Raw genomic sequence first — 346,486 nt, forward strand, 5'->3', positions numbered from 1 at the left:
GACCGGGTCACCGGTTCCGAACTGGGGGCCGTGGCCGACACCGCCGTACCGGACCCGGTGTTCACCGTGGTGGACGACCTGCGGATACGCGCCCTGGCCGGGGTCGACGACGCGGATGAGCAGCGCCGGATCACCGAGGAGTGGAACACCGTCGCCCAGGAGGTCGTCACCGACGGCGACCCCGGCCGGTGGCAGCAGATCCTCGCCGACAGCGGCTATCCGCAGCTCGCCGAGGTGGCGCCCACCCCCGACGACGCGCGTCGGCTCGGCGGGCGGGGCCTGCTCGCCGCCGCCGCGGAACGCCCCGGGCTGTGGGCGTCCCCCTTCTCCGACCTGCTCCCGGACGCGCTGGCGCACACCCTCGACCTCGATCTGCGCCTCGTGCGGCCCGACCCGCTGGGGACGGGCGAGCTCCTCGTCACCGAGCTGAATCCGGGCGGCATCGGCGGCCCCCTGCACCTGGCGTACAACGGGACCGACCACTACGACGCCCTGGCGCCCACCCCGGAGCCGGAGCCGGATCCGGTCCCGCCCACCGTGACGCCGGGCTCCCAGGAGCCGGACGGTTCGGACCCGTTCGGGGAGTGGCTGCGCGGCATGGCGGGGATCAACGATCTCGACCAGGCGGAGACCCCCGACCGTGGCGACGTGGTTCCGCTGGAGACCCAGCTCGAACGGCACCGTCCGGCCCGCCTGCTGACCGGCGAGGACGCCCGCCCGCCCGGGCCCGCGCCGCGCACGGTCACCTTCGAGGACGGCAGCAGACTGCCCGCCGTCCTGATCAGACCGGGCGCCGATCCGCGCGACACCGCCCCGGACGGGGCGCCGCAGGGCGCTCCCACCGGGCTGCTCGCCGGGCCGGGCGCGCTCACCCTGCGCTCGCCCGAGCTGGCGGCCCGGGAGATCCTCGACAAGGTACCGGCGTCGGTGCGGGCGAGGTTCGACGAGGCGGAGCTGCTGCGTCTGCTGACCGACCAGCCTTCGGCGTTCACCGCCCCGCACGGCGCACGCATCGTGGGTCGGGAGAAGTCCGGGGTCGGCCTGGAGATGACGGTCGAGGCCATCCCGTACCACCGCTGGGAACGCTTCTCCGACGTGGGGGGCGCCACGGTCCGGGTGGACACGATGTGGCGCGGGCAGGCCGGTACGGGCGGTGGGCGCAGCGTGGGCTTCGGGCGCCGGATCGCCGGCGGTCTCGGCATGGGACCGCCGCTCAACTGGTTGCTGAAGATCGGTACATCGCTGGGCTGGAGCCGCAAGACGGACTACACCCAGGGCACCTCGGCGTACAGCCAGGCCGATTACCGCGCCTTCGAGGGCTCGCACCTGCACCTGGACGACGTCCACTACCGGGTGCGGGTGGAGCGGGTCACGGAGGCCCCGAAGACCACCGGAACGGACACCCGGACGACTGCCCCGACCACCCAGCCCGCGCAGGGGCCGCGTTGGCAGCGCGTCCAGGTGCACAGCGCGGAGTTCGGCATGCGGGACGGGCTGAGCTGGCGGCTGCCGGACGACCTCACCGTGCCGTTCACGGGGCCGAGCAGGGCGCCGCAGACGCTGACCTTCCCGGACGGGGTGGAGCCCCGGCTCACCGACACCACCGGCCTGTATCTGACGACCTCGCCGGAGGACATCGCGCTGGCCGTCTCCGGTGCGCGTCCCGGAAGTTCGGCGCACCGCACCATGATTTCGTACGTCCGCCCCGGGAGGATGCTCGGGCTGTTCGGCCGGCTCACCGGGCCGGTCAGCGGGCCCGAGCTGTCCCGGGGCAGCAGCCAGCGCCCGTTGGGCCATCTGGTCGTGGAGCGGTCGCAGCCGCACAGCGCCGTGCTGGTCACCGAGTCGGTCAAGGCGGAGATCCGCGAACTCGCCCAGACCACCTACCAGAACCAGCGCGCTCACGTACGGGACACCCGGTTCGGGTTCCAGATCACGGCCGGGCCGAATTACACCCTTGTCGGGCCGGACACCGACGTGCGTCTCCAGGGCGGTCCGCTGGTCCGCACGGACCTCGCCGTCGGGCAGGGTCACTACCTGGGCACCGACGCGGCCCGCAAGGTCACCGGCCGGGTCCGCAACCATCCGACGGCGCTCTACCAGGTTGAGCGCACCCTGATGGTCCGTAAGGCCGGTGAGCCGTCGTCCGCGGCCCGGCCGGTGCGGGTGGTCAGCCTGGACTGGATCTCCACCCAGGACGCCCGTCGGCTCGCGGGCTGGGACAGCCGTACGCCCGGCCGGACGGGACCGAACCCGGACGCCGAGCCGCCGGTGCCGTGGTACCTCACCCGTGAGGATCCGGTGCACCTGGGCGGTCAGGTCCGGGCGGAGGGCTTCCAGCCGCAGGCCCGCACCCAGACGCAGCCGCCGGCCACTCAGCAGCAGACGCAGCCGCCGGCCACTCAGCAGCAGACGCAACCGCCGGCCACTCAGCAGCAGACGCCGCCTCCTGCCGCCCAGCAGCAGGCGCCGACGACGGCTCAGCAGCAGACGCCGGCCTCGACCCAGCAGGAGACACTCCCGCCGACCCAGCAGCCGCCCGCTCCCCAGGACAGCACCGCCCCGCAGGACGGCGCCGCTCCCCAGGACCCGATGCGGGTCTTCACGGACGCAGTCCTGGACACCCTGCACCGCTCGTACCCGTCGATGTTCGTGCCGCCGCTGATGCTGCGGCACCCCCGGCTGGGCCGTTTCTGGTACGGCGACGGGCGGTTGCGGACCGCGTCGCACAACGACCGGCAGGTGCGCGAGGCGCTGAACCGGCCCACCCTGACGCAGAGCCTGGACGAGCTGACCACCACCGGGGTCCCGGTCACGCTCACCGAGGACGGCAAGGTGCGCCGCGGCCACCACACGCTGATCCTGCGGGCGCGGATGACCGACCGCCGGTTCGAGACCACCATGAGCGAGCGGTCACTGCGCAGCGGGGTGATCGGCAACGAGGTCTCCGGGCAGGGGGAGCAGGAGTCCAGCACCCACTCCGCCGGTGTCGAGATAGGCGTCTCGCCCCGCGACCACGACAAGGTGCCCGGGGCGGGTCTGCCGCGGCAGACCGGCAACGTCTCGGTCGGCGCCCGCTACGCCCGTACCCGCCAGAGGGGCACCCGGAGCACGGTCACGGTCACCCACGACCACCTGGCGTTCCAGAACAACTCCGATCTCTACAGCTACCAGGTGGAACTCGGCGCCACCTTCGAGGGCCACCGCCGCCCGCGTGGCTGGGCCCGACTGCTGTCGGTCGGTCTGCTCGGTGCGGGCGTCTTCGTCAGCAAGATCGAGGAACGCCCGCTGTTCAGCCGGGGCACCGAGACCGTGGGGCGGGTGGAGCTGGCCGTTTCGGCGGCCCACGGCTCCGACCGCTACGCCCCCACCGACCCGCCCGCCGGCGGTACGACGCCCACTCCCACGCCCGTGCCGCAGCGCCTCTCCGCAGCCGAGGCGGACCAGCTCCTCGACGGCACCCGCCCGCTGCCCAGGTCGGACTCGGACGCCCAGAAGCTCGTCCGGCGGCTGCTGAGGGCCCCGCACGTGGTGCTCAGCGCCGAGGGCGGCCCGCAGCGTCAGCAGCTGATGCAGGACACCGCCGACCGTGCCTCGGGCACCTCCTGGCACGTCAGCGCGCCCGGCGCACCGGTGCGCACCGCGCTGCGCCGGGCGATGGCCAACCTCGGTGTGGCCGGTCAACTCGGCCAGTACCTCGGTCCGTTCGGCTCCCGCATCACCGGGCTCAACGGCGCCGGACCGTTCCGGACGCACTACCTGAAGGGCGCGATCCGCGGCGAGCTGGACAACATACGGGTCAAGAGCGATCCGAAGCCGTCCAACCTGGAGAGCACCGTCGCCAGCGAGCACCGGGTCGTCGGCAGCGAGAACACCGGCTCCCGCACCACGCTCGGTGTCCAGGGCGGCCTCATGCCGTTGCAGCAGATGCCCGGCGAGCAGCCGGTGGTCGGCTCGTACACGACCGCGCTCCAGTACGCCTGGGGCAAGGGCCGCGGCGTCTCACAGGCCCTCAGCCGAGGACGCAGCACCACACTGGCCTTCTCCGGGCGGGTGTATCTGGTGGTCGCCGACGCCGCCGAGACCGTGGCGGTGCGCGACCGCTGGACGGCCGCGATGGGTACGATCGGCACCCGTTCCGGGGCCCGTGTCAGCTCCGCCGCCGGGCGGCTGTCCGAGCGCCTGGGGCGCGGTCTGTCCCCGCGCCGGGCCGCAGCCGCGCTCCAGCGGATCCGTGACGCGGTGATGTTCCACCTGCCGATGCGGGACGCCATCGAGAACGGGCTCGCCCCGGACGGGCTGGGCACCACCACCCCGAGCAACCTCGGCGGCGGCTACCGGGTGCCGGGCTTCCTGCGCGGCCGGCGCTTCCCGACCCATCCCAGCGGCCAGCTCGACGCGAGCAGGGCGGCACAGCAGCTGCTGCCGCGCCTGGAGAAGATCGGTGTTCGCTCGCACGACCGGGAGCAGGTCCTGCAGCGGCTCTCCCCGGACTTTCTGCGCGCCCATCTGCACGAGCTGACCACCGGCGGGATGACCCTGCCGGTCCACTACCGCACCTGGACCAGGCCGCATCACCTGCCGGTCGGGGGCAGCCCCGGGCAGATGCGGTTCAAGCTGACTCCGGTCACCACCACGGTGCAGCGGCTGCGCACGGGGTACGAGATGGAGGACTACCGGAGCACCACGCGCGACGACGCGGTCAACGTCTCCCAGGACCTCGGCGCCGACCTCACCCTGAGTGGCGGTCAGCGTGCGGCGGACAACGGCATCCTGGTCGCCAACCCCTCGCTCCAGGGCACGGCGGCCAAGCAGCGGGCGAGCAACCGCACCGAGACCGACGGCCGTACCGCCATGCCGAACATCGCCACCACCCAGGCGCACGCGGAGATCGTCACCAGTTACATCCTGACCGTCACCATGACGGACGCGGCCGGTGAGACGCTCGCACCACGCTCCGTCGCGCAGGTCGGCACCCTCAACGAGATGGCACCGGCGGGTCTGCTCACCCCGGTGGGCGACGGTGACGACGGCGCGATCACCGAGCAGGACGTGCCCGAACCGGAGCGTGCCGTACGCATACTGACGGCCAATCAGACCCGGCTGGAGAGCATCGCCGCCTGGCGTGCCTCCGGTGACGGCACGACCGACTCCGACGTCCTGCCCGTCGACGACCGGCTCGGCTCCGGCATCCTCGCCGTGGACATCCGCGGCGCGGCGGGAGTACAGGACGCGCTGACCCTCGCCACCGCCCGAGCCGACGGTCTCGGCGACGGCGACCTCGGCAGGCGGCACACCGGCGCGGCCCTCACCGCACAGGTGCGCATGGCGCGTCGTACTCCGCTCACCGGCCTGGGCACGGCTCCCGGGCAGGCACAGCAGGAGGCCACCTCGCAAGGCGGTCTGACCGCCGGATTCCGTGAGGCGCTCGGCGCGGACGGCTCCCAGCTGCCCACCCAGTCCTCCGCGCGTCTGTTCGGCCAGTCCCACACCGCCGACTCCCGCCTCTACGCCAAGATGCACCGTCGCGGCGCCCGGCTGCTCGCCGTGGAGAGCAAGCCCCGCATGGAGGCCATGCAGCGGCGCAGGACCTCCGACGCGATGGAGTCCGGCATCACCGACAACGTCGAGGGAGCGGTGGGCACCGCGCCGCTGGCCGGAAACAGCAACGCGGGTATGACCAACCCCGGAGGCACGGTCCCGCTCGCCGGCGCGAACGACGGCGTCGCGCTCAAGGGCGCCGTGGACACCACCCTCGGCTCCCATGTCAAGGTCGCCACCGACCGCAGCATGCTGTTCGCGGTGCCGGTGACCTGGCTGGCGGTGGCCGAGGCGCACCACCGGGTCGCCGACAGCCGCCCGCTCCGCACGCTCGGCGCGGCCCGGCGCGGACCGCGCGCCGCCGAGGCCGAGACCACCGCGCTGGTCTGGCTGCGTGAGGACATCGCCCGCGACTTCGGCCTCCTGGACGACAACACGTTCCCCGACGAGGTCGGAACCGCCTGGGACGACATGGCCAAGGCCACCGCCGACCTCGCCAAGGCCGAGACGGAGTACTTCGACGCCCGAGCGCGGGCCCGGGAGGCATGGCTCTCTCTGAGCCCCGCGGAGCGGACCGCGCTCGGCGACGACGACCCCCGACTGGCGACCGCACTGCCGCGGGACCTCGCGCAGGCCCCGGCGGTCGTGGCCTGGCAGGCCGCCCGCGACGAGGCACGGCTGTGGGAGGGACGCACCGACGCCGCCGCCGCGGACCACCACCGGCTGCACCTCGCGGCGTCCCGGCTCACCGCCCATCACCAGGGTTCGGTCTCGGTCCCGGTGCGCGACGTGCCGCAGGAGTACACCGAGCCGGGCTGGCGCTCCGAGGCGCCGGAGCCGTACGGAATCACCGACGGCAGTGATTCCACCCCGCGCACCCTCACCTCGCCGGACGGCGCCACGGTGCGCGAGGTGCACGACATGCCGCACGACGGTGCCTCGTTCTTCCACGCGCTGCTCGCCGCCGCCGAGGCCCGGGGCCGCTTGTCCCACCTGCTCGGCAACGACCTCGCCGACCGGTTCGCGGGCGCGCCGGGCGACCCGGAGATCACCGCCGAGGCCGTCGGCGCCGCCCGCGACCGCCTCGCCTGGGCCCTGGGCGAGGACGGCAACGAGGATCTGCTCGACGCCCTCGCCCTGGACGTCGCCGACACCTTCACGCAGGACGAACTGGACGCCGCGGGTGTGGTGCTGACCCCGGCCCAGCAGGCGGAGTTCGACGCCTTGGGCAGTCTTCCGCTGACGTTCTGGCCGACGCCGGACCAGCGGGTCGCGCTGGCGACCGCCGCCCTGTCCCGCCCGTTCGCGAGCGAGCCGAAGCCGGACGACGCCGGGCAGCCGGACGGCGTACCGGCCGCGCCCGAGCGCCGCGCCGGTGACAACGGCGGGGCCGACCTGCTGCCCGCCCTCGCCGCGCGAGTTCTCGGCACCCCGCTGACCGTGGTGACCGGTGAGGGCCGCGATCAGCTGTTCCTCCCGCACGGCGTCGATCCGGCCGCCGTCGATCCGGCCGCCGACCCCGTGCTGTTCTCCGCCGACGGCTTCTTCCACGCGGCGCTCCCGTCGGGCACCGCGGCTCCGGCCGCCGCCGCGCTGCCGGCTCCGCCGACGGCCGGGACCTCCGGCACGGACACCGGGAACTCCACGACCGAGCAGCCGGCGAAGCCGCCCGCGCACCGCAGTCACACCACCGCGCCCTGGCTGCCGCCCGCCGACAGCAGCGAGCCGCGCTACCGCCTCGCCCGCGACGGAGTCCTCACCGCGCCCGACGGCGCCACCTACACCCAGGGCACGCACACCGGACGCGGCAACGGCTTCTTCGGCGCGCTCTCCACGGCCCTGAAGCAGGCCGCGGGACAGCCCGGACTCGCCCGCCGTGAGGCGGCACGGCTGCGCACGCGCGCCGGAGCGTCGCCCGCCCAGCTGATGCGTCTGAACGGCCTGCCCGGTGACCCCGCCGAACGCGACACCCTCTTCACACCACCGCCCATGAAGGTGTGGCCCGGCGCGCCCGCGCCGAGCCGTGACGCCCTCGACGGCCACCTGCGCCGGCACCTCGCCGAGGCACCCTGGGGCCCCGATGCCGACCGTGCAGCCGCCGAGTGGGCGGCCGCCGCCACCGGCACCACCGTCACCCTGATCGAGGAGAACGGCACCACCCACACCTATCCCGGTCCGTCCGCCGACGGGACCCACCTCCGACTCCGGCGGCGCGGCGGCGACTTCGTACCCCTGCTCCAGCGCACCCCCGCGCCGCCCGCCCCGCAAGCGGCACCGCCGGCCCCGCCCGTCCCGCAGCAGGACCCGGCCGCCGTTCCCCTGCCCCCGTCCCCGAGCGGCAGCGACCTCCCGGGGCTCCCGGGGCTCCCGGGCGAGGAAGAGGCGTACGAGCTGAGCACGCTGTCCGGTTCCGGAGCCGTCAAGGCGCCGGGGACGGCAGGTACCGAGGACGGATCGTTCCCCAGCAGCGACGCCGAAGACAGCAGTGACGCCGACGACGGCAGTGACACGGACAGCGAGGACGGTGCCCCGGAGGTCGATCTGGCGCAGTTCCGCTTCGTCGATGACAGCAGCGACACCGACGACAGCAGTGACGCCGATGACAGCAGTGACACGGACAGCGAGGACGGTGCCCCGGACGCCGACGCGCTGGCGCAGTTCCGTTTCGCCGACGACAGCAGTGACGCCGACAGCGAGGACGGTTCCCCGGACGGCGCCCAGGAGGCGTGGCTCGACCTCCTCTTCGGAGCCGCGGCCAGGCACGACTACTCGCCCGAGACGCTTGCCGACACGGTGGCGTCGCTGCGCGGACTCGCCCTGAGGGAGGAGTCGTCGTCCGTGGCGACCGGCGAGCTGGACGCCTTGCACGACCTGACCAGGCGGGTGCTGGACCTCGGCCCGGACGTCCAGGTGCACGGACAGCACCTGCTGCTCCTTGGATCCCTGGCCCTGAGCGCCTCCCCTGAGGAACTGTCCGACGCCGATGCCCTCGCCGACTACCTGACCCAGCACGACGCCGTCCTGGGCCAGGACACCCAGGTGGAGTCGGAGGCCGGGACCGGGCGGAACTGGACCGGCACCGGGGGCCAGGCGCCGCCCCTGAACTCGTACGCGGTGGAGAGCGAGGACGGCAGCCTGGTCACGTGGACCGCTCCCTGGACGGACTCGGACTCGTACGTGGTCCTCGCCCAGGAGGGTGCGGACGCCGTTCACCTGATGACGCCGCGCGGCCGGCTCACCCTGGACGACCCCGGCGAGTTCGCCCGGCTCGTCGCGCGGGACCCGGCACGGCCCGCGGGAGCCGACGTCGTCCTCGCGTTCCCCCACGGCGACATCGCGGTCCTGGCACAGCACGTCGCCGACCTGACGGGCTCCAGGGTCTGGTACTCGGAGCACGGCCCCCGGCCGTCGACGGACTGGCGGTCCGGCACCGACCACATCACGCTGGGGCCGCTCCCCGACGGCGTCGGCACGGCATGGGCTTCCACCGGACCGGACACGGACGGCACCAGCGAGGCGGACGTCGCGGACATCGTCGACCTGTACGAGAACGGGTCCGAGCCCGCTGACGGGATCGAGGCGCGCCGGCCGAAGCCGCTGACCACGAGGGACTACGGGGTCGTGGACCACCGTGGTGACGGCGTGCTCTTCCGCAAGCCGGGCGACCTCCAGGGCACCTGGCAGACGCCGCAGGCGCTGGTCGGTACGGAGGGCGCTCCCGAACTGGTCATGTCCGTGCAGGGCTACTACGAGACACTCGCCACCCAGCGGCCCGTCCTGCGGATCGCCTCGGACCGTACGCTCGCGGTCGAGAACGGCGCGTACGGACAGCAGGTCTTCGCGACGGCGGAAGCCGTCGCCCGCTCGTCGGTCGGTCTGACGCGCGCGGGCCTCGCGATGGGTCTGCGGACCGACGAGGACCTGAGCATCCTGCTGCCCACCCCCGACGGGGGCACGAAGCGGCTGTTCCGCGTGACGCCCGACTTCCTCACCCGGTCCGGGCAGTCGTCGGAGGAGATCTGCCGGGACTTCGCCGACATGCTGGCCGACAACGCCCGCACGTCGCACATGGTCTTCCGCGATCCCCGCACCGGCCGGGTGGTCACCGCGCCGGTCAACGCCTCCGACGGGGCCGAGGTCACCGGCTCGCACCACCTCGCCGACGCCCTGGGCCACGTCGCGGACGGCGACGTGGCGCCCGACAGGGTGAATCCCGCGTGGGCGTCCTCGTACGTCCGCCGGGACGACCGGCCCACCGGCGGCGACGGCGGCCCGCTGCCCGGCCACGCCTACGGCAGCGCGCTCGCTCTCGATCAGCCGGACAACCCGCGCCGCGACGCGCTGTCGGACGCCGCGAGACGGATCGGGGTCAACGAGCACGCGTGGGCCGGCGTCGGCGAGGGCTACGTCGTCCAGTCCGTCGCGTCGGCCGGCGACCAGGGCCAGCCGAGCCTGGAACGCAACTACGCCAAGCCGCAATCAGGCATCAGCCGCTCGCACTTCGGCTACCACTTCGCCACCGTGGTCCTGGCCAGCGAGGACGGCAGTCACCAGATCTCCCTGGAGAACCACGCGCGGTCCTCGCAGCGGAACGCGCGGCACCGCGGGGAGGCGAGGGCGAGTCTGCGGGTGCACAACCTGAAGGCTCTGCGGGAGGCCGCGGCGCGACTGCGTGGGGAGATCGAGCAACGACAGGAGGCCGGCGTCGACGAACACCTCACCGAGCTGCGCGGCCATCTCGACCTGACGCTGGCACTGGCACGGGCGAAGCAGGCCCAGGCGGACATGCGCGCGGCGCCCGCCGGCTCTCCGGAGCGCGCTGACGCCGAGCGGACACTGGAGGGCGCCACCCGCGCCGCGGCGCAGCGCATCGGCCAGCTCGAACAGGTCATCGCCGGCAAGAACCAGTGGTACATGCGGATGTACTCCCAGCGGCCGGGCGAGTCGGCCCACGACACCAACGCGGAACTGCTGGAGGAGAGGCCCGCCGCCGAGGCCAACCCGCTGACCGCCGTCGTGCTCCGCGGCCAGCAGGCACTGCCGGTGACCATCTCCTTCGAGAAGGGCGCCCAGCAGACGCCCGACGGTGCGAAGCACCCCTTGCGGTACCTGGCCGGGATCGTGGCCAGGACCGCGATGTGGAACTCCGCCAACGGGCTGCCGCTCCCGGACGTCAAGGTCACCGGAATGCGCAGCGGGCTCCTGACGGGCCGGGACCTCGCGAAGGCCCGTGCCGAGGCGGTGACGGCCTCGTTCCGGCAGGAGCTGGCCGAGGCGTTCGCGGCGTTGCAGGACGGGACACCGCGACCGCACCTCACCGCCGGCGCGATCACGGTCGATCCCGACTCGGAGCGCGGACGCGGGTCGGCCACCGCCGACCCCGGCGCCGGTCCCGTGCACATCACGGTCGACGACCACCGCGGCGGACTGCGGGAGGTCGCCACCCGTGGCGGCCCCCGCGGCTCCCGGTCCGGAGGCCTGCTGGGCGGCTCGCCCGACGACGGCCTCGACCCCGTGGCCGAGCAGTGGCCGATCGGCCGCCAGGTCACCCTCATGCGGCCCCGCTTCGGCGGCGTCGACCCGTCCTCCGTCGTGCCCGCCGCCGACGTACCGGCCACTGACGCACCCGCGACGGACCTGCCTGCCGACACCGAAACCGGGAAGGGCAAGGACCCGGCCGTCGCGACCGAGGACGACGTGACGGCCACCACGAAACCTCAGCCGAACCGGTGGTTCACGTACACGCGTCCCGCCGAGTCCCGCTCGGAGCCCTTCCGTTACGAGGTCGCCGACACCGGGCACATCAGGCTCCCGGACGGGACGGAGATCCCGCCGGCCGGGTGGACGCGGTTCGGCCACGACTTCGTCCACGAGACGACGGGCGCGATCCTGCGGGGCGACAGCGGCTGGATCGGCCGCGTCGCCAACATGGACACCCTCTCGGTCGTCATGGCCGACCTGGACCACGACTCGACGCCCCACCGGATCGTGGCGGACCCCTCGGCCCTGTACCTGGTGCCGGAGGACGTCGACGGCACGGCCCTGCGCATCCCGCTCCGCGATTCCACCGCGCCGCCTCGCGCCCGCCTCGACGACCGGCCGCGCGTCGTCGTGCGCTCGGCCTTCGACGTCCGGCGCTTCACCTACGGCGGCGAGACCGTCACCGACCTCACGGTGCGGCTCGCCCTCCGACCGGGGGACGGGCAGGCCGACACCGACGCCGCGATGGCGCGCGTGCTCGAAGGCGTGGAGGAGTTCTACAACCGGCCGGGGCACAGGCTGCCCAACGGTGACCGGCTGCACGTCACCGTCGAGTCGCCCGGGCCGGACGAGGACCCCCATCTGACGGTCGATCTCGTCGGCCGGGACCAGCAGATGAACCAGCGGGCGTGGTGGGCCGACGCCGACCCGGTCGAGTTCGCACACGAGCTCGCCCACCAGCTGTTCCTGCGGGACGAGACGCGCGACGCGAGCAACCCCGACCGGCTCCACGCGCCCGGCAGTCTGCTCGGCCCGTTCGACGAGCAGGCCCCCGACGGCCTCGCGCAGAGCGGTCTGCGCCCGCGCCACCTCCAGCTGTGGGCGGCGGTGGCCGGAGACATCGAGCCGCACACCTCTCCGGAGGGGACGACCTGGGCGGACGCACGGAAGAACACGCCGGCGGAGCTCCGGGAGCCGGCCTGGGTCGACCCGGTGTCGCTCCCGGCGGCGTCCCCGCAGACAGGTCCGGACGGCGCGGTGCCGCCACCGCTGCCCCCCGGGAGGGCCCTGCCCACGCTGGCGGAGGCGTCCGACGAATCGGAATCCGAATCGGACTCCGACGACGACCAGCCGTTCTGGGCCGAACCGGCATGGCTGGACACGGTGTTCGGCCCCGAGCGCGGCACCGTTCCGCGTGCCCGACTCCGGGAGACCTCCGAGGCGCTGTACGAGCTCGTCCGCGAGGAGGCGGAGACACACCCGACGGCGCGGACGCTGCGCGACGGCCTGGAGCGCGCCACCCGGCAGGTCCTGCACATGGGGCGCGGGACCCGGCCGGGCCCCGCGGACTTCCTGCAGCTCGGCTCGCTGGCGCTCGACGCCTCCTCGGACGACCTGGCGGGCGTCGGCGACCTCGCCCTCTTCTTCGTCGACCAGCAGATCCTGACCGGGCAAGGCGCCCTGGGCGAGGGCACGCTGCTGCGCGACGACGAGGGCGACGCCACCGGCCGCGACTACACCGGACCGGGGCAACCCACTCCGGAGCTGGCGTCCTACGCCGTGCGCGGCAGGGGCAGGGTCATCCCACGGCCCGCTCCCTGGCAGAACCCGTACCTGGTCGCGGCCGACGCGGACGGCCGCGGCGTCGGGATCACCGCGCCGGGTCGGAGCTTCCGGATCAGCACCGCCGAGGAACTGGCCACGCTCATCTCGTACGACTCCCGGAGGCCCAGCGGCGCGGACATCGTCCTGGCGCTCCCCCTGGAGTACGCCGCGACCGTCGCCTCCCTCGTCGCAGGGACGACGGGCCGCCGCGTCTGGTACCCCGAAGCGCCGGTCGGCCTGGCCACGCATCCGACGGCCGGTACCCGCCACCTCATGCTCGAACTGAGCGAGGGCAACACCGGCGCGGGCTGGGTCTCGGCCGCGCCGCCCGCCGACGGCGGGCTGCCCGGAGCCCGCGACCCCGGCGGCGAGGGCGACGTCGACAGCGTGTCCGGCCTCGACGACGACGACCGGTCCAGCACCGAGGGGGACGCGGAGTTCGACCGCATCGTCGACCAGGCCGTACTCGAACGGCAGATCGAGGCGCGCCGTCCCCGGCCGCTGACGACCCGCGACTACGGAGTCATCGACAAGCGAGGCACCGGGGTCCTGTTCACCCATCCGCTCCCGCGGTCCGTGGGAGAGGTCCGGGGCGGCACCGGCCCCGATGCGCTGGTCCTCCCGCGCCAGGACCACGGGACCGTCCTCATGGCCGACCGACCGCCCCTGCACATCTCCGAGGACCGGTCGCTGGCGACGCTCGCGGCCGAGGACGGCACGACCGGCCGCGGGCAGCAGGTGTACGCCACCCGCGCGGCGATCGAGCGTTCGTCGGCGCGGCTGGCCGGGGCAGGGATCCGGCTGAAGGCCGACGAGTCGACCGGTGTCCTGCTGCCGAAGGAGGACGGTTCGTACGGCGAACCGCTGTTCCTGGTGGAGCCGGAGTTCCTGACGGCTTCCGGCGGTTCGGAGCACGCCTTCACGCGGGACTTCGCCCAGATGGTGGCCGGCGCGGAGAGCGCCCCCCTGTCCCACATCGCCTTCCGGGGCCCCACCGGCGACATCGTCTCGACGGCCCCGGTGAGCGGGCTGCACGGCCGGGAGGTCACCGGAACCCATCACCTGGCCCAGGCACTGACGGAGGTCGCCGAGGGAGCCCGCCCCGCCACCGACGTCACCCCACGCTGGGCCGCCCGCCAGGCGGGCCGGGACAAGCGCTTCGCCGGCGGCGTGGTGGGCGCCCCCACACCGGGCGAGAGTTACGGGCGTGCGCTGAGTTACGAGCCGCAGGACAACCCGCTGCGTGCCCCGCTGGCCTCGGCCGCGCGGCGCATCGGCGTCAACGAGTACGCCTGGGCGGGGGTCGGCGAGGGCTACCTGATCCAGTCCGTCAGCACCACGAACGACGGCGGGGCGCAGCTGTTCACGCACAACCACGCCGAACCCGGCGACCGAGTCGGCCCGCACGCCCCCTATCACTTCGCGCAGGTGGTACTGGCCAGCGAGGACGGCACCCACCAGATCACGCTGGAGAACGAGACCCACTCCGAAAGCGGGCTCCCGGCCGAGCTTCTCGACGACGTCATCGACGAGAACCTCGACCGCTACAGCGAGGACGAACTGGCGCGGCTGGCCGGCGACGCCGAGCGGCGGGTCGCCGAGGCGAGGCGAGGCGGTGCGGACCAGGCGGAGACCGACCGTCTGGAGGGCTTCGCGCGCGTGGCGAGGGCCCTGGCCGACCTCCGTCAGGCGGAGCGCGTTCCCTGGTACTTCGACGAGGACCGGCCCGAGCACGCGTTGGCGTTGCGCGAGGTCGCTCAGGCGCGCTCGCGTGCCAGGGACCTGATCCGGGACGCCGCGCCGGTGATGGACGGCAAGGACCTGTGGTCCTTCCGGGCGTACAGCAAGCGGCCGGGCGAGTCCGCGCACGAGGTCAACGCGGCCCTGCTGTCCGGCTCCTCGCCCGCGGTGGCCAACCCGCTGACGACGGTGGTGCTGCACGGCCACACGCCGCGTTGGCACCAGCAGGCCATTCGCTTCGAGGAGGGGGAGCACGGCTTCCCCGCCGACGCGGACGGCACGATCGACGGTCTGGCCCTCTCGCTCGCCCGCGCGGGGCTCTGGAACCGGGCCCACGGCCTGCCGGTGCCGACGATCACCCTCACCGGGCACGGCAACCGCTCGCAGTCCAGCGGCCAACAGCGGGCGGACGTCGTCGCCAGGAAGCTCGCGGCCAAGCTGGCCCAGGTCCTGGACACCTTCCAGGCCGGCCTGAGCGGCCCGCGCCTCGGCGTACGGGACTTCGGTCTCACCAAGGCGGCCAAGCGGGTGCGCAGCGCCACCGACCCGGCCCAGGGGCGCGTGGTGACGATCGAGATCGACGACCACCGCCTGGTCCCGCCGGGGGCGTCGGAACCCGTCACGCCCGCAGGGGAACCGGCCCGCTCCGAGGAGACCGCCCCCGCACGGCCCTCCCGGCCCGCGACCGCCGAGCCCTCGCCCGTCCCCGAGCGCGCCGTTTCCCGGCAGCCGGACCGCTCCGCACAGCCGGGCCCGGAGCGCAGGAACAGCGAGGCACCCCCGTGGGTCCTGGCGCGCATCCGGTACGCCGAGGAGTCCGTCGCCTTCGACAAGCGGCTGGGCGAGTACCTGGCCGAACACGAGGCGGTGACCGCCGAGTTCCGCAAGATGGCGACCGCCGCGTGGGCGAAGGCGCGCCAGCAGTATCCGCGCGCGCTCGCGACGTTCGGCGACACCAGCAAGTTCAAGGCGGGCGCCGTCGGCACATCCCGCGAGGCACTCCAGCGGGTGCTGAGGAACGGGAACCTGCGGGAGCTGGTGGCGTTCCTGTACGAAGGGATCTCCAACGACCTCGTGCCGGAGATGCTCGGCGGCGCCGAGGAGCAGCATCCGGAGATCGCCGCGGAGCGGCCGAGCCGACGGCAGCGGGAGGCCTACGCCGCGTACATGCGGCGCGCCACGGAGATCCAGGCATCGGACATGTCCCCTGCCGAGAAGGCGGCGGCGGTCAGGGAACTGCCGCACCCCGTGGAGAATCCGGCACGTCCGGACGACGCGCGTCCGCCGCTGAGCGAGGCGGAGCGCCGGATCGCGGTCGACGAGGCCGGGCTGACCTGGATGCCGGCGACGACGGTGTACGACCTCGCGATGAGTTCCGACTTCCAGGGGCGTTCCGAGGACTCCGGCGGCCTGGTGGCGACCGGCACCGCCGGGTCCACGTACCGCTTCATGCTGCACGCCGCCCGCATGCGGGACCAGTGGGGCCTCGACCTGGACCTCGGGCTGATCCGGGCCGGGATGCTGGCCATCTCGCTGACGGTGGGCCATCACACCGCCCACGAGGTGATGCGCGGAGCCCAACTGGCACTGGACGACGTGCCCGGCCACGACCCGGCCCTCGACTACACGGACAACTGGGGCCGGTACTGGAACATCTACCCGCTCGGCGAACAGGAGCTGCGGGAGAACGTCGCGCGGGACGGGCTCTTCCCCGACGAGCACGCCCAGGCGCTGCTGGACGAGCTGGAGCCGGAGCGCGCCAGGGGCACCGTGACCCGCCTGGACGCCGGCAGCACCACGCTCCCGCACCGCCCGATCCCCACGCGGCCCGTCGCCACCGAACCGAACCGCCCGGCCCCGCAGATGCCGAACGCGTCCGGCGCTCCCGCCACCGGTCAGGGCACCTCCGTCACGCCTCAGGACGTCCTGCCCGACGACGCGGAGCGGCACCGCGAAGCGGTCCTCGACGCGCTGTACGGCCTGGGCGCCCTCAACGCCGTCGACCGGGAACAGGCCGCAGAGGCGCTGGAGCGGCTGGACCGGCTGCGGTCCGCCGACCCGCAGCTGCGCGGCGGCTTCCTGGACCTGGACGCCCTGGTCCGCCAGGTGCTGCTGCTCGACCCCACCGACACGGTGAACGCGTCGGCGCGCGGCGCCCTCGTACGGCTGGTGACGGCCCCGTTCGCCGCCGGCGCCGACACACTTCCCGCCCTGTCCGCCGCCTACCTCGCGCAACGCGGCGCGTTCCACGCCGACTTCAGGATCAATGACGCCCAGGGCCGCCCGCGCGGCTGGAACTGGCTCGGACAGCCCCTGCCGGCCGACTTCGATCCCGGCACCACCGGCCGGATCTCGCGCACCCCCGACGGTGCGACCGGCCACAGCGGACCCGAGACCGCGCCCTGGCTCCCCGCACAGGGCGACCCCGACCCGTACCTCGTGATGCTCGGCGGCCGGTCCGACGCGGTCGTGGTCCGTGGGCTCGGAGGTTTCGCGCGCCCCGTGACGCCCGAGGTCTTCCACGAACTGATGGCCCTCGACCGGAACCTGGCGGGCCGGCCGGGGCCCCTGCTGCTGCATGTCGCCCGCCCCGCCGCCGCGTCCCTGGACCTGCCGCGCGGGCTCGCCGACCGGCTCGGCCGCGAGGTGTGGGCCACCACCGGCCGGTCGGGGATCGGGCGCCTTCCCGGCGTCCCGGACCGCTCGATGATGCTGCTGCTGGACGAGGAGCGGAAGGCGCCCCGGGGCCAGTGGTTCGCCAACACCCCCGCCACGGTGTCCACGCCGCCCGCCGACGGCGAGGTCAGCGCCCTGTCCATCGCCCATCACGGCAACCGGTCCACGGGCTACATCTCGATGGACCTCGCCGGCTCGGACGACGGCGGCTGGTCGCGGACCATGACGCACAGCCGGCTGGGGACGGTCACGACCTACACGAACCAGCGCACCTCCTACGACCCCAAGGGCCCCACCGCCCTCACGCCGTGGACCGCGCTCGGCCTGCCGGCACCGTACTTCCCCAACAACCACGGCCTGCCGGGCACCGTCGACTGGCACACCCCCGAGGGCGAACGGACCGACGACGGACCGCAGTTCGCCCGCAGGCTGGCCCGCCGCCGCAGCCTCGCCTCGCTCGCCCCCGAGCACCCCGTGGCGATGCTCGTCTGCTACGCGGCGGCGCCCCCCGGCATCGGCGAGACACCCGGGATGCACATCGTCGGAGCCCCGCCGTTCGTGCCCGACCCGCTCGCGGCCGTCGCGGTGGGCCAGCACACGGCCAACGAGACGGGCCGCACGGTGTTCGCCACCACCCTGATGAACGCCGCGGTCCAGCCGAAGGACGGCGCACAGGACGCCTACATCGCCCTCCAGACCGACGCGCGGGGCCGTGCCTACCCGTGGGTCATGTTCACGCCCGAACCGGCCGGGGACGCGCTGGACCGGAGGGCCCGCGACGCCGGGCTGCACCACGGCCCCGCACCCGCCCCCGAGGCCGTGCGGGAGCGGACCCTGCGGCTGGTCCGGGCGCTGCGCCAGATCTTCGGCTCCACGGTGGACGACAGCCCGGAGTACCCGGTGCTGCTGCGCGGTATCGGCGCGCTGGACCTGATGCACCAGGCCGATCCGGGCCTGAACCGCGACGGCGCGCGCGCGTTCACCCTGGACCTGTACGGGCAGCTCCTGACCCGGTACCTCGCGGGCGGGCTCCCGCAGGGGCAGGCCCCGCAGTTCACGCCGGACGGCCACCGGAGCCTGCTGGCCGAGGCGGCCCGCCGCTGGGAGACGGGGGCGCGCGGACCCCTGACCGACTGGATCGCCCTGCCGCACCTGGTCCACATGCTGACGGACCTCGCCGCCGCACCCCGCCGCGAGGAGGTCGCCCGCAGCGTCCTGGGACTCGACGCCTCGGCGCCGGTGGGTGAGACCGAGTGGTCGCGGCTGCTGTGGGCCTCGTTCAAGGTCGCCCTGACGACCGGCCAGGCCGATCAGGGCGCGTACGCCGCCGCGGTGCTGCACCTGCCCGCCCCCGACCCGGCACGCTTCGGCGAAGCGGTCCTCGTGGCACGGCAGGCGACCGCCGCGGGCCGCGACCCGTGGCAGCTGAGTGAGGTGGCCGCCTACCGCCTGGAACAGCAGGGCGCGCTGGCGTCCGACCGGCTCCTGGCGGACGAGGACGGCGACGCCTGGGGCAGGTTCCTGGACGGTACGCCCCGGCCCCAGGGCACCTTCGACCACAGCGTCGTCACCCTGCTGGGGTATGCCCCCGACGGCTCGCTCGTCCCCGTCGGCACCGAACCCGCGCCCTGGACGGCCGACCCGCACCGTCCGAGGCCCTTCGTGTACGTCGCCGACGGTGACGCCGACGGTCTGCGGATGCAGGGGCCGGTGCCCCCCGGCGAGTTCGGCGAACTGGTCTTCAGGGACGCCGAACTGCTGGACGAGGACGGGTACGCCGAGGTCATCGCGGTGGTGCCACACGGCAGGCCGTCCGGTGACCGGCCGACGGAGGGCAGCATCCCGGGCGAGGGCGCCCGGAACTCGGCCCGGAACTGGTGGGCGACCGGCGGCGCCACCACGCTCCATCACGACCCGGCGACCGGTACGTACACCGTCGCGATGCTGCCGGGCCCGGACGGGCAGCCGGCCACGGCGGGGAGCTGGGGGCGGATCACGACCTCCGAGGGCGACGGCTCAGGCCCCACGGCCACGGCGACCAACTCGGCGTCACCCCGTACGGCCGTGGTGGCCGATGTCACCACGGAACACGACGCGGCGTGGGAGGCGCACGCGCAGACACTGAGCGCGCTCGGCACGGCCGCCGCCGAAGCGGCGACGACGGAGCGGATCAGCGGCGACGAGACGGCCGTGGCGGACGCCTGGGCCGGGGTCGACGAGGCGCGCCACCGGCTGGAGGACGCCGAGGCCCGGCTGTGGACCCTGGGGGTCACTCCGGACGCGCTGGGAGCGGCGCGGAACACCATCTCCGACACGGACGACGCGGCCCCGGCCGTCCCGAGGGACGCCGCCGAACGCCGGTGGGTCGCCGACCAGGTGACCGAGGCGGACCTGTCGCAGGCACCGCCGCGGCCCGCCGAGGGCGAGACCGTCAGCCTGCAGGAGATGAACGGCGCGGGCATCACGCCCTCCGTCGGCCAGCGCACCGAGATGATGCTGCGCGGCGACGACCGGCTGCCCGCGGGTGAACTGACGCCGCTGGACCTGGTCCGGGTGCGGATGGCGCGGCCCGACGCCTGGACGGACACGATGGACGCGGTGGCCGCGACCGCGTCGCGCCGGCTGTGGGCGCAGGCTTACGCCCGCTTCGCGGACGCGGCGCCCGAGGGCACGGACGCGGCCGACGCCACCCGCGCCTGGGACGCCGCCGTCTCCCTGGTGCTGCCGGCGGAACCGCACGACGTCCTCGCCGACTCCCGGTACGCCGGGGACGGCTTCCGCGACGCGGTGCGCCGGGTCGCCGGCCACCTGCTGGACACGGGGACCGGCTCCGGGGCCGCACCGGCCTCCGCCACGGAGCTGGCCGACAACCTCCGCTCCGGCCTGGGCCTGCGGCAGCGCTGGACCGCGCCCGCCACGGAACCGAGCCCGGCTTCCGCACCCGTCACGGATCCGGGGCCGGCGGCCCAGTCGGGTGCCGACGCCGACATGACCGACTTCGACATCTCGATGCTGGACGACTTCGACCTGGGCACGGTCGACTTCGGTGACTTCGACCCGTCCGCCTGGAACGACCTCGGCGATTTCGACTTCGACTTCGGTCCTACCGGAACGGACCTCGCCGACCTGGGCCTGACGGGTCCGGACGTCGACATGACCGATCTTGAGCCGGCCAACCTGGACATGACCGCGTTCGACACGGCCGACGGTCAGTCGGTGTTCGCCGCGCCGGTGACCGCCGCATCTGCCCGGCCGCTCGCCCCCCTGCCCCGGCTGAGCCTCGTGACGTACGCCCAGGGGGAGACACGTCCCTCGGCCGACGCGCAGGAGAACGTCGAACGGCTGGCGTTCCAGGTGGCTAAGGCCGGTCTGCGCAACCAGCGTGCGCGGGTGCCGCTGCCGAAGATCGACATCGCCGGGTACGGCGCCGACGCCCGCCAGGCCGGTACCGCGCAGCAGCGGGAACAGGCCGCGCGGCGGAGGGGCGACCAGCGCGCGCGGACCGCGCACGACCTGTTCGTCGGGAAGCTCGACGACGCGCTGCGCGCCCTCCAGGGGAACCTGCCGGAAGGACGGACGCCACTGTCCGCGAGTGACTTCAAGATCACTTCGCGCGGCCGTGCGCGCCTGCCCGGCCAGAGCGGCACCGCGGCCATGTCCGAGACGGTGAGCCGCGCGGACCTGGGCCGGCAGTCCACCATCGCCCTCACCTCGCCGGGGCACGCGACGGCGGTCGAGACCCTGGACGCGCTGCGCCGCGACGACCGCACGCTGCGCGCCGGGGAGTTCGACCCGGATGCGGTCACCCGGCGCGTCCGCCGCCTCGGCCCGTCCGCGCTCGTCGACCCGGAGATGCACAGGGACCTGTACGCGACGGTCCAGCGGGCGCTCACCGCCGGGCGGGCGGGCAGCCTGGCCTCCCTCACGGCGTTCGCCCTGGAGGAGGAGGGCGTACTCGCCCCGGACCGCGCCCGGTACGTCACCAGCGGAGGTGGCCGGGTGGCGGGCCTGAACTGGGCCGGGTCCGAGGTCGTCGCAATGGAAGGCCTCTTCGTGGATGACCTCGAGGAGGACCAGGCGGGCGGACTCGCTCCGAGTGGAATAATGGATTTCGCCCCCTGGGCGTGGGACATGACCCCGTACACCGTCCTCGCGGAGGGCAGCCACGACACGGTGACGGCGCTGCTGCCCGACGGAACCACGCGGGATCTCGAGGTCGACGAGTTCATCGAACTGGTCGCGGCCGACCCGGCGTTGCAGGGCATGCCGGCCGTGGCCCCGATCGTGCTGGCCGTCCCGTTCGCGGGCGACCGGTATCTGGAACTGCCGCGCAAGCTCGCGGAGCGCACCGGCCGCACGGTGTGGGCGCACAGCGGCCTGGCGCGGCGCAACCCCGATCCGGCGGCGTCGAGCACCGTCGCCGTGGTCCAGCGGGACGGGATGCCCCACGGTTCGTGGGTCCCGGTCCGGCCCGGCCTGGCGCCCGACGCGGACGACAGCGCCCCGGACTGGCATCGCGACGTGGTGTCCCAGCCCATCGTGAGCGCGCTGACGGGACAGCAGATCGGCCGCAGTCTGCACCAGCCCGGCGAGCTCACCGAGTCCTCGCGCGAGCACAACTTCAACCGCCTCGACCAGATGACGCTGTACGTCCACTTCAACCGTGCCACCGGTACGTATTCCGCCAAGCTTCCGCTGGCCGACCCCGGACCGAAGGACAAGGCGTACCACCTGGCGGGCCACGGGCTGCCCGGCAGCCTGATGCTGCCCATGGCCGAAGGCGGGTCGAGGACGGCCGACCGGCACGAGGCGGGGGAGTGGCTGCGGCGCCGCAAGAGCCTGTCGAGCCTGCCCGCCGACCACTGGATCGACATGGTGGTCTGCTACTCCTCGGCCCCGCAGGACAGCGCCGTGCAGGACCTCTCGCAGGTCGGTGACTCGTTCCCCGTACCGTTCGCCGCCGATCCGCTCTCGGACGACGCCCTGTCCCTGGGACAGCACCTGGCGAACGTCACCAGGCGCACGGTCCGGCTGTCCCACGCCCTGCAGGGGGTCTTCACCTACCAGGACGACCCCGTGCGGGTGCTGTTCACCGACGCGAGCGGACAGCAGTGGTGGTGGGACACCAGCCGTCCGGAGCCCGACGAGGCCGAGCTGGACCGGCTGGCGGCGACGGCCGGGTTCACGGGTGAACCGTCGCCGGGGAGCCGGGCCGAACTGCTGCGCCTGGTACGGGCCCTGAAGCTGGTCCTCGGGCACGACGTGGAGGACGCGGACGACATCGCCACCCTCGTCCGTGGAGCCGGGGCGATCGCCAACATGTGGGACGTCGATCCGGACCTCGCCGGGACCGGCCCGTTCTCCCCGGACCTGCTGCGCCGGGTGGTCGCCGCCCACGCGGAGGCCGCTTCCGGTGTGGACCGTCAGGCCACCCGCCGCGTACTGGCCGCGGCCGCACAGACCTGGCAGGACGGGCCCTCCCTGCCGGTCAGCGGGTTCGTCGCCCTACCGGTGCTGCACTCCGCCGCCGGGTGGCTGCAGGACACTGTGGTGGTGGACGAGGCGGCCGTCGCCGCCCTGGGGCTCTCCGGTCCCGACGACGTGGGCGACGCCGAGCGGGCGCGGATGTTCTGGGCGCGCGTCAAGGCCGAGGAGACGCTGGCCGGCCCAGACGCCGACGCCCTCACCGCGAGGATCCGGCACCTCGACCCCGGCACCGAGGTGAACGGCACACTGCGCGAGGAGGCACTGACGGTGCTGACCCGCGGGTTCGCCGCGGGCCGGAACATGACCGACCCGGACGTGGCCGCCGCGTACGACCTGGAGGCGCGCGGCGCCTTCGGCCGGCCCACGGCGTACACGACCATGGGGCCCGCCGCGGGCATCGTCCGGGACTGGGCGGACGGGCAGGCGTACCAGCCCGAACTGGGTAAGTTCCGGACACCGGGCGGACTCACCGACGCCCCGTGGGCCGGGCAGGACGTGTACGGCAAGGACAAGCCCGTCCCGTACCTGGTCCTGGCGGACGTGGGCCTCCAGGACGACGGCCGCGTCCAGGTGAGCTTCGACGGAGCCACCTACGAGGTGACTGCCGCGGAGTTCGCCGAACTGCTCGCCGCCGACGCGGAGTTGAGTCGTAAGGGGCTGACCGTTCCCGTCCTCCTGACGCTGACCGGACTCGGCGGTCCGGCGCCCGGCGTCGCGGAGGTGATCGCCCAGCGGCTGGGCCGCGGCGTGTGGTGGAGCCCGTTCCCGGCGGACCTGTCCGGCAGGGACGACGCAGGCGTCGCGGTACCCACGCTCGTCGACTCGCTGATGACCCTGACCAGCCCGACGGTCGCCGACTGGCGGGAGGCGCGGCCCGTCGACCTGGCCGGGACCCAGGAGGGCCCGCGTCCCGTCGAGCCGCCGCTGCCCGCGGCGCCGTCGTCCGGGAAGAGCCCCACGGCGGCGACCTCCTCCACCGTGAAGGCCCGCTCCTCGGCCGGGGACCCCATGCAGGGCGTGGAGATGACCTCGGTGCCGACGCCCAGCACCCCGGTGTACGCAGCCCCGGCCGCTCCGCAGGCGGCCCGGCCGCTGCCCGTCCTGCCGACGCGCGCCCTGGTGGCGTACGGGCCCGGGGAGACGGCCCCGTCTGCGCAGGGAGCGGACACCCTGCGCCGGCTGGCGGCCCAGGTGGCCGCCGCAGGGCTGCGCAACCAGCGGGCCGGCGCGTCGCTGCCGCGCGTCACCGTCACCGGCTACGGCGCCGACGCGCGCCGGACGGACGGCTCGTCGCACGTCAACGAGCAGGCCTCGGCGGGCAGACGGCGCGCGCAGGCCGCCCGCACCCTGTTCGAGCGGCTGCTGGCCCGTGCGCTGGACGACCTCCAGAAGGACGGCCCCGCCGGCGAACCGCGTCTGACCGCCGGGGACTTCTCGGTCGGGGCGAAGAGCCTGACCCGGGTCCCCGGTGACTGGGTGGGCACGGGGGCGCTCGACGGTGTGACCCGGGCCGCACTCGGCCGGCAGGCCACGATCGGCGTCTCCCAGTCACCGGACGCCGCAGCGGTGCAGACGCTGGACACCCTGCGCCGTCGGGAGCCCGCGCTGCGCGACCGCCCGCTGGACGTGGACGCGCTCGCCCGCCGGGTACTGCACCTGGAGTCCGACGCGAGCGCCGGACCGGACCTTCGCGCGGAACTGTTCGCGCTGGTGGAACGGGCCACGGCGGCCGGTGCGGCGACGAGCCTCGCCGCGCTGGGGGCCTTCCACCTCACCCAGCTGGGCGTGCTGGCGCCGGGCCGCGCCCGCCACTTCACCGTCCAGGGCCGCCGCGTACCGGGCCTCAACTGGGAGGACGACGTCGTCGCGGAGCTGGACACCGCCCAGGGCGACGTACTGAAGGCCACCCCGTCCGGCTCGTACGACGTACTCGACACGGCGCGGGTCCCCTGGCCGCAGGGCGTGACCCCGTACGTCGTGGCCGCCGACGGAGGGCACGACCGGGTGGACGCACGGCTGCCGGACGACTCGACGGTCGAACTGGACGTCGACGAGTTCGTGGAACTGGTCGCGGCCGACGTGGCACGGGAAGGACTCACGCAGGGCACCCCGGTCGTGCTGGCGGTCCCCTTCGCCGGTGACGGCTACCTCGACCTGCCGCGCAAGCTCGCGGACCGTACCGGTCTGACGGTGTGGGCGCACAGCGGCGAGGCGATGCTCAGCACGGCCCCCGGCGCGGCGAGCACCATCGACACCGTCCGCCGCTCCGGCGTCCCGCAGGGCGACTGGATCGCGAGCGAGCCCGGGCTGGCGCCCGACCCCGACGACGAGGTACCGGACTGGTACCGCGACGTGGTCACCCGGCCCATCGTCAGCTCGCTGAGCGGGAAGCAGATCGGGCGTGCCTCGCACCACCCCGCCGAGTACGCGAAGCACTTCGAGGACGAGGGCCGCCAGCTCGACCGGATGACGACGTTCGTGCACCACTACCCGGCCACGGACGGAATGTCCCAGGAGTACGACCTGCCGCGTCCGGGCCCCGAGGACACCGCCTACCGCCTGGACATGCACGGCGAACCCGGCGTCCTCCAGCTGGCGCTGCGGGACGGCACCGTCCGGCTGGTCGACGAGCGGGAGGCCGGGCCGTGGCTCAAGCGCCGCAAGAGCCTGGCGAACCTGCCCGAGGACCACTGGGTCGACCTCGTGGTCTGCTGGAGCGGAGCGCCCAAGAACAGTGCCGTGCCGGCCCCGAACACCGCGGGCGACGCCTTCCCCGGCCCGTTCGTTCCCGACCCGCTGCGCGACGTGTCCATGGGACAGCACGTGGCGAACTCCACGGGACGCACCGTTCGCCTGGCCTACAGTTCGCAGGGGACGAAGTCGGACAACGGCCGTTACACGCGCACGTTGTTCGCCGACGCGCAGGGGCGCCACCGGGCCTGGGACCTGTTCCGTCCGGAGCCCGCAGGACCCGGACTGGACCGCCTCGCCGAGGCCGCCGGATTCGGTCCGGCCGACGGACCCGTCACGGAGGAGACGCGCGAGAGGACGCTGCGCCTGGTGCGGGCACTGCGGCTCACCTTCGGGCACGACGTGGACGACGCGCCCGACTACGACGGCCTGCTGCGCGGCGCGGCTGCGGTCGACCACATGTGGCGCGCGGACTCCGACTTCGACATCGCCGGCCCGTTCACGCTGGACCTCCTGCGCCGGGTGGTCGAGGCGCACCCCGACGCCGCGTCCGGTGTGAACCAGGACGTCACCCGACGTGTCCTGGCCGCCGCCGCAGAGCAGTGGAGGATGTGGCCCGGCGACCAGCTGGTGAGCTTCGTGGACCTCCCCGCCGTGGAGGAGGCCGCCCGGTGGATGCACGACGCAGACCCCGAGGAGGAGGCGGCCACCGCCCTGGACATCGACGAGGACGCGGTCGGAGAGCCCGAGCGGTCGCGCATCTTCTGGGCCCGGGTCAAGGCCGAGGAGACGCTGGACACCCCGGGCCCGGACCGGGACGCGTTCGTCGCGCAGGTCCTCCACCTGACACCCGGCGCACGGCCGGGCCCCGACGAACTCGGGGAAGCACTCGACCTGCTCACGCGCGCCTTCGCGGTGGGCCGCCAGGCGTCCGACCCCGACGTGGCGGCGGTGCACGACCTGGACGAGGCCAGGGTGTACGCCACGTCCGGTCTGCGCACCGTGCAGGGCGCCGCCCGCGGCCTCGGCCGCGACTTCACCGGCGGACAGCCGCAGTCGTACGTGGACCTGGCACAGTTCCGCACGTTCGCCGTGGTGGAGGACGCGCCGTGGACGCAGGGCGGGCGCACGCGGGTCCCGTTCCTGGTGCGGGTCGCCCCCGACGCGTCCGACCCGGAGCTCCTCCGGCTGACCTACGACGGCGAGTCGGCCGCCGTGCCCACCCGCGAGTTCGTGGAGCTGCTCGCGCACGACCCCATGCTGACGCGCAGGGAACTGACCACCCCCGTCGTCCTGGCGTTCACCGGACAGCCCGCCGACGCGGGCGACGTGGCCGAGCGGCTCGCCCAGCGGCTGGGCCGCACCGTGTGGTGGACCGACTTCCCGGCGGACCTGTCCGGCACCGGCGACTCCGGGCAGCCGGTGCTGACCATGCACTACGCGGCCGTCATGGGGGGTGCGCCGGGGGGCGGTGTCTGGCACGAGGCGCGCCCGGTCCAGCACGCCGCGCCCAAGGACGCGCCCCGCCCGCTGCCCGCGCCGGTGCCCCGGTCCACGGGACGGGTCGCCACGGACCCGGCCACGGACGGCGGGCCCCGGGGCTCCCTGACGCCACTCACGTCGCCGTCCGACCCCGACTGGGCCTTCGCCCCGGGGACGGACACGGCTTCGGCCCCGGCCTCACCCGTCTCCTTCTCGGACACGTCCGGGTCGCGGTCCACGGACTCGCTTCCGTCCCCGGGCTCCACCGACGTGTCCTCCGACCCGCTGCTGTCCGGCGACACGCTGATGAGCGACGCCCAGGGCGCTCCGCGCGGGCGCGACTGGACCGGCTCCGGCATCAGCGGCGTCGACGCCACGCGGATCCAGCTTCACGAACAGCGGGGCGGCGAGCTGCGCAAGGTCTCCGAGGAGGCCGCCCCTTGGGGAGAAGGGGCCTACGTGGTGGCGGCCGAGGGAGGCTACGACGAGGCGCTGTTCGCCGAGGGCCGGGAGCTGGACCCGCAGGCGGTGGCCGGCCTGCTGGCAGCCGATCCCGTACTCGCGTCGCTGCCGCTCGACGTCCCGGTCGTGCTGGCGAGCCCGTACGCGGGCGCCCAGTACGGCCAGTTGGCACGGGCCGTGGCGGAGCGGCTGGGCCGCAGGGTCTGGGCGCCCAGCGGCGACGGACGCCTCATGGAAACCGGGACCGAGGCCACGGACGCCGGGCCGGCCGTCCACGTCCTGTCGCTCGTCGACTCCGACCCCGGCGACGCGTACGGCGACTGGGTGCCCTTCGACCCGCCGTCGCACGGAACGGGTCCGGCCCCGGACCGCGAGTGGGTCACGGTGGACGGCGTCCGGTTCCGGGACAGCGACGTGGATACCCGCCCGCTGGTCGGGGCGGACCACCGCTTCGAGGGCCGGGAGTCGATGCCCGACGACGGCCGCAGGCGGCTGCGGGAGCGGCGGCTGAGGCTGTACCGGGGCATGCGGGAGCGCGCGCACGTCCTGCGCCTGGGCGACACGTTCCACACGGTCGGTGCCGAGGAGACCGCCCCGGACCCGGAGGCGTCGGTCTACACCTTCCACGCCCACGGAGTACCCGGCGGGCTGAAGCTGGTCGGCAAGGACGGCCGGGTGCTGCTGCTCGGCGCCGAGGACGGCGGACGCTACATCGGCGGGCTGCCCGAGGTGGTCGAGCGGGCGGCCGGCGACGACCTGCACGTCGCGAGCTGCTTCGGCGGAGTGGCGGGCGACCCGCTGCGCGAGCAGTCCCTCATCAGGCCCGCGCCGCTCGTCGAGGACCCGCTGGAGGAGGTCGCACTCGCGCAGCACGCCGCCAACCACAGCGGGCGCATCACCACCGCCGCCACCGGCAGGACCGGCTACAACGACACCGTGCGGCTGCTCGCGGCGACGCCCGACGGCACCCTGGCACGCATGGAGACCTTCCTGCCCGAACCGGTCGACGGGACCGCGGAGTTGGCCGAGGCGGCCGGCCTGCGCCCCCTCCCGCGTCCCACGGGCCTTCCCGCCTGGGACGACGAGGGGCCGCGCGCCCTGCGCCTGGTACGGGCGCTGAGGCAGGTCTTCGGCAACGAGGTCGAGGCCGACCGGGGTGTGCCGGGCGGCCGATACGAGCGGCTGCTGCGCGGGATCGGCGCACTGGAGACGCTGCGGGCGAACGACCCGGAGCTGAGCGCGCTCACCCCGCTGCGCATGGAGCTGTGGCAGCTCCTCGCGCCGACGCCCGACGGGTCCGTCCCGGGACCGGCCGACTTCGAGGCCGTGCTCGACCGCGCCCTGGCCACGCCGGGGGACGTGGCGCTCACCGACGCATGGGACGCGCCCGCGCTGCGGGACGCGCTGGACAGAATCGCCACCGGCGGCGACGCCGTGGTGCGGGCGGTGCTGCGGATGCCCGCCGGTCCGCTCACGCCGCGCGAGTACGCCCGCGCACTGTGGGCGATGACCGGCGCCTCACAGCTGTTGGACGCCAGGACCCCCGTGCGACGGGAGGAGTTGGGGCGTGCGGCGCTCCACCTGCCCGCCGAGGCCGGGTGGGACGAGTCCACGGAGGCCCGGCTGAGGGAGCTGACCGAACAGGCCTTCGCCGCCGGACGGGACTCCGGCCACCCGGACGAACTGGCCGTCTTCCACCTGGAGACGCTGGGCGCGTTCGCCGACGAGGGCCGGATCCGCACGCCCGGCGGGCCCCTCCAGGGCCGCAACTGGGGCCCCACGCCGACCCCCGGCGGGCTGGAGCCCGCACGCCTGTACGCCGACAGGACCGGCACCACCGGTAACACCAGCTCGCTGGAGTTCGCCCCGTGGACCCAGCAGGGCGCCGCCGCTCCGTACTTCGTGCACGCGGACACGGACGACGCCGGCGCGGTGGTCCTGCGGCTGCCGGGCGGCACCGTGCGGGTCACCCCGGGGGAGTTCTTCGCACTGCTGGAGTCCGACCCGGAGCTGCCGCTGACCGACCACCACCGCCCCCTGGCCCTGCTGGTGCCCGGTATCGGAACAGGGCAGCTGCGCGTGCAGCAGCACTTCTCCCTCACGAACGACCGGACCGTGTGGAGCTACGACGGCGCGTTCACGGTGTCGGAGGGCGGCCCGACGAGGCCGGGCGTCGTGACGGCCCTCGCCGCGGACGCGGGGCGGCCCGGTGTCTGGCATCGGACCGTGCCGCGCATGCCGTCCGCCGAACCGTCCGTCGCTCCGGGCACGGAGGACACCGCGCGGACCGCCGAGTGGAACGCGACCACCGCGCCCGCCGCCGGCACGGCCCCGACGGGGCAGCAGGCCCTGCCCTATTCCGCGGACGGGCAGTTCGACGGTCGGTACGAGGAGACGCTGGAGGCGTTCCCCGTGGCCGCCGCCACCGACCGGCACACCGTGTGGGGCTACGGCCAGGACGATGCGGACTTCCACGTGTTCGTGGCCGAGATCCCGTCGCTCGGACTGCGCGGCGAGTACAACTCCGAGGGCCCGTCCGCCGGTGGTGTCACGGACATGGCCGGGCGGGTGTACCGCGACGGCCCGGCCTGGGACTGGTACCTGCCCGGCCGTGGACTCGTCGCCTCCTCCCGCCTGTTGACGGACAAGGGCGCAGAGCCCGTACCCGTCGGCTGGCCCGCCACCGGACCGGTGAGCCCGACCCCGCCCGTCGACCCGGCCGTCGTCGCGGCCGACCCGGCCGCGCTGGCAGGCAGCACGCTCCCCGACGCGCTGTGGCGTGACCACGACGGCCCGCTGTTCCGCTTCAGTCCTGACGGGCCCGAGCAGGTCTTCCGCGAGGGGCTCAAGCCGTACGGGCCCGAGATGGTGCACCTCATCGACCACGTCTACGGCGGCAGCGCCCTGGTTCCGAACACCGTCTTCGCGAGCGCGACCGCGAACCGTGACTACGTGCGCGACAGCGCCCGCGCCAACCCGATGGGTGCGGACGCGCTGCACCGCCGTTACCGCTGGCGCTACGACATGGAGGTCCCCGGCGGCATCGACGTGAACGCCACTCTGGGGCTGGCCTCGCCCTTCCCCGACCAGGAGGAGGTTCTCTTCCCCGGGGGCATCGACCGCCGGTACATCCGTGGCGTGCAACCGATGGCGTACGGCATGCCGGTCGGGCCGTACGTCCCCAACCCGTACTTCGCGCCGCACACCGGAAGCGGCGGAGCGTCCGTCGTGGACGCGGACTTCGCCGGCCCGGCGCTCGAATCGTTCCCGGCCCTGTCCCCGGATCCAGATTCGGATTCAGATTCGGATTACGATCCGCGACCGCTGTTGTCGAGGGACGACGACTCGGACGACGACCCGGCCCCGCTGCCGCAGAGGCGGGAACCCTCCACGGACCGCGAGGGCACCCCGGTGCCCGGGAACTCCCGACGGGGCACCGGACCGGCTGACTCCTCGGAGCCCGACGAGCAGGCCGGGCAACTCGACGCGCCCCCCTGGGCCCTGGCGCGCGTCCGTTACGCGCAGGAGGCCCTGTACTTCGAGCAGAGGCTCGCCGCGTACCTGAGCGCCAACCAGCAGATCAACGACGAGTTCGGCAAGGTCGCGCGGGCGTTCTGGGCGATCGCCCTGAACAACCGCACGGACTACCGGATGTTCGGCAGCAGGAACGGCCTGAACGCAGGAGCCGTCGGCACCTCGTACGAGGAGCTCGCGCGGGTCGTGGAGTCCGGCAACCTGCGTGAGCGGGTGACGTTCCTGTTCAACGGCGTGGCGAAGGACCTCGTCCCGTACCTGATGGGGGGTGTCGAGCCGCAGCATCCGGTGATCGGGGTGGAGCGACGTGACCGGCACCGGACCGAGCAGCTCAAACGGTACGAGCGCGAGCGTGCCGAACTCCTCGCGGCGGGCCTGGACCCCGAGGACGAGGAGGAGGAGATGGCGGAGCTGGAGGCGCTACTGCAGACACCGCTGCTGCCCCACGAGGTCTGGCCCGCGCTGAGCCCGGCCGAACGGCGCCTGGCGGTCCGGGACGGGGTCCTGCTCTGGTCGCCCGCCGGGATGACGCACACCCTGCCGATGGCCGCGGACTTCCAGGCGCGTTCCGAGGACTCCGGTGGCCTGGTGCTGACCGGCACCTCGGGCAGCGCCTACCGGATCATCACGCACGTGGCCCGGCTCACCCGGCTCGCGGGCGTGCCCGTGGACCTCGGCCTCATCAGGTCCGGGCTGGTGAGCATCATGGTCGGGGTGCGCCACCACAGCTTCCACGAGGTGATGACCGGAGCCCAGCACGCCCTGGACGAAGCCGACCGCTCGGCGGCCTCGGTCTACGTGAACAACTGGGGCCGGTACTGGGACGTCCACCCGCTGACCGAGGAGGACCTGCGGGCCTTCGTCGCGCGCGAAGGGCTGTTCCCGGACGAGCACGCCCGGGCGCTGCTCGCCAGGCTGGAGGCCGCGAAGGCCACCGGAGCGGGGGCGGGGAACGACGGCGGCACACGTGGGTGATGAGATGTCCTCGTGTCTTCCTCCGCGAGCCGGGCATCCGCGCGGCATGACTGTCTGGAGTGACCCCCATGCCGACCTCTAGCGGACAGCCGGACGGCGCCCGCGGGCCGATACCCGCCTCCGGCGTGGCGCCCGCTCCCGTTTCCGCGCGTCCGCCCGTGACCGTCGCGCGAGGCGGGCCGGACTTCCCGGTTCCGCCCGGGGACATCGTCGCGGCGGCCCGTACCGCCCCCGACCACTGGCTGTCGGTGACCGACCGGCACTGGCTCGGCGAGACGGACGACGAGCCCGCGCCCCCGTGGGCCGTGCTCGGCCGCTGGCGCAGCGACGCACACGGCGACATCGTCGAGTGGGAGGCCAACCCGGACTACCGGCCCTCGCCCGCCGCACTCGGCTGGGCCCCGCCGGTCACCGACGCCGACGCCGCCGTGCACCTGGCCGCCACCGGTTACGGTCCGGACGCGGACGTCGCCGAGGCCCTCGCCGAGGCCGGCGAGGTGGCCGTGTGCGTGGCCGAGGACGGGGAGCCGGCGTGGACGCGGGCACCCGGCGGCGGGCTCGCGGTGCCGGTTTTCCCGGTGTCTCCGCGGACGTCGGCGGACCGCCTGCCCGCGCATGTGGTGATGCCGCTCCCCGACCTCCTCGACCGGCTGCCGCCCGGCCGGAACGTGATGTTCGTCAGCTCCTCCGCCCCGGCCGCCCTGCTCGTCCCGGCGGACGATGTGCGGGAACGGTGGGCGGAGATGACCGGCGAAGCCGAATCCGGCGCCCCGGCCCGGAGCGCCGGTCACCCCCGAACCGACGCAGTTACCCCCAGCAAGCGAGGACAAGATGAGTGAGTCCGGCGCCGAATCCACCGCCGCCCCCAAGGACCCCGCGCCACCCGAGGAGTTCGTCGAGGCCGCCAGGCTCGCACCCGATCACTGGCTCTACCTGGCCGATCCCGCCTGGCAGGGGGAGGGCCCCCCGCCGGAGTGGGCCGTGGTCGGCCAGTGGCGCTCCGACTCCGAGGGCGAGATCGTCGAGTGGGAGGACAACGAGGACTACAGGCCGTCACCCGAGGCGATGGGGTGGCCCGAGCCCGCCGACGACGTGGACCGGGCGATCCAGCTCGCCACCACCGGGTACGGCAGGGCGGAGGACGTCACCTCGGCCCTGGCCAGGACCGACGTAGCGGTGCTGGTCACCGCCGGCGGCGAGCCGGTGAGCGCGTCGGCGCCCGACGGCACGGCGGTGGTTCCGGTCTACACCTCCCCTCGCTATCTCCAGGCCGCCGGGCAGCTGGGGTTCGAGCGGCTGCCGGTCGCGGACCTGCTCGCCCGCATCCCTCCGGGCCACAGCCTGTGCCTCAACAGCTCGGCCCAGGTCAGCATGGTGCTGACCACGGACGGGCTCGCGGAAGTGCTGCGGGAGGCGGCGGAAGGGGCCCCGGCTCCGGTGGGGGCGCTCCCGGAGACCACGGATCCCGACGCCACCGTCCCCCGGACCGGAGGAACGGAGCGGACGGAGCCCGTGGAGGGGCGGGACGAAACGGCCGGTCAGCGGTCCGGGACGTCGGAGAGCCGGCTGTCGGCCACGTCGACGCAGACGTCGGAGACATAGCCGCCGGTCCACGGCGAGCAGCGAACCCGGCGCGTCACCGATGCACCTCGTCGAAGGGCTCCTGGTGCCGTCGCCGGCCGGCGGTGCCGTCGTCGTGGATGTGCAGCATGAACGCGGCGACCGGGCTGCCGTCGGTGAACGTCGTGGTGAGCGCATCGCGGGGGCGTAGCAGGCGTCGACCCGCTCCCGGTCCTCCTCGTCGGCAGCCCCTTCCTCTCGGTGGAGACGGACCGGATGGTCGAGTGCACAGCGTCGGTCACGACCATTGCCGACGGTGGCGCGCCTCGCTATGTTAATCGAGAATCACATTGCTCAGCAAGATCAGAAACATGGTTGTCATCCAACTGGCAAGCAGGAAAGGCGCACAGTCGGCATCTGATCGAGCAGGGAAGTGGGTAAGTTAATGCATAATCCCGATAGGCGAAGGGTCCTGTCCCTCGGTGTCGCCCTCGGCCTCGTGGGCGTGGCGGACCCCGCCAAGGCGTGGGCGTGGGCGTCGGCGGACTCGGTGGCCGGAACCGGCACGGGTGCCGATCCGGAGTACGTCTGGGACAGCGCGACGGATCCTCTGATGGTTTCGCTCCTCGAGAACGGCCAGATCCCGTCGGTCAACACCGCGATGGCCGGGTGGGTGAACAACGGTGACGCGCTGCCCAGCGGCCTGCCGGCCGAACTGGCCGCGCACCTGCGGACGGTCAACAAGCTGCCCTCCTGGGCCGACCCCGCCCAACTGGCCCGCGCCGCCGACTTCAACCGGCGCAAGGACACCTACCTGTTCATGCTGTACGGCCTCGGCAGCGGGATCATGAGCACCGTGATCCCACGGGAGGCCAGAAGCGTCTACTGGTCCTTCGGCGGCGCCGACATGAAGGACCGCGCGGCCAAGACGTTCACGTTCGGCTACGACCTGTCCCAGCTGGACGCCTTCAAGCCGACGGGGCAGTTCGTCGTCACCGCCAACAAGACGCGATTGGTGCACGGCGCGGTACGTCACCTGCTGCCGCAGTCGCCGCACTGGAAGGCGGGCGCCGATCAGGCCATCCCGATCAGTGTCGCCGACATCCTGGTCACCTTCCACAGCCTGGGTACCTATGTGCACAGGAAGATGCTCGACTGGAAGATCCCGATGTCGGCCGCGGACCAGGAAGCGTTCCTGCATTCCTGGCAGGTCGCCGTCTACTTGCTCGGAGTGCCGGAAGAGTACATTCCGAAGACCTGGGCGGCCGCGGAAGCCCAGTCGGCCCAGGTGCTCACCCCGATCCTCGCCCCGACGCCCGAGGGCCTCGACCTGGCCGAGGTGCTGCTCGGTCTGACCGCGGAGATCGATCTCGGGGTCACGCGCGGGTTCCTGAACGAGTTCGTGCGCTACGCCCTCAGCAACGAGGTCGGCGACTGGCTGAAGCTGCCACGTGACTACGCGGCGGCGGCCCTGGTCCGCACCGTTTGGCCGGCCTTCATCCTGTTCCGCGAAGGGCTGTCGCCCGTCATGCCCGGCGCCTTCTACATGTTCGACCAGTTCGTGCGCGGCCTGGCCATGCTGTTCCTCAACAAGGGCTCCTCCTCGACGACCACCCCGATCACGATCCCGACCGGGAACAGGCCGGCCGGCTGAGCCACCGATCCGGTGCCGAAGATGTCCGCCCCTCGGCAGTCGTGCCGAGGGGCGGACACCCGCGTGACTTCCACATGAGGCGCTCCACGACGCGACGCCCCGGCGCGTGCCTGGGTGCGATGACCGTTCAGAGGCCCAGGGCACCCACGACCAGAGCGGTCACGGCGTCGCGGTGGTCATGACTGTCCTTCCACCGCAGTCCGCGTCCGGCCTCGACCGCCACGCCGAACCCCGCGTGCACCAACACCCGGGCCTGGCGCGGGTCCAGCTCCGGACGGGCCAGCCGCAGCTGCTGCTCCCAGACGGCGATGTGTTCACGCTGTGCGAGGACCAAGGACCGCCGCAGGTCGGCCGGCAGGCCGGCGAGCTCGGCCTCGGCGACGCTGTTGAGCGCGGTGTACTCGAAGCTGTAGGCCACGTACGTCGCCGCCAGCGCGACGATGGCGTCGTGCGGGCCGGTCACCTCGTGAAGACTCTGCTCCACCCCCTGGGCCAGAAGTCCCGCAGCCTGAAGGCACGCCGCCGCCAGGATGTCGACCTTGCCGGGGTAGTGGCGGTAGAGCGCCGACGGGGCCAGTCCCACCGCCTCCGCGATCTGTCCGTTCGTGACGCTGGCGAACCCGTCCCGCGCGAACAGCGGGATGGCGGCCGCGAGGATCTCGGCACGTCGCGTGCGCGGTACCGGCTGGGCGGGCAGCTCGACGGCGCGGGCGCTGCTCCGGGCCGCCGCGGGATCGGTCGCGGCCACTCGCAAGGCGGACGCCGCCAGCAGTTCCTCGGCACGGCGTTGAGCGATCGAGGTGTGATGCATCGCGATGGACCCGATGGCACCGAGGGCTGCCGCGGCCCGCAGGCGCTCGTCGGGCAGCGAGTACGCGCGCTGCACGGCCTCGTCGACCCGCCCGACGACGTACGCGAACTTCGCTCTGAGATGCCGGCGGTCCTCGCGGTTGAGGTACCGGGCCTCCCATCGGTACACGCCGCCCGATGCGCGATGCGTGACGGTGACCTGGGTGACGGCGGTGAGTACATCCGCCAGGGCCGCCCCGGACGGCACCTCGTCGAGCGCGGCGACGAGTCGGTCCGCCATGAGGTCGGCGCACTCGGCGAACAGCGCGTACTTGTTCGGGAAGTGCCGGTACAGGGCCGCCGCGGTGATACCCACGTCGGAGGCGATCTTCTCCATCGACGCGAGGTGATAGCCGCGCTCGCTGAAGACCCGGCCGGCCGCCTCGACGATGAGCTGCTTGCGGTTACGGGGCCGAGTGGCCGCGGTCGGCTCGGCGGTCACGGCCGAACGGGCGGATGCGGAGACGGGGCCATGCGGATCAGTCAACCACACGTCCCCCGAGGGTCTCGGGCTCCCTCGGAGCGGACCGCGCGGAACGCGCATCCCGCATCGGTTCCCAGGTGACCGGGTCCGCCCCTGCCCGGCCGGTTCCGTCCCATCACCCTCGCCCCGGCCGCCCCACGCCTGCCGACACGATTCCGGTGACGGGCGGTTCGGGTAGGACCGGACCGTGCTCCAGGTTCTCGGGTCGGCGTGCTGGGGTGAGCAGACGGCGCAGCGCCGCCGGCGTGCGGCCGAGGTACTGGCGCATCGTGCGGGTGAGATGGGCCTGGTCGGCGTAGCCGAGGTCGGCGGCGAGGGCGCTGAGGCTGCTCTCCCCGGCCTCCAGGCGGTCGAGGGCCCTGCCGACGCGGACGCGCTGGCGGTAGTGGGTCACCGTCACGCCGAGTTCGCGTGGGAAGGCCCGGCTCAGGCGGTAGGGGGAGACCCCGAGCAGCTCGGCGAGCGACGACAGGGTGTCCGACGCGGGGTGGGATGCGGTGATCGCCTCGCGAGCGGCTGCGACGAGGGGCCGGTCGCGCCCGGAGGGCGTGGAGTCCAGCGGGGTCGGTCCGGTCGCGGTGCGGCCGATGGCGGTCGACAGGAGGGCCAGCAGTTCCTCGGTGAGCGCGTAGTCGACGTCTCCGGAGCGTGCGGCGGCGAGCAGGCTGCGGTGGGCGAGATCGAGGGGCGGATCGACATAGACGGCCTGGACGGTCAGTGCCTCGGTGTCTCCGGCGAGGGAGCGCCACAGTCCGGGTGTCACGCTGATCGATGTGCACACGTCGCCGCCGGCGGGGTGGGCGAAGCTCTCCTCCTCGCCCGGTGCGCCGACGTAGGCCAGGGTCGCGTCGATGTCGGCCGGGGCGCCCGCGGCCTTCCGGCGGAACCGTCCGTGGCGCACGAGCACCACGCGGTAGTCGGTGCGCACTTCCGGCGCCGACCAGCGGGCGTGGTCGGAACGGCAGTTCACCGAGCTGATGCTGAAGTCGGGGCGGCTGGTGACAGGAATGGCAGTGAGCACCCTTCGCACGTTACGCGCGAGGTCTGACACCGGGCTCCGCAGCAAGGACACCGGGCCCGCTGCAAGGATCTTCAAGACCGGGGACCGCCGCCGGGAGGACGCTTGCGGCGTACGAGGGTCTCTCCGCTCCTCCCTCGTACGCCGTTGCGTCCGTTCCCGTACCGATTCCCAGGAGTCATCGTCATGTCTGCTCTGAAGCAGCTCAGCACGGTCGGCGTGAACTGCGCCGACCCGGCCGCGCTCGCCGCGTTCTACCACAAGGCCACCGGGTGGGAGATCACCCACAGCGACCAGGACCTCGTCTCCCTGGGCAGTGCTCCCGCGGTCCAGCTCGCCTTCGTCCGCGTCGACGGCTACGAGCCGCCGGGCTGGCCCGACGGCGCGACGTACCTCCACCTCGACTTCACTGTCTCCGACCTGGACGCCGCGGTCGAGGAACTGCTCGGCCTGGGTGCGTCCCGGCCCGATTTCCAGCCGGGCGAGGGCCGGTGGATCGTCCTCACCGACCCCGAGGGCCACCCGTTCTGCCTCTCCGCCGCCCCGGCCGGCCACTGACCGCTCCACCCGAGAAGGGACAGACCCATGGCATCCATCCACCGCGAAGTGCTGATCGACGACACCCCTGACCACGTGTGGGAGGTGGTCCGCGACTTCGGTGAGGTCCACCACCGACTCGCACCCGGGTATGTCACCGACACCCGCGTCGACGGAGACGTCAGGACGGTCACTTTCGCCAACGGCGCTGTGGTGCGGGAACTCATCGTCGACATCGACGATGAGGCCCGGCGCATCGCCTACGCGGTAGTCGGCGGCTCCCTCGAGCCCACGCACCACCATGCGTCCATGCAGGTGCTCGCCGGGGAGGGGAACGGCAGCCGCTTCGTCTGGATCGTCGATGTGACGCCGGAAAGCCTCGGGGCGCCCATCGCCGAGATGGTCGATCAGGGACTCCGCGTCATCAAGAGCACTCTGGACCGCGAAATCACCGCGACCGGTTGACCTGCGCCGCCAGGCAGGACAGGCGTGCAGCCCGGACCGTGGGCCGGTCCGGGCTGCACGCTGCCGCACGTACCTGTGCGGAGGTCATGCGGGCACCGCCTTCCGGCCTGCCTGGACGTTGCTCAGCGGTCAGCGTGCGGTCGGCCGTCGTGGGCCTCGGCGGTGGCCTTCAGTTCGCGCAGCCACTGGTCAAGTCCTGCGCCGAGGACCGCTGTCGCGGTGGGGACGTCGGCCTCGACCTGGGCACCGGTCCACGTCTCCTCGGTCTGTACGCGCACTCCGCCCGTGACCTCGGCGAACGTCCACACGTGGACGCCCTCGTCGATGCGCAGCCCGTCACCGACCGCGGGCCCGCTCCAGCGAATGCAGGAGTCGCGGTCGAGCTGCCGGACGGTGGAGGTGATGTTCAGGGTGGTGTCGGGGGTGGTGGGAGTCGCGGGTGCCGGGGTCGTCCACAGGAACTGTGAGCCCTTCCGGAGCGGACCGGGGTCGAGGCGCTTCGCGGAGAGGACCGGTGCCTGCCACGACGGCCACCGTTCGACGTGGGTCTGGAGCTTGAAGACGGTGCTCAGCGACGCCTTGATCACGGTGTCGGACCGGTAGCGGATGAGCGCGGTGGGGTCGACGCCCTGCCGCTGGCACCGGAGCGTGCCGGTGCGGTCGGCGGTTCCCGCCCGAGCGGGGGCGGCTTGGGCCGGGGCGGTGCTCGCGAGGATGCCGACGACGGCGAGTGCGGCCGTCGCCGCAGTGGCGCGTACGCGCATGCGGGGCCGGCGGCGGGACGGCTGAACGGTGAGGTGCGCGGGGCTGATTCTGGGCATGGTGTTCCTCTGGTGAGTCGCGGAAGCGGGGTGTTACCGAGCGGCGGTGCGGTATCAGCCCCGGGTGAGCCGGGTGCGCCCTGACGAGAAGCCGAGGCGGCGGTGCTCGAGGACCGCGGCGACGGCGTACGCGCCTCCGCCGGCGAGGGTGAGGACCCAGTACAGGCCGGGACTGCCCATGAGGAGTGCCGCGGTGGAGGTCAGGGCGAGCCAGCTGCCGAGGCCGTAGTGGAGCAGGTTGCGTCGGGCGGCGCCTTCGGCGATGTAGAGCAGGCCGACGACGAACCCGGAGCCGGTGGGCCAGAGCAGGGACTGCACGTCGGGCATGTCGAGGGCGGATGTCAGGCCCGTGACGGCGAGGAACAAGGCGGCGAAGGCGGTGACCCAGGCGGCGCCGAGGAGCTTTCCGGAGAGAACGTCGTCCGGCTCGGTCGCGGCACGCCGGGCGTGCATGGCGGCGGCGGTGGCCTGGACGGTGCCGACGGCGAGCCCCGCACCGAGGAGGGTCATGGGCAGCCAGCCGGGCAGGTCGAGCAGCGGGGTGTCGCCCCCGGAGGCCGCGGCGGAACCGTGGCCGAGCACGTAGGCGAGCCCGAAGCTGATGTAGGTCGCACGGTTGTCGACGTCGTCCAGGGGGCGTGTCGCGGCCGGCCGGCGGGGAGCGGTGGTGGCCGGGGTGAGTGTGGCGGTGACGGACATGACGGGGTACCTCCGGAGTTGTGGGGCGGGGCGTCGGAAGGCGCGGGAGTTCGCGAGGGGTGCACCAGGCAGACGCCTGAGCGTGCGGTGCGGAGGGCCGGACCTGGTGGCGGCGGCCAGGACGCCGGCGCCCATGTGACGCTCTCACTACGGCAGTTGCGCGGGCCGCTGATCCGGCGTGGTGCTCGTGGTGTCACGCGTCGGGGACGATGACGACCTTGCCTGCGACGGTGTGGGACTCGGCGAGCGTCAGCGCCGAGGCGGCGTCCGACAGCGGGATCCTCGCGGCGATCTGCGGGGCGAGAGCGCCGTCGGCCACCAGACGCAGTACCTGGGTGAGGTCCTCGGTCATCCGCCGCTGCCAGGATGCCTGGCAACGGCGCTTACCGGCCCAGAAGTTGTAGAAGTGTGCGCTCTTGCCGTTGGGCAGGGAGTTCCATGCGGCGAGCCGCGCGAACAGCTTCAGCACCGGCAGCTGTGAGTTGCCCTCGTCGTCCTTGGTGGCCGCGGTGCCGTACGAGACCAGCGTCCCGCCCCGGCGCAGCAACTGCCATGACTGCTCCACCCCGGCCCCGCCCACGTGGTCGAAGACCGCGTCCACGCCGTCCGGCGCGAGCTCCCGGATCCGGCCGTACATGTCCGGGTCGCGGTAGTCGACCGGGGTCGCTCCCAGGTCGCGTACCGCCGTGTGGTGGCGTGCCGACGCCGTGCCGATCACGGTGATCCCGGCGTGGCGGGCCAGTTGCACCAGCGTGGAGCCGACGCCGCCGTTGGCGCCCAGCACCACGACCGTCCCGCCGGCGCGGACCTTGGCGATGCGGTGCAGCATCTGCCAGGCGGTGAGGCCGTTGACCACCACGGTCTCCGCGGCACACGCGTCCACCTCGTCCGGTACGGGCATCAGACCCGCGGTGTCGACGAGCAGATGGCTGGCCCACGCGCCGGCCTTGGTGACTGCGGCGAACCGGCGTCCGACGAGTGTGGCGTCCGCCTCCGGGCCGACCGCCGTCACGGTGCCGACCACGTCGTATCCGGGCACGAAGGGGAACGGTGGCTGGTCGTAGTACTTGCCGCGACGCATCTGCTGCTCGGCGAACGACACGCCGGTCGCGTCCATCCGCAGGACGACCTGGCCCTTGGCCGGGGCCGGGAGCTCACGGGTCCGCGTCTCCAGACCGTTCGGCTCGACCGTACCCGGCAGCACGATCTCGGTGGCGAAGGTGGTGACAGTGCTGTTCATGGCACCCTTTGAAGTGTCGACTGTTTGCTTACGGATGTAAGGCTATACGTGTTAGTTCAGGGTCGACAAGAGGGTGCGTCGATAAACTTCACGGTGTGAGGTGAGGGGCTGGAGTGCGCTGCGCGCGTGCGGAGGTGAGTGGCGCACGCAAGGGGAACGTCCGTAAGTTTCGCACTGTAAGGTGATGGCATGGGAGACGACACATCAGCGCCACACGTACGCGTCCGCAACCGCCGTGGGGAGGGTGCTCGACTGCGTCACGAGATCGTGGCGGCGGCGGTCGAACTGCTCGACGAGACCGGTGACGAGAGCGCCGTCACCCTGCGCTCCGTCGCCCGCCGCGTCGGGATCGCCGCCCCTTCGATCTACCGCCACTTCCCCGACCAGCCCGCCGTCATGCTGGCCGTGGTGCGCAGTGCCTTCGACGAGTTGGACGAGCAGTTGCGCGGCGCCATGGAGGCGGCGGGTGACGCACCCCGGGAGCGGCTCATGGCCCTGTGCGGGAGTTATCTGCGGTTCGCGCAAGCCCACCCCGGCCGCTACCGCACGATGTTCGGAGGGCTGTGGGTGCCCGACCTGAGCGAGGGATCCGTGACCGAGGACGACATGGTCGCGCTGGGTCAGGAGAGCTTGCGGCTGCTCGCCGAGGCGCTCGAAGGCTGTGTCGCCGCCGGGCGTGCGGTCAGTGACGACGTGCCCGCCGACGCGGTCGCCTTGTGGCTCGGCCTGCACGGACTCGCCCATCAGCGCGCGGTGGCCCCCTCCTTCCCCTGGCCGCCGGACATCGCCGAACGTGTCATCGCCACGCTCGCGCACTTCACGGACGAGTGAGGCGAAGGCCTTCGGTGGGGCGTACCGGATGGGGAGGGGTGCTCGCCCGGGACCTCCGGCCGGTGGTGCCGGCTTTTTCGGCGGCGCGGGCCGCGGCGCAGGCGTCGTCGCCGACCTGCCGCAGCCCGCGCCGCCGTGCGGTGAATCCCGCGGTCAGCCTCCGTGCACGGTGAGGCGGTAGCCCTCGGGGCCGGTGAAGGAGAACATCGGCCCGAACGGGCTGTCCTGCAGAGGGCTGACGTCCTGCGCGCCCGCTGCCACGAGTTGCCCGCGCAGGGCCTCGGCGTCCGTGGTGCGCAGCCATAGCGCCACGCCCAGCCCAGGGCGCGCGTCACCGTCCAGGTCGACGCCCGGGAGCGGCTCGCGGACGGCGAACGGGACCGGGCTGGTGGTGAAGACGACCGCGCCGGGGGGTGAGGCGGGCGCCCGGCGCAGTCCGAGGTGCTCCTCGAAGAACGCGGCCGCGGCAGGTACGTCGTTCATCTGCAGGGCGATGAAATCAGGTCCTTCGACGGTGGCGGGCATGGTTCCTCCAGAGCTCTGATGTCAGGACTTTGACATAGTGACTGTAGGCACCAGCGCTTACGCATGTCAAAATGCTGACATGGAAGACCGTGCGCCTGTGCCCTCGCCCCATCCAGCCAAGGACGTCACCGAACATGTGGGTTACCGCCTCAAACGCGCCTCGGCCGCCCTGCGGGGTGCCATGGACAAGGCCCTGCGTGACCATGACCTCACCGTCCCGCAGTACTCCTGCCTCGAGCTGCTCGACGAGCGGCCGGGCTTGTCCAACGCCGACCTGGCCCGCGGCACCTTCGTCACCCGGCAGTCGGCCAACGTCGTCCTCCGCGGCCTCAAGGAGGCCGGGCTCATCACCCGGCCGGCCACCACCGACCACGGCCGCGCTCTGCCCGTCCACCTCACCCCCGCCGGACGGCAACGGCTGCGGGCGGCGCGCGGTGTCGTCTACGCCATCGAGGAGCGCATGGTCAAGGCCATCCCTGCGCGGCGGCTCGCCGTACTCCTCGCCGAACTCGACTCCATGACCGAGGCTCTTGAGGCGTGACCGAAGCGGCGCCGGGCCTGGAACGAACTGCACCCAAGAGCTCTCCGGCCGCACGCCACGGAGCAGGATCTGGTCGATCCGCGCCACCGGGAGCATCGCCGGCCAGCTGAAGCCGAAGCCTTCCCCGGCCGCCTCCTGAGTCGAGTCCAACTGCGAGGTGAGGCCGTCGAACGCGCGGTCCTCCAGGGAGCCGTTCAGGTCGCCGAGCAGCGCCATCCGCTCGTTCCGCTCGGCGGCGACGGCCTCGGCGAGCGCCTGCGCTCCGGCGTCCCGTCGGTCCGTCCAGAAGCCGTTCCTGGGGAATACGCGTACGGACCCCAGGTGCGCCACGTACACCGCGAGCGGCCCGTCGTCGTGGTCACCGTGGTGCGCAGTGCCCGGGGCGTGGCCTTCCCCTCTTCACCGGCAGGTGACGCATCAGGAAGGCGACGCATCAGGAAGGCGACGCATCAGGAAGGCGACGCATCAGGAAGGCGACGCGCCGCCACTCCGGCAGAGCCGTGAGAACCGGGACTCCGTCAGGGTGGAGCAGTCAGGCCCGGCGAGTGGGCCTCGACGCGCTTGACACTGTTTGGATTACCAACCAATATGAAGTTGTTGGCATTACAAACAAATGGCCGCCGGGAGTGATTCCGCGGCGATGACGATCATCTGCGGCTTTGCCGGTCGGCACCGACGGGTGAGCGGCGGGCTCGTCCGCCCCCGATGCAAGGAGTGATCCTCATGCCCGCAATCCGGACCAAGCGCCGAGCGGCAGCCCTGGTCGCCGCCGCAGCGGCTTTGACGGTCGGTACGTTCGCCGGTTTTTCGGCCCAGGCGACCGCCCCGTCCGCAACACCGACCGCCCGCAACGCCACGTCAGGGATCCCGGCCGTGGTCGATCCCACGGCCGACCTGGGCCGGCACGCCGCCGGGCCGGAGCAGACCTGGTTCGACTCGATCTACTTCACCGGCTCGGTGAAGGCTGACGGCCAGGAGTTCGGTCTCCAGGTCCACACACGCATCCTCCCGAACAGGGGCGAGGCCGCGTACCGTTGGACTTTCTCGGTGATCAACAAGACCACCGGGTGGTACAAGGACTACGACGCGATGGTCGAGCCGGAGGACTATCGGTGGAATGAGGGCAAGCTCGACATCAAGGCCCCAGGGCTGAGCTGGACGGGTGACTCCGTCCGTCAGTCGGTGCAGGTCGAAACGCCGTGGGGAGCTCTCGATATCCAGCTGGCGCCCACCGGCCCCGCCATGAACTACGCGTCGACCGGCGTTTTCAACCTCGTCGACGGCGTGCCGAACCACGAGTTCGCGCTCCCGGAGATGCGGACCTCCGGAACGCTCGTCGTCGACGGCGAGAAGCACAGGGTCAGGGGCACCTCCTGGCTGGACAGGCAGTGGGGTGAGATGCCGACGTCGCTGACCCGGTGGACGTGGATGAACCTCAGCATGCCCCATGGTGACAAGGTCGCCATCTGGGACACGGTCGGCAGCGAGACCGAGCACAGCTGGGCGACAGTCCTCCATCCGGACGGCTCCTACGACGTGGTCGACGTCGAACCGCTCGCGCAGGGCGTCTCCCGGCAGTGGACCAGTCCGGCCACCGGCCAGACGTACCCCACCCGTTGGCGCATCAGCATTCCCGCGCTGCGCTCCGAGCTCGTCGTACGAGTCACCGGAAACCCGGACCAGGAGATCGGGACTCCCGACGGGAGCGGCTACCTCGAGGCCACAGCGGCTTTCGCCGGCACGTACAACGGCAAGGAGGTCCGTGGTGAGAACTACGTCGAGATGACCGGCGAGTGGGGCTCCTGATCACCGGACGAGCGGTCCTCGCCTGACGCAATCCGACATCACCCCGGGAGCAGACACTGGTCCCGGGGTGAGCCTTTGGGCGCAGGCGGCCTCAGCCGTGCGAGTGCAGGTCGCTCTTCGGCCCGACGTCTTCGATCCTGGTCGGAGTTCCCTCCGGGGTGAACGAGTGGTGGAAGGTGAAGGCGTGCGGCGCGGAGCCGTGGCCGTGGAGGTGTTCCAGCCTGGAAACCCCGTCCTGCCAGGTGGGTATCACGCCGTCGGAGACCCACCAGAACACGTAAGCCGGGTGTCCTGTCCTCTCGAACCAGTCGTAACGCCTGTTCAGCGCCTCACGGTGCAGACCGGTGTAGATGGCGTCGAAGGCGGGGCGCAGGTCGGTCCAGAGTGAGAGGGTCGCGGCCAGGGCGGTGGTTTCCATCGTATGGCCCTTGCCGTACCAGGTCGGTGCGGCGAACTCTCCCCATGCACCCCAGTCCGCGTCGAAGTGTGTGCTCCGGTCGCCGTCCGCCGCTTCGGCATGAGCGAGGTACCCGGGGTGCTGGCTGATCCTCCGGTAGATGGCCTCGCCGCTGTCGTGGAATTCGCGCGTGAGAGGTGCGGGATCGGCGAGCGGTGACTTCAGGACGCCGAATGTGTACAGCGCGAGATGGGGCATGTCTCTCCCTGGTCGGGGGTGCCTGGTGTGGACCCGGTTCGGTGGCTTACGCATGGGGGCGAGGATGCGCGGGGCTGGCCGACGCATCCCGTCGCGGGTGGGTCAACCTGAAGGAACTCCTGTGCGACCGTGGGCGATCGCTGAGGACCAGGTGAAGGTAGCTGCCGCTGCGGGCCCTGTCGAAGTTGCGTTTTTCCTGTCCAAGTGGCCTCCGGCACCGGTCATTTCGGGGTCTGGGGGCGGTGACAGGCGGTGCTGGGCGGGGCGGGCTTCGGGGTGCCAGTTGATCCAGCTCACCGACCTCACCGAGGCCAGGGGCCGGCTCCGAGCCTTCGAAGACCGCTGCAACGCCACGACGCAACCGTTCCAGTGGAGGTTCACCACCTCCGACCGGACGACCTGCCGGCCAGGCTCGACCGGAACACCGCCGGTAACCACGAAGAAACCTCTGTCGCACCGGCAGCGTGAACAACCCCCGAAGAATTCACGGCGCAGACCACTTGGCCGCGCAGGTGCGGCATCACGTGGACCCTCCGCTGCGCCGCAGCGTCCGACCGTCAACTTCCCTACGCGTAAAGGGAATTCACAGACGCGGTCACGGGTGTCGAGTAGTCGCTGCAAACGGCCCAGCCAGTCATTCCTCGCCGGATCACAGACCGTCCGCAGGATCTGTGGCAACGTCAACTCCCGGTCCGCACAACGCTGAAAGTCATGCACACATCGACTGTGTGTCTCCACGGGGCTTCTCCATCCACCGTCACGCGTATCCGACTTCGAGTTTCCCACCCATGACAGGGACAACGAACACAACGGCGTGCCTCATGCGGAACACGGTGCAGAACCTGCCGCAGTGCTCAGCCGAAAGCATGGGTGACGCCCCGTCATTTCTCTGAAGTCCCTTTGGTAGAAGTCGAGTTGCTGAGCGAAATCGTTGCTGCGACAGGCCATGAGGGCTGCGGTGAATGCGGGTGTCACGGGGGGAACGTGCGGCGCATCGCATGGTCAGGACGGTTCGCCCCTGTGGTCTGGCCGGTAGTGGAACCCGGCTCCGACCCGCGACCTCGTCGTTGCCCGGCTGTACGCCCTCCCACCCGGTGCGAAGCGGCGCCGACGGATGCTGACGCTCACACGGGGGAGGGGCCCCACCCGCGAGCCGTCGGTGCACGTGCCAACTCCCTGCGGACGTGCATGTGTTTATCCGGATGGGTGGCCGGCGAGAAGATAATGGCGAAGATCCACCCCGTCCGGGGCAACATGAATGAACGCACCTTAATGACTCAAAGTGACACGATCAGGATCACGAGTCGTCAGGCCGTGGGAAGACCTCGAATTCCTTCAGTCCCTGGACGTCCACAAACCGTGCAATGCGCGTGCAGGAACAGTGAACAGTTCAACCATCTGGAACGTTCCAGTAACCCGATGTGACTCAACTCCCCCTAGAGTGGAAGCAGTCGTTCCGCTCCGTGCGGAGAGAAAGGACATTGCCATGACTGCCATGTACGACCGCTTGACCGAGCTGCTGACGAATAAACTCGGTGTCGACGCGGCGGAGTTGAATCCCGCCGCCACGTTCGAGGAACTCGACATCGATTCGCTCGCCCTCGTCGAACTCACCGACATCATCGAAGGGCATCTCGGAATCGTCGTGGGGGAGGGTGAGATCAGGAAGGGGGCAACGCTGGCCGAAGCGGCGCAAGCCCTTGAGATACACGCGGCCGCCGGCCAGTGAGCCATGAAGTGGCCGTGACGGGGCTGGGGCTGGTATCGCCCGCCGGTGCGGGAACCGAGCAGAGTTGGCAAGGGGTCTGCGCCGGCGTCGGCACCGCCACCGAAGACCCCACGCTGGCCTCCGCCGCGGTGGGAATCTCCTGCCGTGTCCCTCCGTACGACGCGGACGCCGAGTTCGGCGCGTCCGAGGCCTGGCGCCTGGACCGATTCGTCCAACTGGCGCTCCTGGCCGCCCGGGAGGCGGTGTCCGACTCAGGTCTGGAGCCCGCCCGCTGGGACGGGACCCGGGTAGGCGTCGTGATCGGCTCGGCAGCAGGCGGCGTGGCCACCTTGGAAAGCCAGCACGCCGGCTTCCTGGAGAGGGGGCCCAAGGGAGTATCCGCTCTCTTTCACCCCATGGCGCTGGTCAACATGGTCTCCGGCCGACTCGCCATCGAATTCGGCGCCACCGGCCCCAATCTCGTGACCGCCACCGCCTGCGCGTCGGGTGCCACCGCGATCGGTGTCGCCCGCGACCTGCTGGTCTCGGGTGCCTGTGACGTGGTGATCGCCGGTGGCACGGAAGCCGCGATCTCACCCACATTCGTCACCGGGTTCGCCCGGATGGGAGCACTGTCCCGCCGGTCCGGGCGACCTTCCGGCGTATCCCGGCCCTTCGACGTGAACCGCGACGGCTTCGTCATCGGTGAAGGAGCGGGCGTACTGGTCCTGGAGAGCGTCGACCACGCCCGACGGCGCGGTGCGGACGTACGGGCCAGACTCGTCGGGTACGGGGCGTCAGCAGATGCCAGCCACGTCACCGCCCCGCACCCGCAGGGCCGAGGTATCGAACAGGCGATGCGCCGTGCCTGCGCGGACGCCGGGTTGCCACTGGAGCGGGTCGGGCACATCAACGCCCACGGCACCTCGACCCAGCTGAACGATGCCGTGGAAGCGGATGCGATCCACCGCCTCTTCGGGGCAGGCGTCCCTGTGACGTCCACCAAAGGGGTCACCGGTCACACCCTGGGTGCGGCCGGTGCGATCGAGGCAGCGCTGACGGTTCTGTCACTTTCCCGGCAGACCCTCCCGCCGACCGCGAACCTGGAACAGCTGGATCCCGCCATCGCGCTGGATGTCGTCGCCGGCGGTCCGCGTCCCGTCGCCGCCTCGTACGCACTCACCAACTCGGCCGGTTTCGGCGGGCACAACGTCAGTCTCGCCTTCGCCGTCTGACGCTCAGGGCCCGCAGCAGAGACACAGAGGAAGGAAACACACCCTCACCATGCCTTCCAGCACCCCGACAGAGGACCACGACGAGCTGATCCGGCTGGTCTTCGACGGCACCTTCGACAGCGTCCACGCGGATCTCCGCGACACGGTCTCGGATCCGCTTTTCGCACCGCGCAGCGGGCTCGACGCAACCGAGCAGGGAAGGCTCGCCTACGACCGGAGCCGCCTCGTCCACGCCCGTACCGGGCCTGCGCAGAAGGTCCTCGACGACCCCCTCCGCCTCTTCGCGCTCAGCGAATGGCCATCGCTGATGGACACGACCACGCTGCCCTTGCTCATGAGCCACTACAACCTCTGCCTGGGCACCCTCCTGCACCACAGCGCAGGGCGCGAGGACCTCGACGACATCATCGAAGAGCTCGCCACCATGCGGTCGGTCGGCATGCTGATGGTCACCGAGCTGGGCTTCGGGAACAACGCGGCGGCGATGCGCACCAAGGCCGTGTACGACCCGCTGGCAGATGAGTTCGTCCTGAGCACGCCGGACGCTCAGGCGCAGAAGTTCATGCCGTACACCGGCATCCAGGACATTCCGAAGATCGCGGTCGTGATGGCCAGGCTGATCGTCCAGGACGTCGACCGAGGTATCTTCCCCTTCATCGTCAGGATCTGCGACGCCGACGGTCTTCGCCCGGGTGTGCGGGCCACAGCCCTGCCGGACAAGCCCGGTCTCGCTCTGGACAATGGTGTCACCTGGTTCGACGGCGTACGCCTGCCCCGTCGCAATCTGCTGGGCGGAGCCATGGGGCGGCTCACGCCCGACGGTACCTTCGAGAGCGCGATCCCCAGCCGGCGACGGCGGTTCCTCACCTCCCTCGAGCGGGTGCAGCCCGGCAGGCTCTGTCTGGCCTCCGCCCTCGTCTCGGCCGGGCGCGCCAGCCTGTACATCGCCCTGAGGTACGCGCAACAGCGCAAGACCTTCGCACCGGGCGAGAGCGAGGTGCCCGTCATCGCCTACCGGAGCCAGCAGACGGCACTCTTCCGGGCGCTCGCCGACGTCTACGCCATGACGTTTCTCGTCAATCGCACGAAGCGCGCGTTCGTACGCACCGGAGTCAGCGACGAGACCAACCACCTGATCTCCCTCACCAAGGTCGTCAGCAGTTGGTCGATGACCGACGTGCTCACCACCTGCCGTGAACGCACCGGGGCACAGGGCATGTTCTCCGCCAACCGCATCGCGGACTACATCGCCATGGCTCAGGGCGTGGTCACCGCCGAGGGCGACAACCTGCCTCTCCTGGCGAAAGCGGGCAACGAACTCCTTGCCCACCCGCCCGCCACGAACACCGGCACGCCTGAGCCGCGGGGAAGGAGCCTGACCGACCCCTCCTTCCACCGTGAGCTGACACGGTTCCGCCAGTCGCGCCTGACCGAGACCACGGCGTACTCCATGCGCCGTGAGATCCGGGGCGGCAGTTCCCTGTTCGACGCCTGGAACCATCACATCAACGCAGGGCTCACCCTCGCTGAGTCCCGAGGGCGCGAACTGGCCCTCGAAGAACTGCATACGGCCGTCGCCCAAGCCACCACCCCACGCACCCGTGAGGCACTCGGCCTGCTCGCGGCGCTCTACGGGCTGGGCCTCACGGAGCGGGACGCCGCGTGGCACCTGGCCCAAGGAACGCTCACCCCCCAGCAGGTCACCCGCATCCCGGCCCTGCTGGAAGCGCTCAGTACCCGTGTACTGCCCTACGCGGACCTGCTCGTCGACGGGTTCGGTCTCACGGACGAGCTTCTGCGTGCCCCCGCACTCCGCCCGGGGCTCACCGACTTCCACGCCTGACAGTTACCAGTGAAGAGGTACTTCCTGCCGTGAATGTGACTCTCGCATCCGCGTCCCCTGTCACCCGCATCGAGCAGACCGGCCCGGCGGACGTCCGCAGGCTGGTGACCGTACAACCAGGGATGTGTGGGCCCACCGCACTGTTCGCCGCCCGGGTCGGGGACTGGACCTGGGAAAGCGTCAGCACCGTCTGCGGTCTCGATGTCTTCAACGCCCGGGACACCCAAGGGCGTTCCGCGTACCTGGCGTTCCACTACTTCCGTATACGCTCCGGAGGCCATCTCACCCCCGAGCGGATCACCTTCGGGGACCGGCTGGAAGTCATCACCCGGGTGTTCTCCCAGGGCCGCCGCTCGGTGCTGACTCTCCACCGCATCCGAAGACTTCCCCAGGGCACCACCGATCTCGACGCCTCGTTCGATCTCGAGGAGTTCCACGAACAGCCACGGCCCGACTGCCTGTACGTGGAGAACCTCAACCACTGGCTCACCCGCGGGGCCGGCCACACCAATGTCGGACTGGTGCATACCCCGCCCGTCGGGTTCGACCACACGAGTCTCCCGGAACTGCCCGACGCCTACTCACCGAAGGCACTGTGCAGGCAGGCCAGGATCGACCACCGTTTTCACGATCCGGCCACGGCCCATTACACCCCGTCGGGCGACGAGGTGATCGTCAACCATCGCGTAGATGTGACGCGCGACATCAACGGTGTCGGGCTCATGTACTTCGCCTCGTTCCTCAGCATCGCGGAGGGGGCGCTGCTGGAACTCTGGCGCGGCCTCGGCCGGACCGACCGGGCGTTCCTCGACCGTTCGCTCCAGGACATACGGATCTGCTACCTCGGCAACGCTGATCTCGACGCGACCCTGCGCCTTCATCTGCGCCTCGCGCGCGATCCCGAGAACCAGCACCACGAGCGGGTCGACATCTTCATTCAGGACACGACGGGCAACCGCGCCCTGGCCGTCGCGTCCTTCCGCATCCACACCGCATGACGGCGGCGAGGAAGCGGCCCGGCCGCCCCTGACCTGTCCGACGAGGCAGTCGCCCGTGGTGATCTGCGCCTGGGCGCGCTCGCGGTGGGATGAACGGACACGGCCGGTGCCTCGCGCAGGGGTACCGGCCGTGACCGGTCGGCGGACCAGCCGGGGGGAACTCCACGAGGAAAGCGCGGCGGTGGAGCGCCTGCAACGTGCGTACCATGCCACGCGTGACCTGGCGCTTTCCCAGTTGTTGTCCCCGTACGGGACAGCACGAACCCGCACGGCCCCGTGCTTGCTTTCACGGAAGATGACTGGTCGTCCGCCGTGAAAGACGGCTGCCTACGCGCCTGAGATCCGGGCTGGACGAGACGGCCCACGCCGACCAGGGATTGGTCAGCGTGGGCCGTAGGGTCTCAGCGCGGGGACCGACCCTCAGCTCTCGCGCCCAGCCTCCGGCGTGTCCGCACCGCCTGGCCGCTCTCCCGCTTCGTCGACCACGCCGCTCCCGATCTCGGCCGAGCTGGACAGCAGAGTGCCCGACGCGGGTGGCGGAGCTCGTCCAGGAGGAGGGCGATCTGCGTGCCCTGCAGACCTTCCTGAACCAGCCGGCGCAGCGGGGCCGCACCTCCCAGCAGCAGCTGCGTCGCTTCCTCGGCACGAAGAAGGGCCGCAAGATCCATTACGGCCGTGTGCTCGTCGAGGCCCTCGGCCCCGACCACGTACCCGCACCGCTCGACGGGCTGCTGGCCGGGGTGTGAGCCGGGCGCGGTACGGGAGGGCGTCGACGCCGATCCCGGCCGGTGGGCGCACCTGGCAGGGATGCCGTGGGCCAGGTGCTCCGCATCAGGCCCGCCACGCCCCAGCGGCCGCGGCGTCCTTCACCCACTGGGCGACATCGCGGGCGGGCCGGCCGAGTGCGCGGTGCACCCCGTCGGACAGGTGACCGTCCATGCCCCGCCGGATCGGGCCCACCGCATCGGCGTAGTCCTCGGCCTCGGCCGTGGGCCAGCCCTCGGAGACCAGTTCCGCGACGAACTCTCCGTGCGCGAGGGACACATAGCGCACCGTACGCCCCGTGGCCTCCGAGATGAGGGACGTCACTTCGCGGACGGTCAACGCGCGGGGACCGGAGAGCTCGTAGGTCTCGCCCACGTGCGTGTCCTCGGTGAGCGCCGCGGCGGCCACCGCGGCGATGTCCTCCGCGTCGACGAAGGCGGCCGCGCCGTCACCGGCGGGCAGGCGCAGCTCGCCGGCGAGCACCGCGTCACGGAAGAAGCCCTCGCTGAAGTTCTGCGCGAACCACGCGGGGCGCACGATCGTCCACTCCAGGCCGCAGTTGCGCACCGCGTCCTCGCCGTCGATGTGGGTCCTGCCCGCCGCGCTGTCCTCGCTCGCGTAACCGGGTACGTCCGCTCCGCGCCCGGACAGCAGCACGACGCGTTCGACGCCCAGCTCCTCCGCACGCCGGACGAACGGCCTCGTCAGCAGCTCGCCGTCGTACGGCACGATGAAGGCCCGCTGCACGCCCTCCAGTGCGGTGTCCCAGGTCGCCGGGTCCCTCCAGTCGAAGCAGGGTGTCCGGGAGCGGGAGCCCACGCGTACCGGGACACCCTTCGGCGCGAGGTGCGACACGGTGCGTCCGCCTACTTTTCCGGTACCGCCGGTGATCAGGATCGGGTGATCAGTCATGTGCCCACTCAAGCGTTCACCGCGAGGCAGGACCATGGTTGAGGCACCCACTTCGATGTCCGGGTGTCTACATTGGAGCGGTGGACACGCTGGCGAATCTGCTGAACGGGGTGCAGGCCCGCGGAGCTGTCTTCACCCGGACGGTCATGAGCCCGCGGTGGGGCCTGCGGTTCGCCAGTGGTGCCCCACTGACCTTGGTGGCCGTGCTGGACGGGAGCCTCTGGATCACTCCGGCCGGCGGCGAGCCCACGGCGGTCGGTCCCGGTGACATCGCCGTCCTCCGTGGCCCCGCTCCCTACACCGTGGCCGACGACCCCGCCTTCCCGCCCCAGCGGGTCATCACCGGGGCGGACTACTGCGCACGCACCGCACGGGCCGTCAGGGACGGCGAGCTGACCCCTGACGCACGTACCTGCGGCGTCGCCGAAACCGGTTCGGCCCTCATGGTCAGCGGAGCGTACGCGGGCCCGGCCGGGATCAGTGACCGCCTGTTGGACGCCCTGCCGGACCTGCTCATCGTCCCGGACGGCGCGTGCGACCGCACTCTGCTGACCTTGGTGGCGACAGAGGTCCAGCGCGACGGGTCCGGTCAACAAGCGGTGCTGGACCGCTTGTTGGACCTCGTACTCGTCGCCACCCTCCGCGTCTGGTTCGACCGCCCGCAGAGCCGTGCCCCGGCCTGGTACCGGCCTGGCGACGACTCCGTCGTCGTGAGTGCTCTCCGTCTGCTGCATGACCACCCCGCCCGCCCGTGGACCGTGGCGGCCCTGGCTGCCGAGGTCGGTTCCTCCCGGTCCGGCCTGGCCCGGAGGTTCACCCGTCATGTCGGTGAACCTCCCATGACCTACCTGGCCGCACAGCGCGTCGCCCTGGCCGCCGACCTCCTGCGTGACACCGACGCCACGGTGGGATCCATCGCCAGGAGGGTCGGGTACGCGAACACCTTCGCGCTGAGCGTGGCCTTCAAGCGGTGCCGTGGCCTGACTCCCACCGAACACCGCGCCGCGACTGTGCGTACCCGTGGGACGAGTGCCTGACCTCGGATGCCGCGCATCCCGTGCAGGTGCTGTGTTCGCGGCGAAGTCGCCCGCCGGTAACCCTTGACGCTGAGCTCCGGCGAAAACTACGTTTTGGTTTGCGGAAATCAACTTCCACCTTGTGGAAACCTCTGAAACCTCTGTCGGTCGCGAGGGCCCGTCGTGCGCAGCCTTCTTCGAAGTCGGCCATCGCCAGGCCCCGTTGCGACCCCTAGCGAATACTCGAGGGCCGATCGATGACTGCAGTGGAGGACCGGCCGCCCGAGCCGGCCACCGGGGACACCCGCGCCGACGGGGTCACCGGAGACACCGGAGGCACCAGCTCCGTCCTGTACACGTATGACCTCGCCCCGACGAAGAAGCAGGGGCGCCGCTGGGGCGCGTACAACGTCTTCACGCTCTGGGCCAACGACGTCCACAGCCTCGGCAACTACGCCTTCGCCCTCGGCCTCTTCGCACTCGGGCTGAACGTGTGGGGCATCCTGGCGGCCTTCGCGCTGGCGTCGGTGCTGCTCTTCCTGCTGCTGACACTCTCCGGGTTCATGGGACACAAGACGGGCGTCCCGTTCCCGGTCATGAGCCGCATCGCGTTCGGTATCAGGGGTGCGAAGATTCCGGCCGCCGTCCGTGGCGTCGTCGCCATCGCCTGGTTCGGCATCCAGACCTACCTCGCGTCCGCCGTCCTGAGCACCCTCCTCACCGCGATGTTCCCCGGACTTCGCACCTTGGACTCGAACTCCCTGCTCGGTCAGTCGACCCTCGGCTGGATCTCCTTCATGTCCCTGTGGGCCCTCCAGCTCCTCATCGTGAGTTACGGGATGCAGATGATCCGGAGGTACATGGCCTTCGCGGCGCCCACCACCCTCATCACCATGCTCGCCCTCGCGGTCTGGATGTTCGTCCGCGCGGACGCCTCCCTCTCCCTCTCCGTCGACGCGCCGCTCGTCGGCGGGGCCATGTGGCTGCAGATCCTCCAGGCCGCCGCGCTGTGGGTGGTCATCTACGGGACGTTCGTGCTGAACTTCTGCGACTTCACCCGGTCCGCGAAGAGCCGCGGCTCCATCGTCCGCGGCAACGTCACCGGCATTCCGCTGAACATGCTCTTCTTCGCCGTCATCGTGGTGGTCCTCAGCGGGGCACAGTTCAAGCTCGACGGGCACGTCATCACCAGCCCCACGGACATCGTCCGGACCGTTCCGAACATGTTCCTGCTGGCGACGGCCTCGCTCGCCCTCATCGCCCTGACCGTCGCGGTGAACCTGCTGGCCAACTTCGTCGCGCCCATCTACGCGCTCATCGACCTCTTCCCGCGCCAGCTGAACTTCCGCAGGGCGGGCGTGGTGAGCGCGGTCATCGGGCTCGTGATCCTGCCGTGGAACCTCTACAACAGCCCGGTCGTCGTGAACTACTTCCTCGGCGGGCTCGGTGCCCTCCTCGGACCGCTCTTCGGCGTGATCATGGCGGACTACTGGCTGCTGCGGAAGTCCAGGATCAACGTTCCCGACCTCTACAGCGAGGACCCGCGGGGCGAGTACCACTACAGCCGGGGCTTCAACCCCCGCGCCGTCGCGGCCTTCGTCCCCAGCGCGGCTGTCGCCGTCGTCGTCGCCCTCGTGCCCTTCTTCCACGCCGCGGCCGGCTTCTCCTGGTTCGTGGGCGCCTTCCTCGCCGCCGTGCTGTACGCGATCGTCGCGGACCGCACCGCGCAGATCCGGGACGTGGACGGCGAGGACATCGCCGTCGCCGCCGAATGAACCACCCAACCGGAGGCCGTACCTTGCGCATCCTCGTCGTCAACGTCAACACCACGCAGTCGATCACCGACTCGATCGGCGAGCAGGCGGCCGGTGCCGCGTCGCCCGGCACCGAGATCGTCCCACTCACGCCCTCCTTCGGCGCGGAGTCCGTCGAGGGTAACTACGAGAGCTACCTCGCCGCCATCGCCGTGATGGAAACCGTCCGCGCCTATCCGGAGCCGTTCGACGCCGTGATCCAGGCCGGCTACGGCGAGCACGGAAGGGAAGGGCTGCAGGAACTCCTCGACGTCCCGGTCGTCGACATCACCGAGGCCGCCGCCAGCACCGCCCAGTTCCTCGGCCGCAGTTACTCCGTGGTCACGAGCCTCGACCGTACGGTCCCGCTGATCGAGGAGCGACTGCACGCCGCCGGTCTGAGTGCGCGCTGCGCCTCCGTACGGGCCAGCGGGCTCGCCGTGCTGGATCTGGAACGGGACGAGAAGGCGGCCGTCGACGCCATCGTCGAACAGGCCGCCCAGGCCGTGGAGGTCGACCGCGCGGAGGTGATCTGCCTGGGCTGCGGCGGCATGTCCGGCCTCACCGAACGCGTCGTCGAACGCACCGGGGTCCCCGTCGTCGACGGCGTGAGCGCCGCGGTGACGATCGCCGAGTCCCTCGTCCGGCTCGGGCTGACCACATCGAAGGTGCGCACCTACGCGCCGCCGCGTCCCAAGAGGTTCCTCAACTGGCCGCCTCCACAGGCGCGTTGACTAGCCCCGTGCAGAAGGTGCGGGCCGGCCGTCGGTCCCGCGCGAAGAGCAGGCTCAGAAGAGGAGGGGCATCCGGATCACGGTCGAGTCCTGCCCGCACTTCCTCACCCTGACCGCCGAGGAAGTCCCGGGCGGGGCGACCGAGTTCAAGCGCTGCCCCCGATCCGCGAGGCGACCAACCAGGACGCCCTGTGGGAAGGCTCGCCGACGGGACGATCGACTGCGTCGTCTCCGATCACTCGCCCTCCACCGCCGACCCCGAGTCCCCCGACTTCGCCTCCGCCTGGGGCGGCGTCTCCTCCCTCGGTGAGGCAGTCCGGCCGGCGATGCGCCACCTCGATGGTCTGGAGGCAGGGGAGGGGGGTGCCGGTGAGCGCGGCGAGCAGTTCCTCCCGCCGGATCTCGGCGGGATCGTGGTCCAGGGGCACCAACACCCCGTCGACCGCCACCGCGCAGCAGTTCCAGGCCGGGCAGCACCGGCCTGGGCATGTGCCACCGCAGCAGGTTCGGCGCCAGTCGGCGCAGGTCCGCCCGGAGGCGGGCGGGAATCCTCGAACGCGGTCTCGGTGAGCATCAGCACTCACCTTGCGCGGTCGGGACCCCCAAATCTGCGTACACATGGAGTAGTCATCGGCGGGAGCGTAGCCCGAACCGGCCGAGGGATCCACACCTTTTCCGAGAGCGGTCCGCCGTGCGCCGTGGCCACCGCCCCGAGGTCCCGGACCGCGGTCGTGACGCCGTCCACCGGCGGGCTGATGCCCGCTGCCGCCGAGGCCAGGACGAGCGGGAGCGGGCGTGGGCCAGGGCGGGCGTGTCGTCGTGGGCGACGCCGATCCGGGCGGCGGGGTCCACGTTGCCGAAGGCGGCGCGTACGACTGACGCAGGGGCAGGGGCAATGTCGCCCGGCACACGTGCCGAAAGGCGGGTGGTGCGCTCCTTCGGCTCCGAACTCCCGGTCTTTTCACGGACGTTGCTGCCGTACGTCGCATGGCGGAGCCTGATTCCGCAAGTGTCATGAACCTTGTCAGTTCGGTGAGGGGCGCTCTACTGTCGTGGGCAGAAAGCGCTTTCCCCTCCTGGTTCCGTCCGGTGGAAGCGTCCGTCGCGACGGCCATCGCGACGGTCGCGCACGAGCCGCCACCGGCCTGGCCCAGGGCTTCGACCAGGACGTCGACCTCGGTGGAACGACGGGTGCGCAGCACCGGTTCGCCGCTGTGGCCGACAACCTCGCACATCCGGGCCGGGTGGGTACCGCCGGCTCGATCGCATCGAGATGTACACGCACAACCGGCCTGCGGGAGCCGCCCGATGACAGACCGGCGGCCCCGGTGGCTTCGCCGTTGCGACCGCGGCATGGAGCAGCAACACAGCATGTGAAGATGAATGGGGACACGAAGATGAAACGACCAGTCGCACTGCGACTCAGCGCCGCGCTGGCCACGATGGCCGTGGCGGCCACGACCGGTGTGGTGATGTCGATGCCCGAGGCGTCCGCGGCGGTGACCGGCAGTGCCACCGGCTACGCGACCCAGAACGGCGGGACCACCGGTGGTGCCGGCGGGGAGACGGTGCGGGCCGCCACGGGCACCGCGATCCACGCGGCGCTCTGCGGGCGGGCCAGCAGCAGTACCCCGATCACCATCGAGGTCGAGGGCACGATCAACCACGGCAACACCACGAAGGTGTCGGGCGAGAGCTGCAACACGGCCGCCGGTGTCATCGAGCTCAAGCAGATCAGCAACGTCACGCTCGTCGGCGTAGGCAGCGGAGCGGTCTTCGATCAGCTGGGCATCCACATCCGTCAGTCCAGCAACATCATCATCCAGAACGTGACCGTCAAGAACGTGAAGAAGTCCGGCTCGCCCACCTCCAACGGCGGTGACGCCATCAGCATGGAGAGCGATGTCCGCAACGTCTGGGTCGACCACACGAGCCTGGAGGCGTCGGGCGGTGAGTCGGAGGGATACGACGGCCTCTTCGACATGAAGGACAACACCCAGTACGTCACGCTGTCCTACAGCACCCTGCGCAACTCCGGCCGCGGTGGCCTCATCGGGTCCAGCGAGTCCGACGTCTCGAACGGCTACGTCACCTTCCACCACAACCTGTACGAGAACCTCGACTCACGCGCACCTCTGCTGCGTGGCGGCATCGCGCACATCTACAACAACTACTACGTGAAGCTCAACGAGTCCGGTATCAACTCCCGGGCAGGCGCCAAGGCCAAGGTGGACAACAACTACTTCAAGGACTCCAAGGACGTCCTGGGCACGTTCTACACCGACGCGGCCGGATACTGGCAGGTCAGCGGGAACACCTTCGACAACGTGACCTGGTCGGCCCGGAGCGGCGACAACCAGCCCGCCGGGCCGAACCTGACGTCCAACACCACCGTCAGCATTCCCTATGCCTACAGCCTCGACGGCGCGAGCTGTGTGCCGGCGATCGTGGGCGCCACCGCCGGTGCCGGCAAGGGCCTGAAGGTGTCCGACGGCAACTGCTCGCCGCAGACGCCGGACCCGACCGACCCGACGCCGGACCCGACGGACCCCACGCCGGACCCGACCGACCCCACGCCGGACCCGACGGACCCGCCCGGCGGGACCAACCTCAGCATCGGCGCGGGCGCGGACGGTTCCAGCAAGGCCAGCGGGTCGAGCTACGGCAACGTGCGGGACGGTGACCTGGGCACCTCCTGGTCGCCGGCCGGCTCGACCGGTTCGATCTCGGTCAAGTGGGGAACCGCCACCTCCGTCTCCAAGATCAACATCCGTGAGGCGTCCGGCTCGACCGGCGGCATCGGATCCTGGAGGGTCCTCAACGGTGACACCGGCGCCGTCCTGACCTCGGGCAGCGGGGCGGGCGTCATCACGGTGCCGCAGACCTCGCTGAAGAAGATCACCTTCGACATCACCGGCTCGACCGGGACGCCGAAGATCGCCGAGTTCGAGACGTACGCCGGATAACGGCGCGCACGAGGCAGCGACGCCGGGACCGCGGCGTCGCTGCCGCACTCCCGGAACGGGGCCGTCGAACGTGATGGTCCCGTTCCGTTCCGGCAGGGGGCCGGGCGCGGCCGCCCGTTCATACACGGTGGGCCGGCGGTCAGCGCCAGTCGGGAGCGCCCGAGGCGGGGGGCAGGACGTTCTCGATCTTCGTCCGGATCTCCCGCATGACCGCCACGACCCGGGCCTCGTGCCCCTCGCTGAGCCGCGCCACCGGAACCGAGCAGCTGATGGCGTCGACGGCCGGTGAGTCGTACCGCAGGGCGAAGCCGAAGCCCGCGATGCCCGTCACCGTCTCCTCGCGGTCGATGGAGTAGCCGCGCTCGCGCACCCCGGCGAGGTCGGCGAGCAGTGTGGCGCGCTCGGTATGAGTGTTCTTCGTGCGGGACGTCAAAGGGCCCTCGGGGAGCGGGAGTTCGTCGTCCCGGCGCTCGGCGAGCAGTGCTTTGCCGAGCGCTCCGGCGTGGGCGGGGATCCGGCGGCCGACCCGGCTGATGGTGCGCGGGTATTCGTGGGACTCGCGTGTCGCGAGGTAGACGACGCTGGGGCCGTCGAGCCGGGCCAGGTGGATCGTCTCGCCGAGTGCGTCCGACGCCTCGTCGAGATAGGGGCGGGCCGCGCGCACATGCGGGTCGCTGTCCAGGTAGCTCGTCCCCGTGTGCAGGGCGCGGATGCCGATGCCGTAGAGGGCGCCCGTCGTGTCCGTGCGCACCCAGCCGCAGTCGATGAGGGTCCGCAGCAGCTGGTACATGCTGCTGCGCGGCACACTCAGTTCCTCGGCGAGTTCGTCCAGGCGGGCCGGCCGGTCGCCCCGGGCGGCGAGGAGTTCGAGCAGCGCGACGGTGCGGGACGCCGACTTCACCCCACGGACCCCGCTGTTCTCCGGCATGCGCCTCATCTTAAATCCGCGCTGTCACACCCATTGACCGCGCCGCGTTCACCCGCCTAGCCTCCGTTCTCATACATGTACGCCATCTGCATATGAGGATGAGATTTGTGGAGCGGTTCAGTGCGGACACCGATGACGTCACTCAGCGACTGCGGGACGGAATGGCGGGCGGGGTGCTGGCCTTCCCCCTCACCAGCTTCCGGGACGACGGCAGCCTCGACCTGGAGTCGTACCGGGCCTATCTGACCGCGCAGGTGGCCACCGCCCCCGGTGCGTTGTTCCCGGCCTGCGGAACGGGCGAGTTCGGCGCGCTGGACGAGGACGAGTACCGGGCGGTCGTCCGGGCCGCCGTCGAGGCCGCCGACGGCCGGCTTCCCGTGGTGGCGGGCACCGGCTACGGCTGGGCTCAGGCACTGCGCTTCGCCCGTATCGCGGAGGAGGCCGGAGCCGACGCCCTGCTGGTCATGCCCCACTACCTCGTCGCGGCCCCGCAGGACGGTCTGGTCGAGCAGCTGCGCCGGATCGCGGCCGGCACGCGGCTGCCGCTGATCGCGTACCAGCGCGGCCAGGTCACCTTCACCGCCGAGGGGGTGCGCCGGATCGCCGAGATCCCCACCGTCATCGGCCTCAAGGACGGGCACAGCGACCTCGACCGGCTCCAGCGCCTCACCCTCGCCGCACCTGACGGGTTCCTCTTCTTCAACGGCGCGGCGACCGCCGAGATCCAGGCGCGCGCGTACGCGACCGTCGGCGTCCCCGCCTACTCCTCGGCCGTCCACGCGTTCGCGCCCGAGATCGCCGACGCCTTCTTCACCGCTCTGCGGGCCGGCGACGACGCGGTGACCCAGAAGCTGCTGCGCGACTTCTACGTCCCACTGGTCGAGCTGCGCGACCGGGTCCCGGGCTACGCCGTGTCCCTGGTGAAGGCCGCGGCCCGGCTGCGGGGCCTGCCGGTGGGCCCCGTACGCGCCCCGCTCACCGATCCCGGCCCGGCCGACCTCGCCGACCTGGAGAAGATCCTCGACGCCGGGCTGGAACTGGTCGGCGCCACACGCCGCCGTACCGCCTGAACCGTGCCCCCACCGCCCCGGCCGGCGGCTCCCGCCCAGGGGCCGACGCGGGCCGGCGGTTCGACCGCCCGACAGACCGACAGTTCAAAGGGGAACTGACATGCCGCTCGTCGTGGTCGGGATCAGCGTTCTCGTGCTGCTGCTCCTGATGACCCGTATGAAACTCAACGGATTCGCCGCACTCCTGCTCGTGGCCGTGGGCGTAGCCCTGGTCCAGGGGATCCCCGCGATCGAGATCCCGGACGTCCTCTCGGCGGGCATCGGGGACCAGATCGGCGACACCATGCTCACCATCGGCCTCGGCGCCATGGTCGGCCGGGTCATGGGGGACTCCGGAGCGGCCCAGCGGATCGCGGGCAGGCTCCTCGAGGCCTTCGGGCCGCGCGGGGTCCAGCTGGCCATGGTGGTCACGTCCATGCTCATCGGCGTGACCATGTTCTACGAGGTCGCCTTCATCATCATCGTGCCGATCGCGTTCACGCTCGTCAGGGTCACCGGGGTGAACCTGCTCTGGGTGGGTCTGCCGATGTCGATCTCCCTGTCCACGATGCACAGCTTCCTGCCGCCGCACCCCGGTCCCACCGCCGTGGCCGCGACCTTCCACGCCTCCGTCGGCCACACCCTCTTCTACGGCCTCTTCATCGCCGTACCGGCCGGTGCGCTGATCGCGCTGCTCTGGCCGCGCCTGCCGTTCGTCAAGGCGATGAACCCCTCCATGCCCACGGGCCTGGTCAGTGAGCGTGAGTTCACCGACGAGGAGATGCCCGGCATGGGCTGGTCGCTGTTCGTGGCCCTGTTCCCGGTGGTGCTGATCGCCGGCGCGGCCGTGACCGACATGCTCACGACCGGCGAGAGCCCCTTCCTGCACGGGATCGCCTTCATCGGCTCGGCACCGATCGCACTCCTGCTGGCCCTCCTCCTGGCGGCCTGGGCGTTCGGACCGAGGATCGGCCGCAGTCTGGCCGACGTCAGCGCCTCCTGTACGTCGGCGGCCAAGGCGATGGCGATGATCCTCCTCGTCATCGGCGCGGGCGGCGCCTTCAAGAACGTCCTCGTCGAAGGCGGGATATCCGACTACATCAAGGACATCACCGAGCACTGGTCGATCTCGCCGATCATCCTGGCCTGGCTCATCGCCGCCATCCTGCGCATCGCGCTCGGCTCCGCGACCGTCGCCGTGGTCACCGCCTCCGGTGTGGTGCTGCCGCTCCTGGCGGGCAGCGGCGTCCACCCCGAGATGATGGTGCTCGCCGTCTCCTGCGGATCGATCGCCTTCTCCCACGTCAACGACCCGGGATTCTGGCTGTTCAAGGAGTACTTCAACCTCTCGGTCATCCAGGCGATCAAGGTCCGCACCGGCTACACGACGGTGCTCGCCGTCCTCGGCCTCGGCGGCGTCCTGGCGGTCGAGTGGGCCCTCGACGTCCTGAGCCTCTGAAACCCTCCGCTCCCGGCCCGCCGCCCTCTCCTCCGCACCCAAGGAACCCGACAAGCATGAACCAGCCGACCATCACCCACTTCGCCGTCTATCCCGTCGCCGGACGCGACTGCATGGAGCTGAACCTCTCCGGCGCCCACGGCCCCTTCTTCACCCGCAACATCGTCGTCCTCAAGGACTCCGAGGGCCGTACGGGACTGGGGGAGGTGCCCGGCGGCGAGAAGATCACCCGGACCCTGCGGGATTCCGAGTCACTGGTCCTCGGCGCGAAGGTGGGCGACTACAAGCGCGTCCTGGGCGAGATCGGGAGCCGGTTCGCGGACCGCGACTCGGGCGGACGAGGTGCCCAGACCTTCGACCTGCGGACCACCGTGCACGCCGTCACCGCCGTCGAGTCGGCCCTGCTCGACCTGCTGGGCCAGCACCTCGACGTGCCGGTCGCGGCGCTGCTGGGTGACGGCCTGCAACGGGACTCCGTACGGGTGCTGGGCTATCTCTTCTACGTCGGCGACCCCGGCCGCACCGACCTGGAGTACGTCCGCGAACCCGGCTCCGACGTCGACTGGTACCGCATCCGGCACGAGGAGGCCCTCACCCCCGAGGCGATCGTCCGCCAGGCCGAGGCCGCCTACGACCTCTACGGTTTCCGGGACTTCAAGCTCAAGGGCGGAGTCCTCGCGGGCGCGGAGGAGGTCCGGGCCGTACGCGCGCTCAAGGACCGCTTCCCCGCCGCGCGGATCACCCTGGACCCCAACGGTGCCTGGTCACTGCGGGAGGCGGTCGAGCTGTGCTCCCCACTCGTGGGCACGCTCGCCTACGCCGAGGACCCCTGCGGGGCGGAGGACGGCTACTCGGGGCGCGAGGTCCTCGCCGAGTTCCGCCGCGCGACGGGACTGCCGACCGCGACCAACATGATCGCCACCGACTGGCGGCAGCTGACCCACGCCCTCGCCCTGCAGTCCGTGTCCATCCCACTGGCCGACCCGCACTTCTGGACCATGCAGGGCTCGGTGCGGGTGGCCCAGTTGTGCAACGCGATGGGCCTGACCTGGGGATGCCACTCCAACAACCACTTCGACATCTCACTCGCCATGATCACGCACTGCGGTGCCGCCGCCCCGGGTGAGTACAACGCCCTGGACACGCACTGGATCTGGCAGGAGGGCCTGGAGCGGCTCACCGTCAGCCCGCCGCGCATCGCCGACGGAGAGATCGCCGTCCCCGACGCCCCCGGCCTGGGCGTCGAACTCGACATGGACCGCCTCCTCGCGGCCCACGAGCTCTACCTGGACAAGGCGCTGGGCGCCCGGGACGACGCGGACGCCATGCAGTACCTCGTCCCCGGCTGGACGTTCGACGCCAAGCGGCCCTGCCTGGTGCGGTAGGTGCTGTCCGGCTGCGAGGCCGGCGTCGGGGCAGACGTCACGGCCACCGACGGCGAGTCCGGCAGGAGCCGGAGCTCGCCGTCCTGGCGGTACGGCCCGTCAGGACGCCAGGGCCGCCGTTGCCATGAGCTCCTTCGTCCACCGGCGCACGGCCTCGGTGAGCTCGCGCGCCTCGCGCCGACCGGCGAGGCCCAGCAGGCCGGTGAGGCTGTCGGCCAGGTCCAGTTGCTGCGCCGTGGGCCTCCAGCGGGGCACGGGCTCGACGCTGTTGGTCAGGCCCGTCAGGACGACGTCCCGGACCTTCAGCGGTGAGCGCGGTGCGTGGCGTGGGTCGACGTGGCCGACGTACGTACGCAACTGGCGCAGGTCGACCCGCCCCAGCTCGTGTCCCAGGACCTCGACCGTGCCACGGGTGGGGTGGGTGAGGGCTCCGAGGAGGCTGAGCAGCGTGCTCTTGCCCGCGCCGTTGGCGCCGAGGAGGGCCCAGTGCTCGCCGGCCCGCACGGTCAGTGACACCGCGCTCAGAATCGGGTTCCCGTCGCGCACGAGGTCCACGTCGCGCACACGGAGCACCGGGGGTGTGTCCGTCGGCGTCATCGGGGCTGCGCTCCGGACCGGTTGACGGCGGCCAGCACCGCGTGGACGGAGGCGGCCAGGACCGAGGTGTCCCAGCCGGCCCCCCAGCAGGTGACCCCGTCCACGCGGCACGTCGGCGCACGGACGACGACCTCGCCGGCCTCACCACTGCCCTGGCCGGACGCCGTGCCGCCGTGGTCGCGGGCGACGCCGCGTTCGTCGACGCGGACATCGCCCTGCACGCCGCCGTGGTCGCGGCAGCCCACAACCCCGTGCTCGGCGCTGTTCACCGCATTCGTCCCCGCGCTGCGCAGGGGGCTGATCGACATGCTCGAGCTGCTCGACCTGCGCTCCGAGGACCCGAACCACGGCGACGACGGCCACGCCGCGCTGGTGGACGCCGTGGCACGGGGGGACGGCGACGCGGCGGGCCGTACGCTGCGCGAGGAACTGGAGCAGACGCTGGCCGGGCTCGCGTCGACGGAGTGAGGATGTGCCGGTGGTGGGAACGACGTCGCCCAGGATCCGTGTCGCCGCCTATGTGATCCGTCGTCGCGCGGTCGCGGAGCTTCTCGTGTTCGACCACGTCGGCATGCCCGGGGCCGGAACCCAGGTGCCCGCAGGGGGAGTCGAGCCGGGCGAGGAACTGCCGGCCGCTGTTCTGCGGGAGGTCGCCGAGGAGACCGGCCTGCTGACCGCCACCGTGGTCCGGCGGATCGCTGTGGAGGACAGGCCGCACCCGGAGACACGGCAGCCGCGCCGGACCACCTTCTTCCTGCTGCGGGCGCCGGTGGACACCCCTGACGCGTGGCGTCACCGGGTCGGGGGCGACGATGCCGACGCGGGCCTCGTCTTCGCCTGCCGCTTCGTGCCCCTGCCACCGCGACAGCCCTTGGCCGACGGGCAGGACGCGTGGCTGGGACACGTCGAGGACTGAGGCGCGTCAGTGCCCGTGGCCCCCGGTTCCGGGGTCGCTCGAGGAGCCGTCCTCGTGCCCGTCCGAGGGAGTGGCCGGAGAGGGCGTCCCCGTCGCCGCTCCGGACGGCACGGTGAACGCCGCGGTCCGGACGGTGCCGTTGTGCTTGAAGTCCAGGAACAGCCGGTAGGTGGCGGAGCTGGGCGCCGTCGCCGTGAAGGAGATGTCCGGCCCGGGCTCGGTCGAGCCGTCGCCGGGTTCGCCGTCGGGGTGGACATGCAGATAGGCGAGGTCACCGGCGCGCAGGGCGACGAGATGGCCGTACGCGCCCAGATAGGGCTGCAGGTCGGAGACGGGGCGGCCGTCCTTCCGCACGGTGAAGGTGACGTGCCCCGGCGCGCCGGGGCGCAGGGTGCCGTTCAGGGAGACCGTGTACCCGTCGACCGTCGTCGTCAGGGCGGGCTTCGGGAGTTCCGCCGCCTTGTACGGCCCGGAGACGGCCAGATCCGCACCCAGGGTCAGGTTGCCCGCGTTCCTGCCGGCGGGCGTGAAGTCCGCGAAGACCCGGTAGTCGCCCGCTGCGGGCAGCTCGACGGGGGTGCTCCAGGTGCCGTCGGCCGCCCGGGTGGGATGCAGGTGGCGGTAGGTGGCCAGGTCGCGTGAGGCGAGGATCAGATGGAGTTCCTTGTCGTGCTCGCGCTGGAACGCCGTGACCTGTCGGCCGGCCCGGTCGCGGATGGCGAAGCGCAGCTCGCTCCGCTGCTCCGCCTTCACGCGCGGGGTCCTGAGGTCGAGCGTGTAACCGCCCTCGGAGATCTGGAGCCCCCCGGCGGGCGGGTCTGCGCGGTCTTCGTCCGCAGGGGGCGCCGCGCTCTCCGTACGCCCGGAGCGCTCGGAGGCGCTGGTGGTCCCGGTCTCGGGGCCGACGGTGAGGCCGATGCCGTAGGCGGCGCCGAACGACGCCGCGAGTGCGGCGGTGAACGCAGTGATCTTCGCGGCGGGGTTCATGGCTGCTCCTGTGCTCTCTGTGCGGAGGGCCCGTGCGGGTCCGACACCCCGACCGTATACCCGCTGGGGGTATGCGCAAGCCGACCCGGCGGGACTTGTCATGCATACGGGTAGGGGGTATACCTGAGCCGAAGACGGATACCCATGAGGGGTATACTGGGTCCCGTTCGGACGAGGAGCAGGCAATGACTTCCACGACTTCTGGCGCCACCCGGGTGGAGCTCGCCATCGGCGGCATGACCTGTGCCTCGTGCGCGGCACGGATCGAGAAGAAGCTCAACCGCATGGAAGGCGTCGAGGCCACCGTCAACTACGCCACGGAGAAGGCCAGGGTCGAGTTCGCCGAGGACATCTCGGTCGACGACCTGATCGCCACCGTCGAGGCTACGGGCTACACCGCCCAGCCGCCGGCCCCGCCCCGCCCCGAGCCCGGCGAAGCCGGTGCGCCCACCGGGGGGCAGGGCGAGGACGAGCACGCCGACGTCGAGCTACGGACCTTGCGCCAGCGGCTCCTCACCGCGGTCCTGCTCGCCGCACCGGTCATCGCGATGGCGATGATCCCGGCCCTCCAGTTCGCGTACTGGCAGTGGCTCTCCCTCACGCTCGCCGCCCCGGTCGTCACCTACGCGGCCTGGCCCTTCCACCGTGCCGCCTGGACCAACGCCAGACACGGTGCGGCCACGATGGACACCCTGATCTCGGTCGGCACGTCGGCCGCGTTCCTGTGGTCGCTGTGGGCGCTCTTCTTCGGAACGGCCGGGATGCCGGGCATGACGCATCCCTTCGAGTTCACGATCTCCCGCAGTGACGGCGCGGGGAACATCTACCTGGAGGCCGCCGCCGGTGTCACGGCCTTCATCCTGGCCGGCCGGTACTTCGAGGCCCGCTCGAAGCGCAAGGCCGGCGCCGCGCTCAAGGCGCTGCTGGAGCTGGGGGCCAAGGAAGTCACCGTGCTGCGCGAGGGCCGTGAGATCACGCTGCCCACCGCGGGTCTGAGCGTCGGGGACCGCTTCCTGGTCCGCCCCGGCGAGAAGATCGCCACGGACGGGACCGTGGTCGAGGGTTCCTCCGCCGTCGACGTCTCGATGCTCACCGGAGAGTCGGTGCCCGTCGAGGTCGCCGCCGGTGACTCCGTCACCGGTGCGACGCTCAACGCAGGCGGCCGCCTGGTCGTCGAGGCCACCAGGGTCGGTGCCGACACCCAGCTGGCCCGGATGGCCGCACTCGTGGAGGAGGCCCAGAACGGCAAGGCCGCCGCCCAGCGCCTGGCCGACCGGATCTCCGCGGTGTTCGTGCCGGTCGTCATCGGGCTGGCGCTCGCGACACTCGGCTTCTGGCTCGGCTCGGGCGCCGGACTCACCGCGGCCTTCACGGCGGCCGTCGCCGTACTGATCATCGCCTGCCCCTGCGCACTGGGCCTGGCCACGCCCACCGCCCTGCTGGTCGGCACCGGACGCGGGGCCCAGCTCGGCATCCTGATCAAGGGGCCGGAGGTCCTGGAGACCACCCGCCGGGTCGACACGATCCTCCTCGACAAGACGGGCACCGTCACCACCGGCCGTATGACGCTGCTGAAGGTCCACACCACGGGGTCCACGGACGAGGCCGACGTGCTGCGCCTCGCGGGCGCACTGGAGCACTCCTCCGAACACCCGATCGCCCGGGCCGTCGCCGAGGGCGCCGCCGGGACGGTGGGCGTGCTGCCCGCTCCCGAGGACTTCGCCAACATCCCGGGCCTCGGAGTCCAGGGCGTCGTCGAGGGCCACGCCGTGCTCGTCGGCCGCGAGAAGCTGCTGGCCGAATGGGCGATCGAGCTTCCCGAAGAGCTCAGGACCGCGAAGGACACGGCCGAGAAGGACGGGAGGACCGTGATCGCGGTGGCCTGGGACGGCGAGGCGCGCGCGGTCCTGGAGGTCGCCGACGCGGTCAAGGAGACCAGTGCCGAAGCGGTCCGGCGGCTGCGCGCCCTCGGGCTGACGCCCGTCCTGCTGACCGGCGACAACAAGGCGGTCGCGGCGTCCGTCGCGGCCGAGGTGGGCATCGACGAGGTCATCGCCGAGGTCATGCCGCAGGACAAGGCCGAGGTCGTCAGGAAGCTCCAGGCGGAAGGACGCAGCGTCGCCATGGTCGGCGACGGCGTCAACGACGCCGCCGCGCTCGCCCAGGCGGACCTGGGCCTGTCCATGGGGACCGGCACGGACGCCGCCATCGAGGCCGGCGACCTGACCCTCGTACGCGGTGACCTGCGGGTGGCCGCCGACGCGATCCGGCTCTCCCGCAGGACGCTGGGCACGATCCGCTCGAATCTCTTCTGGGCCTTCGCCTACAACGTGGCAGCCCTGCCGCTCGCCGCGGCCGGCCTGCTCAACCCCATGATCGCCGGAGCGGCCATGGCCTTCTCCTCGGTCTTCGTCGTCGGCAACAGCCTGCGCCTGCGCGGCTTCCGCGCCGCCTGAGGCCGGTCCGGGCGCCCCGTGCCCCGCCGCCGCAGCACGCGGGAGCGGGGCACGGGGCGTTGCGGTTTGCGTCCGACGGGCCAGGGCGGCAGGGTTCGGGCGTGGCCACTCTGCTGATCGTGCATCACACGCCCTCGCCCAACTGCCAGGCGCTGTTCGAAGCGGTGGTCTCCGGCGCGACGACGGAGGACATCGAAGGCGTACGCGTCGTGCGGCGAGCGGCGCTCTCCGCCACGGCGTCCGACGTACTCGCCGCCGACGGCTATCTGCTCGGCACCCCGGCGAACCTCGGGTACATGTCCGGTGCCCTGAAGCACTTCTTCGACCAGGTCTACTACCCGTGCCTGGACGGGACGAAGGGCCGGCCGTTCGGCTACTACGTGCACGGCGGGAACGACGTCACCGGCGCCGTGCGCGGCATCGAGACGATCACCACGGGCCTCGGATGGCGCCGTACGGCCGACGCCGTGACCGTCACCGGTGAGCCGGGCAAGGCCGACACCGAGGCCTGCTGGGAACTCGGTGCGACGCTCGCCGCCGGACTGATGGACTGACGGAGCTATCGCGGGACGAGGGTCGCCTCGGTCGCCTTCACCCCGGTCCAGACCGGTACCCCTTCGGCCAGGCGGAGTTCGGCGGCGGCCTGCGGGGTGATCTCCGCGACGAGATCGGGTGCCTCGGCGGAGGAGATCAGGACGCGCAGCCGGCTGCCGGCGGCGGTGATCTCGCGGACCGTACCCGGCCAGACGTTACGCGGGCTGCCGCTCGGCCTGTCGCGGTGGACGGAGACGGCTTCGGGGCCGATGACCGCGAGGGCGGGGGTGCCCGGGGGCAGCGGTTCCGCGGCGACGAGACGGCCTCCGCCGGACAGCCGGAGGCCCTCGGCCGTGGCCGTGCCCGGCCAGGCGTTGCGGCCGAGCATCCGGGCGACCCAGGGGGAGCGCGGGTGGCGGGTGACCTCGCCGGGCGGTGCGTCCTGCAGGGCCCGGCCCTCGTCGAGCACGAGGACGCGGTCGGCCAGCGAGACGGCCTCGACGGGATCGTGCGTGACGATCAGGCAGACGCCCCCGAAGCCGTCGAGGTGGGTGCGCAGGGTGTGGCGTACCTGGGCACGGGTGGTCTGGTCGAGGGCGGCGAGCGGCTCGTCCAGGAGCAGCAGCCGGGGACGCGCGGCCAGCGCGCGGGCGAGCGCGACGCGCTGTGCCTGGCCGCCGGAGAGCTGGGCGGGCTCACGGGCGGCGAGGTGCCCGACACCGAGACGGTCGAGCCACTGCCGGGCGCTCCGCCGGGCCTCGGTGCGCGGTACACCCTGGGCACGGAGCCCGTAGGCGGTGTTGGCCAGCGCGGAGAGGTGCGGGAAGAGGGCGCCGTCCTGGGGGACCCACGCCACGCCCCGCCGGTGCGGCGGCAGGCCGCCGGTGTCGGTGTTCCCGAGGCGCAGAGCGGCGTGGGCGCGGGGCGTCAGGCCGAGGAGCGCGCGCAGCAGGGTCGTCTTGCCAGCGCCGTTCGGGCCGACGACGGCGATCGTCGTGCCCGGTTCCGCGTCGAGGGTGAGCTGGGTGAAGCCGGTGACCTCGGCGTGCAGCGGCCAGCTCTCGCGGGGAGCGGGGACCACGGAGGAGGCCGGCGGACCGTCCGTGGGTGGCTCCGCGCCGGGCTCCTCGACGGGGCGGTGCGAGGGCGCGGTGGAGCGGGGCGCGCCGGCCCAGCGTCCGCGCAGGGCGACCAGCACGGCCATGGCGACGGCGAGCAGGAGCAGAGAGACGGAGGTGGCCGCCTCGGGGGAGTCCTGGAGCAGCAGGTACACCTGCAGGGGCAGGGTCTGGGTGGTGCCCGGCAGATTGCCGGCGAAGGTGATGGTCGCGCCGAACTCACCCAGCGCCCGGGCCCAGGTCAGTGCCGCGCCCGCGGCCAGGCCGGGGGCGACCATGGGCAGGGTCACGGTGAAGAACACCCGCACCGGGGAGGCGCCCAGGGACGCGGCCGTCTCCTCGTACCGTGGATGCAGACCGCCCAGGGCGCCTTCGAGGCTGATGACGAGGAACGGCATCGCGACGAAGGTCGCGGCGAGGACCGCGCCCGAGGTGTGGAACGGCAGGGTGATCCCGAACGTGCCCTCCAGCCAGGGCCCGAGGAGCCCCCGCCGGCCGAACGCCAGCAGCAGCGCCACGCCGCCCACGGTCGGCGGCAGGACCATCGGCAGCAGGACGAGCGAGCGTACGAGGGCCTTGCCGCGGAAGTCGACGCGGGCCAGCAGCCAGGCCAGGGGCACGCCCAGCACGAGCGAGAGCCCGAGAGCCCAGGCGGAGACGAGCAGCGACAGCTTCAGGGCCTGTGTGGTGCCGGGACTCGTCAGGTGCGCGCCGAGCTCGCCCCAGGACGTCCGTGCCAGGACGCCGGCCAGCGGCAGCACCAGGAACACGACGGCGAGCAGTGCGGGAATCGCCAGAGCGAGCGGGGCGCGGGGCCCCGACGGTCGGCTGCGGAGCTGTTTCAACGCGTTCCCCTACGGGTCCGGCCTGGCCGGGTCACGGCTTCTGGAAGCCCGCGGCCTGGAGGATCTTCTGCGCCTCGGGTGTGGACAGCCAGGACACGAACGTGGCTGCGGCCTCGGTGTTCCCGGACGACTTCAGTGTCGCGGCCGGATAGGACGCGATGGCGTTCTGCGCGTCCGGGATGTCGATCGCGTCGACCTTGCCGGTGGCGGTGGCGGCATCCGTCCGGTAGACGAGGCCGGCGTCGGCCTCCCCGAGCTCGACCTTGCTGAGGACGGCACGGACGTTGGGCTCCTGGGAGACCGGCTTCACGTCGATCCTCCGGGCGTCCAGGATCTCCTTGCCGTAGCGGCCGACGGGCACCTCGGGGGCGGCCAGGACCACCTTGAGCGCGGGATCGGCGAGATCCGTGAGGCTCCGCACCTTCTCGGGGTTCCCTTCGCCGGTGGCGATGACCAGGCGGTTCTTCGCGATGACCGTCGGCTTGCCGGTGTCCGCCGTCAGCCCGTCCGTGGTCCTGGTGTCGGCGGTGACCAGCGCGTCCGCGGGAGCGCCCTGCCTGACCTGGGCGGCGAGCTCCTGCGACCCGGCGAAGGAGAACGTCACCGTGGTGCCGGGGTGCCCCTTCTCGTACGCGGCACCGGCGGTCGCGAAGACGTCGGTCAGCGAGGAGGCGGCCAGCACGGTCAGCTCGGTCTCCGGCGCGGCGGAGTCCTTGCCGTCGTCGCCGCACGCGGCCAGGGTGGCGAGCAGGGCCGCCGAAAGGACCGCGGCGCCGGCCCGGCGGCCGGTGAGGGGGAAGGGCATCAGGGGAACTCCTCGGTAGGAGCCGCCGTCGTCGGCGGCGGCTGCCGCGTCAGGCGCGGTCGATGTGCACGCTGGTCGACTTCACACGAGCCGTGGCCTGCACGCCGACCTCGAGTCCCAGCTCCTCCACGGCTTCCCGGGTGAGGAGCGAGACGAGGCGGTGCGGGCCGGCCTGGATCTCGACCTGGGCCGCGACGTCACCGAGCTTCACCGCGGTGACGATGCCCGGGAAGGCGTTGCGCGCGGAGGTGTAGGGGACCTCGTCCTCGCCGGGGCCGGCCTGGGCGACCTCGATCGAGAAGGCGGCCAGGTCACGGCCGTCGATGAGACGGCGCCCGCCCTCGTCGCGATGGGTCGCGACCCTGCCGGCGTCGGCCCAGCGGCGGGCGGTGTCCGGGCTCACGCCGAGGAGACGTGCCGCCTGGCCGATGGTGTAGGACTGCATATGCGACACGATAGGGGGATCACACTCGTATTTACAACGTTCTCACGTTCTTCTTCCTCGCAGATGCGATGCCGGATGTGCCGCGCGGGACGTTTCCCGGGCAGGTGCGCGCCGCAGCGGCTTTGCGCCAATTCCGGGGTCTCGCGGAGCCGTGCGCCCAGGTTCCCGGAGCCGACAGGCCATGCGGGGGCAACAGGCGCCGGAAGCCGGACCGCTGCCGACCGCAGGCTGATCGCCGCAGGTGGCACGGGTGCCGGGGCTCCGGCGACCTCCTGTGGTGGACGTGTGAGCATCTCGGCCATTCTTAAATCAGTTGCTTGACTGATGAGTTGGCAGCGGCTTGCCTGGACGCTCCGAGACCCCCTCGACCGAGGAGACGGTGAATGGAACGTACGGCGCGGGCCGAGCAGGTCAGCGAGACCAGGGAGCGGATCCTGCACGCCGCGGAGCGGCTGTTCGCCGAGCGCGGCGTCTACGCGGTGTCCAACCGCCGGGTCAGCGAGGCCGCGCAACAGGGCAACAACGCCGCCGTCGGCTATCACTTCGGGACGAAGGCCGACCTGGTGCGGGCGATCACCCGGAAGCACAGCCGGCAGATCGAGGAGGCCCGTGCCCGTCTGCTGGACCGCATCGAGGACCCCACGGACATAGGGGAGTGGGTGGCCTGCCTGGTGCGACCCACCACCGAGCACCTGGCCACGCTGGGCAGCCCCACCTGGTTCGCACGGTTCTGCGCCCAGGTCATGACCGACCCGGCGCTGCGGGACATCATGGCCGAGGAGTCGCTCGCCTGCCCGCCGACGCTGCAGACCCTCGAAGGGCTGAACCGGTGCCTGCCCGACCTGCCGGCCGACGTCCACGTCGAGCGGGCCGACATGTCGCGCAACCTGATCCTCCACACCTGCGCGGAGCGCGAACGTGCCCTCGCCGGGAACACCTCCACGCCCCGCGCGACCTGGCACGACACCGCCACCGGTCTGATCGACGCCGTCGTCGGGCTCTGGATGGCACCGGTCACACCCTGCCGCTGACGGCCCTCCGGACGCCCCACCCGCCACCCCCTCCACCTGCGCTCCGGCGCCCGCGTCCGGGCTGCCGGGGCCGAGAACAGAGGTACGCACCATGACCCCCTCCCGCGTACTCGTGGTCGGCGCGTCCGCCGCCGGGCTGACCACAGCGGAGGCACTGCGCCGCAAGGGCTACCAGGGCGAGCTGACGCTGCTGGGCGCCGAGCGGCACCCGCCGTACGACCGTCCGCCCCTGTCCAAGCACGTGCTGTCCGGCAGCAGAACCCCTGACACCGCTCATCTGCGGACGCCCGGAACGCTGGCGGCCCTGGACGCCGCATTCCTCCTCGGCGACCCGGCGGCCGGCCTCGATCCGGGCAGCCGTACGGTACGCACCGAGTCGGGCCGCGAACTGAGCGCCGACGCCGTCGTCGTCGCCACCGGACTGCGGCCCAGGACCCTGCCCGGGCAGCCGGACGCCGAAGGCGTCCACGTACTGCGGACGCTCGACGACGCTCTCGCCCTGAGGGAAGGGCTTCTGACGGCGCGGCGGCTCGTCGTGGTCGGGGAAGGTGTGCTGGGCTCCGAGATCGCCGCCACCGCACGTTCCATGGGGCTGGACGTCAACCTGGCAGGGCCTCGGCCGGCGCCCATGCTGGACCAGTTCGGTCCCGTGGTGTCGGACCTGCTCGCCGCACTGCACACCGGGCACGGGGTGACCCTGCGGCTGGGCCACGCGGTCACCGGGCTGACCGCCGCCCGGGGACGGGTGACCGGAGTGCGTCTGGACACGGAAGAGGTGCTCCCCGCCGATGTGGTCGTCGTCGCGATAGGGGGCGAGCCCGCCACGGGATGGCTGACGGGCAGTGGGCTGCGCATCGACAACGGCCTCGTCTGCGACTCCCGGTGCCGGGCGGCGGAGGGAATCTACGCCGTCGGGGACGTGGCGGCCTGGCACCACGAACTGTTCGACGTCCCCATGCGGCTGGAGAACCGCACGAACGCCACCGAGCAGGCGCTCGCCGTCGCGGACAACATCCTCGGCGCCGACCGGCCCTACACCCCCGTGCCCTATTTCTGGACCGACCAGTTCGACGCCCGGATCCAGGCCCACGGCCGGCTCGGCCCGGACGCCGGGGTGACCGTCGTGGACGGCCACCCCACGAGCGGACGTTTCGTCGTCCGCTACGAGCGCGACGGCATGGTCACCGGAGTCCTCGGCTGGAACATGCCCAAGCAGGCGCGGCTGCGCCGCCAGGAGATCGGCGGTCCGGTCCCGCCCCTCGAACCGTCCGCGCCATGACAGCGGCCGACGGCACGTCACCCCCACCGCACGACGAAGTGAGGAAGCGATGACCAGCACGACAGGCACGGAACAAGCACACACGGCCACGGCCCCGGAATGGCCCATGTCCCGCGCGACGGGCTGCCCGTTCGACCCGCCGCCCACCCTGAGGGCCGAGCAGGAACAGGGGTCGCTCGGGAAAGTCACCCTGTGGGACGGGACCACGCCCTGGCTGGTGACTCATTACGCCGATCAGCGCGCGATCCTCGCCGACCCGAGGATCAGCGCCGATGTCACCCGGCCCGGCTATCCCAGTTCGGCACCGGTGAAGGGGGCGAGCTTCAGCTTCATCCTGATGGACGACCCCGAACACGCCCGCCAGCGGCGGATGGTGACGGCACCCTTCACGATCAAGCGGGTCGAGGCGATGCGCCCCGCCGTCCAGAAGATCGTGGACGGCCTGATAGACGACATGCTGGCGGGGCCCCCGCAGGCCGACCTCGTCCAGGCATTCGCCCTTCCGGTTCCGTCGCTCGTCATCTGCGAACTGCTCGGAGTGCCGTACGCCGACCACGACTTCTTCCAGGAGAACAGCAAGACCCTCATCAGCCGCAGCGCGGCTCCAGAGGTACGGGCCGAGGCCCACGGCAATCTGATCGGATATCTGGACGAGCTGATGGGCCACAAGATCGCCCGGCCCGCGGACGACCTCCTGTCAGGACTCGGTACCCGGGTCGAGGGGGGCGAACTCTCCCGCCGCGAGGCGGCCGAGATGGGCGTCCTGCTGCTGCTCGCCGGACATGAGACCACCGCGAACATGATCGCTCTGGGTACCCTCGCCCTACTCGAACACCCCGGCCAGCTCGCCCTGCTGCGTGACACCGAGGACCCCAAGGTGGTCGCCGGTGCCGTCGAGGAGCTGCTGCGCTATCTCAACATCACCCACGGGGGCCGCCGTCGCGTGGCTCTGGAGGACATCGAGATGGGCGGCGAGGTCATCCGGGCGGGCGACGGGATCATCGTGCCCAACGACATCGGCAACCGTGACCCGGAGGTCTTCGCCGACCCCGACCGGCTCGATCTCCGGCGCGACGCCCGGCGCCATGTGGCCTTCGGTTTCGGAGTGCACCAGTGCCTCGGTCAGCCGTTGGCGCGCATGGAACTGCAGGTCGTCTACAGCACCCTCTACCGGCGCATCCCCACACTGCGCCTGGACGCCCCACTGGAGGAGCTGTCGTTCAAACACGACGGGGCCGTCTACGGCGTCTACGAACTGCCCGTGGCCTGGTGACCTCTCACCTCCCCACCTGTCTCACCACGGCACCGACGACGAAGGAGTCTTCATGAAAGTGATCCTCGACCAGGACAAGTGCGTGGCGTCCGGACAATGTGTGGTCGCCGCCGCCGACGTGTTCGACCAGGATGACGACGGCATCGCCGTACTGCTCGACCCCGAGCCGTCCTCGGACCGGGCCGACGACGTCCAGCAGGCCGCGGCCGTGTGCCCGGCACTCGCCATCATGATCCAGGACTGACGCGAGGCGGACGACCGGGATCCACGGAGGGACGGGCCCCTCGGCCCGCAGTGGCCCGCAGCAGACCCTTACGGGCTGCTGCGGGCCACTGCTCCGTCGTGGTGCGTCCTCCCTGTGTCGTGGTGCGTCCGGACGGCCGCTCAGCGGGGCTTCCAGCTGAGCTTCCCGCCCCCCACCCACCGGACGGCCGCCGGGTCGTCGAGGTCATGGACCGGAATCCCGGCGGCCGCGGCAGCGATCAGTACGTCCGTCATGGCGGTCGCGCTGCCGACCACCTCGCCGTCGATCTCCACGATGCGGAAGGGCGGGTCCCCGGGCTGAACGGGCAGGACGGTGATCCGTGGGGTCGAGGCGTACGGGCTGTCGGTCATGGCCGGATCGGTTCCACGCGGACGCTCTCGGCATGCCCGGCGCCTTCACCCATGAGCCGTATGCCCGATTTGATCTCATTTTTTAAATTAATCCCGTAATCCATAAAAGGCCATTTCGTGCGACCTGACCCCTTCGCTCGGGAGCAAATCGCCCGAATCGGACTCCGTGACCAGGGTCACCTCATGCGCCCCGGACGCGAGGGCTCGGCAGTCGGTTCCCTTCTGTGCCAACGGGAAGGGTGGGCGCGATGTGGGGTGGATTACATGAATTCCCGTGAATTGATCTTGCCAATGAATTGTGATCACCGCGCCAGGCTTGTTCCTTTCCCTATTTCTCGCCTACGGTCGCCATCACTCCGGACGGAACGCCGAATCCTGCCGCCGCCCGGTGACCCGACCACTTCTTCGTACGGCAGGAGCGGGGGACCCAAGTAAGCGCCGATCCGGTTTCCGGAGCGGCTCGGGGTGAAGTCGCATTCGCGTGCGGCCGGGCATCTCCAGCTCGAACCCGACAGCTCACTTCGCAGGCGACGGAGAGGAATTCAGCATGCCCGAAAATGGTAAGCACCGTCGTTTCAGGACCAGTTCGCTGACCCGCGGCATCATCGCCGTGAGCACGGGTGGAGCCGCCCTGGCCCTCCCCGTGATCGGTGCGACCGGCGCCTTCGCCGCCCCGGCCCAGCCGGTCGCCGTCGAAAAGGCGGCGACGTCGACTGCCGTATCCGGAAAGGGAATTACTGCGCAGAAGTCCGAGACCGCCACCTATTCCGTGGTCGTGGGCGACACCCTTGCCAAGATCGCCCGCGAGCATTCCGTGAGCGGCGGCTGGAAGGCCCTGTACGAGGACAATCAGAAGGTCGTCGGTGGAAACCCCGACCTGATTCACCCCGGTCTTCAGCTGACCCTCGACGCCAAGGCCGAGAACAAGTCGGCGGACAAGGCCGACAAGGCCGAATCCAAGGCCTCCGCCTCGTCCGACCGGGCCGAGGAGAGCGCTGACCGCGCCGACCGCTCGGAGCGTACGAGCACCCCCGCCGCCGAAGCCGTTCCCGCCGCCGAAGCCGTTCCCGCCGCCGAGCCGGCGACGTACACGAACGACCTCGACGGCTGGATCAAGGAGTCGCTGGCCATCATGGCCGAGCAGGGCATCCCCGGCAGCTACGACGGCATCCACCGCAACATCATCCGCGAGTCCGCCGGCGACCCGATGGCCATCAACAACTGGGACTCCAACGCCGCCGCGGGCATCCCGTCCAAGGGCCTGCTGCAGGTCATCGACCCGACGTTCCAGGCCTACCACGTGCCCGGTACGTCGACGGACAGCTACGACCCGGTCGCCAACATCACGGCGGCGTGCAACTACGCCGCGGACAAGTACGGCTCGATCGACAACGTCTTCGGGGCCTACTGAGTCCTCGCCGAGGCGGGACCGCCGGCGCACGGGCGTGTGACGGAGGGACAGGGCTGACGGGTGGTACGGGTTCGGCGGAACCCGTACCACCCGTCAGTCGTTCCCGAAGGGAGGCCGCGTCGTCGAGTCACGGAGGCCGGCGCACCGGCGACAGGCCGGTTCGAACCCGGGTGACTGGTCTCGTACAGGTTCGTCGTCCATACTGCCCGCCGTGGAGCAGCGCATAGATTCGAAGACCAAGCCCGAGTTCGCCGCGGGGACAGACCCGGCGTACATCCCCGGCCTGACGGCCCCTGCCCCCGCGCGGACGGAGGCGGAAGCGGAGAGGGCGGAGCCCGAAGGCGACCGGGATCCCGAGGGCGTGGACGTGCCCGCCGAGGGGGCGGCCGAGGAGGCCGTGGACGATTCCACGGCCGCCGACGACGCGGTCGCGGACGGCGGCGCGGCCCCCGACGACAGCGTGACACCGGATGCCGAGGCCGTGCGCGGGGGCGCCGACGACGGGGACGGCCCCGTCTTCGAGGTCAGCGACCGGCGCGGATCGATCAGGGCGGACGCCGAGGGCGTCCGCTTCCGGCTCGACGACCAGGAGGCGGAGTTCGACTGGTCCGAGATCGGCGCGGTCGAGGTCAGGACCGGCCGCTTCGGGCGCCGGTTCACCGTGACCGTCCACCTGTCGAGCCGTCGGTGGTTCAACGCCGAGGTCGAGGCGGGCGCCCGCAGCGACCTGAAGACGTGGACGGCGGAGCTCGACGAGGCGCTGGACGCCTACTTCGAGGAGGCCTGACCCGCACCACGGTCACGGCCGCGTACCGGGCTGCTCGCCGGCCCGGTACGCGGCACGCCCTGACGGTTTCAGGCCCCCGTTGCCGCGTCGAGCACCACGGAGCGGGTCAGATGGCGCGGCAGGTCGGGATCGAGGCCACGGGCCGCCGCACGGGCGATCGCCAGCCGCTGGACCCGGACCAGGTCGGCCAGCGGGTCCAGGCCGCTCTCCACCCAACGGGCTCCGGTCGCCAGCACCTGCTCCCGTAGTCCCTCCGGAGCGGTGCCGAACATCCAGGTCGCGGTACCGGCCGTGGCGATGCTGATGGGGCCGTGGCGGTATTCCATCGCCGGGTACGACTCGGTCCAGGACAGGGACGCCTCCTTCATCTTGAGCGCCGCCTCGTTGGCGAGCCCGACCGTCCAGCCGCGCCCCAGGAAGCTGAACTGGGAGCAGTCCAGGAGCCCTTCGGGCAGCGGCTCCGCCAGGGCGGTCTCGGCGTCGCGTACGACGTCTTCGGTGTGCATCCCGAGATGGGCGCGGAACAGGGTCAGCGCGGTGGTCGCGAACCTCGTCTGGACCACGGACCGTTCGTCGGCGAAGTCGAGAACGACCACGTCGTCGGCGGCGGCCGTCACGGGGGTGTGCGGGTCGGCGGTCACGGCGACGGTCCGGACGGCCCCCCGCAGCCGGGTCAGCAGACCGAGCACCTCGGTCGTGGTGCCCGAACGCGTCAGCGCGACGACCCGGTCGTACGCCCGCCCGAAGGGGAACTCCGAGGCCGCGTACGCGTCCGACTCGCCCTGTCCGGAGGCCTCACGGAGCGAGGCGTACGCCTGCGCCATGTAGTACGACGTCCCGCAGCCGACGACGGCGATGCGCTCACCGGTGGCGGGCAGCGCGCCCTTCCGGTCGACGGCGACCTCCGCGGCGCGGCGCCAGCACTCCGGCTGGCCGGCTGTCTCGGTCTCGACATGCGACATGTCCGCACTCCGCTTCCGCTGCTGTTCGCCTCTGGTGGGGTGGGGCTGGGTGAAATCGATGCCCACGTGTTCAATTTTGCATGTTAGTCGGGGTAATCGAGCAGGAACAAGCAAACTGGTTCCGCCTCTCCGCTGTGTGCAGCGGCGGTTTTCGGCCAAGCTCGGCGAGTAGTCGGCGCAATCCGGTTCTGTCATCGCCGTGTGGGTATCCGGCGTACGGCGCGAAGCCGGCGGACGATATCCCCGTACATCAGGCAGGAAATCCCCTGTCGGGTGGATCTGCGGCAACCCCGGGCGGTCACCCACGGGTGGTGGGTGGCCCGGGCGAGGGTCTGTTTCACGCCAGAGGGTGTGCGGAGTGGCCGAGTTCGAACGCGCGGTCGGCATAATCGGCCCATGCCGATCAGGGGTGGGGACGTCGTGGACCTCGGCGAGGGGCCGTGCGCCTGGTCGCCGGCGAAGTGGGCCTGTGGCCTGGCCGGCCGAGGGCTCCCCGTGCCGCCGCGCGGCACGCTGCGGAACGGCACCCAGGCCCCGACCACAGGGACGTGGTGACACCGTGGTGGCATGGATCGTGGCCCTGATCGCCGTCGCCGGGGCGCTGTGGTCGGTCGCCCGCATGCAGCAGGCCACGCGGGACGCGTACGCGGCCTCCGCGCGCGTGGAGCTGATCGAGCGTCAGGCCAAGGCGGCCGAGGCCCGCACTCTCGCCCTCACCGAGGAGATCCGCCAGCTCGCCCAGAAGCGGATACCCGCCGCGGCGATCGCTCTCTCCCACCGGACCGCACCCGTTCCCGGGCTGCGGGAGGCCGCGGAGATCGAGGGTGACGCCGCACGTCTGCTGACCGAGGCCGTGCAGGCCGCGCGCACGGCGGTTCTCGAGGAACGCCGGCGCGTGGACGCGGCAGCGCGCGCGGCCATGCGCGGCACCTCGGCCAAGATCCAGTCGCTGCTCAACCAGTCGCAGCACCTGCTGCAGGAACTCCAGCACGAGTACGACGACCCGCGGATCCTGCAGCTCGACTTCCGTAACGAACTGGCGCTGCGCCGCACCCAGGCCACGGCCGTGCTCTGCGATGCCTGGCCGGGACTCGCCCGGCAGAACTCCTCGCTCGTCGAGGTCGTGCTCGGCGCCCAGTCCCGGGTCGCGGGATACGAGCGGATCAAGGTCGCCAACCATCTGCGCCAGGAGCGGCTCGCCCTGGTCGCCCGGGCCGCCGAACCCCTCGCGATCGCGCTCGCCGAGCTGCTGGCCAACGCGACGGCGTACTCGCACCCGGACACCGAGGTGCCGGTGACGGTCCAGCAGACCGCCGGGCGCGGGGCCCTGATCCTGGTCGACGACGCCGGGATCGGCATGGACGACGACGCGCTGAAGCGGGCCCGGGCCCTGCTGGCCGGTCCCTCCGAGGTACTGCTCACCGAGCTGGGGGACCCGCCGCAGACCGGCTTCGCCGTGGTGGGGCGGCTCATCGCGCGGTACGGCTTCAGCTGCCACATCGAGCCGTCGCCGTACGGGGGGATGCGCACGATGCTGCGTATCCCAACCCATCTGCTGACCGTGATGGACGACGACCGGACGCTGTCCGTGCTCGCGCCGAAGCCGGTGCACGCACGGGGGGCCGGGGCCGAAAGCCCCTCGCCCGCACCCGCCGTGACTGCCGCACCCGCCGTGACTGCCGAACCCGCCGTGCCCGCCGCACCTGACGTGCCCCCGGCCCTCGGCGTCCCCGCAGTCCGAGGAGGGACGGGCCCGGTGGAACTGCCCACCCGGCGGCGCAGATCCCCCCGGACGGCCGCCCCGCAGACGTCGACGGATCCGCAGCAGGAGGCGGAGGAGCCCGCGCTCCGTACACCCGAGCAGGCCGGAGCTGCCTGGGCCGCCCTCCAGGAGGGCACCCTCAGCGGCAGGAAGGCGCCCGGGCCCCCGGCACCCTCAGCATCCCCATCGGACGACCAAGGAGACGACGAGACGTGAGCACCACCCCCACCGCCGGTGACCTCGCCTGGGTGCTGACCCCCTTGCTGGAGCTGCCCGGCGTACAGCACGCCGTGGTCGCCACCGGCGACGGGCTCGTCGAAGGCGCGTCGCCCGGCCTGGACCGTGCGTCCGCCGAGCGTGTCGCCGCGATGACCGCGACCCTGCACGCGGCCGCCCGCGCCTTCACCACCGCCTTCACCGAGGCCGAGTCGCCGCGCCTGGCCCAGACGGTCGTGGAGTCCGATCTGGGTTTCGCCGTCGTCGTACCGGCCGGCAAGAACACCACGCTGGCCCTGTTCGCGGCCCCCGACGCCCATCTGGGGAACATCGCCTACCAGATGCAGGTGCAGGTCACCGCGCTGACCAGGGCCATGCACGCCCCCACCCGCCAACCGGACGCTGCCACCCGGCCATGACCCCAGGCCCAGGCCGCCGCCTGATCCCCGCCTACCTGGTCACCGGTGGCCGTTCCACGCCCACGGGTCCCGCGCTCGACCGGCTCGCCGTGCTCATCCGCGCGGACGCGGCCCTGCCGCCGGACAGCGGTTCGGAGCAGCGCAGGCTGTGTGAGCTCCTGGAACCGGGGGCCCTCACCGTCGTCGAATGCGCTGCCCATCTGGACCTCCCGGTCAGCGCCACGGTCTTCCTGGCCACGGACCTCGTGGCCGCAGGACATCTGCACGCTCGACCACCGATCCCCAGCGCCGGTGAGATCGACCGGTCGCTCGTCGAGAGGCTGCTCGTTGGACTCCGTTCCCTCCACTGACCGGGGCGTCATCGGCTATCTGCCGAGTGCCGCCGAGACCCTGATGAAACTCGTCGTCACGGGTCCCTTCGGCGTGGGCAAGACGACCCTGATCCGTACTCTGTCGGAGATCCCGACCCTGCACACGGAAGAGGCGATGACGCAGTCCAGTACGGGACTCGACGACACCGCCGGTCTTCCGGAGAAGACCACGACCACGGTCGCCGTCGACTTCGGGCGGCTGACCGTCCAGGACGACCTGGTGCTCTACATGTTCGGCACCCCGGGCCAGGAGCGCTTCTTCCCGCTCTGGGCGGACATCGCGCGCGGTGCGCTCGGTGCCCTCGTCATGGTCGACACCCGCCGGCTCGAGGACTCCTTCGCCGTCATGGACATGGTGGAGGAACAGGGACTGCCGTACGCCGTCGCCGTGAACCGGTTCCCCGACGCCCCCGCCCACGCCGACGAGGTCCTGCGCAAGCACCTCGATCTCGATCCCCGCACCCCGCTGGTGCAGTGCGACGCCCGCGAACGCCGGGGCAGCATCGACGCCCTGATAGCCCTCGCCGAGCACGCGCTGACCCGTCTGCCCCCGTCCCAGGAAACCTCATGACCCCTCCCGTGCCCGGCACGTCACCCGGCGCCGCCCCCTCGGTGCTCGAGCCGCTCGCGCTGTACGGCGCCGGCTTCGCCGCCGACCCGCACGACCACTACCGGAGGCTGCGGGCCCAGGGGCCGCTGGCCAGGGTGCGCATCGCCCCGGACGTCGACGCGCTGCTGGTCACCGACTACCACGCGGCCGTCGACCTGCTGCGGGACACCGAGACCTTCACCAAGGACCCACGCGCCTGGCAGGCGGGCGTACCGGCCGACTCGCCGGTCCTGCCGGTGCTCGGCCACCGGCCCACCGCGGCCTTCACCGACGGCGCCGTCCACGCCCGCTACCGCGACGCCATCAACGACACCCTCGCCCTGATCGAACCCCACCTGTTGCGGGCGGAGGTCGCCCGGGTCGCGCAGCGGCTCATCGCCGCGTTCTCGGCCACCGGCACGGTTGACCTCATATCCCAGTACGCCCGCAGGCTCCCCCTGCACGTCTTCACCGCCTCCCTCGGCGTGGCGCCGGAGGACGCCGACCGGGTGGTCCGGGGCGTCGGCGGGATGATGAACTCCGAGGGGGACGCGGCGGCCGCGTACGACGACCTCGTCGGCGTCGTCACCGACCTGGTCGCGGCACGGCGGGTCCGGCCCGGCCGCGACCTCACCACCTACCTGCTCGAGCATCCGGCGGGTCTCGACGACGACGAGGCCGTGCGCCAGATCACACTCATCATGAGCGCGGGCCACGACCCCACGACCAATCTGATCGGCAACGCCCTGCTGCGCATGCTGAGCGACACCGGCTACGGAAGATCCCTGCACGGTGGCGCGATGACCGCGCACGAGGCCATCGACGACGTGCTCTGGCGCGATCCTCCCCTGGCCAACATGGGGGCGCACTTCCCACGCCACGACACCGAGTTCCACGGAGTTCCGCTGCGCGCCGGACAGTTGCTGCTGGTCTCCTTCGCCGCCGCCAACACGCAGTCGCCTCCCTCCACTTCGGATCCCGCGGTGCGCTCCGGCGACGGTGCCCATCTGGCGTGGTCGACGGGGCCGCACCGCTGCCCGGCCAAGCAGCCCGCCCTGCTGATGGCGATGACCGCGATCGAACAGCTCACCAGTCAGCTCTGCGACCTGGAACTGGCCGTCGAGCCAGGCGCGCTGGTCTGGCGGCCGGGCCCCTTCCACCGTGCCCCGGCGCATCTCCCGGTGCGTTTCACACCGCTCGACACGCTCCCCTGACCCGGCGGCGCGGGCGCACCGGACGACGTCGATCACGTTCCGATCCGTGTCGGTGGTACGCCGAACGGGTGAGGGGCGAGAGAATTGCCCGATGAACAGCGAGCGCAGCCGGCGCACAGCCAACCGGCATACGGACGGGGTGGTTCTGTGAGCAGGTACGACAGGTACGACAGGTACGACAGGTACGACGCCACCGACGAACAATGGGAAGGGCTCGCCCAGGTCGTACCCCTGAGGGGCCGTAACGAATGGCCCTCCCGGGTCGACCACAGGACGGTCCCGGAGCAGCGGGAGTCGGCAGAGCAGCGGCGCCTGGTCGTTCTGCGGGTCCAGGTGTTCGCGGACGCGCGCGAGGTGGCCGAGTACCTGGTGGCGCAGATCCCGGTCCTGCTGGACCTGACCGGCGCCGAGAACGATGTGGCCAAGCGGATCCTGGACTTCAGCAGCGGCGTGGTCTTCGGGCTCGGCAGCGGGATGCACCGGGTGGACCGCAACGTCTTCCTGCTCGCGCCGGTCGGCATGGAGGTCGAGGGGGTCACAGCGGCGGGCGTACCTCAATCGTAGGAAGGTCGTGCGGGCGGAACGGTTCGCCGCTCACGGGCGTGCGTACGGTCCGTTCATGACTGTGATCTCCTCGGGGCGGCCGTCCTGCGCGGCCCGCCCCGCCCGGCCTTTCGTCGGTGAACTCCGGCTCGACGCCTTCGCCTCCCACCGCCGCGCCGTCATCCCGCTCGGGCCGCTCACGCTGCTCTCCGGAGGCAGCGGCAGCGGGAAGTCGACAGCCCTGCGCGGGTACGAGGCGCTGGCGCGGCTGGCCGCCGGTGACGTTCTGGAGGACGTCTTCCCCGACCCGGCGGCCTGGGTGCCCGAAGGGGCCGGGGCCGACGCGCAGGGGCGGCGCGGATTCAGGCTCGGCTGCACGGTGGAGGGCCCGGCCGGCCCGGTGAGACTGGATCTCGCCGTGCAGGCCGAGCCCTCGCTCCGTATCGTCGGCGAGCGGTTGACGGACTGCGGTGAGACCTTGCTGAGCACCGCGCTGCGGGATCCGCGCCGTGCCTCCGTCCAGGCTGCCTGGCACACGGCCGGGGCGGTGCCGGTGACGCGGGCCCCGCTCCCCGACGACCGGCTCGGCACGGCGCTGCTGCCGTTGCGGGTCGCGGGGACGACCGAGGGACAGTTGAGGGTGCTGGCCGCCGCGGAGCAGGTGGTCGTGGCGCTGCGCTCGGCCTTCGTCTGCGATCCGCAGCCGGGGCGGATGCGTGCGGCGGTGCCGGTCGGGGAAGGGCGGCTGACCTCGTGCTGCGACAACCTCGCGGAGGTCCTGTACCGCACCCTCAGTCAATGCGCGCAGCGGCACGCCCGGTTGGTCGCGGGCGCGGACGCCGGGTGCGCGGGACGGGTGACGGGGCTGACCGTCGAGCGCCTGGAGGACGGGACCGTGCGCGCCCTGGCAGGCCGGGGCCCGGGCCGCAGCACACCCATCGGGCGTCTCGGTGACGGCGAACTCCGCTATCTCGCCTTCGCGCTCGTGCTGCTGACCGGCCCCCATGTCCTGGTGGTGGACCCAGCGGCGGAGGTGCTGTCGGCCATGCAGGCCCTCACCGTGCTGGCCGACGGGCTCGACCGGTGCCTGGACGCGCGGCAGGCCGGAGAGCTGCTGGCGCTGGCGGCGTCGATCTGCGCGGGCGGGCACATGCGCCTGCTGGGGACGGTCGGTGAGACGACCGCGGCGGCGGCCCGCGGGACGGCCGGTGTGACAGTGGTAGACCTGGCACCGTGACGGAACTGGATGTAGCACAACTGCAGCGGCGGCTCGCCGACTTCGCGGCGTCCCGGGCCTGGGAGCCGTACCACACGCCGAAGAACCTCTGCGCGGCACTGAGCGTGGAGGCCTCCGAACTCCAGGAGATCTTCCAGTGGCTGACGCCGGAGCAGTCGGCGCGGGTGATGGAGGACCCCGACACGGCGTTCCGTGTGACGGACGAGGTCGCGGACGTCCTGGCGTATCTGCTGCAGTTCTGCGAGGTCCTGGGCATCGACGCGTTGGCGGCGCTGGCGGCCAAGATCGACCGGAATGAGGCACGCTTCCCGGCGCCGGGGAGCATTGAGTCGCCGGGCCGTCACTCTTCGGAGTGATCAACTTATACACAATCGACTTCCTGTCCACAGATTTCCGATTTCCTCTGGCTTTCGTGTGCCATCACCCTCACTGTGGGTAATGAAGAGGTGAGCGGGTTTTCACATGGATGGTCTCGGCGACGGGGGAATCGCATGGAAGCGGAGCGACTGATCGCGGCGGGACGGAGCGCGCTGGCGGAGAGCCGGGGAGCGCCGGCCGTGATGGCGGAGGCATGGCAGGCCCAGGCACTCGCCCGGGCGGTCGGCGGGCAGTTGGCGAGAGGAGGACCGGCGGAGTTACGGACGGAGGCCTGCGAGCTCAGCGAGACCTCCGCCCTGGGCAGCGCCGTGCTCGACCACCCGATGGTTCCGGCCGGAGGTGTGCGGGCGTCGCAGCTCACCGAAGTGGTGGACGTGCCACGGGCGTTGGCTGCCCTCGCGCTGCTTCTCGGTGAGGCGGGCATCGCGCTGGTGGGCGTCGCGTGCGGCACGGAGGAGGAAGCGCTCTACTGGCAGTGCATCGAGGCGATAGACGCCGTCGACGAATCGGTGGACCGGATCCACGGCATGCTGAGACGCCTCGCCGAGCAGGAGCGGGAACACGAGCGCGAGCACGTGGCGCACCTGGAGCACGACGGTCCGTTCGGAGTGATCCACGGGCCGGCGGGTTTCGTCGCCGGCCAGCCGTGAGCCGGTCACCCGGGGAGTGCCGGGCCGCCCGGCGTGGGGAAGAGGGCAGGGGGTCGGGGCGCGGCGGTTTTCGAAGGTGCAGGATGGAGGCATGGATCTTCGAATCTTCACCGAGCCCCAGCAAGGGGCCAGCTACGACACTCTGCTCACCGTCGCCAAGGCCACCGAGGACCTGGGCTTCGACGCCTTCTACCGGTCGGACCACTATCTGCGCATGGGCTCCGGGGACGGGCTGCCCGGCCCGACCGACGCCTGGATCACCCTGGCCGGCCTGGCCCGCGAGACCAAGCGGATCCGCCTCGGCACGCTGATGACCGCGGGCACGTTCCGTCTGCCCGGGGTGCTGGCCATCCAGGTCGCCCAGGTCGACCAGATGTCCGGTGGCCGGGTCGAGCTGGGCCTGGGGGCCGGGTGGTTCGAGGAGGAGCACAAGGCGTACGGCATCCCGTTCCCCAAGGAGAAGTTCGGCCGGCTGGAGGAGCAGCTGGCGATCGTCACCGGCCTGTGGGAGACCGAGACGGGTAAGACGTTCAGCTACGACGGGACGTACTACCAGCTCACCGACTCGCCGGCGTTGCCGAAGCCCGCCCAGGCGAAGGTGCCGGTCCTGATCGGCGGCCACGGCGCCGTCCGTACCCCGCGGCTGGCCGCGCGGTACGCGGACGAGTTCAACATCCCCTTCGCGTCCATCGAGGACAGCGAGAAGCAGTTCGGCCGGGTCAGGGACGCGGCCGTGACGGCCGGCCGGGCCCCTGACGATCTGGTCTATTCCAACGCTCTGGTGGTCTGCGTCGGGAAGAACGACGCGGAGGTGGCCCGGCGCGCGGGGGTGATCGGGCGGGAGGTCGAGGAGATCAAGGCGAACGGGCTGGCGGGCACACCCGACGAGGTGGTCGAGAAGATCGGCCGCTTCGCAGCCATCGGCTCGTCCCGCATCTACCTCCAGGTGCTGGACCTGGACGACCTGGACCATCTGGAACTGATCTCGTCGCGGGTCCAGTCGCAACTGGGCTGACGGGAACCGCGTGACCCTCGGGACCGCTTGAGCGCGGGACCGACATGATTCGGCCTACTTCGAAGGAGCACCTGTGCACTCCGCCCGGACACCGGACATCCCGCCCCGCCGTACGCTCGGAGACGCGCTCGCCGAGGGCACCGTACTGCTGGACGGAGGGCTCTCCAACCAACTGGAGGCGCAGGGCTGCGATCTGTCCGACGCCCTGTGGTCGGCCCGGCTGCTGAGCGACGCGCCCCAGCAGATCGAGGCCGCCCACACCGCCTACGCGCGGGCGGGCGCGCAGGTGCTCATCACCGCCAGCTATCAGGCGACCTTCGAAGGGTTCGCGCGGCGCGGGATCGGACGGGCCCGGGCGGCGGAGTTGATGGCCGGCAGCGTGGAGGCGGCGCGCCGCGCCGGAGCGGTGGCGGGGCGGGAGCTCTGGGTCGCCGCCTCGGTCGGACCGTACGGGGCGATGCTCGCGGACGGCAGCGAGTACCGCGGCCGGTACGGGCTGACCGTCCGCGAGCTGGCGCGCTTCCACCGGCCCCGGGCGGAGGCGCTGGCCGCGGCGGACCCCGACGTGCTGGCCCTGGAGACGGTGCCGGACATCGACGAGGCCGAGGCACTGCTGCGCGTGGTTCAGGACCTCGGGGTGCCGGTCTGGCTCTCGTACAGCGTGGCGGGAGACCGGACCAGGGCCGGGCAGCCCCTGGCGGAGGCGTTCGGCCTCGTCGCCGGCATCGACCAGGTGGTCGCCGTCGGGGTCAACTGCTGTGATCCCGCCGACGCGGACCGTGCGGTGGAGGTGGCGGCCGCGGCGGCCGGCAAGCCCGTCGTCGTCTATCCGAACAGCGGGGAGGAATGGGACGCCGAGGGCCGGGGCTGGGCCGGGAGAGGCACGTTCGAACCGGGCAGGGTGCGGGACTGGCAGCGGGCGGGCGCCCGGCTGGTCGGTGGCTGCTGCCGGGTCGGCCCGTCCGAGATCGCGGCGCTGGCAGCGCGTCTTGAGGCGACGGAAGCGTGAAAATGCCTGGTAGGAGACCGACCACCGGACCATACTCGGACATGTGTTCCTGACCATCAGCACGACCGGCACCCCTGAGCGTCCCGCCACCGATCTCGGTTACCTGCTGCACAAGCATCCCGAGAAGGCGCAGACGTTCTCGACCTCGCACGGCACCGCCCATGTCTTCTACCCCGAGGCATCCGCGGAGCGCTGTACGGCAGCGTTGCTGCTGGAGGTGGATCCGGTGGCACTGGTGAGGCGCGGCAAGGGCCGGGGCGGAGCCCCCGACGCGGCGCTCGCGCAGTACGTCAACGACCGGCCGTACGCGGCGTCGTCGCTGCTCTCGGTCGCGATGACGACGGTGTTCAAGTCCGCGCTGAACGGGGCGTGCCGGGCGATGCCCGAGCGGGTGGGGGAGCCGCTTCCTCTGCGGATCGAGGTGCCCGCGCTGCCCGCACGCGGTGGTGCGGAGCTGGTGCACAAGCTCTTCGCGCCGCTCGGCTGGACACGGGTGGAGGCCGTGGCCGTCCCGCTGGACGAGCAGTTCCCAGAGTGGGGAGACTCGCGCTACGTACGGCTGCTGCTGGAGGGGGAGTTGCGGCTCGCGGACGCACTGCGCCAGCTGTATGTGCTGCTGCCGGTGCTCGACGACGCCAAGCACTACTGGGTCGCACCCGATGAGGTGGACAAGCTGCTCCGGGCCGGCGAGGGCTGGCTGGCCGGCCACCCCGAGCAGAAGCTGATCACCAGCCGTTACCTCTCGCGTCGCTGGGGGCTCACGCGGCAGGCGATGGAGCGGCTCGAGCTGGTTCGGCTGGCGGAGTCGGACGACCTCGAGGTGGAGAGCGTCGACAACGCGGTGGACGAGACCACGGACACGGAGGAGAAGCCGGTCCCGCTCGCCGAGCAGCGCCGCGCGGCGGTCCTGGAGGCACTGCGCGCCGCCGGGGCGGCCCGGGTGCTCGACCTGGGCTGCGGACAGGGCCAGTTGGTGCAGGCCCTGCTCAAGGACGTGCGCTTCACGGAGATCGTCGGGGTCGATGTGTCGATGCGGGCCCTGACGGTCGCGGCACGCCGGCTGAAGCTGGACCGGATGGGCGAGCGGCAGGCCGGGCGGGTCACCCTCCGCCAGGGCGCGCTCACCTATACCGACAAGCAGCTGAAGGGATACGACGCCGCCGTGCTGAGCGAGGTGATCGAGCACCTCGACCTGCCGCGGCTCCCCGCCCTGGAGTACGCCGTGTTCGGCTCCGCGCGACCGAGGACCGTGCTGGTGACGACGCCCAACGTCGAGTACAACGTCCGCTGGGAGACGCTCCCCGCCGGGCACGTACGCCACGGCGACCACCGCTTCGAGTGGACCAGGGAGGAATTCCGGGACTGGGCGGGGCAGGTGGCCGGACGCCACGGATACACGGTGGCGTTCGTGCCCGTGGGACCTGAGGACCCCGAGGTGGGGCCGCCCACACAGATGGCCGTGTTCACGATGACCACCGCCCAGGAGACGACGAAGGAGGCGAAAGCCGCATGACCAGCACCTCTCGCACGCTGCCGGTGACCGACCTGTCCCTCGTCGTGCTCATCGGCGCCAGCGGATCGGGCAAGTCCACCTTCGCGCGCAAGCACTTCAAGCCGACCGAGATCGTCTCCTCGGACTTCTGCCGGGGCCTCGTCGCCGACGACGAGAACGACCAGAGCGCCAGCCGGGACGCCTTCGACGTCCTGCACTACATCGTGGGCAAGCGCCTCGCCGCCGGCCGGCTCACCGTCGTCGACGCCACCAACGTGCAGGCGGAGAGCCGTAAACAGCTCGTCCAGCTGGCCCGGCAGCACGACGTGCTGCCCATCGCCATCGTGCTGGACCTTCCGGAAGAGCTCTGCCAGGCACGCAACGCCACCCGCCCCGACCGTGCCGGCATGCCCCGCCACGTCGTCCAGCGACACCGCCGTGAGCTGCGCCGTTCACTGCGCGGTCTGGAGCGTGAGGGCTTCCGCAAGGTGCACGTCCTGCACACCGAGGAGGAGGCCGACACCGCCGAAGTCGTCCTGGAGCGCCGCTACAACGACCTGCGGCACCTCACCGGCCCCTTCGACATCATCGGCGACATCCACGGCTGCAGCTCCGAGCTGGACACCCTGCTCGGCACGCTGGGCTACAAGGACGGAGCCCACCCCGAGGGGCGTACCGCCGTGTTCGTGGGCGACCTCGTGGACCGTGGCCCCGACAGTCCCGGTGTGCTGCGCCGCGTCATGTCCATGGTGGCGTCCGGCGACGCGTTGTGCGTCCCCGGCAACCACGAGAACAAACTCGGCCGTTACCTCAAGGGGCGCAAGGTCCAGCACAGTCACGGTCTCGCCGAGACCGTCGAGCAGCTGGAGCGGGAGGACGCCGAGCACCCGGAGTTCCGCAAGCAGGTCGCGGAGTTCATCGACGGACTGGTCAGCCACTACGTCCTGGACGAGGGCAAGCTGGTCGTCTGCCACGCGGGGCTGCCCGAGAAGTACCACGGGCGCACGTCCGGGCGGGTCCGGTCGCACGCGCTGTACGGGGACACGACCGGGGAGACCGACGAGTTCGGTCTGCCCGTGCGCTACCCGTGGGCCGAGGAGTACCGGGGCAGCGCCGCGGTGGTCTACGGCCACACACCGGTGCCCACCGCCTCCTGGGTGAACAACACCCTCTGCCTGGACACCGGGGCGGTCTTCGGCGGGAAGATGACCGCACTGCGCTGGCCGGAGCGTGAGATCGTCGACGTACCGGCCGAGCGCGTCTGGTACGAGCCGGTGAAGCCGCTGACCACCGAGGCTCCCGGAGGCCGGGAGGGCCGGCCGCTCGACCTCGCCGATGTGCAGGGCCGCCGCATCGTGGAGACCCGGCACATGGGCCGTGTCGCGGTGCGCGAGGAGAACGCGGCGGCGGCGCTCGAGGTCATGAGCCGCTTCGCCGTCGACCCCAGGCTGCTGACCTACCTCCCGCCGACCATGGCCCCCACCGCGACCTCCCACGAGGAGGGCTTCCTGGAGCATCCGGCCGAGGCGTTCGCGCAGTACCGCGCGGACGGCGTCACCAAGGTCGTCTGCGAGGAGAAGCACATGGGCTCGCGCGCGGTGGCGCTGGTCTGCCGCGACGCGGACACGGCCCGCGAGCGCTTCGGCACCGACGGCCCCACCGGCGCCCTGCACACCCGCACCGGGCGGCCGTTCCTGGACGACACGGCACTCACCGAGGTGATCCTCGGCCGGCTGCGCACGGCCGTCACCGCCGCCGGACTCTGGGAGGAGTGGGACACCGACTGGGTGGTGCTCGACGCCGAGCTGATGCCCTGGTCCCTCAAGGCCGCCGGGCTGCTGCGCTCGCAGTACGCGGCGGTGGGTGCGGCCGCCGGCGCGGTCCTGCCCGTGGCGGAGGAGGCCCTGGCCGTGGCCGCCGCCCGCGGTGTCGACGTCGGGGCGCTGGCCGGCCGCCAGCAGGGGCGCGCCGCGGATGCCGCCGCCTTCACCGAGGCCTACCGTCGCTACTGCTGGAGCACCGAAGGGCTCGACGGTGTCCGGCTCGCGCCGTTCCAGATCCTCGCGGTGCAGGGCCGTTCGCTCGCCTCCGTACCGCACGACGAGCAGCTGGCGTGGCTGGACCGGCTCGTCGAGCACGACCCGACCGGTCTGCTCCAGGTCACCCGGCGCCTCGTCGTCGACACGGGTGACGAGGCCTCCGTGCGCTCCGGCATCGCCTGGTGGCTGGAGATGACCGGCCGTGGCGGCGAGGGCATGGTCGTCAAGCCGCTCGGCGCCCTCGTCCGGGACGCGAAGGACAGGCTCGTCCAGCCGGGCATCAAGGTGCGCGGCCGGGAGTACCTGCGGATCATCTACGGTCCCGAGTACACGCGGCCGGAGAACCTGGAGCGGCTGCGTTCCCGCTTCCTCGGCCACAAACGGTCGCTGGCCCTCCGGGAGTACGCCCTCGGCCTCGAGGCGCTCGACCGGCTGGCCGGCGGGGAGCCGCTGTGGCGGATCCACGAGGCGGTCTTCGCGGTGCTCGCCCTCGAGTCGGAGCCCGTCGACCCCCGGCTGTAGCGACTGACCGGAATCGGCTGGCGGTTCGCAGGGTGAACGGCGTCCCGCGCGGTGAGGATGAAGGCATGGGATTCCATGTCGATTCCGAGGCCGGGCGGCTGCGCCGCGTCATCCTGCACCGCCCCGATCTGGAGCTGAAGCGGCTCACCCCCAGCAACAAGGACGCGCTCCTGTTCGACGACGTCCTGTGGGTGCGCCGCGCCAGGGAGGAGCACGACGGTTTCGCCGACGTGCTGCGTGACCGGGGTGTGGAGGTGCATCTCTTCGGCGAGCTGCTCCGGGAGGCACTCGGCATCCCGGTGGCGCGGCGGCTCGTCCTCGACCGGGTCTTCGCGGAGAAGGAGTACGGCCCGCTCGCCACCGAGCATCTGCGCGCCGCCTTCGAGGAACTGCCCGCCGCGGAGCTGGCCGAGGCCCTGGTCGGCGGGATGACGAAGCGGGAGTTCCTGGAACGGCACGCCGAACCGACCTCCGTCCGCTTCCACGTCATGGACCTGGACGATTTCCTGCTCAACCCCCTGCCCAACCACATCTTCACCCGCGACACCTCCGCATGGATCTACGACGGTGTGTCCATCAACGCGATGCGCTGGCCGGCCCGACAGCGCGAGACCGTGCACTTCGAGGCGATCTACCGGTACCACCCCCTCTTCACCGGTCCCGAGGCGGGCGTCTTCCACCACTGGTCGGAGGGCCAGGACGACTATCCGTCCACCATCGAGGGAGGCGACGTCCTCGTCATCGGCCGTGGCGCCGTCCTCATCGGGATGAGCGAACGCACGACTCCCCAGGCCGTGGAGATGCTGGCCAGAGGACTCTTCGACGCAGGGTCGGCCCGGACGATCGTGGCGCTCGACATGCCCAAGCGCCGGGCGTTCATGCACCTCGACACGGTCATGACGATGATCGACGGGGACACCTTCACCCAGTACGCCGGACTCGGCATGCTCCGTTCCTACACGATCGAGCCCGGCGCCGGCCCACGTGAACTGAAGGTCACCGATCACCCTCCGGAGCACATGCACCGGGCCATCGCCGCCGCGCTCGGCCTGGACACGATCCGGGTGCTCACCGCCACCCAGGACGTGCACGCCGCCGAGCGGGAGCAGTGGGACGACGGCTGCAACGTGCTGGCCGTGGAGCCCGGCGTCGTCGTCGCGTACGAGCGCAACGCCACCACCAACACCTATCTGCGCAAGGAAGGCATCGAGGTCATCGAGATCCGGGGCAGCGAGCTGGGCCGGGGGCGGGGCGGCCCGCGCTGCATGAGCTGCCCCGTGGTGCGCGATCCCGTGTGAGGGGATACGAGTCGCTGTATAGTGATGCGGTACCTCGTATAGACTTCCAGGAATATCGCAGCACGCCCTCAGCCTGACCCAGGAGCAGTCACCATGGCCATAGACCTCACAGGCCGCCATTTCCTCAAGGAGTTGGACTTCACGGCCGAGGAGTTCCGCGGCCTGATCGCCCTGTCCGCCGAGCTGAAGGCCGCCAAGAAGGCGGGCGAGGAGGTGCAGCGGCTGCGCGGCAAGAACATCGCGCTGATCTTCGAGAAGACCTCGACGCGGACCCGTTGCGCGTTCGAGGTGGCCGCCGCCGACCAGGGGGCGTCCACGACGTACCTGGACCCTTCCGGCTCCCAGATGGGACACAAGGAGTCGGTGAAGGACACCGCCCGGGTGCTCGGCCGGATGTTCGACGCCATCGAGTACCGGGGCGACAGTCAGCAGGCCGTCGAGGAGCTGGCGGCGTACGGCGGTGTGCCGGTCTTCAACGGACTCACCGATGACTGGCACCCCACGCAGATGCTCGCCGACGTCCTCACGATGACCGAGCACAGCGCGAAGCCCCTGAACGAGATCACCTTCGCCTACCTGGGCGACGCCCGCTTCAACATGGGCAACTCCTACCTCGTCACCGGAGCCCTGCTCGGCATGGACGTCCGGATCGTCGCGCCCGCCGCCTACTGGCCGGTGCAGGAGGTCGTGGACCGGGCCCGCGCGCTCGCGGAGTCCAGTGGCGCGCGCATCACCCTCACCGAGGACGTCACCGAGGGCGTCCGGGGCGCGGACTTCGTCGTCACCGACGTCTGGGTCTCCATGGGTGAGCCCAAGGAGGTCTGGGACGAACGCATCGCTTCCCTCGCGCCCTACTCCGTGACCATGGACGTCCTGCGGGCCACGGGCAACGACGACGTGAAGTTCCTGCACTGCCTCCCGGCCTTCCACGACCTCGGCACGAAGGTGGGCAGGGAGATCCACGAGCGGCACGGCCTGTCGGAGCTGGAGGTCACCGACGAGGTCTTCGAGTCTCCCCACTCGGTCGTCTTCGACGAGGCCGAGAACCGGATGCACACGATCAAGGCGGTGCTCGTCGCCACACTGGCAGGCGACGCCCAGGCTGTATGAGCAGTCCGCAGGAGGCGGCAGTCCGCATGAAAATGCGCCCGATTGGGTGAACATGCGTACAAGTGGCTACGATGGTGCTACTTGGTGGGGTTCGGGCTCGCACGTCCGGACCCCTTTTCATGTGCCCGGTCCGGAGCGCATGCCAGGTGCGAGCCCCCCACGGCTCATTCCCCCGCCCCACCGGAGAAGAGACCACGTCCCCCATGAGACCCGCGTCCCGCATCCCGCAAATCCCCTCACGCACCACGGGTGCGCGGATCAAGAGCCCTGATCTGCTGCTCGCCGAATCCGGAGCCGACCTGGAAGGGCACGGCCTGCGGCGCACCATGGGGCTGTTCCAGCTCGTGTGCTTCGGAGTAGGGGCGATCGTCGGCACCGGGATCTTCGTGGGGCTGTCCGACAGCGTCGCCGAAGCGGGCCCCGCCGTGGTGGTGTCGTTCGTCCTCGCCGCCGTCACCTGCATCTTCACCGCCTTCTCCTTCGCCGAGCTGGGCGGCGCCATCCCCGTCTCCGGCAGTTCCTACTCCTTCGCGTACGCCACGCTCGGGGAGCGGGTCGCGTTCCTCGTCGGCTGGTGCCTGCTGCTGGAGTACGGCGTCTCGGTCTCCGCCGTCGCGGTCGGGTGGAGCCAGTACGTCAACGAACTGCTGGACAGCCTCATCGGCTGGAACCTGCCGGCGGCGCTGTCCTCCGGACCCGGCGACGGTGGTGTGATCAACCTGCCGGCGGTCGTCGTGGTCATGATGGCGGCCGCCCTGCTGGTGCGTGGCATCAGGGAGAGCGCGGGGGCCACGGCGGCGATGGCGGTGCTGAAGATCGGCATCCTCATCGCGTTCTGCGCGATCGCCTTCACCGCGTTCCAGGACGGTCACCTCTCGCCCTTCGCGCCGCACGGGATGGCCGGGGTCACGGCCGGCGCGTCGGTGGCGTTCTTCTCGTACATCGGCTTCGACGCCATCACCACCGCCGGTGAGGAGGTCAGGAACCCGCGGCGCGACATCCCGGTCGCGATCATGATATGCATCGGTCTGGTGACGCTGCTCTACTGCGCGGTCGCCCTCGGTGCCATCGGCGCGCTGGGCGCGGACGCCGTGTCCGACAAGCCCGCCGCGCTCTCACTGGTCGTGGACAGGGTCACCGAGTCGAGCGTCGGCGGCGGGATCGTCGCCTTCGGCGCGGTCGTCGCCATCGCGTCCGTCGTCCTCGCGGTGATGTACGGCCAGACCCGGATCCTGATGTCCATGTCCCGCGACGGGCTGATCCCCCGGGTCTTCGAGCGGGTGTCGCCGAAGACCCGCACCCCGGTCGCCAACACCTGGATCGTCGCCGCCGTCTTCGCGGTCCCGGCCGCGTTCTCGTCCCTCGACGTCGTCGTGAACCTGACGACCATCGGCACGCTCGCCACCATGGCCGTGGTCAATGTCGCCGTCATCGCGCTGCGTCGCCGCAACCCGGAGCTGAAGCGCTCGTTCCGGGTGCCGCTCTACCCGCTCAGCCCGATCCTGGGCGTCGGTTTCTGTCTGTACCTGATGTACGGGACGGGCTGGACGACCTGGGTGCAGTTCGTGGTCTTCCTGGCGGTGGGCGCCCTGGTCTACGCGGGATACGGCCGCAGCCGCTCCCGGCTCGTCAGCCCCGGGGAGCCGCAGGGTCGGGCGGCTTCAGGACCGAGCGCAGGGTGAACCAGACCGCCTTGCCGTGTTCCGTGGGGCGGTGACCACAGGCGGAGCTCAGGGCGCGTATGAGGAGCAGCCCGCGGCCGTGCTCCTGCCACGGGTCCGCCGTGCGGCCGGGCAGCAGGCGGGACAGGTCGCCTGGCGGCCCCGGATCGTGGTCGTGGACCTCCACCTGGCAGCCGGACGCCAGGAGCTCGACCACCAGCTCGATCGGTCCCGAGCCGTCGGTGTGCTCCACGGCGTTGGCGACCAGCTCGGCGGTCAGCAGTTCGGCGGTGTCGCTGTCCGCGGGCACGTCGAGGTCCGCCAGCGCCGCACGGACGAGAGCGCGGGCGATGGGCACCGCGGCCGTGGAGTGCGGCAGGGCGATGCGCCAGGAGGGCGGAGGGTGCGCGGGGACGTCGGGCGGCAAGGCGGAGGTTTCCGTTCGGGAGCGAGGCATCCGGCGGGGGACGTGCGTTCCAGGGCGGCTGCGCCCGGGACCGCGTCCTCCGTTACCGGAGGGTACGGGTCTGTACCAGGACTTCCTGCGCTCAACCATACGAAGCCCGACGCCTCAGACATAGGGGCGGTCGACAGGTGCAAAAGGGACCTTCGCCACAGTGGGGGGCGTCATGTTATCGCGCACTCATGACGGACGTCACAGATGAGTGATAGCCCCGAAGGCATCAGCAGCAGCCCGACGGCTGGAGGGCCTTCCATGAGCGCGTTCACCGGCTCCGCCGCGCGCACCGAGCGCCGGCAGTACCTGCGCCTGACGACCGGCGACGGCGTGGCAACCGTCACGCTCGCCCGTCCCGAGAAGGTCAACGCACTCACCTTCGGCGCCTACGCCGATCTGCGCGATCTCCTCGCCGAGCTCTCCCGTGAACGCTCCGTGCGTGCTCTCGTGCTCTCGTGCTCGCCGGTGAGGGCGCGGGTTCTGTTCCGGCGGTGATGTCGACGAGATCATCGGCGCCACCTTCGCGATGGACACCGCGCAACTCCTGGACTTCAACCGGATGACCGGGCAGGTCGTACGGGCCCTGCGGGAGTGCCCCTTCCCCGTCATCGCCGCCGTCCACGGTGTGGCAGCCGGGGCCGGGGCGGTCCTCGCCCTCGCCGCCGGCTTCCGGGTCGCCGCCGTCTGCCTGTCCGGCCGCGACATGGGCGCCGCCTGCCTCCTGCCCCGCGTCGTCGGTCTCGGCCACGCCACCCGGATCCGGCTCGCCGACGGGCCCGCTCCGGCCCTCGCCCGGACGAAGGCGCTGCTCACCGCCGAGCTCGACATGCCGCTCGCCGCATCAGTGGAGATGGACGCCGCCACCCAGGAACCAGCCCCTGGGCGAGGGCGACCGGCCGGTCAGCGCGGCCTCGCCGCTCCCGTACGCGCACGGGGTCAGCCAGATCCCGCAGGAGCTGGACCGGACCGGGATGGACGCGGTCCGGGAGCGGTTCACCGAGGCCGCCCTGCGGGCCGCCCGCTGCGGATCCTGGAGGTCTTCGACGCGGTCCGCGCCGTATGGCCCGAGGACCGGCCCATGACCGTACGGATCTCGGCCACGGACCGGGCGCGGGGCGGCATGAGCGACGAGGACGCCCTGACGACCGCCCGCGCCTTCGCCGCCCACGGCGCGGACGCCATCGACGTCTCCACCGGCCGACGTCCATTCGCTGCTGCTCGCAGGCCGCGCCGACCTCTGCGCCCTGGCCCGCCCTCATCTGTACGACCCGCACCGGACGCTGCACGCGGCGGCCGAGCAGGGCTACGCCGGGCCGGGCGTCTCCTGGCCGCTCCCGTACCGCGCGGGCAGCCGTACCCCGCCGACCGGCCGCACCGACGGTCCGAGGCCCCGGCTCACACTGAACTGAGTGTCAGGCACTCGTGGCAGCGGCACGGCACGGGATGCGGGGCGGCCCACCAGGTGGTGCGGTACTCGACGGACAGCCGGCCGAGGAAGGCGGCGAACTCCTCGGTGTCCTGACGGTTCGTCCGGCATCCGCCCAGGCCCGCCTCCTCGTACAGCCGCAGTACGGCCGGGCTGTGGACCGGCACGGCCCGGAAGGTGTGCAGATTGCGCAACGACATGTCGATCGTGATGTACGTGCCGGTATGGCGCCCGCGTCCGATCGTGGTCAGCTGTTCGTGAGCCACCCCCGGGTAGGTCCCGATCACGTACACCTTGGAGCCGCCCCGACAGGACTTGGTGCCGGGCCGCAGTTCCTGGCCGCCCTCCCCGTAGCGCCGCCACCGCACGACGTTCGCGGCTATCAGCCACGTCTGCTCGGCCGGTGCGGCCCCGGCCCCCGCCGTCACTCCGGCTCCGCGGTGATCAGCAGCCGGTCGCCGACCGCTTCGTAACCGATGCGCCGGTACACGCCGTTACTCGTCGGATGAGCGAGGTCCGTGAAGAGCAGCACCTCCCTGGCGCCCTCCTCCCGCGCCACGCGGCTGACCTCCGCCGTCACCGCTGCCGCGTAGCCCCTGCCCCGGTGCTCCGGCGGTGTGTAGACGGTCGCCACCCGCACCGTGCCCGCGATCCTGCGCGAGACGCCCGCCATCGACACCGGCTCCCCATCCGTCTCCCAGAGCGTCAGCCCGCCGTGCGCCGTGCGCTCGTCCACGATCCGCTCGGCCCGGTCGCCCGACTGGCCGGTCTCCGCACCGAAGGCGCGGATCCAGCCGACCAGCAGCGGCCGGTCGGCGGGGGTGGCGGTCCGGGGCCGGCCCGGGGGTGCGGGGGAGGGCGGCACCAAGGTGCCCAGCCGGTACAGCCGGTGTTCCTCGTCGACCCGGTGGCGTGGCCACCGGGAGGCCAGGGCCCGGGCGGTGTCGCGGTCCGCGTTGACGCCCGGCAGCGGCAGCGCGTCGGCCAGGGCACCGACCGCCTCGGCGGACGCCGTTCCCAGGAGCGGCAGGAACGGCGGAGTGCGCACCAGCGCACCGGCCACCTCACCGTCCGCCCCGCGCCACCAGCCCAGCACCGGCGGCTCCACGCCGTACGCCTGCGGCCCGCTGTCCCGCAGCGTGGCGGTGACGGTCAGCAGCAGGGTGTTCTCGGCGGGCCGGGCGGCCAGGGACGCCCCGGCCGCGTCCAGGAAGTGGTCGACGTCATCGGTGAAGGTCCAGGTCATGCTTCATCCTGTCGCCCGCACGGCCTCGGGTCACCCCGATTTCGGCGGGAGGATCAGGGGCTTTCGCGGACGAACCGGGCTCCTGTGTCCCGCAGTCGGTCGTGCAGCTGCCCGAACACCTCTGCCGAGCGCCCGCCCGGCCGGTCTCCCGGCAGCAGGTCCCCGGGCAGCCCCGGGTCCGCGTACGGCAGCTGCCGCCAGGCGTCCAGCGCGCGGAGGTAGTCCCGGTAGGCCTCCTCCGGTTCGGGCGCGGCCCCCTCGGGCCGCGCCTCCCAGGACCGCAGCACCGGCTCCTGCTGCTCCAGGAAGTCGAGGTGGAGCCGGGCGATCGCGTCCAGGTCCCACCAGCGCGCCACGGACTCGTCCGTCGCGGCGAAGCCGACGTGTTCCCCTCGGAACAGGTCGACGTACGGGGCGAGTTCGAGGCGTTCCAGAGGGTGCTGTGTCTCCTCGTACAGTCCGGCGGGAGCGATCCACACCCCGGGCGCCGCCGACGGTCCTCCCGTACGGCGAGGGCGGCCGCGACGTCGTCCTCCGCGTCCGGAAGAGAAAGCGGCCCTCATAGGGACAGCACGGCCCGTGCACGCGGTGCGCATGCCTGCCTGTCGAAAAGTCGGTGATGCCCGCCGTGCCCAGGTCGCGGCGTGCACGCTCCGGAGCGAGAGTGAAGACGCAGGACGCACACATACGTTCCGCGGCGTGCGGGGAGGCGACGGCGATGACCGGACAGCCTCCAGGTGCCGTGAACAGGTCTCCCGACGGTGACGGCTTCACCGTGTGTGACGATGCGCGCGGACACCCGCGCCGCGCCGAGGACGGTCGCGGAATGCCCGACGAGGTCCCCGACGAACCCCTGCACCTGCCCCTGAACGCCGACCGGGTGCTCCGGGCGGGGAAGCGGCCGGGGGCTGCCGTGCGGGAAGGGTCCCACGTCATGCCGTGTGACCACGGGCGAAGCGGGCAGACGCGGTTCTGTGACCACAGCGGGACGAGCACCGACGACGAACGGCGCGGACCGGAACCAGCGGGCCGGTCGCCTCGCGGCGCGCCGGACGGGTGAACCGCGCCAGGGGATATATCTGTATTCGGTGCCCTTTGTTCCGGATCCCCCGTCGTGATCGCCCTCGTCCTCTGCCACTTCGTCCTGGCGGCATGCGCGGCACCGCTGGTGCGGCGGCTCGGCCGGTACGCCTTCGTCGTGCTCGCGTTGCCTCCCGCGGCCACCACGGTGTGGGCGGTCACCGAGTGGACAGGCACCGAGACCGGCCGGGCGGCGACCTGGTCCTGGGAGTGGATCGGTACGTACGACGTGTCGGTCGCCCTGCGCCTGGACGCGCTCGCCGAGTTGATGGTGCTGCTCGCGGCCGGGGTGGGTGCGCTCGTCCTGCTGTACTGCGCGTCCTACTTCACGGACGACGCGCCCCGACTGGCCTCCTTCGCCGGGAACCTGCTGGCCTTCGCCGGCGCCATGCTCGCGCTCGTCCTCGCGGACGACCTGATCTCCCTCTACGTCTTCTGGGAACTGACCACCGTCTTCTCGTACCTGCTGATCGGGCACGGCAGCGAACGCAAGAAGAACCGCCGCTCCGCCCTCCAGGCGCTCACCGTCACCACGCTGGGCGGACTCGCCATGCTGGTCGGCTTCCTGATCCTCGGTGAGGCGGCGGGCACCTACCGGATCTCCGCGATCGTCGCCGACCCGCCGGAGCCGACCCTCGCCGTGTCCGTGGCCGTCGTCCTCGTGCTGTGCGGGGCCCTGTCGAAGTCGGCGATCTGGCCGTTCAGCCTATGGCTGCCGAACGCCATGGCCGCGCCCACCCCCGTCAGCGCCTACCTGCACGCCGCGGCCATGGTCAAGGCCGGTGTCTACCTGGTGGCGCGGCTCGCCCCCGCCTTCGCCGACGTCCCCGTCTGGCGGCCGGTCGTCCTGGTGCTGGGGGGAGCGACCATGCTCCTCGGAGGCTGGCGCGCCCTGCGCCTGAACGACCTGAAGCTCGTCCTCGCCTACGGCACCGTCAGCCAGCTCGGCTTTCTCACCGTGCTCGCCGGGGCGGGGAACCGGGACGCCGCGCTCGCCGCCGGCGTGATGATCCTGGGGCACGGCCTGTTCAAGGCCGCGCTGTTCCTCGTCACCGGCATCGTGGACCACGCGGCCGGCACCCGGGACCTGCGGCAGCTCTCCGGCCTGGGCCGCACCATGCCGTACGTCTGCGCGGTCGCGGTGCTCGCCGCCGCGTCCATGGCAGCCCTGCCGCCGTTCCTCGGGTTCGCCGCGAAGGAGGCCGCCTTCGACGCGCTGCTGCACGGCGACACCGCGGACCGCTGGGTCCTGACCGTCACCGTCGTCGGCTCCGTGCTGACCGTCGCCTACACCCTCCGCTTCGTATGGGGGGCGTTCGCACGCAAGCCCGGCGTCGCCGACACCCCCGTCCACCGCGTCGGCGCCGCCCTCCTGGCCCCGCCCGCCGTACTCGCCTTCGCCGGGCTGGTGCTCGGCCCCGGCGTCGGCTGGACGGACCGTCTGTTCGCCGCGTACGCCGACGCGTTCGCCGCCCCCGCCCACCCCTACCACCTCGCGCTCTGGCACGGCTTCGGCATGGTGCTGCTGCTGTCCGCCCTGACCTGGGCGGGCGGCGCCGTGCTCTTCGGGGGGCGCGCGACGGTCACCCGGATCTCCCGGCGCGTCGCCTGGCCCACCGCGGACAGCGTCTTCGGGCACCTCCTGCTCGGCCTGGAACGGGTCGCCCTCCAGATCACCGGCTTCGTCCAGCGCGGCTCCCTGTCGGGCTACCTGGCCATCACCCTGATGGTGATGCTGGCCGGTCAGCTGGCGGTCCTGGTCACGGACCGCCCCTGGGAAGGAGCGGTCGCCCCCCGGGTGTGGGATGTCCCGCTCCAGGGCGCGGTGGCCCTGCTGACCTGTGCGGCCGCCCTGTCCTGCCTGACCGTCAGCCGCCGGATGAAGGCCGTCGTCCTGGCGGGACTGACCGGTTACGGGGCGGCGCTGCTCTTCGTCGTCCAGGGCGCGCCCGACCTGGCGCTCACCCAGTTCTGCGTGGAGACCGTGTCGATGATCGTGTTCGTGCTGGTCCTGCGCCGGATGCCGGTGCGTTTCGAGGAGTCGATCGGTACCTGGCGGCGGGCGCTGCGGATCCCGGCGGCGCTGGCCGCCGCGGCGACGGTCGGTGTGGCCCTCTGGGTGGCGGGCGCCGCACGTGTCGCGGAGCCGGCGGGCGCGGCGATGATCGAGGAGGTCGCCCATCACGGACTCAAGGACGTGGTGGCCACCATCCTGGTCGATCTGCGGGCCTGGGACACGATGGGGGAGTCCGCGGTCCTCGCGGCGGCGGCGATCGGGGTGACCAGCCTCATCTATCTGCACCGCCGCAGCGAGACGTCCATGAACAGGCAGGAGCTCCGGGGGGAGACCGCCTGGACGCTCTCGACCGGACGGCTGACCGGCCTGCCGCAGGGCGACGACAACGCGCCCGAACGCAGCTGGCTGGCCGCCGGATCCACCCTGGCGCCCGAGCACCGGTCCGTCGTCTTCGAGGTGGTCGCCCGGCTGCTCTTCCACCCCATCCTGGTGCTCTCCCTGTATCTGCTGTTCTGCGCGGAGAACATGCCGGGCGGCGGCTTCGTCGCCGGACTCGTGGCGGGGCTCGCCCTCATCACCCGCTACCTGGCGGGCGGCCGGTTCGAGCTCGCGGAGGCCGCGCCGCTGCAGCCCGGACTCTTCACCGGACTCGGACTGTTCGTGTCCACCGCGGTCGCCCTGGGCGGCCTCGTGGAAGGAACGGTGCTGCACGCCTGGACCTATCACGGGCACCTGCCCGTGTTCGGTGACTACCACCTGAGCACCTCGGTCCTCTTCGACTTCGGCGTCTACCTGCTGGTCCTCGGCGTGGTCCTGGACATCGTGCGGGCCCTGGGCGCCAAGGTCGACCGGCAGATCGAACGGGCGGCCGGCGCACTGGCCCCCGCGCCCGGCACCGGGACGGGGGAGTCCAACCGATGATCATGAGCGCCTCGCTCCTCGGCACGGCCGTCGTCCTCTGCGCGGTCGGCGGCATGCTCATGCTGACCCGGCCCCTGACCCGCATCCTGCTCGGCGCGGTGATCGCGGGGAACGGCATCAACCTGCTGGTCCTCTCGGCCACCGGTGCGGCAGGTGCCGCGCCCCTCCTCTACGGCGTGCCGCACCGCCGGATCACCGACCCGCTGCCTCAGGCCATCGCCCTCACCGCCATCGTCATCACCCTTGCCACCACGGCCTTCCTGCTGGCCATGGCCTACCGCAGCCACCAGCTGACCGGCACGGACGAGGTCCACGACGACCTGGAGGACCGGCGCGTATTCCTGCGCGCCGAGGTGATGGGGCAGCGGGCCGAACTCCGTGAGGAGTACCGGGCGGAGCCCGCCCGTACCCGGCAGGACCGCGCTCGCTACCGCCAGGAACACCGCCGGCTGCGCGCCCGGCTGCGCGCCGACCGCGCCCTGCAGGCCCGGGGCCGGGACGCCGGCGGGGACCTCTGGCACGACGTGCTGGGCGCCGACCCGGAGGACTACGTGAACGACAGGAACGACGACCGAGGAGCCGCCGGATGAACGCGCTCGTTCCGCTGCCGGTGCTGCTGCCGCTCTGTGCCACCGGACTGAGCCTCGCCTTCGGTACCCGGCTCGCGCGCTTCCAGCGCTTCATCAGCGTCGCCGTACTCAGCGTGGTCCTCTGCCTCTCGGTGGCCCTGATGATCGCCGCCGACCGGCAAGGACCCCTCTCCGTCCATCTCGGCGACTTCGCCCCGCCGCTCGGCATCACGCTGGTCGCCGACCGGCTGGCCGGGCTGATGCTGACGGTCTCCTCGGCGGTCACCCTCGCCGTCCTGGTCTACTCACTCGGCCAGGGCATGGCGGACCGGGACAAGGAGACGCCCGTCGCCGTCTTCCACCCCGCCTATCTCATCCTGGTCGCCGGGGTCTCCCTCACCTTCATCGCGGGCGATCTCGTCAACCTCTACGTCGGCTTCGAGATCATGCTGGTCGCCAGCTTCGTCCTGCTCACGCTCGGCGGGACCGGCCCCCGGATCCGGGCCGGCTCGACCTACGTGATCATTTCGCTGTTCTCCTCGATGCTCTTCCTGACGGCGATCGCCATGACCTATGCCGCCGCCGGCACGGCCAACCTCGCCCAGCTGGCCGTCCGGCTGCCCGATCTCCCCCTCGGTGTGCAGACCCTGGTGCAGGCCATGCTGCTCACCGTCTTCGCCATCAAGGCCGCCGTCTTCCCACTCGCCGCCTGGCTCCCCGACTCCTACCCGACCGCGCCCGCGCCCGTCACCGCCGTCTTCGCGGGCCTGCTGACGAAGGTCGGCGTCTACTGCATGCTGCGGGTGGAGACCCTGCTCTTCCCCGGGAACCGGCTCGGCGATCTGCTCATGATCGTCGCCCTCGCCTCGATGATCGTGGGCATCCTCGGGGCGGTCGCCCAGACCGACCTGAAGCGGCTGTTCTCCTTCACCCTCATCAGCCACATCGGTTACATGGTCTTCGGGATCGGCCTCGCCACCCGTGACGCGTACGGCGGCGCGATCTTCTACGTCGCCCACCACATCACCGTCCAGACCACGCTCTTCCTCGTCGCGGGGCTCATCGAACGCCGGGGCGGCACCAACGAGCTCACCCGGCTCGGCGGACTGGCCCGGGCGGCTCCGCTGCTCGCGGTCCTCTTCTTCGTCCCCGCGATGAACTTCGCCGGGATCCCCCCGCTCTCCGGCTTCATCGGCAAGCTCGGGCTCATGCGGGCAGGTGTCGCCGACGGCGGTGTCCTGGCCTGGATCCTCGTCGCGGGCGCGACCGTGACGAGTCTGCTCACCCTGTACGTGATGGCCAAGATCTGGAACCTGGCCTTCTGGCGTACGGAGCCTCCGGGCCAGGCCGCCTACGGCACCGTCCTGGAGACCGCCGACGACAGCGACGACGGCGATGCCGACACCGGACCCGACCGCATCCCGGGTACGGGCGACGAAGGCGTGGGGCCGCCCCGTGCCCCGGCCGGCCGGCAGCCGGCCGCCACCTTGCAGGGGCAGGCCGTCACCACCACGATCCGGCCGCCCGCAGCCATGACCGCCGCCACCGCGGGCGCCGTCGTGCTCGGCCTCGCCTTCACCGTCCTGGCCGGTCCGCTGACGGCCTTCACCGACCGTTCGGCAGCCGAACTCATCGCGCGCCGCCCCTATGTGGAGGAGGTGCTCGGCCGGTGAGGCGCCTGATCACCCTGTCGTACCGCAACCCCGACCTGCCCCCGTACAGCGTCGAGTTCGCCGGCCGTCGGCGCCGCGTGCTCGACCTTCCACTGATCGCCTGGCTCACCCTGATCTGGGTCCTGCTGTGGTCCACCCTGACCTGGGCCAACGTCGTCACCGGCGTGGTCGTGGCGGTGGTCGTCTGCCTGGCGTTCCCGCTGCCGCAGGTCGATCTGGGGCTGCGGCTTCACCCCTGGGGCATCCTCCGGCTCGCCGGCTATCTGCTCTACGACATGTACACCTCGGGGGTGCAGGTCACCCGGCAGATCTTCGCCGACCGACCGCACCGGCCCGCCGTCATCGGCGTACCGCTGCGCTGCCGCAGCGATCTGATGCTCGCCGCGACCGCCGTCACCGTGTCGAACGTGCCGGGTGGCTCCGTCGTCGAGGTCCGCAGGGCCACGGCCACGCTCTTCCTGCACGTGCTGGACGCGGACCGGCCGGAGCAGCTGGAGGCGGCCCGGCGTTCCGTCTGGAAGCTGGAGGGCCTGACGGTACGGGCCTTCGGCACCCGGGACGAGATCCGCCGGGTGTCCGGGCCGCCCCCGCCGGTCCCCGGATCCGACATCGGAGGGGAGAGGTCATGAGTGGTCCCGAGACGGTCGACCGGGTGCTCATGACCGCCGCGGTGGTTCTCGTCGTGGTCGCGGGCGCACTGCTGCTCGTCCGGATCAGCCGTGGGCCCTCCATGCTGGACCGGGCCCTCTCCCTCGATGTGCTCGCTGCGGTGATCATCGCGGGCCTCGGCGCCAAGTCCGCTTTCGCCCGGGACCCGTTCTACTTCCCGATCATGCTGGTGCTCGCGTTTCTCGGCTTCACCGGATCGGTGGGCATCGCCCGCTTCATCGCCGTACGCGACAAGCCGCTGTCGCGCCGGAAACCCGCGGCGAAGGAGTCACAGGAGTGAACGTCTGGCTGCAGATCACGGACACGGCCGGGGCGGTGCTCGTGTTCATCGGTGCCGCGATCTGTCTCCTCGGGGTCGTCGGCATGCTGAAGCTGCCCGACGTCCTCTCGCGCAGCCACGCGGCGACCAAACCGCAGTCCCTCGGACTGCTGCTGGTGCTGGCCGGGGTCGCACTGAGACTGCGCAGCGGCATGGACCTGGCGACGCTGGCTCTCATCGGCTTCTTCCAGCTGATGACCGGCCCGGTGGCCGCGCACCTGGTGGCGCGGTCGGCGTACCGCACGGGGCAGATCGAGCGCGGCGAGCTGCTCTTCGACGACCTGGACGCGCAGCTCACCGAGCCGGGGCCGGAACCAGGTGCGGAACACGAGCCGGACGCGGGGCCCGAGCGGAGTTGAGAAGGTCAGCGGGGAGCCGCCGGTCTCCCGTGCTCCTGCCTGCCCCGCCTGGTTCGCTCCCTCTCCTTCGTGGTCCGCGGCCCCGTCGGCGCAACCTCCGTTCCGGAGCAACACGGTGGCCGAGACGGCCAGTGCGAGCATGACCGGGACGGTTTTGAGGACGAAACGGGCATCAGGCCGGCGAACAGCAATGTTCCGGCCGGTCCGCTGAACTTGCGGTGCGGTGGCGTTACGACGCGTCCGCCGGTCTGTATCCGAGTTCCTCGTAGCCGGCATCGGCAAGGAACTCGATCGCCGGACCGACGTATCACCGCTAACCGCGCGCTGTCCCGTAAATGATCTCCGAGCCACCGTGGGACGGGACATCGTGCGGCCCTCGGCGGGCGTCCGCCCGACGGGCGCGGACGTGACAGGGGAAGCCCGGTTCGCGATCATTGCGGCGCCCTGAACAAGGGACCGGACACCCCGAGCACGGACAGCCTCACCTCCGCCCGTGCGCTACTGCGTCCACTCGTACGTGTGATCAGCGACGAATTCGGCAAAGGCGCGCGGCGGACGGCCGGTCAGTTCGAGCACTGCCGTGCTTACCTGGTCTTCGCGTCCCTCCTTGATGCCGCGTTCGACGGCGGCAAGGGCGGTGGCGAACGCGGTCGGCATCCCGGCGACACGGTATGCAGCAGCCTGCTCCTCCTCCGTAATACGCTCCACTCGAACCCGCCGGCCGGTCTGCGCGGTGATGATCCGCGCGGCCTGTGGGTAGCTCATCCCGTGCGGCCCGGTGATCAGGTAGTCGCTTCGCGCGTCCACCCCCAGGTCGGCCAGAAGCGCGGCGGCACTGGCCGCGATGTCCCGCACATCGACCCACCCCAGCTTGCCGTCACCGGCTGCGCTGCGGATCTCACCGAGTCGGTGAATGCGCTCGGCCAGGGGGTGCGGGCGCAGGAAGTTCTGCATGAAGCCCGATGCGCGGAGTACGACACCTCCGGGCTGAGCCTGGACCTGAGCGGCCAGCTCCACAGCGCTGGGTGCGTTGGGCAGCACAATGGCGGAGCCGAGCATCACGAGGCGCTGAATGCCGGCCCGCTGCGCTTGACGCAGGAAGGGCTCGACCAGCGGCAGCGGGTCCACACTCTCCACCGGCGGAAGCAGGAAGGCCCGGTCCATCCCGTCGAGCGCAGGTCCATAGGTGGTCGGGTCGCTCCAGTCGAAGCGGATCGCATCAGGGTCGGCTGCGGTCGGGGTCCGGCTGGCCACCCGAGCCGGCACACCCGCGTTGCGGAGCTCTCGCACCAGGGCCTTGCCGGTCTTGCCGGTGCCTCCGGTCACCAGTACTCCGGACATCAGGCGTCCTTCCTCTCCAGCGAGTCGATCAGCCCGGCGAGCCCCCCGGCAGCGGCGGCCGCCGACAGTGGGCTCCAGTAATCCCGGAACAGAGCGATCAGCCCGTCGCGGGCGGTGAGAACCACGATGTAGTCCAGGCGGTAGGGCCGGGAGGTGGCCACGGTGCGGCCGGTGGCCGTCCACTCCACCACGACGGTGTCCGTTTGGTCAGTGGGCCGCACAGAAAGCGCGGTCACCTCCTGCATGTCCATCAGCTCCGGGTAGCGGGCGAGGTAGGCGCGTACTTCTTCACGTCCGCGGAGAATGCGAGGGAAGCTCCCGGCCGCGAAAGGGAATTCCGCAATTCCGTCAGGCGCCCACAGATCTGCCACGGCGTTCATGTCTTTGACCAGCATCAGGCCGATCATGCGGCGGAATATTTCCTCAGGGGTCCTGGACACCATTTCTCCTCGTGGTCGACGAACCGACCAGGCCACCGTGCACCCCGGACGTGTGGGCGCGGAACGGACAGCTGAGCCCCGGACCGGCAGTGCGAGGCTCAGCTGTCCCTCCTGTGTGAGGATGCAGGGGTGAGCAGCCAGGAACTCGCAGACTTTCTCCGCCGCCGCCGCGAGGAACTGCGACCGGAGGACGTGCCGGCCGAAGCGACGCATCCACCAGGCCGGCGTGCCCGTCGGACACCCGGACTGCGCCGCGAAGAGGTAGCCGCCCTGGCGCAGGTGTCGGTGAGCTACTACGAGCGACTGGAGCGGGCACGGGCACCCAGGCCCTCACCGCAGGTGCTGGTTGCGCTGGCGGCGGCTCTCCAGCTCACTGAAGCAGAGCGTGATCATCTGGCCCGCCTGGCCGGACAAGTGCTGCCGGCGGAGAACGACGGCGCGTCGGACCACGTACCCGAGGATGCTCGACAACTGCTCGACAGACTTGATGGCATCCCTGCCTACATCGTCAACGACCGGCAGGACATCGTCGCTTGGAACGCGGCGGCCGCAACTCTGATCACTGACTTCTCCCGTCTCACACCTGACGAGCGCAACGTCACGCGCATGTCGACGAGATTCCGTGACACCCTCTGCACCGGCGCGCCCGGATCGGAGACCGATTTCTCCCGACAGGCAGCCGCTCAATTGCGCGCCGCCAGCGTTCGGCATCCCACAGACAACGTACTCGCAGAGCTGATCAACGAGTTCGCGACCAACGATCCAGAATTTTCGAGGAGCTGGCTCAATCACGCTGTGCGCCCCATGCCCAGCGTGCGAAAAAATCTGCATCATCCCACATTGGGCGAGCTGGAAATCGACCGTCACACCCTCGGCCTGCCCGGCTCGGGCTTCTCCTTGGCGATGTACACGGCAGAAGTCGGCAGTCCCAGCGCCGCTGCGCTGAAGAGCCTCTGACCGCTGCCACTGCCGAAACCGGACCTCGACCACTGCGATGAGAGGTACGGCGCAGGAGCATTCCGCGGAAGCTGCGCCTCGGCGGAGCCGGGGGGCCACGCTGCCGGTCAGGGTCCGACGGCCTGGCTCCGCGCACCCGGCGACACGAGAATCCCCACCCCTGCCGCCCCGCTTCTGCGATGATGCGGCGGGGAACCACCGGGCGCTGGGGGGCGTATGGCAGACACGGGTACGGTGCTGCGCGAACTGCGTGGCGCGCAGAAGTCGTCCAAGGGCGTCTCGCTCTACTCGCGGTACGTGAACCGGCCGGCCGGGCGGCTGCTCGCGGCGGGGGCGTATCGCGTCGGCATGACGCCCAATCAGGTGACGCTGGTCAGCGCGGCGTTCACCTTCGTCTCGATCGCGGCCGTGGCGCTCGCGGAGCCGTCCTGGTGGCTCGGCGCGCTCGTCTGGGCCGGGCTGGCCGTGGGCTTCGCCTTCGACTCCGCCGACGGACAGCTCGCGCGGCTGACCGGGCGGGGCGGACCGGACGGCGAGTGGCTCGACCATGTCGTGGACTGCGCCAAGATGATCCTCGTCCACAGCGCCGTCCTGATCTCGTTCCACCGCTACGACGGTCTGCCCGACGAGGGCTGGCTCCTGGTGCCGCTCGGCTTTCTGTTCGTCGCCGTGCTCACCTTCTGCGCGGGGCTGCTGCGGGAGCAGCTCGGCAAGGCGGCGGCCCGCACCGCACCGGCCGCGGCGGGACCTGCCGCTCCGGTGTCCAGGGTCCGGGCCGTGGCGCTGCTGCCGGCGGACTACGGGATCTTCTGCCTGGTCTTCCCGCTGCTCGGCGCACCCGGGGCCTTCCGGGCCGGGTACGCCGTGCTCGCGGCGGTGCACGCCCTGTTCCTCGTGGCGTTCCTGGGTAAGTGGTTCAGGGAGCTGAAAGCGCTCCGGGCCGGTTGACGAGCACGTCCAGTGCCCGGCGCAGCTGGGTGCTGGACGTGTGCACCGTGTACGGGAAGTAGACGACCTCCACCCCGACCTCGGCGAAGTCCCGCTCCAGGCGCTCACCCTTCTCCGTACCCCGCCAGTCGTCGCCCTTGAAGAGGACGTCGAAGCGGACCTGCTGCCAGGTCTCGACCTTGTCCGGAACGGTCTCGACGAACGCCGCGTCCACGTAGCGCACGCTGCGGACGATCTCCAGCCGCTCGGGCAGCGGGATCACCGGCTTGTGGCCCTTGGCCCGTGCGGCCATCTCGTCGGAGACGACCCCGGCCACCAGGTAGTCGCACTGACTGCGGGCGTGCCGCAGGATGTTCACGTGGCCGACGTGGAACAGGTCGTACACCCCTGGCGCGTAACCGACTCTGTGCTGCACCATCCGTTCTCTCCCCCCACGGTGGAACTGGTTCAACGACCTTACTGTGAAGAACACTTGTGCATCCCGTGAACGGATAAGCTCAAAGGAGAGGCTGTTCCGGGGGGAAGGCGATCATCCGTTGTCCGCTGCTGAGCATCACCGACCGTTCGCAGATCGCAGACTTCTCGTGGTCTCCACCAACTACGCCCCCGAGCTGACGGGCATCGGCCCGTACGCGACGCAGCTCGCCGAGCACTGGGCGGCGTCGGGGGCCAGGACCGAGGTCCTGACCGGTATGCCGCACTATCCCGCCTGGCGTGTGGACGAGCGCTACCGGGGAGTGTGGCGGAGGGAGGAGAGCCGTGAAGGGGTGCGTGTGCACCGACGACGGCATTACGTGCCGCCCCGTCAGAGTGCGCTACGGCGCGCCGCGTTCGAGGCGTCCGTGCTCGCCCATGGGACCCTCGCCCCGCCGTCCGGCCGTTTCGACGCGGTGATCTCCCAGGTGCCGAGCCTCGCGGGCGGCGTGATCGGCGCCCGGCTGGCGCGCCGCCACCGTGTCCCGCACATACCCGTCGTCCAGGACCTGATGGGCGCCGCCGCCGCGCAGAGCGGCATCCGAGGGGGAGACAGGGCGGCGGCCGTCGCCGCGAAGGCCGAGCGTTACGCACTGCGCGGCGCGGCACTCGTCGGCGTCATCCACGAGAGTTTCGTGGAGGGGGTCACCTCCCTCGGCGTGGACCCCGGACGCATCCGCGTGGTCCCCAACTGGACGCATGTGCGGAGCCCTTCGGCCGACCGTGCCGCCACCCGCGCCCGTCTCGGCTGGCCCGGGGACACCCCCGTACTGCTGCACTCCGGGAACATGGGCCTCAAGCAGGGCCTCGACGTCCTGGTCGGCCTGGCGCGGCTGGCCCCGGACATCCGGGTCGTCCTGATGGGCGACGGCAACCAGCGGGACGGACTGCGGGAGCGGGCCGCGGGCCTGCCCAATCTCGACTTCCTCCCGCCGGCCGGCGCGGACGACTTCACCGACGTGCTCGCCGCCGCCGATGTGCTCGCGGTGACCCAGCGGGCCTCCGTGCTCGACATGAGCGTGCCGTCCAAGCTCACCTCGTACTTCGTCTCGGGACGCCCCGTCGTCGCCTCCGTGGCCGACGAGGGCGGTACCGCGGACGAGGTGCGCCGTTCGGGCGCGGGGGTCCTCGTGGCCCCCGAAAACCCGGCCGCGCTCCTCGCCGCCGTACGCCGGCTGGCCGCCGATCCGGCAGCGGCGGACGCGCTGGGCGAGCACGGTCCGCGGTACGTCGCACAGCACCTGAGCCGGGAGGCGGGCCTCGCCCGCTTCGACGCCCTGCTCGCCGAGGCGCTCGAGGCCGCGCGAGGCGGGCACACACAAGGGGGAGCACGCCGATGACGCATCAGATCCGTCCCCTGGAGGAGCAGGACGAACCGGCGCTGCTGCGCGACCAGTTCCGCCAGCTCCTGCGCTACCGCCTGCTGCTCGCCGGCGGCGTCGTCGTGGGTCTCCTCGGCGGGGGCTTCCTCGCCCTGAGCGGCGACGACACGTACACGGCCACCGGCGAGGTACAGGTGCGCTCCGCGACCGCCGACCCCTTCGCCACCGGAGCGTCCGCCGACAAGGGCATCAACATCGGCTCCGAACGGCAGACCGCGGTCAGCGACACGGTGGGTGACCTGGCCGCCGGAACCCTGTTGAAGAAGGGGGACGACGTCACCTCCCGGAAGCTGCTCGTCGGCCTCCAGGTCACCAACCCGCCCAACACCCTCACCCTCCGCTTCGCCTACACCGGGGCCACCCCCGAGGAGGCCCGGTCCCGCGCCGAAGCCCTGGCCGGTGCCTACCTCGCGCACCGCAAGGCGCGCACCGAGGAAAGCATCGGCACCATGGCGAACGGCTACCGCGCCCAGCTCGAACCGCTGGAGGAGAAGCGCGACCTGCTGGAGGAGCGCACGGGGGTCGACGCCGCGGACGACGTCGGCAGCGCCCGCGCCAACATCATCGTCTCCATCTCCGAGCTGAGCCGGAAGATCTCCGAGCTCCAGGCACTCGACACCACCCCCGGCTACCTCAACAAGAAGCCCGTCGCCCCCACCGAGCCCGCCGGTGCCGGCCTGCCGCTGCTCCTCGGGCTCGGAGGGGTCGTCGGCCTCGCCCTCGGACTGCTGCTGTCCTGGGTGCGCCTCGTCTTCGACCCCGCCGTACGCTCCCCCCGCGAGCTCGTCCGCTCCCTGGGGGCCCCGCTGCTCGGTACGCTGCCCCGGGAACGTGCGGCCGCGGACAGCCTGCTCGCGATCGGGCGCAGCGGTTCCCGGCTCGCCGAGGAATACCGCGCGGTCGCCTTCCGGCTCGCCTACGACCCGTCGTTCGCGGAGCGGCGCCGGCTCCTCGTCACCGCCCCGCGCGGGGACAACGCGGAGGCGGCCGCCGCGGCGGTCAACCTGGCCGCCGCCTTCGCCGAGATGGGCCGCGACGTCCTGCTCGTGGAAGCGAATCTGCGTACCCCGTCCCTGGCCCGTGACCTGGGACCGGCCGCCCACGAGGTCCGGCCACCCCGCTGGGCCGCCGGGGACAGCGAACGCGGCTGGCCGGCCGGTGGCCGTTCCAACGTCGACGTGCCGGGCTCCGGGGCCTTCGCCCTGGTGGCCGGGACCACCGCGGACAACGTGCCGCGCGCCCTGACCTCCGCGTCCGTCGCGCGCATCGTCGCCGAGGCCGACCGCCCCGGCACCGTGGTCATCGTCCTCGCCCCGCCGGTCCTGTCGTACGCCGACGCGGTCGCCCTCGTCGACCGGGTCGAGGGCGTCATGATCGTCTGCGACCCGCGCGAGGTGCACCGCAGCGACCTGGAACGCATCCGCGAGATCATCGGCGCCTCCGGCGGCTCGGTGCTCGGCGCCCTGCTCCACCCCGGCCGGGGCCGGCTGCGCCGCGCGGACCGCCGGCCCAGGTCCGGCCGGCGCCGCACCGGCCGCGGGCCGGGCGGGCCGCCCCTCGGAGCGGACGCCCCGGAGATCACCGGGAATCCCGACGAGACCATGGGGCTGCGCTCGTTCACCCTCCCGGGGGCGCGCCGGTGAGAGCCCGCACCGCGATCCTCTGCTCGGTCGCGGACCAGGGCGTGGCGGCGCTCACCAACATCCTGGTGCTCGTGGCCGCCGCCCGGCTCTCCACCGTGGCCGACTTCGCCCGCTTCTCCGCGGTCTACCTCGTCTTCACGGTGCTGCTGGGCGTCTCCGGCGCGTACACCGGGCAGCCCCTGGTCCTCCGACGCGGTGGCGGCGAGGACACCCGGGGGGCCTGCCGCTCGGCTGCCGTGTTCACCGTCGGCGCCTCGGCGGCCCTCGGCGCTCTGCTGACCGCCGTCTGCCCGCTGATCCCTGGGGACACCGCCCGCGCCCTGACGGCGCTCGGCCTCGTCCTGCCGGTGGTGCTGGGGCAGGACGCCCTGCGCTACGCCTTCTCGACCCTTCAGCGGCCCCATCTCGCCCTGGCCTCCGACCTGTTGCGACTGGTGTGCGTGCTCGGCGCCCTGTCCGCCCAGGAATACGGGGCCACCCCCGCCCGGCTGATCGCGGTGTGGGGGCTGTCCGCCCTGCCCGCCCTCCTGCTGTCCGCCGCGCTGCTGCACCGCTCGACCGCCGGCGCCCCGCTGCTGCTGCGCCCGTTGCTGAGGCGCGGCCACCTCGGGCAGCGCTTCGTCGTCGAGTTCGGCGTCGGCAACGCGACCAGCCAGCTCTCCGTCCTCGGCCTCGGAGCCGTCGGCAGCCCGCTCCTGGTAGGCGCCCTGCGCGGGGCGACCACACTGTTCGGGCCGCTCAACGTGCTGTTCACCTCCGCCACGTCCTTCGGCCCGCCGCTGCTCGGCCGCATCGGCGACGAGCGGCGCCGGGTCCGGGCCGTCGCGGGACTCGCCGCCGCTCTCGCCGCGACCGCCGCCCTCTGGGCCACCGCCCTGGCCCTGCTGCCCGAGCGGGCCGGACGTGAGCTGCTCGGCGACACCTGGCCCACGGCCGCCGCCCTGCTCCCGGCGACCGGCAGCCAGTACGCGGCGATGGCCGTCGGCACCTGCGGACTGCTCGCCCTGCGCATGCTCGACCCCCGTACGACGCTGAGCATCCAGGTGGTCTTCTCCCTCACCGCCGTGGCGCTCATGGCCGGGGGATACGCCCTCGGCGGTGTCCCCGGGGCCGCCTGGGGACTCTGCCTCGGCTCGCTCTGCAAGGCCGTCGCCACCTGGACCCGGGTGGCCAGGCTGCGCCGCCGGAGCCCGGCGGGGGAGACCGTCAGCGCCGACGCGCCGCCCTCTGCTCCCTGAACGTGGTGATCAGCACCAGGCACAGGGCGCCGATCGCCAGTTTCCCCGCCGCCTGGAGCAGCGGGCCGCGCAACAGGATGAAGGTGTACCCGGCGATCAGCGGCGCCGCGACCGCCAGCACACTGCCCGCGCCGGGACCCGCCCGGGTGACGGCCAGGGCGTACCTGCGGTCCGTACGGGCCGCCGCGTAGCCGATCAGTGCCAGGCCGCCGATCACGCCGGACGCTCCGAAGTCCACCCAGAACTCGGTCCACAGCGGAGCGGACAGATTGGTCATGTTCATCCCCATCCACTCGCCGACCCGGACCCCGGTGTCCTCCGGCTTCCCGCTCCACACCGCCCGGGGGACGAAGAAGAGGGCGGATCCCGCGAGTTGACGGCCGTAGGTGTGGCCCCGGGTGTCCACCCAGGAGATGGTGTTGGCGAACATCACCGTCTGGTCGTAGTCCTTGGTGGCCAGCGGCTCGAAGACGGAGGCCGACTGCACGGGCCGGTACCCCTCGTCGTCGTAACGGAAGCGGTCGGCGTACGGGAACAGCACCAGGGCGCCCACCACGCCCATGGCCAGCACCGAGCGGTACATCGCCGCACTGCTCGGGAACGCGGTGAACAGCAGGGACACCAGAACCGTCAGGAACCAGTAACGCGCGTTGGATACGGGGTTGTTCACGACCAGATTGACCGCCGCGAGCGCCACCCACACCAGCACCGTCGAAGGGGAGCGCCGCGCCCGGCGCGAGGTCACCAGGCGCCGGGTGAAGAAGAGGAACGCCAGCAGCGCCGGGACGGTGCCGAAACCCTTCAGGAACGCGGAGCCGACGTTCGACTCCGCCGAGGCCACCCCGCTCTGCGCCACGGTGTCGCTGATCTCCTGGCGGCTGGAGAAGAAGACGGCCGGCCCGCCGAGCTTGATCACGTAGTACCCGCTCGCCAGCAGCGCGAACAGCACCAGCAGCCGCAGCCTGACCGGGTGCGCCACGGCCGGCCCACCCGTGGAACGGGAGGAGGCACGACGCCGCAGCGGCCGGCGTGAGGCCAGCAGCGCCCCCAGGTCGAAGGCCGTACACCCCACCAGGATCATCGCGATCGCCGTCACCAGGTCCGAACGCGGTCCCACCATCGGCGTCGGTGTCTGCCCGATCACCACCTGGGCGAACGGCGCGACACCCATGGCGATGTACACGAACATCCAGAAGACGCCCTGGAGCAGCCGCCGCCGGGTGGACAGGATCATCGTGGCGAGCCGGGTGCCCGCGTAACACGTGAGGACGAGCTGCAGCCAGTAGGCGGTGTCCCGGACCCCCGAGCCGGGCTGGGCGGCGACGACCGCGGGCAGGAAGCAGACCAGGCCCAGGACGAGCGGCACGGACACCGCCCGGGAGAGCATCGCCCACGTCAGGGGTCTCTCCGACGGCTCGGCCGGCGGGCGCGGAGCGGCCTCCCGGGCGGCAGCGGCCCCCACCGACTCGTCGACGGACGTCATGACCCCCCGATCACCGGCCCACCAGGGCCCCGTTCACCGGCCTCATGGCCCACGAACACTCTAACGAACACGCCCACCTGAGGGGATCCGATGGCTAGTCTGTGAACATCCGGCCGAGGGCGAGGGGAACCCTGGTGAAGATCCTGCACATCGTCACGCTGCACACTCCGGACCACGCGTTCGGCGGTCCGACGCGGGTCGCGCTCAACCTGTCGAAGGTCCAGCGGGCGGACGGCGACGACGCCCGCGTCATGGCGTTGGGCGACGGCTTCGAGGGGGCGCTGCCGGGCGAGGTCGAAGGCGTGCCCGTCCACCTCTTCCAGGCCCGCCACCTGCTCCCGATGTTCGAGGTCAGCGGCATCACCTCCGGAGCCCTGCTGCGCACCGCGCGCCGCATGATGCGCGGCGCCGACCTCGTGCACGTCCACCTGATGCGCGACCTGGTGACCCTGCCCGCCGCGCTGCTCGCCCTGGCCACCCGCACCCCGCTCGTCGTCCAGACGCACGGCATGGTCGACCCGACCGAGAAGCGCGTCGCCCAGCTCACCGACCTGCTGGGCGTCCGCACGGTGCTGCGTCGCGCCGACGCCGTACTCCACCTCACCGAGGCCGAGCGCCTCGATGTGAACGCGGTCGCCGCGCCGGTCGCCCTCACCAACACCGTCCGGCTCGTCAACGGCGTACGCCCGCAGGAGCGCAAGCCCGCCCGCGAACCTGGCCGGCCGCCTACCGTGCTCTTCCTGGCCCGCGTCCAGGAGCGCAAGCGCCCCGAGGACTTCGTCGCCGCGATGCCCGCCGTCCTGGCCAGGTACCCCGACGCCCGTTTCGTCCTCGCGGGACCGGACACCGGCGCCCTGCCCGGCACGCTCGCGCTCGCCCGCAGGCTCGGCGTCATGGACTCGCTGGACCACGTGGGCCCCCTCGGCCACGAAGCGGTGCTCGACGCGGGGCGGGACGCCGATGTGTACGTCCTGCCGTCGATCGAGGAGCCGCTCGGCGTCTCGGTCCTGGAGGCCATGTCCGTCGGTACGCCCGCCGTCATCACCCGGACCTGCGGACTCGGCCCCGATGTGGCGGCCGCGGGAGCGGGCCGGGTGATCGACAGCAGGGTCGGCGAGGACGACGGGAACGCCCGCAAGATCGCCGACGCCGTCCTGGAGCTGCTCGATCCGGCAGCCAACGACCGCGCGGGGAAGGCCGCATGGGATCTGGTCCGTGAGCACTTCACCATCGAGGTCGTCACCCGGACCCTCCGGCAGACCTACGAGGACGTGGTCCGCCGGAGGGCGTGAGTTCTCAACCGCTCGTACCCTCACGTGACTTGAGTGCGATCTGCCAGCGGTAGAAGCTCATCGCGAGAGCGAAGTCCAGGCCCGCCCGCCCGTCGAGGAAACCCCGCCGGTAGACGTACATGTAGGCGAAGGACACCAGCGGCTTGAACGGCGCCTTGTGGAAGAGCTGCCCCTGACGGGACTTCACCTTCCGTACCTGCTCCTTGACATCCGGGTGGTGCTCCAGCCACGCCTCCCAGTCCGAGTAACGGTTGTGCCGCTCGAACCAGGCGGTGACCGGGTCCAGGTCCTGGTGCTCGATGGGGCTGCTCAGTGCCTCGGCCGTCGGCGCGACCGGCTGGTAGTGCCCCTCGACCTCCCCGATCCCCGGCGCCGCGAGGTCTCCGACCTCGGGGTAGTAGCACGCGGTCCGGTCGGTCAGGGACCGCTTGCGGATCGTGTAGCCGTGCCGCAGCCGCTTCCCCGAGAACCAGTAGCCCAGCGGAATGTCGTACGCCGCCGGCTTCGGGCTCGCCGGGTCGGAGAAGATCCGCCGCAGCTCCGCCAGCAGTCCGGGACTGAGCCGCTCGTCGCCGTCGAGCAGCAGGATCCAGTCCAGATCCGTGCGGACGTTCTCCAGACACCACTGTTTCTTGCGCGGATGCCCTCCGTCCCAGGTGTACGTGACCACTTCGGCCCCGCACTCCTCGGCGATCCTCGCCGTGTCGTCGGTGCTGTGGGAGTCCACCACGACGACCGCCTCGAAGTGGCCCAGGACCGACTTCACCGCCTCGGCGATGTTCAGGCCCTCGTTCTTCGTGGGGATCGCCACGGCGATGGGCAGCTTGCTCATCATGTGTCTCCTTGCGGCAGCCAGGCGTAGCAGCCTGTGGAGGTGAAGGTGCGGGCGGACCCGGGGACGGTGATCCCCACCGCCTTGCCGGTGTCGGAGGAGCCCGACGTCAGCTTCTCGCCGTTCGCCCCGGTCAGCTGCCAGCTGCAGGCCTTCGTGGGGGAGGGGGCCAGGTAGTCGCCCGGCCTGAGCCTCTGGTCGGTGTGCGTGCCGTCGGCGTAACCGAGCGCGGCCTCGTCGACGAGGGCCTGGTGCCGCGGGCACAGATGGGCCACGGCCGGCTCCGCGTCCGCGATCTCGCCGGAGACGATCGCGCCGACGGCGATGCCCCGGTCGGCCTTGACCAGATAGCGGAGCCTGTCACAGGTCTCCTGGCCGCTCTGGAGCACCGCGGCCGGGTCCATCCCCTTGGGTACGCGGTCGGTCAGATACTCCTTCTGCTTCTTCGTGAAGGACCCCGTGGCCGGGGTGATGTCCCCGGCGGGAGCCTTCGGCGTGGCACCGGACTTCGTGGCCTGCGTGCCGGACGGGGAGACCGCCGGCCCGGCGACGGAGGGCGCGGGGGCGGATGCGGCGGACGTCGTGCCGCTCGCCGCGGCGGCCTTCTCGGCTCCGCCGCCGGACCCGCCGGACCCGCCGGACGAGCCGCAGGCGGCCAGCACCGCCGTCGCGAGGGCGACGGCGGCGCCGGCCAGGAACGGATATCTCATTCACCCGTCCTCAGGGCGTAGTGCGCGCTGACCTGGGAAGCGCTCAGCGCGGTCGGGTACACGGCGGTCTCGTCGATCTGGCCGGCGAAGAAGTTGCTGGTCGGACGGTTGGCCCAGTTGTTCAGGTTGTCCCCGCCGACCCGCCAGTAGCCCGGGTAGTCCTCGTTGCCGGTGTAGAGGATGCTCGACGCGCGCAGCTGCCCGTCGACGTACAGCCTCATGCCGCCGGCGCCCTGGGTGGCGACGACATGGTGCCAGTCGCCGTCGTTGAAGGCCCCGGTCGTGGTCACCGTGCGGCGGCCGCCGTTGTGGACGCCGAAGACCAGCCGCCCGTCGTTGGTCATGTACACATGCTTGTCGAAGCGGGTGCTGTTCTGCATGCTCAGATTGCCGAAGCCGATGATCTTGCCGCCCCGTCCGGTGGTGGTCCTGATCCAGGTCTCCACCGAGAACCGGGTGGGCTGCGGGTGGCGCTTGTTGCTGTACGCGTACTCGCTCGCCCCGTCGAAGCCGATGGCGGTCGAGTCGCCCCCGATCGCGGCCGGTGTCTGCCGGTAGGCGGGCGCGTTGCGCAGGAAGCCGTTGTTCAGGCCTCCCGTGGTGTCTGCCGCGAAGGTGGAGGTGCCCTCGTCGTACCGCCAGTACAGCGAGGCGCCGTCCGACAGCACCCGCGCCGGATAGCTCTGGGCCGACGCCGCGACCGTCGCGGACTGAGCCGGGGACTTGGCACTGGTGTTGGTGCCGTCGCTCGCGGTGACGCGGTACGAGTGCGTCTCACCCACCGCCACATCGGTGTCCGTCCACCTCAGCTGCGGGCGGTCCCAGGAGAGCGAGTAGCCGGTGACGGTGTGCACGGGTGTGGCGGCGCCGTCCTTGTAGATCCGGTAGGTCAGCTCCCCGTCGTCGGTGTCGAAGCTGGTCTGCCAGTTGACGCCGATCCGCCCCGGGGTGACCGTGGAGAGACTGACGTTGGGCACCCAGGGCGCCCCGGTGTCCGGCCCGTCGGCGAACCGGGTCAGCCCCTGCTGCCCGCCGCCGTTGACGGTGGTGAACTCCCCGCCGACCCACAGGTAGTGGTGGCCGCCCTTGTCGGTCTGCGCCATCACCCGGGGCCCGACCGGCTCACCGATCCCGTCGTTCGTGTCCGGGAACCACGGCAGCAGCGTCGGGTCGTCGACGGACTGGGCCAGCAGGTGCTTGCGCGGCTGGTCGGAGAACCCGCCCATGCTGGCGCAGTCATGGGCGTGGCTGCCGCTGTACAGCACGCCCGAGTGGACCAGCACGGCTTGGGTGGCGCCCAGGCAGGTGTCCCGCCACCGCTGCTGGTAGTCGTCGAGGTCGATGGCGATCCGGCCGTCGAACACCCCGCCGCCCGTGCCCTCGTTGGCGGTGTACAGCCCGGTCGCGTCCGTCGTGAGGTCCTGCACCGTCGAGGTGTTGGGGATGAAGCCCGGGAAGCTCTTGGTGAGCGCGCCCGTGGTGGCGTCGACCACGGCCAGGGCGTGCGAGGTGGTGCCGTTGACCGTGAAGAAGTCACCGCCGAGCGCCACGCGCCGCCCGTCGGGGGTCACCTGGACGGCCCGCGCCACCTCGTCGGCGTTGGCCCTCCACGGCAGCAGATCGGCGCCCGTGGTGACCGCGGCGAACTTGTTCCTCGTCTGACCGCCCACGCTGTTGAAGTCACCGGCCAGATAGACGGTGTCCGGGGTGACGTCCAGTGCCCGAACCGTCGCGGAGACGGAGATCTTGAAGTCCTGACGCGGGGTGCAGGTCGCGGTGTCGACGGCCGCGATGTTGCTGACCCCGACTCCGTTGACCGCCCCGAACTGCCCGCCCGCGTACAGGGTTTCCCCGTCGGGCGACAGCGCGAGGGATCGTACGGTCGCCGTCCCGGAGGACAGTGTGAACGAGAGGCTGCAGCCCGTCGGCGCGCCCGTCGCCGCGTCGAACGCCGCGAAGTTGACCGCGGGTTCCTCCGAGGTGCCCGCCGCCGCGTCCGGCGGCCGGATGGTGGAGAAGGTGCCGCCCGCGTAGACGACCCCGTCCTTCGCGGCCATCGACCAGACGATGCCGTTGGTCTGCCAGGTGGTGAGGTCGTCCGCGGTGAGGGACACCGGCGGTGTCAGCGCCGCCGCCGGGGAGGCCCCGGCCGTGGTCGCGGTCAGGGCTCCGGCGAACAGACAGAGCGCGGCGGACGCGGCCCGCACACGGCCGTTCCGCCCGGGTCTCCGCCCCGTGCTTGCGTTCATCATTCATCTCCGAAGGTGAGGACGAGCTGCGGCCGGTGGGCCGCGGTTGCCTCGCTCGACCAGATGCGGAGACGGTCCGTCCCGCTGCTGGTCGAGGCGAGTGAGGTGGTGGAGCCGAGGGCTCCGCCCAGTGCGGACGCCTCCAGTTCCGCCGAGTGGCCGGTGGAGACCGGGGCCGCGCCGGTGATGGTCCCCAGCGCGGACGGGGCGGACGGCGGAGTGAAGCGCAGATGGCTCAGACAGGCCGTGGTGCCCCGTGAGGCGAGCTGACGGTCGTCGTAGGCCGTGTTCGCCGCCACGCTGTCGATGTACGCGTCCTCGTCAGGGGTGAGGGTGACGGTGCTGCCGCCGGGACCGGGCGGGGTGCCCGCCGGCGCGTGGTGCGCGGTGACCTGCGCGGCGGTCAGGGCCGACGGGTGGACCGCGGTCTCGTCGACCTGCCCGGTGCGGCGTCCGGCCCCTCTCATCGGTCCACCCGGACCACGGACCCGGCCAGCTGGTCGCTCAGCAGCCGGATGTCCGCGTCCACCATGATCCGGGCCAGCTCGCGCGACTTCACCTCCGGCTTCCAGCCGAGGAGTTCCTCCGCCTTGGACGCGTCACCGATCAGCGCGTCGACCTCACTGGGGCGCTCGTACTTCGGGTCGTAGCGCACGTGCTCCGCCCAGTCGAGGCCCGCGTGCGCGAAGGCGTACTCCAGGAACTGCCGGACGCTGACCCCCTCGCCGGTGGCCACCACGTAGTCGTCGGGGGTGTCGCACTGGAGCATCCGCCACATCGCCTCCACGTACTCGGGGGCGTATCCCCAGTCGCGTACGGCGTCGAGATTGCCCAGATGCAGCCGGTCCTGCAGGCCCGCCTTGATCCTGGCCACCCCACGGGTGATCTTGCGGGTCACGAAGGTCTCGCCACGGCGCGGGGACTCGTGGTTGAACAGGATGCCGTTGGTGGCGAACATGCCGTACGCCTCGCGGTAGTTGACCGTCGCCCAGTACGAGTAGACCTTGGCCACGCTGTACGGGCTGCGGGGGTGGAAGGCGGTCTTCTCGTTCTGCGGGGGCGGGCTCGCGCCGAACATCTCGGACGACGACGCCTGGTAGACCCGGGTGTCGATGCCGCTGGCCCGGACCGCCTCCAGCAGCCGCACGGTGCCGAGCCCGGTGACGTCACCGGTGTAGAGCGGGGCGTCGAAGGACACCCGGACATGGGACTGGGCGCCCAGGTTGTAGACCTCGTCGGGCCGTATGTCCCGCATCAGGTTCACCAGCGCGACGCCGTCGGAGAGATCCGCGTGATGGAGCACGAAGGAGCGGTTCGCTTCCTCCGGCCCCTGGTAGATGTGATCGATCCGCTCGGTGTTGAAGCTCGACGAACGGCGTATCAGGCCGTGAACCGTGTAGCCCTTCTCGAGCAGCAGCTCCGACAGATACGAACCGTCCTGTCCGGTCACACCCGTGATGAGTGCGGTCTTCGCCATGACTCCCCCTCTGTGTGTCGCCCTACGGGCGATGTGGTTCACCGACATATGTGGATCTGAGCGGAATATGGCAAAGAGTCACCGGGGCGCCGCGCTGCTGGCACAATCCGTGCCATGACGACTGATGTCCCCGGCTCGCCCCAGGAATCCGTCCGCCCCCTGCTGCGCCCCGGCGCGCGCATATTCGTCGCGGGACACCGCGGCCTCGTCGGCTCGGCGGTGGTGCGCCGCCTCACCGCCGACGGTCACGAAGTCATCACCCGCGGCCGTGACGAGCTCGATCTGCGCGAGGCCGCGCCGACCGAGGCGTTCCTGCGTGCCACCCGCCCGGACGCGGTCGTACTGGCCGCCGCCAAGGTGGGCGGGATCATGGCCAACAGCACCAGTCCGGTGCAGTTCCTGGAGGACAACCTCCGGATCCAGCTCGCCGTGATCGCGGGCGCGCACGCCGCCGGGATCCAGCGACTGCTCTTCCTCGGCTCCTCGTGCATCTACCCCAAGCACGCCCCGCAGCCGATCCCCGAGAACGCGCTGCTCACGGGCCCGCTCGAACCCACCAACGAGGCGTACGCGCTGGCCAAGATCGCCGGGATCGTGCAGATCCAGTCCTACCGCCGGCAGTACGGCGCCTCGTACATCAGCGCCATGCCCACCAATCTCTACGGCCCCGGCGACAACTTCGACCTGGAGACCTCGCATGTGCTGCCCGCCCTGATCCGCCGGTTCCACGAGGCGAAGCGGGACGGCGCGGGGGAGGTCACCCTCTGGGGATCCGGCGGCCCCCGCCGCGAGTTCCTCCACGTCGACGACCTCGCCGCCGCCTGTGTGAGGCTCCTGGAGGCGTACGACGGCGCCGAGCCCGTCAACGTCGGCTGCGGAGAGGACCTCACCATCCGCGAACTCGCCGAAATTGTCACGGATGTGACTGGCTATCAGGGGCACGTCGTCTGGGACACGTCGAAACCCGACGGCACCCCGCGCAAGCTCCTCGATGTGTCCCGGCTCACCTCCCTCGGCTTCGAGCCGCAGATTCCCCTGCGGGACGGCATCGCCCGCACCTACGCCTGGTGGCTCGGCCGGCAGACCCCTCGGGGCTGACCGCTCGGCCGGGCGGCCGCGGTACGTTCTGAAACCGTGTGCGCGGCCTCCCTCGCAACCCTTCACGAGTCCCCCCACCACGTCTCAGTACGCCCCGCGGCCGTCGGTGACGGCGCGCACCGTACGGGCGAGGAGCCCCATGTCCGTGGTCACCGACCAGTTGTCGACGTACCAGAGGTCCAGCGAGACCGTCTCCTGCCAGGAGAGGTCCGACCGGCCGCTGACCTGCCACAGGCCGGTCAGTCCCGGGCGGACCGCCAGGCGTCGCAGCTCCCGCTCGTCGTAGCGCGACACCTCCTCCGGCAGCGGCGGGCGCGGGCCTACCAGGGACATGTCACCCCGCAGTACGTTGAGGAGCTGCGGCAGTTCGTCCACGGAGGTCCGGCGCAGGGTGTGGCCGATCCGGGTCACCCGTGGATCGCGGCGCATCTTGAACATCGGACCCTCGCTCTCGTTCGCTGCCGAGAGTCGCTCCCTGTGGGACTCCGCGTCCGCCACCATCGTGCGGAACTTCCACATGGTGAACGGCCTGTTGTGCAGGCCGTGGCGGGTCTGGCGGTGGAAGACGGGGCCGGGCGACGAGAGCCGCACCGTCAGGGCCACCCCGACGAGCAGGGGCGCGAGCACCAGCAGGCCGAGCGCGGCGCCGGTCCGGTCCACGACGGTCTTGAGCACGGCCTGCGGTCCCTGGCGCAGCGGCGGTGCGACGTGCAGCAGCGTCAGTCCGGCCGCGGAGGCCGGCCGTACCCGGTTCGCGGCGACCCCCGTCAGGTCCGAGAGCACGCAGAGGGCCAGCCCGCCGTCGTGCAGGCCCCACGCCAGCCGGCGCAGCCGGTCGTCGTCGAGCTGTGGACCGGGCGCGACGAGCACCAGGTCCGCGTCATGGGCGAAGGCCCCGCCGAGGACGGTGGACACGTCGTCGTCGGCCGGTTCGGGCGCCAGCCGCCCCGGCGTCGGTGTCCCGCAGTCCGGAGCCGCCGGGCCGACCGGGACCACGGCCACCGCCGTGTACGGGTGATCCTCACGGGAGTTGAGCAGACGCACCGCCCGGTCCAGGCCCGCCGCCTCGCCGACCACCAGGACCCGGCGTACTTCCGGCTGCCCCGTCGACCGCCGCAGCCGGCCGACGGCCCTGGCGAGGACGGCCAGGGCCAGGCCGGGCACCAGCGCGGCGACGGCGGTAGCCGGGTCGAGGCCCCCGCCCGTCACGGCCAGCAGCACGGCCAGCACCCCGATGAGCGCCAGCCAGTCACCGAGGGGGGCGTAGGCCGCCCCGGTGGCTTCCCCCGGCAGCCGCTTCGCGTACCGGCCGCGCACCGCGCGCACACCGGCCCATACGAGCGCGGCCGACGCCGCGGCCGTCGGTGGCCCCGGCTGTTCGCCGGCCCGCAGTACGAGCCAGGCGGGGATTCCCAGCCCCAGGAGATCGGTCAGGACGAGGCAGGGTACACGCGGACCGGGCCTCTTCTTCGCCCGCGGTCTCTCCGCGTGATCGCGCTCGACAGTCGTCGGGGCTCTCCACAATCGCTCCGGAGCCACCGTGCGGTCCCGAGGTCCGGCGGTACGGGGTCGTGGTGTCCCCGCGAGCCCGACAGGGCCCGATATATCTGATTCGGGTATTTCGACATGCCCCATGAACCCCCCAGTCACAGTTGCATCCCCATAAACGGGGCGCATCCGTCGATCTCATGGACTGACGGATGCGCCCTCGCTCGGTGCACGATATCCACACACGTGCTATTTCGCTGGAGTTCTGGTGAAGTTCAGACAGGCCGGACGCTGTGATCCCCGTCGCGCTGCCCGGTCCGTCCAGGGGGCGCCCCTTAAAGTGAGGGCATGGAACCGCTTTCCGAGGAACAGACCGGCCAACTCGTCGCGATCGTCATGGATCTGGCCCGCGAGGGCCGCGCGGAGGAGCTCCTGGAGTTCTTCGACCACGGGCTGCCGGTCGACGTCCAGGACCAGGAGGGCAACACGGCCCTCATGCTCGCCGCGTACCACGGGCGGACGGAGACGGTGCGGGCGCTCATCGGACGCGGCGCCGATGTCGACCGGCGTAACGGCCGGGACCAGTCACCCGTCGCGGGGGCCCTGTTCAAGGGCGAGGACGCGATCGTCGCGGCCCTCGTCGCCGCGGGCGCCGACCTCGACGCGGGAACCCCCAGCGCCCGTGCCACGGCGGAGATGTTCGGCAGGACGGCGCTGCTGCGGTAGCCGTGCCGGGGGAGTGCCCGGCACGGCACGAGGGGCCCCGGGCGACGATGCGCCCGAGGCCCCTCGCGTGCGGCTGTCGCTCAGGCCTGCTTGCCGGCCTGCAGGGCCTCGATGGCCTTGCGGACACCCTCGCCGTAGGCCGGGTCGGCCTGCGTGCAGTGGTGGATGTGACGCTCCACGGTGGCCTGCGAGGCACCGTCGATGGCCCGTGCGGTGTTGCCGAACAGGGCGTCCTGCTCGTCCGGGGTCATCTGCCGGAACAGGTTCCCCGGCTGCTCGAAGTAGTTGTCGTCGTCCTCGCGGTAGTCGAACCGGTCGGCCGCGGCGCCGTCGAGCGCCAGGCCCGGCTCGGCGAACTGCGGCTGCTCCGCCCAGCGGCCGTAGCTGTTCGGCGTGTAGCCGGGCACGGCGCCCTGGTTGCCGTCCACCCGCAGCTGGCCGTCACGGTGGTAGGTGTTGACGTTCTTCGCGCCGCGCGGCTGGTTCACCGGGATCTGGTGGTGGTTGACGCCGACACGGTAGCGGGCCGCGTCACCGTACGAGAACAGCCGGCCCTGCAGCATGCGGTCGGGCGAGGCGCCCACGCCGGGCACGAGGTTGGCCGGGGTGAACGCGGCCTGCTCGACGTCGGCGAAGTAGTTCTCCGGGTTGCGGTTGAGCTCGAACTCGCCGACCTCGATGAGCGGGTAGTCCTTCTTGGACCAGACCTTGGTGAGGTCGAACGGGTGGTAGCGGTACGTCGCGGCGTCCGCCTCCGGCATGACCTGGATGGAGAAGGTCCACTTCGGGTTGTCGCCGCGCTCGATGGCGTCGAACAGGTCCGCCTGCGAGGACTCGCGGTCGTCGGCGACGACCGCGGCAGCCTCCGCGTCGGTGAGGTTCTTGATGCCCTGCTGCGTACGGAAGTGGAACTTCACCCAGAAGCGCTCGTTGCTCTCGTTGATGAACGAGTAGGTGTGTGAGCCGAAGCCGTGCATGTGGCGGTAGCCGTCGGGGATGCCGCGGTCCGACATCACGATGGTGATCTGGTGCAGGGCCTCGGGGAGGTTGGTCCAGAAGTCCCAGTTGTTCTCCGCCGACCGCAGGTTGGTGCGCGGGTCGCGCTTCACCGCGCGGTTCAGGTCGGGGAAGTGGTGGGGGTCGCGGTGGAAGAAGACCGGCGTGTTGTTGCCGACGACGTCCCAGTTGCCCTCTTCGGTGTAGAAGCGGAGGGCGAATCCGCGGATGTCGCGCTCCGCGTCGGCCGCGCCGCGCTCACCGGCGACGGTCGAGAAGCGGGCGAAGAGCTCCGTCTGCTTGCCGACCTCGGAGAAGAGCGCCGCCCTGGAGTACCGGGTGATGTCCTGCGTCACCGTGAAGGTGCCGAAGGCGCCGGATCCCTTGGCGTGCATACGACGCTCCGGGATGACCTCACGGCTGAAGTGGGCCAGCTTCTCCAGGAACCAGACGTCCTGGAGCAGCATCGGGCCGCGCGGTCCCGCGGTGACGGCGTTCTCGTTGTTCGCGACCGGTGCGCCGGCGGCAGTGGTCAGCGGCTTCGTGTTGTCAGAAATTTTCCTGCTCCTCCGTGTGAAAACTTCAGTGCACCGACTCCGGATCCTGCTGACCACGCGCGGTACGGCAGCCGGGGCACAGGCCCCAGTACGTCACCTCTACGTGGTCGATGGTGAACCCGTGATCCTGGGGCGCCTCGAGACGCGGAGAGCCCCGCGGGCCATCGACGTCCGCGATCGTGCCGCACGAGCGGCAGACCACGTGCTGATGGTTGTCCCAGGACTGTCCTTCGTACCGTGCCGGGGAATTCGGCAGGTCGATCCGCCGCGCCAGTCCGGCGTCGACGAGCGTCTTGAGTACGTCGTAGACGGCTTGGGTCGAGACCGCGCCGATGCGTGTACGTACCAAGGTGAGGAGGGTACTGACATCGGCGTGCGGGGCCTCATGGACCGCCGAGAGCACGGCGACCCTGGGACGGGTCACTCGCAATGACGCTCCGCGCAGGAGGGTCCTGGCCTCGGTTTCGATCACCTACGCAGTGAACCACTTTTCTGGAATGATTCCAATGAAAGAATGGCACCAGTCCTGAGGCACGGGCCCTGCGGCGGCGCGGTGTCCGATTTCCGCCAGCGTCCGGGGTGCGCGATGCCGCACCCTTGGGGCATGACCAGTGACGACAGCAGGTACGAGGCGGTGACCAGCCGCGACGCCCGGTTCGACGGCGAGTTCTTCTTCGCCGTGTCCACGACCGGGATCTACTGCCGCCCGAGCTGTCCGGCCACCACGCCCAAGCGCCGGAACGTGGCGTTCTTCCCCACCGCGGCCGCCGCGCAGGGCGGCGGATTCCGCGCCTGCCGGCGCTGCCGCCCGGACGCGGTGCCCGGGTCCCCGGACTGGAACGCGCGCGCCGACCTGGTGGGCCGGGCCATGCGCCTGATCGGCGACGGGGTCGTCGACCGCGAAGGCGTGGCCGGGCTGGCCGCGCGCCTCGGCTACAGCGCCCGCCAGGTGCAGCGCCAGCTGAACGCCGAGGTCGGCGCGGGCCCCATCGCGCTGGCCCGCGCCCAGCGGGCCCACACCGCGCGGGTCCTGCTGCAGACCACGACCCTGCAGGCCGCCGACGTGGCGTTCGCCGCCGGTTTCAGCAGCATCAGGCAGTTCAACGACACGGTCCGGGAGATCTACGCCCTCACCCCGGGCGAACTGCGCACCACCCGCCCGGGACCCTCCTCCCGCTTCGGGTCCGTCGGCACCGCCGACGGGGCCGGGGGAGTGCCGCTGCGGCTCGCCCACCGGGAGCCGTACGCCGCGGCCGAGATCTTCGACCACCTCGCGGCCCGTGCCCTCGACGGCATCGAGGAGATGGCCGGTGAGCGCGGCGACCGCACCTACTGGCGTACCCTGCGCCTGCCGCACGGCACCGGCATCGCCGAGGTCCGCGAGAGGACCGGCGACGGCTGGCTGGACTGCCGGCTGCACCTGGGCGATCTGCGCGACCTGACGACCGCCACCCAGCGGATGCGCCGCCTCTTCGACCTGGACGCCGACCCCCACGCGGTCACCGAGCGCCTCGGCGCGGATCCCGTCCTGGCCCCGCTCGTCGCCCGTACGCCCGGACTGCGGGCCCCCGGTACCGCCGACGTCCACGAACTGGCCGTCCGGGCTGTCCTCGGCCAGCAGGTCTCCGTAGCGGCCGGGCGCAGGCTCGGCAGCGCTCTGGTGACGGCTTACGGCGCGCCCCTCCAGGTGCCGAGCGGCGCCCTCACCCATACGTTCCCCGGCCCCGGCGACCTGGCCGAAGCGGGCCTGGAGGAGCTGGGTACGCCCGGCTCGCGGCGCGCCACCCTGCGCACCGTCGCCGCAGCCCTGGCCACCGGGCGGATCGGGCTCGACCCGGGCGCCGACCGCGACCAGGCCGAGAGGGAGCTCCTGGGCCTGCGGGGCGTCGGACCCTGGACCGCCGGCTACATCCGCATGCGGGCGCTCGGCGACCCCGATGTGCTGCTGACCGGCGACGTGGCCGTCCGGGCGGGCATGCGGCACGCGGGTGCCGGCCCGGTGGACGCCGAGGCGTGGCGCCCCTGGCGTACGTACGCCATGCACCACTTCTGGAACGCGGCCTCGGACCGGCCCCGTGCCGCGGCGGCGTGATGTCCGAAACCCGCAGGCCGCATCGACGCGGACCCCGCACAGTTGACGTGTACGACGAAGAACCCGGAAGGACCGCGACCATGACGCTCTACACCACGATCGACAGCCCGCTCGGCGAACTGCTGCTGGTGGGCGAGGAGTCGGCCACCGCACAGGACGGCACCGCACTCGCCTCGCTCTCCGTGCCCGGCCAGAAGGGCGGCGCGACGGTCCAGGACGGCTGGACGGAGAACGCGGAGGCCTTCGCCGTGATCACGGCCGAACTGCGGGCCTACTTCGAGGGGAGCCGGACCGGTTTCGGCATCGAGTACGCCGTCGGCCGTGGCACCGACTTCCAGCGGCGCGTGTGGCAGGCCCTGGACGCCATCCCGTACGGCACCACGCTCAGCTACGGCGAGATCGCCGCGCGGATCGGCGCCTCACGTGCGGCGGTGCGCTCGGTCGGCACGGCGATCGGCGCCAACCCGCTGCTCGTCGTGCGCCCCTGCCACCGTGTGATCGGCGCGAGCGGCGCCCTGACCGGCTACGCGGGCGGCCTCGACCGCAAACGGCAGCTCCTGGACCTGGAGAACCACCACCAGGCGGCCTGACCGGCCGCGTCCCCGGGCCCACGAGAGTGTCCCGGGAAATCGAGGAAGACACGCTCGGCCTGGTCTTCCACGACGCGGCCCGACCGCCCGGTCGCCGGACGCACACCTCAGGAGAACCACGCCGAGAACACTCCCACGGACGGACCACGCGTCCCCGCTGATCAGCGCTCACGGCCTGGTGCCGCTGCCGGAACCCGCCCCGCACACCGAGGCGGAACCCGACGCGCTGGTGGCCCTGTTGCGTCCACGAGGGCACCGGCGGCCCGGCCACCGGGCTGCGTTCGGGGCGGCTGAACATCACGATGCGGGTCACCGGGCTCAGGTAGAGGACGCTCCGAGCTCCGTTGTCAGTGACCCCCAGTAGGTTCAGTTGTGTTCCGCCGATCCGGCGGGAACAACCCCTCAGCTGTGCATTGGAGATGGCGCGTTGTCGGATTGGGAGAGGTCGAGCACGGCACGGGTGATACCACCCGCGCGGCCGCGCAAGCTCGCCAAGGTTCCGTTCGTCGAGCTGGCCGACGGACGCCTGCAGGGCGTGGTGTCCAGCGGCTCGGACATCGGGCGTGTCTACGTCTCGTCCGTCGCCGCCGGGACCTACGCGTTCGCCTGCAGCACCAACAACAACCGGCCCTGCGGCGGTGCGCACGGATCGTTCTGCAAGCACATAGGCGCTCTGATCAACGAAGCGGTCCTGCAGTACGGGGCCCGGCGCGTCGTCCGGTACCTGAAGATCGAGGTCCCGGAAGAGGACGTCGACGGGGCCACGCTCGCCTCGGCCATGCGGACCACCCGTCCGTCGACGGACGCGACGAAGGCCGCCGCATCCGTCTTCAGCCGGTTCCTGCGTCACCTCGCCTATCTCGAACACGCCCCGGCCACCACGCCGTTGCCCGAGATGCAGTTCTTCCCGCCGACCAGGGCGGTGGCGTGATGCGCGCCGACCTGCTGGCCGGACCGGTGGACGGACTGGACGAAGCACTGGATGCCGTCGACACCTTCGACCGCGCTCTCGTCGGAGGCCTGCTCCGTCCCCAGGCCGCCGCCGATGCCGACGGCCTGACGCGGCTCGCCGGCGCCGTGGTGGGGACACCGCTGGCCACCAGGGTCGCCGAGGCGGCCGCGAAGGCGTCGGCCGGAACAGCGGACGAGGACCACTTCGTGGCCCTGGCCGCCGCGCGGACCGCGCTGCTCGGCTCCGTCCACGACGCGCTGCTGACCCTCGTCGAGGCGGCCGCCGGCCGTCCGCGCGGTGCGTCGGCCGCACCGGCGGCCGACGGGCAGCCGACGGTGAATCTGCTGAACGCCGCCCGCGCCTGGCTCTCCGATCTGGCGCGCTGCGGATGGCAGGGCCTCGACCACGAGGTGGTGTCCGGGGCGGCGGAGGTCGTCTCCGCGATGCTTCCCGACCCGTCCCTGCGCCGGCTCGCGACCCTCCTCGACGGCTTCGCCGCCGAACTCGCCGCGTCCTGCCCCGGTGCGTCGACGGAGCGGTTCCCGGTACGCCGCTGGGCCGACCTCTGGTCGCGCGGGATGCTGCTGACCGTGCCCGGCGCGGCCGGTACGCCCGTGACCGGGACCGCCGACGGGCGCCTGCTGCCCCTCGGTATCGACGTACAGGAGCACGCGACCGCCGCACAGGCGCAGGTGCACGCGGTGTTCGAGCCCGCTGACGGCTCGGCGTCCCGCCTGGTGCGCGCCAGTGTGTCGGTGCCGAAGCCCGACACGGTCCTCGGAGCCGGGATCTGGCAGTTGCTGCGCCCGCACATGTCGCTCCTCGCGGCCGCCGGAGAGGGCCGCTCGATGGTCCTCACCGGTATGCCGGTCACCGCCGAGGGCGACCTCGTCTGGAGTGACGAGCACGCCCGCCCCGGTGAGCCGGCGGAGGCGTTCGCCACCGCCCGCGTGGCGCTGCCCACCGCGACCGCCCCGGTGACCGCGCCTCTGGACCGGCATCCGGCACGCATCGCCGTACCCGTCTTCCTGGAGGGCTACACGGCTCGGACGGACGACGACGGCGTACTGACCTTCACCGTCGCCGGGCTCGACCTGGTCGTCGACACCGACCGCATCCCGGTCGCCGGGCCGCTCACCCCCGAGACCGCCGCCAAGTCCGGAGCCTGTATCGCGCTGATCCGCTGGGACGCCGGGACGTTCGCCGTGCAGCCGCTCGCCGTCGAGACCACGGTGCGGAAGAAGGTGACCTCGGTGCACGCGGGGGCGTGGGCCGGAGGCACGACCGACAAGGCCGGGGCCAGGGCGGAGAAGGCCGCCACCGACGCCGCGACGGTGCTGAGCGAGCGAGCGGGAAGGCTGCTGCGGAAATGACCGGACAGCGGAGTGCACCCACCGAGGTGCCCGGAGAGGCATCGAACGACAACCGCCGCCAGGTCATGTACTGGCGCCTCCTCGCCCGGCTCTTCGACCCGGAGGAGCAGGCAACCCTGGAGTCGGCGAGCCTCGCCGTGGTGGAGGACATCGGGCTGCCGGCCACGCTGCTGGATCCGCAGGCATCGGTCGACTCGGTGGTGCAGCGCCATCCCGAACTGGCGGCGGAGTTCGACGGCCTGATGGTGCCGGATGAGGACGCCGACGGAGAAGGCGAGACCGACGACGCCCGCGACCGCGCCGCGGAGGTGCGACGCGCCGCGCTCGTGTCGAAGGTGCTGCTGAACGTCTTCCAGAACCCTCCCGGAACCGTCACCGCCGGACAGCTGTCCCGGTGGCAGTCCGACGCGGGCTGGCTGGAGCGCGCGCTCGGCTGCACGCCGGGCGAGCTGCGCGGCGGACGCGCCGGAGGCGCGGGTGTCAGCCCGACCGGCACGGGCGGCGGCGGCAGGTCCCCCGACCTCAGCCGTCTCATCCCGGAGATCGGCCCGGAGCTCGGTTCCATCGAGGCCGGCCTCGTCAAGCGGATGAGGCTGCGCGAGGTGCTCGCCGATCCCCAGCTCGCCGGCCGGCTGACACCGAGCATGTCGCTGATCGAACAGCTGCTGCGCGACAAGGACAACCTGTCCGGTGTGGCCCTGGCCAACGCCAAGTCACTGATCCGCCGCTTCGTCGACGAAGTCGCCGAGGTACTGCGTACGCAGGTGGAGAAGTCGACCGTCGGCGCTCTGGACCGCTCGGTCCCGCCCAAGCGGGTGTTCCGCAACCTGGACCTCGACCGCACCATCTGGAAGAACCTCACCAACTGGAGCCCCGAAGAGGAACGGCTCTACGTCGACCGGCTCTTCTACCGCCACACCGCGCGCAAGACGACGCCCCAGCGGCTCATCGTGGTCGTCGACCAGTCGGGCTCGATGGTGGACTCGATGGTCAACTGCACCATCCTGGCCTCGATCTTCGCGGGCCTGCCCAAGGTGGACGTCCACCTCATCGCGTACGACACCCAGGCGCTGGACCTGACCCCGTGGGTGCACGACCCGTTCGAGACCCTGCTGCGCACCAACCTCGGCGGTGGCACCGACGGCACGGTCGCCATGGCACTGGCCCAGCCGAAGATCGCCGAGCCCCGTAACACGGTCGTGGTGTGGATCTCGGACTTCTACGAATGGCAGACCGAGCCGCTGTTCGAGAGCATGGCCGCCATCCACCGCTCCGGGGCCAAGTTCATCCCGGTCGGCTCCGTGACCAGCTCCGGCCGCGCCAGCGTCAACCCGTGGTTCCGCGAGCGCTTCAAGGACCAGGGGACGCCGGTGCTCTCCGGCCACATCCGCAAGCTCGTCCACGAGCTCAAGACCTTCCTCACGTAGGGCCTTTCCGCCCGGTGCAGTCGAACCCGATATCTCAGAAAGGCCTCCACACATGTCCGACCTGTTGCGCGCCCCTGCCGAGACCAAGTACGCCGAAGAGCTCGACTGGCTGGAGTCGGTCGACGACGGCCCCAAGCCGTTCTCCTGGCGGCTGTCGCCGAAGATGGTCCGCCTGTTCATCCTGGGATCCGAGCGCTCCGACGGCCTCGACCGGGAGATCTCCCAGAAGTGGTACGGCGACCGCAGCTTCGTCGAGCGCTCCATCGTCACCCTGGCCTCCGACCGGGGCCTCCTGCTCATCGGCGACCCGGGCACGGGCAAGAGCTGGCTGGCCGAGCTGCTGTCCGCCGCCATCTCCCGTAACTCCACCCTGGTGGTCCAGGGCACGGCCGGCACGACCGAGGACCACATCAAGTACTCCTGGAACGTGTCCATGGTGATCTCCAAGGGCCAGTCACGGGAGTCGATGATCCCCTCGCCGATCATGACCGCCATGGAGACGGGCGCGATCGGCCGCTTCGAGGAGCTCACGCGGTCCACCAGCGACGTCCAGGACGCGTTGATCTCGATCCTGTCGGAGAAGTACATCTCGGTCCCCGAGATGGACAGCGACAACATCGTCTTCGCCAAGCCGGGCTTCTCCGTCATCGCCACGGCCAACAGCCGTGACCGGGGCGTCAACGACCTGTCCTCCGCGCTCAAGCGCCGCTTCAACTTCGTCCGCATCCCGGTGGTGACGAACAAGAAGAGCGAGGCGGAGATCGTCCGCTTCCGCACCGAGGAACTGCTGCGCCGTCACCAGATCGAGCTGGACGTGCCGCCGACCCTGCTCGACGTACTCCTGCAGAGCTTCGCGGACCTGCGGGCCTCCGCCGCCGCGGCGGGCAGCGACGACGAGAAGCTGGAGTCCGCGCTGTCGAGCGCCGAGCAGATCGGCGTACTGGAGGACGCGATCCTGCACAGCAACTTCTTCGGCGAACGCGCGCTGACGGCCCGCACCCTCGCCTCCTCGCTCGTCGGCTCGCTGGCGCGACGCGAACCCGAGGACCTGGCCATCCTCAACAAGTACCTGCACGGCGTCATCGAGCCGCGCAGCAAGGAAGAGGGCGGCTCCTGGCCGGAGTTCCTGGAGGGCGGCCGCGAAGCGATCGCCACCCTGTCATGAGCGCCCTTGAGCAGGGGACGCCCTTCGACGCACTGCGGGGACAACTCCAGGACGCCGCATCGGAGTTCGCGGACGGTCCGGACGCGCTGCAGGGCATCCTCCTCGGCATCGTCGACGACGTCGACCGCGCCGTGCGTGAGCCGCTGGAGATCTTCCCCGTCTGTCACCACTCGCCCGCCTCGGCGGTCGCGATGGCGCGGCGGCTGCGGGAGAAGCAGCCGAAGGTGGTGTATCTGGAGCTGTGCGAGGACATGGCGCCCCTCCTGGCGGAGCTGAAGAACTGCAGGCTCCCGGTGGCCGTCCAGGCGTTCGCGAGTGAGGTCAAGGGCTTCCCCGCGGAATGGGCACCGCTGTCGGTCGTCGCTCCGATCACCGAGGCGTCGGCCGAATACCAGGCCATCGCCTACGCACTGGACACCCCGGGCGTCGAGCTGGTCCTCGTCGACCGGTCCTCGGACCACGTGTTCCAGTGGCAGGCCGGCGTGACGGAGCCCACGGACCCCGACGCGCCGCACGCAGAGGAGGAGGCGGCGCTGCACGGCGACGCCGTCGGGGTGGAGATCGGTGACCTGCGGCCCCGCTTCGCGGAGCTGGAGGAGCATCTCCTGCACCACGGCCGTGTGCGGCACTGGTCGGAATGGTGGCACCAGTACGTCGAACTGCCGCTCGGCGACAGCGACCACGACACCTACCGCCAGGTCATGCTCCTGATCGGCAGCCTGTTCCGCAGGCTGGCACCCGGGGACACGGACCGGGTCCGCGTCGACGAGGACCGCGAGCGTCACATGTGGACCCGGATGCGCGAGCACCTCGCCGCGACCGGCACGGACCCCGAGGACTGCCTCTACGTCTGCGGCGCGTTCCACGCGTCCAGCCGCGTCGAGGAGTTCGGTGTTCACGGCAGCGGCACCTTCGAGATCAGTCCGCCGAGCGAGAGCACCTGGCAGTACGGCCTGATCCCGTCCAGCCACGCGGCGATCGAGGCACAGTTCGGTCTGGCCGCCGGGTCCGTGTCGATCGCCGCCACCCAGTGGGCGAAGAACCTCAAGCGCACCCGGGTGCAACCGTTCCGGCTCGCGGGCCAGGCGGGCGGGAAGAAGGCGGCGAAGCCGAGGAAGACAGCAGCTCCGGCTGTCCCCGTGGCCCCGGAGGCCTCCTCCGACAAGCTCTCCGGCTTCCTGCAGAGCCCGCCCGCACTCGACCGGCTGGACGAGGCCGAACTCCTCGGCTGGTCGGTGGAGATCGTGCGCTCCGCCCGACGCAACGGCTACCTCGCCTCCACGGCCGACGCCATCGCCGTGTTCGAGACGTCGATCCTGCTCGCCGGCATGCGGGACCGGGCGAGGCCCACCCCGTACGACTTCCAGGACGCGGCGGTCACCTGCATCGAGAAGGAGACCGTGCCGGGCAGGCGCGATGTCCGCCGCCTCGTCGAGATCCTGATGGGCGGCGACCGGATCGGCCAGGTCGGCTACGACGCGCTGCCACCACTGGCCCGGGACGTGCACGACCGTCTCGCCCCGCTGAACCTCACGCTTCAGCAGCGCGGGGTGCAGCGGGCTCTGCTGGACATGACCTCCCAGCCGGAGCTACGGCAGTGCTCCGATGTGCTGTGGATGCTGCGCCACCTGATGCCCCACGGCGCAGCACGCCCGATCATGGGCGAGCGGGAGCTCGGCAAGCAGTCGGTCCAGGAGTCCTGGGACCTGGCACTGGGCACCCACCAGCGAGCCCTCATCGAGCTCGGTTACGAGGGCGTCAGCATCGAGCAGGTCCTGGAACAGCGCCTGCGCCGCGCCGCGTACGCCCCGAACGCCACCACGGCGCAGGTCCTCGCGGCCGTCGAGGACGCCGAGTTGCATCTGCGCGGCGGCCGCCTCGCCGACGAGCTGGGCACCCGCGCCCTCGAGGTGCTGGCGACCGAGCGCAGCGTCGACGGTGCGCCGGAGGTGCTGCGCAGGGTGCGCAGGCTCCTGGCGTACTACCGGATCAGCCGGCCGGTGCTGCCGTCGTGGATCGAGTCCTTCGCCAAGACGGGATACGCGCACTACTGCACGCTCCTGCCGACGGCGTTCACCGACGAGGACGCGACCGTGCGCCAGGTCGCCGCGATGCTGGGGTTCCTCTTCAGCATGGAGAGCCTGGCCCTGTCGCTCGGCTGCGACCGGGCCCAGCTGGATCTGGCCTTCGCGCAGTCCCACCCGCGGGAGCCCTCCAGGGTGGCGCTGCTGTGGGCGGCCCGGGTACAGCTCGGTCAGCTCTCCCGCGCCGAGCTGAGGGAGCGGTGCGACGAACTGCTGGCCGACCCGCTGGTGCTGTCTTCCTATCCGCGCTACCTCAGCGGATTCCTGCACGCCCTGGAGCCGGTGCCCCAGCTGGCCGACTTCGTCGTGGAGGCGGTCTCGAACGCCTTCGCACGGCTGCCGGACCCGGTGCTGCTGCCCTGGCTGCCGACGCTGATCACCACCCTGCGGTCCGAGGGTGCCGACCTGGCCCCGCTGTTGATCCGCGAGGCCGGTCGCGTCTTCCCCGGCCGCCTCGCCGCCCTCGACGCCTGGGTGCCGCCGTGGCAGTCCGCCCCGGCGGAAGCGGCCACCACCCCGGCGGCCATCGGCGGCGGTACGGCACGCCGTGCCGTGCTGCTCGCCGCCCACCCGGAGACGTGCGACAGCGTGGCGGAGCTGCTGGGCTACGAGGGCACCTGGGAGGCGGAGGCACCGGCGCCCTCCGGCGCGGTCCTCGTCGGCCGCCACCCGGAGACGGCTGCGGCGCTGGAGGCGCTGCTGGCGGGAGTCTGACGGGCGGGGGAGCGTCAGCCCGCGTGTGCCCCGAGGGTGGCGCACGCGGGCTGACACTTCGGCGAGGGCCGAACCACCGGGTGGATAGCGTGCTGAGCGCGTCGCGGGAGAGACCTGCGCGGGCGACAGCGAAGGACGGACATGGCGGAGAACGACCTGGAACAGCAGATCGCCGAGCGGTTCCGTGAGGTCAACGGCGACCATCCGATGACCGAGGCGGATGACGCCTACGTCAGCGGGCAGTTCGTCGTCCTGGAGGAACTGTGCGCGGCCCGTGGCCTCGATGTCCGTGAGGCCCGTCGGCTGATGCTGGAGCGGCTGCTGCCCCTCCCGGGATACCTGCGCTCCGACGGTCGGGAGATGGTTCCGGCCGGTCTCTTCGCCCTGGCGGACGAAGCAGGCGGCGCGGAGAAGCTCGGAGCCTGGTTCGTCTCCCACTGGGCTGATCCGGCCGTGGGCGAGGAGGAATGGAACGCCTACCTCTCCGGACAGTACGTGTGTCTGCACTCGGTGACCCCTGCCACGATCCAGCGCAAGGACCACCTGACGGCCGCTGTCACCGCCGCGCCGGACGAACCGGATGCCGGGTCGGCACGGTGGTCGGCGCGTCTGCACCTCCTGATCGACGAACTCGACGCGCTGATGCCCGCGTTCAGCCCCTACGACCGACTGCGCTTCGGCGGCCCCACATCGCGCGACACGTGTGTCGTCGCGACGCGTGCCCGCTTCCCGCGCCGCTGAACCCGGCACCGGGCTTCGACGACGGTGGCGTCGACCGGTCAGCGCGGCCCTCGGATGCCGTCGATGATGCGGGTCCAGTTGTCGCTGCCGTGCCCGTCCTCGATCGCTCGCCGGTAGTGGGCCTGCACGGCCAGCGGGAGCGCGAGGTCCAGGCCGAGTGACGAGCTGGTCTCGACGATGTGGTCGGCCGTCGCACCCATCATGGTGACCGTGCTGAGGTCACCGGGATGCTCTCCGGCATCCAGTGCGGTGCCCGGGTTCTCTTCGCCGGCCTTGAAGACGGTGCTGATCGAATCAGCGGCGGAGAGCAGTTCCGGCAGTGATTCCCCGGCCTTCATTCCTGCGGTGCCCAGCATCGCGGTGGCGTGCATCAGCGCGGACAGGGTGGTGAGGAACAGCGTGAGCTGGGCTTGGTACATCAGCTGGGCGAGACCTGGGTCCTGGCCCAGATACTTCGGTGTGCCGAGCAGTGCCAGCACCGACCGGTGGTTCTCCATCACCTCCTCGGGGCCGCTGTAGTAGACATAGGCCGCCTCCGTGCCGACCAGCGGCGCCGGGACCATCACACCGCCGGTGAGGAAGACGGCGTCGTGGCCCGCTGCCCAGGCCGCCGCCTCGCGTGTCCGGTCGGGGGTGTCGGAGCTCAGGTTGACCAGCGTCCGGCCGGCGAGCGATGCGGTGGCGCCGTCGAGGACGTCGTACATCGCCCGGTAGTCGGTGAGGCTGAGGATCACGAGGTCACTCGCTTCGACCGCCTCGCCGGGTGTCGCCGCGAGCGTCGCCCCGTCCGCGACGACGCCGTCGGCCCGGCCGGCGGTGCGGTTCCAGACGGTGACCGGGTGCCCGGCGGTGCGGAGGGTGCGGGTCATCGCCTGGCCCATCGGGCCGAGTCCGATCACGGTGACAGGGCTGTCCTGCCTGGTGGGGAGGTTCTGTTGTTCGTTCACCCCTCCATGTTCGGAGAGCGCCACTACTCTCGGAAGTACCCACTATTTTCTGCGGTACTTACCTTTTCGTAAGGGGACCAGTGATGACCAGGGCGCCGAGACGCGGGCCTTACATCTGTGGCATCGACTCCGCGCTCGACGTGGTGAGCGGCAAGTGGAAGGGCCTGATCCTCTGGGAACTCGACGCCCATCGCGTACGCCGCTTCGCCGAGCTCCGCCGCGGTCTGACGGGAGTCAGCGAGAAGATGCTGACACAGCACCTGCGGGAGATGGAGGAGGACGGTCTCGTGCACCGCGAGGTGTATGCCGAGGTGCCGCCGCGGGTGGAGTACTCCCTGACCGAGCACGGGCGCACGCTCAACCAAGCGCTCGGGCCGCTCGGCGCCTGGGGGCTCGAGCGGATACGTCGTGAACGCTTCGACGCGGTCGATGCGGCCGGGACCGCACACGGCTGAGTTCCCCAGGCGTGGCTGTACGGGACGACTCTGCTTCACGGGCGGCGCGGGACGGCTCACCACGCAGCGCCGGACCCATGAGCTCGCTGCCGGGACTCAGGCCGCCGAGGCCCTGCCCGCCGCGCCTGCCTCACGCGACGGGGCCTCGGTAGGATCCGTGCGAGCCCCGCCCCCAGGGGGCACGGCCGACAACCGCCGATACAGGGCGATTTACGGCCGGATGCGCCGTTGCGGCACCAGCACCCGGAACGGCGTCCGCAACACCGAGTGAGTGGAGTGCCAGTCATGCGTGGAGGCAACATAGCCGTGGTCGGCGGCAGCATCGCGGGGTGTGCCGCGGCCCTGGCCGCGTCGCGCGGCGGAGCCGACAAGGTCACCGTCTTCGAGCGCGCTGACGCCCGGCTCCGTGACAGGGGCGTGGGAATCGCCCTGCACAGTGACCGGTACGACGAGCTGAGGGACGCCGGGTACGTGGCTCCCGAGATGCCCTGGGCGCCCCTGACCCGGCGGGTGTGGAGCGCGCGCGACGGCGAGGCGGACCACGGCCGGGTCATCGGCGAGCAGCCGTTCCCCTTCCGGGCCTACAGCTGGGGTTCCCTGTGGAGTGAGCTGCGCCGCCGGGTTCCCGAGGAGGTCTCCTACCGCTCCGGGTCGGTGGTCACCGGCGTGGAGCCGGACGACGACGGTGTGACGCTGCGGCTCGCGGACGGATACCAGGAGCACTTCGACGTCGTGATCGGGGCGGACGGCTACCGTTCCGTCGTCCGCGAGGCCATGTTCCCCGGCACCGACGCGACGTACGCCGGATACGTGGGCTGGCGCGGTACGTCGTCGGACGTCGCGGACCTCCCCTCGGACGGCTACGACGCGCACAACATCGCCTTCCCCGGCGGACACTGCATGATCTACCGCATTCCGGACGGCGCCGGCGGGCACGTGCTCAACTGGGTCCTCTACACCGCGCCCCCGCAGACCGACGGCCTCCACCCCGACCTGCGGACCCCCACCTCCCTGCCGCCGGGCCGGCTCAACTCGGAGCTCACCGCGCACCTGCGCGCCCTGGTCGCCGACAACTTCCCGCCGTACTGGGCGGCCAGGGTGCTCCGTACCCCCGCCGAGACCACCTTCATCCAGCCCATCTACGACCTGGAGGTGCCGCACTACACCTCGGGCCGGATGGTGCTCGTAGGCGACGCCGCCAGTGTCGCCCGGCCGCACATCGGCGGCGGCAGTGTGAAGGCGCTCCAGGACGCCACCGCCCTGGAAGCCGCCTGGGTGGCAGGGGACAGCTGGAAGGAGGTCCTGGAGAGCTACGACGCCGGTCGCGGCCCCGTCGGGGCGGCCATGGTCGCGCTCGCCCGCCGGATGGGAAGTGCGCAGGTGGAGAACACCCCCGACTGGTCCGCCATGGGCCAGCCGGAGTTCGACGCGTGGTGGCAGGACCAGAACAGCGGCTCCGACCGGCGCAGCGGCTTCGGCGGCCACAGCATCAAGGCCGGGTAGGCCCGGAGCACGGAAAGGGCGGTGACCGTGTGCCGGTCACCGCCCTGGTGGCGGGGTGCCGCTCGCGTCTCAGACCGCCGTCGGCGCGAGTTCGAGCGCGGCGTGCAGCGCGGTGCCGTCGGCGCGGGCGTCCTCGCCGTCCATGCGCAGCGTCATCCGTCCCGAGGTGAGGACCGTGAGGGTACGGGCGCACTCGGCGGCCTGGACGGGGCTGGGGGACACCAGCAGTACGGCGATGCCTTCGTCCGCCAGCGTGGTCACCAGCTCGTAGACCTGCCGGACGAGTACGGGTGCGAGGCCCTCGGTCGGCTCGTCGAGCAGCAGGACACGCGGCGAGCCCAGCAGCGCGCGGGCCAGTGCCAGCATCTGCTGTTCGCCGCCGGACAGATCCGTACCCCGGTTGCCCCGGCGCTCGCCCAGCCGGGGCAGCAGTTCCAGGACGCGCGCGGGTGTCCACACGCTGGGCCGCGTGGTGTCGGCACGGCGTGGCGGACGGTAGGACAGCCGCAGGTGTTCGGCGACCGTGAGCCCCGCGAACACACGGCGGCCCTGCGGGACGAGGCCGATCCCGGCGCGGGCGATCCGGTGCGCCGACTGCCCCGTCACGTCCCGGCCGTCCAGGCGCACGGTTCCGGCGCTCGGACGCATCAGTCCCGCGACGGTGTGGACGAGGGTGGTCTTGCCGGCGCCGTTGTGGCCGACGACGGCGTGCACCGTGCCGGCGGGCACCGACAGGTCCAGGCCGTGCAGGACGGTGCCGCCGTGGTAGCCCGCGGTCAGGCCGGTGAGTTCGAGCATCGGGGGTCGGTCATCCCTTCGCTTCGGCGATGGAGGTGGCGGCGGAAGGCGCCGTACCGGTGTTGTGGTACGCGTCGCGGACCTCGGGGTGCGCGAGTGCTTCCTGGGTCGGGCCGGTGACGAGCACCTTCCCCGCAGCCAGCACGGTCACGGTCGTGGCGAGTTGGGCGACCACCTCGACATGGTGCTCGACCAGAATGATCGCGACGCTCTCCGGCAGACCGCCGAGGATGCCGAGGAGCCGGCCGATGTCGCCGTCGGTCAGCCCGGCCGCCGGCTCGTCCAGCAGCAGCAGACGCGGTTCGCCCGCCAGCGCGGCGGCGAGGTCGAGCATGCGGCGCTGTCCGTGGGAGAGCGTGGAGGCCGGCCGGTGGGCGATGTCCGCGAGGCCGACGGCCTCCAGATGACGGCCTGCGGACTCGGTGTGCTGCCGGTAGCGGGACGGGCTGCGCCACGCGCCGCGGCGCTTCGGGTGGTGCGGCCAGCCGGCCAGTACGACGTTGTCCAGCACCGTCAACTCGCCTATCACCGACGGCTGCTGGAAGCTCCGGGCGATACCGAGGCGACTGCGCCTGGCCGTGGACGTACGGGTGATGTCCGCGCCGTCCAGAGCGATCGTGCCGTGGTCGGGCCGGTCGGTGCCCGCGATGAGGTTGAGCAAAGTGGTCTTGCCGGCGCCGTTGGGGCCGATGACCGCGTGCCGGGCGCCTGCGGGGAGCCGCAGGCTGACGTCGTCGACGGCGGTGAGACTGCCGTATCTGCGGGTGAGACGGGTGAGGTCCAGTACCGGGGGCGCCGATGCGGCGTTCGGTGCGGGCGTCATGGCGAGGCCTTCCCGGTGGGGGTCGGGGTGGGGGCGGCCGGGGGCTGCTCGTGGGACGGGGAGCCCTCGGCCGCCGGCCCGCTCCGGCCGGATCCGCCGCGCAGACCGGCCAGGCCACGGGGCAGCAGGTACACGGCGGCGACGAACAGCGTGCCGAGCAGCAGTGGGCCGTGGCCGGGCCACGCACCAGCGACCCAGTCGCGGGTGATGACGATGAGCCCGGCTCCCATCAGGGCGCCGATCACGGACGTCGTGCCGCCGATGACGGCCGCCAGCAGGGCGAAGGCGGCGATCTCGAAGCCGACGTCGGCGGGGGAGAGGTACTGCTGGACGGTGACCATCAGCGAGCCGCCCACGCCGGCCAGCGCACCGGCGCAGATGTGTGCCACCAGCAGGTAGCGGCCCACCGGGTGTCCCGAGGCACGCATGCGGGCCTCGGCGCCCCGGGTGCCGGTCAGCAGCTTCCCGGCCGGGGAGCGCAGCACGAGCAGGGTGACGGCGACCGCGACGACGGCGACGACGAGGGCGTAGGTGTAGAGCTCACGCTCGTCGGTCATCCCCTCCCCGCCCCACAGCGCCTGCGTGGCGGGGAAGCCGACGAGACCGTCGGCGCCCCCGGTCACGGACTTGAGCTGGTTGATGACGGCGCCGGTCAGTTCACCGACGGCGAGCGTGATCATCAGCACGGTGGTGCCGCGGGCCCGGATCACGGCGGGCCCCACCACCGCGGAGAACACCGCGGCCGCGAGCGCCGACAGGACGATCTGGACGGGGCCCGCGGTCCACCCGGCGTCCGCGAGGTTGGCGGTGGCGTACGCGCCCACCGCGAACGGCGCGGTCTGCCCGAGCGTGGGCAGTCCGGCGTAGCCGGTGAGGATGGTGACACTGACCGCGAGCAGCCCCAGAGCCAGGGCCGAACCGGCCAGCGAGATGCTGTACGAGTCGAGCAGTCCCGGCAGCGCGATCAGCACCACGAGCAGGACGAGCAGCGGAGCGGCCTGCCGCCACGCCGCTCCGCGCGGAAGCCACCCGACCCTGGCGAGCGCGCCCGCCGGAGCCCATGAGTGATCCGAACGCGTCTGCTGTGTACCGGACTTCGCGGCGTTCGTACGGTCCACCGGGACCGTCTCCACTGCCCCGCGCGGGCGGGGCCGCAGCCGTGCGGCGAGCCGGCGGCGGAGCCGGTCCACCGGGTCCGGGGACGGGCCGTGGGAGTCGTGCGCGGCCGCCGGTTCCGCGAAGCGGGTGCGCAGCACCAGCACCGCCGCCATCGCGGCGAAGAGCAGGTACGGCGCCAGGTCCGGCGCCAGGGAGACGCCGAGCGTCTGCACCTCGCCGACGGCGATCGCCGCGAAGAACGTCGCCCACAGCGAGCGCAGTCCGCCGAGGACGACCACCACGAGGGACAGCATCAGCACCGTCTCGGACGTGCCCGGCCCGGGCCCGATGATCGGTGCCCCGAGCACACCCGCAGCCCCGGCCAGCGCACCTGCCGCCGCGAGCACACCGATGTGTACCGCCCGGGGGTTGTGACCGGTGGTCGCGAGCATCTGCGGATCGTCGGCGGCGGCGCGTACCGCCGCGCCCATGCGGGTCCGGGTCAGCACCCAGGTGCCGAAGGCCGCGAGCAGCACGGCCATCACGATGAATCCGAGACGGTACGCGGGATAGCGGTGGCCCAGCAGCGTCACCGAGGAGTCGAGCGCCGCGGGTACGCGTACGGGAAGCTCGTCCGCCCCGAAGAACTGGATGAGCAGATCACCGCCGACCAGGGCCAGCCCGAACGTCAGCAGAGCCTGTGCGAGATGCCCACGGCGGGCGAGCGGAGCCGTCGCGGCGGAGAGGCCCGCCCCGGCGACGCACGCCGCGGCGGTCCCGGCGGCCAGCCCCAGGGCGAGACCGCCCCATGTTCCGTCACTCAGTTCGGCTCCCGTGTAGGCGCCGATCGCGTACAGCGTGCCGTGCGACAGATTCAGTACGCCCGCGGTGCCGAAGGCGAGGCTCAGGCCGGCGGCGACCACGAACAGCAGCAGCCCGTAGGCCACCCCGTCCACCGCCGGGATGAGGTGGGCGTCGAGGAGGTCCATGTCAGCTGCCGAGCGTCGCCAGGTCCTGGACCATGACGTTGGCCAGCTGGGCTCCGTCCGGCCGCACCTGGCGCAGGTACCAGGTCTGCACCGGCGAGTGCGCCTTGTCGCCGAACTCCCAGGCGCCGCGCGGGCTGTCGATCTGGCCCAGGTCCGCGATGGCCTCGTTGATGGTCTGCGGCGTCACCTCGCCGTCCTTCGCCGCATCGGCGATGGCCTTGTCCAGCACGGAAGCCGCGTCGTACGACGACATCGCGTACGTGGTGGGCTGCGTGTCGTGCTCGGCGGTCCAGTCGGCGGCGAACGTGCGGTTGGCCTCGTTGTCGAGGTCGGCCGCGTAGTTCAGGACGGAGTAGATGCCCTTGGCCGCGGGGCCCTGGGCCTGGAGCACGCTGCCCTCGGTGACGAAGGCCGTGTACAGCGGCAGATCGGCGATGTCGGACTGGGCGTACTGCTTGGCGAAGTCGATGGCTGCCTTGCCGGCGTAGAAGCAGTACACCGCCTTGGCGTCCGTCTTGGCGATCTCGGCGAAGTACGGCATGAAGTTGGTGGTCTTCGGGAACGGCGTCCAGGTGGTCTTGCCGTCAGGGTTGGCCAGCTCTCCCTTGACCCGCTTGAACTCGTCCGTGAAGCCACGCAGTTCGTCGTAGCCGCCCTGGTAGTCGGGGCCGATCGCGTAGACCGGGCCGTCGACCTTCTCCTTGACGTACGGGGCGATGGCCTTACCCGGTTCGTCGGACAGGAAGCTCGTCGTCCACACGTATTCGAGGTCCTTGACGGGCGGCCGGGCGTTCGACCCCAGGAACGGGATCTTCGCCTGGTTGACCAGCGGCAGTACCGCGTTGACCGAGCCGCCGCTGACGAAGCCCGTCAGCACGTCGACCTTGTCCTTCTTGACCAGCTTGGTGGCCGCGGGGACGGCGGTCGGCGGACCGTCGCCCTCGTCCGCCACGATGAGCTCGACCTTGCGGCCACCCAGCTTGTTGTCGTGGGTGTCCAGGTACAGCTCGAATCCGGCGCGCAGCTCGGTGCCGACCGGCTCGTAGGTGCCGGACAGGGAGGCCACCAGGCCCACCTTCACGGTGTCGTCGTCGGAGCCGCTGCCGCTGCTGCACCCGGTGACGGCTGCCAGGCCGAGAGCGAGGGCGGCGGCGCCGGCCGGCCGCATTCTGCGGCGGCGGGAACTGGATATGGCGAAGAACATGAGGGCTCTCATCAGGTGTGTCGAGACATGACGGACAGGATGGGCGGTGGAGCGGGGGGACGGCCGGACGGGGCCGGCCCGGCGGTCAGCGGAACTGTCCCAGGCCCGTGTCGCGGACCTGGGGGGACAGCGCGTCACCGACCTGGTTGATGAGCTCGGACATCATGTAGCTGACCTCACCGATGTCCGCGTCCCTGGTCGTGGTCACCAGCAGCGAGGCGCCGCTGGAGACGGCCATGGAGAACATGTAGCCGCCGTCCATCGCGGTGAGGCTGTGCTCGACGGGATCGGTGTTCGTCAACTGGGCGGCGGCGGACAGCAGGTTGACGACGCCGGACGCGATGGCGGCCAGCCGCTCGGCGTCGTCACGCTCCACGCCCGCGTAAGCCAGCGCGAGTCCGTCCACGGACACGGCTATCGCCTGGGTGACTTCCGGGATGCGTCCGGCGAAATCGCTCAGGATCCAGCTCAGGTCGGTGGAAGAGGTCATTTCTTCGTCCGTTCGATGTCGTCGTCGGTGGCGGAGCGCCCACGGGGCTTCGTGCTCCTGTTGATCCCCTGGGCGTAGGCCGCCAGGACGTCGGAGACCTGCCGGGAGTCCCGGCGACGGGGCGACGGCCTCGGCGCGGCGGTGCCGGAACGCGGTTCGGTGCCGTCGCGTTTGCCCGAGGTGGGCCACTGCTGCGGCGCCTTGCGCTGGCGCAGGGGCAGTCCTGAGGAGCTGACTCCGGCGATGCGGGAAGCCGGCTCGTCGTGGCCGGGCGGCGGGCGGTGGTCGCGGCCACCCTGGCTCGCGCCCGAGGCCACGTCGGCCCGGCCCGGTGTGTGCTCGCCGCCGGCCGGCGTGCTGCCCCTGCCGCCGCCCGCACCGGCGCCCGCACCAGCGCCCGCACCGGCGAAGGCGCCGTTACGGTCGGGCCGCGCGTCCGCTGCGGTCGGCTGCCTGCGACCGGTCTGTCCAGGCGCTGTGATCGGACGAGGCGCCTCGTAGCTGACATCGTTGCCGTGATGCGTGCCGTGATGCGTGCCGAGCATGCTCTGCTGCGGCGGCTCGGCTTCCTGCGGGGCCAGGGCCAGCACCTTCGCGGGCAGTGTGACCTCGGCGATGGTGCCGGGGCCGGACGAGTCGCGCAGTTCGACGACGATGCCATGGCGCGCGGCGAGCCGTGCCACCACGTGCAGCCCCATGGACCGTACGTCGCCGATGCCGGTCTGCGGCTCCAGCAGTGCGGCGTTGTGGGCCGCGCGGCGTTCCGCCGTCATGCCCACTCCCTCGTCGACGATCTGCACGACGGCCCGGTCCCACAGCCGCCATACGGCGACCCCGACCTGTTTGTCGGGAGGCGAGAACCGGGTCGCGTTGTCGAGGAGTTCCGCCAGGATGTGCGCCACGTCGTGCACGGCGCGGGCGGTGACGCCGATCCCTGATTCGATGGCGCCGAGGGACACACGGTCGAATCGCTCGATCTGCTGAGCGGCGGCCACGATGACGGTGGAGCAGCCGACATCGGCCGCACGGACCCGGGCGTTTCCGTAACCGCCCAGCACCAGAAGGTTGTTGGTGTTGCGCTCCATGCGGATGGCGAGGTGGTCCAGGGCGAAGAGGGTCTTCATCCGCACGGGGTCGGCCTCGTCGCGCTGCACCGTGTCCAGCTCGGACACCATCACGGCGGTCAACTGCGCACCCCTGCGGGCGACACCGACCAGCGTCTCGGCGAACTGTTCGTGGATGTGCGCCTGTTGGGCCGCCAGGCGGACGGCCTCGTGGTGGACGGCGTTGAACGCCTCACCGACCTCGCCGATCTCGTCCTCGCCCGTGGTCGTGACCGGGTCACTCGTCCGCGAGGCCACCTGCTCGGGCGTCGCGCCGCTCAGCGCGCCCGGCTGGGACAACTCGTGCATCACGGCGGGCAGCCCGGTATGGGCGACCTCGTGTGCGGCGTTACGCAGATCGCGCAGCCGCCGGATCATGACGCGGCCCAGGCGGATCGCGACGACGACGGCGCCGACCAGGGTCAGCACCACCAGGGCGACCTCGGCCCCCGCGATCCACAGGAGCTCGGTGCGCGTGTCGGAAACCAGGGCGAAGACGGACTCGTCGATCCGCTTCTCCACCGAACGCAGCAGCGTCTGACGGTCGTTGGAGGCCTTCTGCCACTCCTGCGGAGTGACCGGGATGACCGTGCCCGTGCCCGTACGCCCGATCTCGTCCTCGAGCCGTCGGGCCTCCAGTGCCTTCGCTCCGGAGAGGGTGCGCTCCAGCCAGGTCCGCCACTGGCCGGGGCCGAGGTCGAACAGGACACCGGTCGACTCGGTGTAGCCCAGCCGGCTGGCGTCGAACGTCCGCTGGGAGGCGGTGGTGAAGCCGCCCGCGGCCTGGGCCCGCATCACGGTGACCTGCTGCTGGGCCGTGTGCTCGGCCGCCTCGGACAGTGCGGCGGCAGCACGGATCCGGTCCGCGATGTCGGCGTCGACACCGTCCGCCTGCGCGATGCCGTCGCGGTAGCCGTTGAGATCGGCGATCACGATCCGGTAGCCGAAGGCGAGCGCGGAGATGGTGCTGCTGCCCGAGCGCACCTGGGCGCGGAGTGCGGGCATCTCGTCGATGAACCGGTCGATGCGGTCCAGGGCGTCCTGTGCGTTGCCGGGTACCCCGGAGAGGTGCTCGGTCCGGCTGCGGAATCTGGCGATGCTTTCATCGGTCGCGTCGGAACGGAGTCGGAACACGTCCGAGTCCACCTGTTGGGAGACCAGGGCGGTGGCTGCCGCCCGCTCCTGCTGAAGCTGGTGGGTCAACTCCCCCGCGCTGGTGGCGGCATCGGCCATGGCGGTCAGCCGGTCGGCCTGGAGTGCTTGGTCGGTCGCGGGCGCGAGGGCCAGAACCGAGAAGGTGATGGCCACGGTGAGGGGCGCGGCGACGAGGAGCGCGAGGCGACGATTGATTTTCACCGCGCGGCTCCGTCGCCGGCACCGGTGCTGAGTATCGGGGGCACGCAGATACCTGTTAACGGGTTGTGGGGGGTGTCGGTGGGGGAACGACGGCACCTCGCCCGCCCGTTGGGCACGGGCAGGCAGTGCGAGTGGGGGGTGGGCCGTGCATGGGAGTGGGAGGAACGGTGCAGTTGGGGCAGGTGGGACCCTGTGGCGCGGCATGATCCTATGCGGTTGTTCGCAATTCCGGACAGGTATAGCTGCGAAAAATATGAGCACCGATCGCACAGGGGGCGCACGGCTCGGTCACATGTGTGTGATTTCCGGACAGTTTTGAGCCAGGGGGGAGAGGCCGGAATTGGCCCGTCGAACCCTTCCTGACCAGCGGTCCGGTGCTGAGTGAGAGGGCCGGACCGGTTCGCGGGACTGCTCACGGAGTGTTGCGGCGAGCCGGCTTGACCATCTGCTCGACGCTCGATGTCGTTGCGGAAAGGTTAGATCTTTCCGGCCGGTTCCAGCCGTGGGAGCGCGGCCACCCGGCCCGACGCCGACGCGGCGGCTCGGCCGGACGTTCCCGGCCGAGCCGCCGTTCGTTTTGCGTTCCGTACACTCCATGACCACGTCGTGCCGCGTTCTCCCGGTAGTGCGGCGACCTCCACCGCGCGGTCAGCGCGCCTCCACCGGCCTCGCGTGGGCGAAGCCCCTGTGGTGCCAGACCAGGCCGCCTGCCGGGCGGCCCAGGCAGTCGGAGACCGCCACCCGTCCCACCAGGATCGTGTGGTCCCCCGCCTCGATCACGTCGTGCCGTGCGCAGGTCAACCGCAGTGCGCTGTCGGCCAGCTGTGGCGCGTGGCGGGCGGTCGGACCGTCGGCCAGCGGCACGTCCTCGAAGCGCTGCCCGGTGGGGCCCGCGAACTTTCGCGCCAGGGCCTCGTTCTCCGGGCCGAGCAGATGGACGGTGAAGGCGGCCGCACCGGTCAGTACGTCGTGGGTGCGCGAGCCCCGGTCCAGGCAGACCAGGATCAGCGGGGGGTCCAGAGACAGCGAGGACACGGCGCTGGCCGTCAGGCCCCGTGGACTTCCCGTGTCGTCGTAGCACGTCACGACGGTGACGGGGGCGGCCAGGGAGGCCATCGCGGCACGGAACTCGTCGGCCGGGATGTCGCGGGCCATGACCGCGCCCGGAGGCTCGGATACCAGGGCGGAGGTGATGGCCGTACGCGGCTCGGATTCCAGGGCGGTGGCCGTGTCCGTACGCGGCGCGGCGGACTCGGTCAGCAGACTCGTGGCGTTCATCGGACGGCCCCTTCCAGCTCCCGGTCCCGCACTGTCGGCAAGGACGCCTCGGACAGATCCGTCTCGGGCCGGGCCGGTCCCGGCAGCCAGCGGCCACGTGGCTCGCCCACCGTTCCACGGGCAAGATCCCAGGCGACCCGGCCGCCCGTCACCACCGTCGTGAACCGTCCGGTGAACATCCAGCCCTCGTACGCGGACCAGCCGCACAGCGAATGCACGTGCTCCGCCGACAGCTGCCAGCGTGCGGACGGGTCGAGGAGCGCGAGGTCGGCGTCCGCGCCGACCGTCAGCCGGCCCTTGCCAGGCAGCCCGAACAGGTCCGCGGGCCCCGTCCCCATCAGCCGTGCGAGGTGGACGGCCGCCGCGTCGGCCTCGATTCCGCGCGCGAGCAGGCCCGTCCACACGGAGACGGCGAGTTCCTGGACGCCGGGCAGACCGGGCGGAGCCTCGGCCGGCGGGCGGTTCTTCTCCTCGACGGTGTGCGGGGCGTGGTCGCTGCCGACGGTGCTGGCCTCGCCGCTGAGCACCGCCTGCCAGAGCCGTTCCCGGTCGCGCGGGGCGCGGATCGCCGGGGACAGCCGGGTGCGCGGCCCCCGCCGGGCGGTGTCGTGGTCGGTGAACGACAGGTGGTGGCCGGTGACCTCGAACGTGATCGGCAGTCCCTCGGCCGCCGCCGCGGCCAGCAGATCGGTCTCCTCCGCCGACGACACGTGCAGCACGTGCACCTTGGTGCCGTGGGTGCGGGCCAGATGGACGACCTTGGCGACGGCGACGATCGCCCCGGAGCGCGGACGGTGCGGTTCATAGGCGTCGTACGACTCGGGATCGCCGCTCCGGGAGTCCAGCAGGTCGAAGACGTGCTGGTCCTCGGCGTGCAGCACGAGCCGCACGTTGCCGCGCGCGGCGGCGGCGAAGGCCGCCTCCAGCTGGTGCGCCTCCCGGAAGACCACGGGCGCGGTGTGGTGCCCGGCCATGAACGCCTTCGCCGAGGTCGCCACCGCCGGGTCCAGGTCGGCGAGGACCTCCGGGTGGTCGGGATCGGCCCCCATGTGGAAGCGGTGATCCACGTAGGAACGGCCGGCGATCAGAGCCGCCTTGGCCCGCAGGGAGGCCGTGTCGAGGGACGGCGGGCGGGTGTTGGGCATGTCCAGGACGGTGGTGACTCCGCCCGCGAGGGCGGCGCGGCTGCCGTGCTCCCAGGTCTCCTTGTGCTCCAGGCCGGGGGTGCGGAAGTGCACGTGCGAGTCGATGAGGCCCGGCAGGACGTACCGGCCACGGGCGTCCAGGCGCGGCCCGGAGGGGAGCGGGTCGCCGGGGTCGACGAGGGCGGCGACCCGGCCGTCGCGGACGACGACGGAACCGGCGCGGACTCCGTCGGGGGTGACGAGCCGGCCCCCTGCCACCACCAGGTCGGCCTCGGCGGCGTGTGCGGGACGGAAGGTGGGAGATATGCGGGACGAGAGGGCGGTGTTCAACGGTTCCACGACAGACTCACCAATTCCTTGCAGAGGTCGTTGGTCGGTCCCATCAGGGCGACGGCACGGGCGTCGCGCCCGAACCGGTTGATCGGGTGCGTCTCGACGTATCCCGCCGAGCCGAGGAACTGGGCCACGTCCGCCACCACCCGCTCGGCCGCCGCGGAGGCGGCCAGCTTGGAGTGCAGGGTGGTCAGTCCCGGGTCGGCGGAGGTGCGGCGGCCGGCGCGTTCCACCACCGCGCGGGCGGACTCGACCTGGGTGGCCAGGTCCACCAGACGGTGGCGCACCGCCTGGTGGACGTAGAGCCCGCGGCGCGCGGCATGCTCGTGCGCGGCGTCGAGCGCCGCCTGGGCGATCCCCACGGCGACCGCCCCGAGCGTGGCCCCGCTGTCCCGGACCCGGGCGATGATGGACGCGGCGACGCCCGGTGGGCCGAGCCGCGCGGTGTCGGGGACGCGGCACTCCCGCACCGACACGAAGCCCGTGGCGGAGCCGCGCATCCCGGTCAGCCGGAGCGAGGTGTCGGGCAGCAGGCCGGGATGCTCGCCGGGGACCAGGAAGAACGTCTGCCCGGCGGCCCCGTACCCGGTGTCCTGCGAGGAGGAGTCCGACGCGGCGGGCTCCTCCTGCGACTGCGCCAGGACGAGATAGACGTCCGCCAGCCCGGCACTGGTGGTGAAGGACTTCGCGCCGTCGAGCAGCCAGCCCCCCTCGGGGGTGCGGTGGGCCAGGGTCGACAGCTTCTTCTTGTCGGCCCCCGCCCCGCTCTCCGACCACGCGGAAGCCGCCAGCCACTGGCCGCCGGCCAGCTTGGGCAGCACCTCGCGGTGCTGGGCGGGGGTGCCGTTCTCGACGATCCGGCTGGTGACGGCGCAGTGCTGGAAGAGCATGATCGCGGCGGAGGCGTTCACCGCGGCGACCTGCTCGACACAGGAGTTGAGCGCCACCGCGTCGGCTCCCGCCCCGCCGTGGGACCTGGGGACGACGAGCGCCAGCAACCCGCTGTCGCGCAGCACGGCGACGGCCTCGCGGTCCGGCTCCCGGCTGCGGTCGGCCGCCTCGGCGCAGGCCGACAGACGGCTCAGCACCTCGGGGGAGGGGACGAGGGGGGCGGGACGGACGGGATCGACGGGGCCGTGGGAGCCGGCCGGCGGGTACGGACCGACGGCGTACGAGTCGGGCAGTGCCCGCGGCGGTGTGCTCCCGCGCACGGCGGTCAGGCTGTCAGCGGAAGCCACGGGGTCTCCTCGGATATGCGGTCGGACAGGGCGAGTACGGAGGTACGGGGGCCGGCGGCGGAACCGACTCGCGGGGGCGCGGTCCGGGGGCGTGGCAGCAGGCCCCGGTAGTCGACCTGTTTCTCGGCGACCGACACCCAGGCGAGCCTGCGCTCCCCGTCGGGGCCGAGCGTCGAGTGGGCGGCGACCCGTACGCACCCGCCGGGGGTGCGCACGGGCAGCAGCGCGTCGGGGTCCTGAGCCGCCCGCCCGGCCAGCGACCAGGGCACGGTGCCCGCGATCCCGGCTGCGGCGCCCAGGCAGATCGCGCCGGTCAGCGCGACCGTGGGGTGCCAGGACGGCACGGACACGGCCCGGACGAACAGTCCCCCGCCCTCCTGCGGCAGCAGGGCGGCGATCTTCGGGAAGGCACCGAAGGTGTCCCAGCCCTGCGACTCGCAGACCGCGACCCGCAGCCGGGTCATGGCGGTGAACAGCCGCGGATCGTCCGCGAAGAGCGCGTCGGGGCTGCTCACCCCGAGGTCGGAGGCGTCGACGAAGGCGTACGCGTTGCCCATCGACACCAGCGAGACGGGCACGGCCCGGCCTTCGAAGGGGACGTGGGTCACCGGCTCACCCGTCATGAGCAGCTCGGGCAGCTTCAGCGGTGGCGAGCACAGGAAGTGGGCCGTGAACCGGGTGCCTCCGTCGGAGGTCTCCTCCGTCTCGCAGACCACGTTGTCGCCGTTGTTCAGTACGTTGACCCGGACCCGGCAGCCCGGAACGAGGGGCTGGATCATGCCGGTGCGGGCGGCGGCCTCGACGGCGGCCAGGATCGAGTGACCGCAGGAGCCGCGCAGGTCGAAGCTGTCGTAGCTCTGGGGAAGGGACTGCACGAACCGGTAGTCGAGGTCGAAGAGCGGATGCCGGGACGGCCGGACGATGGCGTTCTTCAGGACGTCGCCGGCCCCCTGCCCGCTGAGCTCGGCCCGTAAGCCGGTCAGCGCGCCCAGGAGTTCGGGCTCGGACTCGGGGAAGTCGCGTCCGTCGAGGACGACGGTGGGGCAGGGGGCGCCGTGCGCCCTGGCGAGGGAGACGCTCATCAGAGTGCCACCGCCAGTTCGGGCGTGCGCACTGTGGCCGCGGCGGAGGATCCGAAGAACTCCGTGCGCCACATCTGGTGCGACATCAGCGCCCAGATGGCCAACGACGCCTGGTCGGACGGCCGGGCAGCCTGCTCGGCGAACAGGGCGTCCACCGCCTCGTACCGCAGTCGTCCGTCGGCGCGCAGCGTCTGCGGCGACAGTATGTCGCGGGCCATCGCCCACATCCGCTGGCCCGGGGACAGCATCGCCGTGATCGGCAGGGTGAACGGCTGCTTGGGGCGGTTCAGGACACTGTGCGGCAGCAGTCCTTCGGCCGCCCGGTACAGGGCGCGCTTGACGCCCGTGCCGGGGATGGTGCGGTGCCGGTCGGGCAGCGTCGCCGCATAGCGCACGATGCTGGGCTGGCAGAACGGGAGCCTGGCCTCCACCGAGCTCGCCATCGACAGGTGGTCGACCCGGCGCAGGTGGTAGGCGGGGAGCCGGTAGCGCTGCTCGACGCGGCAGATCCGCTGGAGACGGCTGCCCGTGCCGTGCGTGAGGGTCTCGGTGAGGCCGGGCGGCATGGCGGCCGGCCCGTGGGAGTGGACGGAGGCGGCGTAGTCGCCGGTGTAGAGGTGCTCGCGCAGGGACCGTGGCACGGCGGCCAGGTGGTCGAGGTACGCGCCGGCCCAGTCGGCGCCCTCGGGGGCGGCGAGGGCCTGTGTCATGCGGGCGTATCCGCCGAAGAGCTCGTCGGCGGCGTCGCCGGTGAGGGCGACCTTGAATCCGGCGTCACGGACGGCCCGGAAGAGCGAGAAGGTGCTGAGGGTGATCGGATCGGCGTTGGGCTGACCGAGGTGCCGTACGACGTCGCCCATCAGGTCGGGGAAGGTCGCCGGGTCGATCTCCACCTGGTGGTGGACGGTGCCGGTGTGCCGGGAGACCTCGGTGGCGAAGGCACGCTCGTCGCCGGGCCAGTTGCCCGTGTAGGCGATGTTGAACGTGTGCAGGGAACCGGACGCACCGCGGTCCCGGAGGGCGCGGGCGGCGAGCGCCGTGACCAGGCTGGAGTCGAGACCACCGGAGGTGATGGCGGCGACCGGGGCATCGGCGACGAGCAGCCGGGACACCTCGCGGGCCAGGAGGTCGCGCAGTTCGTCGCCCGTCTGCGAGAGACTGCGCCCCTCGGGGACCGGAGGCGCGCTCTCGTACCCCATGCGCCGCGTGGTGAGGTGCAGGCCCTCCTCGCGGGTGACGACCGCGGTGGCGGCCGGCGGCAGTACGTCGATGCCCTGGAACATGGTGCGCTGGCCGAAGGGGGTCTTGGCCGACAGGTAGGTGTGCAGGCCCAGTTCGTCCTCGTAGGGGCGCACGTCGCTGAAGCCGAGCAGCGCGGGTAGCTCCGAGGCGAAGTGGAAGCGGCCGCTGCGCTCGTCCCAGTGGTAGTACAGGGGCTTCATACCGGAGGCGTCGGTCGCGACCACCAGACGCGGGGCGCGCCGCAGGTCCATGACGGCGACGGAGAACATGCCGTCGAGCTGCTCGGCGAACTGGTCGCCGTACGTCAGGTACAGCGCGGGCAGGATCGAGCCGTCGCAGCGGTCCTCGAAGTGGAAGCCCTGCCGGATGAGTTCGGTGCGCAGGCGGTCGTGGTTGTAGAGCTCGCCGTTGAAGACGACGGTGATGTCGCCGAGGCGGTACGGCTGTGCGCCGCCCTCGGGGTCCATGATCGACAGCCGGTTGTTGCCGAGGGCCCAGCCGGAGTGCTGGGCGAAGGACTGGGCGTCGGGCCCGCCGTGGTGCTGGAGGGCGGCGACGTCGCGCATTTCCTGGGCGGTGGTGCGGGCGTTGAAGGATCCGTGGATACGGCACATGGCTCAGGTCACCTGACGTCGGAGGAGAGACCGGCGGCGGAGTAGAGCGCCGGGTCGTACGGGCTGGGGCCGCCGCAGGTCACGAAGCGCCGGGCCTCGGGACCGGTGTGCGGGTTGCGGGCGCCGTGCAGGACGCCGGGCGCGGCGTACAGGACGTCCCCGGCGGAGACGTCGATCCAGCGGTCGCGCAGATACATCTGGCCGATGCCTTCGAAGGCGATGAAGGCCTCGTCGCTGTCGGGGTGCAGATGGACGTTGAAGGTCTGACCGGGCTGCTGGATGCCGCAGTGCAGGCAGAGCTGGCTGCTGCCGTTGCCGGGCCAGAAGACGAAGTTCATGGTGGCGCGGTCGGTGTCGGGGGCGATCTGGCCGGTGCCGCCGAAGCCACGCAGCTGGGTCGTCTCGTCCCAGAGGCTGGAGAAGGGTTCGGGGTCCGTGCCGGGCCGGCGTCCGGCGGCCAGCGGGGTGCGCCAGACGTAGACGGTCAGGTCCTCCGCGCCGGCGGCGAGGGCCAGGGCCTGCCCGGTGGGCGCGTACACGGCGTCGGCACGGCTCACCGGGCGGGTACGGGATCCGACCGTCGCGGTGCCCAGGCCGTCGAAGACGACTGCGGTGTTCTCCTCCTCGGCACTCGCCTCGGGACTGAAGGATTCGCCCGCAGCGATGCGCACGACGTGCAGGGTGACGTGAGTGGCGCCCGCGGCGGGACTCACCGGGGTGGCGAGTGTGGTCCGCCGGCCGGGCAGTGAGACGAACTCGAAGTCGTCGGCGGCGATGATGCGGGCGTCCCCCAGAGGGGTCGCGGTGAGGGGTCCCGAGGTGGATGTGCGCATGATGCGGTGGGCTCCTTCAGGTGGGGAGGGGACGGAGGGGGTTCTGGTGCTTCCCGTCGTCCTGTGAGCTCAGGTTGGCCCCCGTCGATCCCGCTGCCCTCCTGCTCCGCTACCGGTGCGGGGGACATGATCGGGAAGAGTCCCGGATCGCCCGGGGTGACAGCACAACGCCCGTCGCCGGAAGGGAAGTCGAGGTGCGCACAGCAGAACGAGCCGGGGCCGGCGCAGGCACCCGGAAGGGTGTCCGCGCCGGCCCCGGCTCGGTGTGGTGCGCTGTGCGGCTCCTGGTGCGGGCAGCCGGTTACGGGCAGGCCTTCTCCGGTACGCGGGCGGGCGCGACCGGAGTCGGCGGTGTGGCTTCCGCACGCTTGGAGAGGGCGGAGATGCGGCCCTCCGCGAGGGCGAGCGCGGCGATGACCACGACGCCTCCCACGGGAACGTTCCAGGTCAGCGGCTCTCCGAGGGCCAGCACACCGACGACCACGGAGAACACCGGCACGAGGTAGTTCACGCCGGACGCCGTCGTCGGCCCGGCGTCCGCGATCAGCCGGTTGAGCAGGGCGAACGCGATGCCGGTGGAGGCGGCGCCGAGCACCAGCAGCGCGAGCAGCGGCTTGGCCGTGAGGTCGCCGTGCAGCGTCCAGCCGGTCATGAAGGTGGTGACCACCACGGTGATGACGGCGGCGGAACCGAGCTGGGCGGCGGTCACGGAGAGCGCCGGCAGCTTGTGGGGACCGATGAAGCGGCGTACGTACACGAAGCTGACGGCGTAGCTGGCCGCGGCGCCGACGCAGGCGAGCTGACCGCCCAGCGTGCCGAACCCGTCGGTGTTCCACGGCCCGACGACCACGATCAGTCCGATGAACCCGCCGACCAGACCGGCCACCTTGCGGGCCGTCGGCTTCTCCTCGGAGAGAGCGAGGGCGGCGACACCCATCGTGATGAGGGGGGTAGCGCCCTGGATGACTCCGGCGGTGGTCGCGGTGGTGTGCTGCTCGCCGATGGCGAAGAGAGTGAAGGGGATGACGTTGCCGAAGACGGAGGCTACGGCGATGTGACCCCAGAGCTTGCGGGAGGGAAGGGCCAGCCGCTTCAGGGCGAGGATGGCGAGGACGACGAGGGCGCCGACGATCAGGCGGCCGGAGGCGAGCTGGAGGGGCGCGAAGGCTTCCAGCGACATCTTGATGAAGGCGAAGCTGCAGCCCCACAGGGCGGCCAGCAGACCGAAGCGGCCCCAGTTGGTGAGGTTCATGGCGTGTTCTCCTCGATCGGAAGTGAGGTGGGGACGGGGGGGATGTGAGTGAGGTCAGTGGTGGACGTGAGGGGTCCGGTGCGCGGGGGTGTCGCCGGGACCGTGGTGGGGTCCGTGCCCGTCTCCGTGGGAGTGCGGGTGGTCGAGGTCCGTGTCGGGGGCGTCGACCTCGTACTGGTCGTACTTCTCCATCAGGGCGACCATCTCCTCGCGGGACGGGCGGTTGCCGTCGGCGAGGAGGGCGGACAAGCCCTCGAAGTAGCCCTCGCGGTGTTCCGCCGGGGTGAAGATGATCAGCATCTCGACGAGCGAGTCGCTCTCGTTGCGGAAGCCGTGCACGGCGTTCTCCGGCACGTGCAGGAAGTCCCCGGCCCTGGCGGTGCGCCAACCGGTGCCGTCGTGCAGGCGCACCTCGCCCGTCAGCACGTAGAAGGACTCGGAGATCCGGGAGTGGTAGTGCGGGTCGGCGCCACCGGCGCCCGGCAGCATCGAGTGGTGGAAGAGCCCGAAGCGGCCGTCCGTGGTCTCGGCGAGAGCGATGAAACGGGTGGTCGTGGCGACTCCGATCTCGGCCTTCACCGCGTCGGCGTACGCCCGGAACATGGCGTGACTCATGCTCAGGCCTCCCACATGCTCAGGTAGCGCTCCCCGGTGTCGGGCAGCAGCGTCACCACGAGACCGTCGGAGAACTCGGGCCTGCGGGCGACCAGTTCGCTGACATGGGCAGCCGCGCCGGACGAGACGCCGGTGAACAGGCCCTGGCTGCGTGCGAGTCGACGCGCCGTCTGCAGGGCGTCGTCGTCGGAGACGGTGACCACCTCGTCGATGAGGGTGACGTCGGTGGTGTCGGCGACGAAACCGCCGTTGAGGCCCGGGATGCGGTGCTGGCCCGCGTACCCCTGCGAGAGGATCGGCGACTTCTCCGGCTCGACGGCTATCACCCGCACGCCCGGGTCCTGCTCCTTGAGGTGGCGTGCGACGCCGGTGAGGGTGCCGCCGGTGCCGACCGTGCACACGAACGCGGAGATGCGGCGGCCGGTGGCCGTTACGGCCGAGTGGATCTCGGGGCCCGTGGTCTCGTAGTGGGCCCGGACGTTGTCCTGGTTCTCGTGCTGGCACGGGAACCAGGAGCCGGCGGTGGCGGCGTGCAGCCGCTCCGCCTCGGCGATCGCCCCCGGGTAGCCGAGCGCGCTCGGCGTCTGGACGATCTCCGCACCGAAGGCGCGCAGCAGTTTGACCCGTTCGGTGGTGGCGTTGTCCGGGAGCACGATCACACAGCGATAGCCGCGGGAGGCGGCGAAGGCGGCCAGCGAGATGCCGGTGTTGCCTGAGGTGGCCTCGATGACGGTGCCGCCGGGGCGGAGGTCGCCACGGTCCTCGGCCGCGCGCAGCATGTAGAGGGCGGCGCGGTCCTTGCTGGAGGACATGGGGTTGGCGGACTCCAGCTTCGCCAGCACACGGGCGCCGGGAGCGAGGTCACGCAGGCGCAGTTCCAGCAGCGGGGTGGAACCCACGAGGTCCTCGATGCGGGAGGCGACTGCGGGGCGTACGGGGGCGATGTGGGCCAGGGGGGCCTGTGCGATGGTCGTCACGGTTCTCATCTCTCGCAATCGGGGGGAGTCGGGGAGCCAGGGAGTACGGAGGTCCGGGCGGTCACCAGGAGCCCGCGGAGGCGATGACGGTGAAGACGTCCTCCATCAACTCGGGCCGGCGCCCCGGCTCCTTGATGACGGCGGTGGGCGCGAGCACCCGGGCACCACGGGGGACGTCCTTGTTGACCAGGGCCTGCGCACCGATGACCGCGCGGTCGCCGACGGTCACAGGACCGAGGACGGTGGAGTTGGCGCCGAGGATGACGCCGCTGCCGACGACGGGGTGGCGGCGGTCGCCCTCCGGCCGTTTGTTGTCACTCCACCAGCCGACCGCGCCGAGGGTGACCTGGTGGTACATCGTCACGTCGTCGCCGACGACGGCGGTCTCACCGATCACCACCCCGGCGCCGTGGTCGATGAAGACCCGGCGGCCCAGCACCGCCCCCGGATGTATCTCGACGGCCGTCACCCGGCGCGCCCACCGGGCGAGCAGCCGGGCGGGTATCCGCAGACCACGGCCGTGCATGCGGTGGGCGACCCGGTGTGCCCACAGTGCGGTGAGCGCGGGGTGGAGCACCGCCTCCTTCGCGCCCCGTACGGACGGGTCGCGTGCGACGACGACGTGGAGGTCCTCGCGGAGGGCGGACAGGAGACGGGGGGTGGGGGAGGCGGGCGTGGCGGCGGGGGCGCCCGGCGTCGCGGTGCCACCTGTGGGGGCGGTGCCGGACGCGGGGTCGGAGGCCGGGTTCGGCTCCGGATTCGACTCCGTCTTCGTCGGACTGAGCAGGCTCATCGTGGCTCCAGTGGCGGGGCGGCCTCTTGACTGGAACAGAGCGTGCCGGGCGGCCTTCCCGCTGGAGTCCCGGCACGTTCCCGCTCGATGGGGCCTTGGACGGTGTCGTGGGAAGGAGGCGGGAACGTGGCGGGAAACAGACGGGAACGGCCGACCTCACACTCGCCGGAGGACCACCCCGCCACACACCGGATCTCCGGTGCGCGGCCCCGCCGGTGCAACGCCCGCACCGCACACGACTTCCCACAGAGGAGCTTCCCGTGCCCGTGATTTCTGTCGACTGGTGGAAAGGGAACGACCGTGCACAACGCCAGGAGCTGGTCAGTGAACTGACCGCCTGCGTGTCCCGCATAGCGGGGTGCCCGGAGGAGGCCGTCACCGTCATCGTGCGGGACGTGGACCCCGGTCACTGGGGGAAGGGCGGCGTGCTCGCCGACGCGCTCCAGGCCGCTGCCGCGCCGCCCGCCCCGAATGACACCGGGGGACAGCAATGACGTCGTCCGACTGCCCCACCCACTCCGATCCGCGGCATCTGCTTCTGGTCTCTCCGTCACCCCGGCTGGTGACGGAGGCCACGGAGGCCGGCTTCCACGTCCTCACCGTCACCGACACGATCGGCTTCCCGGATGACGACGCGCTCCGGGAGGACCTTGCGCGGACCGCCCGGACCCACCGGGCGAGCAGGCTGATCGCCTGCGGTGAGGCGAGCAGCCTGCCCGCCGTACTGGAGACCGCCGAACACCTCGGACTGTCCCCGAACCCCGCCGCCGCGGCCCGCCTGCTGGCCGACCCGTCACAGATCCGGGGCCTGCTGACGCGCAGCGGCCCCCAGTGGGAGGCGGTCGCGCTGCCCATCGGGACGCGGGACGGGGCGTCGTACGCCATCGAGTACGGCGTGGAGACGCTGACGGCGGAAGGGATGCACCGGGTCACGGGCATCGTCGAACTGCGCTTCACAGGATCGGTCGGTACGTCTGCCGGTCCGGCGCCCGGGTCCGGGTCCGCGCCCGGGCCCGGCCCCGGTTCCGACGATGTCGGCACGGTGCGCGAGGGGCACCCCGTCCACACCTTTCCCGCGCCGCTCACGCGGCTGGAAGAGGCGGAGATCCGGGCGCTGGCCACCGGGCTGCTCGACCTCGCCGGCTACGAGTTCGGATATGCGTTCACCCGCATCGCGCTCACCGAGCAGGGTCCTCGCATCATCAACTCCCTCACCCAACACGCGAGCTGGCCCGCTTCCCGGCTGATCGAGCTGACCACGGGACGTGTGCCGGAGCGGGAACTGGTGCGCGCGCTGTCGGGGAAGCCGATGGAGTCGCCGGTACCGGTCGGATGCGCCACAGCCGTCCCGCTGCCGGATCCGCAGGATGTGCCGGAAAGCATCACGGCGCTCCCGGGCGTGAGAGAGGTGCGGGACGGGCACGCCGTGCTCACCGCCCTCACGCCCGCAGAGCTCGCCGTCCGCACGGCTGCCGTTGCGGACCTCCTGGCCTGACCCCGCGCCTTCACCCCGCGAGGGGCCCGCCGAGCGACGTGGTGGGCCCCTCGCGCACCTGTGCTCCAGGCACGTTCCTGACGCCTGTCCCGCGTCCGGGGTCAGGGTTTCCCGCTCCGTTCCCGTCGGGCGGGAACGGGCGGTAGCGGAAGCGGAACGCGCCGGGAGCGGGTACCGCGAAAGTCGTTCCTGTCAGCAGGAAAGACCAGGCAGGACCACTCCAGAAGGCGGGAAATCAGATGCGGAACACGGTGTTCACGATGGCGGGAATCGTTACGGCGGCCGTTCTCACGCTGGGTGCCGGCAGTGCCGCCGCAGCGGTCACGACGGACCGAACCGCACACGTCTTCGTGGCCACCGCGCACCTGGCGACGGACGATGGTGAGGGTCCGAACGTCGCTCCCACCTCTGGTGAGGGTCCCAATTACGCGCCGACGTCTGGTGAGGGTCCGAACTACGCGCCGACCTCCGGTGAGGGCCCCAACGTGGTTCCTACCTCTGGTGAGGGTCCCAATTACGCGCCGACGTCTGGTGAGGGTCCGAACTACGCGCCGACCTCCGGTGAGGGCCCCAACGTGGTTCCCACCTCTGGTGAGGGCCCGAACTACGCTCCCACCTCCGGTGAGGGCCCCAACCTCGCGGCCTGACCCAGGTCCCTGCGCATCAGCGCCTCCCCGTTCCCGGTACCCCTGTCATGCGGATGCCCCGCTTCCCACCACGGGAGCGGGGCATCCGCGTACCTGCGTCGATGACGGACCTCTCGGAAATCCGGTGCGTGTGAACCACCGGTGGAGCGGGCCGTTCAGGTCGTCCGCCCGGCCGGTACCCCCATTGCGTCGAACGTCCTGTCCGCTGTTGCCCGGTGGACCCGGGCGGACTCGAGTTCGCCGAGGTGTTCCAGGGCGTGGGCCATGCCGGCCAGGGCCCGCGCCTCCTCGATGCGGTAGCCCATACCGGAGGCCGCGCGATGGGCCCGCTGGTGGAGTTCGAGGGAGAGGGCGTATCGGCCCCTGCGGGCGTGCAGCCGGCCGACGATGTTGCCGACGGCCGCTTCCCGCATCGGCGCGCCGCTCAGGTCGCCGAGCTGGAGCGCCGACTCCGCCCACTCGGTGGCCTGGGCGTTCTCGCCGAGCCGGTCGGCGGCCTCGGCTGACAGGGCGAGCAGCAGGGACATGTCGGCGGGCGACATGACGTCCACGGCCAGCTTGCGGGCCCGGCCCAGCAGATCGGCGGCTTCGTCGACCGCGCCCAGGCCGAGCTGGGCGACCGCCAGATCCGTGAGGCTCTCGACCTCCTTGTCGACCGCTCCGATGCTGCGGGCCAGTGTGACGGCGCGGGCGGCCGCCTCCACTGCTTCGGGGTAGCGCCCCCATTCGGCGTACAGATTGCTGAGGCTGGTGAGGGACTCGGCCTCGGCACGCTCCGCACCGAGCTCCCGTTTGATCGCGATGGACTGTTCCAGGCGGGGCAGCGCCTCGTCGTACCGTCCCAGCGCGCTGAGCAGGAGACCGAGGACGCCGGTGTCCTTGGCCTCACCGCGCCGGTCGGCGAGCTCGACGGCCAGACCGAACGCCTCCTCGGACATCTCTATCCCCTCCTCGAAGCGGCCCAGTTTCCAGCAGGCGACGGCGAGGTTCGACAGGCTCAACCGCAACAGCGCCGGATCGCCGAGCCGGCGGGAAGCGGTGACGGCGGTGCGGCACAACTCCCGGAATTCCTCAAGTCGTCCGCGCAGATCGAGGGGGAAGACAACGTTGGCGGCGAGGAGTCCCACATGGCTGTCCAGTTCCCAGCGGTACGCGAGGGAGACGGCGGCCAGCAGCGAGTCCTGCTCGCGCTCCAGCCAGTTCCGGGCCTGGTCCGGGGTGTCCAGCGGCGGGAGCTCGGCGGATGACCGGTGCGCCGGGCGGTGGACCCGGACCCGTCCGGGGAAGAGCAGGTCACAAGCGGTGTCGGTGGCGTTCAGCGCGAAGTCGAGGAGACGCCGCACGGCGCGAGCAGCCTCCTCGTTGTCGGCGCCCACGTCCCCGTCCTCGGTTCCCGGCGCGGGGCGGCCGCTGACGCGTGAGAGGTTCTGGGCGAAGCTGCGGACCAGGTCGTGGAAGGCGTACCGGCCGGTCTCGTGCTGCTGCAGCAGGTGCATGTCGAGGAGGTACTCCAGGACGTCCTCCGCGTCCCGCGCCCGTTTGTCGAGCAGCGCCCCTGCCGCGTACACCTCAATCTCGGATCCGGGGTGCTGGCCCAGCAGCCGGAACGCCTCCCGGGTCTCGGCCGACAGTCCTTCGTACGACAGCCGCAGGGTCACCTCGACACTGCGCTCACCGGAGTTGAGCTCGGCCAGCCGGTGGGCGTCGTCGCGGAGCCGTTCGACGAGGTAGCGGACGGTCCAGCGGGGACGCTTGCGCAGCCGGGCTGCGGCGATGCGCAGGGCGAGCGGCAGATGACCGCAGAGCTCGGCGAGCTGCGCGACGGCCTCGGGTTCGGCGCGCGCGCGGGCGCTGCCGAGGACGCCCTCGACGAGGGCGACGCTGTCATGGGGAGGCATGACACCGAGGGAGACGGTGTGTGCGGCGTCCAGGTCCACGAGCAGGGAACGGCTGGTGACCAGGACGAGGGTCTGGGTGGGGGAGGCGAGGAGCGGCCTGATCTGGGACTCGTCCACGGCGTTGTCGAGAAGCAGGATCATCCGCCGGGAACTCATGGTGCGCCGCCACAGGGCGATGCGGCCCTCCGCGTCGTCGGGGATGCGTTCGCCCGGTGCGCCGAGCATGCGCAGCAGCGCCTCGGCGGCCGCCCCGGCACCGAGCGGCGGTTCGCTCGGTGTGAAACCGCGTAGATCGATGTGGAGTTGGGCGTCCGGGTAGCGATCGGTGAGCTGGTGGGCCGCGCGCACGGCGAGGGAGGTCTTGCCGCTGCCGCCCATGCCGTCGATGGCGACGATGAGCGGTCCGGTGCCGGGGGCGTCCTCCACGAACCCGAGCAGCTGGCGGACCTCCTCCTCGCGACCGGTGAAGTCGCCCAGGTCGTAGGGGAGGGTGGAGGGCGAGCCCTCCGGGGTGAACGGAGCGGGGCCGGCGGGCTGGACCGGAGCGGCGAGCTCGGGGCTGTTGCGCAGGATGGCGTGGTGCAGGTCGGTGAGGGCGTCGCCGGGGCCGATACCGAGTTCGTCGACCAGGAACTCGCGGACCTTGGCGAACTCCTCCAGTGCCTCGGCCTGCCGACCGGACCGGAAGAGAGCGAGCATGAGCTGACCGCGCAGAGTTTCACGGAGTGGGTTCTCCTCGATGAACTCCCGTAACTCTCCGATCAGTTCACCGTTCTCGCCTGCGGCGAGCCGTAAATCGAAGAGCTGCTCGACAGCGGTCAGCCGACGCTCCTCCAGGGCCGCTGAGGCAGCGGAGAGCACGGAGCCGCCGCTGCCGGACAGGAGCGGGCCCCGCCACAGGTCGAGCGCTTCGCGCAGTGCCGTGGCGGCGTACGCGGTCTGACCGGAAGCGGTCGCCTCCCTGGCTTGTTTCAGACCCTCGGTGAACCTGCTCAGGTCCACCTGCTCGGGTGTGGTCAGTGCGCGATAGCCCGGACCCTCGGTGACGATCAGGTTCCGTCCGTCGGGGATGCGCTGGCGCAACTCGGCGACCGCCTTGCGCACTTGGTGGGCCGCGGTGGCGGGCGCGTTCTCGTCCCAGGCGGCTTCCACCAGCCGGAAGACGGGGAGTACGCGCTGAGGCTCCAACAGCAGGGTGACCAGTACCTTCTCGTGCACGGGACCACCGACCCGGACACGTTCCGGCCCGTCCCAGCATTCGAACGAGCCCAGAATCCGGAACCGGACCGCGTGCTCCCCTATGTCCTCGCCCATGAAACGTGTCCCTTCAGCGGGCCCCTGAGCGGCTGCTGCCGCCACCCCATGAACACCGGCGTCCCCCAGCCAGCCGGGTCCGAAAACGTCATCACATCAGGGCTCTCCCGTGGGCGGCAAGACGGCACTCTGTGCTGTGGCTGCAAATGAGGCCCATTTAACGGAACTGACAGGCTATCCACACATGGTCGCCATGCTGCGCGAGCCGAGCCGACTCGCACGTCACTTCGGCACCTCCCGCGTCACACTCCTGGCCTCGGCCGCGGCCTGGGTGCGGAAGACATGGGGCGACTCCCCTGTGACCTTGCGGAACACCCGGCTGAAGTAGGCGCGGTCGTGGAAGCCGACCGACCGGGCGACCGCGTGGATGCCGTCCCCGCTCTGCCGCAGCCGCTCACCCGCCCGCTGAATCCGCAACCGGGTGAGGTAGTCCCACACGGTCAGCCCGTACTGCTGGTGGAAGAGCCGGCTCAGATGGTCGGCGCTGATCCCGGCGGCCTCGGCGATCTGCCAGCGGGAGACGCGGTGCCGGTAGTGCTCGTAGAGGAAGACCAGCGCCGCGTTGACCGGGGCGCGCGAGCGCGTGGCGAAGGGCGGACGATCCGTCATCATCCGCAGCAGCGCGGCTGCCCCCTCGGGTCCGAGGACGGCGTGGTCGAGCAGCAGCAGAGCGGGGTGCGGACTGGCGCGGCGGGCGTCGGCCGTACCGAAGCCGCGCTCGCTCAGCACGACCACGGGACAGGGGGCGGGTCCCGCGCCGTGGTGCATGTGGTCGACGACGTCGAACGCGTACATGTCGGGCAGGGACCGCTCCAGGATGATCAGCACCGGCGGCTCCTCCGCGACGAGTGCCAGTGCGGTCGTGCCGTCGGGCGCGATCCGCAGGGGATGATCGGGGAGCGCGGCCGACACGAGCCGAACACAGTCCTTGCGGGACCGTTCGGACGAGGCGGCGGCGATGACGGGCCCCCGCAGAGTGCCGGGGCGCAGGGAGCGCAGCGTACGGGACAGGTCCTGTCCTTCGGCGCCGTAGAGGAGGAACGGGGTGTGACGCAGCCGGGGATGGTCGTGCAGGTGCTGTACGGCGGGCCATTCGTCGGGACCGGCGTCGGACGGGTCCCAGGCGACAGCGGCCGGGGCCAGTTCCTCGACCAGGGAGTCGATGTCGGCGCCCGCCGTCAGCCGGCGCAACCGCAGACCGTGGCGTTCGGCGAGGCCACTCAGCTCGGGGACGGAGCCCCGGGGCGTGACCACCACAAGGGTCTCCCCCCGTCCGGAGGCGGGCGGCGGGCCCCCACCGGGCGTCGGCAGGGGCAGGTCCAGGACGAGCCGCAGCCGGCCGGGGCCGCGTTCGGTGGTGAGGGAACCCCCGTGCAGCATCGCCAGCCGGTGCGCCGTCGCCAGGCCGATCTCCGCGGCCCGCAAGCCGACGGTGGACGGTTCCGCCGGATCGGCAGGGCCGAGGGCTGTGTCCGCGCCGACCGGACCGGGACCGTCGGGGGAAGCGGCCGGCGCGGCCTCCTGAACGGCCCCACCGGCGGCGGGCCCGGGCGGCCGGGCCGGTTCCTGGACGGTACGGGCCGAGGTGACGGTGGTACGGACCGACGTGGGACCGGCCTCGGCGTCGAGTGTCACCCGGCCGTCGGCGCCCGCGTGGGAGGCAGCGGCGGACAGGAGGTTGGCGATGATCCGGCTGAGCCGGGCGCCGTCGACCGGGACGACGGGCAGCCGGTCGGGCAGGGTGATCTCCCAGCTCGGGCCCGCGTGCCGGGCGGCGCTCGCGGCCAGGAACGCCCGGGTGAGCAGCGGCGCCGGGTCCTGGAGGCGGCGGGTCAGGTCCAGATCGTCCGCCTCGGACCGGGAGAGGTCGAGCAGGTTGTCGATCAGGGTGAGCAGTTGCGTGGCGTCGCGGCGCACGAGCGCGAGCGCGTCGCGCGACCGGACGCCGGTGTGCCGCAGGAGGGATTCGACGGGGGTGCGCAGTTCGTGGGTGACATGGTCGAGCAGCCGGGTCTTGAAGCGGCTGGCCTGCTCGGCCGCGTCCCGCGCGCGCCGTACCTCGTCGAACAGGCGAATCCCCTTGAGGGTCGCGCTGATCTGGTCGCCGAGTGCGCGGAACAGCGCGCCCGCGTGCTCGGCCTCCCGGACGGTCCCGGCGTCGAAGACGGCGAAGCCGAGGTGGTCCTCACCGATGTGCAGGGGTTCCAGGACGAGGGTGAAACGGCGGGCGTCCGGCATGAGCGGGTCGGGCAGGAGCAGCGCCGCGGGGTAGGCCACGTCGGTGCCGGCGGTCCGTCCCCGGGCGAGGCGCTCGTCCTGGGCGAGCTGCACGCGGGCCAGAGCGGCCACGGTGCGGTCCGTGCTCCGGCCCGTCCCGTCGTACAGCACGAGGCGGCATCGGGGCATCCGCGCGGTGACCGTATGGCGCTCCAGTACGTCGGTGAGCCCTTCCACGTCCACGACGGTCGTCAGCGCCGTCCCCAGCTCCCGTAATCGCTGGGACTGCCGGACCTGCTCCCAGCGCTCGTACTCCAGCAGCCGGTGGGCCTTCTCGGCCACCATCAACCGGGCCTGCCCGAGCAGCAGTTCACCGCGCTCGCCGCGCGGGGGCGGCAGGGAGGCGAGGACGGGGCCGCGAATCCGCACGAGCGCCGCGTCCCACGAGGCCACATCACGCGAGGTATGGACGTGGGAGCCCAACAGACGTTCCAGCAGGGGAAGGAATTCCCCGACCGGGGCCTGCGCGGGGCCGGGGCCGGCGGGCACCGTGGGGATGAGCACGGTGTCGGCGCGGAAGGCGGCGGCGAGCTGCGGCGCCGCGTGCGGCAGCGGTGCGAAGAGTTCCGACGCGGCGGGCCTGAGGCCCGGCGTGGCGGACGCACCGGTGGTGGCGTACCCACCGGAGACCAGGGGTGAGTGGCAGCCGCAGGACCGTCGTACGACCAGGGTCCCCGGCACCGCCGTACGGGCCGGCGGGTGCGAGCCGCACAGCCGGGCCACGAGGGTGTCCACCGCGAGGGCGCCCAGCTCCGCGAACGGCAGCGCGACCGAGGTCAGCGGAGGGTCGGACAGCAGCGCTTCCGGGGAGTCGTTGAAGCCGATGACCGCGACCTCCTCCGGGACCCGCACTCCGCGCGCGGTCAGGAAACGCAGGGCGTCCGCCGCCAGCACGTCGCTGCAGGCGATCACCGCGTCGAAGTCGACGCCCGGTACGAAGCCTCTGGCCTCGATCAGGACGCGCATCGCGGACGCTCCTGCGCCCGCCGTGAAATCGACCGCCGCGCAGGTGAGGGAGCGGTCGTGTGCGACGCGGTGCCGTCCCAGTGCCGTGGTGAAGGCGCGGTGCCGCTCCTGGGAGACCGGGTTGGCCAACGGGCCCCGGATACAGGCCAGTCGGCGGCGGCCGTGCAGCCCCACCAGATGCCCGACAGCCTCCCGCATCCCCGCGTAGGAGTCGACGGTGAGGGTGTCCTCCAGGCCGCTCAGAGGCTGGTTGAGGCTCACTGCGGGCAGGCAGGCGAGCTGTCGCATCAGCCGTTCCGCGCGCTCGCCGGAGGCCGGGAGACCGAGCGTCGAACTCCAGCACACGACGCCGTCCAGCCGTGCGGGACCGACGAGTTCGTACAGGGCGCTGCGCGGGACGTCGCCGTGGCGCAGCGGTCCGCCCGGGTAACAGACGAGATTCACGTCGTTGCGTTCCGCCGCGCCGAGGGCGCCGGACCAGAGGGTGGCGCCGACCCCCAGATGAATGTTCGCCGTGACGAGCCCGATCGTCGGACGCGCCCCGGTCGGGCGCCGCCCGTCCGGCTCTCCGGACGCGGGTGGCCCGCCCTGGCCGGACCCGTCCGTGGCGCCGTCCGTCACGCGCCTGTCCAGCTCGTCCATGCAGGTGCCTCCCTCACCGGGAAGAGCCGTCCGCCGCCGGTCACGCGTCCGTGGCCGGTCCGGGAAACGTAGACGAGGCAAGGGGCCGGCGCAAGACCGGTGACGAGCCTCTTCACCGGTTCTGCCCCGGCCCGGTCCCGGGCCCGGTGGATGGCCGGGCGCCGGGAGGGGTGCGGCGTGCGTCAGATCTTGCCGACGCCCGCGCCGGAGGTCACACTCCCCTTCACCGCCGAGGCGCTCTCGGCGGAGTAGCCATAGGGGATGGCGGCCACGCTGCCACCGGTCTCGCCGGCGGTGGAGTTGACGAAGTGGTTGTTCTTCGCGGCCAGTCCGCCGGGGCCCGAGTCGGCCTCGCCCCGGTGGAAGGTGTCGTCGACGTTCTCGAAGTAGTTGCCCTCGACCAGGACACCGGCGTCCTCCGTGGAGGCGACGCCGTACGAGCTCACGTTGCTGAAGTAGTTGTTCAGCACGTGCACCGGGTTCCCGAAGCGCACCCTGGGGTTGCGCTGCTTCGTGCCGTCGAACCAGTTGTGGTCGTAGGTGACCTTGAGCTTGCCGATGTCCTCGGAGCCGTTGCCGTCGTCGTGGCCGAGGAGCATGTTCTTGTCCTGGCTGTGCGAGCGGTTCCACGACACCGTGATGTTCGTGGACGCCCGCTTGATGTCGAGGGCGCCGTCCTTGGCGCCCGAGATGGTGTTGTGATCGATCCAGACCTTCGTGGAGTACTCGACGTTGATGGCGTCGTCGTTGGAGCCGCTGAAGGTCAGGTTCTGGATGATCACGTTGTCGGCCTTGCTGACGTTCAGCCCGCTGCCCGTGATCCGGCCGGCGGTGCCGACCCCGACCACGGTCTTGTTGGACGTCACCTTGGTCATGCTGCTGAGCTGGATGGTGCCGTTCACACGGATCACCAGGGCTTCGGTGCGCTTCAGGGCGTCCGTCAGCTGGGTCGCGTTCGTGACGGTGACGGTGCTGCCGCCCGCGCCGCCGGTGGTGCCGGCGCCGAAGCCGACCGGTCCCGCGGCAGCGACGGCCCGGGGGCTGTCCTGCTGTGCCGGGGCGCCGTTGGCGGCGGTGGCCCCGGTCAGTGCCAGCGCGACAGCGGTCGTCGTCGCGGCGATCGTGAGGGTGTGCCGTGCGCTCGTCCTGCGCATGGGGATTCTCCGTCCGTGGGGTTACTGGAGAGAGCATGTGTACGGGTGTCACCGGTGCCGCGCGGCCGGCAGTAGAGCGAGGCTAGAGCGCTCGGTGTGGAGGATGACGCGACCTCTGTGGACTATTCCGCTCGGTTCCGTGGTCCCCGCCCCCGCGCGCTCCCAGGGCATGTCGGCCGTGAGGCTGCAGGCGCCAACTCCCTTGTGCGGACGCCGGGTTGCCGTGCGGTGTGGGTGGAAGTCGTGAGAGTTCGTGCAAGACTCTCGCGGATTCGGTGACGGGAGCGGAAAGCTCGAAGGGCTCACTCGGCGCTTTCGAACAGGTCGGGCGCCGATCCATGCGAGGGGAGACCGATCAACGATGTTCACTCCGGTACGGAGCAGAGTACGGACGGCCGCGCTCGCGCTCTCGGCCGTCGCGGCCCTCGCCTTCGGCACGACCGCCATGACCGCCACGACCGGCGCGGCAGCGGCCCCCGCCCCCGCCCCCGCGAAACAGGGGCCGACCTCGGTGGCATACGTCGAGGTGAACAACAACAGCATGCGCAACGTCGGCAAGTACACCCTCGCCGACGGAGGCAACGTCTTCGACGTCGCCGTGATCTTCGCGGCGAACATCAACTACGACACGGGTACGAAGGCGGCGTATCTGCACTTCAACGAGAACGTGCAGCGCGTCCTCGACGACGCCGCCACGGAGATACGGCCGTTGCAGCAGAAGGGCATCAAGGTCGTCCTCTCGGTGCTCGGCAACCACCAAGGCGCGGGCTTCGCCAACTTCCCGACCCAGCAAGCGGCTGCGACGTTCGCGACACAACTGTCGGACACCGTGGCCGAGTACGGCCTCGACGGCATCGACTTCGACGACGAGTACGCCGGGTACGGCACCAACGGCACCGGGCAGCCCAACGACAGCTCGTTCGTGCACCTGGTGACAGCGCTGCGCGCGAACATGCCGGACAAGATCATCAGCCTCTACAACATCGGCCCGGCCGCCTCGCGGCTCTCCTACGGCGGCGTGGACGTCTCGTCCACGTTCGACTACGCCTGGAACCCGTACTACGGAACCTGGCAGGTCCCCGGCATGGCACTGCCCAAGTCGAAGCTGTCGCCGGCCGCCGTCGAGATCGGCCGGACCTCGCAGAGCACGGCCGCCGACTTTGCCCGCCGCACCGTCAGCGAGGGGTACGGCGTCTATATGACGTACAACCTCGACGGCGCCGATCGCAGCGCCGATGTCTCCGCGTTCACCAGGCAGCTGTACGGCAGTGACGCCTTCTACACGCCGTAGGGGACCGCACGCTCCGTCGCGCGGTGCTCCCTGACGCTCCCCGCATTCGCGGGGGGCGTCATCACGCTGAAACGGGCCGTCCCGGGGCCGGCTTCACCGCGGCGCCGATCTGCACTGCCTGGAGGAGTCCGGCTGTCTCGACCCGGACAAAGCCGGTGCGAAGTTCCTGTTCCTGATCTTCACTGAACGCGAGTAAGGAGGCGCCGTCGCGTCGCTTCCAGCGCACCGTTCTCGGAGTGGAAGCAGACGTTCGCCGGCCCCGTCTCTGCACGGCAACCGTGGACCCCGGGTCACGTGCAACGCGCATCCGCGGTCAGCCTGCTTGGGGAGCGACACGCAGAGAGGCGGCGCGGTGTCCTGCGGCGCGCTACGGGCGGCCGACCCGACCGCGTTCCGCTGCCCCTGTACAAGTCGGCGGTTCAATCACGCGTCGAGGACAATCCGCTGCCACACCGGGCATCGATCACCCGCTGGATCCCCGCTCGCCAGATGTCACCGGTGGTGGTGACCCGATCCGCGAGTTGGCGGTACGTCTCCAGGGCGCTCTCCTGCCCGGCGGGTGCCCAGCGGCGGCGTGGTACGACCTGCGGATACCGGTCCCGCCAGCCGCGGAGGCTCGTGATCGCGGCGGCCGACGTGTGCCAGCAAGCGGCCCGAACCTGGTGTTCCAGATCCGCCGGAAGCCGCAGCGACAGCTTTTCAGGGAAGCCGCCGTCCCGTGAACCGGGCCACTTTCCCGGGCCGCGGGCCTCCTCCGGGTAATCCGGCCAGGGACAGGCCCACCCCCGCGCCGCCAATTCGAGTCGGACACCGAGAGCCGCCAACCGGTCGAGGGAATCGAGGATTTCTCCGCGTTCACGGACCTTGGAGAGCTCAAGACGACGGGTGGCACGTACGGCTGCGGCCTCAAAACGACTGAGCCCGGCCAGAGTCCACCGTTCGTCCTCCATCAGTGCCTTGCATCGGAATTTTTCGGCAGGCAGCAGTTGATGGAGCTTCACCCGAGTGCCGTACGGCAAGCGCGCAGTCGCAGGAACAGTTCCCTTCGTATTCACGATGTTCACCATTGCAGACTTGGCTTGCAATGTATTGACGTTGGAAAGCGCATGAAATGAAGGATCGTTTCGGCATGCGCCGTCCAGTGCGGGTGATGGACGATGCAGAGGTGGCCGGCCGTCGTGGCCGCCATTCGATCCACAGAGAAAGGGAGATGGAGATGCCGGAAAAGCCATTGACCGCGCAGGAGAGCGTGACCCTTCTGAGTGCTGAGGCCGCGCTGGAACGCTGGCGTTCGTTCGCGACCGACCCGGGGCTGCGGATGTCCGAACTGCAGCAGGCGGCTGCCGAGCAGGCGGGACTCTCCGCCTTCAACGCGTCCGAATCGAGCGCCGCGGGATCGGAATTCCGCACCGTTCTTCAGCAGCCGGTGACGGACCGGGACACCGGCTCGAGCGTGGGGGAGTACACCACCGGCCTCCTGTTCCTCGACGTGGGAGGGGCCGACGGGGAGCGGGTGGGGCTCATAGGCTCCAGCGTCGCCACCTCCGCTGCGGCAGGAGCTGCTGCGGATCCCCCTCGTCGGGCGGTGAGAGTCCTCATGCAGCAGGGTGGCGGCTGGGATACAGCCATGGAGTTCACCCTCGAAGAAGGGAGCAACACGCTCGTACCGGCGGACGGCCTCTGGGACGCGTTCAAGGCGTGCATCGGTCGCTGCAGTGGCCCCTGTCTGGCGGCGCTTCCAGGCTGCCTGGCTGTGAGTGCGGCGCTGCCCGCGGCTGTCGCCTGCCTCGCGATTGCGTGTGGTGCCTGCGCAGCCAGGTGCGCCGCCTGCGCGGTGTGCGATTGCAGTTGGCTCTGCAGCTTCGCCGTCGGATGCTGCCACCAGTGACATGGGAGACCGCAACGTGAATGCCATCGTCCATTGGCTGGCTGTGCCGGTCGAGCAGAAGGCGGAAACACACGCACCGCCGACGGTGAAGTACGAGGTTCCCAACGCGGTCATCGTCCGCGGCCTCCGGACCGCGTATGTCGGGATCGCCGACAACAAGGTCGCCGAACAACTCCTTGCGTACCCGGACGTCGAAACTCTGGGCGCTGAGGAAAGGATGCGCACAGAGCCCCTTCCAGGCACGCCGATGACCTGGGAGATGCTCGAAAGCCAGATTCCCTTGCTCGGCGCCGGCCACAGGCATCAAGCGGCAGTCGGTCTGGGCGACGTGATCTCCGCTCTCACGCGCAAGGCGCGCATCCCCGAGTGCGGAAGCTGTGCCCGGCGACGCACAGGCCTGAACCGCATCACCGTCTGGGGCTGGTGGCGAACCCGGAAGCTGCAACTGCAGCCCGAAGGGTGACCCACCGCGGCCGGCGCCTCGCCCGCCAGGGCGGGGCGCCGGTGCCGCGTAGGACTGACTTGCTCGAGATCGCTGGCCAACGCTCCAGCCTGGTCCACAGAATTTCCGGCGCAGGACACTAGACCTCCGCACCGGCGAGGTCCTCACTGAGGTGATACACCACAACAACGCGGTGACCTTCACCGCCTTCCTGGATCAGCTCGACCGGACGATCGCCCGGGCAAGGAGATCCAGGTCATGCTCGACAACGGCTCCTCACACACCGCCAGACACCAAGGCCGCACCCTCGCCGGCACGTCCGCTGGACCCCGCCACACGCTTCCTGGCGGACATCAGTGCCGCAAGGAGGGCGGTCACCGCGGAGAGTATTGCTGTCCGCCTGCCGCGCCTCCATTATCGAAGGGGCCTGCCATGTGCATGTCACTCCTCTCTGTGGCTATCCCTCTCTGAGTGCTGTGTGAGTGAGCGGGGGTCAGGCCTGGTGCGCGGAGCTCCCCATTGATGCCGAAAGCCGTGAGGTGAACCGTCCGGGGCAGGGTGATCGGGGCCCGGTGGTGAGGCTGGGATGAAACCGGGCCGGGAAAGTCCTGTTCAGTAGCCGTAGATCATCTTGTAGGCGGCCTCGGGGAGGAACTGGCCGGCCGAGGAGCCCGCACCGACGCCGCAGTTGCCGTCGGATTCGCCCGGCGTCTTTATCCAGAGCAGCATCTCGGCACCTCCGCCGGTCCGGGTGGGGGTTCCGATGCGTCGGCCTGAGGGGTTGCACCACTGGCCGTTGGAGCCGTTGCCGTTACGACTGGTGTCCACGACGAACGGCTTGGTGTAGCCGTAGCGGGTTCCCAGTTCACTGCTGACGGCATTTCCGTAGGCGGTGTTCTCGGCCGTGGTGAAGTAGTTGGACACGTTGAGGGAGAAGCCATGGGCCTGTGGAAGTCCGGCTTCATGGAGGCGCTGGGCCATGGTCGCCGGGCTCTCCCAGCCTGGGTTGCCTGCATCGAGGTACACCCATGTGTGGGGGGACTGACGGCCGAATTCGGCCAGAGCACCGGTGAGCATTCCCTCGCGCTGATCGATCTGAGCCTGGGTCATGCAACCGTAGTCCCCGAGGGAATCCGGTTCGAGGATGACGACGGCCGGGCGGTTGGCGATCCCGCCGGCGAACTGCGCGATCCAGCTCGCGTAGGCGGACGGTGAGGCGGCTCCGCCCGCGGAGTGCCCGCCGCAGTAGTCGCGGTTGTAGATGTTGTACGCGACAAGGACGGGCAGCTTGTCCGACTGGTCCGCCGCGCCCGCGTACGCACCTGCGGCGGTGCCGATGGCGCCGCTCCAGGAGCCGAACCAGCGGGCCATCGGGGTGTTGGCGAGGGAAGCGTCGACGGCCGGTGCCCGGCCGTCGGTGCGGTTGGCGGCGACCCACCTCTTCGCGCTCGAATCGGGGTCCACGTAGAACCCGTTGGTCATGGTGGTCGGGTCGGCCGCGTGTGCGGCCGGTGCCACCGCGAGCGTCAGCGGCAGAGCGACGAGCGAGGCCAGCAGGGTGCGGAGTCGGTGACGCATGGAGCTACCTCGATTTCCTGGCAGGGATGCGTCGTGCGCTCTTGTCCCGAGCGTGCGGCGCGCTGAGGAAGTGCGGTGTGCGTACGGGGGAGCGCTCCCACAGGAAGCACCGGTGTCGCGAACTCCTTGCCGCTCGACCGTCATGGCCGGCGCTCCCGAAGAGGCCCGAAGGTTCGGTAGGTCGAACATGGATCGAGCTATCGAGCAACCTGGATGATAGAGGGCTGGTGTGCCGCGTCAATACCCCCTGCAAGATTCGCTGGTTACGGCGAAAGTGTCGAAGCCGGAGTCCGAGGTGGAGCGACCAGGAGATCCTTGGCGTGTCCGGCGTGTCCGGCGTGTCCGGCTCTATGACGCTCGTTCGCCGTGCCTCATCCGCCTGGCGAACAACGGAATGCCGGATCACATCCTTGCGTGGGGCCGGCCAGAAGGACGTGAGCACAGCCAGGAGGTGGTCCCTGCAACCGGGCGTGGAGGATCTTCGTCGAGCTTCGCCGCCTCACGCATCGCCCTGGGGAACCAAGTCTCGACGCGGCGTACAGCTGGATATCCGACTTGACCGGCAGTCGGGCGACGGCATGTCCTACGGTCTTCCGGAAGAGGTCCGAAGAGGTTTCGGATGAACATGTCGACGGAGGTGGATGCGTGGCCCGGGAAGGCGTCCAGCGCAAGGTGACCACGCAGGGCCCGGGCCGGCCGGCCAAGGTGACGATCACCGAGATCGCGCGAGAGGCAGGGGTGTCCGTACCCACCGTCTCGCGGGTCGTCAACGGGCGCTCCGACGTCTCGCCTGCCACCCGGGCCCGCGTCGAGGATCTGCTGCGCCGGCACGGGTATCAACGCCGTCCGACCTCGCCCGGCGACCGCGCGGTGCTGGTGGACCTGGTCTTCAACGACCTGGACAGCCCCTGGGCCGTCGAGATCATCCGTGGCGTCGAGGAGGTCGCGCACGAGGCGGGGGTGGGGACCGTGGTCTCCGCGATTCACGACCGGGCGGGCGCGGCGCAGCAGTGGATGACCAACCTGCGGGCCCGCGCCTCCGACGGCGTGATCCTGGTGACCTCGGTTCTCGAACCGGGGCTCCACGACGAACTCCGTCTCCTGGGCGTGCCGTTGGTGGTGATCGACCCGGCCGGCTCACCCGCCATGGACGTCCCCACCGTGGGCGCCACCAACTGGACCGGCGGGATGTCCGCGACGGAGCACCTGCTGGGCCTCGGCCACCGCAGGATCGGGTTCATCGAGGGTCCGCCGAGGCTGCTGTGCTCGCGGGCCCGCCTCGACGGTTACCGGGCCGCCCTGGACGCCGCGGGCGTGCCGGTCGACGACTCTTTGATCGTGCCGGGAGATTTCTACCAGGAGACCGGATTCTCCAGCTGCAACCGGCTCCTGGACCTGGTGGCCCCACCCACCGCGGTGTTCGCCGCCAGCGACCAGATGGCGCTCGGTGCGATCGAGGCGTTGCGCCGGCGCGGCCTGCGTGTACCGCAGGACATGAGTGTCGTCGGCTTCGACGATCTTCCGGAGGTGCGCTGGTCAGCACCGCCGCTCACGACGGTCCGTCAGCCCCTCTCCGACATGGGCAGGTTGGCGGCCCGGGCCGTCCTCGACCTCGCCCGATCGGTCGCTCCTGCCTTGCCGCGGGTGGAGCTGGCGACGGAACTGGTGGTCAGGGCGAGCACGGCGAGTCCGCGGCGCACGTGAGGGCGCGGCACCGGCCACGCTGATCCCCGGGGTGTCAACGGCCTTTTTGGTCCTGGCCGTTGACACCCCCTACATGTGTCCGTAACTTGCGTGGTCGTCCGCCCGATAATTCTCGGACCACTTCCGGAAGGTGCGTCGATGTCAGCCTTCGAGCGAGCCACTGTGTCCGCGGTCAAGCCGGGTTACTTCGCCATCCGCGACGCGCTCGCGGTGATCCGGCCCGAGTAGGCCTTGCCGCCATGGGGATCCCACGCGCCGGGCCGGGACCGTGACAGCGCGACCGGTCAGGGTCTGAGCACCACGGGCCCGTGATCCTGGAGCGGCCCACTGGTCACTCCTCAGTCCGATGCCGAGCACCCCGTCGTCTCGGTCACGAGCCGGTCGATCGCCCGGCACAGGACCCACCTGGCACGTCTGCGCCCTCATCGCCGGCACCTTCGGCCCGAAGCGTGGTGCGGACGAGCTGCCGCTCCCGGGCCGATGCGGGCAACGCGCGGCGGTGCCCGCTGGGCAGGCCCGATCGGCGGCTCCTGAGGAAAGGGCCGCCGTAAACAATTAGTTCCTTCAGCGCGTATCTCGGGGACGCCGATATTCTTCGCCCTGGATCGGTCACCCCTTCGAAGCCGGGAGCGTGACTTCACATGCGATCCGTAAGCGGCCTTTCCATGAACGGCCCAGCTCGAGTGATTCCCGTCAAAATCTCTTCGATCGCCTTTTGTGCGTCCGAAAGCCGATGCCGGGATAGGGCGAAGGAGCAGCCTCGAAACTCCTTCGAAAGTCTTGACATGTTCCTGCGGGGTTTCCACACTGAGTGCCGAGGTGGTGTCGCCCGTCTGTCCGGGTGTCGGGAGCTGAATTCCGGCCTCGGATCGTTACGCCCTGGTGGTGAGCGTCCTTGATTGATGGGCGTGGGCGTCGTTGACGCGGATTGATTCTGCCGCGCTTCAATCCTTCCGTAATTCTGACCTGGAGGCTCAGCCATGGGCTTAAATGCCATTCGCCCACTCACCGTCCGTCGGAAGATCGGCGGTCTGTGTTCGGCGCTGATCGTCGGCGTCTTCGGTTCGACCATCGTGCTGGTGGCGCCGCAGACCACACACGCCGCCGAGAGCACGCTGGGCGGCGCGGCGGCGCAGAGCGGCCGTTACTTCGGTACCGCCATCGCCTCTGGCAGGCTCAACGACTCGGCGTACACGACGATCGCGGGTCGCGAGTTCAACTCGGTGACGGCCGAGAACGAGATGAAGATCGACGCCACCGAACCCCAGCAGGGCCAGTTCAACTTCACGGCCGGTGACCGTGTCTACAACTGGGCGGTGCAGAACGGCAAGCAGGTGCGCGGTCATACCCTGGCCTGGCACTCCCAGCAGCCCGGCTGGATGCAGAGCCTCAGCGGCAGCACGCTGCGCCAGGCGATGACCAACCACATCAACGGCGTGATGGCCCACTACAAGGGCAAGATCACCCAGTGGGACGTCGTGAACGAGGCATTCGCCGACGGCAGCTCGGGAGCCCGGCGCGACTCCAATCTGCAGCGCACCGGCAACGACTGGATCGAGGTCGCCTTCCGCGCCGCGCGCGCCGCCGACCCGGCCGCCAAGCTCTGTTACAACGACTACAACGTCGAGAACTGGACCTGGGCCAAAACTCAGGCCATGTACGCCATGGTCCGAGACTTCAAGCAGCGCGGCGTGCCGATCGACTGCGTCGGCTTCCAGTCGCACTTCAACAACGACAGCCCCTACAACAGCAACTTCCGCACCACCCTGCAGAGCTTCGCCGCCCTCGGGGTCGATGTGGCCATCACCGAGCTCGACATCCAGGGTGCCTCGGCCACGACCTACGCCAACGTGACCAACGACTGCCTGGCGGTCCCGCGCTGCCTCGGCATCACCGTCTGGGGTGTGCGCGACACCGACTCCTGGCGACCGGAGCACTCGCCGCTTCTGTTCAACGGCGACGGCAGCAAAAAGCCCGCCTACACCTCCGTCCTCAACGCACTCAACGCGACCTCCACCACACCCCCGGCCGGTTCCGGACAGATCAAGGGCGTCGGTTCAGGCCGGTGCCTGGACGTGACCGGCGGCACCACCACCGACGGCACCCAGGTCAACCTGTGGGACTGCAACGACCGCACCAACCAGCAGTGGACCTACACCGACGCAGGCGAGCTCAGGGTCTACGGCGACAAGTGCCTGGATGCCGGCGGGACCGGTAACGGCGCCAAGGCCCAGATCTACAGCTGCTGGGGTGGCGACAACCAGAAATGGCGCCTCAACTCCGACGGATCCATCGTCGGTGTCCAATCCGGCCTCTGCCTTGACGCCGCCGCAAACGCCACCGTCAACGGCACCCTGATCCAGCTCTACTCCTGCTCGAACGGCAGCAACCAACGCTGGACCCGCACCTGACCTGCCGGCGAAAAGATGAATCAGTGAAAACGGCATGAATTGCATGAGATGCAACGATCCTCGCGGCGGCGAGATAGCCTTTTTCACTGGTCGTGGGCCCGAGTACGCGTCAGCGGCCGGAGTTGCACCGGCCGCTGACCTGCGCCCTGGCAGGCAGACTCAACAATGTTGCGTCTGATACAGCAGGTGTGGTGACCGCCCAGGCCCTCGGATCAGCGTGTCTCATCCTCGCGCGCAACGTCGTACCTCGACCCAGCTCCGGCTGTCTTCGACGCGATGAAGGACGGATGGGTGGGCCTGGCAGTAGCCGGCGTGGTTTCTGAAGTCGTCGACGATCGACCCGCGGCTGCGGTTGATCGGGCGGACTCACCAGCGTGGCTCCTGATGATCGACAGCGACTCCGCGGCCGCCGACGGCGGTGAGCCGGCGGAGCCTGCCGAGCCTCGGTCGCCCTGTAGCGAGCGGCCCATCGCGCGGGCCCGGCGGGCGAAGTGCAGGAGCTGATCGGGCGGCTCGTCGCCGAAGGGTGCGTCCTGGGCGGATCCAATGGGTGATCGAAGTACCGGGTTTCTGGGCCGGGTGCAGATGGTCGTTGAGTGCCTCGGCCGGGGTTTTCCATCCGAGTGTTTTGCGGTGCCGAATGTTGAGGGTGTGCGCTACGGCCTGGAGTTCGTCGGGCGGTCCCCTCGCCGAGGCGGCTGCCGCGCGGCCGGAGTTCCTGGCACGAGACACCATCTGACGCTCGAGGAAGGTCTGCGGGACGGTTGGCCTCTTGGTCGGCCCTCTGATCCCGGACCGACAGTTCACCGGTGCGCGCGTCCGTCAGGAACCCGGCTGGCGACCCGCACACCAGGACGTCTTCGCCGAGCCGGCGCAGGGCTTACCTCCCGCGATCCAGGGAGCCGCGCCTCCCTCACCCGGTCAGTCCGGCTGCTTCTCCATGTGGTCCAGGACACGTTTGGAGATCCGGGCGAGTGTACTGAGCTGGTTCGGGGTCAGGGCATCGATGAACAGGCGGCGGACGTGCTCGACGTGCTGGGGTGCGGCCTCTTCGATCGCCTCGTAGCCGGCCGGGGTGGCGACGATGAATGCTCCGCGTCCGTCGTCGGGGCATTCCTCCCTCTCCACGAGCCCGCGTTTCGCCATCCGCGTGACCTGGTGGGACATTCGGCTCTTCTCCCACTCCACGAGTTTGGCCAGATCCAGGAAGCGCATCCGTCCGCCGCCCCGTTCGGTGAGGCTGGCGAGCACGATGTAGTCGGAGGCGGACATTCCGGAGTCGGCCTGGATACGGCGGGACAGCCGTCCGATGAGTGTCTCCTGCATACGGATGAAGCTGTCCCAGGCGGCTTTCTCTTCCGGGTCGAGCCAGCGGGGCGGTGCGTCCATAGCGGCAGTCTAACGAAATCGTTGACAGCTCATCTACTCGCAGTGGCGATGACGCGACCCTCGACGAAGCCACGTCCGCCGTGCCCATGATGCCTCGGTTTCAGGCCCCGCCTTGGTGCGCGAGCCGGAAGGCGCCGGGATCGGTGCCCGTCGGACGGTCGAGAATCCGCCGAAGTCCTCCGGTCCGGAGTCAAGGGCGAGTGGTGCGAGCCGCGTCTCCTGCGGGCCGACTTCCAGGGAATTGCCGGCCATGAGCTCTCGCTGCGGAATGAGGGGGCCAACCATGGCCATGTCGGCACGTGGCGCCGAATTCTCCGGCACCGCGTGCCCGCTCTGCGGGTGCGGGCGCCCTCGTGGAGGGTTAAGTTGATGCATCAACTTGATGGAGTTAAGGTGATGTCCTGACTGACGCGATTCCGCCGAGTCGAGCGGGATCAGGCACACGAGGAGGACACATGACGGTCGAAGTGAGTGACGTGCCCGAGGCGAAGCGCTACGAGGCCCGCGTCGATGGAGAGTCCAAGGTGGCGGGGGTCGTGGAGTACATCCGTACGACGGAACTCGTCGCGTTCGTGCACACCGAGGTCGAGACGGAGTACGAGGGCAGGGGAGTCGGGTCCGCGCTGGCCCGCACCGCCCTTGACGAGGCCCGCGCCGCGAACCTGCGGGTGCTGGCCACCTGCCCCTTCTTCGCGGGCTGGATCAGCCGGCACCCCGAGTACCAGGACCTGCTGTACCAGTCCCGCAGCAAGGTCAGTGACTGAAGAGTCGAGCACGTCAGTGATGGAAGCGGGCATGGGCGGCGAACCCCGAGCAGAGGGCATACCGGACGGAGCCGATCGCGGAGACCTTCGAGGCCAGGCGCTGCCCGCTCAACATTATGAACAGCTCGCATGTCTCAGACCCCCATCTGTCGCAGCAGCACCCAGGTGGGACCCAAGAGTGATCCACTACGAAGCGCGCGAGTGAGTGTCTCAACGACAGCTCCGAACCGTTGCGCGTTCGTTACCCTTGAGGCCGACATCTGGGTTCTTGCATTAGCCGCATCAATTTGGCCTCGCAGAGTCGTTGACTGCTGTTCTTGTCGACAAAAGCCACTGGTCTCGTGCGCTGTCGTCCTTGGCTGCATGTTCGTCTCCTAAAAACGCGCCTACATGGTCACGGCGGGGCTATGGATCAACCTAGGAGCACGGTCCTGTGGATAACGGCCGCAGAAGAGCACGCCCCGTGGCCGCCAACAGTCACGCGGCTGAACGGACGACTCGGGCCGCTTGTGACCTGAGCGTTCTGCGGTGAGGACGGACCTCTCCGTGTAGCGTCAGGTTCAGCTGTCGTGGTTCCGAAGTACCGGTCGCCCGTGCGCACGCTGACGGGCGATTCTGCTGTTCAGAGTCTCTGAGGACCAGGGCGATCACCTCCGATTCCCGCACGATGCGGGAACCGACTTCGAGTCCCCTTGGAGGGCACAATGACTGGCGGAACCGTCAAGTGGTTCAACTCGGAAAAGGGCTTCGGCTTCATCGAGCAGGATGGCGGCGGCCCCGACGTCTTCGCCCACTACTCCAACATCGCCAGCTCCGGCTTCCGCGAGCTTCAGGAAGGCCAGAAGGTGAACTTCGACGTCACCCAGGGCCAGAAGGGCCCCCAAGCGGAGAACATCACCCCCGCCTGAGCCCGCACCACCGCACCCGCCCGGCGGTGCTCGCTGGGCGGGTGCCGCGCGTTCGGCAGCGGACACCCTGCGGTGAACGCGCTCGAGCCCAGCTCCTCCCGCCGTCGGACGGGGTCTACGGTGCGGCCCCCGAGGTCCCCAGCTTCAGGCCGTCGTCTCTGCGCCTCGTGCCCGGACCTAACAAGCCGCAATGGAGCGAATCCTCAGGGGGGTGACCTGCCGCTGGCCCCTGCTGCGAGTTGTGGACACTGGCTGCGGAAGCCGAGTGTTCCGAACTACGTTCTACGCAAGTTCGATACCGTGGAGGCGGTCGGTGTCGGTCACGCCGCGTCGACGGGCTGTGGCGTACTCGGCGGATCCGGCCCTTACGCTCGGGGCATGACTAATCAGCGCCGGGACTCCGGCGAGGTGCGGGCGAGTGCCCTCGCATCGGGTGTTCGGTTGCGTATCATCCGGCTCACGCGCAGGCAGGCTATGACGAACAAGGAGCTCGCCGAGCGGTTGGGTAGGGATCCCGCGACCACACTGCACCATGTACGCAAGCTGGTGAGTGCGGGGCTCCTGGAGCCGCAGTCACCTCGCCGGGGGAACCGGGGTGCCAAGGAGATTCCTTATCGGTCCAAGGGTCTTCCCTGGGCTCGGGGTCCCCGGAACGAAGGTCCTATCGCCGAGGCGATGTTGGAGGCGTTCCTGTCCGAGGTGGATGAGCTCGACACGAAAGACGTCGACCAGGTCCGCTTCGTTCTGGACCTGACACCGAAGCGGCGGGAGGAGTACGAGCGTCGACTAGATGAGCTCTTTGAGGAGTTCGATCACGATCCCGTAGCGCCGGATACCGAGCGGACAGCGGTGTATATCGCCCTCTACCAAAGCTTGTGATAGCCCTCCGAGCGCGTCTGTGAGTGGCCACTGCTCAGATTCGGGAGGGGGCCTCCTGGTCCTGAACCGCAGGAAACTCCCGCAGGGTGCGCAGTGGGGACAGGAGGAGCGGCAGTGGCGTCATAGCGAGCGCGAAGCACGAAACCCAAAGGGTGGCCCGTACGCCGATCCAGCCCCCCAGAATACCGCCGAGCAGGCCGCCAACGGGCATTGCACCCCAGGTGATGAAACGTACCGTGGCGTTGACCCGTCCCAGCAGTCGGCCGGGGCAGATCGCCTGCCGGTAGCTGACGTTGACGACGTTGAAGACCGTGGTGCCGTACGCCCGCAGGGCAAGGCCGAGTACGCATAGGGCGGTCAGCCAGCCGGCCTCGGCGAGGGGTACGACCAACGCCACTGGCGAGATAACGAGTGGGATCAGCCAGATGGCGCGGGCGGGACCGATCCATGTGGCACACCGACCCGCGGTGATTGCTCCCAGTAACCCGCCCACACTGCTCATAGCCAGTACAGCACCGACTGCGCCTGGCGTCAGACCGAGGTCCCGGGTAAGGAAGAGGATCTGCATCGACAGGAGAACCGTGATCGCCAGGTTGGAGAGGGCAGTGGAGACAGTAATAGCTCTCAAGGACTTCTCTTCGAGTACAAACTCCAGGCCCTCCTTCATTTGTGCGCGCACTGGTAGGCCGTCGTGGCCAGCGGGTCGGGGCTCGGGGGTCCGGATACGAAGCAGCAGGAGGCCGGAGATCAGATAGCTGACAGAGGTCGTCAGGGCGGCGGTGGCTGCGCCGACCAGTTGCGCGAGTCCGCCGCCGACGCCGGGACCGGTGACCTCAGCAGCCGAAAGGCTGGACTGGAGCCTGGTGTTGCCGTCCATGAGCTGGGCACGCCCCACCAGGGACGGAAGATAGGACTGGTAGGCGACATCGAAGAGGACGGTGGCCACGCTGGTGAGCAAGGCCACGGCGACCAACTGAGTGAGCGTCAAGGCATCCACCCAGGCGGCTATTGGGACGGTGAGTAACAGGCCGGCTCGCGTGAAGTCCGCTGTCAACATCACGGGTTTGCGGCGTACGCGATCCACCAACACCCCGGTTGGCAGACCGATCAGGAGGAAGGCGGCTGTCCCGGCCGCAGTCAAAACCCCCATCTGGAAAGGCGACGCCTCCAACGTCGTCGCCGCGAGCAGGGGCAGCACGGTCTGTCCCACGTACGTGCCGAACTGACTGACCGTCTGCCCCGCCCATAGCTGACGGAACTCTCGATGGAACCAGAGGGAGTCTCGGTGCATGGCTGCTAGCATGGCGTAAGTGATTGGTGATTGCCAATCACTCATCCGACAAGAGCCCTCATACGGCAGTTCCGGGCCCCGCTCGTCACCGCGAAGACGGCGGGAGCACCTGAGCGGCGCCATTTAGCCATTTCGGCTCCTCCGTGCACTACCCCCCGAAGACAGGCACGCTGGCTGCCTCGACCTGCAGTGATGCCAACCGGGGGCGTTCGAGGCCCTCCGTTGGAGCGTGCGTCACTCACCGCAGAGAGTCGGTAGCTGCACGCGCACACGTCGCAGGTCAGTGGCATATTCGCCCGGCTCGACGCTACCGAAATCGAGAAACGCAGCAGCGGCCTGAACGGGCCAATTTGTCACCGATCTAAACTTTTGCGCCGCAGGCGCCCTTGCCGCCCGGGGGCGGATGAACGAAGGTAAAACTCCGTCGTTCTTTCCCATTGTTGTCGTCGTTTTGCCAACCGGCAGTCACGGCTTAGATGGTTTCTGCGAAGTCCTGCGACTGGATCGAGGTAGTAGGAGTGTCAGAAGTTCGGAGTTCCGAGCGTATCCGAATAGATATTCTGGGATCACTCCGTCTAACGACGGTCCCGGAATCCAACCAGACCGCTCGACTCACCGCACCGAAACAACGCCAAATGATCGCCCTGCTCGCTTTGCAGTCGAACCAAGCAGTCCCCCTTACCATTATTGCTCAGGAACTTTGGGGCGATCGACCACCAGTGAGCATGCGGACTGCCCTCCAAACGTACATCGTACAGCTCCGAAAGTGTCTGGCCCGAGTCCTTAGATGGACAACAAAAGCCGTCGCTGAAAAAGTCCTGGTGACCAAACAGAATGGATATCAGTTAAATCTGCGGCACGGAGATGTGGACATTCATGAGTTCGAACGCCTTGCTTCGGCCGGCAGCAAGGCCCTTGGTCAGAAAGACGACAGGCTGGCAGAACGGCTGCTGACCGAATCTTTGGATATTTGGCGAGGGAAGCCACTGGCCGACATACAGGCAGGCCCGCTGCTCGAGCCGACGGTGACGTTTCTAGAGGAGAGCCGACTGTCGGTGCTGCAGCAACGCGTAGAGGTCAAATTCAGGCTCAACCTCCACCATCAACTTCCCGCGGAACTCTCAGTCCTGGTGTCGGAGTACCCGACCAACGAGACGTTTCACGCCCAGTACATGCTCGCACTTTACCGTTGCGGTCGCTGCGCAGAAGCCCTAGCCGCCTATCAGCAACTGCGCAACTATCTGGCGAAGGAACTCGGCATCGACCCTTCGATAAAGGTACAGAATTTACATCGATCGATGCTCGAAGTCGACCCTGCGCTGGACGGCATAGCTGGCTTTATGGCTGAACATGCCGACCGGGCAAAATGATTGAACTTTCGTTTTAGGCGTTTTTTTAGCGCTCTTTTACCGGCGACTGCGAGTATCAGTGAGCGCTTGAAGAACGGTCCGCAAGCGTGATGAGACGTCCGACGAAAGGAGCTCATCATGCGTTACGCATACTGATGTCTCCGACGGGGGCGCCGCTGCGAGCGGCGCCCCCGTCCACCTTCTACCAACGAAGCAGACCTTGTCGGAGGGGTACGCATGGATTACGACCCGCTGAGTCCTGCCGCAATTGAAGATCCGTACCCCATGTACTCAAAAATGCGGGAGTCTTCTCCGATTTTCTGGAGCAGCCGCATGAATTCCTGGGTGCTGACTCGATATCGCGATTGTCTGCTACTTCTCACTGACTCGGACACCTTTGCCAGCGACTGGACCAGGGCCGGGCACGAGGAAACGGGGGCGGCCTCCAGTCTTCAGGAGCTGGACCCTCCCGAACACACCCCCGTCCGCAGGCTGTTCACGGTGGCCATGCGCAGCCAGCAACTGGACCGGATCGGGGCCGACATCCGTGACCTGGCCGACGGAATCATGAGCCGGAGGTCCAGGAGCGCCGGCAGCTTCGACTTCACAGCGGAAGTGGCCCGCCCTGTCGCCCTCCTCGGCGTGTGCCAACTGTTGGGAATCGCCAAGCCACCAGTGCGCGATTTCGCCGCACTTGCGGACGCGATGACCCGCGGTATGGATGCAGGACTGCTTCCCGAGGTGCTCGCCCCCGCCCTCGAAGCGCGGACGAAACTCAATCACCAGATCGCCGGCTGGTTCGACGCCTGTGACACTGGGGGCCTGCTTGGTGAGGTGCTGGGCGGAGCCCAGGGCGCGGGGGTGTCGCGGGAAGCCGTCTGGAACAGCGCGCGTGTACTCTTCCTTGCCGGATTCAGTACAGCTGTAGGCGCTGCGGCCAACGCCGCACTTGCTCTGGCAACCCACCCCGACGCCTTGGAGCAGGTGCGTATAAGTAACGTCCTGAGCAGCGGGGTTGACGAATTTATGCGCTTCGACGGACCCGTCCAAGGAACGACCAGAGCCTGTGTGCAGGACACAACTATTGGCGGTGTCACGATCAAGCGGGGGGACCTGGCCTTGGCGCTGCTGGGTTCGGCAAATCGCGACCCGGAACAGTTCAGGAATCCGGACGACATCTTGCTTACCAGAGAACCAAATCGGCATTTGGCTCTTGGTTGGGGGATACATGGGTGCTCGGGAGCAATTCTCGCCCGGATCATGATTCGGGCCCTCTTGGAGAGCCTGACGCAGACTCGAGGCCACCTGCGTCTCGCCGGCGCTCCCGAAAGGCTGCCCCGGGCCACCCTTCGCTACCCTGACCGGCTTCCGCTGTCCTTTGACCGACCGGAGGCGCAGCTGTGAGAGAGTCCCTCGTTCATTACGACCCGCTGGACCCCGAGACTGTCCGCGACCCGTACCCCACGTATGCGGCTATGAGGGAACTCAGTGGCCCCTGCTGGAACGAGATCATGAAGTGCTGGGTCGTCACGTCCTACGAAGAGTGCCGACGCGTCCTTGGTGACTACGAGAACTTCGCTGCGGACTGGCGCCGCGGAGGAGAGTCCATGCCGGATAGCGCGTTGAGTGTGCATTCGCTTGATCCGCCCGACAGCACCGCGATCTACCGCGAATTGGCGGCAACTCTGCGCCAGGTGCACACCCCGGATCTATCTCGCACGCTGCGGCAGGACATCTCTGACAGGCTGGGGCGCTTGGCCGGCCCGCCGGTGGAATTGGTGCGTAATTTCACCGAACCTCTGGCTTGCTGGTTCCTTTCCGAGGTTCTTGAGGTTCCGTCGCTCGACACACCGGAGATACGGCCCATGGGCGAGGCGATCCACCGGGCCATGGATTCGGGCCTCGTGCCCGAGGCGTTCCAGCCCGGACGGGAGGCACACCGAAGGCTGGCAGCGCTCATCGAGAGCTGGGTTTCATCGATGACCCCAGAGCAGCCGCTGCGTATTTTGGTGGACAGGACAGAGGCTGCGGGGCTGGAAAGAACCATGACCCTGAACTCGGTAAGGACATTGATCGCGAACGCGTTCACCTCCCTCCCTGCGTCACTCAGCACCGTTGTGAACGGCTTCGCACGCGACCCCGGGCTTCTGACGGGCTCTTTGAACGAGAAGCGGCTGGACATGGCGGTGCATGAGTTCCTTCGTCATGAGTCGCCCTCACAGGGCACGACACGCCTCTGTGTGGCAGACACCGTTCTGTCGGGAACGAAGATCCGCCGAGGGGAGGACATACTGATACTGATCTCTGCAGCCAACCGCGATCCGGCGAAGTTCGACGAGCCTGATCAGCTTAGGCCGGAGCGCTGGCCCAACCAGCACATCGCGTTCGGCCACGGCCCACATAGCTGTTCCGCGGCAATGCTCTCCCGCTTCCTGCTACGGGAACTGGTGGCCGTACTGGCCGAAGGCCGCGTGGGGATTCATCTCACTGGTCCGGTCACGTATAAGCCGGCGGCAACCATTCGTATGCGGGCCACGCTGCCAGCAGTGGTGACGCAGCGCGCCTAGACACGCCAACCCGATCAGGAGATAGCCCATGTCCGTGCCGATGCCTGCCGCAGCCGCACGTCTGCTGAAAACGTTCGACGCAGATCGACTCGTGGAGGAACTTCGCACTCTTCAAGGGTCTACCTGGGGGCAGCAGCGGCCGTACGACGCCGATGTGCTGCCCTCCGCTGGAATCGACTGGCGTTGCCTTTCACTCCGCAGCTTGGGGGGTGACGGCGCGCGCACCGACCCGGGAGGGCCAGGAGCAGACTCCTTCGCCGACACCCCTTGGCTGGAGAGGGTTCCTTACTTCCGTGAGATCCTCGCAAGTATTCCCGGCCGTCTGCGAGCCGCCCGGCTGATGGCCCTGGGGACGGGAGTGCGCAGCGTTGACCACTTCGACACAAAGTGCGGTCCCGCCTGGGGTGTTGCACGGCTCCACGTACCGGTCACGACAAACTCGAGCGCGGTGCTGGAGCTCGACGGGGTAAAGCACTCATGGCAGCCCGGCACCTTCTGGTTCGGTGACTTCAGCCGCCGGCATATGGTTTGGAATGATGGACCTTCGGCCCGAGTCCACCTAGTGATCGACTGCCTGGTCACTCCAGAACTGGCCTCCATCTTTCCGCCCGATTGGGGGCACTACTTTCAGCACGGTGATGTTTTGTATTGCAAGCCCGAACTTCCACCGCGGGCGTTGGACCAAGCCCCGATCTCGTGGCAGGTCCGCCTCCCGTCTGCCTTCATGGACTGGGAAGAGAACGACATCTTCACAGACTCCGCCGAACAGACCAATGTGGTGATCACGGCAGCGGCGGACGGAGCGCATTTGACGTCTGAAGGCGGTCGAACCTTCGGCTTGGTACGTATCGAGCGGGACGAGTACAGGCTGGCAGGCTGGAGCGACGAGCGAACGGTCGAGTTGGCGACCGGCAAGCCCGATCCCGTGGTTGTTCTGCGCACACGATACGGTCGCTCCGTCGCGAACCTGGCGATACCCGCGTGCGTGACACCCGCTGGCGCGCGACCGTGAGCGAGGGTGAGCGAACCATCTTCGATCCGCCCGTGCAGTCGCTGGGAATCAGTGACATGAAGATCACCCGGGTGGGGCTTGGAGGTGCCGGTTGGGACGCCTGCGATGACAAGCAGGTTGTTGACACTATTCGGCACGCCGTCGACAACGGCATCAACTGGATCGACACGGCGGCGGTATACGGCCGAGGCCGCTCGGAGAGGCTCGTGGCTAAGGCCCTGGCTTCGCTCCCGGAAAACGATCGTCCTTATGTCTTCACCAAGTGCGGGCACATCTGGGACGAGACAGGGGCGTCCTCCGGGCTGCGCAAGGTCGGAACGCCGTCGAACATTCGGCGCGAGATCGACAATTCACTCCGCCGACTGGGCGTGGAACGAATCGATCTCTACCAGATGCACTGCCCTCCGGAGGATGGAACACCACTCACCGCATATTGGGAGACACTGCTCGAGCTGAAACGCTTGGGCAAGGTCAAGGCGGTCGGCTTGTCAAACCACGGTGCCGGCCAGCTCGCCGAGGCTGAGCTGATCGGGCATGTCGACTCCCTTCAGCCACCTTTCTCCGCTATCAGGCGCGAGGTGGCAAGTAGGGAGATTCCGTGGTGCGCGGAGCACGGCACGGCCGTGCTCGCCTACAGCCCCATGCAGGCGGGTCTTCTATCGGACGGCTTCACACGCGCTCGTGCCGAGGCACTAGGTAAGGATGACTGGCGGTCGGCCGTTGCTGATTTTCAGGGTACGAAGCTGGAGCGCAATCTTGACCTCGCTGAGTCTTTGCGCCCCATCGCGCGACGGCACAAGGTCAGCGTGCCGTCGGTGGCCATGGCCTGGACGCTGAGCTGGCCGGGGGTGACGGGTGCGATCGTAGGCGGACGGCGTCCCGAGCAGGTGGACGGGTGGCTATCTGCCCTGCGCCTCGAACTGACGGCGCAGGACCTGACAGACATAGCCGCCACCATAGAACGCACGGGAGCGGGCGCCGGCCCCGTACATCCCGGCCCATAGAGCGCGGCCTTGTCCGGACCGGCGGTGACCGAACTTGGAAGCCCAGATCAACACCATGCTGGAGGCACACCCCCTTTCCCGGGTCCTGGCATCGATGTCCGGCGTCCGCGTCAAGGCCGCCGCAGTCCGGCTACTAACCACCGTCGGCGACGGCACCAGCTTCCCCTCCGCCGCCCACCTCGCCTCCTTTGCCGGACTCGCCCAGACAACGACGTCCTCGGTGGAAACCGGCAGCTCAAACTGGCCATGCTCCTCTCGCTTCGGCTGCATGAACGCCGATCCTGCCTCCTGCACCTACTTATGGCAGTGAGGTGGGCTTTCCGCTGCGGTCGGCGACGAGGCCACGGCCCGCAGGTGCCCTGTCGCAGCGAAGGGCGCGCTCGGCTATTCGTGGTCTTGGGTGGGCAGGATCGTCACGCGTCGGCGTCCGAGGCGTTTTTTCAGCGTGAGGTTCTCGGCGTAGAGATTCGCCGTCACTGTGGCCAGGGCCTCGAGTTTGTCCTGGGTCTGTGTCGCCTGCTCCCTCGCCTCGCGCAGCTTCTTGCGGAGCGTGGCGATCGTCTCGTCGCGCTGGACCTCCCCGGGCGTACGCAGCACGGGACGGGCGACCTGCGCGTCCCACTCGGCGAGGATGTCTTCGGCGCGGTGCACGGTCGCGTGGCTGACCTGGGCCTCGCGGGCGAGATTCTCCTTGGTGAGGGCGCCGTCGGTGTGCACGGGCTCACCGGCCAGCAACCGGGCCATGGCCGCCCTCAGCTTGTCGGCGGATGTTGCGGATACCGGCATCAGGTGCGGCCTTCCTCTTCGAGTGCGCGGGTAATGCGCTGGACGTCGGCAAGTCGGATGAAGACCGCCTCTCGGCGCGGCGGTGACAGCCGCGGGTCCTTGGCCCGGGCGGTCAGTTCGTCCTCTTCGGCGACCCAGTACGGGGCGTGGGTGCGGGTGATGGTCGAGTTGCGGCAACGGGCTGGCTGGCAGGCGCCGAGCAGTGGAGCCAGTCCGCGTTGGTCTTCGGGGAGCTCGTTTTGGCACTCGGCCTGCGGGGCGTCGAACATGCAGTGGTTGATGGTGCCCAGGTGCAGGTTGGGGAACTCGTCGGCGAGCAGGGCCTCTTCGACCCGCTCGTCGGCGATCTGCGCTCGGAGCTGGGGGTTGTTGTTGATGGTGTCGATGACCTTGTCCAGGCCGGCGTGGAGGCGGGCGGCGCCGGGGCCGACCGCGACGCGTTCGCCCTGGCGGCGGCCGCGGAGCAGGTCCACGAGTTTGCGGGCTGCGGCCTGCTGCAGTTCGGTGTCGAACTCCTTGGCCCAGCTCGCGTCCATCTGTGCGTACGCCTGGGTGGTGCGGTTGGCCAGCGCCCGGCGAGCGGCGTGCTTGAGCTGCAGGCCGAGCGCGACCTCGGAGTCCGGTTCGCGTCCGGCTAGCTGAGACATGGTCTTGCGGAACATGTGCGAGCGGACGTGCGAGGGCGGGATCTTGGCCAGGCCGTGCCGGTGGGCGATGGTGTTGACGCCGTTGATGAAGAAGTCGATCTCGGCGTCGGAGGAAATCCCGGGCTCCGTGTGGGTCTGTTTGCCAACGGGTGGGCGCAGGGCTGCGAACAGGTGGGTGGAGTGCCAGGACAGCTGCTCGAGGACCGCAAGCGCCTGGGCGACCGGCTCGATGATCCACCAGTACAGTTCCGGGCGCGTGGGGTCCAGCTTGGTCTTGCGAGACCGGACGGCCGGGGAGCCGAAGTAGGTGCGTACAGCGTCGCGCTGGATCTCTTGAACCTCCGAGTCACGCATCAGAGTCAAGGCCGCGACGAAGACGTAGAGCGCGGCTCGGAGCATGTGCAGTTCGAAGGCGAGCTCGATGGCGCTGATGTGCGTACGCCATGGCGCAGACGTTCCGTCCTCGCCTTGAATGTGCGCGGCGTCCGGGCACTGGAGCGGGTACGCGCGCCAGCCGGACCACAGGTCCGAGTCGACGGGTATCCCTCGTCCGTCGGCCACGGCCTGCGAGACGAGGCGGGCGCGTGCCGCCCCTGTCCGGTTGCGCCGGTCAAACCGCTTGTTGTTCCGCTGCCGGTGGACGTCAGGTGGGGTGGGCCCCCAGATCATGCGGGCGGCCATAGCCCAGATTGGCTCCCCGGCCGTCCCGTGCTCGTCGGTCGCGTACACCGGCACCACGGTGTTCGGGTCGGCGAGCCACCGTCGTACGTCGTCGTCCAGCTTTTCTTGGGTGACGCCTGTACTGGTGCCCGGTGCGATGTAGCGCGGCCCGGCGGGGCCCTTGCCGCGGCCCACGGTCGCCGTGACGGTTGTGACGCGCCCCGCGTTGAGCGCGGCCAGAACGGTGTCACGCCGCGTGCGGGGCCGCTCGCTCTGGTTGTCGGCGAAGATGTTCATGGTTCTGCCGTCGGTGACCATCTTGCTCAGCGCGGTCCACATCGGTGTGCCGGCCGCAACGTTGCTGTAGGCCACCTCGTGGACAGGCACCGCGTTGCCCGGCGTACGGAGCCACTTCTTCAGCAGGGCGTCCGTTTCCTGCGGGCGCACCGGCCGGGCCTTGGTGGAGCGCGGCTGGTCGGCGGGGGCTTCGCGCTGCTGGGCGAAGTGGTCGCGCCAGCGGAAGATGTCCGGGGCGAAGGTGTGGATGTATGTCCAGGCGCCGCGCAGCAGCGGCCACCAGGTCTCGGGCGGGATTGCCGGAGTGGCGAGAGTGTCGCGGCTGGGAGCGTCCTCGTCGTACGCCTTGGCTGCGACGGTCGAGGCGGGCTCGTCGCCCCAGGGGTCGTCGAAGGCGCTGATTCCGGTGAGTACCGGAGCGAGTTGGCGCAGTCGGCGGATGGCCGTCACGTGGAACGCGACGGTTTTCACGCCTTCGACCTGGGACGCCTTGTGGGCTATCTCCTCGTGCCAGTCCTCCGGGTCCCACAGCCCAAGGTCGTCTGGCAGTCCCCATTTACGACCCCAGTCCATGATCTTTCTGATTTCCATCATCGAGGGGCGGATGGTGGCCACGGACAGGGGGACGGCGGGCAGGAAGATCAGGGATTGCCGGAGGAGGGGGTGGGAGGGGTTGAGGAGGGCGAAGCAGTACTCACGCAGTTGCAGGTTGATCAGCGGGTCGTCCAGGGGGAAGACGAAGCGCCACTCGCCCGGCTTCCTGCTGGCGGGGCGGCCGATGCAGTCGGCGGGCCACCGGTGGGGCTCGCCGAAGTGCGGCACCATGATGTCGTCGAGGAGTTTGTAGCCGCCGTAGCTGAAGATCTTTTCGTCGTCGCGGAAGGCCGACGATGCCAGCGCCTGGGGTGCGGGGCGGGCCATCATCGGTCGAACTCCGTCCTCATGCCCAGGGGGAGGTCGAGGCGCAGGCCGAGCTCGGCGATCTCGCGGCGGGCCGCGGGAATGAGGTCGGCGCACTCCTCGAAGACCTCCGCCAGGGCAGCTGCCTGCCGTCCCCACAGGGCCTGCCAGTGGCGCGGGGTGAGGTTGGCGCGCATGTGCTCGATGTGATCGGACAGCAGCAGGAGCCGCGGGATCTGGGAGGTGAACACGACTGCGTTGCGGCACAGCATGCACATCGCGGGTGCGACGTGGCAGACCTTTGTGTCGTTGCGGTGTGGCGAGTCCCAGGGGTTACGGCAGTTGACCAGTCCCATGTCCAGCTCTCCTGTCCGCAGGGCTTTTGCCTGCGCGGCCTCCAGGCCGAGGTCCTCGGTGACCTCGGGCTCCTCCAGATGCTGCTCGGCCTCGGCGGTGACGAGCACGGGCCGTGAGGGTGTGGTCATGCGGTCGAAGACCCATCTCTGGGCTCGGTTGATCGACCGGCCGGCCAGGATGTGCGCGGTCGTGCCGTGCGCGTAGTGCATGCGGTAGATCTCCACGTGGTGGTCGTCGCCCGCCAGGTCGCTCACGGTGCCGCCGAGCGCGACCGCGCGGACGACCTTCGTGGTCTTGCGTAGCCGCCTGATCTCGTACGGCTCGGAGATCTTCAGCGACTTCCCGGCCGTGTCGCGCTGCTCGGCGATCCAGCCGCCGAAGCGTCGCTCCCGGTCAGTGAAGTCGGCGAACTCGGCGTCCAGGACGCCCCGGCGTCGTCGTTCCACCGCGAGGAACAGCCACGGGTCTGCGTCTGGGAAGACCGTCCGGGCCAGCTCGGTGGCGGCCAGTAGTCGCCGGAGCAGGCCCGGAACGTCCCAGGCGCGATCCCCGGCGAACTCCGGCGCCTCCTCCTCCGGATCCGGGTGCAGGTCGGCACGGACACGGTGGGCACGCATCTTACGCTGGACCAGGCGGACACCGCCGTCGGTGAACTCGATGTCGGGCAGCTGGAGGAAGTGGAGTTCCTCCGGGCTCGTGTCGCTCATGCCCAGCATCAGCAGCACCCGAAATGCCTGTAGATCCACTTCGGTCGGGAACAGAAGACGGCCCAGCTCGGCGACGAGATAGCGAAATCCGCGCTTGAGGAGAGTGCCGTCCGGCGCGGTCGGGAGCAGGGCTTTCACTGGCTCCGGCCAGCTCAGCACGTTCTGCCGGAACTGCGGCTGGAGGATCTCCACGGTCAGCAGCCACGGGTGGGTCGCTGCCCACAGCAGGTTCGCCGGCTCGTGCCACCCGCCTTCTCGTGGATCGACCCCGTGCTTCAGCATGTCCCGGCCCCGGGCCAGGCGGGCCTCCAGCACCCGGATCGCGTCCCGCGCCGCGTCACGCAGAGCGATCCGCTCCGCGTTCGAGAACTCGTCCAGCGGCTCGCCCTGGTAAGTCGGATAGGCGGGCGGGGCCTGCGCACGCACCCGCAGGGCCTCCGGGATGCTCGTGTCCTTCAGCGCGCGCTGCTCGATCAGCGTCAGCAGGCAATTTGTCTTCACGTACGGGGAGTTCGAGCGGAGCCCGTGGTGCTGACGCAAGTCTTCCTCCCACGAGTGGATGACCTCGACCAGGTCAACCTTGCGCCCGTCCAGGCGGGCATCCGCCGGGTCGACACCGAGCGGGGGCAGATGCCTGTCGACGAACCTTGCGAAGGACCGCACCGCCTGGGCCAGGCCCGCGCCCCCGTCAGACAGGGCCATTGAACGGGTGTAGGTGATCCACTCATCAGCCAGCTGGGCTGCCAGAATGCCGCACTGGTACTTCGCTGGATTCACGAAGTGGCTCGCCGTCCCGCCCCAGCGCGTCCAGGTCACGGTCCGGATCCCGACGTACTCCAGGTCCCGGGTGGGCAGCGGGCTCGGGGCGCTGCTGCGTACGCGCTGCTTACGCTCGCCGCGGCGGGGCATCAGGCAACCCTCTGTTCGGCGATCGCGGCCGCGTAGTCGGCGTAGGTGGCGTTCTTGTTGTTCCACTCGGCGATCGCCTTCGCCACCAGCACGTTGGTATCACGCATGTACCGGAGGTAACGCAAAGTTGATTGTGGACGGCGATGCCCCAATAGGTCCTGCAGAATCAGCAGGGGGTTCCGCGAGATGTGGTCCGTCAGATAGCCGGTGTGCCGACCAGCGAGGTACTCCTCGGCTTCCTCCTGGAGGATCAGCTTGGTCAGCAGCCGCAGCATGTAGACCGCGAAGGTGTGCCGGGTGTCGTGGATCCGGACCTCGCGCGGCATGACGATGTCGACCTTGTGCTCCTCGCTCAGCCGCACGGCGCGTAGATGCGCGGCGTCGAATATCTGCTCCCAGCGCTGCCGGGTCGGCATTCGTCCGCCGCGGGCGACGAACATCGCCATCGGCTCCAGCCCGTGGTCGCCCTCGAAGACCGCGCGACGGCGCTTGTCGGCGTTCATGCTCGCGACCCGGAAGGTGCGGCGCCGACCATCGAGCATCCCGCTCACCTTCATCCGCCGCAGGTCGATGTCATCGACGATGAACAGCTCCTCGCGGCGTCTCCACAGAGCCTTCGCCGCCGCCCGCACTTGCGCCGCTCGCTCGGTACGCCGATACATGTCCAGCTCCCGCAGCGTCGGATCCTGAACCATCACCGTGCGGGGCAGGCCATACTTCGCGATCGCCTGAAGTTGAACCTCTGCAGGAGAGGCGTCCCGTCGCGGTGGTCCGACCTCGATATCCAACAGGCAGCTGAACTCCTGCAGCCGCATGCCGGTCGTGATCGACAGTTCGGGTGCTGCGCTGTCGCGCAGCGGCGAGCGCCCTCGGAACGTGCGATCGACGCGCCCGTCGGGCAGATAGCCACGCAGTCCGACCTGTTTGAGGAAGTTCCACTGCCTCCAGGTCAGATGCCGCACGTCGAGCTGTGTAGTGGCACCCCAGGACAGCACGTCGCGACCGTTACGACGGCGGAAGTAGGGACGCTTGTCGATCAGCTTCTCGTCGTCGGCCCACCCGTAGAAGCCATTGATCACGGCCCGGCGCCGCTTCCAAGTCGCCGGCGCATCTGTCGACTCGCGATGCTCTGTGCAGTCCTCCCGGTACGCCAGAAGGTCTTCCTCGATCACCGACAACAGATCGACCGGTGGGTCGAGCTCCGTCTCCAGGAAGTCGGTCAAGTCGAGGGCATCGTACGTGTAGTCCTGCAACGACTTCGCCTTCAGCGTCTTGGCCATCTCAAGAAAGAACGAGACCAACGGCTCCGCCGGGCGCATCTGCGAGTCGAAGAAGAACGGAGTGCCCTCCTTCAACGCACCCTTCCGAGACACATACGCGAAAGCATCAAGATCCACGCCAGGCGGCGCCTCGTAGAAGCGACGCACCTTGCTGCGTGACACAAAGAAGTAGTCCACCCCGCACCACCATGATTATGAGACATCCAGGAGCGTGGAACCTAACAGCCACACCTGGAGGCTCATGTCACCCGGGGATCACACCTGAGACATCTGGATTTCCTTTGCATAAACGCCGCCGAATGCGGTCAGGGCCTGCCCGAGGTGTTCGACCACGGCGAAGTGCCCGTGGATCCAGCCGGACAACGCCACGGCCGAGCGCCTGGCTGAAGTGGTGCGGCGCTGCCCCTCGGGTGCACTGAAGAACGAACTCGTGGACTGCGGGACGGCGGGTACGGCACCCCTGATGCGCTGCTCATCGGCACCGCGAGCGAACGCAACCACCAACAGCTCCGCTCCCTCGGCGCGGAGCCGGTCGTCTATGGCAAGGGCCTGGTCGACCGCGTACGAGGACTTTCCCCAGGGAGTCGGCGCGGTCCTCGGCACCTCCGGTCGCCGCGAGATCCCGGACTCGATCGAACTCGCCGGCGGCCCGGCACGCGTCCTCTCGCTCGTGGCCTTCGGCGCTGCGGGCGCAGGAAGCCAGATCCACATGACCGAGCCGGGGGCGGGGGTTCCGAAGCACTCCGGGACATCCTCGCCCTCATCGAGGGGGCAAGCTCGTAGTGCTCCCAGCGTAAGGTCACGGCCTTCCGCGACGAACGGCGGGCACCACGACCTGCGGGGGGCCGGATTCGGCGGCCTTCCCGGGGCTGGACGTCGATGGCCTCGGTGAGGTGGCGGCCGGTCGGGCTGTCGGGTGACGCCGCGGGCCGCGCCCCAGTCCTCGGGGGCTGCGTACACGGGGGTGGGGACGACGATGGCGCGCAGGTAGGAGAAGAGCCGCCGGAGTGCGTGTTCCAGGGTGAGCGAGTGCCGGGCCGTGCCGCCGGTGGCGCCGGCGAGTTCGGCCGCCCGTGTGGGCCCGGTACGGATGACGGATCACACCTAGTTGACACGTCAAGTATCGCTGTTAATGTAGGTGACGTGTCATCCACTTGGCCGGGCGGGGGACTGAGCCCGTTCGTGACGCGGTATCAGCCGATTCAGCGTGGTGGTTGGCCGACTCGGCCTCAGGGGCGTCTGCGCGGACGCGTACGGCCCGTATTGCGGCGTCGAGATCGACGGCGTCCGTCTGAGCACTCTGAGCACGCAGATGCAAACACTCGGAGAGGGACCCATGAGCAACAGAGCGAAGTCCGGACTGCAGGCACTGCTGACGCCCGAGGAGAGCGTCGTCGTCCTGATCGACCACCAGCCGTTCCAGTTCGCCAACCTGAACAGCCACGAACCCACGATGGTCGTGAACAACGTTGTCGCCCTCGGCAAGGCCGCCAAGGCGTTCGACGTGCCGGTCATCCTGACGACCGTGCTGGAGGAGCGCGGTGGCTACCTCGTCAAGGGGCTGCAGGACGTGTTCCCGGAGCAGAAGCCGATCAACCGCACGCTCATCAACACCTGGGAAGACGAGCGCGTCGTCGACGCCGTCAAGGCGACCGGCCGTAAGAAGCTGATCATCGCCGGTCTCTGGACGGAGGTCTGTGTCGCGATGCCGGCGATACAGGCGGCGGGTGAGGGCTTCGAGGTCTTCGCCGTCACCGACGCCTCGGGCGGTGCCTCGAAGGAGACCCATGACATGGCCGTGCAGCGCATGGTCCAGGCGGGCGTGGTACCGATCACCTGGATGGCCGTGGCGAGTGAGTGGCAGCGCGACTGGGCCCGCGAGAAGACCGTCCCGGCCATAACCGAGATTCAGCTTCAGCACGGGGGCGCCACCGGCGTCGCCTTCAGCTGGGAGACGCAGTTGCTCGCCGCAGGACGCGCGGGCAACGACGCCTGACACGGCTGCGGAACAGGTGCCCGTCCGCATGGGGCACTGAGCCTTTTCCGACCGCACGTTGAGGCGTGGTGAAGGACGACGACGGCCTTCACCACGTCCGTGATCCGGTCTGTGCTGCAAGAAACGGGGGCCGCAGCGAGGTGACTCTCGCCGAACTGGCCCACGAGACACTGCCCCGCTGGAAGGGCATCCGCGGCAGCGGGGTGCCCGGTATCGAGCCCGTCGCGGGGATCGGTCCCGAGGTCGCCGACGGCGCCGAGCTGACGCAAATGGTGCTGCTGGGGCGAGCAGTCGCGGTACTGCCGCGTTCGCTGACCTGGCCACAGCACCCAGGGCTCGTTCATGTCCCGGTGGCCGACGCGCCGGGTAGTGCGCTGGTCCTCGTCTGGAGTCAGGAGGACCGGCGGCAACTGGTCGCAGACTTCGTCGCCTCGGCAGTGGAGGCGACGGAGGGCTGAGCCCGCACCGCATCCGCGAGGGGTCAAGGCCCCCGGTGTCAACCGGCGGGCAGCCGGCGGTACATGTCGGCGAGGCGGAAGGCCAGGTCGATCGACTGCTCTTGGTTGAGTCTCGGATCGCACGCCGACTCGTAACGCTTTCCGAGGTCCTGCGCGCCGACCGGACGGCCGCCGCCGAGGCATTCCGTGACCTCGCCCCCGGTCAGTTCGACATGGATGCCTCCCGGGTGGGTGCCCAGGGCCCGGTGGACCGCCATGAATCCGCTCAGCTCGTCCAGGATCGTCTCCATATGGCGGGTCTTGTAGCCGTCCGAGGTGGTGAAGGTGTTCCCGTGCATGGGATCGGACAGCCAGCACACCTGGGCGCCCTCGGCGGAGACCTTCTCCACGAGGAGCGGCAGCAGGTCACGCACCCGGTCCGCGCCGGCCCGCATCACGAAGGTCAGGCGGCCGGGCTCCCGGTCAGGATCCAGCCGGTCCAGATAGCGCAGCACAGTCTCGGGGCCCACCGTTGGCCCGAGTTTGACCGCGATGGGGTTCCGGATCCGGGCGAGGAACTCGATGTGGGCGCCGTCCGGATCCCGGGTGCGTTCGCCCGCCCACAGCAGATGCCCACTGGTGGCGTACAGCCGTCCCGTCCGCTCGTCGGTCCGGGTCAGCGGAGTCTCGTAGTCGAGCAGCAGGGCCTCATGGCTGACGAAGAACTCGGCGGTCGTGAGCGGGGCCGTGCCGCCGCCGCAGGCCCGCAGAAAGGCCAGCGCGCGCTCGATCTCGTCGGTCAGCCGCCGGTATCGTCCGCCTGCGGGCGACGAGGTGACGAACTCCCGGTTCCAGGCGTGGATCTCGGTCAGATTCGCGAAACCACCGGTGGTGAGCGCGCGGACGAGATTGAGGGTGGCCGCCGACGCCTCGTACGTACGGTTCAGCCGGGACGCGTCCGGTGTCCGGGAACTGGTGGAGAACTCCAGCCCGTTGACGGCGTCCCCCCGATAGGACGGGAGCCGGACACCGCCCCGCTCCTCGAAGGCGCTGGACCGGGGCTTGGCGAACTGACCTGCCATACGGCCGATCTTGACCACGGGCAGCGAGGAGGCATGGGTCAGGACGACGGCCATCTGGAGCAGGGTCCGCAGGGTGGCACGCACCGCGTCCGCGTCGACCCCGGAGAAGGTCTCCGCGCAGTCCCCGCCCTGAAGGACCAGTGCCTCGCCCCGCGCGACCGCGGCCAGACGGGCGGTCAGTAGATCGCACTCGGCCGGAAGGATCAGCGGCGGTGAACCCGTCAACGTCCGGTCCGCCGCCCGGAGCGCTTCCGGATCCGGCCAGTCCGGCTGCTGCGCTGCCTGCAGCTTGAGCCAGGGGGCCGTCGAAAGGTCACGTTCAGGGGCTTCTGCGGTCATCTCGGAATTCCACCCGTTCTCGCTCGTACCGAACGCCAATGCCCGAGCGGAAACTGCTCGTGTGCTCCGGGGCTTTTCCCTTACCACTTCAATTCGCGGAACGGGGCCGCGTCAAGCGATTGTGGATTGGTTCGCTCGAGCCGCTCCCGATTGGTCTGGTGCCGGCACAGGCCCGCCTGGTTCGCTGGGGGAGGCGACGTGGAGTGGCGCGTGGCCGTGAGGCCAATCGCAGAGAAACGACAGGGCGGCGGGGCGGGCAGGAGCCGGCCCGCGTCGGCACCCGCCGCACCGGGGGAGCGGAACCAGTAACGGGTCACCACACCGAAGTTGCCGCCGCCACCGCCTGTGTGTGCCCACCACAGATCGCGCCGCGGATCGTCCTTCTCACGGGTGGCGGTCACCGCCCGGGCCGTGCCCGACCCGTCGACCACGACGACTTCCACGGCGTAGAGGTGATCGACCGTCAGTCCGTGAAGCCGGTTCAGGGGGCCGTAGCCGCCCCCGCTGATGTGGCCGCCGATGCCCACCGTCGGGCAGGCACCCGCCGGCAGGGCGATGCCCCAACGCTTGAAGAGCTGCTCGTTGACCTGGCCCAGCCTGGCGCCCGCACCCACGGCCAGGGCGCGCCGCCGCGTGTCGTGTTCGACGGAGTCCAGGGCGGACAGGTCGATCACGGCGCGCACGCTCCGGCCCGACACGAAGTCCTCGAAGCAGTGCCCGCCGCCGCGCACCGCGATCCGGCGGCCCGAGTCGACCGCCTTCTGCACGCCTGCCACGACCTGCTCGGAGGTGCGCGGCACCCTGATCCAGTCGGGGGTGCCGGACCAGCGCTGGTTCACACCCCTGGAGAGATCCTCGTACTGCACGCTGCCGGGGACGATCGGATGCCCGGCGCCGGTGGCCACGGTGCCCCGGCCCTCTGCCGCGGAGGTGGTGGCACCGGCGACGCCGGTGGCCGAGGCCGCCCCCAGAAGAGCCGTCGTGCCGAGGAAACGTCGCCGCGTCGTGGAGTTCATCCCTGGTCCTTCCCGGTGGTGCCGGGCGTATCGGATGTGTGCGCGAGTGCGCTGCGGTACACCTCGGGATCCTCCTGCGCCCCCTCGACGCGCTGCGCGTCTCCGAAGACGATGAGGGGGACCCGGGTGACGCCGGCGGAGCGGGCCGCGTGGATCTCGTGGCGGACCTCGGCCAGCCCCTCGTCCGAAGCGAGCAGCTCCGCGGCCCGTGCCCGGCCGAAACCGGAGTGCACCGCGCGGTCCAGGAGCAGAGACGGGTCCGAGACATCGCCGTTCTGTGTGAAGTAGGCCGCGAAGAGCAGTTCCTCGAGCCGGCTCTGCACGCTGCGGCCGTACTCGCGGCCCGCATACCACAGCATCCGGTGGGCCTGAAGCGTGTTCGCCGCGAAGCCCGTGCGATTGCGGAAGGCGATGCCGTGCCGGCTGCCGGCCTCGGTCACCTTCTTGCTCATCGTCTCGGCCGTCTCCCGCCCGTACTTGCCCGCCAGCCAGTCGAGCATCGGCATCGGCTCGGCCGGCCGCTCCCCGTCGATCTGGTACGGGTGCAGCACGATGTCGAGATCGTGACGGCCTGCCGCCGCCAGGCCCAGTTCGAAGGTGCGCTTGGTGATGTAGCACCAGGGGCAGGAAATGTCCGACCAGATGTCTACTCTCATCGGTGAGCCCCCGCTCCTGTCGCCGCACCTGGCGGCGTCGTCGTGTTCACGGCGTTCGGGTCGAAGCCGCCCAGCCGCGCGAAGCCGGCCGAGATGTCCTCCAGTTCGGTGCCCGGGAAGACCTCCCGTACGTCGGAGAATCCGCCCGGCGCCCGCTCGTGCGCCAGGTCGATCACGACCTCCGGGCCCCGCCTGCGCGTGCTGCGCTGGAGGCGGGTGAGCACCGGAAGCCGTTCGGCCTCGTACGCGGCGAACGCCTCGGTCACCCCGGCCCGGGCCAGGTGTCCGGCCAGCACCCGGGCGTCCACGATGGCCTGCGTCGCGCCGTTGGATCCCATCGGGTACATGGCGTGGGCGGCGTCGCCGATCAGGGTGACCGCACCGTGGCTCCACCGGGGAAGCGGGTCGCGGTCGACCATGGGATAGATGTACGCCTCGGTCGCCGTGCCGATCAGCGCGGGGACATCGAGCCAGTCGAAGGCCAGATCGGTGAAGTACCCGACGAAGGACTCCGGCGCCACGGACCGGTTCCAGTCCGCGGCCTCGAACTCGGCCTCCGGCTCGGCAGCCTTGGCGACTGCCCAGTTCATCAGGATCCGGCCGTGCTCGTCGGCCGCTGACATCGGGTAGACGACGGCACGGCGCCGGTCGTCACCGGCGATCACCATCGACCGGCCGTCCAGGAAGGGCGGCGCCCACGCCGTGCCTCGCCAGACCACCAGACCGTTCCACGGCGGCGGCCCCTCGCCGGGGCCGAGCACCGCTCGGACCGCGGAGTGGATGCCGTCGGCACCGATCAACCCGGCCGCGTCGAGCGTCGACACCGTGCCGGCCACCGGGTGATGGGCCGTCACCCGCACGCCGTGGTCGGTGCGGACGACGTCCACGACCCTGGTGTCGGTAACGACGGCGTCCGGCCCCAGCCGCTCGCGGACGGCCTCGGCCAGCACCGCCTGGAGCCGGCCGCGGTGGATGGACAGCTGCGGCCATCGATGGCCGGCGGCCAGGCCCCGGGGTTCACGCCAGATGAGCTGGCCGTGCCGGTTGTAGTAGTTCAGGTCGCCGGTGGCGACCGAGACATCGGCAAGTTGCGGCAGCAGGCCCAGCCCGTCGAGTTCCTTCACGGCGTTGGGAAGGATGTTCAGGCCGACACCGAGCGGACGGATCTCGGGTACGGCCTCCAGGACGCGCACATCCCTGATGCCCTCGGCATGCAGGCTGAGCGCTGCGGTCAGACCGCCGATGCCACCGCCGGCGACGAGGAGCGTCACGCGGTCCTCCCGTGGGCGTGCGTGGCCTCGCCGCTCGACGCCCCGGCAGCGGGCGGCTGGTGACCCTTGCGCGCGCCGGTGAGCCGGGCGGTGGTACGGGTCAGGTCGATGATCTGTTTCAGCAGGTCGACACTGGCCCCGCCGCTACCGACCGGGAAGAGGCGCAGGTCGGCGTCGTACGCCTTGCGCGCGATGCCCAGGTGGCGGCCGCGGAACACGACGATCACCCGCAGCAGCCGGGCGAGCGCCTCGGCCCCGCCCCGGAGGTCGGGCATCCGGCGCGCGGCCTCGGCCGCGTCGTCCCCGTACGCCTCGACCAGGCGGGACACCACCGACGGCACCTGGGTCCAGTCCTCGTACAGTTCACGCCAGCGCGGCAGGCTGTACGGCACCGAGTCGCGCAGAAACTCCTCGTACGAGGGCTCGCTGAGGTCCGATGCCCAGATGGCCTGGTCGATCAGCCACAGAGGAACCTGGGCCGCGGCCGGACCCAGCAGCACCTCTCCCCCCACGGTGATCTCGTCGAAGTAGGCACGCAGTTCCCGGGCGAAGAACTCAGGCGTGACGTTGGCGACCACCATGTCGATGGAGGTCACCATGGTCTCCACATGGTCGGTCAGCTCCTGCGTCAGCAGGGCGAACTTGGGGTCGTGGACCTCGGTCCGGCTGAGGATGGCGCACAGCTCGAGGCCCTCGCGCAGATGCGGGAAGACCATGCGGACCGATTCCTGGAGGTACGCCTCCTGCACATCACCGAGGTACATGCGCTGACGGCCGCCCGTCGGGTTCCAGGTGCAGTAGTGGTGTACGACGTCGCGCGGCACCATGTCGGTGCGGTGCCCCAGAATGCGTAGTACGGGCAAGACCTCGGGGACCAGTGCCAGCGGCTCCGGTCCGTGGCGCTTGATCGAGCCGAGGAACATCCCCAGGTCGCGCATGGCCGCGACGGACTGCTGCGGGTCGAATCCCTCGACGGTGTCCAGGCGTGGCACGAGCCGGCGCAGTTCGGCGGTCATGGCCGGCACGTCCGCGCGGGCGTTCTGCTCGCGCAGCAGGAAGCAGGCCCGGTCGGCAGCCAGCGGGTCGAGCTCCCGGATGGCCGCCACGCTTATGGAATTTCCCAGATCTACGTCGGTGATCATTGTCATCGCTCTCTCCAGCTGTACGGGCCATGGGTATGGCACATGGGCACGATGAGGCCCGGTACGTCTCGAGGACGTACCGCCGCCGTGCGCGTGGGAGTGGTCTGTCAGTGGTCCGTGGAGTTGATCAGCGGGTGGCGCGTGGGCCGCCAAGGATGAGCGGGCAGGGTCACGACCGCTCCGGCCGCGGGGAAGGCGGCCGTGATGTCCTCGGCGCCCGCCTCCGCCGGCGCCGAGGTGCTGTCGTCCGGCGCTTCGAGCCGGCTCAGCAGGGCGCTGCGCAGTTCCGCGTGGTCGCCGCCGTGCACGGTCAGCCGGTGGGCGTGGCGCGTGCGGCGGGTGGTGGCGGTCCAGCAGATGTCCCGCGTCCGGTCGTGCCTGCCTGCCCCGTCGGGTGCCAGATGGGCGGCGTACGCCCGGACGAGGTCGTCGAGCGCGGCACGGCTGGGCGCGGAAAGGGCCAGCGGCCATGGGCCGTCGTCCCGCGTCGCGCCGTCCGGTGTTTTCGGCGTGTCGAGGCGCGTGAGTACGACGTGGGCGTTGACCCCGGAGATGCTCTGGCCGTTCACCGCGGCCGTCGGCCGGCGGCCCGGCGTGCCCAGCGGCTCCATGGAGATGGGGACGACCAGCGGGACCCGGGCCCAGTCCACGCCGGGCGACGGTTCGTGGAAGTGCAGGCTGGGCGGGACCTGCCCGTGCTCCAGACACAGGACCGTCTTGATGACCCCGACGACGCCGGCCGCGGCCTCGGTGTGGCCGATGTTGCTCTTCGCCGAGCCGACGAGGCAGCGGTGTCCGGGGCGGCGCCCCTGGGCGAGCACGTCGTTGAGCGCACCGAGTTCGACGGCGTCGATGCGGGTTCCCGTGCCGTGGGCCTCGACGTAGTCGACCTCCCCGGCGGCGACGCCGGCGTCCTCGTACGCCCAGCGCATCGCCCTCGCCTGGCCGGCGCGGGACGGGTCGAGCAGGTGGTCCTTGTCCGCACCGTCGTGGCCCAGCGCGCTGCCGAGGATCACCGCGCGCACCCGGTCGCCGTCGGCCAGCGCCCGGTCCAGCCGCTTCAGCACGACCACGGCGACGCCGTCGGAGCGTACGAAGCCGTCTGCACCGGCGTCCCCGAAGGCGCAGTGGCCGGCCTCGGAGAGCACTCCGGCGCTGTCGAACATACCGGTGGCGTCAGGGCCGAGGATCAGGTTCGCGCCGCCCGCGAGGGCGAGCGCCGACTCGCCGGCCCGCAGGCTCAGGCAGGCCAGGTGCAGGGCTGCCAGCGAGGATGCCTGGGCCGCGTCGACCGTCACGCTCGGTCCGTGCAGCCCGAGGTGGTACGAGAGCCGTCCCGCGAGCATGGACCTCTGATGGGTGCCGGCCAGGCAGTCCAGGTCGAGGGAGCCACCCCGGCCGTCCCGTGTCCGGTCCCAGTTGTCGCCGTGCGCCTGGCCGACGTAGACGGCCGTCCGGGCCGTACCCCACTCGGCGGGCAGGATGCCCGCGTCCTCCAGCGCCTCCCAGGCCACCGGTAGCAGAATGCGCTGCTGCGGGTCCATCACCTCGGCGTCCTGCGGCGCGATGCCGAAGAAGTCGGCGTCGAACGATTCGACGTCATCGAGGAAGCCGCCACGTGACGTGTCGTACACCGGTCCGTCCGCACCGGGAAAACGATCTTTCGGGACGCGGCGGATCGCGTCGGCACTGCGGCACAACTGCTCCCACAGAGCCTCCGCCGTGTCGGCCCCGGGCAGTCTGCATCCCATGCCGACCACGGCGATCGGTGTGTTGAGTTGTCGTGGGCCTTCTGTCCAGGGCAGCGCGGAGCCACCGAAGTCCGTCATGATTCATTCCCCCGTGTTGCACATGCACTTTGATGGTGCCCGGCGGGAGGACACGGGCTTGTGCCCCGCCCGCCGGGCGCGTGTCAGGCGGCGCGGCCCGACCAGATGTCCCAGTTCTGCGTCTTGACCCACTCGACCGTGGAGGTCAGCCGTACGCCGAAGAGGCGCTCCGTCGTCGCGGGTTCTGCCGCCAGCAGCTCCTGGTCGCCGGCTGCCACATGGTGGTAGATGCCGGCCACCCCTGCCGCCGATCCCGCGCCGAGCAACTGCCCGAGACCGGCCTCGAAGTCCTCGACACCGAGCGGGAGATAGCGGACCTCGCGTCCCAGCGCGTCAGCGAACGCCGCCGCCAGCTCGGTGCCGGTCAGTACGTCGGCGCCGCCGACGTCCACCGCCCGCCCCACGAGCTCCTCGGTCTCTGTCGCCGCGGCGAGCACCTGCGCCAGGTCCGCGTGGGACATCCAGGCCACCCGCTGTCCGGCGGGCAGCGGGTAGGCCAGTACGCCGTCGTTGACGAGCGCCGGGCCGTTCCACGGGCTGAAGAGGTTATCGAGGTAGACGGGCGGCCGGACCGACACCGTGGGCACTCCGCTGTCGAGGAATACCTGCTCGGCCAGGCGCCGGGTCTCGAACCCCGCACGCTCGGTCCGTTCCTCCGGCAGCGGCGTGTTGACGTTGTAGACCAGGCGGCTCACCCCGGCCTCGCGGGCGGCCTCGACGATGTTGCGCGCGTAGGCGAGCACGGTGTCCGCCTCGTAGACGAGCGGCAGGGTGACCACCGTGTGCGTGACGCCCTCGAAGGCGTGGCGCAGGTCCTCGGTGCTGCCGAGGTCGCCCCGGACCGGGGTCCAGGCGCGTCCTTCGTCGCCCGTCGGCCGGTCGGCGTCGCGTACCAGACCACGCACCTCGTGCCCGCGCGCGGCGAGCAGCCGGGCCACGGCCCCGCCCTGGAAGCCGTTGGCACCGGTGACCAGGTACCGCTTCGGCTGGTCCTCACTCATATGGCGTCTGCCTCTCTGCGTTCATTTTTTCGTCCGTGCCACATCGCTCGGCACGGTGGGGGGCGGCCGCGGCGGGTCGTCCGCCGGGCCGGTTCAGGGGAGGACCGGGTCCCGGTCGGTGCTGCGGTCGGCGTCCGCGTCGCCCGGTCCCTTCGCGGGGCCGGGCGCGGCCGGTACGACCAGCCGCAGCGTGAGCAGGGCCGCCACCAGAGCGACGGCGGCGCCTGCCAGGAACGCGGCGCTGAACCCCTCGGTCAGTGCGACGTCACGCGGCCCGGAGACCGCTGAGGTCCGGGCGGCCGCCACACCGGACAGCAGGGCCAGGCCGATCACGGAGCCGAACTGCTGACTGGTGTTGACCAGTCCGGAGGCGAGCCCCGTCTCGTCGCGTTCTGTGCCGAGGGTCGCCGCGACGGCCGTGGTGACGGAGACCAGCGGCAGGGCGACGCCCAGCAGCAGACTCGGCGGCAGTACGTCGGCGACGAACGAACCCGACGGCGAGAGCATCGACTGCCACACCAGTCCGATCGCGACCAGCGCGAACCCGGAGCACATCACCGCCCGCAGACCGAACCGGCCGATCAGCCGGTCGGTGCCGGACGCGACCAGGACGACCACGACCGATAGCGGGAGCAGTCCGAGACCGCCCATCACGGGCTCGTACCCCAGTACTGCCTGGAGGTAGAGACTCACCAGGAAGAACATGGGGAACAGGGACATCTGCCACATCCCTGCCAGCACATTGGCCAGCCGCAGCGTGCGCCGGCGGAAAACGGCCGGTGGGACGAGCGGATGCAGCACCCGGCGTTCGACGAGGACGAACACGGTCAGCAGGACGACGGCCAGGGCCCCGGTCACCAGCGTCACCGGATCCTGCCACCCGGACTCGCCCGCGTTGACCAAGGCGTACGCCAGCAGTGCCAGCCCTCCGGTGACGGACACGGCGCCCGGCAGGTCGAAGCCGCCCTCGTCCCCGGCGCGGTTCCCGGCGGGCAGCAGCCGGCGGGCCGGCAGGATCAGCCCGAGCCCCACGACGACGTTCAGCGCGAAGGTGGATTCCCAGCCGAGCCAGCTGGTGAGGACACCGCCGAGGACCGTGCCCGCGGCACCCCCGGCCCCGGCCATCGCGGCGAAGATGCCGAGCGCCTTGTGGCGTTCCGGTCCGTCGTCGAACAGCGACAGCAGCAGCGCGAGCGCGGCGGCGGCCGCCATCGCGGCGCCCATGCCCTGGACGACGCGTGCCGTGATCAGGACCGGGGCACTGCCGGCCAGCGCGCCCAGCAGCGAGGCGGCGGCAAGCGTGCCCAGACCCGTGATGAAGAGTCTGCGCCGGCCGAGCAGGTCCGCCGCCCGGCCGCTGAGGAGCAGGAGCCCTCCGAAGGAGACCAGGTAGGCATTGGCCACCCAGGAGAGTTCGGCGGGCTGGACGCCGAGGTCACTGCCGATCGACGGCGCCGCGACGTTGATGATCGAGGTGTCGAGGATCAGGACGAACTGGGTGCAGGCGAGCAGCGCGAGCGCCCTCCAGCGGTCAGGCGCTGCCATCTGCCGTCCTCCGCTCCGTGAAAGGCTGTTCGTCGAGCTGGTAGCCGTCCAGGCAGGATTGGGTGAAGGCCGCGAGCAGATCCGGATTGCCGTCGCGCACGATGCCGGGGAGGTAGACGTGCGGAGCGCCGTGGTAAAAGCGCTCGTACTGCTCGTGCCGGGTGGCGAACTCGGAGCCGAGGGCGTCCCAGGCGAGCTTCATCAGCTTGATCCGCTGTTCGGCCGGGTGCCCGGGTGAACGGACGTACTTGGCGACGAGTGGCCCGAGTTCGGGGTGGGTCAGGTCGTATCCGGAGGCGGGCAGCTGGATCAGTCCGCCGCCCGCCAGCATCTTGATCTCGGCCAGAACCTTCGGATAGAGGTCCCCTGCCATGGCACGGTGGGCGGAGGCGATCTCGGGGTTGATCTGGACGACGCCGCCCGAGCCCGGGACGTCCTCGTGCGCGGCCTCGGCCGCCAGCACCATCGACTTGGCGATGTTGAGCCAGCCGATGAGCCGGCCCAGCTGCATGCGCACGGGCGGCAGGTCGTAGGTGTTGTTGGCCCGGGCGATCAGGATGGCGAGCCCGGTGAGGAACTCCAGCTTGGTCCAGAACCGGGTGGCGGCCTGATGGACGAAGTTGTTGTACGCCGGGGTGAGCCACCACATCCCGAACGTCGACTCGACGTTGCGGTAGGTGAGTACGTTCTCCCACGGCACGAAGACGTCGTCGCACACGAGCAGCGCGTCGTTCTCGTCGAAGCGGGAGGAGAGCGGGTTGTCGAACACGCTCCGTGCCGAAGCCTCGTACGAGGTGCGGGAGATGAACTTGAGCCCAGGGGTGTTCACGGGGACGGAGAAGCACAGGGCGTACTCGATGTCCTGCGGGGCCAGCGGCTCGATGGTGCCGACGATGATCTCGTCACCGAACACCGCGGCTGTGCCGATCATCTTCGCCCCGCGGACGACGATGCCTCCGTCGAGCTCCTTCACCACGCGGACGAAGAGGTCGTTCTCCTCCTGCTCCGCGGCGGACTTCGTACGGTCGATCTGCGGGTTGGTGATGGTGAACGACTGGTAGAGGCTGCCCTGCGTCATCCGGCGGTAGTACGCGTCGAGATTGGCCCGGCCGTCGAACTCCGGTCCGGCGAAGACGTCGGGAGTGCTGACGAATCCGGCGATCCCGGCGGCCATGTAGTCGGGGGAGCGGCCGAGGAATCCGAAGCTGGCCTCGGACCAGGTCTTGAACCCACGTCGGCGCTCGACCAGCTCGGCGTGCGAGCGCGGCGCGTGGAACGCGCGGAGCACCGGCTGACCGGAGCCCCCCGGCTGCACGGTGAGCGTGTCCCGGTGTTCACCCTCGTGCGCCATGTCGTACAGATGCGCGATGGAGCGCGCGGTGTTACGGAAGGCGGGATGCTCGGTGATGTCGTCCACGGGCTGACCGTCTATCCAGACGGCCCGCCCGTCGCGCAGTGCGTCGAGGTAGTCCTGGCCGCTGCGGTTCATGTCTCTCCTGAATCAGAGGGGTGAGATGGGTGCAGGTGTGCGGACGGCGCATCCGGGGGAGGCCCGGGTCAGCCGACGACGGCTCGGTGCGATCCGCGTATGCCGCGGTCGCCGCGGACGGTGTAGGGCGAGGGCCGGTTGACGCTCGCCCGGTCGGATCCGGCGGCGCGGGCGTACGAAGCGGTCACCTGGGCCAGGTCCGCCCGCGGCACGGCTTGCCGGGCCCGGCAGGGCCCGCCGGCAGCACGCCCGTGCGCCATGTCGATGACGACCTCGGGGCCCTTGGCCCGGTTCAGTACCTGGAGCCTGTTCATCGCGGGCCGCCGCTGCCGGTCGTAGGCGGACAGAGCGCGGACGGGGTCTGGACCGGCCGCGAGCGTGTGGGCCAGCGCGCGGGCGTCGACGACGCACTGCGTGGTGGCGTTCGAACCCATCGGGGCCATCGCGTGGGCCGCGTCGCCCAGCAGTGTGACCCGCCCGAAGGACCACCGGGGCAGGGGATCACGGTCGATCATGGGGAACTGCCGCACCTGTTCCTGACCGAACAGCACCTCGGCGAGCGCGAGATCCCCGCAACGCCAGTCGGGCACGGGCCCCAGCACGGGGCCGGCCGGGGCGCCGGCGGTCCGGGCCTCGCCCGGTGCGGCCGACTCCCGGGACACGGCCCAGTTCACCGGCACCGTGCCGTCGTCATCGGGCCGGTCGGCGAGCGGGTAGACGACGGCCTTCCAATCGCCGTCACCCATCACGACCATGGAGCGTCCGCCCAGGAAGGGACGGCAGCGGGACACTCCCCGCCACACCACCGAACCGCTGGACGGCGGCGGGCCCTCCTGTGGGTAGAGCAGGCCGCGCACGGCGGAATGGATGCCGTCGCAGCCGATCAGCACATCGGCCCGGAGTTCCGTCGGCAGGGCGCTCTCCTGGTGCGAGAGGCCGATCCGCAGCTCAGACCCTTCGGCCTCGCCGAACGAACGGAGCCGGGCGTCCGTGGTGACGGCGTCCGCGCCCAGCCGGTCACGCACGGCCTGTGCCAGGATCATCTGGAGGGCGCCGCGGTGCACGGCGAGCTGGGGCTAGTCGTAGCCGGCCGGTGCCCCACGGGACTCGGTCCAGATGTCTTCGCCGAGGTGGGTGAGGTACCTGAGCCGCTCGATCGGTACGGAGACCTCGGCCAGGCTGTCGTACAGCCCGAGGGCATGGAGTTCGCGGACGGCGTTCGGCAGCAGGTTCACACCGGCTCCCATGGGGCGGATGGCGGGTGCCGCCTCTGCCACACGTACAGCTGTGAATCCGGCGGCATGGAGGCACAGCGCTGCCGTCAGCCCGCCGATACCACCTCCGGCGATCACGATATTCATCGAAAAAGCTCCCCCGTTGGTGCGCTGAGCTTTCCCATCCCCCCGGACGGCTCAGCACAACTGTCCGGCACACAGGGGCTACGATCAATTAACGACCGACCTGCCTGATTTAAGGATCGTCCGTGGCTGATGACGTGCTGGGTGAGCTGCTGCGGCCTCTACGGCTCAGCGACATCTTCTACAGCCGGTGGCAGGCCGGCGGCGAATGGGGTGTCCAGGGGGAGGAGGACTCCTGCGCGGTACTCCACTACATGCTGAGCAACGAGTGTTTCGTCGACTTCCACGACGACTCGCCGCCCATCCACCTGGGCGCGGGAGACCTCGCGGTCTTCCCCTACGGCACCGCGCACACCTTCGCCGGCCGGCCGGACCAGGTGGCCGCCCAGCCGTTGAAATCGGTACTGCCGGAACGTGTACCCGGTTCCTCGGACGTCGTGACGATCGGCAGCGAACCGGCCGACACCGAAATACTCTGCGCGAGCCTGCGCTACGACAGAACGGCTGAACCGGCGCTCTACCGCGCCCTGCCCCGGGTGATCGTCCTGCGCCGGGACATGCTCACCGAGGAACCGCTGCTGCACGGCACCCTGTGCTCCCTCGCATCGGAGATCGCGCGCACGTCCCCCGGCTCCGGACTGGTCGCCCTGCGCGCCTTCGAAATGGTCTTCGTCCTGGCGCTGCGCACGGCCCTGGAACGGCTCACGGAACTCTCCCCCGCCCTCCAGGCCCTGCGCCATCCCGGCATCAGCACGTCCTTGGTGGCGATCTACCGTGACTACGCCCGCCCCTGGACGGTCGAGACCCTCGCCCGCGAGGCGGGTATGTCACGCTCGGTGTTCTCCGATACCTTCCGGGCGCTCGTCGGCGATTCGCCCGCCCATCACCTGACGGTACGTCGACTTCAGGAGGCCCGTGCGTTGCTCTCGGACGGGTCGCTGGCCTTGGGCGACATCCCGGCCCGGATCGGCTACCAGAGCAACGTCGGCTTCCACCTGGCCTTCCGCCGTGAGTTCGGCACCACTCCGGGGGCCTACCGCCAGGCGCTCAGGTCGGCCTGAACCCCGCCGCCTCGGATGAACGGGAACGAAGGTTCCGGCGCCGATGTCGTCATCGATGCCGCCCTCGCCCCGGCCGAAGCGGCCGGCGCGCCCGTGCTCATCCGTCTCGACGACCGGCAGGGCTCGGCAAGCTGACAGGGACCTCGGTGTGCGGCGGCCGTCATGCGATCAAGTGGTCGTCCTCGCGGATACCGGAGCTCGGAGGCGGGGCGTCGGATGCCGACTGAGTGGTACGCGTGGCAAACAGGAGCAACCCCGCAGCGACGAATACGACTCCCGTTGCCACGTAACCACCGCTACGAACGTCATCCCCGCAACTACCTGGCCTTTTTCGGACTCGCCGCAGCTCTCTGCTGCTACAACCGACTCGTCCGCCTCACCACATAGGACACGGTCTTAGCTGAAGGCGGCTGTACGGAGGTAGGTGGACTGCTCTGAGGGCCACAAGGCCGGGATCGTGGCGAGGACGAAGTGGCCGTCCAGGCCAGCTAGGCCGGCCGGAGTCCTGTGAGGTATCCACGGGCGATCGCCAAACAGCTCATTTGATTAGAGAATGGATGTCTCGGGTGAAGGTGGTGTCTGTCTCCAGACCAAGGGACACGGCCAGACCCTTCGAGGAAGGGGCCATGCCCATGAGCGGTCAGCAGAGCGAACTTTCTCGGCTGCTGACGGCAGTGGAAAAGGCTGCGCCGGTTGAGGCCGTCGATGTGGTCGCGGAGCACTTGCGGTGGCGTTTCGGGGCTATGGAGGTCTCCTTCCTCATTGTGGATCTGACGGGAAGGGCGGTCGCGCGGCTTTCCAGTACCGCCGCCACGGAGAGTGGCAGGCAAGCGGAACGGATCCCCATGTCGGGGAGCGTCTACGAGCAGGTGATCCGTACCCAGCTGCTGTACCAGGACGCTGTCGGCCAAGGACAGAGGGTGATCGTGCCCGTCACCAATCGAGGGGATGCGATCGGGCTGCTGGAACTGCTCCTGCCGGCCGCTCCCGACGAGGACGTCCTGCTTGCAGTCGGGGAAGCAGCTCACGTCCTGGCCTACATCGTGATCGCCAACGGGCGCTTCACCGACCTCTACACCTGGGGCAAACGCACACGGCCCCCCACTCTGGCAGCGGAAATCCAGTACCAGCTGCTTCCCCCGTCACTGTCGTGCGAGGCCGCGCAGTTCACACTGTGCGGAAGCATGGAGCCCTCCGAAGATCTCAGCGGCGACACGTTCGACTACGCCTTGGACCGTGACACCCTGCATCTGTCGGTGACCGACCCCATGGGCCATGACCTGGACGCAGCCCTGGCCGCTACGGTTCTGGTCGGCGCCCTGCGCGGCGCCCGCCGCGCAGGAGCCGGCCTGGCCGAGCAGGCCCGCCTGGCCGACCAGGCCCTGGCCGACCACGGACGCGGCCACGCCACCGGCCAGCTGCTGCGTATCAACCTCCACACCGGAGAAGCGAAGCTCGTCAACGCCGGCCACCCCTGGCCGCTGCGCATGCGCGCGGGAGCTGCAAAGGCGATTACATGCGCGGTGGACCCGCCCTTTGGGCTGGCCGTGTCCGCCCCCGGCCCTACCGCGTCCAGACTGTCGATCTGCGCCCCGGCGACCGCCTGCTCATGCTGACCGACGGCATGCTCGAACGCCACGGAGAGACGATCGACCTGCCTGGTCTGATGGAGCGCAGCCGGAACCTGCACCCGCGGGAGACCACGCTGATGATGACGTCCGCCGTCCGGGATGCCGCCGGTGGCCGGCTCCAAGATGATGCCACCGTGATGTGTCTGGACTGGTATGGCCCCCAGGAGACCCATCGGCACGTCAGCTCAGGCGCGGACACACGGCACGCCTCAGTCGGCCGCGCAGAGCTGTAGCCGAACCAGGGCGTTCCTTGTGCCTGCGGGTGTGGGTGACGATGTGACTGCGGTGCGGTGCGGTGCTGGTCGGGTCAAAAGAGCGGTGTAACTAGGGTTGTTGAGGGTTACTGACGGGCTCCGGTTCGCCAGGGTTGTCGGCGGGAGTGGGTCCGGTGCCCAGCGGTCCCCGGTCCGGTCCGGCCTCCCAGCGGTCCTGGCGGGGCGGGCGGTTGAGGGGTTCGGTCAGCCAGCCGGCTCAGCCCCCGCAGCCACCGTACTCAAGGGAGCTCACTGCGTTGTCGTAGAGGAACAGAAGTTCCTGCTTCTCACCCGGCGGGATGGTGTAGTGGTAGCCGCGGTAGTCGGCATCGGTGTAGACGCACTGCAGACGGGTGGCGCGGCGCTCGTCGAGGCCGCGGTGCTCGCGACGGTGCTGGTGCGCAGGCGCGGGTGAGTCACGCGTCCAGCCGGGCGGCGATCCCGTCGAGGACCATGCCGAGGTGCCGTTCGAACCGCCGGTCGCCGTCGTCGTGGAGGTGCCCGGCCTCCTTGACCAGTGCCGCACCTTCGCCGAGCCAGGCTTCGCGCTGCTCGATCGAGTAGCGCGACGGATCGGCCCCGGCGGCCTGGCGCCTCTCCTGCTCCTCGATGACGAAGCCGACGACGAACGCGGTGACCAGGTCGATGGCGTCGTCCGCGTCGGCGGGCTTCCAGCCGGACGCGGTCCAGCGTTCGAACAACGGCTCCTTCATGCGGACCACGTCCGGGTCGGTGATCCGGGTGCCGCTGAAGATGCGGGCCCCGTCGCGGTGGAGCAGGTACTCCGAGCGCAGCGCGCGGCCGTAGGCGGCGAGGTCGTCGCGCCACCCGTCGCCCGGCGGTACCGCGGCGAAGGCGCCGGCCACGCGGCGCATGACCTCGGTGGCCATCTCGTCGAGCAGCTCCTGCTTGTTGCGCACGTGCCAGTAGAGGGCGGAGGCGCGGACGTCCAGCCGGGAGGCGAGCGCGCGGACGGTGAGGGCGTCCATGCCCTGGTCGTCGAGGAGTTCGAGCGCCGCCGTGACGATCCGCTCCCGGGTGATGCCCTTGGTCATGGTTGACACCTTAACGGTGTTCAGGCAGGCTGGCTACAGCATTGAACTTAGTTAAGGAGAGTCATGATGCGTGCTGCAGTCGTCACCGCCCCCGCTGCGTCGCCCGTCTGCGCCGACTTCCCCGAGCCGACAGTCCCGCCCGGTTCCGAGCCCCTGCACCTCGTCGGAGCCGGCCTGCACAACGTCGTGCGCGGGCTGGCCACCGGGCGGCACTACGGCCGCGGCCGGATGAGGTATCCGCTGGTGCCGGGCATCGACGCGGTCGCCCGCACCGGCGACGGGCGATTGGTCTATACCGGGTACGCGCGTCCGCCCTTCGGGACGATGGCCGAGCGGCTGGTCGCTCCCTTCCAGGCGGAGATTCCGGCGGGGGCGGATCCGCTCGCGATCGCCGCGGGCATGAACCCCGGCCTGTCCGGCTGGACGGTCCTGACCGCGCGGCGCAGGGAAGTGGGGGCGTTGGGCACCGTGCTGGTGCTCGGTGCCACGGGGATGTCGGGCAGCCTCGCCGTGCAGGGGGCGCTGGCGCTCGGGGCGGAGCGGGTCATCGCCGCCGGGCGCGATCCGGAGGCGCTGGAGCGGCTGCGCGGCGCGGGAGCGACGACCGTGTCGCTGGCCCACGACGGGCCCGACGGCCTGGAGCAGGCTCTGGCTGATGCCGTGTCCGAGACGTCGCCCGGTCTCGTGCTGGACTACCTGTGGGGGCCCGTCGCCGAGGCGGCCTTCGCCGCGCTGGGCCGCAGCGGCGAGGACACCGAGGCGAACACGTCCTACGTGCAGATCGGTTCGCTCGCGGGCGTGGAGGCATCGCTGCCCGCGGACCTGCTGCGCAGTCGGCGGATCCGGATCACCGGAAGCGGCGCCGGATCGGTGTCCCACGAGGAGATGCTCGCCGAGGCGCCCGAGGTCATGGCCCGGTTCGCCGACGGGTCCCTGCACCTGCCCTACACCGCGTTCCCGCTGAGCCGGGTCGGTGAGGCATGGGCGCACACCGGCCGCAGCCGCGTCGTCGTCGTGCCGGACTGAGCCGTCCACCAGTCGATCGTAATCAGAGAGGGGAGAGTCATGCAGAAGAGGGCTTTGGTAGTCGGGCTCGGGATCGCGGGGATGTCCGCGGCGATCGGGCTGCGCCAGGCGGGATGGACGCCCGTGATCGTCGAACGGGCGCCCGAGCGTCGGACCTGGGGGTACTACATCTTCATGTTCCACGAGGGTTTACAGGCCGCGGCCGACCTGGGGATCGCCGACCACCTGCACACCCGCAACCCGGAATGGAGACCGGGCGGGAACTCGTGGTCGGTGGATCGCCGGGGCAGGCGCAAGCCGGCTCTGGGACTGCTGGACGCGCCCAGCGGGCTGGCATCGGTGCTGCGCAGCGACATCGAGGCCGCGCTGTGGCAAGGCATCGCCGCGAACGGAACCGAGGACGCGGTCGAGGTGCGGTTCGCGACCACTCCGGTCGAGATCACCGAGGGCGCCGACGGGGTGCAGGTCCTGCTCGAGGACGCCGGCGCCGGGAAGCGGTACCGCGAGGACTTCGATCTCGTGGTCGGCGCGGACGGGATGCGCTCGAGCGTGCGCCGGATGGTGTTCGGCCCGGACGAGGACTACATGGTCAACTGGAAGGCGATGATCTGCGCGTTCCAGCTGAAGGAGCAGGTGCCCTCCTACGAGGCGAGCGACAGCATCCTCGTCGCGCGCCCCAAGCGTGCGGTGTGGGTGTTCGGACTCGCCGACCACGCGCCCTGCGCGTGGCTGACCTACCGCACCGAGGACATCCCGGACCGGTTCACCGGGTCGGCGATCGAGCAGCTGCGCGCGGTCTTCTCCGGGATGGACGACGACCCCGTGGTGCGCCACGTCCTGGACTCCCTGGAGGAGGCCCCTGACCACGTGTTCGACTCGATACACCAGGTGAAGATGGACCGGTGGAGCGCGGGTCGGGTCGTGCTGGTGGGGGACGCGGCCTGGTGCATGAACACCTACTCGGCGATGGGCTCCTCGTCCTCGCTGCGCGGCGGCGCCGCACTGGGTGTGGCCCTGCGGGAGCACCCCGACGACCTCGCCGCCGCTCTGGCGGCCTATGAGACGGGCCTGCGTCCCTACATCACCAGGCAGCAGCGCTCCGCACGGGCCAAGCAACAGAGGTTCGTCCCGTCCAGCCGGCCGGTCGAGGTGCTGACTTCGGTCGTCCTCGAACGGATCCGCAAGGTCGTCCACCGCCGGATGACGGCGGAGTACACCGCATCGTCGGCCCTGTCCGGCACGGCGCGGTGACGACCATGCGGAAGAGGGTGTTGGTGGTGGGGCTCGGGATCGCGGGGATGTCCGCGGCGATCGGGCTGAGCCGGGCCGGTTGGACGCCGGTGATCGTCGAACGGGCGCCGGAGCGGCGTACCGGGGGCTACTTCGTCGGGCTGTTCCCGGAGGGCCGGCAGGCCGCGGTCGACCTGGGGATCGCCGACCACCTGCACACCCGCAACCCGGAACGGGAGGCGGGCGCGAAATCGTGGTCGGTGGATCGTCGGGGCAGGCGCAGGCCGGCTCTGGGATTCCTGGACCAGCCCGGAGGGCCGGCAGCGGTGCTGCGCGGCGACATCGAGGCCGCGCTGTGGCAGAGCATCACGGGCATCGAGGTGCGGTTCGCGACCACTCCGGTCGCGATCACCGAGGGTCCTGCCGAGGTGCAGGTCCTGCTCGAGAACGCCGACACCGGTGCCCAGTACCGCGAGAGCTTCGACCTGGTGGTCGGCGCGGACGGGATGCGCTCGAGCGTGCGCCGGATCGTGTTCGGTCCGCACGAGGACCACCTGACCACGTGGAACGCGATGATCTGCGCCTTCCAGCTGAAGGAGCAGGTGCCCACGTACGAGGCGAGCGACAGCATCATCATCGCGCGCGACAAGCGGGCGGTGTGGGTGTTCGGGCTCGCCGACCACGCGCCCACCGCGCTGCTGACCTACCGGACGAGGGACATCCAGGAGCAGTTCAGCGGGTCGCGGGTCGAGCGGCTGCGCGCGGTCTTCTCCGGGATGGACGACGACCCCGTGGTGAGCCACGTCCTGGACTCCCTGGACGAGGCCCCTGACCACCTGTTCGACTCGGTGCACCAGGTGCGGATGCCGCGATGGAGTACGAGGCGGGTCGTGCTGGTGGGGGACGCGGCCTGGTGCATGAACCTCTACTCGGGCATGGGCGCCACGTCCTCGCTGCGCGGCGGCGCCGCACTGGGCGCGGCCCTGCAGGAGCACCCCGACGACCTCGACGCCGCCCTGGACGCCTGGGAGGCCGGGCTGCGTCCGTTCATCACCAAGCACCAGCGCTCCGCGCGGCTCAAGCAGCAGATGTTCGTACCGTCCAGCCGTCGGGCCGAGGCGCTGCGCTCGGTCCTCGTCGGTCTGGCCCGCAGGATCCGCGGCCGCCAGCTGGCGACGGAGACGGGCGGGCCGCAGGCCTTGGCGCCGTCCGGCACGTCGCGGTGACGACGGTGTCCGCGTCGACGAGGGACGATCCGTGACGCCGGAGCCTGGTGCGCTACGGGCATCGTGGTGGCCCGGGGGGCTTGCTGACGGATTCGGCCCTGCCGAAGATGCGGGGGATGCTCGGTCTGATCCTCTTCCCGCTCGTGCACGGCAGCCTGACCTACGGCCGGCGCGGCGCCCTGAGGTTCTTCGCTGCGCGGACCCGGTGGCGTTCGCGTTCGAGGATCTGGCCCCACGATGGGCCGCGTCCGGCTGGCCGTCGCGCTCGGCGGTGCCTGCCTGGCCGACGTCGGCCTGCCGCGGGCCGGGCCGGGCGTGTTCGGTCCGGTGGCCTTGGACCCGACCGTCTCCCGTCTCATCGGCACACTCGCCGGCCCGCAGAAATCGGACCAGCATAACGAGGAGACATCCGCATCGGCGTCAACAGTCATGGTCTCGCATCTCAGGCCTGCTCGCCCTTATTTCCTGCCCCCCGGTCATTTCCCCGAGGAAAGAGGGCATTTCCTGGGGCAATGCGTATCGAGAAGTGAAAGCAACAGGCCAAGCCTAGGTCGCCGGGTGGCCGTCAACGAGGACCAGGCCCGGGCGCGGCTGACGGACTTCGATGACAAGTGGGGCAAGCGCTACCCGTCGATCGCCGGCACCTGGGAGCGGGCCTGGAGCGAATTCGTGCCCTTCCTCGGCCTGCCCGACGCAATCCGGCAGGTCGTCTACACCACCAACGCGATCGAGTCCCTCAACGCCCGCTACCGGCGTGCGGCCCAGGCATGCGGACACTTCCCCAACGAGCAGGCCGCCCTCAAACGCCTCTACCTCGCCACCCTCGCCCTCGACCCGACCGGCCGAGGCCGCCAGCGCTGGAACAACCGCTGGAAGAGCGCCTTGAACGAGTATTTTCACGCGGCGTGAACCGGTCGGCCGCATAGGGGCCCGACGCGCCAAATGCCGGGGCCATTACAGGCCACCGGTGGCTCCGGCGCGACCTCAGCACAACCCCAATGCCCTTGCGGAAAACCGCCGTTGACAATCATAGGGCCATGCTTTTAGCGTGGAAATCGCATACTGGCAGGCGAAACACCCGTCAATTTTGTTGCGCCACGACGAGCTCTCGCCGGACGGCCGGTACCCCAAAAAAAAGGAGTCAGAGGATGCTGTCCAGGAAACTGCGTCTCGCCCTTCCAGTAGCCGCGGCCGCCGTCATGGCCGTCGTCATACCGGCCGGAACAGCACATGCCATCGACAAGGTCAACTGCGGCCCGTCCGACTATCTGCGAGCCGATGTGCACGGCCAGGACTACATCGGCTCTTTCAACTTGAGTTTCTGCTTCGCCAACAAGGGCACCTACAACTTCGCAGCGAGCGGGCCGGGCACCGCCGTGTGGGTCGACAAGATCTCCACCGGAAACAACAGGGTCACGTACCACGACGTGAACGGGACAACCGTCACCTACCCCAAGCACTACATCATCACCTTCCCCAACAGGCCGCCCCACGTCGACTGGATCGAAATCCTGTAACGGAGGCGTGCCGCTGCCGGCTTCGCTCACCCCGCTACCCGGCAGCGGTACCCGTTCAGCGTGAAGTCGTGCGACACCGGGCCGCCTTCGCGAGTGTGCCTTCGTAACAGAACGCGACGCAAGAGGACGATACTGCGGCGCACTCATCGAGAAACGAGGAGAAAATGCTGAAATCGCTGGTGCGCAAGAACCTGGCCATTGGGCTAGTGATCACGGCCGTCATCACGACGCTGTCGGTGGTTGTGGCGGACGACGGCAGCAAGATGGAGGAATTCAGGATGTCGCTGATGGTGGGCTTTTTGGTGACGGGGGCGGTGACAGGGGGTACCTGGTTGCTGCAGCGGAAACGTTCGGCACCGTGACGGGCGTTGGAGCACGGGCCCTGCACGTGCCGGCGCTCCAACGGCATCACCTTGTCAGTGAGCACTTTCAGCGTTGCCTCTCCAGGGTGAGGACGGCAGCGGCGATGACCGACATGCGGTGGGGGCTGCAGCGGCTTCGGCGGAAGATGTGCCAGGACTTCAGTCGCGCGACGCTTCGTTCGACGGGTGCTCGTGCTGCTGACAGGGCCCGGTTGATCGTCCGCTGGGTGGGGTTGAGGTCTTGGTGCGGAAGCCGTCTGATCGGCGTGGTCACCCAGGGGCCAGCTCCGATGTAGGCGTGGTCGGCGAGGATCGGGACGCCCTGGCGTTCGCAGATCCGGATGATGCGGTGGGTGCGGGCCGCGGTCAGGTCGTGGGTGCGGCCGGGAAGGGCGGGTGAGATCCACAGCAGCCTGCCCGTGGGATCGGCCACGACCTGCACGTTCACCCCGTGGCGGCGGTGCTCGTGCGAGAAGTCGGCCCGGCTGTCACCGACCCGGTCGCACTCGGCGAGCGTCCCGTCGAGCAGGACGTGCTCGGGGTCGGTCCCCCGCAGGACCCGCAGCAGGCCGGGCGCCCGGCGGGAGAGGTGGCCGGTGCCCTGCCCGTGCCCGACACGTGCAGCGCCGGGCATTCCGTCCTCAGCCTCTGGAACCGGCAGTCTCCCAATCGACGGGCCGTGAAGAGATTCTCTTGGAGTCGTCATCCGTACCCCGCTGACCTGCGGAACACATTCAGTGGGCGTTGAGTGGGAAGGCCGCCTCCCAGTAGTTCGTGCGCCGCCAGGCACTCGCAGCGATGTCCCGCAACTGGGGCCCCGCCGCGAGCCGCCCGTATATCCTCGACATCCCGCTGCCAGCGCCGAAGGAGAGGCCGTCACCGTGGAGCCACTGAGCGGCCAGGATCCGGCCCGGATCGGCGGCTACGTCCTGCACGGGCGCATCGGTGCCGGCGGCATGGGCCTCGTCTATCTCGGTGAGTCCGAGGCGGGCCACCTGGTTGCCGTGAAGGTGATCAGACCGGCGGTCCTCGACGAGGACACCCGTGCCAGGTTCGTGTCCGAGGTCGACAGCCTCAAAGTGGTGTACGGCCCGTGCGTCGCCGCGTTCGTAGCGGCCGACGCCCAGGCGGACCAGCCCTGGCTCGCCGTCGAGTACGTCGCGGGACCCGACCTGCGGACGTACGTGACCGGGCACGGGCCACTGCCCCTGGCCGAGACCGCCAGCCTGGGCGCCTTGCTCGCCGAGGGGCTCGGCACCATTCACGAGGCAGGGCTGCTGCACCGCGACCTGAAGCCGCAGAACATCCTGCTCGCCGAGTACGGCCCCAAGGTCATCGATTTCGGCCTGGCCGTCCTCGCCGAGCGGCGTTCCGTACTGACCGCCACCGGAGTCGTCGTCGGCTCGGTCCTGTGCATGCCGCCCGAGCAGGCTCGTGGCGAGACCGACCTCGGCCGTGGCGCCGATGTCTATGCCCTCGGCGCCTGTCTGCTCTACGCGGCGACCGGACACTACCCGTACACCGGGCCCAGCTGGCAGGCCGTCGCGTTGCGCATCGAGGATCCCGCCGCCGAGCCCGATCTGACGGGGCTGGCACCGGAGTTGAAGCCGGTGATCGCCGCCATGCTGGCCAAGGACCCGGCCGGCCGGCCCACGCTGGGGGAGGTCACCGGGCAGCTCGCGGATGTCATCAGGGGCCTCGGTCTCACCCCGGGAGAAGCCAGGCGCAAGCTCACCGCCCGCACCCCGGCGGTGCCGCTCGACATCGCACCGCTCCCGCCACCCGTGGACCCGGCATACACGCCGACGGTCGTCGACGTGGCCGCCGATGCCGACGAGGCCCTCGGTCCTGAACCGGAGGACGCGGTGCCGAGCCCCGCTGCCGAGCGGGAGCGCAGCGCAGCAGGAGCCGGCGTCCGTCTGACCGCCCCGCTACGGATTGCCGAGTCGCTGCGCGCCGCCTACTCCCGTGAGGCCACCTTCTGAGGATGTGCGGGAGCCGTCCGGCGCCCCTGCCCGCGTGAAAGACTCGTGAAGCACAGGGGGACCAGCCGACCGACACGCATCAAACGAAGGAATCACGGGTGACAGACCAGGGGGAGACCCGGTACCCGGCAGGCGCGCAGATCCATGTCCGCGACGAGGAATGGCTGGTCAGAAGCGCCCGGAGTACCGACAGGGACGGCGACAGGATCGAAGCCGTCGGGGTCTCGGAGTTCGTACGGGACGAGGAAGCGGTCTTCTTCACCGAGATCGACGACGTCGAGCTCGTCGACCCCGAGAGGACGAAGCTCGTCCCCGACACATCTTCCTACTTCCGCAGCAGCCGTCTCTTCCTCGAGGCGGTCCTGCGCAAGACCCCGCTCCCGCAGTCCGAACGGGGTCTGGCCCTCGCCGACCGTTTCCTGCTGGACCCGCTCAGCTACCAGCAGCGCCCCGCCGAGCTGGCCCTCTCCATGCGGAACCTGCGCCCCCGCATCCTGATCGCCGACGTCGTGGGTCTGGGCAAGACGCTCGAAATCGGTCTCACTCTTGCCGAGCTCATCCGCCGCGGACGAGGCGAGCGCATCCTCGTCGTCACTCCGCAGAGCGTGCTGGAGCAGTTCCAACACGAGCTGTGGACCCGGTTCTCCATCCCCCTCGTACGCCTGGACTCCCTCGGCATCCAGCGGATCCAGCGCGAGATCCCGGCCGGCCGGAACCCGTTCACGCACTACAAGCGCGTCATCATCTCCGTCGACACCCTCAAGAACATCGGCCAGTTCCGCCACCACCTGGAGCGCATCCAGTGGGACGCGGTGGTCATCGACGAGTCGCACAACCTGATCAACCCGGGCAGCCAGCGCCGGGCCCTCGCCGAGATTCTCGGCCCGCGCACCGACGCACTGCTGCTCGCCAGCGCCACCCCGCACAACGGCGACAAGCAGTCCTTCGCCGACCTGGTCTCCCTCCTCGACCCGGCGGCGATCGTCGACGCGAACGACTACGACCCGGAGAAGGACCTCGGTCACCTCTACATCCGCCGTACGAAGATCAGCCCCGAGGTCCGTGACCAGATGGGCGACGAGTGGGCCGACCGGGGGCCCACCCACTCCGTGCACTGCGCCGCCACCGAGGCCGAGGAGCGGATCTTCGCCGAACTGACCGAGCACTGGCTGCCGGCCCCGCCCACCACGGTCGAATTCGGCACAGCCGACCAGGACCGCGCGTCCGTGAGCACCGACCCGCTCTTCGCCCACAACGTCCTCAAGACCTTCCTCTCCTCCCACGTCGCACTCGGCCGGATGGTCACCAACCGCAGCGACAACCTCACCGCGAAGGCGGCCAAGGACGCGAAGGACGGAAAGCGCCACGACCCCGCCCTCGATCTCGAGCAGGAGGCCCTGGCCCGCCTGGCCGCGCTCACCGACTCCATCGGCGACGGCAGCGCACCCGGCGACTCGGCCAAACTCGACGCGCTCGTCGAGCAGTTGCGACAGATCGGCGTCCGCCCCGGCAGCAAGAAGCGCGCGGTGGTCTTCTCCGAGCGCGTCGAGACCCTCAAGTGGCTCGCCCGCGTCGTGCCCGCCCGCCTGGGCTTCCCTGCGGACAGCACCCCGGCGGAGACATCCGCCGGTACGAAGAGCGATCCGGCCAAGCGCTTCCGCAAGCCCGTCCTCCTCATGCACGGCGGACTCGTCGAGCTGGAACAGCAGGCGATCCGCGAGGCGTTCTCCCTCGCCGACCACCCGGTGCGGCTGCTGTTCACCGGGGACGTAGCCTCCGAGGGTGTCAACCTGCACCGCCAGTGCAGCGACCTGATCCACTACGACATCCCCTGGTCCCTGATCCGGATCGAACAGCGCAACGGCCGCATCGACCGGTACGGGCAGCGCGTCCAGCCGGAGTTCCGCGCCCTGATCCTCACCTCCGCCGTGCCCGGCGCGAAGGACGACCGTACGGTCGCCGAGAAGCTCCTGCGCCGCGAGGAAGAGGCCCACAAGCTCAACGGCACGGCGGAAGCGGAGACCGGCTACTACCGGGCCGAGGAGGAGGAACGCCGCCTCATCCGCGAGCTCGTGGAGGGCGGCAGCGTCGAGGACTTCTTCGACGCCGCCCCGTCCGCGGAGGACGACGGCATGCTCGCCGGGCTCTTCGGCCAGGTCGACACGATCACCGATCAGGAGCTTCCGGCACGCGCCGAGCTTCCCAGCCTCTTCGAGGACACCGCGGCCTTCGTCGACACCGCGCTCGCCGAGGTCTTCGACGAGCAGGCCGACGAGCGGATCGGCCTCACCCGCAGCAAGGACGCCGACGACCGGCCGTATCTGTCGCTGTCCCCGGCGAAGGCCCCGGACCTGCTGCGCCGCCTGAAGGCCCTGCCGCCCTCCTACCTCAAGGAGCAGGGCGTCGCCGAGCGGATGCTCCTGACCTTCGACCGGGAGCTGGCCGACCGCAAGCTCACCGACGCCCGGGAGAGCTCGGACACGCTCTGGCCCAACGTCTCCTTCCTCACCGACATCCACCCCGTCGTGGAGTGGCTGACGGACAAGGTGCTGGTGGAGTTCGGCCGCCAGGAGGCCCCCGTCATCACCTCGCCGGACACCAGGCACCCCACCTTCCTCGTCCAGGGCATCTACTCCAACGCACTCGGCCGTCCCACGGTCGTGAAGTGGATGGCCGTCACCGGGCTGCCCAGCACCCCGGTCGTCACCTCCATGTCGGACGCGCTGCGCGCCGCGGGGGTCGGGCCTCGGCTCGCCGTCACGGGCGGGCCCCGTGACCGCGACCGCCTCCAGTCCCTCGTCCCGGACGCAGTCGCAGCGGCCCGCGCCCACCTGGAACGCACGAAGGACGCCTGGGCCGACCTGATCAGCCAACCGCTCGCCGACTACCGCAAGCAGCTCGCCCGATGGGAGAAGGACTCGCTCCTGCCGGGACTCACCAGCCGCAAGCAGCGCCAGGTCGAGAAGACAGCCGACGACCAGGCCCACCTCCTCGACCAGTTGCAGACGACCGGCCGCCCCCTGCTGCGGGTCCTGGCCGTCCTGGACCGGCCCGCACCGAACGACAGCCCCGAACCGGCGGACAGCGGAGACCTCACGTGACGTACGACTCCCTGGTCAACCAGGGCGACTTCCTCTCGGCCCACTACCTGGCCGAGGTGCTGCCCAAGGACCTGAAGGCCAAGGACGGGCTCCTCGCCCGCTGGGCCGCCGCCGAGGACGAGGCCCGCCGTACACACGCGGCGGCCGTCGCCGACGCCAGGCGCCTGGGCGAGGACCCCGCCACCGTCCCGCCGCGCACCCGTACGCCCCGGGAGGGCCTGCGCGCCCTGCACGGACCGTACTTCGCCTCCCGCGCGGACTTCGAAAAGGACGAGGAGGCCCTCGGCCGGCCCGACGCGGTCGTCCCCGCCGACTGGCCCAAGCGTGTCACCGGCCTGCATCTGGAGACCCTGCGCGCACTCGGCTTCACCGAGGCCCACGAGCAGACGCACACGGTGCACCGCTCCGAGCGCGAGTACACCCTCACGGTCGCGCACCAGGAGCCCGGCATCATCGCCGTCTCCTGCGGCTGGACCGCCCACCCCGACGCCGCCCTCGACCCGGAGGGCCCCGGCCGGCTGCTGCACCCCGTCGCCCTGGAGGCCTCCGGGTCCCTCACCGACGGCAAGGCGCTGGCCGACTTCCTCTTCGAGTGCGAGAACCCCCCGCGCCACGTCCTGCTCCTGGTCGGCGGCGTGATCGTCCTCGCCGACCGGCTCACCTGGTACGAGGGCCGCTACCTCGCCGCCGTCCTCGACGAAGCCCTGGGCCGCCGCGACGACCGCAACGGCGGCGAACTCGACACACTGGCCGCACTGTTCGGCGCCGACTCGCTGCGTGTCCCCGCCGAGGGCGGTACCGCCCCGCTCGCCGACTTCGTCGACAAGTCCGGCAAGCACGCCGTCGGCGTCTCCACCGAACTCCGCGAAGGCCTGCGCCTGTCGGTCGAGTGGATCGCCAACGAGGTCCTGGAACGCCTCAAGGACCCGAAGAACGGCGTCACCGCCGCGCAGCTCGACGACCCGGCGCGCCTCGCCAAGGAGCTCAGCCGGGAGTCGCTGCGCTACCTCTACCGCATCCTCTTCCTCCTGTACGCGGAGGCCCAGCCCGCCCTCGGCATCCTGCCCGCCGACTATCCCGAGTACGACCGAGGCTACGGCCTCCAGCGCCTCGGCGACCTCGTCACCCGCGACCTCATCGGCGAACGCTCCCGCAACGGCTACCACCTCTACGAGTCCCTCGACCTGTTGTTCCGCATGGTCGAGAAGGGCCACCGCCCCTACGGCACCGAGCCCGAGGACATCGAGGCCGAGGGCGCGCTCCAGGAGGCCACCGCCATCGAACGCGAGGCCGACGACCTCCTCGCCGCCTCCGCGATCACCCGGACCGAGTACACCGAACGCCTCGGCGACGCCGCCCGTCTCCGCCGCACCGCCGGCCGCAGCGCCGACGAGGGCCTGCGCTTCGAACCCCTGCGCTCGGACCTGTTCGCCGAGAACGCCGTACGCCTCATCGCCGACGGCCAGGTGGAGAACCCCGCGTACGACCCCGCCGCCCCGGACTCCAAGCGCGGCCGCCACCTCGACACCCGGCTGCGCAACGAGACCCTGCACAAGGTGCTGCGCCGCCTGATGCTCACCAAGGGCAAGGGGAAGGAGCGCGGCGGCTTCATCTCGTACGCCCAGCTCGGCATCAACCAGCTCGGCGCGGTCTACGAGGGCCTGATGTCCTACACGGGCTTCATCGCCGTGGAGGACCTGTACGAGGTCGCCAAGGGCGGTGACGCGTCCGGCGGCAGCTGGATGATCCCGGAGTCGAAGGTCCACGAGTACGAGGACGACGTCTTCGTCCGGCGCGTCCGCGACGAGACCACCGGCCACCTCGAACGGGTCGTCCACCGCAAGGGCTCCTTCGTCTACCGCCTCGCGGGCCGCGACCGGCAGACCTCCGCCTCGTACTACACCCCGAAGTCCCTCACCGAGGTCACGGTCGAGCTGGCCCTCAAGCACCGCCTCGACCAGGACGGCACGACCACGAAGGCGCGCGAGCTCCTGGAGTGGAAGATCTGCGAACCGGCCCTCGGCTCCGGCGCGTTCCTCAACGAGGCCATCGACCAGGTCGCCGCCGAGTACCTGCGCCGCCGCGAGGGCGAACTGGGCCGCCGCATCGACACCGAGCGCCGCCAGATCGAGCTCCAGAAGACCAAGGCCTACGTCGCCCTGCACAACGCGTACGGCGTCGACCTCAACGCCACCGCCGTGGAACTGGCCGAGGTCTCCCTCTGGCTCAACACCATGCACCCGGGCATGCGGGCCCCCTGGTTCGGCCTGCACCTGCGCCGAGGTAACTCCCTGATCGGCGCCGGCCGCAAGGTGTACCAGGCCAAGGACCTCCACAAGGGCGGCTGGCTCGCCAAGAAGGACGCCCTCTCCCCGGACGAACTCCCCTTCCGCGACGGCGACCTGCCCGAGGGCGCCGTGCACCACTTCCTGCTCCCGGCCGTCGGCTGGGGCGCGGTCGCCGCCGAACCGGAGGCGAAGAAGCTGGCTCCGGACCAGGCATCGGCGCTCGCGGCCTGGCGCAAGGGCATCCAGAAGTCCCCGAAGGGCACACCGTTCGCCGAGCGGGAGGACGAGCCGGCCGAGGCACGCGGCAAGCGGTACGCCACGTGGCAGAAGCGCAACCGCGACTCGGAGGCCGGACGCCTCCAGCGGTTGGCCCGCACGACGGAGTTCCTGTGGCGCATGGTCGCCAAGCGCCTGGAACTCTCCGAGGACAAGATCGCCCGCCGCATCGACGTCTGGGGCGCCGACTGGCTCGACCAGCCGGACCAGGCCGTCGACCGCCAGCGCGTCCTCGACGACCTGACCGCGACCGGTACCCCGTACTGGCGGCTGAAGAAGGTCATGGACGCTTGGTGCGCGCTGTGGTTCTGGCCGTTGGACAAGGTCGCCGAGCTCGACGGCACGGCACGCGCGTACGAGGTCGGGGGCGGCGTCGTCAGCGAGGCCGACCTGGCCGCGCTGCTGGGCGGGACCCCTGCGTCCCGGACGGCGGAGGCGGTCGCGCCGGAGCCGACGGACGGCCCGGCGCCGGGGGACCAGGGCTGGGAGAAGGTGTCCCTGTTCGGGGAGCCCGTCGAGGAGGAGCGGAAGCAGCAGCCGCGCCCGTCCGGGCAGCGGCGCGGCGGCAGCCGCCAGTCCCGCATCCCGACGAACCGCTGGCGCGACACCATTCCGCTCAAGTCCCTGGCCGACTGGCTGGACTTCCTGGACTGCCTCCTCGGCACCCACGAGGTCCCGGAGGGCTCGTTCCTGGACGCCATCGAGGACCTGGACGTCCTGACGACGTACGAGAAGGACCTGGTCGCGGTCCTGGGCATGGACGAGGCCCAGCACCTGTCGGGACGCTTCCCGTGGCTGGGCGTGGTGGAGACCATCGCCGGCTCGACGGAGAAGGACATACAGGCGGAGGACGGGCACGGCTTCTTCCACTGGGAGCTGCACTTCGCGCATGTGTTCCGGGGGAAGGGCGGGGGGTTCGACCTCCAGGTGGGGAACCCGCCTTGGGTGCGGCCCCGGTGGGAGGAGAACCCGATCCTCGCCGAGCACGAGCCGTGGTTCATGCTCACGGAGAAGCCGGCGCGGGCGGAACGCAATCGGAGAGCGGATGAGCTGCTGGCCTCCGACACGGTACGCCGCACGTTGCTCAGCGAGCTCTCCTCGCATGGCGGAACAGTCGCCATGCTCGGTTCGGAGCAGATGTATCCGCTTCTCAAGGGGACTCAGCCAGACCTGTACCGGGCCTTCATGTGTACGGCTTGGACGCACACGGGGCACGACGGCACGGTGGGCCTTGTCCATCCGGACTCGCACTTCAGCGGGGACAGGGAAGCGAAGCTTCGAGAAGCGGCTTATGAACGCCTCATGATCCACGGCGACTTCGTGAACGCTGGTAACCGCTTCTTTCCGCCCCCGGTTGGACGGTCCAGCCACTTCGGTGTACACGTCTATGGACGAGCGGGAGAGATCGGTTTCGATCACCTTTCGTGGTTGTTCTCCGTGGACGCCCTGCGCCGGTCGGCCGACGACGACGGCACCGCGCCGGATCCGGGGGTGCGTTTCGGTAGCAGTTGGGACGAGCGACCGCACCTCAAGCGCATTGTGCGGGTCACCGAGGAGACCTTGGCCGAGTGGCAGAGGCTGACCGGCGACCAGAATCAGCCGGTACGGCAGGCCCGGTTGCTGTCACCAGTCAGCACGGCAGAGGCGCAGGCCATCCAGGCGCTGGCCGACTACCCGGTGCGGCTGGGTCCTGACCCGCAGATCACACGTGGGTACGACGAGAGTGGGTCGAAGGCCGCCGGGCTCATCGACTACAACCTCCCGGGCGAGAACGGCGAGCGGCATCTGCCGGCCGACTGGTCCGAGGTGATCCTCAAGGGACCGCAGATTGGGCTGGCGAACCCGATGTTTAAACAGCCGAGCCAGGGTGGCGGCGAAGTGCTGGGGTTGAACCCGCAGACCCTAGCCGACGACGCTGTGCCGGAGTCCGAGTACGTCTATGTGGCTGAGGAGAATGTCTACAAGGGCGAACGCGACCGTTGGATAGACCACCGTTGGCTGGCGGATCTGCGTGCCTCCGAAACCGCAGCGCGCTTGGCGCGGGCCGAAGTCGCCGAGTTTCGAGCGGTGACAGAGGAAGAAGTTACGGATTCGGAGGTTGACCTGTGGCTGACCGGGTGGGCACGTCGGCCGTACACGGACTTCTTTCGGGTGGCCTGGCGGGAGATGATCGCGCCTGACACAGAGCGAAGCCTCTACGTCGCGTTGATCCCGGAAGATGTAGCACACGTACTCCTTCTTCAAAGTGCTCACGCAGGGAGTGAGAGTCTGACGGTGCTGATCGCTGGATTCTGGGCCGGTCTGCCAGTGGATTACCTCCTTCGAACGACGGGCGTCGGTCATCTGCAGAAAGCTCCCGCCCGCAGGATGCCCGTGCCATCGATCGGACACCCACTGGCGTCCGCGCTGTTGCTTCGCACTTTGCGGCTCAACTGCCTGACATCGGCCTATGCCAACCTGTGGGAAAAACTGTATGACTCAACCTGGAGGGCCTATGAGCCGTGGGCTCTCGACTGGTCTGACCTGCAGCCGCTTCACCAGGTAAGTTCCGAATGGGAGCGCGATACTCCCTTGCGCACGGAGCGAGCGAGGCGTGCCGCACTCGTCGAAATTGATGCCCTTGTTGCAGTGTGGCTTGGGGTGAGCGCGGATGCCTTGGTGGCCATGTACAAGTCCCGCTTTCCGATCATGCAGGACTTCGACGACGTCACTTGGTTTGATGCGAACGAGCGCAAGATCGCAGGAAATCGCTACACCTACGGCTTCGGGCAGACTAAAAAGCACTACGAGGATCTACTGGCCTTCAACAAGGGAGAGCGGACCGAGCCGCCCGAGGGCTATACCGCACCCTTCTACAAGGCCGACCGAGAGGCCGAGATGCGGGCCGCGCACGCCTACTTCACCCAGCGGATGAAGGACGCCTGAGAGAGCGCCCCGGAGCCGGACTCGAACCGGCAGGGGGCGCTCGATCAGGCCTGAGACGCGTACGAGACGAAGCTCGCCCACGCTGTGGGTGCGAGGGCGAGCTGAGGGCCGTTTTCGACCTTTGAGTCCTGGACGTGGACGGCGTCGGGGGCGGTTGCCACCTCGACACATGAGTCTCCGTCGCCACCGCTGTAGCTGCTCTTGTACCAGGCCAGTTCTGTAGTGCTCATGTCTCTCCTCGTGTACGCCACAACAGGCTCAGAGAGTCCTCTGGGGTGAGAGCCTGTGACCGCATCCTGGCATACCGCATATGGAGCTCACTGACCACTTTGGGATCCGAGATGAACTGGCCACTCTTCTGACCTTCGACGTAGCCCAGCCAACGGTGGTCGCCCGTCTCGACCAACTGCATAGGACCGTCCAGCCCCGCATGATTGTCCCGCACGAGCGGCATCACCTGGATCTCGATGTTCCTCAACTCTGCAAGCAGCAGAACGTGATCGATGAGTTCCCGCGTCACGTCCGCCCCGCCCGTACGTCGCAGGAAAATGCCCTCCTCCAGAATGAAGCTGTACGCCGTGTTCGGCCGCTCCCGCAGTAACCGCTGCCGCTCCAGCCGGGCCGCCAGCTGCGCCTCGATCTGCTCGTCGCCCAACGGCGGCAACTGGTTCACGAACAGCCGTCGCGCGTAGGCCTCGGTCTGCAACAGCCCTGGGATCAGCCGGCACTCGTACGTGTAGAGGCTCACCGCCTCCTGCTCCAGCCGCGCCCACTGCCGGAACCAACTCGCCAGCCCCGGCCGCCGCGACAGATGCCGCGCCGCACCCCGCAGCGCCCCGAACGCGTCCAGGACCTCCTCCGCCCGCTCGACGAACTCCGCTGACGGAAACCGCCGCCCCTGCTCGATCGACCCCACGGTCGGCACCGAATACCGCACCCGCGCCGCGAACTGCTCCTGCGTCAGGCCGGCCCGTACGCGGAAAGCTTTCAGAACCTCCCCGAACGCCTTCAGGCTGTCCGAACCCTCCGGCTCCACCGCGCCGTTGCCCGCCGCACCCCCACAGGTGCCACCCGTAGCAACCGTCACTTCGCCCAACCGGCCCACCTCCACGTACTTTCCCGCCACCCCACCCATGCTCACGCATCGTCACAAGCGATGTCCACTCTCCGCACTCGTACGCTCACCCAGCGTACGAGTCGCGGATCTGGCGCACCGGCGTATGCCCGACTCTCATGGGGTGATCGCATGCATGACACCCCGGAAGGCGCTTCGGCGGCGGGTCGGTGTCGTGACTGCCCGTGCCGCGAATCGTTGATCTCGTGACCATGGGCAGGCAGATGAACGGCTTGGCATACGCCTGTGCCGTGGCCTGCCGACTGGGTAATCTCAGGAAAGGGGGTGAGTCGTGGACGTCGAAGTGAAGGTCGAGGGGCAACTCGGCGGCATCACGTTGTCGGCCCTGCAACGTGCTCGGAGGACTCAATCGCCTACTGAAGGCATGAGGAGGGGCGGGTAACGGCCCTGGGATTCGGAGAGTCGCCGATCTCACGGGGCTGGTGGACCTGCGGGGAAAGGCCACCCCGTTCTCACTGTTCGACGAGACGCGAGGCCTGGACGCGTGGGCATGGTCTCGGGGATATGGCACGGGAGGAAGATCATGCACGCGAACGGCAGCGCAAGGAGCACCGAGGCGGAGAGCAGTCGGTCATCGGCCCACAGGCCGACGGGCCGCGCCGCTCCACCGCTCCCCGCGCTCTTAGCCCTCCAGGGAGGCATCGGCAACGCGGCGGTCGTCCAGATGCTCCGCCGGGCCGGACGTCCCCCGGCCCAGGACGGGCACCGGCACGGTACCGGCTGCGGTGACCAGCAGGCCGCCCCATCCCTGCAGCGCTCCACCGTTCGCGATGTCCTGCGCTCCCCGGGCCGTCCCCTCGACGACACCACGCGTACCGAGATGGAAGCCCGGCTCGGCGCGGACTTCTCCCAGGTGAAAGTGCACAGCGACGTTACGGCCCGACGCTCGGCGGCAGAGCTCGGAGCCCGTGCCTACACCTCGGGAGAGAGCATCGTCCTCGGTGCGGGAGGCGCCGACAGACATACGCTGGCCCACGAGTTGACGCATGTCGTCCAGCAACGGCAGGGCCCGGTCGTGGGCAGGGACAACGGCGAGGGACTCCGGGTGAGCGACCCCTCCGACCGCTTCGAGCGGGCGGCGGAGGCGAACGCGACACGGGTCATGGCAGGGCCTGTTCCGAAGGACACCGGGCAACCGGAGCCGGAGCACAACCACACGCCCGCGCCCGGACACGCCGGCCCGGCCGGCGCCACGGCCGTGCAACGCGCCGTCGGCTTCGAGTTCGAGGTGTCCTGGAACGTACGAAGCGTCACGGGCGATTCCGCGGACGTCCTCCAACAGCGCCTGCGAGACCGGGAGGCGCTGATCGACGCCGGAATCCTGGAATCCTTCCTGTATCCCCTCTCGATGTACCACGCGCGTCTCTCGGAGGCGGAACGAGAGCAGGTGAGAGGGGACGAGGGAGCGGCGCTGAGGGCTCAATGGCTGGCTCCCGGCGGCCTTCTGACGCCGGCCGGGCAGGCGCGTTACGACGCGCTCGAGGTGACCGCGGCGGAGCGCGATGCGTTGACGAGCACCCTGATGACCAGGAACAAGGTGTCGGAGAAGCCGGTGGAGGGCGAGAACCTCGGCAAGGGCCGCGAGGACGGACTCGTCGTCAAGGGTACGCAGTTCGACCTGACGGCCGACGCCAGCCCGACCGGCGGCTCCAACCTGGAGTGGGTGACCGACCCTCTCAAAACCCTCGCGGAGGTCGACTCGGTCATGGACGACGTGACCGCGATGGCGGCCTATCTCGACAGCCGGGTGGACGACACGTACATTCCCTCCGAGCACATCACCGCGGGCCGGGGTGTTCCCCAGCCGGACCTGCGGATCTACCCGGACGGGAAACCGCTGAGCCCCGCACCGCAGGCGACGTTCGGCGCGACCCTCGCGCAACTGAGCACGCTGATCAAGTACCTGGAGCGGCGCGTGCCCATGAACATGAAGGAACGCATGCCCTTCATCCGAGAGGATCTGGTCCAGGGCCGCAGTCAGGCAGCGGCCGACCTCACGACGGGCGGCTTCCCGCCCGGCCTCGGCGAGCTCCCGGCCGCCCGGACCGGCGCGAAGAGGGCGATCCAGGCGCTGCTCGGCCTCGAGCCGCGGAAGACCGACGTCAGTGCGCTCACCGGCCTCGTCATGCACCTTGCCGCCTATCTGCGCCAGGGAATGAACATGCAGGGGGACAACGCCAAGACGATCGCCGGCGCACTGATGGCCCGCACGGACTTCGCCCACGCCTTCAGCCTGCTGCCGACCGACCTCAGAGACCGTTTCCAGGCGAACGCGGCCGAGTTCACCAACCTCGTCCTGGACGCCGCAGGCATGGTCGACACAGGGAACGCACCGGTATTCGCCACCCCGGTCAGTCGTGGTCTCGCCGGCGATCGCAACCCGACCACCATCACCCTGACCCGCTCAGCCTGGCTGAACGGCATCGCGGCCGGCCACGACCTGCTGAAGCACTGGGACCACCTGACTGTGCCGGAGCGGGGAATGGTCGACCCGGACAGCGCGGAAGGGGTGCACAAGTCCCTCGGCGCCCTCGGCAGCGAGCAGAACCTCGTCGGCCCGCAGAACGACCAGGAAGCGGTCGTCTCCGAACTTCGCCGTATGAATGACAGAATGCGGACGGCGGATATGAAGCCGCTCGCCATCGCCGTCTTCTCCCTGATCGAGCAGCTCAACGCCAACGAGTCCCCGACCTACAAGAGATGACGAGCGGCCCTCGGAACAGCGTCGCCGCGCACGGAGTGAAGCAGGCCTACGACCTGCCTCCGGAGCGGAGGAGGTGGGGGCCTGGGCTGTACACCCTCGGCTTCGAGACCGGACCCATCCATGGCAGTCTCCAGCGCCCTTCCTGTCGCTCACGACCCGGATCTGCGCGATCGCCTGAACGACCTGCAGCGCCAGCTGCAAACGACGCCTCATGCCGAAAGGGCCGGTGAGCGGCCGGAGCTGCGTACCATTCCTTGCGCCCAGCTCTCAGGCGGCAACCGACATCATCGAACCCCGCCGAGTTGAGATCAACTGCGCATGGCGAATTGAGCCACGCCCACCTCGCAGACCGGGTGGGATCGGCAGGGGCGGCCGAGGTTCGGCCGGGCCCGGCGTCAACCCCGCATGGCAGGCGTGGCTCCGACAACGCTCCGGAATCATGGAGTTCCGTGAACCCGAGGCACCCGGCTACGACCGCCGCCACGCCCGCCTCGACGCAGGGGACCGGTGGGCGGAGATCGCCGACCACTACGAGACCGACCCCGACGACGCCCTCGACCTCCACGGCACCCGTCTGTCCTGCTACGCCGTCAGACGTGGCTCGGTGAACTGGGAGAAGCAGGGCCGGTGAAGCAACTACCGCGCGTGCCCCGGCAGCGGAGTCGGCGGTGGTCCGTGGCCCGAGGCGGAGAGCGGATCCGACACCGCCCGGAGTGGAGATGCGGTCCGCCCGGAGCCGGGGACTTGCCGCGCGGTGCAACGGTGGGCTCAATAACCCTATGACAGGAGTTGCTGACGCGTCGGAGCGTTCGCGCTCTGCACCCGCCACGCATCCGTACGCCCGCTCACCGTACGACCCGCTGATCTGGAGACCCGTGCCGGTCCGCGGCACCGTGGTCCTCATGACCACCCCCGCCACCCCCACGGCTCCCAGCGGCCTGCCACTGCGTGCCGCCCACACGTTCACCCAACGCTTCAGCTCCACCCCACGCGGCGCCAGGCTCGCCCGGCGTCTGGCCGTGCTCCATCTCGACCGGTGGGGCATTCCGCTCGGCGGCGAGCTGTCCGATACGGCTGCCCTGGTAGTCGCCGAGCTGGCGGCCAACGCCGTGACGCACGGCCGCGTTCCGGGGCGGGACTTCGAGCTGGTGCTGACCCGCGCCCCCGGGGCCGTCCTGCGGATCGAGGTGTCAGACATGCGCGGCGAGCGGAAGCCGCCCGCACCGGGAGAGCTCGGCGACCCAGGGGCGGCCGAGGACTCGGGCCGTGGGCTGCTCCTTGTGGAGGCACTGGCCGACCGCTGGTCGGTGCACGACAGAGTGCCAGTGGGGAAGACCGTACGGGCGGAGTTCGACCTGCCGTGGCGTCCGCAGCGTCGGTGAGCCACCGCCTCTATAGGCTGGTCCGGGCGGCGACGCACAGCGGGACGGCGAGGGACGGCGGGGTAACGGTATGGACGAGCTGGAGGACAGCGGCTTCCGGCGGCCGACGGGACGGGAACGCACCGTCGGCTACCAGCGGTACGTCGCCGACTGGGAGACGGATCCGATCCCGGGCGTGCACAACCCCCTCGAAATCGGCTCCGACGGCTTACCGACCGGCATCGAGCTGGAACAGCCGGCCGACGAGACCGACTCGCAGACCGGGGTGTTCCCGTTCGAGCCGGAGAGCATCAAGATCGAGACCCAGGCCAGCACGGTCGATCTGCTGCTGTCCCGGCTCCGGGAGGAGATGATCGACCTGGCGCCGGACTTCCAGCGCCGGGCCGGCATCTGGAGCGACGTCCAGCAGAGCAGGCTCATCGAGTCGCTCCTGCTGCGCATCCCGATCTCGTCGTTCCACATGGCCCAGGACGAGGACGACAACTGGGCGGTCGTCGACGGCATCCAGCGGCTCACCTCGATCGCACGCTTCATGGCCCCGGAGGCCGTCGGCATGGACCCGCTGACCCTGCGCGGGCTGGACTACCTGCACGACTTCACCGGCAAGCGCTACAACGACCTGAGCGGCCGGCTGCGCATCCGGCTGCGCGAGACCCAGCTCGTCGTGCACATCATCCAGCAGGGCACGCCCGAGGACGTCACGTTCAACATCTTCGCCCGGATCAACACCGGTGGCATGCCGCTGACCCGCCAGGAGATCCGGCACGCGCTCGTCAAGGGAGACGCCCGGGTGTTCCTCGCCGACCTGGCCGAGGAGCCGGCCTTCGGCGAGGCCACCGGCTGGAGCATCTCCAACGAGCGGATGTCCGACCGGGAGATGGTGCTGCGCTTCCTCGCCTTCCGGCTGTCGGTGCCGGCGGACTACCGACAGCGAGACTTCGACCAGTTCCTGGTCGACACCATGCATCGCGTCAACCGGCTGTCACCGCAACAACGACAGGACGAGGCACGGCAGTTCCGCGAAGCCATGAAGTGTGCCACCGGAATCTTCGGGGAGTACGCGTTCCGGAAATGGCGGGGGCAGGCCCGCAAGTCGCCCATCAACAAGGCCCTTTTCGAGACAGTGGCCGTCAATCTCGCGAACTTGGCCGATCATGAGCGTGACGCGCTGGTAGCGTCCGGTGACAAGGTCCGCGCGGGGTTCTTCGACCTCATGAAGGACTGGGACTTCGACCGGGCCATCTCCATCGCCACCGGCGATCCGAAGAAGGTGCAGCGGCGGTTCGAGGACATGGGCAAGCTCTTCCGGGGGGTACTGAGCAGTGATTGAACGGCTGACGCTGACCAATTTCAAGGCGTTCCAGCACGCGGAGTTAGCCCTCGCGCCCCTCACGCTGCTCACCGGGCTGAACTCCTCCGGCAAGAGCAGCGTCCTCCAGGCCCTGGCCCTGCTCCACCAGTCGCACACTGCGGGGGACCTCGACCACGCGGGGACACTGGCCCTGGAGATCGCCGGGGGCAGACCCCACCGGACGCGGCACGACAACGGCTTCCTGCTCAACGGCGAGCTCGTCACCATCGGCGTCGGGCAGGACGTCCTGCACGAGGACTTCACCGGGGACGAACCCGCGATCACCCTCGCCGTCAGCGAAGGCGCCTACCGCTACTCCTGGACCGTCGGATACGCCCCCGAGCAGAATCTGCTCCCCCTGACCTCCGTCGAGCTGCCCCTCACCGAGGGCGCCGACCGGCCGGCCGGTGACGCGGCGACCGTTCCCGGCTACTTCACCGGCGGCTTCCAGTACCTCCACGCCGACCGGATCACCCCGTCCGAGCGCTACCCCCGGGACCACCACATGGTGATCGGGCGCGGGTTCCTCGGCGTACGGGGCGAACACACCGTCAACTACCTCCGGCACCACGCTCGTGACGCTGTCCCCGACGGTCCGATGCGCCATCCGAAGGCGGCCTCACACCGGCTTCTCGACCAGGTCAACGCCTGGATGGGCGATCTCTGCCCCGGGGTCGACCTGCAGGCCGAGCCCATCGAGGGCACGGACGCGGTCCGCCTGTCGTACGGCTTCCCGGACGGCCTTTCCACGACCAGGCGCCGCCCCACGAATGTCGGCTTCGGCCTGACGTACGCCCTGCCGATCGTCGTCGCCTGCCTGACCGCCACGCCCGGTGCGCTGGTGCTGCTGGAGAACCCCGAGGCTCACCTCCACCCGCACGGCCAGACACGGATGGCGGCGCTCGCCGCCGCCTCCGCGGCGCAGGGCGCGCAACTGGTGGTCGAGTCCCACAGCGACCACGTCCTCAACGGGATGAGACTCGCGGTCAAGGAGGGCGTCCTCGCCCCCGGACAGGCCGCCGTCCACTACTTCCGCCGCGAAGGCGGGGACACGCGGGTGATCACCCCCCGGATCGACGAGGACGGGCTGATCGACCAGTGGCCGAACGGCTTCTTCGATGAGCTGGAGAACACGCTCGACCAGCTGCTCGACTGAGGAGTCTGACCCGAGCACGTACACCACGACCGGCACCGGGGCGGGGCCGGGCACCATCGCGGAGGGGCCACACATGCCGCTGCTGTTCCTGAACGAGATCTCCTGCGGTACCGGCTGCGAGCCGGCACACGCGGACCGGGCCATGACGGAATTCGCCCGGACGACCCGGGCCGTGGCGAAGGAGGACCAGACACCGACCGTGCTCGTCAGCGCGGTGGAGCTCAAGTCCTTGCAGATCGCCGAGGGGTACCCGATCGGGAAGTGGGCCGGGAACCCCCGCAACAGGGACGCCTGGGTCCGGCTGCGGCAGATGCAGAACAAGTCGCCCTTCAAGGTGGCCTTCCCGCAGGAGAAGGAGCCGTACGACGTCGAGTACCGGCACGAGGGGATCCGGGCCGACGGGATCGGCGCCGCGCACCTGCTCGACGGGCTGGCCGTGTCCTTACCTGTCGCGGCCCGCTGGGACACCTCGTCGCTGCGGGTGGAGCGCGAGCAGCTCGTCGGCGCGGACGACGGCGGCACGGACACCGAGAGCGGCGAGGTCGAGGTACGGCACCTCTCGGCACGGGACCACGTCGAAGACCATCTGACGTGGATCCGCGAGCGCGCCGCATGGCTGATCAGGACCGGACTCGCCGACGTACACAGCGGTGCGACGCTGTGGGAGAAGCGGGCCGGACTGTTCCCGCGACTGGGCTTCCTGCCCCATGTGGAGCAGCAGGTGCAGGCGTTGCTCCCGGTCCAGCTGCCCGTCGTCCTCAGGCGGCTCGCCGAACTGGACAAGGCCGTCACGGACTGGGACCCGGACACCCGTCCGGAAGGCCCCCTGTGGCCCGGCTCCACGCGCCCCGAACACCAGCAGCGCCGCAGGCTGTGCTGGTTCACGGATCTGGACGGGACGCAGCAGCTCTTCGACCTGCACACCGACTTTCCGCCCAAGCCCGGCAGGCTGCACTTCCGTCTCGTACCGGAGACGAGGAAGGTGCACGTCGCCCACATCGGCAGGAAGCTCGGCGTCTGACGGCGGCGCGCACCATGCGGCGGGACGGGAGTGTCCGGGCCGCCGCCTGATCCGGGAACCGGCCCGGCCGTTACCGTTGGCGTCCCGGAACCACTGAAGAAGGAGGGGCGCGTGCGACCGACTCTCGCCGCCGAACAGGTACGGGGCAGCCTCGGCCAGTACCTCTCGACGACGTACGCGCTGGCCGACGAAGCCACCCGCAGCGCCTTGGAGCACTTCCTCGCCGACGCGGACGACGGCATCTTCCGCGGCCCCTACCTGAGGATCCGCACCCCGTTCCGAGCGGCCCAGGACGACGGCTGGCAGAAACACCTGACCTGGTGGCCGCGCCCCTTCCGGCCTCACCGGCACCAGGAACAGGCCTGGGAGCGGCTGTCCACCCTGCACGGACCTGCCGAACCGACGCTCGTCACCACCGGGACCGGATCCGGCAAGACCGAGTCCTTCCTCGTCCCCCTCATCGACCACTGCCTGCGTGAGCGGCAGGCGGGCCGGGAGGGCGTCAAGGCCGTCCTGCTCTACCCGATGAACGCGCTCGCCACCGATCAGGCGAACCGCATCAACGCGTACCTGGCCGGTGACGACCGGCTGAAGGGCACGGTCCGGGCCGGCCTCTACATCGGGGACACGGCCTCGCAGGAGTTCAAGCAGTCCGTCCCCGAGGTCGCCGTCGACCGGGACGAGATCCGGCGCACGCGGCCCGACATCCTCATCACCAACTACAAGATGCTCGACCTGCTGGTGCAACGCCCCGAGGACCAGCGACTGTGGGAGGGCTCCTCCCTCGCCTACGTGGTCCTGGACGAGTTCCACACGTACGACGGTGCGCAGGGCACCGATGTCGCGATGCTGCTGCGGCGGCTCGGCGCCGTCACGGGGCTCGCCGAACCCGGCCGGCCGCTCGGCCCGGTGTGCCCGGTCGCCACGTCCGCGACCCTCGGTGAAGGCGGCAGCGACGCCTCCGGCACCGCCATGCTCGCCGTGGCCGAACAGGTCTTCGGCGTACCGTTCCCCCCCGACGCCGTCGTCGCCGAGGACCGGCAGAGCATCAAGGACTTCGCCGGGGAGACCGACTTCTCACTGCCCTTCCCCTCCCCGCACGACGTGCTGGAGCACGGCGACCCCACCCGCGACGACGACGCCGCCGACCGGCTGATGGCGGCCTTCACCCATGAAAGCGGGCTGACCCCCGGGCAGTTGGGGGAGCGGTTGCGCAGCCACCGCTTGACCGCCGCCGTGCTGGAGATCCTGGACGGCGCTCCCCGCACCATGGCCGACGTACTGGAGGGGCTGCCCCGGTACGCCTACCACTGGGGCATGGCCGTCCAGCAGCGGCCCGAGGTGGCCGCCGGCGCCCTCGCCCGCTACATCGCGCTCCTGTCCATGGCCCGCGACCCGAAGGATCCCGAGCGGCCCCTGCTGTCGATCGAGATCCACCACTGGGTGCGCTCCGTGTCCCGGGTCCTGCGCGGAGTCGGCCCCGCACGGGCCGAGTTCCGCTGGGACGACGAACGCGTCAAGCCCCGCGGCAAGCCGGTGCCCGAGTCCAGGACCGGTTCCGACCCTGGGGCGGCGCTCCCCGAACCCGCCGACGAACGGCCGGCCGAGCCCGGTGACGACAGCGCCCCGCGTCCGGCCCAGACCTTCCTGCCGGCGATCTTCTGCCGGGAATGCGGTCGTTCCGGCTGGGCGGCGTTCTCCCCGGAGGCCGACCCCGCCACGCTGGAGCTGGACGCGGCCCGGATCCGCCTCGCCTCGATGGGACGGGACAAGCGCCGGGTCCGCAACATGATCGCGGCGACCGGCGCCGAAGCGTTCACGACCGCCTTCGCCCGGGAACCCGTCCGCAGCGGCTCCACCGTCATGCGCTTCGAAGGGGGTTCCGGGCGCCTCGTCCCGCTGTCGCCCGAGACGGATTTCGAACCCAGGCACGGGGACTCCGGCACCCCCCGCTCACCGAAGTCCCTGCACGACGCCGCGCTCGTCGTCGTCGACCTGTCCGGTGACCGGGCGGCCGAGGGGGACCAGTGCCCCGCCTGCCGCACCGTCAACAGCATCCGATACCTGGGCACCGGACTGGCCGCACTCGCCGCCGCCTCCCTGACTCAGCTCTTCACAGGCGGCGAGCTCCTCAAGGAACTGGGGGAGAACAAGACCCTCCTGTTCAACGACTCCGTCCAGGACGCCGCCCATCGCGCCGGTTACGTCGCCAGCCGCTCGTACACCTTCTCGCTGCGTTCCCTGATCGCCCGGCGCATCGACGAGGACACCCCCATCGCGCTGAACGACCTCGCGGCGGACATCATCGAGGAGGTCGCCGAACGGCAGGACGTACGGGCCGCCGTCATCCCACCCGACCTCCATGTCGTCAAGGGCGTCGACACCCTCCTGTCGGAACGCAGCCGAGGCTCCAAAGCGACCTGGGAGCTGATCGCCCAACGGCTCGCCTTCGCCACGACCCTGGAGTTCGGGCTCCGCTCCCGTCAGGGTCGCACCCTCGAACTCACCCGCACCGTCGCCGCCGACGTACCCCTGCCGGACCCCGACGCGGTGGCGGCCCTCGTGTGGGAGGTCCTGCGCACCACACCCGGTGACATCGCCCTCCCCGACGGCTCCACACCCGGACCCGAGCGCCTGGTCGGCTTCGTCCGGGGCCTCCTGGAGCGGCTGAGGACCCGGGGCGCCATCCGGCACCGGTGGCTCGACGACTGGATCGATCAGGCCGGAGTGCGCCGCTGGCCCATCTGGGGCGGCCGCGCCCCCGGTATGCCCGCCTTTCCTCCCGGCGTCTCCGCCCCCTCCTTCCTGCTCGGCAGCCCCAAACAGGGCAGCGACGACTTCGACGTACTGACCGGACGGCTCGGCTGGTACCAGGACTGGGCCGTCCGTGCCCTGGGGCTGCGCCGGGAAGCCGCCGGCGACTTCCTCCTGCGGCTGCTGCCCGCCCTAGCCGACCTGGACGTGCTGTCCGTGCGCACCGCGACCGACGGCAGCACCCGTGTCTACGGGCTCCAGCCCGGCCACATCCAGGTCCGCAAGCTCGCCGACGACGTCGTCGCGGACGCCACCGTGCACTGCGAGGACTGCTCCTGGCAGCAGGTCGCCCACCCCGACGTGGCCGACCGGTGGTATGGCCAGCCCTGCCCCCGCTATCGCTGTGGCGGCACCCTGCGCACCGGCCGTGACACCGGAGCAGGCCTGCGGCAAAGGGACTTCACCGAGGACTTCTACCGGCGTATGTACCGCGAGGCCGGGGTCTTCACCATCAACACGGCCGAGCACACCGGCACCCTGGGCCGCGCCGAGCGGGAAGCGGTGGAGAAGGCGTTCCGGGCCGGTGTGCGGTCCCACTACGCCAATCCGCAGGTCCTCTCCTGCACGCCCACCCTCGAACTCGGCATCGACATCGGCGACCTCTCGGCCGTCGTCCTCGCCTCCCTCCCCAAGGGCCCCGCCAACTACGTACAGCGAGTGGGTCGTGCGGGCCGTTCCACCGGCAACGCCTACCTGCTCACCATGGTCGACCGGGGGCCGCGCGACCGGTACTACCTCGACGACCCGACCCTGATGATCGCCGGCGACATCCAGCCTCCCGGCTGCTTCCTGTCCGCCGTCGCGATCCTGCGCCGCCAGTACCTCGCCCATCTCCTCGACCTCGCCGGCGCCGGGAAACTGAGCACACCGGACGCCGAGGGAACGGTCCATCCGCTGCCCCGACTGGCCACCGCGCTCTTCGGCCCCTACGGATGGCTCGACGACTTCAAGGCCGCCGCCCTCGCGGACGGAGCACGGCTCGTCGAGACCTTCCTGAGTCTGCTGCCGCCGTACGACGAGGAGCACGGCACCGGAGTCAGCCCCGAAGCCGCCACCGCCCTGCGTACGTTCGCCACCGGCACGATCCAGGCTGCGGGCGACGACGAGACCCTCACCGCCGCCCTGGGCCAGGCAGCGGCCCGCTGGGCGGAGCGCCGTGGCGAGATGCAGCGGCGTCTCACCGCCATCGACCGGGCGAACGCCGAACTCGTCGCGGGCGACCCCGAACACCAGCGCCGTTCTCGCGAACTGCGCGCGGAACGCCGCGCAGTCGCGCGGCGCGCCGGCGAGATCGCCCGGGACACCGCGCACAACGCCCTCGTCGACTTCGGCCTGCTCCCCAACTACAGCCTCGCCGACTCCGTCACCGAGCTCGAAGCCACCCTCACCTGGCGGGAGACGGGCGACGACGGCCAGGAGACCTACGAGAGCAAGGTGCTGCGCTACGAACGCTCCGCCAAACTCGCCCTCACCGACCTGGCGCCGGGCAATCACTACTACGTCCAGGGCTACCGCCACCACATCACGGGGCTCGACATCGGCAGCCCGCAACGCCCCGCCTGGCGCTGGTGGCGGGTCTGCCCCGACTGCGGACACGTCCGCGAGGAGAACGCCCGGCAGGACACCTCGCGCTGTCCGCGCTGCCATTCGCGCGCCATCGGTGACACCGGCTGCCTCCACCGGGTCCTGGAACCCCACCGGGTGCACTCCCGTGACGTGCGCGACGACGTCCGGGTCCGCGACGACACGGAGGAGCGGCGCCGTCGGCACTACACGACCGTGGCCGCCGTCGACATCCCCCGCGACAAGGTCGACCAGGCGTGGGAGCACGAGAGCGCGGTGTTCGGCTGGGAGTTCAGCCGGCAGGCGACCATCCGGCACATCAACACCGGTGCCTCCCGCGTCGAACCCGGAGCCGCGTCCGGGGACGCCTTCGCCGGGAAGGAGGTCCGCCTCAACCCCTTCTGGGTGTGCGAGTCCTGCGGCTTCGCCGACGCGGACGGCGGCCCGGCGCAGCAGGACGCGCTCGTACCGGTGAAGACCTCCTCGTACCACCGGCCCTGGTGCCCCCGGGTCCGGGACACCGCGCCGGAGGGCCAGGGAAACGGCGGCGTACGGGTGCTGCTCGCACACCGGTTGCGCACCGAGGCCCTGCGCATCCTGATCCCCGCCGTCACCGCCCAGACCCAGGAACGACTGGTCTCCTTCAAGGCGGCCCTGCTCGCGGGTATCGCCCGCAGTTACGGCGGTGACCCCGACCACCTGGCGGTCGTCGCCGACTCCATGCCCGCCGGGGAGGGCGGTGACGCCGACATCCGGCGCCACTTCCTGGTCCTGTACGACACGCTCCCGGGCGGCACCGGCTACCTGCACCGCCTCGCCGACCGGGACGGGCTGCGCGGTGTCCTGGAACTGGCCCGGCAGACCATTCAGACGTGTGCCTGCGTCAAGGAGAACCGGCCGGTCTGCCACCGCTGCCTCCTCCGGCACGTGGGCGACAGCGAGTACGCGATGGTCTCGCGCGACGAGGCCCTCGACATGCTCGGTGAGCTCTTCGGCGAGACCGGGGAGGACTGGAAGGTCAAGAAGGCCACCACCACCCAGGAGATCAGCCTCGTCCCCCAGTTGGAGAGCGAACTCGAAGCGCTGTTCCGGCGTGGGTTGCTCGCCTGGGCCGAGAAGGTCGACGAGGTGAGCGTCCGCACGGCGCACCGGCCGGACGGCGAGCACGCCACCGTGCTGCGGTTCACCGCACCCGACGGCACCGTCAGCGGGTGGCAGATGGAGACCCAGACCGACCTCGGTTTCACCCGCCCCGACGTGGTCTTCCGTTCCCTCGACGACGACAGGCGACGCGTCGCCGTCTATCTCGACGGCTATCGCTACCACGCGAGCCCCACGCACAACGAGATCGCGGGCGATGCGGCCAAGCGCACCCGGCTGCGCGCCGAACAGGGCTGGCAGGTGTTCCAGTTCACCTGGGACGACGTACAGGCGTGGACGGGACGCGGACCTGTGCCCACCGACCCGGTCTGGCACCCCTACCAGAACACCGCGCAGAGGACGGCGCTCGACGTCCACCGGCGCCTGCACGGTGGTGACACCCGTGACCTGCCGCGCCACGTCTGGGCCAACCCCGTCGAACTGCTCATCGGCTATCTGACCCGCCCGCACGCATCGCTGTGGCGCGCCTGCGCCCAGAGCGCGCTCGCCGGCTTCGCCGCCGTGTCCGCGACCAGCCGGGCGCTGGCGGACGGGCCGGCCGTAGCCGAACGCATCGGCGACGCGCTCGCAGGGAAGCGGCTCACGGGCGGGAAGGGCGCCGTCCAGATCATGGCCACCCAGGACGCGTCCGGCTGCCCGCTGACGGTCGCACTCGACCTGCGGCAGGGGCAGGCAGGAGCCGCGTGGAGCGCCCTCGCCGTCCTCGACGACAGCGCGGCGGCCGTCGGTGGCGACGAGCGCGCCCATCGCAGGCGCTGGCGGGCGTGGCTGTACTGGACGAACCTGCTGCAGTTCCTCAACGACGGCGAAGGCGACGGCATCCAGCTGGCAGCGAGCAGCCTGGCCGGATTCGACCCGCTCGAACTCGCCGTCACCGGTGGCGCGGGATGGCTCACCACCCAGCACCGGATCCACGAGCCGGCGGAGGGGACCACGGCAGCCGCCGCTACGGCAGCCCCTGCCACAGCTCCGCGCGACGAGGCGTGGAACGAGGTCATCGAGTACCTCGTCGAAGATCCCGGCCTGCCCGCTCTCGCCGCCGCCCTGGCCGACCGAGGCATCCCCGCACCCCGGGCCGGGTACGAACTCGGTGACGCCGCCTGGCCCGCGGAACTGGCTTGGCCACACCTCCGCGTCGGCGTGGTACTGGCCCACCGCACCGGCTTGGACGGTGCCGTCGACCAGGACGCGGTCGACCGCGACGAGGCATACCGGCACGCGGGCTGGGTGGTCCGCACCGCCACCGAGTGGGACGTACGGGAACTGGGCGACATCCTGTCCGCTCCGCCCGCACACGACCCGAACCACGACGAGGAGCACGACCGATGAACAGCCCCCCCGTGCCTGCCGAAGGCGCCACACTGCGTCTGCTCGACAAGGCGGACCGGGAGATCGCCAAGCTCGACCAGAGGACGCTGGGGGCGGTGTACGGCTTCCAGCGCGACTTCCGGAAAGCTCCCCGGTCCGGGGGCTTCGACCTCCGGCAGCACACGGACGACGGACGCCTCTGGTCCGCGCGGGTCGACAGGCAGGACCCCACCTACCGCGCGTTGCTCCTGCGCCTGACGGACGACGACTGGCTGCTCGTCTCCGTCAAGCACCGTGAGCACATCGACGAGCACGTCGACCGGCTCGCGTACGGCATCAACCGCATCACCGGGGCGATCGACTACGTCGACCTCAAGGACGTCGCGGACGCGGTTCGCCAGGAGCCGGCGTCCGTACCGGACAGCCCACGCCCGCTGTTCGCCGACTTCAGCGCCGACCAACTCGCCGGGCTCGGGGTCGCCGAGCCGCTCATCTCCATCGTCCTGAAACTGACCACCGACGACGAGGTCCGGGGCCTCGCCACGTATGCCCCCCGCCACACCGCGGAAGTCCTCCTCCGGCTGCGGGACGGCACACCGTACGAACTGGTCAGGGAACAGGTCACCGAGCCCGTGGCCGTCGCCGCGGCGGACGGTGCCGTCGAGCCGGACGACTGGCAGGCGGCCGGTGAACGCTCACCGGCCATGGTCATCACTGACGACGAATCACTGCAGAGCATCATCGAGGAAGGTGACTTCGGCCGCTGGAAGATCTTCCTGCACCCGACGCAGCGCAAGCTGGTGGACCGTACGTACAAGGGTGCTGCCAAGGTCGGCGGCGGCCCCGGGACGGGTAAGACCATCGTGGCGCTCCACCGGGTCAAGCACCTGGTCGACCGACTGCCCCCCGGGCACAGCAAACCGGTCCTGTTCACCACGTTCAACAAGAACCTCGCGGCCGACCTGCGCGCGAGACTGCTGTCTCTCGGAGGCATCGACACGCTGGCCCGTGTGGAGATCGTGCACGTCGACCAGTTGGCGACCCGGGTCGTCCGGGAGGCCGACCCCGGCAGTGCCAAGCGGCGCATCGACGACGGCCAGGCCCTGCGCGAATGGCGGCAGATGCTGGTCGAGGCGGGCGAGGGACGCTGGGAGGCCGAATTCCTGAGCGACGAGTGGAACCAGGTGGTCCTCGGCCAGGCCGCGCATACCCGTTCCGACTACTTCCAGGCCCGTCGGGCGGGACGCGGACGCAGTGTGAACCGCGCCGAACGAGCCCAGATCTGGCAGCTCACGGAACGCTTCACCCAGCGTCTGGACCTCAAAGGCCTCGAGACGCACCGGCAGGTCGCCGAACGGGCGGCCCGGCTGGAGATCGCCCGCAAGGCGAAGATCGACGAGGCACAGCGGACGAAGGACGACAACGGCGGCCTCGGCAACATCCACGTCGAATCCGGCTCCGGCGCCTGGCTGCGCTACCGCTACCGGCACGTCGTCGTCGACGAAGCGCAGGACCTGAGCCCCGCGCACTGGAAGATGCTGCGGGCCATGGTCCCCACCGGCCCTGACGACATCTTCCTCGTCGGCGACACCCACCAGCGCATCTACGACAACCAGGTCACCCTCGGCAGCCTCGGCATCAACATTCGTGGCAGGTCGGCCAGACTCACCCTCAGCTACCGCACGACCCGCGAGATCCTGGGCTCCGCGCTCGGCGTACTGGAAGGAACGGAGTACGACGACCTCGACGGCGGAACCGATGCCCTGTCGGGGTACCGCTCCGTGCTGCACGGCCTTCGACCCACTCTCCGGTCAGCCGGGAGCTGGCAGGAGGAGCTGGACCTGGTGGCCGACCAGGTGCTCGCGTGGCACGACGTCCCTCGCGAATCGGTGGCGGTCTGCGTCCCCACGAACGACATGGTCACCGAGGTCGCCTACCGGCTGAAGCAGCGGGGCATCGAGCCTACCGAGATCACCCCCGACGGGCCGAAGAAGCCCGAGGGGGTGCACATCGGCACCATGTACCGCTTCAAGGGCCTGGAATACCAGCGCATGATCATCGCCGGTGTTTCCGAGGGCCTGGTTCCCCGGGCTTCCGTCGACCAGTGGGAGAAGACCGACCGCACCCGCCACAAGCGCGAGCTCCAACGCGCCCGCTCGCTGCTATTCGTTGCGGTGACCCGTGCGCGGGACGCCCTCGTGGTCTCGTGGAACGGAGAAGCGAGTCGTTTCCTGACGCCCTTGAGGGCGGCTGCCGCCGATCGGAACCGGTGACCGCCGCGCCGCAGGACGTTGGAGGGGGACCGCACACCCGGACGGAAGCTCCCGGCCTCGAGTCCGAAGTCCCAGAGAAGTCCCACAGGTGCCACTCACTCCTGGCGAAACCTGTACGTGCGCAGGTCAGGTGGGATGTGGTGGCTCATCGGGCAGGCCTCGGTCAGATGTCCCGGAAGAGACCGGCCAGGACTCTGACCTGCAGCGATTAGGCCGGCTGAGGCGGCGAAGGCTTCGTCGTCGGTCCACTCGGCGCCCGTGAGGTTTGCCTGCAGGTCCTCGCGCTCGAAGCGGCCACGAGCGTGGCGACGGCCGAACTCCTCGAGCTCGGCATTGGGCCAGCGGCGTGAGGCCGCGAACACGTCGATCAGGTCGCGGGACGCTCCGCGGTCGGCGAGGGCGCGGACCTTCGTCCCGGTCACGTCCTCCTCCGCGAGGACGGGTCCGTACGGGCTCTGGGCGACCGGCCGCCAGAAGATCTCCTTGAGGATGTCGACTTCGCATTCCTGCCCGGTGGCCGGATCGGCCACGGTGAAGCGGGCGGACAGCGGGGCGGTCTCCAACGCATGCACCTTCCAGCCGCGGGCCTCCAGGCCGGCGCGGAGCGCGGCGGCGATGTCAGCCATGGGCGCCGGGTTCTCGGTGGCGACATCGAGGTCCTGGCTGGGGCGGGTCACGAGGCGATGTGCTCGCACGGCATACCCGCCGGTGAGGACCAGGGGATACGGCGAGCCGAGGGCGATGACATCCGCCAGGAGCCGTGTGTGCAGCTACGGCATGTCCGTCACGAGGCTGCCCGGGTGCGGGAGGCGAGCTGAGGGAAGGCGTCTTCCCATACGGCGCGCACGCTGCGGCCGACGAGGGTGCGCAGCACCGGCCACAGCTGGAGGAGCAGGTCCTGATTGAGGTAGCAGGGCAGGTCGTCGTGCAGGACGGTGCGGTATAGGCCCATACACTGGCGCGGCTTGCCCAATTCGTACGAGGTCATCCCCGACCAGGCCATGTGCAATGGCAGCTCCACAACTCCCTTGGTCGGGCCGTGCAACTCGTCCAGCGACTCCGGCAGACGCCGTCGGAACTTCTCCCGGTACAACGCGAAATCCTCGGCGACCGCGTCCGAGAGGCCGCTCGGCGCGGGTGCGGGACGCTGTGGGCTGGAGGACATGCCTCCACGTGCCCGACGGCCGCCCGGCCAAGCACATGCGCGACGCGCTGGAGAAGACCGTGCAGAGTCTGCCCCAGTATCTGACGCGCTCGCTGACCCGGAACCAAGGCTCGGAGATTGCGGCCCACCACGCCTTCAGCTTCGCCACAGTCGCCACCGAACTCAACGGACGCTCAGGTAAGGCGCTCGGCTGGGAAGCCACAGCCGAGCGCCTGCGCAAAACTACTCGCAGCCTCACACGGCCACGTGTTGCGACGATCCCTGGAAGACGAATGCTGGTGGGGTCTTCGGCACAACACCCGATCGCCATGCGCGGTGCAATGTAGAGCTGCGGTACTACTCGGCAGCGCCGTTGTCGTCGACGAAATTCAGGGCATTTTCCAGCGCACTCCGCAGATATGGTCGGGCATTACCGGCGTCAGCCTTGCTCAAGAGGATCGTGAGGAATTCTGTGTCCGGATACCCCGCAACGCCTGCCGACTTCGCGGCGTCGAGCTGCGACCAGATGGCGATCATCATTTCGTTGCAGGCGCGGGCCTGCGCCAGGCTGTCCGGAGTGTCACCGGCGAAGATCTCGCGCGCCGAGATTCCAATTCGGTGCCCGAGCGTACGCAGGAAGAACTCTCTCCGGTCCGAATTCAAAGCCGATTGGAATTGCTCTCGGATGTTCATTGATCCATGTCCCAAAAGTCCTCGTCCGTCATTGGCCTGCCGCCGTACGGGTCGCGCGGAAGTGAATCGACATCGTATCCGCGTGAACGCAGAACGGCGATCCGGGTGTTGCCGTTCATGATGGTCCCATCCGGTTTCGCCTTCAGTGACTCATCCCGGCCGACACGCAAGGAGTGGACAATTTCTTCGGTGCTCTGCTTGTGCCAGAAATTCAGCGAGCTCTTGTCGAGCGAGCTGTCCGGGTGCAAGGATTTCAGAGGTGCGCCGGCGGAGCTGTTCGGCAGTCCCTCGGATCTCAGGACGGAGGTCTCCGGTTCGTACGCCTGCCGCCTCCACCCCGTGAGACCGCCGACTCCGACGAGGGCCACTTGCTGGGTCAGCTCGTCGCCTGCTTCCGCGTACAGGTCGGCGAGTGCGTCGCAGCCTTGTTGGCGGAGCATGTATTCGGCGCGGTAGAGGCGGTATGCGGGGCGGACGGGGAGGTACTTGTCGAGGAAGGCGCCGGCGCCGCCGTTCTCGCCGGTGAAGGCGTCCTGCGCGTCACCGAGGAACACGAACGGTGACTTGACGACGTCGACGAAGGCGTCACCGAAGATGCCCAGCACGTCGCCTATGCCGTCGACGCTGTCGTTCTGGTCGTCGGGGGTCCGGCCGCTGGGGTCGGTGAGCAGGGTGGGCTGGTTGTCGGCGTAGGCGTACGGGGACACGTGGGGGGTTGAGGTGCTTCGTGTTGCCGGGTCGGTGCTGTTGAAGCGGCCGGTGGCGGGGTTGTACTGGCGGGCGTGGAGGTCGAGGTTGCCGGTGGTTGTTTCGTAGCGGGCGCCGGTGTAGGAGGGGGTGCTTGAGGGCGCGCCGGTGGTGAAGGTGCCCAGGACGCGGGTGCCGTAGGGGTCGTAGGCCCAGCGCTGGTGGAGGGTGCCGGTGCTGCCGGTGACGTCGAGCGGGGAGCCCTGGGTGTCGTGGTGGTAGTAGAAGACGGCACCTGCACCGGGTTTGGTGGCTGCGGGCTGGCCGAGGGGGTCGTAGCGGTAGGACTGCTTGACGGTCCAGGCGCTGTCGTACTCGGTGGCGAGGATCGGCAGGGGTGCGTTGGGGTCCCACTGGGTCCGGCTGGTGACCGCGCCGTCCTTGAGCGTGGCGACCTGGTTGCCGCTGGCGTCGTGGTCGTAGGTGTAGTCGGTGCTCGCGACGGTGGCGGCGGAGATCTGTCCGGCCAGGTCGTAGGCGAAGGTGTTGGCGCCGGCCTTTGTCTGGTTGCCTTCCGCGTCGTAGTCGTATGCGGTGGTGGTGGTCCCGGTGGTGGTGGAGGTGAGCTGGTCGGCGTCGTCGTAGGCGTAGCTGGTGGACGTGGTGCCGAGGGTCGAGGTCAGGCGGTTCCCGACTTTGTCGTAGGTGTAGGACGTGGTGCGTGTCGCGGCGCAACCGGTGATCCAGGGCTGGGGGTAGCAGCCGGAGGTGAGGCGGCCCGCGGTGTCGTAGGTCTGGTCGTAGCCGCCGGTGCCGACTCCGGCCCGGGTGACGTCGACGCGGGTGGGCAGGCCGGCCGGCGAGAGGGTCAGGGCGGTCTTGGTGACCGTCGTGCCCGCCTTGGCGGAGGTGACGGCGGTGACGCGGCCCGCCCGGTCGTAGGTGCGTTCCTCGGTCTCCGTGTTGGGCAGTGCCGTTTTGGTGAGGTTGCCTGCCGCGTCGGAGGCGTAGGTGGTGGTGGTGCCGTCGGCCGTCATGGTGGCGGTGCGGCCGTCGTTGTCGTAGGTGTAGCCGATGGTGTTGCCGTCGGAGTACTTGCGGGTGAGCATCTGCCCGGCGGCGTCGTAGGTGTAGGCGAAGCCGCGGGTCTTGGTGAGGTCGCCGACCGCGTTGTAGACGAAGTCCTCGGAGATCTTCGCGTTGGCGCGGGCGGTCATCTGTCCGGCATCGTCGTAGCCGAGGGTGACGTCCGGCGTGGCGTCCGAGTAGTCGATCTTGGTGGTCAGGCCGCGGGTGTCGTACGTCCGGGTGGTGGAGCCGCGGGGCGTTGTCACCTTGACCGGATTGCTGTCCGCGTCGTACGCGTATGTCGTCGCCCGGTCCAGCGGGTCGGTGACCGACGTCAGGCGGTGCGCGGCGTCGTAACCGTAGGTGGTGACGTGGCCGTTGCCGTCGGTCCGGCCGGTGACGTTGCCGACCGAGTCGTAGCCGTAGGTGGTGGCCGCGCCGCCGGGGGCTGTGACGGTGGTCAGCTGGTCGAGCTTGTTGTAGCGGTAGGTGGTGGCGCGCTGGTCGGCGTCCGTGCTCCGGGTGACGTTCCCGACGGCGTCGTATTCGGTGCGGGTCACGTTGCCGAGCGGGTCGGTGACGGCGGTCGGGTTGCCTGACGGGTCGTAGTCGTATGTGGTGGTGTACTGGGCGGGGGAGGCGCCGGTGGCGTTGCCCCGCGGGTCGACGGCCGTGGCCCGGCGGCCGTCGTCGTCGTAGGTCCAGCTCTCCTTGTTACCCAGGGGCGAAGTGCTGCTGAGCAGGTGCCCGTCGGCGTCGTAGGCGTAGGTGCTGGTCTTGCTCAGCTGGTTGGTGCTGCTGGTCAGCCGATTGTTCTTGTCGTAGACGGAGAGGGTCGTCCTGCTCGCGGCGTCGGTGACTTTGGTGACGTTGTCATTGGCGTCGTACGTGTAGCCGGTGGTGTGGCCCAGTTGGTCGGTGTTCACCAGCGGCCGGTTGATCGCGTCGTAGGTCGTGGTGGTGAACGCGCCGGTGGGCCCGGTGACCTTGGTGTTGTTCCCTGCGGCGTCGTAGGCGTAGCTCGTGGTGTGGGCGGCCGGATCATTGCCTGTGACGTTGCCGCGCGGGGAGACGCTGGTGAGCAGGCGTCCCACCTTGTCGTAGGTGTAGGTGGTCTTGTTGCCGGCGGCGTCCGTCTCGGAGGCGAGGTGTCCGGCGGCGCTGTAGGTGCGGGTGACGAACTCGCCCGCCGCGTCCGTCGCCCTGGTCAGGTGCCCGGCATCGTCGTAGGCGAATGCCGTGGTCTCGCCGTCGGGGTTCTTCGCGGTGAGGAGTTGTTCCGCACCGTTGTAGGTGTAGGTCGTGGTGCGGCCCAGCGGGTCGGTGGCCGAGCTGAGCAACCCGCGCCCGTCGTAGGCGTAGCTCGTCGTGTAGACGGCCGGGTCGGCGCCGGTGGCGTTGCCACGCGGGTCCGTCTTGGTCAGGATCCGCCCGGCCGCGTCGTAGGTGAACGTCGCCTTCTCACCCAGGGGTGTGGTCACCGACGTCCGGTTACCTGCTGTGTCGTAGCCATAGGTGGTGACCTTGCCCCGCGGCGTCTTGACCGTCTGGATGGCGCCGAGTGTCGTGTACGTGTAGGCGGTGGTGCCGCCCAGCGGGTCGGTGGCCGTCGTCAGCTGGTTGGACGTGTTGTACGCGTACGTGGTCTTGTTGCCGCGGCCGTCGGTGTGGCTGGTGATGTTGCCCGACGTGTCATACGTCCAGATCTCCTTGTAGCCGAGCCCCGACGGTGAACCCCGGGTGAGCATGCGGCCGGCGCCGTCGTACGTCATCGATGTGGTGTTGCCGCGCTGGTCGGTGATGCCCACGGGCCGCAGATTGCGGTCGTAGTCGTAGGTGATGCTCTTGCCGTACGGGTCGATGGTCGACATGAGGACGTTGCCGGAGTACACGTCGGTCCACACGCCGCCGTCGGGCGCCGTGGTGTGGGACTCGCGGCTGCCGTCCCAGGTGAACGTGGTCGTCTTGCTGTTCTGGTCGGTCTGGGAAGTGATCCGGCCGGTCGTGTCGTAGACGTTGCTGACCTTGCCGCCTGCGGGGTCGGTGTAGGACGACAGCCGCTTGTTCGCGTCATACGCGTAGGAAGAGGTCTTTCCGGCGGGGTCGGTCACCGAGGTCAGCAGACCGTTGGTGTAGCCGTAGGACACCGACGTCGTGTCCGGCAGGGCCACGTTGGTCAGCAGCCCGTCGGCGCCGATCGTGAAGGTCGTCGTGCGTCCGGCGGCGTCCTTGACGGAGGCGAGCTTGCCGGACACGTAGGTCAGGCTCAGCCCCTTTCCTGCCCTGTCCACGACGGAGGTGAGCTGACCACCGCTGGTGAAGGTCCGCTTGGTGTGGTCGGGCGCGGTCAGGACGTAGTCACTGGTCCCCTTGACCAGCTTGGCTGCAGAACCGGCCGGAGCTTTGTACGTACCGTCGCTGTTCTGCGTGAACACGAACGACGCCCCGTCGTCCGCCCGGTAGGTGACCTTCCCCGTCGAGACCGTGAGCTTCGAGTCGAACGGTGTCGCCCAGCCGCGGCCCAGCAGACCCGCTGTGATCGAGTCGGAACGGTATGTGCGTTCCAGGGCGAGGGGCACACCTGGGCCGACCAGGGACGCGTCAGTGAGCTGTTCGAAGAAAATGCCGGTCGCCGTGTTGACCGGGTCCGCACGGTGAGCCTGCGCGTAGCAAGTGCAGATGCCCGCCTGGGCTCCGGGAATGTCAGGCGTGTAGAAGGCTTCCACCAGCGGCGAGGTGGTTCCGCCCGGACTCGAAGACCCGTCCGTGCCGGTGAGGAAGATGTAGGCGTAGTACTTCTTGCCGTCCTCGAGATGCCCCCCGAGCGTGCTGCCGCTCCACCAGAAGCATTGGTCGGCGGGGTAGGCGTTGCTCGGCCACCACCCGTAACACCAGGCGCCGTTGTCGAGGTAGCGGCCCGAAGGGTCACCGGTGGTGCGCTTGATCTCCTGCTGGTGGACGTAGTTCCCCGCCTCGTCACGGACGTAGAGCCACATCCCGGACACCTGGGATGCCGCCGTGCCCGTCGGCAGCTGCAATTGCCCGCCGATGGACAGCATCGCCGGGTAGGCGGTGGCGTACGCGCTGACCCATGTCGGATTGCCTGTTGCCTGCGCGCCGAAGGGCGATGCCAACTTTCCGGCGGCCGGGCCCCGGTCGGCGGGTTCGGTGGGACGGGGGTGCGGTGTCCCGGACGGCTTTTCTGCACGCGGGGTGATGTAGTTATGCATGGGCGACAGCTCGCCCCGGTCCCGCTTCACCTGCTGGCGTCTCTCGGCCAGCGTCATGGCCTTGGGTGGTTTCGGGAGGTCCGCAGCGGTTCTCGCCGCGGCCGTCCGTATGGCAGCCGATGGGGGTATGGAGGTCTGTTGGCCTCCGGGGGATGCCCAGGAGGGGATGACCCCTGCGACGGCAAGGAGAGCCAGAGCCAGGAGTGTCGTGAGGAGTCTTCGCGCTTGTGTGCGCACAGTGCATCACCCGTGAGTAAGTCGTGAAAAGAGTCGGTGTGATGCTTGATCCAAAAGTGGATCGAACTAACGCACGGCGGGGGATGGGGCTGGATTCCGACGTGTGGCGCCGAACGGTGCCCGGAGTGTCCCCTGGTAGCGGGGTCAGCCAGCCGCCCTCTGATGGGCGATTGGCGTGAACACGCCGTCCTGTCCTGGAGGCGGTAGTTGAACACCCGGAGAGCAGTCAGCCAAGCCTGGGTTTCTGTTCGGCGGCTGGCGTGGTTGTGGCGGCTGGTGGGGGAGTGAAAGGTGCGCCTCGTTCGCGGACCTTGCCTGCTGTCGACTGGAGCTTTTGGTGGCGCTGTGGCTTCGCGAGCCGTGGGCGGCCGGGGGCTGGCAGGGGTGACCTGGCGCATGTGACGGCTTCCTGGGCAGGACCGCCAGCTGATGGCGAGGTTGCGCGAGGAGGCCATGGCGCGGGGCAGGGTGCCGGTGCGGACCTCGGAGTCGTCCTCGCGGAACGTGCGGTCCCGCACGTGGTGCAGGAGGTTCTCGATGCCCCAGTGGCCTCTGATCTGCGCAGACCGGTTCCTTGACGCCATCGGGTGACAATCCGTCTCACATCTCAGGGCGCTGTGTCGTCATAGAGGTATGAACACGAAACTCCGTTACGCAAGTCTCGGCCTCCTGGCCGCGGTCGGCCTGTACACAGGGCTCTGGGCCTACTTCGCCCCGACAAACTGGTACGCGAACTTCCCCGGCTTCGGACTCAGCTGGCTGCCCCAGCTGGGCCCCTACAACGAGCACCTCTCCAAGGACGCCGGGGCCATGTTCCTGGCGTTGGCCATGCTGACGCTCATCACGCTGAGCTCCGTGCGAAACACTCGGCTGGTCCAGACAACGGGCGCGGTGTGGCTGGTCTTCAACGTGCTGCACTTCATCTACCACGTACAGCACCTCGCCATGTACAACACGCGTGACCAGGTGCTCAACGTCGTGTTCCTGGCCGCACTGGTGCTCCTGGCGGCCGTGCTCCTGGTGCCGGTCCTCCCCGGACGGCGGAACGACACCCGATGACGTTCGGCGACAACAGCAACGACGGCAACGACGGCAACATGAGCGTGAAGGAGAGGTCCGGCATGCGGGTGGCAGTGGCGGGCGGGACCGGGCTGGTCGGCCGGTATGTGGTCGAGGAACTGGCCGCGGCCGGGCAGGAGCCGGTGGTGCTGGCCCGGTCGCAGGGTGTGGACCTTGTGACAGGCGCTGGGCTCGACGCGGCCATGGCGGGCGTGGAGGCGGTCGTCGACGTGAGCAATGTGACGACTACGAGCGGCAAGAAGGCCATCGCGTTCTTCGACAGCGTCGGCCGCAACCTCCTGGACGCCGGTATGCGAGCCGGGGTGGGCCACCACGTCGTGCTGTCGATCGTCGGCATCGACCAGGTCGGCCTCGGCTACTACCAGGGGAAACTGCGCCAGGAGGACGTGGCAAAGAGCGGGCGGACACCATGGACGGTGCTGCGCACCACCCAATTCCACGAGTTCGCGGAGCAGACCCTCGACCGGGTGTCAGGGCCACTGGCAGTGGTGCCCCGGATGCGGACCCAGCCGGTCGCGGCTCGTGAGGTGGCCCAGCAGCTCGTGCGGCTCACCATGGCCCCGGGCCAGGGCATGGCCCCCGAGCTCGCCGGACCGCAGGTCGAGCAGGTCGTCGACATGGTGCGTCGACTGCTGCGGGCCCGGCACCAGCGGCGTCTGCTGCTGCCGGTGAAGATGCCCGGCGTCGCGGGCACGGCGATGGCGGGCGATGGTCTACTGCCTGTCGGACAAGGGCCGCGGGGCAGCCAGACCTTCGAGGCATGGCTCGCCCAGCACGCTGTCCAGGGGGGATGAAGACACCGTGTCCACGCCATCCGAATCGGCTCAGGACCCTCCCCTCGGCACCCTCATGGCCGAGCGCCGTCGGCTGCTCAACCTCGGCTACCGAATGCTCGGCTCCGTGCAGGACGCCGAGGACGTGGTCCAGGAGACGTACGCCCGCTGGTACACCCTGTCCGAGGAGGAGCAGCAGGGGATCGCCACACCGCTGGCTTGGCTGACCCGGGTCGCCTCACGGATCTGCCTCGACCACCTTGCGTCGGCGCGGGTCCGCCGGGAGCGCTACACCGGTGAATGGCTGCCGGAACCCGTCCGGCACAACACCCTGTGGACCAGCACGGGCCACGAAGGCGGCGCCGATCCCGCCGACCGCATCACCCTCGACGAGTCGGTGAGCATGGGGATGCTCGTGGTCCTGGACTCGATCACTCCGGCGGAACGTGTCGCCTTCGTCCTCCACGACGTCTTCGGCGTGCCGTTCGCCGAGATCGCCGAGACGGTGGGCCGCACCCCCGCGGCCTGCCGACAGCTCGCCGCGTCCGCCCGACGGCGTATTGCCAGCCAACGGTCTGGCAGCAGTACGGCAGAGGAACACCGCCAGGTCGTCACCGCGTTCCGCGACGCCTGCGAGACCGGCGACCTCGACACCCTCATCGATCTCCTCGACCCCGACGCCGCGTCGCTCAGCGACGGCGGCGGCAAGGTGCGCGCGGCCCTGCGCCCGGTCGTCGGCCGGGACAAGGTGGCCCGCCTCCTCCTCGGCCTTATGCGTAAGGAACCCGGGGTGGAACTCGTCGAGGAGGACGTCAACGGTGCCCCCGGTGTGACGGTCCGCATCGCCGGCACCACCGTCGCTGTCCTCGCCCTGGACGTGCGCGACGGCCTGGTATCCAACCTGTGGCTGGTGGTCAACCCGGACAAGCTCCACGCCTGGACCGACGACGACACAGACTGACGACCCGCAAGGTGCGGCTGGACAGGTCGATCGAGGACGGGTGGACCAGCACGAGAAGCTCCCGCGCCGACCTCCGTCATCACCTTCTTGCTCCGGTAGCCGTTGCGCGTGTTGCCGCCCGAGAGCGACCCGCGTCCGCCGACCCGGCCGGCCCCGTCGGCCAGGTGCTCATCCACCTCGGCTTCCAGCGCGGACTGCTCACACTGCCGCGCGTCACAGCGGGTCACGGGTTCTTCAGCCGATGCGGTTCCCGGAGCCGCCAGTACGGCGGTGAAGGCGAGGACTGCTCCTGATACCGAGGTCCTGAAGGCCAAGTTCATGACTACCCTTTCCATTGTTGCGCGTTGGTATCGCGCCACTGGCTTCGGCTCGCCAGGTTCGGCGAAGTCCCTGATGGGCCTGGGGCGGTGGCTGCATCCCGTGGTGTGAGAAACATGCGGATGGGGCGGGCTGACTGTCGCGGGACGTCGGCGCCGTGAGCCGGTGCGGATGCAGGCGGCTGAGTTGTTCGAGCGGAAGATCAAGCTGTTGGAGGGCGCGGCGCCTGTGGGCGAGCCGGAAGTGGCCCTATCACGGTGCGATCGGCAGCCTGGTGGTGGTCGTGCTCTGCGTCGGGTCGGTCGTGCTCGACTTCGTCGGCGTGATGCTGCTCAACGCGACAGCCACCGACTCGCTCGTCGCGGGGGTCGCCGCGAACGCCCTGGCCGGGGTGCGGCTCTACATGCAGACGGGTGGCGCGGCGCTCGTCGAGGCCGCGGTGCTCGCGACGGTGCTGGTGCGCAGGCGCGGGTGAGTCACGTGTCCAGCCGGGCGGCGATCCCGTCGAGGGCCATGCCGAGGTGCCGTTCGAACCGCCGGTCGCCGTCGTCGTGGAGGTGCCCGGCCTCCTTGACCAGTGGCGCACATGTTCGGCGTGGTGCTGCTGGGTACGGAGTGGACCGGGGAATAACAGGCAGTCTCCTCGGTCGGACCGGATCTGCAAGAGCGCAAACCGACGCGGTGTCATGGCAAGCCGGTCTCCCTCCCGACATGACGGTGAGGACCGCCATCCGGCTCACGGCACACACTCCCTGCCCACCCGATTTGTGATCAACTTGGTTGGTTTTATTGACACTTCACGCGAACGTCGTACCGTTGGGAGCGCTCCCATTACAGCCTTGCCACTGGAAGGAGTTCCCCCCACATGCACCACAAAATTCCGTTAACCGGGCGTTCGAGGTCGTACCTCCGCCGCCCCCTCCAGGTATTCGTCATGCTGTTCGCCGTCGTCGCCGGCGCGCTGGCCTGGTCGGCCCCCGCGCAGGCTCACGGCACGATCGTCGGCCCCGCCACCCGCGCCTACCAGTGCTGGAAGACGTGGGGCAGCAACCACATGGACCCGGCCATGCAAACGCAGGACCCCATGTGCTGGCAGGCCTGGCAGACCAATACCGACACCATGTGGAATTGGATGAGCGCTCTGCGTGACGGCCTCGGTGGCCAGTTCCAGGCGAAGACCCCCGACGGCACGCTCTGCAGCAACAACCTGTCCCGGAACGCCAGCCTGGACAAGCCCGGGGCGTGGAAGACCACCACGGTCGGCAACAACTTCTCGGTGCACCTGCACGACCAGGCGTCCCACGGTGCCGACTACTTCAAGGTCTACGTGAGCAAGCAGGGCTTCGACCCCAAGACCCAGACCCTGGGCTGGGGCAACCTCGACTTCATCACGCAGACCGGCAGCTACGCGCCGGCGAACGACATCACGTTCCCCGTCCAGACCTCCGGCTACACCGGACACCACATCGTGTTCGTGGTCTGGCAGGCCTCACATCTCGACCAGGCCTACATGTGGTGCAGCGACGTGACCTTCGGCTGAGCTCAGGAGCGCCACACATGGCACCGGTCCCGGGCGGCGCCCTCGAAGCGCCGTCCGGCCGACCGAAAGGGCATTCCCGCAGGTCAGCGGCCGATCCCCTCTCATCGTTGCACGACGGATCGGCGGACCAGACAGATCTACGTGGCCGGCATTGAGCCCGAGGCGCTGCGCCCCCCCGGTGAATGAGTGCGTGGTCGAGGAGCAGCCGACCTCGCAGTACGTCGGTCCTGTTCGTCGAGTCTGACATCCCGCCGGCCGAAGACCTCGTGCGAGGATGCACCCGCCGCCCATCAGTGCGGCGGGTGCGCTTCGCAGTTGCCCGTACGGTCCACCTACTGAGGTTTTCGTGTTGTCGTCGGGTAGTGACGGTTCATGATCCCTGCGGTATGCCGGTGGGGTGAGGTATTCGGAGGGTGGGGGCCTGACCGCTGAGCGTCGGGCGTTTCGTGAGGAGATCCGGCTTCAGGCCGGGCAGCGGTTCGCGGCGGGTGAGAAGACCGCGGTGATCGCGAAGGACTCGCGAGTGAGCGTGCGGTCGGTGGAACGCTGGCGCCGTGCCTGGCGCGAGGGCGGCATGGAGGGCCTGCGTTCCGCGGGTCCGGCGAACTCACCGACCATCACCGATGCCCAGTTCGCCGTACTGGAGGAGGAACTCGGCAAAGGCCCGGCGACCCAGGGCTTCGAAGACGAACGCTGGACCCTGGTCCGGGTCCAGACGGTGATCCGCCGTCGGCTGCGAGTGAGCCTGTCGGTGACAACGGTGTGGCGGCTGCTGAAACGGCATGGCTGGTCCTGGCAGGCGCCCGCCCGCAGAGCGCTGGAGCGTGGCGAGCACGCGGTGGAGCTGTGGAAGGAGGAGGTGTGGCCCCGGGTAAAAGGCTCGCGGCGGCCTCCGGGGCCTGGATCGTCTTCGAGGACGAGGCCGGCTTCTCGATGACGCCGCCCCGCGGTACGAAGCCGAACACGACTGGCTCACCACCGTCCGGCTTCCGCCGTATGCACCCGACCTGACCCGTCGAGGCCGTCTGGTCACTCGTGCGCAGAGCAATGGCCAACACCGCCTTCACCACACCCGACGACCTCGACCGCAAGCTCCGCAGCGAGTTACGCAGGATTCAACTTCGGCCCCGTCTCATCGACGGCTGCCTTACCGCCACAAGACTGGCCATCAACCCACCGACCCCGCCCTGAAAACCTCAGTAACGTGACAGTGCCCTCGATGGGGCTGAGGTAGCCGAGCCGTTTCTGGATGCGCCGGCTGTTGTAGAAGCCGTCGATGTACTCGAAGAGCGCGAGGTTCGCCTCGGCCCGGGTGGCGAAGACGCGGCCGCGGACGCACTCGGGGCGCAGGCCCGCTGGCCCGCCTTGTACGCCAAGGCCCGTACGGAGGACGACCGTGCGATGCGCGCCGAGGCGAAGTCTTCAGCTGCATTGTGATTGAGGTCACTGGATCTTAAATTTCCCTGATCGGCTGAATACTGTATTGACGACTGCGTACGGGCATCGAAATGCAGTGCGTCATACACGGAAAACCACGTTCCTGCAAGATTGCAAGAGCGTTCGGGCAGCCGAGATCGTACTCTTTTCGGCCTGACGGATTCCCTTGTCCATGCAAAACACCGCTGCGATCATGTCGATGGTTCCGCCCTGAGAGGGCGGTTTGTGAGTTGATATCCGCTTTGGCATGAGGTTGAGAGGGCTGCTTGTCACGAGGCTGAGGGCGGCTGTAGCCGGAGAGGATCGCAACGCGGGATGATGAGCACGTGCTCCCTCCTCGACTGCTGTGGTGCGACCCGCGTCCCATTCCCAGGCACAACCTGCAGGAACCAGTGACGCTCGTTGTCCGCGACCCTGGCTTCTACGAGCCGACCGATGAGGACGACTGCACATCCTTTGATTATTTTTGCCAGCAGCACGACTGCTCGTACCGGGGTGACGCATGCCAGGATGGGCCGTCACATCTCATCGCCCTGGACTGCGGGGAACACGGGCTTGAGAACATGTGGCCGGACGACCGCATGCTGATGTTTCCAGACGGATTCACCCCGCCGCTGAACGACGAGCAGTTGGTCTGGGCACGTGCGGAGGACGACTTCCTGTAAGTCGCTCAGTGAGAACGCTCGACCCTTCACCGCGACAGGACAGCTACGGCTTCTTGGCGAAGCTTCCGGCGTCGAGTTCGGTGAGGATGCAGAGTTTGACGAGGCGTTTCAGCTTGGCGCGGGTACCTTCGATGTTTTTCGGCAGGAGTTCGTGGTCGAGGGCTTCGCAGACTTCACGTGCCCGCAGGGCGACGGTGGCCTCGTTGATGAGGGCGAGGATGCGCGGGTAGTCCGGGTGCTCCGGCACGTCGGGCGAGGAAGATCGGGCCGGGATGCGGTCGGCGAGAGCGGTGACGGTCTTGCGGGTGATCGCGAGGTGTTCGAGCTGGGTCTGCGCCTCCCGCAGCCGGCCTTGCAGTTCGTCGATCTGCGTGCGGAGGTCGTCGGCCAGGGCTTGGGCGGCGTGTTCTTGGATGCCAAGTGCGTCGAGCAGAGGCTGAAGGTTCACGCCGTCACCGCTTGGGGTTCGCGCCAGGTGGGCGTGCTCGCGCCAGTGAGGCGCCGGGCCATGACCTGGGTCATCGCCCAGTAGACACGGGAGGCGGAGGAGGACGGGCGGTGCTCGTAGTCGCGGACCAGGCGTCGGTGCAGTATCAGGATCCCGTAGGTCTGCTCGACCTTCCAGCGTTTCGGCTGCGGAACGAACCCTCTGTCCTGCGGGTTGCGTTCGACGATCTCGACGTCGATGCCCAGGAGGGTGCCGTGCGCGACGACCTGCTTCTTGAAGCCCTGGTCGACCAGGGCCTTGCGGACGTTGCCGCCGGTGTGCGCGGCGACCTGGTCCAGCAGAGCGATGCCTGCGGCGCTCTCGCACCGCCTCATCACTGCGGGCTATGCCATCAACGAGGCTACGAAGACCGACCGGCACGCGGCGGACGACTGGCCCGGGCTGATCGCCTTCGTTGAGCGGAAGTGTGCGGCCAGCACAGAGGGCACGATGACACGGGCTGGGAGCGCTGCTACACCTACATCGTCAGTCGGGCAGAGGCCGCTGTTCAGCCAACCCAGCCCGTTGACGATCGCGATGCGGGGTACGCCGTACTTCGCCACTTCGCCTCGTTCTGCAGCAGCGGCGCAGGATTCGAGCAGAGTTGGCTCATCAAGGTACCCGACGTCGACTGAGCGCCCCGAGCCAGTCAAGCCCGGGAGCGTGGCTGCACCCCGCTCTCTCCCGAGGGGGCGCAGTGCTGTTCGGAGTGGTCAGGCGTCGGCAGGCTCCGTGAGCGTTACGGCGAGGGCTCTACGCCCTGGCCCCTCTCTTCGACAAGGGCTTCTTCCTCTTCGCCCGCTCGACCTGCTCCCACAGCGCTGAAAAGCGGTACCAGAACCTGACGCGGGGAACGGCCCCGTGTCAGGTTGTGCGCAGCGCCCGGTGGAAGCCGACTGTCCGGGCCGTGCCGCGAGAGGCGTTCCTCGACGACGGCTGGTTCGAGTACACGGACGATGGCTGGTACCGGCCGGCATTTTTCGACGGCCGACGCGGCGGCGGCCTGGACCGGGTCTACGGTCGTGGTCGTGAACCTCCACGCCACCACGTGGCAGGCCGGACTCAGCCGGTCGCCGCGGCCCCGGCTTTGGTGATGAGCATGTCCAGAAGCGAGAGCAGCGCACCGCGCGCGTCGTCACGGGAGCGGGCATCGAGCAAGTGGATGGGTGTGTTCGGGTCACGCAGATGCAGCGCCGCCCTGATCTCCCGAGCGCTGTAGGGCTGTTCGCCGTGGAAGCAGTTCGCGGCGACCACGAACGGAAGCCCTCGGTTCTCGAAGAAGTCGACGGCCGGGAAACTGCGGTCGAGCCGTCGCGTGTCGACAAGGACAATCGCCCCGAGTGCCCCGTTCAGCAGGTCGTCCCACATGAACCAGAAGCGCTCCTGGCCAGGAGTGCCGAACAGGTAGAGCACGACCCGCGCGTCGGTGAGGGTGATGCGGCCGAAGTCCATCGCGACGGTGGTGACCGCCTTGGACTCGATGCCGTCGAGGTCGTCGACGCCGACGCCCGCGCTCGTCAGCCGCTCCTCGGTGCGCAACGGCTCGATCTCGGAGACCGTCTCGACCAGGGTCGTCTTGCCGACGCCGAATCCCCCAGCGATGAGGATCTTGACGGGGGCCGCTTCCTGGGCAGGGGTGTCATATCCGTGCAAGGTTGTCCCTGATTCTCATGAGCAGGTGGACATCGGTTGTCTCGGCCTCTTCCAGGGGCGGCCGGTGCTCGATCAACCCCCGATCCGCGAGTTCGCCGAGAAGAAGCGTCATGGGAGTGAGGCGGACGCGCATGCGCGCCGCGATCTCGGCGACCGCCAGGCCCCCCGGAGGCGAGCACATCGCGAGGATGGCCTGCCACTCGCTGGGCAGGCCGCCGTGGCCGTCCGCGACGGCCACCGCCGTGATCGTGGCGTCCATGGTGAGGGCGGTGTGTGCAGCCGCCGTACGTCCATCGGTCAGCGCGTACAGCCGCGTCCGGCGGTGGCCGCCCTCTCGCGGCCCCGGCTCGTCCGCCATTACGACGGCTGCGCCTGGCCGCGATCAGGCGTGCTCAGCCACTCACCGAGCGCCTGGGCGGTGCGCACGGCTTCGCCTCCCAGCTCCCCCAGCCGCGCCTTGCGGGAGGTCACCACGATGAGCGTGCTGCCCTCCCCGCAACCGACGATGCAGAGATAGCAGTCGTCCATCTCGACCAGCTGGCGGATCACCCGGCCGCCGTCGACCTCCCTGGATATCGCCTTCATCGTGGAAGCGACGCCGGAGGCCGCGGCGGCTATGCGCTCCGCCTGGTCCCGTTCCAGCTCGTACGAGCTGAGCTTGATCCCGTCGTTGGACAGCAGTACGGCTCCCTGGATGCCGGCGATCCTGCTCAGGTTGTTGTCCAAGACGCTGTAGATCATGTCGTTCGTTGTCGTCATGGCTGATCCCGTCGGAGTTCTTCTTCCACTGTCTGAGTCCCATGTTCGTAGTCCGCCCAGGCGTCGGCCACTTCCTCGGGTGTCGCCGCATCCTGATGGACGGCAGTCTCCCGTGCGTGTGGTGCGCGGAGCTGCTCGGCGATGTGAGCCTGTGGGACCCGCTCGGGGAGGGCCGGCTTCGCGTCACCGTTCCGTGTCAGGGAGGGAACCGACGGCTTACTATCCACCGGCCGCTCGGGCAAGCGCTCGGGCGTCCTACGGCCGGCCGACACGGTCTTCGCGTGCAGGACCGGTTCGGGCTTGCGTACGTCGGACGGGCCCGGTGCCGGGGCGGACATCGCCGCCGCGTGCGGCGCTTCCTGTGCCGCCCGGACCGGTTGGGTCGGCATAAGGAGTTCCTCGGGAAGGATCACCACGGCCGACGTCCCCCCGTATACCGAGCGGCGCAGCGTCACTGTGGCCCCGAGCTGTTCGGCGATGTGGCCGACCACGAAGAGTCCGAGCCGGTGAGCGTTTTCCGCCAGGACGGAATACGGCGGGGCAGAGTACAGACGCCCGTTCATCTCCTCGTAGGTTGCGGCGGTCACCCGAGGCCCGCGGTCCTCGATGTCGACCAACAGCCCGTCTGTCACCAGTTCGGCCCGGACGACCACCTTCGACTGCGGCGGGGAGAACCGGGTGGCGTTGTCGAGGAGTTCTGCCAGGAGGTGGCTGATCTCGCTGATCACCCGCGGTACCACGCTGATCTCGTCCAGGGCCTGGCGCTCGATTCGCCGGAAGTCCTCGACCTCCGCGGCGGCTTCGCGCAGCAGGTCGGCGACGCGCATGGGCTCGGTGTGCGGATCGGGGATCTCTCCACCTGCCAGGATGAGCAGGTTCTCGATCTGCCGCCGCATACCCACCGTCAACTGGTCGGATCGCATCAACCGGGCGAGAAGCTCCTCGTCGTGGCCGAAGGCGTCCTGCAGTTCGTCGATGAGGGTCAACTGGCGGCTGACCAGGTTTCCGGTGCGCGAGGCGATGCCCGCGGCGAACATACCGAAACCCTGACGCTCGGCCGCGAGCCGCGCATGCCCGTCGACGGATACGGAGACGACCCGGGCGAACGCGTCGCTGATACGTCCGACCTCGTCCCGGTCTCCGCTCACCGCGGGCAGCGCCTCGTCGTCGACGGGCTGTCCGCGCTGGAGCCGGGCAACGACATCCGGCAGCGTGTCCTCGGCAATGGCCACCGTACGTTGGTGCAGACCGCGCAGGCGGCGGAGTACGGAGCGCGTGGTGAGCACGATGACGGCCGCGACGGCGAGGACGGCTGCACCGTTTCCGACGGTCAGCCAGATGACCCCGTTCTCCAGTTGCGTGGCCTTGGCGTCGGCGTGCACGAGAAGTGCTCGCCCCTGTTCCGCGTTGAGCGTGTCAAGGCGCGCCGCGAACTCGTCATACGCGGCCTGCCAGGCGTCGGCTTCCTTGGGTAGCCCGATGCTGGACCCGATGTTCTGGTGGTCGGAGATGACCGCGTCCTCGATGCGGACCTTCGTCTTCCAGCCGTCCGAGGCGAAGACCTGGTCGTAGACCGCTTTGTCCTCGGCCGTCAGATACGGCGCGACCCACTCGTCGTACTGGTACCGCTGGGACCCAACGGAGTTGACGAATTCGGCGAACCCGGAAGGGCTCAGACGCCTGGACGGCCCGGCCATGGCGAGGATGGTGGTCTCGCGCGCCACCATCTCGGACACCGTGAACACCGTGACGACCAGGCCGCTCTCCTGGATGAGCTCGGCGTCTTCCGCATGGCTGAACTCGTTCTGGTACACCCGGATGATGTGGTCGACGAGATCGGAGTAGTAGCCGATCGTCCGATCCAGGTCCCCGCTGCGGGCGTCCGCGCGCTCGCGGAACGCGGCCAGATCCGCGAGGCTGTGCTTCAGCTCCGCGACGTGATGGTCGTCCTCGCGCCCGGTCGCCGCCAGAGCTCCGTCCGCCGCCCGACGGAACTCGTCCGCGGCCCGGTCCGTGGCCGCGCGCCGCTCGCGTAGCTCTTCCTCGGACACGGAGCCGCTCGCCCACCGTGTGGCGGTCATCGTCCGCTCAGCCTGCAGTTCGACCATCAGCCTGGTCAGGGGTACATCGGTCCGCTCAGCAACTGCCACATCAGCGCGCAGTTGCTTTGACTGGTCTATCAGCGGCTGTGCGGTCATGACCACTTGGGTACTCATCGCCAGGATAGGGACGATTGCCAGCCAAATAAGCAGCGTACGCAGGCGCAAAGTACGCCGCCGGAGAGTCGCCGGCTGCCCTTGTGTGCCTTCGGGTTCTATAGGAGACATCAGTCCTCGGAGAGCGGGGAACCAGTGGGGACGGCCCGACCGCCGAGACCAGACGCAGTCCTGGGTTCAGGACTGGGGGAAGTCCGGTTCGGCGTTGACGCGACGTGAGGTTCCGATCATAACCAGCCGCACCGGAGAAACGGAGAGATGACTTCCGCTGGTCATATGTGGTAAAGGGGCGAAGCGTTGCGCATCGGACGTTGCCGTTTCACCTGACGCCTGGGCACAGGCGTGCTCGTGCAGACAGGGCAACCCGTACCCCCTGCACGCCCTTGCGGGCGATCTCGGCTGTGAACCCTCGCGCCCTTCGGGTCGGTCTTGCCCGATGCGGCGGCCCAGGGGGTCATGGGAGTACGTCCACGTCTCGCCGTCCGGCGTCACGACCCGCATGAGCCTGTCCTCGGCACTCCACGCGTAGGCCCACGTCCGGGTCTGACCGTTGAGCAGCTTGCGGGTCTTACAGATCAGGCGGCCCGCGGCGTCGTGTTCGTACACGGTGCGGCCCGCCTTGCGGACCAGAGTTCCGGTGAACGTCCTCTCGCCAGAGACTTCCTGGCCTGGCACCGAGGCGTGGGTTTGGTTCCCGGCCGCGTCGTAGGCGTAGCACTCGGTCCAGCCGTGCGCTTGTACACGCGTTACCCGGCCGACCGGGTCCAGGGTGAAGTGGCGAGTACCGGACGTCAGTTCGCGAATCTGGGTGACGTAGCCGTCGGGCCGGTAGGCGTAGGTGCGGTGTTGGATGAGGTCATCGGCGGCGGAAGTAACTGTCTGTGCGGTGATTCGGCCGGTTTCATCCCAGCGTTGACTGAGGGTGACACCGCCGACGGCACGCTGTGTCTCGTGACCGGTGGCGTCGTGGGTGAAGGTAAGGGTGTTGCCCGCCGTCGAGAGGGTCAGGGGTCGGTCGGCGGCGTCATACGTCCATGCCGATGCCAGCCCGGACGGGGTCGTGCGAGTCAAACGGTTGCCCACCGCGTCGTAGGTGGAGGTGATCGTACGGCCATTGACCGTCTCCGCCAGGACTCGGCCCAGGAGGTCCCGCTCCGGGGTCAGGACCCGTCGTGCCTCTTGCCCTCAAGGGGCACGACACCCCGCCCGTCAGATGTCCCGGAAGAGACCAGCCAGCGGTGACCTGCCACGATGAGAAGTCTTCGATCGCTGACCTGCGCAAATAGTCTTTCAGTTGTTTCACGCCCATGCTGGTTGGTGGGGCTGGAAGTCCCAGGGGACTCCCTCGGCTAACGGTGCCCTTTCGGTTCTACTCGGCGTCGGGCGGAGCGCAGTCGCCGAGACCTTGGCGCTAGTCGTGTCTTCGATTGAGCTTGAGTGGTGGTTCATGGGCGGGTGATACGTCGCCCTGAACTGTCCGATGAGGAAGAGGAGTTCGTTCGGCCACTGCTGCCTGCGTCCTTGCGGGGGGCGGAAGCGGTGGGACGATCGAAGGGTGCTCAACGGGATCGTGTGCAAGTTCCGCACCGGCACGGCCTGGCCGGACGTGCCTGAGCGGTATGGGCTGTGGTAGACGCTGCACACCCGGTTTCGCCGGTGGGCCCTGGACGGCACCTTCGAGCGGATGCTCCGGGCCGCGCAGGCCCGGGTGGACGCGGCCGGGGACGCCGCAGCCCATGCCTCGGAGGCTCGCGGGGTGGCCTGACCAGCAAGATTCACCTGGCCTGTGACGCTTTCGGGCGTCCGCTCGCCTTCGCTCTCACGGGCGGGATCACCAACGACTGCACGCAGTTCACCGCCGTGATGGAAGCGATCCGGGTGCCCCGCCCCGGGCCGGGGCGGCCCCGGGTGCGGCCGGCTCACGTGCTGGGCGACAAGGGCTACAGCTCCCGTGCGATACGAACCTGGCTCAGGCGTCGCTGCATCAGCCATACCATCCCCGAGCGGGCCGACCAGGTCCGCAACCGGCTCCGGCGCGGCAGCCGGGGCGGACGCCCGCCAAGCTTCGACAAGCAGCTCTACAAGCGGCGCGACGTCGTGGAACGGTGCTTCAACCGGCTCAAGCAGTGGCGCGGCATCGCGACCCGCTACGACAAGACCGCCGAGCCTGTGGCGTGTCGGCAACACGACGCGCAACGGCTGTCCGTGGCGTACCTGACTTGTATCGCCGTAGCGGGAGTGATGTACGTGTCAGTCCACTTCCAGGGCGTCCAGAGCCAGCGTGTGGGCTATGGCGAGGCGGCGGTCGATGTCGGGCGCGAGGATCTCAAGTACGTACCGGGTGTGCAGCCCCAGCTTCTTGGTGACGGTCATCAGCGGCTTGCCGCTCTCGGTGTACTCGAAGCGGTACGGCCAGATGAACGGTACGTATTCGAGATACGGCACGAACTCCCAGATGAACCGGACGAAGGCCACCACCCGGCTGTGCTCGCGGCCGGTCAGTTTCATCGTCCCCGGCTGGCGCACCTGCCATGTCCTGCGGAGGAAAGACGCGCCCGCGTCCTCGTAGAACGACCCCAAGGACTGGCCCGAAGCGTCCCGCACGTCGTACATGTAGCCCACTTCGTGGTCGCGGCCCTTGAAGGCGGCGAGAACGGACTTCCTGGACGCGTCCGTATAGACGGTCACCTGTCCCCTGAGCGACAGCTGCTTCTCGCGTGCGTATGCGACGGGCTGGCCCTCGGAGCCGTCCGGCCGGGCCACGCTCACCACGTACTCGCCGGCCGTGAGGCTCAGTGTCTTCTTGATGACGAAGGTGTCGTGGGACTGGATGTCCGGTGCTTCCGCAGTGGTGGGGGCCGGGACTGGGGCGGGGGTGGCCTTGGTGAGGCTGACGGCGGCCCTGTCCTTCTCCGCGCCCGTTCCTGCACTCGACTCCGTGCCCGTGCTGTCCATGTGGCATCTCCCGTTGTCCGCGTGGCCCCGATTCGGTCCGTCCATCGTCGGCCGCACGACCGGCCCGGCGCAGTCTCCGGAAGTCGCGATCCTGGGCGACGAAAGGTGTCAACTTTCCTCGTACGGTGGCACGACGCCCGGCCGATGCACGCGTTCTTCCGGGGGTCCTACCGTCGGTCCGGTGTATGCGGACAGGGAAGTGGATGTGGATGTGAGGGCAGGTACGGATGTGGGAGATCGACGGGTACGTTCCGCCGGGCTCGCCGTTCGGGGCCTCCGGCGGCGGTTGAGCGGCGGTGTGCTCTGGAGCCCCGCCCGTATCGTCGGGGAGGCGGTGCTCGCCGTCACCCTCGCCGGGCTCGCCACGGGCATCGGCGCGTGGGTGGACACGCTCGACGCGCGGACCGTCCTCCTCGCCGGGGCGATGGCCCTGCTGGCGCCCGCGCGCCACGCGCTGCCCGCGACCGTCCTCATCCTCTCCGCCCCGCTGGCCGGGGGGTGGAGCGTCATGGCCTCCGTGCTGCTGGTCTGCGCCGCCTGGTCGGCGGGGCGGCGGATCACGGAACCCTGGCGGGTGGCCACCGCCTTCGGGGCCGCGTGTGTGCTCCACACCGTCCCGGGCCTGTACCACGACATCACCTCGGGGGCCGCGCCCGTGCTGCCCGTCACCCTCGGGTGGAACGTCGTGACATTCCTGACTCTGGCCGTGGTGCCGGCCCTCGTCGGCCGCTACCGGGACCAACGGCGGCGACTGCTCAGCGCGTTGTGGCAGAACAATCAGCAACTCAGGCGCGAGCAGGCGATGGTGGCCCGTGAGGCGCGATTGCTGGAGCGCAACCGCATCGCCCATGACATGCACGACAGCCTCGGCCATCAGCTCGCCCTGATCTCCGTGCACGCGGGCGCCCTCCAGGTCGACCCGGAGCTGACCGGGAGCCAGCGGGAGGCCGTACGGATCCTGCGGGGCGCCTCCGTCACCGCGATGGCGGAGTTGCGGGCGGCGGTGGGGGTGCTCCACGACGAGGCGGAGTATTGGGAGCAACAGAACGAGCAGCAGTACCAGGGGCATCAGTCTCACCAGGGGAACCAGGGGGAGATTTCCTACCGGGAGTACGGGGAGCACCGGGAACACCAGGGGCGCCAGCGGCAGCCGGTGGGCGACGGCGCCTCGGTGCCGTACGCGCCCCGTACCACCGCCGCCATCGACGGCCTGGTCGAGTCGTCCAGGGGCGCGGGCACGGCGGTGTCGCTGGACCGGAGCGGTGTCCGGAGGCCGTTGGCGCCCGCCGCTGACCACGAGGCGTACCGCATCGTCCAGGAGGGGCTGACCAACGCTCACAAGCACGCGCCGGGTGCCCCGATACGCCTTGCCCTGCGGTACGAACCGGACAGCCTGGTCGTGGAGGTCACCAACGGGCCCGTGCCGGGCGGAGCGCCCGAGGTGCCGCCGGAGGTCAGCGGCGGCCAAGGGCTGAAAGGGCTGCACGAGCGGGTCGGCCGGGTCGGCGGCATGGTGCACACCGGGCCCACCGAGGACGGCGGCTTCCGGATCGCGGGGATGCTGCCGTACGGGGAGGAGAGCAAGGCGGGAAGCGGGGCGGAGGGCCGGGCGGGGCACCTCGGGGGACACGGGGCGGGGAACGATGCCCGGGGCGCGGGGCCGTACGGCGCGACCTCCGTCGTACCGGCTCGCGACGTTCGGGGGCAGCTGGGTCCGAGGACGGTGGACGACGGTGGAACGGTCATCAACGGGGCAGATCCACAGAGGGAGTTCACCGCCATTATGAGTACCAGGAAGAACGTCGCCATCGGCTGCGCCGTCACCGCCGTCGTCCTCGTCGCGGGCGTCATCGGCCTGGGCGTCTGGGGGATCGGCGTCATGACGGAAGAGGTGAAGAAGGCGGAGATCTTGCCGAGCGTCTACGAGGAGGCGAAGGTCGGGGACGCCGAGGCGGACATCCGGGCCAGGCTCCCCGAAGAGGACTCGTGGCTCACCTCGGACCTGGCGGACCAGGGGCCCAAGCTGCCCGACGGAGCGACGTGCCGACACTTCACCTCCGAGGACGACCAGGGGGTCGACTTCCTCACTGTCTTCCGGTTCTGCTTCCAGGACGGGAAGTTGGTCTCCAAGGAGACGTACAAGGCGACGTGATGCGGGGCTCCGTGCGGCGGGTCGGCCCGTACAGGGCATGATGGCGGGGCCACTCCGTCCGTTCTCCTTGACAATGTCATGATCGGCACCGCGCAGGAGGTTGTGTGATCCGGGTCCTCGTCGCCGACGACGAGCCGCTCATCAGGGCCGGCATCAGAATGATCCTCACCTCGGCCGACGACATCGACGTGGTCGCCGAGGCCGGGGACGGCCGCGAGGCGGTGGAGAAGGCCCGGGGCGGCGGGGTCAACGTGGCGCTGCTGGACATCCAGATGCCGGTGATGGACGGGCTGACGGCGCTGGTCGAGCTCGGCCGCGCCGCGCCGAAGGTACGGGTCCTGATCCTCACCACCTTCGGCGAGCGGGACAACGTACTGCGGACGCTCGGCCACGGCGGTGCGGGGTTCCTGCTGAAGGACTCCGCGCCCGACGAGCTGATCCAGGCGGTGCGGGCCGCGGCGGCGGGCAACGCGTATCTCTCACCCGCGGCCACCCGGCATGTGGCGGACGTACTCTCCGCCACTGGGGCCACCACGCGCGGGGAGGCCGCGCGGCGCCGGCTCGACGGGCTCACCACCCGGGAGCGCGAGGTGCTGGCGCTGCTCGGGGAGGGGCTCTCCAACGCGGACGCGGGGCGGCGGCTGCATATGAGCGAGGCCACGGTGAAGACGTACGTCAGCCGCATCCTCACCAAGCTCGACTGCGACAACCGCGTCCAGGCCGCCCTCCTCGCCCGCGACGCCGGGCTTCAGCCGGGGGGACTTCAGCCGGGCGGGCACTGACCGGACGGAGCGTCACTTCCGTACGGCCTGACGTCTGTACGGGGGCGCGGCGTCCGTACGTGCCCCCTTCCGGCCCGGTGGGCCGAGACACGCGGATCCGCCCGACCGTATCCGTACGGTCGTATCGCACCGCCAGGCCTGAGCGGTCGGGTCCCCGCTCGTCGGAGCCTCCCCCGAGGACACGAGGGAGGGCTCTTCCGGACGGACCGAAACGGGCCTCTGCCCCCTGACCGTGCTGCTCCGGTTCAGGGCCGACTTCTACGAGCGTCGCGATGGTCCTCCAGTGGTGGCGCGTCACTGGACGCCGCCAGGAGGGGGCGCAGCGGTGGACAGCCGGTGGACAGACGCCTTTGGACGAGCCAGCACGCGGCCGCACAGGGGAGACTGCCCCACACGGCGATCTGGGAAAACGTCATCAGGAAGCAGGGTGCGGCACCACCAGGCGCGATCGCTCTCGTCATGCGCAGGTCTTGGGTTCGAAACCTGAAGACAGCGCTGGCCCGGTTGAGGGTCAGAGCTGCAGGCGCCCGGGGTCGCACATGGTGGTTTCAGGCACCGGGAGCCGTCTCCTCCAGGAAACGTTCCACCTCGCGGGCCATGCCGGAATCAGCTCCTGACGCGAGAGAGTTCCGAACGGCGGCTTCGCCGGCCCCTTCGTGGTCTTGATGACCTTGCTGGCGTCGATGTACGCGCCCGCCATCCCCTCCCGCTGGTACGCCCCGTGCGTTGACTTGATTGCGCCACGCGCCGTGCCCGCACCGCACTCGTCCTGACCGTGTAGAACACCCTGGCCATGGCACTGATCAACGAGCCGGGGACCGAGGCGTATCACCCCGGGTTCCGAGGCGGCTGGGCGAATGTTCGCCCGGTACGTGTAGAGGTCCGGGCCGAAACTGGTCGTAGTCGACTCCGACTTGCAGGAACGCCAGTGGCAGCGTCGGTGCGGGCATTGCGAGGCCCCTCCGGCGAGCACTCTCCGTGAAAGGTGACGGAATATCAGGTATTCCTGATACATCGTCACCCATTGAAGATCATCTTGCACACGCGTTGCACAAGGTGATGAAGAACAGCGGTGATCAATGGAAGGCCGAGAAAGGGTATAGCCACAGGTCGTCGCGTGTTTAGGGGTGTCGTGCCCCGTGTCCCCAAGGGGCACGACACCCCGCCCGTCAGATGTCCCGGAAGAGACCTGGCAGGGCGGTGACCTGCAACGATGAGAGGGATTCGGTCGCTGACCTGCGCGAATGGTCTTTCGGTTGTTTCACGCTCTTGCCGGCTGATGGGGCCGGAAGTCCCAGAAATGTCCCAGAAGGCTCCCACCACCCTGGCTGTTCTTTCGGCTCTGTACAGGGTTGGCAGTGCGGAGTGGGCTGCTGGTCGGCGTACAGGGTCGGCGCTGCAGGGGCAGTGGCGCTCCCCGAACGGCTCGGGGATCCGGTGAAAGTCTGGCAAGCGGCGTGTGACTTGCTGACGGCTGTTCACCCCGACGCGATCACCCTGACCCCTTCCCGCAGCATTGGTCTGCCGCGGATTGCGTTGAAGCCCGCCTCAGTGCTCCACGCTTCATCGGAGGGAAGAATGGACGACTCCTTAACCTCGATCTTTCGTGACGGGTCGTCGGATTCTCCGGCGGCCCGTTTTGGCTTGTCGGGTCGGTGACGGGTAGGACGATGACCCGGCTGTCGCGTCGGGTGTGCGCCGGGTTCCACGGCTCCGGTGGGCGGTGCGAGTTCGTCGGGATGGGCCGTTGCTGCTGGTCTTGTGTCCTGAACATGTAAGGGAGTTGGTCGTAGGCAACTTCTGGAAGTGATGCTGTGTGGGAGATGAAGGTTTTGTGGCCCTTCAGACCGCCCTGTGGGGGGAGGCTCTAAACCGCCTCATGTTGCGTTAGCTAGAGACTGTCGTGGTGAGCGATGAGGAAAAGGCGTCGTAAGAGGCGTCAGGTGGGAATCGGGAAGACGAACGTAAGTGAATCGCTGCTGACGTGTCGAAAAACAAACAGACGACATCGAAACCGGGGTGTGACCAGAACTCCGGGATGAGCCTGGCGGGTGCCCGCTTATTGGCCAGGTGGTGTCCGGCATGTAGGCGACGTGAGTCCGGTCTGCGGCTTCCGTATGGAACAGGAGAAGGCAGGACCCGATACAGCCCGCCGCGCGGCGGACGAGAGGGAGTGCCCCAAGCAGCAGGCACTGCAAGGGGTCGAGTACCGATGCGGGACCTGCTGGCGGACCGGCTCGTAGTAGTGATGAAGCCCCTGTAACGGGGGCGGAGCGAAGGGGCCGGGTCGTTCGTGACTGAGTTGATCGCATCAACCGGACAGTTTCCGGGCGGAGTTCGATGGGCCAGTTGAAATCATCGGCCAAGCCGTTTGAGATTTCGAAGTGGGAAGTCAAGGAGGCCTGGGAGGAAGTCAGGGATAACAAGGGTGCACCCGGAGTGGATGGGCAGAGCATCGCCGAGTTCGAGAAGGACCTGAAGAACAATCTGTATAAGGTCTGGAATCGCATGTCGTCGGGCTCGTATTTTCCGCCTCCGGTGCGCGCGGTGGCCATTCCCAAGCCGCATGGCGGGGGCACGAGGATGCTTGGCATTCCCGCTGTTTCTGATCGTGTGGCACAGGCCGTGGTGGCCCGGCATTTGATGTGCAGGGTGGAGCCAATTTTCCACCCGGACAGCTTCGGATACCGGCCCGGACGGTCCGCCTTGGATGCGGTTGAAAAATGCAGGGAACGCTGCTGGAAAAGGGACTGGTTGGTGGAGTTCGACATCGCCAAGTTCTTCGACAGCGTGCCCTGGGACCTGCTGGTCAAGGCGGTGGAAGCGCACACCGATGCCGTCTGGGTGAAGTTGTACGTGCGGCGGTGGCTCGCTGCCCCGCTCGTCATGCCCGACGGCTCCCTGCTGGAGCGGGAGCGCGGGACCCCTCAAGGGGCCCCGGTATCTCCCGTCATGGCGAACCTGTTCCTGCACTACGCGTTCGACACCTGGATGGACCGGGAGTTCCCGTCCGTTCTGGTTCGAACGGTATGCGGACGACGCGGTGCTGCACTGCGTCACCGAGCGCCAGGCCCGCCAGGTGCTGGCCGCGCTCACGGACAGGATGGTCGAAGTCGGGTTGCAGCTGCACCCGGACAAGACCCGGATCATCTACTGCAAGGACGGCCACCGACGTGGCGCTTACGAGCACACGTCGTTCACCTTCCTCGGGCACACGTTCCGCGCCAGGAGGAACCGGAGTCGGCACGGGAACCTGTTCCTGGGGTTCGACCCGGCGGTCAGCAAGGACGCCCTGAAAAAGATGGGGCGGGAGTTGCGGTCTGGCACCTGCACACCCGCTCGGACCTGGCATTGCAGGAGCTCGCCCGCAGGATCAACCCTGTGGTGGCGGGCTGGCTCAACTACTACAGCCGCTTCAGGCCGTGGGAGCTGATCCCCTTCGTGATGCGCATCAACGCCTACCTGGTGCGCTGGATCCGCCAGAAGTACAAACGGCTCGCGTCCCAGCGGAAGGCCATCGCGAAGATGCAGGAGATCGCCCAGCGATACCCCCGCATGTTCGCGCACTGGCGCCTGACCACGGGTGCCGTATCGGTCTGATGACCAGAACGACAAGAGCCGTGTAACGGGAGACTGTTACGCACGGTTCTGTGAGAGCCGAGGGGTGAGATCCCCCTCGGCTACTCGGCATCCAGGGTTCGGGAGTGCGTCGAGTCGCTGGATCGCGCCTGTGATCACGTCGGTCCAGGGCCAGTGGTGGGTGAATCTCAGGTGCCGGCGGCGGGCGGTGGTGACGAGCTGGGCGGCGGCGGAGAACAGTCGCAGGCGCAGGCGGCGGGGCTCCCAGAGCCTCGGTCTGCCGGTCAGGGCGAGCATGGGCAGCCAGGCCAGCAGGTCGAGGGCGAGCTGGACGATCTCCAGCCAGATCTGGTTTTGCGCGGTGTCGTGCAGGGGCAGGTTGCGCAGGCCGGTGGCGCGCGCGTTGCGGATACGGTCCTCGGCCGGCCAGGTTCTCGAGTGTGTCGAGGAGGGGGCGGAAGCAGGTGATCTCGTTGGTCTTCTCACCCACGTCCAGCTGGGCCAGGACCAGGCCGCTCGTGTGGTCGCAGGCGGCCAGTAGGTGGATCTTCCTTCCCTTGGCGCGGGCCGCACCCCGCAACGACTTCCCGTCGACCGCCAGTGCCCGCAACCCTTCGTCCCTGGTCTGCCGGTCCGCGAGCCAGGCCCCGACAGCCCTGTCCAGGGCGTCCGCGTCGACTCTGGCCAGCAGTCGCCGGATCGTGGACTCCGCAGGCCAGGACCGTTTCGGGAACAGCCGGTCGATGACACCGCCGAGTCGCTCGAGCAGGGCCGGCGGCGCGTCGGCGACCCATTCCCCTACCTCCAGCAGGGACCGTGCCCCGGCCAGGACCGCGCAGGCCGTGAGAGCGAGGACCGTGACGAGCGGGTGCCGTACTCCCCGCGGATCGCGGGGGCCCGGGACCTGAGCGAGGCGTTCCAGCAGGCTGGGCATCTCGCTCCCGGAGGCCTCCGGATGTGGTCTGAGCTGGTCAAGGGCAGGGGAGATCAGGGATGATGCGTCGGCAGGCACGGGCAGTCCAAGGTCACAGAGCGTCGAGAACTCCATGATCACGGACGTCCGTGCCTGCTCTGTTTCGGACCCCACCCAACCCGACGAGCCGTCAGCAACCGGACGTCAGCCGACTACGCCGAAGCCCTGGGTCAGGGCCTTGCGATCAGCCAGAGGATCGTTACGGCGTCCAGGACCCACGGGCATGTGCTGCACCACCATGAATGGCGGAATGCTGTCACCGGTTACGGACTGCCGGCATGTTGCTGAGAGGTCGCTTACGAGCTTTTGTGGCGGACGAACCAGACAATTCCAGCCACTACGCCAACCAACGCAAGGACATAGGCCGCAAATTGAATCTTTTCCCCGATGGTCATTGCCCCGAACATGCATTCCCCTTTGTGGAGGATGACGCGGTGTGCGTTCACCCAGAACGTTTTCGATTGTCCAACGGCCAGAGCCGACCGTGTTCAGTGGCACCCCACGGTCGGCTCTAACAAGGTAAAGGCTTTTTCCTCAGGAGACTACTTCTTGAGGTAGCCGCCCTTGAAGCCGGCCTGGTCGGCCCACACGCGCTGGCGGGCGTCCCAGTCGAAACCGGCCCACGTGCCCTGCCAGACCGTCTCGGCATGTGCGTTGTTAGCCGGGTTCGCCGAGATCCACTTCGAGACGATGCCGTGCGAGAAGTCGGAGAACGGGACGAAGTTCTTGTGCGAGGCGAACCCGCTGTACACCTTGCTCACTCGCGAAGACGAGTACCGGTAGTTGACGCCGATCGTCACGCGAGTGACCTTGACTCCGAAGATCTTGTCGTAGACGGAGTAGGTGATCGTCTTGTCCTTGTACGTCACCGAAGGGTCGGACAGATCGTCATCGGGGTCGGGGGCAGCAACGTTGTCCTTGACGTCGATCTCGGCGGTCAGGACGACGTCTCCGCCTTCAGTCTCCTTCGTCATCTGGGTCTCGAAGTTTTCCTCGTCGATCACGCCGCCGGCGGTGTCCGAGAGGAAGTCCCCGAGCTCCTGGCCGCGCTGCGGGTCGTTCAAGAGAGTCATGAAGCTCTCCTGGTCGCTGCTGGACAGCTCCTGGAAGTCACCCAGCGTCTCGCTGGCGCCGTCGACGCCGAACTCGACCTGATTGTTGAGGTACTCCTCGTAGCCGGCCGGAGTCGTGATGTCTGTGGCGGAGGCGCTGGAGGGGAGGGCCACGATCGTCATCGCAGCTGCCGCAGCAGTGGCCAGGCCGACGATAGTCGCGCGCGAGGTCTTTGGAATTCTAGACATGTTCAGGTCTCCGTTACTGGTTTTTGAGAAAGCGTGAAAGACAGCAGAGAACGTGCGCCTCAAAAAAAAGAGGGGTGATTTTACCCCTAAATAGCCCCCGCCCCCTTTTCGAGGTTCACCTTTCGCGAAGGTGTCCCGCTCGAAAAGAGTCTTCCACAGGAACTGCCCATGCGCGACAATGTTTTACATCTTCTGAGCTTTACTTGAGCATCGAGGGGCCGCGATCGCTGAAGCCTGAGGCTCGCGCTATATGTAATTGAGACAAACGGCGCACGAGGCACGAGTGCTGCGCGTAATGATGTGCTCAATATATGGACATGGTGAAAACGCGAGTAAGCGCCCGACCGGTGAAGACCGGTCGAGCGCTTACCTAAAAAACGGAGGCCGTTTATATGCCCTCGATAGGGGACTTGTGTGCGTGAAGCCCGGACTAGAAGGAAAGCGACCATTCGTTAAGGCTGCCTGAAGCTCCTGCGGAAACATCTTCAACGCGTAGTCCCCAGGTGCCGGCCGCCGGTGCCGCACTGGCGTCGACGGTGTACACGTGCTTGAGGTTTCCGCCGGACTCCAGTTCAGAGTCCGCCTTCACCAGGTGCAGTGCACCGCTGGGGTCGACGAGGTAGATCTCCACGTCGCCAAGCCAGTCATGTGTGGCGTCGACGTAGACCTTGAGCTCCTTGGGCGCATTGCCCTTGATCCCCTTCACGACAGTGGAGGATGTCAGAGCTCCGGGGTCCGGGAGCGCGAGGTTTGCCTGGTTCTCGAAGGCAGGGAACGTCAACGACCATCCGTTGAGGGTCCCGGTGGCACCCGTGGAGGTGTCCTGAACCTCCAGCCTCCAGGTGCCCGCGGCCGGAGAAGTGCTGGCATCGACGGTGAACGTACCTGTGGCATCAGCGGTCGAGGACGTCGACTTGACCAGGTAGGACTTGCCGTTCGGGTCAATGAGGCTGATCTTGAGGTCTCCGACCCACTCATGCGTGATGTCGGTGTGGACCTGCAGTGCAGCAGATGCCTTCCCAGAGAAGCCATCAACCGTGATGTCGGAGTTGAGCCTTCCCAGATCCGGGATGGCGGCTGCGCCGGTCTTCTCGAACGAGGGGAAGGTCAGGGACCAGCCGGTGAGTATGCCGACGCCTCCGCTGGACCTGTCCTCAACGCGGAGTTTCCAGGTCCCCTTCGCCGTGGAGGTGCTGGCGTCAACGGTGTAGGTGCTGTCGATCGTGCCGCCGTTCTGCGTTCCCTCCGAAGCCTTGAGGAGGTAGGACTTACCGGCGGGGTCGATCAGGTTGATCTTCACCTCTCCCCGCCAGTCATGCGTTGCGTCGACGTGCACCTGCAACGCCTTCGGCGCCTTGCCAGGTATATCCGTCACCGTGATCGGCGAATGGATGGCGGCCAGGTCGAGAATCGCCATGTCCGCATCGTTGATGATGGTGCTAGGGCGCGGCTTGGCATCGGGAGCAGGAGGCGGTGTGGGGTCGGTCCCGCCGACAGCTCGGCCGATGTCGATCCGGGGGACCGCAATTCCCGTGTCGGTGTCCGTGACCGTCTTCCCGGTGCTCTTCAGCAGGGCCTCGAGCTCAGTGATGCTCTTCTCGGGATACTTCTGACGGAGCACAGCGAAGGCTCCGGCCACGTGCGGCGCGGCCATGGACGTGCCGTCCATGGAGTTGAACTCGCGGCCGGGAACCGAGGAGATGATCGCATTGCCGGGCGCGAAGAAGTCGAGCAGAGCGCCCCGGTTGGAGAAGGAGGAAACTTCGTCGTCGTCGTTGCTGGAACCGACGGCGATTGCCGACGCGACACAGGCGGGGCTGTTGACGGAGCCACTGAGCGCGTTATTTCCGGCAGCGGCGACAGTAGCGACGCCGACGCTGAGCAGACGGTCAATCACCGGCTTGCGGGCATCCTTGTCGCATGCAACGGAGTGCACCCCACCGCCGAGGCTGAGGTTGGCAGCCACGACAGGCGTTCCGGCTTGCTGCAGCTGCCAGACCTTTTCCAGGCCTGCAATCTGTGAACTGGCGAAACTCTTGACGCACGGCACAGGCTCAGCGCCGCAGTACTGCTCCGAGTTGAACTTGCTGAAGACCTGGATGGCGATGAGGTTCGCTCCGGGGGCGACGCCCGACGCAGGGGCTCCGGCTACGCCTGTGCCGTTGCCTGCGGCGATGCCGGCCACGTGCGTTCCGTGGTCGCACTGAGCGATGGTCGCGCAGGGTCCGGTGTCTACGTTGGCCGAGCCGGCACCTTCCTGCTGCGCACTGCCGTTGGGGCACAGGCTGGTGGAACCGTAGGCCGGGTCGTTCGAGGAGAAGCACGCCTCCGCGATGACCCGGTCCTTGAGGAAGGGGTGACTGGTGGAAACGCCGGTGTCCAAGATGGCGATGGCACTGCCCGCGCCGGTCATACCCGACTTGATGGCTTTGTCGCCGCCGATCAGGGGCACGCTTTCGTCCAGGGACGGCGACACGGCAAGGTCTTCCGTGACGCTGACCACCCCGGGCTGCGTCGACAGTTCGTCCAGGCCGCCCGCGTCCACCTTGAGGGTGACCACGGGGAGTGCTTCGAACGCCTGCACCGTCTCGCCAGCGGTTGCGGCACTTGCCACGTCGGCGCGCTTTTCGGTGACGACGTTGACGCGGATCTTCCCGCCCGCTGAGGTCGCGTCGTACAGAGGCGGATCGATCGGGTCAGTCTCGCCGGCTGCGGTTGCGGCAACGCTCGACGTCGGGGCGGCGTGCGCTGGCAGCCCCCCGAGGGTGACGGCCATCATCGCGATGGCTGCCACCGTCCATATAGGTCTCTTCATATCGCTCTCGAAAAGTAGCGGGCGCGGTTCAGCCCGCAAAGATGGCTGGAGAGGTGGTCCCCAGGTCAAGCAGTGGACCGAGAGCGCCTGCGCTTCTCGCCCAATTTGCCTAAAAGTGGGCAGTGTTCGCCAAAGTGATCAGTGCGCTGATGGGCAACCGGATACGCGGACTGACCCCGCGACTACTGGCTGTTTGCGGCCTGTGCGTGTTGCGGCGGTTGCAGCAAGTGACGGCAGCACGGCAGGTCGTTCAACTCTGCGCATGAGCCCCCCCGTGGCGCAGATCGACTGGCTTGAGCGTTGCGGACATTAGGTCGCCCTTGATCCTCGCCGCAAGCCCTTAGAAGTTCGCTATTAAGATGTTTGTTCGGTTGCAGAAGCGAGGTCGCGTGGACTGGAAGTTGTCCGGCAGGGCCGCGTAGACGACCCGTCGGCTCAAATTTGGCCGCACCGAGGTGGGGAGGGCTCCGCCGTGGCGTCGAGCGCGGCTCAAGTGAGGTCTGCGCTTGCGCCACTACGCAAGTGCAAAGTAATCGCCCTGCTACCCGGTGTCATGTGATTCAAGACACTACATATGCCACTTGCGGTTGCCGAACCTGCAGGTATCTTCAGCATGTGCAAGATCGGTGTAGGAATGATGAAAGCCTCAGCTCAGCGGATCTTCCTCGCTTTGCCCGAATCACCTTCGGTGCCCTGCGACGGTTCGTCGCTATCGTGACGGTAGCTGTGACGGCATGGATTGTCTGGGCCGTTGTCATGGCCGGAGGCGGCGTCGCACTTGTAATCGTTGCTGTTGTCCTGGTCGCCCCAGGAGCTCTGGTGTACGTGTGGTCTCGCCGAGCGGTGAAGGCAAGGTCAACACCCTCCACTCACCAGCTGACCGACGTCTGATACGCCCCCTGTCGGCGACGGGTGAATCGTAACCCTCTGACGGCGGATCAAAACTGACCCCCTCGTGGTCTTCCGACCATCCTGATCTTGATCGAAGGTCAGGAGAAGAGGGTGATTTCCGTGGAGGACTGGGCAGAGATCCGCAGGCTGCACCGGGGCGAGCGTGGGTCGCGGATGATCAACTGGAGCTTGCTGCCGAGGACTTCGTCTGCGTTGCGCTCCGCGAGGCCCTGACTGCATACGGCGGGCACGCCACACTGCAGGCCAGGAACATCCACCTGGATGAAGGCGGCGCCATCCGGATGCGACCGGACCTCGTCTGGTACGGGGAGTCCGGAGTTCCGCTGGCTGTGGCCGACGCGAAGTACAAGGCGGGCAGACCGCAGGGCTATCCCGATGCCGACCTCTACCAGATGCTGGCGTACTGCACCTCCCTCGGGCTGAAGAACGGGCACCTCGTGTACGCGAAAGGCAACGCACCTCACGCCGGCCACATGGTTCGCCATTCCGGCATCGTGCTGCACCGGCACGCTCTCGATCTCGGCCAGGCCCCGTCGGTACTTCTCAGCGCGGTGAGTGCTTTGACCGTGAGCATGGTGCGACCGTGACCGAACACGCATCCTGCCCGGCCTGGTCGCCGACCTCCGGCCGGCCGCCAACGAAGGGGACGACGGAGACGCCCGCGCCGCGTTGCTGGCCACGGCCTACCAGAACTCGACCAGCCTGCTGCTCAAACAGCACGACCAGGGCAACGCCTGGCTCGCGGTCGGCCGAGCGATGGCTGAGGCCGAACGCTCCAGTGGCCCCGTGGTCCTCGCCTCAAGCGTCCGCGTACAGGCCCACGTCACGGCCCGCGAGAAGCGCACCGCCCCGGCCGTCACCGTCGTCCGGCGGTGACGGGGTTACGGTCAAGTACGCCACGTACTCAGTGACAGTCTCCGGGGTAGCAGGCAGCGGCCGCCGACCGACGCTCGCGCACCAGGCAGTGAAGGCGGCCATGTCGGCGGAAGGCATCAGGCGGGTGGAGTCGGTCAGCTGTCGGTCGGTCTCGGCGGTCCCCACGGCTATGTGCTGAGGACCAGAGTCTGGGGCGCGGAGGCTTGTCACGCTGCTCATCGTAGGGCGGCCCGACACCCCGCCGGCCCGGACGTCATGGCGGGTGCTCCCACGAGGTGGGCGCAGGCTGAGCCCGTGACACGGCGCCCGTCTACGACAGAGGACCCGCGCCCACGTGGTGCGGGTCCTCTTCTGCGTGGCGAAGTGGTCAGCCGGAGGACTCGGATGCGCGGCCGGAACCCGGGCTGCGTCGCGAGGCTGGAGACGTCGGGCAGATGACGGTTCACCTCGTCGACCACACGAGGTCGGCGTGGCACGATCGACATCGGACGTTGCGAGGCCACTTCGGCGACAACCCTCCGTGATGGCTGACGGATACTCAGGCATCTCTGACGTACCGTCAACCATTCAGGATCATCTTGCACATGCGTTACACAAGGTACTGAAAAGCGACAGTGATCAGTGAAGGGCCGTGAAGGTGAGTATTCGCAGGTCAGATGGCATGTTGAGGTGTTGTGCCCCTTGGGTCCAAGGGGCACAAATCCCCGCCGGTCAGATGTCCCGGAAGATCTCGATCTGTGCCCCCACCGAGTTCAGCCGCTCCGCCAGCTCCTCGTAGCCCCGGTTGATCACGTATACGTTCCGCAGGACCGACGTGCCTTCGGCCGCCATCATCGCGAGAAGCACCACCACCGCGGGACGCAGTGCGGGCGGGCACATCATCTCGGCGGCGCGCCAGCGGGTCGGGCCCTCGACCAACACGCGGTGCGGGTCGAGGAGTTGGAGCCTGCCGCCGAGGCGGTTGAGGTCGGTGAGGTAGATCGCGCGGTTGTCGTAGACCCAGTCGTGGATCAGGGTCTGGCCGTGCGCGGAGGCCGCGATCGCCGCGAAGAACGGCACGTTGTCGATGTTCAGCCCGGGGAAGGGCATCGGGTGGATCTTGTCGATGGGCGCCTCCAACTTGGAGGGCCGGACCGTCAGGTCCACCAGCCGGGTGCGGCCGTTGTCGGCGGCGTACTCCGTCGTGCGGTCGCAGTCGACGCCCATCTCCTCCAGGACCGCGAGCTCGATCTCCAGGAACTCGATGGGGACCCGGCGGATCGTCAGCTCGGACTCCGTCACCACGGCGGCGGCCAGCAGGCTCATCGCCTCGACCGGGTCCTCGGAGGGGCAGTAGTCGACGTCCACGTCGATCTCCGGCACCCCGTGCACCGTGAGGGTCGTCGTGCCGACGCCGTCGACGCGCACGCCGAGCGCCTCCAGGAAGAAGCACAGGTCCTGGACCATGTAGTTGGAGGAGGCGTTGCGGATGACGGTCGTGCCGTCGTGCCGGGCGGCGGCCAGCAGGGCGTTCTCGGTCACGGTGTCGCCGCGCTCGGTCAGCACGATGGGGCGGCCGGGCCGGACCTCGTGGTCGACCTGCGCGTGGTACAAGCCGTCGGTCGCCGCGATCTCCAGGCCGAAGCGGCGCAGGGCGATCATGTGCGGCTCGATCGTCCGCGTACCGAGGTCGCAGCCGCCCGCGTACGGCAACGTGAACCGGTCCAGTCGGTGCAGCAGCGGGCCGAGGAACATGATGATCGACCGGGTCCGGCGCGCGGCGTCCGCGTCGATGGACTCCAGGTCGAGCTCGGCGGGCGGGAGGATCTCCAGGTCGACGCCGTCGTTGATCCAGCGGGTGCGTACGCCGATGGAGTTGAGGACCTCCAGCAGTCGGAAGACCTCCTCGATGCGGGCCACCCGGCGCAGCACGGTGCGGCCCTTGTTGAGCAGCGAGCCGCAGAGCAGTGCGACGCACGCGTTCTTGCTCGTCTTCACGTCGATGGAGCCCGAGAGCCGGCGTCCGCCGACCACACGCAGATGCATGGGTCCGGCGTAGCCGAGCGATACGATCTCGCTGTCCAGGGCTTCACCGATGCGGGCGATCATCTCAAGGCTGATGTTCTGGTTACCGCGCTCGATGCGGTTGACGGCGCTCTGACTCGTGGCGAGCGCCTCGGCGAGCTGGCTCTGTGTCCAGCCACGATGCTGTCGGGCGTCACGGATGAGCTTGCCGATACGTGCGAGGTAGTCGTCTTCCATGGCCGCACGCTATCTCAGATATGAGATGAAGATCGCGCCGGGGGTGGGGGGTTCCAGTGGCGTTCGGGCGCCCGGGGCCGTTGGTGGGCGCCCGCCTCAAGGGTCAGGTGCGCCCGACGGTCCGGCGTGCGGGGCTCCGCCGAACGGGTGAGGGGCAGTCGCGACGACGGTGTGTCGTCCTGCGCCGGCCGGAGGGGTCCGGCCCGTGGACGGTGCACGCCGGCAGGCGCTGCTCGTGGTGCGCTTCGGGTCGTGGCGTCCGCGGGTCGTGACGGACCATGAGTGGCGGTGGCGGTTGATGGCCGGCCGGACGCCCGGGAGGGTCTGGAGACTCCTGCGGAAGGTGAGTGACGTCTGTGCCTCCTTCGTCGGGAACGCGCCCGTTCCGAAGTCGCCCGCCCGTGTGCGGGGCGCGCTGGAGGCAGTCCGAAGGGCGGGCTGTGAGGGGGAACGGTCGTCTCGGGTCCCGGTGAGGCGCGGGACACGGGCGCCCGGGCATGACCGCGCGGCGGCGATGTACTAGAGTTATCTCGACATCGAGATATCTGCCGAGGCGCACCGCAGCCGCCGCTCGGTAAGGGTTACCTAACTAATCCTTACCTTAGCGGATGGTGGGGGCCGCAGGCGGCGCCGGCCGCACATGAGGCGCGGCGCGGTTGAACGCGCACATTGAAGAAGGAGACTGTCGTGTCGGCGAACAGCTTCGACGCCCGCAGCACGCTGCGCGTGGGCGACGAGTCGTACGAGATCTTCAAGCTGGACAAGGTCGAGGGCTCCGCGCGCCTCCCTTACAGCCTGAAGGTGCTGCTGGAGAACCTGCTCCGCACCGAGGACGGCGCGAACATCACCGCCGACCACATCCGGGCGCTGGGTGGATGGGACTCCCAGGCCCAGCCCAGCCAGGAGATCCAGTTCACGCCGGCTCGCGTGATCATGCAGGACTTCACGGGCGTCCCGTGTGTCGTGGACCTCGCCACCATGCGTGAGGCCGTGAAGGAGCTCGGCGGTGACCCGGCGAAGATCAACCCGCTGGCCCCGGCCGAGCTCGTCATCGACCACTCCGTCATCGCCGACAAGTTCGGCACCAACGACGCGTTCGCGCAGAACGTCGAGCTGGAGTACGGCCGTAACAAGGAGCGCTACCAGTTCCTGCGCTGGGGCCAGACCGCCTTCGACGAGTTCAAGGTCGTCCCCCCGGGCACCGGCATCGTCCACCAGGTCAACATCGAGCACCTGGCCCGCACCGTCATGGTCCGTAACGGCCAGGCGTACCCCGACACCCTCGTCGGCACCGACTCGCACACCACCATGGTCAACGGCCTCGGTGTGCTGGGCTGGGGCGTCGGCGGCATCGAGGCCGAGGCCGCGATGCTCGGCCAGCCGGTCTCCATGCTCATCCCGCGCGTCGTCGGCTTCAAGCTGACCGGCGAGCTCCCGGCCGGCACCACCGCCACCGACCTCGTGCTGACCATCACCGAGATGCTCCGCAAGCACGGTGTCGTCGGCAAGTTCGTCGAGTTCTACGGTGAGGGCGTCGCCGCCACCTCCCTCGCGAACCGCGCCACCATCGGCAACATGTCGCCGGAGTTCGGCTCCACCGCCGCGATCTTCCCGATCGACGACGAGACGCTGAAGTACCTCCGCCTGACCGGCCGTGACGCCCAGCAGGTCGCGCTCGTCGAGGCGTACGCCAAGGAGCAGGGCCTCTGGCTCGACCCGGCCGCCGAGCCGGACTTCTCCGAGAAGCTGGAGCTCGACCTCTCCACGGTCGTCCCCTCCATCGCCGGCCCGAAGCGCCCGCAGGACCGCATCGTCCTCGCGAACGCCAAGGCGCAGTTCGCCCAGGACGTACGCAACTACGTCGCGGACGACGAGGAAGCGGGCAAGGAGTCCTTCCCGGCTTCCGACTCCCCGGCCGCCTCGGACGGCGTCCCGTCGAACCCGGTCACCGTGACCGCCCCCGACGGCACGACGTACGAGATCGACCACGGCGCCGTCACCGTCGCCGCGATCACCTCCTGCACCAACACCTCGAACCCGTACGTCATGGTCGCCGCGGCGCTCGTGGCGAAGAAGGCCGTCGAGAAGGGCCTGACCCGCAAGCCGTGGGTCAAGACCACCCTCGCCCCGGGCTCCAAGGTCGTCACCGACTACTTCGACAAGGCGGGCCTGACCCCCTACCTCGACAAGGTCGGCTTCAACCTCGTCGGCTACGGCTGCACCACCTGCATCGGCAACTCCGGCCCGCTGCCGGAAGAGGTCTCCAAGGCGGTCAACGACCACGACCTGGCCGTCACTTCGGTGCTCTCGGGCAACCGTAACTTCGAGGGCCGGATCAACCCCGACGTCAAGATGAACTACCTAGCGTCCCCGCCGCTGGTCGTCGCGTACGCCATCGCCGGTTCGATGAAGGTCGACATCACCAAGGACGCCCTCGGCGTCGACCAGGACGGCAAGCCCGTCTTCCTCCAGGACATCTGGCCCTCCGAGGCCGAGGTCAACGACGTCGTCGCCAACTCCATCGGCGAGGACATGTTCAACAAGTCCTACCAGGACGTCTTCGCGGGCGACGCCCAGTGGCAGGCGCTGTCGATCCCCACCGGCAACACCTTCGAGTGGGACTCCGAGTCCACCTACGTGCGCAAGCCCCCGTACTTCGAGGGCATGACGATGGAGACGACCCCGGTCGACGACATCACCGGCGCCCGGGTGCTCGCCAAGCTCGGCGACTCGGTCACCACCGACCACATCTCCCCGGCCGGCGCGATCAAGGCCGACACCCCGGCCGGCAAGTACCTCACGGAGCACGGCATCGAGCGCCGTGACTTCAACTCCTACGGCTCGCGCCGTGGTAACCACGAGGTCATGATCCGCGGCACGTTCGCCAACATCCGCCTGCGCAACCAGATCGCGCCGGGCACCGAGGGCGGCTTCACCCGCGACTTCACCCAGGCTGACGGACCGGTGTCGTTCATCTACGACGCCTCGCAGAACTACCAGGCCGCGGGCACCCCGCTCGTCATCCTGGCGGGCAAGGAGTACGGCTCCGGCTCGTCCCGTGACTGGGCGGCCAAGGGCACCGCGCTCCTGGGCGTCAAGGCCGTCATCGCCGAGTCCTACGAGCGCATCCACCGCTCGAACCTCATCGGCATGGGCGTCCTCCCGCTCCAGTTCCCGGAGGGCCACACCGCCGAGTCCCTCGGCCTGACCGGCGAGGAGACCTTCTCCTTCACCGGCGTGACCGAGCTGAACAACGGCACCACGCCGACCACCGTCAAGGTCACCACCGACACCGGAGTGGAGTTCGACGGCGTCGTCCGCATCGACACCCCCGGTGAGGCGGACTACTACCGCAACGGCGGCATCCTGCAGTACGTGCTTCGCGAACTCGTCGGTTCTTGACCTGATGTGAACGAGCGCCCTGCCCCTGCATCTCGCGCGCGGGGGGTGGGGCACTCGCGCTCGACGGTGCGGAAGACGCGCCTGCGAGCATGACCGCACGCGATCTGTTCCCGGATCGGAGCTGTGCATCCTACGACGACGAAGGACCCTGCACCTGACCAGGTGCAGGGTCCTTCTGTCCTTGCGAGCGTGTGGCGAACGAGCGCCGCTGGTGTCCTGCGCCGGAGATCCGTTGGCAGAAGCGGGCGAGGGAATCGAGGATCTCCTCGGCGGTCTTGGTCCAGGTGAACGGTGTTGGGCTTTCGTTCCATTCCTTGACCCATGCGCGGATGTCGGCTTCCAGCGAGCGCACGCTTTTGTGGGAGCCACGGCGGATCTTCTGGTCGGCGAGGAAGCCGGCGGGCGAGCATCCAGCGTTGCCGGGTGGGCTCGTCGCCGTCGAACTCCCAAACTGCGGGCAGGCGGGCGGCAGCCCAGTCGTAAAGCCGTGATCCTTTTGCGCCGTCGGGTGAGTGAGCCGGAGGACGGGGCCGAGGCGGTCTTCGGCGAGGCGCCCGTAGAAATACCCGGCGCGGCGCCCGCAGAGGTGGTCGACCAGCCCGCCCCGTTCTCATCGGCCGCACACTGACCACCGGGCTGCCCGGCCTCCTGCGGTCCGCGATGGACGACCCCTCTGTGACGGTCGCGACGGTGTGCGGCGGCTCGCTGGTCCTGGCCATGGCCGGGCTGCTGGAGGGGCGCCACGCCACCACCCACCACCTGGGGCTCGACCTGCTCGACGCCACCGGAGCGCACGCGGTCCGCGCCCGGGTCGTCGACGACGGCGACCTCGTGACCGGGGCGGGGGTCACCTCCGGACTCGACCTGGCCCTCCATCTCCTGGAGCGCGAGGCCGGCCCGCGGATCGCCACGCCGTCGAGGAACTGTTCGCCCACGAGCGGCGCGGTACGGTCTGGCGCGACCGGGGCCCGGCACCGGCCGCGCCCTGAGCCCCCGCGCTCGGAAACCCCCGTCCCCGTCCCCGTAACGAAGGAGCAGCAACCGGCGCAGGAATCTGGGACCTCTCCATCACCACTCCCATCGGCAAGATCACCGCCGTCGTCGAACTCCGCTACGAGAAAGGCGCGTTGACTGGTTCGGCGTGGGGCGCTGGGGAGGAAGTACGCCTCGACGGCCTCGCCCTCACCGGCGACCGGCTCACCTGGAAGCAGGCGGTCACCCGGCCGATGCGCCTCAACCTGGCCTTCGACGTCACGGTCACCGGCGACACCCCCGCAGGCGCCTCCCGGGTCAGCGGTCCGCGGCGTATCGGCCGGGCGGCATAGACGGTTCCGGGGGCCCGGTCGTGACGAAGCTCTTCCTCTCCCTGCACGTCATTGCCGCCGTCCTGGCCATCGGCCCGGTCACCGTCGCCGCCAGCATGTTTCCCAAGGCCCTGCGCCGCGCCCACGCGGCACCGGCAGACCGGGAGGCGTACGCCGCTCTGCGGCTGCTCCACCGGATCTGCCGGGTCTACGCGGGCGTCGGCCTCGCCGTACCGGTCTTCGGGTTCGCCACCGCGAGCAGCCTCGGTGTGCTCGGCAGCGCCTGGCTGATCGTCTCGATCCTCCTGACCGCCGCGGCCGCCGCCGTGCTGGCCCTGCTGATCCTCCCGGCCCAGGGCCGCGCGCTGGCCACCTTGCGCCCCCCCCGGAGGGGGAATCCGGACGGGGAAGGCGAGGCCTCCGTGCACCGCGTCGCCAGCCGGCTGGCCATGCTCACCGGCGTGTTCAACCTGCTCTGGGCCACGGTCACCGTCCTGATGATCATCCGCCCCGGCTCCACCACGGGAGCGTAAGGGCCGGTACCGGTCCCGGAGTCGGCGGTAACCGCGTGGTCGCAGCCCGGACGCAGAAGGCGAAAGGCCCTGTGGCGCCTCTGTGCGCGAACGTACGCTTCAGGCGCATATCCGTTCTCCCCGTCCCCCATCTGTATGCAGAGGCGCTGCTCTCATGAAGGACCTGCCGGTCATGGACGCACCCACCCGACGCTGGCGCGCCGCGCTCTTCCTCTTCATGTTCGCCGCCGGGGTGAGCCTGGCGTCCTGGGTCGCCAGGACCCCCGCCGTGCGGGACGCGCTGGACGTCTCCACGGGCTCCATGGGTCTGGTGCTGTTCGGTCTCTCGGTCGGCTCGATGGCGGGTGTGCTCGTCTCCGGCGGTCTGGTGCGCAAGTACGGCGGGCGGCCGGTGATCGCTGTCGGAGCGGGGCTGTTCGTCGCCGGGCTGCTGACGATCGGCGGGGGCACGGCACTGGAGGTGTCCGGCGGGGTCTTCGCCGGACTGGCCCTGTTCGGGGCCGGGATGGGGCTCGCGGAGGTGGCGTTCAACATCGAGGGCGCCGCCGTGGAGCGGGCCGCGGGACGCCCGGTCCTGCCGGTGCTGCACGGCTGCTTCAGCCTCGGTACGGTCTTCGGCGCGTTGCTGGGGATGGGGCTGACGGCGGTGGCGTTCCCGGTCGGCTGGCACCTGACGGCGATCGCCGTCGGCGCCGCGGTGGCCGGGCTGTGGACCGTACGCGCCATCCCGTCGGGTACCGGGCGCGAGGAGACGAATGCCGGGGACGGGGAGCGGACCGGGGGCCTGCGGGCGCAGTTGGCCGTGTGGAGCGACCGGCGGCTGGTGCTGATCGGGTTGATCGTGCTGGCCATGGCGTTCGCGGAGGGCTCCGCCAACGACTGGCTGCCGCTGCTGATGGTGGACGGTCACGGGACGAGTGCCACGGCGGGTTCGCTGACGTTCATGCTGTTCGCCGTCGCGATGGCGACGGGCCGGTTCGCGGGCGGGCCGCTGCTGGTGCGGTTCGGCCCGGCGGCCGTGGTCCGGGCGAGCGCGGTCGTGGCGACGGCGGGGGTGGCGCTGGTGATCTTCTCGTCCAGCGTGCCGCTGGCCGGTGCGGCGGTCGTGCTGTGGGGCCTCGGCGCCTCGCTGGGCTTTCCGGTCGCGATCTCGGCGGCGGGCGAGGGTGAGAAGGACGCCGCGGCCCGGGTCGGGGCCGTCGCGACGGCGGGCTATGTGGCGTTCCTGGTCGGGCCGCCCGCGCTGGGGTTCCTGGCCGACCGTGTGGGCCTGCGGCTGGCCATGATCGTGGTGTTGGTGCTGCTGGCGGCTGCGGCGCTGGTCGCGGGGGCGTTGCGGCCGTCGGCGCGGCGTACAGATGCGGCGTCGTCGGCCTCGTCGCCTTCGTCGTCTTCGTCGGCCTCCTCGGCCGCAGCGTCTTCGGCTCAGTCCGACCTGGTGTAGATCAGGCTCTCGCCCGACCGTCCGGCTGGAGGGTCAGCTCGGTGGGCTTCCCGGGGGAGCGGGAAGCGGCCGGGCGGCCCACGGAGACGGTGGAGGGGCCGATGAGGACCGGTTCGCCGTCGCCGGGGATGGAGGCGGACCAGGTGCCGCGACAGGTACCCCCACCCCGCGGACCCGCTCAACGTCCCGGTCAGGTCGAGCAGCGGCAGCGCGGCCCCCGCGACGACGCCTGCGACGGTGCCCAGCCGCAGGGCCCGGGCCCCCCGCCGCTTCCACACGCGGTCGGTGAGATACCACTCCGCCGTCGCGAGGGCGCCGGACTCGACCCACCGGTAGAGCTCGTCGAGCCGCTCGGAGGGCTCGCCCCAGTCTGCCGCGGGCGGGGTACGGACCCTGGCCGAGAAGGGGTGGCTGGCGACATGTATCGGACACCGGCACGTCCACCGCCCGGCGGCAGGCGTTGGGCAGGCGGCCGACAGGAGTTGGCCGGATTCCTCCATCGGCCGCCGGCCGCCTCGCGACGGGCCGATGTTCACCGCTGTCGATCCGGATCGGCCGGGGTGAGCGGTGTCCGGCCGCACGTGCACGGCGGCCGAAACGTACTGGTCGACAATGCGATGGCAAGCATGTGTTTTTGGCCGTGATGCTGGCCAATACCGGCCATTGGTCTCATCCTGCGCCCTTTCTCGGTTGCGTGGAGCCGCGCACCCACTCGACAGTGATGTGAGAGGTGCGCGGTTGCTTTCCAAAGTCTGCATGCGGGGCATGGAAGCATGACGATTCGTCAGGGCGGTCCGAAAGTGGCAAGTAGCGAACGGAATCTCTGGTTCCGGAAATTCGGCACCGATACACGGGGGGCCGCGGGGGCCGGCGCTCCGTTCGAACTGTTCTGTTTCCCGCACGCCGGCGGCTCCGCCTCGTACTGGCGTGGGCTCGCCGTGGAGCTCGCCGGTGACGCGGACGTCCTGGCCGTCCAGTACCCGGGCCGTCAGGACCGCTACCGGGAGCCGGCCGTGGCGGACCTGCACCGGCTGGCCAATCTGATCACCGGGGTGCTGGGCGGCTCCGGGGACCGGCCCCGGGTGCTGCTCGGGCACAGCATGGGCGCTTCGCTGGCGTACGAGGTGGCCGCACGTCTGTCCCGTACCCCGGGCGCCGGGCCCGACCTGCTCGTCGTGTCCGCCCGGCGGGCCCCGAGCGTGTCCGAACCGGGGTGGGGCTGGGTCGGGGACGACGCGGCCCTGGTCGGAAGGGTGCGGGCGCTCGGCGGGACCGACGCCGCTTTCCTCGACGACCCCGAACTGCGAGAGCTGGTCCTGCCCGCGCTGCGCGGCGACTACGGGGCCCTGGCCTCCTACCGGGGGACGCCGGGGAGGCCGCTGTCCTGTCCGGTGCTGGCCCTCGCGGCCGACGGCGACCCGGAGGCACCCGTCCGCGAAGTCGAGGCGTGGCAGGGGCACACCTCGGGCGACTTCCGCCTGCGGGTGTTCGAAGGCGGCCACTTCTACCTGGGCAGCCGGGTCGAGGAACTCGCCGACCTGATCCGCGGCAGCGTCACGGCCACCATCGGCTGACTACCGGGCTCGGCGGTCACAAACCACGGTACCGGGGGTAAGGGAATACAACTCCCCCCGGACAACCCGAATCCACCGAGCAAACGTCATGTGTTCGTAAACGAGCTGGTTCTCGGCGAGCTCGCCGGTCGAATTCTGCGGCTCTCGACGATCCGCAGACCGACGTCGAATTACGGGGGAAGTACATGCTGTTCCGGATGTTGGGCCCGCTCGAAGTCTTTGGAGGGGGCGTGCCCGTGGGACTGGGGGGGACGCGGCAGCGCGCCACCTTGGGGTTCCTGATGATGCACGCCAACCGGGTGGTGGCCAGCAGTCAGCTGATCGACGCGCTGTGGCCGGCCGGCCGGGCGCCGCAGTCGGCACGCAAGATCCTCCAGAACTCCGTGTGGCGGCTGCGCAGAGCCCTGCCGCTGGGCGACGGGGAGTTCATGGGTGTGGCGCTCCAGAGCCAGGCGCCCGGTTACATGCTCTGTGCCGAGCCCGATCAGATCGACCTGTACCACTTCCGGCGGCTGGCCCAGTGCGGTCACGCGGAGCTGGCGGCGGGAGCGCCCCAAGCCGCGGCCGTCCTGCTGCGCGAGGCGCTGGCCCTGTGGCGGGGGCCGGCCCTGGCGGACCTGGTCGAGACCGGTATCGACTGGCCCGAGCTGGCCTCCGTACAGAACGCGCGGCTCGACGCCCTGGAGGACTTCTTCGAGGCGGAGCTGGCGTGCGGCCACCACCACCGCGTCCTGGCCGAGCTGGAGAAGACGGTCGCCACGGAGGCGCTGCGGGAGCGGCTGCTGGGCCAGCTCATGCTCGCGCTGTACTGGTCCGGACGTCAGACGGACGCGCTCGACGTCTACGCCGGTGCGCGCGCCGCCATGGCCGAGCGGCTCGGTCTCGAACCCGGGCACGCCCTGCAGGCACTGCAGCAGGCAGTCCTGGCGCACGACCCGGCGCTGATACCCGTCGGCATCCGCGAACAGATAGAGGTGCGGATGACGGGCGCTCCCCGGGAACCCGCGCGGGCGGCGGCCCGGCCCGCCGCGCACCCGCCCGCCGAGATCCCCGCGGGTCCGCCGCCGGAGGCGGAGCGTTGCGGCGGGCCGGAGACGCGGCCCGAGCGGGTGGACGACGGACCGGCCTCCCGGCCGGTGCCGCGGACCATGGTCGCAGAGCGCAAGAAGGTCAGTGTCCTGATCGCCCGGGTCCAGCTGACGCCCGACGCGGCGGGCGTCGACCCCCAGCGGATGGACGAGGCGGTGGAGCAGGTGGCCTTGACGATCCGTGGCGAGGTCGAATGCCTCGGAGGTACGGTCGCGGCGTCCATCGGGGCGATCTCCCTGGTGCTGTTCGGTGTCCCCGAGGCCGCTGACGACGATGCGGAGAGGGCCGTGCACGCGGCGCTGACCATCCGGGACCAGCTCACCAGGATCGCCGACCCCGGGGAGCCGGACGGCGGTTGCACCCGAGGGGTGTCCGTGCAGGTCGCGGTGGCCACGGGTGAGGCGCTCGTGCGCTACCAGCCGGACCGCAGCGGCGTACCGCCCACGGTCAACGGGGCGTTGCTGGACGAGTGCCACACCCTGCTCTCCGACACCCGGGCCGGTGAGATCCGGGTCTGCGACAACACGCGCGGGTCGACCGGATTCGCCATCACCTACCAGCACGGTGCCCCGTCCTGCGGGTGGACGGTCGGCGGGTTCCGCCAGGAGTACACCGCCCTGCACGCCGTACCGGTGATCGACCGCGAGTACGACCTGGACGTGCTGCGCGGGCTTCTGCGGCGCAGCCGGCACCAGGCGACGCCGCACCTGGTGACCGTGCTGGGCGAACCGGGCGTCGGCAAGACACGGTTCGTCATGGAGTTCGAGCGCCGGGTCGCGGCCAACGCGGACGCGGTACGGCTGGTGGTGGGGCGGGTCCGGCCCGGCGGCGGCGCGCATCCCCTGGAGGCCCTGTACGACCTCCTGCTGGCCTGCTGCGGAATCCTCCAGGGCGACCGGGTCGAGACCATGAGGGCCAAGCTCACCGCCACCGTACGGCGGCTGAAGTCGTCGGAGGAGGACTGCCACTGGATGCTGTCCTGCCTGGCCCCGCTCGTCGACCCGGCCGCGATGCAGGCTCCGCCGGACGAGATGCTGACGGCCTCCCGGGAGTTCCTGGGGATGGTGGCGGCGAGCACGCCGCTCGTGCTCGTCTTCGAGGACCTTCACTGGGCCGATCAGGCGCTGGTGGACTTCGTCGAGAACCTGACGGCCTCCCAGGCCGGCCTGCCCCTCTTCGCGATCGTCACCGCCGGGCCGGAGCTGCTCAAGAGGCGACCGGAGTGGGGGGAGGGCAGCCTGAACCGCCTCACCATCACCCTGGAGCCGATCTCCGACGCCGCCATCGACCGGCTGCTGGAGTTCCTGATGTCCACGACCGAGGGCGGGGTGAAGAACTCCGCCGGCGGGCTCCTGGAGGCTCTTCTGGAGAGCGGGCTCCGGGAACCGGATGCCCGACGCCACCAGTTGCGCCGGATCCTGGCGTCCGGGTCGGCGTTCCTGCGTTACGAGAGGTGCTCCGGCGGCGGTGGCCTGCCGGCCGCCGCCCCGGAGTGCGCCCCGCAGCTGTCAGGACACGCGTACGGGTAGCCGCTTCGGCGTGATCAGCTGCCACGGGTTCTCGAACTCGACCGGCTCACTCGCGTCCACCGCGATGTCCGCGTAGCGGTCCATCAGGATGCCCAGCGCGATCCGGCCCTCCAGGCGGGCCAGCGGGGCACCGAGGCAGAAGTGGATGCCCTGGCCGAAGACCAGGCTGCTGCCGGTGTGGCGGTGGATGTCGAACCGGTCGGGGTCGGGGAAGCGGGAGGCGTCCCGGTTCCCCGCACCGATCCAAGGCGTCACCAGCTCGCCGGCGGCGATCGCGTGGCCGCCGATCTCGGTGTCGGTCGTGACGACCCGGGCCAGCCGCGGGAACGGCGGCCGCAGGCGCAGCACTTCCTCGGCGGCGTCGGGCAGCAGGGAGCGGTCCGCGCGCACGGCCGCGCCCGCCTCCGGGTGGCGGTCGAAGAGCAGCACCGCGTTGGCGATCAGCGCCATGGTGGTCGCGTGACCGGCGAACATGGTCAGGCCGGTGATGCCGACGATCTCGCCGTCCTCCAGCTGCTTGCCGTCGACCTCCGCGTTGGCGAGCTTGCTGATCACGTCGTCGGTCGGCTGCTTGCGCCTGCGGCGTACCTGGTCCATCAGGTAGGCGTTCATGTCCCGTACGGCGGGTGCAACTTCGTCCCTCAGCTGGTCCGGCGGCACGGTGGCGGCGTCCACCGTCCCCAGGGCCTCGCCCCAGACGCGGAAGAGCGGCTCGTCTTCCATCGGCAGCCCGAGCAGCTCCGAGATGACGGTGATCGGCAGCGCGTACGCGACCGAGTCGATCAGGTCGAACCGGTCCGCGCCGTCGACGGCGTCGAGCAGCGTGTGGGTGATCCGCTCGATCATCGGGGTCAGCCCGGCCACGGCGCGGGGGGTGAACCCCGAGTTGATCAGTGAGCGCAGCTGGCGGTGGCGGGGCGGGTCCGTGGTGACCAGGTTGCCCATGTCGAAGAAGTCGAGGTCGGGCTGCGGGGGGTTGAAGGAGCGGGCGGTGTCGGAGGAGAAGGTGGTGGTGTCGGCCAGGATCCGGGCGATGTCGTCGTAGCCGAACACCTGCCAACCCTTCTCCTCGTCCCGGTACACCGGACTGGTGTCGAGCTTCGTGCGGAACCAGGAGAACAGCTCCTCGGTCGGGTCCTGTGCTGTGGCGTCCGAGATGATGGTCATGATCCTGCGTCTTCACCTTCGTCGTACGGAATGGGCGGGCAGGCCGCGAGGGATTGGCAGACACCCCCTGGCACCCGGGGCCGCCCTCGCGGACGGCCCCGGGCCGGGTCAGAGCCCCCGGAGAGGGCGGTAGGCCCGGCGGTCGACCGGGGGTGCGCCGAGGGAGTTGGCGACCGCGGCGGGCAGCGGGCCGGTCAGGGTGGGCGAGCCGGCGATGCGCAGCCCCGACTCGACCGCCCCGTCCATGTAGCCGCTCCAGCCGTCGGCGATGTCGGCGCCGGCGAACTTCACGTTGCCGTGCGGCTGCTGGATCTGGCGGTGGAGCCGCGTCAGTCGGAAGGGCTGGCGGAACGCGCCGACGCCGAGGGCGAACTCGTCGGCGTGCCAGTCGGTCGCGGTGTAGCCGAGCAGCTGCGCGTCGGGGACGATCTCGTGGACGGCGTTCTCGACCTGCCGGTGCTGGTTGACGTCGAAGGTGTCCTTCACGCTGAAGGCGACGACGTGGTCGCCCTCGTTGAGGCGGCCCATGATGCAGATGGGGTAGCCCTCCGGTGCCTCCGCGACGAAGGTGTCCGCGGGGCGCTTCAGGTCGAGCCAGAGCTTCTTCTCGTGCGGTACGCCGATGCCCGACGTGGAGGCCGCCTTGTGGGCGTCGGGCAGGGGCGGACTGAACTGGATCGTCTTCCACACGTTGACCGGGACGGCCATGATGACCTCGGGCGCGGAGAACTGCTCGCCGGAGCGGGTGGTGACCTGGACGAGGCCGTTGCTCTGGGCGACGGAGTCGACCGGGGAGTTGAGGCGCAGCGTGGGCGCCGCGTCCTCGAGGATGGCCCGGAGAAGGGCGATCGTGCCGTGCTGCGGGCGGTAGGTATTCACCCCGTGGAAGCCGTCGAAGTTCCAGCCGGAGAGGGCCCACCACTGGGAGAGGTGGGTGAACGCCCCGCGGGTGCTGGACCCGCCGTAGAGCGAGGTGGTGCTGGTGAGCCGGATCTCGTCCTCCGGCGCGTAGTCGAGCTGGTCGAGCCGGTCGCGCAGGGACAAGCCGTCGAGCGGCTTCACCAGGTCCTCGCGGGCGAAGGGCTCGTACGGGCGGGGGAAGTGGTCCCGGGACCCGTCGAAGAAGGGGGTGAATAGCTCGTTCTGGCGCGTGTACGCCTCGACCGGGTCGTACTCCTGGAAGCCGGTGAGGGTCGGGAGGACGGCCCGCTCCACGCCGGAGTCGGCGACGATCGGTATTCGGTAGCGGACCAGTTCCCGCCAGATGTGCGGCTGCAGCTGGTCGACCCAGGTGCCGCCGCGCTCGATCTGGCTGCCGTGCCAGGTGTCCGTCCAGGTCCGGCCACCGATGCGGTCGCGCGCCTCCAGCAGGAGGACGCCCTTGCCCTTCTTCCGCAGTTCACGGGCGGCGGTGACGCCGGCCAGGCCGGCTCCCACGATGATGACGTCGAAATCGCGCCGGATGCCGTTCGGTGTCGCATGTGCCACGGAGACGCTCGCCGCGGAGGCGAGTGTGGCGGCTCCGGCCACCTTCAGCAGGGTGCGCCGGGTCGGGCGCGTTTCGCCACGACCGGTTTCGGCCGCGTTCACGGTGGTGGATATCGGACCGCGGTCCGTGGGTGTTCTCACGTTTCTCCTCGGTGTTTCGCCGGGCTCACGCAAGGCATTGCCGTGTCCGGAAAGCGCGGGCTCAACGTAGCCGAGGGGCGTCAATTTTCAGTCACATGTGGGTAATTCCCGCGGTCCAGGTTTGGTCACCGGACCGGTGATCGGACGGAGCCCCCGCGGGGAGGGAAATGTGAGATTCCTGTTCCCGTCCCGGCGGGAACGCAGAACGGGGCACGGCCGAGAATCGACCGTGCCCCGGAGTGGAATCGCGCCAAACCTCAGGCGGAGGGCTTGCGGAACTGCTCGATCAGCGCGGCGTAGCTGCTCCCGGCGTGGCCGTCGGCCACCGAGCGGTCGGCCAGCGCCTTGAGGAAGCGGGGCAGCTCGGAGTTGATGCCGAGGGTCTCGCTCTCCTCAGCGAGGTGCTCCATGGCCTCTTGGTGGACGGTCATGGTGGCGTCGTCGGCCGGGTACGAGCCGTCGTCGATCTGGGGCGCGTAGGCGGTCACGTACTCGGTGACCACGTTGATCATCGTGTTCGCCAGCGGGGCGAAGGTGGTGGCCTTCACCTTGGCGGTGCCGAGCAGGGCGGCGCCGTGCAGGAAGCCGTTGAGGATGCCCCACATGATGCCGAGCAGCGACATGTCGTACAGCGCCGACAGGCCGTGGTCCTCGTCGAGGTAGGTGGTGCCCACCGGGCCCAGCTTCTGCAGCGCCGCCTCGTGCTGCTCGAAGACCGCCTTCGGGCCGCTGTAGAGAAGGACGGCCGCGTCCGTGGCGATGTCCGGCGGGATGGCCATGATCGCGCCGTCGAGGTACAGGCCGTCGCGTCGCGCCGCCCACTCGGCCGTGTCCCGGGCCTGCGTCGAGGTGCCCGTGGTGAGGTTCACCAGGACCCGGCCCTTGAGGGCCTCCTCCAGCGGGTCGAGCAGCTCGTGCACGGCGGCGTAGTCCGAGACGCAGACGATCACCAGCGGGCTCGCCTTGACGGCGCTCTCGACCGAGCCGGCGAGCGTGGCGCCCGAGGCGACGAGCTCATCGGCCTTGGAGGCCGTGCGGTTCCACACGGTGGTGGCGTGACCCGCCTTGAGGAATGCGGCGGCCAATGCCCGGCCCATCAGCCCCAGTCCGATGACCGACACCGGTGATTGGGCTGCATTGGTGTTCGACATTGTGTGCTCCCGTCAATTTTCTTGGTCTGCATCGCGACGATGTCCGACCTGTTGCTCCTGCACCATCGCATTGCCTCGACGAGGCGGACAGTGGCAGAACTGACTGATGTCGCAAAATTCCTGCCGTACACTCGCGGCATGAATCCTGGTTCCGTTGCGCTGGCATTGATCAACGACACGGATATGCAAGCATGTGAGGTCTATGAGACGGCCATCGCCTACGCCGTGTTCGGCGATGGCCACCTGGATCTCCACGACCCCTGGTACGACCTGCGGTTATGCGCGGTGAACCAGACCTCCGACGCCGATGCGAAGGGATTCTCCGTACGCACTCCCTACGGCCTGGACGAACTCGTCACGGCCGACACGGTGATCGTGCCCTCGGTCCCCGACGCCGTTGTCTCCCGGGGAGAGCGGCTCCCGGCCGAGTTCATCGAAGCCCTGCGCACGGCGGCCGCCCGCGGGGCACGGGTGGTCTCCCTGTGCACCGGGGCTTTCGCACTCGCCGAGGCAGGACTGCTCGACGGCCGCCGGGCCACGGCGCACTGGACGAACACGGCCGACCTGGCCAAGCGTTACCCGAAGGCCGACGTCGACGGCTCGGTGCTCTACGTCGACGAGGGCCAGGTGCTGACCAGTGCCGGCATGAGCGCCGGACTCGACCTGTGCCTGCACCTCGTCCGCCGCGACCTGGGGGCCCACGTGGCCAACCAGCTGGCCCGCCGCCTGGTGGTGTCCGGTCACCGGCCGGGCGGCCAGGCGCAGTTCGTGGACCTGTCCGTCCCCGCCACCGAGGACGACAGCCTCGGCCCGGTGATGGAGTGGGCCGCGCACCACCTCGACCAGGCCCTCACCGTGGACGGCATGGCGCGGCGGGCCGGGATGAGCACCCGGACGTTCTTCCGCCGGCTTCAGGCCGCCACCGGGATGACGCCGTTGAAGTGGCTCCTCAACCAGCGCCTCTCCCGGGCCCAGGCCCTGCTGGAGACCACGGACCTGCCGATCGAGCGGATCAGCGAGCACAGCGGCCTCGGCACCGCGGCGAACATGCGGCGGCACTTCACCCTCCACGTCGGGGTCACCCCCACCGACTACCGGCAGTCCTTCGGGGCGATCCCCGCGGCCCGCCGCGGCGCCTGAAGCGGGGTCCGGGCTCCGCGGCGGGCGTCGGCTAGGCCTGCGCCGCCGCCTCTTCCGCGGTGTGCGGGCCGCTGGCGCCGTACGGGTTGTCCACCAGGTAGCGCCAGTGGCCGTTCTCGTCGCGCCGGAGCACGTCCACGGCGGTGCCCTCCAGGTGCTCGGGCTTGCCGTCCTTGTCGGTGGTCTCCATGGACCACTCGACGATCAGCATGGCGGTGTCACCGGTCACCAGCGTCTGCAGCACCGTCGCCTCGACGGAGGGCCGCCGGGACATGAAGTCGGTGACGTAGTCGCGGCGGGCCTGCCCGGTCAGCGGGAAGCCCGGCTCCCACACGCCGACCGCGTCATCGGCGTACATGGAGTTGACGGCGGCCGCGTCACCGGAGTTGAAGGCCTGGCCGAACAACTCCTGGTGCTGCTCGATGTCGTCGGTCAGAAGGCTGGTGTTCTGGGATGCGCTGGCCATGGTGAACCGCTCCGTTTCTCTTCGTTCGGATGGACTTCGCCGTGCGCCGCAGCCGGCAGAACGCGGCGGCCGGACTGACGCTACGGGCTGGCCGACACGGCCCGGCAACTGCCGGATCTCCGCCCCTGGCCGCCCTTGTGGCCTGCGACGCAGAGCCGCCGGTTACCGTGCGCAGACCGCACGGTGACCGGCGGCCCGGCCGGTGGTGGACGGTCAGCCGGTGGCACCCGCCGCGGGGGTCCACCCGGTCTCGGCGGCGTACTGGGAGAAGTCGCGCGGCTCGCGGCCCAGCGCCCTCTGCACCCCGTCGGAGAGGTGGGCCGCCCTACCGTCCCGGACGACGTCGAGGAGCACGTTGAGGAAGTCCGCGAAGCCCCGCGGGTAGCCCCGCTCCACGAGGTGTGCCGCGTACTCCTCGCGGGTCACCTGCACGCGGCGGATCTCGCGCCCGGCCGCCTTCGAGATCTCCTCGGCGCATTCCTCGAAGGTCATCAGCCGGGGGCCGGAGAGCGCGTAGATCTCCCCGTCGTGGCCCTCCTCGGTCAGGGCCGCCACCGCGACGGCCGCGATGTCCTCGGCGTCGACGAAGGGCTCCAGCCCCTTCCAGTCCGGCAGCAGCAGCTCTCCGCGCGCCACCTCGTCGCGGAAGAGGCCGTCCTCGCTGAAGTTCTGCGCGAACCACGTCGGGCGCAGGATGGTCCAGGCGGCGCCGGACTCGCGCACCACGCGCTCGGCGGTGAACACCTCGTCCTCCTGCGGGGACTCCTCCAAGGTCCGGGCGGAGAGCATGACCAGGCGCGTCACCCCCGCGCCCACCGCCAGAGCCGTGAAGTCGGCCAGCAGCGCGGCCGCGTTCGCGCCCTGCTCGTCCACCACGTAGACCGCCTCGACGCCCGCGACGGCGTCCGCCCAGGTGTCCCGGTCGTGCCAGTCGAAGCGCTGACCGCCGGAGCGGGAGGCGACCTTGACCGCCCGTCCCCGCTCGGTGAGTTGCCGCGCCACTCGGCGGCCCGTCTTGCCGGTGCCGCCCAGTACGAGAACGGGTGTTTCGCTCATCTCAGCTGTCCTTAACGTGAAGTCGTGCGTCATCGGTCTGTCTGCGCCAGGGCGGCGCGTACGGCTTCCTGGATCTCCGGGGCCGCGAGCGAGGAGGGCGGGTCGACGAGGAACACGACCCGTGCGTACGCCGTCAGGAGGGAGTGGTCCCGTGTCGCCGCCGTGAGGAGATCCGCCACATAGCTCTGCTCAGCCTGCCACTCCGCCGTACGGTCGCCCTCGACTCCGGGGAAAGCGAGGTCGGCGCCGGTCGTCATCTCCCAGACGTCGTCCACCGCACGGGCGGCGAGGTCGGCGAAGTACGCGCGCGGGTCGGGTGCCTGAGCGCCCGTGACATGGTCGCGCAGCACGGTGGCCCCGAGCGCGGCGACGGTCATGCCCTGCCCGTAGACCGGGTTGAAGCTGCACACCGCGTCGCCCAGGACGAGCAGGCCGTCCGGCAGCGCGGGCAGCAGCTCGTAGCGCCGGCGCAGGTTGGCCGGGAAGCGGTAGGCGACGGGATCGCCCAGGGGCTCGTGGTCCCGGACTGCGTCGTGGATGTCCGTCCCGGACAGCGACTTGAGGAAGTCCAGGAACCCGGCGGAGGTGCTGGGCGGGTAGTCCCCCAGGTAGCCGTAGGCCGTCACCACCGTACGGTCCCCGTCGATCTTGGCGCAGATCGCGCCGCGGGGCAGCTCCGGGGAGGCCACCACGTCGATGGAGATCTCGTCGGGCATCACCCCGTCCGGCAGCCGGTAGTACTGCGTCGCGTATCCGACGGAGATGGCCATCTGGTCCTCGGGCACCTCGGCGTAGCCCAGCTCCTTGAGCCAGGCCGGGGTGCGCGAGCGCCGGCCGCCGGCGTCGACCATCAGATCGGCCGAGAGGGTGCGGTCCGCGCCGTCCTCGGTGACGCTCACCCCGACGACCGCCTTGCCGTCGTCGGCCGTCAGCAGGCCGGTGACGTCGTGCCGCTCCAGGAAGCGCACGTTCGGCAGGCTCCGCACCCGTGCCCGGACCCGCTGCTCCAGGAAGGGCCGGCTCATCGACAGCAGCAGCATGTCCGAATGGGGCTTCGGCATCCGGTGGCCCTCCATGATCCACCGGACATTGCCGGTGACGTCACCGGTGATGGCGCCTCCGGTGACGAGCTCCTCGGTGAAGCCGGGGAACAACTCCTCCAGGATGTGCCGGCCCCGGGCCAGCAGGGCGTGCACATGCCGCCCCTGCGGAACTCCCCGCCTCGTCTCCGCAGATCCGTCCGGGCCGGTCAGGTCCTCCAGGCCGTCGCGCTCCAGCACCAGCACTTCGGTGTAGGAGTCGGCCAGGATGCGGGCGGCCAGCAGACCGGCCATGCTCGCCCCCAGCACGACGGCGCGGTTGTGGTCAGCTATGCCCACGGTGGTCACTGCTCCTCGGGTAGGTCGGGCCGACGGATTCGGCCTCGTACGGCTCAGGCACCGGACGTCGGGAAGTAGCCGGCGTCCACGAAGAAGTCGACGTACTTCGCGAACAGTCCGCGGTCGACCGGCGGACAGGAGATTCCGCTGCCCGCGAGGGCGGCCTCCGTCGCGGAGACGTCCATCGGCGGATACGTCTCACTCCCGTCACCGGCCATGGCGCCGTCGAAGGCGTGCAGCAGCGGAGTGAGCGCGTTCCCGGGATCGGACCGCACCAGCTCCCGCCAGGCGTCCCACGTCACCTCGGGCAGCTCGTACCCGGCCGCCCTGAGGTGGTCGACGAACTCGGCGAAGGGCTGGGTCTGTTCGTTGTAGAGGTGGTACGTCCCGCCGACGGCCGCCGGGTCGGCGGCGAGGGTCGTGATCGTCCCGCTGACGTAGTCCACCGGCACCATGTGGAACACCCCGGCGAGCCGGTCGGGCACCGCGCCCGCCTGGAGCAGACCCTTCAGGCTCAGCCAGACGAAGTCACGGGTCTGGCAGGCGCCGGTGTGCCGGTCGCCGCAGACCACGTCCACCCGGTACACCGACACCGGCATCCCCCGGTCCCGGGCCACCTCGATGACCTGCTCGGCCACCCACTTGCTCTGCAGGTAGCCGTTCCACAGGGACGAGGCGGGGCCCGTCGGGTCGCCGGGCCGGGCGGGCACGGGCCGGGAGCCGGGCTCCGGCGCGGGGAACACCCCGGTCGTCGAGACGTAGTGCACCGGTACGGTCCGGTGCCGGGCGGCCAGCCGCAACACCTCCCGCAAACCTGCCACGTTGGCCTGTCGCAGCTCGGTGTAGGGCCGCAGCCAGCTCACCGTCGCCCCGGCGTGGTAGACGACGTCGACACGGCGTGCCAGATCGTCGAAGACGGCGTCGCCCATCCCCAGGCCCGGTGCGGTGAGGTCACCGACGACGACCGAGATCCGGTCCTCGTCGATCTCGTCCAGCACCCGGTACCACGCGAGGCTCTCGCGCAGCCGGCGCTCCGCGTCGGCCCGGTCCTCGCCGCGTACCAGGCAGTGCACCCGCGCCGTGGTCGACCGCATCACGTCGCGCAGCAGGAACGCGCCCAGGAACCCGGTGGCACCGGTCAGCAGCACCTCGCCGGGGTCGGCCGCCACGCGGACCACCTCGTCGGCCGGCGTCACATCCTCCGGGAGGTGCGCCTCGGCGGCGAATTCCACCGTGGCGCGGTCCTGGGAGGCCTCCTCCCGCTCCCCGGCGAACAGCTCGGAGTGCAGGTGCTTCGTCAGCAGGGCGGGCGTGGCGTGCTCGAAGACCACGGACGGCGAAAGCCGCAGGCCCGTCGCGGCGTTGAGCCGGTTGCGCAGCTCCACCGAGACGAGCGAGTCGAAGCCGAGCTCGGAGAAGAGCCGGTCCACATCGACGGTGTCCGGGTCGGCGTGGCCCAGCACCAGGGCGACCTGGCCGCGTACGAACGAGGCCACGGCCTCCTGCCGTCGCCCCTCCGGCAGGCTTCCCAGACGCTGCGCCAGCGACCCCGGCCCGTCGCCGTCCTCGCGTACGGAGCCGCGGGAGGCGGCCGGGGCCAGTGAGCCGAAGACGGCCGGGGTCTCGCCGGGCCGGGCGCGCAGGGCCGCCACGTCCAGGGGCGAGGCCACCAGTGCCGGACGGCGCAGGCCGAGGGCGGTGTCCAGCAGGCGCGGGCCGTCCTCCTCGGCGACCGGCAGCAGACCGGTGCGGGCGATCCGCTTGAGGTCGGCCGCGCTCAGGTGCCCTCCCATGCCCTGCGCGGAGTCCCACAACCCCCAGGCGAGCGAGGTCGCGGCCAGACCCTGCTCGGCGCGGTGCGCGGCCAGAGCGTCCAGGAAGACGTTGGCCGCCGCGTACGCGGACTGGCCGGGGCCGCCCACGATCCCGGCGATGGAGGAGAACAGGACGAACGCCGACAGGTCATGACCGGCCGTCAGCTCGTGGAGGTGCCACGCCGCGTCCACCTTGGGCCGCAGGACGCCCGCCAGCTGGTCGGGGCCGAGCACCGGGATCATGGCGTCGTCGAGCACACCCGCGGTGTGCACCACCCCGGTCAGCGGGTGCTCGGCGGGGATGGCGGCCAGCAGCTCGGCGAGCGCCTGCCGGTCGGCGGTGTCACAGGCGGTGAGGGTCACCTTCGCGCCGAGGCGGGCGAGGTCGTCGGCGAGCGCGCCCGCGCCCGGGGCGGCCGGGCCGCTGCGGCTGACGAGCAGCAGGTGGGAGACGCCGTGCACCCGGGTGAGGTGGCGGGCGAACAGCGCGCCGAGGGCGCCGGTGCCTCCGGTGATCAGCACGGTCCCGCCGGAGTTCCACGGTCCGGTCGCCGCCTCCGTGGTGGAGTGACCTTCCTGGGGTGCGGTCCGCTCCAGGCGCGGTACGAACGCCGCACCGCCGCGGACCGCCGCCTGCGGCTCCCCGGAGGCGATCACCGACGCCAGCGCCGCCACAGAGGCCGGGTCGTCGTCGAGGTCGACCAGGACGATCCGGCCCGGCATCTCCGACTGCGCCGAACGCAGCAGACCCCACAGGGGCGCCGCGACGAGATCGGACACGCCCGGGTCCGACCCGCCTGCGGGCACCGCGCCCCGGGTCACCACCACCAGCGGGGTGTCGGCGGCCCGGTCGTCCGTCGGCCACCGCTGCGCCAGCGCCAGCGCCCGCCCGGTGGCCTCCCGTACCCCTGCGGGTACGTCACCGTCCCGCGGGAACACGAACGGGGCGAGCAGCGCACCGAACGCGCCGGGCGAGTCCAGGGCCGCGTCCACGTCGTCGAACCGCTGGCCGCGGGAGAGCCCGAGGTCGCCACTGCCGGTGTCCAGCACCGCCCAGGCGGCGTCGCCGCTGCGCGGGGGCAGCGTGAGCGGCTTCCAGCCGACCTCGAACAGGGAGTCCTGAGGACGCGTCCGCGCGGTGGCCACCGCGTCCTCGGTGACCGGGCGGACGAGGACCGATTCCGCGGACGCGACGGGCCGGCCCGACGGGTCCGCGACGAGCAGCGCCACCGCACCGTCGTCGCCCGGCGTGATCCGTACCCGGATCGAGGAGGCGCCCACCGCGTGCAGCCGCACGCCCCGCCACTCGGCCACGGCTACCGGCTGCCCGGAGGCGAGCCCAGCGCCCCGCAGTGCGGCGTCCAGCAGCGCGGGGTGCAGCCCGAAGCCGTCGGCGGACGCACCCGGCTCCAGCCGGGCCTCGGCGAACAGCTCGCCCTCCCGGCGCCAGAGCGCGACCGGACCGGCGGTCCTCGGCCCGGACGGCGAACCGGTCCCGTCCTGGTCCTCTTCGGCCCCGCCCTCTCCCGCGCCTTCTCCCGCCACGAGGAGCACCTCGGCGTCCGCGGGCGGCCACGCGCCGAGCGTGAAAGGCAGGGCGCGGCCGCCCGTACCGAGCACTCCCGAGGCACAGGCCGTCCACGCGGGACGAACCCCCTCACCCGCCGTGTGCACGGTGAAGGGCCGCGCACCGGCCCCGTCCGGCGGGCCGACCGTGATCTGCACCCGCAGCGGATCGCGCTCGGGCAGGGCGACCGGCCGGCTCACCACCAGCTCGTCGACCACCGAGCAACCCACCTCGTCCCCCGCCCGCACCACCATGTCCAGCAGCGCCGACGAGGGCACCACCGGGGAGCCGAACAGCCGGTGCCCCTCGAACCAGGGTTCGGCCCGCGCCGACAGTCGGCCGGTGAACACCAGCTCGTCGCGGCCGGCCACCTCCACCACCGCGTCCAGCAGCGGATGGTCCGCCACCGGCCCGCCGGTGCGCGGGCCTTCGGCGGGGGCCGCCGCCTCCACCCAGTACCGCTCACGCTGGAACGCGTAGGTCGGCAGCTCCACCCGGCGCGGGCCCGCCGAGGCGAAGAGCGCCACCCAGTCCACCGGCACCCCCGCGCTCCACAGCCGGCCCAGCGCCTGGACCACGGCGTGCGGCTCGGGCCGGCCGGACCGTACGGCGGGCACCGGCAGGACCGCCCCGCCGCCGGGCAGGCAGTCGTCGACCATCGCCGACAGGACGCCGGACGGGCCCACCTCCAGCAGCGTGTTCACCTGCTGCGCCGCGAGGGTGCGCACCACCTCCAGGAACATCACCGGCCGGCGGACCTGGTCGATCCAGTACTCCGGGGAGCGCAGCTCCTCCTCGGTGGCGATCCGGCCGGTCACCGACGACACCAGCGGAACGGCCGGAGCGCCGAAGGTCACCCCGCGCACCACCTTGCCGAACTCCTCCAGCATCGGTTCCATCCGCGGCGAGTGGAAGGCGTGGCTGACCGTCAGCCGCTTGGTGGCCCGCCCCCAGGCCCGTACGGTCGCGGCGATGTCGGCGACCACGTCCTCGTCGCCCGACACCACCGTCGAGGAGGGCCCGTTGACCGCCGCGACGCCCACGCGCCCCGCGCGGGCGGCGAGCAGCGGCTCCACCTCCTCGACCGTGGCCTGGAGCGCCACCATCGCCCCGCCGGCCGGCAGTGCCTGCATCAGCCTGCCCCGGGCGGTGACCACGGCGGTCGCGTCGGCGAGGCTCAGGACGCCCGCGATGTGGGCGGCGGCCAGCTCACCCACCGAATGCCCGGCGACGAAGTCGGGCCGCACACCCCACGACTCGGCCAGCCGGGCCAGCGCGACCTCGAACGCGAACAGGGCCGGCTGCGCGTACCCGGTCTCGTCCAGCCGGTCGCCGGTCTCGATCACCTCACGCAGGGGGCGGTCCAGATGCGGGTCGGCCTCGGCACACACCGCGTCGAACGCCTCGGCGAACACCGGGTAGGCGGACCGCAGTTCCAGCCCCATCGCCTGCCGCTGGCTGCCCTGGCCGGTGAAGAGGAAGCCCAGCCTGCCCGGCCGCGCCACGTCCGTGGGCGAGGAGGCGCCCGTCTCGTCCAGGGCGAACGAGCGCAGCCCGTCCAGCAGCGCTTCACGGTCCGTGCCCACCGCCACGGCCCGGTGTTCCAGCGCGGCCCGGGTGGTCACCAGCGAATGGGCGACGTCCGGTACGGACAGGCCGGGGTGCCGCTCGACGTGGGAGAGCAGCCGGCGGGCCTGGGCCCGCAGCCCGTCCGCCGCCTTCGCCGACAGCGCCCACGCCGCGACCGGCAGCTCCCCGGCGCCCTCCGTGCGGCCCTCTGTACGGCCGGAGGCCGGATCCGCCGCCGGCTCCTCCTGCCGCGGTGCCTGCTCCAGGATCACGTGCGCGTTGGTGCCGCTCACGCCGAACGCGGACACGGCGGCCCGCCGCGGTCTGCCGGTCTCCGGCCAGGCCTGTTCCTCGGTGAGCAGCTCCACCGCCCCCGCCGACCAGTCGACCAGCGGGGTGGGTTCGTCGACGTGGAGCGTGCGCGGCAGGACCCCGTGCCGGATGGCCTGCACCATCTTGATCACACCGCCCACCCCGGCCGCCGCGACGGAGTGCCCGATGTTCGACTTCAGGGAGCCCAGCCACAGCGGCCGCTCCGCCGGACGCGCCGCCCCGTAGGTTGCCAGCAGCGCCTGCGCCTCGATGGGGTCGCCGAGCCGGGTACCGGTGCCGTGCGCCTCGACGGCGTCCACGTCCGAGGAGTCCAGCCGGGCCTCCGCGAGCGCCTGCCGGATCACCCGCTCCTGGGACGGACCGCTGGGCGCGGTCAGCCCGTTGGACGCGCCGTCCTGGTTGACCGCCGTCGACCGGAGCACCGCCAGCACCTGGTGGCCGCGCCGCACCGCGTCGGACAGCCGCTCCACCAGGAGCAGCCCCACACCTTCCGACCAGCTCGTCCCGTCGGCCGCCCCCGCGAAGGACTTGCACCGGCCGTCCTCCGCCAGACCGCGCTGCCGGGAGAAGTCGACGAACCCGCCCGGCGTACCGCTGATCGTCACCCCGCCGGCCAGGGCCAGCGCCGACTCGCCACTGCGCACCGACTGCGCGGCGAGGTGCAGCGCCACCAGCGACGAGGAGCAGGCGGTGTCCACCGTCACCGCCGGGCCCTCGAAGCCGAGCGAGTAGGAGACGCGCCCCGACACGACGCTGCTGAGCTTGCCCGTCATCAGGTAGCCCTCCAGGTCCGAAGGCCCCTCCAGACCGAGGTACGTCTGGTCCACCGAGCCCACGAACACCCCGACCTTGGAGGTCTCCAGCGAGGTCGGGTCGATACCGGCCTGCTCGAAGGTCTCCCAGGCCGTCTCCAGCAGCACCCGCTGCTGCGGGTCCATCGCGACCGCCTCACGCGGTGAGATGCCGAAGAAGCCGGCGTCGAAGTCGGCCGCCCCGTCCAGGAATCCGCCCTCCCGGGTGTACGAGGTACCGGGCGTGTCCGGGTCGGCGTCGTACAGGCCGTCCAGGTCCCACCCGCGGTCGGTGGGGAACTCCGAGATGCCGTCGCGACCGTCCCGGACCAGTTGCCACAGGTCGTCGGCCGATGCCACACCGCCGGGATAGCGGCACGCCATGCCCACGATGGCGATGGGCTCGCTCCGCCCGGACTCCAGCTCCGTGATGCGGTGGCGGGCCTTCTGCAGGTCGGCCGTGACCCACTTCAGGTATTCGGCCAGCTTCTTCTCATCGGGCATGGGACGGCTCACATCTCCTCGTGACATCGGTGCGGGAGGACGGGGCGGGCAGGGCGGAACTTCGCGGACTTCGCGGAACTTCACCGGGTGTCGCGGGAATTCGCGGTTACGGGACTCGGCGGGGGTCAGCCGCCGGCCCGGCCGAGCTCGTTGTCGATGAAGTCGAGGAGTTCGTCGGTCGAGGCCGACTCGAGTGAGGACACGGGCTCGGACCCGGCGGGCGTTCCCCACGCCTCCATCCAGCGCGCCAGGATCGTCTGGAGGCGGACCGTGACCGTGGCGCGCCCCTCGTCGTCCGCCACGGTCGCGAGGATCTCCTCCAGCCGGTCCAGCTCGGCCAGCGCCGGCTCGCGCCGTTCGGTGGCGCTGTCGGGCGCGGCCTTCGCCAGCAGGAACCCGGCGAGCGCCGTCGGCGTCGGATGGTCGAAGACCACCGTCGCCGGCAGCCGGACGCCCGCCGCCGCGCCCAGCCGGTTGCGCAGCTCGACCGCGGTGAGCGAGTCGAAGCCGAGCTCCTGGAAGGCACGGCCCGCGTCGACCGCGCCCGCGTCGCGGAAGCCGAGGACTCCGGCCACCTCGCCGCGCACCAGGTCGAGCATGTACGTGCGCCGGTCGGTGTCGGACAGCTCCGCGAGCCGCTGGGCGAAGGAGGCTCCGTCGGTGCTCGCCGCGCGGCGGCCCGACGCCGGTACGAGGGACCGCAGCAGCGGCGGGACCCGCGTACCGGCCCGCAGCGCCGCCAGGTCGAACGGGGTCGCGGTCACGGCGGGCGGTTCCAGCGGGAGGGCAGCGTCGAAGAGGGCCAGCGCCTCCTCCGTACCGACCGGGAGGAACCCCTCACGGACGAAGCGGGTCCGGTCCGCCGCGGTCAGGCCGGCGTTGATCCCGCCCTCCACCTCCCACAACCCCCACGCCAGCGAGGTGGCGGGCAGGCCGAGCGCTCTGCGGTGGTGTGCGAGGCCGTCCAGGAACGCTGTGGCCGCGGCGTAGTTCGCCTGTCCGGGGCCGCCGAACACGCCGACGACCGAGGAGAACAGCACGAAGGCGGAGAGACCGGCGTCCTGGGTCAGCTCGTGCAGGTGCCAGGCCGCGTCCCCCTTGGGCCGCAGGACCGCGTCCAGCCGGTCGCCGGTCAGGGCGGGCAGCAGGTCGTTGTCCAGGACTCCCGCCGTGTGCACTACACCGGTCAGCGGGTGGTCGGCGGGGACCTCGGCGAGCAGCGACGCGAGCGCGTCCCGGTCGGCGACGTCGCAGGCGGCGATCCGCACCGAGGCGCCGAGCGCGGTCAGTTCGGCGCGCAGCCGGTCGGCCCCAGGGGCCTCCTCACCGCGGCGCCCGGTCAGCAGGAGGTGGCCGACCCCGTGTTCGGTGACCAGGTGGCGGGCGACCGCCGAACCGCGTGCGCCGGTGCCGCCGGTGACCAGGACGGTGCCGTCCGGCCGCCAGGGCGGGGCCGGCTCGGTGTCTCCGGCGGGGGCGGGCACGCGGGCCAACCGGGGCAGCAGGAGCCGACCGTCCCGGACGGCGGCCTGCGGTTCGTCGGAGGCGAGGAGAGCGGACAGCAGCTCCGGCGCGACCTCCTCGGTGTCGGCGTCCACGAGCACGATCCGGCCCGGGTTCTCCGACTGCGCCGAGTGGACCAGCCCCCGGACGGCCGCCGCGCCGGGCCGGAGCCGGTCCCCTTCGGCCGCGTGCACGGAACCATCGGTGACGATCACCAGCCTGGTGTCCGCGAGGCGTTCATCGGCCAGCCAGCCCTGGAGCAGGGACAGGGCCGAACCGGTCTCCTGGTGGAGGCCCGCGAGGGTGTCGGTGTCCTCGGCGGGCCGCAGCCGGGTGAGCAGGAGCGGTACGGACGTCCCGGAACCGACGGCCCGGCCGACGGCGGCCAGGTCCTCGTGGTGCGGCACGTCCTGCGCCGCGCCTCCGCCGGCCCCCAGCACCGCCCAGGCCACCGGCCGGGCGGGGGCACGCAGCCCGGACGGCGTCCAGGTGACGTGATGGAGGGCGCGCAGCGGGCCAGGTCCGCCCACGAGTTCGGCGGGACGAGGGGCACGCCGCAGCACCGACTCCACGGTCGCGACGGGCCTTCCGTCCTGGTCCGTCAGTAGCAGGGAGAGGGTCCCCTCGGCCGCTGTCAGGAAGCGGGCCCGCACCGCCGTGGCGCCGGGGGCGTACAGGCGTACCCCGCGCCATTCGGCGTCGACGAGCGTCGCTCCGGCCGCGGAGTCCGGGGCCGCGGCCAGGGCGGCCCGGAGCAGCTCCGGGTGCAGGCCGAAGGCGCCGGCCTCCGGCGCGTACTCCTCCGGAAGCCGTACGTCCACGGTCTCGGCGGCGGGCACCGACTCCGGAGCGGCGGCCGGGTCCTCCGCGCCGGTCAGGGTCCCGGTGGCCAGCTCCGTCCAGACGACGGAATCGGCCTCGGCCCGGGCGTGCACGGTCACCGGCCGGTGACCCTCACCGTCCGGAGCACCGACCCGCACCTGGAGGGGCAGCTCGCCGGCCTCGGGGACGGCGAGGTGGGCCCGTACGGTCAGCTCCCGCAGGACCGGAGCGTCCGCCACGGAGCCCGCCGCGAGCACGGCCTCGACCAGCGCGGGCGCGGAGAGGACCGCACTGCCCGCGAGGGTGTGCCCGGCCAGCCAGGGGTGGGTTCCCAGCGATATCCCGGCGGCGAACAGGAACTCGTCGCTGCCCGCCACGGCCAGCGCGGCACCGAGCAGCGAATGCTGTGGACCGCCGGCGCCGGATCCGGCGGCCCGGAGGGCGCTCGCCGATGGCTCCAGCCAGTACCGCTCCCGCTGGAAGGGGTACGTCGGCAACTCGGCCTGACGTACGCCCTGCCCGGCGAACCAGGGCGTCCAGTCGACCGGGACACCGGCGACGAACGCCTCGCCCAGGGAGGTCAGGACGCGCTCGGGCCCGCCGTCGCCGCGGCGCAGCGAGCTGAGGCCGGTGACCGTGACCCCGGAGGCGTCGGCGGTCTCCTCGATGCTGTGCAGCAGCACGGGGTGCGGGCTGCACTCGACGAACACCCCGTGGCCGTCGCCCAGCAAGGTGCGGGTGGTCGGTTCGAACAGCACGCTCTGGCGCAGGTTGGTGTACCAGTACGTGGCGTCGAGCCCGGTCGTGTCGAACAGGCCGCCGGTGACGGTGGAGTAGAACGGCACCTCGGAGGGCCGGGCCTCGATCCCCGCAAGATCGGTGAGCAGCCGCTCGCGGAGCACCTCGACATGGGCGCCGTGCGAGGCGTAGTCCACCGGGAGCCGCTTGGCGCGGTCGCCGGAGGCCTGGACCGTCTCCCGCACCTCGTCCAGCGCGTCGCCGTCGCCCGAGAGCACCACGGAGGCGGCCCCGTTGACGGCGGCCACCGACACCCTGGAGCCGTAGCCGGCGATGAGCTCGCGCACCTGGCCCTCGGGCAGGCCCACCGACATCATGCCGCCGCCGCGCCTCGAGAGGTCCTCGGCGATGGCCCGGCTGCGCAGCGCCACGATGCGGGCTCCGTCCGCCAGCGAGAGCGCCCCGGCCACGCAGGCGGCGGCGATCTCGCCCTGGGAGTGCCCGATGACCGCGGCGGGCCGCACGCCGTGGGAGCGCCACACCTCGGCCAGCGACACCATGACCGCCCAGAGCGCGGGCTGGACGACCTCCACCCGCTCCAGCGGCGCGCCCGTCCGCAGGGTCTCGACGAGGTCCCAGTCGGTGAAGGGCGCCAGCGCCGCCGCGCAGTCGGCCAGTCTGGTGGCGAACACCGGTGAGTTGTCGAGCAGTTCGGCGGCCATACCCTCCCACTGGGAGCCCTGGCCCGGGAAGACGAAGGCGCTGCGGGACTCGGTCCGCCGGACGCCGCGGACCAGGTTCGGGGCCGTCGAACCCTCGGCGAGGGCGGTCAGGGCTTCACCGAGTTCGGCCGGGCCGGTGCCGGTCACCACGGCCCGGTGGTCCAGCGTCGCCCGGGTGGTGACCAGGGCGTGCGCGATGTCCGCCACCGGGTCGGTGCCCTCCGCCAGCCGGTCGAGCAGCAGCCGGGCCTGGTCGGCCAGGGCCTGTCCGTCCCGGCCGGAAAGCACCACCGGCACGGGCAGCGGCGGCCCGTCCGGGGCGCTCCCGGCCTCCTCCTCGACAGGGGGTGCCTGTTCGAGGATGACGTGGGCGTTGGTGCCGCTGAACCCGAAGGAGGAGACGGCGGCGCGGCGGGGGTGGTCGTTCTCGGGCCAGTCGCGGGGCTGGGTGAGGAGTTCGAGGGTGCCGGTGTCCCAGTCGATGTGCGAGGTGGGGTTGTCGGCGTGGAGGGTGCGCGGGAGATGGGCGTGGTTGAGGGCGTGGACCATCTTGATGATGCCGCCGACGCCCGCCGCGGCCTGGGCGTGGCCGATGTTGGACTTCAACGACCCGAGCAGCAGCGGCTTTCCTTCGGGCCGTTCCTTGCCGTAGGTGGCGAGGAGGGCGCGGGCTTCGATGGGGTCGCCGAGGGTGGTGCCGGTGCCGTGGGCCTCGACGGCGTCGACGTCGGCGGGGGTGAGGCCGGCGTCGGCGAGGGCCTGGCGGATGACCCGTTCCTGGGCGGGGCCGTTGGGCGCGGTGAGCCCGTTGCTCGCCCCGTCCTGGTTGATCGCCGAACCCTTGACCACGGCGAGGATCCGGCGGCCGTCGCGCAGCGCGTCGGAGAGCCGGGCCACCAGCAGCAGTCCCACGCCCTCGGCCCAGCCGGTGCCGTCGGCCTCCTCGGCGAAGGACTTGCAGCGGCCGTCGGGCGACAGACCGCGCAGCCGGGAGAACTCGACGAACGGCATCGGCGTGGCCAGCACCGTCACTCCGCCGGCCAGGGCCAGGTCGCACTCGCCGCGCCGCAGGGACTGGGCCGCCAGGTGGAGGGCGACCAGGGAGGAGGAGCAGGCCGTGTCGACGGTGACCGCCGGGCCTTCGAGCCCGAAGGTGTACGCCAGCCGGCCCGAGGCGACACTGCCCGCGCTGCCGCTGTACAGATAGCCCTCGAACTCCTGCGGCGGCAGGTGGGGCCGGGAGCCGTAGTCGTTGTACATCGCCCCGACGAACACGCCCGTACGGCTGCCCCGTACCGAGTCCGGGACGATCCGGGCCCGCTCGAAGGCCTCCCACGTGGTCTCCAGCAGCAGTCGCTGCTGCGGGTCGGTGGCCAGCGCCTCCCTCGGCGACATCCCGAAGAACTCGGGGTCGAAGAGATCGGCGTCGTGCAGGAATCCGCCCTGGCGGGTGTACGAGCGCCCCACCGCCTCGGGATCGGGGTCGTAGAGGTCCTCCGCCCACCCGCGGTGCTCGGGGAAGGAGGAGACCGCGTCGACCCCGTCGGCGACGATCCGCCACAGGTCCTCCGGACTACGCACGCCACCGGGGTAGCGGCAGGCCATGCCGATGATCGCGATCGGCTCCTGCTGTCTCTCCTCGACCTCGCGCAGTCTCTTACGAGAGGCGCGCGCGTCGGCCGTGGCGCGCTTGAGGTAGTCGCGGAGTTGGTTTTCGGCGGTCACGTCTCTCAGCTCCAGATTCGTGTGCGGAAGGGGACGGCGCGTTCGGCGAGGTGGGCCCGGCGTGCGGGGGCCCGGCCCACCTCTTCTCAGTCGAGTTCGTCGACGAGAGCGAAGAGTTCCTGGTCGGTCGCGCCTTCCAGGTCCTCGGTGCCGGCCACCGGGTCCGCCAGGTCGAGAAGTTCCCTGAGCCGCGCGGCGATGCGGCCCTGGGCGTCGGCGTCGGACAGCGCGCCCGGCAGAGCGCCGACCAGCCGGTCGAGTTCGGCGAGGACCGACGTGGCCGCCGACGGGGTCGCGGGCCCGGCCGCCGGGGCGAGCTCGTCCAGCAGGTAGGCGGCCAGGGCGGTGGGATTGGGGTGGTCGAAGACAACGGTGGAGGGCAGCCTCAGTCCGGTGGCGGTGCCGAGCTGGTTGCGCAGCTCGACGGCGGTGAGCGAGTCGAACCCCAGCTCGTTGAAGGCCCGGGTGGCGGCGACCGCCGACTGGTCGGCATGGCCCAGTACGGCCGCGGTCTTGGCCCGGACCAGGTCGGCGACGAGCGCTTCCTGTTCGGCGGGCGGCAGTTGGGCCAGCCGCTCGGTGAGCGGTGCCTGGCTCCGGACCGGCGCGGCGGCCGGTGCCAGAGCGCGCAGGACGGCGGGGAGCTGCTGCGCGGTGCGCAGCGCCGCCCTGTCGATCCGGGTGAGGGTGTGTACGGGACGGTCCAGGCGCAGCGCCGCGTCGAGGAGCGCGGTGCCCTCCGCCGAGCTCAGCGGCTTCAGCCCGAGCCGGGCCAGGCGCTGGACATCTGCGTCCGACAGGTGGGAGCTCAGGGTGCTGGTGTCGGACCACAGTCCCCAGGCGAGGGAGTCTGCGGGGAGGCCGTGGGCGTGGCGGTGGTGGGCGAGTGCGTCGAGGAAGGTGTTGCCCGCTGCGTAGTTGGCCTGTCCGGGGGTGCCGATGGTGCCGGCGACGGAGGAGTAGAGGACGAAGGCGGTGAGGTCGTGGTCGCGGGTGAGTTCGTGGAGGTTCCAGGCGCCGTCGATCTTGGGCCGGAGGACACCGTCCAGCTGTTCCGGGGTGAGCGTCATGACCGTGGCGTCATCCGTCGTACCGGCGGTGTGGACGACGGCGCTGAGCGGGTGCTGGTCGGGGATGGTGGCGAGTGCCCGGGCGAGGGCGTCGCGGTCGGCGGCGTCGGCGGCCACGAGGTCGACGTGGGCGCCGAGTTCGGTGAGTTCCTGGCGGAGGGTGTCGGCGCCGGGGCTGTCGGGTCCTCGGCGGCTGAGCAGGAGCAGACGTCGTACGCCGTGCTCGGTGATCAGATGCCGGGCCAGGATCGCCCCGAGCGCGCCGGTGCCGCCGGTGATCAGGACCGTACCGCGTCCCCAGTCGGGGCCGGCCAGGCCCGAGGCGGGAGGGTCGGCGGGGGTGAGGCGCGGTACGAACGCCTCGCCGGCCCGCAGCAGCAGCTGGGGCTCGTCGGTACGCAGGGCGGAGGCCAGGACGTCCCGGCTGAGCGGGTTCTCGTCGGTGTCGACCAGCACGATCCGCCCCGGCTGCTCGGCCTGGGCCGACCGGAGCAGGCCCCAGACACCGGCCAGGACCAGGTCGGTGGCGTCCTCCCCGTCCGGGGCGACGGCGCCCCGGGTCACCACGACCAGGCGCGTGTCGCCGAACCGTTCGTCGGCCAGCCACTCCCGCACGGTGGCGAGGACACCGGCCAGGGCGGCCCGGGCCCGGGCCGCGAGGCCGTCGGTGCCGGCGGGCGGCTCCAGCGGCAGCAGCACGGCCGAGGGCGTGAGCTCCCCGTCGTCCACAGCACGGCGCAGAGCCGCCAGATCGGCGTGCGTACGGGCTCCGGACAGGTCGAGCGTCCGGCGGAGCACGACCCGGCCCTCGTCCGTCCCTGCCGTCAGGTCGAGCGGTACGGGTTCCCAGCTCAGCCCGAACAGACCCTCGGCGGCCCGGTCGCCCGCCACCGGCAGGTCCTCGGGCGATAGCGGACGCAGGAGCAGCTCGTCGACCGTGGCCACGGGCAGCCCGGCCCCGTCGGTCAGGGTGAGGCCGACCGCGACGGCCGTGTCGTCGGACTTGCGCAGGGTCAGCCGGGCCCGGAGCGCGTCGACGGGAGCCGTCGGCACGCTGACACCGGACCAGGAGAAGGGCACCATGGGCCGGTCGGCCACGCCCGCGACGCCGGGGAGCAGCGCGTGCAGTACCGCGTCCAGGAGCGCCGGGTGGAGCGTGAAGCCCGCTCCGCCCGCCGGGTGTTCACCGCCCGAGGTGACCTCGGCGTACAGGTCGTCCCCGAGGCGGGAGAGCCGCCGCAGGTTCTGGAAGGCGGGGCCGTACCGGTAGTCCTGCCCGGCGAGCCGGTCGTACACGTCGGTGAGGTCGATCTCGTGCACGCCGCCCGGCGGACGGGTGTCCCCGTCGGCGGGGGAGGCGGGCCCGGCCGGACTGATCACGCCCTCGGCGTGCTGGGTCCAGTGCTCGTCGCCCTCGGCCCGGGAGCCGGCTCGCCGGGAGTGGACGGAGACCGGGCGGCGGCCGCTCTCGTCGGGGGCGCCGACGGTGATCTGCAGCTGCACCTCGTCGTCCGGACCGAGCACCAGCGGGGCGGTGAGGGTGAGTTCGTCGAGCAGGGAGAGACCGACCCGCCGGGCGGCCGTCAGGGCCAGGTCCACGAAGGCCGTTCCGGGCAGCAGGACCCTGTCCATGACGGCGTGGTCGGCGAGGTACGGGTGGGTGCGCAGGGAGACCCGGCCGGTGAGCACGACGAGCTCGCCGCCCGCCACGTCGACCGCCGCGCCGAGCAGCGGGTGTCCGGCGGAGTCGAGGCCGAAGTCCGCGGCCTCGCCCTTCGTGTCCCCGGCCGTGAGCCAGTAACGCTGCCGCTGGAAGGCGTACGAGGGGAGCGGGGTGCGGCGGGCGCCGGGGAGGACGGCGCTCCAGTCGGTGCGGGCTCCCCGCAGCGCGGACAGGGCCAGGGCCGATACGACGGTCCGCGGCTCGGGCAGGCCGGCCCGCAGCAGTGCGGCCACCGATCCGGCCGGAGCCGTCAGGCACCGCTCCACCAGCGCGGAGAGGACACCGTCGGGGCCCAGCTCCAGGTATTCGGTGACACCTTCGGACTCCATCGTGCGGACGCCGTCGGCGAAGCGGACGGCCTGCCGGATCTGCGCCACCCAGTAGTCGGGGGTGCACAGGGCCTCGTCGTCGATCAGCGAACCGGTGACGGTGGAGACGATGGGCACCTTCGGCGGGTGGAAGGTCACCCCTTCCGCCACCCGGGCGAACGCGTCGAGCATCCCGTCCATGAGGTGGGAGTGGAAGGCGTGCGAGACGACGAGCCGCTTGACCTTGCGGCCCTCGGAGCGCCACCGCGCCTCCAGCGCGGCCACGGCCTCCTCGTCGCCGGAGACCACCACCGACCGGGGGCCGTTGACGGCGGCCAGGCTCACCTCGCCCGGCAGGTCGGTCTCGTCCTCGGCGGCCTCCACCGCCAGCATCGCCCCGCCCGGCGGCAGCGCGTCCATCAGCCGGCCGCGGGCGGCCACCAGGGTGCAGGCATCGGCGAGGGACAGCACACCCGAGACGTGGGCGGCGGCGAACTCACCGATGGAGTGGCCCATCAGCAGGTCAGGGGTGACACCCCAGGACTCCACGAGCCGGAACAGGGCCACTTCCAGCGCGAACAGGGCGGGCTGGGCGAGAGCGGTCCGGTTCAGTTCGTCACCGCCGCCGAACACCATGTCCTTCAGCGGAAGGTCGAAGTGCCCGTCCACCTTGTCGAAGGCGGCCGCGAAGACCGGGAAAGAGACGTACAACTCACTCCCCATGCCGACCCGTTGGCTGCCCTGACCGGTGAAGAGGAAGGCGGTCCTGCCTCGTCGGCCACCCTCGACGCGCACCACGCCGACGGCGTCCTCGCCCCCGGCCAGCGCGGCCAGGCCGCGCAGCAGCTCCTCGCGGTTCGCTCCGACGACGGCCGCCCGGTGCTCGTGCCGGATCCGGCCGGTGGCGAGGGAGAAGCCGAGGTCGGACGGCAGGAGTTCGGGGTTCGAGGTCACGAACTGCCTCAGCCGGTCCGCCTGAGCGCGCAGTGCGTCCCCGGACTTCGCCGAGAGCAGCCAGGGAACCGTCGTACCGGTCTCCGGGCGGGGCCCGTCCGGGGCGCTCCCGGCCTCCTCCTCGACGGGGGGTGCCTGTTCGAGGATGACGTGGGCGTTGGTGCCGCTGATTCCGAAGGAGGAGACGGCGGCGCGGCGGGGGTGGTCGTTCTCGGGCCAGTCGCGGGGCTGGGTGAGGAGTTCGAGGGTGCCGGTGTCCCAGTCGATGTGCGAGGTGGGGTTGTCGGCGTGGAGGGTGCGCGGGAGGTGGGCGTGGTTGAGGGCGTGGACCATCTTGATGATGCCGCCGACGCCCGCCGCGGCCTGGGCGTGGCCGATGTTGGACTTCAACGACCCGAGCAGCAGCGGCTTTCCTTCGGGCCGTTCCTTGCCGTAGGTGGCGAGGAGGGCGCGGGCTTCGATGGGGTCGCCGAGGGTGGTGCCGGTGCCGTGGGCCTCGACGGCGTCGACGTCGGCGGGGGTGAGGCCGGCGTCGGCGAGGGCCTGGCGGATGACCCGTTCCTGGGCGGGGCCGTTGGGCGCGGTGAGCCCGTTGCTCGCCCCGTCCTGGTTGACGGCCGAGCCGCGCAGCACCGCGAGGACCTGGTGGCCGTTGCGGCGGGCGTCGGAGAGCCGTTCCACCAGCAGCAGCCCGACCCCCTCGCTCCACGCGGTGCCGGAGGCATCGGCGGCGAAGGACCGGCAGCGGCCGTCGGTCGACAGGGCCCGCTGTCGGCTGAACTCGACGAACGACCCCGGGCCCGCCATCACGGTGACACCACCGGCCAGCGCCAGATCGGACTCACCCGAGCGCAGGGCCTGGGCCGCCAGGTGGAGGGCGACCAGGGAGGAGGAGCAGGCGGTGTCGACGGTGACCGCCGGGCCTTCGAGCCCGAAGGTGTACGCCAGCCGGCCCGATATCACACTGGATGTGTTGCCGACGAGCAGGAAGCCCTCGAACTCGGATGGTACGGAGGCCAGTCGGGAGGCGTAGTCGTCGTACATGGAGCCGACGAAGACACTGGTGTTGGTGCCGCGCAGCGAGGTCGCGTCGATCGCCGCGCTCTCGAAGGTCTCCCAGGCGGTCTCCAGCAGCAGCCGCTGCTGGGGGTCCATGGCGGTGGCCTCGCGCGGTGATATGCCGAAGAAGTCACGGTCGAAGAGGTCGGCATCGTGCAGGAACCCGCCCTCCCGCACGTACGAGGTGCCGGTGTGCTCCGGGTCCTGGTCGAAGAGCCGCTCCAGGTCCCAGCCGCGGTTGGTCGGAAAGCCGCTGATCGCGTCGGTGCCCGAGGTGACCAGGTGCCACAGGTCCTCCGGCGACCGGACCCCTCCCGGGTACCGGCAGGCCATGCCCACGATCGCCAGCGGCTCGTCGGCCGTGCCGGAGCGCTTGCCCCGGCGTGCGTTCGTGGCCCTGACCGGGGTCGTGGCCCCTGCCTGGTCCTGCCCTGGGACCAGGCCCAGGAGGTAGGTGACCAGGGCGGTGGGATTGGGGTGGTCGAAGACAACGGTGGAGGGCAGCCGCAGTCCGGTGGCGGTGCCGAGCTGGTTGCGCAGCTCGACGGCGGTGAGGGAGTCGAAGCCCTGCTCCTTGAACGCCTTGGTGACGTCGACCTGTTCACCGGAGGTGTGGCCCAGCGCCGAGGCAACGCAGTCGCGGACGAGCTGGAGCACGGCGGGCCCGCGTTCGTCCTCGGGCAGCCCGGCCGTCCGGGCCGCCCAGCCCGAGGCGTCCGCCGCCGCTGCCGTACGGGCGGTACGGCGGGTGCGGACCAGGCCGCGCCACACGGCCGGCGGCAGGCCGGAGCCCGCGGCCCGCGCCGGGTCCAGCGCGGCGGCGACGGTGAGCGGGGCGTCCGCGCCCAGCGCCGTATCGAACATGCGCAGGCCCTGCTCCTCGGAGAGCGGGAGCACGCCGGTACGGGTCCAGCGGGCCAGGTCCGCCCCGGAGAGGGTGGAGCCCATGCCCGTGGAGGCGTCCCACAGTCCCCAGGCGAGGGAGTCTGCGGGGAGGCCGTGGGCGTGGCGGTGGTGGGCGAGTGCGTCGAGGAAGGTGTTGCCCGCTGCGTAGTTGGCCTGTCCGGGGGTGCCGATGGTGCCGGCGACGGAGGAGTAGAGGACGAAGGCGGTGAGGTCGTGGTCGCGGGTGAGTTCGTGGAGGTTCCAGGCGCCGTCGATCTTGGGCCGGAGGACACCGTCCAGCTGTTCCGGGGTGAGCGACATGACCGTGGCGTCATCGGTCGTACCGGCGGTGTGGACGACGGCGCTGAGCGGGTGCTGGTCGGGGATGGTGGCGAGTGCCCGGGCGAGTGCGTCGCGGTCGGCGGCGTCGGCGGCCACGAGGTCGACGTGGGCGCCGAGTTCGGTGAGTTCCTGGCGGAGGGTGCCGGCGCCGGGGCTGTCGGGTCCTCGGCGGCTGAGCAGGAGCAGACGTCGTACGCCGTGCTCGGTGATCAGATGCCGGGCCAGGATCGCCCCGAGCGCGCCGGTGCCGCCGGTGATCAGGACCGTACCCTCGGCCGCGAAGCGGACCGGCGGTGCGGTCCGTGTGGCGGTCCGGGCCAGCCTCGGGGCGCGGAACTCCCCGTCGCGGACGGCGATCTGCGGTTCCCCGGTGGCCACGGCCCCGGCCACCAGGGCGTGCGCGTCACCGCGCCCGTCGAGGTCGACCAGGACGATCCGGCCCGGGTGTTCGGTCTGGGCCGAGCGTACGAGCCCCCACAGCGGGGCGTGGATCAGGTCGGTCACGTCCTCCCCAGGGGCCGCCGCCACGGCACCGCTGGTCACCAGGACCAGCCGGGAACGCTCGAACCGCTCTGCGTCCAGCCACTCCCGCAGGAATTCCGCCGCCCGCGCGGTCGTGGTCCGGGCCGTGCCGGGCACGGCGCCCGAGACCTCCGCGAGGGTCAGCACGATGAGGTCGGCCGGGTCGGCGGCCGCCGGATCCTGCCCGGTGAGACCGGTCAGCTCCGTGCGGGTCCACTCGGGGACCTCACCCGCGGCGACCACCGGCCAGTCGAGGGCGTAGAGCGGTTCGCGGACCACGGCGGCCTCGGCGAACGCCGCCCGGGCCACCGGTCGCAGGGTGAGCGAGGCGACGGTCACCACGGGCTCCCCCGCCCGGTCGGTGACGGCCAGGGAGACGGTGTCCGGGCCGGCCGGGGTGATCCGCACCCGGGCCGCGGCCGCTCCGGCCGCGTGCAGCCGGACCCCATCCCAGGCGAACGGCAGCCGGATCTCCGCCGGGCTGCCACCGTCCGCCGCTCCGGGCAGCAGCGGGTGCAGCGCGGCGTCGAGCAGCGCGGGGTGCACGCCGTACTGGCCGGAGTGCTCCTGTTGTCCTTCGGGCAGCGTGACCTCGGCGAGCAGCTCGTCACCGAGGCGCCACACCGCCCGCACCCCCTGGAAGGCCGGACCGTAGGAGTATCCGAGGCCGTGCAGCTCCTGGTACACGTCCTCGGTCGGCAGCGCGACCGCCCCGGCGGGCGGCCAGGGGCCCTGCTCGGCGCCCGGCGACGGGGCCGCCGTGGTGGAAAGGACCCCGGTGCCGTGCCGCGTCCACGGCTGACCGGCGCCCGTGACCGGGCGGGAGTGGATGGTGAAGGAACGGCCGCCGTCGGCGTCCGGGGCGGCGACCCTGATCTGGACGCGCACGGAGTCCCGCCCGGTGAGCGCCAGCGGCGCCTCCAGGGTCAGGTCGTCGACGGTGTCGGCTCCCGTCGGTTCCCCGGCGGCGAAGGCCAGTTCCAGGAAGGCGGTGGCGGGCAGGAGGGTGCTGCCCTCGACGACGTGGTCGGCCAGCCAGGGGTGGGTGCGCAGCGAGAGCCGGCCCGTGAGGACGGTGTCCCCGTCGCCGCCCGCCACATCGACCGAGGCGCCGAGCAGCGGGTGCCCGGAGGGGTCGAGGCCCAGCCCGGGGACGTCCACGCGGGCGCCGGGGGTCAGCCAGTAGTGCGCTCCGCGGAAGGCGTACGTCGGCAGGCCGATCCGCTCGGCGCCGGGGAAGAGGGCGGCCAGGTCGAAGGCGGCACCGGCGGCCTGGATCCCGGCGAGGGCCGCGGTGTACGTGTCGGCCTCCGGCCGGCCGGCGCGGGCCAGGGCGACACAGGTGGTGGCGTCCTCGGCGTCGGCGCCGGTGTCGGCGAGCGTTTCCCGTGCCATGGTGGTGAGGATGGCGTCCGGCCCGAGCTCCACGAAGAGGGTCGCCCCCTGCTCATGCAGGGACCGCACGGTGTCGTGGAACCGCACCGTGGCACGGATCTGGTCGACCCAGTAGTCGGGCGAGCGCAGCAGTTCCGGCTCGGCCGGTGCTCCGGTCACCGTCGACACCACGGGGACGGCGGGCGCGTGGAAGGTCAGGGACCGCGCGACCGTACGGAACTCCTCCAGGATGCCGTCCATGTGCGGCGAGTGGAACGCGTGGCTCACCCGGAGCCTGCGGACACGGTGACCGCGCTCTCGCCACTCCCGTTCGATCCGCTCCACCACGGCCGCGTCCCCGGCCACGACGACGGACCGCGGCCCGTTGACCGCCGCCAGGGAGACGACGTCGGCGTCGGCGCCGAACGTGGCGACCACCTCGTCGGAGCCGGCCTGGATCGCGACCATGGCACCGTCCGAGCGCGCCTCCTCCATGAGCCTGCCCCGGGCCGCCACCAGCACGGCGGCGTCCGGGAGGGAGAGCACTCCGGCCACATGGGCCGCGGCCAGCTCACCGACCGAGTGGCCGGCCAGGAGGTCCGGTGCCAGGCCCTGGTGCTCGGCCAGCCGGAACAGCGCCACCTCCACGGCGAACAGGGCCGGCTGGGTGTAGCGCGTCCGGTGCAGCAGCGCCGCGTCCGGGTCGTCCTCGTCGGCGAACACCAGCTCGCGCAGCGACCGGTCCAGGTGCGGGTCGATCGCCGCGCACACGGCGTCGAAGGCCTCGGCGAACACCGGGAACTTCGCGTGGAGTTCGCGTCCCATCCCGGCCCGCTGGGCACCCTGGCCGGTGAAGAGGAAGGCGGTGCGGCCCGGGTCCGCGGCCGAGCCGCGCACCACCTGCGGTGAGGCGGTGCCGTCGGCGAGCGCGTCGAGGGCGGCGAGGCGGCCCGCGGTGCCGGAACCGGCGTCACCGTCCGCGCCGAGGACGACCGCCCGGTGGGTGAAGAGGGTGCGGGTGGCGGCGAGGGAGAGCCCCACGTCCTCGGGGCGCAGCTTCGGACGGGCCGTCACGAACTCCCGCAGGCGCGCCGCCTGGGCCTTCAGGCCGTCGGCGTCGGGGGCGGAGAGCAGCCAGGGGGCACGTGCCGCGTCCACGGCGGCCGACTCGGTGGCGGGGGTCTCGGTAGCGGCCGTCTCCACGGGGTGCGACTTCGCGGGGTGCGTCTTTGCGGGAGGCGGCGCGTCCGCCGGGTCGGGCTGCTCGACGACGACGTGCGCGTTGGTCCCGCTGATGCCGAAGGAGGAGATGCCGGCCCGCCGGGGCACGCCGGTGCGGGGCCATGGCCGGTGCTCGCGCACCAGCGCGACGGTGCCGGACGACCAGTCCACGTGCGGGGTCGGCTCGTCCACGTGCAGGGTGGCCGGTACGACGCCGTGCCGCATGGCCTCGACCATCTTGATGAGCCCGCCGACGCCGGCCGCGGCCTGTGCGTGGCCGATGTTCGACTTCAGCGAGCCGAGCAGCACCGGTTCCCGGCCCTCCCGGTCACTTCCGTACGTGGCGAGGATCGCCTCGGCCTCGATCGGGTCGCCCAGCGACGTACCGGTGCCGTGCGCCTCCACCACGTCCACGTCGGCGACGGTCAGACCGGCGTCGGCCACCGCCTGCCGGATCACCCGCTGCTGGGACAGGCCGTTCGGGGCGCTGAGGCCGTTGGAGGCGCCGTCCTGGTTGACGGCCGACCCACGGACCAGGCCCAGGACCCGGTGCCCGTTGCGGCGTGCCTCGGAGAGCCGCTCCAGGACCAGCAGGCCGACGCCCTCCGACCAGACGGTGCCGTCGGCGCCGGCGGCGAAGGACTTGCACCGCCCGCCGGGCGACAGCCCTTGCTGCCGGGAGAACTCCACGAACATGCCCGGTGAAGACATGACCGTTGCCCCGCCCGCCAGAGCGAGACCGGACTCGCCGCGCCGCAGCGACTGCACCGCCATGTGCACGGCGACCAGGGAGGAGGAGCAGGCGGTGTCCACGGTCACCGCGGGGCCGGTGAAGCCGAACTGGTAGGCGATGCGCCCGGACATCACGCTGGGGGTGGTCCCGGTGAGCAGGTGTCCCTCGGCGCTCTCCGGAGCGTCCTGCATCCGCGGCCCGTAGTCGCCGGTCGTCGCGCCGACGAAGACACCCGTACGAGTCCCGCGCAGCGTGCGCGGCACCAGACCTGCGTGTTCCAGGGACTCCCACGCGGTCTCCAGCAGCAGCCGCTGCTGGGGGTCCATGGCCTGTGCCTCACGGGGCGATATGCCGAAGAAGCCGGGCTCGAAGCGGCCCGCGTCGTGCAGGAAGCCGCCCTCGCTCAGATAGGACTTGCCGGAGCGCTCGTGGTCCGGGTCGTAGAGGTCCTCGTCCCAGCCCCGGTCGGTCGGGAAGGGGGTGATCGCGTCACCGTGCTCGTCCACGAGCCGCCACAGGTCCTCCGGCGAGGCGACGCCGCCGGGGTAACGGCAGGCCATGCCGACGATGGCGATCGGCTCGTCGGAGCCGACGGCCAGGAGGGGTTCCTCCTCCGGCCTGCTGCCGGAGCCCTGGAGTTCGGCGCCGATGAACTCCGCCAGGGCCGCCGGTGTCGGGTGGTCGAAGAGCAGACCGGACGGCAGCCGCAGCCCGGTGGCCTCGGCGAGGCCGGTGCGCAGCTCCACGGTCATCAGGGAGCTGAACCCGAGGTCCCGGAAGGGGAGGTCCGACTCGACGGACCGGTCGGGACCGTATCCGAGGACGGCCGCGACGTGTGCCGTCACCAGTTCGGCCGCCGAGCGGTCGCCTCCCGTACGGCCCGCCGTGCCGCCGGCCGTCGCGGGCCGGGCGGCCACGTCGGCCGCGGAAGCGCCGGCCGTGGTGGCACGCGCCCCCGAGGAGGAGCCGACGGCCGGAGCCGGCAGGTCCGTCACCCAGTAGCGCTCGCGCTGGAAGGCGTACGTCGGCAGGTCCACCCGGTGCGCCCCGGTGCCCGCGAACACCGCGTCCCAGTCCACCTCCGCACCCCGTACGAAGGCCCGGGCGAGCGCCGTGCCTGCCGTACGGTCCTCCGGCCGGCCGGCGCGCAGGGCGGGCTCGGCGTGGACGGCGTCCCGGTCGAGCACGCTCTCGGCCACCATCGCCGAGCACACCCCGTCGGGGCCCAGCTCGACGACGGTGCGCACGCCCTCGGCCTCCAGGGTGCGCACGGCCTCCAGGAACCGTACGGGCCGGCGCACCTGCTCGACCCAGTACTCCGGGGACTCCAGCAGGCCGTCCGTCGCCACCGCACCGGTCACGGTGGAGACGACGGGGATGTGCGGCGGGCGGAAGGACAACGGCGCCAACGCCTGGCGGAACGCGTCGAGCATCCCGTCCATGTGGGCCGAGTGGAACGCGTGGCTCACCGTGAGCCGCTTCGTCTTGTGCCCCCGCTCGCACAGCCCGGCCGTGATCTCCAGCACCGCGGGCTCGTCCCCGGAGAGCACGACGGCGGCGGGCCCGTTCACCGCGGCCAGGGACACCTCGGCCTCGTGGCCGGACAGGGCGGCCAGCACCTCCGCCTCGGACGCCTGGACCGCGACCATGGCGCCGCCCTCGGGAAGTGCCTGCATCAGCCGGCCCCGGGCCGCCACCAGGACGCACGCGTTGGCCAGCGTGAACACCCCGGCCACATGGGCGGCCGCCACCTCGCCGATGGAGTGCCCGGCGAGGAAGTCGGGGCGCACTCCCCAGGACTCGTACAGGCGGAACAGCGCCACCTCGACGGCGAACAGCGCGGGCTGGGTGGAGCCGGTCAGGTCCAGGCCTTCGCCCGAGGCGATCACCTCCCGGAGCGGGCGCTCCAGCAGCGGGTCCAGGTGCTCGCACACCTCGTCGAAGGCGGCCGCGAAGGCCGGGAAGGCCGCGTACAGCTCCGTTCCCATGCCCACCCGCTGGACGCCCTGACCGGTGAAGACCATCCCCAGACGGCCGTCCACCTCGCTGCCGGAGACAACGCCGGCGGCGGGCAGCCGCCCGGCCAGCGCTCCGAGCCCGGCGAGCAGTTCCTCGCGGTCGGCGGCCAGGACCACCGCGCGGTGAGCGAACAGTGACCGGGTGGAGACCGACGACCGGCCGGCGGCGGCCGGCGTCACGTGCTCGTCCGCCGCCACGTGGGCGGCCAGCCGGGCGGCCTGGGCTTCCAGCGCCTGCGGGGTCCGCCCGGAGACCACCACCGGCAGGGCGGCGGAGGGTCGCGCCGGCGAGCCGGTGGGGTCCGCCGCCGGGTCCGCGGGCCGGTCCGGCGCCTCGGTGAGGATGACGTGGCAGTTGCTGCCGCCCATGCCGAAGGAGCTCACGCCCGCGGTGAGCGGGCGGTCGGGGCGCGGCCAGGCGCTCAGCCGCTCGTTGACCGCGAGGTTCAGCTCGCCGAGGGGGATGTCCGGGTTGGGCGTCTCGAAGTTGAGGCTCGCCGGGAGCATCCGATGGCGGATGGACAAGACCGTCTTGATGAGGCCGACGATGCCGGCGGCGCCTTCCAGATGCCCGATGTTCGTCTTGACGGACCCGACCCGCAGCGGATCGCCGTCCGCCTTGAGGGTGCCGAGCGCCGCCCCGAGCGCGGCGGCCTCGATCGGGTCGCCCACCGGGGTCCCCGTGCCGTGGAGTTCGACGTACTGGATCGCGTCCGGCTCCACCCCGGCCCGCTCCCGGGCCAGGCGGATCACCCGCTCCTGCGCGGCGGCGCTGGGCACGGTGAGCCCGGGGGTCGCGCCGTCGTTGTTCACGGCGCTGCCGAGGATCAGGCTGTGGACCCGGTCGCCGTCGGCGAGGGCCCGCGAGAGCGGCTTGAGGACCAGCACGCCCGCGCCCTCACCGCGTACGTAGCCGTTCGCGCGGGCGTCGAAGGTGAAGGAGCGGCCGTCGGGGGAGAGGCCGCCGAACTGCTCGGCGCCGCGGATCCCTTCGGCGAGGATGTTGAGGTTCACGCCCGCCGCGAGGGCCATGTCGGACTCGCCGTTCCGCAGGCTCTCGCACGCGAGGTGGACGGCGACCAGGGAGGAGGACTGGGAGGTGTCCACGGTGAGGCTGGGGCCGTTCAGCCCGAGCGCGTAGGAGACCCGGTTGGCGATGATGCCGCGGTGCGTGCCGGTCACGGTGTGCTGGGTGATGGCCGCTGAGCCCTGCCGGTGGACCAGGCTGGTGTAGTCCTCGCGAGCGGTGCCGACGAACACGGAGGTCGCGCTGGACTCCAGTGTCGAGGCGACGATGCCCGCGTCCTCCAGCGCTTCCCAAGTGAGCTCCAGCAGGAGGCGCTGCTGCGGATCCATGACGATGGCCTCGCGGGGCGAGATGCCGAAGAAGGAGGCGTCGAAGTCGGCGATGGCGTCGATGAATCCGCCCCGGCGGATTCCGTCGATCGTGTCGCCCGAGATCGACTCCCAGCGGTCGGCCGGCATGTCGGAGAGGGCGTCCCGGCCTTCGCGCAGCAGCTCCCAGAAGGCCGACGGGCCGGAGGCTTCGGGCAGTCGACAGGACAGGCCGACCACGGCGATGGGCTCGGACCGTCCCCGGTGCGGGCCGTTGACCTCGGAACGTGACTCACTCGTCATTTCGCTTGACTGCCTTTCCCGCGACGGGAATCGCCTCTGGCTGACGATCACATGTTTCGCCCCGAACCGTATCCGTATTCGATACGCGAATTCCAGGAAGTCGGTCATGGCCCGGCAACGCGTGAATCTCCGTCCGCTTTCCCCGGATGATTACCGGCGAGCTGTCGTATCCGGGAAAGGAAGCCTATGGATCACTCCGGTAATCGGGGAGGAATTGGCTGGTCGGGGCGGCGTGAAGGGTGCGGAGGACGGACAGTTACCGATCCATTACGGATCACTCGAATAAAAGAGCGACCGAATGCTATTGTTCGCCGCCAGTACGGAGTCACGCGGCACTGTCGGTCAGAGGGTGGAGATGAACCCCGTGGTAGAGAAGCTCGAACTTGCTGAACCGCACCTGGCGAATTGGCTGTCCACGCTGGGCCTGGACGTCGAGTACGTCCGATCCAGTGGAAACACCCTTTTCTACCGCCAAGCCGATGGAGCGGAAATACCGGTGCTCGACCTGGTCGGCGGCTACGGGTCGGTCGTCCTCGGGCACAACAACCCCGAGATCGTGGAGTACGCGAAGTCGCTGCTGGACGGAGGGACGCCGGTACACGCCCAGTTCTCGCGGCATCCTTACGCCAATGACCTCGCCTGGAAGATCAACGGCATCATCCACCGGGAGTTCGGCGACCCCGAGCCCTATTCGGCGATCTTCGCCAACAGTGGTGCCGAGGCCAACGAAGTGGCCGTCAAGCACGCGGAACTCGACCGGGTGATGAAGCTCGGCGAACTCCTCGAAGGGGTCTCGGCCCACGCGGAGAAGGCCCGGTCCGCCGTAGGGACGGGTGCCCGACTGGAGGTCTCCGGCGAGGCGCTCGCCGCACTCGGTGTGGAGGGCGACCCCGCACAGGAGGGCGCGGCGGGCTTCGAGCGCCTGCTCGCCGCCGTCGCACGGGTCAACGCCGAGCGGGCCGGCGCGGCTCCGGTGTTCCTGGCACCGGAGGGCTCCTTCCACGGGAAGCTGATCGGCAGCGTCCAGTTCACCCACAACCCCGGGTACCGCACCCCGTTCCGCGCGCTCGCCGCCCGGTGCCGTTTCGTGGACGTCAGCCGTCCCGAGGCGCTGACGGAGGCCATCGACGAGGAGCGCAGCTCCCTGTTCGACTTCCAGGCGCAGGACGGGACGGTACGCCTCGTCGAGCGGGAGCTGCCGGTCATCGGCGCGTTCCTGCTGGAACCCATCCAGGGCGAGGCCGGCATCAGGGTGTTCGACCGGGAGACCGCCCGCCGGATTCAGGACGCCTGCGCCACGGCCGACATCCCGATCGTCGTGGACGAGGTGCAGAGCGGCATGGGCCGCTCCGGAGCCTTCTTCGCCGCCGCCCACATCGGCCTGCGGGGCGACTACATCACCCTCGCCAAGAGCCTCGGCGGTGGCATCGCCAAGTCGGCGCTGACCCTGGTGCGCGGCTCCCGCTACCGTACGGACTTCGAGCTCGTCCACAGCTCCACCTATGCCAAGGACAGCTTCTCCACGCTCATCGCGGCCAAGACCGTCGAGCTGCTGGAGGCCGACGGCGGGAAGGCCTACCGGCTCGCCGAGACGCGGGGCAACCAGCTGTTGGAGGTGCTGGAGGGGCTGCGCAAGGAGTTCGGCGACATCGTCGCGGATGTCCGGGGCAAGGGCCTGATGCTCGGCCTGGAGTTCCACGACCAGTCCGGCTCCACCTCGGAGATCATCCGCGAGCAGTCGGGCGCCGGGCTCCTCGGCTACCTCCTGTCCGGCTACCTCCTCAGGGTCCACTCGCTGCGGATCTTCCCGACCGCGAGCGCCACCAACACCCTGCGCTTCGAGCCGTCGGTACACCTCACCGACGCGGAGATCGCCCGTACGGAGGCCGGGTTGCGCGCACTGATCGCCGTACTCCGGGAGCAGGACGGCGAGACGCTTCTCCACGCCGGAGGCGCCACCTCCGGGTGACGCAGCCGGGTGACCCCGCCGGGTGACCCAGCCGGGTGGCACCGAAGCTCCCTGCCCCGCGGTCCGGCCGACGGACAGCGGGGCAGGGAGCCGTGCGGGGTGTGCCGTCAAGAGACCCTGGCGCCGTACACGTTGTCGACGGTCATCGTGATGAGCACCCGGCGGCCGGACACCATCGCCTGGCGGTACTCGTACCAGTCCGGGTGCTCGCCGGCCGCCCTGCGGTAGTAGTGCACCAGCGCCTCGACCTCCGGGCCGTGCGGGTCCTCACCCGGCCCGGTGAGCGTGGCGACGCCCTCGGCGGTGGCCCAGTCCCACCCGTCGGAGCTCAGCACCATCAGCGTGGCGCGCGCGTCCCGGCGCAGATTCGCCGTCTTGGCCGTTCCGTGACTGGTCGATACGTAGATGACGTTGGCCTCCTGGTCGAAGAAGGGCTGGACGGGGGAGAGCTGAGGCCGGCCGTCCGACTTGACCGTCGCGAGAGTGCCGAGGCTGCTCTTCGCGAGGAGGGCGTGCGGGTTGAAGGGTGTCGTGGTCATGGGGGCATCATCAACCTTCACACCGGTATGAAGGTCAAGGAGGAACGGGCATGTTGATCGGGGAACTGAGCCGGCGGACCGGGGTCCACGCGCACCTCCTGCGGTACTACGAATCCCAGGGCCTGTTACGGCCCACCCGCGGCCCCAGCGGCTACCGCGAGTACACGGACGAAGTCGTCCTCACCGTCACCCAGATCCGCAACCTCCTCGCGGCCGGCCTGTCCACCCAGGAGATCGCGTACACCCTTCCCTGTGCGACCGGCCCGTTACCCGAGCTCGAACCGTGCGCCGAGGTGCTGGACGTCCTGCGGGCCCGGCTCCGGGGGATCGACGCGCGCATCGACGCCCTGCTCGACACCCGCCGCTCCCTCGGCGACTACATCGAGGCCACCGAGCAGCGCCGGTGCGCGACCGGTGCTGGCGACGTCGTCGCTGAGGAAGCGCAGCATGCCCGAGAATGAAGCAGATCGGGTCGTCGGAGTCGGCCATGCCTTCAGCCTTGCAGAGGCCGAGGAGATCGCGCCGAAGCATCTATTGGCGAGAGGTCGGGGATCGGCAATGAAGGGGCGCACAGGGGCCCGGTCACGCGAGGACCCGGACCCGCCGCCATAGCAGCGGGCGGAACACGGGGCAACCGCCAACGAAGCACGTTGACTCGCCGTGCCGCGCGTGTTGAAGTGCTGCGTCGGCGGTAGGAAAACTCAGCCAGATATGCTCTCCACGCCCGGAAACCGTGCGCATGGTGGCGATCTGATGCGAGAATCACTGCTCAGAATGCCATCGTCCTCGAAATCCTGCAGAACTACCGTGCAGCGGGAGCACGTTGCAGTACGTGCTCCGCAGCCTGATCCGCAAGTAAGGGATCCGGAAGGCAACGAGGGCCGCACCCACCGGGTGCGGCCCTTCGCCGTTAGGCTCGAAGGTCTGATGAAGAACACCCTCACCTCGCCCGCGGCCAAGGCCGGACACGAGTCCGTGCGGCGTCACAACCTGAGCCTGGTCCTGCGGACCGTGCGCGACGAGGGCGAGGTCACCCGGGCCCGGGTGGCGAGCCTCGTGGGGCTCACCCGGGCCGCCGTCTCCTCGCTCGTGGAGGAGCTGCTCGCGCTGGACTGCCTCAGCGAGTCCGGGAAGACCTCCAACGGAGGTGCCGGACGCCCCGGCACCGTACTGAAGCTCTCCCGGACCGGCCCGGCGGGGCTCGGGGTGGAGATCAACATCGATTACGTCTCGGTGTGCGCCGTCGATCTCACCGGCACGGACCGGGTCCGGGTCACCGAGCACACCGACCACCGGAACGTCCCGCCCGCCGACGTCCTGGCGCACGCCGCCCGGCTCACCAACCGGGTCATCGCCTCCACCCGGGAACAGGAACTGCGCGTGGTCGGCGTCGAGCTGGCCCTGCCCGGCCTGGTCTCCGGCGGCGTCGTCCGGCAGGCCCCCAACCTCGGCTGGAGCAGGGTCGCCGCCGAGGGCATCTTCGGGCAGGCCCTCAGCACCCTGCGGCCGGCAGGGCGGGCCCTGGCCGTCGGCTCCGACAACGAGGCCAACCTTGCGGCTCTGGCCGAGCTCTGGTTCGGCGGACTCGGCGGCGTACGCACCTTCCTCTATCTCACGGGTGAGATCGGGGTGGGCGGCGCGCTCGTGGTGAACGGCGAAATGCTGCGGGGCGCCCACGGGTTCGCCGGGGAGATCGGGCACGTCGTCGTCGACCCGCAGGGACCGCTCTGCCGGTGCGGCGCGCACGGCTGCCTCGAGCAGTACGCCGGCCGGGCCGCGCTGCTGCGGGCGGCCGGGATCGCCCCGGACACCGGCGTACGCGGGATCGCCGAGCTGGAGCAGCGCGCCGCTGCCGGTCAGAAGCGGGCCGTCTCGGCGCTGCGGGAGGCGGGGGACCGGATGGGCGTGGTCCTGGCCGGCGCGGTGAACCTCTTCGATCCGGAGGCCGTCGTCCTCGGCGGTATCTACCGCAACCTCATGCCCTGGCTGGAGAAGTCCGCGGACGCCCAGCTCACCGCACGGGTGGTGTCGGGCCGCTGGCACGAGAACGGCAGCCGGCTGCGGGCCTCGTCCGTCTCCGGCGACGCGGCACGCGGCGCGGCGGCCAGGGTGGTGCACGAGGTGCTGGAGAACCCGGCGGCGTACGCGACGCGGTGACGCACGGCGGGCAGGGCAAACCCGTGGGGGCGCACCGGACGGAGTGGTACGTTTGAAGACTTTGTTCCTACGGGAAGGAAAGTCATGGAACCTCCCTCTCTCCACGGCCGATTCCTCAGCGACGTGCTCCCACGGATCCGCAAGGATCCACGAGTGGCCGGGGTCGCCGTCGCCGGGTCGATCGCGGCGGGACACCCCGACGTCTACTCGGACGTCGATCTGATCGTGGTGATCGATGACGAGGCGTTCGACGGTGTTATGGCGGAGCGTCTCGAACTGATCGGCTCATGGGCCGACCTCGTGGCCGGCTTCACCGGTGAACACGTCGGGGAACCCCGCCTGATCATTACTCTCGTCGGCCCGCCCCTCCTCCATGTCGACTTCAAGTTCGTGCGCGCCTCCGGCTTCGCCGAGCGGATCGAGGACCCGGAAGTGCTGTGGGACCGGGACGGCGGCCTGGCCCGTGCGCTCGCGGAGCAAATGCTCCGGACCCCGCCGCTGGACCTCCAGTGGATCGAGGACCGCTTCTGGGTCTGGGTGCATTACGCGGCGACGAAACTAGGGCGTGGCGAGCTCTTCGAGGTCGTCGGTTTCCTCAGCCACCTGCGGGAGACCGTACTGGGGCCGATGGCCGCCCAACGAGTGGGTGCCCTGCCTCGCGGGGTCCGCCGTCTGGAGTCCATCGCTCCGGACGAGGCGCGCGATCTTCGCGCGACCCTCTGTGGTGACGATCTCCACGACGCCGGGCGGGCCGTCCTGGCCTGCGTGGAGCTCTACAGGCGGTGGCTCGACGACACCGCGGTGGTGATCGAGCGCCGCCACCGGGCGGAAGAGCTCGCCGTTCGGTATCTCCGCGACGTCATCGGCTGACCCGTCACGCGGTACCCGGCAGCCCCGGGAAACGCGAGGCGGGGGCGTACGCGCCATGGTGCACGCGTACGCCCCCGGTCCGGGGATCGGGCGATCAGGCCTGGTGGGCCGCGATCAGCTGCTGATACCAGCGGTAGCTGTCCTTCGGAGTGCGCTCCAGGGTGTCGTAGTCGACCCGGATGATCCCGAACCGCTTCGCATAGCCCAGCGCCCACTCGAAGTTGTCCAGCAGCGACCACACGTAGTACCCGCGTACGTCGACCCCGGCGTCCATGGCCGCCCGCAGCGCCGTCAGATGGGTGCGCAGGTACTCCACCCGGTCGGCGTCGTGGATCGAGCCGTCCGCCTCGACGCTGTCGAACTCCGCCGAGCCGTTCTCCGTGATGTGCACCGGCGGCAGTGCGTCGCCGTACGTCTGCTTCAGCACGGTCAGCAGGTCGGTGAAGGACTCCGGGACGACCGGCCAGCCCATCGCCGTCTTACGGACGTCCGGGTAGTTGCCCTCCGCGTACCGGTTGTCCGTGGCGACGCGCAGCGCCGGGTCCGCCTCGCGGTGCGGGGCGGCGCCGACGACGATCGGCCGGTAGTAGTTGATGCCCAGGAAGTCCATCGGCTGGGAGATCAGCTCCAGGTCGCCCTCGCGGCGGAAGTCCTGACCGGTGATCAGCTCACCCCAGGTCTCCTCCTCGGTGGCCGGGTAGCGGCCCGCGAGGAGCGGCTCGGTCCACACCAGGTTGTGCTGGGTGTCCGCGCGGACGACCGCGGCGAGGTCGGCGTCCGACTCGGTGGCCGGGACGTTGCGGTCCAGGTTGAGCGTGATGCCCGCCTCGCGGACGCCCGCCGCGCGCAGCGCGTTCATCGCGTGGCCGTGGCCGACCAGCAGGTGGTGCGCGGCGGCCAGCGCCCCGCGCCCCTCCTGGGCACCCGGCGCGTGCCGGCCCACGGAGTAGCCGAGGAAGGCGCTGCACCAGGGTTCGTTGAGGGTGATCCAGCGCGGCACCCGGTCACCGAGGTGCTCGGCCATGATCGCCGAGTACTCGCCGAAGCGCTCGGCGGTCTCACGTACCCGCCAGCCGCCCTTGTCCTCCAGGGCCTGCGGCAGGTCCCAGTGGTAGAGGGTGGCGGCCGGCTCGATGCCCGCCTCCAGGAGCGAGTCCACGAGCCGGGAGTAGAAGTCCAGCCCCTTGGGGTTGACCGCCCCGCTGCCCGTGGCCTGGATCCGGGACCAGGCGATGGAGAAGCGGTACGACTCCACGCCCAGGTCGCGCAGCAGCGCCACGTCCTCCGGGTAGCGGTGGTAGTGGTCGCAGGCCACGTCACCGGTGTCGCCGCCGTCCGTCCGGCCGGGCGTGTGGCTGTAGGTGTCCCAGATGGACGGCCCGCGGCCGTCTTCATCCACGGCGCCCTCGATCTGGTACGAGGCCGTGGCCGCGCCGAAGACGAAACCGGGCGGGAAGACCGGGAAGTCACTCATGGAAACCCTTACTTGACCGAGCCGCCGGTGATCCCGGCGGCGATGTACTTCTGGGACAGGACGAGGAGAACGGCTGCGGGCACCGCCGAGAGCACCGAGGCGGCCATGACGGAACCCCAGTCGCCGACGTGTGCGCCGATGTACTGGTAGATGCCCAGCGTGATCGGCTTGACGTCGTCCGTGGTGTTCAGCGTGAGCGCGAACATGAAGTCGCTCCACGCGTAGAGGAACGAGAACAGCCCGGCGGTGATCAGCGAGTTGCGGCTCATGGGCAGGACGACCTGGATGAACGTACGCAGGCGGCCGGCGCCGTCGACCTCGGCGGCCTCGATGACCTCGCGCGGGATGGACACCATGAACGAACGCATCAGCACGATCGCGAAGGGGATGCCCAGCGAGGCGTCCGCCAGCATCAGGCCGAAGTAGGAGTTGACCAGGCCGAGGTCCACGTACGCGCTGTACAGGGCGTTCGCGATGACGATGCCCGGCACCATCTGGGTGATGAGCGTGCCGAAGACGATCGTCTTGCTGCCGCGCAGCTTGAACTGCGCCAGGCCGTACGCCGCCGGCGCGGAGACCGCCAGGCAGATGGCCACGGCGCCGAGCGCCACGGCCAGCGAGGTCAGCAGGTTGCCGCCCTGCTCGGTGATCGCGGAGGTGAAGCCGGAGAAGTCGATGCCCGTCGGAACGGGGCCCACGTCGACCAGGCTCGCCTCCGGCTGCAGCGCGGTGTTGATCATCCAGTACAGCGGGAAGAGCATGACCGCGAGGACGACGACGCCGAAGACGGTCGCACCCCAGCGGCGCTTGGGCCGGTGCATGGCTGCGGGAGCCGGGGCGGCGGGGATCTGGGTGGTGGTCGCCATGCCGGTCACTTCCCCTCGTTGCGGTTGACCCGCAGGTAGAACACCGCGAAGACGGCGGAGATCAGGATCAGGATGTTGCCGACCACGGCACCGGCCCCGAAGTCCATCTGGACGAAGGAGTTCTGGTACGTGAGCGTGCCGAGCGTCTGGGTGGAGTCGGCGGGCCCGCCGTCGGTGAGGGCGAGGACCAGGTCGAGGATCTTCACCGTCGACATGAAGCCGAGCACCAGCACCACGGTGATGACGGGCTTGAGCATGGGCAGGGTGACCGAGCGGAACGTACGCCAGGCGGACGCGCCGTCGAGCGCGGCGGCCTCGTTCAGCTCCTTGGGGACCTCCTGGAGGCCGCCGTAGAGGATCACCATGTTGAACGGGATGCCGATCCAGATGTTCACCAGGATCACCGAGACCAGCGCCACGCTGGTGCTCGTCAGCCACGGCGTGTCACCGGGGAGGCCGACGGTGCCCAGGAAGGAGTTGAGGACACCCGTGTCCTGGTCGAAGATGCGCCGCCACACGATGCCGGAGACGACCATCGGGACCAGCCACGGCAGCAGGATCAGCGAGCGCAGGATCCCGTTCAGCGGGAAGCGGCGGGTGAAGAAGACGGCGAGGGCCAGGCCGATGCAGAACTGGCCGACGAGCGATCCGACCGTGAAGAGGATCGTCTGCCACAGGGCCTTGCCGAACAGCCCGTCGTTGAAGACGTTGCTCCAGTTGTCCGTGCCGTTGAACGGCGCGTCGCCGGTGAAGAACGTGGACGGCGAGTAGTCCTGGAAGCTCATCACGATGTTGCGGACGAGCGGGTATCCGAAGAACAGCGCCATGAAGATCACGGCGGGGGCGATGAACCCCCACTGGGCGAGCGCCCTGCGCCGCTTGGCGCTTCGCGGGTTCACGGGCTTCTTGACCGCACCGGCCACGGAGGCCTTCGGGTCGGCCGACGGCGCGGCGGCTGAGGCTGTGGTGGATGACATGGTTCGTTACCTCAGTTCCCGCTCGTGACCTGCTGCTGGGCACGCTTCAGAGCGGCCTCGCTGGACGCGCCGGTGAGCGCGGACTGGAAGGCGCTCTGCAGGGCCAGCGACACGGACGACCACTGGGCGCCGACCTTCGCGGTACGCGAACGGGCCGTGGAGACCTGTCCGGCCAGGGCCGCCAGCTCCGGGGCCTTCGTACGCCACACGGCGGCGGCCTTGGTGTTCGCCGGGACCATCCAGCTGTTCAGGGCGTAGGTGATCTGCTCCTGCTCGCCCGCCATACAGCCGATGATCTCGGCGGCCGTCTTCTCGCGCTCGGTGTCACCGGTGTTGGGCACGGTGAGCACACCGCCACCCAGCGGACCGACCGAGTCGTCGCCCGCCTCGGGGACGGGGATCTCGGCGATGCCCCAGTTGAGCCCCTTCTTCGCGTTCAGGGTCTCGACCTGCCACGGGCCGTTGATCATCATGGCCGCGTTGCCCGCCATGAACTGGTCGTTCACGTCGGCCTGGGTCCAGTTGACCGTGGACTTGGAGAGTGAGCCGTCCTTCAGGAGCGCCTTCCAGTAGTCCAGGGCTTCGGCGACCTCCGGGGTGTCGAGCTTCGACTCGTCACCGCCGTTGGACCACATGAACGGCGTGAACTGGAAGACACCGTCCTCCGCGCCGCCCGCGCTGAGCGCCAGACCGTACCGCTTGCCCTGGGTCAGCTTCTTGGCCGTCGACTGCATCTCGGCCCACGTGGTGGGCACCTCGAGACCGGCCTTGTCGAGAGTGTCCTTGTTGTAGAACAGCGCCAGGGTGTTCACCGTGCGCGCGGCCCCGTAGTACTTCCCGCCGAACGAACCGAAGTCGACGATCCCCTCGGGGATGTCCGTCGTGGTCAGCCCGAGATCCTTCAGCGGGATCAGCCCGCCGGCCTCGGCGAACGTCGGCATCTCGGAGGCGTCCAGCTGGAGGACGTCCGGCAGCGACTTCGAGGACGCCATGCGCAGCGCCTTCGTCATCAGCTGCGCGGCCGGCACGCTCTGCTGCTCGATGGTGACACCGAGCTCCTTGCTGCAGCGCTCGAGCGTGTCCCCGTCCCAGCGGTGGTACGACTCGTCGGTCGAGGAGTTCATGACGGTGTAGACGTCGTCGTCACGCTGCTGGGCGCATCCCGACAGGACGGTGCCGGCGACGATCGCGGAGACGACGGTGAGGGGGACGACGATCCGCCTGGTGCGGCGGCTGCGGCGTCGGATCCGCCCGTCCGGGGAAAGTTCTGTCACGGTGGTGCCCTTGCGGTAAGAGGGTGGCCGGCGCCCATGGGAACGCTCCCACAGGGTGGTCGTCAAGCCCCTGCGCGGATCCGGCGGTGTCACGGCGGGGACGGTGGGACGCCCGGTGGTGGTGGGCCGGGCGTCCCGGGGTGGGTCAGCGGACGTTGAGGAGGTGTTCCATGGCGAGCTGGTCGAGGGCTTCGAAGGCCATGGAGCGTTCGGCGGCGGTGTTCGTGTCGAAGTCCTCGTAGGCGGTGCGGTCGGCGAGGAGTGCCTTGAGGCCGTCGTCGGCGGTGGGTTCGGCGAGTTCGTGGAGGCGGGAGGCGGTGA

Annotated in this window: 231 protein-coding genes, 25 pseudogenes and 1 riboswitch (1 of these 257 running past the window's edge); of the genes and pseudogenes, 144 read left to right on the forward strand and 112 right to left on the reverse strand. The window is 70.5% G+C overall.

Features of this window, described 5'->3' with window-relative positions; all coding sequences use genetic code 11:
* The 4 genes and pseudogenes from ACFYQ5_RS11600 to ACFYQ5_RS11615 all read left to right on the forward strand — a co-directional run.
* A protein-coding gene (locus ACFYQ5_RS11600) for a lonely Cys domain-containing protein (protein ID WP_389196489.1) crosses the window boundary here: on the forward strand, positions 1-31,893 show its 3' portion. It extends 6,834 nt beyond the left edge of the window; 31,893 of the gene's 38,727 nt are visible here — the last part of the coding sequence; the start codon falls outside the window, past its left edge; it ends in the stop codon at positions 31,891-31,893.
* A 68-nt stretch (positions 31,894-31,961) separates the two neighbouring features.
* A complete protein-coding gene (locus ACFYQ5_RS11605) occupies positions 31,962-32,732 on the forward strand; it encodes a type VII secretion system-associated protein (protein WP_389196491.1) in 771 nt (256 codons plus the stop codon).
* Positions 32,725-33,309: pseudogene (locus tag ACFYQ5_RS11610) on the forward strand (type VII secretion system-associated protein); the annotation flags it as partial. The gene ACFYQ5_RS11605 and the pseudogene ACFYQ5_RS11610, both read left to right, overlap by 8 nt.
* 589 nt (positions 33,310-33,898) lie before the next feature.
* A complete protein-coding gene (locus ACFYQ5_RS11615) occupies positions 33,899-35,107 on the forward strand; it encodes an oxygenase MpaB family protein (RefSeq protein ID WP_389196492.1) in 1,209 nt (402 codons plus the stop codon).
* Positions 35,108-35,234: 127 nt separating this feature from the next.
* On the opposite strand, the gene ACFYQ5_RS11620 is transcribed toward ACFYQ5_RS11615, so the two are convergent.
* Both ACFYQ5_RS11620 and ACFYQ5_RS11625 read right to left on the reverse strand, forming a co-directional pair.
* Positions 35,235-36,443 carry a TetR/AcrR family transcriptional regulator gene (locus tag ACFYQ5_RS11620; protein WP_389196494.1) on the reverse strand — a complete coding sequence of 403 codons (1,209 nt, stop codon included), beginning with the start codon at positions 36,441-36,443 and terminating at the stop codon, positions 35,235-35,237.
* A gap of 112 nt (positions 36,444-36,555) precedes the next feature.
* Entirely contained in the window at positions 36,556-37,461 is a 906-nt protein-coding gene (locus tag ACFYQ5_RS11625; RefSeq protein ID WP_389196496.1) for a helix-turn-helix domain-containing protein, read from the reverse strand.
* Positions 37,462-37,644: 183 nt separating this feature from the next.
* Here ACFYQ5_RS11625 and ACFYQ5_RS11630 point away from each other — a divergent pair, with 183 nt between their 5' ends.
* Entirely contained in the window at positions 37,645-38,016 is a 372-nt protein-coding gene (locus tag ACFYQ5_RS11630; protein WP_389196498.1) for a VOC family protein, read from the forward strand.
* 27 nt (positions 38,017-38,043) lie between these two features.
* The gene (locus tag ACFYQ5_RS11635; protein WP_389196499.1) at positions 38,044-38,460 is read left to right on the forward strand and encodes an SRPBCC family protein; all 417 of its coding nucleotides are present in this window, start codon (positions 38,044-38,046) and stop codon (positions 38,458-38,460) included.
* 122 nt (positions 38,461-38,582) lie between these two features.
* Here ACFYQ5_RS11635 and ACFYQ5_RS11640 read toward each other — a convergent pair whose 3' ends face one another.
* The 3 genes from ACFYQ5_RS11640 to ACFYQ5_RS11650 all read right to left on the reverse strand — a co-directional run bounded on the left by ACFYQ5_RS11640 (position 38,583) and on the right by ACFYQ5_RS11650 (position 41,220).
* On the reverse strand, positions 38,583-39,224 hold the full coding sequence (locus ACFYQ5_RS11640) for an SRPBCC family protein (protein WP_389196895.1): 642 nt from the start codon (positions 39,222-39,224) through the stop codon (positions 38,583-38,585).
* Between the two features lie 111 nt (positions 39,225-39,335).
* The gene (locus tag ACFYQ5_RS11645; protein ID WP_389196501.1) at positions 39,336-39,980 is read right to left on the reverse strand and encodes an ABC transporter permease; all 645 of its coding nucleotides are present in this window, start codon (positions 39,978-39,980) and stop codon (positions 39,336-39,338) included.
* Between the two features lie 193 nt (positions 39,981-40,173).
* Complete coding sequence (locus ACFYQ5_RS11650; RefSeq protein WP_389196503.1) at positions 40,174-41,220, reverse strand: medium chain dehydrogenase/reductase family protein; 1,047 nt, start codon at positions 41,218-41,220, stop codon at positions 40,174-40,176.
* Positions 41,221-41,409: 189 nt separating this feature from the next.
* On the opposite strand from ACFYQ5_RS11650, the gene ACFYQ5_RS11655 reads away from it, so the two are divergent.
* Positions 41,410-42,051, forward strand: coding sequence for a TetR/AcrR family transcriptional regulator (locus ACFYQ5_RS11655; protein WP_389196504.1), 642 nt, complete (start codon positions 41,410-41,412; stop codon positions 42,049-42,051).
* Positions 42,052-42,204: 153 nt separating this feature from the next.
* Here the strand turns inward: ACFYQ5_RS11655 and ACFYQ5_RS11660 are convergent, their stop codons facing one another.
* Complete coding sequence (locus ACFYQ5_RS11660) at positions 42,205-42,576, reverse strand: VOC family protein (protein ID WP_389196506.1); 372 nt, start codon at positions 42,574-42,576, stop codon at positions 42,205-42,207.
* 79 nt (positions 42,577-42,655) lie between these two features.
* Here ACFYQ5_RS11660 and ACFYQ5_RS11665 point away from each other — a divergent pair, with 79 nt between their 5' ends.
* Positions 42,656-43,117, forward strand: coding sequence for a MarR family winged helix-turn-helix transcriptional regulator (locus ACFYQ5_RS11665; RefSeq protein WP_389196508.1), 462 nt, complete (start codon positions 42,656-42,658; stop codon positions 43,115-43,117).
* A 33-nt stretch (positions 43,118-43,150) separates the two neighbouring features.
* On the opposite strand, the pseudogene ACFYQ5_RS11670 reads toward ACFYQ5_RS11665, so the two are convergent.
* Positions 43,151-43,542 (reverse strand): annotated as a pseudogene (locus ACFYQ5_RS11670) (endonuclease/exonuclease/phosphatase family protein); the annotation flags it as partial.
* A 298-nt stretch (positions 43,543-43,840) separates the two neighbouring features.
* On the opposite strand from ACFYQ5_RS11670, the gene ACFYQ5_RS11675 reads away from it, so the two are divergent.
* A complete protein-coding gene (locus ACFYQ5_RS11675) occupies positions 43,841-44,923 on the forward strand; it encodes a lipocalin family protein (RefSeq protein WP_389196510.1) in 1,083 nt (360 codons plus the stop codon).
* A gap of 91 nt (positions 44,924-45,014) precedes the next feature.
* Here ACFYQ5_RS11675 and ACFYQ5_RS11680 read toward each other — a convergent pair whose 3' ends face one another.
* Positions 45,015-45,578, reverse strand: a complete 564-nt coding sequence (locus ACFYQ5_RS11680; protein ID WP_389196512.1) for a DUF3291 domain-containing protein — start codon at positions 45,576-45,578, stop codon at positions 45,015-45,017.
* A 1,486-nt stretch (positions 45,579-47,064) separates the two neighbouring features.
* On the opposite strand from ACFYQ5_RS11680, the gene ACFYQ5_RS11685 reads away from it, so the two are divergent.
* The 6 genes and pseudogenes from ACFYQ5_RS11685 to ACFYQ5_RS11710 form a co-directional block, all read left to right on the forward strand.
* Positions 47,065-47,307 (forward strand): acyl carrier protein, encoded by a 243-nt coding sequence (locus tag ACFYQ5_RS11685; RefSeq protein ID WP_389196513.1) that lies wholly within the window; start codon positions 47,065-47,067, stop codon positions 47,305-47,307.
* Positions 47,304-48,521: a beta-ketoacyl-[acyl-carrier-protein] synthase family protein gene (locus ACFYQ5_RS11690; RefSeq protein WP_389196514.1), complete on the forward strand. Its 1,218-nt coding sequence runs from the start codon at positions 47,304-47,306 to the stop codon at positions 48,519-48,521. Before ACFYQ5_RS11685 ends, ACFYQ5_RS11690 begins: the two co-directional genes overlap by 4 nt.
* A 49-nt stretch (positions 48,522-48,570) precedes the next feature.
* Positions 48,571-50,364: an acyl-CoA dehydrogenase gene (locus ACFYQ5_RS11695; protein WP_389196516.1), complete on the forward strand. Its 1,794-nt coding sequence runs from the start codon at positions 48,571-48,573 to the stop codon at positions 50,362-50,364.
* Positions 50,365-50,393: 29 nt separating this feature from the next.
* Positions 50,394-51,362, forward strand: coding sequence for an LnmK family bifunctional acyltransferase/decarboxylase (locus ACFYQ5_RS11700; protein ID WP_389196518.1), 969 nt, complete (start codon positions 50,394-50,396; stop codon positions 51,360-51,362).
* A gap of 270 nt (positions 51,363-51,632) precedes the next feature.
* Positions 51,633-51,701 (forward strand): annotated as a pseudogene (locus ACFYQ5_RS11705) (hypothetical protein); the annotation flags it as partial.
* A gap of 188 nt (positions 51,702-51,889) precedes the next feature.
* Positions 51,890-52,108 (forward strand): annotated as a pseudogene (locus ACFYQ5_RS11710) (ATP-dependent endonuclease); the annotation flags it as partial.
* Positions 52,109-52,193: 85 nt separating this feature from the next.
* On the opposite strand, the gene ACFYQ5_RS11715 reads toward ACFYQ5_RS11710, so the two are convergent.
* On the reverse strand, positions 52,194-53,039 hold the full coding sequence (locus ACFYQ5_RS11715; RefSeq protein ID WP_389196520.1) for an NAD(P)H-binding protein: 846 nt from the start codon (positions 53,037-53,039) through the stop codon (positions 52,194-52,196).
* An 80-nt stretch (positions 53,040-53,119) separates the two neighbouring features.
* Here ACFYQ5_RS11715 and ACFYQ5_RS11720 point away from each other — a divergent pair, with 80 nt between their 5' ends.
* The 5 genes and pseudogenes from ACFYQ5_RS11720 (at position 53,120) to ACFYQ5_RS11740 (ending at position 59,548) form a co-directional block, all read left to right on the forward strand.
* Complete coding sequence (locus ACFYQ5_RS11720) at positions 53,120-54,076, forward strand: cupin domain-containing protein (protein WP_389196522.1); 957 nt, start codon at positions 53,120-53,122, stop codon at positions 54,074-54,076.
* Positions 54,077-54,312: 236 nt separating this feature from the next.
* Positions 54,313-55,830, forward strand: a complete 1,518-nt coding sequence (locus ACFYQ5_RS11725; protein ID WP_389196523.1) for an NCS1 family nucleobase:cation symporter-1 — start codon at positions 54,313-54,315, stop codon at positions 55,828-55,830.
* A gap of 23 nt (positions 55,831-55,853) precedes the next feature.
* Positions 55,854-56,582: an aspartate/glutamate racemase family protein gene (locus ACFYQ5_RS11730; protein WP_389196525.1), complete on the forward strand. Its 729-nt coding sequence runs from the start codon at positions 55,854-55,856 to the stop codon at positions 56,580-56,582.
* 58 nt (positions 56,583-56,640) lie between these two features.
* Positions 56,641-56,887 (forward strand): annotated as a pseudogene (locus ACFYQ5_RS11735) (allantoinase); the annotation flags it as partial.
* A gap of 1,092 nt (positions 56,888-57,979) precedes the next feature.
* Positions 57,980-59,548, forward strand: a complete 1,569-nt coding sequence (locus ACFYQ5_RS11740; protein ID WP_389196527.1) for a polysaccharide lyase family 1 protein — start codon at positions 57,980-57,982, stop codon at positions 59,546-59,548.
* Positions 59,549-59,687: 139 nt separating this feature from the next.
* Here the strand turns inward: ACFYQ5_RS11740 and ACFYQ5_RS11745 are convergent, their stop codons facing one another.
* Complete coding sequence (locus ACFYQ5_RS11745) at positions 59,688-60,476, reverse strand: IclR family transcriptional regulator (protein WP_389196529.1); 789 nt, start codon at positions 60,474-60,476, stop codon at positions 59,688-59,690.
* A gap of 107 nt (positions 60,477-60,583) precedes the next feature.
* Here ACFYQ5_RS11745 and ACFYQ5_RS11750 point away from each other — a divergent pair, with 107 nt between their 5' ends.
* The 3 genes from ACFYQ5_RS11750 (at position 60,584) to ACFYQ5_RS11760 (ending at position 64,369) form a co-directional block, all read left to right on the forward strand.
* The gene (locus ACFYQ5_RS11750; RefSeq protein WP_389196531.1) at positions 60,584-61,546 is read left to right on the forward strand and encodes a 5-dehydro-4-deoxyglucarate dehydratase; all 963 of its coding nucleotides are present in this window, start codon (positions 60,584-60,586) and stop codon (positions 61,544-61,546) included.
* Positions 61,547-61,646: 100 nt separating this feature from the next.
* The gene (locus ACFYQ5_RS11755) at positions 61,647-62,984 is read left to right on the forward strand and encodes a gluconate:H+ symporter (RefSeq protein WP_389196533.1); all 1,338 of its coding nucleotides are present in this window, start codon (positions 61,647-61,649) and stop codon (positions 62,982-62,984) included.
* Between the two features lie 56 nt (positions 62,985-63,040).
* The gene (locus tag ACFYQ5_RS11760) at positions 63,041-64,369 is read left to right on the forward strand and encodes an enolase C-terminal domain-like protein (protein ID WP_389196535.1); all 1,329 of its coding nucleotides are present in this window, start codon (positions 63,041-63,043) and stop codon (positions 64,367-64,369) included.
* 165 nt (positions 64,370-64,534) lie between these two features.
* Here ACFYQ5_RS11760 and ACFYQ5_RS11765 read toward each other — a convergent pair.
* A pseudogene (locus ACFYQ5_RS11765) lies at positions 64,535-64,966 on the reverse strand (ATP-binding cassette domain-containing protein); the annotation flags it as partial.
* A gap of 104 nt (positions 64,967-65,070) precedes the next feature.
* Between ACFYQ5_RS11765 and ACFYQ5_RS11770 the strand changes: the two are divergent.
* Positions 65,071-65,434 (forward strand): annotated as a pseudogene (locus tag ACFYQ5_RS11770) (FCD domain-containing protein); the annotation flags it as partial.
* Positions 65,435-65,444: 10 nt separating this feature from the next.
* A complete protein-coding gene (locus ACFYQ5_RS11775; RefSeq protein ID WP_389196536.1) occupies positions 65,445-65,882 on the forward strand; it encodes an NUDIX domain-containing protein in 438 nt (145 codons plus the stop codon).
* A 6-nt stretch (positions 65,883-65,888) separates the two neighbouring features.
* Here the strand turns inward: ACFYQ5_RS11775 and ACFYQ5_RS11780 are convergent, their stop codons facing one another.
* Positions 65,889-66,869 (reverse strand): hypothetical protein, encoded by a 981-nt coding sequence (locus ACFYQ5_RS11780; protein ID WP_389196538.1) that lies wholly within the window; start codon positions 66,867-66,869, stop codon positions 65,889-65,891.
* 185 nt (positions 66,870-67,054) lie between these two features.
* Here ACFYQ5_RS11780 and ACFYQ5_RS11785 point away from each other — a divergent pair, with 185 nt between their 5' ends.
* Together ACFYQ5_RS11785 and ACFYQ5_RS11790 are read left to right on the forward strand one after the other, a co-directional pair.
* A complete protein-coding gene (locus tag ACFYQ5_RS11785) occupies positions 67,055-69,325 on the forward strand; it encodes a heavy metal translocating P-type ATPase (RefSeq protein WP_389196540.1) in 2,271 nt (756 codons plus the stop codon).
* A 101-nt stretch (positions 69,326-69,426) separates the two neighbouring features.
* A complete protein-coding gene (locus tag ACFYQ5_RS11790; RefSeq protein ID WP_104789696.1) occupies positions 69,427-69,879 on the forward strand; it encodes a flavodoxin family protein in 453 nt (150 codons plus the stop codon).
* A gap of 5 nt (positions 69,880-69,884) precedes the next feature.
* On the opposite strand, the gene ACFYQ5_RS11795 is transcribed toward ACFYQ5_RS11790, so the two are convergent.
* The 3 genes from ACFYQ5_RS11795 to ACFYQ5_RS11805 are packed head-to-tail and all read right to left on the reverse strand — an operon-like array spanning position 69,885 to position 73,072.
* Positions 69,885-71,822: an ABC transporter permease gene (locus tag ACFYQ5_RS11795; RefSeq protein ID WP_389196541.1), complete on the reverse strand. Its 1,938-nt coding sequence runs from the start codon at positions 71,820-71,822 to the stop codon at positions 69,885-69,887.
* Between the two features lie 31 nt (positions 71,823-71,853).
* Positions 71,854-72,627 (reverse strand): molybdate ABC transporter substrate-binding protein, encoded by a 774-nt coding sequence (modA, locus tag ACFYQ5_RS11800; RefSeq protein ID WP_389196543.1) that lies wholly within the window; start codon positions 72,625-72,627, stop codon positions 71,854-71,856.
* A gap of 49 nt (positions 72,628-72,676) precedes the next feature.
* Entirely contained in the window at positions 72,677-73,072 is a 396-nt protein-coding gene (locus ACFYQ5_RS11805) for a molybdopterin-binding protein (RefSeq protein ID WP_389196545.1), read from the reverse strand.
* Positions 73,073-73,455: 383 nt separating this feature from the next.
* Here ACFYQ5_RS11805 and ACFYQ5_RS11810 point away from each other — a divergent pair, with 383 nt between their 5' ends.
* The 4 genes from ACFYQ5_RS11810 (at position 73,456) to ACFYQ5_RS11825 (ending at position 76,899) form a co-directional block, all read left to right on the forward strand.
* On the forward strand, positions 73,456-74,103 hold the full coding sequence (locus ACFYQ5_RS11810) for a TetR/AcrR family transcriptional regulator (protein WP_389196547.1): 648 nt from the start codon (positions 73,456-73,458) through the stop codon (positions 74,101-74,103).
* 91 nt (positions 74,104-74,194) lie between these two features.
* Positions 74,195-75,382 carry an NAD(P)/FAD-dependent oxidoreductase gene (locus ACFYQ5_RS11815; protein WP_389196549.1) on the forward strand — a complete coding sequence of 396 codons (1,188 nt, stop codon included), beginning with the start codon at positions 74,195-74,197 and terminating at the stop codon, positions 75,380-75,382.
* Between the two features lie 49 nt (positions 75,383-75,431).
* Positions 75,432-76,655 (forward strand): cytochrome P450, encoded by a 1,224-nt coding sequence (locus ACFYQ5_RS11820; RefSeq protein ID WP_389196550.1) that lies wholly within the window; start codon positions 75,432-75,434, stop codon positions 76,653-76,655.
* 52 nt (positions 76,656-76,707) lie between these two features.
* The gene (locus ACFYQ5_RS11825) at positions 76,708-76,899 is read left to right on the forward strand and encodes a ferredoxin (protein WP_389196552.1); all 192 of its coding nucleotides are present in this window, start codon (positions 76,708-76,710) and stop codon (positions 76,897-76,899) included.
* Positions 76,900-77,039: 140 nt separating this feature from the next.
* On the opposite strand, the gene ACFYQ5_RS11830 is transcribed toward ACFYQ5_RS11825, so the two are convergent.
* Entirely contained in the window at positions 77,040-77,270 is a 231-nt protein-coding gene (locus tag ACFYQ5_RS11830) for a hypothetical protein (protein WP_389196554.1), read from the reverse strand.
* Positions 77,271-77,626: 356 nt separating this feature from the next.
* Positions 77,627-77,813, forward strand: a riboswitch (cyclic di-AMP (ydaO/yuaA leader).
* Between the two features lie 4 nt (positions 77,814-77,817).
* Between ACFYQ5_RS11830 and ACFYQ5_RS11835 the strand changes: the two genes are divergently transcribed.
* Positions 77,818-78,681, forward strand: coding sequence for a transglycosylase SLT domain-containing protein (locus ACFYQ5_RS11835; RefSeq protein WP_389196556.1), 864 nt, complete (start codon positions 77,818-77,820; stop codon positions 78,679-78,681).
* 211 nt (positions 78,682-78,892) lie between these two features.
* Entirely contained in the window at positions 78,893-79,468 is a 576-nt protein-coding gene (locus tag ACFYQ5_RS11840) for a hypothetical protein (protein WP_389196558.1), read from the forward strand.
* Positions 79,469-79,536: 68 nt separating this feature from the next.
* Here the strand turns inward: ACFYQ5_RS11840 and ACFYQ5_RS11845 are convergent, their stop codons facing one another.
* Entirely contained in the window at positions 79,537-80,430 is an 894-nt protein-coding gene (locus tag ACFYQ5_RS11845) for an SIS domain-containing protein (protein WP_389196560.1), read from the reverse strand.
* A 396-nt stretch (positions 80,431-80,826) separates the two neighbouring features.
* Here ACFYQ5_RS11845 and ACFYQ5_RS11850 point away from each other — a divergent pair, with 396 nt between their 5' ends.
* The 17 genes from ACFYQ5_RS11850 to ACFYQ5_RS11930 all read left to right on the forward strand — a co-directional run bounded on the left by ACFYQ5_RS11850 (position 80,827) and on the right by ACFYQ5_RS11930 (position 97,976).
* On the forward strand, positions 80,827-80,985 hold the full coding sequence (locus tag ACFYQ5_RS11850) for a hypothetical protein (protein WP_389196562.1): 159 nt from the start codon (positions 80,827-80,829) through the stop codon (positions 80,983-80,985).
* Between the two features lie 4 nt (positions 80,986-80,989).
* On the forward strand, positions 80,990-82,408 hold the full coding sequence (locus ACFYQ5_RS11855; RefSeq protein ID WP_389196564.1) for an ATP-binding protein: 1,419 nt from the start codon (positions 80,990-80,992) through the stop codon (positions 82,406-82,408).
* Positions 82,405-82,827 (forward strand): roadblock/LC7 domain-containing protein, encoded by a 423-nt coding sequence (locus ACFYQ5_RS11860; RefSeq protein ID WP_389196566.1) that lies wholly within the window; start codon positions 82,405-82,407, stop codon positions 82,825-82,827. Before ACFYQ5_RS11855 ends, ACFYQ5_RS11860 begins: the two co-directional genes overlap by 4 nt.
* On the forward strand, positions 82,824-83,177 hold the full coding sequence (locus tag ACFYQ5_RS11865; protein ID WP_389196567.1) for a DUF742 domain-containing protein: 354 nt from the start codon (positions 82,824-82,826) through the stop codon (positions 83,175-83,177). Before ACFYQ5_RS11860 ends, ACFYQ5_RS11865 begins: the two co-directional genes overlap by 4 nt.
* Positions 83,155-83,769 (forward strand): ATP/GTP-binding protein, encoded by a 615-nt coding sequence (locus ACFYQ5_RS11870; protein ID WP_389196569.1) that lies wholly within the window; start codon positions 83,155-83,157, stop codon positions 83,767-83,769. The genes ACFYQ5_RS11865 and ACFYQ5_RS11870 overlap by 23 nt, the downstream gene beginning before the upstream one ends.
* Entirely contained in the window at positions 83,766-85,001 is a 1,236-nt protein-coding gene (locus ACFYQ5_RS11875; protein WP_389196571.1) for a cytochrome P450, read from the forward strand. The genes ACFYQ5_RS11870 and ACFYQ5_RS11875 overlap by 4 nt, the downstream gene beginning before the upstream one ends.
* Positions 85,002-85,148: 147 nt before the next feature.
* On the forward strand, positions 85,149-85,565 hold the full coding sequence (locus tag ACFYQ5_RS11880; RefSeq protein WP_389196572.1) for a cell division protein SepF: 417 nt from the start codon (positions 85,149-85,151) through the stop codon (positions 85,563-85,565).
* Between the two features lie 7 nt (positions 85,566-85,572).
* Entirely contained in the window at positions 85,573-86,781 is a 1,209-nt protein-coding gene (locus tag ACFYQ5_RS11885) for an ATP-binding protein (RefSeq protein ID WP_389196574.1), read from the forward strand.
* The gene (locus tag ACFYQ5_RS11890) at positions 86,778-87,137 is read left to right on the forward strand and encodes a nucleotide pyrophosphohydrolase (protein ID WP_389196576.1); all 360 of its coding nucleotides are present in this window, start codon (positions 86,778-86,780) and stop codon (positions 87,135-87,137) included. Before ACFYQ5_RS11885 ends, ACFYQ5_RS11890 begins: the two co-directional genes overlap by 4 nt.
* 135 nt (positions 87,138-87,272) lie before the next feature.
* A complete protein-coding gene (locus ACFYQ5_RS11895; RefSeq protein ID WP_389196578.1) occupies positions 87,273-87,809 on the forward strand; it encodes a DUF6099 family protein in 537 nt (178 codons plus the stop codon).
* 91 nt (positions 87,810-87,900) lie between these two features.
* On the forward strand, positions 87,901-88,824 hold the full coding sequence (locus ACFYQ5_RS11900; RefSeq protein ID WP_389196580.1) for an LLM class F420-dependent oxidoreductase: 924 nt from the start codon (positions 87,901-87,903) through the stop codon (positions 88,822-88,824).
* A 73-nt stretch (positions 88,825-88,897) separates the two neighbouring features.
* Positions 88,898-89,833 carry a homocysteine S-methyltransferase gene (gene mmuM / locus ACFYQ5_RS11905; RefSeq protein WP_389196581.1) on the forward strand — a complete coding sequence of 312 codons (936 nt, stop codon included), beginning with the start codon at positions 88,898-88,900 and terminating at the stop codon, positions 89,831-89,833.
* Between the two features lie 43 nt (positions 89,834-89,876).
* Positions 89,877-91,346 (forward strand): 3' terminal RNA ribose 2'-O-methyltransferase Hen1, encoded by a 1,470-nt coding sequence (locus ACFYQ5_RS11910; protein WP_389196583.1) that lies wholly within the window; start codon positions 89,877-89,879, stop codon positions 91,344-91,346.
* Positions 91,343-93,886, forward strand: a complete 2,544-nt coding sequence (locus ACFYQ5_RS11915; RefSeq protein ID WP_389196585.1) for a polynucleotide kinase-phosphatase — start codon at positions 91,343-91,345, stop codon at positions 93,884-93,886. Before ACFYQ5_RS11910 ends, ACFYQ5_RS11915 begins: the two co-directional genes overlap by 4 nt.
* A gap of 65 nt (positions 93,887-93,951) precedes the next feature.
* Positions 93,952-95,184 (forward strand): arginine deiminase, encoded by a 1,233-nt coding sequence (locus tag ACFYQ5_RS11920; protein WP_389196587.1) that lies wholly within the window; start codon positions 93,952-93,954, stop codon positions 95,182-95,184.
* Between the two features lie 93 nt (positions 95,185-95,277).
* Complete coding sequence (gene argF, locus ACFYQ5_RS11925; RefSeq protein ID WP_389196589.1) at positions 95,278-96,294, forward strand: ornithine carbamoyltransferase; 1,017 nt, start codon at positions 95,278-95,280, stop codon at positions 96,292-96,294.
* A 203-nt stretch (positions 96,295-96,497) separates the two neighbouring features.
* Complete coding sequence (locus tag ACFYQ5_RS11930) at positions 96,498-97,976, forward strand: amino acid permease (protein WP_389196590.1); 1,479 nt, start codon at positions 96,498-96,500, stop codon at positions 97,974-97,976.
* Here the strand turns inward: ACFYQ5_RS11930 and ACFYQ5_RS11935 are convergent.
* On the reverse strand, positions 97,924-98,382 hold the full coding sequence (locus tag ACFYQ5_RS11935) for an ATP-binding protein (RefSeq protein WP_389196591.1): 459 nt from the start codon (positions 98,380-98,382) through the stop codon (positions 97,924-97,926). The two genes, ACFYQ5_RS11930 and ACFYQ5_RS11935, sit on opposite strands and share 53 nt — an antisense overlap.
* Before the next feature lie 288 nt (positions 98,383-98,670).
* Between ACFYQ5_RS11935 and ACFYQ5_RS11940 the strand changes: the two are divergent.
* Positions 98,671-99,280: pseudogene (locus ACFYQ5_RS11940) on the forward strand (enoyl-CoA hydratase-related protein); the annotation flags it as partial.
* A gap of 1 nt (position 99,281) precedes the next feature.
* Positions 99,282-99,821, forward strand: a pseudogene (locus ACFYQ5_RS11945) (bifunctional salicylyl-CoA 5-hydroxylase/oxidoreductase); the annotation flags it as partial.
* Here ACFYQ5_RS11945 and ACFYQ5_RS11950 read toward each other — a convergent pair.
* From ACFYQ5_RS11950 to ACFYQ5_RS11960, 3 genes and pseudogenes are all read right to left on the reverse strand, one after another.
* A complete protein-coding gene (locus ACFYQ5_RS11950) occupies positions 99,808-100,266 on the reverse strand; it encodes a hypothetical protein (RefSeq protein ID WP_389196593.1) in 459 nt (152 codons plus the stop codon). The pseudogene ACFYQ5_RS11945 and the gene ACFYQ5_RS11950 overlap by 14 nt on opposite strands.
* Positions 100,263-101,084, reverse strand: a complete 822-nt coding sequence (locus ACFYQ5_RS11955) for a GNAT family N-acetyltransferase (protein ID WP_389196595.1) — start codon at positions 101,082-101,084, stop codon at positions 100,263-100,265. Before ACFYQ5_RS11955 ends, ACFYQ5_RS11950 begins: the two co-directional genes overlap by 4 nt.
* Positions 101,085-101,137: 53 nt before the next feature.
* Positions 101,138-101,608 (reverse strand): annotated as a pseudogene (locus ACFYQ5_RS11960) (PaaX family transcriptional regulator C-terminal domain-containing protein); the annotation flags it as partial.
* A 590-nt stretch (positions 101,609-102,198) separates the two neighbouring features.
* On the opposite strand from ACFYQ5_RS11960, the gene ACFYQ5_RS11965 reads away from it, so the two are divergent.
* The 6 genes from ACFYQ5_RS11965 to mnhG are packed head-to-tail and all read left to right on the forward strand — an operon-like array spanning position 102,199 to position 108,691.
* Positions 102,199-105,102: a Na+/H+ antiporter subunit A gene (locus tag ACFYQ5_RS11965; RefSeq protein ID WP_389196597.1), complete on the forward strand. Its 2,904-nt coding sequence runs from the start codon at positions 102,199-102,201 to the stop codon at positions 105,100-105,102.
* Positions 105,099-105,692, forward strand: coding sequence for a Na(+)/H(+) antiporter subunit C (locus ACFYQ5_RS11970; protein ID WP_389196599.1), 594 nt, complete (start codon positions 105,099-105,101; stop codon positions 105,690-105,692). The genes ACFYQ5_RS11965 and ACFYQ5_RS11970 overlap by 4 nt, the downstream gene beginning before the upstream one ends.
* Positions 105,689-107,344, forward strand: coding sequence for a Na+/H+ antiporter subunit D (locus tag ACFYQ5_RS11975; RefSeq protein WP_389196601.1), 1,656 nt, complete (start codon positions 105,689-105,691; stop codon positions 107,342-107,344). Before ACFYQ5_RS11970 ends, ACFYQ5_RS11975 begins: the two co-directional genes overlap by 4 nt.
* Positions 107,341-107,973 (forward strand): Na+/H+ antiporter subunit E, encoded by a 633-nt coding sequence (locus ACFYQ5_RS11980; protein ID WP_389196603.1) that lies wholly within the window; start codon positions 107,341-107,343, stop codon positions 107,971-107,973. The genes ACFYQ5_RS11975 and ACFYQ5_RS11980 overlap by 4 nt, the downstream gene beginning before the upstream one ends.
* Positions 107,970-108,293, forward strand: coding sequence for a monovalent cation/H+ antiporter complex subunit F (locus ACFYQ5_RS11985; protein WP_389196605.1), 324 nt, complete (start codon positions 107,970-107,972; stop codon positions 108,291-108,293). The genes ACFYQ5_RS11980 and ACFYQ5_RS11985 overlap by 4 nt, the downstream gene beginning before the upstream one ends.
* Positions 108,290-108,691, forward strand: coding sequence for a monovalent cation/H(+) antiporter subunit G (gene mnhG / locus ACFYQ5_RS11990; RefSeq protein WP_389196607.1), 402 nt, complete (start codon positions 108,290-108,292; stop codon positions 108,689-108,691). The genes ACFYQ5_RS11985 and mnhG overlap by 4 nt, the downstream gene beginning before the upstream one ends.
* Positions 108,692-109,189: 498 nt before the next feature.
* On the opposite strand, the gene ACFYQ5_RS11995 is transcribed toward mnhG, so the two are convergent.
* Both ACFYQ5_RS11995 and ACFYQ5_RS12000 read right to left on the reverse strand, forming a co-directional pair.
* The gene (locus ACFYQ5_RS11995; protein WP_389196609.1) at positions 109,190-110,032 is read right to left on the reverse strand and encodes an NAD(P)H-binding protein; all 843 of its coding nucleotides are present in this window, start codon (positions 110,030-110,032) and stop codon (positions 109,190-109,192) included.
* Positions 110,032-110,439 carry a nuclear transport factor 2 family protein gene (locus ACFYQ5_RS12000; protein ID WP_389196610.1) on the reverse strand — a complete coding sequence of 136 codons (408 nt, stop codon included), beginning with the start codon at positions 110,437-110,439 and terminating at the stop codon, positions 110,032-110,034. The genes ACFYQ5_RS11995 and ACFYQ5_RS12000 overlap by 1 nt, the downstream gene beginning before the upstream one ends.
* 162 nt (positions 110,440-110,601) lie before the next feature.
* Between ACFYQ5_RS12000 and ACFYQ5_RS12005 the strand changes: the two genes are divergently transcribed.
* Both ACFYQ5_RS12005 and ACFYQ5_RS12010 read left to right on the forward strand, forming a co-directional pair.
* A complete protein-coding gene (locus ACFYQ5_RS12005) occupies positions 110,602-111,429 on the forward strand; it encodes a helix-turn-helix transcriptional regulator (RefSeq protein WP_389196612.1) in 828 nt (275 codons plus the stop codon).
* Positions 111,430-111,645: 216 nt separating this feature from the next.
* Positions 111,646-112,377, forward strand: coding sequence for a CDP-alcohol phosphatidyltransferase family protein (locus ACFYQ5_RS12010; RefSeq protein WP_389196614.1), 732 nt, complete (start codon positions 111,646-111,648; stop codon positions 112,375-112,377).
* On the opposite strand, the gene ACFYQ5_RS12015 is transcribed toward ACFYQ5_RS12010, so the two are convergent.
* Positions 112,346-112,795, reverse strand: a complete 450-nt coding sequence (locus ACFYQ5_RS12015) for an adenylyltransferase/cytidyltransferase family protein (protein ID WP_389196615.1) — start codon at positions 112,793-112,795, stop codon at positions 112,346-112,348. The genes ACFYQ5_RS12010 and ACFYQ5_RS12015 overlap by 32 nt on opposite strands.
* 166 nt (positions 112,796-112,961) lie before the next feature.
* On the opposite strand from ACFYQ5_RS12015, the gene ACFYQ5_RS12020 reads away from it, so the two are divergent.
* From ACFYQ5_RS12020 to ACFYQ5_RS12030, 3 genes are read left to right on the forward strand one after another with little or no spacing between them, the layout of a single operon-like run.
* Complete coding sequence (locus tag ACFYQ5_RS12020) at positions 112,962-114,191, forward strand: glycosyltransferase (protein ID WP_389196617.1); 1,230 nt, start codon at positions 112,962-112,964, stop codon at positions 114,189-114,191.
* Positions 114,188-115,876 (forward strand): lipopolysaccharide biosynthesis protein, encoded by a 1,689-nt coding sequence (locus ACFYQ5_RS12025; protein WP_389196618.1) that lies wholly within the window; start codon positions 114,188-114,190, stop codon positions 115,874-115,876. Before ACFYQ5_RS12020 ends, ACFYQ5_RS12025 begins: the two co-directional genes overlap by 4 nt.
* Complete coding sequence (locus tag ACFYQ5_RS12030) at positions 115,873-117,114, forward strand: hypothetical protein (RefSeq protein WP_389196620.1); 1,242 nt, start codon at positions 115,873-115,875, stop codon at positions 117,112-117,114. The genes ACFYQ5_RS12025 and ACFYQ5_RS12030 overlap by 4 nt, the downstream gene beginning before the upstream one ends.
* Here ACFYQ5_RS12030 and ACFYQ5_RS12035 read toward each other — a convergent pair.
* Positions 117,083-118,597, reverse strand: a complete 1,515-nt coding sequence (locus tag ACFYQ5_RS12035) for a hypothetical protein (protein WP_389196622.1) — start codon at positions 118,595-118,597, stop codon at positions 117,083-117,085. The two genes, ACFYQ5_RS12030 and ACFYQ5_RS12035, sit on opposite strands and share 32 nt — an antisense overlap.
* 134 nt (positions 118,598-118,731) lie before the next feature.
* On the opposite strand from ACFYQ5_RS12035, the gene ACFYQ5_RS12040 reads away from it, so the two are divergent.
* Positions 118,732-119,889, forward strand: a complete 1,158-nt coding sequence (locus ACFYQ5_RS12040) for a glycosyltransferase (RefSeq protein ID WP_389196624.1) — start codon at positions 118,732-118,734, stop codon at positions 119,887-119,889.
* Positions 119,890-119,893: 4 nt separating this feature from the next.
* Here ACFYQ5_RS12040 and ACFYQ5_RS12045 read toward each other — a convergent pair whose 3' ends face one another.
* From ACFYQ5_RS12045 to gmd, 5 genes are read right to left on the reverse strand one after another with little or no spacing between them, the layout of a single operon-like run.
* The gene (locus ACFYQ5_RS12045; protein WP_389196626.1) at positions 119,894-120,721 is read right to left on the reverse strand and encodes a glycosyltransferase family 2 protein; all 828 of its coding nucleotides are present in this window, start codon (positions 120,719-120,721) and stop codon (positions 119,894-119,896) included.
* Positions 120,721-121,431 (reverse strand): hypothetical protein, encoded by a 711-nt coding sequence (locus ACFYQ5_RS12050; RefSeq protein WP_389196628.1) that lies wholly within the window; start codon positions 121,429-121,431, stop codon positions 120,721-120,723. The genes ACFYQ5_RS12045 and ACFYQ5_RS12050 overlap by 1 nt, the downstream gene beginning before the upstream one ends.
* The gene (locus ACFYQ5_RS12055; protein WP_389196630.1) at positions 121,428-123,683 is read right to left on the reverse strand and encodes a LamG-like jellyroll fold domain-containing protein; all 2,256 of its coding nucleotides are present in this window, start codon (positions 123,681-123,683) and stop codon (positions 121,428-121,430) included. The genes ACFYQ5_RS12050 and ACFYQ5_RS12055 overlap by 4 nt, the downstream gene beginning before the upstream one ends.
* A complete protein-coding gene (locus ACFYQ5_RS12060; RefSeq protein ID WP_389196632.1) occupies positions 123,680-124,147 on the reverse strand; it encodes a hypothetical protein in 468 nt (155 codons plus the stop codon). Before ACFYQ5_RS12060 ends, ACFYQ5_RS12055 begins: the two co-directional genes overlap by 4 nt.
* Complete coding sequence (gene gmd, locus ACFYQ5_RS12065) at positions 124,144-125,157, reverse strand: GDP-mannose 4,6-dehydratase (protein ID WP_389196634.1); 1,014 nt, start codon at positions 125,155-125,157, stop codon at positions 124,144-124,146. The genes ACFYQ5_RS12060 and gmd overlap by 4 nt, the downstream gene beginning before the upstream one ends.
* A 114-nt stretch (positions 125,158-125,271) precedes the next feature.
* Between gmd and ACFYQ5_RS12070 the strand changes: the two genes are divergently transcribed.
* The gene (locus ACFYQ5_RS12070; protein ID WP_389196636.1) at positions 125,272-126,255 is read left to right on the forward strand and encodes a GDP-L-fucose synthase family protein; all 984 of its coding nucleotides are present in this window, start codon (positions 125,272-125,274) and stop codon (positions 126,253-126,255) included.
* 84 nt (positions 126,256-126,339) lie between these two features.
* Here the strand turns inward: ACFYQ5_RS12070 and ACFYQ5_RS12075 are convergent, their stop codons facing one another.
* Positions 126,340-127,890, reverse strand: a complete 1,551-nt coding sequence (locus ACFYQ5_RS12075) for a sugar transferase (protein WP_389196638.1) — start codon at positions 127,888-127,890, stop codon at positions 126,340-126,342.
* A gap of 201 nt (positions 127,891-128,091) precedes the next feature.
* On the opposite strand from ACFYQ5_RS12075, the gene ACFYQ5_RS12080 reads away from it, so the two are divergent.
* The gene (locus ACFYQ5_RS12080) at positions 128,092-128,469 is read left to right on the forward strand and encodes an ankyrin repeat domain-containing protein (RefSeq protein WP_389196640.1); all 378 of its coding nucleotides are present in this window, start codon (positions 128,092-128,094) and stop codon (positions 128,467-128,469) included.
* 80 nt (positions 128,470-128,549) lie between these two features.
* On the opposite strand, the gene ACFYQ5_RS12085 is transcribed toward ACFYQ5_RS12080, so the two are convergent.
* Both ACFYQ5_RS12085 and ACFYQ5_RS12090 read right to left on the reverse strand, forming a co-directional pair.
* On the reverse strand, positions 128,550-130,022 hold the full coding sequence (locus ACFYQ5_RS12085) for a catalase (protein ID WP_389196897.1): 1,473 nt from the start codon (positions 130,020-130,022) through the stop codon (positions 128,550-128,552).
* A gap of 25 nt (positions 130,023-130,047) precedes the next feature.
* Positions 130,048-130,494 carry a Fur family transcriptional regulator gene (locus ACFYQ5_RS12090; protein ID WP_389196642.1) on the reverse strand — a complete coding sequence of 149 codons (447 nt, stop codon included), beginning with the start codon at positions 130,492-130,494 and terminating at the stop codon, positions 130,048-130,050.
* A 132-nt stretch (positions 130,495-130,626) separates the two neighbouring features.
* Between ACFYQ5_RS12090 and ACFYQ5_RS12095 the strand changes: the two genes are divergently transcribed.
* The 9 genes and pseudogenes from ACFYQ5_RS12095 to ACFYQ5_RS12135 all read left to right on the forward strand — a co-directional run bounded on the left by ACFYQ5_RS12095 (position 130,627) and on the right by ACFYQ5_RS12135 (position 141,160).
* Complete coding sequence (locus ACFYQ5_RS12095; RefSeq protein ID WP_389196644.1) at positions 130,627-132,114, forward strand: AlkA N-terminal domain-containing protein; 1,488 nt, start codon at positions 130,627-130,629, stop codon at positions 132,112-132,114.
* Between the two features lie 80 nt (positions 132,115-132,194).
* Positions 132,195-132,704, forward strand: coding sequence for a methylated-DNA--[protein]-cysteine S-methyltransferase (locus ACFYQ5_RS12100; protein ID WP_389196646.1), 510 nt, complete (start codon positions 132,195-132,197; stop codon positions 132,702-132,704).
* A 242-nt stretch (positions 132,705-132,946) separates the two neighbouring features.
* Positions 132,947-133,030: pseudogene (locus tag ACFYQ5_RS12105) on the forward strand (alpha-ketoglutarate-dependent dioxygenase AlkB); the annotation flags it as partial.
* A gap of 86 nt (positions 133,031-133,116) precedes the next feature.
* Entirely contained in the window at positions 133,117-133,635 is a 519-nt protein-coding gene (locus tag ACFYQ5_RS12110) for a hypothetical protein (protein ID WP_389196899.1), read from the forward strand.
* On the forward strand, positions 133,635-135,029 hold the full coding sequence (locus tag ACFYQ5_RS12115) for a hypothetical protein (RefSeq protein WP_389196648.1): 1,395 nt from the start codon (positions 133,635-133,637) through the stop codon (positions 135,027-135,029). Before ACFYQ5_RS12110 ends, ACFYQ5_RS12115 begins: the two co-directional genes overlap by 1 nt.
* Entirely contained in the window at positions 135,026-136,456 is a 1,431-nt protein-coding gene (locus ACFYQ5_RS12120; protein ID WP_389196650.1) for a VWA domain-containing protein, read from the forward strand. The genes ACFYQ5_RS12115 and ACFYQ5_RS12120 overlap by 4 nt, the downstream gene beginning before the upstream one ends.
* Before the next feature lie 52 nt (positions 136,457-136,508).
* Complete coding sequence (locus tag ACFYQ5_RS12125) at positions 136,509-137,621, forward strand: AAA family ATPase (RefSeq protein ID WP_389196652.1); 1,113 nt, start codon at positions 136,509-136,511, stop codon at positions 137,619-137,621.
* Positions 137,618-140,419 (forward strand): hypothetical protein, encoded by a 2,802-nt coding sequence (locus tag ACFYQ5_RS12130; protein WP_389196654.1) that lies wholly within the window; start codon positions 137,618-137,620, stop codon positions 140,417-140,419. Before ACFYQ5_RS12125 ends, ACFYQ5_RS12130 begins: the two co-directional genes overlap by 4 nt.
* Before the next feature lie 141 nt (positions 140,420-140,560).
* On the forward strand, positions 140,561-141,160 hold the full coding sequence (locus ACFYQ5_RS12135) for a DUF6058 family natural product biosynthesis protein (RefSeq protein WP_389196656.1): 600 nt from the start codon (positions 140,561-140,563) through the stop codon (positions 141,158-141,160).
* Positions 141,161-141,198: 38 nt separating this feature from the next.
* Here the strand turns inward: ACFYQ5_RS12135 and ACFYQ5_RS12140 are convergent, their stop codons facing one another.
* A complete protein-coding gene (locus tag ACFYQ5_RS12140; RefSeq protein ID WP_389196658.1) occupies positions 141,199-142,107 on the reverse strand; it encodes an NAD(P)-dependent oxidoreductase in 909 nt (302 codons plus the stop codon).
* A gap of 83 nt (positions 142,108-142,190) precedes the next feature.
* On the opposite strand from ACFYQ5_RS12140, the gene ACFYQ5_RS12145 reads away from it, so the two are divergent.
* Both ACFYQ5_RS12145 and ACFYQ5_RS12150 read left to right on the forward strand, forming a co-directional pair.
* Positions 142,191-142,562, forward strand: coding sequence for a winged helix-turn-helix transcriptional regulator (locus ACFYQ5_RS12145; RefSeq protein ID WP_389196660.1), 372 nt, complete (start codon positions 142,191-142,193; stop codon positions 142,560-142,562).
* 285 nt (positions 142,563-142,847) lie between these two features.
* Positions 142,848-144,065: an FAD-dependent monooxygenase gene (locus ACFYQ5_RS12150; RefSeq protein WP_389196662.1), complete on the forward strand. Its 1,218-nt coding sequence runs from the start codon at positions 142,848-142,850 to the stop codon at positions 144,063-144,065.
* Between the two features lie 69 nt (positions 144,066-144,134).
* Here ACFYQ5_RS12150 and ACFYQ5_RS12155 read toward each other — a convergent pair whose 3' ends face one another.
* From ACFYQ5_RS12155 to epsC, 16 genes are all read right to left on the reverse strand, one after another.
* A complete protein-coding gene (locus tag ACFYQ5_RS12155) occupies positions 144,135-144,863 on the reverse strand; it encodes an ABC transporter ATP-binding protein (RefSeq protein WP_389196664.1) in 729 nt (242 codons plus the stop codon).
* A 10-nt stretch (positions 144,864-144,873) separates the two neighbouring features.
* On the reverse strand, positions 144,874-145,686 hold the full coding sequence (locus ACFYQ5_RS12160) for an ABC transporter ATP-binding protein (RefSeq protein ID WP_389196666.1): 813 nt from the start codon (positions 145,684-145,686) through the stop codon (positions 144,874-144,876).
* A complete protein-coding gene (locus tag ACFYQ5_RS12165; protein ID WP_389196668.1) occupies positions 145,683-147,773 on the reverse strand; it encodes a branched-chain amino acid ABC transporter permease in 2,091 nt (696 codons plus the stop codon). The genes ACFYQ5_RS12160 and ACFYQ5_RS12165 overlap by 4 nt, the downstream gene beginning before the upstream one ends.
* A 1-nt stretch (position 147,774) precedes the next feature.
* Complete coding sequence (locus ACFYQ5_RS12170; protein WP_389196670.1) at positions 147,775-148,977, reverse strand: ABC transporter substrate-binding protein; 1,203 nt, start codon at positions 148,975-148,977, stop codon at positions 147,775-147,777.
* An 85-nt stretch (positions 148,978-149,062) separates the two neighbouring features.
* Positions 149,063-149,467, reverse strand: coding sequence for a roadblock/LC7 domain-containing protein (locus ACFYQ5_RS12175; protein WP_389196672.1), 405 nt, complete (start codon positions 149,465-149,467; stop codon positions 149,063-149,065).
* Positions 149,464-151,926: a nitrate- and nitrite sensing domain-containing protein gene (locus tag ACFYQ5_RS12180; RefSeq protein WP_389196674.1), complete on the reverse strand. Its 2,463-nt coding sequence runs from the start codon at positions 151,924-151,926 to the stop codon at positions 149,464-149,466. The genes ACFYQ5_RS12175 and ACFYQ5_RS12180 overlap by 4 nt, the downstream gene beginning before the upstream one ends.
* A gap of 648 nt (positions 151,927-152,574) precedes the next feature.
* Positions 152,575-153,204 carry a flavin reductase family protein gene (locus tag ACFYQ5_RS12185; protein WP_389196676.1) on the reverse strand — a complete coding sequence of 210 codons (630 nt, stop codon included), beginning with the start codon at positions 153,202-153,204 and terminating at the stop codon, positions 152,575-152,577.
* Positions 153,201-154,688, reverse strand: coding sequence for a dihydroorotase family protein (locus ACFYQ5_RS12190; protein ID WP_389196678.1), 1,488 nt, complete (start codon positions 154,686-154,688; stop codon positions 153,201-153,203). Before ACFYQ5_RS12190 ends, ACFYQ5_RS12185 begins: the two co-directional genes overlap by 4 nt.
* Positions 154,676-155,920 carry an acyl-CoA dehydrogenase family protein gene (locus ACFYQ5_RS12195; protein WP_389196680.1) on the reverse strand — a complete coding sequence of 415 codons (1,245 nt, stop codon included), beginning with the start codon at positions 155,918-155,920 and terminating at the stop codon, positions 154,676-154,678. Before ACFYQ5_RS12195 ends, ACFYQ5_RS12190 begins: the two co-directional genes overlap by 13 nt.
* Entirely contained in the window at positions 155,899-157,002 is a 1,104-nt protein-coding gene (locus ACFYQ5_RS12200; protein WP_389196682.1) for a PrpF domain-containing protein, read from the reverse strand. Before ACFYQ5_RS12200 ends, ACFYQ5_RS12195 begins: the two co-directional genes overlap by 22 nt.
* Positions 157,002-158,858: an asparagine synthase (glutamine-hydrolyzing) gene (gene asnB / locus ACFYQ5_RS12205; protein WP_389196684.1), complete on the reverse strand. Its 1,857-nt coding sequence runs from the start codon at positions 158,856-158,858 to the stop codon at positions 157,002-157,004. The genes ACFYQ5_RS12200 and asnB overlap by 1 nt, the downstream gene beginning before the upstream one ends.
* An 8-nt stretch (positions 158,859-158,866) precedes the next feature.
* Positions 158,867-159,691, reverse strand: coding sequence for a cupin domain-containing protein (locus ACFYQ5_RS12210; protein WP_389196686.1), 825 nt, complete (start codon positions 159,689-159,691; stop codon positions 158,867-158,869).
* Positions 159,692-159,992: 301 nt separating this feature from the next.
* Entirely contained in the window at positions 159,993-160,943 is a 951-nt protein-coding gene (locus tag ACFYQ5_RS12215) for a DMT family transporter (protein ID WP_389196688.1), read from the reverse strand.
* A 54-nt stretch (positions 160,944-160,997) separates the two neighbouring features.
* Entirely contained in the window at positions 160,998-161,558 is a 561-nt protein-coding gene (locus tag ACFYQ5_RS12220) for a cupin domain-containing protein (RefSeq protein WP_389196690.1), read from the reverse strand.
* 2 nt (positions 161,559-161,560) lie between these two features.
* Complete coding sequence (locus ACFYQ5_RS12225; RefSeq protein ID WP_389196692.1) at positions 161,561-162,544, reverse strand: PLP-dependent cysteine synthase family protein; 984 nt, start codon at positions 162,542-162,544, stop codon at positions 161,561-161,563.
* Between the two features lie 52 nt (positions 162,545-162,596).
* The gene (gene epsC / locus ACFYQ5_RS12230) at positions 162,597-163,328 is read right to left on the reverse strand and encodes a serine O-acetyltransferase EpsC (protein WP_389196694.1); all 732 of its coding nucleotides are present in this window, start codon (positions 163,326-163,328) and stop codon (positions 162,597-162,599) included.
* Positions 163,329-163,588: 260 nt separating this feature from the next.
* Here epsC and ACFYQ5_RS12235 point away from each other — a divergent pair, with 260 nt between their 5' ends.
* Both ACFYQ5_RS12235 and ACFYQ5_RS12240 read left to right on the forward strand, forming a co-directional pair.
* A complete protein-coding gene (locus tag ACFYQ5_RS12235; RefSeq protein WP_389196696.1) occupies positions 163,589-163,822 on the forward strand; it encodes a 4-oxalocrotonate tautomerase family protein in 234 nt (77 codons plus the stop codon).
* Positions 163,819-164,823 carry a hypothetical protein gene (locus ACFYQ5_RS12240; RefSeq protein WP_389196698.1) on the forward strand — a complete coding sequence of 335 codons (1,005 nt, stop codon included), beginning with the start codon at positions 163,819-163,821 and terminating at the stop codon, positions 164,821-164,823. Before ACFYQ5_RS12235 ends, ACFYQ5_RS12240 begins: the two co-directional genes overlap by 4 nt.
* Before the next feature lie 802 nt (positions 164,824-165,625).
* On the opposite strand, the gene ACFYQ5_RS12245 is transcribed toward ACFYQ5_RS12240, so the two are convergent.
* The 3 genes from ACFYQ5_RS12245 to ACFYQ5_RS12255 form a co-directional block, all read right to left on the reverse strand.
* Positions 165,626-168,682 (reverse strand): BTAD domain-containing putative transcriptional regulator, encoded by a 3,057-nt coding sequence (locus ACFYQ5_RS12245; protein WP_389196700.1) that lies wholly within the window; start codon positions 168,680-168,682, stop codon positions 165,626-165,628.
* Between the two features lie 222 nt (positions 168,683-168,904).
* The gene (locus ACFYQ5_RS12250; protein WP_389196702.1) at positions 168,905-172,567 is read right to left on the reverse strand and encodes a substrate-binding domain-containing protein; all 3,663 of its coding nucleotides are present in this window, start codon (positions 172,565-172,567) and stop codon (positions 168,905-168,907) included.
* 182 nt (positions 172,568-172,749) lie between these two features.
* The gene (locus ACFYQ5_RS12255; RefSeq protein ID WP_389196704.1) at positions 172,750-173,721 is read right to left on the reverse strand and encodes a polysaccharide lyase family 1 protein; all 972 of its coding nucleotides are present in this window, start codon (positions 173,719-173,721) and stop codon (positions 172,750-172,752) included.
* A gap of 361 nt (positions 173,722-174,082) precedes the next feature.
* Here ACFYQ5_RS12255 and ACFYQ5_RS12260 point away from each other — a divergent pair, with 361 nt between their 5' ends.
* Positions 174,083-175,012 (forward strand): endo-beta-N-acetylglucosaminidase H, encoded by a 930-nt coding sequence (locus ACFYQ5_RS12260; RefSeq protein ID WP_389196706.1) that lies wholly within the window; start codon positions 174,083-174,085, stop codon positions 175,010-175,012.
* 419 nt (positions 175,013-175,431) lie between these two features.
* Here the strand turns inward: ACFYQ5_RS12260 and ACFYQ5_RS12265 are convergent, their stop codons facing one another.
* Positions 175,432-176,079, reverse strand: coding sequence for a hypothetical protein (locus ACFYQ5_RS12265; RefSeq protein ID WP_389196708.1), 648 nt, complete (start codon positions 176,077-176,079; stop codon positions 175,432-175,434).
* A gap of 44 nt (positions 176,080-176,123) precedes the next feature.
* On the opposite strand from ACFYQ5_RS12265, the gene ACFYQ5_RS12270 reads away from it, so the two are divergent.
* Positions 176,124-176,900, forward strand: a complete 777-nt coding sequence (locus tag ACFYQ5_RS12270; protein ID WP_389196710.1) for a hypothetical protein — start codon at positions 176,124-176,126, stop codon at positions 176,898-176,900.
* A gap of 16 nt (positions 176,901-176,916) precedes the next feature.
* Positions 176,917-177,363, forward strand: a complete 447-nt coding sequence (locus tag ACFYQ5_RS12275; RefSeq protein WP_389196712.1) for a hypothetical protein — start codon at positions 176,917-176,919, stop codon at positions 177,361-177,363.
* A gap of 591 nt (positions 177,364-177,954) precedes the next feature.
* Here ACFYQ5_RS12275 and ACFYQ5_RS12280 read toward each other — a convergent pair.
* Positions 177,955-178,920, reverse strand: a complete 966-nt coding sequence (locus ACFYQ5_RS12280) for a glycoside hydrolase family 6 protein (RefSeq protein WP_389196714.1) — start codon at positions 178,918-178,920, stop codon at positions 177,955-177,957.
* Positions 178,921-179,565: 645 nt separating this feature from the next.
* Between ACFYQ5_RS12280 and ACFYQ5_RS12285 the strand changes: the two genes are divergently transcribed.
* Positions 179,566-180,624 carry a LacI family DNA-binding transcriptional regulator gene (locus tag ACFYQ5_RS12285; protein ID WP_389196716.1) on the forward strand — a complete coding sequence of 353 codons (1,059 nt, stop codon included), beginning with the start codon at positions 179,566-179,568 and terminating at the stop codon, positions 180,622-180,624.
* A 980-nt stretch (positions 180,625-181,604) separates the two neighbouring features.
* Positions 181,605-183,035 (forward strand): endo-1,4-beta-xylanase, encoded by a 1,431-nt coding sequence (locus ACFYQ5_RS12290; protein ID WP_389196718.1) that lies wholly within the window; start codon positions 181,605-181,607, stop codon positions 183,033-183,035.
* Between the two features lie 921 nt (positions 183,036-183,956).
* Here the strand turns inward: ACFYQ5_RS12290 and ACFYQ5_RS12295 are convergent.
* Positions 183,957-184,424 carry a MarR family winged helix-turn-helix transcriptional regulator gene (locus tag ACFYQ5_RS12295; protein ID WP_389196720.1) on the reverse strand — a complete coding sequence of 156 codons (468 nt, stop codon included), beginning with the start codon at positions 184,422-184,424 and terminating at the stop codon, positions 183,957-183,959.
* 455 nt (positions 184,425-184,879) lie between these two features.
* Between ACFYQ5_RS12295 and ACFYQ5_RS12300 the strand changes: the two genes are divergently transcribed.
* The 3 genes from ACFYQ5_RS12300 (at position 184,880) to ACFYQ5_RS12310 (ending at position 186,975) form a co-directional block, all read left to right on the forward strand.
* Positions 184,880-185,188, forward strand: a complete 309-nt coding sequence (locus tag ACFYQ5_RS12300; protein WP_389196722.1) for a GNAT family N-acetyltransferase — start codon at positions 184,880-184,882, stop codon at positions 185,186-185,188.
* Between the two features lie 704 nt (positions 185,189-185,892).
* On the forward strand, positions 185,893-186,096 hold the full coding sequence (locus ACFYQ5_RS12305) for a cold-shock protein (protein WP_389196724.1): 204 nt from the start codon (positions 185,893-185,895) through the stop codon (positions 186,094-186,096).
* 378 nt (positions 186,097-186,474) lie between these two features.
* Positions 186,475-186,975, forward strand: a complete 501-nt coding sequence (locus ACFYQ5_RS12310; RefSeq protein ID WP_389196726.1) for an ArsR/SmtB family transcription factor — start codon at positions 186,475-186,477, stop codon at positions 186,973-186,975.
* 34 nt (positions 186,976-187,009) lie between these two features.
* On the opposite strand, the gene ACFYQ5_RS12315 is transcribed toward ACFYQ5_RS12310, so the two are convergent.
* On the reverse strand, positions 187,010-188,266 hold the full coding sequence (locus ACFYQ5_RS12315) for an MFS transporter (RefSeq protein WP_389196728.1): 1,257 nt from the start codon (positions 188,264-188,266) through the stop codon (positions 187,010-187,012).
* A gap of 821 nt (positions 188,267-189,087) precedes the next feature.
* Between ACFYQ5_RS12315 and ACFYQ5_RS12320 the strand changes: the two genes are divergently transcribed.
* The 6 genes and pseudogenes from ACFYQ5_RS12320 to ACFYQ5_RS12345 all read left to right on the forward strand — a co-directional run.
* Positions 189,088-189,636, forward strand: coding sequence for an AfsR/SARP family transcriptional regulator (locus ACFYQ5_RS12320; RefSeq protein ID WP_389196730.1), 549 nt, complete (start codon positions 189,088-189,090; stop codon positions 189,634-189,636).
* A 216-nt stretch (positions 189,637-189,852) separates the two neighbouring features.
* A complete protein-coding gene (locus ACFYQ5_RS12325; RefSeq protein ID WP_389196732.1) occupies positions 189,853-191,019 on the forward strand; it encodes a cytochrome P450 in 1,167 nt (388 codons plus the stop codon).
* 203 nt (positions 191,020-191,222) lie between these two features.
* Positions 191,223-192,182 carry a cytochrome P450 gene (locus ACFYQ5_RS12330; RefSeq protein WP_389196734.1) on the forward strand — a complete coding sequence of 320 codons (960 nt, stop codon included), beginning with the start codon at positions 191,223-191,225 and terminating at the stop codon, positions 192,180-192,182.
* Between the two features lie 28 nt (positions 192,183-192,210).
* Positions 192,211-193,194, forward strand: coding sequence for an aspartyl/asparaginyl beta-hydroxylase domain-containing protein (locus ACFYQ5_RS12335; RefSeq protein ID WP_389196736.1), 984 nt, complete (start codon positions 192,211-192,213; stop codon positions 193,192-193,194).
* Positions 193,164-194,198 carry an aldo/keto reductase gene (locus ACFYQ5_RS12340; RefSeq protein WP_389196738.1) on the forward strand — a complete coding sequence of 345 codons (1,035 nt, stop codon included), beginning with the start codon at positions 193,164-193,166 and terminating at the stop codon, positions 194,196-194,198. Before ACFYQ5_RS12335 ends, ACFYQ5_RS12340 begins: the two co-directional genes overlap by 31 nt.
* A 34-nt stretch (positions 194,199-194,232) precedes the next feature.
* Positions 194,233-194,496: pseudogene (locus ACFYQ5_RS12345) on the forward strand (transposase); the annotation flags it as partial.
* 86 nt (positions 194,497-194,582) lie between these two features.
* On the opposite strand, the gene ACFYQ5_RS12350 reads toward ACFYQ5_RS12345, so the two are convergent.
* The 4 genes from ACFYQ5_RS12350 to ACFYQ5_RS12365 are packed head-to-tail and all read right to left on the reverse strand — an operon-like array spanning position 194,583 to position 200,918.
* Positions 194,583-194,984, reverse strand: coding sequence for a hypothetical protein (locus tag ACFYQ5_RS12350; RefSeq protein ID WP_389196740.1), 402 nt, complete (start codon positions 194,982-194,984; stop codon positions 194,583-194,585).
* Positions 194,984-197,512, reverse strand: coding sequence for a hypothetical protein (locus tag ACFYQ5_RS12355; RefSeq protein WP_389196742.1), 2,529 nt, complete (start codon positions 197,510-197,512; stop codon positions 194,984-194,986). Before ACFYQ5_RS12355 ends, ACFYQ5_RS12350 begins: the two co-directional genes overlap by 1 nt.
* Positions 197,509-199,461, reverse strand: a complete 1,953-nt coding sequence (locus ACFYQ5_RS12360) for a hypothetical protein (RefSeq protein WP_389196744.1) — start codon at positions 199,459-199,461, stop codon at positions 197,509-197,511. Before ACFYQ5_RS12360 ends, ACFYQ5_RS12355 begins: the two co-directional genes overlap by 4 nt.
* Complete coding sequence (locus tag ACFYQ5_RS12365) at positions 199,461-200,918, reverse strand: recombinase XerD (RefSeq protein WP_389196746.1); 1,458 nt, start codon at positions 200,916-200,918, stop codon at positions 199,461-199,463. Before ACFYQ5_RS12365 ends, ACFYQ5_RS12360 begins: the two co-directional genes overlap by 1 nt.
* A 172-nt stretch (positions 200,919-201,090) precedes the next feature.
* Between ACFYQ5_RS12365 and ACFYQ5_RS12370 the strand changes: the two genes are divergently transcribed.
* Positions 201,091-201,633 (forward strand): (4Fe-4S)-binding protein, encoded by a 543-nt coding sequence (locus ACFYQ5_RS12370; RefSeq protein ID WP_389196900.1) that lies wholly within the window; start codon positions 201,091-201,093, stop codon positions 201,631-201,633.
* Between the two features lie 8 nt (positions 201,634-201,641).
* On the opposite strand, the pseudogene ACFYQ5_RS12375 reads toward ACFYQ5_RS12370, so the two are convergent.
* A pseudogene (locus tag ACFYQ5_RS12375) lies at positions 201,642-201,803 on the reverse strand (oxidoreductase); the annotation flags it as partial.
* Between the two features lie 274 nt (positions 201,804-202,077).
* Between ACFYQ5_RS12375 and ACFYQ5_RS12380 the strand changes: the two are divergent.
* The gene (locus ACFYQ5_RS12380) at positions 202,078-202,737 is read left to right on the forward strand and encodes a hydrolase (RefSeq protein ID WP_389196748.1); all 660 of its coding nucleotides are present in this window, start codon (positions 202,078-202,080) and stop codon (positions 202,735-202,737) included.
* Positions 202,738-202,877: 140 nt separating this feature from the next.
* Entirely contained in the window at positions 202,878-203,195 is a 318-nt protein-coding gene (locus ACFYQ5_RS12385; protein ID WP_389196750.1) for a LysR substrate-binding domain-containing protein, read from the forward strand.
* 38 nt (positions 203,196-203,233) lie between these two features.
* On the opposite strand, the gene ACFYQ5_RS12390 is transcribed toward ACFYQ5_RS12385, so the two are convergent.
* From ACFYQ5_RS12390 to ACFYQ5_RS12440, 11 genes are all read right to left on the reverse strand, one after another.
* Positions 203,234-204,595 carry a class II 3-deoxy-7-phosphoheptulonate synthase gene (locus ACFYQ5_RS12390; RefSeq protein WP_389196752.1) on the reverse strand — a complete coding sequence of 454 codons (1,362 nt, stop codon included), beginning with the start codon at positions 204,593-204,595 and terminating at the stop codon, positions 203,234-203,236.
* Positions 204,596-204,675: 80 nt separating this feature from the next.
* Positions 204,676-205,611 (reverse strand): FAD-binding protein, encoded by a 936-nt coding sequence (locus ACFYQ5_RS12395; RefSeq protein ID WP_389196754.1) that lies wholly within the window; start codon positions 205,609-205,611, stop codon positions 204,676-204,678.
* The gene (locus ACFYQ5_RS12400; RefSeq protein ID WP_389196755.1) at positions 205,608-206,267 is read right to left on the reverse strand and encodes a DsbA family protein; all 660 of its coding nucleotides are present in this window, start codon (positions 206,265-206,267) and stop codon (positions 205,608-205,610) included. The genes ACFYQ5_RS12395 and ACFYQ5_RS12400 overlap by 4 nt, the downstream gene beginning before the upstream one ends.
* On the reverse strand, positions 206,264-207,538 hold the full coding sequence (locus ACFYQ5_RS12405; protein WP_389196757.1) for a flavin-dependent oxidoreductase: 1,275 nt from the start codon (positions 207,536-207,538) through the stop codon (positions 206,264-206,266). The genes ACFYQ5_RS12400 and ACFYQ5_RS12405 overlap by 4 nt, the downstream gene beginning before the upstream one ends.
* Complete coding sequence (locus ACFYQ5_RS12410; RefSeq protein ID WP_389196759.1) at positions 207,535-208,686, reverse strand: monodechloroaminopyrrolnitrin synthase PrnB family protein; 1,152 nt, start codon at positions 208,684-208,686, stop codon at positions 207,535-207,537. The genes ACFYQ5_RS12405 and ACFYQ5_RS12410 overlap by 4 nt, the downstream gene beginning before the upstream one ends.
* A 101-nt stretch (positions 208,687-208,787) precedes the next feature.
* Positions 208,788-210,509, reverse strand: a complete 1,722-nt coding sequence (locus tag ACFYQ5_RS12415) for a beta-ketoacyl synthase N-terminal-like domain-containing protein (protein ID WP_389196761.1) — start codon at positions 210,507-210,509, stop codon at positions 208,788-208,790.
* Positions 210,510-210,592: 83 nt separating this feature from the next.
* Positions 210,593-211,510, reverse strand: coding sequence for an SDR family oxidoreductase (locus ACFYQ5_RS12420; RefSeq protein ID WP_389196763.1), 918 nt, complete (start codon positions 211,508-211,510; stop codon positions 210,593-210,595).
* 93 nt (positions 211,511-211,603) lie between these two features.
* Entirely contained in the window at positions 211,604-213,055 is a 1,452-nt protein-coding gene (locus ACFYQ5_RS12425) for an MFS transporter (RefSeq protein ID WP_389196764.1), read from the reverse strand.
* Complete coding sequence (locus ACFYQ5_RS12430; RefSeq protein WP_389196766.1) at positions 213,042-214,544, reverse strand: 4-hydroxyphenylacetate 3-hydroxylase family protein; 1,503 nt, start codon at positions 214,542-214,544, stop codon at positions 213,042-213,044. Before ACFYQ5_RS12430 ends, ACFYQ5_RS12425 begins: the two co-directional genes overlap by 14 nt.
* A gap of 68 nt (positions 214,545-214,612) precedes the next feature.
* Positions 214,613-215,587, reverse strand: a complete 975-nt coding sequence (locus ACFYQ5_RS12435) for an FAD-dependent monooxygenase (RefSeq protein ID WP_389196768.1) — start codon at positions 215,585-215,587, stop codon at positions 214,613-214,615.
* 33 nt (positions 215,588-215,620) lie between these two features.
* The gene (locus ACFYQ5_RS12440) at positions 215,621-215,905 is read right to left on the reverse strand and encodes a hypothetical protein (protein ID WP_389196770.1); all 285 of its coding nucleotides are present in this window, start codon (positions 215,903-215,905) and stop codon (positions 215,621-215,623) included.
* A gap of 122 nt (positions 215,906-216,027) precedes the next feature.
* Here ACFYQ5_RS12440 and ACFYQ5_RS12445 point away from each other — a divergent pair, with 122 nt between their 5' ends.
* The 3 genes and pseudogenes from ACFYQ5_RS12445 to ACFYQ5_RS12455 all read left to right on the forward strand — a co-directional run bounded on the left by ACFYQ5_RS12445 (position 216,028) and on the right by ACFYQ5_RS12455 (position 218,827).
* Complete coding sequence (locus ACFYQ5_RS12445; protein ID WP_389196772.1) at positions 216,028-216,963, forward strand: AraC family transcriptional regulator; 936 nt, start codon at positions 216,028-216,030, stop codon at positions 216,961-216,963.
* Between the two features lie 294 nt (positions 216,964-217,257).
* Positions 217,258-217,350 (forward strand): annotated as a pseudogene (locus tag ACFYQ5_RS12450) (IS5/IS1182 family transposase); the annotation flags it as partial.
* An 881-nt stretch (positions 217,351-218,231) separates the two neighbouring features.
* A pseudogene (locus tag ACFYQ5_RS12455) lies at positions 218,232-218,827 on the forward strand (PP2C family protein-serine/threonine phosphatase).
* A 437-nt stretch (positions 218,828-219,264) separates the two neighbouring features.
* On the opposite strand, the gene ACFYQ5_RS12460 reads toward ACFYQ5_RS12455, so the two are convergent.
* Complete coding sequence (locus ACFYQ5_RS12460) at positions 219,265-219,903, reverse strand: TetR/AcrR family transcriptional regulator C-terminal domain-containing protein (RefSeq protein WP_389196774.1); 639 nt, start codon at positions 219,901-219,903, stop codon at positions 219,265-219,267.
* 63 nt (positions 219,904-219,966) lie between these two features.
* Between ACFYQ5_RS12460 and ACFYQ5_RS12465 the strand changes: the two genes are divergently transcribed.
* From ACFYQ5_RS12465 to ACFYQ5_RS12490, 6 genes are all read left to right on the forward strand, one after another.
* Entirely contained in the window at positions 219,967-220,929 is a 963-nt protein-coding gene (locus ACFYQ5_RS12465) for a zinc-binding dehydrogenase (protein ID WP_389196776.1), read from the forward strand.
* Positions 220,930-220,968: 39 nt separating this feature from the next.
* A complete protein-coding gene (locus tag ACFYQ5_RS12470) occupies positions 220,969-222,180 on the forward strand; it encodes an FAD-dependent monooxygenase (protein WP_389196778.1) in 1,212 nt (403 codons plus the stop codon).
* Positions 222,181-222,185: 5 nt separating this feature from the next.
* Positions 222,186-223,385 (forward strand): FAD-dependent monooxygenase, encoded by a 1,200-nt coding sequence (locus ACFYQ5_RS12475; RefSeq protein ID WP_389196780.1) that lies wholly within the window; start codon positions 222,186-222,188, stop codon positions 223,383-223,385.
* Between the two features lie 429 nt (positions 223,386-223,814).
* Positions 223,815-224,294, forward strand: a complete 480-nt coding sequence (locus ACFYQ5_RS12480; RefSeq protein ID WP_389196902.1) for a transposase — start codon at positions 223,815-223,817, stop codon at positions 224,292-224,294.
* A 239-nt stretch (positions 224,295-224,533) separates the two neighbouring features.
* Positions 224,534-224,902, forward strand: a complete 369-nt coding sequence (locus ACFYQ5_RS12485) for a beta/gamma crystallin domain-containing protein (protein ID WP_389196782.1) — start codon at positions 224,534-224,536, stop codon at positions 224,900-224,902.
* Between the two features lie 164 nt (positions 224,903-225,066).
* Positions 225,067-225,264, forward strand: coding sequence for a hypothetical protein (locus ACFYQ5_RS12490; protein ID WP_389196784.1), 198 nt, complete (start codon positions 225,067-225,069; stop codon positions 225,262-225,264).
* A gap of 67 nt (positions 225,265-225,331) precedes the next feature.
* Here ACFYQ5_RS12490 and ACFYQ5_RS12495 read toward each other — a convergent pair.
* Positions 225,332-225,862 (reverse strand): annotated as a pseudogene (locus ACFYQ5_RS12495) (transposase family protein); the annotation flags it as partial.
* Positions 225,863-226,145: 283 nt separating this feature from the next.
* Here ACFYQ5_RS12495 and ACFYQ5_RS12500 point away from each other — a divergent pair.
* The 3 genes from ACFYQ5_RS12500 (at position 226,146) to ACFYQ5_RS12510 (ending at position 235,839) form a co-directional block, all read left to right on the forward strand.
* Entirely contained in the window at positions 226,146-227,249 is a 1,104-nt protein-coding gene (locus ACFYQ5_RS12500; protein WP_389196785.1) for a serine/threonine-protein kinase, read from the forward strand.
* 98 nt (positions 227,250-227,347) lie between these two features.
* Positions 227,348-230,350, forward strand: coding sequence for an SNF2-related protein (locus ACFYQ5_RS12505; RefSeq protein ID WP_389196787.1), 3,003 nt, complete (start codon positions 227,348-227,350; stop codon positions 230,348-230,350).
* A complete protein-coding gene (locus ACFYQ5_RS12510) occupies positions 230,347-235,839 on the forward strand; it encodes a hypothetical protein (protein ID WP_389196789.1) in 5,493 nt (1,830 codons plus the stop codon). Before ACFYQ5_RS12505 ends, ACFYQ5_RS12510 begins: the two co-directional genes overlap by 4 nt.
* A gap of 44 nt (positions 235,840-235,883) precedes the next feature.
* On the opposite strand, the gene ACFYQ5_RS12515 is transcribed toward ACFYQ5_RS12510, so the two are convergent.
* A complete protein-coding gene (locus ACFYQ5_RS12515) occupies positions 235,884-236,069 on the reverse strand; it encodes a DUF397 domain-containing protein (RefSeq protein WP_389196790.1) in 186 nt (61 codons plus the stop codon).
* Positions 236,066-236,974 carry a helix-turn-helix domain-containing protein gene (locus tag ACFYQ5_RS12520; RefSeq protein WP_389196792.1) on the reverse strand — a complete coding sequence of 303 codons (909 nt, stop codon included), beginning with the start codon at positions 236,972-236,974 and terminating at the stop codon, positions 236,066-236,068. Before ACFYQ5_RS12520 ends, ACFYQ5_RS12515 begins: the two co-directional genes overlap by 4 nt.
* A gap of 523 nt (positions 236,975-237,497) precedes the next feature.
* Between ACFYQ5_RS12520 and ACFYQ5_RS12525 the strand changes: the two genes are divergently transcribed.
* The 8 genes from ACFYQ5_RS12525 (at position 237,498) to ACFYQ5_RS12560 (ending at position 253,707) form a co-directional block, all read left to right on the forward strand.
* Positions 237,498-239,678: a DUF4157 domain-containing protein gene (locus ACFYQ5_RS12525; RefSeq protein ID WP_389196794.1), complete on the forward strand. Its 2,181-nt coding sequence runs from the start codon at positions 237,498-237,500 to the stop codon at positions 239,676-239,678.
* Between the two features lie 439 nt (positions 239,679-240,117).
* Positions 240,118-240,309: a hypothetical protein gene (locus ACFYQ5_RS12530; RefSeq protein ID WP_389196795.1), complete on the forward strand. Its 192-nt coding sequence runs from the start codon at positions 240,118-240,120 to the stop codon at positions 240,307-240,309.
* Between the two features lie 271 nt (positions 240,310-240,580).
* On the forward strand, positions 240,581-241,060 hold the full coding sequence (locus tag ACFYQ5_RS12535; protein WP_389196797.1) for an ATP-binding protein: 480 nt from the start codon (positions 240,581-240,583) through the stop codon (positions 241,058-241,060).
* 70 nt (positions 241,061-241,130) lie between these two features.
* Complete coding sequence (locus tag ACFYQ5_RS12540) at positions 241,131-242,390, forward strand: DUF262 domain-containing protein (RefSeq protein ID WP_389196799.1); 1,260 nt, start codon at positions 241,131-241,133, stop codon at positions 242,388-242,390.
* Entirely contained in the window at positions 242,383-243,567 is a 1,185-nt protein-coding gene (locus ACFYQ5_RS12545; RefSeq protein WP_389196801.1) for a DUF3696 domain-containing protein, read from the forward strand. Before ACFYQ5_RS12540 ends, ACFYQ5_RS12545 begins: the two co-directional genes overlap by 8 nt.
* 73 nt (positions 243,568-243,640) lie before the next feature.
* Positions 243,641-244,588, forward strand: a complete 948-nt coding sequence (locus tag ACFYQ5_RS12550; RefSeq protein WP_389196803.1) for a hypothetical protein — start codon at positions 243,641-243,643, stop codon at positions 244,586-244,588.
* A gap of 111 nt (positions 244,589-244,699) precedes the next feature.
* Positions 244,700-251,455: a DEAD/DEAH box helicase gene (locus tag ACFYQ5_RS12555; protein WP_389196805.1), complete on the forward strand. Its 6,756-nt coding sequence runs from the start codon at positions 244,700-244,702 to the stop codon at positions 251,453-251,455.
* 11 nt (positions 251,456-251,466) lie between these two features.
* Positions 251,467-253,707 carry a UvrD-helicase domain-containing protein gene (locus ACFYQ5_RS12560; protein WP_389196903.1) on the forward strand — a complete coding sequence of 747 codons (2,241 nt, stop codon included), beginning with the start codon at positions 251,467-251,469 and terminating at the stop codon, positions 253,705-253,707.
* A 95-nt stretch (positions 253,708-253,802) separates the two neighbouring features.
* Here the strand turns inward: ACFYQ5_RS12560 and ACFYQ5_RS12565 are convergent, their stop codons facing one another.
* Both ACFYQ5_RS12565 and ACFYQ5_RS12570 read right to left on the reverse strand, forming a co-directional pair.
* Entirely contained in the window at positions 253,803-254,477 is a 675-nt protein-coding gene (locus ACFYQ5_RS12565; protein WP_389196905.1) for a nucleotidyl transferase AbiEii/AbiGii toxin family protein, read from the reverse strand.
* Between the two features lie 14 nt (positions 254,478-254,491).
* The gene (locus tag ACFYQ5_RS12570; protein WP_389196807.1) at positions 254,492-254,872 is read right to left on the reverse strand and encodes a hypothetical protein; all 381 of its coding nucleotides are present in this window, start codon (positions 254,870-254,872) and stop codon (positions 254,492-254,494) included.
* Positions 254,873-254,880: 8 nt separating this feature from the next.
* On the opposite strand from ACFYQ5_RS12570, the gene ACFYQ5_RS12575 reads away from it, so the two are divergent.
* The gene (locus ACFYQ5_RS12575) at positions 254,881-255,198 is read left to right on the forward strand and encodes a hypothetical protein (protein WP_389196808.1); all 318 of its coding nucleotides are present in this window, start codon (positions 254,881-254,883) and stop codon (positions 255,196-255,198) included.
* A 10-nt stretch (positions 255,199-255,208) separates the two neighbouring features.
* On the opposite strand, the gene ACFYQ5_RS12580 is transcribed toward ACFYQ5_RS12575, so the two are convergent.
* Both ACFYQ5_RS12580 and ACFYQ5_RS12585 read right to left on the reverse strand, forming a co-directional pair.
* A complete protein-coding gene (locus ACFYQ5_RS12580) occupies positions 255,209-255,544 on the reverse strand; it encodes a hypothetical protein (protein WP_389196810.1) in 336 nt (111 codons plus the stop codon).
* Positions 255,541-260,586: a DUF6531 domain-containing protein gene (locus ACFYQ5_RS12585; protein WP_389196812.1), complete on the reverse strand. Its 5,046-nt coding sequence runs from the start codon at positions 260,584-260,586 to the stop codon at positions 255,541-255,543. Before ACFYQ5_RS12585 ends, ACFYQ5_RS12580 begins: the two co-directional genes overlap by 4 nt.
* 813 nt (positions 260,587-261,399) lie before the next feature.
* Between ACFYQ5_RS12585 and ACFYQ5_RS12590 the strand changes: the two genes are divergently transcribed.
* From ACFYQ5_RS12590 to ACFYQ5_RS12615, 6 genes are all read left to right on the forward strand, one after another.
* Positions 261,400-261,825: a hypothetical protein gene (locus ACFYQ5_RS12590; RefSeq protein WP_389196814.1), complete on the forward strand. Its 426-nt coding sequence runs from the start codon at positions 261,400-261,402 to the stop codon at positions 261,823-261,825.
* Positions 261,822-262,640 carry an SDR family oxidoreductase gene (locus ACFYQ5_RS12595; protein WP_389196816.1) on the forward strand — a complete coding sequence of 273 codons (819 nt, stop codon included), beginning with the start codon at positions 261,822-261,824 and terminating at the stop codon, positions 262,638-262,640. Before ACFYQ5_RS12590 ends, ACFYQ5_RS12595 begins: the two co-directional genes overlap by 4 nt.
* Before the next feature lie 7 nt (positions 262,641-262,647).
* On the forward strand, positions 262,648-263,580 hold the full coding sequence (sigJ, locus tag ACFYQ5_RS12600) for an RNA polymerase sigma factor SigJ (RefSeq protein ID WP_389196818.1): 933 nt from the start codon (positions 262,648-262,650) through the stop codon (positions 263,578-263,580).
* A 601-nt stretch (positions 263,581-264,181) separates the two neighbouring features.
* The gene (locus ACFYQ5_RS12605) at positions 264,182-264,373 is read left to right on the forward strand and encodes a hypothetical protein (RefSeq protein ID WP_389196820.1); all 192 of its coding nucleotides are present in this window, start codon (positions 264,182-264,184) and stop codon (positions 264,371-264,373) included.
* 459 nt (positions 264,374-264,832) lie between these two features.
* Positions 264,833-265,438: a lytic polysaccharide monooxygenase gene (locus ACFYQ5_RS12610; protein ID WP_389196821.1), complete on the forward strand. Its 606-nt coding sequence runs from the start codon at positions 264,833-264,835 to the stop codon at positions 265,436-265,438.
* A 397-nt stretch (positions 265,439-265,835) separates the two neighbouring features.
* Entirely contained in the window at positions 265,836-266,375 is a 540-nt protein-coding gene (locus ACFYQ5_RS12615; RefSeq protein WP_389196823.1) for a winged helix-turn-helix domain-containing protein, read from the forward strand.
* A 167-nt stretch (positions 266,376-266,542) separates the two neighbouring features.
* On the opposite strand, the gene ACFYQ5_RS12620 is transcribed toward ACFYQ5_RS12615, so the two are convergent.
* A complete protein-coding gene (locus ACFYQ5_RS12620) occupies positions 266,543-266,788 on the reverse strand; it encodes an IS3 family transposase (protein WP_389196907.1) in 246 nt (81 codons plus the stop codon).
* A 479-nt stretch (positions 266,789-267,267) separates the two neighbouring features.
* Between ACFYQ5_RS12620 and ACFYQ5_RS12625 the strand changes: the two genes are divergently transcribed.
* A complete protein-coding gene (locus ACFYQ5_RS12625; RefSeq protein ID WP_389196825.1) occupies positions 267,268-267,540 on the forward strand; it encodes a hypothetical protein in 273 nt (90 codons plus the stop codon).
* 43 nt (positions 267,541-267,583) lie between these two features.
* Here ACFYQ5_RS12625 and ACFYQ5_RS12630 read toward each other — a convergent pair whose 3' ends face one another.
* From ACFYQ5_RS12630 to ACFYQ5_RS12660, 7 genes and pseudogenes are all read right to left on the reverse strand, one after another.
* Positions 267,584-267,988 carry a hypothetical protein gene (locus ACFYQ5_RS12630; protein ID WP_389196827.1) on the reverse strand — a complete coding sequence of 135 codons (405 nt, stop codon included), beginning with the start codon at positions 267,986-267,988 and terminating at the stop codon, positions 267,584-267,586.
* Positions 267,985-268,350: pseudogene (locus ACFYQ5_RS12635) on the reverse strand (IS5/IS1182 family transposase); the annotation flags it as partial. The pseudogene ACFYQ5_RS12635 and the gene ACFYQ5_RS12630, both read right to left, overlap by 4 nt.
* Positions 268,351-269,089: 739 nt before the next feature.
* Complete coding sequence (locus tag ACFYQ5_RS12640; protein ID WP_389196829.1) at positions 269,090-269,680, reverse strand: ATP/GTP-binding protein; 591 nt, start codon at positions 269,678-269,680, stop codon at positions 269,090-269,092.
* Positions 269,667-270,038 (reverse strand): DUF742 domain-containing protein, encoded by a 372-nt coding sequence (locus tag ACFYQ5_RS12645; RefSeq protein WP_389196831.1) that lies wholly within the window; start codon positions 270,036-270,038, stop codon positions 269,667-269,669. Before ACFYQ5_RS12645 ends, ACFYQ5_RS12640 begins: the two co-directional genes overlap by 14 nt.
* Positions 270,038-270,439 carry a roadblock/LC7 domain-containing protein gene (locus ACFYQ5_RS12650; protein WP_389196832.1) on the reverse strand — a complete coding sequence of 134 codons (402 nt, stop codon included), beginning with the start codon at positions 270,437-270,439 and terminating at the stop codon, positions 270,038-270,040. The genes ACFYQ5_RS12645 and ACFYQ5_RS12650 overlap by 1 nt, the downstream gene beginning before the upstream one ends.
* Positions 270,436-272,637: a nitrate- and nitrite sensing domain-containing protein gene (locus ACFYQ5_RS12655; RefSeq protein WP_389196834.1), complete on the reverse strand. Its 2,202-nt coding sequence runs from the start codon at positions 272,635-272,637 to the stop codon at positions 270,436-270,438. The genes ACFYQ5_RS12650 and ACFYQ5_RS12655 overlap by 4 nt, the downstream gene beginning before the upstream one ends.
* Positions 272,638-272,832: 195 nt before the next feature.
* The gene (locus tag ACFYQ5_RS12660) at positions 272,833-273,738 is read right to left on the reverse strand and encodes a hypothetical protein (RefSeq protein ID WP_389196836.1); all 906 of its coding nucleotides are present in this window, start codon (positions 273,736-273,738) and stop codon (positions 272,833-272,835) included.
* Positions 273,739-274,113: 375 nt separating this feature from the next.
* Between ACFYQ5_RS12660 and ACFYQ5_RS12665 the strand changes: the two are divergent.
* Positions 274,114-274,818: pseudogene (locus ACFYQ5_RS12665) on the forward strand (IS5 family transposase); the annotation flags it as partial.
* Between the two features lie 87 nt (positions 274,819-274,905).
* Here ACFYQ5_RS12665 and ACFYQ5_RS12670 read toward each other — a convergent pair.
* Positions 274,906-275,610 (reverse strand): hypothetical protein, encoded by a 705-nt coding sequence (locus tag ACFYQ5_RS12670; protein ID WP_359065503.1) that lies wholly within the window; start codon positions 275,608-275,610, stop codon positions 274,906-274,908.
* 298 nt (positions 275,611-275,908) lie between these two features.
* Between ACFYQ5_RS12670 and ACFYQ5_RS12675 the strand changes: the two genes are divergently transcribed.
* The 5 genes and pseudogenes from ACFYQ5_RS12675 to ACFYQ5_RS12695 all read left to right on the forward strand — a co-directional run bounded on the left by ACFYQ5_RS12675 (position 275,909) and on the right by ACFYQ5_RS12695 (position 282,144).
* The gene (locus tag ACFYQ5_RS12675; RefSeq protein WP_389196838.1) at positions 275,909-277,762 is read left to right on the forward strand and encodes a sensor histidine kinase; all 1,854 of its coding nucleotides are present in this window, start codon (positions 275,909-275,911) and stop codon (positions 277,760-277,762) included.
* A gap of 104 nt (positions 277,763-277,866) precedes the next feature.
* Entirely contained in the window at positions 277,867-278,544 is a 678-nt protein-coding gene (locus ACFYQ5_RS12680; protein ID WP_151512216.1) for a response regulator transcription factor, read from the forward strand.
* A gap of 2,508 nt (positions 278,545-281,052) precedes the next feature.
* Positions 281,053-281,532 (forward strand): annotated as a pseudogene (locus ACFYQ5_RS12685) (reverse transcriptase domain-containing protein); the annotation flags it as partial.
* A gap of 91 nt (positions 281,533-281,623) precedes the next feature.
* Positions 281,624-281,977, forward strand: coding sequence for a hypothetical protein (locus tag ACFYQ5_RS12690; RefSeq protein ID WP_389196908.1), 354 nt, complete (start codon positions 281,624-281,626; stop codon positions 281,975-281,977).
* Positions 281,872-282,144, forward strand: a complete 273-nt coding sequence (locus ACFYQ5_RS12695; protein WP_389196910.1) for a group II intron maturase-specific domain-containing protein — start codon at positions 281,872-281,874, stop codon at positions 282,142-282,144. The genes ACFYQ5_RS12690 and ACFYQ5_RS12695 overlap by 106 nt, the downstream gene beginning before the upstream one ends.
* A gap of 36 nt (positions 282,145-282,180) precedes the next feature.
* Here the strand turns inward: ACFYQ5_RS12695 and ACFYQ5_RS12700 are convergent.
* The 4 genes and pseudogenes from ACFYQ5_RS12700 to ACFYQ5_RS12715 all read right to left on the reverse strand — a co-directional run.
* Positions 282,181-282,549, reverse strand: a pseudogene (locus tag ACFYQ5_RS12700) (transposase); the annotation flags it as partial.
* A 223-nt stretch (positions 282,550-282,772) separates the two neighbouring features.
* Positions 282,773-283,171 (reverse strand): annotated as a pseudogene (locus ACFYQ5_RS12705) (transposase family protein); the annotation flags it as partial.
* A 467-nt stretch (positions 283,172-283,638) separates the two neighbouring features.
* Positions 283,639-284,397 (reverse strand): hypothetical protein, encoded by a 759-nt coding sequence (locus tag ACFYQ5_RS12710; protein WP_389196840.1) that lies wholly within the window; start codon positions 284,395-284,397, stop codon positions 283,639-283,641.
* Between the two features lie 430 nt (positions 284,398-284,827).
* Positions 284,828-287,191, reverse strand: a complete 2,364-nt coding sequence (locus ACFYQ5_RS12715; protein WP_389196841.1) for a proprotein convertase P-domain-containing protein — start codon at positions 287,189-287,191, stop codon at positions 284,828-284,830.
* Between the two features lie 1,094 nt (positions 287,192-288,285).
* Between ACFYQ5_RS12715 and ACFYQ5_RS12720 the strand changes: the two genes are divergently transcribed.
* Positions 288,286-288,711 (forward strand): hypothetical protein, encoded by a 426-nt coding sequence (locus ACFYQ5_RS12720; protein ID WP_389196912.1) that lies wholly within the window; start codon positions 288,286-288,288, stop codon positions 288,709-288,711.
* Positions 288,712-288,721: 10 nt separating this feature from the next.
* Positions 288,722-288,994: pseudogene (locus ACFYQ5_RS12725) on the forward strand (heavy metal transporter CzcB); the annotation flags it as partial.
* 717 nt (positions 288,995-289,711) lie between these two features.
* On the opposite strand, the gene ACFYQ5_RS12730 reads toward ACFYQ5_RS12725, so the two are convergent.
* A complete protein-coding gene (locus tag ACFYQ5_RS12730) occupies positions 289,712-291,241 on the reverse strand; it encodes a helix-turn-helix domain-containing protein (RefSeq protein WP_389196844.1) in 1,530 nt (509 codons plus the stop codon).
* Between the two features lie 687 nt (positions 291,242-291,928).
* Between ACFYQ5_RS12730 and acnA the strand changes: the two genes are divergently transcribed.
* The gene (acnA, locus tag ACFYQ5_RS12735) at positions 291,929-294,643 is read left to right on the forward strand and encodes an aconitate hydratase AcnA (RefSeq protein WP_389196846.1); all 2,715 of its coding nucleotides are present in this window, start codon (positions 291,929-291,931) and stop codon (positions 294,641-294,643) included.
* Positions 294,644-294,773: 130 nt separating this feature from the next.
* On the opposite strand, the gene ACFYQ5_RS12740 is transcribed toward acnA, so the two are convergent.
* Positions 294,774-294,995 (reverse strand): hypothetical protein, encoded by a 222-nt coding sequence (locus ACFYQ5_RS12740; protein WP_389196848.1) that lies wholly within the window; start codon positions 294,993-294,995, stop codon positions 294,774-294,776.
* Positions 294,996-295,001: 6 nt separating this feature from the next.
* Here ACFYQ5_RS12740 and ACFYQ5_RS12745 point away from each other — a divergent pair.
* The 4 genes and pseudogenes from ACFYQ5_RS12745 to ACFYQ5_RS12760 all read left to right on the forward strand — a co-directional run bounded on the left by ACFYQ5_RS12745 (position 295,002) and on the right by ACFYQ5_RS12760 (position 297,924).
* A pseudogene (locus ACFYQ5_RS12745) lies at positions 295,002-295,632 on the forward strand (DJ-1/PfpI family protein).
* 63 nt (positions 295,633-295,695) lie between these two features.
* The gene (locus tag ACFYQ5_RS12750) at positions 295,696-295,968 is read left to right on the forward strand and encodes a hypothetical protein (RefSeq protein ID WP_389196913.1); all 273 of its coding nucleotides are present in this window, start codon (positions 295,696-295,698) and stop codon (positions 295,966-295,968) included.
* Positions 295,969-295,988: 20 nt separating this feature from the next.
* Positions 295,989-296,480 (forward strand): DUF2269 family protein, encoded by a 492-nt coding sequence (locus tag ACFYQ5_RS12755; RefSeq protein WP_389196849.1) that lies wholly within the window; start codon positions 295,989-295,991, stop codon positions 296,478-296,480.
* 154 nt (positions 296,481-296,634) lie between these two features.
* Complete coding sequence (locus ACFYQ5_RS12760; RefSeq protein ID WP_389196851.1) at positions 296,635-297,924, forward strand: MFS transporter; 1,290 nt, start codon at positions 296,635-296,637, stop codon at positions 297,922-297,924.
* A gap of 149 nt (positions 297,925-298,073) precedes the next feature.
* Here ACFYQ5_RS12760 and ACFYQ5_RS12765 read toward each other — a convergent pair.
* Positions 298,074-298,424, reverse strand: a pseudogene (locus tag ACFYQ5_RS12765) (SLATT domain-containing protein); the annotation flags it as partial.
* Between the two features lie 300 nt (positions 298,425-298,724).
* On the opposite strand from ACFYQ5_RS12765, the gene ACFYQ5_RS12770 reads away from it, so the two are divergent.
* Together ACFYQ5_RS12770 and ACFYQ5_RS12775 are read left to right on the forward strand one after the other, a co-directional pair.
* Positions 298,725-299,498: a thioesterase II family protein gene (locus ACFYQ5_RS12770; RefSeq protein WP_389196853.1), complete on the forward strand. Its 774-nt coding sequence runs from the start codon at positions 298,725-298,727 to the stop codon at positions 299,496-299,498.
* 230 nt (positions 299,499-299,728) lie between these two features.
* Positions 299,729-302,116, forward strand: coding sequence for a BTAD domain-containing putative transcriptional regulator (locus tag ACFYQ5_RS12775; protein ID WP_389196855.1), 2,388 nt, complete (start codon positions 299,729-299,731; stop codon positions 302,114-302,116).
* Here ACFYQ5_RS12775 and ACFYQ5_RS12780 read toward each other — a convergent pair.
* The 3 genes from ACFYQ5_RS12780 to ACFYQ5_RS12790 form a co-directional block, all read right to left on the reverse strand.
* Entirely contained in the window at positions 302,096-303,283 is a 1,188-nt protein-coding gene (locus tag ACFYQ5_RS12780) for a cytochrome P450 (RefSeq protein ID WP_389196857.1), read from the reverse strand. The genes ACFYQ5_RS12775 and ACFYQ5_RS12780 overlap by 21 nt on opposite strands.
* 108 nt (positions 303,284-303,391) lie before the next feature.
* On the reverse strand, positions 303,392-304,912 hold the full coding sequence (locus tag ACFYQ5_RS12785; protein WP_389196859.1) for a flavin monoamine oxidase family protein: 1,521 nt from the start codon (positions 304,910-304,912) through the stop codon (positions 303,392-303,394).
* 257 nt (positions 304,913-305,169) lie between these two features.
* Entirely contained in the window at positions 305,170-306,063 is an 894-nt protein-coding gene (locus tag ACFYQ5_RS12790) for an NAD(P)-dependent oxidoreductase (protein WP_389196861.1), read from the reverse strand.
* 138 nt (positions 306,064-306,201) lie between these two features.
* Here ACFYQ5_RS12790 and ACFYQ5_RS12795 point away from each other — a divergent pair, with 138 nt between their 5' ends.
* A complete protein-coding gene (locus ACFYQ5_RS12795) occupies positions 306,202-307,203 on the forward strand; it encodes a helix-turn-helix domain-containing protein (RefSeq protein ID WP_389196863.1) in 1,002 nt (333 codons plus the stop codon).
* Between the two features lie 31 nt (positions 307,204-307,234).
* Here the strand turns inward: ACFYQ5_RS12795 and ACFYQ5_RS12800 are convergent, their stop codons facing one another.
* The 6 genes from ACFYQ5_RS12800 to ACFYQ5_RS12825 form a co-directional block, all read right to left on the reverse strand.
* Positions 307,235-307,669 carry a YybH family protein gene (locus ACFYQ5_RS12800; RefSeq protein ID WP_389196865.1) on the reverse strand — a complete coding sequence of 145 codons (435 nt, stop codon included), beginning with the start codon at positions 307,667-307,669 and terminating at the stop codon, positions 307,235-307,237.
* A 213-nt stretch (positions 307,670-307,882) separates the two neighbouring features.
* Positions 307,883-308,725 carry an NAD(P)H-binding protein gene (locus ACFYQ5_RS12805; protein WP_389196867.1) on the reverse strand — a complete coding sequence of 281 codons (843 nt, stop codon included), beginning with the start codon at positions 308,723-308,725 and terminating at the stop codon, positions 307,883-307,885.
* 29 nt (positions 308,726-308,754) lie between these two features.
* Positions 308,755-310,104, reverse strand: coding sequence for an FAD-dependent oxidoreductase (locus ACFYQ5_RS12810; protein WP_389196869.1), 1,350 nt, complete (start codon positions 310,102-310,104; stop codon positions 308,755-308,757).
* Positions 310,105-310,157: 53 nt separating this feature from the next.
* Positions 310,158-316,682, reverse strand: a complete 6,525-nt coding sequence (locus ACFYQ5_RS12815) for a type I polyketide synthase (RefSeq protein ID WP_389196871.1) — start codon at positions 316,680-316,682, stop codon at positions 310,158-310,160.
* Positions 316,683-316,807: 125 nt separating this feature from the next.
* Positions 316,808-322,282, reverse strand: coding sequence for an SDR family NAD(P)-dependent oxidoreductase (locus ACFYQ5_RS12820; protein ID WP_389196915.1), 5,475 nt, complete (start codon positions 322,280-322,282; stop codon positions 316,808-316,810).
* On the reverse strand, positions 322,279-336,039 hold the full coding sequence (locus tag ACFYQ5_RS12825; RefSeq protein WP_389196873.1) for a type I polyketide synthase: 13,761 nt from the start codon (positions 336,037-336,039) through the stop codon (positions 322,279-322,281). The genes ACFYQ5_RS12820 and ACFYQ5_RS12825 overlap by 4 nt, the downstream gene beginning before the upstream one ends.
* A 355-nt stretch (positions 336,040-336,394) precedes the next feature.
* Here ACFYQ5_RS12825 and ACFYQ5_RS12830 point away from each other — a divergent pair, with 355 nt between their 5' ends.
* Positions 336,395-338,008, forward strand: a complete 1,614-nt coding sequence (locus ACFYQ5_RS12830; RefSeq protein ID WP_389196875.1) for an aspartate aminotransferase family protein — start codon at positions 336,395-336,397, stop codon at positions 338,006-338,008.
* A gap of 107 nt (positions 338,009-338,115) precedes the next feature.
* Here ACFYQ5_RS12830 and ACFYQ5_RS12835 read toward each other — a convergent pair whose 3' ends face one another.
* Positions 338,116-338,547, reverse strand: coding sequence for a PPOX class F420-dependent oxidoreductase (locus ACFYQ5_RS12835; protein WP_389196877.1), 432 nt, complete (start codon positions 338,545-338,547; stop codon positions 338,116-338,118).
* Positions 338,548-338,597: 50 nt separating this feature from the next.
* Here ACFYQ5_RS12835 and ACFYQ5_RS12840 point away from each other — a divergent pair, with 50 nt between their 5' ends.
* From ACFYQ5_RS12840 to ACFYQ5_RS12850, 3 genes are all read left to right on the forward strand, one after another.
* Positions 338,598-339,008 carry a MerR family transcriptional regulator gene (locus ACFYQ5_RS12840; RefSeq protein WP_389196879.1) on the forward strand — a complete coding sequence of 137 codons (411 nt, stop codon included), beginning with the start codon at positions 338,598-338,600 and terminating at the stop codon, positions 339,006-339,008.
* 466 nt (positions 339,009-339,474) lie between these two features.
* Positions 339,475-340,704: an ROK family protein gene (locus ACFYQ5_RS12845; protein WP_389196881.1), complete on the forward strand. Its 1,230-nt coding sequence runs from the start codon at positions 339,475-339,477 to the stop codon at positions 340,702-340,704.
* An 84-nt stretch (positions 340,705-340,788) separates the two neighbouring features.
* Complete coding sequence (locus ACFYQ5_RS12850; RefSeq protein ID WP_389196883.1) at positions 340,789-341,574, forward strand: nucleotidyltransferase domain-containing protein; 786 nt, start codon at positions 340,789-340,791, stop codon at positions 341,572-341,574.
* 94 nt (positions 341,575-341,668) lie between these two features.
* Here ACFYQ5_RS12850 and ACFYQ5_RS12855 read toward each other — a convergent pair whose 3' ends face one another.
* The 5 genes and pseudogenes from ACFYQ5_RS12855 to ACFYQ5_RS12875 form a co-directional block, all read right to left on the reverse strand.
* Positions 341,669-343,048, reverse strand: coding sequence for a GH1 family beta-glucosidase (locus ACFYQ5_RS12855; protein WP_389196885.1), 1,380 nt, complete (start codon positions 343,046-343,048; stop codon positions 341,669-341,671).
* A gap of 8 nt (positions 343,049-343,056) precedes the next feature.
* The gene (locus ACFYQ5_RS12860; protein ID WP_389196887.1) at positions 343,057-343,914 is read right to left on the reverse strand and encodes a carbohydrate ABC transporter permease; all 858 of its coding nucleotides are present in this window, start codon (positions 343,912-343,914) and stop codon (positions 343,057-343,059) included.
* Between the two features lie 5 nt (positions 343,915-343,919).
* Entirely contained in the window at positions 343,920-344,891 is a 972-nt protein-coding gene (locus ACFYQ5_RS12865; RefSeq protein ID WP_389196889.1) for a carbohydrate ABC transporter permease, read from the reverse strand.
* A gap of 11 nt (positions 344,892-344,902) precedes the next feature.
* Positions 344,903-346,165 carry an ABC transporter substrate-binding protein gene (locus ACFYQ5_RS12870; protein WP_389196891.1) on the reverse strand — a complete coding sequence of 421 codons (1,263 nt, stop codon included), beginning with the start codon at positions 346,163-346,165 and terminating at the stop codon, positions 344,903-344,905.
* A 145-nt stretch (positions 346,166-346,310) separates the two neighbouring features.
* A pseudogene (locus tag ACFYQ5_RS12875) lies at positions 346,311-346,486 on the reverse strand (xylose isomerase); the annotation flags it as partial.

This window comes from Streptomyces sp. NPDC005794 (assembly GCF_042871445.1).
Lineage (GTDB): Bacteria > Actinomycetota > Actinomycetes > Streptomycetales > Streptomycetaceae > Streptomyces.

Bases quoted from the DNA above. Each gene is read 5' to 3' on its own strand.
- ACFYQ5_RS11605 (WP_389196491.1), top strand. From the start codon at position 31,962: ATGCCGACCTCTAGCGGACAGCCGGACGGCGCCCGCGGGCCGATACCC.
- ACFYQ5_RS11615 (WP_389196492.1), top strand. From the start codon at position 33,899: ATGCATAATCCCGATAGGCGAAGGGTCCTGTCCCTCGGTGTCGCCCTC.
- ACFYQ5_RS11630 (WP_389196498.1), top strand. From the start codon at position 37,645: ATGTCTGCTCTGAAGCAGCTCAGCACGGTCGGCGTGAACTGCGCCGAC.
- ACFYQ5_RS11635 (WP_389196499.1), top strand. From the start codon at position 38,044: ATGGCATCCATCCACCGCGAAGTGCTGATCGACGACACCCCTGACCAC.
- ACFYQ5_RS11640 (WP_389196895.1), bottom strand. From the start codon at position 39,224: ATGCGCGTACGCGCCACTGCGGCGACGGCCGCACTCGCCGTCGTCGGC.
- ACFYQ5_RS11645 (WP_389196501.1), bottom strand. From the start codon at position 39,980: ATGTCCGTCACCGCCACACTCACCCCGGCCACCACCGCTCCCCGCCGG.
- ACFYQ5_RS11650 (WP_389196503.1), bottom strand. From the start codon at position 41,220: ATGAACAGCACTGTCACCACCTTCGCCACCGAGATCGTGCTGCCGGGT.
- ACFYQ5_RS11655 (WP_389196504.1), top strand. From the start codon at position 41,410: ATGGGAGACGACACATCAGCGCCACACGTACGCGTCCGCAACCGCCGT.
- ACFYQ5_RS11660 (WP_389196506.1), bottom strand. From the start codon at position 42,576: ATGCCCGCCACCGTCGAAGGACCTGATTTCATCGCCCTGCAGATGAAC.
- ACFYQ5_RS11665 (WP_389196508.1), top strand. From the start codon at position 42,656: ATGGAAGACCGTGCGCCTGTGCCCTCGCCCCATCCAGCCAAGGACGTC.
- ACFYQ5_RS11675 (WP_389196510.1), top strand. From the start codon at position 43,841: ATGCCCGCAATCCGGACCAAGCGCCGAGCGGCAGCCCTGGTCGCCGCC.
- ACFYQ5_RS11680 (WP_389196512.1), bottom strand. From the start codon at position 45,578: ATGCCCCATCTCGCGCTGTACACATTCGGCGTCCTGAAGTCACCGCTC.
- ACFYQ5_RS11685 (WP_389196513.1), top strand. From the start codon at position 47,065: ATGACTGCCATGTACGACCGCTTGACCGAGCTGCTGACGAATAAACTC.
- ACFYQ5_RS11695 (WP_389196516.1), top strand. From the start codon at position 48,571: ATGCCTTCCAGCACCCCGACAGAGGACCACGACGAGCTGATCCGGCTG.
- ACFYQ5_RS11715 (WP_389196520.1), bottom strand. From the start codon at position 53,039: ATGACTGATCACCCGATCCTGATCACCGGCGGTACCGGAAAAGTAGGC.
- ACFYQ5_RS11725 (WP_389196523.1), top strand. From the start codon at position 54,313: ATGACTGCAGTGGAGGACCGGCCGCCCGAGCCGGCCACCGGGGACACC.
- ACFYQ5_RS11740 (WP_389196527.1), top strand. From the start codon at position 57,980: ATGAAACGACCAGTCGCACTGCGACTCAGCGCCGCGCTGGCCACGATG.
- ACFYQ5_RS11745 (WP_389196529.1), bottom strand. From the start codon at position 60,476: ATGCCGGAGAACAGCGGGGTCCGTGGGGTGAAGTCGGCGTCCCGCACC.
- ACFYQ5_RS11755 (WP_389196533.1), top strand. From the start codon at position 61,647: ATGCCGCTCGTCGTGGTCGGGATCAGCGTTCTCGTGCTGCTGCTCCTG.
- ACFYQ5_RS11760 (WP_389196535.1), top strand. From the start codon at position 63,041: ATGAACCAGCCGACCATCACCCACTTCGCCGTCTATCCCGTCGCCGGA.
- ACFYQ5_RS11780 (WP_389196538.1), bottom strand. From the start codon at position 66,869: ATGAACCCCGCCGCGAAGATCACTGCGTTCACCGCCGCACTCGCGGCG.
- ACFYQ5_RS11785 (WP_389196540.1), top strand. From the start codon at position 67,055: ATGACTTCCACGACTTCTGGCGCCACCCGGGTGGAGCTCGCCATCGGC.
- modA (WP_389196543.1), bottom strand. From the start codon at position 72,627: ATGCCCTTCCCCCTCACCGGCCGCCGGGCCGGCGCCGCGGTCCTTTCG.
- ACFYQ5_RS11805 (WP_389196545.1), bottom strand. From the start codon at position 73,072: ATGCAGTCCTACACCATCGGCCAGGCGGCACGTCTCCTCGGCGTGAGC.
- ACFYQ5_RS11810 (WP_389196547.1), top strand. From the start codon at position 73,456: ATGGAACGTACGGCGCGGGCCGAGCAGGTCAGCGAGACCAGGGAGCGG.
- ACFYQ5_RS11815 (WP_389196549.1), top strand. From the start codon at position 74,195: ATGACCCCCTCCCGCGTACTCGTGGTCGGCGCGTCCGCCGCCGGGCTG.
- ACFYQ5_RS11820 (WP_389196550.1), top strand. From the start codon at position 75,432: ATGACCAGCACGACAGGCACGGAACAAGCACACACGGCCACGGCCCCG.
- ACFYQ5_RS11825 (WP_389196552.1), top strand. From the start codon at position 76,708: ATGAAAGTGATCCTCGACCAGGACAAGTGCGTGGCGTCCGGACAATGT.
- ACFYQ5_RS11830 (WP_389196554.1), bottom strand. From the start codon at position 77,270: ATGACCGACAGCCCGTACGCCTCGACCCCACGGATCACCGTCCTGCCC.
- ACFYQ5_RS11835 (WP_389196556.1), top strand. From the start codon at position 77,818: ATGCCCGAAAATGGTAAGCACCGTCGTTTCAGGACCAGTTCGCTGACC.
- ACFYQ5_RS11845 (WP_389196560.1), bottom strand. From the start codon at position 80,430: ATGTCGCATGTCGAGACCGAGACAGCCGGCCAGCCGGAGTGCTGGCGC.
- ACFYQ5_RS11850 (WP_389196562.1), top strand. From the start codon at position 80,827: ATGCCGATCAGGGGTGGGGACGTCGTGGACCTCGGCGAGGGGCCGTGC.
- ACFYQ5_RS11865 (WP_389196567.1), top strand. From the start codon at position 82,824: ATGACCCCAGGCCCAGGCCGCCGCCTGATCCCCGCCTACCTGGTCACC.
- ACFYQ5_RS11875 (WP_389196571.1), top strand. From the start codon at position 83,766: ATGACCCCTCCCGTGCCCGGCACGTCACCCGGCGCCGCCCCCTCGGTG.
- ACFYQ5_RS11895 (WP_389196578.1), top strand. From the start codon at position 87,273: ATGGAAGCGGAGCGACTGATCGCGGCGGGACGGAGCGCGCTGGCGGAG.
- ACFYQ5_RS11900 (WP_389196580.1), top strand. From the start codon at position 87,901: ATGGATCTTCGAATCTTCACCGAGCCCCAGCAAGGGGCCAGCTACGAC.
- ACFYQ5_RS11915 (WP_389196585.1), top strand. From the start codon at position 91,343: ATGACCAGCACCTCTCGCACGCTGCCGGTGACCGACCTGTCCCTCGTC.
- ACFYQ5_RS11920 (WP_389196587.1), top strand. From the start codon at position 93,952: ATGGGATTCCATGTCGATTCCGAGGCCGGGCGGCTGCGCCGCGTCATC.
- argF (WP_389196589.1), top strand. From the start codon at position 95,278: ATGGCCATAGACCTCACAGGCCGCCATTTCCTCAAGGAGTTGGACTTC.
- ACFYQ5_RS11930 (WP_389196590.1), top strand. From the start codon at position 96,498: ATGAGACCCGCGTCCCGCATCCCGCAAATCCCCTCACGCACCACGGGT.
- ACFYQ5_RS11955 (WP_389196595.1), bottom strand. From the start codon at position 101,084: ATGACCTGGACCTTCACCGATGACGTCGACCACTTCCTGGACGCGGCC.
- ACFYQ5_RS11970 (WP_389196599.1), top strand. From the start codon at position 105,099: ATGATCATGAGCGCCTCGCTCCTCGGCACGGCCGTCGTCCTCTGCGCG.
- ACFYQ5_RS11975 (WP_389196601.1), top strand. From the start codon at position 105,689: ATGAACGCGCTCGTTCCGCTGCCGGTGCTGCTGCCGCTCTGTGCCACC.
- ACFYQ5_RS11985 (WP_389196605.1), top strand. From the start codon at position 107,970: ATGAGTGGTCCCGAGACGGTCGACCGGGTGCTCATGACCGCCGCGGTG.
- ACFYQ5_RS11995 (WP_389196609.1), bottom strand. From the start codon at position 110,032: ATGTCCGGAGTACTGGTGACCGGAGGCACCGGCAAGACCGGCAAGGCC.
- ACFYQ5_RS12000 (WP_389196610.1), bottom strand. From the start codon at position 110,439: ATGATCGGCCTGATGCTGGTCAAAGACATGAACGCCGTGGCAGATCTG.
- ACFYQ5_RS12010 (WP_389196614.1), top strand. From the start codon at position 111,646: ATGGCAGACACGGGTACGGTGCTGCGCGAACTGCGTGGCGCGCAGAAG.
- ACFYQ5_RS12015 (WP_389196615.1), bottom strand. From the start codon at position 112,795: ATGGTGCAGCACAGAGTCGGTTACGCGCCAGGGGTGTACGACCTGTTC.
- ACFYQ5_RS12025 (WP_389196618.1), top strand. From the start codon at position 114,188: ATGACGCATCAGATCCGTCCCCTGGAGGAGCAGGACGAACCGGCGCTG.
- ACFYQ5_RS12035 (WP_389196622.1), bottom strand. From the start codon at position 118,597: ATGACGTCCGTCGACGAGTCGGTGGGGGCCGCTGCCGCCCGGGAGGCC.
- ACFYQ5_RS12045 (WP_389196626.1), bottom strand. From the start codon at position 120,721: ATGAGCAAGCTGCCCATCGCCGTGGCGATCCCCACGAAGAACGAGGGC.
- ACFYQ5_RS12050 (WP_389196628.1), bottom strand. From the start codon at position 121,431: ATGAGATATCCGTTCCTGGCCGGCGCCGCCGTCGCCCTCGCGACGGCG.
- ACFYQ5_RS12055 (WP_389196630.1), bottom strand. From the start codon at position 123,683: ATGATGAACGCAAGCACGGGGCGGAGACCCGGGCGGAACGGCCGTGTG.
- ACFYQ5_RS12060 (WP_389196632.1), bottom strand. From the start codon at position 124,147: ATGAGAGGGGCCGGACGCCGCACCGGGCAGGTCGACGAGACCGCGGTC.
- gmd (WP_389196634.1), bottom strand. From the start codon at position 125,157: ATGGCGAAGACCGCACTCATCACGGGTGTGACCGGACAGGACGGTTCG.
- ACFYQ5_RS12070 (WP_389196636.1), top strand. From the start codon at position 125,272: ATGACGACTGATGTCCCCGGCTCGCCCCAGGAATCCGTCCGCCCCCTG.
- ACFYQ5_RS12075 (WP_389196638.1), bottom strand. From the start codon at position 127,890: ATGGGGCATGTCGAAATACCCGAATCAGATATATCGGGCCCTGTCGGG.
- ACFYQ5_RS12080 (WP_389196640.1), top strand. From the start codon at position 128,092: ATGGAACCGCTTTCCGAGGAACAGACCGGCCAACTCGTCGCGATCGTC.
- ACFYQ5_RS12095 (WP_389196644.1), top strand. From the start codon at position 130,627: ATGACCAGTGACGACAGCAGGTACGAGGCGGTGACCAGCCGCGACGCC.
- ACFYQ5_RS12100 (WP_389196646.1), top strand. From the start codon at position 132,195: ATGACGCTCTACACCACGATCGACAGCCCGCTCGGCGAACTGCTGCTG.
- ACFYQ5_RS12115 (WP_389196648.1), top strand. From the start codon at position 133,635: ATGCGCGCCGACCTGCTGGCCGGACCGGTGGACGGACTGGACGAAGCA.
- ACFYQ5_RS12120 (WP_389196650.1), top strand. From the start codon at position 135,026: ATGACCGGACAGCGGAGTGCACCCACCGAGGTGCCCGGAGAGGCATCG.
- ACFYQ5_RS12125 (WP_389196652.1), top strand. From the start codon at position 136,509: ATGTCCGACCTGTTGCGCGCCCCTGCCGAGACCAAGTACGCCGAAGAG.
- ACFYQ5_RS12130 (WP_389196654.1), top strand. From the start codon at position 137,618: ATGAGCGCCCTTGAGCAGGGGACGCCCTTCGACGCACTGCGGGGACAA.
- ACFYQ5_RS12135 (WP_389196656.1), top strand. From the start codon at position 140,561: ATGGCGGAGAACGACCTGGAACAGCAGATCGCCGAGCGGTTCCGTGAG.
- ACFYQ5_RS12145 (WP_389196660.1), top strand. From the start codon at position 142,191: ATGACCAGGGCGCCGAGACGCGGGCCTTACATCTGTGGCATCGACTCC.
- ACFYQ5_RS12150 (WP_389196662.1), top strand. From the start codon at position 142,848: ATGCGTGGAGGCAACATAGCCGTGGTCGGCGGCAGCATCGCGGGGTGT.
- ACFYQ5_RS12155 (WP_389196664.1), bottom strand. From the start codon at position 144,863: ATGCTCGAACTCACCGGCCTGACCGCGGGCTACCACGGCGGCACCGTC.
- ACFYQ5_RS12160 (WP_389196666.1), bottom strand. From the start codon at position 145,686: ATGACGCCCGCACCGAACGCCGCATCGGCGCCCCCGGTACTGGACCTC.
- ACFYQ5_RS12165 (WP_389196668.1), bottom strand. From the start codon at position 147,773: ATGGACCTCCTCGACGCCCACCTCATCCCGGCGGTGGACGGGGTGGCC.
- ACFYQ5_RS12170 (WP_389196670.1), bottom strand. From the start codon at position 148,977: ATGTTCTTCGCCATATCCAGTTCCCGCCGCCGCAGAATGCGGCCGGCC.
- ACFYQ5_RS12175 (WP_389196672.1), bottom strand. From the start codon at position 149,467: ATGACCTCTTCCACCGACCTGAGCTGGATCCTGAGCGATTTCGCCGGA.
- ACFYQ5_RS12185 (WP_389196676.1), bottom strand. From the start codon at position 153,204: ATGAACGCCACGAGTCTGCTGACCGAGTCCGCCGCGCCGCGTACGGAC.
- ACFYQ5_RS12200 (WP_389196682.1), bottom strand. From the start codon at position 157,002: ATGAGCGTCTCCCTCGCCAGGGCGCACGGCGCCCCCTGCCCCACCGTC.
- asnB (WP_389196684.1), bottom strand. From the start codon at position 158,858: ATGTGCCGTATCCACGGATCCTTCAACGCCCGCACCACCGCCCAGGAA.
- ACFYQ5_RS12210 (WP_389196686.1), bottom strand. From the start codon at position 159,691: ATGCGCACATCCACCTCGGGACCCCTCACCGCGACCCCTCTGGGGGAC.
- ACFYQ5_RS12215 (WP_389196688.1), bottom strand. From the start codon at position 160,943: ATGAACCTCACCAACTGGGGCCGCTTCGGTCTGCTGGCCGCCCTGTGG.
- ACFYQ5_RS12220 (WP_389196690.1), bottom strand. From the start codon at position 161,558: ATGAGTCACGCCATGTTCCGGGCGTACGCCGACGCGGTGAAGGCCGAG.
- ACFYQ5_RS12225 (WP_389196692.1), bottom strand. From the start codon at position 162,544: ATGAGAACCGTGACGACCATCGCACAGGCCCCCCTGGCCCACATCGCC.
- epsC (WP_389196694.1), bottom strand. From the start codon at position 163,328: ATGAGCCTGCTCAGTCCGACGAAGACGGAGTCGAATCCGGAGCCGAAC.
- ACFYQ5_RS12240 (WP_389196698.1), top strand. From the start codon at position 163,819: ATGACGTCGTCCGACTGCCCCACCCACTCCGATCCGCGGCATCTGCTT.
- ACFYQ5_RS12245 (WP_389196700.1), bottom strand. From the start codon at position 168,682: ATGGGCGAGGACATAGGGGAGCACGCGGTCCGGTTCCGGATTCTGGGC.
- ACFYQ5_RS12250 (WP_389196702.1), bottom strand. From the start codon at position 172,567: ATGGACGAGCTGGACAGGCGCGTGACGGACGGCGCCACGGACGGGTCC.
- ACFYQ5_RS12255 (WP_389196704.1), bottom strand. From the start codon at position 173,721: ATGCGCAGGACGAGCGCACGGCACACCCTCACGATCGCCGCGACGACG.
- ACFYQ5_RS12260 (WP_389196706.1), top strand. From the start codon at position 174,083: ATGTTCACTCCGGTACGGAGCAGAGTACGGACGGCCGCGCTCGCGCTC.
- ACFYQ5_RS12265 (WP_389196708.1), bottom strand. From the start codon at position 176,079: ATGGTGAACATCGTGAATACGAAGGGAACTGTTCCTGCGACTGCGCGC.
- ACFYQ5_RS12270 (WP_389196710.1), top strand. From the start codon at position 176,124: ATGAAGGATCGTTTCGGCATGCGCCGTCCAGTGCGGGTGATGGACGAT.
- ACFYQ5_RS12280 (WP_389196714.1), bottom strand. From the start codon at position 178,920: ATGCGTCACCGACTCCGCACCCTGCTGGCCTCGCTCGTCGCTCTGCCG.
- ACFYQ5_RS12290 (WP_389196718.1), top strand. From the start codon at position 181,605: ATGGGCTTAAATGCCATTCGCCCACTCACCGTCCGTCGGAAGATCGGC.
- ACFYQ5_RS12295 (WP_389196720.1), bottom strand. From the start codon at position 184,424: ATGGACGCACCGCCCCGCTGGCTCGACCCGGAAGAGAAAGCCGCCTGG.
- ACFYQ5_RS12300 (WP_389196722.1), top strand. From the start codon at position 184,880: ATGACGGTCGAAGTGAGTGACGTGCCCGAGGCGAAGCGCTACGAGGCC.
- ACFYQ5_RS12305 (WP_389196724.1), top strand. From the start codon at position 185,893: ATGACTGGCGGAACCGTCAAGTGGTTCAACTCGGAAAAGGGCTTCGGC.
- ACFYQ5_RS12310 (WP_389196726.1), top strand. From the start codon at position 186,475: ATGACTAATCAGCGCCGGGACTCCGGCGAGGTGCGGGCGAGTGCCCTC.
- ACFYQ5_RS12315 (WP_389196728.1), bottom strand. From the start codon at position 188,266: ATGCACCGAGACTCCCTCTGGTTCCATCGAGAGTTCCGTCAGCTATGG.
- ACFYQ5_RS12325 (WP_389196732.1), top strand. From the start codon at position 189,853: ATGGATTACGACCCGCTGAGTCCTGCCGCAATTGAAGATCCGTACCCC.
- ACFYQ5_RS12330 (WP_389196734.1), top strand. From the start codon at position 191,223: ATGCCGGATAGCGCGTTGAGTGTGCATTCGCTTGATCCGCCCGACAGC.
- ACFYQ5_RS12335 (WP_389196736.1), top strand. From the start codon at position 192,211: ATGTCCGTGCCGATGCCTGCCGCAGCCGCACGTCTGCTGAAAACGTTC.
- ACFYQ5_RS12350 (WP_389196740.1), bottom strand. From the start codon at position 194,984: ATGCCGGTATCCGCAACATCCGCCGACAAGCTGAGGGCGGCCATGGCC.
- ACFYQ5_RS12355 (WP_389196742.1), bottom strand. From the start codon at position 197,512: ATGATGGCCCGCCCCGCACCCCAGGCGCTGGCATCGTCGGCCTTCCGC.
- ACFYQ5_RS12360 (WP_389196744.1), bottom strand. From the start codon at position 199,461: ATGCCCCGCCGCGGCGAGCGTAAGCAGCGCGTACGCAGCAGCGCCCCG.
- ACFYQ5_RS12380 (WP_389196748.1), top strand. From the start codon at position 202,078: ATGAGCAACAGAGCGAAGTCCGGACTGCAGGCACTGCTGACGCCCGAG.
- ACFYQ5_RS12390 (WP_389196752.1), bottom strand. From the start codon at position 204,595: ATGACCGCAGAAGCCCCTGAACGTGACCTTTCGACGGCCCCCTGGCTC.
- ACFYQ5_RS12395 (WP_389196754.1), bottom strand. From the start codon at position 205,611: ATGAACTCCACGACGCGGCGACGTTTCCTCGGCACGACGGCTCTTCTG.
- ACFYQ5_RS12400 (WP_389196755.1), bottom strand. From the start codon at position 206,267: ATGAGAGTAGACATCTGGTCGGACATTTCCTGCCCCTGGTGCTACATC.
- ACFYQ5_RS12410 (WP_389196759.1), bottom strand. From the start codon at position 208,686: ATGACAATGATCACCGACGTAGATCTGGGAAATTCCATAAGCGTGGCG.
- ACFYQ5_RS12415 (WP_389196761.1), bottom strand. From the start codon at position 210,509: ATGACGGACTTCGGTGGCTCCGCGCTGCCCTGGACAGAAGGCCCACGA.
- ACFYQ5_RS12420 (WP_389196763.1), bottom strand. From the start codon at position 211,510: ATGAGTGAGGACCAGCCGAAGCGGTACCTGGTCACCGGTGCCAACGGC.
- ACFYQ5_RS12425 (WP_389196764.1), bottom strand. From the start codon at position 213,055: ATGGCAGCGCCTGACCGCTGGAGGGCGCTCGCGCTGCTCGCCTGCACC.
- ACFYQ5_RS12430 (WP_389196766.1), bottom strand. From the start codon at position 214,544: ATGAACCGCAGCGGCCAGGACTACCTCGACGCACTGCGCGACGGGCGG.
- ACFYQ5_RS12435 (WP_389196768.1), bottom strand. From the start codon at position 215,587: ATGATCCTGGCACAGGCCGTGCGTGACCGGCTGGGCGCGGACGCCGTC.
- ACFYQ5_RS12440 (WP_389196770.1), bottom strand. From the start codon at position 215,905: ATGAATATCGTGATCGCCGGAGGTGGTATCGGCGGGCTGACGGCAGCG.
- ACFYQ5_RS12460 (WP_389196774.1), bottom strand. From the start codon at position 219,903: ATGACCAAGGGCATCACCCGGGAGCGGATCGTCACGGCGGCGCTCGAA.
- ACFYQ5_RS12465 (WP_389196776.1), top strand. From the start codon at position 219,967: ATGATGCGTGCTGCAGTCGTCACCGCCCCCGCTGCGTCGCCCGTCTGC.
- ACFYQ5_RS12470 (WP_389196778.1), top strand. From the start codon at position 220,969: ATGCAGAAGAGGGCTTTGGTAGTCGGGCTCGGGATCGCGGGGATGTCC.
- ACFYQ5_RS12475 (WP_389196780.1), top strand. From the start codon at position 222,186: ATGCGGAAGAGGGTGTTGGTGGTGGGGCTCGGGATCGCGGGGATGTCC.
- ACFYQ5_RS12480 (WP_389196902.1), top strand. From the start codon at position 223,815: ATGGTCTCGCATCTCAGGCCTGCTCGCCCTTATTTCCTGCCCCCCGGT.
- ACFYQ5_RS12485 (WP_389196782.1), top strand. From the start codon at position 224,534: ATGCTGTCCAGGAAACTGCGTCTCGCCCTTCCAGTAGCCGCGGCCGCC.
- ACFYQ5_RS12490 (WP_389196784.1), top strand. From the start codon at position 225,067: ATGCTGAAATCGCTGGTGCGCAAGAACCTGGCCATTGGGCTAGTGATC.
- ACFYQ5_RS12515 (WP_389196790.1), bottom strand. From the start codon at position 236,069: ATGAGCACTACAGAACTGGCCTGGTACAAGAGCAGCTACAGCGGTGGC.
- ACFYQ5_RS12520 (WP_389196792.1), bottom strand. From the start codon at position 236,974: ATGGGTGGGGTGGCGGGAAAGTACGTGGAGGTGGGCCGGTTGGGCGAA.
- ACFYQ5_RS12525 (WP_389196794.1), top strand. From the start codon at position 237,498: ATGCACGCGAACGGCAGCGCAAGGAGCACCGAGGCGGAGAGCAGTCGG.
- ACFYQ5_RS12530 (WP_389196795.1), top strand. From the start codon at position 240,118: ATGGAGTTCCGTGAACCCGAGGCACCCGGCTACGACCGCCGCCACGCC.
- ACFYQ5_RS12535 (WP_389196797.1), top strand. From the start codon at position 240,581: ATGACCACCCCCGCCACCCCCACGGCTCCCAGCGGCCTGCCACTGCGT.
- ACFYQ5_RS12540 (WP_389196799.1), top strand. From the start codon at position 241,131: ATGGACGAGCTGGAGGACAGCGGCTTCCGGCGGCCGACGGGACGGGAA.
- ACFYQ5_RS12550 (WP_389196803.1), top strand. From the start codon at position 243,641: ATGCCGCTGCTGTTCCTGAACGAGATCTCCTGCGGTACCGGCTGCGAG.
- ACFYQ5_RS12570 (WP_389196807.1), bottom strand. From the start codon at position 254,872: ATGTCCTCCAGCCCACAGCGTCCCGCACCCGCGCCGAGCGGCCTCTCG.
- ACFYQ5_RS12580 (WP_389196810.1), bottom strand. From the start codon at position 255,544: ATGAACATCCGAGAGCAATTCCAATCGGCTTTGAATTCGGACCGGAGA.
- ACFYQ5_RS12585 (WP_389196812.1), bottom strand. From the start codon at position 260,586: ATGACGCTGGCCGAGAGACGCCAGCAGGTGAAGCGGGACCGGGGCGAG.
- ACFYQ5_RS12590 (WP_389196814.1), top strand. From the start codon at position 261,400: ATGAACACGAAACTCCGTTACGCAAGTCTCGGCCTCCTGGCCGCGGTC.
- ACFYQ5_RS12595 (WP_389196816.1), top strand. From the start codon at position 261,822: ATGACGTTCGGCGACAACAGCAACGACGGCAACGACGGCAACATGAGC.
- ACFYQ5_RS12610 (WP_389196821.1), top strand. From the start codon at position 264,833: ATGCTGTTCGCCGTCGTCGCCGGCGCGCTGGCCTGGTCGGCCCCCGCG.
- ACFYQ5_RS12645 (WP_389196831.1), bottom strand. From the start codon at position 270,038: ATGGCGGACGAGCCGGGGCCGCGAGAGGGCGGCCACCGCCGGACGCGG.
- ACFYQ5_RS12650 (WP_389196832.1), bottom strand. From the start codon at position 270,439: ATGACGACAACGAACGACATGATCTACAGCGTCTTGGACAACAACCTG.
- ACFYQ5_RS12655 (WP_389196834.1), bottom strand. From the start codon at position 272,637: ATGACCGCACAGCCGCTGATAGACCAGTCAAAGCAACTGCGCGCTGAT.
- ACFYQ5_RS12670 (WP_359065503.1), bottom strand. From the start codon at position 275,610: ATGGACAGCACGGGCACGGAGTCGAGTGCAGGAACGGGCGCGGAGAAG.
- ACFYQ5_RS12710 (WP_389196840.1), bottom strand. From the start codon at position 284,397: ATGTCTAGAATTCCAAAGACCTCGCGCGCGACTATCGTCGGCCTGGCC.
- ACFYQ5_RS12730 (WP_389196844.1), bottom strand. From the start codon at position 291,241: ATGGAAGACGACTACCTCGCACGTATCGGCAAGCTCATCCGTGACGCC.
- ACFYQ5_RS12760 (WP_389196851.1), top strand. From the start codon at position 296,635: ATGAAGGACCTGCCGGTCATGGACGCACCCACCCGACGCTGGCGCGCC.
- ACFYQ5_RS12780 (WP_389196857.1), bottom strand. From the start codon at position 303,283: ATGACCATCATCTCGGACGCCACAGCACAGGACCCGACCGAGGAGCTG.
- ACFYQ5_RS12790 (WP_389196861.1), bottom strand. From the start codon at position 306,063: ATGTCGAACACCAATGCAGCCCAATCACCGGTGTCGGTCATCGGACTG.
- ACFYQ5_RS12795 (WP_389196863.1), top strand. From the start codon at position 306,202: ATGAATCCTGGTTCCGTTGCGCTGGCATTGATCAACGACACGGATATG.
- ACFYQ5_RS12800 (WP_389196865.1), bottom strand. From the start codon at position 307,669: ATGGCCAGCGCATCCCAGAACACCAGCCTTCTGACCGACGACATCGAG.
- ACFYQ5_RS12805 (WP_389196867.1), bottom strand. From the start codon at position 308,725: ATGAGCGAAACACCCGTTCTCGTACTGGGCGGCACCGGCAAGACGGGC.
- ACFYQ5_RS12815 (WP_389196871.1), bottom strand. From the start codon at position 316,682: ATGCCCGATGAGAAGAAGCTGGCCGAATACCTGAAGTGGGTCACGGCC.
- ACFYQ5_RS12825 (WP_389196873.1), bottom strand. From the start codon at position 336,039: ATGACGAGTGAGTCACGTTCCGAGGTCAACGGCCCGCACCGGGGACGG.
- ACFYQ5_RS12830 (WP_389196875.1), top strand. From the start codon at position 336,395: ATGAACCCCGTGGTAGAGAAGCTCGAACTTGCTGAACCGCACCTGGCG.
- ACFYQ5_RS12835 (WP_389196877.1), bottom strand. From the start codon at position 338,547: ATGACCACGACACCCTTCAACCCGCACGCCCTCCTCGCGAAGAGCAGC.
- ACFYQ5_RS12840 (WP_389196879.1), top strand. From the start codon at position 338,598: ATGTTGATCGGGGAACTGAGCCGGCGGACCGGGGTCCACGCGCACCTC.
- ACFYQ5_RS12845 (WP_389196881.1), top strand. From the start codon at position 339,475: ATGAAGAACACCCTCACCTCGCCCGCGGCCAAGGCCGGACACGAGTCC.
- ACFYQ5_RS12850 (WP_389196883.1), top strand. From the start codon at position 340,789: ATGGAACCTCCCTCTCTCCACGGCCGATTCCTCAGCGACGTGCTCCCA.
- ACFYQ5_RS12855 (WP_389196885.1), bottom strand. From the start codon at position 343,048: ATGAGTGACTTCCCGGTCTTCCCGCCCGGTTTCGTCTTCGGCGCGGCC.
- ACFYQ5_RS12860 (WP_389196887.1), bottom strand. From the start codon at position 343,914: ATGGCGACCACCACCCAGATCCCCGCCGCCCCGGCTCCCGCAGCCATG.
- ACFYQ5_RS12865 (WP_389196889.1), bottom strand. From the start codon at position 344,891: ATGTCATCCACCACAGCCTCAGCCGCCGCGCCGTCGGCCGACCCGAAG.